At 61.7% G+C, this 459,859-nt stretch carries 425 protein-coding genes and 6 pseudogenes (1 of these 431 only partly in view); 207 read left to right on the plus strand and 224 right to left on the minus strand.

The features are described from left to right. The 6 genes from J3A98_RS11410 to J3A98_RS11435 all read right to left on the minus strand — a co-directional run. On the minus strand, positions 1–143 hold the beginning of the coding sequence (locus J3A98_RS11410) for a glycosyltransferase (protein WP_209966219.1). Its footprint begins 835 nt before the window's first position; the window shows 143 of its 978 coding nt (coding positions 1–143); the start codon lies at positions 141–143; its stop codon lies off the left edge, out of view. Positions 144–148: 5 nt separating this feature from the next. Beyond that, positions 149–673, minus strand: a complete 525-nt coding sequence (locus J3A98_RS11415; RefSeq protein WP_054888344.1) for a serine acetyltransferase — start codon at positions 671–673, stop codon at positions 149–151. 8 nt (positions 674–681) lie between these two features. Further along, positions 682–1,638 (minus strand): glycosyltransferase family 2 protein, encoded by a 957-nt coding sequence (locus J3A98_RS11420; RefSeq protein ID WP_176684292.1) that lies wholly within the window; start codon positions 1,636–1,638, stop codon positions 682–684. A gap of 1 nt (position 1,639) precedes the next feature. Beyond that, positions 1,640–2,248, minus strand: a complete 609-nt coding sequence (locus J3A98_RS11425; RefSeq protein WP_176684293.1) for an acyltransferase — start codon at positions 2,246–2,248, stop codon at positions 1,640–1,642. Between the two features lie 103 nt (positions 2,249–2,351). Further along, the gene (locus J3A98_RS11430) at positions 2,352–3,818 is read right to left on the minus strand and encodes a GMC family oxidoreductase (protein WP_209966220.1); all 1,467 of its coding nucleotides are present in this window, start codon (positions 3,816–3,818) and stop codon (positions 2,352–2,354) included. A gap of 236 nt (positions 3,819–4,054) precedes the next feature. Continuing rightward, positions 4,055–5,431 (minus strand): oligosaccharide flippase family protein, encoded by a 1,377-nt coding sequence (locus tag J3A98_RS11435; protein WP_176684295.1) that lies wholly within the window; start codon positions 5,429–5,431, stop codon positions 4,055–4,057. Positions 5,432–5,526: 95 nt separating this feature from the next. On the opposite strand from J3A98_RS11435, the gene J3A98_RS11440 reads away from it, so the two are divergent. The 3 genes from J3A98_RS11440 to galE all read left to right on the plus strand — a co-directional run bounded on the left by J3A98_RS11440 (position 5,527) and on the right by galE (position 10,730). Further along, entirely contained in the window at positions 5,527–7,053 is a 1,527-nt protein-coding gene (locus tag J3A98_RS11440) for an O-antigen ligase family protein (RefSeq protein ID WP_209966222.1), read from the plus strand. 5 nt (positions 7,054–7,058) lie between these two features. Next, entirely contained in the window at positions 7,059–9,659 is a 2,601-nt protein-coding gene (locus tag J3A98_RS11445; RefSeq protein WP_209966224.1) for a cellulase family glycosylhydrolase, read from the plus strand. Between the two features lie 105 nt (positions 9,660–9,764). Continuing rightward, the gene (gene galE / locus J3A98_RS11450; RefSeq protein WP_176684298.1) at positions 9,765–10,730 is read left to right on the plus strand and encodes a UDP-glucose 4-epimerase GalE; all 966 of its coding nucleotides are present in this window, start codon (positions 9,765–9,767) and stop codon (positions 10,728–10,730) included. 61 nt (positions 10,731–10,791) lie between these two features. On the opposite strand, the gene J3A98_RS11455 is transcribed toward galE, so the two are convergent. The 8 genes from J3A98_RS11455 to J3A98_RS11490 all read right to left on the minus strand — a co-directional run bounded on the left by J3A98_RS11455 (position 10,792) and on the right by J3A98_RS11490 (position 17,707). Continuing rightward, complete coding sequence (locus J3A98_RS11455; RefSeq protein WP_176684299.1) at positions 10,792–11,598, minus strand: CpsD/CapB family tyrosine-protein kinase; 807 nt, start codon at positions 11,596–11,598, stop codon at positions 10,792–10,794. Positions 11,599–11,609: 11 nt separating this feature from the next. Next, a complete protein-coding gene (locus tag J3A98_RS11460; protein ID WP_209966226.1) occupies positions 11,610–13,172 on the minus strand; it encodes a Wzz/FepE/Etk N-terminal domain-containing protein in 1,563 nt (520 codons plus the stop codon). Between the two features lie 19 nt (positions 13,173–13,191). Further along, positions 13,192–14,307 (minus strand): hypothetical protein, encoded by a 1,116-nt coding sequence (locus J3A98_RS11465; RefSeq protein ID WP_176684301.1) that lies wholly within the window; start codon positions 14,305–14,307, stop codon positions 13,192–13,194. A gap of 24 nt (positions 14,308–14,331) precedes the next feature. Continuing rightward, the gene (locus J3A98_RS11470; RefSeq protein WP_176684302.1) at positions 14,332–14,889 is read right to left on the minus strand and encodes a polysaccharide biosynthesis/export family protein; all 558 of its coding nucleotides are present in this window, start codon (positions 14,887–14,889) and stop codon (positions 14,332–14,334) included. 264 nt (positions 14,890–15,153) lie between these two features. Then, positions 15,154–15,330, minus strand: a complete 177-nt coding sequence (locus J3A98_RS11475; RefSeq protein ID WP_004374238.1) for a hypothetical protein — start codon at positions 15,328–15,330, stop codon at positions 15,154–15,156. A gap of 246 nt (positions 15,331–15,576) precedes the next feature. Then, complete coding sequence (locus J3A98_RS11480) at positions 15,577–16,119, minus strand: XRE family transcriptional regulator (RefSeq protein ID WP_176684303.1); 543 nt, start codon at positions 16,117–16,119, stop codon at positions 15,577–15,579. Between the two features lie 197 nt (positions 16,120–16,316). Continuing rightward, positions 16,317–16,973, minus strand: coding sequence for a CoA transferase subunit B (locus J3A98_RS11485; RefSeq protein WP_004576290.1), 657 nt, complete (start codon positions 16,971–16,973; stop codon positions 16,317–16,319). Positions 16,974–17,008: 35 nt separating this feature from the next. Further along, the gene (locus tag J3A98_RS11490) at positions 17,009–17,707 is read right to left on the minus strand and encodes a CoA transferase subunit A (protein WP_020192902.1); all 699 of its coding nucleotides are present in this window, start codon (positions 17,705–17,707) and stop codon (positions 17,009–17,011) included. A 140-nt stretch (positions 17,708–17,847) separates the two neighbouring features. Here J3A98_RS11490 and J3A98_RS11495 point away from each other — a divergent pair, with 140 nt between their 5' ends. Together J3A98_RS11495 and J3A98_RS11500 are read left to right on the plus strand one after the other, a co-directional pair. Then, positions 17,848–18,753: a LysR family transcriptional regulator gene (locus J3A98_RS11495; RefSeq protein WP_021785058.1), complete on the plus strand. Its 906-nt coding sequence runs from the start codon at positions 17,848–17,850 to the stop codon at positions 18,751–18,753. Further along, complete coding sequence (locus tag J3A98_RS11500) at positions 18,741–19,562, plus strand: aldo/keto reductase (protein ID WP_209966228.1); 822 nt, start codon at positions 18,741–18,743, stop codon at positions 19,560–19,562. The genes J3A98_RS11495 and J3A98_RS11500 overlap by 13 nt, the downstream gene beginning before the upstream one ends. A gap of 510 nt (positions 19,563–20,072) precedes the next feature. Here the strand turns inward: J3A98_RS11500 and J3A98_RS11505 are convergent. From J3A98_RS11505 to lexA, 4 genes are read right to left on the minus strand one after another with little or no spacing between them, the layout of a single operon-like run. Continuing rightward, complete coding sequence (locus J3A98_RS11505) at positions 20,073–23,153, minus strand: error-prone DNA polymerase (protein ID WP_209966230.1); 3,081 nt, start codon at positions 23,151–23,153, stop codon at positions 20,073–20,075. After that, complete coding sequence (locus J3A98_RS11510; RefSeq protein ID WP_209966233.1) at positions 23,150–24,568, minus strand: DNA polymerase Y family protein; 1,419 nt, start codon at positions 24,566–24,568, stop codon at positions 23,150–23,152. The genes J3A98_RS11505 and J3A98_RS11510 overlap by 4 nt, the downstream gene beginning before the upstream one ends. Before the next feature lie 6 nt (positions 24,569–24,574). Further along, complete coding sequence (gene imuA / locus J3A98_RS11515; protein ID WP_209966234.1) at positions 24,575–25,195, minus strand: translesion DNA synthesis-associated protein ImuA; 621 nt, start codon at positions 25,193–25,195, stop codon at positions 24,575–24,577. Then, complete coding sequence (gene lexA / locus J3A98_RS11520) at positions 25,195–25,812, minus strand: transcriptional repressor LexA (protein ID WP_209966236.1); 618 nt, start codon at positions 25,810–25,812, stop codon at positions 25,195–25,197. Before lexA ends, imuA begins: the two co-directional genes overlap by 1 nt. Before the next feature lie 91 nt (positions 25,813–25,903). On the opposite strand from lexA, the gene J3A98_RS11525 reads away from it, so the two are divergent. After that, positions 25,904–26,560, plus strand: coding sequence for an HAD family phosphatase (locus J3A98_RS11525; RefSeq protein ID WP_209966238.1), 657 nt, complete (start codon positions 25,904–25,906; stop codon positions 26,558–26,560). 154 nt (positions 26,561–26,714) lie between these two features. On the opposite strand, the gene J3A98_RS11530 is transcribed toward J3A98_RS11525, so the two are convergent. The 4 genes from J3A98_RS11530 to J3A98_RS11545 all read right to left on the minus strand — a co-directional run bounded on the left by J3A98_RS11530 (position 26,715) and on the right by J3A98_RS11545 (position 31,576). Beyond that, complete coding sequence (locus J3A98_RS11530) at positions 26,715–27,488, minus strand: helix-turn-helix domain-containing protein (RefSeq protein ID WP_209966241.1); 774 nt, start codon at positions 27,486–27,488, stop codon at positions 26,715–26,717. Positions 27,489–27,552: 64 nt separating this feature from the next. Next, positions 27,553–29,010: an amidase gene (locus tag J3A98_RS11535; RefSeq protein ID WP_209966243.1), complete on the minus strand. Its 1,458-nt coding sequence runs from the start codon at positions 29,008–29,010 to the stop codon at positions 27,553–27,555. Beyond that, the gene (locus J3A98_RS11540; protein ID WP_209966245.1) at positions 29,007–30,317 is read right to left on the minus strand and encodes a citrate-proton symporter; all 1,311 of its coding nucleotides are present in this window, start codon (positions 30,315–30,317) and stop codon (positions 29,007–29,009) included. The genes J3A98_RS11535 and J3A98_RS11540 overlap by 4 nt, the downstream gene beginning before the upstream one ends. Before the next feature lie 83 nt (positions 30,318–30,400). Next, positions 30,401–31,576, minus strand: a complete 1,176-nt coding sequence (locus J3A98_RS11545) for a M20 aminoacylase family protein (RefSeq protein WP_209966246.1) — start codon at positions 31,574–31,576, stop codon at positions 30,401–30,403. A gap of 270 nt (positions 31,577–31,846) precedes the next feature. Here J3A98_RS11545 and J3A98_RS11550 point away from each other — a divergent pair, with 270 nt between their 5' ends. Continuing rightward, positions 31,847–34,363 (plus strand): excinuclease ABC subunit UvrA, encoded by a 2,517-nt coding sequence (locus J3A98_RS11550; RefSeq protein WP_209966249.1) that lies wholly within the window; start codon positions 31,847–31,849, stop codon positions 34,361–34,363. Positions 34,364–34,441: 78 nt separating this feature from the next. On the opposite strand, the gene J3A98_RS11555 is transcribed toward J3A98_RS11550, so the two are convergent. Next, positions 34,442–35,317 (minus strand): AEC family transporter, encoded by an 876-nt coding sequence (locus tag J3A98_RS11555; protein WP_209966251.1) that lies wholly within the window; start codon positions 35,315–35,317, stop codon positions 34,442–34,444. A 427-nt stretch (positions 35,318–35,744) separates the two neighbouring features. On the opposite strand from J3A98_RS11555, the gene J3A98_RS11560 reads away from it, so the two are divergent. The 15 genes from J3A98_RS11560 (at position 35,745) to J3A98_RS11630 (ending at position 53,509) form a co-directional block, all read left to right on the plus strand. Then, on the plus strand, positions 35,745–37,040 hold the full coding sequence (locus J3A98_RS11560) for an MFS transporter (RefSeq protein WP_209966253.1): 1,296 nt from the start codon (positions 35,745–35,747) through the stop codon (positions 37,038–37,040). Between the two features lie 196 nt (positions 37,041–37,236). Next, the gene (locus J3A98_RS11565; protein WP_176684550.1) at positions 37,237–37,545 is read left to right on the plus strand and encodes a hypothetical protein; all 309 of its coding nucleotides are present in this window, start codon (positions 37,237–37,239) and stop codon (positions 37,543–37,545) included. A 48-nt stretch (positions 37,546–37,593) separates the two neighbouring features. After that, positions 37,594–38,145, plus strand: coding sequence for a YbhB/YbcL family Raf kinase inhibitor-like protein (locus J3A98_RS11570; protein WP_176684551.1), 552 nt, complete (start codon positions 37,594–37,596; stop codon positions 38,143–38,145). 554 nt (positions 38,146–38,699) lie between these two features. Then, positions 38,700–39,761: a 3-deoxy-7-phosphoheptulonate synthase gene (locus J3A98_RS11575; protein ID WP_176684552.1), complete on the plus strand. Its 1,062-nt coding sequence runs from the start codon at positions 38,700–38,702 to the stop codon at positions 39,759–39,761. A gap of 81 nt (positions 39,762–39,842) precedes the next feature. Then, the gene (locus tag J3A98_RS11580; RefSeq protein ID WP_003248318.1) at positions 39,843–40,124 is read left to right on the plus strand and encodes a peptidylprolyl isomerase; all 282 of its coding nucleotides are present in this window, start codon (positions 39,843–39,845) and stop codon (positions 40,122–40,124) included. 142 nt (positions 40,125–40,266) lie between these two features. Next, a complete protein-coding gene (locus J3A98_RS11585) occupies positions 40,267–42,066 on the plus strand; it encodes an extracellular solute-binding protein (RefSeq protein WP_245355132.1) in 1,800 nt (599 codons plus the stop codon). Further along, entirely contained in the window at positions 42,063–43,121 is a 1,059-nt protein-coding gene (locus J3A98_RS11590) for a microcin C ABC transporter permease YejB (RefSeq protein ID WP_209966257.1), read from the plus strand. Before J3A98_RS11585 ends, J3A98_RS11590 begins: the two co-directional genes overlap by 4 nt. Beyond that, positions 43,121–44,137: an ABC transporter permease gene (locus J3A98_RS11595; RefSeq protein WP_209966259.1), complete on the plus strand. Its 1,017-nt coding sequence runs from the start codon at positions 43,121–43,123 to the stop codon at positions 44,135–44,137. Before J3A98_RS11590 ends, J3A98_RS11595 begins: the two co-directional genes overlap by 1 nt. A gap of 59 nt (positions 44,138–44,196) precedes the next feature. Next, complete coding sequence (locus J3A98_RS11600; protein WP_209966261.1) at positions 44,197–45,579, plus strand: sigma 54-interacting transcriptional regulator; 1,383 nt, start codon at positions 44,197–44,199, stop codon at positions 45,577–45,579. Positions 45,580–45,804: 225 nt separating this feature from the next. Continuing rightward, on the plus strand, positions 45,805–47,196 hold the full coding sequence (locus tag J3A98_RS11605; protein ID WP_176684556.1) for a GntP family permease: 1,392 nt from the start codon (positions 45,805–45,807) through the stop codon (positions 47,194–47,196). A 10-nt stretch (positions 47,197–47,206) separates the two neighbouring features. After that, entirely contained in the window at positions 47,207–47,977 is a 771-nt protein-coding gene (gene hbdH / locus J3A98_RS11610; protein WP_209966263.1) for a 3-hydroxybutyrate dehydrogenase, read from the plus strand. 55 nt (positions 47,978–48,032) lie between these two features. Then, entirely contained in the window at positions 48,033–48,512 is a 480-nt protein-coding gene (gene eco / locus J3A98_RS11615; RefSeq protein WP_209966265.1) for a serine protease inhibitor ecotin, read from the plus strand. A gap of 91 nt (positions 48,513–48,603) precedes the next feature. Beyond that, positions 48,604–50,556, plus strand: coding sequence for an acetoacetate--CoA ligase (locus J3A98_RS11620; RefSeq protein ID WP_209966267.1), 1,953 nt, complete (start codon positions 48,604–48,606; stop codon positions 50,554–50,556). A gap of 87 nt (positions 50,557–50,643) precedes the next feature. Further along, positions 50,644–50,919: a peptidylprolyl isomerase gene (locus tag J3A98_RS11625; protein ID WP_014860332.1), complete on the plus strand. Its 276-nt coding sequence runs from the start codon at positions 50,644–50,646 to the stop codon at positions 50,917–50,919. A gap of 112 nt (positions 50,920–51,031) precedes the next feature. Continuing rightward, a complete protein-coding gene (locus J3A98_RS11630) occupies positions 51,032–53,509 on the plus strand; it encodes an autotransporter outer membrane beta-barrel domain-containing protein (protein WP_209966269.1) in 2,478 nt (825 codons plus the stop codon). On the opposite strand, the gene J3A98_RS11635 is transcribed toward J3A98_RS11630, so the two are convergent. Further along, positions 53,506–54,129, minus strand: coding sequence for a LysE family translocator (locus J3A98_RS11635; RefSeq protein WP_101196066.1), 624 nt, complete (start codon positions 54,127–54,129; stop codon positions 53,506–53,508). The genes J3A98_RS11630 and J3A98_RS11635 overlap by 4 nt on opposite strands. Before the next feature lie 131 nt (positions 54,130–54,260). On the opposite strand from J3A98_RS11635, the gene J3A98_RS11640 reads away from it, so the two are divergent. Both J3A98_RS11640 and J3A98_RS11645 read left to right on the plus strand, forming a co-directional pair. After that, positions 54,261–55,070, plus strand: a complete 810-nt coding sequence (locus J3A98_RS11640) for an AraC family transcriptional regulator (RefSeq protein ID WP_209966270.1) — start codon at positions 54,261–54,263, stop codon at positions 55,068–55,070. 83 nt (positions 55,071–55,153) lie between these two features. Continuing rightward, positions 55,154–55,768 (plus strand): LysE family translocator, encoded by a 615-nt coding sequence (locus tag J3A98_RS11645; protein WP_176684562.1) that lies wholly within the window; start codon positions 55,154–55,156, stop codon positions 55,766–55,768. Here the strand turns inward: J3A98_RS11645 and J3A98_RS11650 are convergent. Next, positions 55,716–56,441 (minus strand): serine/threonine protein phosphatase, encoded by a 726-nt coding sequence (locus tag J3A98_RS11650; RefSeq protein WP_209966272.1) that lies wholly within the window; start codon positions 56,439–56,441, stop codon positions 55,716–55,718. The two genes, J3A98_RS11645 and J3A98_RS11650, sit on opposite strands and share 53 nt — an antisense overlap. A 212-nt stretch (positions 56,442–56,653) precedes the next feature. On the opposite strand from J3A98_RS11650, the gene J3A98_RS11655 reads away from it, so the two are divergent. Then, the gene (locus tag J3A98_RS11655) at positions 56,654–57,397 is read left to right on the plus strand and encodes a carbon-nitrogen hydrolase family protein (RefSeq protein WP_209966274.1); all 744 of its coding nucleotides are present in this window, start codon (positions 56,654–56,656) and stop codon (positions 57,395–57,397) included. Continuing rightward, positions 57,394–57,636: a hypothetical protein gene (locus J3A98_RS11660; RefSeq protein WP_209966276.1), complete on the plus strand. Its 243-nt coding sequence runs from the start codon at positions 57,394–57,396 to the stop codon at positions 57,634–57,636. Before J3A98_RS11655 ends, J3A98_RS11660 begins: the two co-directional genes overlap by 4 nt. A 4-nt stretch (positions 57,637–57,640) precedes the next feature. Here the strand turns inward: J3A98_RS11660 and J3A98_RS11665 are convergent, their stop codons facing one another. Beyond that, on the minus strand, positions 57,641–58,141 hold the full coding sequence (locus J3A98_RS11665; RefSeq protein ID WP_004576657.1) for a methylated-DNA--[protein]-cysteine S-methyltransferase: 501 nt from the start codon (positions 58,139–58,141) through the stop codon (positions 57,641–57,643). 70 nt (positions 58,142–58,211) lie between these two features. Then, positions 58,212–59,012: a lipopolysaccharide biosynthesis protein gene (locus J3A98_RS11670; protein ID WP_209966277.1), complete on the minus strand. Its 801-nt coding sequence runs from the start codon at positions 59,010–59,012 to the stop codon at positions 58,212–58,214. A 324-nt stretch (positions 59,013–59,336) separates the two neighbouring features. On the opposite strand from J3A98_RS11670, the gene J3A98_RS11675 reads away from it, so the two are divergent. After that, positions 59,337–59,543 carry a hypothetical protein gene (locus J3A98_RS11675; RefSeq protein ID WP_176684567.1) on the plus strand — a complete coding sequence of 69 codons (207 nt, stop codon included), beginning with the start codon at positions 59,337–59,339 and terminating at the stop codon, positions 59,541–59,543. 42 nt (positions 59,544–59,585) lie between these two features. Here the strand turns inward: J3A98_RS11675 and J3A98_RS11680 are convergent, their stop codons facing one another. After that, the gene (locus J3A98_RS11680; protein WP_176684568.1) at positions 59,586–59,945 is read right to left on the minus strand and encodes a hypothetical protein; all 360 of its coding nucleotides are present in this window, start codon (positions 59,943–59,945) and stop codon (positions 59,586–59,588) included. A 169-nt stretch (positions 59,946–60,114) separates the two neighbouring features. Here J3A98_RS11680 and J3A98_RS11685 point away from each other — a divergent pair, with 169 nt between their 5' ends. After that, positions 60,115–60,315 (plus strand): hypothetical protein, encoded by a 201-nt coding sequence (locus J3A98_RS11685; protein WP_176684569.1) that lies wholly within the window; start codon positions 60,115–60,117, stop codon positions 60,313–60,315. Positions 60,316–60,538: 223 nt separating this feature from the next. On the opposite strand, the gene J3A98_RS11690 is transcribed toward J3A98_RS11685, so the two are convergent. The 3 genes from J3A98_RS11690 to J3A98_RS11700 form a co-directional block, all read right to left on the minus strand. Beyond that, a complete protein-coding gene (locus tag J3A98_RS11690; RefSeq protein ID WP_209969833.1) occupies positions 60,539–60,847 on the minus strand; it encodes a hypothetical protein in 309 nt (102 codons plus the stop codon). Between the two features lie 191 nt (positions 60,848–61,038). After that, complete coding sequence (locus J3A98_RS11695) at positions 61,039–61,407, minus strand: hypothetical protein (RefSeq protein WP_209966279.1); 369 nt, start codon at positions 61,405–61,407, stop codon at positions 61,039–61,041. Positions 61,408–61,810: 403 nt separating this feature from the next. After that, a complete protein-coding gene (locus J3A98_RS11700) occupies positions 61,811–62,098 on the minus strand; it encodes a hypothetical protein (protein ID WP_209966281.1) in 288 nt (95 codons plus the stop codon). 217 nt (positions 62,099–62,315) lie between these two features. On the opposite strand from J3A98_RS11700, the gene J3A98_RS11705 reads away from it, so the two are divergent. The 3 genes from J3A98_RS11705 to J3A98_RS11715 all read left to right on the plus strand — a co-directional run bounded on the left by J3A98_RS11705 (position 62,316) and on the right by J3A98_RS11715 (position 64,184). Next, positions 62,316–62,843, plus strand: a complete 528-nt coding sequence (locus tag J3A98_RS11705; protein WP_209966283.1) for a DUF3455 domain-containing protein — start codon at positions 62,316–62,318, stop codon at positions 62,841–62,843. Between the two features lie 103 nt (positions 62,844–62,946). Then, positions 62,947–63,495, plus strand: a complete 549-nt coding sequence (locus tag J3A98_RS11710) for a sigma-70 family RNA polymerase sigma factor (RefSeq protein WP_104961796.1) — start codon at positions 62,947–62,949, stop codon at positions 63,493–63,495. Beyond that, the gene (locus J3A98_RS11715; RefSeq protein WP_209966285.1) at positions 63,492–64,184 is read left to right on the plus strand and encodes an anti-sigma factor; all 693 of its coding nucleotides are present in this window, start codon (positions 63,492–63,494) and stop codon (positions 64,182–64,184) included. Before J3A98_RS11710 ends, J3A98_RS11715 begins: the two co-directional genes overlap by 4 nt. A gap of 52 nt (positions 64,185–64,236) precedes the next feature. Here the strand turns inward: J3A98_RS11715 and J3A98_RS11720 are convergent, their stop codons facing one another. From J3A98_RS11720 to J3A98_RS11740, 4 genes are all read right to left on the minus strand, one after another. Next, complete coding sequence (locus J3A98_RS11720) at positions 64,237–64,494, minus strand: hypothetical protein (protein ID WP_021785589.1); 258 nt, start codon at positions 64,492–64,494, stop codon at positions 64,237–64,239. Between the two features lie 242 nt (positions 64,495–64,736). After that, on the minus strand, positions 64,737–65,276 hold the full coding sequence (locus J3A98_RS11725) for a type II 3-dehydroquinate dehydratase (RefSeq protein ID WP_245355129.1): 540 nt from the start codon (positions 65,274–65,276) through the stop codon (positions 64,737–64,739). A 40-nt stretch (positions 65,277–65,316) separates the two neighbouring features. Beyond that, a complete protein-coding gene (locus tag J3A98_RS11735) occupies positions 65,317–66,111 on the minus strand; it encodes an SDR family oxidoreductase (RefSeq protein ID WP_209966287.1) in 795 nt (264 codons plus the stop codon). Positions 66,112–66,157: 46 nt separating this feature from the next. After that, positions 66,158–67,156, minus strand: a complete 999-nt coding sequence (locus J3A98_RS11740; protein ID WP_209966289.1) for an NADP-dependent oxidoreductase — start codon at positions 67,154–67,156, stop codon at positions 66,158–66,160. 115 nt (positions 67,157–67,271) lie between these two features. On the opposite strand from J3A98_RS11740, the gene J3A98_RS11745 reads away from it, so the two are divergent. Further along, the gene (locus J3A98_RS11745; protein WP_014861111.1) at positions 67,272–67,715 is read left to right on the plus strand and encodes a helix-turn-helix domain-containing protein; all 444 of its coding nucleotides are present in this window, start codon (positions 67,272–67,274) and stop codon (positions 67,713–67,715) included. 143 nt (positions 67,716–67,858) lie between these two features. Here J3A98_RS11745 and J3A98_RS11750 read toward each other — a convergent pair whose 3' ends face one another. Next, complete coding sequence (locus J3A98_RS11750) at positions 67,859–68,758, minus strand: LysR family transcriptional regulator (protein ID WP_209966291.1); 900 nt, start codon at positions 68,756–68,758, stop codon at positions 67,859–67,861. A 117-nt stretch (positions 68,759–68,875) separates the two neighbouring features. On the opposite strand from J3A98_RS11750, the gene J3A98_RS11755 reads away from it, so the two are divergent. The 4 genes from J3A98_RS11755 (at position 68,876) to J3A98_RS11770 (ending at position 71,296) form a co-directional block, all read left to right on the plus strand. After that, positions 68,876–69,064, plus strand: a complete 189-nt coding sequence (locus J3A98_RS11755) for a hypothetical protein (RefSeq protein ID WP_209966292.1) — start codon at positions 68,876–68,878, stop codon at positions 69,062–69,064. 3 nt (positions 69,065–69,067) lie between these two features. Next, a complete protein-coding gene (locus J3A98_RS11760; protein ID WP_209966295.1) occupies positions 69,068–70,096 on the plus strand; it encodes an SDR family oxidoreductase in 1,029 nt (342 codons plus the stop codon). 17 nt (positions 70,097–70,113) lie between these two features. Further along, a complete protein-coding gene (locus J3A98_RS11765) occupies positions 70,114–70,662 on the plus strand; it encodes a histidine phosphatase family protein (RefSeq protein WP_209966296.1) in 549 nt (182 codons plus the stop codon). 118 nt (positions 70,663–70,780) lie between these two features. Further along, positions 70,781–71,296 (plus strand): GrpB family protein, encoded by a 516-nt coding sequence (locus J3A98_RS11770; RefSeq protein ID WP_209966298.1) that lies wholly within the window; start codon positions 70,781–70,783, stop codon positions 71,294–71,296. A 197-nt stretch (positions 71,297–71,493) separates the two neighbouring features. Here the strand turns inward: J3A98_RS11770 and J3A98_RS11775 are convergent, their stop codons facing one another. Continuing rightward, positions 71,494–72,495 carry a zinc-dependent alcohol dehydrogenase family protein gene (locus J3A98_RS11775; RefSeq protein ID WP_209966299.1) on the minus strand — a complete coding sequence of 334 codons (1,002 nt, stop codon included), beginning with the start codon at positions 72,493–72,495 and terminating at the stop codon, positions 71,494–71,496. A gap of 107 nt (positions 72,496–72,602) precedes the next feature. Here J3A98_RS11775 and J3A98_RS11780 point away from each other — a divergent pair, with 107 nt between their 5' ends. Further along, positions 72,603–73,481, plus strand: a complete 879-nt coding sequence (locus J3A98_RS11780) for a LysR family transcriptional regulator (RefSeq protein WP_014591125.1) — start codon at positions 72,603–72,605, stop codon at positions 73,479–73,481. Positions 73,482–73,543: 62 nt separating this feature from the next. Here the strand turns inward: J3A98_RS11780 and J3A98_RS11785 are convergent, their stop codons facing one another. Then, positions 73,544–74,365, minus strand: a complete 822-nt coding sequence (locus J3A98_RS11785; RefSeq protein WP_209966301.1) for an AraC family transcriptional regulator — start codon at positions 74,363–74,365, stop codon at positions 73,544–73,546. Positions 74,366–74,494: 129 nt separating this feature from the next. On the opposite strand from J3A98_RS11785, the gene J3A98_RS11790 reads away from it, so the two are divergent. Both J3A98_RS11790 and grxC read left to right on the plus strand, forming a co-directional pair. After that, positions 74,495–75,013 (plus strand): peroxidase-related enzyme, encoded by a 519-nt coding sequence (locus J3A98_RS11790; protein WP_119713822.1) that lies wholly within the window; start codon positions 74,495–74,497, stop codon positions 75,011–75,013. Positions 75,014–75,026: 13 nt separating this feature from the next. Continuing rightward, positions 75,027–75,281, plus strand: coding sequence for a glutaredoxin 3 (gene grxC / locus J3A98_RS11795; RefSeq protein WP_019438513.1), 255 nt, complete (start codon positions 75,027–75,029; stop codon positions 75,279–75,281). Positions 75,282–75,372: 91 nt separating this feature from the next. Here the strand turns inward: grxC and J3A98_RS11800 are convergent, their stop codons facing one another. Continuing rightward, positions 75,373–76,467: a GNAT family N-acetyltransferase/peptidase C39 family protein gene (locus tag J3A98_RS11800; RefSeq protein ID WP_209966304.1), complete on the minus strand. Its 1,095-nt coding sequence runs from the start codon at positions 76,465–76,467 to the stop codon at positions 75,373–75,375. Positions 76,468–76,561: 94 nt separating this feature from the next. Here J3A98_RS11800 and J3A98_RS11805 point away from each other — a divergent pair, with 94 nt between their 5' ends. Genes J3A98_RS11805 through J3A98_RS11815 form a run of 3 tightly spaced genes read left to right on the plus strand, consistent with a single transcriptional unit; the run spans position 76,562 to position 79,257 of the window. After that, on the plus strand, positions 76,562–78,142 hold the full coding sequence (locus J3A98_RS11805) for a RimK family alpha-L-glutamate ligase (protein WP_020190206.1): 1,581 nt from the start codon (positions 76,562–76,564) through the stop codon (positions 78,140–78,142). 3 nt (positions 78,143–78,145) lie between these two features. Next, complete coding sequence (locus tag J3A98_RS11810) at positions 78,146–79,057, plus strand: magnesium transporter CorA family protein (protein ID WP_173880609.1); 912 nt, start codon at positions 78,146–78,148, stop codon at positions 79,055–79,057. 56 nt (positions 79,058–79,113) lie between these two features. After that, entirely contained in the window at positions 79,114–79,257 is a 144-nt protein-coding gene (locus tag J3A98_RS11815) for a hypothetical protein (RefSeq protein WP_061405635.1), read from the plus strand. Between the two features lie 109 nt (positions 79,258–79,366). Here J3A98_RS11815 and J3A98_RS11820 read toward each other — a convergent pair whose 3' ends face one another. Together J3A98_RS11820 and J3A98_RS11825 are read right to left on the minus strand one after the other, a co-directional pair. After that, a complete protein-coding gene (locus J3A98_RS11820) occupies positions 79,367–79,753 on the minus strand; it encodes a putative quinol monooxygenase (protein WP_209966305.1) in 387 nt (128 codons plus the stop codon). Between the two features lie 118 nt (positions 79,754–79,871). Further along, positions 79,872–80,879: a zinc-binding alcohol dehydrogenase family protein gene (locus J3A98_RS11825; RefSeq protein ID WP_209966307.1), complete on the minus strand. Its 1,008-nt coding sequence runs from the start codon at positions 80,877–80,879 to the stop codon at positions 79,872–79,874. Between the two features lie 105 nt (positions 80,880–80,984). Between J3A98_RS11825 and J3A98_RS11830 the strand changes: the two genes are divergently transcribed. The 3 genes from J3A98_RS11830 (at position 80,985) to J3A98_RS11840 (ending at position 83,098) form a co-directional block, all read left to right on the plus strand. Next, positions 80,985–81,875 carry a LysR family transcriptional regulator gene (locus J3A98_RS11830; RefSeq protein ID WP_209966310.1) on the plus strand — a complete coding sequence of 297 codons (891 nt, stop codon included), beginning with the start codon at positions 80,985–80,987 and terminating at the stop codon, positions 81,873–81,875. 126 nt (positions 81,876–82,001) lie between these two features. After that, positions 82,002–82,568 carry a TetR family transcriptional regulator gene (locus J3A98_RS11835; protein WP_076403846.1) on the plus strand — a complete coding sequence of 189 codons (567 nt, stop codon included), beginning with the start codon at positions 82,002–82,004 and terminating at the stop codon, positions 82,566–82,568. A 53-nt stretch (positions 82,569–82,621) separates the two neighbouring features. Beyond that, a complete protein-coding gene (locus tag J3A98_RS11840) occupies positions 82,622–83,098 on the plus strand; it encodes a nuclear transport factor 2 family protein (protein WP_209966312.1) in 477 nt (158 codons plus the stop codon). 112 nt (positions 83,099–83,210) lie between these two features. Here J3A98_RS11840 and J3A98_RS11845 read toward each other — a convergent pair whose 3' ends face one another. Beyond that, on the minus strand, positions 83,211–84,077 hold the full coding sequence (locus J3A98_RS11845; RefSeq protein WP_209966314.1) for a DMT family transporter: 867 nt from the start codon (positions 84,075–84,077) through the stop codon (positions 83,211–83,213). A 121-nt stretch (positions 84,078–84,198) separates the two neighbouring features. On the opposite strand from J3A98_RS11845, the gene J3A98_RS11850 reads away from it, so the two are divergent. Next, positions 84,199–85,581: a PLP-dependent aminotransferase family protein gene (locus tag J3A98_RS11850; protein ID WP_209969835.1), complete on the plus strand. Its 1,383-nt coding sequence runs from the start codon at positions 84,199–84,201 to the stop codon at positions 85,579–85,581. A 19-nt stretch (positions 85,582–85,600) separates the two neighbouring features. Here the strand turns inward: J3A98_RS11850 and J3A98_RS11855 are convergent, their stop codons facing one another. Then, positions 85,601–86,935 carry an ATP-binding protein gene (locus J3A98_RS11855; protein WP_209966316.1) on the minus strand — a complete coding sequence of 445 codons (1,335 nt, stop codon included), beginning with the start codon at positions 86,933–86,935 and terminating at the stop codon, positions 85,601–85,603. After that, the gene (locus tag J3A98_RS11860) at positions 86,932–87,591 is read right to left on the minus strand and encodes a response regulator transcription factor (RefSeq protein ID WP_209966318.1); all 660 of its coding nucleotides are present in this window, start codon (positions 87,589–87,591) and stop codon (positions 86,932–86,934) included. Before J3A98_RS11860 ends, J3A98_RS11855 begins: the two co-directional genes overlap by 4 nt. 132 nt (positions 87,592–87,723) lie before the next feature. Between J3A98_RS11860 and J3A98_RS11865 the strand changes: the two genes are divergently transcribed. From J3A98_RS11865 to J3A98_RS11890, 6 genes are all read left to right on the plus strand, one after another. After that, positions 87,724–88,047, plus strand: a complete 324-nt coding sequence (locus J3A98_RS11865; RefSeq protein ID WP_209966320.1) for a PepSY domain-containing protein — start codon at positions 87,724–87,726, stop codon at positions 88,045–88,047. 91 nt (positions 88,048–88,138) lie between these two features. After that, positions 88,139–88,609 carry a DUF2271 domain-containing protein gene (locus tag J3A98_RS11870; protein WP_209966323.1) on the plus strand — a complete coding sequence of 157 codons (471 nt, stop codon included), beginning with the start codon at positions 88,139–88,141 and terminating at the stop codon, positions 88,607–88,609. A 25-nt stretch (positions 88,610–88,634) separates the two neighbouring features. Beyond that, positions 88,635–90,815, plus strand: coding sequence for a PepSY domain-containing protein (locus J3A98_RS11875; protein ID WP_209966325.1), 2,181 nt, complete (start codon positions 88,635–88,637; stop codon positions 90,813–90,815). Then, complete coding sequence (locus J3A98_RS11880; protein WP_209969838.1) at positions 90,805–91,770, plus strand: FAD:protein FMN transferase; 966 nt, start codon at positions 90,805–90,807, stop codon at positions 91,768–91,770. Before J3A98_RS11875 ends, J3A98_RS11880 begins: the two co-directional genes overlap by 11 nt. 68 nt (positions 91,771–91,838) lie before the next feature. Then, complete coding sequence (locus tag J3A98_RS11885) at positions 91,839–92,540, plus strand: VIT family protein (protein ID WP_209966327.1); 702 nt, start codon at positions 91,839–91,841, stop codon at positions 92,538–92,540. Between the two features lie 112 nt (positions 92,541–92,652). Beyond that, positions 92,653–93,129, plus strand: a complete 477-nt coding sequence (locus J3A98_RS11890) for a GNAT family N-acetyltransferase (RefSeq protein WP_209966330.1) — start codon at positions 92,653–92,655, stop codon at positions 93,127–93,129. Positions 93,130–93,214: 85 nt separating this feature from the next. Here J3A98_RS11890 and J3A98_RS11895 read toward each other — a convergent pair whose 3' ends face one another. Genes J3A98_RS11895 through J3A98_RS11905 form a run of 3 tightly spaced genes read right to left on the minus strand, consistent with a single transcriptional unit; the run spans position 93,215 to position 97,424 of the window. Then, a complete protein-coding gene (locus J3A98_RS11895) occupies positions 93,215–94,618 on the minus strand; it encodes an ATP-binding protein (protein ID WP_209966332.1) in 1,404 nt (467 codons plus the stop codon). Then, the gene (locus J3A98_RS11900) at positions 94,615–96,429 is read right to left on the minus strand and encodes a DAHL domain-containing protein (protein WP_209966334.1); all 1,815 of its coding nucleotides are present in this window, start codon (positions 96,427–96,429) and stop codon (positions 94,615–94,617) included. Before J3A98_RS11900 ends, J3A98_RS11895 begins: the two co-directional genes overlap by 4 nt. Continuing rightward, a complete protein-coding gene (locus tag J3A98_RS11905) occupies positions 96,426–97,424 on the minus strand; it encodes a cytochrome c peroxidase (RefSeq protein ID WP_209966336.1) in 999 nt (332 codons plus the stop codon). The genes J3A98_RS11900 and J3A98_RS11905 overlap by 4 nt, the downstream gene beginning before the upstream one ends. A gap of 199 nt (positions 97,425–97,623) precedes the next feature. Between J3A98_RS11905 and J3A98_RS11910 the strand changes: the two genes are divergently transcribed. Continuing rightward, a complete protein-coding gene (locus tag J3A98_RS11910; protein ID WP_209966338.1) occupies positions 97,624–98,994 on the plus strand; it encodes an HD domain-containing phosphohydrolase in 1,371 nt (456 codons plus the stop codon). A 121-nt stretch (positions 98,995–99,115) separates the two neighbouring features. Next, complete coding sequence (locus J3A98_RS11915) at positions 99,116–99,781, plus strand: SOS response-associated peptidase family protein (RefSeq protein ID WP_209966340.1); 666 nt, start codon at positions 99,116–99,118, stop codon at positions 99,779–99,781. A gap of 270 nt (positions 99,782–100,051) precedes the next feature. On the opposite strand, the gene J3A98_RS11920 is transcribed toward J3A98_RS11915, so the two are convergent. From J3A98_RS11920 to phnD, 8 genes are all read right to left on the minus strand, one after another. After that, complete coding sequence (locus J3A98_RS11920; RefSeq protein WP_209969841.1) at positions 100,052–101,674, minus strand: sensor domain-containing diguanylate cyclase; 1,623 nt, start codon at positions 101,672–101,674, stop codon at positions 100,052–100,054. Positions 101,675–101,885: 211 nt separating this feature from the next. Beyond that, on the minus strand, positions 101,886–102,713 hold the full coding sequence (gene phnX, locus J3A98_RS11925; protein WP_209966342.1) for a phosphonoacetaldehyde hydrolase: 828 nt from the start codon (positions 102,711–102,713) through the stop codon (positions 101,886–101,888). Between the two features lie 77 nt (positions 102,714–102,790). Further along, complete coding sequence (locus J3A98_RS11930) at positions 102,791–103,657, minus strand: LysR substrate-binding domain-containing protein (RefSeq protein ID WP_209966343.1); 867 nt, start codon at positions 103,655–103,657, stop codon at positions 102,791–102,793. Between the two features lie 51 nt (positions 103,658–103,708). After that, positions 103,709–105,004 carry an MFS transporter gene (locus tag J3A98_RS11935; RefSeq protein WP_209966345.1) on the minus strand — a complete coding sequence of 432 codons (1,296 nt, stop codon included), beginning with the start codon at positions 105,002–105,004 and terminating at the stop codon, positions 103,709–103,711. A gap of 87 nt (positions 105,005–105,091) precedes the next feature. Continuing rightward, positions 105,092–106,180 (minus strand): iron-containing alcohol dehydrogenase PsrA, encoded by a 1,089-nt coding sequence (psrA, locus tag J3A98_RS11940; protein ID WP_209966347.1) that lies wholly within the window; start codon positions 106,178–106,180, stop codon positions 105,092–105,094. A 191-nt stretch (positions 106,181–106,371) separates the two neighbouring features. Beyond that, positions 106,372–107,190 (minus strand): phosphonate ABC transporter, permease protein PhnE, encoded by an 819-nt coding sequence (gene phnE / locus J3A98_RS11945; RefSeq protein ID WP_209966349.1) that lies wholly within the window; start codon positions 107,188–107,190, stop codon positions 106,372–106,374. A 2-nt stretch (positions 107,191–107,192) separates the two neighbouring features. Next, entirely contained in the window at positions 107,193–107,987 is a 795-nt protein-coding gene (gene phnC, locus J3A98_RS11950; protein ID WP_209966351.1) for a phosphonate ABC transporter ATP-binding protein, read from the minus strand. Next, positions 107,984–108,853, minus strand: a complete 870-nt coding sequence (phnD, locus tag J3A98_RS11955) for a phosphonate ABC transporter substrate-binding protein (RefSeq protein ID WP_209966353.1) — start codon at positions 108,851–108,853, stop codon at positions 107,984–107,986. Before phnD ends, phnC begins: the two co-directional genes overlap by 4 nt. A 111-nt stretch (positions 108,854–108,964) precedes the next feature. Between phnD and J3A98_RS11960 the strand changes: the two genes are divergently transcribed. From J3A98_RS11960 to J3A98_RS11970, 3 genes are all read left to right on the plus strand, one after another. Continuing rightward, positions 108,965–109,822, plus strand: coding sequence for a LysR substrate-binding domain-containing protein (locus J3A98_RS11960; protein ID WP_209966355.1), 858 nt, complete (start codon positions 108,965–108,967; stop codon positions 109,820–109,822). 124 nt (positions 109,823–109,946) lie between these two features. Then, positions 109,947–111,521, plus strand: coding sequence for an EAL domain-containing protein (locus tag J3A98_RS11965; protein WP_209966357.1), 1,575 nt, complete (start codon positions 109,947–109,949; stop codon positions 111,519–111,521). A gap of 121 nt (positions 111,522–111,642) precedes the next feature. Continuing rightward, the gene (locus J3A98_RS11970) at positions 111,643–112,128 is read left to right on the plus strand and encodes an ATP-binding protein (RefSeq protein ID WP_209966358.1); all 486 of its coding nucleotides are present in this window, start codon (positions 111,643–111,645) and stop codon (positions 112,126–112,128) included. A gap of 46 nt (positions 112,129–112,174) precedes the next feature. Here J3A98_RS11970 and J3A98_RS11975 read toward each other — a convergent pair whose 3' ends face one another. The 3 genes and pseudogenes from J3A98_RS11975 to J3A98_RS26930 all read right to left on the minus strand — a co-directional run. After that, positions 112,175–112,687, minus strand: a complete 513-nt coding sequence (locus tag J3A98_RS11975; RefSeq protein ID WP_209966360.1) for a GrpB family protein — start codon at positions 112,685–112,687, stop codon at positions 112,175–112,177. Positions 112,688–112,768: 81 nt separating this feature from the next. Further along, positions 112,769–113,311 carry an AAA family ATPase gene (locus tag J3A98_RS11980; RefSeq protein ID WP_209966362.1) on the minus strand — a complete coding sequence of 181 codons (543 nt, stop codon included), beginning with the start codon at positions 113,309–113,311 and terminating at the stop codon, positions 112,769–112,771. Positions 113,312–113,436: 125 nt separating this feature from the next. Continuing rightward, a pseudogene (locus J3A98_RS26930) lies at positions 113,437–113,583 on the minus strand (IS256 family transposase); the annotation flags it as partial. A 607-nt stretch (positions 113,584–114,190) separates the two neighbouring features. On the opposite strand from J3A98_RS26930, the gene J3A98_RS11990 reads away from it, so the two are divergent. The 11 genes and pseudogenes from J3A98_RS11990 (at position 114,191) to J3A98_RS12035 (ending at position 125,267) form a co-directional block, all read left to right on the plus strand. Continuing rightward, positions 114,191–114,475, plus strand: a complete 285-nt coding sequence (locus J3A98_RS11990) for a type II toxin-antitoxin system prevent-host-death family antitoxin (protein ID WP_209966366.1) — start codon at positions 114,191–114,193, stop codon at positions 114,473–114,475. Further along, entirely contained in the window at positions 114,441–114,749 is a 309-nt protein-coding gene (locus tag J3A98_RS11995) for a Txe/YoeB family addiction module toxin (RefSeq protein WP_209966368.1), read from the plus strand. The genes J3A98_RS11990 and J3A98_RS11995 overlap by 35 nt, the downstream gene beginning before the upstream one ends. A gap of 156 nt (positions 114,750–114,905) precedes the next feature. Beyond that, a pseudogene (locus J3A98_RS26935) lies at positions 114,906–115,192 on the plus strand (site-specific integrase); the annotation flags it as partial. 39 nt (positions 115,193–115,231) lie between these two features. After that, positions 115,232–116,818 (plus strand): ABC-F family ATPase, encoded by a 1,587-nt coding sequence (locus J3A98_RS12000; RefSeq protein ID WP_003248141.1) that lies wholly within the window; start codon positions 115,232–115,234, stop codon positions 116,816–116,818. Positions 116,819–116,992: 174 nt separating this feature from the next. Continuing rightward, positions 116,993–118,186, plus strand: coding sequence for an MFS transporter (locus tag J3A98_RS12005; RefSeq protein WP_209966370.1), 1,194 nt, complete (start codon positions 116,993–116,995; stop codon positions 118,184–118,186). A gap of 113 nt (positions 118,187–118,299) precedes the next feature. Then, positions 118,300–119,142 (plus strand): glutathione-dependent disulfide-bond oxidoreductase, encoded by an 843-nt coding sequence (gene yghU / locus J3A98_RS12010; RefSeq protein ID WP_176684600.1) that lies wholly within the window; start codon positions 118,300–118,302, stop codon positions 119,140–119,142. A gap of 191 nt (positions 119,143–119,333) precedes the next feature. Next, positions 119,334–121,037: an amidase gene (locus tag J3A98_RS12015; protein ID WP_176684601.1), complete on the plus strand. Its 1,704-nt coding sequence runs from the start codon at positions 119,334–119,336 to the stop codon at positions 121,035–121,037. Between the two features lie 82 nt (positions 121,038–121,119). Beyond that, on the plus strand, positions 121,120–121,794 hold the full coding sequence (locus tag J3A98_RS12020) for a PAS domain-containing protein (RefSeq protein WP_209966372.1): 675 nt from the start codon (positions 121,120–121,122) through the stop codon (positions 121,792–121,794). Continuing rightward, positions 121,791–122,708: a pyridoxal-phosphate dependent enzyme gene (locus J3A98_RS12025; protein WP_176684602.1), complete on the plus strand. Its 918-nt coding sequence runs from the start codon at positions 121,791–121,793 to the stop codon at positions 122,706–122,708. Before J3A98_RS12020 ends, J3A98_RS12025 begins: the two co-directional genes overlap by 4 nt. Before the next feature lie 184 nt (positions 122,709–122,892). After that, positions 122,893–123,990: a carboxynorspermidine decarboxylase gene (gene nspC / locus J3A98_RS12030; protein WP_003248125.1), complete on the plus strand. Its 1,098-nt coding sequence runs from the start codon at positions 122,893–122,895 to the stop codon at positions 123,988–123,990. A 32-nt stretch (positions 123,991–124,022) separates the two neighbouring features. Further along, positions 124,023–125,267, plus strand: a complete 1,245-nt coding sequence (locus tag J3A98_RS12035) for a saccharopine dehydrogenase family protein (RefSeq protein ID WP_176684603.1) — start codon at positions 124,023–124,025, stop codon at positions 125,265–125,267. A 131-nt stretch (positions 125,268–125,398) separates the two neighbouring features. Here J3A98_RS12035 and J3A98_RS12040 read toward each other — a convergent pair whose 3' ends face one another. Next, positions 125,399–126,445 carry a class I SAM-dependent methyltransferase gene (locus J3A98_RS12040; RefSeq protein WP_176684604.1) on the minus strand — a complete coding sequence of 349 codons (1,047 nt, stop codon included), beginning with the start codon at positions 126,443–126,445 and terminating at the stop codon, positions 125,399–125,401. A 244-nt stretch (positions 126,446–126,689) separates the two neighbouring features. On the opposite strand from J3A98_RS12040, the gene J3A98_RS12045 reads away from it, so the two are divergent. The 3 genes from J3A98_RS12045 to J3A98_RS12055 all read left to right on the plus strand — a co-directional run bounded on the left by J3A98_RS12045 (position 126,690) and on the right by J3A98_RS12055 (position 130,219). Next, entirely contained in the window at positions 126,690–128,018 is a 1,329-nt protein-coding gene (locus J3A98_RS12045) for a UDP-glucose/GDP-mannose dehydrogenase family protein (RefSeq protein ID WP_209966374.1), read from the plus strand. 141 nt (positions 128,019–128,159) lie between these two features. Then, positions 128,160–129,380: a putative DNA modification/repair radical SAM protein gene (locus tag J3A98_RS12050; protein WP_176684606.1), complete on the plus strand. Its 1,221-nt coding sequence runs from the start codon at positions 128,160–128,162 to the stop codon at positions 129,378–129,380. Then, positions 129,371–130,219 carry a TIGR03915 family putative DNA repair protein gene (locus J3A98_RS12055; RefSeq protein ID WP_209966376.1) on the plus strand — a complete coding sequence of 283 codons (849 nt, stop codon included), beginning with the start codon at positions 129,371–129,373 and terminating at the stop codon, positions 130,217–130,219. The genes J3A98_RS12050 and J3A98_RS12055 overlap by 10 nt, the downstream gene beginning before the upstream one ends. Before the next feature lie 62 nt (positions 130,220–130,281). On the opposite strand, the gene J3A98_RS12060 is transcribed toward J3A98_RS12055, so the two are convergent. From J3A98_RS12060 to J3A98_RS12070, 3 genes are all read right to left on the minus strand, one after another. Next, positions 130,282–131,253, minus strand: a complete 972-nt coding sequence (locus J3A98_RS12060; protein WP_176684608.1) for a biotin-dependent carboxyltransferase family protein — start codon at positions 131,251–131,253, stop codon at positions 130,282–130,284. Then, a complete protein-coding gene (locus J3A98_RS12065; RefSeq protein ID WP_209966379.1) occupies positions 131,250–132,137 on the minus strand; it encodes an allophanate hydrolase subunit 1 in 888 nt (295 codons plus the stop codon). The genes J3A98_RS12060 and J3A98_RS12065 overlap by 4 nt, the downstream gene beginning before the upstream one ends. 92 nt (positions 132,138–132,229) lie before the next feature. Continuing rightward, positions 132,230–132,988: a 5-oxoprolinase subunit PxpA gene (locus tag J3A98_RS12070; protein ID WP_209966381.1), complete on the minus strand. Its 759-nt coding sequence runs from the start codon at positions 132,986–132,988 to the stop codon at positions 132,230–132,232. A gap of 120 nt (positions 132,989–133,108) precedes the next feature. On the opposite strand from J3A98_RS12070, the gene J3A98_RS12075 reads away from it, so the two are divergent. From J3A98_RS12075 to J3A98_RS12090, 4 genes are all read left to right on the plus strand, one after another. After that, a complete protein-coding gene (locus J3A98_RS12075) occupies positions 133,109–134,026 on the plus strand; it encodes a LysR family transcriptional regulator (protein WP_209966383.1) in 918 nt (305 codons plus the stop codon). A gap of 191 nt (positions 134,027–134,217) precedes the next feature. Further along, complete coding sequence (treS, locus tag J3A98_RS12080) at positions 134,218–136,284, plus strand: maltose alpha-D-glucosyltransferase (protein ID WP_209966385.1); 2,067 nt, start codon at positions 134,218–134,220, stop codon at positions 136,282–136,284. 172 nt (positions 136,285–136,456) lie between these two features. Continuing rightward, on the plus strand, positions 136,457–137,086 hold the full coding sequence (locus J3A98_RS12085; RefSeq protein ID WP_209966387.1) for a riboflavin synthase subunit alpha: 630 nt from the start codon (positions 136,457–136,459) through the stop codon (positions 137,084–137,086). Between the two features lie 9 nt (positions 137,087–137,095). After that, positions 137,096–137,797, plus strand: coding sequence for a YoaK family protein (locus J3A98_RS12090; RefSeq protein WP_209966390.1), 702 nt, complete (start codon positions 137,096–137,098; stop codon positions 137,795–137,797). Here J3A98_RS12090 and proP read toward each other — a convergent pair whose 3' ends face one another. From proP to glaH, 6 genes are all read right to left on the minus strand, one after another. Beyond that, the gene (proP, locus tag J3A98_RS12095) at positions 137,798–139,300 is read right to left on the minus strand and encodes a glycine betaine/L-proline transporter ProP (protein WP_209966392.1); all 1,503 of its coding nucleotides are present in this window, start codon (positions 139,298–139,300) and stop codon (positions 137,798–137,800) included. Positions 139,301–139,457: 157 nt separating this feature from the next. Next, positions 139,458–140,432 (minus strand): porphobilinogen synthase, encoded by a 975-nt coding sequence (gene hemB / locus J3A98_RS12100; RefSeq protein WP_010953815.1) that lies wholly within the window; start codon positions 140,430–140,432, stop codon positions 139,458–139,460. 196 nt (positions 140,433–140,628) lie between these two features. Beyond that, positions 140,629–141,522, minus strand: coding sequence for a PA4780 family RIO1-like protein kinase (locus tag J3A98_RS12105; RefSeq protein WP_209966393.1), 894 nt, complete (start codon positions 141,520–141,522; stop codon positions 140,629–140,631). 87 nt (positions 141,523–141,609) lie between these two features. Then, positions 141,610–143,001, minus strand: coding sequence for a GABA permease (gabP, locus tag J3A98_RS12110; RefSeq protein WP_176684614.1), 1,392 nt, complete (start codon positions 142,999–143,001; stop codon positions 141,610–141,612). A 150-nt stretch (positions 143,002–143,151) separates the two neighbouring features. Next, positions 143,152–144,402, minus strand: coding sequence for an L-2-hydroxyglutarate oxidase (lhgO, locus tag J3A98_RS12115; protein WP_209966395.1), 1,251 nt, complete (start codon positions 144,400–144,402; stop codon positions 143,152–143,154). Positions 144,403–144,516: 114 nt separating this feature from the next. Continuing rightward, entirely contained in the window at positions 144,517–145,494 is a 978-nt protein-coding gene (glaH, locus tag J3A98_RS12120) for a glutarate dioxygenase GlaH (protein ID WP_176684616.1), read from the minus strand. Positions 145,495–145,688: 194 nt separating this feature from the next. Here glaH and csiR point away from each other — a divergent pair, with 194 nt between their 5' ends. The 3 genes from csiR (at position 145,689) to J3A98_RS12135 (ending at position 148,508) form a co-directional block, all read left to right on the plus strand. Beyond that, on the plus strand, positions 145,689–146,384 hold the full coding sequence (gene csiR / locus J3A98_RS12125; RefSeq protein ID WP_209966397.1) for a DNA-binding transcriptional regulator CsiR: 696 nt from the start codon (positions 145,689–145,691) through the stop codon (positions 146,382–146,384). 74 nt (positions 146,385–146,458) lie between these two features. Next, the gene (locus J3A98_RS12130) at positions 146,459–147,139 is read left to right on the plus strand and encodes a response regulator transcription factor (RefSeq protein WP_176684618.1); all 681 of its coding nucleotides are present in this window, start codon (positions 146,459–146,461) and stop codon (positions 147,137–147,139) included. Then, a complete protein-coding gene (locus J3A98_RS12135) occupies positions 147,117–148,508 on the plus strand; it encodes a HAMP domain-containing sensor histidine kinase (RefSeq protein WP_209966399.1) in 1,392 nt (463 codons plus the stop codon). Before J3A98_RS12130 ends, J3A98_RS12135 begins: the two co-directional genes overlap by 23 nt. A 129-nt stretch (positions 148,509–148,637) precedes the next feature. Here J3A98_RS12135 and cysS read toward each other — a convergent pair whose 3' ends face one another. Both cysS and J3A98_RS12145 read right to left on the minus strand, forming a co-directional pair. Further along, positions 148,638–150,020, minus strand: coding sequence for a cysteine--tRNA ligase (gene cysS / locus J3A98_RS12140; RefSeq protein WP_103444506.1), 1,383 nt, complete (start codon positions 150,018–150,020; stop codon positions 148,638–148,640). A gap of 9 nt (positions 150,021–150,029) precedes the next feature. Then, positions 150,030–151,733 (minus strand): glutamine--tRNA ligase/YqeY domain fusion protein, encoded by a 1,704-nt coding sequence (locus tag J3A98_RS12145; protein WP_010953806.1) that lies wholly within the window; start codon positions 151,731–151,733, stop codon positions 150,030–150,032. A gap of 248 nt (positions 151,734–151,981) precedes the next feature. Here J3A98_RS12145 and J3A98_RS12150 point away from each other — a divergent pair, with 248 nt between their 5' ends. Beyond that, entirely contained in the window at positions 151,982–152,482 is a 501-nt protein-coding gene (locus tag J3A98_RS12150) for a peptidylprolyl isomerase (RefSeq protein ID WP_176684620.1), read from the plus strand. After that, on the plus strand, positions 152,479–153,201 hold the full coding sequence (locus J3A98_RS12155; protein WP_176684621.1) for a UDP-2,3-diacylglucosamine diphosphatase: 723 nt from the start codon (positions 152,479–152,481) through the stop codon (positions 153,199–153,201). The genes J3A98_RS12150 and J3A98_RS12155 overlap by 4 nt, the downstream gene beginning before the upstream one ends. Positions 153,202–153,282: 81 nt before the next feature. On the opposite strand, the gene J3A98_RS12160 is transcribed toward J3A98_RS12155, so the two are convergent. Next, positions 153,283–155,595: an acylase gene (locus tag J3A98_RS12160; protein WP_348635627.1), complete on the minus strand. Its 2,313-nt coding sequence runs from the start codon at positions 155,593–155,595 to the stop codon at positions 153,283–153,285. A 196-nt stretch (positions 155,596–155,791) separates the two neighbouring features. Between J3A98_RS12160 and J3A98_RS12165 the strand changes: the two genes are divergently transcribed. Next, positions 155,792–156,166: a fe2+ zn2+ uptake regulation protein gene (locus J3A98_RS12165; protein WP_176684623.1), complete on the plus strand. Its 375-nt coding sequence runs from the start codon at positions 155,792–155,794 to the stop codon at positions 156,164–156,166. A gap of 36 nt (positions 156,167–156,202) precedes the next feature. Here the strand turns inward: J3A98_RS12165 and J3A98_RS12170 are convergent, their stop codons facing one another. Beyond that, the gene (locus tag J3A98_RS12170; RefSeq protein WP_003248064.1) at positions 156,203–156,391 is read right to left on the minus strand and encodes a hypothetical protein; all 189 of its coding nucleotides are present in this window, start codon (positions 156,389–156,391) and stop codon (positions 156,203–156,205) included. A gap of 151 nt (positions 156,392–156,542) precedes the next feature. Here J3A98_RS12170 and J3A98_RS12175 point away from each other — a divergent pair, with 151 nt between their 5' ends. The 4 genes from J3A98_RS12175 to J3A98_RS12190 all read left to right on the plus strand — a co-directional run bounded on the left by J3A98_RS12175 (position 156,543) and on the right by J3A98_RS12190 (position 158,972). After that, positions 156,543–157,001 carry a hypothetical protein gene (locus tag J3A98_RS12175; RefSeq protein ID WP_176684624.1) on the plus strand — a complete coding sequence of 153 codons (459 nt, stop codon included), beginning with the start codon at positions 156,543–156,545 and terminating at the stop codon, positions 156,999–157,001. A gap of 251 nt (positions 157,002–157,252) precedes the next feature. Continuing rightward, positions 157,253–157,633 (plus strand): Mor transcription activator family protein, encoded by a 381-nt coding sequence (locus tag J3A98_RS12180; protein WP_003248057.1) that lies wholly within the window; start codon positions 157,253–157,255, stop codon positions 157,631–157,633. Between the two features lie 63 nt (positions 157,634–157,696). Further along, on the plus strand, positions 157,697–158,341 hold the full coding sequence (locus tag J3A98_RS12185; RefSeq protein WP_209966401.1) for a DUF2589 domain-containing protein: 645 nt from the start codon (positions 157,697–157,699) through the stop codon (positions 158,339–158,341). A 76-nt stretch (positions 158,342–158,417) separates the two neighbouring features. Then, positions 158,418–158,972, plus strand: coding sequence for a DUF2589 domain-containing protein (locus tag J3A98_RS12190; protein ID WP_019437142.1), 555 nt, complete (start codon positions 158,418–158,420; stop codon positions 158,970–158,972). 19 nt (positions 158,973–158,991) lie between these two features. Here the strand turns inward: J3A98_RS12190 and J3A98_RS12195 are convergent, their stop codons facing one another. From J3A98_RS12195 to J3A98_RS12205, 3 genes are read right to left on the minus strand one after another with little or no spacing between them, the layout of a single operon-like run. Next, entirely contained in the window at positions 158,992–162,666 is a 3,675-nt protein-coding gene (locus J3A98_RS12195) for a translocation/assembly module TamB domain-containing protein (RefSeq protein ID WP_209966403.1), read from the minus strand. Then, on the minus strand, positions 162,663–164,405 hold the full coding sequence (locus J3A98_RS12200) for an autotransporter assembly complex family protein (RefSeq protein ID WP_176684640.1): 1,743 nt from the start codon (positions 164,403–164,405) through the stop codon (positions 162,663–162,665). Before J3A98_RS12200 ends, J3A98_RS12195 begins: the two co-directional genes overlap by 4 nt. 52 nt (positions 164,406–164,457) lie before the next feature. Further along, positions 164,458–165,108 carry a GNAT family N-acetyltransferase gene (locus J3A98_RS12205; protein WP_176684628.1) on the minus strand — a complete coding sequence of 217 codons (651 nt, stop codon included), beginning with the start codon at positions 165,106–165,108 and terminating at the stop codon, positions 164,458–164,460. A gap of 162 nt (positions 165,109–165,270) precedes the next feature. On the opposite strand from J3A98_RS12205, the gene xthA reads away from it, so the two are divergent. Continuing rightward, entirely contained in the window at positions 165,271–166,083 is an 813-nt protein-coding gene (gene xthA, locus J3A98_RS12210) for an exodeoxyribonuclease III (protein WP_176684629.1), read from the plus strand. Positions 166,084–166,123: 40 nt separating this feature from the next. Here xthA and J3A98_RS12215 read toward each other — a convergent pair whose 3' ends face one another. Both J3A98_RS12215 and J3A98_RS12220 read right to left on the minus strand, forming a co-directional pair. Then, positions 166,124–166,876: an anti-sigma factor gene (locus J3A98_RS12215; protein ID WP_209966405.1), complete on the minus strand. Its 753-nt coding sequence runs from the start codon at positions 166,874–166,876 to the stop codon at positions 166,124–166,126. Further along, the gene (locus J3A98_RS12220) at positions 166,873–167,394 is read right to left on the minus strand and encodes a sigma-70 family RNA polymerase sigma factor (RefSeq protein ID WP_021782377.1); all 522 of its coding nucleotides are present in this window, start codon (positions 167,392–167,394) and stop codon (positions 166,873–166,875) included. The genes J3A98_RS12215 and J3A98_RS12220 overlap by 4 nt, the downstream gene beginning before the upstream one ends. 124 nt (positions 167,395–167,518) lie before the next feature. Here J3A98_RS12220 and J3A98_RS12225 point away from each other — a divergent pair, with 124 nt between their 5' ends. The 5 genes from J3A98_RS12225 to J3A98_RS12245 all read left to right on the plus strand — a co-directional run bounded on the left by J3A98_RS12225 (position 167,519) and on the right by J3A98_RS12245 (position 171,319). Further along, positions 167,519–168,571, plus strand: coding sequence for a catalase family peroxidase (locus tag J3A98_RS12225; RefSeq protein ID WP_209966406.1), 1,053 nt, complete (start codon positions 167,519–167,521; stop codon positions 168,569–168,571). Then, positions 168,568–169,101: a cytochrome b/b6 domain-containing protein gene (locus J3A98_RS12230; protein ID WP_209966408.1), complete on the plus strand. Its 534-nt coding sequence runs from the start codon at positions 168,568–168,570 to the stop codon at positions 169,099–169,101. Before J3A98_RS12225 ends, J3A98_RS12230 begins: the two co-directional genes overlap by 4 nt. Before the next feature lie 83 nt (positions 169,102–169,184). Next, a complete protein-coding gene (locus tag J3A98_RS12235) occupies positions 169,185–170,390 on the plus strand; it encodes an MFS transporter (protein WP_209966411.1) in 1,206 nt (401 codons plus the stop codon). A gap of 81 nt (positions 170,391–170,471) precedes the next feature. Continuing rightward, positions 170,472–171,017, plus strand: coding sequence for a cupin domain-containing protein (locus tag J3A98_RS12240; protein ID WP_003248033.1), 546 nt, complete (start codon positions 170,472–170,474; stop codon positions 171,015–171,017). A 2-nt stretch (positions 171,018–171,019) separates the two neighbouring features. Beyond that, on the plus strand, positions 171,020–171,319 hold the full coding sequence (locus tag J3A98_RS12245) for a hypothetical protein (protein WP_245355123.1): 300 nt from the start codon (positions 171,020–171,022) through the stop codon (positions 171,317–171,319). Here J3A98_RS12245 and J3A98_RS12250 read toward each other — a convergent pair. Both J3A98_RS12250 and J3A98_RS12255 read right to left on the minus strand, forming a co-directional pair. Then, complete coding sequence (locus J3A98_RS12250; protein ID WP_209966413.1) at positions 171,292–171,906, minus strand: 2-hydroxychromene-2-carboxylate isomerase; 615 nt, start codon at positions 171,904–171,906, stop codon at positions 171,292–171,294. The two genes, J3A98_RS12245 and J3A98_RS12250, sit on opposite strands and share 28 nt — an antisense overlap. 29 nt (positions 171,907–171,935) lie before the next feature. Then, positions 171,936–172,667 carry an SDR family oxidoreductase gene (locus J3A98_RS12255; protein WP_176684635.1) on the minus strand — a complete coding sequence of 244 codons (732 nt, stop codon included), beginning with the start codon at positions 172,665–172,667 and terminating at the stop codon, positions 171,936–171,938. Between the two features lie 89 nt (positions 172,668–172,756). On the opposite strand from J3A98_RS12255, the gene J3A98_RS12260 reads away from it, so the two are divergent. The 3 genes from J3A98_RS12260 (at position 172,757) to J3A98_RS12270 (ending at position 175,607) form a co-directional block, all read left to right on the plus strand. Then, positions 172,757–173,320 (plus strand): TetR/AcrR family transcriptional regulator, encoded by a 564-nt coding sequence (locus J3A98_RS12260; RefSeq protein WP_176684636.1) that lies wholly within the window; start codon positions 172,757–172,759, stop codon positions 173,318–173,320. Next, positions 173,307–173,900, plus strand: a complete 594-nt coding sequence (locus J3A98_RS12265) for a DUF4157 domain-containing protein (RefSeq protein WP_209966415.1) — start codon at positions 173,307–173,309, stop codon at positions 173,898–173,900. The genes J3A98_RS12260 and J3A98_RS12265 overlap by 14 nt, the downstream gene beginning before the upstream one ends. A gap of 648 nt (positions 173,901–174,548) precedes the next feature. Further along, entirely contained in the window at positions 174,549–175,607 is a 1,059-nt protein-coding gene (locus tag J3A98_RS12270; RefSeq protein WP_098316384.1) for an IS110-like element ISPpu11 family transposase, read from the plus strand. Positions 175,608–177,232: 1,625 nt separating this feature from the next. Here the strand turns inward: J3A98_RS12270 and J3A98_RS12275 are convergent. Beyond that, entirely contained in the window at positions 177,233–178,234 is a 1,002-nt protein-coding gene (locus J3A98_RS12275) for a bile acid:sodium symporter family protein (protein ID WP_209966417.1), read from the minus strand. Between the two features lie 107 nt (positions 178,235–178,341). Here J3A98_RS12275 and ampC point away from each other — a divergent pair, with 107 nt between their 5' ends. Together ampC and J3A98_RS12285 are read left to right on the plus strand one after the other, a co-directional pair. Continuing rightward, positions 178,342–179,484, plus strand: a complete 1,143-nt coding sequence (gene ampC, locus J3A98_RS12280; RefSeq protein WP_209966420.1) for a class C beta-lactamase — start codon at positions 178,342–178,344, stop codon at positions 179,482–179,484. Positions 179,485–179,783: 299 nt separating this feature from the next. Further along, on the plus strand, positions 179,784–180,116 hold the full coding sequence (locus tag J3A98_RS12285) for a hypothetical protein (RefSeq protein ID WP_003253895.1): 333 nt from the start codon (positions 179,784–179,786) through the stop codon (positions 180,114–180,116). Positions 180,117–180,162: 46 nt separating this feature from the next. On the opposite strand, the gene J3A98_RS12290 is transcribed toward J3A98_RS12285, so the two are convergent. The 6 genes from J3A98_RS12290 to J3A98_RS12315 form a co-directional block, all read right to left on the minus strand. Next, positions 180,163–180,474, minus strand: a complete 312-nt coding sequence (locus tag J3A98_RS12290) for a hypothetical protein (RefSeq protein WP_176683996.1) — start codon at positions 180,472–180,474, stop codon at positions 180,163–180,165. Positions 180,475–180,616: 142 nt separating this feature from the next. Then, complete coding sequence (locus tag J3A98_RS12295; protein WP_021782365.1) at positions 180,617–180,805, minus strand: hypothetical protein; 189 nt, start codon at positions 180,803–180,805, stop codon at positions 180,617–180,619. A 138-nt stretch (positions 180,806–180,943) separates the two neighbouring features. Beyond that, complete coding sequence (locus J3A98_RS12300) at positions 180,944–181,264, minus strand: YbjQ family protein (protein ID WP_209966422.1); 321 nt, start codon at positions 181,262–181,264, stop codon at positions 180,944–180,946. Positions 181,265–181,334: 70 nt separating this feature from the next. Continuing rightward, a complete protein-coding gene (locus J3A98_RS12305; protein WP_129932508.1) occupies positions 181,335–182,219 on the minus strand; it encodes an EamA family transporter in 885 nt (294 codons plus the stop codon). Between the two features lie 164 nt (positions 182,220–182,383). Beyond that, positions 182,384–183,139: a class II aldolase/adducin family protein gene (locus J3A98_RS12310; RefSeq protein WP_176683997.1), complete on the minus strand. Its 756-nt coding sequence runs from the start codon at positions 183,137–183,139 to the stop codon at positions 182,384–182,386. Positions 183,140–183,161: 22 nt separating this feature from the next. Continuing rightward, entirely contained in the window at positions 183,162–184,205 is a 1,044-nt protein-coding gene (locus tag J3A98_RS12315) for an ABC transporter substrate-binding protein (protein ID WP_209966424.1), read from the minus strand. A gap of 175 nt (positions 184,206–184,380) precedes the next feature. Here J3A98_RS12315 and J3A98_RS12320 point away from each other — a divergent pair, with 175 nt between their 5' ends. The 3 genes from J3A98_RS12320 (at position 184,381) to J3A98_RS12330 (ending at position 188,255) form a co-directional block, all read left to right on the plus strand. Continuing rightward, the gene (locus tag J3A98_RS12320; protein ID WP_209966426.1) at positions 184,381–186,333 is read left to right on the plus strand and encodes an FAD-dependent oxidoreductase; all 1,953 of its coding nucleotides are present in this window, start codon (positions 184,381–184,383) and stop codon (positions 186,331–186,333) included. A gap of 39 nt (positions 186,334–186,372) precedes the next feature. Then, complete coding sequence (locus J3A98_RS12325) at positions 186,373–186,972, plus strand: cupin domain-containing protein (protein ID WP_176684000.1); 600 nt, start codon at positions 186,373–186,375, stop codon at positions 186,970–186,972. A gap of 80 nt (positions 186,973–187,052) precedes the next feature. Further along, on the plus strand, positions 187,053–188,255 hold the full coding sequence (locus tag J3A98_RS12330; RefSeq protein WP_209966428.1) for an NAD(P)/FAD-dependent oxidoreductase: 1,203 nt from the start codon (positions 187,053–187,055) through the stop codon (positions 188,253–188,255). A gap of 74 nt (positions 188,256–188,329) precedes the next feature. Here the strand turns inward: J3A98_RS12330 and J3A98_RS12335 are convergent, their stop codons facing one another. Continuing rightward, positions 188,330–188,941 (minus strand): FMN-dependent NADH-azoreductase, encoded by a 612-nt coding sequence (locus tag J3A98_RS12335; protein ID WP_176684002.1) that lies wholly within the window; start codon positions 188,939–188,941, stop codon positions 188,330–188,332. A gap of 133 nt (positions 188,942–189,074) precedes the next feature. Here J3A98_RS12335 and J3A98_RS12340 point away from each other — a divergent pair, with 133 nt between their 5' ends. Both J3A98_RS12340 and J3A98_RS12345 read left to right on the plus strand, forming a co-directional pair. Continuing rightward, entirely contained in the window at positions 189,075–189,977 is a 903-nt protein-coding gene (locus tag J3A98_RS12340; protein ID WP_003253907.1) for a LysR substrate-binding domain-containing protein, read from the plus strand. Then, positions 189,970–190,329, plus strand: coding sequence for an MmcQ/YjbR family DNA-binding protein (locus J3A98_RS12345; protein WP_209966430.1), 360 nt, complete (start codon positions 189,970–189,972; stop codon positions 190,327–190,329). Before J3A98_RS12340 ends, J3A98_RS12345 begins: the two co-directional genes overlap by 8 nt. 58 nt (positions 190,330–190,387) lie before the next feature. On the opposite strand, the gene J3A98_RS12350 is transcribed toward J3A98_RS12345, so the two are convergent. Next, on the minus strand, positions 190,388–190,801 hold the full coding sequence (locus tag J3A98_RS12350) for a DUF1294 domain-containing protein (protein ID WP_176684004.1): 414 nt from the start codon (positions 190,799–190,801) through the stop codon (positions 190,388–190,390). Beyond that, on the minus strand, positions 190,794–191,624 hold the full coding sequence (locus tag J3A98_RS12355; RefSeq protein ID WP_176684005.1) for an undecaprenyl-diphosphate phosphatase: 831 nt from the start codon (positions 191,622–191,624) through the stop codon (positions 190,794–190,796). Before J3A98_RS12355 ends, J3A98_RS12350 begins: the two co-directional genes overlap by 8 nt. Before the next feature lie 299 nt (positions 191,625–191,923). Between J3A98_RS12355 and mcpP the strand changes: the two genes are divergently transcribed. The 10 genes from mcpP to J3A98_RS12405 all read left to right on the plus strand — a co-directional run bounded on the left by mcpP (position 191,924) and on the right by J3A98_RS12405 (position 202,957). Then, complete coding sequence (gene mcpP / locus J3A98_RS12360; RefSeq protein WP_209966432.1) at positions 191,924–193,558, plus strand: methyl-accepting chemotaxis protein; 1,635 nt, start codon at positions 191,924–191,926, stop codon at positions 193,556–193,558. A gap of 245 nt (positions 193,559–193,803) precedes the next feature. Further along, a complete protein-coding gene (gene pnuC / locus J3A98_RS12365; RefSeq protein ID WP_209966434.1) occupies positions 193,804–194,370 on the plus strand; it encodes a nicotinamide riboside transporter PnuC in 567 nt (188 codons plus the stop codon). Then, a complete protein-coding gene (locus tag J3A98_RS12370) occupies positions 194,367–194,936 on the plus strand; it encodes an AAA family ATPase (protein WP_209966436.1) in 570 nt (189 codons plus the stop codon). The genes pnuC and J3A98_RS12370 overlap by 4 nt, the downstream gene beginning before the upstream one ends. 298 nt (positions 194,937–195,234) lie before the next feature. Continuing rightward, the gene (locus J3A98_RS12375) at positions 195,235–195,672 is read left to right on the plus strand and encodes a hypothetical protein (RefSeq protein ID WP_209966438.1); all 438 of its coding nucleotides are present in this window, start codon (positions 195,235–195,237) and stop codon (positions 195,670–195,672) included. A 1-nt stretch (position 195,673) separates the two neighbouring features. Then, positions 195,674–196,252, plus strand: coding sequence for an adhesin (locus tag J3A98_RS12380; RefSeq protein WP_176684010.1), 579 nt, complete (start codon positions 195,674–195,676; stop codon positions 196,250–196,252). Positions 196,253–196,301: 49 nt separating this feature from the next. Continuing rightward, positions 196,302–197,753: a heme utilization protein gene (locus J3A98_RS12385; RefSeq protein ID WP_209966440.1), complete on the plus strand. Its 1,452-nt coding sequence runs from the start codon at positions 196,302–196,304 to the stop codon at positions 197,751–197,753. 61 nt (positions 197,754–197,814) lie between these two features. Beyond that, positions 197,815–198,495 carry a C39 family peptidase gene (locus J3A98_RS12390; RefSeq protein ID WP_209966443.1) on the plus strand — a complete coding sequence of 227 codons (681 nt, stop codon included), beginning with the start codon at positions 197,815–197,817 and terminating at the stop codon, positions 198,493–198,495. Positions 198,496–198,540: 45 nt separating this feature from the next. Further along, positions 198,541–199,293: a hypothetical protein gene (locus J3A98_RS12395; protein ID WP_209966445.1), complete on the plus strand. Its 753-nt coding sequence runs from the start codon at positions 198,541–198,543 to the stop codon at positions 199,291–199,293. Between the two features lie 46 nt (positions 199,294–199,339). After that, positions 199,340–200,620 carry a hypothetical protein gene (locus J3A98_RS12400; protein WP_209966447.1) on the plus strand — a complete coding sequence of 427 codons (1,281 nt, stop codon included), beginning with the start codon at positions 199,340–199,342 and terminating at the stop codon, positions 200,618–200,620. Positions 200,621–200,755: 135 nt separating this feature from the next. Then, positions 200,756–202,957, plus strand: a complete 2,202-nt coding sequence (locus tag J3A98_RS12405) for an LTA synthase family protein (RefSeq protein ID WP_209966449.1) — start codon at positions 200,756–200,758, stop codon at positions 202,955–202,957. A 1,427-nt stretch (positions 202,958–204,384) separates the two neighbouring features. Here the strand turns inward: J3A98_RS12405 and J3A98_RS12410 are convergent. The 10 genes from J3A98_RS12410 to J3A98_RS12455 all read right to left on the minus strand — a co-directional run bounded on the left by J3A98_RS12410 (position 204,385) and on the right by J3A98_RS12455 (position 213,497). Beyond that, a complete protein-coding gene (locus J3A98_RS12410; RefSeq protein ID WP_104887826.1) occupies positions 204,385–205,443 on the minus strand; it encodes an IS110-like element ISPpu11 family transposase in 1,059 nt (352 codons plus the stop codon). 1,291 nt (positions 205,444–206,734) lie between these two features. Next, positions 206,735–207,358: an urease accessory protein UreG gene (gene ureG / locus J3A98_RS12415; protein WP_209966451.1), complete on the minus strand. Its 624-nt coding sequence runs from the start codon at positions 207,356–207,358 to the stop codon at positions 206,735–206,737. A gap of 11 nt (positions 207,359–207,369) precedes the next feature. Then, the gene (locus J3A98_RS12420; RefSeq protein ID WP_209966453.1) at positions 207,370–208,044 is read right to left on the minus strand and encodes an urease accessory UreF family protein; all 675 of its coding nucleotides are present in this window, start codon (positions 208,042–208,044) and stop codon (positions 207,370–207,372) included. Beyond that, on the minus strand, positions 208,044–208,589 hold the full coding sequence (locus J3A98_RS12425; RefSeq protein ID WP_021782341.1) for a HupE/UreJ family protein: 546 nt from the start codon (positions 208,587–208,589) through the stop codon (positions 208,044–208,046). The genes J3A98_RS12420 and J3A98_RS12425 overlap by 1 nt, the downstream gene beginning before the upstream one ends. A gap of 18 nt (positions 208,590–208,607) precedes the next feature. Further along, on the minus strand, positions 208,608–209,111 hold the full coding sequence (gene ureE, locus J3A98_RS12430) for an urease accessory protein UreE (protein ID WP_021782340.1): 504 nt from the start codon (positions 209,109–209,111) through the stop codon (positions 208,608–208,610). Between the two features lie 10 nt (positions 209,112–209,121). Further along, positions 209,122–210,825: an urease subunit alpha gene (gene ureC, locus J3A98_RS12435; protein ID WP_209966455.1), complete on the minus strand. Its 1,704-nt coding sequence runs from the start codon at positions 210,823–210,825 to the stop codon at positions 209,122–209,124. Further along, a complete protein-coding gene (locus tag J3A98_RS12440) occupies positions 210,822–211,139 on the minus strand; it encodes an urease subunit beta (protein ID WP_010953752.1) in 318 nt (105 codons plus the stop codon). The genes ureC and J3A98_RS12440 overlap by 4 nt, the downstream gene beginning before the upstream one ends. 19 nt (positions 211,140–211,158) lie before the next feature. Then, positions 211,159–211,461 carry an urease subunit gamma gene (locus tag J3A98_RS12445; RefSeq protein WP_003253929.1) on the minus strand — a complete coding sequence of 101 codons (303 nt, stop codon included), beginning with the start codon at positions 211,459–211,461 and terminating at the stop codon, positions 211,159–211,161. Positions 211,462–211,470: 9 nt separating this feature from the next. Next, positions 211,471–212,304 carry an urease accessory protein UreD gene (locus J3A98_RS12450; protein WP_209966457.1) on the minus strand — a complete coding sequence of 278 codons (834 nt, stop codon included), beginning with the start codon at positions 212,302–212,304 and terminating at the stop codon, positions 211,471–211,473. Between the two features lie 278 nt (positions 212,305–212,582). Beyond that, a complete protein-coding gene (locus J3A98_RS12455) occupies positions 212,583–213,497 on the minus strand; it encodes a tyrosine-type recombinase/integrase (RefSeq protein WP_021782337.1) in 915 nt (304 codons plus the stop codon). A 215-nt stretch (positions 213,498–213,712) separates the two neighbouring features. Between J3A98_RS12455 and J3A98_RS12460 the strand changes: the two genes are divergently transcribed. Then, complete coding sequence (locus J3A98_RS12460) at positions 213,713–214,894, plus strand: NnrS family protein (protein WP_209966459.1); 1,182 nt, start codon at positions 213,713–213,715, stop codon at positions 214,892–214,894. 87 nt (positions 214,895–214,981) lie between these two features. Here J3A98_RS12460 and J3A98_RS12465 read toward each other — a convergent pair whose 3' ends face one another. The 5 genes from J3A98_RS12465 to J3A98_RS12485 form a co-directional block, all read right to left on the minus strand. Continuing rightward, positions 214,982–217,243 carry an ATP-dependent DNA helicase gene (locus tag J3A98_RS12465; protein WP_209966461.1) on the minus strand — a complete coding sequence of 754 codons (2,262 nt, stop codon included), beginning with the start codon at positions 217,241–217,243 and terminating at the stop codon, positions 214,982–214,984. Then, positions 217,240–218,889, minus strand: a complete 1,650-nt coding sequence (locus J3A98_RS12470) for a VRR-NUC domain-containing protein (protein WP_209966463.1) — start codon at positions 218,887–218,889, stop codon at positions 217,240–217,242. Before J3A98_RS12470 ends, J3A98_RS12465 begins: the two co-directional genes overlap by 4 nt. Before the next feature lie 146 nt (positions 218,890–219,035). Beyond that, positions 219,036–220,391: a GntR family transcriptional regulator gene (locus J3A98_RS12475; protein ID WP_209966465.1), complete on the minus strand. Its 1,356-nt coding sequence runs from the start codon at positions 220,389–220,391 to the stop codon at positions 219,036–219,038. Next, complete coding sequence (locus J3A98_RS12480; RefSeq protein ID WP_209966467.1) at positions 220,391–221,776, minus strand: hypothetical protein; 1,386 nt, start codon at positions 221,774–221,776, stop codon at positions 220,391–220,393. Before J3A98_RS12480 ends, J3A98_RS12475 begins: the two co-directional genes overlap by 1 nt. A gap of 516 nt (positions 221,777–222,292) precedes the next feature. Then, positions 222,293–223,315 (minus strand): zinc-dependent alcohol dehydrogenase family protein, encoded by a 1,023-nt coding sequence (locus J3A98_RS12485; protein WP_209966470.1) that lies wholly within the window; start codon positions 223,313–223,315, stop codon positions 222,293–222,295. Positions 223,316–223,521: 206 nt separating this feature from the next. Here J3A98_RS12485 and J3A98_RS12490 point away from each other — a divergent pair, with 206 nt between their 5' ends. The 9 genes from J3A98_RS12490 to J3A98_RS12530 all read left to right on the plus strand — a co-directional run bounded on the left by J3A98_RS12490 (position 223,522) and on the right by J3A98_RS12530 (position 234,849). Further along, a complete protein-coding gene (locus J3A98_RS12490; protein WP_003253946.1) occupies positions 223,522–224,436 on the plus strand; it encodes a LysR family transcriptional regulator in 915 nt (304 codons plus the stop codon). A gap of 904 nt (positions 224,437–225,340) precedes the next feature. Continuing rightward, complete coding sequence (locus J3A98_RS12495) at positions 225,341–225,619, plus strand: hypothetical protein (protein WP_245355121.1); 279 nt, start codon at positions 225,341–225,343, stop codon at positions 225,617–225,619. A 78-nt stretch (positions 225,620–225,697) separates the two neighbouring features. After that, positions 225,698–226,435, plus strand: coding sequence for a type IV toxin-antitoxin system AbiEi family antitoxin domain-containing protein (locus tag J3A98_RS12500; RefSeq protein ID WP_209966472.1), 738 nt, complete (start codon positions 225,698–225,700; stop codon positions 226,433–226,435). Positions 226,436–226,461: 26 nt separating this feature from the next. Next, positions 226,462–227,667 carry an ATP-grasp domain-containing protein gene (locus tag J3A98_RS12505; protein WP_209966475.1) on the plus strand — a complete coding sequence of 402 codons (1,206 nt, stop codon included), beginning with the start codon at positions 226,462–226,464 and terminating at the stop codon, positions 227,665–227,667. Further along, the gene (locus J3A98_RS12510) at positions 227,664–228,869 is read left to right on the plus strand and encodes an MFS transporter (protein WP_339443565.1); all 1,206 of its coding nucleotides are present in this window, start codon (positions 227,664–227,666) and stop codon (positions 228,867–228,869) included. Before J3A98_RS12505 ends, J3A98_RS12510 begins: the two co-directional genes overlap by 4 nt. A gap of 46 nt (positions 228,870–228,915) precedes the next feature. Continuing rightward, positions 228,916–229,962 (plus strand): fatty acid desaturase, encoded by a 1,047-nt coding sequence (locus J3A98_RS12515; protein ID WP_196996481.1) that lies wholly within the window; start codon positions 228,916–228,918, stop codon positions 229,960–229,962. 130 nt (positions 229,963–230,092) lie between these two features. Continuing rightward, the gene (gene leuS / locus J3A98_RS12520) at positions 230,093–232,687 is read left to right on the plus strand and encodes a leucine--tRNA ligase (protein WP_196996482.1); all 2,595 of its coding nucleotides are present in this window, start codon (positions 230,093–230,095) and stop codon (positions 232,685–232,687) included. A gap of 641 nt (positions 232,688–233,328) precedes the next feature. Continuing rightward, positions 233,329–234,099, plus strand: a complete 771-nt coding sequence (locus J3A98_RS12525) for an NAD(P)H-dependent oxidoreductase (protein WP_245355120.1) — start codon at positions 233,329–233,331, stop codon at positions 234,097–234,099. Positions 234,100–234,168: 69 nt separating this feature from the next. After that, positions 234,169–234,849, plus strand: coding sequence for a hypothetical protein (locus J3A98_RS12530; protein WP_245355118.1), 681 nt, complete (start codon positions 234,169–234,171; stop codon positions 234,847–234,849). An 18-nt stretch (positions 234,850–234,867) separates the two neighbouring features. Here J3A98_RS12530 and dapB read toward each other — a convergent pair whose 3' ends face one another. From dapB to J3A98_RS12590, 12 genes are all read right to left on the minus strand, one after another. Further along, the gene (gene dapB, locus J3A98_RS12535) at positions 234,868–235,626 is read right to left on the minus strand and encodes a 4-hydroxy-tetrahydrodipicolinate reductase (RefSeq protein ID WP_348635628.1); all 759 of its coding nucleotides are present in this window, start codon (positions 235,624–235,626) and stop codon (positions 234,868–234,870) included. A 144-nt stretch (positions 235,627–235,770) separates the two neighbouring features. Continuing rightward, complete coding sequence (locus J3A98_RS12540; RefSeq protein WP_052196214.1) at positions 235,771–236,049, minus strand: YciI family protein; 279 nt, start codon at positions 236,047–236,049, stop codon at positions 235,771–235,773. 46 nt (positions 236,050–236,095) lie between these two features. After that, positions 236,096–237,109 (minus strand): AfsA-related hotdog domain-containing protein, encoded by a 1,014-nt coding sequence (locus J3A98_RS12545; protein WP_209966479.1) that lies wholly within the window; start codon positions 237,107–237,109, stop codon positions 236,096–236,098. A 112-nt stretch (positions 237,110–237,221) separates the two neighbouring features. Continuing rightward, positions 237,222–238,472 (minus strand): acyl-homoserine-lactone synthase, encoded by a 1,251-nt coding sequence (locus tag J3A98_RS12550; RefSeq protein WP_209966481.1) that lies wholly within the window; start codon positions 238,470–238,472, stop codon positions 237,222–237,224. Positions 238,473–238,572: 100 nt separating this feature from the next. Beyond that, positions 238,573–239,289, minus strand: coding sequence for an autoinducer binding domain-containing protein (locus J3A98_RS12555; protein WP_209966483.1), 717 nt, complete (start codon positions 239,287–239,289; stop codon positions 238,573–238,575). A gap of 33 nt (positions 239,290–239,322) precedes the next feature. Next, positions 239,323–240,876 carry an FAD-dependent oxidoreductase gene (locus J3A98_RS12560; protein ID WP_209966484.1) on the minus strand — a complete coding sequence of 518 codons (1,554 nt, stop codon included), beginning with the start codon at positions 240,874–240,876 and terminating at the stop codon, positions 239,323–239,325. Positions 240,877–240,945: 69 nt separating this feature from the next. Next, positions 240,946–242,988 carry an acyltransferase family protein gene (locus J3A98_RS12565; protein WP_209966486.1) on the minus strand — a complete coding sequence of 681 codons (2,043 nt, stop codon included), beginning with the start codon at positions 242,986–242,988 and terminating at the stop codon, positions 240,946–240,948. 32 nt (positions 242,989–243,020) lie between these two features. Continuing rightward, positions 243,021–244,037 carry a ketoacyl-ACP synthase III gene (locus J3A98_RS12570; protein WP_047602930.1) on the minus strand — a complete coding sequence of 339 codons (1,017 nt, stop codon included), beginning with the start codon at positions 244,035–244,037 and terminating at the stop codon, positions 243,021–243,023. Further along, positions 244,034–244,279 (minus strand): phosphopantetheine-binding protein, encoded by a 246-nt coding sequence (locus J3A98_RS12575; protein WP_129932937.1) that lies wholly within the window; start codon positions 244,277–244,279, stop codon positions 244,034–244,036. Before J3A98_RS12575 ends, J3A98_RS12570 begins: the two co-directional genes overlap by 4 nt. Further along, positions 244,276–245,634, minus strand: coding sequence for a fatty acid--CoA ligase family protein (locus J3A98_RS12580; protein ID WP_209966488.1), 1,359 nt, complete (start codon positions 245,632–245,634; stop codon positions 244,276–244,278). The genes J3A98_RS12575 and J3A98_RS12580 overlap by 4 nt, the downstream gene beginning before the upstream one ends. Further along, positions 245,631–246,332 (minus strand): SDR family oxidoreductase, encoded by a 702-nt coding sequence (locus J3A98_RS12585; RefSeq protein WP_209966490.1) that lies wholly within the window; start codon positions 246,330–246,332, stop codon positions 245,631–245,633. The genes J3A98_RS12580 and J3A98_RS12585 overlap by 4 nt, the downstream gene beginning before the upstream one ends. Beyond that, the gene (locus J3A98_RS12590; RefSeq protein WP_108078388.1) at positions 246,325–246,627 is read right to left on the minus strand and encodes an acyl carrier protein; all 303 of its coding nucleotides are present in this window, start codon (positions 246,625–246,627) and stop codon (positions 246,325–246,327) included. Before J3A98_RS12590 ends, J3A98_RS12585 begins: the two co-directional genes overlap by 8 nt. Before the next feature lie 753 nt (positions 246,628–247,380). On the opposite strand from J3A98_RS12590, the gene J3A98_RS12595 reads away from it, so the two are divergent. Then, positions 247,381–247,959 carry an NAD(P)H-dependent oxidoreductase gene (locus J3A98_RS12595; RefSeq protein ID WP_209966493.1) on the plus strand — a complete coding sequence of 193 codons (579 nt, stop codon included), beginning with the start codon at positions 247,381–247,383 and terminating at the stop codon, positions 247,957–247,959. A gap of 165 nt (positions 247,960–248,124) precedes the next feature. Continuing rightward, positions 248,125–248,508: a MerR family transcriptional regulator gene (locus J3A98_RS12600; protein ID WP_209966496.1), complete on the plus strand. Its 384-nt coding sequence runs from the start codon at positions 248,125–248,127 to the stop codon at positions 248,506–248,508. Between the two features lie 69 nt (positions 248,509–248,577). On the opposite strand, the pseudogene J3A98_RS12605 reads toward J3A98_RS12600, so the two are convergent. The 3 genes and pseudogenes from J3A98_RS12605 to arfB form a co-directional block, all read right to left on the minus strand. Then, positions 248,578–249,027, minus strand: a pseudogene (locus J3A98_RS12605) (transporter); the annotation flags it as partial. Position 249,028: 1 nt separating this feature from the next. Further along, positions 249,029–249,457 (minus strand): annotated as a pseudogene (locus J3A98_RS27190) (outer membrane lipoprotein-sorting protein); the annotation flags it as partial. A gap of 415 nt (positions 249,458–249,872) precedes the next feature. Then, complete coding sequence (arfB, locus tag J3A98_RS12615) at positions 249,873–250,286, minus strand: alternative ribosome rescue aminoacyl-tRNA hydrolase ArfB (RefSeq protein ID WP_021782324.1); 414 nt, start codon at positions 250,284–250,286, stop codon at positions 249,873–249,875. A gap of 252 nt (positions 250,287–250,538) precedes the next feature. Between arfB and J3A98_RS12620 the strand changes: the two genes are divergently transcribed. From J3A98_RS12620 to J3A98_RS12635, 4 genes are read left to right on the plus strand one after another with little or no spacing between them, the layout of a single operon-like run. After that, positions 250,539–252,371, plus strand: coding sequence for an AAA family ATPase (locus tag J3A98_RS12620; protein ID WP_209966498.1), 1,833 nt, complete (start codon positions 250,539–250,541; stop codon positions 252,369–252,371). Between the two features lie 2 nt (positions 252,372–252,373). Further along, complete coding sequence (locus J3A98_RS12625) at positions 252,374–253,009, plus strand: 4Fe-4S cluster-binding domain-containing protein (protein WP_209969852.1); 636 nt, start codon at positions 252,374–252,376, stop codon at positions 253,007–253,009. 14 nt (positions 253,010–253,023) lie between these two features. Continuing rightward, positions 253,024–259,323 (plus strand): AAA domain-containing protein, encoded by a 6,300-nt coding sequence (locus J3A98_RS12630; RefSeq protein WP_209966500.1) that lies wholly within the window; start codon positions 253,024–253,026, stop codon positions 259,321–259,323. Next, positions 259,320–260,672, plus strand: a complete 1,353-nt coding sequence (locus J3A98_RS12635) for a hypothetical protein (protein ID WP_209966502.1) — start codon at positions 259,320–259,322, stop codon at positions 260,670–260,672. Before J3A98_RS12630 ends, J3A98_RS12635 begins: the two co-directional genes overlap by 4 nt. 72 nt (positions 260,673–260,744) lie before the next feature. Here the strand turns inward: J3A98_RS12635 and J3A98_RS12640 are convergent, their stop codons facing one another. From J3A98_RS12640 to J3A98_RS12650, 3 genes are all read right to left on the minus strand, one after another. After that, positions 260,745–261,200, minus strand: a complete 456-nt coding sequence (locus J3A98_RS12640) for a GNAT family N-acetyltransferase (RefSeq protein ID WP_209966504.1) — start codon at positions 261,198–261,200, stop codon at positions 260,745–260,747. Positions 261,201–261,410: 210 nt separating this feature from the next. After that, positions 261,411–262,697 carry a type II toxin-antitoxin system HipA family toxin gene (locus J3A98_RS12645; protein ID WP_209966506.1) on the minus strand — a complete coding sequence of 429 codons (1,287 nt, stop codon included), beginning with the start codon at positions 262,695–262,697 and terminating at the stop codon, positions 261,411–261,413. After that, positions 262,690–263,007: a helix-turn-helix transcriptional regulator gene (locus tag J3A98_RS12650; RefSeq protein WP_021782301.1), complete on the minus strand. Its 318-nt coding sequence runs from the start codon at positions 263,005–263,007 to the stop codon at positions 262,690–262,692. The genes J3A98_RS12645 and J3A98_RS12650 overlap by 8 nt, the downstream gene beginning before the upstream one ends. 391 nt (positions 263,008–263,398) lie before the next feature. On the opposite strand from J3A98_RS12650, the gene J3A98_RS12655 reads away from it, so the two are divergent. The 3 genes from J3A98_RS12655 to J3A98_RS12665 all read left to right on the plus strand — a co-directional run bounded on the left by J3A98_RS12655 (position 263,399) and on the right by J3A98_RS12665 (position 266,053). Next, a complete protein-coding gene (locus J3A98_RS12655; RefSeq protein ID WP_021782299.1) occupies positions 263,399–263,992 on the plus strand; it encodes a GNAT family N-acetyltransferase in 594 nt (197 codons plus the stop codon). Continuing rightward, the gene (locus J3A98_RS12660) at positions 263,989–264,348 is read left to right on the plus strand and encodes a cupin domain-containing protein (protein WP_021782298.1); all 360 of its coding nucleotides are present in this window, start codon (positions 263,989–263,991) and stop codon (positions 264,346–264,348) included. Before J3A98_RS12655 ends, J3A98_RS12660 begins: the two co-directional genes overlap by 4 nt. A gap of 67 nt (positions 264,349–264,415) precedes the next feature. Continuing rightward, entirely contained in the window at positions 264,416–266,053 is a 1,638-nt protein-coding gene (locus J3A98_RS12665) for a mechanosensitive ion channel family protein (RefSeq protein ID WP_209966508.1), read from the plus strand. A 103-nt stretch (positions 266,054–266,156) separates the two neighbouring features. On the opposite strand, the gene J3A98_RS12670 is transcribed toward J3A98_RS12665, so the two are convergent. The 15 genes and pseudogenes from J3A98_RS12670 to J3A98_RS12740 all read right to left on the minus strand — a co-directional run bounded on the left by J3A98_RS12670 (position 266,157) and on the right by J3A98_RS12740 (position 284,928). Next, positions 266,157–268,610 carry a fused MFS/spermidine synthase gene (locus J3A98_RS12670; RefSeq protein ID WP_245355504.1) on the minus strand — a complete coding sequence of 818 codons (2,454 nt, stop codon included), beginning with the start codon at positions 268,608–268,610 and terminating at the stop codon, positions 266,157–266,159. A gap of 159 nt (positions 268,611–268,769) precedes the next feature. Then, positions 268,770–270,335, minus strand: a complete 1,566-nt coding sequence (locus tag J3A98_RS12675; RefSeq protein ID WP_209966511.1) for an arylsulfatase — start codon at positions 270,333–270,335, stop codon at positions 268,770–268,772. A 98-nt stretch (positions 270,336–270,433) separates the two neighbouring features. Continuing rightward, positions 270,434–271,435 (minus strand): HAD family hydrolase, encoded by a 1,002-nt coding sequence (locus J3A98_RS12680; RefSeq protein WP_209966513.1) that lies wholly within the window; start codon positions 271,433–271,435, stop codon positions 270,434–270,436. A gap of 44 nt (positions 271,436–271,479) precedes the next feature. Continuing rightward, on the minus strand, positions 271,480–272,784 hold the full coding sequence (locus J3A98_RS12685; RefSeq protein ID WP_209966515.1) for a BatD family protein: 1,305 nt from the start codon (positions 272,782–272,784) through the stop codon (positions 271,480–271,482). Continuing rightward, entirely contained in the window at positions 272,781–274,376 is a 1,596-nt protein-coding gene (locus J3A98_RS12690; RefSeq protein WP_176684040.1) for a VWA domain-containing protein, read from the minus strand. The genes J3A98_RS12685 and J3A98_RS12690 overlap by 4 nt, the downstream gene beginning before the upstream one ends. After that, on the minus strand, positions 274,377–275,369 hold the full coding sequence (locus J3A98_RS12695) for a VWA domain-containing protein (protein ID WP_209966517.1): 993 nt from the start codon (positions 275,367–275,369) through the stop codon (positions 274,377–274,379). It abuts the gene before it with no gap. Continuing rightward, positions 275,356–275,865: a DUF4381 domain-containing protein gene (locus tag J3A98_RS12700; RefSeq protein ID WP_209966520.1), complete on the minus strand. Its 510-nt coding sequence runs from the start codon at positions 275,863–275,865 to the stop codon at positions 275,356–275,358. The genes J3A98_RS12695 and J3A98_RS12700 overlap by 14 nt, the downstream gene beginning before the upstream one ends. Next, on the minus strand, positions 275,862–276,803 hold the full coding sequence (locus J3A98_RS12705) for a DUF58 domain-containing protein (protein ID WP_176684043.1): 942 nt from the start codon (positions 276,801–276,803) through the stop codon (positions 275,862–275,864). The genes J3A98_RS12700 and J3A98_RS12705 overlap by 4 nt, the downstream gene beginning before the upstream one ends. Before the next feature lie 13 nt (positions 276,804–276,816). Continuing rightward, positions 276,817–277,791, minus strand: coding sequence for a MoxR family ATPase (locus J3A98_RS12710; RefSeq protein ID WP_176684044.1), 975 nt, complete (start codon positions 277,789–277,791; stop codon positions 276,817–276,819). A gap of 106 nt (positions 277,792–277,897) precedes the next feature. Then, entirely contained in the window at positions 277,898–280,252 is a 2,355-nt protein-coding gene (locus J3A98_RS12715) for a tetratricopeptide repeat protein (protein WP_209966522.1), read from the minus strand. Between the two features lie 283 nt (positions 280,253–280,535). Next, positions 280,536–281,218 (minus strand): annotated as a pseudogene (locus tag J3A98_RS12720) (transporter). Between the two features lie 53 nt (positions 281,219–281,271). Further along, a complete protein-coding gene (locus tag J3A98_RS12725; RefSeq protein ID WP_209966525.1) occupies positions 281,272–281,805 on the minus strand; it encodes a hypothetical protein in 534 nt (177 codons plus the stop codon). A 79-nt stretch (positions 281,806–281,884) separates the two neighbouring features. Beyond that, positions 281,885–282,553, minus strand: coding sequence for a DUF3313 domain-containing protein (locus J3A98_RS12730; RefSeq protein WP_209966527.1), 669 nt, complete (start codon positions 282,551–282,553; stop codon positions 281,885–281,887). A 47-nt stretch (positions 282,554–282,600) separates the two neighbouring features. Next, positions 282,601–283,863 (minus strand): OmpP1/FadL family transporter, encoded by a 1,263-nt coding sequence (locus J3A98_RS12735; RefSeq protein ID WP_176684158.1) that lies wholly within the window; start codon positions 283,861–283,863, stop codon positions 282,601–282,603. Positions 283,864–284,040: 177 nt separating this feature from the next. After that, complete coding sequence (locus J3A98_RS12740) at positions 284,041–284,928, minus strand: MerR family transcriptional regulator (RefSeq protein ID WP_209966530.1); 888 nt, start codon at positions 284,926–284,928, stop codon at positions 284,041–284,043. A gap of 154 nt (positions 284,929–285,082) precedes the next feature. Here J3A98_RS12740 and J3A98_RS12745 point away from each other — a divergent pair, with 154 nt between their 5' ends. The 7 genes from J3A98_RS12745 to J3A98_RS12775 all read left to right on the plus strand — a co-directional run bounded on the left by J3A98_RS12745 (position 285,083) and on the right by J3A98_RS12775 (position 290,590). Beyond that, positions 285,083–285,529, plus strand: coding sequence for a PAS domain S-box protein (locus tag J3A98_RS12745; RefSeq protein ID WP_176684050.1), 447 nt, complete (start codon positions 285,083–285,085; stop codon positions 285,527–285,529). A 104-nt stretch (positions 285,530–285,633) separates the two neighbouring features. Beyond that, a complete protein-coding gene (locus tag J3A98_RS12750) occupies positions 285,634–286,056 on the plus strand; it encodes a nuclear transport factor 2 family protein (protein WP_209966531.1) in 423 nt (140 codons plus the stop codon). Beyond that, entirely contained in the window at positions 286,053–286,808 is a 756-nt protein-coding gene (locus J3A98_RS12755; RefSeq protein ID WP_209966534.1) for an SDR family NAD(P)-dependent oxidoreductase, read from the plus strand. The genes J3A98_RS12750 and J3A98_RS12755 overlap by 4 nt, the downstream gene beginning before the upstream one ends. Positions 286,809–286,811: 3 nt before the next feature. Then, the gene (locus J3A98_RS12760; protein WP_209966536.1) at positions 286,812–288,059 is read left to right on the plus strand and encodes an FAD-dependent oxidoreductase; all 1,248 of its coding nucleotides are present in this window, start codon (positions 286,812–286,814) and stop codon (positions 288,057–288,059) included. Further along, a complete protein-coding gene (locus J3A98_RS12765; RefSeq protein ID WP_209966538.1) occupies positions 288,056–288,865 on the plus strand; it encodes a DUF1365 domain-containing protein in 810 nt (269 codons plus the stop codon). Before J3A98_RS12760 ends, J3A98_RS12765 begins: the two co-directional genes overlap by 4 nt. Next, on the plus strand, positions 288,840–290,102 hold the full coding sequence (locus J3A98_RS12770) for a cyclopropane-fatty-acyl-phospholipid synthase family protein (protein WP_209966540.1): 1,263 nt from the start codon (positions 288,840–288,842) through the stop codon (positions 290,100–290,102). Before J3A98_RS12765 ends, J3A98_RS12770 begins: the two co-directional genes overlap by 26 nt. Continuing rightward, positions 290,102–290,590: a DUF2878 domain-containing protein gene (locus tag J3A98_RS12775; RefSeq protein WP_209966542.1), complete on the plus strand. Its 489-nt coding sequence runs from the start codon at positions 290,102–290,104 to the stop codon at positions 290,588–290,590. The genes J3A98_RS12770 and J3A98_RS12775 overlap by 1 nt, the downstream gene beginning before the upstream one ends. Here J3A98_RS12775 and J3A98_RS12780 read toward each other — a convergent pair. The 5 genes from J3A98_RS12780 to J3A98_RS12800 are packed head-to-tail and all read right to left on the minus strand — an operon-like array spanning position 290,528 to position 293,619. Further along, a complete protein-coding gene (locus J3A98_RS12780) occupies positions 290,528–290,710 on the minus strand; it encodes a DUF2256 domain-containing protein (RefSeq protein WP_209966545.1) in 183 nt (60 codons plus the stop codon). The genes J3A98_RS12775 and J3A98_RS12780 overlap by 63 nt on opposite strands. Continuing rightward, a complete protein-coding gene (locus J3A98_RS12785) occupies positions 290,707–292,233 on the minus strand; it encodes a cryptochrome/photolyase family protein (protein ID WP_209966547.1) in 1,527 nt (508 codons plus the stop codon). Before J3A98_RS12785 ends, J3A98_RS12780 begins: the two co-directional genes overlap by 4 nt. Positions 292,234–292,241: 8 nt before the next feature. After that, positions 292,242–292,547, minus strand: a complete 306-nt coding sequence (locus J3A98_RS12790; RefSeq protein WP_021782287.1) for a DUF6482 family protein — start codon at positions 292,545–292,547, stop codon at positions 292,242–292,244. Next, entirely contained in the window at positions 292,544–293,080 is a 537-nt protein-coding gene (locus J3A98_RS12795) for a DUF3833 domain-containing protein (protein ID WP_003254010.1), read from the minus strand. Before J3A98_RS12795 ends, J3A98_RS12790 begins: the two co-directional genes overlap by 4 nt. Before the next feature lie 2 nt (positions 293,081–293,082). Beyond that, positions 293,083–293,619: a chalcone isomerase family protein gene (locus tag J3A98_RS12800; RefSeq protein ID WP_209966549.1), complete on the minus strand. Its 537-nt coding sequence runs from the start codon at positions 293,617–293,619 to the stop codon at positions 293,083–293,085. A gap of 159 nt (positions 293,620–293,778) precedes the next feature. On the opposite strand from J3A98_RS12800, the gene J3A98_RS12805 reads away from it, so the two are divergent. From J3A98_RS12805 to J3A98_RS12820, 4 genes are all read left to right on the plus strand, one after another. After that, positions 293,779–294,270 (plus strand): DUF1543 domain-containing protein, encoded by a 492-nt coding sequence (locus J3A98_RS12805; RefSeq protein WP_209966551.1) that lies wholly within the window; start codon positions 293,779–293,781, stop codon positions 294,268–294,270. Between the two features lie 78 nt (positions 294,271–294,348). Then, positions 294,349–295,119 (plus strand): SDR family NAD(P)-dependent oxidoreductase, encoded by a 771-nt coding sequence (locus tag J3A98_RS12810; protein ID WP_209966553.1) that lies wholly within the window; start codon positions 294,349–294,351, stop codon positions 295,117–295,119. A 95-nt stretch (positions 295,120–295,214) separates the two neighbouring features. After that, positions 295,215–295,907, plus strand: coding sequence for a DUF421 domain-containing protein (locus J3A98_RS12815; RefSeq protein ID WP_209966555.1), 693 nt, complete (start codon positions 295,215–295,217; stop codon positions 295,905–295,907). Between the two features lie 92 nt (positions 295,908–295,999). Continuing rightward, entirely contained in the window at positions 296,000–296,539 is a 540-nt protein-coding gene (locus tag J3A98_RS12820) for a type 1 glutamine amidotransferase domain-containing protein (protein ID WP_209966557.1), read from the plus strand. Positions 296,540–296,595: 56 nt separating this feature from the next. On the opposite strand, the gene J3A98_RS12825 is transcribed toward J3A98_RS12820, so the two are convergent. Further along, the gene (locus tag J3A98_RS12825; protein ID WP_176684064.1) at positions 296,596–297,120 is read right to left on the minus strand and encodes a hypothetical protein; all 525 of its coding nucleotides are present in this window, start codon (positions 297,118–297,120) and stop codon (positions 296,596–296,598) included. Positions 297,121–297,313: 193 nt separating this feature from the next. Here J3A98_RS12825 and J3A98_RS12830 point away from each other — a divergent pair, with 193 nt between their 5' ends. The 3 genes and pseudogenes from J3A98_RS12830 to J3A98_RS26945 all read left to right on the plus strand — a co-directional run bounded on the left by J3A98_RS12830 (position 297,314) and on the right by J3A98_RS26945 (position 298,724). Beyond that, positions 297,314–298,171 (plus strand): glucose 1-dehydrogenase, encoded by an 858-nt coding sequence (locus J3A98_RS12830; RefSeq protein WP_021782280.1) that lies wholly within the window; start codon positions 297,314–297,316, stop codon positions 298,169–298,171. Positions 298,172–298,208: 37 nt separating this feature from the next. Further along, positions 298,209–298,340 (plus strand): annotated as a pseudogene (locus J3A98_RS12835) (hemerythrin domain-containing protein); the annotation flags it as partial. Positions 298,341–298,415: 75 nt separating this feature from the next. Further along, a complete protein-coding gene (locus J3A98_RS26945; protein WP_245355076.1) occupies positions 298,416–298,724 on the plus strand; it encodes a hypothetical protein in 309 nt (102 codons plus the stop codon). Here J3A98_RS26945 and J3A98_RS12840 read toward each other — a convergent pair. Next, positions 298,666–299,607 carry a GlxA family transcriptional regulator gene (locus J3A98_RS12840; protein ID WP_209966559.1) on the minus strand — a complete coding sequence of 314 codons (942 nt, stop codon included), beginning with the start codon at positions 299,605–299,607 and terminating at the stop codon, positions 298,666–298,668. The two genes, J3A98_RS26945 and J3A98_RS12840, sit on opposite strands and share 59 nt — an antisense overlap. 109 nt (positions 299,608–299,716) lie before the next feature. Here J3A98_RS12840 and J3A98_RS12845 point away from each other — a divergent pair, with 109 nt between their 5' ends. Both J3A98_RS12845 and J3A98_RS12850 read left to right on the plus strand, forming a co-directional pair. Beyond that, positions 299,717–300,514, plus strand: a complete 798-nt coding sequence (locus tag J3A98_RS12845; protein ID WP_176684065.1) for an SDR family oxidoreductase — start codon at positions 299,717–299,719, stop codon at positions 300,512–300,514. 151 nt (positions 300,515–300,665) lie between these two features. After that, entirely contained in the window at positions 300,666–301,673 is a 1,008-nt protein-coding gene (locus J3A98_RS12850) for a zinc-binding alcohol dehydrogenase family protein (RefSeq protein ID WP_176684066.1), read from the plus strand. A gap of 119 nt (positions 301,674–301,792) precedes the next feature. Here the strand turns inward: J3A98_RS12850 and J3A98_RS12855 are convergent, their stop codons facing one another. Continuing rightward, complete coding sequence (locus tag J3A98_RS12855) at positions 301,793–301,966, minus strand: hypothetical protein (RefSeq protein WP_176684067.1); 174 nt, start codon at positions 301,964–301,966, stop codon at positions 301,793–301,795. Positions 301,967–302,180: 214 nt separating this feature from the next. Here J3A98_RS12855 and J3A98_RS12860 point away from each other — a divergent pair, with 214 nt between their 5' ends. From J3A98_RS12860 to arsH, 4 genes are read left to right on the plus strand one after another with little or no spacing between them, the layout of a single operon-like run. Further along, entirely contained in the window at positions 302,181–302,528 is a 348-nt protein-coding gene (locus J3A98_RS12860) for a metalloregulator ArsR/SmtB family transcription factor (RefSeq protein WP_209966561.1), read from the plus strand. Between the two features lie 21 nt (positions 302,529–302,549). Continuing rightward, entirely contained in the window at positions 302,550–303,833 is a 1,284-nt protein-coding gene (locus J3A98_RS12865; RefSeq protein WP_209966563.1) for an arsenic transporter, read from the plus strand. A 28-nt stretch (positions 303,834–303,861) separates the two neighbouring features. Continuing rightward, on the plus strand, positions 303,862–304,332 hold the full coding sequence (locus J3A98_RS12870; RefSeq protein WP_209966565.1) for an arsenate reductase ArsC: 471 nt from the start codon (positions 303,862–303,864) through the stop codon (positions 304,330–304,332). Between the two features lie 13 nt (positions 304,333–304,345). Beyond that, positions 304,346–305,047, plus strand: coding sequence for an arsenical resistance protein ArsH (arsH, locus tag J3A98_RS12875; RefSeq protein WP_010953631.1), 702 nt, complete (start codon positions 304,346–304,348; stop codon positions 305,045–305,047). 12 nt (positions 305,048–305,059) lie between these two features. On the opposite strand, the gene J3A98_RS12880 is transcribed toward arsH, so the two are convergent. The 12 genes from J3A98_RS12880 to J3A98_RS12935 form a co-directional block, all read right to left on the minus strand. After that, positions 305,060–306,424 (minus strand): ATP-binding protein, encoded by a 1,365-nt coding sequence (locus J3A98_RS12880; RefSeq protein ID WP_209966568.1) that lies wholly within the window; start codon positions 306,422–306,424, stop codon positions 305,060–305,062. Continuing rightward, complete coding sequence (locus J3A98_RS12885; RefSeq protein WP_010953629.1) at positions 306,421–307,083, minus strand: response regulator; 663 nt, start codon at positions 307,081–307,083, stop codon at positions 306,421–306,423. Before J3A98_RS12885 ends, J3A98_RS12880 begins: the two co-directional genes overlap by 4 nt. A 2-nt stretch (positions 307,084–307,085) precedes the next feature. Further along, positions 307,086–307,727 (minus strand): hypothetical protein, encoded by a 642-nt coding sequence (locus J3A98_RS12890; RefSeq protein ID WP_209966570.1) that lies wholly within the window; start codon positions 307,725–307,727, stop codon positions 307,086–307,088. Then, on the minus strand, positions 307,724–308,530 hold the full coding sequence (locus J3A98_RS12895) for an SDR family oxidoreductase (protein ID WP_209966572.1): 807 nt from the start codon (positions 308,528–308,530) through the stop codon (positions 307,724–307,726). Before J3A98_RS12895 ends, J3A98_RS12890 begins: the two co-directional genes overlap by 4 nt. Next, positions 308,517–309,197: an iron-containing redox enzyme family protein gene (locus J3A98_RS12900; protein ID WP_103462401.1), complete on the minus strand. Its 681-nt coding sequence runs from the start codon at positions 309,195–309,197 to the stop codon at positions 308,517–308,519. The genes J3A98_RS12895 and J3A98_RS12900 overlap by 14 nt, the downstream gene beginning before the upstream one ends. Positions 309,198–309,205: 8 nt before the next feature. Beyond that, positions 309,206–310,675 (minus strand): AMP-binding protein, encoded by a 1,470-nt coding sequence (locus J3A98_RS12905; RefSeq protein WP_209966575.1) that lies wholly within the window; start codon positions 310,673–310,675, stop codon positions 309,206–309,208. After that, positions 310,665–311,345 carry a thermostable hemolysin gene (locus J3A98_RS12910; protein ID WP_209966577.1) on the minus strand — a complete coding sequence of 227 codons (681 nt, stop codon included), beginning with the start codon at positions 311,343–311,345 and terminating at the stop codon, positions 310,665–310,667. The genes J3A98_RS12905 and J3A98_RS12910 overlap by 11 nt, the downstream gene beginning before the upstream one ends. Positions 311,346–311,462: 117 nt before the next feature. After that, positions 311,463–312,260, minus strand: coding sequence for an exodeoxyribonuclease III (gene xth, locus J3A98_RS12915; RefSeq protein ID WP_209966579.1), 798 nt, complete (start codon positions 312,258–312,260; stop codon positions 311,463–311,465). Next, positions 312,257–312,499: a hypothetical protein gene (locus tag J3A98_RS12920; RefSeq protein WP_209966582.1), complete on the minus strand. Its 243-nt coding sequence runs from the start codon at positions 312,497–312,499 to the stop codon at positions 312,257–312,259. Before J3A98_RS12920 ends, xth begins: the two co-directional genes overlap by 4 nt. Positions 312,500–312,565: 66 nt before the next feature. Then, entirely contained in the window at positions 312,566–312,823 is a 258-nt protein-coding gene (locus J3A98_RS12925; protein ID WP_176684079.1) for a hypothetical protein, read from the minus strand. A 128-nt stretch (positions 312,824–312,951) separates the two neighbouring features. After that, a complete protein-coding gene (locus tag J3A98_RS12930; RefSeq protein WP_209966584.1) occupies positions 312,952–314,136 on the minus strand; it encodes a M20 aminoacylase family protein in 1,185 nt (394 codons plus the stop codon). Position 314,137: 1 nt separating this feature from the next. Further along, positions 314,138–315,439, minus strand: coding sequence for an MFS transporter (locus J3A98_RS12935; RefSeq protein WP_176684081.1), 1,302 nt, complete (start codon positions 315,437–315,439; stop codon positions 314,138–314,140). A gap of 373 nt (positions 315,440–315,812) precedes the next feature. On the opposite strand from J3A98_RS12935, the gene J3A98_RS12940 reads away from it, so the two are divergent. After that, complete coding sequence (locus J3A98_RS12940) at positions 315,813–316,943, plus strand: porin (protein WP_209966585.1); 1,131 nt, start codon at positions 315,813–315,815, stop codon at positions 316,941–316,943. On the opposite strand, the gene J3A98_RS12945 is transcribed toward J3A98_RS12940, so the two are convergent. After that, positions 316,920–317,858, minus strand: coding sequence for a LysR family transcriptional regulator (locus J3A98_RS12945; protein ID WP_176684083.1), 939 nt, complete (start codon positions 317,856–317,858; stop codon positions 316,920–316,922). The two genes, J3A98_RS12940 and J3A98_RS12945, sit on opposite strands and share 24 nt — an antisense overlap. A gap of 86 nt (positions 317,859–317,944) precedes the next feature. Further along, positions 317,945–318,445, minus strand: a complete 501-nt coding sequence (locus J3A98_RS12950) for a peroxiredoxin (protein WP_209966588.1) — start codon at positions 318,443–318,445, stop codon at positions 317,945–317,947. Positions 318,446–318,655: 210 nt separating this feature from the next. On the opposite strand from J3A98_RS12950, the gene J3A98_RS12955 reads away from it, so the two are divergent. From J3A98_RS12955 to J3A98_RS12970, 4 genes are all read left to right on the plus strand, one after another. After that, entirely contained in the window at positions 318,656–319,639 is a 984-nt protein-coding gene (locus J3A98_RS12955; RefSeq protein WP_176684084.1) for a DUF1852 domain-containing protein, read from the plus strand. A 27-nt stretch (positions 319,640–319,666) separates the two neighbouring features. Further along, positions 319,667–320,701: a methionine synthase gene (locus J3A98_RS12960; RefSeq protein WP_176684085.1), complete on the plus strand. Its 1,035-nt coding sequence runs from the start codon at positions 319,667–319,669 to the stop codon at positions 320,699–320,701. Positions 320,702–320,726: 25 nt separating this feature from the next. Further along, complete coding sequence (locus J3A98_RS12965; RefSeq protein ID WP_209966590.1) at positions 320,727–321,236, plus strand: flavin reductase family protein; 510 nt, start codon at positions 320,727–320,729, stop codon at positions 321,234–321,236. A 98-nt stretch (positions 321,237–321,334) separates the two neighbouring features. Continuing rightward, positions 321,335–322,264 carry a LysR family transcriptional regulator gene (locus J3A98_RS12970; protein ID WP_209966592.1) on the plus strand — a complete coding sequence of 310 codons (930 nt, stop codon included), beginning with the start codon at positions 321,335–321,337 and terminating at the stop codon, positions 322,262–322,264. A gap of 66 nt (positions 322,265–322,330) precedes the next feature. Here the strand turns inward: J3A98_RS12970 and J3A98_RS12975 are convergent, their stop codons facing one another. Continuing rightward, the gene (locus tag J3A98_RS12975; RefSeq protein WP_176684088.1) at positions 322,331–323,218 is read right to left on the minus strand and encodes a LysR family transcriptional regulator; all 888 of its coding nucleotides are present in this window, start codon (positions 323,216–323,218) and stop codon (positions 322,331–322,333) included. Positions 323,219–323,313: 95 nt separating this feature from the next. Between J3A98_RS12975 and J3A98_RS12980 the strand changes: the two genes are divergently transcribed. From J3A98_RS12980 to J3A98_RS13030, 11 genes are all read left to right on the plus strand, one after another. Beyond that, positions 323,314–324,756 carry an aldehyde dehydrogenase family protein gene (locus J3A98_RS12980; RefSeq protein ID WP_209966594.1) on the plus strand — a complete coding sequence of 481 codons (1,443 nt, stop codon included), beginning with the start codon at positions 323,314–323,316 and terminating at the stop codon, positions 324,754–324,756. A 13-nt stretch (positions 324,757–324,769) separates the two neighbouring features. After that, positions 324,770–325,756 (plus strand): dipeptidase, encoded by a 987-nt coding sequence (locus J3A98_RS12985; RefSeq protein ID WP_209966596.1) that lies wholly within the window; start codon positions 324,770–324,772, stop codon positions 325,754–325,756. Positions 325,757–325,811: 55 nt separating this feature from the next. Beyond that, the gene (locus J3A98_RS12990; RefSeq protein WP_176684091.1) at positions 325,812–327,362 is read left to right on the plus strand and encodes a BCCT family transporter; all 1,551 of its coding nucleotides are present in this window, start codon (positions 325,812–325,814) and stop codon (positions 327,360–327,362) included. A 26-nt stretch (positions 327,363–327,388) separates the two neighbouring features. Then, positions 327,389–329,083 carry a hypothetical protein gene (locus tag J3A98_RS12995; protein ID WP_209966598.1) on the plus strand — a complete coding sequence of 565 codons (1,695 nt, stop codon included), beginning with the start codon at positions 327,389–327,391 and terminating at the stop codon, positions 329,081–329,083. Between the two features lie 2 nt (positions 329,084–329,085). After that, entirely contained in the window at positions 329,086–329,781 is a 696-nt protein-coding gene (locus J3A98_RS13000; protein ID WP_209966600.1) for a DUF3726 domain-containing protein, read from the plus strand. A gap of 27 nt (positions 329,782–329,808) precedes the next feature. Continuing rightward, entirely contained in the window at positions 329,809–330,180 is a 372-nt protein-coding gene (locus J3A98_RS13005; RefSeq protein WP_012052761.1) for a RidA family protein, read from the plus strand. 431 nt (positions 330,181–330,611) lie between these two features. Further along, entirely contained in the window at positions 330,612–332,021 is a 1,410-nt protein-coding gene (locus J3A98_RS13010; RefSeq protein WP_176684094.1) for a circularly permuted type 2 ATP-grasp protein, read from the plus strand. A gap of 3 nt (positions 332,022–332,024) precedes the next feature. Continuing rightward, a complete protein-coding gene (locus tag J3A98_RS13015; RefSeq protein ID WP_176684095.1) occupies positions 332,025–332,975 on the plus strand; it encodes an alpha-E domain-containing protein in 951 nt (316 codons plus the stop codon). Next, positions 332,972–333,751, plus strand: a complete 780-nt coding sequence (locus tag J3A98_RS13020) for a transglutaminase family protein (protein ID WP_209966602.1) — start codon at positions 332,972–332,974, stop codon at positions 333,749–333,751. Before J3A98_RS13015 ends, J3A98_RS13020 begins: the two co-directional genes overlap by 4 nt. Positions 333,752–333,824: 73 nt before the next feature. Then, the gene (locus tag J3A98_RS13025; protein WP_209966604.1) at positions 333,825–334,547 is read left to right on the plus strand and encodes a proteasome-type protease; all 723 of its coding nucleotides are present in this window, start codon (positions 333,825–333,827) and stop codon (positions 334,545–334,547) included. A gap of 247 nt (positions 334,548–334,794) precedes the next feature. After that, positions 334,795–336,144 carry a D-serine ammonia-lyase gene (locus J3A98_RS13030; RefSeq protein ID WP_209966607.1) on the plus strand — a complete coding sequence of 450 codons (1,350 nt, stop codon included), beginning with the start codon at positions 334,795–334,797 and terminating at the stop codon, positions 336,142–336,144. Between the two features lie 42 nt (positions 336,145–336,186). Here the strand turns inward: J3A98_RS13030 and J3A98_RS13035 are convergent, their stop codons facing one another. From J3A98_RS13035 to pedF, 16 genes are all read right to left on the minus strand, one after another. Further along, on the minus strand, positions 336,187–336,801 hold the full coding sequence (locus J3A98_RS13035; RefSeq protein WP_021783997.1) for a hypothetical protein: 615 nt from the start codon (positions 336,799–336,801) through the stop codon (positions 336,187–336,189). A 526-nt stretch (positions 336,802–337,327) separates the two neighbouring features. Continuing rightward, positions 337,328–338,998 (minus strand): NahK/ErcS family hybrid sensor histidine kinase/response regulator, encoded by a 1,671-nt coding sequence (locus J3A98_RS13040; protein WP_209966609.1) that lies wholly within the window; start codon positions 338,996–338,998, stop codon positions 337,328–337,330. Continuing rightward, entirely contained in the window at positions 338,982–340,145 is a 1,164-nt protein-coding gene (ercA, locus tag J3A98_RS13045) for an alcohol dehydrogenase-like regulatory protein ErcA (protein WP_209966611.1), read from the minus strand. Before ercA ends, J3A98_RS13040 begins: the two co-directional genes overlap by 17 nt. Before the next feature lie 89 nt (positions 340,146–340,234). Next, positions 340,235–340,507 carry a pyrroloquinoline quinone biosynthesis peptide chaperone PqqD gene (gene pqqD / locus J3A98_RS13050; RefSeq protein ID WP_209966612.1) on the minus strand — a complete coding sequence of 91 codons (273 nt, stop codon included), beginning with the start codon at positions 340,505–340,507 and terminating at the stop codon, positions 340,235–340,237. 51 nt (positions 340,508–340,558) lie between these two features. After that, the gene (pqqA, locus tag J3A98_RS13055; protein WP_003243383.1) at positions 340,559–340,630 is read right to left on the minus strand and encodes a pyrroloquinoline quinone precursor peptide PqqA; all 72 of its coding nucleotides are present in this window, start codon (positions 340,628–340,630) and stop codon (positions 340,559–340,561) included. A gap of 230 nt (positions 340,631–340,860) precedes the next feature. Beyond that, positions 340,861–342,381: an aldehyde dehydrogenase family protein gene (locus J3A98_RS13060; RefSeq protein ID WP_209966614.1), complete on the minus strand. Its 1,521-nt coding sequence runs from the start codon at positions 342,379–342,381 to the stop codon at positions 340,861–340,863. A 316-nt stretch (positions 342,382–342,697) separates the two neighbouring features. Beyond that, entirely contained in the window at positions 342,698–344,485 is a 1,788-nt protein-coding gene (gene pedH, locus J3A98_RS13065) for a PQQ-dependent alcohol dehydrogenase PedH (RefSeq protein WP_209966615.1), read from the minus strand. Between the two features lie 163 nt (positions 344,486–344,648). Next, positions 344,649–345,866, minus strand: a complete 1,218-nt coding sequence (locus tag J3A98_RS13070; protein WP_209966616.1) for an MFS transporter — start codon at positions 345,864–345,866, stop codon at positions 344,649–344,651. Positions 345,867–345,908: 42 nt separating this feature from the next. Next, complete coding sequence (locus J3A98_RS13075) at positions 345,909–346,295, minus strand: ectoine synthase (protein WP_176684102.1); 387 nt, start codon at positions 346,293–346,295, stop codon at positions 345,909–345,911. 36 nt (positions 346,296–346,331) lie between these two features. Then, entirely contained in the window at positions 346,332–347,504 is a 1,173-nt protein-coding gene (locus J3A98_RS13080) for a hypothetical protein (protein WP_209966617.1), read from the minus strand. After that, entirely contained in the window at positions 347,497–348,531 is a 1,035-nt protein-coding gene (locus J3A98_RS13085; protein WP_209966618.1) for a class I SAM-dependent methyltransferase, read from the minus strand. Before J3A98_RS13085 ends, J3A98_RS13080 begins: the two co-directional genes overlap by 8 nt. Before the next feature lie 15 nt (positions 348,532–348,546). Beyond that, positions 348,547–350,088, minus strand: coding sequence for a class I adenylate-forming enzyme family protein (locus J3A98_RS13090; RefSeq protein WP_209966619.1), 1,542 nt, complete (start codon positions 350,086–350,088; stop codon positions 348,547–348,549). Positions 350,089–350,897: 809 nt separating this feature from the next. Continuing rightward, positions 350,898–351,836: a quinoprotein relay system zinc metallohydrolase 1 gene (locus J3A98_RS13095; protein WP_209966620.1), complete on the minus strand. Its 939-nt coding sequence runs from the start codon at positions 351,834–351,836 to the stop codon at positions 350,898–350,900. 38 nt (positions 351,837–351,874) lie between these two features. Continuing rightward, positions 351,875–352,636: a quinoprotein dehydrogenase-associated SoxYZ-like carrier gene (locus J3A98_RS13100; RefSeq protein WP_209966621.1), complete on the minus strand. Its 762-nt coding sequence runs from the start codon at positions 352,634–352,636 to the stop codon at positions 351,875–351,877. Between the two features lie 8 nt (positions 352,637–352,644). After that, positions 352,645–353,520 carry a transporter substrate-binding domain-containing protein gene (locus J3A98_RS13105; protein WP_209966622.1) on the minus strand — a complete coding sequence of 292 codons (876 nt, stop codon included), beginning with the start codon at positions 353,518–353,520 and terminating at the stop codon, positions 352,645–352,647. Between the two features lie 5 nt (positions 353,521–353,525). Then, positions 353,526–353,987: a cytochrome c-550 PedF gene (gene pedF / locus J3A98_RS13110; RefSeq protein ID WP_176684107.1), complete on the minus strand. Its 462-nt coding sequence runs from the start codon at positions 353,985–353,987 to the stop codon at positions 353,526–353,528. Between the two features lie 254 nt (positions 353,988–354,241). Between pedF and exaA the strand changes: the two genes are divergently transcribed. Both exaA and J3A98_RS13120 read left to right on the plus strand, forming a co-directional pair. Beyond that, positions 354,242–356,137 carry a PQQ-dependent methanol/ethanol family dehydrogenase gene (exaA, locus tag J3A98_RS13115; RefSeq protein ID WP_209966623.1) on the plus strand — a complete coding sequence of 632 codons (1,896 nt, stop codon included), beginning with the start codon at positions 354,242–354,244 and terminating at the stop codon, positions 356,135–356,137. Positions 356,138–356,203: 66 nt separating this feature from the next. Next, positions 356,204–356,863 carry a pentapeptide repeat-containing protein gene (locus tag J3A98_RS13120; protein ID WP_209966624.1) on the plus strand — a complete coding sequence of 220 codons (660 nt, stop codon included), beginning with the start codon at positions 356,204–356,206 and terminating at the stop codon, positions 356,861–356,863. A gap of 965 nt (positions 356,864–357,828) precedes the next feature. Here J3A98_RS13120 and J3A98_RS13125 read toward each other — a convergent pair. Next, on the minus strand, positions 357,829–358,467 hold the full coding sequence (locus tag J3A98_RS13125) for a response regulator transcription factor (protein ID WP_209966625.1): 639 nt from the start codon (positions 358,465–358,467) through the stop codon (positions 357,829–357,831). Beyond that, positions 358,467–359,741 (minus strand): histidine kinase, encoded by a 1,275-nt coding sequence (locus tag J3A98_RS13130; protein WP_209966626.1) that lies wholly within the window; start codon positions 359,739–359,741, stop codon positions 358,467–358,469. Before J3A98_RS13130 ends, J3A98_RS13125 begins: the two co-directional genes overlap by 1 nt. Positions 359,742–359,891: 150 nt before the next feature. Here J3A98_RS13130 and J3A98_RS13135 point away from each other — a divergent pair, with 150 nt between their 5' ends. The 6 genes from J3A98_RS13135 (at position 359,892) to J3A98_RS13160 (ending at position 365,224) form a co-directional block, all read left to right on the plus strand. Continuing rightward, positions 359,892–361,085, plus strand: coding sequence for an ABC transporter substrate-binding protein (locus J3A98_RS13135; protein WP_209966627.1), 1,194 nt, complete (start codon positions 359,892–359,894; stop codon positions 361,083–361,085). Positions 361,086–361,115: 30 nt separating this feature from the next. Continuing rightward, entirely contained in the window at positions 361,116–362,105 is a 990-nt protein-coding gene (locus J3A98_RS13140; protein WP_209966628.1) for a YVTN family beta-propeller repeat protein, read from the plus strand. Next, positions 362,102–362,842: an ABC transporter ATP-binding protein gene (locus J3A98_RS13145; RefSeq protein ID WP_209966629.1), complete on the plus strand. Its 741-nt coding sequence runs from the start codon at positions 362,102–362,104 to the stop codon at positions 362,840–362,842. The genes J3A98_RS13140 and J3A98_RS13145 overlap by 4 nt, the downstream gene beginning before the upstream one ends. Further along, complete coding sequence (locus tag J3A98_RS13150; protein ID WP_209966630.1) at positions 362,839–363,630, plus strand: ABC transporter permease; 792 nt, start codon at positions 362,839–362,841, stop codon at positions 363,628–363,630. The genes J3A98_RS13145 and J3A98_RS13150 overlap by 4 nt, the downstream gene beginning before the upstream one ends. Before the next feature lie 313 nt (positions 363,631–363,943). Further along, positions 363,944–364,504: a PQQ-dependent catabolism-associated CXXCW motif protein gene (locus J3A98_RS13155; protein WP_020193874.1), complete on the plus strand. Its 561-nt coding sequence runs from the start codon at positions 363,944–363,946 to the stop codon at positions 364,502–364,504. Positions 364,505–364,558: 54 nt separating this feature from the next. Continuing rightward, positions 364,559–365,224 carry a response regulator transcription factor gene (locus tag J3A98_RS13160; protein ID WP_209966632.1) on the plus strand — a complete coding sequence of 222 codons (666 nt, stop codon included), beginning with the start codon at positions 364,559–364,561 and terminating at the stop codon, positions 365,222–365,224. A 45-nt stretch (positions 365,225–365,269) separates the two neighbouring features. Here the strand turns inward: J3A98_RS13160 and J3A98_RS13165 are convergent, their stop codons facing one another. The 11 genes from J3A98_RS13165 to J3A98_RS13215 all read right to left on the minus strand — a co-directional run bounded on the left by J3A98_RS13165 (position 365,270) and on the right by J3A98_RS13215 (position 376,110). Beyond that, on the minus strand, positions 365,270–367,168 hold the full coding sequence (locus tag J3A98_RS13165; RefSeq protein ID WP_209966634.1) for a NahK/ErcS family hybrid sensor histidine kinase/response regulator: 1,899 nt from the start codon (positions 367,166–367,168) through the stop codon (positions 365,270–365,272). Then, entirely contained in the window at positions 367,137–368,300 is a 1,164-nt protein-coding gene (gene nosP, locus J3A98_RS13170) for a nitric oxide-sensing protein NosP (protein ID WP_003254110.1), read from the minus strand. The genes J3A98_RS13165 and nosP overlap by 32 nt, the downstream gene beginning before the upstream one ends. A gap of 140 nt (positions 368,301–368,440) precedes the next feature. Beyond that, on the minus strand, positions 368,441–369,628 hold the full coding sequence (locus tag J3A98_RS13175; RefSeq protein ID WP_209966636.1) for a porin: 1,188 nt from the start codon (positions 369,626–369,628) through the stop codon (positions 368,441–368,443). A 345-nt stretch (positions 369,629–369,973) separates the two neighbouring features. Next, positions 369,974–370,573, minus strand: a complete 600-nt coding sequence (locus J3A98_RS13180) for a hypothetical protein (protein WP_209966638.1) — start codon at positions 370,571–370,573, stop codon at positions 369,974–369,976. After that, complete coding sequence (locus J3A98_RS13185) at positions 370,573–371,271, minus strand: hypothetical protein (protein WP_209966640.1); 699 nt, start codon at positions 371,269–371,271, stop codon at positions 370,573–370,575. Before J3A98_RS13185 ends, J3A98_RS13180 begins: the two co-directional genes overlap by 1 nt. A gap of 94 nt (positions 371,272–371,365) precedes the next feature. Then, the gene (gene pstB / locus J3A98_RS13190; protein WP_003254117.1) at positions 371,366–372,151 is read right to left on the minus strand and encodes a phosphate ABC transporter ATP-binding protein PstB; all 786 of its coding nucleotides are present in this window, start codon (positions 372,149–372,151) and stop codon (positions 371,366–371,368) included. A 50-nt stretch (positions 372,152–372,201) separates the two neighbouring features. Beyond that, positions 372,202–373,095 (minus strand): phosphate ABC transporter permease PstA, encoded by an 894-nt coding sequence (pstA, locus tag J3A98_RS13195; RefSeq protein WP_209966642.1) that lies wholly within the window; start codon positions 373,093–373,095, stop codon positions 372,202–372,204. Continuing rightward, complete coding sequence (gene pstC / locus J3A98_RS13200; RefSeq protein ID WP_004574212.1) at positions 373,092–374,060, minus strand: phosphate ABC transporter permease subunit PstC; 969 nt, start codon at positions 374,058–374,060, stop codon at positions 373,092–373,094. Before pstC ends, pstA begins: the two co-directional genes overlap by 4 nt. Before the next feature lie 70 nt (positions 374,061–374,130). Then, positions 374,131–375,162, minus strand: coding sequence for a phosphate ABC transporter substrate-binding protein PstS (gene pstS, locus J3A98_RS13205; RefSeq protein WP_014591398.1), 1,032 nt, complete (start codon positions 375,160–375,162; stop codon positions 374,131–374,133). A gap of 217 nt (positions 375,163–375,379) precedes the next feature. Continuing rightward, positions 375,380–375,613 carry a hypothetical protein gene (locus tag J3A98_RS13210; RefSeq protein ID WP_021784019.1) on the minus strand — a complete coding sequence of 78 codons (234 nt, stop codon included), beginning with the start codon at positions 375,611–375,613 and terminating at the stop codon, positions 375,380–375,382. 71 nt (positions 375,614–375,684) lie between these two features. Continuing rightward, entirely contained in the window at positions 375,685–376,110 is a 426-nt protein-coding gene (locus tag J3A98_RS13215) for an MAPEG family protein (RefSeq protein ID WP_176684121.1), read from the minus strand. 156 nt (positions 376,111–376,266) lie between these two features. Between J3A98_RS13215 and J3A98_RS13220 the strand changes: the two genes are divergently transcribed. Then, positions 376,267–377,085 (plus strand): helix-turn-helix domain-containing protein, encoded by an 819-nt coding sequence (locus J3A98_RS13220; protein WP_209966644.1) that lies wholly within the window; start codon positions 376,267–376,269, stop codon positions 377,083–377,085. Between the two features lie 62 nt (positions 377,086–377,147). Here J3A98_RS13220 and J3A98_RS13225 read toward each other — a convergent pair whose 3' ends face one another. After that, on the minus strand, positions 377,148–377,612 hold the full coding sequence (locus J3A98_RS13225; RefSeq protein ID WP_014753443.1) for an Lrp/AsnC family transcriptional regulator: 465 nt from the start codon (positions 377,610–377,612) through the stop codon (positions 377,148–377,150). A gap of 119 nt (positions 377,613–377,731) precedes the next feature. Between J3A98_RS13225 and J3A98_RS13230 the strand changes: the two genes are divergently transcribed. The 4 genes from J3A98_RS13230 to J3A98_RS13245 all read left to right on the plus strand — a co-directional run bounded on the left by J3A98_RS13230 (position 377,732) and on the right by J3A98_RS13245 (position 381,306). Further along, on the plus strand, positions 377,732–378,451 hold the full coding sequence (locus J3A98_RS13230; RefSeq protein ID WP_209966646.1) for an AzlC family ABC transporter permease: 720 nt from the start codon (positions 377,732–377,734) through the stop codon (positions 378,449–378,451). Beyond that, a complete protein-coding gene (locus tag J3A98_RS13235; protein WP_209966648.1) occupies positions 378,448–378,750 on the plus strand; it encodes an AzlD family protein in 303 nt (100 codons plus the stop codon). Before J3A98_RS13230 ends, J3A98_RS13235 begins: the two co-directional genes overlap by 4 nt. 160 nt (positions 378,751–378,910) lie before the next feature. Then, complete coding sequence (locus J3A98_RS13240; protein ID WP_209966649.1) at positions 378,911–379,786, plus strand: universal stress protein; 876 nt, start codon at positions 378,911–378,913, stop codon at positions 379,784–379,786. 293 nt (positions 379,787–380,079) lie between these two features. Beyond that, entirely contained in the window at positions 380,080–381,306 is a 1,227-nt protein-coding gene (locus J3A98_RS13245) for an MFS transporter (RefSeq protein WP_209966652.1), read from the plus strand. A gap of 106 nt (positions 381,307–381,412) precedes the next feature. On the opposite strand, the gene J3A98_RS13250 is transcribed toward J3A98_RS13245, so the two are convergent. Then, complete coding sequence (locus J3A98_RS13250; protein ID WP_003254146.1) at positions 381,413–381,790, minus strand: DUF2493 domain-containing protein; 378 nt, start codon at positions 381,788–381,790, stop codon at positions 381,413–381,415. A 21-nt stretch (positions 381,791–381,811) separates the two neighbouring features. Then, the gene (gene mgtA, locus J3A98_RS13255; protein ID WP_209966654.1) at positions 381,812–384,526 is read right to left on the minus strand and encodes a magnesium-translocating P-type ATPase; all 2,715 of its coding nucleotides are present in this window, start codon (positions 384,524–384,526) and stop codon (positions 381,812–381,814) included. A gap of 989 nt (positions 384,527–385,515) precedes the next feature. Between mgtA and J3A98_RS13260 the strand changes: the two genes are divergently transcribed. Next, positions 385,516–385,914 carry a tetratricopeptide repeat protein gene (locus J3A98_RS13260; RefSeq protein WP_209966656.1) on the plus strand — a complete coding sequence of 133 codons (399 nt, stop codon included), beginning with the start codon at positions 385,516–385,518 and terminating at the stop codon, positions 385,912–385,914. A 7-nt stretch (positions 385,915–385,921) separates the two neighbouring features. On the opposite strand, the gene J3A98_RS13265 is transcribed toward J3A98_RS13260, so the two are convergent. After that, positions 385,922–387,442: a PLP-dependent aminotransferase family protein gene (locus J3A98_RS13265; RefSeq protein WP_209966658.1), complete on the minus strand. Its 1,521-nt coding sequence runs from the start codon at positions 387,440–387,442 to the stop codon at positions 385,922–385,924. Here J3A98_RS13265 and J3A98_RS13270 point away from each other — a divergent pair, their 5' ends adjacent. Further along, positions 387,443–389,209 carry an NAD(P)H dependent flavin oxidoreductase family protein gene (locus J3A98_RS13270; protein ID WP_209966660.1) on the plus strand — a complete coding sequence of 589 codons (1,767 nt, stop codon included), beginning with the start codon at positions 387,443–387,445 and terminating at the stop codon, positions 389,207–389,209. It abuts the gene before it with no gap. A gap of 115 nt (positions 389,210–389,324) precedes the next feature. Beyond that, positions 389,325–389,771, plus strand: coding sequence for a GNAT family N-acetyltransferase (locus J3A98_RS13275; RefSeq protein WP_176684129.1), 447 nt, complete (start codon positions 389,325–389,327; stop codon positions 389,769–389,771). Positions 389,772–389,807: 36 nt separating this feature from the next. Here J3A98_RS13275 and J3A98_RS13280 read toward each other — a convergent pair whose 3' ends face one another. The 15 genes from J3A98_RS13280 to J3A98_RS13350 all read right to left on the minus strand — a co-directional run bounded on the left by J3A98_RS13280 (position 389,808) and on the right by J3A98_RS13350 (position 409,413). Further along, the gene (locus J3A98_RS13280) at positions 389,808–390,320 is read right to left on the minus strand and encodes an AmiS/UreI family transporter (protein ID WP_209966662.1); all 513 of its coding nucleotides are present in this window, start codon (positions 390,318–390,320) and stop codon (positions 389,808–389,810) included. Between the two features lie 12 nt (positions 390,321–390,332). Continuing rightward, positions 390,333–390,917 (minus strand): ANTAR domain-containing protein, encoded by a 585-nt coding sequence (locus J3A98_RS13285; protein WP_012052055.1) that lies wholly within the window; start codon positions 390,915–390,917, stop codon positions 390,333–390,335. Beyond that, on the minus strand, positions 390,914–392,071 hold the full coding sequence (locus tag J3A98_RS13290) for a transporter substrate-binding domain-containing protein (protein ID WP_245355072.1): 1,158 nt from the start codon (positions 392,069–392,071) through the stop codon (positions 390,914–390,916). The genes J3A98_RS13285 and J3A98_RS13290 overlap by 4 nt, the downstream gene beginning before the upstream one ends. A gap of 21 nt (positions 392,072–392,092) precedes the next feature. Then, positions 392,093–393,214, minus strand: a complete 1,122-nt coding sequence (locus J3A98_RS13295) for an AAA family ATPase (protein WP_209966667.1) — start codon at positions 393,212–393,214, stop codon at positions 392,093–392,095. Positions 393,215–393,269: 55 nt separating this feature from the next. Beyond that, on the minus strand, positions 393,270–394,313 hold the full coding sequence (locus J3A98_RS13300; RefSeq protein ID WP_176684133.1) for an aliphatic amidase: 1,044 nt from the start codon (positions 394,311–394,313) through the stop codon (positions 393,270–393,272). A 186-nt stretch (positions 394,314–394,499) separates the two neighbouring features. Then, a complete protein-coding gene (dapA, locus tag J3A98_RS13305; protein ID WP_209966669.1) occupies positions 394,500–395,366 on the minus strand; it encodes a 4-hydroxy-tetrahydrodipicolinate synthase in 867 nt (288 codons plus the stop codon). A gap of 337 nt (positions 395,367–395,703) precedes the next feature. Beyond that, a complete protein-coding gene (gene bcsC, locus J3A98_RS13310; RefSeq protein ID WP_209966671.1) occupies positions 395,704–399,222 on the minus strand; it encodes a cellulose synthase complex outer membrane protein BcsC in 3,519 nt (1,172 codons plus the stop codon). Beyond that, positions 399,210–400,325 carry a cellulose synthase complex periplasmic endoglucanase BcsZ gene (gene bcsZ, locus J3A98_RS13315; protein ID WP_209966674.1) on the minus strand — a complete coding sequence of 372 codons (1,116 nt, stop codon included), beginning with the start codon at positions 400,323–400,325 and terminating at the stop codon, positions 399,210–399,212. Before bcsZ ends, bcsC begins: the two co-directional genes overlap by 13 nt. Beyond that, positions 400,325–402,613 (minus strand): cellulose biosynthesis cyclic di-GMP-binding regulatory protein BcsB, encoded by a 2,289-nt coding sequence (gene bcsB / locus J3A98_RS13320; RefSeq protein ID WP_209966675.1) that lies wholly within the window; start codon positions 402,611–402,613, stop codon positions 400,325–400,327. The genes bcsZ and bcsB overlap by 1 nt, the downstream gene beginning before the upstream one ends. Further along, positions 402,610–405,219 (minus strand): UDP-forming cellulose synthase catalytic subunit, encoded by a 2,610-nt coding sequence (bcsA, locus tag J3A98_RS13325; protein ID WP_209966677.1) that lies wholly within the window; start codon positions 405,217–405,219, stop codon positions 402,610–402,612. Before bcsA ends, bcsB begins: the two co-directional genes overlap by 4 nt. Continuing rightward, on the minus strand, positions 405,216–405,923 hold the full coding sequence (gene bcsQ / locus J3A98_RS13330) for a cellulose biosynthesis protein BcsQ (RefSeq protein ID WP_209966679.1): 708 nt from the start codon (positions 405,921–405,923) through the stop codon (positions 405,216–405,218). The genes bcsA and bcsQ overlap by 4 nt, the downstream gene beginning before the upstream one ends. Continuing rightward, positions 405,920–406,138 carry a cellulose biosynthesis protein BcsR gene (gene bcsR, locus J3A98_RS13335; RefSeq protein ID WP_209966682.1) on the minus strand — a complete coding sequence of 73 codons (219 nt, stop codon included), beginning with the start codon at positions 406,136–406,138 and terminating at the stop codon, positions 405,920–405,922. The genes bcsQ and bcsR overlap by 4 nt, the downstream gene beginning before the upstream one ends. Further along, positions 406,135–407,748: a cellulose biosynthesis protein BcsG gene (gene bcsG, locus J3A98_RS13340; protein ID WP_209966684.1), complete on the minus strand. Its 1,614-nt coding sequence runs from the start codon at positions 407,746–407,748 to the stop codon at positions 406,135–406,137. Before bcsG ends, bcsR begins: the two co-directional genes overlap by 4 nt. Then, complete coding sequence (bcsF, locus tag J3A98_RS13345; RefSeq protein ID WP_176684142.1) at positions 407,741–407,926, minus strand: cellulose biosynthesis protein BcsF; 186 nt, start codon at positions 407,924–407,926, stop codon at positions 407,741–407,743. Before bcsF ends, bcsG begins: the two co-directional genes overlap by 8 nt. Further along, on the minus strand, positions 407,923–409,413 hold the full coding sequence (locus J3A98_RS13350) for a BcsE family c-di-GMP-binding protein (protein ID WP_209969854.1): 1,491 nt from the start codon (positions 409,411–409,413) through the stop codon (positions 407,923–407,925). The genes bcsF and J3A98_RS13350 overlap by 4 nt, the downstream gene beginning before the upstream one ends. A 303-nt stretch (positions 409,414–409,716) precedes the next feature. On the opposite strand from J3A98_RS13350, the gene J3A98_RS13355 reads away from it, so the two are divergent. Then, on the plus strand, positions 409,717–411,570 hold the full coding sequence (locus J3A98_RS13355; RefSeq protein ID WP_209966686.1) for an ABC transporter ATP-binding protein: 1,854 nt from the start codon (positions 409,717–409,719) through the stop codon (positions 411,568–411,570). 77 nt (positions 411,571–411,647) lie between these two features. Here the strand turns inward: J3A98_RS13355 and tssM are convergent, their stop codons facing one another. The 3 genes from tssM to vasI are packed head-to-tail and all read right to left on the minus strand — an operon-like array spanning position 411,648 to position 417,366. After that, on the minus strand, positions 411,648–415,268 hold the full coding sequence (tssM, locus tag J3A98_RS13360; protein ID WP_209966689.1) for a type VI secretion system membrane subunit TssM: 3,621 nt from the start codon (positions 415,266–415,268) through the stop codon (positions 411,648–411,650). Beyond that, positions 415,265–416,728, minus strand: a complete 1,464-nt coding sequence (gene tssA / locus J3A98_RS13365) for a type VI secretion system protein TssA (RefSeq protein WP_209966692.1) — start codon at positions 416,726–416,728, stop codon at positions 415,265–415,267. Before tssA ends, tssM begins: the two co-directional genes overlap by 4 nt. Continuing rightward, positions 416,716–417,366: a type VI secretion system-associated protein VasI gene (vasI, locus tag J3A98_RS13370; RefSeq protein WP_209966694.1), complete on the minus strand. Its 651-nt coding sequence runs from the start codon at positions 417,364–417,366 to the stop codon at positions 416,716–416,718. Before vasI ends, tssA begins: the two co-directional genes overlap by 13 nt. A 328-nt stretch (positions 417,367–417,694) precedes the next feature. Here vasI and tssB point away from each other — a divergent pair, with 328 nt between their 5' ends. The 14 genes from tssB (at position 417,695) to J3A98_RS13440 (ending at position 434,166) form a co-directional block, all read left to right on the plus strand. Further along, complete coding sequence (gene tssB, locus J3A98_RS13375) at positions 417,695–418,198, plus strand: type VI secretion system contractile sheath small subunit (protein WP_209966696.1); 504 nt, start codon at positions 417,695–417,697, stop codon at positions 418,196–418,198. 17 nt (positions 418,199–418,215) lie between these two features. Next, positions 418,216–419,706, plus strand: coding sequence for a type VI secretion system contractile sheath large subunit (tssC, locus tag J3A98_RS13380; protein WP_176684148.1), 1,491 nt, complete (start codon positions 418,216–418,218; stop codon positions 419,704–419,706). Then, positions 419,703–420,113 carry a type VI secretion system baseplate subunit TssE gene (gene tssE, locus J3A98_RS13385; RefSeq protein WP_010953542.1) on the plus strand — a complete coding sequence of 137 codons (411 nt, stop codon included), beginning with the start codon at positions 419,703–419,705 and terminating at the stop codon, positions 420,111–420,113. Before tssC ends, tssE begins: the two co-directional genes overlap by 4 nt. Before the next feature lie 3 nt (positions 420,114–420,116). Beyond that, positions 420,117–421,883 (plus strand): type VI secretion system baseplate subunit TssF, encoded by a 1,767-nt coding sequence (gene tssF, locus J3A98_RS13390; protein WP_209966698.1) that lies wholly within the window; start codon positions 420,117–420,119, stop codon positions 421,881–421,883. Further along, positions 421,847–422,863 carry a type VI secretion system baseplate subunit TssG gene (gene tssG, locus J3A98_RS13395; RefSeq protein ID WP_209966700.1) on the plus strand — a complete coding sequence of 339 codons (1,017 nt, stop codon included), beginning with the start codon at positions 421,847–421,849 and terminating at the stop codon, positions 422,861–422,863. The genes tssF and tssG overlap by 37 nt, the downstream gene beginning before the upstream one ends. Next, the gene (locus tag J3A98_RS13400; protein ID WP_209966703.1) at positions 422,860–423,429 is read left to right on the plus strand and encodes an FHA domain-containing protein; all 570 of its coding nucleotides are present in this window, start codon (positions 422,860–422,862) and stop codon (positions 423,427–423,429) included. The genes tssG and J3A98_RS13400 overlap by 4 nt, the downstream gene beginning before the upstream one ends. Next, on the plus strand, positions 423,426–424,223 hold the full coding sequence (gene tssJ / locus J3A98_RS13405) for a type VI secretion system lipoprotein TssJ (RefSeq protein WP_209966705.1): 798 nt from the start codon (positions 423,426–423,428) through the stop codon (positions 424,221–424,223). The genes J3A98_RS13400 and tssJ overlap by 4 nt, the downstream gene beginning before the upstream one ends. 55 nt (positions 424,224–424,278) lie before the next feature. Further along, positions 424,279–425,616: a type VI secretion system baseplate subunit TssK gene (gene tssK, locus J3A98_RS13410; protein ID WP_209966707.1), complete on the plus strand. Its 1,338-nt coding sequence runs from the start codon at positions 424,279–424,281 to the stop codon at positions 425,614–425,616. A 1-nt stretch (position 425,617) separates the two neighbouring features. Next, a complete protein-coding gene (gene icmH / locus J3A98_RS13415; protein WP_209966709.1) occupies positions 425,618–426,487 on the plus strand; it encodes a type IVB secretion system protein IcmH/DotU in 870 nt (289 codons plus the stop codon). 133 nt (positions 426,488–426,620) lie between these two features. Next, positions 426,621–427,136: an Hcp family type VI secretion system effector gene (locus J3A98_RS13420; protein ID WP_209966711.1), complete on the plus strand. Its 516-nt coding sequence runs from the start codon at positions 426,621–426,623 to the stop codon at positions 427,134–427,136. Between the two features lie 75 nt (positions 427,137–427,211). Further along, entirely contained in the window at positions 427,212–429,380 is a 2,169-nt protein-coding gene (gene tssI, locus J3A98_RS13425) for a type VI secretion system tip protein TssI/VgrG (RefSeq protein WP_209966713.1), read from the plus strand. Further along, entirely contained in the window at positions 429,377–430,300 is a 924-nt protein-coding gene (locus J3A98_RS13430) for a DUF4123 domain-containing protein (protein WP_209966715.1), read from the plus strand. Before tssI ends, J3A98_RS13430 begins: the two co-directional genes overlap by 4 nt. Further along, complete coding sequence (locus J3A98_RS13435; RefSeq protein WP_209966717.1) at positions 430,293–433,283, plus strand: T6SS effector BTH_I2691 family protein; 2,991 nt, start codon at positions 430,293–430,295, stop codon at positions 433,281–433,283. The genes J3A98_RS13430 and J3A98_RS13435 overlap by 8 nt, the downstream gene beginning before the upstream one ends. Positions 433,284–433,287: 4 nt before the next feature. Beyond that, positions 433,288–434,166 (plus strand): DUF6708 domain-containing protein, encoded by an 879-nt coding sequence (locus tag J3A98_RS13440; RefSeq protein ID WP_209966719.1) that lies wholly within the window; start codon positions 433,288–433,290, stop codon positions 434,164–434,166. Between the two features lie 209 nt (positions 434,167–434,375). On the opposite strand, the gene J3A98_RS13445 is transcribed toward J3A98_RS13440, so the two are convergent. Then, positions 434,376–436,562, minus strand: a complete 2,187-nt coding sequence (locus J3A98_RS13445) for an OsmC domain/YcaO domain-containing protein (protein WP_209966721.1) — start codon at positions 436,560–436,562, stop codon at positions 434,376–434,378. A 267-nt stretch (positions 436,563–436,829) separates the two neighbouring features. Here J3A98_RS13445 and J3A98_RS13450 point away from each other — a divergent pair, with 267 nt between their 5' ends. The 3 genes from J3A98_RS13450 to J3A98_RS13460 are packed head-to-tail and all read left to right on the plus strand — an operon-like array spanning position 436,830 to position 440,900. Continuing rightward, on the plus strand, positions 436,830–437,285 hold the full coding sequence (locus tag J3A98_RS13450; protein WP_021782012.1) for a (2Fe-2S)-binding protein: 456 nt from the start codon (positions 436,830–436,832) through the stop codon (positions 437,283–437,285). Continuing rightward, a complete protein-coding gene (locus tag J3A98_RS13455; RefSeq protein ID WP_209966723.1) occupies positions 437,285–439,540 on the plus strand; it encodes a molybdopterin cofactor-binding domain-containing protein in 2,256 nt (751 codons plus the stop codon). The genes J3A98_RS13450 and J3A98_RS13455 overlap by 1 nt, the downstream gene beginning before the upstream one ends. Positions 439,541–439,556: 16 nt before the next feature. After that, positions 439,557–440,900 (plus strand): cytochrome c, encoded by a 1,344-nt coding sequence (locus J3A98_RS13460; protein WP_209966725.1) that lies wholly within the window; start codon positions 439,557–439,559, stop codon positions 440,898–440,900. Between the two features lie 68 nt (positions 440,901–440,968). On the opposite strand, the gene J3A98_RS13465 is transcribed toward J3A98_RS13460, so the two are convergent. From J3A98_RS13465 to J3A98_RS13480, 4 genes are all read right to left on the minus strand, one after another. After that, entirely contained in the window at positions 440,969–441,757 is a 789-nt protein-coding gene (locus J3A98_RS13465) for a transporter substrate-binding domain-containing protein (protein ID WP_209966727.1), read from the minus strand. A gap of 206 nt (positions 441,758–441,963) precedes the next feature. Beyond that, the gene (locus tag J3A98_RS13470; protein ID WP_209966729.1) at positions 441,964–442,605 is read right to left on the minus strand and encodes a LysE family translocator; all 642 of its coding nucleotides are present in this window, start codon (positions 442,603–442,605) and stop codon (positions 441,964–441,966) included. A 49-nt stretch (positions 442,606–442,654) separates the two neighbouring features. Further along, positions 442,655–442,855 (minus strand): DUF1289 domain-containing protein, encoded by a 201-nt coding sequence (locus J3A98_RS13475; RefSeq protein ID WP_012271937.1) that lies wholly within the window; start codon positions 442,853–442,855, stop codon positions 442,655–442,657. A gap of 8 nt (positions 442,856–442,863) precedes the next feature. After that, positions 442,864–443,181, minus strand: coding sequence for a hypothetical protein (locus J3A98_RS13480; RefSeq protein WP_004577480.1), 318 nt, complete (start codon positions 443,179–443,181; stop codon positions 442,864–442,866). Positions 443,182–443,495: 314 nt separating this feature from the next. Here J3A98_RS13480 and J3A98_RS13485 point away from each other — a divergent pair, with 314 nt between their 5' ends. Further along, complete coding sequence (locus J3A98_RS13485; RefSeq protein WP_209966731.1) at positions 443,496–445,241, plus strand: BCCT family transporter; 1,746 nt, start codon at positions 443,496–443,498, stop codon at positions 445,239–445,241. Between the two features lie 174 nt (positions 445,242–445,415). On the opposite strand, the gene J3A98_RS13490 is transcribed toward J3A98_RS13485, so the two are convergent. Continuing rightward, on the minus strand, positions 445,416–446,759 hold the full coding sequence (locus tag J3A98_RS13490) for an OprD family porin (RefSeq protein ID WP_209966733.1): 1,344 nt from the start codon (positions 446,757–446,759) through the stop codon (positions 445,416–445,418). Between the two features lie 280 nt (positions 446,760–447,039). On the opposite strand from J3A98_RS13490, the gene J3A98_RS13495 reads away from it, so the two are divergent. After that, complete coding sequence (locus J3A98_RS13495) at positions 447,040–447,690, plus strand: TIGR04211 family SH3 domain-containing protein (RefSeq protein WP_176685731.1); 651 nt, start codon at positions 447,040–447,042, stop codon at positions 447,688–447,690. 75 nt (positions 447,691–447,765) lie between these two features. On the opposite strand, the gene J3A98_RS13500 is transcribed toward J3A98_RS13495, so the two are convergent. Continuing rightward, positions 447,766–448,644, minus strand: coding sequence for a LysR family transcriptional regulator (locus tag J3A98_RS13500; RefSeq protein WP_176685732.1), 879 nt, complete (start codon positions 448,642–448,644; stop codon positions 447,766–447,768). Between the two features lie 155 nt (positions 448,645–448,799). On the opposite strand from J3A98_RS13500, the gene argC reads away from it, so the two are divergent. Then, positions 448,800–449,741 (plus strand): N-acetyl-gamma-glutamyl-phosphate reductase, encoded by a 942-nt coding sequence (argC, locus tag J3A98_RS13505; protein WP_209966735.1) that lies wholly within the window; start codon positions 448,800–448,802, stop codon positions 449,739–449,741. Positions 449,742–449,818: 77 nt separating this feature from the next. Further along, a complete protein-coding gene (locus J3A98_RS13510; RefSeq protein WP_209966738.1) occupies positions 449,819–450,505 on the plus strand; it encodes a GNAT family N-acetyltransferase in 687 nt (228 codons plus the stop codon). A gap of 111 nt (positions 450,506–450,616) precedes the next feature. On the opposite strand, the gene J3A98_RS13515 is transcribed toward J3A98_RS13510, so the two are convergent. The 5 genes from J3A98_RS13515 to J3A98_RS13535 all read right to left on the minus strand — a co-directional run bounded on the left by J3A98_RS13515 (position 450,617) and on the right by J3A98_RS13535 (position 455,106). Continuing rightward, positions 450,617–451,372: an ABC transporter permease gene (locus J3A98_RS13515; protein WP_209966740.1), complete on the minus strand. Its 756-nt coding sequence runs from the start codon at positions 451,370–451,372 to the stop codon at positions 450,617–450,619. Next, positions 451,372–452,577 carry an ABC transporter substrate-binding protein gene (locus J3A98_RS13520; protein WP_209966742.1) on the minus strand — a complete coding sequence of 402 codons (1,206 nt, stop codon included), beginning with the start codon at positions 452,575–452,577 and terminating at the stop codon, positions 451,372–451,374. The genes J3A98_RS13515 and J3A98_RS13520 overlap by 1 nt, the downstream gene beginning before the upstream one ends. After that, positions 452,564–453,385, minus strand: a complete 822-nt coding sequence (locus J3A98_RS13525; RefSeq protein ID WP_209966744.1) for an ABC transporter ATP-binding protein — start codon at positions 453,383–453,385, stop codon at positions 452,564–452,566. The genes J3A98_RS13520 and J3A98_RS13525 overlap by 14 nt, the downstream gene beginning before the upstream one ends. After that, positions 453,382–454,446 (minus strand): acyl-CoA dehydrogenase family protein, encoded by a 1,065-nt coding sequence (locus J3A98_RS13530; protein WP_176682485.1) that lies wholly within the window; start codon positions 454,444–454,446, stop codon positions 453,382–453,384. The genes J3A98_RS13525 and J3A98_RS13530 overlap by 4 nt, the downstream gene beginning before the upstream one ends. A 99-nt stretch (positions 454,447–454,545) precedes the next feature. Further along, positions 454,546–455,106: a carboxymuconolactone decarboxylase family protein gene (locus J3A98_RS13535; RefSeq protein WP_209966746.1), complete on the minus strand. Its 561-nt coding sequence runs from the start codon at positions 455,104–455,106 to the stop codon at positions 454,546–454,548. A 102-nt stretch (positions 455,107–455,208) separates the two neighbouring features. On the opposite strand from J3A98_RS13535, the gene J3A98_RS13540 reads away from it, so the two are divergent. Further along, positions 455,209–456,129, plus strand: coding sequence for an AraC family transcriptional regulator (locus J3A98_RS13540; protein ID WP_209966749.1), 921 nt, complete (start codon positions 455,209–455,211; stop codon positions 456,127–456,129). 69 nt (positions 456,130–456,198) lie between these two features. Here J3A98_RS13540 and J3A98_RS13545 read toward each other — a convergent pair whose 3' ends face one another. Then, positions 456,199–457,602 carry a cytosine permease gene (locus tag J3A98_RS13545; protein WP_209966751.1) on the minus strand — a complete coding sequence of 468 codons (1,404 nt, stop codon included), beginning with the start codon at positions 457,600–457,602 and terminating at the stop codon, positions 456,199–456,201. A gap of 316 nt (positions 457,603–457,918) precedes the next feature. Here J3A98_RS13545 and J3A98_RS13550 point away from each other — a divergent pair, with 316 nt between their 5' ends. Beyond that, entirely contained in the window at positions 457,919–458,404 is a 486-nt protein-coding gene (locus tag J3A98_RS13550) for a flavin reductase family protein (protein WP_209966754.1), read from the plus strand. Positions 458,405–458,562: 158 nt separating this feature from the next. Then, complete coding sequence (locus tag J3A98_RS13555) at positions 458,563–459,603, plus strand: LLM class flavin-dependent oxidoreductase (RefSeq protein ID WP_209966757.1); 1,041 nt, start codon at positions 458,563–458,565, stop codon at positions 459,601–459,603. Positions 459,604–459,859: the final 256 nt, after the last annotated feature.

Genomic DNA, 459,859 nt, shown 5'->3' on the forward strand with positions numbered 1-459,859 from the left:
GCGGCCAATTGCAGCGAACCATCGGTGGACCCCGAGTCGACGTACATGACCTTGTCCGCCCCCTGCGCCAGCGAAACAAGGCAGCGCTCGAGACGCTGGCCCTCATTGCGGCCGATCACCACCACGCCGATCACCGTTGCCATAGGCCTCACTCGACCGATGCCGTGGCGGCCGGTTGCCGGGCCTTGATGATGGCCGGCACCCCCACTGCCAGTGAATTGTCAGGCACATCTACCAGCACGACGGCATTGGCGCCGATGATGACGTTGTTGCCGATGCGAATACTGCCCAGCACCTTGGCCCCGGTACCAATGTCGACGTTATTGCCGAACACCGGGGCAATCGGCTCGTCGACATTCTTCAGGCCCACCACCACGCCGTTGCGGATACGGCAGTCATCGCCGAAGCGGGCATAGCCGCTGACAACGATGCCGCCAAAATGATCGATGACGAAGTTGCGCCCGATCACCACCTCGCAAGGCAGTTCGATACCGGTGATGATCTGGACGAACTTGAACAGCACCTTGTAGATGAGCGAGCACAGTTTGCGCAGCAGTGCCGGGCGCAGCGTATAACGCCAGCGGCCAAAGCGGTACACCAGCAATACCCAGAAGCCCTGGGCGCCCCAGTCCCCGCCATGGGCACGCAGGTCGGCGCGAATATTCTCGAACATGGCTCCACCTACCTTGTCGGTTGGCTGGCGTACCGGGTCTTGAACAGCAATGACCAGGTTGCCCGGCAATGACGCCAGCAGGCTTGGATGGCGCCCCAGCCGCGTCGTTTCAACAGCGCCTTGAGTGCCAGCACCAGGTCGCCCAGCGTGACCAGCAGCATGTGCAGGGCCAGCCCCGCCACCCCATGATGCTTGCGGAAGTACAGCAGCTCGCTTTCGATCTGGTAGGACGAGATCTGCCGGCTGGCGGCCTCCAGCTCCGCCACCGACTTGGAACTTTCGCCACCGATGTGCACCACCGTGGTATGCGGGTAGTACACCACTTTCCAGCCCGCCTCCTTCACCCGCTTGCAGTGGTCCACCTCTTCGTAATAAAGGAAGTAGCGCGGGTCGAACAACCCCACCTTGTCGAGCACTTCGCGGCGCACCAGGTAGAAGCAGCCGGGCAACCAGTCACATTCGCGCACCGAAGCGTGGTCCCAGTTCATGTCGTCGACCATCTTCAGCCCTGGGAAGAACCGCCCCAGCCCGGTGCGCCCGACGAACACATTGAGCGGCGTGGGGAAGTAGCGACAACTGGGCTGCAGGTCGCCATCGCGCCCCTCCAGGCGCACCCCCAGTACGCCGCACTCCGGGTGGGCGTCCATGTAGTCGAGCGTTTTCTGCAGTGAGTCGGTGGCAACGAAGGCATCGGTATTGAGCAGCAAGGCATACTTGCCCTTGAGGTGCGCCAACAACTGGTTGTTGGCCCGGCCGAAACCCACGTTCTGCTTGTTGCTCAGCAGCAGTGCCTCGGGGCACACCTGGGCCATGCGCTGCACCGAATCATCGCGCGAGGCATTGTCCACCACCAGGTAACTGGCCAGCCGCTCGCTGTCGGCCCGGCGCAGCGCATCGAACATCGGCTGCAGCAGTCCAGCGGTATTGAAGTTGACCACCATGACATCCACAGGTTTGCTAGCCATTTCAGCTGTCCCCGAAGAAATACTGACGTCTTTGCGCCATCAGCAGCGGTTCCACTTCCGGGTCGTAGGCACCGTTGCGCTCCTTCACCAGATCGATCCATGGGTAGGCTTCGCAACGTGCCTCGACCCGTTGGATCAGCTGCTCGGTGGTACAGATGAACACAGCCGGGTTACCACCATAGACAGTGCCTGGCGGCACGTCCTTGGTCACCACCGCCCCTGCGGCCACGATGGATTCAGGCCCGATGGTCACGCGAGGCATCACGATCGCACCATGGCCGATGAAGCAGTTGTCCTTGATGTCGATGAAGCCGACCGAATCCAGGTGCTTGCCAAAGCGATGCTCGATCAGCAATACCACCCCGTCGTGACCGATCAACGTGCAGTCGGACAAGCCCACGCTGTTACCGATACGTACCAGCGACGGGTCGAGAAACTTGCAGCCTGTATTGACGTAGAAATTGCTGCCGACCGAATGAAAGTTGCCCCATCGGGCCAGATAGGCCCCCCATTCAAGACCAGAGGGGTTGCAGAACCTCCTGTAGAATTTGCCACCTCGCCCGGTTGCATGGGCGTAATGCGCCACTGCCTTGCGTATCCATCCCTTCATACTGCCTGGCCTCGCGATCTGAACAATCTGGAGTGTCCTGAGGCGTTCCGGTCTCGTTCTTCTAGGTGCTGACCGCATCGCTCTCACCCGTGTACAACCTGCATCACGCTGCGGCGCTGCCGGCCGCTTTCATCTTGTTATCGAGGTGATCGGCCAGCCGCAAGGCAAATTGCAACAGCGGCATGGTCGGGTTGGAAGCGCCGCCCTTGGCAAAAATGCTGCTGCCGGCGACATACAGGTTTTCGGTACCGAACACCTTGCAGTTGGCATCGACCACACCGAACTGCGGCGAGGCGGCCATACGCGTGGTGCCCATGTGATGGGCATGGGGTGCCATTCTCAGCGGTATCGAGGTGTCGTAGACGAAATCGTTGAGCTTGACGAAACCCAGGTCCATGTCGGCGAACTGCTTGGCCAGTTCGCTGCCAATGCACTTGATGGTGTGCCGGTCTTCGGCGCTAAGCACCCAATTGACATTGACCTTGGCCACGCCCAGCGCATCCTTCTCGTCCAGCAGCGAGATGCGGCTGTGCAGGTTGGGGAACTGCTCGATCATGGTGCCGATCACGCCGTCACCGGGGCAGCTGAACTTGGCGACGAAGGCGACCTTGCTGGCAAACCCCATGTCGCAGGCCAGGCTCTCGAGAAAATACTTGACCTTGGCAGTGCGGCCATAGGTTCGCACATCAGCCAGCAAGGAGGCGGTGACATTGCCTTTACCGGCCTTGTACTCGTCGACGAAAGCATCGGTGGTGTAGTACTGGCGCGGTTCCGGGCTCTGCCCGGACTTGAGGATGAAAGTGCCCATTTCGATGTTCAGGTGTTCCATGAAACACCCGCCGACCAGCCCTTCCTTGCTCACCACGCCTGCGGCCACCAGGGTCTCGCTGTTCAACAGTTGCCGAGCATTCTCGATGGCGCCTGCGGCCAGAATGAAGTTGCTTGCCACCAGGCGTTGACGATTGCGCTCATAGTCGGACAAAACCACCGCAGCCAAGTGGCCGGAAGCCTTGTCGAACTCCAGGTCAACGCAATTACAGTGGATGAATACGTCCAGACCTGGGGTCTGTTCCAGTGCTGTAGCGTACTTTTGCGCAAAACGGGTCGGTGTGCTGAGCAGAAAGCAGTCCGCCTCGAAGTCACCGCCATCGAGGCCGGTATTCATCGCGCGAAATTCCGCGCCAGGCACCAGGTCGACAATCTCCATCGCTGCCGGCAGAAAGCCTTCGATCTCCGAGTAGGGAATTGGCCAACCCGGCAAGTCGCCTGGCGGGGCAACGGCAAAATCCGAAGGCGTGAATGGCCTGCACCGGCCAGCCCAGTGATTGGAGGTGCCCCCCAGGTAACGCAGGCGGGATTCCTCGGCATACAGCTCCAGGCCGGTGGATGAGCACGCGTACAAGTCTTGCGAGTACGCCGCATATTCGCGGCCCCCGCCTTCGGCGATCATTACGCTCCAGCCGGCGGCTGCCAGGCGCAAGCCCAGGGTTATACCCGCCGGGCCGGCCCCGATGATGCCGAAATCGTAGTGGTCGCGCAGCGCCTTCTGCTGCTGAAAGTCCTTGATCATGCTGACGCGTTCCGGAAGTAACGGGACGGTAATACCCAGCCGTTGATTACCACGAACCCGGGCTTTTCGACGGTCTTGCCAGCAACGGCCGCCGAGGCGCCGAACACTGCGCCCCCCACGCCGAGCAAGACACAGCTCTGGAGGAAGCCTCTACGACCCAACTGCGCAGTACAAAAAGTGAGCTTCCCCATGATCCCGTGACCTGTAGCCATGAAAGTTACACCCGGCAAACTGCGCTACAGCCAGTTGAAAAAGGCCGTCAGCAGTGCCCCGCACAGCGCCCCGACCAGCAACATCGGCAGTACCACCAGCTCACGTTTGAGGCTGAAGATATCCAGTTTGCAGTTCACGTACACAACCAGCACCAGCGTTGGCACAGCATGCAGGGCAACCCCCCAGATAGCCCACTCCACCCCGCCAATCGCCAGCAGCAGCGGCAACAGTCCCCACAACGAGACCAGGCGGATGATGTTGTCCATGGCCTGGTACTTGGTCAGGCCCAAGGCAATCCACACCTGATGAGCCAAGGTATAGCGCAATACGATGAACGATAGCGAAAGAATCGCCAGCATCGGCCCTGCTTCGCGGTAGCGATCGTCATACATCCAGCCAATCAGCAATGGGCTGGCGGTCAGGAACCCGCCACAAATGAACAGCACCAGCAGGTCGACCAGCAGCCGAAAGCGGAAATACAGCGCTTTCAGGCGCTGCTTGTCGTCGGCCCGGGCCGCTTCGCTGAAAGCAGGCAGCGCCACCGCGCCGACAATTTTCATGAGCGCGGTCTGCACCGCACCCAGGATCAGCACGGCGATCGAATACACACCCAGCTGCGCCGCCGACATGCTGGCACCAAACCACATGCGGTCGCCGTACATCGCCAGCACGCCGACCATCGACGACAACAGGATCCAGCGGCCAAACACGATCAGTTCGGTCAGCGCCGAACGGTCCCAGCGCAGGTGGTTGGTGGGCCCCTCCAGGGCGGTATGCCCCAGCACGGTCCAGACCACCGCCGAAACCAGGCCTGATAACACCAGCGCCCAGATCGAATGGGTCAGCAAGCCCAGCACCAGCATGACCACCAGGCCGGCCACCTGCGAGCCAAGGTCGACCAGCACCACGCGCTTTTGTTGGAAAGTTCGTACCGCCACATCTATCTTGGTGGACTGGAAACCCCAGATGGCCGCCGACAAGCCGGTTACTGCCAGCACCATCGGCAGTACGGGAGCGGCATAGGTGGAGTCGGCCGGCCACAGCTCGGCCAGTTGCGCCAACCAAGCCCCCAGGGCCAGCAGCAGGGTAAGGGCAAACAGCAGGAAACCGCGGATGATCTGCACGGTCCAGGCGGTATTGAGAAAATCCGGATCGTCACCACGGTGGCTCTGGATGATGTTCTGGCGCAGGCCGACATCGGAAAGCAAATGCAGCAGTATCGAAACAGTGGTGGCAATGACCATCACCCCGAACATTTCCGGCAGCAGCAAGCGGGCCATGATCAGATTGCCGCCCAGGCGCATCACCTGTGAAGCCACCTGCGAGACCAGGTTCCACGACCCGGCTCTCAGGGCCCGCTTGCGCAGGCTCGCGGCGGCTGACACATCAATCGACGGCATGACTTCAATCTCTGACTGATTGGCTAAAAGTCACTATAGTTTCAATTAGCCATGATGCTAGCCGTTGCCCACCAAGGGAAAGGTGTACATAGCCAATGCCTGAACATTTTCGTGCGTTGATCGTCATCCTGTTTTTGGCGAGCGTGGTCTTCCTGATGGCGCGGCGGCCTGCCACCGACCTGATTCCGCTCAGCGACTACAAGCGCCGGCGCAATCTGTGGTTCCTGCTGACGCTGCTGGCTTTTTTCTCGCACAGCTTCTGGCTGTACCTGGGTGTGGGCGCGGTCGTCCTTTGGCTAGCCGGGCGCCGCGAGCACAACCCCTTGGCGCTGTTCTACATGCTGCTGTTCCTGATACCGCCAGCCTCGGTACAGGTGCCCGGGTTTGGCGTGGTCAACTATCTGGTCGACCTGAACCATATTCGCCTGTTGACCCTCTGCGTGCTGCTGCCGGCCGCGCTGCACCTGCGCCGGCAAAGTGACACCCAGCGCTTTGGCCGCACCTGGGCCGATAAATTGCTGGCGGCCGGCCTGCTGCTGATGAGCGTGCTCTATTTGCGCGAAACCACCCTTACCGACACGCTGCGCCAGGCGCTGTACCTGTATGTCGACGTACTCCTGCCGTATTACGTGGCCAGCCGTGGCCTGCGCCAGATCAGCGACTTCAAGGACACCCTGCTGGCCTTCGTGCTCGCCTCTTTCGTCATGGCACTGATCGCCGTGGCCGAGTATGTGCGCCACTGGCTGCTGTACAGCGCCCTGGTCGACGCCATGGGCGTACCCTGGAGCATGTCCGGCTACCTCAGCCGTGGCGGTGCGTTGCGGGCGAGCGTCACCACCGGCCAGGCGATTGTATTGGGTTACGTGATGAGCGTGGCCATCGGCCTGTTCCTGTTCGTGCAGGGCTATGTGCAACGCCCACTGCACAGGGCCATGGGTGCCCTGCTGTTGGCCGCCGGGCTGTTCGCGCCATTGTCACGCGGCCCGTGGGTCGGCACCTTGGTCATCGTGGTGGTGTTCATCGCCTTGGGCAAAGGTGCCTTCAAGCGCCTGGCGCTACTAGGTGCGGCTGGCATGCTGGCGTTGCCCTTGCTGACCGTGGTGCCCGGTGGCGACAAGGTGCTGGACCTGCTGCCGTTCATCGGCAACCTCGAGAAAGAGAACATCACCTACCGCGAGCGGTTGATGGACAACTCCTGGATCGTCATCCAGCGCAATCCGTTGTTCGGCTCCTTCGACTTCCGCAACACACCCGAAATGCAGGCGATGATCCAGGGCGATGGCATCATCGACATTGTCAACACCTACATCAACCTCGCGCTGCGGGTCGGCCTGATCGGGCTAGGCCTGTTCGTGGCGTTCTTTGCCGTGGTGCTGCTGGGTATCCGTAGAGCCATGCTCAGCTTCGCCGACAAGGACGACGAGCGACGACAGCTCGGCCGGGTGTTGCTGGCAACGCTGATCGGCATTCTGGTCATCATCTTCACGGTCAGCAGCATCACCTTCATCCCGGTGGTGTACTGGTCTATTGCTGGCCTGGGCGTGGCCTACATCCAGATGGTTCGCCGGCTGCACAACAGCCAGGTCATGGAACTGGCAGAACCCGACCTACAACTCAGGTAAAGTGCATGAACAGGCTGTCCCTGCGTCATTATGTGCGCCTTTCGGCCATTGCCGGCCTGGCCCTGCTGCCGCTGGCCAGCTGGGCTTCAGACTGGCAGGTCAGTGTCGATGAGCAAAATGGCTTGCCTATCGTGACACACGGCGGTGGCCCGGTCATGAAGGCCAAATTCGATTTCTGGGCTGCCAACTGGAGCTGGACCGGTTTCCATACCGACTTCAAGGTCAATGGCCCTTACCACTACACGCTGCAGGGCAAGAACAAGGAACTGGACTTCGACCTGCAGGCTGACATCCGTAAGGAACAAGCGCAAACCCTGAGCTGGGCCTTCGACCTCGACGCCCACAGCCGCCAGAGCGGTGTCATGGGAGGCGGCATGGTGTTCCAGTTCGACCCGGCGCAAATCGCCGGCGACATGGGAGCCCCGCAGTTGCTGCCCGACAACCGCGGCTGGACGTGGGGCAAGGCCGACCAGGGGCGACGCATCGAAATGCGTTTCGACCCACCACTGGCCAAAGTCTATTTCGAGCGCGGCAACCCGTCCGAGCTGCGCGCATTCCTCTACAAGGACCCGATCAGCGCCGGCCGCCAACAGCTCAAGGCCGTGCTCAACGTGACTGGCGACATCGAACTCGGCCCTACCCCCAGCGAGCGCTTCGGCCTGGCAGACCCTGCCAACTGGCCTGATGACCAGCTGGACTGGCGCACCTCGCCGGTGGACCTGTCGTTCCTCAACGCAGCAGAAAAACCCGCCGGCAAGCGTGGCTTCGTCAAGGCGGTTGGCGACCAGTTGATGTTCGCCGACAACACCCCGGTACGCTTCTGGGGCACCAACCTGTCGGCCTACTCGCTGTTCAAAAGCCCCGACGACGAAATACGTCAACAGGCCAAGCGCCTTTCGGCACTGGGCTTCAACCTGGTGCGTCTGCATCACCACGACTCGCCCTGGGTCAGCCCCAACGTATTTGGCGACGGCACCTTGGTGCGCGATACCCAGCAGCTCAGCGCCGAATCGCTGCGCAAGCTCGACCTGTGGATCAAGTCACTCAAGGACGAAGGCATCTACATCTGGCTGGACATGCATGTGCAGCGTGGGTTTACCGCCAACGACAATATTGAAGACATCAGGGAGCTGCCTGAAAAGGACGGCCGCGTCGACCTGAAGGGTTACGCCTACGTGAACGACAGCATGCGGCAAGCGATGAAACGCTTCGCCGAGCAGTACCTGACCCATGTGAACGAATACACGGGCCTGGCCTACAAGGACGACCCGGCCATCGCCGCCGTGCTGATCACCAACGAGAATGACCTGACCCAGCATTACGGCAACGCCCTGATGCCGAACAAGGATGTACCGCGCCACAGCGCGCGCTACATGACGGCGGCCAAGGCCTTTGCCAAACAGTTTGACCTGCCCGCCGACCTGACCTGGCGGGCCTGGGAGCATGGGCCGTCGAAGCTGTTGCTCAACGAACTGGAACAACGCTTCAATGCCGACATGATCGCCCACTTGCGCAGCGTGGGCGTGAAAGTCCCCATTGCTACCACCAGCACCTGGGGCGGCAATGGCCTTAGCGCACTGCCGGCACTGAGCGTTGGCGATGTCATCGACGCCCACAGCTACGGCGACACAGGCCAACTGGAGAAGAACCCACTGACCAGCGACGGCATGATCGACTGGATTGCTGCCGCCCAGGTCGTCGGCAAACCGCTGACCGTCACCGAGTGGAACGCCGAGCCCTTCCCACTGCCTGACCGCCATTCGCTGCCGATTTACATCGCCGGCACCGCCAGCCACCAAGGCTGGGACGCCATGCTGCAATACGCCTACAGCCAACAGGCGTTCAACCCAGGCTGGCGCACGGCGGACAACTGGCACGCGTACAACGACCCAGCGATGATCGCCACCCTGCCCGCCGCTGCCCTGCTCTATCGCCGTGCGGACGTAAAACCAGCCACCACTCGCTACGTGTTCGCACCGACACCTGCCACCCTGTACAACCAGGAGATCACCCCGCGTAACTCACCGCTGCTGCGCACGGCCATGGAAAAGGGCCAGTTGCAGATCGCCCTGCCACACACGCCGGAATTGCCTTGGCTGAAACCCGCACCCATCCCGGCAGACGCGCAGGTGCTGCACGACCCGGGGCAAGCGCTGCTGGCCGCCGATGCCACCGAGTCGGTGACCGACACTGGCGAACTCAGGCGCAACTGGCAACAAGGCATCTACACCATCGACACGCCATTGACCCAGGCCGCCAGCGGCTGGCTGGGCGGCCACCCGATCAACCTGGGTGCCATTCAGATACATACGAAAACGCCTTACGCCAGCGTGGTGGTCCAGAGCCTGGACGGCAAGCCACTGGGTCAGTCGCGCGAGCTTCTGCTGTCTCTGGGCACCCGTGCGATGCCCAAGGCCGATGACAAGACGCCGTTCAATGTGGAGCCCCTTGAAGGCAGCCTGAACATCAAGGCACCCGCCGGCCTGAAACTGTTCGCCCGCGATGCACAGGTGCAGTTGAAACCGCTGCCGGTGGCCTACAAGGAGGGGCAATACACCATTACCTTCGACGGCACCTACATGTCCAACTGGCTATTCTTGAAATAGAGCATAGGGCCATCTACGCTCAGGTCACCTGTAGATGATCATCCCACCTGCACGTGTCAGGGAGTGTTCACTGCGTCTGTAAACAGCAGATTCCAGGAGGTGGGGATGAAATATCTGGTTGTGGGTGGTGCGGGCTACATTGGTTCGCACATGGTCAAGCACCTGCTCGCCGCCGGCCATGAAGTGCTGGTCGCGGACCTGGTCTCACCTGGCCCCGGTATCCAGTGGGCCAGGCTCGACATCGCCGACGAAGCCGCACTGGACGTGCTGTTTGGCGTGTGCCGCTTCGATGCTGTGTTTCACTTCGCCTCGTTCATTCAAGTGGGCGAGTCGGTCAGCGCGCCCGGCAAGTACTACCAGAACAACGTCGCAGCCACCCTTGCCCTGCTGCAGGCCATGGTCAATGCCGGCATCAGGCACCTGGTGTTTTCTTCGAGCGCCGCCGTTTACGGCAACCCGCAGTACGTGCCGATCGATGAAGCGCACACCAAGGTACCGATCAACCCGTACGGATTGAGCAAATGGATGGTCGAGCAGATTCTTGAGGACTTCGACCGGGCCTATGGTTTGAAGTCGGTATGCCTACGCTATTTCAATGCAGCGGGCGCTGACCCGGAAGGTCAGCTCGGGGAACGTCACGACCCGGAAACCCATCTGATCCCCTTGATCCTGCAGGCTGCATCTGGCCGGCGCGAGGCGGTGACAGTGTTCGGTCGTGACTACGACACACCGGATGGCACCTGCATTCGCGACTACGTGCATGTTGCAGACCTGGCGGCGGCCCATGCACTGGCGGTGGATTATTTACGGGCCGGTGGCGAGCGTGCCGCGTTCAACCTGGGCAATGGCCTGGGCTTTTCGGTGCAGGAGGTGATCGATACGGCCCGGGCAGTGACCGGGCGGCAGATCAATGCCCTTGACGCACCGCGCCGCGCCGGCGACCCGCCACGGCTGGTGGCGGATGCGAGCAAAGCCATGCACGTGCTGGGCTGGCGCCCGGCGTTCGCTTCGCTGGAGGAGATTGTGCGGCATGCGTGGCAGTGGGAGTTGCAGTATCCCTGGGAGCGCTGAGTGGGCTCGTTCCCTGTAGGCGCAGCACAAGGCCGCACCTACAGGCGGACGGCCAGAAGGCTCAGTAATAGGTACGCGGCTGTTCGTCAGCCTTGTTCAACACAGTCCCGATCAGGTTCACCGTGGCCAGGTGATGCAGGCAATCCTCGATTTCCTTCTTGTTGTTCATCCCGTTGGCCACCACCAGCAATACACAATCAAACTTGGGCATCACGGTGATTGCATCGTCCGAGCTGAGCAGCGGTGGCAAATCGAAAATGCAGATGCGCGACTCGTAGCGGTTGCGCAACTCGCCAATCAGGTTGTTTACCTTGGGCGAGGACAGCATCTCGGTCGACAGGGGTACGGGTACCCGCGTCGGCAGCACCACAAAGCGCGGCAAGGTGGGGTTGACCAGGCAGTCCTGCAGCTCGGCCTTGTCCGCCAGAAGCTCGTTCAGTGCCTGCTCCATGGGCAGGCCCAGGTAGCTGCCGACCTTGGGCCGGCGCAGGTCGAAGTCCACCAGTAACGCAGTCTTGGTGGTGTGGTGGGCAATGCTCATGGCCAGATTGATCGCCAACATTGTCTTGCCCGCTTCCGGCGTTGGCGAGGTGATGGCCAAGGTACGCCAGCCGTTCTCGTCCATGGCCCTGAGCACCTGCGTACGCAACAGGTCGATCGGCCCGTTCATGTTGGAGTTCTTGTTGTACGCGACGATGCGGTTACGCTCCAGGTGGTCTGGACGCAGTGGTACCACTTTGGTGTTCACGTAATCGAACTGCCCCGGCACTTCTGCCAGCGCCGTACCGGGGGCGGGAGACAGTGCCTGGGGGGTACCCGGGGTAACCTGATGAATATTGTTGCCAACAGCCGGCTTGATCCTGTCCATCACTGCTTTCCCTATACAAACCGAGACATGACTTTGTACAACAGCACATCCAGTGGCATGTAGAACACGTGCACCAGCCCTATCATGATAGCTGCCAGCGCCAGTGCCGCCAGGATCAGGCGATTGCGCCAGCGCCTGCGTCGGGCCACGTCGGCCCGGGTATCGATATAGGGCAGTGCCATCAGCACCCGCTTGCCCAGCAGGCTTTCCAGGGCACCAACGCCGCGCACGCGCTGATTGAGCATCTCCAGCAGCATCACCAGCGCACCGCCACCGGCCGGTGCCAACACCAGGCCCAGCGCAGCGATCTTCTTGCGGTTAGGCTTGATCGGCTTCTCAGGCAACAGGGGGGGCTCGAGCAGTACGAAGCGTTCAGCCTTGTTTTCCTGCTCGAGGCTTTCGGTAATCTTTGCGCCCATTTCCTTGGCACGAATCTCTTCGTATTTCTTGCGTGCGTTGTCGTGGTCACGCATCAAAGTCACCAGGCCGCGCTCGACCTGCGGTGCCTCGAGGATCTCCGCTTCGTAGCCTTCCATTTTCCGGGTCAGCTCGCGCTTTTGCTCTGCCAGCGAGGCAATACGTACCTGGGCGGCGCTCATTTTGGCGCGGACACGGGCCACGTCGAGGCTGACCGTAGAAGCTGCAGCAGTGCGGCCACCGCTGGCTTCGAGCGCCTGGATCTTGCGTTTGACCGCCACCACATCCGGGTGGGCGTCCTTGTAGCGGGTCATCAGCCGCGCGTATTCGGCTTTCAGGCTTGGCAGGTCCTCGGGCGGGTCAGCACGGGTTGACCGGGTGCCTTCGGCAACCTTGGTGGCAAGGCCGGCATTGGCCGCAGACAGCTCCAGTTCCAGGTAGCGCAGCTCTTCCTGGGCAGCCTTGTAGTCACGGTCGACCTCACGGAACTCCAGCTCCGCACGCGACAACATGTTCATGCGCAGGGTCTGGTGCTCGGGCAAGGCATTGGCGTGGGCCTGCTTGAAATCGGCCAGCTGGTTCTCCAGGCTGGCCAGCTCGGCGCCCAGCTTGTTGGCTTCCTGGGTGAGGAACTCGGTGGTTTCATTGGCCCGCTCGGTGCGCTGCTTGAGGTTTTCGTTGAGGAACAGCGTCACCAGTTCGTCGGCGACTTCCTTGGCCACTTGTGCCTGCTTGTGCTCGAACGACACATTGAACGCCACGGTCGCTTCACCACGACCGCGCACGTAGGTGGTAAGGGTTTCGACCACGATCGCGTTGCGCATCTGGTCGATCTTGTCGCTTTCGCTGAAGCGCTTGTCGGCGAACAGGTCGTACTTGCCAATGATGCGCAACAGGTTTTCGCGGGTCATCACCCGTTGACGGATCACCTCGATGCGCTCATCGGCAAAACTGGTGTTGTTGGTCGACACCAGCTCGGGCGAAATCTGCTGTGACTCAACCAGAATGGTGCCGGTCGACTGGTAGATCGGCGGCACCATCAACGCGACGGCCACGGTCGCGGCGAGAATGACTGCGGCACTCACCCCTAACACCAGGGCTCTGTCCTTGATAATGGCGATGTAATCTCTGAGGGAGAGCTCGTAGTCAGACTTCATAGGGCCACCTGCCTGAAGTTCAGATGTCGGGGTACCTGTACGTCAACGTCAAACCAACGATCGTAGCGGTTGCATCCGGTACATGGTCCTGCTGCCGCTCCTTGTACATCAGCGACAGGCGCAGGTCCCAGTAAGGCGAAAACTGGCGGCTGGCCCATACGCTGTAAGTCTGCAGCGTGTTGGGCGACTGCCCCTTGCTGTCTTGCCACGCGGCGTCCGCGCCCACCCGGGACAACTCGGTCAGCGCATAGCTCCACACACCACGCACCTGGTCCAGCTCAGCGAAACCGCCTTCGGCGCTTGCCACCGTGCTGCGCTCGGCGCTGAGGCTGGCAACGGCACGCGGGCCGGTGTACAGCAACGCAACCCCACCCTCCCCGCGTCGGCCGCCATCGTCACCTGACACTTGGTTGACGCCAACATGGGCGTCGGCGCTAAAGCCCTCGGCAAGCTGGTATTTGATGCCGACTGCCGGGGTGTAGCTGTTGGAAGCGGTCGCGGTAAGGTCCTCTTCGGGCTCATAGCGCCGGGCACCAAAACGGCTATACAGATCAGCCCGCTCGCTCCAGGCGTAAGTCCAGGTAAAGACGTTCGCCAGTTCGTCGTAGCCCGTCAGCGTACTGATGTCGTAACGGGCACGGTTGTAGGTGGTTTCGTTGCTCAAGGTACTGCGCTCGGTCACCGCCTGGCTCCAGTTGCCAGTCAAGGTGTAAAGCTTTTGTGTACCGTCGGTGGTAATCACCCCGGTATCCAGTACTGTCCCCGACAACGTCGAGCTTTCGTTGTAGCGCGCCACCAGGCCGAAACGCCCCCGCTCGGTAGTGCGCTGCCAGCCCAGGCTTATATCAGGGTCTTCACGGTCATCGACGATATCCGTATCGGACGAGCGCAGCACATGCATGCCAAGCCCCAACCTCAATTCGTCACGGTCAAAAGTGCCGATCAGGGTGTAATCCGGCGCGATGATCGTGCGCGTTACGCCCTTTTCCCCCGAGGTCAGCAGCAATGGGTTGCTGTCGTATTCGACGGATGTCGGTACCACCACCGTAGACTGCCAATTTGCCGCCAGTACCGCGTCCGTAAACGGCAAGACCAAGATTGCCGTTGCAATGCGAGTTGTTCTAAGAAGAGGCATTAAATGTTCTTATTAAAGGCAAGATCAAGGGACGACCAGCGTATCGCCAGCCTGAAGTTGGATGTTGGTGGACATGTCCCGCCCAGACACCAGGTCCTTATATCGCACGGGCAGGATTTTTTGGGAAGCACCCGTGCCGCGGACCACCTTGATTTCGCTTTCATCCGCAAACTTGTCCAGACCACCCGACATGCTCAACGCCTGCAATACCGCAGTGGGGCCTGCCATTTGCACCGGCCCGGGCTTGATCACTTTGCCTTGCACATAGACCATGTTGCCGGCAATGCTTTTGACGACAACGCTGACGTTAGGGTCGGGGAGGTATTTTTCGAGTTTGGCAGCGACCTGCTTTTCGACCGCTGTCACGTCCAGCCCGGCCACATTGATGCGCCCGGCCAGGGGGAAGGTGATACTGCCATCGGGAAGTACGGTGGCTTCTTGACGCAGGCTGTCTTCCTGCCACACCGAAACCATCACCACATCGCCGGGGCTGAGCAGGTAGGGAGCACTGCTCTGGTCGGCGTTAGCGGCGCCGGACCACACCGTCAGCATGCACAAAGCGGCAAACATTGAACGCACCATGAGGGTCCCTCCGGCCAAATGGCCCGACAAAGAGCACTGAATGAGAACAACACACCAACTCTCGCTCCGCTTCACGGCACACAGCTGCCGCGATGGCCTCGACCTTCCTGGAGGCCCTTGCCTTGACGCTGCAAGCGCGGCTGCAACGCCCTGTAAACATTGGCCCTACGGGCTACTGGGAATATAGCAACGGTTGGAGAATTCACAAGCCATGCCAGTGGACTCGCGACAATGGGCAGTCACTTCAGGTACAAGGTATCCGGTTCAGATCTTTCTGCGGTTGGCAACAGCAACAAAACCGACGACAGCAAAGGCAAAGAACCAGCCTGCAGTTGAAACAGGAATGATACTGTTTTGATTTATATACGAATCTGCCGCGCGGGCAGCACCACTTAGCATCACCAGCAAGAACATGGATTTGATTATCAGAGTCGTGCGCATACTCCCCTCCTAAAAACAGGAAAATCAATTAGTTATTGGCGCGGTGTTGCGGGAGTTGTTTCGTTGTTGATTTGAGCTTATGGGCACAATGACACTACGTCAATGATCCGACACCATAATAAAATTCAATGGGCGATGGGTGCATTCGTCAAAAAAACGACATGCAGATTATGCAAGGGAGGGCTGGTGCGATGGATCTGGCGTTTCACAGCTGAGAACAAGGGGCATACCTGCCCCCCTGATGTTTCACTCGTCTGCGTGGTGAACCACGACCAGTAATTGCGCCGGTGAGACACCTACCGAGCGCAGCCGGTGCGGCGTCTGGGCGTTGAAATGAAGGGCGTCGCCCTGCTCCAGCAGCACCCGCTCACTCATGAAGTCCACTTCCACCTGGCCTGCGTGAACAAACAGGAACTCTTCGCCCTGGTGTTCCTTGAACGTGGGGTCGCTGAACTCGGACGGCGGCTGAATCAGAAACGGCAGCAGGCTGCGCTGACCAACCTGACTGGTGAGGGCCGCGTACCCCGGCCCTTGCCCATCGCCAACCAGGGCCTGGCGCTCGGTATGGCGCACCAGGCTGTAGCGGCTCTGCCCAACCTGTTCTTCGGCGAACAGCTCTTCGACGTTGACGTTCAGCGCTCTCGCCAGTTTCAGCGCCGCGGCGATCGAGGGCGTGTTGAGGCCGCGCTCGACCTTGGACAGGTAGCTTTTGGTCATGCCAGTCTTTTCGGCCAGCATTTCCAGGGTCATCCCCAGTTTCTTACGCAGCAGTTTCAATCGGATAGACATGTGACGCGGGTTTCCCAGGCTGAGGCAGCCATGATACGCGTCTGAAAGCTGACGCCAAGCCTGCAGAGGCCTTGAATCAAGGCATCACTGGCGGTAAGGCAAAGCTTCGCGCTATAGGGGTGGCGAGTTGGCCACCCCATAACAGGCCCCTTCGCAGCACAAAGCTGTGCCTACAAGGGGCAGTCTGTAGCGGGCAATCAGAATGTCATTTCCTTCACATCATCCGGCACGATCAGCTTGCCGGCGGTTTTCTCGATGATTTCCTCGACGCTGACCCCGGGTGCGGTCTCGCGCAGGATGAAGGCGCCGTCTTCGATTTCCAGGTAGGCCAGGTCGGTCAGCACCTTGCGGATGCAGCCCGCACCGGTCAGCGGCAGGCTGCACTGCGGCAGCAACTTGGACTCGCCGTCCTTGGAGGCGTGGGTCATGGTGACGATGATGTTGTCGGCGCCGGCCACCAGGTCCATGGCCCCACCCATGCCCTTGACCAACTTGCCAGGAATCATCCACGAGGCGATGTTGCCCTGCACGTCCACCTCGAAAGCACCCAGTACGGTCAGGTCGACGTGGCCGCCACGGATCATGGCGAACGATTGTGCCGAATCGAAGATCGAGGCGCCGCGGCGGGCGGTGACAGTTTGCTTGCCGGCGTTGATCATGTCGGCATCGAGGGTGCTTTCGGTGGGGAATTCGCCCATGCCGAGCAGGCCGTTTTCCGATTGCAGCATCACATCCATGTCGGCGGGTACATAGTTGGCCACCAAGGTGGGGATGCCGATGCCCAGATTGACGTAGTAACCGTCCTTCAGTTCACGGGCAACGCGTTGCGCCATCTGTTCGCGGGTCAGTGCCATGGTCAGGATCTCTTTATTGTTCGGGTGGATGGCGCTCAGGCCTTGACGGTGCGCTTTTCGATACGCTTTTCGAAGGTGCCGACGATGACACGGTCCACGTAGATGCCCGGGGTGTGGATTTCGCTTGGCAGCAGCACGCCGGGCTCGACGATCTCTTCCACTTCGACCACGGTGATCTTGCCGGCGGTGGCCGCCAGCGGGTTGAAGTTTTGCGCAGTGTTGCGGTACACCACATTGCCGTAGTGGTCGGCCTTCCAGCCCTTGACGATGGCGAAGTCACCGGTGATGGATTCCTCCAGGATGTACTTGCGGCCCTTGAACTCGCGAACTTCCTTGCCGTCGGCAACCGGGGTGCCATAGCCGGTAGCGGTGTAGAACGCCGGGATACCGGCACCACCTGCGCGCATTTTCTCGGCGAGGGTGCCCTGTGGGGTCAGTTCCACTTCCAGCTCGCCACTGAGCAACTGGCGTTCGAACTCGGCGTTTTCGCCCACGTAGGAGGCGATCATCTTGCGAATTTGCCGGTCTTCCAGCAGCACGCCCAGACCAAAACCGTCCACACCGCAGTTGTTGGAGACCACGGTCAGGCCCTTGACGCCACGCCGCTTGATTTCGCTGATAAGGTTTTCCGGGATGCCGCACAGGCCGAAACCACCGGCCAGTACCGTCATGTTGTCGCTCAGGCCTTCGAGGGCCTGTTCATAGGTTGCAACGCGCTTGTCCAGTCCGGCCATGCTGATCCGCCTTTTGTAGTTGTTTAACCGACGAGGCTGTCGGTGAGCGTGTGCAGACATCTTCACCGCAAGCGACTGATTTGTTAATTTTGTTTTCGTCATCGATTGATAATTTTTACAAAACAAACGATAGGCCCGACATGAACGTCAAACAATTGCGCGCCTTTGTCGCCGTGGCCAAGTACCAGAGCTTCGCCCAGGCCGGTGAACACCTGCACGTTTCGCAGCCGGCACTGAGCCTGACCATCAAGGCGCTGGAAGAAAACCTCGGCGGCGCCCTGCTCAGCCGCACCACGCGCAGCGTCAGCCTGACTGCCGAAGGCGAAGTCCTGTTGCCACTGGCACGCCGCCTGCTGGCCGACTGGGACGACACCGAAGAGATGCTGCGCCAGCGCTTCACCCTGCAATTGGGCCGTGTGTCGGTGGCGGCCATGCCGGCTTTTGCCGGCAACCTGTTGCCCCACTCGCTCAAGGTGTTTCGCCAGCGCTACCCCAAGGTCAACGTCACCGTGCACGACGTAATCAACGAACAGGTACAGGAACTGGTACGCCATCGCCGCGTCGAACTGGGCATCGGCTTCGAGCCGGATAACATCGATGGGCTGGACTTCCATCCGTTGTACATGGACCGCTTCGTTGCGGTAGTGGCCGCCGACTCACCCTTGGCACTGCTGCCCCAGGTCAGCTGGGCACAGCTGATGGCCGAAGATTTCGTGGCCCTGCAGCGCCCTTCGGCAGTGCGCCTGCTGATGGAGCAGAATGTGGCGGCCCGCCACGGCAAGCTGGCAGTAGCGTTCGAAAGCCACCAGCTGACGACCATCGGCCGCATGGTTGCCAGCGGCCTGGGGGTCAGTGCCGTGCCGGCGCTGTGCATCAACCAGATGCAGGAACTGGGTGCCCGCTGCGTCACCTTGGTCGAGCCCACTGTCGAGCGGCGCATCGGCGTGATTGCCCTCAGCGAGCACAAGCTTTCCACTGCAGCGCAAGCACTGCTTGAGGTGCTTCTTTCCAATACCCGGATCCCGGAGGTGACATGCGATACGTAAATCTGGCAGGCACGAGTGTTCCAGCCATCGGCCAAGGCACTTGGTACATGGGCGAAGACCCAGGTCGCAAGGCTGCCGAAGTCGCGGCGCTACAACAGGGCATCGAGCTGGGCCTGAACCTGATCGACACCGCCGAGATGTATGCCGAAGGGGGGGCAGAAGAGGTCGTAGGTCAAGCCATTGCCGGGCGCCGCGACCAGGTATTTCTGGTCAGCAAGGTCTACCCGCACAATGCCAGCCTGCGCGGCATGGCGGCTGCCTGCGAACGCAGCCTCACCCGGCTGGACACCGACTGCATCGACTTGTACCTGCTGCACTGGCGTGGCCAGCACCCGCTGGAGGAAACCGTCGAAGGCTTCGAGCGTTTGCGCGAGCAAGGCAAGATCAAGCGCTGGGGCGTGTCCAACTTCGACGTCGACGACCTGCGCGAACTGCACAACCCTGATTGTGCCACCAACCAGGTGTTGTACAACCCGGCCCAACGTGGCATCGAATTCGACTTGCTACCGTGGTGCGAAAAACGTGGCTTGCCGACCATGGCCTACTGCCCGCTGGCTCAGGCCGGGCGCTTGTTGCAGCACCCGGTACTGGCGGAAATCGCCGAGCGCCATGGCGCCACACCGGCCCAGGTCAGCCTGGCCTGGGTGACCCGCGATGACGGCGTGATCGCCATCCCCAAGGCGGTGGCGCCCGAGCACGTGCAGCTCAATGCAGCAGCGGGAGCGCTGACCTTGACCAGCGAAGACCTGGGGGCGATCGACCGGGCGTTCCCTGCGCCGACGCACAAGCAACGGTTGGCGATGGTGTAACCGCCGAGCACAAGCTGGACCAGTAGATGGCCTCTGTGGGCGCGGGCATGCCCGCGAACACCGGCAATGCCGGTGCCCTGCAACGCGGTGGCTGCTGCGCGGGCTCGCCCGCTCCCACAGGTAGCCGTGCAAGTACCGAGCGTTGAGCAAGCCTTGAGCAACTGCGCCACCCGCCGCTGCCGTTCGCCAAGCGCAATCTGGCCCAGGACGCGACCTTTGTGGGAGCGGGCATGCCCGCGAACACCGGCAAGGCCGGTGCCATGCAACGCGGTGGCTGCTTCGCGGGCTCGCCCGCTCCCACAGGAGACCGCGCAAGTACCGAGCGTTGAGCAAGCCTTGACCACCGCCCGCCGCTGCCGTTCGCCAAGCGCAATCTGGCCCAAGACGCGACCTTTGTGGGAGCGGGCATGCCCGCGAACACCGGCAAGGCCGGTGCCATGCAACGCGGTGCCTGCTTCGCGGGCTCGCCCGCTCCCACAAGGAACCGCGCAAGTACCGAGCGTTGGGGTTTCAATGGAAATCCCGACTGCGCACATCCAGCCCTTGCAACAGCGGACTCACATCCTCCAACCGCCGCGCAATCAGGTGCCGCACCCCATTCTCCTGCTCCAGCCGCCCACTGACCTTGAGCAACTGCGAACCCACCAGCGCCCGCCGCTGCCGTTCGGCCAGCGCACGCCACACCACCACGTTGACCATGCCATGTTCGTCCTCCAGGGTAACGAAGGTCACACCGCTGGCGGTTTGAGGCCGTTGCCGGCCCACCACCAGCCCGGCCACAGCAATGTTGTCGCCATGCTCCACACCCTGTAATTCACTGGAGCTGCGACACCCCAGTGCCCTCAGACGAGCGCGCAACAGGGCCAGTGGATGTGGGCCAAGCGTAGTGCCGAGGGTTTGATAATCGGCCATCAGGTCCTCGCCCACGGTTGGCACGGGCAATTGCACCGTTTCTTCAGGCAAGGCCTGCACATCAGCGAACAACGGCAGCTGCGGCTGCACCGCAGCCACCTGCCAGCGCGCCTGATGCCGATCGCTGGCCAAGGCGCGCAGCGCCCCGCCATCAGCCAGGCGGGCACGGGCCCGAGCGTCCAGGCCGGCGCGCAGGCACAGGTCTTCGACGTTGCGCCACGGCCGCTGCGCCCTCGCCTGCTGCACGCGCCTGGCATCGGCTTCGGCCAGGCCACGCACCAGCCGCAGGCCCATGCGAATGGCCAGGGTGCCTTCAGCATCAGGCTCCAGGGTGCAGTCCCAGTCGCTGTGGCAGACATCAACCGGCCGTACCTCGATACCTTGGCGGCGAGCCTCTTGCAGCAGCTGATCAGGGCTGTAGAAGCCCATCGGCCAACTGTTGACCAACGCACAGGTGAAAATCGCCGGCTCATGGCACTTCAGCCAACTGCTGGCATAGCACAGCAAGGCAAAGCTGGCCGCATGGGACTCAGGGAACCCATAACTGCCAAACCCCTTGATCTGCTCGAAGATGCGTTCGGCAAACGCCAGCGTGTAACCATTGCGCAACATGCCCTGCACCAGCCGTTCGCGATGCGGCTCCAGGCCGCCGTGGCGCTTCCAGGCGGCCATGCTGCGACGCAACTGGTCGGCCTCGCCCGGGGTATAGTCGGCCGCGACCATCGCCAGTTCCATCACCTGCTCCTGGAACAGCGGCACGCCCAAGGTACGTTCGAACACTTCCTTCAGTTGCGGCGACGGATACGTCACCGGTTCCTGCTTCAGGCGCCGGCGCAGGTACGGGTGCACCATGTCACCCTGGATCGGCCCGGGGCGGACGATGGCGACCTCGATGACCAGGTCGTAGAACTTTTGGGGCCGCAGCCGCGGCAACATGGCCATTTGCGCGCGCGACTCGATCTGGAACACACCCATGGTCTCGGCGCGGTTGATCATGGCGTAGGTGGCCGGGTCTTCGCTGGGGATGGTCGCCAGGGTCAGGTGCCGGCCACGGTGGTGTTGCAGCAGGTCGAAGCAGCGGCGCAAGGCGCTGAGCATGCCCAACGCCAGTACGTCGACCTTGAGCAGGCCGACCATGTCCAGGTCATCCTTGTCCCACTGGATCACCGTGCGCTCCGGCATCGCGGCATTCTCCACCGGCACCAGCTGGTCGAGCGGTTGCTGGGAGATGACAAAACCGCCCGGGTGCTGTGACAGGTGCCGAGGGAAGCCGATCAGTTCGCCGGCCAGCACCAGCACCCGCCGTAGCGAAGGGCTGCCCGCTTCGAAACCGGCTTCGGCCAGGCGCTGGTCATCGGGTATGCGATCGCTCCAGCGGCCACAACATTTGGCCAGGGCATCCACCTGGTCGGCGGGTAGCCCCAGCACCCGCGCCACATCCCGCACCGCACCGGCGGCATGGTAGGTGTTGACTACCGCAGTGAGCGCCGCCCGGTGCCGGCCATAGCGACGGAACACATACTGGATCACCTCCTCGCGCCGGTCGTGTTCGAAGTCCACGTCGATGTCCGGCGGCTCGTTGCGCTCGCGCGACAGGAAGCGCTCGAACAGCAGGTGGTGTTTCATGGGGTCAAGCTCGGTGATGCCCAGCACGAAGCACACCACCGAGTTGGCTGCCGACCCCCGGCCCTGGCATAGAATGCGCTGGCTGCGGGCGAAGGCGACAATGTCGTGCACCGTCAGGAAGTAGCTTTCGTAGCCCAGCTCTTCGATCAGCCCCAGTTCCTTGGCAAGCACATCCCGCACCTTGCCACTGGGCCCGTCTGGCCAGCGCAGCGGCATGCCTTGCTCGCATAATTCGCGCAGCCAGCTTGCCGGGGTATGCCCCTCGGGCACCAGTTCGCGTGGGTACTGGTAGCTCAGTTCGCTCAGGTCAAACTGGCAGCGCCGGGCAATGACCAGGGTCTCGGCCAGCAGGTGGAGCGGATACAGCTCGGCCAGTTGCGCCTGGCTGCGCAGGTGCCGTTCGCCATTGGCAAACAGAAAGCGCCCGGCCTCGCTCACCTGGCAATGCTGGCGGATGGCAGTCATGCAGTCCTGCAAGGCACGGCGACCACGCACGTGCATGTGCACGTCGCCACAGGCCACGGTGCGAATGCCTACATCAGCCGCCAGTACCCGCAGCCGTTGCAGGCGCGCGGCATCGTCACTGCCCCGATGCAGGTGCACGGCCAGCCACAGGCGCTCAGCGAACACACTGCGCAGCCACGCGCCGGTAGCGGTATCGCCACTGTCAGCGGCCACCCACAAGGCCAGCAGGCCTTGATGGTGCAGCAGCAAGTCATCACGAAACAGCTGGTACGCACCCTTCTCTGCCCGCCGCCGGGCACGGGTGATCAGGGCGCACAGGTTCTGGTAGCCGGTCAGGTTCTCGACCAGCAGCACCAGCTTGGGCCCGTCGCACAATTGCACCTCGCTGCCAACGATCAGCCGCAACTGGTGCACCTTGGCTGCCTGCCAGGCGCGCACGATACCGGCCAGCGTGCATTCGTCAGTGATCGCCAAAGCCTGGTAGCCCTGCTCGCGCGCACGCCGGAACAGCTCGTCGGCGCTCGATGCACCGCGCTGGAAGCTGAAGTTGGAAAGGCAATGCAGCTCGGCATAACCCGGGGTGTTCATGCGAACCAACCCTGCAGCCAAAGCGGGCCGGCCTGGCTCAGGTCGCGGTAGGCCCAGCCGCGCAGGCCGTCACGGGTTTCGATGCGGTAGTAGTCGCGACGCACATCGCCGCCATCCCACCAACCTGATTCGATGCGCTCGGCGTAGCCCTGCACCTGGTAGGCGGCGTCATCCAGCGCGATCGGTGCCGACAACAGCCACCCCGGGCGGCTGCCCGGTGCAACGGGCATGTTGCCTTGGGCCCCCTGCTCCGCCAACTGCCAGGCGCATTCGGGGCGGTGATCGGCGGCTGCACCAAGCCCCTTGACGGCCTCATCCCCCAGCCGGGCGCGCAGCCGCTCGCGCAATTGCGCCCAGGGTTGCGCCTGTTGCGCCCGCGGGTCGAACAACGCCTGATGCTGTGGCACGAAGGGTGGCAAGTCTTCGGCAACCAGCCGCAGGTTGCGCACCGGTGCGGGTATGCGCAGCGGCTCAAGGCGCCCACGGGCCAGCTCGAACAGCATCGCAGCATCGCGTTCGGCCGCCAGCAGGCCCACCTTGAGCAGGGTATCCGGCCCCTCGGCGTGCTCCAGATGCAGACAGAAGCGCTGCACGCCACAGTCTCGCCCGGCGAGAAATGCAGCAAGGTCGTTGAGCATGCGCCGCAGCGGGAACAACAGCGCCTGGTGCGACTCGACGTCGAAATTGAGTTCCAGCCGGGTTTCGAAACGGTCCGGTGGCTGGTAGAAGTCCAGCCCCAGGTTGCGCAGGCCGAGCAACTGGTCGAGGTGCAGCTGCACCTGGGCCGCAAAGCGCCTGGCCAAGGTATCGCGCGGCAAGGCCAATACCTGGCCCAGCTGGTGCAAGCCCATGCGGGCAAACGCTTCGGCCGCCTCTGCCGGCAGGCCGACGCGCGTGATGGGCATGCCAAGCAGCGCCGCTCGGGTGGCGTCGACATCGCCCACGGCCAGGCCATCGTGGCCATTGGCGAGCATGCGAGCAGCCACCGGGTTGCTGGCCAGGACAATGCGTTGGCGCAGGCCGAGTTCTGCCAATTCCTGACGCAGACGCGCCTCGAACAAAGGCCAGGGCCCGAACAGTTGCAGGCTGGAGCCCACTTCCAGCAGCAGCGCCCGTGGGTAATGCAGGCTGACCTGGGCACTGAAGCGGTAGGCCCAGGCCGCCAGCAGCTGTTGCACCTGATCGATGCGTTTGGGGTCGGCTTCGACACAGGTGAAGCCATCGGCCAGGGCACGCGCTGCGGTCAGGGTTTGCCCGGCCCGCAGGCCAAGTGCAGCGGCCGCCGGGTTGACTGCCTGCAACAGGCGACGCTGGGTCGGCCCGCCAATCAGCACCAAAGGCGTGTCAGGGTCGTCACGCTCACGCAGGACGGTGTCCAGCGCAAGCTGCGGGAGCAGGATGCAGGCCCAGAGCATGGTGCATCAGCCCCGCCCCGGGCAGGGAATAGGCAACGCTGGAGGCATGCCACCCCGGCTTTTCAGCACGCGCCATTGCGCCGGGCATGTGTCGACTGCAATGCGCAGCGCTGCGGGTGAAGGGTTGTGCGACGCCTGCTGCGGCCTGCAGGCGAACGCCAGTGCCTGCCCGGTTTCGGCCGCTACCTGCAAGCGCCGCAGGGCGCGGTCATCGGCACGTTCCGGCCAGCACAGCACCGCCGCGCAACTGCCCGAGCGCAGGCACTGTTCGGCAGCCCACAGGGCATCGGCAGGCTCGGCATCCACCTGTACCAGCCAGCGCAGGTCCACCCCCGCTGCCTGCCAGGCCGGTGCAAAAGGGATGAAGGGTGGAGCCACCAGCACCACTCTGCTGGCTTCTGCACTCAGCCGGGCCAGGGTTGGCCACAGCAATTGCAATTCGCCACAGCCGGGGTTGGCCAGCAACAGCTCGCTCAGTGCTGCCGCCGGCCAGCCACCTTCCGGCAAACGTTCGTCGAGGGCCGCATGGCCGGTGGGCTGCAGCCCGAGCGGTCGCGCCTGGGCCTGCCGGCCGCGCCATACCCGGCGCTGTTCCAGCAGCCTGTCGAGGTCGACCACGGCACCCATCAGTCACGCCTCAGCAAGCCGCAGAACACGCCTTCGATGAAAAAGTCCTGTTCGGGCCGCACATCGATCGGCGCATAGGCCGGGTTGCGTGGCAACAGCCGGTAAGTGCCGCCTTGGCGCTGCAGGCGCTTGATGGTCACTTCGCCGTCCAGGCGCGCAACCACGATTTGCCCGTCGCGGGCGTCGGCCTGTTGCAGGATGCCGACCAGGTCACCGTCAAAGATGCCGTCGCCGATCATCGAGTCGCCCCGCACCTTCAGCAGGTAGTCGGGGGTACGGCGGAACAGGCTGGGGTCGAGCAGCAACTGCTCGTGGATGTCCAGGTCCGGGCCGATGGGGGCACCTGCCGCCACCTGGCCCAGCACGGGTACTTCGAGGATTTCTGGCCGGCGCAGCGGTTCGGCCAGGCGTATGCCCCGGGCCTGGTTTGGCGTGACATCGATGTAACCGGCCTGGCACAGGGCGGTGATGTGCTTGCGCGCAACGCTGCGCGAGGCAAAACCGAAGCGCGTGGCGATATCGGCCAGGCTCGGCGGCTGACCATGCTCGGCAATACGCTCACGGATGAATTCGAAAATGGCGCGGCGTTTGGGGGTAAGAGTGTCCATGGAGCACATTTGTACTCTTTTCGGAGCGCGCTGAACAGCCCCCTTCGTCGTCAGCTTTGGTTATGATCCCTTGGCTTGTGTTTTTTCATCTGGATATCCCATGCTGACCGCCCTGCTGTTCGACCTTGACGGTACCCTCACCGACACTGACACCCTGCACCTGCAGGCCTTTCGCCAACTGCTGCGTGAACACGATGGCCGCGAGCTGAGCCAGGCGCAGTTCGATGCCCAGGTCAGCGGCCGCGCCAACGGCGAGCTGTTCGCCGAGCTTTTCAGCGGCGCCAGTGTCGAACAGTGCCAGGCGTTGGCCGACCGCAAGGAAGCGCTGTTCCGCGCAATGTCGCCGTCGCTTGAACCGATGCCGGGCCTGTTGCGCCTGCTGGAGCATGCCCAGGCCCATGACATCGGCATGTGTGTGGTGACCAACGCACCGCGGCTGAACGCCGAGCACATGCTGAACGCCATGGGCCTGGGCCAGCACTTTGAACATGTGCTGGTGGCCGAAGAACTGGCACGGCCCAAACCGGACCCGCTGCCCTACCTCACAGGCCTGCGGCGGCTGGGTGCCGAGGCCGGGCAAGCGCTGGCCTTCGAGGACTCATTGCCGGGGACGGCCGCGGCCAGTGGCGCGGGGATCTTTACCGTGGGCGTGGCCACGACGCAGACCCCGGAGCGGTTGCTGGCGGCGGGCGCCAGGCTGGTTGTCGACGATTTCAATGATGCGGCGTTGTGGGCGTTGATCGAGCGTATGGCTTGAGATGTGGGATGTGTTTGAGACCGAGTGCCGCACGGGTGGTGCGCGCTCTCGACACAAACACGAACTTCTGGCCGTAACTCCCGCCCCCCTGCCGAGCGCCAAGGGTAGCCATGCCTGGAGCAGCCTGCTGCGAAAAAGGCCGGTGCAGGAGCACTCAGGGTGCCAAGGCCCGCTGCACTTCCCCCACAGTGGTCGCCAAACTGCTCAGGTGCAGGCTCGACACCCGCTCCACCGGCGCCTGATCCAGCGGCCATTGCAAGGCAATGCTGCCGGCCAGGCGCCCTTCGGCATGTACCGGCAAGGCAATGGCGCGGATCAGGAACGGCAGGCGCACCGGGTATTCCCAGTAGCCTTCGGTGCGCTGACCAAAGCCCTTGTGCGCTTGTTCTTCGATATCGCGTAACAACCCGTCGTCACCCAGCCGCTCATGGGCCGCCAGGCGCTGCACTTCGTCCACCGCCAGCTCCCCCAGGCACGCCCGCCCCATCGCCGAATGAAACAGGCTGGCATGCTGCCCGACGATCTGACAGGTGTGCGGGTAGCGCTTGCGCAGCACCTGGGGAATGGCGCTTTCCATCACCTCCAGCCGCTGGCCGTCGAAACACGACAGGTCAGCGACCAGCCCGGTGCGCTCACTCAGCTCCAGCAGCATGGGCGCTGCGCTTTCCACCAGGCGCCGCTTGAAACGCAACTGGCGGTCACCGAACAGGCGTCGCGCGCACAGCCGGTAGCGCCGGTCGGCAAGGCCGCGGTACACCCAGCCTTGCGCCTGCAAGGTGGCGATCATGCGCGACACCGTGGCCTTGGGCAGCGCCGTCAGGTAGTGCAGTTCTTCCAGGCCCAACGCCTCGTGCTCGCCCAGCAGGTCGACGATAGCCAGCGCCCGCTCCACTGAACGCACGCCGCCGCTGTCTGCCGTGATGCCCATGGGTATGACCTCCTTGTAGCGGGATGGTCAGGATAGCCAGCAAGATCCGCGCCTGCCCATGCTTTCATGGCGCAAGCAGGCGTTGTGGCGGGCAGCGCACCACCCAGCGGGTGAGCTGTTCATGGGCATACGCCAGCTGCAGCACGGCATGGTCGGCCTGCGCCGGCCCTATGATTTGCAGGCCCATGGGCAACCCGGCGGCATTGAACCCCACCGGCACGCTGATGCTCGGCAAACCGGCCAGGGTCGGCCCGATCACCACTTCCATCCAGCGGTGGTAGGTGTCCATTGCCCGCCCCCCGACCACCGTTGGCCATGGCTGGCGTGCATCGAAAGGGAACACCTGGGCCGAGGGCAACAGCAGGAAGTCGTAACGCTCGAACAGCTTGCCCATGGCGCGGTACCAGTCACTGCGGTCCAACGAAGCCTGGTACAGCGCCGCCGCACTCAGCTGCAAGCCACCTTCCACCTCCCACCGTGCTTCGGGCTTGAGCAATGCGCGCTTGCCGGGGTCGGCATAGGCTGCGCCGAGGTTGCCATGCACCAGGAAGTGGCGGTGGGTCAGCCAGCATTGCCACAAGCGCGCCAGGTCGAATGCCGGCTGGCAGGCCTCGACCCGGCAGCCCAGCTCGGCAAAGTCGGCCAGCGCCGACTCGCACAGGCTCATTACCCCGTCATCCATCGGCAGATAGCCGTTGTAGTCGCCCAGCCAGCCCACCCGTACACCGCGAAAATCGCGCGGCAAGCCAACGGTAAAATCGCGCCGGCCTTCGCTTAGCGACAGCGGCGCCCGGGCATCAACACCCGCCTGTATCGACAGCAGCCGCGCCACGTCGACCACACTGCGGCCCATCGGCCCTTCTGTGGCCAGCTGCTGCACGAACAGCTCGGGTGCCGGCCCATGCGGCACGCGGCCCTGCGATGGGCGCAGGCCGAACAGGTTATTGAACGCCGCCGGGTTGCGCAGCGAGCCCATCATGTCGCTGCCGTCGGCCACCGGCAGCAAGTGCATGGCCAGCGCCGCTGCAGCCCCACCGCTGCTGCCACCCGCCACCCGCGACGGGTCGTAGGCGTTGGTGGTGGTGCCAAACAAGGGGTTGTAGCTTTGCGAGCCCAGGCCAAACTCGGGCACATTGCTCTTGCCCATGATCAATGCCCCGCTCGCCCGCACCCGCGCCACGCTGATCGCATCCTGCTCGGGTACCTGCTCGGCAAACAGCGGCGAGCCGAGCGTGGTACGCAGCCCGGCCGTGGCGGCGAGGTCCTTGATTGCCTGCGGCATGCCATGCATCCAGCCGCGCGAGTGGCCACGGGCCAGTTCGCGGTCACGCGTCTCGGCCTCGGCCAGCAGCACTTCGGCCGGGCGCAGCGAGACCAGTGCATTGACCTGCCGATTGAAGCGCTCGACATGCCCCAGGTAGGCCTGCATCACCTCCCGGCATGACAACTGGCGGGCATGGATGGCCTGGGACAGTGCCTCGGCATCAAGGGCAACAATGGGGTCGATGGCTAGCGGCTTCACGGTTTTACTCCAAGGTTGAAGGCGGCAGGCTTGACTGCCTGCGGTGCTTCTTTCAGGCAATAGGTGCCCAGCAATGTCAGCAGGCAGGCAAACAGCACGTAGAACGCTGGCGCAACCGGGGTGCCGAGCACCTGGGTGAGCCAGGTCACGATCAACGGGGCAAAGCCACCGAACACCATCACCGCCACGTTGTAGGCCACCGACACGCCGGTGGAACGCACCTGGACCGGGAACTGCTCAGCCAGGGCAGTAGGTGCCGGGCCGAAGAAACCACCGATGGCCGTGCACAACAGCAGTTGCATGACCAACAGGCGCTCCAGGGAAGGCGCAGCGGCCACCCACACATACAGTGGGTAGACCATCACGAAGAACGCCAGGGTGAAGGCCATCAGCACCGGGCGCCGCCCCAGCCGGTCAGACAGCGCCCCGGACAACGGAATCACGAGGGTCATCAGCCCCACGGCGAGCATCTGCACCAGCAGCACCTGGTCCAGCGGCAGGCCTAGGCTTTTGTGGGCGAAAGTCGGCATGTTCACCAGCACCACGTAGAACGATACCGTCGCGCCGCAGGCCAACCCCATCGACACCAGCAGGCTGCGCCGGTGTTCACGCAGCACCTGCCACAGGCTGGGCGACTGGCCCTTGGCATGGCGACGCGCCTCGACAAACGCCTCAGGCTCCTCCATATGCTTGCGAATCCACAGCCCGACCGGCCCGATCAGCAGGCCCAGCACGAACGGGATGCGCCAGCCCCAGCTGTCCAGCGCCTCAGGCGAGCACAGGTGGGTAACCAACGCCACCATTGCCGCCCCGGAAAACACCGCCAGGCACTGCCCTACCAATTGCCACGAACCATACAGGCCCTTGCGGTGGGCAGGCGCGCTTTCCACCAGAAACGCCGTGGCGCTGGCGTATTCTCCACCGGTGGCAAAGCCCTGCAGCATGCGCGCCACCACGATCAGCAGCGGCGCAGCCATGCCGATGGCCAGGTAGTCGGGCGCGAAGGCGATCATGGCGATGGACACGGTCATCAGGCGGATGATCATCTGCATGGCCGCCTTGCGGCCCTTGCGGTCGGAATACATGCCCAGCAGCACGCCGCCCACCGGGCGCATGAAAAACCCGACGCCGAAGGTGGCAAGGGCCATCAGCAGCGAGGCGTACGCGTCGTCGGACGGGAAGAACTGCCGGGCGATGATGCTGGCCAGAAAGCCATACACGATAAAGTCATACCATTCCAGGGCGTTGCCGATAACGGCGGCCACCACTTGCCGGGTACGCGACACGCCGGTGCTCGAAGTCTGCATAGGGAACACTCCACACAAGGATTGGGTGATCGCCCAGGCGCAGTCGCGCCCGGGTTCCAGCGGCAGTGGTCAAAAAGGGACAATCAGGCAGGTGCCAGCCAGCGCTCTGCCAGCGCGCCCCAGTAGGCGGCGCCGGTCAGCAGGATGTCGTCGTTGAAGTCGTAGGCCGGGTTGTGCACCATCGGCCGCGATACACCATTGCCGATGAACAGGTAGGCCCCCGGGCAGCGCTGCAGCATCCAGGCGAAGTCTTCGCTGCCCATCAGCTTGCGGGTGTTGCCATCCACTGCCTGGGCGCCCAGCAACTCGACCCCTACCTGGGTGGCAAAGGCGTTTTCAGCGGCATGGTTGACCAGCACCGGGTAGGCCGGGCGGTGCTCGATGCTGGCGCGGCAGCCAAAGCTCTCGGCCTGACTGACGATGATTGCCCGCACCCGCTCAAGGGCCTGCGCCCGCACCTCGGCGTTCAGCGCGCGCAGGCTAAGGCGCAACAGCGCCTGTTGCGGGATCACGTTGGCCGCTTCGCCGGCCTGCAACGCGCCGACGGTGACCACTGCCGCTTCCTGCGCATCGATATTGCGCGCCACCACGGTTTGCAGCGCCATCACCACACTGGCGGCCGCCACTAGCGGGTCGACGGCCAGGTGCGGCATCGAGCCATGGCCACCCACCCCGTCCAGGGTCACCGTCAGCAGGTCTTGTGAAGCCATCATCGGCCCTTCACGAAACCCCAGGTGCCCGGCCGGCAGCCCTGGCATGTTGTGCATGCCGAATAGCGCATCACATGGAAAGCGCTCCAACAGGCCGTCAGCCAGCATCGCCTCAGCACCGCCCTGGCCCTCCTCGGCCGGCTGGAAGATCAGTGTCAGCGTGCCGTCGAACTGCCGGGTTGCCGCCAGGTAGCGCGCGGCGCCAAGCAGCATGGTGGTGTGCCCGTCATGACCACAGGCGTGCATGCAGCCTGGGTGCTGGCTGCTGTATGCCGCGCCCGATGCTTCGTGGATGGGCAGCGCGTCCATGTCGGCGCGCAGGCCCAGCCGGCGGGGGCTACTGCCATTGCGCAGCACGCCGACCACGCCGGTCTTGCCGATTCCGGTGTGCACTTCATAGCCCCATTCCTCCAGCAGTCGGGCGACCAATGCCGAGGTGCGGCTTTCTTCAAAGCCCAGTTCCGGGTGAGCGTGGATATCGTGACGGATCGCGTGCAGGTCGCTGGCCACGTCGGCGAGCCAAGCCTGGATATGCTGATGTCGGGACATGTGGAGTCTCCTCGCGCGGGTGGTTTCCCGTTCTTGTTGTTCGCCTTCAGATCACGACAGGTGAGGCAGGTCGTGCTTGGCTCACAGATAAGCGCGAGTGACGCGGGATCACAAACGAATGTGGTTCCGCCCAGCGGAACCAGTCGTGGAGAGGGAAAGCAGTGTTGGCAACAGAGTGTTCAACATTCGGAATCTTTGCGCGCCTTTTGGGGACCGCTGCAGTTGCTGGTACCTTGAGCACCCTGCTCAGCTTCAGACAAGGACTGCTTCATGCCGCCAAGCCCAACCACCCCAAGCGGTTTCATCCGCGTCCGTGGCGCCCGCGAGCACAACCTGAAGAACATCGATGTCGATATTCCTCGCGATGCCTTGGTGGTGTTCACCGGCGTGTCCGGCTCGGGTAAGTCTTCACTGGCGTTCTCCACGCTGTATGCCGAAGCCCAGCGGCGTTATTTCGAATCGGTGGCGCCCTATGCCCGGCGCCTGATCGACCAGGTTGGCGTGCCGGACGTAGATGCCATCGACGGGCTGCCGCCGGCGGTGGCCCTGCAGCAGCAACGCGGCACGCCGAGTGCACGTTCCTCGGTGGGTAGCGTGACCACTTTGTCCAGCTCGATCCGCATGCTCTACTCCCGCGCTGGCCACTACCCCGCCGGGCAAGCGATGCTGTACGCCGAAGACTTTTCTCCGAACACGCCCCAGGGCGCTTGCCCGCAATGCCATGGCCTGGGCCGTGTCTACGAGGTGACCGAAGCGACCATGGTCCCCGACCCGTCGCTGACCATCCGTGAGCGTGCGGTAGCGGCGTGGCCAATGGCCTGGCAAGGGCAGAACCTGCGCGACATCCTGGTCACGCTGGGCTATGACGTCGATATCCCTTGGCGCGACCTGCCTCAGGCACAACGCGACTGGATCCTGTTCACTGAAGAGACGCCCACCGCCCCCGTGTATGCCGGCCTGACCCCGGCGCAGACCCGCGAAGCCCTCAAGCGCAAACTGGAGCCCAGCTATCAAGGCACGTTCATGGGTGCCCGGCGTTACGTGCTGCATACTTTCATGCACTCGCAGAGCGCGCAGATGCGCAAGCGTGTGTCCCAGTACATGCGCCCCAGCCCCTGCCCGCTGTGCCAGGGCAAACGCCTGAAGCGCGAAGCGCTGGGCGTGACCTTCGCCGGGCTGGACATCGCCGAACTGTCGCACCTGTCGTTGCAGGCGCTGGCCGAGGTGTTCCGCAAGGTGGCGGCAGCCGACTACCTGACCCAACAGCAGGACGAGCTGACCCTGGAAAAACGCCTGGCGGCCCAACGCATCGCCAACGAGCTGCTGGAACGTATTGATACGCTGCTTGACCTCGGCCTCGGTTACCTGGCCCTGGAGCGCAGCACACCGACCTTGTCTTCCGGTGAACTGCAACGCCTGCGCCTGGCCACCCAGCTGAATTCGCAGCTGTTTGGGGTGGTCTACGTACTCGACGAGCCGTCGGCCGGCTTGCACCCGGCCGACAGTGAAGCGCTGTTCGAAGCCCTGCAGCGCCTGAAACAGGCTGGCAACTCGGTGTATGTGGTGGAGCACGACCTGGACACCATGCGCCGCGCCGACTGGCTGGTGGATGTAGGGCCAGCTGCCGGCGAGCACGGTGGCACCATCCTCTACAGCGGGCCGCCTGCCGGCCTGGCCGAGGTGCAACAGTCATACACCCGCACCTACCTGTTCAATGCCCCGGTACAGGCCACACGCGCCCACCGCCAAGCACGCGACTGGCTGAAGCTTGAAGGCATCACGCGCAATAACCTCGATAACCTGAGCGCCGCATTTCCGTTGGGCTGCTTTACCGCCGTTACCGGTATTTCCGGCTCGGGCAAATCCAGCCTGGTCAGCCAGGCCCTGCTGGAACTGGTGGGGGCACACCTGGGCCATGCCGAGCAACCTAGCGAGCCCGAAGCGCAAAGCCTGGAAGACGAACCTGAACAGACCAGCAGCGGCCACGTAAGCGCCGGGCTTGGCAGCATCAAGCGGCTGGTGCAGGTTGACCAGAAGCCGATCGGCCGCACGCCGCGCTCCAACCTGGCCACCTACACTGGCCTGTTCGACCACGTGCGCAAACTCTTCGCGGCTACCGAGCAGGCCAAGGCACAGGGCTTCGACGCCGGGCGCTTTTCCTTCAACGTTGCCAAGGGCCGGTGCGCCACCTGCGAGGGTGAGGGTTTCGTCAGCGTCGAGTTGCTGTTCATGCCCAGCGTGTACGCGCCCTGCCCGACCTGCCAGGGTGCCCGCTACAACCCCGAAACCCTGGCGGTGAGCTGGCAAGGCATGAACATCGCGCAAGTGCTGCAGTTGACCGTCGACCAGGCCCTGCAGGTTTTTGCCGAACAACCGCCTGCCCGCCGTTGCCTGCAAGTGCTACAGGATATCGGCCTGGGCTACTTGCGTCTGGGCCAACCGGCCACCGAGCTGTCCGGAGGTGAAGCGCAGCGCATCAAGCTGGCGACCGAACTGCAGCGCATGGCCCGCGGGGCGACCCTGTATGTGCTGGATGAACCCACCAACGGCTTGCACCCGCAGGACATCGACCGGCTGCTGGTACAGCTGAACCGCCTGGTAGAAAGCGGACATAGCGTGGTGGTGGTCGAACATGACATGCGAGTGGTGGCGCAGAGCGACTGGGTGATCGATATCGGGCCGGGGGCTGGCGATGCCGGGGGCAAGGTGGTGGTCAGTGGCACGCCGCAGGTGGTGGCGGCATGCACCTACAGCCGCACGGCGGCGTTTCTGGCCAAGGCCTTGTGAGCCTTGCGCATAGCCTGGTTCCTGGGCCGCCGACCAGCGCGCATTGACTCAACGGAAATTGCTGTCGTTGCCAATGGCCTACATCCACCAAGCCAGCACCACCGGCAACCAGGCAAACGACAGCACCGTAGAACACATCACCAGGTTCGCCACCTGCTCTGGCTCACGGTTCGCCCGCACCGCCATCAGGTAGTTGAACACGGCTACCGGCATCGCCGACTGCACCATCAGCACCGCACGCTCCAGGCTGTCCATACCCAGTACCGCGCCCACTGCCCAGCCCACCGCAGCCCCCAGGCCAATGCGCAATCCGCCCAGCAGCATGCCGCTGCCCACGTGACGCAGGCGAATGCTGGCCAGTGATACCCCCAAGGTCAGCAACATGAGCGGGATGGTCATACCGCCCAGCAGGTCTACGGTGTTGGCCAACCAACGCGGGAGTTCGAAATCGAGAAATATGATGGGCATGGCGCCGGCCAGGCTGATGACGATAGGGTTGCGCAGCAGCGCCTTGAGCGAAGCCGCCGTGCCGGAGATGGCCATGCCGATGGTGAACTGAACGATGGACAGGGTCAGGAAAAATGCCACGGCCAACGCCAGGCCATGCTCACCGAAGGCATACAGACTGATCGGCAGGCCCATGTTGCCTGTATTAGGGAACATGAACGCCGGCAGCAGTACCCGCCAGTGCATGCCCGACGCGCGCCCCACGAGCAAAGCGGCCAAGGCCATCCCCAGGGTGCACAGCAAGCAGGCCACGGCCATGCTGGTAAAAGCATTCGGGTTCAACTCGGTACGACTGAGGGTAGACAGCACCAGCGAAGGGGTACCGACGGTCATCACCACCCGGGCGATGAAATCGGTGGGGTAATCCAGGCCCTTGCGGGCCCAGGCAAAGCCAATTCCGGCGACGATGAAAACCGGAGCCAGGACTGCGAACAGCGACGCGAACATGGAGGCCTTCCTTGGTGGGGTGGTCAGCATTATGCAGCACTCTGCAAGATTGCCGTGCCGATCTCACCGCACGCAGGAGCATCCATCGAAAATGTCTGTGGAAGACATGTTCATGTCGCGCTGAGACTGCGGCGTCTCGTCGCACACCCATACCCCTTGGCAAAAGCGTCCAAGCCCGTAGAATCCCGCTTCCTTTTCGCCCGTCGCCTTGAACGGTGGCAACCAGCAGCAATGACAGAGTCAGCGCCTGAACACATGAACGCACATGTGAAGTAGGCTCAACCCTCCCCGCCCGGCCAATCTCCCATAGCGCCCAGCGGTTGAGTCTTGCCCAGGTCGCATCCGTGTCGCCACTCGCCCCTTGCCGGGTCGAGCCGGTGTGCGCGCCGAGAAGGTGCTCATTCCGCTCATCCAACTAGAGGTACGTATGTCTCCGCGTTTGCTGGCCATGGCGCTGGCGCCCCTGCTCGGGCTGTTCATCATTGCCCTGGGCAACGGCTTCATGTCTTCCCTGACCACCCTGCGCCTGGGCGCCGCCGGTGAGTCTGCCACTACCATTGGTATCGTCTCGTCGACTTACTTCATCGGCTTGACCCTCGGCGCCATCTTCAACGACCGGCTGATCCTGCGCATCGGCCACATCCGCGCCTATACCAGCTTCGCCTCGCTGATCGCCGTGACCATCCTGCTGCAAGGGTTGTTCTACGAGGTCACCTGGTGGTCGGTGCTGCGCCTGATCAACGGCTGGGCGGCAGTCGGCGTGTTTCTGGTGATCGAAAGCTGGCTGCTGCTGGCCGGTGACGCAAAAATTCGTGGCCGCCTGCTGGCGCTGTACATGATCGCCTTCTACGGCGCCGGGGTGATCGCCCAGGCCGGCCTTGGCGAAATCACCCAGCTAGGCGATACCGCCCCGTTCATGCTGGCCGGCGTGCTGGCCGCCCTGTCGGTGTTGCCGATCGTGATCCTGCCGCGGGTGTCGCCGCTGCTGGACCAGGTCGAGCCCCTCAAGCCCCGCCAGTTGCTGGGTGTGGCACCGTCGGGCCTGGTCGGCTGCTTCGGCTCGGGTGTAGCGATTGCCGGCATCTATGCGCTGCTGCCACTGTACCTGCAACGCATCGGCCTGGAGGTGGGTGAGGTCGGCAACATGATGGCCTGGGTGATCCTTGGCGCGATGCTGCTGCAATACCCGGTCGGGCGCTGGTCCGACCGCAAGGACCGCCTTGATGTGCTGCTCGCGCTTGCCGCGTTGTGCGTTGTCCTGTCGCTTGTAACGGTGTTCCTGCCATCGGACTCGTTCCTGCTGCCGGCCACGCTGTTCCTGCTGGGGGGCGGTGTGTTCACCCTGTACCCGGTAGCGGTCAGCCATGCAGCCGATCGGGCGCCGTCCGATGCCTTGGTACCGATGATCCAGGGCCTGCTGCTGATCAACTCCCTGGGCTCGGCCATGGCACCGGTAGCCATTTCGCCGATGATGACCGAGTTTGGTGAGGCCGGGTTGTTCTGGGCGTTTGCCGTGGTCAACCTGACCATGGTGTGCTTCTTCATGTGGCGCCGCGGCAAGCGCCCGGCAGCAGAGCACCCTGCCCCGTTCACCGCGTCGACCACCTTCTCGCCAACTGGCGCCGAGCTGCGGGTGACCGAAGACCTGATGCATGCAGCGCAGGAGCATCCGCCGCTGGAGCCAGTCGAAACCCCGGCGCCCGCACAGCAGTCGGCATCCTGATGATTGCAGGGGCCGCTCTGCGGCCCAATCGCGCTACCAGGCCGTTCCCACAGCAGATCCCATTCCCTTCTGCGGGCGGCCTTGGGTGTGACGGGGATTTACAGCCCTTCAGAATTTGCCGCTCGTCGCCCAGAAGGCACCCCGCCAGCCGCCGCCAGCCAAACGAATGACTGATCATCCGCAAAGGAGAAGTCCCATGATCCGCATTCGCCCGCTATCCCTGTGCCTGGCGCTCGCCCTGACCAGCCTCACCGGCACTGCCTTCGCCGCCACCGACACCCATACCGACAGCCATCCGCAAACCGACCCCTCTGGCGGCAAGACCGTCGGTGAAGGCAGCAGCGTCAACAGCCCCGGCAGCGGCAAAGGTAACGACAGCAGTGACACAGGCAGCAACACCGATGCCGCCGACGGTGCCGCTGGCGGCTCCAACAATACCGGCGAAGGCACCGGCTCTGGTGCCGGTGCCAGCGGCGGCACTGCCGAGGACCAGGACAGCCGCTGAAGCCGAGCTGGACTAAACTGAGCCCTGACGCCCTGCCAAGGATTGACCATGCACCTCAGACACTGGCTGTTCGCTGCTTTGCTGCCGTGTACTGCGTTAGCTGCCGCAGGCAACCAAGGCGCGATGTCGATCAGTTCCTCGTCATTCACCGATGGCGGCGTCATCGCCCTGCAACAGGTCGGCCCGGACCCGGCATGCGGCGCCGGCGAAGAGCGGACCCCGCAACTGAGCTGGGACAACTTGCCCGCAGGTACGCGGTCGCTGGCCCTGATCATGTTCGACCCGGACGGTGGCAAGGGCGTTGGTGTGGTGCACTGGATTGCCTACAACATCGATCCCGAACAGGATGGGCTCAAGGCAGGCACGGCAGGGCTGAGCGGGCCATCCGTGACAGTGGGCCGCAACTCCCGTGGCACCCTCAGCTACCGCGGCCCCTGTCCACCCGCCGGCGACAACCCCCATCATTACGCACTGACCCTGATCGCCACCGACCTGCCCTTGGGTACCTTGCCTGAAGGGCTGGATCGCAGCGGCCTGCTGCAACTGCTGCAAGGCCACGCCCTGGGGGCTCAAAGCCTGGTCGGGCGATACGGTCATTGAACCAGTCAGTACAAAAACAAATGATTGACCCCATAGCATTTATCCATTGAATGGCCCGTGCGAACTGAAGTAAGCTCGGGCTCATTCACTGGAGAGCAACATGCCGAAACACACCCGCAACCACGCCAACCACACCGGTCGCAGCCTGCGCCCTGTGCTGGCCGTTGTCGGCTGCGTGGCACCTGCCAGCTATTACTTTGGGTATTGGTTTAGCCACTAGGCGCCGATACCCATCCGGCGTCCACCTTCGAGGGGCCGCCGAACATGAGAATACTCAAACCCCCGGTCGGCTCCCCGACCGGGGGTTTTGCTTTTCAGGCCTTTGACCAACACCGATTCACGTTGAGGACAGATTCATGAACTACGCCACTTATTACTACGCAAACACCTCTGCCTGGCGATTTAGCCAACCCCGCTCGGGCCAGCCTGCCGCCTCCGATCGGTCTTCCACAGGTGGCAATGCAGCAGCCAATACCAATTCAACGATCTGTCGAACACCTCGATAGGGCCGACAATGCGGGCCTGAACCCGCTGTCCGCCCAGGGAAAAACGCCATGCACGCTTCCAGCCTCGCCCTGCCCCTGACCCAGCCGCAAGCGGCCAACACCACTGTCAGCAAGCGCCTGCCCAGCCCGCACCTGCTCAAGCAACAGATGCCACTGTCCAGCGAACTGGCCCAACAAGTCCAGGCCCATCGCCTGGCCATCCGCGACATCCTCGAAGGCCGCGACCCGCGCCTGCTGGTCATCGTCGGCCCCTGCTCGATCCATGACCCACGCGCGGCTCTGGAATACGCCGACCGCCTGGCCGCCCTTGGCCGCGAAGTCAACGACAAGCTGCTGCTGGTGATGCGCGCCTACGTCGAAAAACCGCGTACTACAGTGGGCTGGAAAGGCCTGGCCTACGACCCGCACCTCGATGGCAGTGACGACATGCACGCGGGTATCGCTTTGTCCCGCGGGCTGATGCTGAGCATGATCGAACGCGGCCTGCCGATCGCTACCGAGTTGCTGCAACCAATGGCCGCCGGCTACTTCGATGACCTGCTGGCTTGGGCGGCGATCGGCGCACGCACCACCGAATCGCAAATCCACCGCGAAATGGTCAGTGGCCTGGAACTGCCGGTCGGCTTCAAGAACGGTACGGACGGCGGCATCGCCATCGCCAGCGACGCCATGCGCAGCGCTGCCCACCCCCACCGGCACTTCGGTATGGATGCACAGGGCCACCCGGCGATCATCGAGACCTTGGGCAACCCGGACACACACCTTGTACTGCGCGGCGGCCACAAAGGCCCGAACTACGATGCCAACAGCATCGCCATGGCCCGCCAGGCGTTGGCCAAGGCCGGCCTGCAGGCACGGATCATGGTCGATTGCAGCCACGCCAACAGCGGCAAGGACCCGGCGCGCCAGCCAGCGGTCTTCAATGAGGTGCTGGAGCAGCGCCTGGCCGGCGACCGTTCGCTGGTCGGCGTGATGATCGAAGGGCACTTGTTCGATGGCTGCCAGGCGCTGGGCAAGGGCGCACTCAAATACGGTGTGTCGATTACCGACGGCTGCCTGGGCTGGGCCTCGACCGAAACCCTGTTGCGTGAGGCGGCACAAAAACTGTAGGCCAATGGTTGTAAGCCTGGCGAGACATACCCCGGACAAGTGCGCTAGGCTTGCCTTTTTTACCCCCAAGGAGCAGTACCCATGGCCCGTGCAACCGCCCGCCACATTCTGGTCAGCAGCGAAGACAAGTGCAACGAACTGAAAGCCCAGATCGAAGCAGGCGCCGACTTCGCTGAAATCGCCAAAGCCAACTCCACCTGCCCGTCCAGCCGTCAGGGCGGTGACCTGGGCTCGTTCGGCCCAGGCCAGATGGTCAAGGAATTCGACACCGTGGTCTTCAGCGCCCCGGTCAACACCGTGCAAGGCCCGGTGAAGACCCAGTTCGGCTACCACCTGCTGGAAGTGACCAGCCGCCAGGACTGATTCACCCCTCCCGGTGATCAGCCCCCCTGTGGGAGCGGGTTTACCCGCGAAGAGGCCAGACCAGACAACCTCGTTGCCTGCTCCGACGCATTCGCGGGTGAACCCGCTCCCACAAGTATTGTGGGGGCTTGTATTTTCGTGCATGGGCTTTACGGTCCAGGCGGCTACCACCCACGCCCTCACCGTCTACGGTGAAGCCCCCCGCTACGCCGCCAGCTTCCGGCATTTCGACTATGTAAACCCCGACGCCCCCAAGGGCGGCATCTTGCGCCGCTCGGCCATCGAGATCGGCCAGTTCGACCACATCCTCCCCTACATCGACAAAGGCATCGGTGTCAGCGAAGTCGATGGTCTGCTGTACGCGCCACTGGCGGTACGCTCGTACGATGAACCCTATACCGTTTACGGCCTGATCGCCCGGCGCATGGAGCGCGGCCCCAAGGATGCCTGGCTGCGTTTCGACATCGACCCGCGCGCCACCTTCGCCGATGGCAAGCCGGTGCGCGCCGAAGACGTTCGTTTCACCTTCGAACTGCTGATGAGCAAGGGCAGCCTCAAATACCGTACCCAGTTTGCCGACGTGGCCGGCGTGACCGTCGAAAGCCTGCACAGCGTACGATTCGACTTGAAGCCCGAGCACGGCCGCACCCTGGCGCTGGACCTCGCAAGCCTGCCGGTAATGCCCAAGCACGATTGGCAGCAGCGCGATTTTGCCAACGGTGCCGGCTTCGACAAGCCGGTCGGCAGCGGGCCATACCGCATCGGGCGCATCGATAACGGCCGCAGCATCACCTTTGAACGCGACCCTGCATGGTGGGCACGTGACCTGCCGGCCAGCCGTGGCCGCTACAATTTCGACAAGCTGCGCATCGAGTACTTCGGCGACACCGAAGTGGCGCGCCAGGTACTCAAAGGCGGAGGCTACGACTATAACCGCGAGTTCTCCGCCACGGCCTACACCTTGGGCTACAACGGTGCGCAACTGGACGACGGCCGCCTGCAACGCGCCCACCTGGCCCCGGCCAAACCGCAGGTGGCCCAGGGTTTCGTGTTCAACCTCGACCGGCAGCAGTTCAAGGACCGCCGTGTGCGCCAAGCGCTGGGTATGTTGTGGGACTACGAGTGGAGCAACCGGCAGATGATGCGCAACCTGTACATCCGCCAGCAAAGCGTGTTCTCCAATACCCCTCTGGCCGCTCGCCAGCTGCCGGATGCGGGGGAGTTGAAGCTGCTCGCCCCTTTGCGCGGCCAAGTGCCAGATGACGTTTTCACCACGGTGTTCACCGCCCCGGTCACCGACGGCTCGGGGATCATCCGTCAACAGCAGTTGCAGGCCCTGGCCCTGCTCGAACAAGCCGGCTGGCACCCCGAAGGCGACCGCCTGGTGAATAGCCAGGGCACGCCGCTGGCGTTCACATTCCTCAATGGCCAGGCGGGCCTTGAACGCCTGCTGCTGCCGTGGAAGCGCAACCTGGCCCAGATCGGCGTGAGCCTGAACATCCGCAACGTCGACTCGGCCCAGTACGTCAATCGGCTGATGGCGCGCGATTACGACATGATCGTCACCGGCTACCCGGTCACCCTGTCGCCCGGTACCGAGTTGTACAACTACTTTGGCTCGGCGGCCGCTCACGACCCTGGCTCGAACAACCTGATGGTCCTGCAGGACCCGGCCGTAGACCATCTGATCGACGGCCTGGTCGGCGCCGACACCCAGGCCGACATGCTGCGCCACGCCCATGCCCTGGACCGCGTGCTGCAATGGAATTACTACTGGATCCCCAACTATTACCCGCCGGGCAGCTCTACCGTCTGGTGGAACCACTTCGGTCGGCCCAAGGTCCAGGCCACTTACGACGAAGGGCTGGACACCTGGTGGGAGGTCAGCCCTACCCCGCTGACCAACGCGCAAATGGCCGAACGCCGGAATTCCTCGCCATGACCGCTTATATCCTGCGCCGCCTGTTGCTGATCATTCCGACGCTGCTGGCAATCCTGCTGGTCAATTTCGCCATCGTCCAGGCCGCGCCGGGTGGCCCGGTGGAACAAGCCGTGGCGCGCCTGCAGGGCATCGGTGGCGGCGCACCTGGCGCGCGCGCAGAAGTGGTTCATGGCGAATCCCGCGCCACACGCGGCCTGGACCCGAAACTGATCGAAGAGATCAAGCGCCAGTACGGCTTTGACAAATCCGCCCCCGAACGCTTGTGGTTGATGCTCGGCCAATATGCCCGGCTGGACTTTGGCAACAGCTTTTTCCGTGGCGCGAAAGTCACCGACCTGATTCTCGACAAGTTGCCGGTCACCCTGTCACTGGGCTTCTGGGCCACGCTGATCACCTACCTGGTGTCGATCCCGCTGGGCATCCGCAAGGCGATGCGCCACGGCAGCCGCTTCGATGCCTGGAGCAGCGCGTTCATCGTGATCGGTTACGCCCTGCCTTCGTTCCTGTTCGCACTGCTGCTGATCGTCCTGTTTGCCGGCGGCACTTCGCTCAACTGGTTCCCGGTGCGCGGCCTGGTCTCGGACAATTTCGACGAGCTCAGCCTGCTGGGCAAGGTCGCCGACTACTTCTGGCACCTGGTGCTGCCGGTCGCCGCCCTGGTGATCGGAGGGTTCGCCACCCTCACGCTGCTGACCAAGAATGCCTTCCTCGACGAGGTTTCCCGCCAATACGTGGTCACTGCCCGGGCCAAGGGCCTCAGCGAACGCCGCGTGCTGTATGGCCATGTCTTGCGCAACGCCATGCTGCTGGTGGTGGCCGGGTTGCCACAGGCGCTTATCACGGTATTTTTCGCCGGTTCGTTGCTGATCGAGGTGATCTTCTCGCTCGATGGCCTTGGCCGCATGAGCTATGAGGCCGCCGTGTCGCGGGATTACCCGGTGGTGTTCGGCACGCTGTTCATCTTCACCCTGGCGGGCCTGCTGATTCGTCTGATCGGTGACCTGTCTTACACGTTGCTCGACCCGCGCATCGACTTCGATACGAGGGCGCATTGATGCTGTCGCCCCTAGCACGCCGTCGCCTGCAACGCTTTCGTCGCCACCGCCTGGGCTGGGTGTCGCTGTGGTTGTTTGCCGGCCTTCTGCTGCTGAGCCTTGGCGCTGAACTGGTGGCCAACGACAAGCCACTGCTGCTCGGCTACAAGGGCGAACTGTACGTTCCGGCGCTCAAACGCTACACCGAGCAGCAGTTCGGCGGGCAACTGCCGTTTCAGCCCGACTACCGCAGCGCCTATGTGCGCCAACTGATCGCTGAACAGGGTGGCTGGATGCTGTTCGCACCTATCCCGTTCAGTGCCGATACACCAAATTACGACTTGCAGGTGCCCACCCCCAGCCCGCCCAGCGCCAGCAACTGGCTGGGCACCGACGACCAGGGCCGTGACGTGCTGGCGCGGGTGCTTTATGGCACGCGGGTATCGCTGCTGTTCGCCTTCGCCCTGACCGTGGTCAGTGTGCTCATCGGCGTGGCGGCAGGCGCCCTGCAAGGCTACCACGGGGGCTGGGTCGACCTGCTCGGCCAGCGTTTGCTGGAGGTATGGTCGGGGTTGCCCGTGTTGTATCTGCTGATCATCCTCAGCGGTTTTGTCGAACCGGATTTCTGGTGGCTGCTGGGGATCATGGCGCTGTTCTCCTGGCTGACCCTGGTCGACGTGGTGCGCGCCGAGTTCCTGCGCGGGCGCAACCTGGAGTATGTAAAGGCCGCGCGGGCGCTGGGGTTACCGGACAGTCAGGTCATGCTGCGGCATATCTTGCCCAATGCCATGAATGCCACGCTGACCTATGTGCCGTTCATGCTGACCGGGGCGATTACCACACTGACCGCGCTGGACTTTCTGGGCTTTGGCATGCCAGCGGGCAGCGCCTCGCTGGGCGAGCTGGTGACCCAGGGCAAGCAGCACCTGGAGGCACCGTGGTTGGGCTTTACCGCGTTCTTTGCGCTGGCGGTGATCTTGTCACTGCTGGTGTTTATCGGGGATGCCTTGCGTGAGGCGTTTGACCCCCGACGATAAGTTTTCAGGCCCGGTCTTTTCGCGGGCTTGTGCCAATACATGATTCAGGATGTTCACCCATGCACGACAGCGACAGCCTCAAGGACTACCCCCAGGTACGGCAACTGGCGATCCGCTCGCTGTTCGAGATCATCGAACAGTCCAGTGAGGGCACGGTAATCGTCGACCGCCAGGCACGCATCGTCTGGATGAACGAACGCTATGCCCGACGCTTTGGCCTGGCCGACGCCGCCAGCGCCATAGGCCAGCCGTGTGAAGCGGTGATCCCCGGCAGCCTGATGCGCGACGTGGTGAGCGATGGGCGGCCCATCCTGCTGGACATGCTCGACACGCAGAACGAGCCGTTGGTGGTCATGCGCCTACCCATCCACGACGACCAGGGCACGCTGATCGGCGCCATCGGCTTTGCCCTGTTCGACGAACTGCGCAGCCTGTCGCCGCTGCTCAAACGCTATTCCAGCATGCAGCAGGAACTGGCCTCGACCCGCTCGCAACTGCGCGCCCGCCAGGCCAAGTACAGCTTCGCCCAGTTCGTAGGCAGCAGCGCGGCCAGCCTGGAAGCCAAGCGACGCGCCCGGCGTGGCGCCGGCAGCGATTCACCCGTGTTGCTGCTGGGCGAAACCGGCACCGGCAAGGAACTGCTGGCCCACGCCATTCACGCAGCCTCAGCACGGGCGCACAAGGCCTTTGTCAGCATCAACAGCGCAGCCATCCCGGAGACGCTGCTGGAAGCCGAATTCTTCGGCACTGCGCCGGGTGCTTTTACCGGCGCCGACCGCAAAGGCCGCAGCGGCAAGCTGCAACTGGCCGAAGGCGGCACGCTGTTCCTCGACGAGATCGGCGACATGCCGCTGGCCCTGCAGAGCAAGCTGCTGCGGGTGCTGCAGGAAAAGGAATACGAGCCGGTCGGGTCCAACCAGATGCTGCGCAGCGATGTGCGCATCATCGCCGCCACCTCCATCGACCTGCAGGCTGCCATGGCCCGCGGGGCCTTCCGCGCCGACCTGTATTACCGGCTGAATGTGCTGCCGATTGATGTCCCGCCGTTGCGGCAACGGCTGGAGGACCTGCCGGCGCTGTGCGAGGCCATATTGGCTGAGCTGGGCAGCCAGTACGAGCTGGAAGCTGAAGCGCAGCAACTGCTGGCCAGGCATGCCTGGCCGGGGAACATTCGCGAGCTGCGCAATGTGCTGGAGCGCGCGACCTTGCTGGCGGATCAGCCCCGGCTGGGGGTTGCGGACCTGCGTGCGGCACTGGGGCCATTGAGCCCGCTGGCTGAGGCGCCCATACGGCAGACCTACCGCGAGGCGTGCGAGGCCTTTGAACGCGGCCTGATTGCCGGGGCGCTGGCCGAACAGGGAGGAAAAGTGCCAGAGGCAGCGGCAGCCTTAGGGCTGGGGCGGTCGACGCTGTACAAGAAGATGGCGGCACTTGGTCTCTGATTGGAGACTCTTGTTTCTTATTTGAGATTACCGCCAGAGCTCCGCCCTTTACCGGAGGCAAGCCAGCGATGGGCTGTAAAGCAGCCCCTGGCGTCTCTAAATGTAGACATAGACTTCTAACAAAACCCTTTACCCCTTAAAAATCAGCCAGTTACATAGTTGGCACGATTCCCGCTATCTCCTGCTCAACGATAAAAACAAGACTCACCCAGGAGACCCACCCCGATGACCGTGCTCATCGCACTCGCTGCTCTGGCCTTGCTGATGCTGGCCGCCTACCGCGGTTACAGCGTAATCCTCTTCGCCCCCATCGCCGCCCTCGGCGCTGTCCTGCTCACCGACCCTTCTGCCGTCGCCCCTGCTTTCACCGGGGTGTTCATGGAGAAAATGGTCGGTTTCATCAAACTGTACTTCCCGGTATTCCTGCTGGGCGCGGTGTTCGGCAAGCTGATCGAGCTGTCCGGTTTCTCCCGCTCGATCGTCGCCGCGGCCATCCGCCTGCTCGGCACCCGCCAGGCGATGCTGGTCATCGTACTGGTCTGTGCCCTGCTCACTTACGGCGGTGTTTCGCTGTTCGTGGTGGTGTTCGCGGTGTACCCGTTCGCCGCCGAAATGTTCCGTCAGAGCAACATCCCCAAACGCCTGATCCCGGCCACCATCGCCCTGGGCGCATTCTCGTTCACCATGGACGCCCTGCCCGGCACCCCACAGATCCAGAACATCATCCCCAGCACCTTCTTCAACACCACCGCCTGGGCCGCACCGTGGCTGGGCCTGATCGGCACGCTGTTCGTGTTCTTTACCGGCATGGCCTACCTGCAGCGCCAGCGCAACAAGGCCCTGCGCGCCGGTGAAGGTTATGGCACCGACTTGCGCAACGAACCGGAAACCGCTGCCGACCTGAGCCTGCCCAACCCTTGGCTGGCGCTGTCGCCGCTGATACTGGTGGGGGTCATGAACCTGGTGTTCACCCACTGGATACCGCATTGGTACGGCCCCAGTCACAGCCTGCAACTGCCAGGCATGAGTGCACCGGTACAAAGCGACGTGGCCAAGCTGACGGCCATCTGGGCTGTGCAGGCCGCGTTGCTGGTGGGCATCCTGATGGTCCTGGTGTGCGCCTTTGGCGCCATTCGTACACGCTTGGCCGAGGGCACCAAAAGCGCGGTGGGCGGTGCCTTGCTGGCAGCCATGAACACCGCCTCGGAATACGGCTTTGGCGCGGTAATCGCCTCGCTACCGGGTTTTCTGGTGCTGGCCGATGCCTTGCGCGGCATCCCCAACCCATTGGTGAACGAAGCCATCACCGTGACCTTGCTGGCCGGCATCACCGGCTCCGCTTCGGGCGGCATGAGCATCGCCCTGGCGGCCATGGGCGACACGTTCATCGCCGCCGCCCACGCAGCCGACATCCCGCTGGAAGTGCTACACCGGGTAGCCGCCATGGCCAGCGGCGGCATGGACACACTGCCACACAACGGCGCGGTGATCACCTTGCTGGCGGTGACCGGCCTCACCCACCGCGAGGCTTACAAGGACATTTTTGGTATCACCCTGATCAAGACCCTGGCGGTGTTCGTGGTCATCGCCACGTTCTACGCCACTGGCATCGTCTAAGGAGCATGGCATGACCCTTGAAGGCAAAACTGCACTCGTCACCGGTTCCACCAGCGGCATTGGCCTGGGCATCGCCCAGGTATTGGCCCGGGCTGGCGCCAACATCGTGCTCAACGGCTTTGGCGACCCGGGCCCCGCCATGGCGGAAATTGCCCGGCACGGGGTGAAGGTTGTGCATCACCCGGCCGACCTGTCGGATGTGATCCAGATCGAGGCCTTGTTCAACCTGGCCGAACGAGAGTTCGGCGGCGTCGACATCCTGGTCAACAACGCCGGTATCCAACATGTGGCACCCGTCGAACAGTTCCCGCCAGAAAGCTGGGACAAGATCATCGCCCTGAACCTGTCGGCCGTATTCCATGGCACGCGCCTGGCGCTGCCGGGCATGCGCACGCGCAACTGGGGGCGCATCATCAATATCGCTTCGGTGCATGGCCTGGTCGGCTCGATTGGCAAGGCAGCCTACGTGGCAGCCAAGCATGGTGTGATCGGCCTGACCAAGGTGGTCGGCCTGGAAACCGCCACCAGTCATGTCACCTGCAATGCCATCTGCCCGGGCTGGGTGCTGACGCCTCTGGTGCAAAAGCAGATCGACGATCGTGCAGCCAAGGGTGGCGATCGGCTGCAAGCGCAGCACGATCTGCTGGCAGAAAAGCAACCGTCGCTGGCTTTCGTCACCCCCGAACACCTCGGTGAGCTGGTACTCTTTCTGTGCAGCGAGGCCGGTAGCCAGGTTCGCGGCGCCGCCTGGAACGTCGATGGTGGCTGGTTGGCCCAGTGACGGGCGGCCTGGGCCTGGCGACGGCCGCGCATTCGTTTATCAGCAAGGAGGCCTTATGCGCCCTACCCCAATGACCGCGATTCTGGCCTTGAGCCTGGCCACTGTCGCACCTGCGATGGCCGCCAGCCTGAAGGACATCGCGCCCTACCCCGAGGCGGAAAAAGGCTTCACCCGGCAGGTCATCCACCTGCCGGCCCAGGCCGATGAGTCGGCCTATAAACTGGAAATCCTCGCTGGCAAGACCCTGCAGGTCGACTGCAATCGCCAGCGCCTGGGCGGCACCCTTGAAGAACGCACCCTGGAAGGCTGGGGCTACAGTTACTATCGCCTGGACAACGTCAGCGGCCCGGCCAGCACACTGATGGCCTGCCCGGACGGCAATAAGACCGAAGCCTTCGTGCCGGTGGTCGGCGACGGCTTCCTGCTGCGCTACAACAGTAAGCTGCCGGTGGTGGTGTATGCGCCCAAGGATGTCGAAGTGCGCTACCGCGTGTGGTCGGCATCGCAGGATGTGCAAAAGGCTAAAGTAGAGTAAGCAGAACCGCTTTCTCTGCAGGATCAGCTTCTTCGCAACACAAGGCTGATCCTGCACTGAGCCTGCTTTGTTCCGGTAAAGGAGATTCGGCATGAACGATGTGCTCTGGCGCCCGTCCACAACGCAGATCGAGGCCAGCCGGATGGATGCCTTCCGCCGCCGGGTCAACCTGCGCTACAACCTGCAACTCGACGACTACCAGGCCCTGCACGGCTGGAGCATCGAACAGCGCGGCGCCTTCTGGCAAACCCTTGCCGAGTATTTCCACGTGCATTGGCATACCCCGCCCAGCCAGGTGCTCAGCGAAGGGCCGCAGATGCCCGATGCACAGTGGTTCGCCAATGCCACCCTGAACTTTGCCGAACACCTGCTGCGCCGCCGCGACGACCGCCCGGCCGTGGTCGCCGTACGCGAAGACGGCCAACGCGAAGTGTTCAGCCATGCTGAACTGGCCGCACAGGTGGCCGGGCTGCAAACGGCATTCAAGACCGCAGGTATCGTCCCGGGCGACCGGGTAGCGGCCATCATGCCCAATACCTGGCAAACACTGGTGGCCATGCTCGCCTGCACCAGCCTTGGCGCGGTCTGGTCTACCTCCTCGCCCGAGTTCGGCGTGCACGGCATCATCGACCGCTTCGGCCAGATCGAACCCAAGCTGCTGATCGTCTGCGCCGGTTACCAGTATGCGGGCAAGGCCATCGACCAGGTGACCAAGGTCAACCAGGTGTGCGCGCAGTTGCCTGGCCTGGAGCAACTGATCGTGGTGCCCCATACCCGCAAAGGCACGCGTGCCGACGAATTCCAGGCAGCCAACGTCAGCCTGTGGGATGACTTCTTCCAGCCCGGCGGCGAGCCCCGTTTCACCCCGCTGCCGTTCGACCACCCGCTGTACATCCTCTATTCCAGTGGCACCACCGGGGTGCCCAAGTGCATTGTCCATCGCGCCGGAGGTGTGCTGTTGCAACACCTCAAGGAACACGGCCTGCACAACGACCTGAAGGCCGATGACGTGCTGTTCTACTACACCACCTGCGGCTGGATGATGTGGAACTGGCTGGCCAGTGGCCTGGCGGTGGGTGCCACGCTGGTGCTGTACGACGGCTCGCCGTTCCACCCGGGCCCCGAGCGCCTTCTGGACCTGATAGAGGCCGAGGGTATCCACGCCTTCGGTACCAGCGCCAAGTACCTGGCGGCACTGGAGCAGGCAGGCCTTGAACCTGCCACCAGCCACTGCCTGACCAGCCTGCGGCTGCTGCTGTCCACCGGTTCGCCGCTGTCGCCGCACAGCTATGACTATGTGTACGACAAGATCAAGGCCGACCTGTGGCTCGTGTCCATGTCGGGCGGTACGGATATCGTCTCCTGCTTCGTGCTGGGCAACCCGACCCTGCCTGTGCGTCGCGGCGAAATCCAGTGCAAGGGCCTGGGTATGGCGGTGGAGGTGTGGAACGAGCAGGGTCAGCCCGTGGTGGACGAAAAAGGCGAGCTGGTGTGCACGCGCAACTTCCCCTCGATGCCACTCGGTTTCTGGAACGACCCGGACGGCCGCCGTTACCACGATGCCTACTTCAGCCAGTTTCCGGGGGTGTGGGCCCAGGGCGACTACGCCGAGCAGCGTGCCAGCGGGGGCATGGTGATCCACGGTCGCTCCGACGCCGTGCTCAACCCGGGCGGTGTGCGCATTGGCACGGCGGAGATCTACCGCCAGGTGGAAAAGGTCGAACAGGTTGTGGAAAGCGTGGCCATCGGCCAGGACTGGAACGGGGATGTGCGGGTGGTGCTGTTCGTGCGCCTGCAAGAAGGCCTGCAGCTGGATGAAGCCTTGCGCCAGCACATCCGCCAGGTGATACGCCAGTACACCACGCCCCGCCATGTGCCGGCGGTGATCGCCCAGGTCAGCGACATACCGCGCACCATCAGTGGCAAGCTGGTGGAACTGGCGATTCGCGATGTGGTGCATGGGCGGCCGGTGAAGAACACCGATGCCCTGGCCAACCCGGAGGCGCTGGAGCAGTTTCGCGATCGCGCTGAGCTGAAGAGCTGACATTCATCGCGGCCATTTGGGCGCGATCGCTTCAACGGGATTCAATCAGGCATAATGCCGCCTTTTTTCCCGATGCACAGGTAGCCCATGAAAGCCCAAGCCCGCCACATACTGGTCAAGACCGCTGACGAAGCCGAAAAGCTCAGGCAGCGCATCGCCAACGGCGAGGCTTTCGACGTGCTCGCGAAAAAGTTCTCTCTCTGCCCATCGGGCAAGCGCGGTGGTGACCTGGGCGAAATTCGCCCGGGGCAGATGGTCGGCGCCATCGACCAGGTGATCTTCAAGAAGCCTTTGCGTGTGGTACACGGGCCGATCAAGAGCAAATTCGGCTACCACCTGGTGCAAACGTTCTACCGCGACTAATGCGCTAGCCTTTTGCCACCTGACATTTTTGCCAGTTGTGGTCGTGACGCACTCCTCTATACAACCCCGGTAACCCTGCACACCACGCGTGGTGCGCAGGACTCCCTGGAGAATGGAGGTTTTCCTGATGCGTCTACGCCTGATGCTGACCCTGGGTTCGCTATCGCTGCTGGGCATGGCCACGCCCGCCGCACACGCGGCTTGCACCTTCTCACCCGGCCCGGGTAACGACACCTACACCTGTGACAGCGGCACTGCGCCCTCGCTGGTGGACACCAACGGTGATAACCGCCTGGTATTCCCGGCATCCGGTAGCGGCGCCATCACCGGCGACGTAACCTTCGGCGCCGGCACAGACAGCATCGACATGGCCTCTGGCAGCGTCGGCGGCAACATCCACCAGGGCGCCGGCATCGATGACTTCGCCATGAGCGGCGGCGTCATCGAAGGCAACCTCAACCAGGGTGATGGCCTGGACACCTTTCACATGACCGGTGGCTGGATCAAGGGCACGTTCGACAGCGGCGACTATGCCGAAATGGACGACGGGCGTATCGGCAACGTCAACATGCGGCTGGACGAGAACACCTTCATCATGCGTGGCGGCAGCGTCGACCGGAACGTCATCGCGGCCTTCGACAAGGACTATATCGAAGTCTTCGATGGCAACGTCGGCGGCAATATCAGCGTCAGCGGTGGCGATGACCAGGTGCTGGTGCATGGCGGCCAGGTTGGCGGCGATGTGTTGCTGAGCACTGGCAACGACCGCTTCACCTGGGACGGTGGCCGTATTGGCGGGCGCGTGGATGCGGGGCCAGGTAATGACACGGCACTGCTCAAAGGCCTCACGCCCGAGGTACTGAGTATCACGTTGGACGGCGGCGGAGGTAACGACAGCCTGACGTTCGATGCCAGCCAGCCGGCAGGCGGTGCCCACTATGTGAACTGGGAGCGCGTGGCGCTGAACAACGGCAGCCGGCTGGCACTGGATGACACGCTGGTACTGGGCGACAGTGACAGCAGCACGGGCAGCCTCACCCTCGACGCCAGCAGCAGCATCACTTCACGCCAAGGGGTGATCACTGCGTTTGCCCCAGGCCAGCGCGCCGCAATCAGCAACGCAGGCACACTTGACCTCACCGCCGGCAATGATGCCATGGGCCGCTTGAGCATCGAGGGCGATTACACCGGCAACAACGGCGCCCTGCGCCTGAACAGCGTGCTGGCCGGCGATGGCGCTGCTTCCGATCGCCTGGTGATCAGCCGCGGCGCGATCGCTGGCTCTACACAGGTGCTCATCAACAACCTCAACGGCGCAGGTGCAGCGACTGCGCAGAACGGCATCCAGGTGGTCGAAGCCCTTGACGGCGCCACCAGCACGGCCACCGCCTTTGTACAGCCCCAGAGGCTATCGGCCGGTGCCTACGACTATCGGCTGTTCAAAGGGGGTGTCACTGCTGGCAGTGAAAACAGTTGGTACCTGCGCTCGACGCTGGTTGCGCCGCCCGCTCCAGCCCCTGTGCCGGCACCGGGCGAGGCGCCGGTGATCGCCCCGGCCGTCACCCCGCCCGTCGCTGCGCCCGCGCCCGGCCAGGCCGAGCTGCCTGCCCCAGTGCAGGGCGAAAGCCTGCCACTGTACCGCCCCGAGGTCCCGGTTTATGCCGCAGCGCCACGGGGTGCCGCGATCATCGCCCGTCAGGCATTGGGCACCTTTCACCAGCGCCAGGGCGACCATCTGTTACTCCAGGGTGAAGGCGCCCTGCCCGCCAGCTGGGGGCAAGCCTACGGTGGCGCGCTGCGCCAGCAATGGAGCGGCACGGTCAGCCCGAGCCTGGATGGCGACTTGTACGGTTTCAAGGTGGGCCAGGATCTGTATGCCAAGGTTGGCGAGAATGGTTACCGCCAGCATGTTGGTATCTACGTAAGCCACAGCCGCCTGGACGCCGACGTCAAAGGGTTTGCCCTGGCCGTTCACGACCGCGGCGTGGGCGACCTGAAGCTCGATGGCGATAGCGTGGGCACCTACTGGACGCTGGTCGGGCCACAGGGCACGTACCTGGACGCGGTGTTGCAGTACACCCACCTGGATGGCCGCGCCCGCTCCGATCGTGGCGACACGCTGAACCTCGACGGCCACGCCTGGACAGCTTCACTGGAATCGGGCTACCCCATCACCCTGTCCGAGCGCTGGCGCGTGGAACCGCAAGCTCAACTGATTGCGCAAAAGGTCGCGCTGGACAGCGCCAGCGACAGCGTCTCGCGCATCAGCCATGACGCCCAGGTCGAGCTGACCGGCCGCCTGGGCCTGCGCCTGGAGGGTGCGTTCACAGGAAGCAGCGGGCGCCTGTTGCAACCCTATGCGCAGGTCAACCTGTGGCACGGCGACGGTGGGCGCGACACCTTGACCTTCGATGACGCTGACAAGATCAAGACCGATTACCGCTATACCTCAGTGCAACTGGAAAGCGGTGTGGTAGCACAGGTCAACGAAGCGCTGAGCCTGCATGGCGGCGTGCAGTACACCGCCAACCTGGACAGCCGCCAGCAGGAAGCCAGCGGCGTGAACCTGGGCGTGCGCTGGCAGTTCTAGCGGCGCGCAGCCAGCAGACCGAGACCCGCGCAGCCCAGCAAGGACGCGCTGACCCGGTTGAACATCCGGCGTGGGCCGGGCTGGCTGAACCAGCGCTGCATATAGGCGCCCAAGCCTGAATAGATGGCAATGGCCGCCCATTCCAGCAGCAGGAACAACACACCCAGCCAAAGGAACTGCTCACTCACCGGGGTGCTGCTACCGACCGAGACGAACTGCGGCAGGAAGGCGGTAAAAATCAGGATGGCCTTGGGGTTGCCAGCCGCCACCCAGAACTCCTGGCGCGCCAGGCGCCAAGTGCCGCCAGGGTGATCGCTTGCCACCACGGTCTCGCTCACGGGTGCGCGCCACAGTTGCCAGGCGATGTAGAACAGGTAGGCCGCGCCCACCACCTTGATGGCCAGGAACAGGTATTCGCTGGTATGCAACACCACTGCCAGGCCCATAGCTGCCAGGGCGATCATGCCGCAGAAGGCAAGGATACGGCCGCCGCCGGCCACGCAGGCGGTGCGCAGGCCGTAACGGCTGGCGTTGTGCAGTGACAACAGGTTGTTTGGCCCTGGCGCCATGTTCAAGGCGAAGCAGGCGGGGATGAAAAGCAGCAGGCTTGAAAGGTCCATTCTCGTTTTCCTCTGACAACAACCCTCTATTTCGGCGCATTCCGGGCCCTGCGGTCAAGTAACAGCCAGCGATAAAAACTGTACGGGTTCACGGTACCTGTTAACCTGCCGGCAATACCGAGGAGCCTGTAATGCCCCGTTCCCACGCCGCCTTGTGGCGCGATCCGGCCCTGCCACATGTCGAAAGCCGGCGCGCCTGCCACAGCCGGGCCTGCTACAAGGCCCACAGCCACCCGACGTTTTCCATCGGTGCGGTGGATGCTGGCCGCAGCCATTTCACCGGGGCTGCCGACGGGCAGCATCACTTGGCACCCGGCACGCTGGTACTGGTCCCGGCCCACCGCGTGCATGCCTGCAACCCGGCCCCCGGCCTGGCGTGGAGCTATCAGATGCTGCATGTGGATGCCGACTGGCTGACGCAGTTACGCCTGGAGTCGGGCCTTGGCGGTATCGAAGCTGGCGAACCGGTGCGTATCTGCAGGGAGGCTGAGGTATATCGGCAGTTCTGCGCGCTGAACAGGTTACTGTTTTCCAGTGCCTGCAACGGCGAGAAAGATGCGGCGCTGATTGCCTTTCTGGGGGACCTGGACGTTTCCGCACACCCACCGCTGGCAGCGGCCCCCGCCCTGGAAGCCGCCACCTTGAGCGGGTTGCTTGCACGCATCGAACACCAGGACCCTGCCCAATTGAGCCTGGAGGTGTTGGCGCGGGAGGCGGGGCTTGGGCGCTATCAGCTGATCCGCGCGTTTCGTGCGGCTACCGGGTTCACGCCGCATGCCTACCTGCTCAATGCCCGGGTCAATCGTGGGCGGCAACTGTTGAGTGAAGGGCTGGCCCTGGCGGAAGTGGCCTACCAGCTTGGCTTTGCTGACCAGAGCCATTTCCAGCGGGTGTTCAAGGCCCATGTGGGGGTTACGCCGGGGCAGTACCGCGGAAACTGAAGGCTGCTGCAGGTGCAATATTGTTCAATACGCCAGAACGGGCCCGGCAGCAGACTGCGGTTTTTTCCGTAGAGCAGCCCCCAATGCAACAATTCATGATCATCGCCCTGGCCCACTTCCTTGCCCTGCTCTCACCTGGCCCGGACTTTTTCCTGGTCGCACGCAACGCGATCAGCAGCGGCTGGCGCATCGCCAGCGGCGCCTGCCTGGGCATAGCACTGGCCAACGGTGCGTTCATCGTCATCGCCTTCACCGGGCTCTCGGTTCTGCAGCAGGGCAGCCTGCTGTTCACCGCCCTGCAACTGGCCGGCGCCAGCTACCTGCTGTACATCGGCGTGCTGTTCCTGCGCCATGCCGGGCAAACCAGCCTGGGCACAGTCACCGGGAGCCAGCGGGTGCATGGCTGGTGGCGCAGTTTGGGCATGGGCTTCTTGTCCGGCATCCTCAACCCCAAGAACGCGCTGTTCTATGCCAGCCTGGCCAGCATGGTCGCCAGCGTCAGCCCCGGCTGGAAAACGGCCTACGCCGTATGGATGTTCAGCATCGTCCTGCTCTGGGACTTGCTGGTCGCCGTGGCCATCGGCAACCAGCGGGTACTGCGGCGATTCGCCCGCAGCCTGGCGTGGCTGGAGCGGGCCTCGGGGGTCATGCTGGTGTTGTTGGCAGGGGCGTTGTTGCTGCATCTGGCCCAGGGCTGACCCGCTCCAAGGTGCGCATGTCGACCAAGGTGAAATGCCCGCTGGACCAGCCCCCCGTGTCCAGGTGCCACACATTGCCCAGCAGCTTGGCCTCCAGCACCGGGGTGTGGCCGACCAGCAGGGCTCGCAGGCCCTGCACCGGTTGGGTGTCTCCCTCTTTCAGGCGCCGACGCGACCACTGGCACACTTGGCGCACGTCAGGGTCGTCATCCAGTTCCAGCCAGGAGCGTAAGACTGCCCAGTCGGCAAACGGGCTGTCTGCATGCAGCAGGCCTACCAGCCCGTCAGCACTCTCCACTTCCATGGCAATCGGCAGCTGCTCGAAACGCTCTACGAAACGCAGTTGCTCGCGCCGCGGCAAGTCAAGGAACCAACCACCCCCGGCGGCGCGGTACATGCCCAGGTCGAGCCGCCCCCCGCGCACGCGGGTGATTGCCAAGGCCTCATGATTGCCCTGGACGGCATGGAACCAAGGCTGGGCCAGCCATTCCAGCGCTGCCTCGCTGTGCGGCCCACGGTCGACCAGGTCACCTACGCTGAACAGGCGGTCCACCGCCGGATCGAACCCTACCGCATCCAGGCATTGTTGCAGGCGCTGGAAGTGACCATGGATATCGCCCACCGCCAGGTCCCGTCCCCGGATATTGGCGATCAGCCGCCGAAACCGTGCCATTACCGTCTTCCTCTGCTGGTGGCACCATGCCCGCCTCGCGCGTGCCCTGCTCATGGCGCTGTCACTGGACAGCATGGCACAAGGCACCGCGGCTGCGCGGATCTTGGTGCGTTGCGTTGCGCACTCGAGGCTTCCTGAAAACCCTTCACTGGTACAGGCGTTGGTGCCAATAGTATGCTCGGTACTTGAACCTCTACCAAGGAAGGGTCTTGATGAAACTGTGCGCCGTACAACTGGCGTCGCTCAAGGGCGATTTGCCAGCCAACCTCCAGCGCCATCTGGTTTGCATCGAGCAGGCTGCTGCCCTGGGTGCCGAACTGGTCGTGTTTCCCGAGCTGTCACTGACCGGCTATGAGCCGAGTGTGGCGCGTCAGGCCGCCCTACCCGTCACCTCCACGCGCCTGGACCCGCTGCAGGCAGCGTGCGACCGCTTGGGCATTACGGTTGCCGTGGGCCTGCCATTGCCGACACCCGACGGCATACGCATCGGCATGCCCATCTTCTGCCCAGGGGCGCCGCGCCAGGCCTATGCCAAACAGCGCTTGCATGATGATGAGCTGCCTTACTTCACCCCAGGTGATCAGGCATTGCTGCTGGAGGTAGGTGAACACCGGGTGGCGCCGGCGATCTGCTACGAATCGATGTTCCTGGCGCATGCCGCCGTGGCCCGGGAGCGCGGTGCCGACCTGTACCTGGTCAGCGTTGCGAAAACCGCCAAGGGTATTCGCGAGGGATATGCGCACTACCCAGAGGTGGCGCACGAGCTGGGCATGCCAGTGTTGATGGCCAACTGCGTGGGGCCTGCCGACACCTTCATCGGTGCCGGCGGTTCTGCCGCGTGGGACAGCCAAGGGCAGTTGCTGGCCAGCCTGGATGACCACACTGAAGGCCTGATCGTACTCGACACCCGCAGTGCCAGTGCGATCACCCTGCCCTTGGACCCGTACCTTGCATGATCTATCTGTTTCTAGCGTTGCTGAGCTACGCCTGCACCTACTACCTGGCCGGTTTGCTGATTCAGGGTCAACTCGCCGATGTGGCCGAGGGATTGCGCCATCGGCCCGATGCGCCTACGCCCGGCGAGTACCTGCGTGAGGTCGAGCCCCGCGCACGTCAGGCGCGGCGGCAATACACCCTGATCGCCGGTTCGGTGCTGGCCGTGCTGGCCTGCCTGATCGCCAGCGGGTTCGGTTGACGCCTTACAGGTCCAGCGCCAGGCTTTGCCGCCCTTCCAGCGCCAGCAGGTACTGCTTGGCCGCCAGGCCACCGGCAAAGCCGGTCAGGCTGCCCGACGCACCGATTACCCGGTGACACGGGGCGATGATCGAAATCGGGTTGCGGCCATTGGCAGCGCCTACCGCGCGTACCGCCCTGGGGTTGCCGAGCTGCCGGGCAATGTCGCTGTAGCTGCGGGTTTCGCCGAACGGTATCGCCAGCAACGCGGCCCACACCTGGCGCTGGAACTCAGTACCGGCAAAGTCCAGCGCCAGCTCGAAACGCTGGCGCTTGCCGTCAAAGTACTCACCCAGCTGGCGAGCGGTTTCCCGCAGTACCGGGCACTGGTCGTCCCGGTGCAGTGCGCCCAGGCGTACGCGGTTTTCCCGCTCCTCTTCCCACAATACGGCTGCCAGGCAATTGCCACGGGCCACAAGGGTCAGCATGCCGACGGGCGATGGCATGATCGTGAATGCGCTGGACATAGCAGGCTCCTGCAAGTTGCGATCGGCCAACTGTACGCATCCACAGTCTTTCATGCACCCGCTTTCTTGCTCAGGTAACTGCGCAGCCAGCAATGTGCCGCGCCTGGCTGAGCGTGACCTTGGGGATCAGTTCAGCGGGAATGCGTGATGTTGCCGACAGGTTGTAGACGTGGAAATGCTCGTTGACCACTTTCCTCGCCATCAGCTTCAGCGACGGCAGGATACGGCTGTCCCAATGCTGGTCGAGCCCGCACGGCGAAGACGGGCCCTGGCCGTCCTCGTAAAAGCGCCCGACGCTCTGGTCAAGGTCAACCCCCACCAGCAACACTTCCTCGAAGCCCAGGTGATAGGCCAACTGCAAGGCCACATAAACCACCGTGCGGGCATCGAAAAAGCCATGGGCGAGGTCTTTACTGAAGGCGATCGAGCGGCTGCGTTTGCTCCACAGTGCCCGGTTGCACACGCAACTGTCACCATGACCGCGCAAACCGTCCAGCAGGCTCGGCGTGTTGGCTTTGTGCAAGACATAACACTGGGTGTCGGCTGGCACCTCGGCACGCGCATACTGCTCTGGCCACAGGGCCAGGCGTTCGCTGTCGCGCACGGCAGTGGCGAACAAGGCCGGCTGTTGCTGGCAAAAGCTTTTGTCGGTGCACACGTAGAAGAAGGGTTTGATGCCGTGTTCGGCGGTCATGGCGACCGACCCATTCATGGCGATGATGGGCAAGTGCGCAAACTCGCCCAGCGGAAAATGTTTGGCAGAAGCGCCGGAGGCAAGGATCACCACAGGGCCCTGCTGGGTATTGCGACACGCCTCGAAACCGGAGAACGCCCCGCGTTCAGCGCTTGGCTGCGACGGAAGTGTGTTCATCAATGGCATCTTTAACTGGACAGTACAAACCACAATACTGATCCGTGTATATGCCGTGGCCGCGTTTACCTGACGTTACCTGGGTGAACTCAAGTCAACCGCCATTCCCTTGTTTGGCGGGGTTTCAGCCTGGCGAATACCGGCTGGTCCAACTGCCATAACAGACCACCCCGGTGAAAAAGTGTTCCCCTACTGTGGATCAGGAATAGCGATGACGATCACCGAGGTGATGGACGGGTGCTAAGCGCCTTTCGTCATGAGCCTGCTTGATGCTTACCATTGGTGAGACTAATACTTAGATATCTGCCTGGGGAGGCACGAAAAATGCTACCAAGATTCGTTATCGTTCCCGCTGTGCCGATCGAAAAGGAGTCGTTCCGCGTGGGCAGCCGCTACTACGCCGCGACCGTGTGTGGAGGGTTCGACATTTATGACAATCAGGCAAAGGAGCGGCTCAAGCCAAGCTACCCGAGCCGGAAGGAGGCGCAGGTGAAGTGCGAGCATTTGAACAAGCGGGATGAGGCGGGGTAACCGCAGGAGATCTGCGCGGCTCAGCAAGCTCGGGTTACTGACTCAGTCCAGACATTCCTTGGCAGCCTGGCGTAACTTGTCGCCAGACAGAAAGCTGCCCTTGTAGAAGGTCGCGCGGCTGCCCTCACGAGCTTCGACTACGTCAAGCACATCGTCGCTTGCCACGGCGCTTGGCGCCGTGAGCCGGTAGCCGTGGGCTATCGACTTCTGCGTGGCCTGGGGTGCCAGCGCCTGCCATTTGGGCAGGACACAGGCGGCGTACTGCTGCGGCGACTTTTGGGTAAGTTTGCTGGCTGTGGGTTTGCCAGGGGTTGCGCAACCGGCGAGGCTGGCAACCAACACCGTGGCGATAAAAATACGAAAGTCAGGCATTTGCAATCGACCGTTATGGATAGGCTGCATTCTAACGGCGGTGACGCCGCGTTACTAATCAACCAAAGTCTTGCTGCAGGACGGCGCCCAAGCGGGGACAGTGTAGCGCACCTGATATTTCTGCCAGTAGCCGGGGGCACGCCGCAACAGTGAAACTCCCGAGGGACATCACACCACGACTCGGCAGGGGCTTCAGACCATGCAAACCAACGCCAACCACACTCAGTTCTTCTATCAGAATGGCAAACTCGTCACCCTTAAAACCGGTGAACAAGGCCGTAGCCTCTTTCGCTCGCCGGACGTACCACTTGCCGAGCGACAATCAGACGACACCGACGCCGGCGGATTGCTGGCAACTGACGACAAGGGTTCGGTGCTGCAGGTACAGCAGAAAAGCTGAAGTCGTCATGATGCTCCGGCCCCATTGCGAACCAAACGCGGGCTCAGGGCTTGGCTCCCCTGTACAACACGATGGCTGCTATATCCAGGGCCAGCACACTGCCGACAATCACGAACATGATGTACTGATCTTCAGAGAGCATTGCCGTATCCCCCAAATGCGCCGGTTTCAAAGGGGTATGCAATTACTGATCCCGTCAGCACATCAGGTAACGAACTGCGACTCAGCTGAACTTCAACTTGACCACTTTGCTCAGCGCCCAGCCACTGAAGACATAGAACGCATCCAGGTAGAAGCGCCCTGCATAGTTGGTCAACGGCGTTTGATTCAATAGCACATCAGGCTCGGGCGCAGGAGGAAACAGCGCATAAAAGCCGTTGGGCAGAACTGCCAGCGCCAGCAATAACAGGTAAGTCGAGGCTTGTAGCAGGGTGGCACGCTTACTGGATCTGGCTGACCACTTCAGCCCGTAGTAGGCCACCAGGCCGGCAACAGGCAAAACCCAGAAATGCGTCGGAATCCCAATGAACATTTCAGCGACTACGCTTCTTGCTTCCACCTGCGACTCTCCATCCAAATGCATCGATTATTACGGGTGGGGTCGGCAAATGCAAAAAACAACGCTGCTCAAGCCATAGGCCGTTTCTTGGGCACGCAAGGTTATTCGCCCCTCAGACAAGAAGCCCGCTCTCGACGGCGGGCTTTTTGACTTGGGTCTGAGATTTACGCTTTTGAACACATCAGTGCAGCATCCAGCAACCTGCCATGGTCGTACCAGGCATCACGTTGATAGGCCGTGAAGTGGCGCTCGCTTCCCGTGCCCCGCAACTCTACAAGACCCTCTGCCTTGTCGGGGTCAGTGCTTTCGACGAAAAGCCTGACCGCGTTATCACCCTCGACTTCATAGGTTTTCACATTCCCTTGTAGCTCGCCTTTGACGCAGCCCAGATAGGCGGGTGGGCTTTTCATGGTAGTGCCAGCCGTATAATCGTGGCTGTCACGCACATCAGGGTTTTGTGCGCAGCCTGCCGTGAACAACGTGGCTACCCCGGACACAAGTAGTGCGCCTGCTAGCGATCTTGAGTTTCTCATGCGACACGCTCCTGCAGCCCCATCGAAAACTGGGAAATGTTGCCAAGCAGCCTGCCCTTTTTTTGGTTCTGGTGTGCCCATGTTACTGCGCCATGACGACCGTGCATCAGGTTTGTTAGCTATATAGGTTTCGGGGCGTTTCCCTCACGCCCTGCCTTGCCCCCGATTACGAGTAAGGCCTACCCCATAACCGGGGTCAGGGGATGGCATTGAGAAACACATAAGTCGCCGCCAAATCCAGTACCAGCACAGCAACCACGCTGAAAATCATGTAATAGCGGTCATCCTGAGTCATGTCTGCGTACCCCGCATGATCAATGTCTCAGGGGTCACAGCAATTCCCGTTCCAGCGCCCTGATGCAGCCCGCTGACACTGCGCCAGCCCAACCGCGCAATCGCGCAGTCAGTCCTTGATCTGGCATACGCCATTGGCTTTGTTCTTGCCGGTATACGAGACGTCAGGCGAGCCGTCCGGGTTGATCGACAACGATACCGTTACCCCGCCGCCTTTGGCCTCGAAATAGTTGTCATTGAATTTCTTCAGCTTGGCCTCCTTGCCATTGATGTAGACGGGCCCGCCTTTATCGGCATGGACCTCGATATTTCCGGGGCATGTTGCATTCAACAGCGGAATACCGGCATGGGCAACGCCCGACGCGGTGAACAACAGGCCTAGTAACAAACGCTTCATCTGCAGTGTCCTCATGGGGTTGGCGGGGTGCGAGCATCAACGCCGTCCTGCAATGGCGAAGATGCTCATGATTCGTTCGAGATTGTAGGCGAGCACAGGCAGGCTCATCGCGCTACGCATATTTTTTTCATTCAGTGCATCCAGCCCGGCCGTTGGCGGGTATTGCTAATGGGCGGCCTCTGACTGCCCAGCCCAATGACTTTCAGGAGCACTGTCCATGAACTTCAAATACTCCGCCTGTGTGCTTGCCTGCAGCCTCGCCCTTGCGCTGCCACCCGCCCACGCCCAGTCCGCGCTGCCAGAATCGGTCAAAGTCCCTGATGGTCATCGGGTCCTGCTCGAAACCGTCGGCGTCGGCGAGATCACCTACGAGTGCCGCGACAAGGCCAACACCCCCGGTCAGACCGAATGGACTTTCGTCGGCCCCAAGGCAGTGCTCAATGACCGTGCCGGTAAACAGGTGGGCGACTACTTTGGCCCACCCGCTACCTGGCAGGCCAAGGATGGCTCGAAAGTCACCGGCACCCAGCTGGCAGTGGCACCAGCGGACAAAGGCGCCATTCCTTATCAACTGGTCAAGGCCAACCCGGCCGAGGGCAAAGGCGCCATGCAGGGGGTCAGCTATATCCAGCGCCTGGCCACCCGCGGCGGTGTGGCGCCGTCAATCGACTGCACGGCGCAGAACAAAGGTGCCAGGCAGATCGTCCAGTACCAGGCTGACTATGTGTTCTGGACAGCCAAGTGAAGCGCACTTGAGCCTACGCCCTGCGAGTGATGATCTACGCTCGATGGCAAGCCCCCGGCTGGATGGCCGGGGTACCTTGCCTTACACAAGGAAGCCACACACGTTGAACTCGCCGGCCACCCCCTTCGACTTCCACCGCTGCCTGTTAGCCTGTGCACAGGGTGATCGGCGGGCCCTGCAGGCGCTCTACGATCACGAAGGCGCGCGCCTGCTTGGCGTTGCCCGGCGTATCGCACGTGACGACGCCACCGCAGAAGACATCGTCCACGATGCGATCATCCGCATCTGGACCCGCGCTGCCAGCTACGACCCGGCGCGCGGCTCGGCTCGAGGCTGGATCTACAGCATTACCCGCCACCTGGCACTGAATTCGATACGCGATACCCGCCGTGAAACTGTGCTGACCGATGCCGACACCGAAACTGCGTCAACATTGCACGGGAGGGTTGATGACCTTGACCTCTGGTCCGGCTCAGCAAAGATCTACCGCTGCCTTGAACAACTGCAGCCCGCACCGCAGCGCTGCATCCTGCACGCCTACGTGGACGGCTGCAGCCACGCCGAGATAGCCGGTTTATTGGGCGCGCCACTGGGCACTGTCAAGGCCTGGATCAAACGCAGCCTCAAAGCGCTACGGGAGTGTCTGGAATGAAGCCCGATTCTGCCGAAGAACTGGACAGCCTCGCCGGGGAATATGTGCTGGGGACCTTGTCGCCGGAGCAATATGCCGCAGCGGCCGAACGCCTGCGTACCGACCCCGCGCTCCGCGCCGCCGTGGATGCCTGGGAGGCCCGGCTGCTGGAGCTGACCGCGTTGTCTACCCCGCAACCACCAAGCCCACGTCTGTGGCGCCGTATCCAGCGCAGCCTCGATGAGCTACCCGCACCGCGCACGCAGACTCGCTTGTGGCAACGCCTCGGCCTGTGGCAAGGGCTCAGCGCCGCGGGGCTGGCTGCAAGCCTGCTGCTGGCGTTTACCTTGCTGACCACGCCCCCCTCTACCACGGAATATCTGGTGGTGCTGGTGGCGCCGAACAGCCAGGCCCCCGGCTGGGTGGTGCAGGCCAGCGACAGCCACATGATCGAACTGCTGCCGCTGGGCCAGGACACGGTCCCCGACGGCATGGCCTTGCAGTTCTGGACCAAGGGCGAGCAATGGCGTGCCCCGGTTTCGCTTGGCCTGGTCAAACCGGGCGAACCCTATCGGGTTCCGCTGCAAAGCCTGCCACCCTTGGAGGCCAATCAATTGTTCGAGCTGACGCTGGAGAAAGCCGGTGGCTCACCTACCGGACTGCCGACAGGGCCGGTGAAGTTCATTGGTCGGGCGGTGAAAGTGATATGACACGAAAGGGCCGCAGAACGCGACTGCGGCCTTCGCAAGGCTGGACCTATGGTCAGGCGCGGATCACCTCGAGGCGATCCCGCCCAGCCTCTGTGATGGCGTTCTCTCCTTCATCGCTGATGCGATAACGTCCTGACACCATTTTGGTAATTGAGAACCGGACCAGCCCGCTTTGGGACAAGGCTTGGCCTGCTTCGAAGCTCATCGCCTGCTCCAGGTCGAAGATCTTGATTTCTCCGATCTTGTAGCGTGCAAACGCGACCAAGGCGTTATCCAGTTCTTGTTGACTGATCGTTGTAGCGACTTCCATTCGACCTCCCAGGTCATGAGAGCCCCGGTCCGTGGGGTTGAAGGCAACGAACCGGGTGGCTTGTTGAAGGCGGACCGTACTATGCAGTCACGGAAGTCGCTACTGGCTTTCCATCCATGCTGGATGGGTAGGCAGCACGACAGCCGCCACACCTACGGTCACTTCAGGAGCCGTCGCCGCATGCCCCGCGTCACCTGCTTCGCGGGTAAAACCGCTCAGAGCTCCGAGCCATGCGGCCCTGCTCAGACCATGCTCATCGCCGCACGCAGCGCCAGCAGGTAGGTTTCGACACCAAACCCGCAGATCTGCCCGCGCACCACCTCGGCAAATACCGAGTGATGGCGGAATGGCTCCCTGGCATGAATGTTGGACATGTGCACTTCAACCACCGGCACTTCGATAATGGCCAGCGCATCACGAATGCCGTAGCTGTAATGGGTCCAGGCACCGGCATTGATCAGCACCGCATCTACCCGGTCCTCATAGGCCTGATGGATGCGTTCGCACATGGCGCCTTCGAAGTTGCTCTGGAAGCTCTCAACCTGCGCCCCCAGCTCTTCGCCCAGGGCCTGCAATGCCTGGTCGATATCGGCCAGATTGGGTGATGGAGAGGTGCCTTCGGTAATAATCAGTCCGGCGTCCGCCCGAAGGCGGTAGTACTCTGCCATCAGTTCATTGGGCTCGTTGCCGATCGCGCGGCTGCGGGTCAGCGGCGCCATCACAATGCGGTTCTTCAGTGTGAGGTTGCCGAGTTGGGCCGGGGTGAACAAGCGGTCGTTCATGGAAGTCTCCTGGATGGCGGATTCGATCATTCGTACACAATCACGCGTTCAGTGGGCGCTGATATCGTTCAGCCGCGTGGGTTTGTCGAATGTCAGACATCATCCCTTGACGTGCACCTTCCAGTGCATCCCAGCGCTCGGCAACATGAAGTGGTGGGATGGTTACCAACTCGCGACGGTCGAAACCGACAAGTGCAGCATCGACCAGCTCACCGACCTCCATCACCTCCGGGAGTGTGTTGACGTCAATGCCGGCACGCGCCCAGATCTCGGTACGGGTCGCTGCCGGCAGCACCGCTTGCACGTACACACCCTTGGGTGACAGCTCCTGGCTCAGCCCCTGTGACAGAAACAGCACGAAGGCTTTGGTAGCGCCGTAGATGGACATGCCGAACTCGGGCGCAAAACCCACCACTGAACCCACGTTGACGATCGCACCAGTGCCCGACTGCGCGAGGCGCGGCGCGATCGAAGCCGCAAGCCGTGTCAGCGCGGTGGTGTTGAGCGTGACAAGGCGCTCAATAGCTTCAGCGGACTGGTCCAGGAAACCACCCGATTGGGCCATACCCGCGTTGTTGATCAACACGCCGATATTGGCGTCGTCGCGCAGTCTACTTTCAAGTAGGGACAGGTCTGCCGAGCTGGTCAGGTCGGCTGGCAGCACCTCAACGGCCACATGGCTTTCCTTGCGCAAGCGTAATGCAAGCGCCTCCATGCGCGATGTGTCGCGCGCCACAAGGATGAGATCGTGGCCACGACGGGCGAAACGCTCGGCGTAGGTGGCGCCAATGCCGCTGGAGGCGCCGGTAATGAGTACGGTCGGACGTGTGGTCATGGAAGTTACCTTTATGTCGGTGGTTGTGTGAGAAATACGGCGGCAGTCACATCTTGATTACGACCTTGCCCTTGGAACGCCCTTGAGCAAGGTACTCAAGCGCACCCTTTGCGTCCTCGAACGGAAATACCCGGTCGATCACCGGCTGAATTTGCTGGGTGTCCAGAAGTTTGCCGATTTCGGCGAGTTGGGCGCCGTCGGGCTGCACGAAAAGAAACGAGTATTTGACATTCCGCCTCTTTGCCAGGCGCATGATCTTGCGGCTCATCAGGCCGAACACGAAGGTCAGGAGGACGTTCAGGCGTTTGGCCCGGGCGAACGCAGCATCCAGTGGGCCAATGAGCGAGACAATCTGGCTTCCGGGTCTGAGGATGGACATGGATTTTTCAATCGCATCCCCCCTTACGGTTCCGAGCACCGCGTCGTAGTCGCGCAGCACGGTCTCGAAATCCTGCGTCTTGTAGTCCACAACCTCGTCCGCCCCCAGAGCGCGCACCAGGTCAACGTTGCCTGTACTGGTGGTGGTGCCCACCTTTGCACCGAGGTGTTTGGCCAACTGGATTGCGAACGTACCGATGCCGCCGGACCCGGCGGGAATGAACACCTTCTGCCCGGCCTGAAGCGTGAGGCGCTCTTTGAGCGCTTGCCATGAGGTGAGGCCGACCATCGGGATGGACGCCGCCTGCTCGAAGCTCAGATTGGCCGGTTTCAGCGCGGCGGCGCTTTCCGGCACAACCGCGAATTCAGCAATCGCCCCTGTGCCAAGATCGAAGAGGCTGGCGAAGACAGCATCGCCTGGCTTGAAGCGGGTCACATTGCTACCCACCTCGGTCACGATGCCGGCCAGATCGCTGCCCAGGGTGGCTGGCAGCTGGAAATGCAATACTGGCTTGAACATCCCCGTTGGAATCATGTTGTCGATCGGATTCAGGCCGGCAGCGTGGACGTGCACCAGTAATTCGTCAGCCTTTGGCGTGGGGCGGGGAACGTCGGCCAACCCGATGTCGGGTGACTTGCCGTAGCGCTTGAAGGTCAGTGCTTGCATGGTTCGGCTATTCATCATTGGTTTTTTTCGGGTGGATGGCTCATCATCGAGGTGTTACTATCAATTTGATACAGACAATACTCCCCTTTTGAAGGCAGGTCACTATCAAAATAGTATGGACGTGAAAAATAGTTGTGATGACCCGTGCCCGATCGCCCGCAGCCTGGCTGTTGCCGGTGACGCCTGGAGCATATTGATCCTGCGCGATGCCCATGCTGGCATCGCTCGCTTTGACCAATTCCGCAAGAGCCTGGGTATTGCACCGACAATGCTGACCCGCCGGCTGGCGGCACTGACGGAGGAAGGATTACTGGAGAAGCGGCGCTACTCGGAGCACCCGCCTAGGGAGGAGTATCTGCTGACCGCTGCGGGTCGCGATTTTCTCCCTGTGCTGTTCATGATTGGTGCATGGGGCCGGCAATACCGAGGCGGTGGTAAGCTGACGCGCTTCTTCGATGCGCAAACCGGCACAGAAATCAAAGCTGTCGCCGTGGACGAGATTACGGGGGCAAAGATCGGCACGCGCCCCATGCGTATTGTCACACCTGACGAAAGTTGACACCGCCTGTTCAGCCTTAGAACCGGTAGTCGTACAGCAACATGCCGTCTTGCGCCGAAGAATGCCTGCGGGTCACTTGCTGATCCGCTGTCGCTCTGGATCGTCGCGCCGACATCCACCCTGAAACTGCAGGCTTTATTGCGTTAACAGGTGGCTCGTGGAACAACCGTCGCATTTGCCGAGGACACGGCTTCGAGCAGAACCCCCTCCAAGGTGTCAAAAAAGCATTTGATGTGGGCTTGCTTCAAGGCCTGAGGCCGGGTCACCAAATAGATCTCCATATCGGGAAGTTGGAGATGCGGGAACAGCTCGACCAAATCGGTAGCCGCTATACGGGGCAGCGCAGCCACCCCCATCCCTCGCTTCACCGACTGGAGCTGCACGGCGAACGAATTCACGCTGATCTGCGCGCGGTCCAGACCCGCGGCCTTTGCCGCTCGCATTTGCGGCAAGATATCCAGCGGGGGAAGCAAGGAAACACTGACTGCCGTGGTAAGCGTCACGCCTGGAAATTGCTTCAGATAACCCGGGGCAGCAAAGATGCCGTAGGCGAGCCGGCCAATGGGTCGATAAATCAGTGACGGTTCCCCCAGATGGGCGGTGCGCACAGCAACATCTGCCACGCCGCGGGCGATCTTGTGAAAGTCGGCTGCCACCGTTAGCTCCACTGAGCAACGCGGGTGCAGGGATGTAAAGCGCCTTATCGCCTCCAGAACGTAATCCGAGAACCCCTCCCCTGCACTGACCAACACACTGCCGGACAGCTCGGTAGGCTGCTGCGATGTGCCAGAAAGGGTTTGCCGCCTCAAGCCTGATTCTGCAGCGATAGCAACTTCCACCAGGGATTGCCCCCGGGACGTCAGCCGGCATCCTTCAACGCCGCGCTCGACAAGTGGCTCGCCCACTGCAACCTCAAGTTGGGTCAGGCGGCGTGACAATGTAGAAGCTGCGATACCGAGCAATTGTCCAGCCTGAAGAAAGCTACCACGTCGCGAGACGGCCAGCAGAAGGCGAAGATCATCCCAATTTGCGTGCAACGTCATACTGTCGGTCATTCCTGGCTTTGCGAATATGCAAAGCCATTATGCAGTGATTGCTGTTTTTCGAAAGCATCCTCAAAGGTATATCTATAGCCCTTCGATACGAATGGACCGAACTTTATGACTATCACCCCCAACGCCTATGCGCAGCACGCCTCTGGCGCGTTCAATCGACCAGATCCAGAGGCGTTGCTTGCAGTGGTTGGCGACGATTGCATCCACCTCGATACCATGGGTCTTGTCGTCAGGGACGAGGCCTTTTTCGACAGCGCCGTGTTGCTGCCGTTAACCGAACAGCGAGCGTGTTGAGCCATGCGCAGCGTATTTGTGACCGGAGCAACCGGCTTGCTGGGCAACAACCTGGTGCGTGAATTGGTCGCTCGCGGCTACACGGTCAAAGGCCTGGTCCGCTCAAAAGCCAAAGGTGAACAGCAGTTCAACAATCTGCCGGGTGTGGAACTGGTCGTTGGTGACATGGCCAAGGTCGACGCATTCGCAGCGTCGCTGCAAGGCTGCGATACGGTATTTCACACAGCGGCGTTCTTTCGCGATAACTACAAGGGCGGCAGCCACTGGAACGAACTCGAACAGATAAACGTGTCGGGTACGCGGCGCCTGCTTGAGCAGGCCTACGGGGCCGGCATACGACGGTTCATCCATACGTCTTCCATTGCTGTGCTCAACGGCGCACCTGGCACGTCCATCGAGGAGAACTGCCTGAGGGCCGACGCCGACGCAGATGACTACTACCGCAGCAAGATCCTCGCTGACCGTGTCGTGTTGTCGTTCCTTGACAGCCACCCCCAGATGCATGCCTGTATGGTCCTGCCTGGCTGGATGTGGGGGCCTGGCGACATTGGCCCAACCTCGTCGGGGCAATTGGTCAACGATGTGGTACAGGGCAAGTTGCCCGGGTTGATCCCTGGCAGTTTTTCCATTGTCGATGCCCGCGATGTGGCATTGGCACACATTGCCGCAGCCAGACATGGGCGCCGAGGTGAGCGCTATCTCGCGGCGGGTCGACATATGACAATGCGCGAACTGATACCTGTTTTAGGACGCATGGCGGGCGTCAAGACACCAGCCCGACAAATACCGCTGCCCTTTCTATACACCTTGGCGGCTGTGCAGGAGATCTATGCGCGCCTGACCGGCAGACCCATTCTGCTGAGCATGGCCACGTTGCGTCTACTGGTTCGAGAGCAGGACCGCACCCGTTTCGACCACCGCAAGAGTGAACAGGAGCTTGGGCTGAGTTTCCGGGCACTAGAGCTGACAATCGCCGATACCGTGGCGTGGTACCGTGATCACGGCTGGTTTGAAAAAGGCAGCCTACTGTGAGCGGGGAAATAATCCTGATGCGCCACGGTCAGCCAAAACTGATCGCAGCGGACAAAATGTCAGCGCTCCAAATGAAAGACTGGATCGAACAATACAATCAGTCCGAAATTACCAACCAGCCCGTTCCGGAAGCCAGCATGCAGCTCGCCGCAACCGCCACGGTAATTGTCTCAAGTAGTGCGCCACGTGCGCTGACTTCCCTGCAGGCGCTCGGCCTCAAGCCCACCCTCGTCGACGCGCTCTTCTGTGAAGCGCAACTGCCTTATGCTCACTGGAGGCTGCCACGGCTATCGCCGTTTACCTGGGCATTTATCCTTCGCGTCTTATGGCTGTGCGGTTACTCACGCCGCGTCGAATCTGCAAGCACTGCGAGGATCCGCGCCAGCGTGGCAGCGCAACGGCTGCAATCGCTTGCCAGCGAAGGACCCGTTCTACTGCTCGGTCACGGTTTCATGAACCGGATGATCTCCAATCAACTGATGGCAAACGGATGGAAACGCCAAACGCGTACCGGCAGCCAGTATTGGAGTGCGACGGTCTATCGATATACGGGTGTTGAAGCGTGAATCGCCCGGATTCCGGAGACACATCTCGGCGACAGTGATTGACCTGTAAGTCGGTGGCAAATGCACACGCCTTGATGGACAATCCGGCGCCTCAAATAGTTATCGCCAAGGAACGGACATGGCACTGACCAGCAAGATTACCCCCTACGATCCCACATGGCCCGCCCGCTTCCTGACAGACAAGCCACTCATTGCCTCGGCATTCGACGCTGAACTGATTGCTATCCACCACGTTGGAAGCACGTCTGTCCCAAGGCTGGCGGCGAAGCCCGAACTCGATGTGCTCATTGAGGTTCACGCGCATCGCAATACCTCGACGCGGGACGAGGTGTTGATGGCTTTGGGGTATGTACGGGGAAGTGATCTGTCAGAGGGCCATCATTTCTACCGGCGCAATGTGGATGGGATTCGTACGCACAAGCTCCATGTTTGTACCCGCGACCACCTGACGATCACTCAGATGCTGGGGTTCAGAGATTTGCTCAGGCGCGATGCCTCGATCCGCCAACAGTATGAAACGCTGAAGCTTCAGTTGGAGTCGAGCAATACGGGTGGGATGGCTGAGTATCTAGAGAAAAAGGCTCCTTTCATTATCGCGGCGCTGCTTCATGCCGGTATAACCACGCGTGAATGATCGATTTTTCTGGCACACCCTTTCCTCCCGACAGTAGCGACGAAGTCACCACTTCGATTGCGGCAAGCTTGACCGGCCGCCGGCACCGCCTGGAACAAAGCCCCTCACATCAAGGAAGGACTTTCATGATCACTTGCCATCAAGGCTTGAAGCGGGCGTTTCCGGCGGGTAATTACTGATAGATAAAGCTCAGGAGACTATTCACTTATCAACTGGATAACCGTCTTGCCCCTGCCGCGACCTTCGGCGACCTGTCGGAATGCGTCGTTGACCTCATCCAATGCAAACTGTTGCGGGTCCACCCGGATCGCCAGTTGCCCGGCATTGGCCAGAACGGCGGCCTCGCGCAGGATACTTCCATGGTGTTCGCGTCCCTTGCCGGTTAGCAGCGGTACCAGGGTAAATACGCCCGAGTAGGTGGCACTTTTGAAGGATAAAGGCGCGAGACTGTGCTGGCCCCAACCGAGGCAGCTGAGTACGTGCCCGGTATAAGGCTTTACTGCCTTGAATGACGCGTCCAACGTGCTGCCGCCGACGGTGTCATAAACGATGTCGAAACCTTCCCCGGCCGTATATTGTTCGACATAGGCCTCTACACCCTGCGCCTGATAGTCAATTGCCGTGGCCCCCAGCGAGCGAATGAAGTCTAGACTGCCCGCGGAACCGGTGGCGTAGACTTCGGCACCGCGAGCCTTGGCCAATTGCACCGCAACTTGGCCGACGCCACCTGCGCCGCCATGAATCAGCACACGCTGACCACTACGAACATTTGCGTGATCTACCAAACCTTCCCAGGCGGTGATGAATACCAACGGCAGCGCGGCAGCCTCACGCATGCCGAGTGCATGCGGCTTTGATGCAATCAGCCTGGCATCCACGGCGATGTATTCGGCCAGGGTGCCTTGGGCGCCGCCGATTCCGCCGGCCATGCCGAAGACCTCCTGGCCAGGCGTGAAGCCATCAACTGCCTCGCCCAGTTCGACGACCGTCCCGGCGAGATCCAGGCCGAGCACGGCCGGCAACTCCTGGCGGGCGTGAGCACCCGCACCGATTGCAATCTTGGTGTCGAGCGGGTTGACCCCGGCGGCGTGAATCCGCACCAAAACCTGCCCCTTACCGGGCACAGGGCGGGCGATGTGGCGCACGACCAGCGGGGTCTGGGCGGATTCGGCGATAGCGGCAAGCATGGTCTGATTCATGACGGGAACCTCTGAATGAGTGGACGCTTACAGGTTGCACCGTCTTCCTCATTCCGATAAGAAACTAAATTTGGATATTACTTATTCCTCAAAGAGGCCCAATAGCGATGGATCTGTTCGACAGCATGCGCATCTTCGTGCGCGTCGTGGAGCGTGGCTCGTTTTCCGCAGTGGCTCGGGAGCTGAACATGGGGCAGCCGGCAGTCAGCAAGCAGGTCCGTGCGTTGGAGCAGTACCTGGGCGGAGCCGTGTTCGCCCGCAGCACCCGGCACCTCGCCCTCACCGATCAAGGGCAACGCTTCTACAGCCACTGCCAGGAGATTCTCAGCCAGCTAGAGCATGCCACGCGCAGCTTCGCCAGCGGCCAGGAGCAGATCGCCGGCCCCCTGCGAATAGCCGCACCGGTCAGCTATGGGAGGCTGTGCATAGCGCCCCTGATCGGGGCTTTTCTACAGCGCCACCCCGATGTGCAGATTGACCTGCGCCTGAACGATTACAACGAAGACCTGCTCATGGAAAACATCGACCTGGCCATCCGCATTGGTGTGGTGAAGAGCGAGGGGCTGGTGGCCGTGCCCCTGGGTACCAGCACACGGCGAGTCTATGCTGCACCGGCCTATCTCGATCGCCATGGCCAGCCACGCGAGCCCGCCGAACTGGCAGGCCACAACTGCATCGCCTTCACCTTGCTTGAGCATTACGACCGCTGGCACTTCACCCATCGTGGCGAAGCACTTGAGGTTGCAATCAAAGGCAACGTCACCAGCAACAACAGCGAGGCCATTCGTGAAATGGTCCTCGGTGGCCTGGGCATCTCCCTGTCTCCCCAATGGCTGTTTGCTGCGGACTTCGAGCAGGGTGGCGTGTGTAGCCTGCTCGACGAATACCAGACGACCGCGCTGCCGGTCAGCGCCGTGTTCAGCCGTGAGCGGCGCCGCTCGGCAAGGACGATGGCGTTCATCGATTTTCTTCGGGAGAACGTGTAAGCCACCCCGATGAGGCGCAGGACCTTGCTCATTCCCTGGCGTGCAAGTCGGTCGACCAGGCGTCACACCGTTCCCTGCTGCAGCCATTGTTTCGGGCTCGCGCCCACCTTGCGGCGAAAGGTTCGGGCTAGCGCAGAAGGACTTTCGTAGCCGACCTCATCGGCGATCAGGGCAATGGGGCGCCCTTCGCGAAGGCGTTTTTGCGTCAAACTGATGCGCCAGTTCGCCAGGTAGTCCGCAGGCGTAATACCCACGATCTCGCGAAAGTGCGAAGCGAAGCTTGCCCGCGACATGCCCGAAAGATTCGCCAGTTCCGCCACCGACCAATTGCGCTGCGGCTCATCGTGGATCCCCACAAGCGCGCGAGACAGCTGAGCATTGGCCAGACCCGCCATCATTCCCGAGGCGATGCTGCGGCTGGCGATCAGGTGGCGAAGCAGCTGAATGATCATCAGCTCGAACAAGCGATTGAGAATGACATCACGACCACACTCATCTCCAAAGGCTTCTTCGAACAGCCAGTCAAGGGTGCCATCAAGGCCTTGCAATTCGCCGAGGGGCTTGATGATGAAGTCCGGCAAAGCCAGGGTCAGCGGATTGTTGGCGCCGCCATCGAATTGCAGGGTGGCGCACACTAACTCCGCTTCATCGGCGTCGGTGGCAAGCAAGTGATGCTCCTGCGGGCGCACCGCCAGAATCAGGGTGGGTTCGGTCAACTCGATACGCTGCCCACGCTTGTCCTTGAAGGCCAGACGCCCCGAGCGCAACAGATGGGCGTGCCCGACACTGTGTTGCCCAAGTTGGGTCGTTCCACAGAACCCACCCTGGTGAAACGCACTAGCGTGCAGGTTGAAGTGCTTAAGTAGTGTCGACAGTCGGTCCATAGCGCACTCAGGTTTAGACGATCTGTTGCATAACTTCGACGATCTGAAGCCGAAAGAAAAGTCTGCCTCTCTAGTATGGACCCCAAGCTTGATAGACAAGCCGGTTACTCAACCTATTGGAGAACGACCATGACTCGTATTACCGCTCTCTCGCTGGACCAGGCGCCTACTGGCTCGCGCGCAGCTCTCGAAGGCATTCAAAAAGGTCTCGGCTTCATTCCCAACGCATTCAGGACCCTGGCGCACGCTCCGGTCGCGCTCAATGGTTACCTGGGCCTCGCCCAAGCGTTGGGTAAAAGCTCACTGAGCGCCGCCGAGCGTGAAGTCGTTGCCCTCGCCACCTCGGAAATCAACGGGTGCGACTACTGCCTGGCCGCACACACCTTCTTCGGCGGCAAGGCGGGTTTGAGCGATGAGGCCGTAAGCCAAGCCCGAGCCGGCACACTCAGCGCGGTTGCCGCACTGGCGCAGCAGATCACGGCAAGGCGCGGCCAGTTGAGTGACGAGCAGATCGCTGCCGCGCGTGAGGCAGGGCTTACTGATAGCAAGATCGTGGAGGTGGTGGCACAGGTCACGCTGTTAACCCTGACCAACTACCTGAACAACATCGCCGCTACCGATATCGACTTTCCGCCATCGGCAAGCTAGGAGGGTAACCGCCATGAGCCATGTGACTATCTATACCACCCCGCACTGCCCATACTGCCTGAGCGCCAAGCGACTGCTGTCGAGCAAGGGCATCACCCCTGACGAAATCAACGTTGAAACGTCACCCCTGCACCTGGGGGAAATGATGCAGCGATCCCAGCGCCGAACTGTCCCACAGATATTTGTTGGCAAGGTGCATGTCGGCGGCTTCGATGACTTGGCCCGTCTTGACCGCAAGGGCCAGCTCGAGACATTGCTTCACGCTTGAAGCGCAAAGTGCTCCGGCATGTGATCCCATCCGGAGCACTATTCATGTTCACTCAATGCCCATGCCATACGTGCCCACCTGCACAGCCGTTCTATCGCCCGCGCAACAGCACAGCGGCCCTTACCCGCTGCCTGCCGAAACTGCTCATGCGCTGAAATTCGGCATGGCTTACTGGCAGATGCTGGCAGTCCAGGATGCGTTTTTGGCGGCTGTGATCCACATCAGGATCATGCAGGTACACGAATTCGTCATCGCAACCCGTGACCAAGATCCAGTGCGGAGCTTTCAGACGAGTGAAACGGTAGCTGCTAATCAGCACCACCGGCCTGAACCCGTCATGCAACGCTGACCGCACATCAAGGCCGGGCGCCAGCACCTGATGCACGTCGGTTTCGGCCAACGCCCCGGCAAAGCCGTCCTCGACCAATTGCATTACGTCTTTTTTCTGCGCGCTGCGCACCCCATCGAGGAACAGCGATCCAGGCTGACTGACCACCATGCACACCTCGAACCCGCGGCGCCAGGCCGCCAGTGCAAGCCCCTGCGGGCTACAGCCGCCGTGCCCTGCCGTCATGAAGATGGTGGTCGCTTCTCGCCACAGTTGAATTTCCTCGCTGCGGTGCATGGCCCGCCCCCGTTCGACCGCAGCCATGGCCATCAAAAGGCAGGCCGCTCCGCAGGTGAACTCGGTCGTTTGCGCGTAGTACGGCACTTGCCGTGCAGGGGGCGGAGCACTGCGCAGGATACGCTTCTCGAAACGCAGCGCCTGGCTGTGGTCTTCGTAGTAGTTCTCAACCACAGCGAAGCGTTGATAGCCATTGCTTTCGTACAAGCTGATGGCCGCAGGGTTGTCCGCGCGCACCTCCAGGCGCAGCCATGCGCAATTACGCTCTAGCGCACTTGCCTGGGCCTGCTCCAGCAACTGCTGGCCCAACCCATGGCCGCGCCAGGCCGGGCTTACGGCAATTGAATACAGACGGGCAAGTGACGTGCCGCGATGGAACAGCAGCAGCGCATAGCCGGCCAGATGCCCCTGTTGTTCAGCGACAATAAGGCAGGCATTGGCGCGTCGCACCATCCAGTTGAAATTACGCGGGCTCAGGCGGTCGAGGGTGAAACAGTCCTGCTCCAGGGCAACCAGCGCATCGATATCGGCCACCGATGCAAAGCGAAAATCAAAAGCCATGGCAACACCGTAATGTTTGAGTAACGAACCGGGACAGGTCGGGAAACCCGTGATTTATTGAAGGGGCGTCTTCTTCAACAGGGATCGAATACTCATGTCAGCGGTGCAAGCCAACGTGGCCGAAGTATTGGCCAAAACCGAAGTTTCCACAATAACCCTCTCCGAGGAGCCACCCAGTAAGCGGAGCGCCGGTAACCGCTTGTTGATCGTGGTGGAGCGCAAGGAAGACTGGGCCAGCTACTTTCCCAGCGAGAGCCTGATGCTGGCCCAGGATTACTTTGAACACAGCGACGACGTTGCGAGGCGTACGCAGGTAATCAACCTGTGCCGCAGCTACAAGTATCTGGGGCAAGGCTACTACTGCTCGCTGCTCGCCGAGGCACGGGGCCACAAGGTGTTCCCGTCGGTGCGAACCATCAGCGAGCTTACCCGCAAGGCGCTCTATGGCGTGGGGCTGGATGACCTGGAACGCACGCTGGAGCGAGCCCTGGCCGATCACCCCTATGGCAGCACCGAGGCCTTCACCCTCACCTTGTATTTCGGGCGGACCGCCATTGAACCCCTTCAGGATATCGGTCGGCAGCTGTTCGAGTCGTTCCCCTGCCCTGTCTTGCTGGTGGAGTTTCGCAGGCGTGATACCTGGCAGATCGACGGGATCAAGGCCGGCGCGCTGCACAAACTGCGGGATGAGCAGCAGTACTTGTTTGCCAACGCGCTGGATGCCTTCAACCGCCGGACGTGGCGCCAGCCCGCCTCCAAACGCCTGGCCCGGTTCGACCTGGCGATTCTGCATGACCCGGCCGAGGCGCTGCCACCGTCCAATCCTGAGGCGCTGGAGCAATTCATCGAGAACGGTAAACAGCTGGGCATCGATGTAGAGCTGATCGAAAAGAAGGACTATGCACGCCTGGCCGAATTTGACGCCTTGTTCATTCGGGAGACCACGCGGGTGGACGACCATACCTACCGTTTTGCCAAAAAGGCCGAAAGCGAAGGCCTGGTGGTGATCGACGACCCCTCCTCCATCCTGCGCTGCACCAACAAGGTGTATCTCGCCGATCTGCTCAAACGCCACAACCTCGGCGCACCGGCCACGGAGATCCTGTACAAGGACCGCCCGCAGGAACTCGAACTTGTGGGCCGGCGCCTCGGTTTTCCGCTGGTGTTGAAGATTCCCGACGGCTGCTTTTCGAAAGGCGTGATCAAGGTCGCCGACGCCCAGGCACTGGCCTCGGCGGCACAGGAGTTGTTCGAACACTCGGTACTGTTGCTGGCCCAGGAGTACTGCTACACCGAATACGACTGGCGTATCGGCGTACTCAACGGTGAGGCGCTGTACGCCTGCCAGTACTTCATGTCCAAGGGCCACTGGCAGATCTACAACCACAAGGCCCAGGCCGGCGAAGTCAACGGCCTGTGCCGCGCGGTCCCGGTGGAACAGGCACCGCCCGAAGTCGTAAAGCTGGCCGTCGACACTGCCAGGCTGATCGGGCAAGGGCTGTACGGTGTGGACCTGAAGCAGACCGGCGACCGCGTACTGGTGATCGAAGTCAACGACAACCCCAACCTCGATGCCGGCACCGAAGACGCCGTGCTGGGTAACGCGCTTTACCAGCGAGTGCTGCAGGCTTTCGTGCAGCGGCTTGAACGTAAACACCTCGGCCAGGCCTGGTAAACGATGATCGAATACTACCTCGCCGTAGACGGTGCGCTTCTTGAAGCCCCCGAGGAACGAGCCAGCGTCTGGTTGTGTGTCGCGCCGGACGCAGCGGAGCAATCCCGGTTGTGCGAGTGCCTGGGGGTCAGTGCCCAGTCGCTGGAGTCCTCCCTGGACCCGGATGAAGTGGCGCGTATCGAGATCAAGCCCGATCACCTGTTCCTGATCTGGAAGCGCCCGGAAAGCTTTGATGGCCGGGTATTCAATGTCTCGTCATTCGGCGTTGTACTCAGCGAAAAGCGCCTGGTGGTGATCTGCGCCGCCAACTCGCTACTCGCCGGGGTAGACCGGCAGGCCGGCATGAGCACCCCGCTGGATGTGCTGATGGCGATGCTGGCTGAGAGCGTGCATCACTACCTGGGCCACCTGCGGGTGGTAAAGCAGGTGGCCCGCGAAATCCAGCTGCAGTTCGATCGGTCCATGGACAACCAGCACCTGGTGCAGATGTACAGCCTGAGCGAAAGCCTGGTGTATTACGTCAACGCCATTCAAAGCAATGGCGCCGTGCTAGCCCTGCTGCGCAGCCATGGCCAGAAACACGGCTTCGGGCCCGAGCAACTGGAAGTGCTGAATGACCTGATCATCGAAAACGAGCAAAGCTACCAGCAGGCGAAGATCCATGCCCAGGTCTTTACCAACCTGATCGAGGCCCGCGGCAACCTGGCCAACAACGGCATGAACCACGCGCTGCGCAACCTGACCATGATCAATGTGGTGTTCCTGCCGTTGAACCTGCTCGCCAGCATCGGCGGCATGTCGGAGTTCAGCATGATGACCGCCGGCCTGCCTTGGTGGTTGACGTTCCCCGCGCTGCTGCTGGCCATGGCGGTACTTGGCGGAGCCATGGCCGTGGCTTTACGGCGTATGGCATGACCCGCCGTGCCAATAAATAGTGTCAACGTGTACCCATCAACCCGCAGGACGAGACCATGGAAAATTCAGACATCGGATTATTTATGCTGGCGCTGATTGCAATTACAGGCACCCTGATAAGTCTTTTTGAACACCGCGCTGTACGCTCAGAGGAACCCAGCATCAAGCAGCCGGCAACCAAAGTTCAGCGGCGTCCTTGAAAGTGAAATGGCGACCCACTCGCAAACTGGCGCCAACGTCCTCGAGAACAGCCATCCACATCGGTCGAGGTAACAGTGCCCCAGGGCGGGTCGCATTGCCTGGCCTGCCTCAGGGACAGGGCGCAACGGCAGATGACACCGGGTCAAGGAAGATCAGTTGCAAGGGCTCCGCCAACAACTGTTCGGCCTGCTCGGCAAACCGCTGGAAGTGAGCGGTGGTCAGGTGCGCGTCCAGGGCCTGCTGGTGGTCGAACGCTTCGCGCATGTAGAACGTCCCAGGCTCGTCGCTACGTTCGAACAGCATGTAGTCGCGGTTACCGGGCTCCGCCCGAGTCGGTTCGATCAACGCCAGCAAGGCCGCTTTGAGCGTTGGTGCCTGGCCTGGTTTGGCCTTGAGGATGGCGAGGGAAACGAGGGGGTAATCTTGTCGGTTCACATCAAGCTCCTGGTCAGTTGCAAAGAGCAGGCACGGTATTGCCTGCTTCAATGTGTGCATGAGTTTCACCGGGCGTAGCCCCGGGCATGTGCGCGGCGCGGAGAAACACGGTTCGTTCAAGCATGCATGCTCATGGCAGACCGGATCGACCGGTCCGCCGTTGTCTGTCAAACAGGTTTCAGAAGCCTTCCAGGACGATCTTGCCGCGCGCCTTGCCACTCTCGACCAGCGCATGGGCACGGCGCATGTTGGCGGCATTGATGGCGCCGAAATGCTCGCCCAAGGTGGTACGCAGGATGCCTTGATCGATCAGCCCGGCCACGCGCTCGAGCAGTTCGTGCTGGCGCACCATGTCGTCGGTTTCGTAAAGCGAGCGGGTAAACATCAGCTCCCAGTGCAGCGACAGCGACTTGCGCTTGAGCGGCATGACGTCCAGGGTCTGCGGGTCGTCGATCACGCCCAGGCGACCTTGTGGTCGCAGCACTTCAACCAGTTGCGCAAAGTGCTGATCAGTATGGGTGAGGCTGGCGACATGGCTGACTGACTCGATCCCCAGGGCCTGCAGCTGCCCTTGCAGCGGCGCACTGTGATCGATGACGTGATGGGCGCCCAGTTCGCGTACCCAGTTGCTGGTCTCGGCGCGGGAGGCCGTGCCGATAACCGTCAGGCGGGTCAGCTGCCGGGCCAACTGCACCAGCATCGAACCGACGCCGCCGGCAGCGCCAACGATCAGCAGGGCATCGCCCTCCCCGCCGCCCTCCACGATACCCAGGCGATCGAACAGCAGTTCCCAGGCGGTGATGGCCGTCAGCGGCAGCGCGGCTGCCTGTGCTGCACCCAGGCTACGCGGTTGATGCCCGACGATACGTTCGTCAACCAGGTGATATTCGCTGTAGCTGCCGGGCCTGGCGATGGAGCCGGCGTAGTACACCTGGTCTCCGGGCTTGAACAGGGTCACCTGGGACCCGACTTCGCGGACGATACCGGCCGCGTCCCAGCCGAGTATTTTTGGCTCACGCGTGAAAGTGTTGGCGCGCACCTTGGTGTCGACGGGGTTGACCGACACGGCGTTGACCTCGACCAGAAGGTCCCTGGGCCCAGGGCTGGGCTTGGGCATGAAGATGTCTTGAAGAGACGCAGGGTCTTCGATAGGCAAACCTTTGTGGATGAAACTGATCGCTTTCATAGGCACTCACTGCTGAATGTGGTTTGATTTGGCATTGAGTCTGGCGTGCCAGGCGTCCGGGAAAAACGGGCCCTGCCCGTCAACACTTTCATTGCAGGAGTGATAATGATCCGTCTCGACGACCTGGGCATCTTCGTTCGCAGCGCCGCGCTGGGCAGCTTTACCGCGGCGGCCCACGAGGCCGACCTGCTACCCGGCCAGGCGGCCGAAGCAGTCAAACGCCTGGAGCGTGAGCTGGATGTGCGATTGTTTGCCCGCACCACGCGCAGCTTGCGCCTCACAGCCGAAGGCGAGCAGTACCTGCCCTCGGCCCTGATCGCCCTGGAAGCCCTCAGGCACGGGCGCGACAACCTGCGTCAGGAAAGCGCCCAGCTCAGCGGAACGTTGCAGGTGGCCGCGCCCTCCGATCTGGGGCGCAACGTGCTGCTGCCCTGGCTCACGGCGTTTCGCCGAGAGCATCCACAGTTGAACCTGCGCTTCTTTCTCTCCGACCAGATCGCCGATCTGTTCCGCGATCCGGTGGATATCGCCATCCGCTATGGCCTGAACGCCGACGCCAACTATGTAGCCCTGCCACTGGCACCTTGGAACCGCAAGGTACTGGTGGCCTCGCCCGAGTACCTGGCGCGGCAAGGCACCGTGCAAGCCCCCGAAGATCTGCTCGAACACCAGTGCCTGCTGTACATGCAACAGGGCCGGGTCTACGACAAGTGGCAACTGGGAACGCAGACCGTTCAAGTGCGTGGCGCCCTGCTCTGCGACGACGCCGATATTGCCCGGCGCTGGGCCGTGGGCGGCGAAGGGATAACCTACAAATCGTGGCTGGATGTGAGCGACGATGTGCTGGCGGGAAGACTTGTCGTGCTCTTGCAGGATCACCCCGGGCCGGCCATGCCACTGAGCCTGGTGTGCCCGCACCGCAAGCAGTTGTCGCCTGCGGTGAGGCAGCTGCACGCCTGGTTGTCCAGCCGCTTTGCCGAACTGGAGCGCGACTGAGCAACCGAGAAGCCAGCCACCCTGATCGAACGCATGCCGGCGCCCCGCTCACGCGCAATCGAACAATTTAAAGAGATGCTTGACCAGGGAGAACGATCGTTCTACTCTGGCTACATGGATAAGCCAATGACTGACACACGCGAAAAAATCCTGGCGACTGCCGAGAAGCTTATTTACGAAAACGGGATTCACGCCACGGGCATGGACCTGTTGGTAAAGACCTCGGGCGTCGCCCGTAAAAGTATTTATCGCTATTTTGCGAATAAAGACGACGTAGCAGCAGCGGCACTCAATGCCCGCGATATACGTTGGATGACGTGGTTCAGAAGTGAATGCGAAAAAGCACAAACGCCAGAAGCACGCATCCTTGGCATTTTTGATGCCCTCAAAAGCTGGTTCGAGTCAGACGGTTTTCGCGGATGTGCTTTTATCAACACAGCCGGAGAGGTGGGTGACGCAGACGATCCTGTTCGACAGATCGCAAAACTGCATAAACAAAAGCTGCTGGACTATACGCTAGAACTGACCAGCGAATTAGGTGTTAACGATCCGACTGGCTTGGCCAAGCAACTTCTTTTGATTATAGAGGGCACGATAACCGTGGCCCACGTCATGGGTGATCACACCGCGCTCGACAGTGCACGAGAAATCACAAAGGTCTTGCTCAAGGACGTGCAGCGCGCAAGCGCTTAAAGTTAAAGAAATACCCACTCAACTGAACCATCCAAAAGATTGGAGGCACCACCATGTCCAACGAACACGCTCGTCCGCCACTTCCTCCTTTCACTCGCGAATCGGCGATTGAAAAGGTCCGACTCGCTGAGGATGGTTGGAATACCCGCGAACCCGAAAAGATTGCCCTGGCCTATACGGTGGACACCCAATGGCGTAACCGTGCCGAGTTTGCAAACAACCGTGAAGAAGCTCGGGACTTCCTCACTCGCAAGTGGAAGAAAGAACTGGACTACCGCTTGATCAAAGAGCTCTGGGCCTTCACCGACAACCGCATCGCGGTCCGTTACGCCTACGAGTGGCACGACGATTCGGGCAACTGGTTCCGCTCCTACGGCAACGAAAACTGGGAATTTGAAGCCGATGGCTTGATGCACCGCCGTTTCGCCTGCATCAACGACATGCCCATCAAGGAAAGCGAGCGCAAGTTCCACTGGCCACTGGGTCGCCGTCCGAATGATCACCCAGGGCTGACTGAACTGGGCCTGTAAGTCAGGTTTAACCTGATCCTTTTACATAAAGGATCAGGTGTTTTGTGCAACTCAGCCCGGGGTCAGACGGCGGGGGCTATACCTAACTGTTTGACTGGGCATGACGCTGTGCTTAGGCATATTTCCTGGCCCCATAAACACAGATGACAGCACCCAGCGTCACGAGAAGCATCGTCCAGCTGACATGCTCGTGCAGAAGCAACGCTGCCAGCCCAAGCCCCATGAACGGCTGAAAGAGTTGCAATTGGCCCACTGCCGCAATCCCCCCCTGGACGAGCCCTCGATACCAGAACACAAACCCGATCAGCATGCTGAACAGTGAAACGTAGCCAAAGCTGAACCACGCAGGGGCACTTACCCTGGCAAAGTCATCAGGGGCTGGAAGATTGACCACCGTCAGCAGCAGCATGAACGGCAACGCTACCAGCAACGCCCAGCTGATCACCTGCCAACCACCCAATGTCCGCGAGAGGCGCGCTCCTTCGGCATAGCCCAACCCACAGACCACAACCGCAGCCAACATCAGCAGATCGCCCACCGCCGATGCCTCACCTCCGTTCATCAAGGCATAGCCAGCGACCAACCCGGCACCTGTCAACGAGAACAGCCAGAACAATGGCCGAGGTCGTTCACCGCCCCGCAGAACGGCAAAGCCTGCGGTACACAATGGCAGGAGCCCGACAAAGACAATGGAGTGAGCAGAGCTGATGTGCTGAAGGGCAAATGCTGTCAGTAGCGGGAAACCGATAACAACGCCGAGCGCTGTTACAGCCAAGGGCGACAAGTCCTCACGTTTGGGTCGAGGCTGGCGTAGCACGATCAGAAAAAGCGCGCCCAGCATGGCGGCAATGGTTGCTCGCGCACAGGTGAGGAACGTCGGTTCGAAGTCGGCCACTGCCACTCGGGTTGCCGGCAACGAACCCGCAAAGATGGCGACGCCTATGAAGCCGTTGATCCACCCGCTTGCTGATTTTTCCATCGGTAAGTCCTCGATAAGCCAAGGCTCAGTACATCACCGACAGGCTCACCCAGGCCATGTACAATCCAATACACTTAAACCAAACTGTTATGCATATAACTCCAGCACAGTTGAGGGTGCGATGAAACGGGACGGAACGCGAATTCGAACAGTCATGGGTGAAATCCAGTCGCGGATCGCCTCTCGAACCTACACACCAGGCGCGAGAATTCCCTCGGTCCGCGCTATGGCGCAGACCATGCAAGTGTCGGTTTCTACGGTTCTTGAGGCCTATGAAAGGTTGATGGCAGAGGGTGTACTCAATTCTCGCCCTGGCTCCGGCTTTTACGTAGCCGGACCAGTGGCGCCCTTGGTACTCACCGAACTCGGCCCCAGGCTTGATCGTGAAGTGGACCCACTGTGGATCTCCCGCCAGTCGCTTGAAACCGCTAGCGATGCGTTGAAACCGGGGTGCGGGTGGCTACCTCCTTCCTGGATGTTCGAAGCGGGCTTGCGGAAAGCGCTTCGAACCGTTGCCCGTTCTGACACGCTGAAACTGACTGAGTACGCCTCACCGCTTGGGCATCTGCCACTCAGGCAATTCTTGTCAAGAAGGCTGACAGGCATCGGGATCGAAGCCCCTCTTGAGCAGATCATGCTCACGGAGTCCGGCACCCACGCCATCGACCTGATCTGCCGCTTTCTGCTGGAGCCGGGGGACACCGTGCTGGTCGACGATCCCTGCTATTTCAATTTTCACGCACTGCTCAAAGCACACAGGGTCAACATCGTAGGCGTACCCTATACAGCGACGGGTCCGGACATCGATGCTTTTGGCGCTGCCCTGCTAGCGCATGCTCCCCGGTTGTACATAACAAATGCAGGCATCCATAACCCAACCGGCGCCACCCTGTCTCCGGTCACGGCGCACAGGCTGCTGAAGCTGGCCGACAACTCCAGCATGGTGATTGTAGAGGACGACATCTTCGGGGATTTCGAGAATGCACCAGCGCCACGGCTGTCTGCCTTCGATGGCCTCTCTCGTGTCATCCAGATAGGCAGCTTTTCCAAAACCATCTCCGCGTCGATTCGATGCGGCTACATCGCGGCTCGCAGTGACTGGATCCAGAGCCTGGTCGATCTCAAGATTGCGACTACATTCGGGGGTGGCCGCCTGGCCGCGGACATCATCCATCTAGCGATTACCGATAGCGGGTACCGCAAACACATGGAAAGCGTTCGCCTCAGGCTGGCCGAGGCCATGGAGAGAACGGTAGCGAAACTAAGGGCCGTTGGTATCAAGCCCTGGATAACGCCCCAGTCAGGCATGTATGTCTGGTGCCAACTCCCTCAAGGCACGGATGCAGCCACGCTGGCCCGGGCTTGCTTGAATGAAGGTGTAGTGCTGGCGCCCGGAAATGCGTTTAGCCAGTCCATGACTGCGGGTGATTTCATCCGTTTCAACGTTGCCCAATCGGCTGATGCCAGGATTTACGAAGTGTTGAAACGAGTGCTGAGCGCCTGATAGCGAGCCTCATGGACTTTCATGATGGGGCAAGCGGTAACCAGATGCAGACTTCAAACCCATCCTGTCGACCTGTTGCCGGGGAGACCAATTTCATTCGCGCGTTTACTCCCTGCACGATGGTTTTGGCAATCGCCAAGCCCAGCCCCGAACCACTGATCTCACTGTGACCGCGCACAAAACGCTCGGTCAGGTGCTCTAATACAGACTGCGGCACCGCCGGGCCGCTATTGACTACCCGCAACTGTGCCTGCTCGGTGAGGCTGACTTCGACCGGTTGGTCCGTTGCACCATACTTCAGCGCATTCTCAATCAGGTTGCGCAGCAGGATGCCAAAGGCGTCCGGGTCAATGATCGAATACACGCTGGTCTGGCTTGGTAATTGCAAATCAATGCGCTGCCCGCTGCGTTGGTTCCACTCGTCCACGCCATGGGCAAGCAACGGGATCAGGTCTTGTGGCGTTTCGGACAACAGCCCGCCGCCCTCGGCTTTGGCCAACTGCATGAGCTTTTCTGAAAGCCTTGAAAGCTCGTGCAACGCGTGTTCGATCTTCTGTGCACGTACTCGCAGCGGCCCCTCCGGCGCTTCGTGGTGTAACCGCTGGATCTGCGCCAGGGTCGAGGCCAATGGTGTGCGTAGTTCGTGGGCGCTGTTGGCGGTAAAGCTGCGCTCGGCCTCAAGGGCGTTGCGTAAGCGCTCCAGCAGGTGATTGACCGCCTCAGCCAACGGATCGATTTCTGCAGGCAGGTGCTCCACCTTGATCGGAGACAGGTCACCCACACCGCGCGCTTCAATGGCACGACGGTAAGCCAGCACGCTGCGCAGGCTGAAACGCACCAATAACCAGGTGCCCACCAGGCTGACAGGAATCAACACCATGAGCGGCACCAACAACGCAAACAAGGCCTCCCGCGCGGCTTCACGACGATGACCAAGCGGTTCGGCCGCCTCGATGAACAGCGTCTGACGCAATGCGCTAGCGCCATACAATCGGTACTTTTCAGAAGTGGAGAAGCCTTCAGTTGGTTGTCGGTTGAAAATCTGCGGGTTGGCGTCGTGAGATTGCATCAGAATCTTGCCCTTGGCATCGCGCACCAGGTAAGTCAGGTATTCCTTGTGCATCTTCAGTGTCGCGACGTGTTGGGCTGTGCTGGACTCTTCCCGGTTGCTGATTTCCAGCACGGCCAAGGGCAGAATGCGTTGTGCAGTTTCTTCCAACGCGCTATCGAACGCTTCGTTCAACTCATGCCGCACCACTAGCCAGGCACCCACTGTCGCCACCAGCCAGAGTAAAGTCATACCAAGCGTCAGCCCTAGACCGAGACGTATTTGCAGGCTCGAAGAAGGCTTCATGCGGACATTAACCGGTAGCCCATGCCTCGCACGGTTTCGATCAGCTCGCGTCCGAGTTTTTTACGCAGACGGCTGATGTATACCTCGATGGTATTGCTCTCGATTTCGGCGCCAAAAGCATACAGCCGCTCTTCGAGCTGTGACTTGGACAGTAGCGCGCCGGGGCGTTGCACAAACGCCTCGAACAGCGCCCACTCCCGCGCCGTGAGGTCCACCGTGGCACTGCCCCGTTGCACCGTGCGGGCACTCATGTCGACCTGCAAATCACCGAGTCTGATCTGTGGATTGGGATTGCCGCTATAACGCCGCCCCACCGCTGCCACGCGGGCCGAGAGTTCAAACAGGTCGAACGGTTTGACCAGGTAGTCATCGGCACCGGCGTTGAGGCCGGCGATACGATCGGAAATCTGATCCTGGGCGGTCAGGATAATCACCGGGGTCACGTCTCCTGCCGAGCGTTGTTGACGCAGAAAATCCAACCCGCGCCCGTCCGGGAGCATCAGGTCCAGCAAGATCAAGTCGTAAGGCGTGCTGCGGACGCTGTTGCGCGCGTGGTCCAAGCGCTGTACCCAATCGACGGCGTGGCCATCATCGGCAATCTGCTCGCGCACCGCTTCACCCAGTCCTGGAGCGTCCTCGACCAGTAGAACCCGCATCTGACACCTCCTGTGATGGTTGTCTTGCAGCACCTTAATCGCCTTGCCTGACGTGAATCTGAAAATTCAGCTGGCTGTCAGGAAGGCCCTTTAGGTTATGCCACAGACGCCGCCCTCGACAGGAGACAAGTCATGAAATCAGGTTTTATTGCCAATACCACGCTGATGGGCTTGCTGCTCAGCGGTTACGCCCTGGCCGGTGACGACTGCAGCGACCCGGTAAGCGACTGGCAACCTCGTGAAACCCTGCGTCAGCAGGTAGAGCGGCAATACGGCTGGCGCGTGCAGCGCATCAAGGTCGACGATGGCTGTTACGAACTCAAGGGCCAGGACCGCAAAGGCAATGACATCGAAGCCAGCTACTCCCCGGCATCGCTGCACCTGAGGACACTCGAGGTCCATTTCCGCAATGACGGCGATGCCAGGGACTATCTCGGCAGCCCGCTCGCCGAATGACAACTCACCTGTCTATGAATTTTCCTGCCGTTCAGGTTGCTGTCAGCCGGCAGGTCCAGGCTCTCGACCTAACGATCAAGAGGACACGCTCATGAAAAAGATCATCGCAGCAACCTGCCTCATCGGCGCCATTACCCTGCCGGCGCTGGCCCAGGCCCGTGAAGTGACCTTGACCACGCAGCTCAAGGACTACAGCGGCAATGATGCCTACCTGGCGATCTACGTCACCGACGCCAATGGCCAGTACCAGAAAACCCTCTGGGTGGCCGGCAAGAAGGCCAAATATTACAAGCACCTGGCCGACTGGGCCCGTGGCAGCGGGATGAAACCGAGCGAGTTCGACGGGGTCAGCGGCGCCAGCGTCGGCAGTGGGCGCACGCTGAAAGTCAGCGTAGAACTGGCGGACACCCTGATTGATGCCGGGTATCAGATCCGCATCGACAGCGCCGTCGAGGACAAACGCGACGCCCGCGGCGATGTCAGCGTGCCGCTGACATCCAAGGGTGCAGGCAAGCCCGCGACGGGCAGTACCTACGTCGACGCCTTTACTTACGATCTGTAGCACCCGCCACCTCCGGAGGCTGAACATGCTTCGTCAGTTCCATTCCCTTCCTGGCCTGATCGCCGCCCTGTTGGTCATGGTATTGGCCATCAGCGGCGCGATCCTGTCTGTCGAGCCGGCGCTGGAACGTCTGCACAATACGTCCACTTCTGCCGGGCAACTCAACGTCGGCCAACTTGCCGGGCGCGTTGCCAGCCACTTTACGGGGGTGGAGCAGATCCAGCGCTCAGCGTCCGGCACGGTGATCGTCTACTACAACCAGAACGGCAAGGCCGGGGCGGAGAAGGTCGACCCACTGACCGGCCAAGGGCTCGCCCCTTACGAGCCATCCGCGTTCACCCGCTGGGTGAAAGACCTGCACCGCTCGCTGTTCCTTGGCACGCCGGGCCATGGCGTATCGGGTGTTGGTGCCCTGCTCATGCTGGCGCTGTCACTGTCCGGCACGCTGTTGCTGGCCCGGCGCCTGGGTGGCTGGCGCAACCTGCTGCGGCCGCTGCGGGGCACTTTCAGCCAGCGCTGGCATGCTGAAGTCGGGCGACTGGCCTTGCTCGGGCTGTTGTTATCGGCACTGAGCGGGGCCTACATGTCCGCCACCACGTTTGGTTTTATCGCCGACGGCAGTCAAGCTGAACCCGCCTTCCCTGCGCACGTCAGCGCCGGTCCGGCCTTGCCGGTGGCGAAGCTGCAGGCCTTGCAGGCCACCAACTTGAACGTCTTGCGCGAGCTGGTCTACCCGAGCCCCGGCAACCCCCGCGATGTGTTCTCCCTGCGCACAGCACAGGGCGACGGCTACGTGGATCAGGCCAGCGGCGCCTTGCTGTCCTATCAAGCCCACGACCCGATGCTCAACCTCTATGAATTGGTCTACCAGTTGCACACTGGCGAAGGCCTCTGGTGGCTGGGCCTGTTGCTCGGGCTCTGCGCCCTCTGCGTGCCGTTGATGAGCGTGACCGGCGTTCTGTTATGGTGGCGCCGCCGCAAGGCTGGCCCGCGCCTTCGCCACAACAGCCCTGCTCATGCTGCCGACAGCGTGATTCTGGTGGGCAGTGAAAACAACAGCACCTGGGGTTTTGCCAAAACCTTGCATGACGCCTTGCACCAAAGCGGCCATCAGGTGCACAGCGCGGCGATGAACGACTGGTTGGGCGATTACCGTAATGCCCAACGGGTGTTCATCCTCACCGCGACCCACGGTGACGGCGATGCGCCGGCCTCGGCTTCGCAGTTCCTGGCGCGGCTGGCCAAAACCGGCGTCAAGCCCGGCCTACCCTTTGCGGTGCTGGGCCTGGGCGACCGTCAGTTTGCGCAGTTCTGTCAGTACGCCCATCAAGTGCAGGACGCCATGTTGCAGGCCGGTGGCTCGCCATTGCTGGGGCTGGAAACCGTCAACCGCCAGTCCCCTCAGGAGTTTGCGCGCTGGGGCCACGCGTTGGGCGACGTGTTGGGGCAGGCGCTGGCGCTGGTTCATACCCCGCAGCGGCCGCGTACCCATTCACTAGAGCTGACAGAGCGGATTGCCTATGGCGAACAGGTAAATGCACCGACCCATGTCCTGCGCTTCAAAGCGCGCGGCGGACTGCCGAGCTTTCTGGCCGGCGACCTGGTCGGGATTCTGCCCCCGGGCAGCCCAATCCCGCGCTTCTACTCGCTGGCCAGCGGTTCCCAGGACGGCGTGCTGGAGATCTGTGTGCGTAAACACAACGGGGGCATGTGCTCGGAGTTTCTTCACGGTCTAGACATTGGCGCGCAGATTGACGCCTTCATTCAGCCCAACCCGCAATTTCGTCCGGCATCGGGCACGCACCCGGTAATCCTGATCGGCGCCGGTACCGGTATCGGTCCCTTGGCCGGCTTTATCCGCAACAACAAGGCCCGACACCCGATGCACTTGTATTGGGGCGGGCGCAACCCGGCTTCGGACTTTCTCTACGAACCGGAACTCAACCAATTCTTGTCGGACCGCCGCCTTACGCAATTGCACGCCGCCTTTTCTCAGGTCCCGGAGCGCAGCTACGTGCAAGACCGGCTGATCAATGATGCCCTCGCCTTGCGCCGGCTGATTGAAAAAGGTGCCCAAGTACTGGTGTGTGGCAGTCGCGAAATGGCCAAAGGCGTGATGCAGGCCCTGGATGAAGTCTTGGCGCCCCTCAACCTCAGCGTGCTGACCCTCAAGGCACAAGGACGCTACCGTGAAGATGTCTACTGAGTTGCAGCGTTACAGCCTGAACGGCGAAACCATGGGCACCCGCTACACTGCCCTGTTTTATGCCGGGGCCGGGCTTGATACCGACGAAATTGGCCAGCAACTGGCCCGCGCCGTGGCCCGGGTGGACCAGCAAATGTCCACCTGGAAACCCGACTCGGACCTTAACCGCCTCAATGCCGCCCCCGAGCAGCAATGGGTGTCGGTACCCGACGAACTGGCCACGGTGCTGTCTGCTGCATTGCGCGTCAGCCGGCAATCCGGCGGCGCCTTCGACATCGCTGTTGGTGACCTGGTGAACGCGTGGGGCTTCGGCCCAGCGGCGCGGCAGGTCACAGCACAGGGGATCGGCACAATTGCGCCGCGCACCTGGCTTTCAGCCGACGCCGCATTGGAGGTTGCGCCACAACGCAATCAGGTGCGCAAGCGCGCGCCGGCGAACCTTGACTTGAGTGGGATTGCCAAAGGTTTTGGCGTGGATGAACTGGCCCGTTGCCTGGAAGGTTCAGGTATCACTCGCTACCTGGTCGGTATCGATGGCGAAATGCGCGCCCGGGGCGTCAAACCTGACGGACAATGCTGGGTCGTGGCCCTGGAAAAGCCCAAAAGGGGCGTGCGTGAGGTCATGGGTGTGATGGAACTTAGCGATACCTCAATCGCGACCTCCGGGGACTACCGACAGTGGGTCGACGTGGCCGGTCAGTCCTATGCTCACACCATGAACCCGGCCACCGGCGCGCCACTGCACAACTCGCTCGCCGCCGTCACCGTGGTGGCGGCCTCGTGCATGCTCGCCGATGCCTGGGCCACGGCGCTGATGGTCCTGGGCGAAACCGAAGGCCCTCGTCTGGCTCAGGAGCGCGGGATGGACGCGCTGTTCGTGCTGCGCGAGGGCGAACACTTCAAAGAAATATCCATTGTCGGCGGACAGTTGCAGGCGCAAATTGAAACCCGCTGACGCCGGCTGCAGGCGCGCTCGGCACCCGTGCAATTTGAACCGCCTGATGACAGGGAGCCCGTTAAACAGTGAAATTCATGCACAGACACACCGAGGCACACAGAAGCGATCGTATCGGCTGGCTGCGCGCCGCTGTCCTGGGTGCCAACGACGGCATTGTCTCTACCGCCAGCCTGCTGATAGGCGTCGCGGCCGCCGACGCCAGCCATGCCACGTTGCTGGTCACCGGAATGGCGGGGCTGATGGCCGGGGCCATGTCCATGGCCGCCGGCGAGTACATTTCGGTACATTCCCAGGCCGATACCGAACGGGCGGACTTGTCCCGCGAACGGGCAGAACTGGCCAGCGACCCGAAAGCTGAGCACATCGAACTCACCAACATCTACATACATCGCGGGGTAGCACCCGAACTGGCGCATCAAGTGGCCGATCAACTGATGGCCCATGACGCACTGGGCGCCCACGCGCGGGACGAACTGGGCATCAGCGCCACCCTCGCCGCCAAACCCTTGCAAGCCGCCCTGGCGTCCGCCGCCAGTTTCGTGGTGGGCGCCGCCTTGCCACTGGCGGTGACGTTCGTCGCGCCGGAGCACAGCGTGGTGCCTTGGATATCGGGCATGTCATTGGTATTTCTCGGGTCATTGGGGGCTATTGCCGCCAAGACTGGCGGGGCCAGCATCATGACGGGCGCCTGTCGGGTGACCGTCTGGGGGGCGCTGGCCATGGGCGCCACGGCTCTGGTGGGTCGCTTGTTTGGCGCGGTGGTCTAGCGTAAGAAGCGGACCTCAGGCCGTGCAGTCGGCGGCCTACGAATCGATCCGCCCTGGTGCAGTTCGGCCAGGGCGCTATACATCAGGTTTAAAGCGGTTTGAAAGGCACATCATGCAACTGCATTTCCGACCTCTCAGCGACGCCTCCATCGCTGACATCATCGCGCTCAACAACAATCCCGATGTCTTACGCCAAATGCCCTTGGGTCGTCCCGACTTTGACGAAAGCAAGTGCAAGGTGTGGGTCGCCCAAAAAGAGGCCCAATGGGCACTGAATGGCTATGGTCCCTGGGCTTTTTTCGTTGAAGGAGAATTCGCCGGCTGGGGTGGCCTGCAGCAGGAAGACGGTGACGCTGATCTTGCCTTGGTGCTTCATCCAGACTACTGGGGGCTTGGCAAGGTGATTTTCGATGAGATCGTACGGCGCGCGTTCCAGGAGATGGGGCTTGAGTCGATCACCCTGTTGCTTCCACCAACCAGAACACGAATCAAAGGTATTCTTCGCCTGGGGTTTCGCCTTGACGGAGAGGTGGATATCGACGGCACGCCCTTCTCGCGCTATCGGCTACTCGCCACTGCAAAACATTGACGTGTTGGCTGGATCGCCGGGGCACGCACCCTGCCCTTTTTGGATTGCGGTATACCCACCCGTCAGCAGCATGACACGGGCGCTATCACAGCGTTGCGCTCTGCTTTACCGGCAGTTGTACACGAAACGTTGTGCCGACTCCGACCTGGCTTGATACGGTTATCTCGCCACCGTGTTTCTTCACAATGCCGTAGGAAAGGGACAGGCCTAGCCCGGTTCCTTGGCCGACGGGCTTGGTGGTGAAGAAAGGGTCGAAGATTTTCCTGATGTTCTCCGGTGCTATCCCTGCGCCTGTGTCCGCAACTTCGATGCACACCCAGGTGCCTTGATGAACAGTGCCCAATGTGATGGTCCCCCGCTCAGGGCCCATGGCTTGGGCGGCATTGAGCACAAGGTTCATTATCACTTGGTTGATCTGCGACGGCAGGCATTCGACCGGGGGTAACGGCTGGTACCGTTTTACGACGTCAGCTTTATGTTTCAGTTCGCTCGCGACGATGTTCAGAGTGGAGTCAATGCCCTGCTGCAAATCGGCTAATTGCCACTGCTGAGCGCTGTCAACGCGCGAGAAGTCTTTGAGGTCCTTGACGATATGCGCCACTCGACCGATTCCGTCCTTGGACTCCTTGATGAGGATCGGGATGTCTTCCAGGAGGAATTCCAGTTCAGTCTGCTCACGAAGCCTTTGCAAAGACCCCGTGATTTCGCTTCCGCCGAGCATCCGTTCGGCCTGGCGATAGGCGTCGAGCATCGCCACCAGTTGCTGGAAATACCCTCCCAAAGTACCCAGGTTGGAGGACACGAAACCGATCGGATTGTTGATCTCGTGCGCCACGCCGGCGGCCATCTGCCCCAACGAGGCGAGCTTCTCCGATTGCACCAGTTGGCTTTCCAGCTGCTTGCGCTCCTCGATCTCCTGCTGCAGCGCCTCGCTGGCTTGGGTCAGTTGCTGGGTACGGCGCTCTACCCGCTGTTCGAGCTGGTGCATTTTCAGCGAGGCTCGTTGGGTCATTTCCCATTTGGTCAGCAAGGTGCTGGCCATTTGCTGGACCTCGATATTGTCGAACGGTTTTTTCAGGATCAGCAGGCGATCGTGGGCCTGCAGCCGGTCGAGCAACTCATCCCAGGAATAGTCCGAGTAGGCAGTGCAGACGACTACCTGCAACAGCGGGTCCTCTTCCCACAGGTGCTCAATGGTCTGAGCGCCATCCCATCCACCTGGCATTCGCATGTCGACGAAGGCTAACGCGTAGGGCTTGCTGGCCTGCAGCGCACGCTTCAGCAGGCCGAGTCCTTCCTCACCGCCATAGGCTGAATCGAGTTCGAATACCGGTCGTTCGTTCTTGACCTGCTCGCCGAACAACAACCCTTCCATCTCGTCCAGCTCAGAGTTCTGCGCTTTGGCCGGGGCAAGGATCTTGCGAAAATCCTCGTGGATTGTCGGCATGTCATCGATCAGCAGGATCCGGCGATTGGTCATGTCACTCATGCAGGCTCCGTCACCGCGATCAGCGGGATCCTCAGGGTAAAGACAGCACCCAAGCCAGGGCCGTCGCTGTGTGCGGTCAGGTGACCATTCATCTCGAGGGCGGCCAGGGCGCAACTGTGCAAGCCGAAGCCATGCCCGTCCTTGCGCGTGGTGAAGCCATGGGCAAAGATCTTCTGCAGGTTTTCAGGGGCAATGCCTTCGCCTTCGTCCAGCACGCTCATTTCCAGGAAGCCTCCCTCAACGATGCGCGTCCTGAGGATCATCGTCCGCGGGTCGCTGCCGGGGCCGGACATGGCGTATTTGGCGTTGCTGATCAGGTTGATCAGAATCAGCAACAGCCGATGCCGGTCGCCCATCACCAGAGGCAGATCTGCGAAGTCGCGCACTACCCTCACCTGATGCCGGGTCAACGCGCCTGCGTTCATGCGCAGCGCGTCCTCGACCAGGTCGTTCACCGACAGCGGCTCAGGCACATTTTTAGCGCCGGCATAGGATTGCTGGGTGGCCACCACTTCCTTGATGTGGTCGATGCTCTTGTTCATTCGTTCCAGCTCGATCACCATCTCCTTCTGCTCATCGGCGATCGCCTCGGTCAACTGGTTGAGGTAGCCGGGAAGCAACCGGCCTCTGGGATCCTCGTCGAGAAACCGACCGATGTCTGTGGCATGCTCGCGGAACAGTTGCATGGCTTTGCCCAAGCCCTGGGTTTTGCTGCTGCGCAACCTTCGAGCGATGAGATCAGAGGATGTGTTCACGCTGTTGAGCACATTGCCCACGTTGTGCAACACATTGGTGGCGATCTCCGCCATACCAGCCTGGCGCGCGGCGTTGAACAGCTCGCTCTGAGCGTTCCTGAGTTCCAGGGTGCGTTCCTCGACTCGCTGCTCCAGGACGTCATTGGCGCTCTGCAATGCGTTGTTGACCCGTCTCACCTCGGCGAAGCTGCGCACCAGCAGCGCAGCCAGGCAGATGACCGAAAACATCAGCAGGCCCGATAGCCATAGCGTGTAGAGATGGTATTTACGGTTGATCTTTTCGAACTGTTGTTGATCCCTGTCCAGGAGGCTGGTGATCGTATCCAGGCGTTCGGCAACCGGAATCGCCTCGATCTGCTCGAGCAGGCGGTTGACGACAGGTTGCTCGCGCAGGATCAGCACCACGTGATTGCTCAACAGATTGAGGGGCGTCTGGAATTCCTTGGGCAGGTTCTCCGCGTTAACAGCCAAATTGCCTAACCCCACCTCTATCTCCGCAGCCCTTTCCACAGAGGTAACCTGTGCGAACTCCAGGGCGCTTAGCAGGAGGTCATAGGTGTCAGTGACGAATACCTGTACCTCCTGCCGATTCGGTGCCAGCATGGTATTGAGCTGGGCCTGAATACCGTCCTCGGCTGTGGGTAGAAATGCCAACGAATTTCGTAACAAGGCATTGTGCGACTTGAATTGCTCCACGAGCCGAGCCTTTTCCCCGAACGCAGAAAGAAAACCGTCATGGGCATCGCGCCACTGGTCTGAGTCATCGCGCCCTTGCTCGGCTTCTCGGCTGTCGAATCGTGCCCACAGCCGCTTCATCTCCTTAAGGGGGATCACAAGTGGATCGTAGTTATGGGAGACGGCTACCCGAGCCTTGAGCACCTCGTTTTCCCATACAGCATCCTGTTGCTTGAGCTGACGGATGAGATCTCGGGATTCGTTGTAGGTCTGGGTCTGCTCTGACCCGGAATTCAGGTACAAGTACAGCAGCATCGACGCCAGTACAAGGACCAACCCACTGAATAGAATCAGGCTTGTGCGCCGAGAAATCACCCTCATGGCTGACCCGCCTTTTCAGCAGTGAGGGTTTTGAGGAACAGCATGATGAGCCTGCGGTCCTCATCGCTTGGGATTCGTCCTAGCTGGTACTGGAACATCACGTCGATCGCACGCTCCAGCGTAGGCGCCGAGCCATCGTGAAAATAGGGCGCGGTCATCGCCACATTGCGCAGGCTCGGCACTTTGAACACACCCCGGTCGGCCTCCTCTCCGGTCACGTTGAAGCGGCCCTGGTCCGCCTCGGTGGGGTTGCCGCGGTCAGCGATGTAGTCGCCGAACACGCCAAACTTCTGAAACATGTTGCCCCCAATATTGACCCCTTGGTGGCAGGCGATGCAGCCATAGTCCTTGAAGCGCTGGTAGCCGTATTTTTCCTCCAGGGTGAGCGCCTCGGTATCGCCCTGCAGGTAACGATCGAAGCGTGCGCCTGGGGTAAGAAGCGTCCTTTCGTAATCGGCCAACGCGCTGAGGATGTTGTCCTTTGTCACCGCGTCCGGGTAGGCATCCTTGAACGCCTGACGGTAACGCACGTCTGCGGCGATGCGCTGCTTGATCACCCGCCAGTCTCCACCCATTTCGTGAGCGCTGGTGATCACCGCATCCCCCTGCTCCTCGAGCGACTCGACCCGGCCATTCCAGAACTGTCGGAAATTAAGGCTGGCATTGAGTACCGTTGGCGTATTGAGCGCAAGCGGCTGGCCATCAGCACCGATGGAAAACGCCCGGTCATCGGCCCCGTACTTGTCCAGACGGTGACAGCTGGCACAGGACAGTGTGTTGTTGAGCGACAACCGTGGATCGTTGAACAACTGGCGCCCCAGTTCCACACGCTCGGGTGCCAGCGTGGGTATCGGAGGCAGCGGCTTGAGCGGCTCGTCCAGCGGCTCGGCCCCGCTGCCCGCACTCAGGACCAGTAGCACCCACAGGCTCAGACAACGTCGCAAGCGCTGCAGGTGAAGAACGGAACGATAACGACAGGTTGTATGCGCGAACATCCGGGAGAATCCTTTTTCCCTGGGCTGATGGATATACAGATGGGTGGTGCCCTGCCGTCAGGTTAGATGCCTTCCAGACAATTTGCCTGCCACCCGCCACACCATGCCCCGACACCTGTCGCGGAAAAGTGAACTAGCCTTTGACCTAAGCGCTCGTTGAGCTCGAGTGCCTCCATCGATCGACCACGTGAGGCCTGCCATGGACGTGCAACAGCCCCCGAATTCACCCTATCGGCCGACCGTGTTGCTAGTAGACGATGAGGAGTCGATCCTTAGCAGTCTGCGTCGGCTGTTGCGTGGCCAACCCTATGACGTGAAGCTGGCGACCAGCGGCGAACAGGCACTGGCGCAAATCGCCGAGGGCCCGGTAGACCTGGTGATGAGCGATGCGCGCATGCCTGGTATGGACGGCGCCACCTTGTTGGCGCAGATCAATCAGCATCACCCATCGACCGTCAGGATCTTGCTGACCGGCTATGCCGACCCGAGCGCAATCATCAAGGCCGTCAATGACGGTCAGATCCACCGTTACATCAGCAAGCCCTGGAACGACGACGAATTGCTAATGACCTTGCGCCAGGCCCTGGAGCACCAGCATTCCGAACGCGAGCGCCAACGCCTGGAGCTGCTGGCGCGTCGGCAGAACGCCCAGTTGAGGCGCCTCAATAACGACCTGGAGAAACGCGTTGCAGCCCGTACCGCGGAGCTGCAGCAGACCGCTGACATGCTCGATCTGGCCTACGAAGAGCTTAAACACAGCTATGTTACCGGGACTGAGGTGTTCTCGATGTTGGCTAATCTGCGGCTGCCTCCAGCCAAGCAGACCAATCGGCAGATCATCGAACTGGTGCGTTGCTACTGTAGGGCCCACGCCTTGGACGAGGCGATAAGCCGCGATCTGGCCATGGCTGCGGCGCTGTACAACATAGGCAAATTGAGTTGGCCGGATAGCATGATCGTTGCCCCTTCGGACCAGCTGATGCACAGCGACCGCGACCGCTATCGCGACTATCCACGCCAAAGTGAAGCGCTGCTGATGACCCTTGAGCCCATGAAAGATGCCGCGCGCCTGATCCTGCATCACCAGGAGCACTGGGACGGCAGCGGTTTCCCCGACCGGCTCAAGGGTGAAGCCATCCCGCTCGGCGCCCGCTTGCTCAAGCTGGCCGTGGACTTCGTTGAGCTGCAACGGGGTTTGATTCTTGAACGGCAGATGAACAGTGACGAGGCCTTGCTCTACCTGCGCAAGTACGTCGGCCGATTGTATGACCCGGCACTACTGGAGGATTTCGTCCAGGTTTGCGCGTCGTTCCACAGCGATCTCACCTTGGTGGACCCTGAAGTCCAGGTGTGTACCACGCGTGACCTGGCGCCGGGAATGGTGCTTGCGCGCAACCTCAACGCCGACAACGGCATGTTGCTGCTTAACGCTGGAAAGGTTTTGAGCGCCGCGCTGGTGGAAAAACTGGTGGCCTTTGAATCGATGGAGGGTGGCAAGTACTGCATTTTTGTTCGGGTTCCCGCGAACGACCCTATAACATCTGGAAAATCAGACTTGGCGCCGTGCTGAATGGAGGTGGGGCGGTCATTCAACCCTTCACCACCAGGACTGCGCGTACAGCATGCCGTCGCCCTCCTCCACACCGGCGATACACCCAAGCACTATGCTTGCTCAGGCAGGAGGGCCGCGCATGTGTGGAAGGTTGAGTCAGTACCGAGGCATACACGATTTTGTCGAAACCCTGAGCCTGCCAGAGGCCTGGCGGAACAACGTCGGCGACCAGCCACTTGGCCGGTACAACGTCGCGCCGACCACGCTGGTGGCAGTGCTGCGAATGGATGAAGCAGGCCCGCGGGCGGACCTGGTGAGATGGGGCTGGCGGCCACATTGGGCGACCGACCGTGCTGCGCCGATCAACGCCAGGGTCGAAAAGGTGGCACACGGCCCCTTCTTCCGGGCGATCTGGCCGCACCGAGGCATAACGCCGATCGACGGCTGGTATGAATGGGTCGATGAAGGCGGACCGAAGAAACAGCCGTACTACATCCGACGCCGGGACGGGCGCCCTTCCCTTTGCGCCAGCATCGGCCAGTTCGCTGGCGGCGAGCATGATGGGTTTGTCATCATTACGGCCGATGCCCAAGGCGGAATGGTTGATGTGCACGACCGCAGGCCAGTGGTTTTGGCCCCGGACCTTGCGCGTGAGTGGATGAAAACCGCGACGCCGGGCGAACAGGCCGAGCAGATGGCGCTCAACCTGGGCGAGCCAGCCGAGGCCTTCGAGTGGTATCGAGTGAGCACAGCCATTGGCAATGTACGCAACCAAGGCGCCGAGCTGGTGAAGCCGCTTCAGTGACGCGGTAGTAGACCCTTCCCAGGCTGTGTGAACAATCAAGCAGCACATGGAACCGCCTTGAGATCCCCCATTAACTCTGCTGAAAATTTGATAATGCTCGGGCTAGTGAATACGGACTGACGGCGAGTTGAGTGGCAGCTCTTGGTCGAATGGGCCCCTGGCGAGCGGCCGCTCTGGGTCGAAATCGGTAACTTGCGACTGGCAGCTTTCGACCCATAGCTGACGTCCGCCCAAGAGATGAATATTCGCGCATGCGGACATCTGAACTTTTCAGGCAGTTACACCCATGAAGGACTCCACCCGGTTTCGCCCCATTTCTTTTGCCCGGTAAAGGCATTCATCCGCCTGTTTCAGAACTGCCTCGCATTCGATGGCCTCACCAGCACAACTTGCTACGCCGATCGAAACAGTAATATGGCCCACGACAGGAATCTCGCTGTTCGCGACAGCCTGACGAACCCTCTCCGCAATCACGGTTGCGGCATCTTGGCCTGTGTCGGGCAATATCAGCAGAAATTCCTCGCCCCCGGCCCTGCAGGCCAGGTCTGCAGTTCGGGACTGCTCCATCAGCGTCTGCGCCACCTGCTTGATCGCTAAATCGCCGTTGTCATGACCAAAGGTGTCATTTACCCGCTTGAAGTAATCGATGTCTACCGACAACACCGAGTAGGCCCGCCCAGCGTGCTGTAGCCCCCGCAATTCTTCATCCATTGCCCTGCGGTTGGCTAATCCGGTTAGCGGGTCGGTAAGTGCCTGGCGGTTCAGTCGGCCCATCTTCGCCTGCAGCAACTGTACGCCCGTGAGCATCGCCTGGCGAATGGCTGCTGCCTCGCGATACCAAGCGTTGAGCCGTTGCAGATTATCAGTGGTTCGCGGCGCAGCGAGTTGCCCTGCAATCCTCGAAAGCTCACGTAACGGGCGAGAGATCATCATCGCTCCACCGCCGATCAATATGATGCCTATGATCGCAGCCGGCACCATGCCTAGAATCATGTTCCGCATCAACGTGCTCAGTGGCGCCAAGCTGGCCTCTTGCGGCTGCTGGGCAACGACTGCCCACCCGGAGCCTGACACTTGCGCATAACCCGCCAACATCGGGATGCCCTTGTAGTTGCGTACTGCCATGGCGCCGCTTTGGCCCAGCAATGCGGCGTCGACAGTCTTGCTCCATCCGAGTTTTTCGCCAATGCGCGTCTTCTCCGGGTGATAAAGCAGCTGTCGATCGCGGTCGGCGACGAATGCGAAAGTGCCTTCATGATAAAAGTGCTGACTGATCAGGGTATGCAGCGCACCTTCCTGCTTCAGATAAATGGAGCCGCCAATAATGCCGACGTAACGATGGCTGGCATCGAATATCGGTACGGATACGAATACCACCAAGTTGCCCGCAGCCGATACATACGCCGAACTGACGTAGGGTTGGCGCGCTGCCAGTGCCTGGTTGACCGCTTCGGAGTGCAAGGTGGAGCCGTTGATCTGTAGGGCGTCCGGGTATGCATCCAACACTTTTAAGGTGGTATCGACGATGGCGATGGAGTTGAAATCAGCATCCTGCTGCTGAAGGCGTCGGACCTCGGCATGGAAAACTTCACTGTTGCCCCAGTGGCGGCCCAGTTGCTCGGCACTGAATTGCAGATGGCTATGTGCCGCGCGGATGAACTCATCGATGCTTGACGCAAGCTTGGCGGCGTAGGCACTGTTCGATTGCAAGGCATGCTCAATCAGAGCTTCCCGCTGCACCCGATAGGCGGTGGCCAAGGCATTGGCCAAGGTGGCCAGTACAGCCAGCAGAACCAAGCCCAGAATCAGCAGACGCAAGTCGAGCACCTTCAAGCGAGGGCTGACAACCTGCTCTTCGGTCTGTGATTGCTGTTCGCCAGCCGGGTCCATCATGGCTGGCAACCCTTGGATTTCAGCCACCACCCTGATACTGCAATTGCCAGGCTCATGCCCTCTCCCTTGATTGCCAAACAGAAGCCTCGCTGGCCTGCGCTAACCATAGCCAATCTGGAGCGATCCGCCATCATGCACAGCTAGCTGATACCGTGCCAGAGAAGGGCCTTCGGCGTCCGTGCCGAAAACCGGCTGTCAAGAAAGTAAAACGTCAGACGCTCTGGGGCATCTCACCTCGTTCAAGTCGCACCTCGATATCGGCGATCACTCCTGGCAACTCGGCGATGGTGTCGATCAGGTAGTGCGGTCGTGCACCTTCGAACATTTGGCCAATGCGTTTACGCGCCTGCTCCAGCTCTTCCTCCGGCAGTGCTTTGTACTGTTCGTAGGTCAGGCCAAGCGCATTGCCTGAGCAAGTCAATGCAACCGTCCACATGCCAGCACTGCGGCCCTCGAGGATACCGGGCCAGGTGTCATCGACCTTGACACATGCGGCTACGTCACTAATCCCCAGGGCAATGACGTTGGCCAAGGATTGCGCAGGATACGGGCGCCCGTTAGGCACTTCATCGGTAGCGACGACATGATCTGCGACGTAGCCCTTAGACTTGGCCAGCGCTACCACTTTTTCCATTACCACTGCCGGATAACCGGAACATGAGCCGATTTTGAGGTGCTTGCGGCGTAATTGCTCGATAACCTCGAGAGCCCCTGGGATCAACGCCGAGTGCTCGGCAATTTTCTCGATCTGCAACGGCATGAAGCGTTCGTAGATGGCGGTCACGTCGTTGTCAGTGGGCGTGCGGCCGAACGCCAGTCGATAACGCTCGGCGATCTCCGGCAGGTCGCACAGCGTGCGGATATGGTCCCACTTACCCATGCCCATTGGCCTGCGGGCTTCTTCCAGGCTAACTTGCACGCCGAACTCGGCAAAGGCTTCGACGAAGATCTGGGTGGGTGCGAACGACCCAAAATCCACGATGGTGCCGGCCCAATCGAGAATTACTGCCTGCAGTTGTTTGGGTTGCTGATAGTTCATGAGATTGCTCCATTGAGTAAAAAACAGGTGAGCGAGGCCCGCTCGGCGCAATCGCGAGCTGGCGATGAGCGCTTGAATCAGTTGCTGGTCAACGAATCGAACAGTTCGGCGATGATGGGCCGCTTACGACGGATAGCCAGGCAGCACAGGAAGTAGCTGATATGGAACGGATCCTCGGCGAAGGCGATCGAACGCGTTCCGGGGCGGTCTGCATGCTCCACTGCCGAGACGAACCCCACGCCAATGCCGTGCACCACGGCATGGACAATGGCTTCGCGGCTGTTCAATTGCATGGCGCACTCCAGCGACACGCCGTACTGGCGGCAGCCTTCCTCCACCAGTTGCCGGGTACGCGAAGCCGGTTCTCGCAGCACCACCGGCTGATTGGCAATTTCCTTGACACTCACACTGGCCTGTTGAGCCCAGGGGTGGTCGTCGCGCACCACCGCCAGAATCGGACAGGCGCGATAGAGCCGCGTGCTGAGTCGATGGTCGAATTCCGACAAGGCAAGTATCGCCAGATCGATGTCGAAGCTGTACAGCCGCTCCAATGTCCCAGCTTCGCTGCTGAACGAGGTTTCCAGCTCGATCTGCGGGTAATGCTGCATCAGCTCGTAGGTCAGGCTCATGGCGATCGGTGGTGACACAGCACCGATGCGAAGCATGCCTTGCTTGCGCTGCTGAAAGCTCTGTAGCAGTTGCAAGGCCTCGTCCTCCTGGCCGAACAGACCCTGGGTGATGTCGTACAGTTGGCGACCGGCCTTGCTCAGCTCGATGAAGCGCCCGCGGCGATGGAACAACTCTACCGAAAAACGCTTCTCCAGCCCGCTCACCTGCTCGCTGATGGTCGGTTGGCCGATGCTCAGCAACTGTGCCGCTTGAGTAAAGCTGCCGGTGCTGGCAACGGCATGAAAGGACCGCAACCATTTGTGGTACTGGTACATGGCATCTCTCGATCTGGGTACAGCAGCAAGCTGTCATCATGGCAGCGGTCCTCAACGGCGGATGAACAGCGCGACCAAAGCGCTGCAAGTACATGCCGTGGTGACCACTATGAAGATCAGCGACGTGTTGCCGGTAGTATCGAGCATACGTCCGATCAGCGGCTCGGCCAGTCCGGCGAACAGATACGATGAGAAATTCATGATGCCAGTGGCAGTCCCGGCGCGGCGCGAGCCCACAAGATCGGGACACAGCGCCCAGAAACTCGACGCCGGGCCATAGACGAAGAATCCGCACAAGAACAACGCAAGCAGGCCTACTGCGCTGTGCGCCGGCAGGCTCCACATCCACAGGCTAGTGGCTGCGCCCAGGACCATGTACAACATGATCGCCAGGTAGCGCTTGCTACCGAATAGCTTGTCAGAGACCCAGCCATTGCTCAGTGCCCCAACCGCCATACCCACCGGCAGGGCGATGGTGATCCACTTAGGATCGATGAAGCTGTCACCCTTCTGCCAATTGGCACCGAGGAAGTGCACCGGCACCCAGACAATCAGGCCGTAGCGGGCGGCGTTCTGGAATCCAAGGGACAGAGCGGCCACCAACAGGCGTGGGTTCTTTAGCACGGCAAAGTAGCGTTGCCGCGAGGTTTCGTCTTCGCCCTGTGTCGCTTCGCGGTCCCGGTCCTGGGCACTGGCAACGCCAGTATCTTCCAATGCTGGGAAGCCCATGTCTTGCGGCCGTTCCCGAGCTACCAGGTAGAAGACAATGCCACCGGCCAACATCAGCAGCACCGGTAGGCGGAAGATCCATCGCCACTCCAGGTGAAGTACGTCGATCACCACTACCGATGTAACGTACGACAGCACCGAAGCACAACCGGCGGCGAACACATAGAAGCCGTAGACCTTGCCGCGTTCGGCAGCGCCCCACCAGTTCGACAGCAGACGGCTGCCCGGTGCCCAACCCAAGGACTGGAAATAGCCGTTGATGCCCCACGGCAACACCAGGCTCACCATTCCCCCAGCGAAGCTAGTGACCCAGTTGGCACCGCAGGACAACACCGCACCTAGGCTCATGATGCGTCGGCCGCCGAATTTGTCGGCTAAGTTGCCGTTGATGGCCTGCCCGATAGCGTACATCCACAACATGGCGCTAGAGGCCCAGCCCAGCGTTTCCTTGCTGAAACCATACTCGGCCTGGATCCCAGGGATGGCAAAGCCGAAGGTTTGGCGGCCGGTGTAGAAGAACAAGTAGCAGAACATGGCAGCCAATAGCATGCGCCACTGGGCCAGGCGAAACGGCATTGCAGTCGGGATTGAGCCAGACAGGGATTCAGCACGGTTCATGACGGTTTCCTTTTTGTTCGCTGCCGTCGGCCACGAGGCGCGACGAATCGGCACTCTTGTTCGGTGCTGGAGGAAAAGCGTGGTGCGTCAGGCGGCCTGCGAGCCGATGAAATTGCGTCCGCGCGCGCCCTGCATGGCTTCATCGATCATGGCTTCGGCTTCAGCGGCTGTCACGCCGTAGTCTTCAAACTCAGTACGAACGCCCAGGCGATGCAAGAAGCTCCGGAGGCGCTGCTGGGCGGCATCAAGATCAGGGCCAAAGACTTTCTGCAAGGTCCGGTCCCGGTCGCTGTCACGGCCCCAGGCCAAGCCAAGGACCATCGGCAAGGTGAACGAGCAGGCGATGCCGTGGGGCAGCCCATGGCGCAGGGTCATTTCGTAGGAGATGGAATGGGCCAGTGCCGTCTTGGTGTTAGAGAACGCCATGCCGGCCTTGAGAGCAGCCAAGGCCATGCGAGCGCGCAGCTCGGGGTTGCCCAGGTCTTGTTGTAACTGGGGGAGGCAGTCGAGGATGTCCTCGATGGCCGAGACTGCAAACGTGTCCGAGATGGGATTGGCGTTGTGATTCCAGATTGCTTCCAAGGCGTGTGACAACGCATCCAGCCCGGTGGATACCGTGCCCCCACCTGGCACGCTGAGCATCAGCTCGGGGTCGATCAGCGCCACCTGCGGCCAAGTGCACGCCAGGTGCAGGGAGTACTTCTTCTGCCGGGCGGTGTCCCAGAGCGTGGCCCAGGGCGTGACCTCGCTGCCGGTACCTGCCGTGGTCGGCGCGGCAATCAGCGGCTTGTGCCGCGCCGGAGTGAATGGTTTGCCACTGGCCAGAAGCTCCAGAAGTTCATTGAAACTGCCGGATTCTGTACCGACGATAAGCGCTTTGGCGGTGTCGATGGCACTGCCACCACCGAGGGCGAAAACGCTGTCACAGTCACCGTGTTCGGCCCAGAACCGCTCGTGTACATCGCGCAGCCACGCCACATCTGGGTTTGGTTGCACATTGTCTATGACGCACACCAGGCGCTCACCAAGCAGGCCGCGTACACGCTCCACCAGCCCCAGCTGGGCGGCTTCCGGAAACGTCACCAAGACGACTTTGCCTGGGCACAGCTCGGCGATGCGCGCCAAGCTGCCAGCGCCGAAGACGGTCGAGACAGGATTATGGAAACAGGCAGGCATGGGCAGTTCCTTATTGTTGTTAGAGGGTGCGGCCATGCTCAACGGCTGACAGCTTTCGTTCCAATCGTTTGATCGCAGGTAGGCATCGGCCAGACCGATAACAGGAGCACTTGGCATTTGGTTTACTCCGGGCAAGCCTCACCCTCTGCGCAGACGAAAGGCGCAGTGAGCGAAGCCGGGAACAGGAAGGATCAGTGACGGGCCGAGCCCTGGATGGCTTGGCGCAGGCGGCTGGAAAGCAGATCGGCGAGCACCACCATCAAAGTAATCAGCAGAATACAGGTGGCGGTTTCCTGGTACTTGAACAGCTTCAGGCTGCTTACCAGCTCAAAGCCGAGGCCGCCCGCGCCGACCATGCCCAGCACCGTCGCCGAGCGTAGGTTGACCTCGAAGCGGTACAGCACCACCGCAATCCAGGCAGTTATAACTTGCGGTAATACACCGAAGACAATCACCTGCAGCGGTCGAGCGCCCGTTGCCTGCAAAGCCTCGATCGGGCCCTGGTCGATTTCCTCGATACTTTCCGCGAAGAACTTACCGAGCATGCCCACGCCGTGCAGGGCTAGGGCCAGCACGCCAGGGAACGGGCCTAGGCCTACTGCGGAAACGAATACAAGCGCCAGGATCAGTTCGTTAATGCTACGAATCACGTTGAGCAGTTGCCGGGTGCCCTGATACAGCCAACGCTTGTCGTGAAGGTTGCGCGCGGCAAGCAAGCCCAGCGGGATGGCACCTATAATCCCCAGCAGGGTGCCCCAGAGCGCGATCTGCAGGGTTTCCAGTGCTGGACGCCAGAGGTTTGGGAGGATACTCAAGTCCGGCGGCAGCGAGCGGCCGAGAAAATCGCCGATCTGCGGCAGGCCGCTGGCCAGCTCGCCCCAGCTCAATTGCGCACCCTCGGCGCTCCAATGCAGCACGCAAAGGACCACTACCAGCAATACAGCGCCGCCCAGCCACCCACGTGACGTCGTCGGCGTGCGCACCAGCCATTGATGAGTTCGTGGATTCATGCTCAGCCCCTCGTGTCCGACGCGATGACAGGATGTTCAACAACTGCATAATCATCTGCCTGGCGAGGCGCGCCACTGTGGTAGATGCGCTGCAGTGCGGCGTCATCCAGGGTCTGAGCCGGGCCGTCGAATACCATACGGCCTCTGGCCAGGCCGACGATGCGGTCGCCGAATGCACGTGCCAGGTCAACTTGGTGCAAATTGCACACCACCGTGATGCCAAGTGTGCGGGTTGCCTCGCGCAGATAACGCATGACCAGGTGTGCCGTGTTTGGATCTAGGCTGGCCACCGGTTCGTCAGCCAGGATCACCTCCGGACGCTGGGCCAGCGCCCGGGCGATACCGACCCGCTGCAGTTGCCCGCCTGATAGCGAATCTGCGCGCGCACCGGCCTTGTCGCTCAGCCCGACGCGGCCCAGGCAATCACGGGCCAGGTCTATGTCCTCTCGACGAAACAGCTGCAGCAGCGAGGCCAGGGTGCTGCAGTGGGCCAGGCGCCCGGTAAGCACGTTCTTCAACACTGAAAGGCGCGGCACCACGTTGTGGTGCTGGAAGATCATCGCTACGCGCCGGCGCAGTTCGCGCTGCTGTGATGGTTGCATGGCGTCCACCCCGCCGACTTCCAGCACGCCACTGTCAGCGTGAGCCAGGCGGTTGATGCAGCGCAACAAGGTGGACTTACCGGCACCGGATTGACCGAGGATCACCACGAACTCGCCTGCCGCGACCTGCAGGTCGATACCGCGCAATACCGGATTTTCGGCATAGCCCTTGACCAATTGCTGGATGCGGATCATTTCAGCCTCCGCAAGTCGAGGTCGAGCACCTTGGCGGTATCGCGAACCACGTCATAGGCCGCGTCGCTGGTTGGCTGAAACCCGTCGAGCATGCCCTGGTCGCCCCATGGGACATCCTTGATCGCGGCGAATGCATTGCGCAACTTGGCCTGCAACTCAGGATCGAGGCCTTTGCGCCAGACCATCGGCGATTCGGGAATGTCCGGCGAGGTCCACACCACGTGGAAGTCCTGCTGCTTGACCTGTCCGTTGTGCACCGCGCTCGCGAGAATGCGATCGGCCACCGCTGCGGCGTCCACTTTGCGGTTTTCCACCGCGAGGATGCTCGCATCGTGGGATCCAGAGAAGATCACCCTTGAGAAAAGCGTTTTAGGGTCATGGCCAGCCTGCTCCAGGCCCGCCTTGGGAAATAGATGCCCCGAAGCCGAGCTAGGGTCGACGAAAGCGAATGTCTTGCCCTGCAGGTCTTGCAGGCTGCGGATGCCACTGTCGTTACGGGCGATGATCAGGCTGTGATAGGCGCTGCTGCCGGTTTTACGGGTCACGGCCACGGCAAACGCCTCGGCATCGGCCATCTGCTTAGCTAGCACATAAGAGAACGGCCCCAGGTAGGCAACATCCAATTTGCCTGCACGCAGGGCTTCGATCACGCCGTTGTAGTCTGTGGCAACGAAGGGTTTAACCGGCATGCCCAAGCGCTGCTCAAGCTGGTCAAGCACCAACTGGCTGCTTTTGATCATCGCTTGAGAGTCTTCGGAAGGTATCAGGCCGACGGTGAGGATCTCCTGGGCCTGTACGGCTGAAGTAAACAACAGAGGCAGCAGGATAAAGCGGGCAGAACGGCACAGGCTGGCAAACGAGATCATGGCGTCACCGCAGGGTTGTTTTTGGTGAGGCCAAAGTTAGGGCTGTCATGTGACAGTCAACGCATCAGTTCAATATGGTTTTTGAGCGCTTTCCATTCAAAGGATCTATAGATGTCATCTGCCCGACTGCGTACGTTTCTTGCCGTTGCCCGCCATGCCAGCTTCAGCGCTGGAGCGAGAGCCATCGGCCTGAGCCAGCCGACAGCTACCAATCAGGTTCAGGCCCTGGAACGCGAATTCAACGTCGAGCTGTTCCACCGGCGCGGACGGCGTATCGAACTGACCACAGTGGGCCGTGCATTGCTGCCCATCGCCGGCCAACTGGCGCTGCTCGAAGCCGAGGCTGCCAACCTGCTGCGCGATGCTGGCAAGCTCAACCGCGGGCAACTGCGCATCGGCGCGGTCGGCCCGTTCCATGTGATCGAAATGGTTGACCGTTACCAGGCCCAGTATCCGCAGATCGATGTCTCTATTCGTGTCGGCAACTCAGCCTCAGTACTGGCCGATCTGGAAAACTACGTGAGCGACATTGGTGTACTGGCGGGGCTGCAGGACGATCCTGCATTCGTTGCCCAGCGCTACGCGCGTCATTCGGTCATCCTCTTCGCCCATGTCGACCACCCATTTGCCCGGCATGACGAGGTGCCGCTGCAAGCCCTGCAGGGGCAGCCTCTTCTACGTCGCGAGCAGGGATCGACCACTCGATTGGCACTGGAACGGGCTCTGACCGAGGCTGATGTCAGCCCACGAATTGCCATGGAAATCGGCAGCCGCGAAGCACTACGCGAAGCGGTCATTCGTAAGCTCGGCATCGGCGCAGTGTCGGAAGCGGAATATATTGCCGACCCGAGCCTGAAAGTCATTCGCATCGCTGGCGACGCAGTATTCACTGAAACCTATTTGTATTACTTGGCCGAGCGTCGCAGCAGTCGAGTCATCGACTCCTTCCTGTCGATTGCGCTGCGGTGAAAGTGGAAAGTTGGCGCTCCATCGACTTCAGTACCACAGCGCCATTAGCATGACGTCTTAATGCCCAAGGCGAGTGCCAGACGTTCCGGGCATCGAACCCAATCGGTTTTCCAAGGCAGGTGACATGAAGCGGTCTACCATCATGCGGCGGGGGCTTGTTCTTAGCTTCCTGGCGGTCGCGGTTCCTGTGGTATTCACCGCTGCCCTAGGTTGGATGTTGACCATTCAATCCACAAAGGCCCGTCTCACAACCCTTGCCCGGATTGCGTCTGATCGCGCCGGGAGCACCTTTGAACAGGCCTCGCAGGCGCTCAAGAGCATCGCGCTCACCAACCTTCCTCCCTGCTCGCCCGAAGGCATTGATCAAATGCGCATCGTGGCTATGAATACCTTCTCGGTCGAATCAGTGGGCTACGAGGAAGACGTCTTCGCCTGTACCTCCTGGGGCCCAACGGAGCCCCGGCGCGATACTTGGCCGGAAGACTTTGTGACCGACGACGGGGTAAAGGTTTCGATCGGTGTGCAGTCCGACAGTGAGCGGATAAAGCCGATGCTGGCCTTGCAGTACGCAGCTTTCAACGTGCTGATTGATCCTGAGCAGTTCCGCGAAGTGGCGTTGGACGAAGGTATCAGGGTGGCGGTAGGCACTCGGCAAGGCCGAGCATTGGGCCCGACCACACCCAATACAGCTCATTTTCTGGCACTAGTGCATGCTGGCCCCACCCATGGGTTGAAAGACGGCTTTCTCTATACGCTTGTCCCACAGCGAAATTTCACCGTCGTCGCTGCTATCCCTCGCCAGCAACTATTGAGCAGTCTGTGGCAGCACCAACTCTATCTGCTACCGGTGACCATCATCATTGCGGCATGGCTGCTCAGTGCAGTATTGCGCTCATGGCGCCGCAAGCTATCTCCGCTTGCGGCGCTGGAACGGGCAGTACGCAGGCAGGAGTTCCAGGTGCATTACCAGCCCCTCATCGAGATCGAGAGCAAGCGCTGCGTCGGTGCCGAAGCGCTCGTCAGATGGCGTAAACCCAATGGCGAGATGGTGCGTCCGGACCATTTCATTCCGCTTGCGGAGGAAAGCGGGCTGATCATGCCCATTACAGATCAGGTGATCGCAACCAGCCTGCATGACCTAGGAGAAATGCTGGTGGCCGACCGATCACTGCATATCGCCATAAATCTTGCCGCGGCAGATGTTTGCTCGGGTCGTTTCTTGCCGATTCTGCAGCGCGAGATTGCGAAAGCCGATGTCCAGCCGCAGCAGATCTGGCTGGAAGTCACGGAACGCAGTTTCATCAACGCCGAGGCGGCCCGCAAGACCATCGAGCAGGCACGCCAGGCTGGCTTCATCGTGGCGCTGGATGATTTCGGCACCGGCTACTCCAGCTTGCAGTATTTGCAGCAGCTTTCACTCGATGTGTTGAAGATCGACCGCTCATTCATCGATAACATCGGCAAGCCAGACGGTAGGGACAGCCTGGTTTCTCATGTTATTGAGATAGGTCTGGCATTGCGCTTGGCGCTGGTGGCTGAAGGCGTGGAAACCAACGCGCAGCTGGCTTTCCTAAGCGAAAACCAGGTCCGCTACGCACAGGGCTGGTTATTCGCCAAAGCGATGGACTGTCATCATTTTGTCCAGTTCTATCGTCAGCAGGGTGCAATGCTGAGCACTGATACACAACTCCCTACCTAATCGAAGAAAATTCGGCCGGTGTGAGTGACCGTTATCGACCCATAGCGAACGTTTGAATGCTCGGTGATTGCTTCGGTGCTTTTCAATGAGCATCATCGGGGTTCGACAAGGAGACGTCTCTATGCCCAAACCAGCGCTGCATCTCATCTCAGGAAAAATTGCATCCGGTAAGTCAACGCTAGCCAAAAGCTTGGCAGTTGAAGGATCGACGGTTCTGCTGAGTGAGGATCATTGGCTCTCACGGCTATACCCTGAACAGATCAAGTCAGTAAACGACTATGTGCGTCTTGCGCACCAGATTCGGCAGGTGCTGGGCCCGCTCGTCATCGATATCCTTCGGGCTGGAGTGACTGTCGTTTTGGATTTTCCTGCAAATACTCCTCAAGATCGACTATGGCTGCGCAACCTGGCTGACGCAGCCGAGGTTTCACATTGCGTCCACTACATCGAGGTGGACGATGACACCTGTCGAGACAGGTTGCATCTTCGCAACCACCGTGGTGAGCATGAGTTTGCGGCGACTGACGCGGAGTTCGATCTGATCACTAGCTACTTTCGAGCGCCGCATAAGGATGAAGGGCTTCAGATTAAAATTCACCGACATTGACGATCTCTAGTGCGGATTTGGGCCGCTACCGACCCAGAGCGCACCATCACCTTCGTCTATTAGCGACCTCAAGCAACGCCGCAACAATGAACGGCCCCTTTTTCTCCAGATACTCAGCCATACCGCCGATATTGGTGGCTTCCAGTTCAATCTTGAGGTCTTGATATCGCTTCCGAAGGGAGGCGTCGTTCCTGAGCAGATCTCTGAACGTCAGCATCTGGATGACTGAGTGGTGACCACGGCTGCAAATGTGAATCTTGTGGGTCCGCAGCCCGCCAACATTGCGGCGGTAAAAGTGGTGCCCTTCCGACAGGTCACTGCCGCGTACATAGCCCAGCGTCAGCAACACCTCGTCTCGCGCTGCCTCATTGCGATGCTCTGAAACCTCGACCAGCACATCGATCTCAGGCTTGGCGGCAAGTTGCGGTACAGCCGTGCTGCCTACATGGTGAATGGCGAGAAGCTCATCGCCGAATACCGAGGCGAGCAGCACTTTGACCGCCTCATACCGTTGCGGCCATGCGGAATCGTAAGCCGTGATCTTGCTGGTCAGCGCCATGGGGGCCTCCTTGGGCAAGTGAAAATGTCCTGATGCGCCTACACGGCAGGCGCCTGCCGCCACTCAAGCGCGATCTGGCATCTAATGACCTTGCACAACCTGATCAGGCTGCATGCCCATACTCGCGAGAAAAACATCGGTATCCCGATTGGTTCGTAGGCAGACCACGCGACAGCCCGACGGGGCCGTCGCCACGAATCGCTTTATCGCCTCCCGAGACGAGGTTTTCGTCCGCCACATGAACCTGAAAAACTCCGGCAGGTTGGCCAGCAACTCCGGACAGTTGTCCGGCAAGTCAGGCCGGGATCGACCGCGGTTCAACACCGTTCTGAGGAGCACGCGCCAGAATCGAAGCGGAGCCGAGCGATCAATCCATATCAACATGTCAGCGCGGGCCAGCCGGTTGTTCCATGTGGTCGAATGCCCGCCTTCGAAGATCCAGCGCTCACGGGCCTCGACCTCATGACAAAGACGCGTCTTCTCGTCCCGGCTCCGCTCGACCCACCCTGGCTGCCAATGAATCGTGTCGATGTGCACGACCGGCAAGCCTGTACGTTCACCGAGCTTGCGCGCCAGGGTACTTTTCCCAGCCCCTGGCTGACCAATGATCATCACCCGCTGCATTCAAGCTCCCTCTCGCCATGCCTGCTGAATTTTGGGCGCGCGATTCTACGGCAATGGGCGACGCAGTCAACTGCAAGCGCACTCATGCTCTGGGCGTCCGCCACAAGTCGGCAGTGGATCACTCCTCAAGTGATGTAACTCATCATGGCGCTGGCCACTGAGTTCGCCGTTTGGGGGATTACGGCCGACAGCTTGGCTTGAGTATTATCCCTGACCGCCTCGAAAGCCTCCAATTGCATGTAGCGTCTTTGCATGCGCCACGCGTAGTTCTGCACGCGGATCGCCGCAGAGAGACTGCCTGGGGCCTGGTAGTCGGCCCTGTCAGCCGCAATTGAGCATGAAGGCCGTTGGTGTCACCAAAAGTCGGTATGGCGTTGGCAAGGGACACGGAAAACGGTGGTTCAGAGGACTGATGGGGGGTCATCCCACTGCTCGTAGATACGTTCAAAATCTGGTTGCATGAGTTCGACCCATACCCCCACGCTATAGGGCTCATCACGCTGCAATACGGGAAGAGGTAGCGTTGCCCGGACAAAGAATCGTTCGGCGGAAAACAAGCTCAATGTCATCGCTGGCGTGTTCCTTTCCGCACCCATTGCAGATCATCTTAAAAGCTCCTGTTGCTTCTACCGGTTTACTGCCTTGTACAACGTTAGGTACAATGGCTGCGGTTGCCAGCGACGGCTGGATCCATCTGGACACCTGTGGCCTGTGGCTACTGGAATGACGATTCTGATTCTGACCCAGATGAGAGAACACTGTGAGTCACTACGGAGCCGCTGTGCGGGCCGACTGGCTTCACTTTCTTAGAACTTTGGGCGTCGCCTGTGGCGGTCCAAAGAGCAACCCTTACCCGGGCAGAGCCCGGAGGATGGACAAATGCACGTACTGACGTTTAGCCAGGCTCGCGCCGAACTGAAGCAGACAATGGATGATGTTTGCCGGGACCATGAGCCCGCCGTAATCACGCGACAGCGTGGCGAACCCGTAGTGATGATATCCCTGGAGGACTACAACGGGATGAACGAGACCATTCACCTGCTGGGATCGTCAAAAAACGCTTCGCGCCTGCGCTCATCCATCGCTCAGCTCCGGGACGGCCAGGCCTTGACGAAGGAACTGGACCTCAATGAGCAAGAACCAGAAGCAGCGGAACAAGGATGAAGCCCGCGACAAGGTAAGCGTGAAGTTCACCAAAGAGGGCTGGGAGGATTACTGTCACTGGCAGAGTGCTGATCTCACCATACTTGGCAACGTCAACCGCCTGATTGACGTGTGTCTGCGCACCCCCTTCACGGGTATTGGCAAGCCTGAGCCGCTGAAAGGCGATTTATCTGGCTTGTGGTCCCGCCGCATCACCCGTGAGCACCGTCTGGTCTACTTCTTCGAGGCCGGTATGCTCACCGTTCTGCAATGCCGCTACCACTACGACGACTAAAGCACTGTACTGTGCTGTGCGCGAGCTGCCTCCGCCCCTGTTACAAGGGCGGTCGGTGAACGAAATCACGCGCGCGGTCGTTTGGCGCTGGGTGTCCAGTTCTTAGGGATAGGCTATCCGCAGGCTCACGCAGAGGCGCACTACCACGCTGCACGGGAATCGCCGTTCGTCTTGCTGCCCGGTAAGAATGGGGAGCACGTCAAGCAGACGTCGGACCTGCACCACCAGTGGCGGCCAATCCTGAAAGGTTTGGGCATCAGGTGCCGCCCCCGTATAACTGCCGCCACACCTATGCGACAATATGCTCAATGTCTGGTCTCAACCCCGCATTTATCGCCCAACAGCTCGGGCATGGCGTGCAGATGCTCTTATCGACTTATGCGCGCTGGATTAACTCGTCTAACGACTGGCAGGAGCTGGATAAGCTCCAAATTGGTCCGTAGCTGCGAAGAAGCCACGTAAGTTATTGATAGGTAAGCTCCTTGATCTCCACCGCTAACATCACCATGCAGTTCGGCTCCAAGCCGCTGTTCGAAAACGTTTCCGTCAAATTCAACAATGGCAACCGCTACGGCCTGATCGGCGCCAATGGTTGCGGCAAGTCGACCTTCATGAAAATCCTCGGCGGCGATCTGGAGCCGTCCGCGGGCCAGGTCATGCTCGAGCCGAATACCCGCCTGGGCAAGCTGCGCCAGGACCAGTTCGCCTACGAGGAATTCACCGTGATCGACACGGTGATCATGGGCCACGGGCAGCTGTGGAAAGTCAAAGCCGAGCGTGACCGTATCTACTCGCTGCCGGAAATGACCGAAGAAGACGGCATGGCCGTCGCCGAGCTGGAAACCGAATTCGCCGAAATGGACGGCTACACCGCCGAGTCCCGTGCCGGTGAACTGCTGCTGGGCCTGGGTATTCCGCTGGACCAGCACTTCGGCCCGATGAGCGAAGTGGCACCGGGCTGGAAGCTGCGTGTCCTGCTGGCCCAGGCGCTGTTCTCGGACCCGGACGTGCTGCTGCTCGACGAACCGACCAACCACCTGGACATCAACACCATCCGCTGGCTGGAAACGATCCTCACGGCGCGTAACAGCACCATGATCATCATTTCCCACGACCGGCACTTCCTCAACAGCGTCTGCACCCACATGGCTGACCTGGATTACGGTGAGCTGCGCCTGTTCCCGGGCAACTATGACGAGTACATGACCGCAGCCACCCAGTCGCGTGAGCAACTGCTGTCGGACAACGCCAAGAAGAAAGCCCAGATCGCCGAGCTGCAGACCTTTGTCAGCCGCTTCTCGGCCAACGCCTCCAAAGCCAAGCAGGCCACTTCACGTGCCAAGCAGATCGACAAGATCCAGCTGGCCGAGGTCAAGCCGTCCAGCCGCGTCAGCCCGTTCATTCGCTTCGAACAGACGAAAAAACTGCACCGCCAGGCCGTGGTCGTCGAGAAAATGGCCAAAGCCTTCGACGACAAGGTGCTGTTCAAGAACTTCGACATCACCGTCGAAGCGGGCGAGCGCGTTGCGATCATCGGCCCCAACGGTATCGGCAAGACCACCCTGCTGCGCACCCTGGTCGGCGAGATGACCCCGGATGCCGGCTCGGTAAAGTGGACCGACAGCGCCGAAGTGGGCTACTACGCCCAGGACCACGCCCACGACTTCGAAGACGACATGAGCCTGTTCGACTGGATGGGCCAGTGGACCTCTGGCGAGCAAGTGATCCGCGGCACCCTGGGGCGCATGCTGTTCTCCAACGACGAGATCCTCAAGTCGGTGAAGGTGATTTCCGGTGGTGAGCAAGGTCGCATGCTGTTCGGCAAGCTGATCCTGCAGAAGCCGAACGTGCTGGTGATGGACGAGCCGACCAACCACCTGGACATGGAATCGATCGAAGCGCTGAACCTGGCGCTGGAAAACTACCCGGGTACCCTGCTGTTCGTCAGCCACGACCGCGAGTTCGTGTCGTCGCTGGCCACGCGCATCATCGAGCTGTCGGCCGATGGTGTGGTGGACTTCAGCGGTACCTACGATGACTACCTGCGTAGCCAGGGTGTGCTGGTCTGATTGAAGGCCAAGGTTTGGCCACCTTGTGTGGCCAGGCTTCTTCGCGGGCTCGCCCGCGAAGCCCCCTCCCACCGACTGCCACGACCCGACGAATAATTCGTTAGCCTGCTTTCTTTTCCTTCGCGCAACGGCCATGATGGGTTCACGCCCAACCGCCCGCCCGCGAAAGAGCCCATGACCGCGCAACAACCTGCCCCCGCCAGCAACACGCTGCACATCACCCTGCAGATCCTGTCGATCGTTTTCTATACCTTCATTGCCTTCCTCTGCATCGGCCTGCCGATTGCGGTACTGCCCGGCTATGTGCACGACCAACTCGGCTTTGGCGCAGTAATCGCCGGTGTAACGATTGGCCTGCAGTACCTGGCCACGCTGCTGAGCCGCCCGTTTGCAGGGAGGGTGGCGGACACCTTGGGAGGGAAACAGGCCATCCGCTTTGGCCTGCTTGGGATTGCCGGTTGTGGGGTGTTGACGTTGCTGTCAGCCTGGACCCTCACCTTACCGCTGCTGAGCCTGGCACTGCTGCTCGGTGGACGTTTGCTGCTGGGCGTCGCCCAAGGGCTGATCGGCGTGGCCACCTTGAGCTGGGGCATCAGCCAGGTCGGCCCCGAGCACACTGCCAGGGTGATCTCGTGGAACGGTATCGCCTCCTATGGCGCGATCGCCATCGGAGCGCCAATGGGCGTCCTGGCCGTGGACGGGCTGGACTTCAGTGTGCTGGGGCCGGCTTTGCTGGTGCTGGCGACCGTTGCCCTGCTGGTGCTTCGCAAGCGCCCCGACGTGGTCGTGGTACGCGGCGAGCGCCTGCCCTTCTGGTCGGCGTTCGGCCGGGTTGCCCCGTGCGGCCTGGGTTTGACCCTGGCCTCGATCGGTTACGGCACCCTGACCACCTTCGTCACCTTGTATTACCTCGAGCGCGGCTGGGCCGGCGCGGCCTGGTGCCTGAGTGCATTTGGCGTGTGCTTCATCATCTCGCGGCTGCTGTTCGTCAACGCGGTCAACCGCTTTGGCGGCTACAACGTGGCGGTCGCCTGCATGGCCACCGAAGTGCTCGGCCTGAGCCTTCTGTGGCTGGCGCCCTCGCCGCCCTGGGCGCTGGTTGGCGCCGGGCTGACCGGTTTCGGGCTGTCGCTGGTGTACCCGGCATTGGGCGTGGAGGCGATCAGGCAAGTCCCCAGCAGCAGCCGCGGCGCAGGGCTGGGCGCCTATGCAGTGTTCTTCGACATGGCCTTGGCCATTGCCGGCCCGGTGATGGGGGCCGTCGCTGTACACCTGGGGTATGCCTCGATCTTCTGCGTGGCTGCCCTGCTCGCCTTGGTCGGGGTCGGCCTAACGTTGCTGCTGGCGCGGCGCGCTCGTCACAGCTGAACATTGAGCCGGTTCTGCACCCTGTGCATTTGCGCATTGTGTCGAACCCGTGGCATAGATGCAGGTCCACGTGTTTACGTGACCGTTTTCGCGCCATTGAAGGAGATTCATGCATGAGCAAGCCTGCCTACGTGCCACCCAAAGTCTGGCGCAACGACGCAGCCTCCGGCGGCCAGTTCGCCAGCATCAACCGCCCGGTAGCCGGCCCGACTCACGACAAGGACCTGCCGCTGGGCGAGCACCCGCTGCAGCTGTATTCCCTGGCCACGCCCAATGGCGTCAAGGTCACCATTGCCCTTGAAGAGCTGCTTGCCCTGGGCCACGCCGGTGCCGAATACGATGCCTGGCTGATCCGCATCGGCGAGGGTGATCAGTTTTCCAGTGGCTTCGTCCAGGTCAACCCCAACTCGAAGATTCCTGCCCTGCTCGACCGTAGCGTGGAGCCGCCGGTGCGGGTGTTCGAATCAGGTTCGATCCTGCTGTACCTGGCAGAAAAGTTCGGTGCTTTGCTGCCAGAATCGCCGGCTGCGCGCACCGAAAGCCTGAACTGGTTGTTCTGGCAGATGGGTGCGGCGCCTTACCTGGGCGGTGGCTTTGGCCACTTCTACGTGTATGCACCGGAAAAGTTCGAGTACGCCATCAACCGCTTCACCATGGAGGCCAAACGTCAGCTGGACGTACTTGATCGTCGCTTGGCCGAAAGCCGTTATCTGGGCGGCGAGGAATACAGTATTGCCGATATTGCCGTGTGGCCTTGGTATGGCCAGCTGGTACGCGGCAACCTGTATGACGCCGCGCAGTTCCTGGCGGTTGACGAGTACCCGAACGTACAGCGCTGGGCCGAGGAAATTGCCCTGCGCCCTGCGGTGCAGCGCGGTACACGGGTGAACCGTACCTGGGGAGATGAAGACAGCCAGGTGCCGGAGCGCCATAGCGCCGCAGACCTGGCAGGTTGACGCAGACCATGTGGGAGCGGCCCTTTGGCAACAAAAGGCCGCCCCAACAAAGGGCCGCGTAATGCCTGTAAATGCCCCCCGACAATGCCCCCCTGCATAAAACCATTTGCCCCCGCGCAAACCTGCGTCCGCCAAGCCCTTCTTGTACACTCCTCGCATTAGCCCCCACTTGCACATTTTTTGGTGAACGCATGATCGAGGTAACCGAGGTTTCCATTGCCGAGCTGCGCGACGCGCTCGAGTCGGGCCGCACGACGGCGGTCGAGCTGGTCAAGGCCTACCTGGCACGTATCGACGCCTACGATGGCGCCGACACCGCCACTGCCCTTAACGCCGTAGTGGTACGCAACCCGGAGGCGCTGAAAGAAGCCGAGGCCTCCGACGCCCGCCGTGCCAAGGGCCAGGTGCTTAGCCCGCTGGACGGCATCCCCTACACCGCCAAGGACAGCTACCTGGTCAAAGGTTTGACTGCCGCCTCCGGCAGCCCTGCCTTCAAGGACCTGGTCGCCCAGCGCGACGCCTTCACCATCGAGCGCCTGCGAGCCGCCGGAGCCGTGTGCCTGGGCAAGACCAACATGCCGCCCATGGCTAACGGTGGCATGCAGCGCGGCGTCTATGGCCGCGCCGAAAGCCCGTACAACGCCAACTACCTGACTGCGCCCTTCGCCTCGGGCTCGTCCAACGGTGCCGGTACCGCTACCGCCGCCAGCTTCAGTGCCTTCGGCCTGGCCGAAGAAACCTGGTCCAGCGGCCGTGGCCCGGCGTCCAACAACGGGCTGTGTGCCTATACCCCTTCGCGCGGGGTGATTTCGGTGCGTGGCAACTGGCCGTTGACGCCGACCATGGACGTGGTGGTGCCCTATGCCCGCACCATGGCCGACCTGCTGGAAATCCTCGACGTGGTGGTCGCCGATGACGCCGACAAGCGCGGCGACCTGTGGCGCCTGCAGCCATGGGTGCCGATCCCGGCTGCTTCGACCATACGTCCGGCTTCGTACCTTGAACTGGCAGTGGATGCCAGCGCGCTCAAGGGCAAGCGCTTTGGCGTACCACGCATGTATATAAATGCCGACCCCGAGGCGGGCACCGCCGAGAAGCCAGGCATCGGCGGGCCGACCGGCCAACGCATCAACACTCGCGCCACGGTGATCGACCTGTGGCAACAAGCACGCCAGGCCCTGGAAGCGGCGGGTGCAGAAGTACTGGAAGTGGACTTCCCGCTGGTGTCCAACTGCGAAGGCGACCGCCCAGGCGCGCCGACCGTGTACAACCGCGGCATCGTCAGCAAAGCGTTCCTGCATGACGAACTGTGGGAACTGTCGGGCTGGGCCTTTGACGATTTCCTGCGCGCCAACGATGACCCCAAGCTTAACCGCCTGGCCGATGTCGACGGGCTGAAGATCTTCCCTCACGACCCGGGTACCTTGCCCAACCGTGAAGACGACCTGGCTGCCGGCATGGACGAGTACGTCAACATGGCCAAACGTGGCCTGAAGACCTGGGACCAGATCGAGACCTTGCCCGACGGCCTGCGCGGCCTGGAGCAGACCCGCAAGCTGGACCTGGAAGACTGGATGGACAAGCTGGGCCTGGACGCGGTGCTGTTCCCCACCGTAGCCGACGTTGGCCCGGCCGATGCCGATATCAACCCGGTATCGGCAGACATCGCCTGGAGCAACGGTATCTGGGTAGCCAACGGCAACCTGGCAATCCGTCACCTGGGCGTGCCGACCGTCACCGTGCCGATGGGCGTGATGGCCGATATCGGTATGCCGGTAGGGCTGACCTTTGCCGGGAAGGCCTATAGCGACAACGCGCTGCTGAGTTTTGCTACCGCCTTCGAGGCGACCGGCTCGCGCCGGATGATTCCGCCGCGCACACCGGCGCTCGGCTGAGTCTTACAGGCCCCGTACAAGCAGATCGCGATTTTCAACCAAATGTGTAAAAATACACAAACAGTTGAATTTGCGATCTGCCATGCCTATCACCCCCAGCGAAGAACGCCAACTCACCCTCACCGTGCTCAAGGCCGCCATCCAGGCCTTGGGCAGCGTTGCCGCGCGCAACATGGAAATTCTCCTGCACGACCTTGAGCACCCCGAACACTCGGTAGTGGCGATCGTCAATGGTCATCTTTCCGGCCGCAGCGTGGGCAGCCCGATCCTCGCCGCACCGGAGCAGGACCAGGGTTTCAAGGCACTGATGCAGGCCTCGGCCGACCAGCACGGCTGTGAGCCGGTGGTGCTGCCCGATTACCCCACTACGCTCAAGGGCCGCACGCTACGAAGTGCCACGGCAATCTTCCGTGACAGCAGCGGCCACCCGTTCGCCAGCCTGTGCGTCAACACCGACGTCACCGGCCTCGATGCTGCCATGAGCTTTCTCCAGCAGTTGCAGCCGCTGGGGGCCATACCTGCGGTCAACGAACCTGCCGACATGGAGCTGCTGATGAGCGAGATCATCCAGGCCGCCCTGCAGCGCAGCGGCCAGGGGCGGATGAACAAACAGGCCAAGGTCGAGGCCGTGCGCGTCATGCAGGAACGCGGCCTGTTCATCGTCAAGGGCGGCGTCGAGAAGGCTGCCAGCGCCCTCGGCGTGACGCGCTACACCATTTACAACTACCTCGAGCAACTACGCGGAGCCAGCCAATGACCTTGCACATTCATACCCCCCTGATCGAATCGCGCCCGCTGTCGTTGGCGGCCGGTCGAAATATCTGGCTCAAGCTCGATGCCCTGCAACCCTGCGGTTCGTTCAAACTGCGCGGTGTCGGCCACGCCTGCGAGGTACACCAGGCGCGCGGCGCCCGGCACTTTGTGTCTTCATCAGGTGGCAATGCCGGTTTGGCAGTCGCCTACGCCGGACGCAAGCTGGGGGTGCCGGTGACCGTGGTGGTACCCGAAACCACCACCGAACGGGCCAAGGAACTGCTGCACCTGGAAAACGCCAAGGTGGTGGTGCACGGCAGTTCCTGGCAAGAGGCCAACGCCTTGGCACAGACACTGGTAGGCCCGAACGATGCCTTCATCCACCCGTTCGACGACCCACTGCTGTGGGCCGGGCATGCCAGCCTGGTGGATGAAGTGGCCGAGGCCGGCCTGAAGCCGGACGCGGTGGTGCTGTCAGTCGGTGGGGGCGGCTTGCTCAGTGGCGTGGTCGAGGGGCTGAAGCGCAATGGCTGGGGCGATGTGCCGGTGCTGGCAGTAGAAACCGAGGGCGCGGCGTCGCTGCATGCGGCCATGCAGGCCGGCCATTCGGTGGAGCTGGAGCGTATCGCCTCGGTGGCGACGTCGCTGGGGGCCAAGCGTGTGGCTGATCAGGCGCTGATGTGCGTGCAGCAGCATCCGGTGCACAGCCACCTGGTCAGCGATCGCGCAGCGCTGGAGGCCTGTGAGCGGTTCTTGCTGGACCACCGTGTGCTGGTCGAGCCCGCGTGCGGGGCGGCGTTGGCAGTGGCCTATGATGCCAAGGCACTGGGCGCGTTGCGCAATGTACTGGTGGTGGTCTGTGGCGGGGCTACCGCAACACTGGAGCAGATCAAGGCGTGGCTGCAGCAGGCAGATTGAAGCTGCCATCTGTCGGGGGTGATTACGATAGTCACATACACCTGATCTACTAGCCTCGCCGCAACCGAAAAGCCCTCGCAATCGCGTCAACCCTGACGAAATGCGTATCCCGCCCTTTCGGTCTGCGGCAAGTGAAGGCACAATGCGTGTCCTTTTTTTGGCCGGCCTGGCCGGGGGCCTTTAAATGATCAAGACGCCGTATTACCTCATCGATAAAACCAAGCTGCTCAGCAACATGGAGAAGATCGCCTACGTGCGCGAACACTCCGGTGCCAAGGCGCTGCTCGCCCTCAAGTGCTTCGCCACCTGGTCGGTGTTCGACCTGATGCAGCAGTACATGGACGGTACTACCTCGTCCTCCCTGTTCGAGCTCAAGCTCGGCCGCCAGAAGTTCGCCGGCGAAACCCATGCCTATAGCGTGGCCTGGGCCGACGACGAGGTCGAGGAGATGCTTGAGAACTGCGACAAGATCATCTTCAACTCGATCGGCCAGCTGCAGCGCTTTGCCGAACAGTCCGAAGGCAAGGTGCGTGGTCTGCGCGTCAACCCGCAGGTCAGCAGCTCCGACTACCTGCTGGCCGACCCGGCCCGCCCGTTCAGCCGCCTGGGCGAATGGGACCCGGCCAAGATCGAGCAGGTGATCGAACAGATCTCCGGCTTCATGTTCCACAACAACTGCGAGAACGGTGACTTCGGCCTGTTCGACAAGATGCTCACGCACATCGAAGAGCGTTTCGGCCACCTGCTGCACAAGGTCGAGTGGGTCAGCCTTGGTGGCGGCATTCACTTCACCGGTGAAGACTATGCAGTAGACGCCTTCTGCGCGCGCCTGAAGGCGTTCTCGGAAAAATACGGCGTGCAGGTTTATCTGGAACCTGGCGAAGCCGCCATCACCAACAGCGCCTCGCTGGAAGTGACCGTGCTCGACACCCTGTACAATGGCAAGCACCTGGCCGTGGTCGACAGCTCGATCGAAGCGCACCTGCTCGACCTGCTGATCTACCGCCTCAACGCCAAGATGGCCCCCAATGACGGCGAGCATACCTACATGGTCTGCGGCAAGTCATGCCTGGCCGGTGACATCTTCGGCGAGTATCAATTCGACCGTCCGCTGGCCATTGGCGATCGCCTGTCGTTCATCGACACGGCAGGTTACACCATGGTCAAGAAAAACTGGTTCAACGGGCTGAAGATGCCTTCCATCGTGGTCAAGCAGCTCGACGGCAGCGTCGAAGTCGTCCGCGAGTTCGGTTTCGAAGACTACGTTTCCAGCCTGTCGTAAGACCGGCTTTCAAGTAAGGAGCAAAAGGTAAATTGAAGAAGAACGTTCTTATCATTGGTGCAGGAGGTGTCGCCAAGGTGGTGGCCCACAAGTGCGCGCAGCATAACGACGAACTGGGTCGTATCGCTATCGCGTCACGGAACATCTCCAAATGCCAGGCCATCATCGACAGCGTCAAGGCCAAGGGTAGCCTCAAGGTGCCCGCCGACATCCAGGCCTTCTCGCTCAATGCCCTCGATGTCGAGGCAACCAAGGCGCTGATCCGCGAAACCGAATCGCAGATCGTGATCAACGTAGGTTCCGCCTTCCTCAACATGTCGGTGCTGCGTGCCTGCATCGATACGGGTGTCGCCTATCTGGACACCGCCATCCACGAAGAGCCGGGCAAGATCTGCGAGACCCCGCCGTGGTACGGCAACTACGAGTGGAAACACCTCGAAGAGTGCCAGGCAAAGAACATTACCGCCATTCTCGGCGTCGGTTTCGACCCGGGTGTGGTGAACAGCTACGCCAAGCTGGCGCAGCAGCAATATTTCGACAGCATTGAATCGATCGATATTCTCGACGTCAATGCCGGTTCGCATGGCAAGTACTTTGCCACCAACTTCGACCCGGAAATCAACTTCCGCGAGTTCACCGGGCAGGTGTGGAGCTGGCAGAACAGCCAGTGGACCAGCAACACCATGTTCGAGGTCAAGCGTACCGACGACCTGCCAGTGGTAGGTTCGCAAAACCTGTACCTGACCGGCCACGATGAAGTTCACTCGATTTCGAAGAACCTCAACGTGCCGAACGTGCGCTTCTGGATGAGCTTCGGTGAGCACTACATCAACGTGTTTACTGTTCTGAAAAACCTGGGCCTGCTCAGTGAGCAGCCGGTGAAAACCGCCGAAGGCCTGGAAGTGGTACCGCTGAAAGTGGTCAAGGCCGTACTGCCAGACCCGGCCTCGCTGGCCCCTGGCTACACCGGCAAGACCTGCATCGGTGACCTGGTCAAAGGCACCAAGGATGGCCAGCCGCGCGAAGTGTTCATCTACAACGTGGCTGACCACGAAGAAGCCTACGCCGAGACCGACAGCCAGGGCATTTCCTACACCGCCGGCGTACCGCCAGTGGCTGCCGCCCTGCTGGTCGCTCGTGGCGAGTGGGATGCCAAGCGCATGGTCAACGTCGAGGAGCTGCCAGCCGAGCCGTTCCTCAAGGCGCTGGACGTGATGGGCCTGCCGACCCGCGTCAAAGATGAAAAAGGCGATCGTCCTTGGGACGCTGAAGCCTAAGCAACAAACAGAAGGGGTGCCATGCAGCACCCCTTCTGCTTTCCAGGTCCAGGATCGCCACAGGCCTGAAAACAAGCACGTAACCTGTGGGAGCGGGCAAGCCCGCGAAGAGGCCGGCGCAAGATCACCCTCTACTTGCGGGCCTCCAGAATCAGGTTGAACGGCGTCTGCGTCGCCCGCCGGAACCTGCTGAACCCTGCCTCCTCGAACACCGCCCGCAATCGCGCCTCCCCGGCCTGCGCCCCCAACCCCAGACCCACTTCCTGCGACAACGAATTGGGCGTGCAGATAAACGTCGACGCCGCATAGAACAAGCGCCCGACCGGTGTCAGGTTACCCTCCAGCGTGTCCTCGGCATACGGTTCCACCAGCATGACCGTGCCATCCGCCTTCAAAGCACGGTAGGCATGCCGGGCTGCCCCGACCGGGTCACCCATGTCGTGCAGGCAATCGAAGAAGCACACCAGGTCATGGTCATGCCCCGGGTAGTCCTTGGCGCTGGCCTGCTGGAAGCTCACCCTCGCCTCCAAATCTGCTTCACGTGCACGCTCGTTGGCGGTTGCGATCGAAGGCTCATGATAGTCGTACCCCACGAAGGTCGACGCCGGAAACGCCTGCGCCATTACCAGTGTCGAGGCGCCATGACCGCAGCCCACGTCCGCCACCTTGGCGCCCGCCTGCAGCTTGGCCACCACACCCTCCAGCGCCGGCAGCCAATCCGCGACCAGAAAGGTGCGATACCCCGGCCGGAAAAACCGCTCGGTACCACTGAACATGCACGGGTGGTGATCGCCCCAGGCCAACCCGCCATCGCCGCGCATGGCGGCTACCAGCTTGTCCTTGTCATGGAACAGTGCAGCCACCACTGCCGCGCCGCCGGCCATGTAGGCCGGGGAGTCCTCCAGCGCCAGGGCCATGGCCTGCTCTTCAGGCAACACGAAACGGCCCTTGTCATGGATCATGTAGCCCGATGCCGCCTGGGCATTCAACCATTCGCGCACCAGCCGCGGGTGGCAGCCAGTCTTTTCCGCCAGTTGCTCCGGGGTGACCGCCTGGCTGTCGGCCATGGCCCGGTACAGCCCCAGTTCATCGCCGAGAATGACATTGGCCAGCGTCGCCGCTGCGCCCATGTCGCCCACCAGCTTACCCATGAAATCGTGAAGCCTTGCCTCGTCCATGACGTGCCCTCCTCTGCAAGAAGGCCATCGCCCACGAGGGCTGTCTGCTCCGGGGAGGCGGTGGTCGGTTCAAGGGTTTCCGCTCGCGGTACAACACGCTAGCGCGAGCTGTCAGTAAGTTTAGATGCTCTGCCTGGGCGACGTGGAATAACGGCCATATGGCGCAAGAGCACATCCTTCAGGTCACAATTCCTAAACATCGATGTGACATTTTTTTTCAGCTTTCCTATCAAGGAGCTGTCAAATGAAGGTCACGGTTTTCGGAACCGGCTATGTCGGCCTGACCCAGGCGGTGTGCCTGGCCCAGGTGGGGCATTCGGTGCTGTGCATGGATGTCGATGCCGATCGGGTTGCCAGCCTGAATGAAGGCCATTGCCCGATCTTCGAGCCCGGCCTTGCGCCGCTCCTGGAGAAGAACCTCGCCTGCGGTCGACTGCGCTTCACCACCGATGCCGCAGCGGCTTCCAACTATGCCCGGTTGCAGTTCATTGCCGTCGGTACTCCGCCGCAAACCGACGGCAGCGCCGACCTGAAGCACGTTTTCGCCGTGGTCGACAGCATCCTCGAACATGCTGACGGACCCAAAGTAATCGTCAACAAGTCCACCGTGCCGGTGGGTACGGTACACCGCATCAATGCACGCATCGCCCAGGCCGTAGCCGATACCAGCCGCTTCCAGGTGATCAGCAACCCAGAGTTTCTCAAGGAAGGCTCTGCGGTGGATGACTGCTTGCGCCCCCAGCGCATCATCATCGGCGGCGCAGAAGCGGCCGAAGTGGAATTGCTACGCGAGCTTTACCTGCCGTTCAACCGCAACCGCGAAAAGTTTATGGTCATGGACGCGCGCAGTGCCGAGCTGACCAAGTACGCGGCCAATTGCATGCTGGCCACCAAGATTTCCTTCATCAACGAAATCGCCAACCTGGCCGAGCACCTGGGGGCCGATATCGAAATGGTGCGCCGTGGCATCGGCTCGGACCCGCGTATCGGTTACGACTTCATCTACGCTGGCTGCGGTTTTGGCGGCTCGTGCTTCCCCAAAGACTTGCAAGCCCTACGCCACAGTGCCGAGGCAGAAGGCTGCGAAACGCAGTTGTTGCGCGCAGTAGAGTCGGTCAACGAGCAGCAGAAGGGCCGGCTGTTCAGCAAGATCAAGCGCCACTACCCTGGCGGCCTGCGGGGCAAGGTGTTTGCCCTGTGGGGGTTGTCGTTCAAGCCCAATACCAATGATATCCGCGAAGCCTCCAGCCGGGTCCTGCTGGAAGCGTTGTGGGCCGCGGGTGCGCGGGTCCAGGCCCACGACCCTCAGGCCATGGAAGAAATCCGGCGCCTCTACGGCCCGCGTGCCGACCTGCAACTGGTGCCCTGCAAGGACGATGCATTGCAGGGCGCCGATGCTCTGGTGATCGTCACCGAATGGCAGGACTACCGTGTGCTCAACCTGGACGAAGTGCCGCAGCAGCTGGCCGACCGTGTGGTGTTCGATGGCCGAAACCTGTACGAACCCGAGCACATGGCCTCGGCAGGCCTGACCTACTACGGCATCGGACGTGGCAACAATGCGCCACCTTGACTGCAGTGAATACCGGCTGGCCACTCCCCAGGCAGTCAGCCGGCTTCATCGACGCAGGGTCGTGTATGACTGGCGCAAACCACTTGCAATCCATCAAACCTCAAAATACTGTATGAATATTCAGTATAGCGAGACAGCGCCATGCAACTCATCGCCAAACTCGGCATCCTGGCCGACGCCGCCAAGTACGACGCGTCCTGCGCCAGCAGCGGCGCGCCGAAGCGTAACTCGCGCGGCGGTGACGGCCTGGGCGCTACCAACGGCATGGGTATCTGTCATAGCTACACGCCCGACGGCCGCTGCGTATCACTGCTCAAGGTACTGCTGACCAACTTCTGCCTGTATGACTGCCAGTACTGCGTCAACCGCCGCTCCAGCAACGTGCCACGCGCGCGCTTCAGCCCCGAGGAAGTGGTACGCCTGACCCTGGACTTCTACCGGCGCAACTGCATCAGCGGCCTGTTCCTCAGCTCCGGCATCATCCGCTCGGCGGACTACACCATGGAGCAGCTGATCCGTGTGGCCCGGCTGTTGCGCGAAGAGCACAGCTTCCGCGGCTACATCCACCTCAAGGCCATCCCCGATGCCGACCCGCTGCTGATCGAAGAGGCCGGGCGCCTGGCCGACCGCCTCAGCGTCAACATCGAACTGCCCACCGACGCCAGCCTCAAGCGCCTGGCGCCGGAAAAGCAAGGGCGCACCATTCGCCAGGCCATGGGCGTGATTCATCAGGGCCAACAGGCTGTGGCCAACGAGCCCAGGGCGCCGCGCTTTACCCCGGCCGGGCAAAGCACCCAGGTCATCGTCGGCGCCGACAGCACCGACGACAGCACCTTGCTGCGCAATGCCGAATCGCTGTACCAAGGCTACGGCCTCAAGCGCGTGTACTATTCCGCCTTCAGCCCGATCCCTGACAGCCCCGGCAGCGTGCCCCTCGCCGCACCGCCGCTGCTGCGCGAACACCGCCTGTATCAAGCCGACTTCCTGCTGCGTGGCTATGGCTACAAGGCTGGCGAGCTGCTGGGCCACAGCGGTAACCTGGCACTGGACATCGACCCCAAACTGGCCTGGGCACTGGCCAACCGCGAAGTGTTCCCACTGGACGTGAACCGCGCCGAACCGGCGCTACTGGCGCGTATCCCCGGCATCGGCCTGCGCAGCGTACAGCGCCTGGTCGCCCTGCGCCGGGAGCGGCGCATCCGATATGACGACCTGATCCAGCTGCGCTGCGTGCTGGACAAGGCACGGCCATTCATCGTGACCAGCGACTACCGCCCGGCCCAGGCCGAATTGCGCAGCGGCTTGCTGCGAGCGCGCTTGAGTGAGCCGCCAGCGCCCGTGCAGATGGGGTTATGGGGGTGATCGCGCTCGACTGCGAGGACCTGTTCGCCACCTGGCGCGATCAGGCCCGGGGCTTGTTGGGGCATGGCATCGACCCATCGGAAGTCACTTGGTCGCAAGGCCCGATGGCGGACCTGCTGGCCGTGCCGGCAGCGCCGCCTGAAGGGCCTGGCCCTTTCCGGGCCAAAGTCCCGACCGCACTGCTGAGCCAGTTGGAGCAGGCCTCTCGCTACCGTGGCGAACAGCGCTGGAACCTGCTGTATGAAGTGCTGTGGCGCGTCGCCCATGGCGACCGCACGGCAATGCTGGCGGGTGACCGGCTGGGCAGTGAGCTGCAACGGCGCATCAAGCAGGTAACCCGCGAGGCGCATCACTTGCACGCGTTTGTACGCTTCGTGCCGCTGCCTGAGGAACTGGCTGAGCACTTGCAGCTCGATCTGGTGGCCTATCACGAGCCGGCACACGACATTCTGCACAGTGCCAGCGCGCACTTCGCCGACCGCCTGGGGCGTTTGCGCTGGTTGATTGCCACGCCACAGGATGGCATTCGCTTCGACGGCCAGGCGTTCGACTACCAGCGCCAGTGCCCCGAGCCCTGGCGCCAGTGGGCCCGCAATGCCGAAGACCCGGGCGCCGAACTCTGGCGCACCTACTACCGCCATACCTTCAACCCCGCCCGCCTGAACCCGGAAGCCTTGCGCCTGCACATGCCAGGACGGTTCTGGCGGCATTTGCCGGAAGGCATGCTGATACCGCAGCTCGAAGGCCTGGCGCGCCAAGGCAAACAGCGGGACGGCCAGGCCCTTGAGGTGGCCTCCCAAACCGGCAAGACAATCAGCAAACCTGCGCGCTCGGTGTAGCCGCGGAGCCCGTTGCGGCCCCGTCGAGACACAAGGCCGCTGCTACGCCGAAGCCATCATGCTCAACTGAAGAGCCTGGCCAGGCAGGCCAGCTTCTTCTTGTACGAACGCCGCGCCTCCAGTGCCTGCTCCAGGCTCACCGGCAGGAACCGTGCCTGCTGGTTGGGCTGCATCTGCCCGATCAGGTCGAGGTCGGCACTGATCACCGTGCCGATCATGGCGTAACCGCCCCCCGACACCGCATCGCGATGCAGGATGATCGGTTCCAACCCTGCCGGCACCTGGATCGATCCGATCGGGTAGCAGCTGTCGACGATATTCGACGGATCCGACCCGGCACCGAACGGCTGCTCGCGCGCCTGGAAACTCAAGGCGCTGCCGCCTTTGTAGCGATAGCCGATACGGTCCGCCTCGGAGCCAACCGTCCAGGCGTCGGTGAAGAAACGTTGCGCTGCCGCTTCGGTCAGGCGGTGGAAGTACAGCCCAGGCACCACCCGCAACACCACCTCGCCCCCCAAGGCCTGACGCAGGGCCATCGGCAAGCTTGCACCGGCGCGGGTCTTGCCGCTGGGCACGCCGACCGGCAACAGGTCACCGGCCATCAACTTGCGGCCCTGAAAGCCACCCAAGGCCCCCAGCGCATAGGTTGAACGGCTACCCAGCACCTCCGGCACATCGATACCGCCAGCCACTGCCAGGTAAGCCCGGGCGCCTGCAGTGGGGAAGCCAAAACGCAGCACTTGCCCGGCGCGCACGGCAAACGCCGTGTCCGGGCGCTGCTCGCGTCCATCCAGCAGCACTGGCATCTGTGCCCCGCACACCGCCACCAGCGTATCCTGCTGGAACTCCAGTTCCGGCCCCACCAGCGCACACTCCAACCCTGCGGCGCCCGCCGGGTTGCCCACCAGGTGGTTGGCGGCGCTCAGGGCATACTGGTCGAGTGCGCCGGATGGCGGAATGCCCAGGTGGTAGTAACCTTCGCGGCCAAGGTCCTGCACGGAAGTCGCCAGGCCCGGTTTGAGTACCTTGATCATGCCAGCACCTCCTGCAGCGATTTCGGGTAGCCGACCGGATCGGCGAGAAAGGCGTCCAGAGAAAACGCCACGGGACGAATGCGCAGGTCAAAACAGCCCTCCTCCACATCCGCCACCGCCTGGTCATAGGCACGGCGGTCGATGGGTTTGAACTGAACGATGTCACCCGGGCGGAAGAACACCATGTGCTCTTTCAGGTAATTCAAGGTCTGCTGCGGGTCGTAGATCGGTGCCGGGGTGACGCCAAACATCTGGTAGCCCCCAGCCCCGCGCACCGAGTAGATGCAGCCGAAGCAGCCGCCATGGCCCAGGGTGTGCTTGGGCGTGTCGGTACGGGGGCGCAGGTACTTGGGCACCTGCAGCTGCCGCTGGCGCTCGACCATCTGGAACATGAACGGCAGGCCGGCGACGAAGCCGACCATCGACACGAACCATGGCGCACCGCTGTGCGCGGCAATGAATGCGTCGACATCGGCCAGGCCGTTGATGCGCGCGGCGTACTCCAGATCAGTACTGGTCGGGTCCTGGTGGCGATCCCTAAAGCGCATCAGGGTTTCATGGGTCCAGGGGTCGTTGTACAGCACCGGAATCTCGATGATACGCGTCTGCAGCGAGCGCTCGGCCACCGCCTGCGCTTCGGCGCCGCGCACGGCCTCAAGCAGTGCCTCGGGGGCGATACGGTCCGGGTCGAAGCGGATCTGGAACGACGCGTTGGCCAGGCACACATCAAGCACGCCATCCAGGGCCAGCCGCTCCACCGCCCGGGTGACGGCCATACCCTTGAAAAAGGCCTCCAGCGACATGCTCTCGCTGACTTCGGCAAACAGGTGCTCGTCGGCGCCGAAGCTGTAACGGATCGGGGTTGTAGCAAGCGGTTCGGCCATGACAGTTCCTTTTCTTGGAATCTTTATAGAAAGGCAGGCGAAAATAAAATGCTCGGGCTCCGGCTTGTCTGTTTGCCGGATGCCTGACTGATTCAGCGCAGCGCACGCACCACGATGCCAGCCGTATCCAGGGCCCTGCGCGTGGCCTCGACCAGATCCAGCGCGCCCGGGGTGTCACTGTGCAGGCAAATGGAATCGAATTCGATGGCCAGGTCCTGGCCTTCGACCGTACGCACCACGCCTTGGCGGCAAGCGCGCAGCACCCGCTCGGCGACGGCTTGGGGCTCGTAGCCACGCACATTGCGGGTAAACACGATCGACCCGCTCAGGTCGTACTCGCGGTCGGCGTAGAACTCGCGAACTACCGGCTGGCCCAGTGCCTGGGCGATGCGACAGATCACCGAACCCGGCATGCAGAACAGCAGCAGTTCCGGCTCGATCACCCGCAGGTTTTCCACCAGCAAGCGCGCGGCTTCTTCGTCACGCGCCAGGTGCATGTACAACGCCCCGTGCGGTTTGATGTGCCGCAGACGCACGCCCTGGGCACGGGCGATTTCACGCAGCGCGCCCAATTGATAGAGCATGTCGTCCACCAGTTCCTGCGCCGAGGCATTGATATGCCGGCGGCCAAAGCCAACCAGGTCACGGAATCCCGGGTGTGCCCCCACAGCAACGCCCAGTGCCTTGGCGCGCTCGACGGTGCGGCGCATGGTGCCGGGGTCGCCGGCATGGAAACCAGTGGCGATGTTGGCGCTGCTGATGTAACCCATCAGCTCATTGTCGACGCCATCGCCAATGGTCCACGGGCCAAAGCCCTCGCCCATGTCCGAGTTGAAGTCTACTGCTTGCATGACGGCATCTCCTGGCACTTGTGACTGCATGCAAGCCACGTTAGATTCTCTACACCCCCTTGGGAAGATCTATAAACAGATGGGGTACCTTCTGAAAATCAGATACCCCGGGAGCCTACCGTGTCACTGACCCTGCGCCAGGTCCGCTACTTCGTTGCCACCGCTGAAATCGGCCAGATATCCCAAGCGGCGATCCACCTGAACATCTCCCAGTCGGCAGTGACCACGGCCATCAAGGAGCTGGAAGCGATGCTCGGTGTGCTGTTGTTCCAGCGCTCGGCCCAGGGCATGAGCCTGACCGAAGCCGGCCGGCACTTTTTGAACCGTGCCTACGTCATCCTGCGCAGTGTCGACGATGCGTTGAACAGCCCGCTTCCGGACGTGCGCGCCAGTGGCCTGTTGCGCCTGGCTGCGAGTTACACGGTGATCGGCTACTTCCTGCCGCACCACCTGCAACGCCTGGAGCACTGGCATCCGGGCGTGACCCTGGAGCTCTACGAGCAGGAACGCAGCGCCATCGAGCAAGGCCTGCTGGAAGGGCGTTTCGACATGGCGGTGGTGCTCACCGCCAACCTCACCCACCCCGACATCGTTTCGGAAACCCTGTTCAACTCCGAGCGCCGGCTGTGGCTGCCCGGGCATCACCCACTGTGCGAGCGCTCGGCCGTGAGCCTGGCCGATGTGGCCTGTGAGCCGTTCATTCTGTTGACCGTCGACGAGGCCGAGCACAGTGCCATGCGCTACTGGGAACAGGCCGGGCAACGGCCAAGCGTAAGGGTACGGACCAGCTCGGTGGAGGCCGTGCGCAGCATGGTCGCCAATGGCAGCGGTGTGGCGATCCTGTCGGACCTGGTGCACCGGCCCTGGTCGCTGGAGGGCAAGCGTATCGAGACAGTGACCATCAGCGACCCGGTCACACCGATGAGCGTGGGGTTGGCCTGGCACCGGGAACGGGCATTCAGCCCGGCGATGCACGCGGTGCGCAATTACTTCCATGATGCGTTTCTCGCACCGCAGCAGTTGTCGGCCCGGCGCTGATCCTGCCTTTGCAGGCCCGGCCTCTTCGCGGGCGCGCCCGCTCCCACAGGTGCAGCGCAAATCTTCAGCGGTATGGCAGCCTGTGGGAGCGGGCGAGCCCGCGAAGAAACCAACACCCATCTCGAGCCGAACGTTCAGGCCGCAATGCCGTCATAATCTGAGCCGGTGCCGACACGCAAAGAGGACGCGAAATGACCCAGCCCGACCCGTCATACGTCAAATGGCTCGAAGACCGCGCCATGCTCAAGGCCTCCCAGGCGCGTGCCAGCCTGTACTCAGGCCAGTCGCGACTGTGGCAACACCCCTATGCCGAGGCCCAGCCCCGCCGCGCCACCGAAATCGCCTCGGTGTGGCTGACCGTCTACCCCGACGCCATCATCGCGCCCGAGGGTTGCTCGGTGCTCGGTGCCCTGGCCCACGAAGCGTTGTGGAAGCGCCTGTCGGAGATCGGCGTACAGGGCCTGCACACCGGCCCGATCAAACTGTCCGGTGGCATCCGCGGCCGCGAACTCACCCCCAGCGTGGACGGCAACTTCGACCGCATCAGCTTCGACATCGACCCGCTGTACGGCAGCGAGCAGGAACTGATCCAGATGAGCCGCATGGCCGCTGCGCACAATGCCGTGACCATCGACGACCTGATCCCCTCGCACACCGGCAAGGGCGCCGACTTCCGCCTGGCCGAGCTCGCCCATGGCCCCTACCCGGGGCTGTACCACATGGTCGAGATCCGTGAAGAAGACTGGACGCTGCTGCCCGAGGTGCCCGCCGGGCGCGATGCGGTCAATCTCCTGCCAGCGCAGTGTGACGAGCTGAAGGCGCGCCATTACATCGTTGGCCAGTTGCAACGGGTAATCTTCTTCGAGCCGGGCGTGAAGGAAACCGACTGGAGCGCCACGCCGCCGATCACAGGCGTCGACGGCAAGACCCGGCGCTGGGTGTACCTGCACTACTTCAAGGAGGGCCAGCCGTCGCTGAACTGGTTGGACCCTACCTTCGCCGCCCAACAAATGATCATTGGTGATGCGTTGCACGCTCTGGACTGCCTCGGTGCCCGCGGCCTGCGCCTGGACGCCAACGGCTTTCTCGGCGTGGAAACCCGCGCCAGCGGTACCGCCTGGTCGGAAAGCCACCCGCTGTCGATCGTCGGCAACCAGCTGATCGGTGGCATGATCCGCAAGGCCGGCGGTTTCAGCTTCCAGGAGCTGAACCTGACCCTCGATGACATTGCGCAGATGTCCAGGGGCGGCGCCGACCTGTCCTACGATTTCATTACCCGGCCGGCCTACCAGCATGCGCTGCTGACCGGCGACACCGAGTTCCTGCGCCTGATGCTCAAGGAGATGCACGCCTTCGGCATCGACCCGGCCTCGCTGATCCATGCCCTGCAAAACCATGACGAGCTGACCGTGGAGCTGGTGCACTTCTGGACACTGCACGCGCATGACATGTACCTGTACAAAGGCCAGACCCTGCCTGGCAGCATCCTGCGCGAACATATCCGCGAAGAGATCTACGAACGGCTGTCGGGAGAACATGCCCCGTATAACCTGCGCTTCGTGACCAACGGCATTGCCTGCACCACCGCCAGCCTGATCGCTGCTGCCCTGGGTATTCGCGACCTCGAACAGATTGGCGAGGCGGATATCGAGCTGATCAAGAAGGTGCACCTGCTGCTGGTCATGTACAACGCCATGCAGCCGGGGGTGGTCGCCTTGTCCGGTTGGGACCTGGTCGGCGCCCTGCCCTTGCCCGCCGAGGCGGTTGCCGAACGCATGCTCGATGGCGATACCCGCTGGATTCACCGGGGCGGCTATGACCTCGCCGGGCTCGACCCACAGGCAGAGGTTTCAGTGCGTGGCATGCCGCGTGCCCGGGCGCTGTACGGCAGCCTCGACAGGCAGTTGGACGAGGGTGATTCATTTGCCTGCAAGGTGAAGAAACTGCTGGCTGTGCGCCAGGCCTACGGCATCGCCACCAGCCGTCAGGTGCTGGTACCTGAGGTGAGCAGCCCGGGGCTGCTGGTGATGGTGCACGAGCTGCCAGCCGGGCGGGGTATCCAGATCAGTGCGCTGAACTTCGGCCAGGACACGATTGCCGAGGAACTGCTGTTGACCGGGTTCACACCCGGGCCGGTGGTCGACATGATCAACGAGACGGTCGAAGGCGATTTGACCGAGGACGGGCGCTTGATGGTGAACCTGGACCCGTACGAGGCGCTGTGCCTGCGGATCGTCAACAGCAGCGGGCATGTTTGAATCTGCAGTGGCCCTGCCGTCGGCAAACCGGTTTCGCCCACAAGCACGCCGCCTGCCCAACGCTGGCGCCAGACCCGCAAGCCGGCTTGCCAACCAAGAAGCCGGTCTTGCATTTACTGCGCTACGGGCATAGCGTTCGGAAGTTTTCTTTTCCGTGCCCAGGAGCAACACCATGTACACCGGCATCGTCCAGGCCGTCCGCCCTCTGCTTGATGTGACCACCTACCCGGGCCACAACCAGTTCACCATCGACCTCACCCCGGAACTGCTCGACGAGCTGAAGATTGGTGCCAGCGTCAGTGTCGAAGGTACCTGCCTGTCCGTGACCGAAATCGACGGCAGCCAGGTCAGGTTCGACGCCATGACCGCGACCCTCGAGCGCACCAATCTGCGCAACTTCAAGCCCGGCCAGCGCGTGAACATCGAACGCTCAGCGAAGATGAACGCCGAAGTCGGCGGCCACCTGATGGCCGGCCACATCGCCACCACCGCCGAAATCGTCGAGCTGTCGATCAAGGAAACCGGCGCCTTCATCAAGTTCCGCATGCCGCCGCAATGGGGCAAGTACGTGTTCCCGCGCGGTTTCATCGGGGTCAATGGCTGCAGCCTGACGGTCGCTGACGTGGAGGACAACGTGATCACCATCAACCTGATCCCGGAAACCCTGCGGCAGACCACCTTCGCCAGTTACCACACAGGTGAACTGCTCAACATCGAGGTCGACCACCAGACCATGGTGCTGGTCGATGTGGTAGAGCGCACCATCAAAGGTACCCTGGCCCGCGAAAACCTGCTGCCCTGAGGCCTGCACATGCTCCCTAACGCCCTCCCCGCGCGCACAGCCAGGCGTTTGCGCCTGCAGGTAATGCGTGGTCGCGTCGGCCTCGGCCTGGTCGCTGCCCTGTCGGTGCTGGCCGGCATGACCGATGCCATCGGCCTGCTGGCACTGGGCGATTTCGTGTCGTTCATGAGTGGCAACACCACACGCCTGGCGGTGGCCATCAGTGAAGCAGACCTGGCCCTTGTGCTACGCCTCAGTGGCGCGGTACTGGGCTTTGTCGCGGGCAATGCGCTGGGTGTGCTCCTGGCTCGCGGATTGCGTCGTCGAGCCTGGCCGGTGCTGTTGGTGGTTGCCGCACTGCTGGCTTTCGCGGCAGCGTGGCCGTTGCCTGCCACCTTCCCTGCGCTGTTGGCCACCACGCTGGCCATGGGCATGATCAATGCGGTAGTCGAGCAGGTGAATGGCCTGCCCATCGGCCTGACTTATGTGACTGGCGCTCTGTCGCGTTTCGGCCGCGGCCTGGGGCGCTGGCTGCTGGGCGAGCGGCGCAATGGCTGGCGGGTGCAGTTGGTGCCTTGGGCAGGCATGCTGCTGGGCGCCGCACTGGGCGCCTGGTTGCAACAACACCTGGGCCTGCAGGCGCTGGCCGGCAGCTGCGCGCTGGCCTGCGTGCTGGCGCTGGTATCGCGGTTCATCCCGCGGTCCTGGCAGCGTGGCTACATGCCGCGCTGATCATTCGATACGCGGGTGCTGCAGGGCCAGTTTCTCGCGCTTGGCTTCCAGCTCGGCGATCTGCGCATCGATGTCCTCGATTTTCTGCTCGATGTTGTCGTGGTGCTCCTGCAGCAGTTCACGCGCCTCTTCGATGTCCGATGCCGCAGGTGCCGCGCCGCGCAGGGGCTTGTTGGCGGTTTCCTTCATGGTCAGGCCGGTGATCAGGCCGACAGCGGCGATCACCATCAGGTAATAGGCCGGCATGTACAGATCGCCTGTGCTCTCCACCAGCCACGCAGCGAGGGTCGGTGTAAGGCCGGCGATCAGCACCGAGATGTTGAAGGCGCTGGCCAGGGCACTGTAGCGGATGTGCGTGGGGAACATGGCCGGCAGCGTCGAGGCCATCACGCCGATGAAGAAATTCAGCAACACGGCAATGATCAGCAGGCCGGCGAAAATAAACCCGAGCACGCCACTGTTGATCAGCATGAATGCCGGAATGGCCAAGGCCAACAGGCCGACACTGCCGACGATGATGAACGGCCGTCGGCCGAACTTGTCGCTGAGCAGACCGATCATAGGCTGCACGAACAGCATGCCAACCATGATCGCGATGATGATCAGCACGCCATGGTCTTCGCTGTATTGCAGGTTGTGCGACAGGTAGCTGGGCATGTAGGTAAGCAGCATGTAGTAGGTGACGTTGGTGGCGATTACCACGCCGATACAGGTCACCAGACTGCGCCAGTGCTGGGTGGCCACTTCCTTGAACGACACCTTGGGCCCGGAGGCCAGGCCTTCACGATCGCCCTGCTCCAGCTTGTCGACGTGCTGCTGGAACGCAGGTGTTTCTTCCAGCGCATGGCGCAGGTAGAGCCCGATGATGCCCAGCGGCAGGGCCAGGAAAAACGGCAGGCGCCAGCCCCATTCGAGGAACTGTTCTTCACCCAGAACCGTGGAAATGAGCACCACCACCCCTGCGCCCAGCACAAAGCCGGCAATCGAACCGAAGTCCAGCCAGCTACCGAGAAAGCCGCGCTTGCGGTCAGGCGCGTACTCGGCAACGAAGATCGAGGCGCCGGTGTATTCACCGCCCACCGAAAAGCCCTGGGCCATCTTGGCCAGCAGCAACAGGATCGGCGCCCAGATACCAATGCTCGCGTAGGACGGTATCAGGCCGATGGCGAAGGTGCTGAGGGACATGATCACGATGGTCGCGGCGAGGATTTTCTGCCGCCCGAACCTGTCGCCCAAGGCACCGAAGAACAACCCGCCAAGAGGCCGGATCAGGAATGGCACCGAGAAGGTGGCCAGGGCCGCGATCATTTGCACGCTGGGGTCGGCGTTGGGGAAGAACACCTTGCCCAAGGCATAAGCGACGAAACCGTATACGCCAAAGTCGAACCACTCCATGGCGTTGCCCAGCGCGGCGGCTGTGATCGCCTTCTTCATCTTGGCGTCGTCGACGATGGTGATGTCCTTCAGGCCGATTGGCTGGACGCTTTTCTTGCGAGGTTTCATACCCGTATCCCTGTCGATGAATGCTCTAAGGGATCAGATACAACAGGACACTAAATAATTCAGCGCTTACTGTTTTTTGTGCGTTTGCGGCACCACCAAACAGCGCCCAAAGAAAAGCCGCTGCAATGGCAGCGGCTTTCATGCCGAAGGCCTGGCTTCAGATACCTTCGCGCGCCAGGTCCATGGCGAAGTAGGTCAGGATCAGGTCGGCACCGGCACGCTTGATTGCGCCAATGCTTTCGCGCACCACCCGGCCTTCGTCGATGGCACCGGCCAGGCCACCGAACTTGATCATCGCATACTCGCCACTCACCTGGTACGCCGCCAGTGGCAGGCGCGAAGCGGCGCGGATGTCGGCGATCACATCAAGGTAGGCACCGGCCGGCTTGACCATCAGCACGTCCGCCCCTTCCTGCTCGTCGAGCAGCGACTCGCGCACCGCTTCGCGGCGGTTCATCGGGTTCATCTGGTAGCTTTTGCGGTCGCCTTTCAGGGCGGTGCCACCGGCCTCACGGAACGGGCCATACAACGACGAGGCGAACTTGGTGGAATAGGCCATGATCGCGGTGTCGTGGAAGCCGGCACCGTCCAGGGCGCTGCGGATTGCCTGCACCTGGCCGTCCATCGCCGCCGAAGGGGCAATGAAGTCGGCACCGGCAGCGGCGGCGATGACAGCCTGCTTGCCCAGGTTGGCCAGGGTGGCGTCGTTGTCCACGCCATGGTCATGCAGCACGCCGCAGTGGCCGTGGCTGGTGTATTCGCAGAAGCAGGTGTCGGACATCACCACCATTTCCGGCACGGTGTCCTTGCAGATACGCGACATGCGCGCAACCAGGCCGTTTTCGTTCCAGGTGTCGCTGCCGTCAGCATCCAGGTGGTGCGATACGCCAAAGGTCATCACCGACTTGATACCGGCGCGGGCATAGCGCTCGATTTCCTGGGCCAACAGCTTCTCGGGGATACGGTTGACACCGGGCATGCTGGTGATCGGCACGAAATCATCGATGCCCTCTTCGACGAAGATCGGCAGGATCAGGTCTTCAAGGCGGAACTCGGTTTCCTGGAAAATCGTGCGCAGGGACTCGTTCTGGCGCAGGCGGCGGGGACGAACGGACGGGAATTGGTTGGACATGACAGCTCCAGGGAATTTGAACGGCGTATACCTTATGCCTGTCGCGCGCCAGTGAAAAGGCTAAATGACGAGATTGTGTCTTGCGTCAATGGCAACGCCCGGGGTTTGCCTGTGTTGGCCTCTTCGCGGGTAAACCCGCGCCTGCAAATCCAGTAGGAGCGGGTTCACCCGCGAAGCGGCCGGCACAGGCACTGAATTACTGCAACCAGGGCGGCGTCACCTCCTCTGCCTTGGCCGGCCCATGCTCAGCCTCAGCGCGTGCCGCACGGCGGCGAGCGTCGTCCATACGGGCGGCGTCGATCTCGCGTATCACCCCGGTTACGTCAGCCTCATGTTCGTCATCCTCGAACACCCCGGTCAACGGGCTGTCGGGCAGCAACTCGCCGGCCTCGTACAGCGCCCACATCTCCTGCGCATAGCGGGTGCTTTTCAGCTCCGGGGCAAAGCGCCCGAAATAATGGGCCATGTTGTCCACATCGCGCTGCAGCATGCTGAAGGCGTGGTTGTTGGCGGCTGCATCCACTGCCTGCGGCAAGTCGATGATCACCGGCCCGTCCGGGCCGAGCAGCACGTTGAACTCGGACAGATCACCATGCACCATTCCGGCGCACAGCATCAGCACGATCTGGCGAATGACGAAGGCATGGAACGCGCGGGCATCTTCAACTTCCAGGTGTACGTCGTTCAGGCGCGGGGCCGCATCGCCATCGGCATCGGTCACCAGCTCCATCAGTAGCACGCCGTCCTGGAAGTCGTAAGGCTTGGGCACCCTTACGCCCGCACCGGCCAAACGGAACAGCGCAGCCACTTCGGCGTTCTGCCAGGCATCCTCGGCTTCTTTGCGGCCGTACTTGCTGCCCTTGGCCATGGCCCGGGCCTGACGGCTGTTGCGCACCTTGCGGCCTTCCTGGTATTCGGCGGCCTGGCGGAAACTGCGCTTGTTGGCTTCTTTATAGACCTTGGCGCAGCGTACCTCGCTGCCACAGCGCACCACATACACAGCGGCTTCCTTGCCACTCATCAACGGCCGGAGTACTTCGTCGACCAGGCCGTCTTCGATCAACGGTTCGATTCTTTTTGGTGTCTTCATCAGGCTGCGTTCAGGGTCCTGGCTTTGTTGACGGACATCCTCTCACAGCCTGATGCGACTTGCTCGTCTGTCTTCAGACCGGACGAGTCAGGCGCGCTGCCCTACACCAGCCACGGCCCCGCCGCGCGCCCGGCGCCGGGTGACCAGCACCCCCGAGCACACCACCAACACCGCCAGCACCATCGTCGAGACCACTTCCAGGCGATGATCCGGGCGGAACAGCATCAATACCAGTACGCCGCTGATGAACAGGATCACGCCCCAGGTCAGCCACGGGAATAGCCACATGCGGTAACCGAGTGTCTTGCCCTGTGCCGTCAGGCGCTGGCGCAAGCGCAACTGGGAAATGGCGATGACCAGATAAACCAGCAGGGCAATGGCGCCGGAGCTTGCCATGAGGAAGCCAAACACCTTGGCCGGCACCAGGTAGTTGGCGATCACCGCCAGGAATGCAGCCCCCGTCGACAACAACACGGCCACCACGGGTGTACCACTGCGGCTGGTTATCTGGGCACAGGCCGGGGCATCACCACGACGGCTAAGCGAATAGACCATGCGCGAGGCGGTGTACAGCGAGGAGTTGAGGCAACTGGTCACCGAGGTCAGCACCACGAAGTCGATGATGGCCTTGGCATTTGGCACGCCGAGGGTGTCCAGCACCGTGACGTAGGAACCCTCGGTAGCCAGGCGCGGGTCGGTCCACGGTACCAGTGCGATGACGATGAAGATCGACAGGATGTAGAACAGCGTTATCCGCCAGATCACCGAATTGGTGGCCTTGGAAATATGCTTGCCCGCCTCGTCGGATTCAGCCGCAGCAATGGTCACCACCTCGGCCCCGAGGAACGAGAACATGGTGATCAGCATGGCGCTCAGCACTGCACCAAAGCCGTTGGGCATGAAGCCCCCGGTATCCCACAGGCGCGAAACGCCGCTGACGCCGGACCCCGGCAACAGGCCGAAAATGGCGCAGACACCCAGGGCGATGAAGCAGACAATGGCCACCACCTTGACCAGTGCCAACCAGAACTCGAACTCACCGTAGTTCTTCACGCTGAACAGGTTGGTGGCCGTCAGCAGCAACGTGATCACCAACGACAACACCCAGATCTCCATCTGCGGGACCCAGGAGTTGATGATGGTAGCGGCGATATTGGCCTCGATCGGGATGATCAGCACCCAGAACCACCAGTACAGCCAACCGATGGTATAACCGGCCCATTTGCCGATGGCGAGGTCAGCATAGGTTGAGAACGAGCCGGTATCTGGGGATGCAACGGCCATTTCGGCCAGCATGCGCATCACCAGCACCACCAGGCCGCCCGCCAGGATATAGGCCAGGATGGTGGCCGGCCCCGCTTCGGCGATGGCGCGGCCAGAGCCGACAAACAGCCCGGCGCCGATCACGCCGGCAATGGACAGCATGGTGACATGCCGTGATTTCAATCCATGACTCAAATTGTTCTTGTGGGTTTGCATGGCGCTACCTTGTTGTTTTTGTCATGCCCACGCAGGGGCCGCCGGCTGCACGTCACCGACGCAGGCGCGAAAAAGCCCGCCCTGCCCTGAATGGTGAGCAGGGCAGTACGGGTTGAGTAAAACGAAACCGCAAAAGGTGTTACTGGGCTGTCAGCTGGCAGCCCTCTGGTTGGCCGACAGGTCGGCCTTGGGGAAGCTGCCGCCCTGCAGGCCGACCTGCTCGCACACTTTCTCGACGATGTAGGCGCCGATCGGTATGGCCGAAGTAGCGGCTGGCGACGGTGCGTTGCACACGTTGACACTGCGTGCAGTGTTGACGAACAGGAAATCGTCGATCAGCTTGCCGTCGCGCGACACCGCCTGGGCACGCACGCCGGCCGGGTAAGGCGTGAGGTCGGCTTTGCTAATGCTCGGGCAGTACTTCTGCACCTGCTTGAGGTACCCGCCCTTGAACAGCGAGTTCTTCATCTCGATCAGGCCCGGGCGGAAGTTCTTCGCCAGCACCTTGAGGATGCCGGGCGTGGTCAGGGTCTGGAACAGGTCGCTGGGGCTGACATCGGTCTTGCGGTAGCCCTCGCGCTTCATCGCCAGGACGGCGTTGGGGCCTACGGTGACGGTACCGTCGATCATGCGGGTCAGGTGCACCCCCAGGAAGGGCATCGACGGGTCGGGAATCGGGTAGATCAGGTGGTTGACGATCTGATTGTGCTGCTTGGGCAACAGGTAGTATTCGCCACGGAACGGGCAGATCACGAACTCGGTACGCAGCCCGAGCATGCCCACCACGCGGTCGGCCATCAGCCCCGAGCAGGTCACCAGGAAACGGCTGCGCAATTCATCACGCGGGGTGCGCACGATCACTTCACTTGTCTGCTCCTGCAGGCCGACCACTTCTGCGCCATAGCGGATTTCGCCACCGGCACGCTGGAACTCTGCCGCCATCGCAGCAGTCACCTGGGCGTAATTGACGATGCCGCTGGACGGCACGAAGATGCCCCCCATACCAACGATGTTGGGCTCACGCTCGCGCAACTCGTCAGCCGACAGCCAGTAGCGCTCCAGGCCATTGGCCGCGGTGCGCTCCCACAGCGCCTTCATGCGCTGCATTTCCAGATCGTTGGTGGCGACCAACAGCTTGCCGCACTCATCGAAGCGGATGCCGTGCTGGGTGCAGAAGGCTTTGGTCGCCTTGTTGCCTTCAAGGCAGAAGCGCGCCTTGAGGCTGCCGGGGGTGTAATACACGCCGGCGTGGATCACGCCGCTGTTATGGCCGGTCTGATGGCGGGCCGGACCAGACTCTTTCTCCAGCAGGAGCATCTTCGCATCCGGGTAGACCTTGATCAGGTGCATGGCCGTGGACATGCCCACAATCCCGCCGCCAATAATGATGAAATCGTACACAGCCTTACCTCACACGCAGGCATTGCCTGGCAGGCTCACCAAGGCCCGCACGGGGCCTGGTGGCATTGTTATGTGCAAAAACGCGTGGACGAGCGCCCGCCCCGCGCCCTGTCATTATTGCCCGCGCTGGTACAGCGGCTTGGGGAAGGCGACGTAACCACGCTGGCGCATCAGTTCGCGGCGCAGGCCCTCGTGCGGGGTGAAGCGATCGCGGCCATGCAGCCAGAACAGGTTGTTGATCAACAGGAAACTGCCTACGCCTACCGGTACCGAGACCTTCTTGCCGCTGCCTTCCAGCGACTCGGACAAGGCGTTCAGCCAGATACCTTCCTCGTAGTTTTCCGGCTGCACGAACTGGTCAATGTAGCGCATGGTCGGCCGGCCTTCGGCATCGGTGTCGAATACCGAATGGAACACATCTTCGGCAACCTTTTTGCTCGGCGGCGCGGTCCAGCGCATTTCGCGACGGGCCATCGGGTGACGGAAGAACGCCTCGCACTCCTCCCAGTCGTCCAGATGCAGCAGCAGCGAGTTGCCGCCTTCCATGTTCTTTTCGTCGATCTTCAGCATCAGCACGTAGTCGGTGATCTGGTTCACGAACGTGCCGTCGTTGTGCAGTTCCATGACCCGGTGCGGCTGGCGCAGGTAGCTGTCGGAGTTGTCGCTGTTGACCACCACGAAGCGCGCATAGAACTGGCCACTCATGGCGTCATAGTTGGAACGGCCGATCAAGTGGGCGCAGGCGGTGGTGAACTTGACCATGTCTTCGGCCTGGCTCACGTCATCCAGGCCGACCGGGGTAATCAGCATGCCGCCTGTGGCGCGGTCGAGGATGGTGTTGAGCAGCACCGGGCGCAGTGTGCCCTGGCACAGCTCGTCAAGGATTTCGCCTACGCGAAAACGCAGGAACGACTTGTACTCCAATGCCTGCACCGGCCATTGGGCAACGGCCTGCACGAACGCTTCGACGGTTTCACGGGCAAAGGTCAGTTCCAGCAGGCGCGGCGACTGTTTCGAGGGGGCGATGGAATAGCCCTGCGGTTCGAGTGGCAGCGGCATGACAAGTTCGTCGATCTGCGTAAAGGCGTTCATGGCAATGTCCTGGCTAAAAAGTAGGTGGCGCCGTCCGGTAATGACCTGGATCAGTGCGGGCGAGGTAAAAATATCGCCACAAAATCAAAATGTCTACATTTTTATGATTCGGCGACAATATTTGTGTTTGTCCATTGTTTTTCGCCGACAGAGGGTTTCGGTATGATCGGCAAAACGTTTTGAGGAACAGGATCTTGGAAGCGCTCGCCCCCCGACAAAACTCAGCATTCAGCGGGTATGAGAGGCTCAAGCAGGACATCATCCGCGGGGTGTTCAAGCCCGGTGAAAAGCTGTTGATGAGTGCCCTCAAGGAACGCTACGACCTGGGTGTGGGCCCGTTGCGCGAAGCACTGTCGCAATTGGTGGCCGAGCACCTGGTCAACGCGATCAGCCAGAAGGGCTACCGGGTAGCGCCCATGTCGCTGGATGAGATGAACGACATCTACGACGCCCGCGCCAACCTGGAAGCGATGATCATCGCCCTGGCCATCGAGCGCGGCGACGACGCCTGGGAGGCGTCGGTGCTGGCCCACTCGCATACCCTGGCCAAGGTGGTAGAAGTAAAAACCCGCGAGCAGCGGCTGGATGTGTGGGACGAGCGGCACAAGGCGTTTCATACTGCCATTGCCTCGGGCTGCGGCTCCAAGCACCTGCTGCAGGCACGCACCTACCTGTTTGACCAGGCCGAGCGCTACCGCCACCTGTGGCTGACGCAAACGGTGTTTTCCGAACAGGCGCTGGCGCTCAAGCGCCAGGAGCATGCGGCACTGGTCGAGGTGATCCTCGCCCGTGATGCCAAACGCGCCAGCGCCATGATGCGCGCGCACCTGATGACACCGGTACCGATCATTGCGCAGATCATGCATGCCGAAGGCATCGGTGCACGCTAGATGAATTTTTCTTAAATCGCCGGTTGTCTATTCTTTGGCACAATCAAATCTTCATTAGATGCCCGGGAACCAGCATGCCTCGCGTACTGACCATCGAAGACGACGCCGTCACCGGCCAGGAAATCGTCGCCGAACTTACCAGCCACGGCCTGGAGGTGGATTGGGCCGACAATGGCCGTGAAGGCCTGGCCAAGGCCATTGCCGGCGGCTACGACCTGATCACCCTGGACCGCATGCTGCCCGAGGTCGACGGCCTGACCATCGTCACCACCCTGCGCAACCTCAAGATCGCTACGCCGATCCTGATGATCAGCGCCCTCTCCGACGTCGATGAGCGGGTGCGCGGCCTGCGTGCCGGCGGAGACGACTACCTGACCAAGCCGTTCGCCTCCGACGAAATGGCCGCGCGAGTCGAGGTATTGCTGCGCCGCAACAGCGTGCCCATGACCCAGACCCGCCTGCAGGTTGCCGATCTGGAGCTGGACCTGATCAGCCACGAAGCGCGCCGCGGTGACAATACCCTCAACCTGCTGCCCACCGAGTACAAGCTGCTGGAGTACCTGATGCGCCACAGCGGCCAGGTGATCACGCGGATGATGATTTTCGAGGAAGTCTGGGGCTATCACTTCGACCCGGGCACCAACCTGATCGACGTGCACATCGGCCGCCTGCGCAAGAAGATCGACTCCCCCGGCCAGTCGCCGCTGATCCGTACGGTACGGGGCTCCGGCTATGCCATTGCTGAACCCGTCTAAAGGCTGGAGCTCCTCTACCAGCCGCCTGCTGGCACTCTACAGCTTTCTGTTCGTGGCCTGGAGCAGCATCCTCATGGGGGTGCTGTATTTCGAGGTGTCCAGCTACCTGAGCAAACTCACCCGTCACTCCATGCTGCAGCGCCAGCACCTGTTCGCACACATGAGCGGCAAGCAGCTGGACGATGCCCTGATTGCCAGCCAGGCGTTCGAGGAGCGCAGCTTTGACGCCTACGGCCTGTTCGACCCTCAGCTCAACCCGATTGGCGGCAGCGTGCGGGCCTTGCCCCCAGAGCTCAGGCTGGACGGCAAGATCCATGAGTTGAAACGCTGCCTGGATGCCGACGACCCTCGCATGCCTCGCGACAGCTGCGACGCGGTGGCAATCAATGTACAGGATGGCCGGTGGCTGGTGCTGGTACGTGACAACGGCTCGCTGTTCGTGGTTACCCGGATTATCCTGCACGCCCTGCTCTGGGGCATCTCGCTGACCCTGATCCCGGGTTTTGCCGGTTGGTACTTGCTACGGCGCAGGCCGCTCAAGCGTATACGTGCGATCCAGGCCCAGGCCGAACTGATCGTCGCCGGCGACCTGACCCACCGCCTGCCTCTGTCGGCCCGCCGTGACGAACTGGACATGCTTGCGGCGATCGTCAATGCCATGCTCGACCGCATTGAACGGCTGATGCACGAGGTCAAGGGTGTGTGCGACAACATTGCCCATGACCTGCGCACACCGCTGACCCGCCTGCGCGCCCAGCTGTACCGTATTCGCCAGCAAAGCGACGTGGACTCTGCGCAAGCCGAAGCACTGGACCAGGCCATCGGCGAAACCGACACCTTGATGGCACGCTTTCGCGGGTTGTTGCGCATCAGCGAGCTGGAAGACCGCCAGCGCCGCGCCGGCCTCGTCCAGCTTGACCCGCATGAGCTGCTGGTAGAGCTGCACGATTTTTACCTGCCATTGGCCGAGGATGGCGGTATTCACCTGCAGTTGCACCAACCTGCGCAGCTACCGGCACTGCACGGCGACCGCGAGCTGCTGTTCGAGGCCTTGGCGAATCTGGTGGGCAACGCGATCAAGTTCACGCCCGAGGGCGGTCGTGTGCGCATTGCCGCCACGCAGGATGACAACGGCGTGCACATGGCGATCGAGGATAGCGGGCCTGGAATTCCCGAAGCAGAGCGAACGGCTGTACTGAAACGGTTCTATCGCAGCGATGAAGGCCACCGCCATGCCGGCTTCGGGCTGGGGCTGTCGATCGTGGCTGCGATCGTCGACCTGCACGGGTTCGGGCTGGAGATTGGCGAGAGCGAATTGGGTGGGGCCAGGCTGGTATTGCACTGCCCGCTTGCGGGTCTAGGCAAATAAAAGCTGGGGCCGCTTTGCGGCCCTTCGCGGGCACGCCCGCTCCCACAGGAATAGCGCACACCTGAAATGTCGCGCCAACCTGTGGGAGCGGGCGTGCCCGCGAAGGGCTGCACCGCAGCCCCAGTTACTTCAGTCAGCCAGACGCCAGGTAGTCGTGCCCTTGCTGTCTTCCAGCACCACCCCCATGGCAGTCAGCTGGTCGCGAATGCGGTCCGACTCAGCCCAGTTCTTGTCCGCACGTGCCTGCAGGCGCGCCTGGATCAAGCCCTCGACTTCAGCCGCATCGACCTTGCCTTCGGCACCGGCACGCAGGAAGTCATCGGCCTCCAGCTGCAGCACACCCAGCACATCCCCCAGTTCGCGCAGTCGACCGGCCAGGCCGGCAGCCGCTTCCGGGTCGCTGTCACGCAGGCGGTTGATCTCGCGCACCAGGTCGAACAGAACGGCACAGGCTTCGGGGGTGCCGAAGTCGTCGTTCATCGCCACGCTGAAACGCTCGACAAAGGCTTCGCCACCCTTGGCCGCCACCCGTGGCAGGCCGCGCAGGGCGTGGTAGAAGCGCTCCAGTGCGCCCTTGGCGTCACGCAGGCTGTCTTCCGAGTAGTTGATCGCGCTGCGGTAGTGGCTGGCCACCAGCAGGTAGCGCACCACCTCCGGGTGGTACTTCTCGAGCACGTCGCGGATGGTGAAGAAGTTGTTCAACGACTTGGACATCTTCTCGCCGTTGATACGGATCATGCCGCAATGCATCCAGGCGTTGGCATACTGCTTGCCAGTGGCCGCCTCGCTCTGGGCAATCTCGTTCTCGTGGTGCGGGAACTCCAGGTCGCTGCCGCCGCCGTGAATGTCGAAGCTCTCGCCCAGGCAGCAGGTGGACATCACCGAGCACTCGATGTGCCAGCCCGGGCGACCCGGGCCCCATGGCGATTCCCAGCTCGGCTCGCCCGGCTTGACGCCCTTCCACAGTACGAAGTCGAGCGGGTCCTGCTTGGCTTCGTCGACCTCGATGCGTGCACCGATACGCAGGTCTTCGATCTTCTTGCGCGACAGCTTGCCGTACCCGACAAACTTGCCGACGCGGTAGTACACGTCGCCATTGCCTGGCGCGTAGGCGTACCCCTTGTCGATCAGGGTCTGGATCATCGCGTGCATGCCGGCGATATGGTCGGTGGCACGCGGTTCCTGGTCTGGCGGCAGGATGTTCAGGCGGCGTTCGTCTTCGTGCATCGCGTCGATCATGCGAGCAGTCAGGGCGTCGAAACTTTCGCCGTTCTCGTTGGCCCGGTTGATGATCTTGTCATCGATGTCGGTGATGTTGCGCACATAGGTGAGCTCATAGCCACTCTTGCGCAGCCAGCGGGTGACCAGGTCGAACGCCACCATGCTGCGGCCATGGCCCAGATGGCAGTAGTCGTACACGGTCATGCCGCACACATACATGCGCACCTTGTTGCCATCCAGCGGCTTGAAGGTTTCTTTCGCTTTGCTCAGGGTGTTGTAGATGGTAAGCACGGCGGTTCCTCAGCTGCCCCAGGAGTCACGCAGGGTGACAGTGCGGTTGAACACCGGGCGGCCCGGCTGGCTGTCTTTCAGGTCGGCGCAGAAGTAGCCTTCGCGCTCGAACTGGAAACGGTCCTCGGGCTGCGCCTGGGCCAGCGACGGCTCGGCACGGCAACCGCTGAGCACTTGTAGCGAAGCAGGGTTGATGTTGTCCAGGAAGCTGCCGCCCTCCTCAGTCTTTTCCGGGTTCGGCGAGCGGAACAGGCGGTCGTACAGGCGCACTTCGCACTCGACGCTGCCCTCGGCCGGCACCCAGTGGATCACGCCCTTGACCTTGCGACCTTCAGGGTTCTTGCCCAGGGTGTCCGGGTCGTACGAGCAACGCAGTTCGACGATATTGCCGTCGGCGTCCTTGATGGCTTCGTCAGCACGAATCACGTAGCTGCCGCGCAGGCGCACTTCACCGGCCGGTTCCAGGCGCTTGTAGCCCTTGGGCGGTTCTTCCATGAAGTCGTCGCGGTCGATGTACAGCTCGCGGGAGAACGGCAGCACACGCACGCCCATGTCTTCCTTCGGGTGACGTGGCAGCTCAAGCTGCTCGACCTGGCCTTCCGGGTAGTTGGTGATGACCACTTTCAGCGGGCGCAGCACGCACATGGCGCGTGGCGCGGTGCGGTCCAGATCGTCACGGATGCTGAACTCGAGCATCGACATGTCGACCACACCGTCGGAACGGTTGGTGCCAATCATTTCGCAGAAGTTGCGGATCGAAGCCGGCGTGTAGCCACGGCGACGGAAGCCGGACAAGGTCGACATGCGTGGGTCGTCCCAGGCGTCGACGTGCTTCTCGTCCACAAGCTGCTTGAGCTTGCGCTTGGAGGTGATGGTGTAGTTCAGGTTCAGGCGGCTGAACTCATACTGGCGCGGGTGTGCCGGCACCGGCAGGTTGTCGAGGAACCAGTCGTACAGCGGACGATGCCCTTCGAACTCCAGGGTGCAGATCGAGTGGGTAATGCCCTCGATGGCGTCCGACTGGCCGTGGGTGAAGTCGTAGTTGGGGTAGATGCACCACTTGTCGCCGGTCTGGTGGTGGTGGGCATGGCGAATGCGGTACAGGATAGGGTCGCGCAGGTTCATGTTTGGCGAGGCCATGTCGATCTTGGCCCGCAGCACGCGTTCGCCGTCCTTGAACTCGCCGGCCTTCATGCGGGCGAACAGGTCGAGGTTTTCTTCCACGCTGCGCTCGCGGAACGGGCTGTTCTTGCCCGGTTCCTTGAGGTTGCCGCGGTATTCCTTGGCTTGCTCAGGGGTGAGGTCGCAGACATAGGCCTTGCCACGCTTGATCAACTCGACCGCCCAGTCGTGCAACTGGTCGAAGTAGTCGGAGGCATAGCGCACGTCGCCGCCCCACTCGAAGCCCAGCCATTTGACATCGCTCTGGATGGCGTCGATGTACTCCTGGTCTTCCTTGGCCGGGTTGGTATCGTCGAAACGCAGGTGGCAGACGCCGCCGAACTCCTTGGCCAGGCCGAAGTTGACGCAGATCGACTTGGCGTGGCCGATGTGCAGGTAACCATTGGGCTCCGGCGGGAAACGGGTGACGATGCTGCTGTGCTTGCCCGAGTCCAGGTCGGCCTGGATGATCGGCCGCAGGAAGTTCGCAGGGACAGCGGGGGCGCCTTTGGCAGCGGCGTTGGGCGCGTTGTCGGCAGTGGGCTTGCTCATAGGATCCTTGAATGCGTGTGTCCAGCCTGGGTAGGCCGATTGAATCAAAGGGCCTATCATAGCCGAAGCAGTCAAGCTGCTGACAGCCGCGCCCGGACAAACTGATGTGATTTATCACGGCTTTTTGCCGCAGCCTGGCAAAATGGCCAGTGCGCGCCATGTGTCGCGATCGCCTGATCCTGCGTCTGGTGATAACCCGCGCCCTGCGCACCCTAATTTCTGATTGCCTTGAAAGAGCGAGTTTCAGCATGTCCAAAGTCAAACTGAGCACCAACCACGGCGACATCGTCCTGCAACTGGACGCCGAGAAAGCGCCGCTGACTACCGAAAACTTCGTTCAGTACGTCAAGGATGGCCACTACGATGGCACCGTATTCCACCGTGTGATCAAAGGCTTCATGATTCAGGGCGGCGGCTTCGAAGCCGGCATGAACCAGAAGAAAACCCGCGCCAGCATCCAGAACGAAGCCGACAACGGCCTGAAGAACAAGAAGTACAGCATCGCCATGGCCCGCACCATGGAGCCGCACTCTGCCTCGGCGCAGTTCTTCATCAACGCCTCCGACAACGACTTCCTCAACCACAGCGGCAAGAACGTGCAAGGCTGGGGCTATGCCGTATTCGGCGAAGTGATCGAAGGCCGTGAAGTGGTCGACGCCATCGAAAAGGTCGCCACCGGTTCCAAAGCTGGCCACCAGGACGTACCGGCAGACGACGTGATCATCGAGAAAGCCGAGATCATTGAGTGATTCTGCTGATCTCTGATCTGCACCTGCAAGAAGAACGCCCGGATATTTCCCGGGCGTTTCTTGATCTGCTCGATGGCCGCGCCCGGCACGCCAAGGCCCTGTACATCCTTGGTGACTTCTTCGAAGCGTGGATTGGCGACGATGCCATGACGCCCTTCCAGCAGTCGATCTGCCAGGCCATGCGCCGGCTGAGCGACAGTGGCACGGCCATCTACCTGATGCATGGCAACCGTGACTTCCTGATTGGCCAGGCCTTTTGCGAGGCGGCGGGCTGCACGCTGTTGAACGACCCCAGTGTGATCGAACTGGGCGGTGAACAGGTGCTGCTGATGCACGGCGACACCCTGTGCACCCGCGACCTGGGCTACATGAAGATGCGCCGCCTGCTGCGCAATCCGCTAAGCTTGTGGATCCTGCGCCACCTGCCGCTGTCGGCCCGCTACCGGCTGGCGCGCAAGCTGCGCAATGAAAGCCGTACACAAACGCGGATGAAGTCCACCGAAATCGTCGACGTCACGCCAGAAGAAGTACCCAAGGTGATGGCGGCGCATGGCGTGCGCACCCTGGTGCATGGCCATACCCATCGGCCGGCGATTCACAAGCTGGTGGTCGACGGGCAACCGGCACGGCGTATCGTACTGGGCGACTGGGATCGCCGCGGTTGGGCCTTGCAGGTTGACGAACAGGGCTTTCAGCTGGCGCCGTTCGAGTTTTCCTGACATTACAGGGGCTCGCGGGCAAGCCCGCAGGCCCCTGTAGGAGCGGGTTTACCCGCGAATGGGCCGGCGCAGGCTGACGCCTCAGGGCTGGCTGACTACCGCCCCTTTGTCCCGCTCACTGATCACCACTTCCCGATACTCCGGGTCTGCCTTGATCTGCGCCTCGGTAAACGGAATCACCGCCAGTTGCTTGGCCGCAAATGCCTTGGTCTGATCACTGGCATGCGCCGAAGCCTTCTCACTCGACTGGGAGAACGCCAGCAGGCCACGGGCTTCTGGCCCCTTGTCGGTGAAGCTGACCAGTTGCAGGTAGCTGGTGCCACTCACCACCAGCCGCTTGCCCTGCCCGTGCGGCACGCTGTAGATCGCGTTGTACACCCCGAGCGCCTGCGGGCCACCCGGTACCGGCGTGCCATCAAGGGCCTGTTGCACCTGCCCCCAACGGGCATTCCGGGCAACGCCACTTTCACTGACCTGCTTGAGCGACACCAGTGCTGCCTGATGTACCCGCTTGCTCACCGCCGCCTGCTCGACAGCCAGGCCGCGTGGGGTGTGTTGCGGGTCGGCCGGGTTGAATGCCACTCGCCAGCTTTCCGGGTCCTCAGCCAGCGTATTGAAGAGGTTCTGGAAGTGCACCAGGCCCATACCACTGTCGAGGTCGGCCTTGCCGTTCCAGGCGGCCAGGCTGCTGCACACTGGCTGCACATCTGCACTGGCACCCTTGCACCATTGCAGCAGGTCTGGCAACACCAGGCTGGCCAGGTACACCTCGTCATCGGTGACCATGCGCTGCAGTTCATCTACCCCTAGCCGGGCTTTGCCTTGCAGGCGCTGCAGGGCAAAGCGACCACGCATGCCCAGCGGCTGGTCACTGCGGCTGACCAGTGGCGAATAGCCAGTCAGCGGCTGCGCCGGGTTGGCCATCCAGGCCGGGTCGTTGGAGTTCTGCACGAAGTCTTCACGCTCCAGGCTTGGCAGTAGCCGCGCCGGGAAGATGCCCGGTTGCGCCGCCTGCGCGTCAACCTTCCACTGGCATGCACTGCGCGAGCCATCCAGCACCACCAGGCGCCCTTGCGCCTGCGGGTTGCTGCAGGCATCCAGCAGTTGCTGGTCGACATAGGGCACGACCGACTGGTTCAGGTACAAAGCCCGCCCCCCTTCGTCCACGGCCAGCGTGTTGACCCACGGGATACCCTGCAACTGTTCGACCGAACCCTTCAATGCCGTCAGGCTGTCGGCACGGTTGATCTGGTACCACTGCTGCAACACCCGTGTGTTTTCAAGGTTGGCGTCTCGCAAGCTGTAAGCCGCCTGCGCATTCCAGTCCAGGTGACCTGGCCATTGCACCACAGGGCCGAACTGCGAACTGTAGACCTGCCGCTCAATCTGGCTCAGGCTGCCATCCGCGGCCTTGGCCATAACACGGATGGTTTGCCGGGCCATCGGCAGCGACTTGCCATCGAGCATATAGCGGGTCGGGTCTTTGGGGTCGAGTTGCAGGCGGTAGAGCGTGAAGTGCTTGGAGGTGTCCACGGTGTGCGTCCACGCCAGGTGCTTGTTGAAACCGATGTTGACGACCGGCAGGCCTGGTAGCGCCGCCCCCATCACATCGAGCTGGCCGGGAATGGTCAGGTGCATCTGGTAGAAGCGCATGCCGCCCATCCACGGGAAGTGGGGGTTGGCCAGCAACAGGCCGCGACCATTGGCTGAGCGCTGCGCGCCTACTGCCACCGCATTGCTGCCGCGCTCCGAAGCGAACCGCGCCTGCCGGGCCAAAGCGGTGGCAAAGCCCGCTGACGATTGCTGGCTGGTCAGCGTTGGCGGTTGCGCCCCCGCCAACGCCTCGACGAACTGCCCGACACCGCCCTCGGCCAGCAAACGGCGGGTCAGCTTGACCAGATCCTGGCTGCTGATGGGCCGCACCCACTCACCGTCGCCACACTCGGCAGGCAGCCCTTGACGACGGCGCTCGGCCAACGCCCGGTTGTAGCCGCTGGCATAGCCCGCCAGCAATGCCTGCACCGGCGCGGGTTGCGCCTGCAGGAAGGCATCGACCGCCGCTGGGCTGTTGAGCCAGGTGAAGAACAGGTCGCTGGCCAGGTTGTCACGCTGCTCCAGGGTCTTGCCCTTGGTGCCGAAAAAGCGTGAGCGCTCACCGTTCACGGTCAGCACTTCATTGGCAAGCAGGCATAGGTTGTCCTGGGCGTAGGCATAGCCGACGCCATAGCCCAGGCCACGCTCATCCTTGGCCACGATATGCGGTACGCCGTAACGGGTGTGGCGGATCTGGGCAGTGGCATCGGCTATCGCGGGCTGGGCCTGCACGCCGACGCTGAAGGCCACCAGGGCAGCGGCCAGGCCGGCGCAAGTCATGGGACGGCAAAGTGGAAACACGGGCACTCCTCGGGTTCGGGGGTCATCCCGATCAGACGAATGGCCAGATGAATATTTTACGTATTACAAGGCGACGGAACGTCTTGATGAGAAACAGGCATTTTTTTCACGAATGGGTTGCAGTTTTTGCGTGCTCATTCGTCCTAGTAAATGAGCCACCCACATTTCGGGTTCGTCCACGAAAAGGAGCATTCGCATGTACAACCCGCAAACCTCGATCCAGGCCGGGCACGCCCCAGGCAAAGCGTCCAAGGGACAGGACGTATTTGCTGAAGAACGTGTCGGCAACGAACAGATCCGCGAGCTGTTGCGCACCTTCGGCCTGCGCACCAGCCTGATCCGCCTCAAGGTTATCGACGCCTTGCACGCCGCCGACCGCAATGGCCGCAGCATTGGCGTGCGCGGGGTGCACGCACAACTGGAACAACTGGATATCCCGCTGTCGTTCCTCAGTGTGCGCGAAGTGCTCAAGCGCCTGTGCACCGAAGGCGTCATACAACTGGGTAGCGACAAATGCTACAGGCTCAACCCCCAGGCGCGCGCCGTGCTGGAGCAAACACCGTCGCGCTGAGCGCATGGCCGGCCATGCCTGGCCGGCCCGCGCAGATCAGGGCTTGACCTTGCGCCGCAGAATGCCGTTGATCACCACGACCACCACGGCAATGGCGATGGCCAGCATCTGGAAGGTCTGCTCACTGATCGTGCCCTGCTTCTGCAGGTGGGACAGGCCCAACATAAGGCCCAGTACCACCAGGATGATCAGAAGTGAATATTTGAGGCGCTGCACGTGTGTCATCGAATGTTCCTTGCAACATCAGGGGCAAATGGCTCGCAACGAGCCGCGGCAATGATACAACGGTCACCGCCCCCGGCGCTGGATTTCCTGCTGGGTGGGGTGACGTCAGCCTGAAAGCATGGGGCTCCCTAGCACCCACGCCGGAGGCACCATGTACAAACCCCTGTTGTTCGCATCGCTGTTACTGACCCCGCTCTCCCTTCATGCACTGGACACCCAGCAGACGCCGGCCGAACACCTGCTCGAACTGGGCCGCGAGTTGGCCACCCATGCCGGTGCCAGCCAATGGCAACAACTGTGGCAACGCGTACGCCAGGCCGGCTACCTGCAGACCGATGCTGCACCGGTACATTTCAGCGTGCCCACAGCCCGCTTGCCCGACCTGGCCCGACTGACACTGGCACAGGCCGACCAGGCACAGCCACTGCGTCAGACCCAGGTACTGTACCGCCGCCACTTTGCCGACCAGGTCATCGGCCAGCGCAACGGCCAGCCGTTGCACGCGCTGTGCCTGCTGGTCGATTGGCGCACGTTGCCGCCGGGCATGCGCGATACCCCTCAAGCCTATCTGGGTAGCGCCAGCTTGCTGAGCAGTTATCCGTGCGATTGAGGGGTGCCGCACCCACTCCACATCATCGGAAGTGACCCGACAGGAAACCAAGCGGCACAGCCAAATATCGGCGCCATTTCCTACAGAGCCAGATATCGCTGCCTGCAAATCCTGTTCACCGAAGCTACAACCCCCAACCCCTATGCCGCCTAGCGACGCGCCTCGGCTGTCGCACAGAATTTGCTCACACCTTCGACATAACGCCGCGGGTGATCGGGTCGCACATCCCATCCACCCCGAAGGAGCGCCATATGCAAATGCCAGATTTGAGCCAGATCGATATCAGCCAACTGCCCCACTCACTGCAGGCCCTGATCGACTGTATCGGCATCGAAAACGCCTACCAACTGACCTGCGCCTACGGCGGCAGGCCCAAGTACATACCCAAGCACCGCGAGCGCACCAAGCTCGCCGACGTGCTGCCGGCCGAAGCGCTCGACGCACTGATCAAGCGCTTTGCCGGGGTCGCCTTGGAGATCCCCAAGGCTGACCACTTTCTGCGTCAACTGCGCAACCAGCAGATTCAGAAGGAGAGCGCCAACGGACTGTCCCGCAGCCTGCTGGCCAACAAGTACGGCCTGAGCCTGCGGCAGATCGGCAACATCCGGCGCCAGGAGCTTTGCACGCGCTGACGCCCGAACACCGTAGCTGCCATTCGCGGCTGCCTTACCCCTACATAGAGCGAGCTTCCCGATATGTCGTTAGATAACAGCCTTATAGGCTCCGTCATCAATGCCCTGCCGATGGACCGCATGATCGCCGGTCCCTTGCAGGCCATGGTCCAGGCGCAGGTAACCGCCAGTAAATCGTACGCCGACTTCCTGATGCAGGTATGCGTCCAGGATGGCAAGGCAGTCGCCATCCAGTTCGACTACGACGAAACCATCGTCGACGAACAGGGCGAGTACAAAGGCGTGGTCAGCAAGACCATGAAAGTGCCGCTGATGGCGGCCATTACCCACCCGAACATTTCCATCGAAGAGGGTAATGTCGAGTTCGAGCTGGTTATCAACCAGATGTCGGAAGATGTTTCCAGCAAGGACATGAATGCAGAAGCCAGCGGCTCACTGGGATGGGGACCGTTCAGGCTGAACGTGAAAGGCAGCGTGAGCCACAAATCCACGCAAACCCGCAAAACAGATACCCGCGCCCGCTATGCCTTCAACACGACCCTGAAGCGTCAGGAACCGCCCGAAGCGATGATGAGGGTAATCGAGTTCCTCACTGACGCCGCGACCAAGCCAACCGTTGTCCGAACCGCCGAACTGCAATGCCCGGACGAAATCTCCCAGGCGGATACCTTGAAACGGCCTGCGCCTGCAAACCTGCCGACCCCGTAAACCGCTGGCGCTTGACACGATTGCCCCTCCTGCCGGTTTTTGGGAGGGGCACACCCTGGCCTGAGGAGTCGAATCTTTGCAAAAGCCCCCCGCCCCCATGACCTCCATTGACCTGCGTGAAATTACCCGTGGCCTGCAAGAAGCCGCCAGTGCCACCAACAGCCTGATTGCCCAGCAGTACATCAACCTGTTCGACCAGTTTTTCGAGTGCGACACCGAAGCACTGGGCGCCCCCATGAAAGCCAAGATGGTCGAGGTGGCCATGGATGGGCAGCACATCATGCGCGTCCCCTTGTTTGCGCTGGTGTCACCGAAAGGACTGGCCCTGGAGCGCATGCAGGTCGACCTGTCGGTAAGGGTCAAAGGCACCGAGGCGCAGCAGGCACTGCTGACCGCAAGCGAGAGCAAGGCCGCGAGCTTCAAGGTCACCATTGGTGGCCAAGGCCGTCAGGGCGAAAACCGCGACCCGGACGAAGTGCAGATCCGCATGCAGTTTCAGGCAAGCGAACCGCCAGAGGCCTTGAACCGGTTGATCGAGGAATACACCAACCTGATCGTCCCGGTACGCGCCACCCCCCCACCGCCCTCACCCGACACCAACGAGTTCATCGAGGCGGCCACCGTCCGTTGATGGCCGCCACGCTGCGGGCCTAGAAGTCGCGCTTGTAGAAGATGTCCAGTGAGCTTGCCAGCCCACTGGCGGCCTCGAGGTAGACCCTCTTGCTCAGCTTGTAGCGCAACGCGATCGTGTTGGCCGGTTCGAACACCCCCACCCCGTAACGAAGGCTCAGCTTCTCAGTGATGTTACCGCTGGCGACCACGCTGGTGCTGTTGCCAGAACCTTCGGTATCCAGCTGAAAGTCGTCGATCCCCAGACTCGAAGCCAGGCTGCCGGTAATGCCGGCGCTCCCGGCAAGGCCCAGGCCCAGCGCCGCTTCGGCGAGCATGTTGTTATCCTCGCCGGTATTGCCCAATGGCCGCCCCAATACCAGGTACGAAAGCGCCTGTTCCTGGCTCATGGCCGGCTCCGAGAACACTTGGGTCGTCGGCTGCTCGGCGCTGCCGCTCAGGCGGATGCCGGCAATCACGTCGTCGACCCTGCGGATCGCTTCGATGTCCAGATACGGCTGGTCGATCGGACCGGCGAACAGCAGGCGCGCCCGGCGTATGGTGAGGCGCTGGCCGTAGGCGCGGTAGCGGCCGTCTGCCAGGCTCAGTTCGCCACGGGTATCGAGGTTGTCGCCGATGTGCACATGGCCAAGCAGGTTGGCGGTAAGTCCAAAACCGCTGAACGACAGCTTGTCGCGACCCACTTCGACATCGATGTCCATGGCCATTGCAATGGGTGGCTTGCCTTCCTCGGTCTGGTGACCGACGATTACCGTGTCATCCGACACCTTGACCGTGGACGGCGGCAGCTCACGTACAGTGATCTTGCCCTTGGGCACCTGCACCTTGCCGGTCACTGACAGCTTGTCATCGATCAGGCGCAAGGTCAGGTCCGGGGCAACTTCCAACGTGGCGTAGGGCTCTACCGCGACCGGCAGTTGCTGGCCTTGCAGACGCACGTCCATGCCCAGTGCCTGCCCCCAGGTGAGGTTGCCGCTCAACTGGCCACGTCCCGCCTCGCCACTGCGCCAGTTACCGGTGAGCTGCACTTGCTCGCCGGCAATCAGCGCCTGCAGTGACAGGTCCTGAAGGCTGGCCGGCAGCTCGGCACCACTGACTTCGCCACCGCTGAGCACCAGGTTGCCGTTGACCTGAGGTGCCAGCAAGGTGCCTGAAAGCCGACCACTGCCATTGAGCTGCCCGGCCAGGCGTTCGACCATGGGCACGAACGGGCGGGCCACCGACAGGTCCAGACCGGCCAAGCGGAAATCACCCGACAACGGTTTGTTCTTGCCCAGCGGATCGAGCCGGGCGTTGACGTTCAGCTCACCCAGGCGCTCACCGCGAAACGCCAGGCGCGTATCGATGCGCCGCGGTGCCAGCGTGCTGTCCAGGCGCAGGGCCTGGTAAGGGAAATCGATCCAGCGGCCTTTGTCGCGCACACGCAGGGTGCCGCCACTGGCATCGACAACGACAGTGCCCTTGGGGCCGCTGGCCGGGATGTCCAGATTGATATCGGCGTTGAGCAGGCCTTGCCAGGCAAAGTCCTTCGGCAGCCACTGGGCCAGGCTGCCCAGCGGGAACTGCTTGAGGTGGTAGCGCAGGCGCGGTTCGGGGGCCAGCCGCTGGTCGTCGCCACACAGGCTTGCCTGGCCGGAGCGCCAGCAGTGGGCCCCGAAGTCGAGCTGGCCGCTGGCCAGCCGCTGCAGGCGTGCAGGCGCCTGCAACTGCCAGTCCTGGCCGCCGGCCTGGATCCGGCCACTGGCCAGGCGCCCGCGCCAGTCACCTTTGTTCAACTGGCCATCCAGGCCAAGGTCGAGCTTAAGCTGCGGGCCGTCCAGCGCCAGGGTCAAGGCCTGCTGGCGAATGTCGCCTTTGCCGTTGGCCTGCAACGTGCCCAAGGCTGTGTCACCCAGGTGGATACCGGTTGCCTTGAGCTCGACTACACCGCGCTGGGCGCTGTCCAGGCGCGCATCCAGGTCCAGCTGCTGCAGGCGGTTTTCGGCCTGGGCCAAGCGCTGGCCCTGCAGGGTCAGCGTACCTTGCGGGGCCTGCAAGGTGCCGGCGACATCCAGCCGGCCCTTGACCCGGCCTTGCAACCTTGGCCACAGCTGGCCCAGGCGCGGCAAGTCAAGGTCGACTCGCCCAGCCAGGCGCTGTTGCAAGCTGCCACTGCCGTTGATGCGGTTGTCACCCAGCTGGATGGCCAGTGTGCCCAGGGTCCAGTTTTGCCCCGCCCCCTGGGCCTCGGCCTTGAGCATGGCTGGCTGGCCACGCAGGCGGCCTTTGAGGTCAAGCTGGGCATCGAGGGTAAGCGCATCGCCTTTCAGTTCGCCTTTGCTGCGCAGTGGCCCCGCCAGGGTGCCCGGCAGTTCGGCCAGCCAATACGCCGGATCGAGCGCGGAGAGCTGCAGGTCGACATCCCAGGCCAGGGTGTCGGCAAAACGTACGGCGACACTGCCGGCTGCCTTGCCCTGGCCGGCGGTCAGCGCCAACTGCGGCAGTTTCACCTGGGTGAGGTCACCTTCGAACGGGCTGGCGATGCTGAACGCTCCCGCCGGGCCGTCCAGGTCGCCTGTGAAGGTGCCCTGGTAATTGCCATCGCGATAATGCACCTGGGTATTGAAGCGCTTGAGGGTGACTTCGGGGGGAGTCTCCAGTGGGTACAGACGCAACCACGGGAAGTCCTGCCAGTCCAGCTGCGCATCGGCGCTCAGGCCTTGCTGCCAGTCAGCCGTGGCTTGCAGCTTGACCCGTTGGCTGTCGCTGGCGGTCAGGTCCAGGGCATCGAGCCTGGCGCCTTTGCTGTCGACCAGACCGGACAGGACCAAGGCGATCGGTGACTGCTCGGCCGGCAGGCTGGCGCTGCCAGACAGTTGATAGCCATCGAGCAGATCGCCCTTGGCATCGAGCTCAAGCGCGTTCAATTGCAAGGTGTCAGGCAACGCACCAGCCGGTTTGAACGCCTCGGAACGGATGCGCAAGGTCGCCGGCAGGTGCTCGGCCAATGCCTGCAACTGCCCGCTCAATGTGGCATCGAGGTAACCGCTGCTGGTGCCGGCGAGTTCCAACGTCTTCTGCAGTTGGCCATTGGCTGTCAGTGCCAGTTGCCAGGGTTTTTCGTCTACCGCAGGCAACTGTAATTGCGCCTGTAGTTTTACCGGCCAGTCGCCTTCGGGTTGCAGGTCGCCCTGCAGGCTCAATTGCAGGTCGTCGCGCAGCAGCCGCAGGCTGTCGATGCGTATCCCGCTGTGGGTCCAGTGCGCAGCCAGTTGCAAATCGCCAATAAGGTCGCTGCCATCCAGGCGCAGCGACCCGACCTTGACCTCGCCCAGTTCGATGGCCAGCGGCAAGCGCAGGGTCGGCAATTGCAGCGGCGCGCTCTCGGCCGGTTCGGTGCTTGGCGCAAAGGCCATGTCAATGCGGTCTGCCTGCAACCGGTCAATGCACAAGGTAGCGCGCAGCAAACAAGCCGGCGACCAGGCCAGCAACGGCGCTTGTAACTCGACCTTGCTGCCGGCGTCGGCCCAGCTCAGCCGGCTGGCCTGCCAACTGCCTGCCAGGCGCCCCTGGAAGTCGGCCACTTCAAGCCCGGGCACCTTGCCCAGTGCCCAGCGGCTGCCGGCCTGGGTACCCAGCAGCAGGCCGAGCACCAGGCCCACGCTCGCGACGCCCCCAAGCAGGCCCAGCACACTATATTTGATTACGCGTTTCACAGCTCGGGCCCCATGGAAAAGTGCAGGCGAATGCCCCCTTCGTCATCCAGCGCCTTGGCCAAGTCCAGGCGCAACGGCCCGACCGGCGATACCCAGCGTACACCAAAGCCGACGCCGGTCTTGAGGCTGGGCAGTTCCAGGTCGTTGAACGAGTTACCTTGGTCGACGAACGTCGCGACGCGCCATTTTTCGGTCAGCGAATACTGGTACTCGACACTCCCTGCCACCAGGTAGCGCCCGCCGATACGGTCACCGTCGCTGTTCTTCGGGGAAAGGGTCTGGTAGTCGTAACCGCGCACACTCTGGTCGCCACCCGCGAAGAAACGCAGCGACGGCGGAATGTTGTTCTTGAAGCCATTGGTCGCACTGCCGCCAAACTGTACGCGCCCGAGAAAGCGGTGGTTGTGGCCGAGCGTGGTCAGGCCTTTGAGCAATACGTTGCCGTGTAGCAGGTTGGTGTCGGACACCAGCCCTTCCTTGGCAACTTGAACATCGAACTGCAAGCGATAGCCGTTGTGCGGGTCGATGCGGTTGTCACTGCGCAGGAAGGAATAGCTGGCACCCGGCATCAACAGGTTGCTCAAACCGGAGTCGTCACCCAGGCGATATTCTTCACGTTGGTACTTGAGCGAAATCACCCGCTGCCAGCCACTGGGCAACTTGCTGTGCCACTCAGGGCCGACCGTCAACAGCTTGCTGAGCGTGTCGGTGCCGGCAAGCTCCTCGTTCTGGTAGCCACCGGCAAAGCGCAGCTTGTCGGTCAGCGGCGGGTCGAGCGGAATGTCGTACCACAGGCCGAGGTTCTGGCGCGGTGCCGACAGTTCGGTTTCCCAGCCATAGCTATGGCCTTGCGGGTTGACCCAGTGGCGGGTCCAGTTGGCCTTGCCGCGCGGCCCGACGTCGGTCGAGAAGCCCAGGCCAAGGCCCATGGTGCGAGGTTTACGGGTTTGCAGGTGAACATCCACCGGGATGTCTTCGCCCACAGCAGCAGTGGGCGCCGCATCCACGCGCACGCCTTCGAAATAGCCGCTCGATTGCAGGTCGTTGTTCAGTTCCGCGATCAATTCCGAGTCGTAGGGAGTGCCCGGCTTGAACGAAACCATGCGCTGCAGCAGGTCCTCGTCCAGCGGCGTGTCGCCACCGAAGGTGACGGCGCCCAGGCGATAACGCGGGCCACTCTGGTAGACCAGGTCGATATCGGCCACACCGGCTTGCGGGTCGACAGCCAGACGCTGACTAGTGAAGCGCCCACTGAAGAAGCCATAGCGCGACGCCTGGTTCTGGATCAACCGCTTGGCATCCTCGTAATGGCCGTGATTGAGTTGTTCACCCGCCCGCAGCGCCTTGCTGCCAGGCACGCGGAAGGCTTTCATCTCGCTGGCTGGGCCCTCGATGCGCACGGTAACGTTGCGCAGGCGAATCGGTTCGCCCGGGTTGATGCTGATAATCAGTTGTGGGGGATGGTCTGCGTCGCTGGCGGGCTTGACCTCGGTATCGATCTGCGCCTGATAGTAGCCGAGTGCCTGTGCCGCTTTGCGCGCCTGCTCCTCTGCCCCGCGACTGAAGCGCAAAAGTGCTTCTTCGTCGCGGTCACCCAAAGTGCCGATATAGCCTTCGACATTGGCCTTGAGCGCCTTGTTGGCCGGCTTCACCTTCACCAACAACTCGCTCTGGCCCCATGCTGCGAAACTGGCGACCCAGAAAACCAGGCCCCAGGTCAATCTTCCTGAATACGTCATGCGGCGCATGCTACCAGAGCCAGGCGCTCAAGGGAGCCGCCTGGCGGCCTGTTCAGGTAAATGCGGGTTTTGACGAGACTGGATTAGGATGAAAGAACACCCTCTCCCGGATCGGCCCTACAGCTACTTCACCAATTTCCTCATAACCCTGACGCTGGTAAAAAGCCAGGTAGTGCTCGTTACCGGTGTCCAGCACCACACCTTGGGTGCCTGGGTCTTCCGCGCACCAGTCGTGCACGGCTTGTAACAATTGCTCGCCGTAGTGCTTGCCCTGAAATTGCGGATGCACCCCCAGCAACGGCAGCATATGTACCTGGTCAGTGGGCAGGCAGGCGGCCAACGCGGCCTGGTAATCCATGTAGCGCCGCGTACAGCGCAGGCCGGTCCCCAGCATCATGCGCAAGCGCCAGGCCCAGCTGTCGGCCACGCCCAGCCGGCGCAGCGGCGGCACGATCAGGGCCAGGGCAATCAGGCGGTCCTCGACCAACAGGCCGATGGCGGGCAGTTGCAGGTAGAAGTGCTGGCGTACCCATTCACGCACCATCACCCGCAGGCGCCGCTCATACCCCGGGCGCTGGGCTTCGAAGAGATAGGCGAAGGTGGGCTCGTGGCGGTAGGCGTTGTACAACAGCGAACGCGCCTCGCGGCTGTAACCATCATCGAGCAGGCAGACACGGGCCGGGGCGGCTGTGGTTTCGGGCATTACGGGCAGACCTCCTGGAATGGGCATACTGTGCCTTGGAGGTGCCCCTGCGCGCTTCGTTCACCCCCAACAGCACGTTAGCAGCAGGCTCGCCTGGCCGCCATGCTGGTGATGAAGGTCGATGTCGGCTAGCATCGCGCCTTTTACCGGGATTGTCTTTCCATGAAGATCGTCTGTTTCAACATCAACGGCCTGCGGGCCCGCCCGCATCAGCTGGCGGCGCTGATCGAAAAGCACCAGCCGGACGTGATCGGCCTGCAGGAAACCAAGGTCAGCGACGATCAGTTCCCGCTGGCCGACGTGCAGGCTCTGGGTTACCACGTGCATTATCACGGCCAGAAGGGCCACTACGGCGTGGCCCTGCTGTCGCGCCAGGCGCCGCTGAGCCTGCACAAGGGCTTTGCCACCGACGAAGAAGACGCCCAGCGCCGCTTCATCTGGGGCACCTTCGCCGATGCCGACGGCAACCCGATCACCATCATGAATGGCTATTTCCCCCAGGGCGAGAGCCGCGACCACCCCACCAAGTTCCCGGCCAAGCAGCGCTTCTACAGCGACCTGCAGGCACTGCTGGAAAGCCAGTTCCGCAACGACCATCCAGTGCTGGTGATGGGCGACATGAACATCTCGCCGCAAGACTGTGATATCGGCATCGGCCCGGACAACGCCAAACGCTGGCTGAAGACCGGCAAGTGCAGCTTCCTGCCGGAAGAGCGTGAGTGGATGGAACGTTTGAAAGGCTGGGGGTTGGTAGACAGCTTCCGCCATCTGTACCCAGACGTGACCGACCGCTTCAGCTGGTTCGACTACCGAAGCCGCGGCTTCGAGGACGAGCCCAAGCGCGGCCTGCGCATCGACCTGATCATGGCCTCACAGCCGCTGGTGCCGCGCATCAAGGCAGCGGGGGTGGACTATGAACTGCGCGGGATGGAAAAGCCGTCGGACCATGCGCCGATCTGGTTGGAGTTGAGCTGACTCTGGTGACGGGCCCAAGGTGCATGCCTTGGGCCCACACTTACAACCCCAGCCTCAACGCCTCCCCTACCCCCGCCCCACGCACATCGTCCGCTGCGCTGACCAAGGCAAAGTTATAAGCCCCATGCGACCAGTACCGCGCTTCCAGCTGGCCATCGACCCGCTGCCCGTCCGGCATGCGCCGATAAAGGTCGCCCGGCGAGCGCAGGAACAGGCTGATGCGCTGGCCCTTGCCATCCTCGAACACCAGTAATGCAGCCGGCCCTTGTTCGTTGCTGAGCAAGCGCGCACCCACCGGCTTGAAACCGTAGCCCGCCAGGTCCGGTAACTGGCCCACCCGGCTGAAATAGCGCCCCAGCCAATCGCGTAACTGCCCAGGATCACTGGCCTGGATATCCAGTGTTTCACTGCCGGCGAACAAACGATGCGCCTGAACAGCGTCAGCCATGGGCAGGTCGGCTCGTGCCAGGGTTGCATCGCGCACTTGCCAGCCACCCAAGCCCCCCACACCCAACGCCAGCATCACCACCGCCGCCGCAGCCCAGCGCCGCTGCCGACGCTGGCGCAATTGCCGACGCAACTGGCCAAGGTCCAACTGCGCTGCACCGGGCAGCTCGCCCAATCCCGCCAGTGCCGTACGCAGCCGCCGGGCATCGGCGCGCCAGCCTTCCACCCGTTCCGCAGCCTGCGGATTGGCCGCCAGCCAGGCCTGTACCTCGGCCCGGCGCACAGGTTCCAGGCGCTCATCGACGTAAGCGTGCAATTCATCATCGGTGGGGATCAGGCGCGTCATTTCAGTCTCCGCAAGGCCGGGGGTTGGGGGTTGCCCTCGGTCAGTTCGCGCAAGGCATTGCGCGCGCGCGAAAGGCGCGACATCACAGTGCCGATGGGGATGCCCAAGGCCTGGGCGGCCTCCTTGTAACTCAAGCCCTCGATGCTGACCAGCAACAACAAGGCACGCTGCTCCGCCGATAGCCGGGCAAAGGCCTGCAGGTCGGCCTGGGCCAGGACGATGGCTTCGATGTTGTCACCAGCCGGCTCTTCGTCGCGCTCGTTACGGCCGAACCAGGACAACCAGCGCGCATGCAAGCGCTCACGGCGCTTACCGTCGAGGAACTGTCGATAAAGGATGGTGAACAGCCAGGCACGCAGGGCATCGGCGTCCCGTTGCTGGTCGCGGCGGCTCAGGGCCCGCTCGACCGTCGCCTGCACCAGGTCGTCGGCGCTGCCCGGCTCGCGGGTCAGCCACACGGCAAAGCGGCGCAGGCGGGCCAGCAGCTCGCGCCACTGGTGGTCGTCCAAATCGTGCATGGTCAGGTACCGGCCTCTGGGGTTGTCAGTGTAAAGGGCAGACGCCTGTGAACAAATTCTATTCCCGATGAGGGAATAACTTTTTCCCTGCCCCGTCGTACTGGCACCTTCACTGAACCGGACATTGACCATGAACACACCCTTGCACGGCCCGGCCAAAGCCTTGCGCCTGGCCGCCATTGGCGGCGTGCTGCTGGCCGCAGGTGCCGGCTTTGCCTATGCCGCCGGTTGGCTCGGCGAACCCCGGCTGACGCCACAGCGCATCATCGACACCTTCGAAGCCCAGGCCGGGCATTACCCCGGCTATCGCAAGAACCACGCCAAGGGCCTGTGCGTGAGCGGCTACTTCCAGGCCAGCGGGCAGGCCGCCAACCTGTCCACGGCGCGCGCCTTCAGCCAGCAACGGGTGCCGGTGGTGGGCCGTTTTGCCATCGGCGGTGCCAACCCGTTCGCCCCGGATACCGCTATACCCGTACGCAGCCTGGCGATTCAGCTAAGCACCGACGACGGCCAGGTCTGGCGGACGGGCATGAACAACCCACCGGTGCTGGCAGTCAGCACGCCGCAAGCGTTCTACCAGCAAGTACTGGCGAGCACACCAGACCCGGCGACCGGCAAACCGGACCCTGGCAAGCTGCAGGCGTTCTTTGCCGCCCACCCGGAAAGCGCGGCGTTTCGCCAATGGGCGGCGGGCTACAAACCCAGCGATAGCTTCGCCAACACGCAATACCACAGTATCAATGCCTTCCGCCTGATCGACGCCGCTGGCGCGGCCCACCCGGTGCGTTGGCAGCTCGAGCCACAAACTGCATTTGCGGCATTGCCCACCCAGGTTGATGACAAGCAATTCCTGCAACACGACTTGCAGCAACGCCTTGCCCAAGGCCCGTTGCGCTGGAAGCTGCGTCTGGTGCTGGCCGAACCAGGCGACGCCGTGGACGATCCTGCACGGCCGTGGCCCGCCGAGCGGCGCAGCGTGGACGCCGGCACTTTGGTGCTGGAACAGGTGGACGCCCCCGAGCAAGGGGCCTGCCGCGACCTCAACTTCGACCCGCTGATCCTGCCGCGCGGTATAGAGGCATCGGCGGACCCGATCCTTGCCGCCCGCTCGGCCGCCTATTCGGAATCGTTCAACCGCCGTAGCCGCGAATCGCTCAGCACCGGAGCCAAGCCATGAAACCTGAAACCTTCCACCCTTTCGCCCGTCTGTTGCATTGGCTGATGGCCGTGCTGATCCTGGCCATGTTGTTCATCGGCGTGAGCATGGTCGCCGACCTGTCTCTACGCCATCCGGTGCTGATCAGCCTGCACAAGGCCACTGGCCTGGCCCTGCTGGTGCTGGTGGTGCTGCGCATCGCTGTGCGCCTGGCCGTACCCCACCCGCCCCTGCCGAACGACCTGCCAATACTGCAGCGCTGGGCCGCCGGGGCCTCGCATCTGCTGCTCTATGGCCTGATGCTGGGCATGCCACTGCTGGGCTGGGCCATGCTGTCAGCCGGCGATTACCCGCGCCCGCTCGGCTTGCCTGCCATCACCCCCCACAACCTGCAGCTGTATGCCGTGTTGCGCCAGGCCCATGGCTGGGCCGGCTACCTGCTGTTCGCCACGGTGCTGGTGCATGTGGGTGCAGCCTTGATGCATGCGTGGGTGCGCCGCGACGGTGTGTTGCGTAGCATGTGGCCTGGCCCCTTGCGCCGCAGTGAATGAACTGCAGCAGCCCAGGGGTTCGACAATCGATAATGATTCCTAATAATATCGGTTTTTGCTTGCCACTCTGCCTTGGACTGCCTATGAACGCCGCAAAGGATCCTGCAACCCTTCTACCTGCCAGCACCCTGGACTTGCGCCCGCTGCTGCTGGCCAACATGGCCTGCACCATGTCGATGATGGCCTTCGTCGCCCTGATCGGCCCGATAGCCCGCCAGCTTGGCATGGCCACCTGGCAAGCCGGCGCCGCCATAACCGTGGCCGGCGTGGTCTGGGTACTGCTGGCCCGGCCCTGGGGGCGCGCGGCAGACCGCCTGGGCCGCCGGCGCATCCTGCTGCTGGGCAGCGCTGGCTTTACCCTGGCCTACTGGCTGCTGTGCCTGTTCGTCGAAGGCGCACTACGCTGGTTGCCGGGGGCAACCTTGGCGTTCATCGGCCTGATGATCGCGCGCGGTTGCATCGGCGCCTTCTATGCCGCCATCCCGGTAGGCTGCAATGCGCTGATCGCCGACCATGTCGAGCCGCAACGCCGGGCGCGGGCCATGGCCTCACTGGGGGCGGCCAACGCCGTCGGTCTGGTGGTCGGGCCGGCGCTGGCCGCACTGCTGGCGCGGCACAGCCTGAGCCTGCCGTTCCATATCATGTCGCTACTGCCGGCCACCGCCTTCCTCGTGCTGTTTTTTACCCTTAAACCACAGGCTCTGACGCACAGCCACGCCCCCAGCCCGGTGCGGCTGAACGACCCGCGCCTGCGCCGGCCGCTGCTGGTGGCATTCAGCGCCATGCTCAGTGTGACCGTGTCGCAGATCATCGTCGGTTTCTTTGCCCTCGACCGCTTGCATCTGGGCCCTGCCGAAGCGGCCCAGGCGGCTGGCATCGCCCTGACCACCGTAGGTGTGGCGCTGATGCTGGCGCAGGTGATACTGCGCCAACTGGAGTGGCCACCGCTGAAGATGATCCGGGTGGGTGCCACGGTATCGGCACTGGGCTTTGCCTGCGGCTCGCTGGCCACCACGGCCCCCTGGCTGTGGGCTTGCTATTTTGTTGCGGCAGCGGGCATGGGCTTCGTGTTCCCGGCGTTTTCGGCACTGGCAGCCAATGCCATGCAGGCCTCTGAGCAAGGCGCCACAGCCGGTTCCATTGGCGCCGCCCAAGGTATGGGCGCGGTGATCGGGCCACTCGCCGGTACCTTGGTGTATGCCCTTGATCCGCGCTTGCCATTCTTGGCCGTGGCCGTGCTGTTGCTGCTGGTCGGGCTGTGGCCAATGCCGCGTGAGCAGCGGGTCTGAGAAGCACAGCGCGCAGGGGCGCAGAGTGTGTTTTAATGCGCATCGCTCATTATTATTGACACCTCTGATTACAAGGCGGCTATGGACACGGGGACGCGACTCAAACTGGTGCGTGAACGCAACAATCTCTCCCAACGGGAATTGGCCCGCCGCAGCGGGCTGACCAATTCGACGATCTCGCAGATCGAGCAGAATCGCGTCAGCCCTTCGGTCAGCTCCCTGAAAAAGCTGCTCGAAGGCATTCCCATGAGCTTGGCGGAGTTTTTCAGCTTCGACGAGCCAGTGCGCGAAGAGCGCTACGTATTCCGTGGTGGCGAACAACCAGACCTGGGGCGCAATGGCCTGCGCATGCTGCTGGTCGGCGCCAGTGTCGAAGGCCGGCAAATGCGCATGCTGCGTGAGCTGTACGCACCCGGCGCCGACTCTGGCGAGCCGATCGTGCATGCTGAAGGCGAAGAATGCGGCTTGGTCACCCGTGGTACCGTCGAGCTGTGGGTCGATGGCCAGGTCAGCGTGCTCAACTCGGGCGACGGTTACTATATCCCCACGACCCTGCCGCACAGTTTCAAGAACATCGGCCCGGATGAGGCCGAGATCATCAGCGCCAACACGCCGGCGAATTTCTGATCTTGACCCACAGAGCTTCACTGAGCACCCGGGATGTCTATCAGTGCCTGCGCAATGTGGCCCTTGGCGTGCATCCCCTTGAGGTGACTGAACGCCGCGATGACGGCCTGGTCGATGTCGGCATCCAGGGCTGGCAACTGACGTTGGCGCTGGATGCCGAAGGCTTGGCACATTGCGTTCATTGCCAAGCCCCCGACGGCGAACAGGCCGGGCTCGAGCACTGGCAGCGCTATGGCACCAACCCCACAGACCTGCTCAGCCTGTGGGAACGCACTCAGCTGGAGAGGCTGTTGGCGCCCTGACGCAGCGCCTCCTCGACAAAGTCCAGACGGTCCTGGCCGAAGAACATCCCATCACCGACAAAACAGGTGGGCGCGCCAAACACCCCGCGCGCCACAGCCGCCTCGGTCGCCTGCTTTAGTGCTGCTTTTACTTCGCTGTCAGCGGCCAGGGCGTGAAAAACCTGCGGGTCGAAGCCTGCCTGCGCGAGTGTTTCATTCAGCACAGCGCTGTCGCTCAGGTTGCGGCGCTGTACCCACAGCCCGGTGAACAGCACCGTTAGCAATGCCTCGAACCGATCCGGTGAATGCAATTGTGTACCTGTCACGCCGCGCATCAAAGTCAGGGTATTGACCGGGAAGCCCGGCGGCATCCCGAACGGCACACCGTAGCGTTCGGCAAAGCGGGTCAGGTCGGTGAACATGTAGCGCCCTTTGGCCGGGATCATGGCCGGCGAAGCATTGCCGGTAGCCTGGAAAACCCCGCCAAGCAGCATTGGCCGGTAGCGCAGCGTGGCGCCCTGGCGGGCACACAGGTTCGGCAGTTGGGTCCAGGCCAGGTAACTGGCCGGGCTGCCCAGGTCAAAAAAGAAGTCGACAGACGTGTGCATGGTTAAGATCCTTGCGGGTTAACGGGGATTTACCAGCGTTCCATCCAGGGGCGCAGGTCCAGCTCGAAGGTCCAGGCGTCGCGAGGCTGTGCGTGCAGGAACCAGTAACTGTCGGCAATGTGCGCCGGGTCAAGGATGCCATCCTGGTCCTTGAGGGCATAGCGCTCGGGGAAGCTGTCGCGGATGAAGGCCGTGTCGATGGCACCGTCCACCACCACATGGGCGACATGGATGTTGCGTGGCCCCAACTCGCGCGCCATGCTCTGTGCCAGGGCACGCAAGCCGTGCTTGGCCCCGGCGAAGGCGGCAAAACCGGCTGCGCCGCGGGTACCGGCTGTAGCACCGGTGAACAGGAGGGTGCCACGCTCACGCTGAACCATGCGCCGGGCCACCGCCTGCGCGGTGAGGAAACCGGCAAAGCAGGCCATTTCCCAGATCTTGAAGTACTTGCGCGGGGTTTCCTCGAGGATACTGCACGGTACATTCGCACCGATATTGAAGACAAATGCCTCAATCGGGCCTATATCACGCTCGATAGTCTCCACCAGCGCCGTAACCTCCTCTTCCTTGCGCGCATCAGAGCCAAAACCGTGAGCCTGGCCGCCAGCGGCGCGAATTTCCTCCAACAGCGGCTGCAGTTTGTCGGCCTGGCGCCGAGTTACGCAGGCAACATAGCCCTCACGCGCAAAGCGTTTGGCGATCTCGCCCCCAGTGGCGTCGCCCGCCCCGATCACCAGCACTACTTTTTGTTGTTCTGACATGCCTGCCTCCATGGGTAAATGATCGTTTAGTAAACGAACGCTATGTTATGATCGCGGTCATCGTCAAGCCTGTCTGCCGAGGCATGTGAATGCGCTACTCCAACGAACACAAACAGCAAACCCGCGAACGGCTGCTGGCCAGCAGCGGCGCGCTGGCCAAGCGCGGGGGATTTGCCAGCACCGGCGTGGCCGGGCTGATGAAAGCGATCGGCCTGACCGGCGGTGCTTTCTATAACCACTTCCCGTCCAAGGACGACCTGTTTACCGAGGTGGTACGCCAGGAGCTGAGCAACAGCCCCCTGATACGCCTGGCCTGCCAAGGAGCCAACCGCGAACGCCTGGGCCGCTGCCTGCAGCAGTACCTGAGCCTGGCCCACCTGCGCAATGCCGAAGGTGGATGCCCGTTGCCGCCGCTGGGAGTGGAAATCGCCCGGGCCGACACGCCGGTGCGTGAAGTGGCTGAGCACTGGCTGGTAGAACTGCACCAGGCCTGGAGCACAACCCTGGAGGATGAGCAACTGGCCTGGGTGCTGATCAGCCAGTGCGTAGGGGCAGTGCTGGTCGGGCGCATGCTGGCCAGTGAAAGCGTGCAAGCGCAGGTACTGGGCGCCAGCCGCCAGTTTGTCGAACAGGCCCTGCATGAGGCAGATTAGTGCCTTGTTGGGTTTGCTATTGGCCCTGCCAGCGTTTGCCGAGCAGGCCTGCCCGCCAGGGCAGTATCAGGTGTGCCTGATGGGTTGCTTCTGCGCCCCGATCGACCCGGGCCAGGCCGGGCAGATCCTCAAGGATGTGGAGGTCATGGCCTCGTCCAGCCTTGCCTACGCCTTGCGCCAGGCCCGCGACGAAGCCACGGCCAGCGGTGTTCAGCCGATTCCGTTGCATATTCGGGCGCAGCTTGAACCTTGGTATGACTTTGCCGTGCTCGACGCAGCGCGCTTTCGGGTGGGGGATGAGCAACAGATGAGCGCAGCCAATGCGCTATTGCAGAACCCCGATGTGAACGCCGTTACACTGATCGACACGATCATCTTCCGCCGGGCCGCCGATGCCGAGGACAACGTGGCCTTGTGGGCGCACGAGCTCAAGCATGTGCAGCAGTATCAGGAACTGGGCGTGGAGGAGTTTGCCCGACGCTATACGCGCAACTTCGACGACCTGGAGGGGCCTGCCTACAAGATCGAGGCCGAAGTCGACAAGGCGCTGCGCGAGCGTCGTTCAGGCCTGGCCCGCTGATCGCTGCCATTGCGCTCCACATCTACAGCGCCTGTCTTGCCCGGCGCAAAATTCAGCCGTTAGCGCAAACCAAGGTAGGAGCGGGTTTACCCGCGAATACGGTAGCGGCGGCAACGGTGAACGGCGGGTGGAGATTGGCCAGCAGGGCCGGCCCTTTCGCGGGTAAACCCGCTCCTACGACGGCCTGCGCCCTATCACCAATGTGTGTCCACCACCAATCTGTGTAGGAGCGGGTTTACCCGCGAATACGGTGGCGGCGGCAACGGTGAACGGCGGGTGGAGATTGGCCAGCAGGGCCGGCCCTTTCGCGGGTAAACCCGCTCCTACGACGGCCTGCGCCCTATCACCAATGTGTGTCCACCACCAATCTGTGTAGGAGCGGGTTTACCCGCGAATACGGTGGCGGCGGCAACGGTGAACGGCGGGTGGAGATTGGCCAGCAGGGCCGGCCCTTTCGCGGGTAAACCCGCTCCTACGACGGCATGCGCCCTATCACCAATGTGTGTCCACCACCAATCTGTGTAATCGATGGACTCGCCCCCGCCGAGGCATCACAGTGCCACGGTGGTGTTCAAAGAAGCCAACGGCAGCGAGGGCGAGACCATGAAAAAGCATAGTTCGAAACAAGATTCCCTGTCTTCCACTGATGTGGAGCTTTGCACAACCATCTGCGTAGACCTGGCCAAACAGGTCTTCCAATTAGCAGGCGAGGACGCTACTGGGCGGGTGATCTACGAAGATCGCATCAAATCCCGCCAAGCGTTCCATGATTTCCTGCTCAGGCTGCCAACGACCGTGGCCGTCTTGATGGAGTGCGGTCCAGGTGCACAAGCCTGGGCCAGACTGCTGCAGGCCAAAGGTAATCCGGTTCGCATCCTGCCGGCGCAACGTGTCGCCGAACATCGCAGCGGTGCAAAGAACGATCGTAACGACTGCTATGCCATTTTGCGTGCCGGTCGCGATACGAGCATCGCTTCGATACCGATCAAGAGCACCACAGCACTGGCTATTCAAGCGCTGCACCGTATCCGGCGCGGTAACATCAAGCGACATACCGCGCTGGGTAATCAGATCCGTGGTTTGCTACTTGAGCATGGCGTATCCATGCCCCAGGGTGATGCCGCGATCAATAAGCATGTACCTCAGGCGCTTGAGGATGCTTCCTTGCCTCTGCCCGACCTGTTGCGCGAGTTGCTCGATGAGTTGCTGATGGACTGGTTGTCTCTAGGTGAACGCATTGCGGCGCTGAGCCGCCGGCTCGAAGCGACTGCCCAGGAGGATAAAGTCGCTCAGCGACTGATCACCATTCGCGGCGTCGGCCCTATCATTGCCACGGCGATCGTGGCGAAACAGACCGACCCCAGCCGCTTCGCCAGTGGCCGAATGTATTCCGCCTTCTTCGGTATCGTGCCCGATCAGCACAGCAGCGGAAACAAAATCAGATTGGGCAAGATGAGCAAGCGCGGTGACGGCTACATACGCAGCCTGATGATCCAGGGCGCGCATGCCGTCTTGAGCCAGCTAAGGCCTGATTCCGATCAGCCAGATGATCGCCGCCTCTTGCGCTGGCTATCCCGCCTTGGGCGCAAGGAGGCGGCGATCAGGCTGGCTAATCGAAATCTGCGGATTATCTGGGCCCTGTTACAGAGCGATCAGGTTTACCAACGCAAACCGAACGAAAAACCGGAGGCGGCTATGAGCCTCTGACCAACCGGGTAATGCCACCGGGGCGCTAGGCGCTCCAACCCCTGCTAGTGAACATTGACCCTAGGTAAGACCGTCGCAGACCGATGCCTCCGCTCCTACAGGCCTGATAGTGGCCTCAATGTAAACGGCACACTGCGAGCTCACCACGATGTTGGCCAGAAGCAAAAAGCTTCCTCGAATAGGCCTGATACATAGATGCAACCGGGTTCCTATGTTCAAAAAGCAGCTAGACAGTGTGGGCGAGTCCATACATAGGAGCGGGTTTACCCGCGAATACGGTAGCGGCGGCAACGGTGAACGGCGGGTGGAGATTGGCCAGCAGGCCCGGTCCTTTCGCGGGTAAACCCGCTCCTACGACGGCATGCGCCCTATCACCAATGTGTGTCCACCACCAATCTGTGTAGGAGCGGGTTTACCCGCGAATACGGTAGCGGCGGCAACGGTGAACGGCGGGTGGAGATTGGCCAGCAGGCCCGGCCCTTTCGCGGGTAAACCCGCTCCTACGACGGCATGCGCCCTATCACCAATGTGTGTCCACCACCAATCTGTGTAGGAGCGGGTTTACCCGCGAATACGGTGGCGGCGGCAACGGTGAACGGCGGGTGGAGATTGGCCAGCAGGGCCGGCCCTTTCGCGGGTAAACCCGCTCCTACGACGGCCTGCGCCCTATCACCAATGTGTGTCCACCACCAATCTGTGTAGGAGCGGGTTTACCCGCGAATACGGTAGCGGCGGCAACGGTGAACGGCGGGTGGAGATTGGCCAGCAGGCCCGGCCCTTTCGCGGGTAAACCCGCTCCTACGACGGCCTGCGCCCTATCACCAATGTGTGTCCACCACCAATCTGTGTAGGAGCGGGTTTACCCGCGAATACGGTAGCGGCGGCAACGGTGAACGGCGGGTGGAGATTGGCCAGCAGGGCCGGCCCTTTCGCGGGTAAACCCGCTCCTACGACGGCATGCGCCCTATCACCAATGTGTGTCCACCACCAATCTGTGTAGGAGCGGGTTTACCCGCGAATACGGTAGCGGCGGCAACGGTGAACGGCGGGTGGAGATTGGCCAGCAGGGCCGGCCCTTTCGCGGGTAAACCCGCTCCTACGACGGCCTGCGCCCTATCACCAATGTGTGTCCACCACCAATCTGTGTAGGAGCGGGTTTACCCGCGAATACGGTAGCGGCGGCAACGGTGAACGGCGGGTGGAGATTGGCCAGCAGGGCCGGCCCTTTCGCGGGTAAACCCGCTCCTACGACGGCCTGCGCCCTATCACCAATGTGTGTCCACCACCAATCTGTGTAGGAGCGGGTTTACCCGCGAATACGGTGGCGGCGGCAACGGTGAACGGCGGGTGGAGATTGGCCAGCAGGGCCGGCCCTTTCGCGGGTAAACCCGCTCCTACGACGGCCTGCGCCCTATCACCAATGTGTGTCCACCACCAATCTGTGTAGGAGCGGGTTTACCCGCGAATACGGTAGCGGCGGCAACGGTGAACGGCGGGTGGAGATTGGCCAGCAGCCCTGGCCTCTTCGCGGGTAGCAACCCTTTGTACGACCAAGCTTTTCAGCTCTCAGCACCGCAGAAAAGCTTGACCACCAACACAGCATCTACATGGGAACGTAAAGGCGCTCAAGACACCGCCGAAGCCTCCACCGCCTGCTCACGGCTGGCATAACGCTGCGCCAGCACAGCACACACCATCAGTTGTATCTGGTGGAACAGCATCAGCGGCAGGATCATCGCGCCAATGCCACTGCCCACGAACAACACCTGGGCCATGGGCACACCAGTAGCCAGGCTTTTCTTGGAGCCGGCAAACAGGATGGTGATGCGATCCTCGAGGTCGAAGCCCAGGGCCTTGCCAAGCATGCGTGTGCCGAACAGCACCACTGCCAGTAGAATCGCGCACACCACGAACAACCCCGCCAGGTGCTGCGGCGATACGGTATGCCACAGCCCGGTAACCACGGCCTCACTGAAGGCGGTGTACACCACCAGCAGGATCGAACCCTGGTCTACCACCTTGAGCCAGCGGGCATTGCGCTTGACCCAGGCACCGATCCAGCGCCGCGCGATCTGCCCGGCAACGAACGGCACCAGCAGCTGCAAAGTGATCTTCAATACCGCATCCAGGCCGGACCCCGTATCACCACTGGCACCCAGCAACAACATCACCAGCAACGGTGTGAGGAAGATACCCAGCAGGCTGGAGGCCGCCGCGCTGCAGATGGCCGCTGGCACGTTACCGCGGGCCAGCGAAGTAAAGGCAATGGCCGACTGCACGGTTGCAGGCAAGGCACACAGGTACAGGACGCCCAGGTAAAGCTCGTTACCTACCAACGGTACGAACAGTGGTTTGAACGCCAGGCCCAGCAGCGGGAACAATGCGAAAGTACAGGAGAACACCAGTAGGTGCAGGCGCCAGTGCCCGGCACCGGCAATGATGGCTTCACGCGACAGTTTGGCGCCATGCAGGAAGAACAACAGGCCGATGGCCAGGTTGGTCAGCCAGCCGAAATACACCGCGCCATCGCCCGAGCAAGGCAGCACGGTGGCGATGAGTACCACCCCGAGCAAGGCCAAGGTGAAATTGTCAAATAACATGCGCAAATACTTCATCACTGTATCCATCTTGTCATTGTGGCTGGGCAGACGATAAGGTCTCTGGCTCTCCGTCGCTAACGCCGGAACCCCGAGTGGTATCGCTCAACGGACACGTTCCACAACAAGGACTCGCCATGCTCCGCCCACGTCTGGCTGCACTTGCAGCCGCCATTACCTTTGCTTTGGGCCATGCCAGCGCCCAGGCCGACGACCAGTTACAGGCCAAGGTCGACCAGATCATCCGCCCACTCATGCAGGAACAAGGCATCACCGGCATGGCTGTGGCCATCTATGCACGCGACCACGCGCATTACTTCAGCTACGGCGTGGCCAGCAAGGCCGACAACGTACCGGTGAGCCGCGATACGCTGTTCGAGATCGGTTCGCTGAGCAAGACCTACACTGCCACCCTGGCCGCACTTGCCAGCGCCGAGGGCAAACTTGACCTCCAGGCCCCGGCCAAGCGCTATCACCCGGCACTGGCCGGCGTCCCCATCGGCGACGCGACCGTGCTGGAACTGGGCGCCTATAGCGCCGACTGCCTGCCACTGCAGTTCCCCGACACTGTGCAATCGCCGCAACAGGTAGTTGATTTCTTCCGCCACTGGCAACCTCGCGCCAAACCCGGCACCCAGCGCTGCTACTCGAACCCCAGCCTGGGTTTGTTCGGTGACCTGGCCGCCCGGGCGCAACACCAACCGTTCTCCACGCTGATGACTGAAGGCCTGCTGGCGAAGATGGGCCTGAAGAATACCTACCTTCAGGTTCCGGCCAGCGCCCAGGGGCTTTATGCCCAAGGGTATGACGCCGCCGACAAGCCGGTGCGTGTGGGTCCGGGCCCTTACGCCGACGAGGCATACGGCATCAAAACCAGCGCCAGCGACCTGCTGCGCTATGTGCGGCTGCACATGCAGCCGCAGGGCCTGCCACCGGCCCTGGTGAAAGCCACCGCCATTACCCAGCAAGGCTATTTCCAGGTTGGCGCCATGACGCAAGGACTGGGCTGGGAACGCTACCCCTACCCGGCCACGCTGCGCACTCTGATCGATGGCAACAGCTCGCTGCTGATCCGTGAACCGCAGGCAACCACTCGCTTGCAACCGGCCCTGCCCGCGCTACCGGCAGCCTGGTACAACAAGACTGGCTCCACCAATGGCTTCGGCGCGTACGCCGCGTTCGTGCCGGCAGAACAACTGGCAGTCGTGTTGCTGGCCAATCGGAATTACCCCAACCAAGCGCGGGTGCAAGCCGCCTTCGACATCCTTTCCGGCTTGTAACGCCAGCGGTGATTGTCGGACAAAACGACAGAATGTAGTGAGCAAAAAAAATCACTACAAAACGGTTGACGCCGTTCATCGCGCTTGGGCATGATGAAGCCGTCTCCCCGATCGGGAGCGGTGGCAAGGGTGTTCCAGACGGCCTGCGCGGTAACGCAGGCCGTCCGTGGAGAGGGAACTGTCCAAAAGGCAGCGTGAGAAAGCCCCTGTTGCGATGCTGCTGTAGCAGCCTTGGTAGTGCGCTACACCGTGATAGCGCCAACTGTGAAAATCACCTATGAATGGGTAATGGGGGCTTTATGATGAACTTGAACAACAATCCGACTATCGACCAATTGGCCCAGCTGTTCGCCGTGCGCAAGGACAGCCTTGACGACCATCTGCTGTGGGTTAGCCAAACCGGTGAAGTGCGCCTCGACCGCCTGCCACCGAACACCGTCGAAGATGAATTTGAAGAGCACCTGCCCAGCATGCGTGCCCGCTTCAAGGTCTACCGCCGTGGCCAAGGCTACGTCGGCAAGAAAGCCGCCGCCGACACCGAATTCGTCGGCCGCGTGCTGCAGACCCTGCAACAAGAATGGCCCGCTGCCCGTGAGCAGCAGGCAGTCAAGGTGATCGAACCGCTGAATTGAGGGTTCGTACCCTTACCAGAGCCCGGCCCGCACAGGCCGGGCTTTTTCATGCCTGGCGCCGCTGCAAGCGGGTTTCCGGCAAAGGCAAGGCGCCCGTTGCCATCGCCCGGGCGCGGTCGACACCCCACACCAGCGCACGGGTCATGGTCTCGCCCGGCAGCGCAGGGTAATACTCTTCCAGCAACGCCCGCCCATTCCCGGCGTACAACCCCAGAAAAAGCTGCGTCGCCCCCAGGCGCGACAAGCGCACCTGCACGTCCAGTGTGGTGCCGTCGCTGAGCGCTTCGTCGTGGCAGCGGCTGTGCAACTGTGCGTCGGCCCACTGCCAATAGGTTTCTTCCCTGACTCGCATGAGCATTCAATCCTCCGTCGCTGGAATGCCGCGTCAGAAAACCACAGGCCGGGCCATCCGGCGAGCGCTACCGGGCAATACCATGAGGCGGATCAACGAATGGCAATAAAAACCCCGCCGTTGGGCGGGGGCGTGTGCAGACGCGGGATCACTTCTTGATCGGTACCCGCGGCATGAAGCGGCCTTTTTTGCTGCGCTGCAAATGTGCAGGCTGGAGCTGTTCGGAATCATCCAGCGTCATGTGGGCGAAACCCAGGCGAAATGCCGCCTGGCCGCAACGCACCTGGCTGTTGATCGGGAACGCATCGTTCAGGTCTTCGAAAAAGGATTCGCTCATGCCCAGTCTCCCTCCGGTGGCGGTCGCGTCGGCAACCAGACAAGTTGCCCAGGAAACGCGGCCTGTGAGAGTGAGACTAGCTGGTCATTTGCGGACCGACCGGACAAGAACCTTGTAGCCGACCAATGGCCGCAGGCTTTACTTCAGGCGTACTGCCGTACCGGTGGCAAATACCACGACCATGCCGCCCTGTACCGACGGCATGCTGATCTCAAAGTCCACCCCCACTACCGCATCGGCTTGCAACTGTCGTGCCCGGACCTTGAGTTCTTCCGTGGCCTGCTCCCGGGCCTCGCGCAACGCGCTTTCCAGGGTTTGCGAACGGCCGCCGAAGAAGTCGCGAAACCGTGTAAAGAAATCGCGCACGAAGTTGATGCCCTGCACCGATTCGGAACTGACCACGCCCAGGTATTCGGCAATCGGGCGGCCTTCGAGCTGGCTGGTGGTGGAAATGATCATGGATGCGCTCCGTTGGCCTGGCAAAAAGAGGCCGATTCTAACAGAGCGCAGCTCAGCAGATTGAAGCGCCTTACGCGTTGGCTGCCCGCAAACGCTGACCGATGCGCGCACCAAACACATTCACCAGCAGGCCGGCCATCACCAGCAATGCACCCCAGCCCTGCGTAGCGGTCAGGCGCTCTCCCAGCAGCAAAGCCGACGAACTCAGGCCAATCACCGGTACCAGCAGCGAGAACGGCGCCACCTTGCCTGCCGGGTGGCGCGACAGCAACTTGCTCCACAGGCTGTAGCCGAGCATGGTGGCCACAAAGGCCAGATACGCCAGGGCCAGCACCGAACTCCAACTGATATTGGCCAAGGCATGGCCAATGCGCTCGGGGCCTTCCAGCCACCAGGACAGTGCCAGAAATGGCAGTGGCGGTATCAGCCCGCCCCAGATCACCAACGCGACCAGGTCGACCGAGCCAAACCGTCGGGTAATGATGTTGCCCAGGCCCCACATTGCGCCGCCACACAGCGTCAGCACCAGCGCCAGCATGGGCACATGGCCGCCGTCTTCGCTGCCGATCAGCGCCAGGCCACTGGCCGCCACCAGTAGCCCCAGCACGCTGGCAAGGCGCAGCCGCTCACCGAGAAACAACGCTGCAAAACCGAGGGTGAAGAAGGCTTGCGACTGCAGGATCAACGAAGCCAACCCTGGCGGCATGCCGCTGTACATGGCCTGAAACAGGAACGCGAACTGGCCCAGTGAAATGGTCGCACCGTAAGCGATCAGCCAGCGCCACGGCAGTTTGGGCCGCCTGACCAGCAAGATCGCCGGGAACGCCACCAACAAGAAACGCAATGCCCCCAGCAACATCGGTGGCAGCCCGTCGAGGCCAACCTTGATGACCACAAAGTTGACTCCCCAGGCGACAATCACCACCAGGGCGATAAGCAGGTCCTTGAGTGGCATTGCGACTTCCTTCTGCAGGCTTTTTAGACATATTTCGTTACAGCATAAAGGTATTCCACACAAAGGGACCAGCACAGTTGAAACCAATGGTTGCACTACAGTGACTGTTCCGTCCGCCCGCTATCTGGCTGGACATCTACGCAACCAAATCAGCAAGCACAGGTTCAATCCTGATAACCAGGCGCCACCTTCTCCAGCATTCGCAACAACGCCGCCCACGCCAATTGCAGCGCATCCGGGTCGGTCAGTTCCCCCTGCTTCAAGCCGCTCCCCGGCGCGTTGAACTGCCGTTCGGTACGACTGCACACATCAGTCGACGGGAAAATCAGTTGCCCAGCACGCTGCGCCGCCAACTGGATCTCGCAAGCCTTCTCCAGGTAGTACATGCGCAGGAAGGCTTCAGCCACACTGCGCCCCGTGGTCAACAGCCCATGGTTGCGCAGTATCATCACCGGCTTGTTGCCCAGGTCGGCCACCAGCCGTTGCTGTTCATCCATGTCCAGCGCGATGCCCTCGTAGGCGTGGTAAGCCACATTGCCGTAAAACTCCATGGACATCTGGCTGACCGGCAGCAGGCCACATTCCAGTGCGGCCACCGCGCAACCTGCGCGGGTGTGGGTGTGCAGCACGCACTGGGCATCCTCGCGGGCAGCGTGAATGGCACTGTGAATGACGAACCCGGCCGGGTTGACTGGGTGACGGGCAGCCCCCACCGGCCGCCCTTGCAGGTCGATCTTCACCAGACTGGAAGCGGTGATCTCATCGAAGAGCAGGCCATACGGGTTGATCAGGAAATGGTGCTCCGGCCCAGGCAAGCGCAAGGAGATATGCGTGAAGATGAGATCACTCATGCGAAAATGTGCGATCAGCCGGTAGCAGGCAGCCAACTCCCGACGCAGGCTTTGTTCCGTTGCAGTCATCTTGTTGCCCCTTTACTGAACGCTATTTGCTGGCCCAGGCGTTGAAGCGTTGCTCCAATTCTTCGCCATGGTCGACCCAGAATTCCACGTTCATGGCCAGTGCCCCTTGCAGGTTCTGTGGTGACGTGGGTACCCAATTGGCCAGGGACGGGTCAAGCCTGGCTGCGGCCTGGGTATTGGTCGGCCCATAGGGTATCTGCTGCACATACCGCACCTGGGTATCCGGCTGATTGGCATAGGCAATCAGCCGCTTGGCCTGGTCGACATGCCGCGAGCCTTTGATGATCGCCCAATAGTCCATACCGTACAGGCTGCCAGGCCATACCACGGCCAACGGGCTGCCCTGCTGCGCCGCCACCGCAATTCGTCCGCTGTAGGTGGAGGTCATCACCACGTCACCGGCTGCCAGCCATTGCGCGGGTTGAGCGCCGGCGTCCCACCACTGGATATGGGGCTTGAGTTCGCTGAGTTTGGCGAAGGCCCGTTCGACACCCGCCGGCGTGGACAGTACCCGGTAAACGTCCTCGACCTTGACCCCGTCAGCCAACAGCGCGAATTCCAGGTTGTACACCGCACGCTTGCGCAGGCCACGCTTGCCAGGGTACTTGTTGATGTCCCAGAAATCGGCCCACGAGGCCGGCGCCTGGGCGAGCTTGTTGCGGTCATAGGCAATAGCCACGCTCCAGACCAGCGCGGCCGACCCACAATCCTGTGCGGCTGCCGGGATCAGTTCGTCTGCATGGCCCAGGCGCTGCCAGTCCAGGTGCTCGTATATTCCCTCGTCGCAGCCGCGCATCAAGTCAGGGCCTTCGATCTGCACCACGTCCCAATCGACGTGGCCGGTGTCAGCCATGACCTGGATACGTGCCATTTCGCCGTTGTATTCACTCTGAATCAACTGACTGCCGTCCTGGTCACTGAAGGGTTTGAAGATCGCCTCATCCTGGGCCTTCTGGCCTGCGCCGCCATAACCGACCACAACCATCTGCTGCGCAGCTTGCGCATTGCCCAGGCCAAGGCCCAGCAAGGCTGCGCAAAGGCCGGTCATTCGTGGAAATAGCTGCATCGTAGCTTCCTCCTTCCGGTGCCCGACGGGCCCCTTTTTCTTGTTGTTCTGAGGTCACACCCTCGCCACGCGAGTGAGGAAAACCTAGACAGACACTAGTAAAAAAACAAGTTGATTTTTTACTATCGCTACACTTTTATAAGAAAAAATAACAAACCCGTACCGGAGCCGCCTGATGCAGACCGCCTTCCCTCACCTGTTCGAGCCCTTGCAGATCCGCGGCAAACGCTTGAAGAACCGCATCATGTCCACCGGGCACGACACCTGCCTGCCCACCGACAACCTGGTCAACGACAAACTGATCGCCTACCAGCGCGACCGCGCTGCCGGCGGCGTCGGCCTGATCGTGCTGCAGGTCGCCGGGGTGCACGACAGTGCCCGCTACACCTCGCATGTGCTGATGGCCACTGACGATGCCTGCATCGCCGGCTACCGCCAGCTTGCCGAGGCCTGCCACGCGCACGGCACCGTGGTGCTGTCGCAACTGTTTCACCCCGGGCGGGAGATCATGGAGTCGGCAGACGGCCTGTTGGCGGTAGCCTACTCGGCCTCTGCGGTGCCCAATGAGCGCTTCCGGGTGATGCCGCGTGCGCTGGACCAGGCAATGATCGACGAAATCGTCCAGGGCTACGCCAGCGCCGCCCGCCGCCTGCACCAGGCCGGGCTGGATGGCGTCGAGGTGGTGGCCAGTCATGGTTACCTGCCCGCGCAGTTTCTCAACCCGCGGGTGAACGTACGCAGTGATGGCTACAACGGCGATCTGGATCAGCGTCTGAGGTTCTTGCGCGAAGTGCTGGCCGCAGTACGCGCCGCCACCGATGAGCAGTTCATCATTGGCCTGCGCATCAGTGCTGACGAGCGCGACAGCCAGGGCCTGAGCGAAGACGAGTCACTGGCTGCTGCCGTGGCCTTGCAGGGCCAGCTCGACTACCTGCATATCGTCGCCGGTACCTCGGCCTCACTGGGTGGCGCAGTCCATATCGTGCCACCGATGGCCATCGAACCGGCGTACCTGGCCCGCGAGGCTGGCACCTTCAGGCAGCAGCTGGCCATCCCCCTGTTCGTCACCGGGCGCATCAACCAGCCCCAGGAAGCCGAGCTGATCCTGGCCCGCGGTCAGGCTGATGTGTGCGGCATGACCCGGGCGCTGATCTGCGACCCGTTGATGCCAGTCAAGACCGAAAGCGGCCAGGTCGAAGACGTGCGCGCCTGCATCGCTTGCAACCAGGCATGCATCGGCCATTTCCATCGCGGCTTGGCCATTTCCTGCATCCAGCGCCCGGAAACCGGCCGAGAGTTACAGTACGGGCACCTTACGCCCACTTCCTCGCCCAAACGCATAATGGTCGCCGGCGGCGGGCCTGCCGGCATGAAAGCCGCCGCCGTGGCTGCCGCGCGCGGGCACCAGGTCACTCTGTACGAGGCGGGCCCGCAGCTCGGTGGGCAGGTGCTGCTCGCCCAACTGCTGCCACGGCGCAGCGAGTTCGGGGGGGCCAGCACCAACCTGCAACGGGAAATGGCCCTGGCGGGGGTAGAAGTGGTGCGCAACACCCGGGTCGACCGCGCACTGGTCGAACGTGAGCGCCCTGATCTGGTCATCGCTGCTACCGGTGCCACCCCCTACTGGCCCGCGTTCGAACGTACCGGCGAGCTTCAGGTAGTGGACGCCTGGCAAGTGCTGCGCAATGAGGTGAAACCGGGGCGTTCGGTGCTGGTGATCGACTGGCGCTGTGACTGGATCGGCCCCGGTATCGCCGAACGCCTGGTGCGTGAAGGCCATCAGGTACAGTTGGCGGTCAACGGCACTCATTGCGGCGAGAGCCTGCCGCTTTATGTACGTGACCAACTGGCCGGCGAGCTGCATCGCCTGGGTATCCCTGTCACACCATACGCACGCCTGTATGGTAGCGACGACAACACGGTGTACCTGCAGCACACCGCCAGCGGCGATCCGATGATCTTCGAAGGCATCGACACCCTGGTGCTGTGCATGGGGCATCAACCGCAAGACCGCCTGGCCACCGAACTGGCAGGTGTGGTGGACGTCCGGCGGATTGGCGACTGCCTGGCGCCGCGCACGGCCGAAGAAGCGATTCACGATGGTCTGACGGTTGCCTGGTCGCTCTGAGGCTGTACATACTGCGGCTTTTGCGATGGACCGACGCGCATGAGCCAACCCTCCCAGCCTCCCGCCAGCGAACCCGGGGGCGCCGCGCCGCAGTTCCTCGGCACCCGCATCCGCGGCCTGCGCAAGCGCCGCGGCATGACCCTGGCGGAGCTGGCCGCACACAGTGAACTGACCGCAGGCTACATCAGCCAGCTGGAGCGCAACCTGTCCTATCCGTCGATCCCGGCGCTGTTCAACATCGCCCGCAGCCTGGGCGTGACCATCCAGTGGTTCTTCGCCAGCGAGGCCACCACCGCGCCCGAAGACCAAGGCTATGTGGTGCGGCGCAACAGCCGCCTGAGCGTGCATTATGAAGACGGCATCGTCGATCAACTGCTCACCCCCCAGCCCAACCGCCAGTTGGAGATGCTGCACTCCCGTTTCCCTCCGGGAACCTACAGCCAGCAAAGTTACAGCCACGACGGTGAAGAAGCCGGCTACCTCCTCAGCGGCACGTTTGAGCTGTGGGTAGGCGAGCGGCATTTCCAGCTGAGTGAAGGCGACAGCTTCAGCTTCCCGAGCCAGGAACCACACCGCTACGGCAACCCCGGTGAAGTGGATGCCGTGGTGATCTGGGTGATCACGCCGCCAACATTCTGAAGCACTCCAGCAAGCACTGGTAACACCGTTGACCGGCAATAAGGTCTACCTTGTCCACCGAACTTCAAAGGAGCACAACCATGAAGCAGATCCTGATCATTGGTGCGGGCTTTGCCGGCCTGTGGAGCGCGCTCAGCGCCATCCGCCAGCTTGACCTCAACGGCAGCAAGGACGTCGAGGTCACCTTGCTCGCGCCCCAGGCTGAACTGTCTGTGCGTCCGCGCTTCTACGAGCCAGACGTGCATACCATGGCCGCACCACTGCAGGCGCTGTTCGACGCTGTCAATGTCCGCTTCGTGCAGGGCACGGCATTCCACATTGATGAGGCAGCCCGTCGCGTGGGCTACCGCACCCGCAGCGGCACTCGCTGCGCCCTGCCCTACGACCGCCTGATCATGGCCTGCGGCAGTGTGCTCGATCGCCCTGACATGGTCGGCATCGAGCATGTCTTCGATGTCGACACGCTCGACAGCGCTGCACGCCTGGAAACCCACCTGAAGTCACTGGCCAGCCTGCCGAACACGCCGGCACGCAACACCGTGGTGGTAGCAGGGGGCGGTTTTACCGGCATCGAGACGGCCACCGAACTGCCGGCCCGCTTGCGCGCGATACTGGGTGAAGACGTCAGTTTGCGCGTAGTGGTAATCGACCGCGGCGCAAACATTGGTGCAGCCCTGGGTGACGGCATCCGACCGGCCATCGAGCAGGCATGCGAGGCCCTGGGCGTGGAGTGGGTTTGCGGTGCCACGGTGGTTTCGGCAGACCCTACCGGAGTGCAGCTGGACAACGGCCAGCGTATCGACACCAGCACGGTGGTCTGGACGGTTGGCTTCAAGGCCAACCCGCTCACCGAACAAATCAGCGGCGAGCGCGACAACCGCGGCCGCTTGCATGTCGATGGCAACCTGAAGGTCAAGGGCAATGAGGCCGTGTATGCAGCTGGAGACGTGGCTTACGCTACCTGTGACGCGCTTGGCAATCATGCCGTGATGTCGTGCCAGCACGCGATTCCGCTGGGGCGCCATGCGGGCAACAATGCCGCAGCCGATTTGCTTGGCGTAGCACCAGTGGCTTACAGCCAGCCCAAGTACGTGACGTGCCTGGACCTGGGGGCCTGGGGTGCGGTTTATACCGAAGGATGGGACCGTGAGGTTTCACCACCGGAGGACAAGGCCGAAGCCAAGGCGCTGAAGCGCCAGATCAATTCAGTGTGGATTTATCCGCCAGCGGCTGACCGGGAAGCGGCCTTGGCGGCAGCTGATCCACTTATCCCGGTGGTCTGAGTCACTCTTCTACAGGTTGGAGTGGCCTTGTGCCTCGACAGGGGCCACTCTTGCGATCCACCGCATTCCCTTGATCAGGCAGCAGCAAACAGCTCGTTGGCGATCTGCGCCTGTGCAGCATCAATCGCCTGGCTGCGCTGCTCCGGGCCATAGGCCAGGCCATGGGCCCGGACGATTTCAAGGTCGGTAACACCGATGAAGCCCAGGAACACTTTCAGGAAGTCTTCGTGCCCGGCACCAGTCGGCTGGCCAGCGTGCAGGCCACCCGCGGTGGAAACCAGCACCACTTTCTTGTTGCCGCACAGGCCTTGCGGGCCGGCTTCGGTGTAGCGGAAGGTCTTGCCGGCGACGGCCACGCGGTCAATCCAGGCTTTTAGCTGGGTCGGCACGGTGAAGTTGTACATTGGCGCACCAATCACCACGGCATCGGCAGCCAGGAACTCTTCGAGCGTCTCGGTGCTCAGCTTGGCTTCGAAAGCCTGGGCCGCGTCGCGTACGTCTTCAGGGGTGCCTGCAGCCACAAGGGTGGCGGCGGAGAAGTGGGCAATGGCATCGGCAGCCAGGTCGCGGTAAATCACTTCAACGCTTGGGTCTGCAGCCTTCCAGGCTTCGACCACTTCGCGGCTCAACTGGCGCGAGGCGGAATTGTCGCCCAGGATGCTCGAATCGATGTGCAACAGTTTCATGGGACTCTCCTGTGATTGAAGACCGCATCTGTGGGCGATCACGATGGGGAAGATCCTACCGAAGTGATCAATAGCTGATAAGTAAGCAAAAATGCGTTAGTTTGTCCCACAGATGGAACAGTGAGACATTCCCATGCAAGACCTCAACGACCTCTTCTACTTCGCGCGCGTCGTCGAAGCTGGCGGATTTGCCGCCGCCGGGCGCCAGCTGGGCATCCCCAAGTCGCGCCTGTCGCGGCGTATCGCCGAGCTTGAAGAGCGCCTGGGCACACGTCTGTTGCAGCGCACCACACGGCAACTCAAGCTCACCGCAGTGGGTGAACGTTACTTGCATCATTGTCAGGCCATGCTGCTGGAGGCCGAAGCCGCTGACGAAACCGTGGCCAGCATGAGCAGTGAGCCGCGCGGGCGTTTACGGGTATCCTGCCCGGTGGCACTGGCACACGCCTTCCTGCCGGATGTGATCAGCCGCTTTCTTGAGCAGTACCCGCTGGTGCAACTGGACATGGTATTGCTCAACCGCCGGGTCGACCTGATTTCCGAAGGCATTGACGTAGCGTTGCGCGTACGCGACCTGGGCGACGAAGACCCGGCCCTGGTTACCCGCCGCCTGCGCCAGGCACAAATGCAACTGGTAGCCGCGCCCGGCTTTGCCGACCACATTCGCGAACCGGGCGAGTTGGCATCATTGCCCGTGCTGGGCGCAGCCGAAGCAGACCGGCTGGTACACTTCCGCCTGTTCGGCCCCCATGGCAAGCAGCAGGAAATAGCGCTGGAACCGCGCCTGGCGATCGATGATTTCGTAGTACGTAACGCTGCTGTACGTGCCGGCCTGGGGTTCACTGCGCTGCCCAGCATGTTCTGTGAAGAGGAACTGGAACGCGGCGAACTGGTGCGCTTGCTGCCAGACTGGTCGCTACCGGGTGGCTACCTGCAGGCGGTTTACCCACACCGGCGTGGCCTTCTGCCTGCGGTCCGGGTGTGGATCGATCACCTGGCGGCGTCATTCGAGGCTTGTGGAGAGCGGTATGTCTGAACAGAAAATGAGCGAAGCCCAGGTGGCGGCTTTTTGCCTGAGCCTGCCGGGTGCGCGGGAAGACTACAAATGGGGCGGCATCCGAGTGTTTTCGGTGGCAGAAAACAAGATGTTCGCGGTGCTCGACCTGGCGGGTGCCGGGTTATCGTTCAAGGTGGCCGACGAGCTGTTTCTGGGTTATTGCGATCGCCCGGGGATACGGCCGGCTCCGTACCTGGCGCGGGCGCGGTGGGTCAGCATGGCGACACCCTACCCGATGGGGCGTGATGAACTGTGTGACGTGTTGCAGCGGTCGCACCAGCTGGTAGTGCGTCGGTTGCCCAAGCGGTTGCAAGTGGGGTTGGTCATGTGATCTGGCTGTGGCGGCCCTTTCGCAACTTTACCCGCGAAGAGGCCGGTACAACTGCACATCAACCAAAGGGCAGATAACGCCCGTCAAGAAACAGCCAGTCTGCCCAGAACACCTGGTGCACCAGCACAATCCCCCAGCACACCAATTGGAACGAAACCTTGCGGGTCTTGTGCCGAAACAGCTGCTGTGCCAACAGCGCCCCCGGCCAACCACCGAGCAATTCACTGGCATGCAGCACTTTCTCGGGTGTACGCCAGGCCCGCGTACGTGCCTGCTGCTTGTCCTGCCAATACAGCAACAGGCTGATCAGGCTCATGGCCGGGTACAACGCCAACGGCCACCAGGTCTGATCGTTCCAGGCCATGCGCGCCGCCCCCAAGCCGGGCAACAGGCAAAGCACGCCCAACACCAGCAGCTTCAGGCGCACATTGCGCACACCTTCAGCCCGTTGCCCACGCAGCGCCTCAGCCATGCGCCGTGGACCAGTCGACCCAACCAAACTGCCAGGTCGCCAGAATGAACAGGCCGAACACAATGCGATACCAGGCAAATGCCGCGTAGCTATGGTTGGCAATGAACTTGAGCAATGCCCGTACGGCAATCATGGCAAAGATGAACGAGGTCACGAAGCCGAGCGCGAACACCGGCAGATCGCCGGGCTGGAACAAGTCGCGGTACTTATAGCCCGAATACACCGCCGCACCGACCATGGTCGGCATTGCCAGAAAGAACGAGAACTCGGTCGCTGCCTTGCGCGACAGGCCGAACAGCAGGCCACCGATGATGGTCGAACCGGAGCGCGACGTGCCCGGGATCATCGCCAGGCACTGGATGAAGCCGATTTTCAGTGCATGGCTCCAGCGCATGTCGTCCACATGGTCCACCTGCACGCGGTGCTCACGGCGCTCGGCCCAGAGCATGATGATGCCCCCCACCACCAGTGCCGCCGCCACGGTGACGGGGTTGAACAGGTATTCGTGAATAAGGTCGGCGAACAGGACACCCAGCACCACCGCAGGCATGAACGCCAACAGCAGGTTGCCCGTAAAGCGGCGCGCCGTGGGCTGACGGGTCAGGCCGAAGACCACTTCGAATATCTTGCTGCGAAACTCCCACACCACCGCCAGGATCGCCGCCAGCTGAATGATGATGTTGAAAGCCATGGCCCGTTCGCCGCCAAAACCGATCAGGTCGGCGACGATAATCTGGTGGCCGGTACTGGAGATCGGCAGAAACTCCGTCAGCCCTTCGACCACGCCTAAGATGATTGCCTGGAAGGCAGTCCAAAAATCCATCATTCCCCCGGATGGAGCGCTGCTTGTCGCAGGCCCCTTATGCTTGATTCGCTTGAGATTGCCTTACACGGCCCGGCTGTTTTACAGCGACTGTTGGGCGCAACGCCAGTGGAAAAGTTCACGCCTGTTAAAGGTTTCATCTTGCGCGGCCGAAATCCTGACAGAGCCCCTTGGCAATCGCTTTAACGACCTGTTGCAGACTATCACCAACATAGCACTTAGCCATTAGTCGAGTGGGGGCTCGCTGCAAAGCATGCTTCGATGCACCTCAATAAAAAGAACAATGCGGGAGCTGATGGATGAACACTCTGAGATCGATGTCAATCAGTCGGCGCCTGTGGCTGATCCTTGTGGTAGCGGTGGCCATGCTGGTGGTCCTGGGCCTGCTGATGCTGCGGCAGATCCATGGTGACCTTTACCAGGCCAAGGCGGAGAAAACCCGCCATGTGGTGCAGACCGCCGCGGGTGTGTTGGCCTATTACCAAGGCCTGGAAGCTGCCGGCACGCTCAGCCGCGAAACCGCCCAGCAACAGGCGCTGCAAGTGGTGCGCGCGCTGCGCTACGACCATGACGACTATTTCTGGATCAACGACCTGGGGCCGAAGATGATCATGCATCCGGCCAACCCCAAGCTCGACGGCCAGGACCTTTCAGCCATTCGCGATCCCGATGGTTTCGCCGTGTTCAACGAAATGGTCGCCCTTGCCCGTCAGCAGGGCGCCGGCCCGGTCAACTATCGCTGGCCCAAGCCCGGCGCCAGTGAGCCGGTAGCCAAGACTTCCTATATTCAGCTGTTCAAGCCGTGGGGCTGGATCATCGGTTCAGGCGTGTATGTGGATGACGTGCAGGCCGAATTCGCTCGCCAGTTGCGCGACGCTTCGCTGGTTGGCGTGGGCATTGCCCTGCTGATGGCGCTGGTGGTCATGCTGATTGCCCGCAGCATAGCCCGCCCGCTGCAGGAAGCGGTGCAGGCGATGGGCAACATTGCCAGCGGAGAAAGCGACCTCACCCGGCGCCTGGACACCCATGGCCGCGACGAGATCACCCACCTGGGCGAGCACTTCAACCGTTTCAACGGCAAACTGCAAGGCGTAGTCGGCCAACTGCAAGGCGCGGCCCACGCGTTGGCCCAGTCCGCCGGGCACGTCGGTGACAACGCGGGTGCCGCCCAACAGCACAGCGCCCAGCAATCGCTACAGATGGACCAGGTGGCCACTGCAGTCAATGAGGTGACCTACGCCGTGCAGGACGTGGCCAAGACTGCAGAACAGGCCGCCGGAGAGATGCGTACGGCACAACAACAGGTGACCCACGGTCAGCAGGCCATCCACGGCAGCCTGGCGCAGATCGACCGCCTGTCGCTGACCATCGATCAGGCCGTACAGGTGATTCGCGACCTGGCCGGGCACAGCACGCGCATTGGTGGTGTGCTGGACGTGATTCGTTCCATTGCCGAACAGACCAACCTGCTGGCGCTGAATGCTGCCATCGAGGCGGCGCGGGCCGGCGAGCAAGGCCGAGGCTTTGCCGTGGTCGCCGACGAGGTGCGACTGCTGGCCCAGCGTACAGCGCAATCGACGGCCGAGATTCATACCATGATCGAGCACCTGCAGAGCCAGTCGGACGCTGCAGTCAAGGCCATAGACACCAGCAGCGAGGCATCGCGCCAGACCGTCGAACAGGCACGCGAGGCCGGCGCCAGCCTGGACGCCATCAACCAGGTGCTGAACAACCTCACCGCATTGAATGCCTCCATCGCCAGCGCCACCTTGCAGCAGTCGCATGTGGTCGAAGAGATCAACCGCAATGTGCTGGATACCGCCGGGTTGTCGCAGCAGACCGCCGATGCGGCCCGTCAGTCCAGCGATGCCGGGGCGGCGCTGGGGCGATTGAGCGAAGAGTTGGAGCAGTTGTTGCGGCAGTTCCGGGTCTGAGAACAAGCCCCTGGTGGGAGCGGGCATGCCTGCTCTTGCAGGTATCGAGTGACCTTGAAGCCTGCGCTGCACCTGTGGGAGCGGGCATGCCCGCGAAGGAAGCAACGCGGTGGATGGCACCGGCGCTGCCGGTGTTCGCGGGTGAACCCGCTCCTACCAAGGGGCATCCCACCGCTGCGCCCTACACCTTCCGCGGCCGACCCGCTACAATCGCGCCCCTCCCCCGTAGCCTCCAAGGATCGCCGATGTCCGGCCTTGAACTCATTGCCGCCGTCCTCGGCGTAACCGCTGTCTGGCTCACGGTCAAGCAGAACGCCTGGTGCTGGCCGATCGGCCTGGTCATGGTGCTGATCTATGGCTGGCTGTTCTACGAGGTAAAGCTGTATTCGGGCATGTTGCTGCAACTGGCCTACGCCATCCTGCAACTGTACGGCTGGTGGCAATGGAAACGCCCCGACCACGTTGAGGACGCCCGCCAGGTCTCCCGCCTGCAACGCCCGGCACTGCTCACCGGGCTGGCCGCCGGGGCGCTGCTGAGCGCAGCCCTGGGCGCGGCCATGGCCAACTGGACCGATGCCGCCCTGCCCTGGCTGGATGCCACCCTGACCGGCTTCAGCCTGGTGGCGCAACTGTGGATGGCGCAGAAACGCCTGCAGTGCTGGCCACTGTGGGTCGTGGTCGACATTATCTATGTGGGCCAATACCTGCATCAGCAGCTGTATTTCACCGCAGGCTTCTTCGCCGTGCTCACCCTGATTGCTGTACGCGGCTGGCTGGAATGGCGCCGCGACCCGGCGCTTGTACAGCCATGAGTGCGCAGCAATCAATGAAAGTGCTGGTACTGTGCGGCCCTGAATCCAGTGGCAAAAGCTGGCTTAGCGGGGTGATCCAGGCACATTTTGGTGGCGTGCTGGTGGGCGAGTACGTGCGCCATTTCATCGACCAGCAATGCCGTGACACCTGCTACGCCGATATTCCCGCCATCGCCCGTGGGCAACTGGCATGGGAGGACCGTGCGCGCGAGCAGGCGCCACCGCTGCTAATTCTGGACACCCACCTGCTGAGCAACATGCTCTGGAGCCGCGCACTATTCGACGACTGTCCAACCTGGCTGGAAGAAGCACTGCTGGCACGGCGTTATGACCTGCACCTGTTGCTCAGCCCGCAAGGGGTGGACTGGATTGCTGATGGCCAGCGTTGCCAACCCGACCTCAGCGATCGTCAACGCTTTTTCGAGGACAGCCTGGCTTGGCTGAAGCGGCACAACCAACCGCACCAAATACTGGATGGCAATTGGCCGCAGCGCCAATTGGTGGCCTTGCAGGCGGTTGCTACGCTACTTAGCGGCGATAAGCCATCATGCCCTACCGAGTGTTAAGCCTCTGACACAACCTGGCGGGGCAAAGCCCCCGAAATTGCGGGGCTTTCCCCCGACCCGGGGCCAGTGTCACGCTCATGAAACACACTCTGCAAAAACCCTTCCACTCAAGGCCACCGCTGCCTTTGCCGGCAACGATCACGGCAAGCTGTTTCACGCCTGAGACAGCATGCGCCGCATTTTGTCAGCCTCCAGCGCTAACTATCTGATCCGAAAAGAATTCTAAAAAGCGGCACACCTTCTGCTCTGTGGTACGCATCGCTGAACAGGGCCAGCGCTCAAAGAAGGAGTTGCCGTCGTGAGGAAAAGTGACAATCACCTCTATCACCTATTACTGGTGGGCTGTGTACTGGGGTCACTAAGCCTGACGGCTCAGGCGGACAAGGGGATCATCATCATCAAGCGCGATGTGCAAGTGCGCAACGCGACCATCCCCCCTCTGATCCCAGACCCGAGCCCTACCACCATCAATGCCAACCCTTCAGCTCACGTGCTCAAGCAAACCAGCGAGCTGAGCGATGGCGACTTCGCCAGCATCAGCAGTGGTGCAGGCATCAGCAACATGATCACCCAACAAACCAACAACCTGGGGGGCAACCTCGGCAACCAGAACCAGCTCCCCAACTTGGCGGGCGGGCGCGGTACGGGGTCGGGTAACGGTATCTCGAACATGGTCAACTCAAGCGTGCAGCGTGGCCTCGCGCCGCTGCAGATTCTGACCGGCGGGGGCAAGTGAGATGAAGCGCACTCTGCTGATGCTGGCCGCCCTTTGCACTGCACCGGTCTTCGCGCAATCCCTGGTTCCCGTCATCAACAACGCCGATATCGACAGCTCCGGCAGCCGCTATCAGGGGAACCTCTCTGTCAACCAGGCTGCTGGCGACATGCAGCAGCAGGTCAATGCGCGTGCCATCGCCGTCGGCCCCGAAGCCAGTGCAAGCACCCAGATCCGGCAACGGCTCAATACGCCCGCCGACCCTGCAATGGACGCCCGCTCGACCATCCAGGGCAACGCCTTCAGCAACGGCAGCGGCGCCCTGGGGATCAACCAGAGCGCAGGCGCCAACACCCAGCAAGCCAACGCACTGAACATCAGCATTGGTGCGCAGCCGCAAAGCATCGACGACAGCGTCCTCATGCAACAAAACGTGGCGCTGATCAACAACTCCGGAGCAACTGACATTCCAGCAGGCTATCGCCAGGTCACCACCAGTGACCAGGCCTTCACCGGTAGCCACGGGGTGATCCAGTTGAACCAGAGTGCCGGGGTGGGAAACCGAATGGCCAACACCTTGAGCATCCGGGTCGCGGATTGACCCTGCAGTTAAGAACGACACTTAACCTAATAGCGTACGGAGAATCACCATGAAACCCTCGATGGCAATCAAGCCTCTGGTTTTCGCAATTGCTGCGGTCATGGCTGTTGCTGTACAAGCTGGGCAAAATGATCGGCGTAATGACCACCATAACGGCCACCATAACAATGGTCATCACACGCCTCCACCCACCAAGATCCCTGTGTATGCAACGGCCAATGCCTGGGATACCCAAACCAGCACGCGTAACCGCATCACCAACCAAGGCACCATCAACGATGCCGAGATGAGTGACTCTGGCACCGGCTCCAGCGGCAACGTTGGCATAAACGTGGCGGCCGGTAACGGCAACCAGCAAGATAACGCCGCTGCCATTGCCAACGCAGGCTCTGACTCGAGCCTGGACAACAGCTTCGTGTTCGGCATGGCCAATGCCACGGCTGACGTTGTGCAAACCAGCAGAAACAACCGGGTCGACAACTACTCGACCCAGTCTTCGGCTGTGATGAGCGGCTCAGCCAGCGGGGCTGAGGGCAACATTGGCATCAACATTGCCGGTGGCGACCTCAACCAGCAGAAAAACACCATGGCCATTGCCAACACCGGTGCACCGTTGGGTAACGCCACCGCCACCGCGTCGGCCAATCAGGACGGCCCAGGCCTGATTGTAAACAACAGCGCTGACCGCACCTACCGGGTGGATACGATTACCATCACCAAGTCGGCCAGCGGTTCAAGCTCGCGTGATGGCTCGTTCAACTCGACCGACGACCGCAGCTCGTCCTCGAGCTTCAGCCTCGCCGGTGCGCATAGCGCCAGCTCCAGCGGCTCCAGTGGCTGGGACTCCAGCGGCTCGCATTCCAGCAATGCCAGCGGCTCCCACAACTCGAGCGCAAGTGGCTCGAGCGGTTGGGGTGCCAGTGGCTCTGCCAGCGGCAGCCACAGCGCGTCGAGCAGCGCCAGCCTGGCAGCTTCGCTGGACGCTGAAGTTAACGCCACGCGTACCCATACCACCGACTATGGCCGTTATGAGCGCTCCCACTCCAAGTCCTTCGATGGCTCGCTGAGTGCATCGCTGGATGCATCGGTCGACAAGTCGCGCGAAAGTGCATACGACTCGTCGTTCGAGAAAGCATTCGACTCCAACTACGACAAGTCGCGTGAATCGGCGTATGACAAGTCCAAGGACTCTTCGTACTCCAAGTCTCACGACTCTTCGTACGAGAATGCTTCGGCGTCCGACTTCTCGAAGTCTGGCGAGCAATCGAAACAATCCTCGAACGACGTTTCGAAGAGCTACAGCGAAAGCAGCGCTTACGACTTGAGCAATACTGTGTCCTTCCAAGTGCTGACCCCGACCGGCTGGACCAACCCAGTTACCAACACTGCAACCCTTAGCGGTTCGGTGAATGGTGGCAGCGGTAACCTGGGCGTCAACGTAGCAGCCGGTGTGGGCAACCAGCAAAGCAACTCGCTGGCCATCTCCAACACCTCGTTCTGACCGCTGTGCTTGAGGCCCCCTTCGGGGGGCCTTTCTTCAACACACCGTAAGGCACCCGATCATGCGTATTTTCGCCTTGGCGTTTTTGCTGTGCCTGGCCAGCGTGAGCGAAGCTGCACAAATGCCCCTGTCCGTCCTGCCGGGCGGCGCCGTGGTGTTCAAACCGATCCAGAGCTTGCGTGAACGCAAGTTCGCCGACCTGGTGCAACAAAAGACCGACTTCAGCTGCGGCGCCGCCGCGCTGGCAACCATCCTGCGTCAGGCCTACTGGCTGGACGTGGACGAACATCAGATCATCGAAGGCATGCTGGCCCACGCCGACCAGGACCTTGTGCGCACGCAAGGCTTCTCGATGCTCGACATGAAGCGCTATATCGAAAGCCTCGGGATGCGTGCCCGCGGTTACCGGGTGGCGCCCGAAACCCTGCAAAGCGTGCGCATTCCCGTCGTGGTACTGATGGATGTGCGCGGCTACAAGCACTTCGTGGTCATGCAGAAGGTCGACAAAGGCTGGGTGTACATCGGTGACCCGGTGCTGGGCCACAAGCGATACAAGGTCGACGATTTCCTCAAGGGCTGGAACGGCATCATCTTCGCGGTGATCGGCCAGGGTTACGACAAGAACAACATCCTGCTCGACCCGCCCCTGCCACTGACCGCCAAGGGCCGGGTGAACAACTTCACCCCCGTGCAGGACTCAGAGCTGCTGGACTTCGGCTTCATCAGAAGCGACTTCTTCTAACGACTGTTCTAATGACAAGGAGCATGATGCTCCAGGGAGCATTTCATGAAGACTTCATTGTGGTTGGCCATGGCCTGTCTGGCAGCCAGCCTGCCCAGTCACGCAGAGGCATTCAAACCCATCGAACTGAAGGACCAGGAGCTGGCGAACCTGCGGGGCCGCTATGTGATGCCCGGACGAATCGTGAGCTTCGGTATCATCATGTCCAGCACCTGGCAAAATGCCAAAGGGGATGTGATCGGGGCAACGTCCACGCTGCAGGTTCAGCAATCGACCATCAAGCCCCAGTTCTATGTATCGATGATTGATAAAAAAGGCGCAGGTAAGGCGCCGAGCAGCGCTTCTGCTGCCGGGACTGGCGTGGTAACGGGCGGCAACGGCCTGACCACCACCGAAGGTGTGACCCAGGTGGTGCGTGCAGCCGGTGACAACAACGCCGCTTACAACAACGTCGATATCAACGTGACCAAAGCCAACCAGGCCCCCGCCGTACAACAGCACGGCCAGGTACTGGCCGCCGGCCAGACCCTGGTTGGGGAAAATGGCGCCGGCGCACTCAGTGTGTCTTCCAGCGGTGTGGGCGTGCAGCTCAACATCAATGCCAGCAACAACCAGGGCAGCAGCGTGCAACGCCTGGCCCAGGGTGGCCTGCTGCAGAACTCGACGCTGCTCGGCAACGGTAACCTGGTCAACAACGTCACCAGCCTGAACGTTGTCATGCGTGAGAGCGTGCCGACAGCGGCTTCGCTCAGCGGTAGCCTCGACCAGCTCAAAGGTCTTCGCACCTTCGGATACTGATCTACGCTCAGTCTCATCGAAAGTAGTTGGAAGGGACGGCAACTCCATGTACCGATCTTTTACGCTCAGAGCTTTTGTGTGCTTGACTGCCTTGGCCCCAGCCACAGCACTTTACGCAGCCGCTGACCCACAGGTCGAAGCGCTGAAACAGGAACTGACTGAACTCAAACGCCGCTATGAGGCACAGCAACAGGCACTGATGGTGCTGGAACAACGTGTACGCCAGGTCGAAGAGGCCCCTGCAGCAACGCAACCCAGACGCCTGGTCAAGTCTCCCGCCGAGGGGGTAAAAGGTGCGCAAACCGTTGCCTCTGGGGCACCGGGCACTTCAGGTAGCTCCTACGGTCAGGCACTGACGGCCGACTCCCAGCCGGCGCAAAGCGTTACCAACCTGTATGACGAAGCCAGCGGATTCTTTGGCGGGGGCAAGTTCAGCTTCGAAACCGGCCTCACCTATACCCATTACGATACCCGTGCGCTGACCCTCAATGGCTTTCTGGCACTGGACTCGATCTTCCTCGGCAGCATCAACCTCGACCGGATCAAGGCTGACAACTGGACCCTGGACATGACCGCGCGCTATAACCTGGCACAGCGCTGGCAGTTCGATATCAACGTCCCCGTGGTCTACCGCGAGTCCACCTACTCGTCTGGCGGTGCGGGAGGGGCCGGGGCAACCACCTCCGATGCCAGCGTGACCCGCGACCCGGAAATCGGCGATATCAACGTTGGGGTGGCCTATAAATTCCTCGACGAGGACGAAACCTGGCCGGACGCAGTGGCCACCCTGCGAATAAAGGCACCGACCGGCAAGGACCCCTATGGCATCAAACTGCGTGAGGTGGATGGCAACAACAACCTCGCGGTACCGGAAAGCCTACCGACTGGCAACGGTGTATGGTCGATCACACCGGGCATCTCGCTGGTCAAGACCTTCGACCCGGCTGTGCTGTTCGGCAGCCTGTCCTACACCTACAACATGCAAGACTCGTTCAGCGACATCAGTCCGCAGGTGAACAGCAAGGTGCCGGGTGACGTCAAGCTTGGTGACTCGTGGCAGATTGGCGGCGGCATCGCCTTTGCCCTGAACGAAAAGATGAGCATGTCGTTCTCGGTATCCGACCAGTTCGCCCGCAAGAGCAAGATCAAACCTGATGGCGGCGACTGGCAATCGATTTCCAACAGTGACTACAACGCCGCCAACTTCAACATTGGCATGACCTTCGCCGCCAGCAAAAACCTGACTATCGTGCCCAACCTGTCCATTGGTCTGACCGATGATGCACCTGACTTTTCCTTCAGCCTGAAATTCCCTTATTACTTCTGATAGTTGCCATCGGCCGGGGCTGTGCGAACGACCCCGGCTTTGGTTACCAACCTTGTAATCGACCGCCTTCCCTGCCCTGCCCTGTTATCATCAAGCACAGTTGCATGACGATTTAATGGCAAAAGGGAAGTTTTTGTGAAGAGCCTGTCCGACCACCCACGCACCCGGCTTACCGCTTTGGCGGCCCTGGTGTTGGTGATCCCACTGGGTACGCGCGCCATGCTGGGTTGGTCCAACCCGCTCGGTTACCTGTCCGACCTCGCCCTCGGCAGCCTGTTGATCGTGCTGCTACACCGCAGGCCGTGGTGGCTTGCGTTGCCCGTGCTGCTGGCCTGGGCGGCGCTGTGGGTGGCCTCGGCCGAACTGGTGAGCGCAGTGGGCCGACTGCCCACCAGCGCCGACCTGAACTACCTGGTCGACCCGCAGTTCATGGAGAATTCGACCGGTGGCAGCCTGGCCCATGCCTGGCTGCCCTGGGCCCTGGGTGGCGGCTTGCTGGCCTGGCTGGCCTTCGCATGGCGCAGCCGTGCACAGGCCAGCCAGCCACTGCCGCGCACGGCCTGGGCCATACCCGTACTGCTGTTTGGCACGCACTGGGGCAGCCAGCAGTTGCTACCTTCCGATGCCGACCAGTGGCGGCAATACAACCTCCCCCACCAGTTGATGTCTGCCGGGGTCGGTAACCTGCAACGCCAGGTCGAAGGCTGGATGGGCCGCACGCAAACCTTCACCCCGCTCGCCAGCAGCGGCCTGACTCAATCCGACCTGCATGGGCAAAGGCTGCTTGCCGGCCCGGGAAGCGCCCGCAACTTGCTGGTGATCACAATGGAAGGCATCCCGGGCGCCTACCTGCGACCTAACCGCCAGGCGCTAAACAGCCGCTTCAATGAGGACTTGATGCCCAGGCTCAGCAAGTGGGCCGAGCGCGGCATGAACACCCCAGACTACGTGCTGCACACCCACCAGACCATCCGTGGCCTGTATGCGATGCTGTGCGGCGATTACGACAAGCTGGCCAATGGCACGCCCAAGGGCGTGGAACTGCTGACCCAGAACGCACGCAACCAGGCCTGCCTGCCGGCACAATTGCGCCAGGCCGGTTTCACCACCCACTACCTGCAAGGCGCGGGCCTGCGCTTCATGGCCAAAGACCGCATCATGCCGCACATCGGTTTCGATTCGGTGCATGGCCAGGAGTGGTTCAGCAACAAGAACTACCTGAACTTCCCATGGGGCAAGGATGACCGCGCGTTCTTCGAAGGCGCCCTGGGCTATGTGGGCCAGTTGCAGAAGCAGGACAAGCCATGGATGCTGACGCTGCTCACCGTGGGCACCCACCAGCCCTATTCGGCGCCGGCCGAGTACCTCAAGCGCTACGACACAGCGAAACAGGCAGCGGTCGCCTATCTGGATGACGCGGTCGGGGCATTTCTTGACAACCTCGAGCGCCAGGGCGTCCTCAAGGACACACTGGTGGTGCTGACTTCCGACGAGTCCCACGGCATCGATGGCGTGCGCCTGGCCTCGTCCTGGGGTTTCAACCTTACCCTGGCGCCGGAGCAGGCCCAACTGCCAACCATCAAGCACGGCACTTACGGCCATATCGACCTGGCCACCTCGCTGCTCGACTACTTCGCACTGCCCATTCCTGTCGCGCTTGGCGGCCGCTCGTTGTACCGCGACTACGACAACGGCCGCGAAATGATCTCCTACACCAACGGCATGCTGCGCTACCACAACGGCCAGGGCCTGTTCACCGAATGTGACTTCCAGCAGCGCTGCCGGCGTTATGCCAGTGAAGGTTTCATCGCCGACCAGGCCCGCTACCTCGGTCCGGCCGACAGCCTGCTGGGCCAGCAGATCGGCGCCCTGGTCGGGGTGCTCGACCAATCCCTGCTGCAAACCCCGCTCAACCTGCGTTACCAGTTCGGCGGCCCTTCGCCGATCAAGTTGCGCAAGCGCATTCACGATGACTGGGCCGACAACCTGATTGGCGCCCAGTACCTGGAAATGCCTGGAGGCTCGCACACCCGCGTGCGGGTCAAGGTACGCTCGCTGGATCCCAAACGTGCGGCCTATATACGGCTCAAGGCCAAGCAGTTGGAACAGGACGTGCCGTTAGGCCTGCCAGAAGAGGTAAAGGTCACCGCCGACGCGCCCCTGGAGATGGAGTTCAGCTTCGACAACCCGACCGAACGCAAGGCGTTTTCCTTCCATTTGCTGGGCTATGGCGGCGGCAAGGTAGAAGTCAGCGATTTCAGCGTGATCACCGCCCTGCCTGGCGAGGATGACGGCGCCGATGAACTGGCCGAGGGGCATATCGCCCACTCGGGATGAGCCGGTACCGCTCATCGCCCGGCCACCGGTGCCTGTCGATTCGACCTGGCCTTACTCGACCAAGGTGTGAATCCCCCAGCGAGGAGACAGCACCATGAAAGCAGGCACCCGTTGCCGCCGCCACCGTATTCGCGGGTAAACCCGCTCCTACGTCTGATCGGTGACGGACGCACACCTGGGGACACAGGCCATCGTAGGAGCGGGTTCACCCGCGAAAGGGCCGGGCCTGCTGGCCAATATCCCTGGCCGTTCACCGTTGCCGCCGCCACCGTATTCGCGGGTAAACCCGCTCCTACGCCTGATCGGTGACGGGCGCACACCGGAGGGACACAGGCCATCGTAGGAGCGGGTTCACCCGCGAAAGGGCCGGGCCTGCTGGCCAATATCCCTGGCCGTTCACCGTTGCCGCCGCCACCGTATTCGCGGGTAAACCCGCTCCTACGCCTGATCGGTGACGGACGCACACCTGGGGACACAGGCCATCGTAGGAGCGGGTTCACCCGCGAAAGGGCCGGGCCTGCTGGCCAATATCCCTGGCCGTTCACCGTTGCCGCCGCCACCGTATTCGCGGGTAAACCCGCTCCTACGCCTGATCGGTGACGGACGCACACCGGGGGGACACAGGCCATCGTAGGAGCGGGTTCACCCGCGAAAGGGCCGGGCCTGCTGGCCAATATTCCTGGCCGTTCACCGTTGCCGCCGCCACCGTATTCGCGGGTAAACCCGCTCCTACGCCTGATCGGTGACGGACGCACACCGGGGGACACAGGCCATCGTAGGAGCGGGTTCACCCGCGAAAGGGCCGGGCCTGCTGGCCAATATTCCTGGTCATTCACCGTTGCCGCCGCCACCGTATTCGCGGGTAAACCCGCTCCTACACAGATTGGTGGTGGACACACATTGGTGATAGGGCGCATGCCGTCGTAGGAGCGGGTTTACCCGCGAAAGGGCCGGGCCTGCTGGCCAATCTCCACCCGCCGTTCACCGTTGCCGCCGCTACCGTATTCGCGGGTAAACCCGCTCCTACACAGATTGGTGGTGGACACACATTGGTGATAGGGCGCATGCCGTCGTAGGAGCGGGTTTACCCGCGAAAGGACCGGGCCTGCTGGCCAATCTCCACCCGCCGTTCACCGTTGCCGCCGCTACCGTATTCGCGGGTAAACCCGCTCCTATGTATGGACTCGCCCACACTGTCTAGCTGCTTTTTGAACATAGGAACCCGGTTGCATCTATGTATCAGGCCTATTCGAGGAAGCTTTTTGCTTCTGGCCAACATCGTGGTGAGCTCGCAGTGTGCCGTTTACATTGAGGCCACTATCAGGCCTGTAGGAGCGGAGGCATCGGTCTGCGACGGTCTTACCTAGGGTCAATGTTCACTAGCAGGGGTTGGAGCGCCTAGCGCCCCGGTGGCATTACCCGGTTGGTCAGAGGCTCATAGCCGCCTCCGGTTTTTCGTTCGGTTTGCGTTGGTAAACCTGATCGCTCTGTAACAGGGCCCAGATAATCCGCAGATTTCGATTAGCCAGCCTGATCGCCGCCTCCTTGCGCCCAAGGCGGGATAGCCAGCGCAAAAGGCGGCGATCATCTGGCTGATCGGAATCAGGCCTTAGCTGGCTCAAGACGGCATGGGCGCCCTGGATCATCAGGCTGCGTATGTAGCCGTCACCGCGCTTGCTCATCTTGCCCAATCTGATTTTGTTTCCGCTGCTGTGCTGATCGGGCACGATACCGAAGAAGGCGGAATACATTCGGCCACTGGCGAAGCGGCTGGGGTCGGTCTGTTTCGCCACGATCGCCGTGGCAATGATAGGGCCGACGCCGCGAATGGTGATCAGTCGCTGAGCGACTTTATCCTCCTGGGCAGTCGCTTCGAGCCGGCGGCTCAGCGCCGTTATGCGTTCACCTAGAGACAACCAGTCCATCAGCAACTCATCGAGCAACTCGCGCAACAGGTCGGGCAGAGGCAAGGAAGCATCCTCAAGCGCCTGAGGCACATGCTTATTGATCGCGGCATCACCCTGGGGCATGGATACGCCATGCTCAAGTAGCAAACCACGGATCTGATTACCCAGCGCGGTATGTCGCTTGATGTTACCGCGCCGGATACGGTGCAGCGCTTGAATAGCCAGTGCTGTGGTGCTCTTGATCGGTATCGAAGCGATGCTCGTATCGCGACCGGCACGCAAAATGGCATAGCAGTCGTTACGATCGTTCTTAGCACCGCTGCGATGTTCGGCGACACGTTGCGCCGGCAGGATGCGAACCGGATTACCTTTGGCCTGCAGCAGTCTGGCCCAGGCTTGTGCACCTGGACCGCACTCCATCAAGACGGCCACGGTAGTTGGCAGCCTGAGCAGGAAATCATGGAACGCTTGGCGGGATTTGATGCGATCTTCGTAGATCACCCGCCCAGTAGCGTCCTCGCCTGCTAATTGGAAGACCTGTTTGGCCAGGTCTACGCAGATGGTTGTGCAAAGCTCCACATCAGTGGAAGACAGGGAATCGTGTTTCGAACTATGCTTTTTCATGGTCTCGCCCTCGCTGCCGTTGGCTTCTTTGAACACCACCGTGGCACTGTGATGCCTCGGCGGGGGCGAGTCCATCGATTACACAGATCGGTGGTGGACACACATCGGGGGTTGGACACAGGCCGCCGTAGGAGCGGGTTTACCCGCGAAAGGGCCGGCCCTGCTGGCCAATTTCCACCAGCCGTTCACGGTTGCCGCCGCTACCGTATTCGCGGGTAAACCCGCTCCTACACAGATCGGTGGTGGACACACATCGGGGGTTGGACACAGGCCATCGTAGGTGCGGGGTCACTCGCGAACGGGCCGGGCCTGCTGGCTAATATTCCTGGTCATTCACCGTTGCCGCCGCCACCGTATTCGCGGGTAAACCCGCTCCTACGCCTGATCGGTGACGGACGCACATCGGGGGGAGACACAGGCCATCGTAGGTGCGGGGTCACTCGCGAACGGGCCGGGCCTGCTGGCTAATATTCCTGGTCATTCACCGTTGCCGCCGCCACCGTATTCGCGGGTAAACCCGCTCCTACGCCTGATCGGTGACGGACGCACATCGGGGGGAGACACAGGCCATCGTAGGTGCGGGGTCACTCGCGAACGGGCCGGGCCTGCTGGCTAATATTCCTGGTCATTCACCGTTGCCGCCGCCACCGTATTCGCGGGTAAACCCGCCCCTACGCCTGATCGGTGACGGACGCACATCGGGGGGAGACACAGGCCATCGTAGGTGCGGGGTCACCCGCGAACGGGCCGGGCCTGCTGGCTAATATTCCTGGTCATTCACCGTTGCCGCCGCCACCGTATTCGCGGGTAAACCCGCTCCTACGCCTGATCGGTGACGGACGCACATCGGGGGGAGACACAGGCCATCGTAGGTGCGGGGTCACTCGCGAACGGGCCGGGCCTGCTGGCTAATATTCCTGGTCATTCACCGTTGCCGCCGCCACCGTATTCGCGGGTAAACCCGCTCCTACGCCTGATCGGTGACGGACGCACATCGGGGGGGAGACACAGGCCATCGTAGGTGCGGGGTCACTCGCGAACGGGCCGGGCCTGCTGGCTAATATTCCTGGTCATTCACCGTTGCCGCCGCCACCGTATTCGCGGGTAAACCCGCTCCTACACACTGATGATCGGTGGTGGACACAGGCCGTCGTAGGAGCGGGTTCACCCGCGAACACCGGCGGAGCCGGTGCCATCCACTGCGTTGGTTTCTTCGCGGACATGCCCGCACAGAGACCTCGATCTGTCAGGCTCGCACACCCAGCATCCCGCGCTCGACGATAAAATCGATCACCGCCTGCAACCCCTCGCCCTTCTTCAGGTTACTGAAGGTCCAGGGCCGCTGCGGCCGCATGCGCCGGGTGTCGCGCTCCATCACTTCCAGTGAAGCCCCGACGTAAGGCGCCAGATCGGTCTTGTTGATCACCAGGAAGTCAGACTTGGTAATGCCTGGGCCGCCCTTGCGCGGGATCTTCTCGCCCTCGGCCACGTCGATCACGTAGATGGTCAAGTCGGCCAGCTCCGGGCTGAACGTGGCGCTGAGGTTGTCACCGCCGCTTTCCACGAAAATGACTTCGAGGTTACCGAACTTGCGCGCCAGCGCTTCGACCGCCGCCAGGTTCATCGAGGCGTCTTCACGAATGGCCGTGTGCGGGCAACCGCCGGTCTCCACGCCGACGATGCGCTCCGGCTCAAGGGCGCCGGCCTCGGTGAGAATACGCTGGTCTTCCTTGGTATAGATATCGTTGGTAACCACGGCAATCTGGTAGTGATCGCGCATGGCCTTGCACAGCGCTTCCAGCAGTGCGGTCTTGCCAGAGCCGACCGGGCCGCCGACACCGACGCGCAGGGGTTGTTGATAGCTTTGCATGCAGGCAGTCCTCAGGAACGGAACAAACGGGTGTATTGGGTTTCGTGACGCGATGAAGCGATGGCCAGCAGCGGCAGGCCGCCGCCGAGCTGGTCATCGCCCAGGGCCAGCGCCTGGTCCAGTGCAGCGGGCAAGTCGGCGCCAAGGTCGCGCAGCAAGGTCTGGGCAGCCTGCTGGCCGAACGGCACCAGCTTGACCCCGGCCATGACCGCACCCTCCAGCCAGGCAAAGCCATGGCCCAATGCCAGTTGGCGCAACGGGATGGCCCAGTGCGCGGCCAGCCAGGCCATGCCACCCAACTGGGTCAGCTCAAGGCTGGTGCGCCAGGCCGGTGCCTGGCCCAGTTGCCAACCGTCGAGCAACCGCGCCAGCGCCGCGCCGCGCTGTTGTTCTTCCAGGCGCAGCTCGGCGGTTTCGCGGTTGGCCAGCAAGAACCGGCTCCAGTGGTAGAACGCTTCGGCGTCCTCGGCCTGGCAGGCGTGATACAGGCGCGCCAACACCGGCCAGTCAAGACAAGCCAAGGTGTCGTGAAGCTGCTCACGCTGCCAGCTGGCAAAGCTGTCCACGCCGCGAACCCAGCCGGCCTCGACCGCCCACTCCAGACCTTGCGAATAGGTAAAACCACCCACTGGCAAGCCGGGGCTGGCCAACTGCAGCAGGCGCAGCAGCGCCAGGTCGCTGTTCATCAACCGGCCAGCACCAGCGCGGCGCCGGCCAACAGGCCACCGCCAAAGGCCTTCTGCAGGCCGCTGTGGCGGCGCAGCAGGCAACCGATTGCAAAGCCTGCCGCCAGCAGCAAGCCGCTGACCGCGACAAACCCCGCGCTGAATTGCCAGAAAGCGCTCGGCGTGGCTTCCACGCCATGGGCCCAGCCATGGAACAGGGCGAACACCGGCATGGCCATGGCCAGCAGCAACTGGCGGCTCGGCAGCAGCACCGCCCCGGCAGCCACCAGCAGCGACACGGCAATCAGGGTCTCCATGCCCAGCACATCGCCGAACAGGTGACCGCACACGGCACCACCGAACATGGCCGCCAGGGTCGCCAGGGGCAACGTCAAGTTGCGCCGGGTCAACGCGGCGAGCACGCCGGTGCCCAGCAGCATAAGCAGATGATCGAGCCCGGTCAGCGGGTGCAGCAGGCCGTCCTGCAGCGGGTTGCTGTCATGGCCTGGATGGGCGAAGGCTGGCAGTGCCAGCATCAACAGAAACAGGGCGAAAGTCTTTTTCATCGGTTGCTCCAGGGCAGTTCAGGAATGGGCAGGCAGGCGAACGAACGGGTGATCGTGGCCATGGGCATGACTGTGGCTGTGGCCATGCGGTGCACTTTGGTAAGCACCCGCTTCAGGCTCGAACGGGGCCTGTTCGGCCTCTACCGTCAGGCCCAGCCCCCGCAGCATGTCGTCCAGCACATGGTCGTGCTGGAAGCGCAACAGCCCGGGTTCGATCTGCAGCGGCACATGGCGGTTACCCAGGTGGTAGGCGGCGCGGGCCAACAGGTGTGGATCGGTACAGCGCACCGTCGACACCGCCTCGGGCGCCGCCAGCACGCGGATCAGCTGGGTGCCCTCGGCATCGGCCAGCAATTCACCTCCGCGCAGCAGGTGGCCGCGCTCCAGCATCAGCCCGGCTTCGCGACCATCGTCCAGGGTTACTCGCAGACGGCTCTTGATACGGCTGTCCACGTCAAGGGTCACAGTGCCACTGACAACCCGCGTGCCGGGTTCGGAGATACGGCGGTTCAAGACAATCATGGGGGGCTCCTCAGAACAGGAAATAGCGCTGAGCCAGCGGCAGTTCGCTGGCCGGTTCGCAGACCAGCAGCTCGCCATCGGCACGCACCTGATAGGTCTGCGCATCGACTTCGATCAGCGGCTGCAGGGTGTTGTGGACCATGTCCGGCTTGCGAACCCGCCGGCAGCCGTTGACCACGCCAATCAGGCTGCGCAGGTTCAGCTCCTCGGCCAGCCCGCGGTTCATTGCCGCCTGGGGCAGGAATGTCATGCGTGTGGCATGCCGCGCCGCGCCCAGAGCGCCGAACATCGGCCGATAGTGCACCGGCTGGGGGGTGGGAATGGAGCCGTTGATGTCGCCCATTGGCGCGGTAACGATCATCCCGCCCTTGAGCACCAGGGCCGGCTTGACCGCAAAGAACGCTGGCGACCACAGCACCAGGTCGGCCAGCTTGCCGACCTCCACCGAACCCACCTCGTGACCGATGCCATGGGTCAATGCCGGATTGATGGTGTACTTGGCGATGTAACGTTTGACCCGGAAGTTGTCGCTGTAAGGGGTGTCTGGTGCCAGCGGCCCGCGGCGCAACTTCATCTGGTGCGCCACCTGCCAGGTGCGCAGCACCACCTCACCAACCCGGCCCATGGCCTGGGAGTCGGACGAGGTCATGGCAAAGGCGCCCATGTCGTGAAGGATGTCCTCGGCAGCGATGGTTTCGCGGCGAATGCGTGACTCGGCAAAGGCCACGTCCTCGGCGATGCTCGGGTCCAGGTGGTGACAGACCATGAGCATGTCCAGGTGCTCGTCCACGGTGTTGATCGTGTAAGGCAGGGTCGGGTTGGTCGAGGATGGCAGCACGTTTGCCTGCCCCGCCGCACGGATGATGTCCGGGGCATGGCCGCCACCGGCTCCTTCGGTATGGAAGGTGTGGATGGTGCGGTCGCCGATGGCCGCCAACGTGTCTTCGATACAGCCCGACTCGTTGAGGGTGTCGGTGTGAATCGCCACCTGGATATCCATTTCCTCGGCCACGCCCAGGCAGCAGTCGATGGCCGCTGGCGTAGAGCCCCAGTCTTCATGCAGCTTGAGCCCGACAGCGCCTGCGGCAATCTGCTCGCGCAGCGCTTCAGGCCGCGAGGCATTGCCCTTGCCGAGCAGTCCGATGTTGATCGGCAAGCTGTCGGCAGCCTGCAACATGCGCGCAAGGTACCAGGGGCCGGGCGTGCAGGTGGTGGCATTGGTGCCAGTGGCCGGCCCGGTTCCACCGCCGATGAACGTGGTGACACCGCTGTTCAATGCCTCGTCCACCTGCTGCGGGCAAATGAAGTGGATATGCGAATCGACCCCCCCGGCGGTGACGATCTTGCCCTCGGCCGCGATCACCTCGGTCCCTGGCCCGACCGGCACGTTCACGCCCGGCTGCACATCGGGGTTGCCGGCCTTGCCGATCACCGCGATGCGTCCATGCTTGATGCCGATGTCGGCTTTGACGATGCCCCAGTGGTCGATGATCAGCGCATTGGTCAACACCAGGTCCATGGCCTCGGCCGCCAGCATCTGGCCCTGCCCCATGCCATCGCGAATGACCTTGCCGCCGCCGAACTTCACCTCTTCGCCGTAGATCGTGAAGTCTTTCTCGACCTCCACCCACAGCGCAGTGTCGGCCAGGCGCACGCGGTCGCCAACCGTGGGGCCGAACATGTCGGCATAGGCCTGACGGGAAATACGGCTCATGCCCTGCCCTCCAGCGCGCCCATCACCTTGCCCTGAAAACCATAGACCTCACGCTTGCCGGCGTAAGCCACCAGTTGCACGGTACGCGCCTGACCCGGCTCGAAGCGCACGGCAGTGCCGGCCGGGATGTCCAGGCGAAAGCCCAGGGTGGGCGCACGGTCGAATACCAGCGCGTCGTTGACCTCGTAGAAGTGGTAGTGCGAGCCGACCTGCACCGGCCGGTCGCCATGGTTGGCCACACTGACGCTGACCGTTTCTCGGCCACTGTTCAACTCGATGTCGCCCGCGGCGACCTGGATTTCACCTGGGATCATGCGACGCTCCTTGGCGGTTTCAGACGATGGGGTCATGCACGGTCACCAACTTGGTGCCATCCGGGAAGGTCGCTTCGACCTGCACGTCGTGAAGCATCTCAGCGATACCGGGCATCACTTGCTCACGGGTCAGCACTTCACGCCCCAGGCTCATCAGTTCGGCGACTGTGCGGCCATCGCGGGCGCCTTCGAGCACTGCGGCGCTGATCAGCGCCACGGCTTCCGGGTAGTTGAGCTTCAGGCCACGGGCCAGACGCCGCTCCGCCAGCAGCGCGGCAGTGAACAGCAGCAGTTTGTCTTTCTCTCTCGGGGTAAGCTCCATGGCGCTCTCTCAGGTAGCCCAGATACGCGGCGGGCAGGCTGGCAGGCCGAGGATGGCCGGACGCAGCACATGCCACAGGCGTTGCAGGGTGCGTTGCAGGTGTTGGTTGTCATGGTCGAGCAGGCGGATCACCAGCAACGACCCGAGCAGGGTCGCACCGGTCGGGTTGCCCAGTTCATCGAGCAGCGGGCGAACCTGCTCCAGCACGGTCTGATCGGCCGGTGCGGCACAGAAGGTGGCAAGTAGCGGATGCCCACCCAGCTTGTCCAGGTGTCCGCCCTCGAGACGCAGGCGCTCATGCAGGCCAACCTCGTCAGGCAGTACGATGTGCAAAAGGCTGTCGAGGGCGCCGTGGTCGAAACGCTCGTGCATGACCGGGCGGCCCAGGCACAGGGTTTCCCAAGCCAACAGGCGGGCGCCCGGCTCGAGGGTAAAACGGCTGGCAAGGCTGGCGCGGGCGCCGGAGAAGAAGATGCTGTCCTGCGGCAGCCACTCCAGAGTGCTGCCCGCGGTCAGGTGAAAGCGCTGGGTCAACCGCGCGGTCGGGCCGATGCTGCGATAGAACTTGCTGGCGCCGGGCATGGTCAGCAGCGCATGGCTACCCGGCTCCAGGTGAATGTCCAGTTCCAGGCGGTCGCCGGCGACGATGCCGCCCGGCGGGTGCAGGACATAGACATGGCATGGCGCACCCTCAGGATAAAAAGGCCGCTGCACCAAAAGAGGTCCAAAATGCTTCCACGCACCAAGGCGGGTCACGCCGTCACGCTGGACAAAGCGCAACTGCAGGTGAGCACTCCAGCCTGCATCGTCTTGTTGTTGTTCGATCTGCTCCGCGAGCGACATCCTGCGGCCCCTGAAATCCGTGGCCTGCTGGCCGTTTAGAGGGTCCGGCGCGGGCGCCTGCCAGCGCGCACGGCCTGACCACTCGATCAAATTCGCAGGCTGGATATAGCAGGTTGCGGGCCAACTCCGCAGGTGAAGGATGATGAAACTTATGCTGCGGCCGCTCTGGCATCGGGCATACGGGGGGATGGCGCACAAAGCGGGGGCGTGCGCCGGCCCTGTTTCGGTGCCGGCACCCGTGAAAATGGGGCAGCTTTGCAGCCCCTAAAGATCAGACCTCAGTAATCGAAGCGGTCAACGGCACGCCGACGCTCATTGTCATCACGCCGGTCATAGATGGCCGTGGTCTGGATATTGGCATGGTGCGCCAGCTTCTGCGCAATCGACAGGTCGTGCTCTTCGATCACCCGGGTGATGAATGCCCGGCGAAAATCGTGCGGCATGATCTTCACTCCCACCTGCGCACCGCGCTGGCGGGCAATGTAGTAGATCGCATGCTTGGTAATGCGCGCACGGGTAATGTGGCTGCCGCGACGGATGCGGTTGAACAAAAACGGGTCATCCTCCGCCCCGGCAGGCAGGTCCTGGCGGCGCAGTTCAAGCCACGCCTGCAGCTTCTCGAACGCCCACGGCGGTGCATACTTGACCAACTGGTGATTGCCCTTGCCCACTACCTGCAGGCTGCGCGCCTCGAAGTCGACCTGGTCGAGGTCGATGTCGACCGACTCCGACTTGCGCATGCCGGTGCCGTACAGCAAGGCAATGATCGCCGCATCACGTACCCCCTGTGGCCGCGGGTCGGCTGCGCACACATCCATCAGCTCGCGGATCAGGCTGCGGCGCAGGTTGCGCCCTGGCGGCAGACGGGAGCCTGTGGCCGGCTTGACCTCGCGAATGCGCAACAGCTGCTCGTGGTCGATCAGGCCCTGACGCCAGGCCTCGTTCATCACCCCGCGAATCGCGTTGACGTACAGCGACGAGCTGTTGGGCGCGTAGCCATCAGCACGCAGGGCTGCCACCAGTGCAATCACATGGCCCGGCTCGAGCCGATGCCAAGGCACATCGACGATGTTGCAGTCGACGAAACCTAGCCGGTCGGCGGCGTCCTGAAGAATGTAGCGCATGGTTTGCTGGCTGGATGGGGCCAGACGGGCCATGTACTGCAGCAGCGGATTTTTCGAGAGGTCGGACAAAGCGTGAATCCTGTAGCGAAGCGTCAGCCGGCACTGAACCAGGCGAACCCTGAAGCAAGTCAAAACGACATACAAGCCAGTCCGAATGACTGCAAAACGCACGTGTCATTCGGACCCTGAGAAGTGCCATCACCTTGATATTCAAGGGCTTTGCAACTGGCACGGATCGTGATCTTACCCCAATTGAGCCCTACTGAACGAACCAAGGACCGCCCATGCTCTTGCAACCCACTGCTTCACGCCCGCGCCAAGCCGTCTGGGGTTTGGGTTTTCGCCCGTTCTTCCTGGGTGGCAGTTTGTTTGCGCTGATCGCCCTGCTGTTGTGGGCCGGCGTACTGGCCGGGGCACTGGCCTCTGCACCGCCCGGCGGTATGCTCGCCTGGCACCGCCACGAGATGCTTTACGGCTTCGCCGCCGCCGTTATCGCGGGTTTTCTGCTGACCGCCGTACAGAGCTGGAGCGGCATCCCGGGCTTGAGCGGGCGGGCGCTGCAGGGCTTGTTCCTGCTTTGGCTGCTGGGCCGGGTGAGCTGGTTTCTGCCACTACCGGGTAGCGTGCTGGTACTGGTTGAGGGCAGCTTCCTGCCATTGGTGGCACTGACCCTGGCACGACCGATCGTGCAACGGCGCCTGCGCAACAACTACCCTATCGTCGTACTGGTGCTGTTGATTGCCGCCTGCCAGTGGTTGACCTTGGCCGGCTGGTTACACCAGGACGAACTGTGGCAGCGTCGCGGTATATTTGCCGGGCTGTGGCTGGTGACGGCGATGATGACCGTGCTCGGCGGCCGGGTCATTCCGTTCTTTACCCGCCGCGGCCTGGGTAACCTTGGCGCAGCCCCTGCCCGTCCCTGGCTGGACCGTGCCTGTCTGTTGCTCAGCGTGGCAGTACCGCTGGCGTTCGCCACCGGCCTGGCCGATACACCACAAGCAAGTCTGGCGGTGCTGTTTTTCGCCTTGTTCGCGCTGCACGCGACCCGACTGGTGCTGTGGCACGACCGTGGCCTGTGGCGCGTACCGTTGCTGTGGTCGCTGCACCTGGCCTACGCCTGGATCGCCCTGGCCTGCCTGGGCATGGCGCTGTGGCACAGCGGGGTGGCCCTGAGCCCGAGCCTGGTGACCCACGCGCTAACCGTTGGCGCCATGACCGGGCTGATCCTGGCCATGATGGCGCGGGTCAGCCTGGGCCACACCGGCAGGCCATTGCAGGTACCGACCAGCATTGCCTGGGCCTTTGCCCTGATGCAAATGGCGACCCTGACCCGGGTGATTCTGCCGCTGTTCACATCGCTGGGGGTAAGCGTTTCTACACTGTGCTGGAGCCTGGCGCTGTTGCTGTTCCTGCGCCATTACCTGCCGATCCTGCTGCGGCCCCGGGCAGATGGAATGCCCGGTTGACGCGGCTGGGCCGCCTTGCAGCGGTGTGCCAGCATGAGTGGATTGGTCACCCTCCCGATTGCAGCTGATCGCCCAAGGCAAAGACCGCTAGATAATAGCCACCGGCCACCAGTCGGGAAACATCTGCTGCACCCGGGGCTCGGCGAAGCGTTCGTCAATCAGCACCAGTACGCCCCGGTCCTGGTCACCCCGAATAACCCGGCCCGCCGCCTGGATAACCTTGCGCACGCCCGGGTAGAGATACGCGTAATCGAAACCCGCACCAAATTGCCGCCCCAGGCGCTGTTTGAACTGCTCGTTGACCGGGTTGACCTGAGGCAGCCCCAGGGTGGCGACAAACGCGCCAATCAGCCGCGTGCCGGGTAAATCCACCCCTTCGCCGAAAGCACCGCCCAATACGGCAAAGCCCACACCTCGGCCATCGGCGACAAAGCGATCGAGAAATGCCTGACGGGCCGCCTCGTCCATGCCCGGCGCCTGTGCCCACAGCGGAATCTGACCATGCCGCTCGGCCAACAACCCTGCCACCTGTTGCAGGTATTCGAAGCTGCTGAAGAACGCCAGGTAGTTACCCGGCATGCGCTGATACTGCCGGGCAATCAGGTCAACGATCGGCGCCAGGGAGGCTTGGCGCTGCTGGTAACGGGTGGACACCTGGCTGGCAATGCGCACTTCCAGCTGTTCGGCACGGAACGGGGCGGCCACTTCCAGCCAGGCGGTATCGGCTGGCATGCCTAGCAGGTCGCTGTAGAAGTGCCGTGGGCTCAACGTGGCGGAAAACAGCGTCACACTGCGCGCCGCCTGCATGCGTGGTGCCAGCAGCCGTGCCGGGGTGACATTGCGCAGGCACAGGGTGGCCAGCCGCCGTTTGCGCGGGCCCTGGCGCTGGCTGATGTCAAACAGAAAGTGCTCGTCGAACAGTTCGGCAACCCGGCAGAACTGCAAGGCCTGAAAATAGAACTGCAACACCTGGGGGTCCATGTGCGTGGGCGCCTGGTTCATCTGCTCCTGAATCAGCCCAACGCACTGCTGCAGGGCGCGCAACAGCCCTTCAGGCAGCGACTCGCTGGCCTGGTACGGCGCACGCTGCTCTTTATACAGCGCGTTCCATTGCCTGTTGAGGCGCTCCAGCGCACTGACCAGCCCAGGCGGTTTGCTCTGGCGCAACGCCAGCAGCTGGCCCTGGTCAAGGCTGGCGCTGTACATGCCGCGCCCACGCTCGACCAGGTTATGCGCTTCGTCCACCAGCACTGCCACTCGCCACTGGTTGAGTTGGGTAAGGCCGAACAGCAACGCATGCGCGTCGAAGTAGTAGTTGTAGTCGGCGACCAGCACGTCGACCCAGCGCGCCATCTCCTGGCCCAGGTAGTACGGGCATACCTGGTGCGCCAAGGCCACTTCACGCAGGTTGGCGCGGTCGAGCAACGGTACTGCTGCAGCAGCCTCGCGCGCAGCCGGCAAACGGTCATAGAAGCCTGCGGCCAATGGGCAGGACTCACCATGACAGGCCTTGTCCGGGTATTCACAGGCTTTGTCGCGAGCGATCAACTCCAGTGTGCGCAACGCAGGTTGTGGCGTGGCATCGGTGATCTGGCGCATGGTGTCCAAGGCGAGCGCCCGGCCTGGTGTCTTGGCGGTGAGAAAAAACAGCTTGTCCAGCTGCTGCGGCACCATGGCCTTCAGCAACGGGAACAAGGTACCGAGGGTCTTGCCAATGCCGGTGCTGGCCTGGGCCATCAGGCAACGGCCGGTGCTAACCGCCTTGTACAAGGTTTCAGCCAACTGCCGCTGTCCCTTTCGGAACTGTGGGTAGGGGAACCTCAGCGCCAGCAGGCCTTGGTCACGTTCGGCCAAGCGTTGTTGTTGCAATCGGGCCCAGCCAAGAAAGCGCCGACACTGGGTTTCGAAGAAGGCCCGCAACTCGGCAGCCGAACAGTGCTCACTGAACAGCGTCTGGCCATCGCTGTCCACATCGAGGTACACCAGCGCCACCTCGATGGCCGGCAGTTGTCGCGCCTGGCACATCAACCAGCCATAGACCTTGGCCTGTGCCCAGTGCAACTGACGGTGATTGGCCGGTTGACGCGCCAGATCGCCACGGTGCGTCTTGATTTCTTCCAGGCGATTGCTGCCAGGGTCATAGCCATCGGCACGGCCCCGCACCGTCAGGGTTTCGAACTGGCCTTCAAGGGTGATTTCCGACTCGTAGCCAGCAGCCCGCCGTGCTACCACCCGCTGATGACCCTCGATACCCTCCTGGGCGGTGGGCGACGGCGTGAAACGCAGGTCCAGGTCGCCAACCTTGGCGCTGAACTCACACAAGGCGCGCACCGCTACGCTGTAGCTCAAGGCGTTTCGCTCCAGCGCACGTGGCACACCGCGACCGGCAGGCCGTGTTGCCTGCAGAACTCCAGCCAGCGCAGCTGATTGTCCTGCAGGCGGTCACCGGGCCCCTTGACCTCGACCATGCGATAACGGCCCTGCTCGGGCCAGAACTGGATCAGGTCGGGCATGCCGGCACGGTTGCTGCGAATGTCCTGCAACAGGCGCAGAAAACATTGCTTGAGCGCAGCGGCCGGCAAGCAAGCCAAGGCCTGCTCCAGCAGTGCCTCGCTGAGCATGGACCAGAACACGAACGGCGACTGCAGCCCCTGTTTGGCCACGTAGCAGTCGAGAATCGCCTGGCGGTGGCTGCCATCGTCTAGCCTCCCGAGGCAGCGTTCGAACAGTGCACTGCGCCGTTGCTGGAAGTCGCTGTCGTGCAGGTCGTGTGGCGCGACCTGGAACGGGTTGAAGAATGCGCCGGGCACCGGGGCGAAGATCGCCTCCCAGCACAACAGGCCAAACAGGCTGTTGAACAGCGTGTTTTCCACGTAATGCGCCTGCCCCCCCTCTTGCATCAGGTGCTGACGCACGGCTTCTTCAACGCCCAGCGCAGCATGCCCGCGGGGCAGCTCGAGCTCGATCAGTTCCAGCGGCGTGGTGCGCTGGCGCCGCTGTGGCGGGCCGCCAAGTTTGCGCGCCAGGCGTGGCAGCATGCGCTGCAGCGCCTGCTCCTCCAGCGCGTTGGCAGGTGCCGCAGCCAGTTGCAATGCCAATGCATGGGCCTGGTGCCACTGTTCGCTGCGCTCCAGCACCCTCACCTGGCGAATGCGCGCCTGGGGATGGTTGCACTGCGCATACACGGCCGAGGCCAGGTCCCACTCACCCAGGCGCTCGCATTGTTGGCCCACGGCGAATTGCAGCCGTGCATGGCGCCGGGCCAGCCAGGGGTTGTCGCTGTGCAGGCCCTGCAGGGTGGCAAGGATCGGCACCGGGTCACCGCCCTGCTCCAGGCGTTCGGCGCACTGGTGCAGGGCCATGGCCAGGTCGACATCGTCACGTTGCTGCAGGGCGCGAGAATCGGAGCTGAACGGTACCTGCTCGTAACGCAGCAAGCCCAGGTCGGCGAGGACAAAATCTGACCAGTCCTGGTACAGGTTGCCGAAGAACAGCAGGCGCATGCGGTCGCACAGAGGTTGCAGGCACCACTGCAGAATGCGCACCTCGCTGTCGGGAAACCATTCGGCCAGTGACCGCGCCGCCAGCGCCAGGGGTTGCAATTGTGCCAACAGCTTATGCTTGGCTGCGCGCGGGCGGCTCAGTTGCCGGGCGAAGCAGCGGGCCAGCTCTTCTTTGCGCAGCAACGCGAACAGCTGTTCAAGCTCCAGTTGCTCGGGCTCCCTTACCCAGCCAAGGGCCAGCAACGGCTGCAGCGCCAGCGCGGTATCGCCGATTTCGGCGTAGTCGAGCCGATCGCTGCGAAACAACTCGCCTTTGCGCATGACCATACGCACCATCAAGGCCTGGGATGGCGCTTGCAGTTGCCTGAAGGCACGGATGAAGGCCAGTTCCTGGTCATCGAGCAGGTCCTGGTAGCGCTGTTCGACCCACGACACTACCTGGCGGAAGTTATGCAGGTAGTAGAACGGGTCGTCGACGGAATGGGCAATCACGGGATAGCATCAGGTAGCAAAAACAGACACTGGTTATACATACAGAAAAGCGTACCTGACAAGAGCCGTGGGTCAGCCCGTTGACTCGTTCATTTGACTTGTCGGCCCCTTCGCAGCAACTGTCAGCGCCTGCAAGCGTCTTGGTTTCAACTCGAGAAGCGGATATTTCGCCCGCAGTGCACCTCAAGCGCCTGCGCCAGTCGCCTTACCGCCCGCTGCAGTTCATCCGGGTGCCCGCCCAGCCAAATCAGCGCGAGGTGTTGGGGGTAATGCCCCTGCAGGCCGAACTGCTCGCCCGGTAGCGCATGCAATGCAGAGCCGGCCAACGCCAAGGCAATACCGTCCCACGCCAGCGGCTGGCGGAAACTCACCCACAGCATTTGCCCTCCTTGCGGTAGCTCGAAGACCACCCGCTGGCCGAATTGCGACTGCAGCACATGCGCCAGGTATTGCGTGCGCCTTTGCAAGTCTGTGCGCTGTTGGACCAGTTGCGTCTCGATTTCCCCCTTGCCGAGCATGTGAGCAAGCGCCTGCAAGCGTAGCGGCGCAAGCCGAAACGCTCGCTCGGCGAATGCCTTGGCCAACACGGTGTCACGGCTCAGTAAATAGGCATACGGCGCCTCTGCCCCCACCGCGGCCTCGAACGTGCCCATCACCAACAGCCAGCGCGGGTCGATCCAGTCACGCAGGCGTGTGCTCGGCGGCCCGTCGTAACAGAGCTCGCTGTCCAGGTCGTTTTCCAGCAGCCATACCGGGTGTTGGCCAAGCAACAGCCCAAGCTGCTGCTGATAATACGGTGAAACCAGCCGCCCTTGTGGCATGCCCAGGCAAGACGGCATGACCAACAGGCTTACCGGCTCGCTCTCAAGCAGCTTGGCCAAAGCGTGCAGCTCGGGGTTGCCACGGGCATCCCGTGGTACCTCCAGCACGCGCATGCCGACACGTCCCAGGGCGCGCAACACTTGCCAGCAACAGGGCGAATGCACCAACGCAGTACCACCTTGCATGGCCAGTGCCCTGAGCAGTGTCTCCAGTAACGCCAGCACATCGGGGGCCAACTGGACGTCATCGGCCTGCCAGTACTGGTTGGAGCAGCGGGTGTATCGCTCAGCCACAGCGCTACGCAAACGGGCGCTGCCAACCGCTTCCCACGAGGCGACGCTGCGATCACGCCGACGCGCCAAACGCCGTTCATGACCAAGCAGAATGCGCTCCAACAGTGGCTGAGTCGGCAAGGGAGGCTGCCGCGCCACCTCTACAGCCTGATCTTTGCCACCGTTCTGTACGTAATAACCCGACCTCGGCAGGCAATGTACGCGGCCCTCCTCTTCCAGCAGGCTGTAGGCACTCTGTACCGTGGCCAACGACACCCGTAACCGCCGGGACAGCTCACGCAATGACGGCAACCTGCATGTGCCAACGCCCGCAGCCTGGTCGATCAACGCTTCCAGGTAGCGATACACCTTGCGATACGCGAACTCGCCTGGGGCCGCTCGCCCCATCAAGGCAGCCCCGCAACACCACGCCGCCGCCCCACCGCCTGCTGCGGTAGCAACCTCAGGTGTACATCCCGACGGGCCAGGTGGTTAAGCAGGCGCCATCCCGTCAGCGGTAACTGCCCATCATAAATCTGCCGCAGTTGCCCCAACGGCAGGCCACTGGTGTTCACCAGCCAGGCTTTGACTGCATCAGGGCAGGGTTTGCCTTGCAAGGCCCTGTGCAGGTACGGCAACGCCACGACCATATCGGCATGCCGGCACTGCAAGAACCGCTCGAGGTTTTTCCCCTGCCTGGCAAACGGGCTGAACAGCAGGCACACCATTTGGGCCTGATTGATGCCGTAGGCTTTGCCAAATAGCAACGGGGTGGCGTCACGCTGCTTGCTGCCACCCGCCTGCCCTGCCAGCTTCAGCGCTGGGCGACCGGCCTGCGGCTCCAGGCTACGGGCACGCAGTTCATGCAACTGTGCCGTGGCTAGCGAGTCGACGAACTCAGACAGCGGCAAAGCATCCGCAGCTGCCTCGAAGTGACAACCCAGCATCGCGTCAAGCTGCTGCTCTTCAAGCAAGTGCGGTAACAGGTCATCAATAGCAATCAGCCGCACCGTCGCACGCTCCGGTACGGCGCCCGGTACCAGCCCGTGCTGGCCACCCGGTGCGCCCCCAACAGCGCCGTGCAATCGGCTCAGACCTTGGGCCAGTGCCGCCAGGCACTGGTGCACTGCATGCGGGCCACGCTCGCCGGCCAGGCGCAGGCTACGCCGGGCCCACGCCAGGTATCGGCGCCGCTGGAACCCGGGCACGGCAGTGACCAATGCATCGGGAGGCACCGCTGACTGCAACGCATGATCCACGGCCCCCGCCAGCTCCAGGTGCAAGCGGCAACCCAGCAGGGCTTCAGGCCTGGCATCGATCATGTGGCCGAACATCAACAACGCATCCCTGGCGAGCAGCCAGCGCTCCGGCATTACCGAAAGCCGACGACTGAACGGCACCACTGCGCGCCCCTCGATCATCTGCAATTGCACCCGCGGGTCATCCTGCATGAACAGGGCGCTAAAACTGCGCTCGTGAGCTTCCAGCGTGGCGCTGTCGGCAACCGGCAGGCTGACCACCAATACCCGCAACTGGAAGGTTACCGGCGAACGCAGGGCAATACTCAGTTGCGCGGCACGCAACATGGCCAGCAGCCGGCTGCTATGGCGGTCGCTACCTTGCAATAGCTGCAAGCTGAAAGTACCGATGTACTCGGGCCCACCTGCAGCAACCAACAGGCGTTGTATCAACAACTGCAAGGAAGCGCGCTGCGCCTGAGACATGTGGTTCAACAAGCGCTCGAGTACTTGCTGGTAGATATAATGCATCGCCTGGTCGTGAATAGCAGTCACGCAATCACCTCATCAACTTCATGCAGCCAGCGCATGCCGTACCAACCATTTCAACTTGAACATGCGCCAAACTTACCCAGAAGAAATTTCCTACAACCAAATGAAAGTAATGACGGAACCCTTCACTGTCGCCAAGCCATCGAGAAAAAACCACCACTGCGATGCCCTGTCGCTGTCACATGCTGCTCTATACCAGGCATAGCCATGCTCATCCCACGTTCCTTGCACAAACTATCATTGGGCCATTATCGAGAGGGAGGCAGCGCGAATTGAAGACACAGTTCACGGTAAAAAAACCATTCAGCGGCCGCGTCAGTTCACAGTGGCTCGCAAGGGAAAAGCGTTCAAGGCTTAATATTTGGCGGGATATTTCTGAAACCCCAAAGACCACTGACTTATATGTAGTCCGCGTCGCAACTTATTGTAGGAACAATCCTACTTTAAAAGTTGAATCACTTTACCCCGCGCACAAAAAACCCGGGGGCTGCCCGGGTTTGCTGGTCATTTCAGTAACCGTCAGTGTTGCGCCATGTCCAGCACCACCCGCCCGCCGCACGGGCATTTGTCCATGTAACGATGCGCCTCGACCACCTGCTCGAACGGGTACACCTTGATGATCTGCGGCGTCAGCAGTTGGTCGGCGGTGAACTGGTTGATATCGCGCAAGGCACGCTGCAGTGCCACCTGGTCCTGGCTGATGCCAAGCTCTGGCTTGCCGGTGAAATTACCGATGCAGTGCACATAGAACTGAATGTTTTTCTGGAATGCCGCGCAGGCCGGGAACGGTGTCTGGTTGCCGCCTTGCAGGCCGTACAGCACCAGGCTGCCACGCGGCGCCAACACATCGCCCAACAGCGACATCTGCGGGCCACCCATGCCATCGAGCACCATGTCCACACCACGGCCATCGGTGTACTTGCCAATCTGCAGCAGCAGGTCCTGCTCTTCGGTGACAATCACTTTGTCTGCGCCCAAGCCCAGCAGGTAGTCACGCTGCGCCGCTTCCTTGGTGGCGGCGAACACTTTCAGCCCCAGGGCCCTGCCCAGCTGCACGAAGGCAGGCCCGGCGCAATGGCTGGCATCGGTGACCAATGCTGTCTGCCCAGCCTTGGCCCGAGCCAGGTCGACGTAGGCGAAATAGGCAATCAGCAGCGGGGTGTAGTGCACGCTGGCTTCGATCGGGGTGAGCACATTCGGGTAGCGAGTAATGGCTGTACGCGGCAGTACGATGACATCGCCATATACCGGATGGTCGTTGGCGCTGGTTGCCGGGAAACTGGCAACCCGGTCACCGACGGCAATGTCATCGACCCCTTCACCGACCGCCGTCACCACCCCGGCCATTTCGTGACCGATCCCTGCTGGCAGACGTGCCTGGGACGGTGCCAAATTCTGGCGCCAAAGCACGTCATACCAGCTGACGCCAACCGCTTCGACGCGGATCTGCACCTCGTCGGCAGCGGGTGACGGTTCGGCCTGCTCTTCGCAACGAAGCACGTCAGCAGCGCCGAACTTGTGGAAACGGATCATGCGGGACATCGCATACCTCGCCTTTGTGAACCTCTAATTACCACTGACTCTATCCGGGCTTTGCCCGTTAGACCATCAGTGGCCATTAATAGTCGACATGCTTGTCATCGATTGGGCACCTGACTTTCCCTGCGATTGGTCCCCCTAAACCCGTGCAGGGTAACAGCCTTTGGCCTTAAGATTCACCTCTGCCCCACATTAGGCGAAGCGCACCGATGAATCGAAACGACCTGCGTCGTGTAGACCTCAACCTGCTGATTGTGTTCGAAACGCTGATGCACGAGCGCAGCGTGACCCGCGCCGCAGAAAAACTGTTTCTCGGCCAACCGGCCATCAGCGCGGCGCTGTCGCGCCTGCGCAACCTGTTCGATGACCCGCTGTTCGTGCGCACCGGGCGCAGCATGGAGCCGTCGGCACGGGCCCACGAGATCTTCGCCCTGCTGTCACCGGCACTGGATTCGATTTCCACTGCAGTCAGCCGCGCCGCCGAATTCGACCCGGCCACCAGCAATGCGGTGTTCCGCATCGGCCTGTCGGACGACGCCGAGTTCGCCTTGCTGCCGCAACTGCTCAAGCGCATTCGCGCCGAGGCGCCCGGCATCGTGCTGGTGGTGCGACGGGTCAACTACTTGCTGATGCCAACCCTGCTGGCCTCGGGCGAGATTTCAGTGGGTGTCAGCTACACCAGCGAACTGCCGGCCAACGCCAAGCGCAAGGTGCTGCGCCGCAGCATGCCGAAACTGCTGCGCGCCGACAGCGTACCCGGCAGCATCACCCTGGATGACTTCTGCGCGCGGCCCCATGCGTTGGTGTCGTTTGCCGGGGACTTGTCCGGGTTCATTGACGAAGCCCTGGAAGAAATCGGCCGCAAGCGCCACGTGGTGCTGGCGGTACCGCAGTTCAACGGGCTGGGGAGCTTGCTGGCAGGCACCGATATCGTGGCGACGGTACCGGACTACACGGCGGATGCACTGACGGCCGCCGGCGGCTTGCGGGCCGAGGACCTGCCGATACCCGTGCGCAGTTTCGAACTGCACATGGCCTGGCGCGGGGCACAGGACAATGACCCGGCGGAGCGGTGGCTGCGGTCGCGGATACAGATGTTCTTTGGCGATCCGGACAGTCTTTGATCAGAACGCCATGAAGGCAACAGTCCGGCCGGACAACTGCCATGGCACTCGCCGACGCGATAAGCCGAGACAGCGAACGGCCGTGACACAGCACCACGCCCTACCACAGCGCATGGAGTGGGACCTTCTTGGTTGGACTGATGTCCATCTCTGCCCATGCTTTCGCCACAACCCTCCCCCCCATATCGTCAGCCAGTGCCCTGACGGTGTCACGGGACACAGTACAAATCATGCCCAGCGACATGCCCGGACAACATTGCGGCGTAGGTGGCCGTTCCAGATTGAAGTTGGAAAGTCAATAACGGCAACCGCAAGACTTGTCATCTCCGACTATGGTACACGCCAATGACACCTATTACTGCGCTATACGCAGAGGCTGACGGGAGTTGTTTTCATGGCTACTCGGAATAATGAGTCCTCTACTTTTGACATCTTGAAGATGTGCGATACAAGGGTGCGGTGCAAAAGGATACTCGAGGAACATTTTGTAACGAAACCCAATGCACTCCGACGATTTTTCCTACAACTAATTCGCCACCTTTAAACAGATCGATCACCGCCTCCAATGAGCGAAACTATGAATCGGATTTCGGTTCGAGGCGAGACGCTTAGGCGCTGAAGCCGCCAGCACCGCCCCAGGATTAGATAATTCAAGGACAGTTGCCTTTGACGCGACTATTGACAGCTCGATTTACTTGTCCGAAATAAATGCTTGACATCAAAATTGGGTTTTGGCCATATTTAAACGCACTGAGCACCGGCTACTGACCTACTACAACTGTGGTCAACGACTGAAACTCAGGTCAGTTTCTTCACTGCGCCCCCATACGGATATCCGAGGCAGCGCTCGACGTATTCGCAAAGACAACTTTTATCGAGCTTGAACCAAGCAAATGGAAGGTTTATGTCTAATTTGAAGAACCAATACATCAATACTGCCAGGACGGTCGAAATTGGTAATCCCTCCTGGCAACTTGCACAGAACTCAGGGCTGACCGACTTGAGCGTCAGGCATGTCGAGCGCAACCGCATGGTCGATCTGAACGGGCACTCGTTCATGAACATGTGCTCCTGTTCCTATCTCGGGCTGGAGATCGATCCGCGTCTGGCCAGACGCGCGGCAGACTATGTGCTGCAAAGCGATACGTGGGGCTGGCAGCGTGACTGGCTGGGGGGGATGTGAAACTGGCCGTTCGATAGTGTTCACAGGCCAGGACGGTGCTGAGGTTTTTCAAGATCGCACAGACTTAGGATGCAAGGGATGAAAGGACGTCACCAGTACTCGTTGCTGAAGGAACTCTACAAGACCATGCCTCGTGACATGCTGCTGGATCTCTCGACACTGCAGAAAATCGGTATCTCCAATCAGCGCGCTGCCGGCTACGCAAAGAGTGGCTGGCTTACACGTGTTGCCCATGGCGTCTATGTATTTCCTGGCGAGTCGTTGAGACTGCCGTCGGCGCTTTCCTACCTGGCCATGCAAATCGAAGGATTGCATGTAGGCGGCTATAGCGCACTCTTGGAGCACGACAGCACGCCTCTGGTGCTATGGGGGGACGCACGCGCGGCCTTGCCGCGCTGGTTTTCCGAGCGTTTTTCCGTGCGCTATAGCCATGCCCGCCTGTTCGATTGGGAGGGTTCGAGCATGCCTGAGCAGACATTGACGGATGCGGGGCCAGCATTGGGCGGCATCAAATGCTCCACGCCGGAGCGTGCATTGCTGGAAATGCTCTACGACGTGGGCGGCAAGCAATCGCTGGAGGATGCCTATAGTGCGTTTTCGCAAGTCAAGGTGATGTACCCGGACATCGTGGGTGATCTGCTTCAACGCTGTACCAGCGTAAAAGCCAAGCGTCTGTTCCTCAAATGGGGACGCGAATGCGGTCAGCTCAACGTCGATACGGTGCTGAGTCAGTACCGTATTCCGGTGGGCAGTAACAGCCGTTGGATCACCCGGCTCAAGGACGGATCGATGTTGTCTTTGAAACCCTACGAATAGGGGTGCCAAGCGCTATGAAGCATATTTTGCTGCTTGATGTGGGTAACCAGTTTTACCGCGAGTTTGCCTTGGCCTCCCTGGCGCGTCAGGCGCCGGTGATCCTGGTGGGCAAGAGCCTGCCCGAATGGGCCGAGCGCTACGTCGCTCACTGGGTAGACATCGATCCGGAACAGATTGACGAGATTGCCACCCAGGTCGAAACACTCGGTATCGACTTGCTCCTGATTGTCACCTACTACGAATTCTACGTCGAGGCGGTGGCCTTGCTGTCCGCTCGCTTCGGGTTGCGCGGCAATACGCTGGATACCGCCCGGGTGAGCCGGGACAAACGCCTGATGCGCGAAGCGTTCGCCCGGCACGGCGTGTCTTCTCCCACCTCATTGCTCGCCCTGACGAATGCGGAGATTGTCGCGGCCGCAAGGGCAATCGGTTTCCCGGTGGTCATCAAGCCAAGAAAACTGGCAGGCAGCATCGGCGTGGTGCTGGCGGACACCGAGCAGGCACTGCTCGCGGCTATCGCGGCGAGGCACGCTAGCGAAAAACAGGTACGTACCAGCAGCGCGATCATGGACGAGACATTGGTGGAAGCCTATGTCGATGGCCCGGAAATCAGTGTCGAAAGTGTGGTGGCCCAAGGTCGCGTCAATATTGTTGCCGTGACGCAGAAACGTCTCGGTCCGGCACCTTACTTCGAGGAGGTTGGTCACCTGGTCTCTTTCGAGCCGGGTGGGCAGGATCTGCCGCCGGCGGTTGCGGCCTTGGTGGTTGCCGCCCATCAGGCGCTGGCTGTGCAGTGGGGAATCACCCATACGGAAATCCGCCTGGGCAAGGATGGTGCGAAGGTCATTGAACTTGCGACCCGGGCCGGTGGTGATCAGATCCTGAAGCTGGTAGAGCTGGCCAGCGGCCTGGATCTGTTCAAGCTGCTGGTGGACAGTTTCCGGGATGTACCGCTGGACCTGCGACCGACGCGCCACCGGGTGGCCGCCATCGACTTCATCTACCCGCCCCACGCGGGGGTATTGGTCAAGGTGCATGCCGCACTGCCCGCACTGCCCGCAGGCGTCAGGTCGCAATTGGTCGTCGAGGCCGCCTCCGGCCGCACCTTGAAGCTGCCGCCGGATGCCTTTCTTGATCGAGCTGCGTTCATCATCACCCAGGCAGATACGGCGCACGAATGCCGTGCAGCGAGCACTGCGCGCGTTCGTGACACCGAGGTGATCCTCAAGTGAACAAGCTCTTCAAGGACGCGGGGCTGACGACGGCGATGCGCAACATCATCCTGCTTCGTCTGCTTTTCGTCATGGCGAACGCGTTGGGGCCATTCGCAGCGCTGTTTTTCAACCGTCACTACCATCTCGATGGCTCGGCAGTGGCGCTGGTGATAACGCTGGTATCGGCGTTCTACTTGACGGGCAACTTGTTGGGTGGGGCCTTGGCCAGTCGCTGCTCCTTTCGCTCACTGTTGCTGGGCACATCATTGTGCTCGTCGGTCTTTCTGCTGCTCGCGATGGTGTTCAACACGCCGACCACGTCCATTGCCATGGTGCTGATGTTCATGCTATGCGCAGGCGTGATCACGCCAGTGTTCAGCATGCTGACCTCGCTGGCGGCGGACGATGGCAACCGCATTGCATCCTTCGGCTACCTTCACCTGGCCAGCAACCTGGGCGCCGCGCTGCTGTTTGTCATCGGTGGGTATCTGCTCGGCCTGCATAGTCATTACCTGATGGTATTCGCCGCCGGCGTCAGCATTGCGTGTTTCCTTGCGAGTGTTTTCCTGGTGCTGCCTGAGCGACAGGTTCATACGCCACAGGCACGACGCAGAATCTTGCGCAACATGGTCGACATACCGAGGATCGTGATCGTCGCCGGCGCAATGTTTTTCGCTTTGTCGGTGTTGGATGCGCAGCGTGAGTATCAGCTACCGTTGTGGCTCGATGTAATAGCCGTTGACCGTGCCGCAAGCATCTTCGCTGCCGTGGGGATCGTCAACTCGTTGCTGGTCATCCTGATCACGCAGCCTCTGATCGCGCTAACCTCTCGATTCAGCACGCTCGCCAACCTGGCCGCGGCAGGAATCTTCTACGGTATCGGATTTGGCGCCTACGCGTTTTTCGAGCATACCGCGTTGATTCTGACGTTCGTTTTCTTCTGGACGATGGGTGAGATTCTCGGCATCACCCATATCACCGCGTTGATTTCCCAAAAGACATCATTGCAAACCCAGGCCAGCCTCTTTTCGCTGATTCCCATCCTGCTCGCGCTCGCCAGAATGGTCTCGGTGGGATTGGGCGCCTCGTTGAACTCCAGCGCTGGGTTCACGCTGAGCTGGAGCCTCTACGGACTGCTGGGTCTGCTGCTCGGAGGCGTCTGCTGGTTGTGGGGCCGGGAAGCCAAGGCTCCACAGGTTTCATCACCACGAAGAAGTTGAGCCAGGAGGCTCGTTTCAGACATCAAAAGGAAGAGGTGCATTCAGCATGAGCGAGACACTGACGCAGGACCTGTACGAGCGTTTGTATCGTGGCAATCCGACCCTGGTCAAAACCCGCGACTTCGACGATATCGATGTCACGACCAACAACTTGATCTTTGTATTTCTTGTACTGGTCAACGGCTACCAGTTTCTCATCGCTCCCCTGTTGATCTCTACAAACCCCTGGTTCATGCTGACCCTGCTACCCACCCTGTTGTTCTCTTCGACCACCGGCGTCATGGTGCATGAGGCGATACACGGATTGCTGCACCCTGCCCCCCGGAGGAACCGGCGTATGGGCCAGGTGATGGCGGTGTTCATGGGCATCGCCTATGACTTGCAACGCTTCGATCATCTGCGGCATCACCGCGTCAATCGTACCGAGCATGATTGCGACGAGATCTATATCGCCCCGCGCCGATCGACGCGCAAGGTCGTCAATTATTACTATCGCAAATTGTTTGGTGCTTACTGGCACGACTTCGTGCTGACCGCAATCGTCTGCTTCCTGCCGCCCCGTTTTATCTACCCGCTGACGAGCCTCATCTACGGTTCGACAGTAGTGCCGTCGGACCATTGCGCGCTGTCCATCACCCTGCGCAATAAAAAATTGAGCGCACTGCGCACCGAAGGCGCGTGCACCTTGCTGCTGTTAGCTTGCAGTGCTTTTCTGTATGGCGCCAACTGGTGGATATTGGTGATCATCTACTTACTCAGAGCATTCATTCTCACTGTGCTGGACAGTTTTGCCCACTACCAGACGCCCATCAATGACTCGCTGTTTGCGAGAAACGTGAAAGTGCCACTCTTTTTCGAGCGAGTGTGCCTGATGAACTTCAACTACCATGGCGCCCATCATATTTTTCCTACAGTTCCATGGGATAAGATCCCACAGTATATGCAGCACTTCCAACCCGATTTCTGCTTGATTACTCACGGCAGTCTGTTACGGTCGCTTAAAGCCAAATACAAGCCGCCTCGGGCTTTCAGCGTGTGGCCCCGTGGCTGGTTGGCGGGAGGGCGCAAAGAGGAAAAAACTTTTCAAACCTAATCCCTGCCAGATTACCGTAAGCGCTTACACTTGCGGCAAGCGATGTTCAACAGGCCGAGCGATATCTTACAAGAACATATGAGCCGGGCGATTTATCGTCGTCCAGCTCCAACAATATCGAGGACCCCCTATGCGACAGCAGTATGATCCTGCCTGGGTTGAAAGCACGGCTCAGGCCAAATGGCTTCGCGATGAAGTATTCAAGGCTGTCCAGGACGAAAGCCGGCCAAAGTTCTATGCCTGTTCCATGCTGCCCTACCCTTCCGGAAAGTTGCACATGGGGCATGTGCGCAACTACACGATCAATGACATGTTGGCCCGTCACATGCGGATGAAGGGCTACAACGTCCTGATGCCGATGGGATGGGATGCGTTCGGCCTACCGGCAGAAAACGCCGCGATGCAGTCGGGCGTATCACCCGCTCAATGGACACGGATGAACATAGCCGACATGAAGTCGCAGATGCAGCCGCTAGGACTGGCTTTCGACTGGTCACGAGAAATCGCCACCTGCGATCCCGAATACTACAAATGGAACCAGTGGTTTTTCTTGAAGTTGCTGGAAAAGGGCGTGGCCTACAAGAAGACCCAGATCGTCAACTGGGACCCCGTCGACCAAACCGTGCTGGCCAACGAGCAAGTGGTGGATGGCCGGGGTTGGCGATCCGGAGCGCTCGTCGAGAAACGCGAGATTCCCGGCTACTACCTGCGCATCACGCAGTATGGAGAGGAACTGCTGTCGGCCATCGATACCCTGGAGGGTTGGCCGGACATGGTCCGCAGCATGCAGCGCAACTGGATTGGCAAGGCCAGTGGAGTCCGCCTGGCCTTTGTCCACACTGTCGAAGACGCAAACGGGCAGTTGATCGACGCAGGCAAGCTGTGGGTGTTCACGACGCGCGTCGATACGCTGATGGGTGTGACGTTTTGTGCCGTTTCCCCTGATCATCCGCTGGCCAAGCGTGCCACGGCGCTCGATCCAGGGCTCGAGCCGCAGGTGCAGGCGTGTCGACAGGCGGCACAGACCAGCCCCGCCGCCGGCGCGCAGGCGAAGCTCGGTATCCCGAGCGGCTTGCACGTCGAGCATCCATTGACCGGCGAACCGGTCGCCGTGTGGATCACCAATTATGTGGTTGGTGAGTATGGGGAAGGCGCCTTGATGGGGGTGCCGGCCCATGATGAGCGCGATTTCGATTTTGCCCGTCAGTATGGCTTGCCCGTACACCCCGTCATCGCGCTCGACGGGGCTCCTTATGACCCTGCAGCTTGGTCGGATCGCTACGGCAGCCAGGAAGGTCGCCTGATCAACTCTGGCGCCTATGATGGTCTCACGGTGGAGCAAGCTGCCCTGGCAATCGTCGACGCCCTGGCCGAGCGTGGGCGTGGCGAGCAAGCCACCACGTGGCGCCTGCGTGACTGGGGAATCTCCCGGCAACGATACTGGGGAACTCCGATTCCGATCATTCATTGCGAATACTGTGGCGATGTACCAGTACCTTACGCAGACCTGCCGGTAATATTGCCGACCGATTGCATTCCCGACGGAAGCGGCAATCCGTTGCTGCAGCGTGAATCGTTCCGCCTCGTCGCGTGCCCTCGTTGTGCAGCACCCGCGCAACGGGAAACGGACACAATGGACACCTTCGTCGACTCGAGCTGGTATTTCATGCGCTACTGCGATCCCGACTGCCACACTTCGATGGTAGGGCCTGGCAACCGATACTGGATGCCCATCGACCAGTACATCGGCGGCATCGAGCATGCGGTGCTGCACTTACTCTACGCCAGGTTCTGGACAAGGGCGATGCGCGACGAGGGATTGGTGGACTTCAGTGAACCATTCAAGAATCTGTTCACTCAGGGTATGCTGCTGCGGGAAAGTTATTACCGCAAGGCGCAGGACGGTAGCCGACGATGGTTCTACCCCTGCGAAGTATCGGTTCAATACGATGAAAAAGGCCGTCCGGTCAGCGCGACAGCGATCGAAGATGGCTTGCCTGTCACCCTGGGTGGCGTGGAGAAGATGTCCAAGTCGAAGAACAACGTGGTCGAGCCCAAGGACATCATCGACCGGTTTGGTGCGGACACCGCCCGGTTGTTCACCATCTTCGCCGGCCCCCCTGATCAAAGCACGATCTGGAGCGACACCGGTGTCGAAGGGGCTTATCGCTTCCTGCGCCGTCTCTGGAGCTTTGCCGTTGATGAGCAGGCACGCTGGAGCGAAAGTGACGGCCAGGCGGCAGACGCCACAGAAGCCAGCCGTGTGCGCTTCATGACCCATGACTTGTTGAAGCAAATCAATAACGATTATGAGCGTCTGCAATACAATACCGTCGTATCGGGTGCAATGAAGATGCTCAAGGTACTGGAGAGTGCCCGCAGCGTTGGTCACCAGGTCTGCCGGGAAACCATGTCCATTCTCTTGCAGGTGCTGCAACCTGTGACGCCACATATCTCCCAGGTTCTCTGGGAGGCATTAGGATTCCCCGGCGCGATCTACGACAGTGCCTGGCCGACCCCGGACAGCGACGCCTTAAGGCAGGACGAAGTGAAGTTGATGGTACAGGTCAATGGCAAGCTACGGGGGGAGATTCTGGTCCAGGCCGATGCCGACCATGACACAATCCGTGACCAGGCGCTGTCCGATCCTGTGTTGAGCAAATATCTGGAAAGCGCAGGAAGGATGATCGTAGTGCCTAACCGATTGGTGAACTTCATCGTCTGACCATTCAGGTTGTCCCCTGAAACCAGAAAGCCGGCTTTCTCAGGAAATGTCGGCTTTCTGGTTCAGGCCTCAGTGGAAAACGTGTGCATCCCACCCACTGACTGCTGCGACGCGTAGCGACTGTGACGAGCCCAAAGCATAAGTTGCGCAAATGGGCGAGGGATTGCACATTTGAAACCGATCCCTCCTCGTTGCCTCCACTGGAATCCACTCGTAGCTGCAGTTGAAAGGGGTACATCTGCGGGTACAAATCTAATTTCCCATTCATAACCATTTGATTTATATGAATGTCCAAATGTTCTTTGGGGATCCTGACAGTCTTTAGAGGATAGTGTCCCGAGAGGTGGTGTAACTCATCCTGCGACGCTATTTAGCGTCCTCCCCGCCTATGCTTGATCAGCAGAAAACCAAGATTGACCATGTAAGGATTTGAACGAGCCCCCTTGAACACAACACATCCACCACAATCCGCAAAGCGCCATGGAGTGATGATCGGTGTGCACGATCCGGCGCAGAAACCCACTGACGCACCGCTGAGCGCCCCCCTACCTGAGATAGTTCGCAGCTAGCCGAAATGCCCCCGTTTGGCCAGAGTTTGCGGGCGAACGGCGTGAATCTGCCCTGCATGAGATGGGCTGAGTATGCACCGTTCGTTTACTTCCATCAGCGAACGACTCCCGGGAACACACATGAAAGTACACATCGTCCATGCCCATCCTGAAGCCAAGAGCTTCAACGCTTCACTCACAGCCCAAGCCTGCAGCCACCTCACTCAGCAAGGTCATGAAGTCACGGTTTCAGACCTCTACGCGATGAACTGGCAGGCACTGTCCGGGCGTGGCAACTTCACAACCTGTGCCGACCCTGACTATTTCAAGCAACAGGTCGAGGAGGCGCACGCTACCGAAAACTCAGGCTTTGCCCCGGACATTCAAGCAGAGATCGACAAGCTCTTTGCTTGCGACGCGCTGATTCTGCAGTTCCCACTTTGGTGGTTTTCGATGCCTGCGATTCTGAAGGGCTGGGTAGATCGAGTGCTGGCTTACGGTGCGGTCTATGGCGCCGGGGCCTGGTATGACAACGGCAAGTTCGCCGGCAAGAAAGCCATGGTTTCGCTTACCACCGGGGGCGGCGCCTCGATGTACGGCCATGACGGCATCAACGGCAACATCAATACGCTGCTGTTTCCCATTCAGCACGGTGTACTGCGTCTGACCGGCTTCGATGTGCTCGAACCCTTCATCTGCTGGCAACCTGCAAGTGTCTCCGCCGAGGTTCGTGCGGACTACCTACAAGCCTACCGTGATCGCCTGGACCATTTGTTCACAGCCGAAGCGCTGCCTTTCGCCAGCCTCCACGACTATGACCCCAGCACGTTCCGCCTTCGCCAAGCCACGACGCAAAACACCTAATTTCCCGCTTTGAGAAGCAGCCCGCGCTGCTTCTCGTCGGCTATGCGCCCATTTGAGATGGAATCCAGAATGAACAAGCTCGAAAAAATTCGCCATTTCGCGATAGACACCAATGGTGTATTGCTGAGCGATGTCTATAGCACTCCAATTCGTACCTTCGTCGAACGCCATGGCGGCCACTACACGGCCGATCTAGAACGCCAGATACTAGGCTCGCCGCATATGGCCGGGGGGCACATCATGGCGCTGGCCTGCAACCTGCCCTGGACAGCCATGGAAACCATAGATGCCTTCCTCGCAGAACAAGCTCAGTACGCCGCACGCCACCCTGTACAGCTGGCACCGGGAGCCGTTGCCTTGCTCGCCCGGCTCAAAGAAACAGGCGCTCGTATCACCGCATATGGGGGAAGCCCCAAGGCAGCGATCTTCGACCGCTACCTGGCGCCGGTAAGTGAGTACTTCGATGCCGACCTGCCTTACATCGACATGGGCCACGCACGCCCGGGCATGGCTGAAATCCACCGTCAAACAGCTACCGGTGCCGGCGAGCTGGTGTTCATCGATGACCTGAACCGGGTCGCCCAAGTGAGCAAAACGCTCGGTTGTGGCTTTATCGGCAAACCCGCAACCCTGTACCAGAAACAGCAGATGCAGGCATCGGGTGTGCGGTTCATCTGCAAGGATCTGGACGAGATCGACCAGACACTCTTGCAAGCGCTGGACCAATCCATGCGACTAGAGCACCACTAGCCCGCATCGCACACACGCTCAACTCACTGCCAAGCCAAGCACCGCCTGCATGGAATATACCCCGGCAGGCTGATGCCAAGCCCAGCGTGCCGCCCGCAGCGCCCCTCGGGTGAATACCTGCCGATCTAGTGCCTGGTGGCTGAGGGCAAATACTTCTCCTTCGCCCGCAAGGATGAGTGAGTGATCCCCCACCACTGAGCCACCCCGAAGGGTGGCGAAACCAATGGTGCCCACTTCACGCGGGCCGGTCAGCCCATCCCGCACGCGCACCGCCTGGCTGCCTAGGTCCACCTGCCGGCCCTTGGCGACTGCTTCCCCCATCATCAACGCCGTGCCGGACGGTGCATCTACCTTATGACGGTGATGCATTTCCAGCACCTCAGCATCCCAATCCTCCGCAGGTAGCACTCGACCGGCAATTTCAGCGAGGACACTGAGCAACTGCACCCCTACGCTCATGTTGCCAGACTTGACAATGCGCGCCCCTTGGCTGCCAGCAATCGCCGCTTCCTGCTCGGGGTTGAAACCAGTCGTACCAATAATGTGAACCAACCCTCGGGCCGAGGTGTACTCCAAGCATTGCAACGTGACTTCGGGTTGGGTGAAATCAAGCACGCCATCAGCCCCGTCGAGCGATCGCAACATATCGTCAGTGAAATGCACCCCAGTCGGGCCACTCCCCACCACTTCAGCGCAGTCCTTGCCAACCAAGCTGGAACCAGGCCGTACCACCGCAGCATGCAGGCACGCACCCTGGGCATGAACCAAGCTTCGCACCAGTCTCTGACCCATGCGCCCCGACGCGCCCAATACCACCAGTCTTATTGGTCTATCCATAGGTATCAAAACGTCTCCTTTAAAAAAGCGGCCGCCGTCATGCTTACGGCAACCGCGATAACTCGCTCCACGACTGCAAACGTATCAAGCCTGGAACGGAGCACCTTTGAACAGAGGGTTGAATGCGCTCACCTTGTATTCGACGATACCTTCGCTGACATAGGAGTCCTCTTTCAAGATGGCCTGCAAGCGCTCGTCATTCACGGCATGGGCAACGATGACGCCACCGCCAGCTTCCAGCTTGGGGCCGGCCAGGATGAATAAGCCCTCAGCGATATACTTGCGGACCCACTCGACATGTGACTGCTTGTGGGGTTCGGCTAGTGCAGGATCAACGATATAACGCGTTTCGATTATGAGCATCTGTAATTCCCTTTTTGGATGTTCAACAGCAAGAAATATGACCCGTTCAGGCAGCCACATACCCACGTTTGATCAGCTTGCCCATGGCTGTTTCCTGATCCTCGGACAACGCTTCAAAATACCAGCGGACCTGGTCGTCCAGTGCAACGAACGAACGAACATGGGCCTCGAAGCGCAAACCCTCGGCATTGGCAATGCTGATGCCTGTCACCCGTTTGGGATCGGCTAGAGCCAGCGCCGTGACGCAGTGGCCGCGTTCGAGGAACGCCAGTTGCGTTGTCTCTTGACTGCCCTCGTCCAGTGTCAGCCAACATTCATGGCGCACTCCCGCAAGCGGGCGGAAGCGATCATTACTTAAGGCAAATACCTTGCGCAAGCGTTCGAAACGTCCTAACTCGATCACGCTCGCCACTGTATCAATGGTGCCCAGCAGATAGCCACGCTGATAGAACGCCACTCGGTAGTGGATCTTGCGCGGCTTTGGTGACGGCTCTGCCTGCAGGTCGTCGACCACCAGCTCGATGGGATACATCAGCTCGGCATGAGAGAAAAAGCTCGCATTGACTTGATTCCAGCTGACGGTCACTTCCCCACGTACGTGCGCGGTCGTGTGATAAAGGTGGTGATAAACCGCCTGGCGCTGCGCCTCTATCAGCATGACTCCGGGTACATGCTCGTGGGATTTTCGATAGAAGTAGTAGTGATCAGCGTAATTGATAAGCTCGTAACTGCTGGAGGAGTGCCTTGGGCTGGTTGCTGGCATCTCCGAGGCCTCCAGCAACGGCGCGGCCAGTTGATAGGGAACGCCCCGCCGGGCTTGCCAGGCATCGTCACGAGCAATGGGCTGCGGCAGGCTGCCATTGGCCAGGTACTCATCCAGCGAAGTCGTTGGGAGGGAGAAGCGCCTGCGGCCATCCGCCTCCTGCCGATACGGCAGGTGCGCCTCATCAGCGGTGGTTGCCGGCTGGTACAACGACCATGCCGGCCTGTAGTGGCGGATCAAGACATCTTCGCCGTTATCCTTATGCAGCCATCTTGGCTGAATTGACGCCTGTTCCATTGCATCGGTCCTTTTGCTGATATCCCTGAGCCAGGCCAGCCCCTGTGCAGGCCTGCCACCCTTGGGTCGACTCAGGTTATCAAGCGTGGCCTCACAGACAACCTGCGAACTTTCACAGAATGCCAACCCTCGCAGCCTTAACCACAGCATGCAGTTTGTTGGACGCGGACAACTTCAAGACGCAGTTGTCGACATGAAAATTAACCGTCCGCACCTTGATATCCATGATCTGGGCGATTTCGGCAGAGGTCTTGCCTTCGGCGCTCCATTTCAATACTTCAAGCTCCCGGGATGTCAATGACGCCACATCCGGGCATTGGCTCTGGCGCACCAACTGGGCGTGGGTCAACTGGCCGAACATCGCCAGCATACCTTGCAGCTCCAGCAGCTCCATGGCCCTGCACGGCTCCTCCTGGCGTGCAAACGTGACCAGGCTTTGGTAACCCCGACCGTCCCTGATACACAGCGACACCCCATACCGGATGCCATGCGCCTGAGCCTGCTCGGCGAACGGACGCTCAGCGAACTCGCTGCAATTCCAGATCTGCGGTGAAACAGCATTGGTGCAGCGGCGTACCACGGGGTCGATGCCCACATAGTCATTGTTCTGATAGGCCATTTGCCACTCAATCGGATAATTGCTGAAAATACCGATGGACGGATTGAAAATGGGCAAAGGGTTGCGGGTGCCGCACGCAAAAAAGTCGAATCCCAGTTGTGTTACCCAACGCTGACAGACCGAGAACACCTCTGCATCGCCCGCCATTTTGATGATGTCTTCCATGAACATGCGTCCGGTGAGCGCCTGACAGGTGATTTCATTGAGCTCAATTTTCAGGGCCACAGCCTTTTCGACACCGATCTGCTGAGCTGGCCCCAAACGCGACAGGTCGACGCCAAGACGCCGCAGCAAACGCTCGACACCCGTGGTCGTCACGGTCACATAACGGCTGAGGTTGCGTGCGAGGCCAAAAGCCACGACTGCTCGGATAGCATGGGTCGTACCTTGGGAAAAGCGGCCTGCTGATCGCGCCGGGCTATCGATGGCGAACCGGCTCAGCTCCCAAACGTCAGTGCAACACGGTGCAGGTTGACCATGCAGCAATTGCGGAAAACTGTGGGCAAGCATGTTAGGGCCTGTGGTCGGCATCAGGCGCCAGCAACCGATCGGCACCTGCGGATCGGTCGGATCGCGGACCACCATGTAGTACGGGTTCAACGCATCGTAACCATCGATTTCCATGTCATCGATAATGCTCACATCCCATTGCTTTCGGTCCTTGAAAACCCTCGCGCGCAAGGCATGCATTGCCTTCAGGTGCGCGCTGTCCATTTCACTGCGTTGCTTTATCGAGATGAGCATTGCCACATTCCATTGCATCAAATATCGCGTTGAAATTTATCGTTACAAACGCGATTGTGTCACCTCTCAGATTTGAGAGGTGACACAATCGTGTTTGTGCTTATGGGTTGATCAATTTGGTCTGCAGGGCCTTGACGACAGCTAGCTGGCGAGAGCTGACGTTGAACTTGCGACGGATGTTCTTGAAGTGGAACTCGATGGTCGAGGACGAGCAGGAGAGGATCATGGATATTTCCCACGTGGTCTTGCCTGCCGCGCTCCAAAGCAGCACCTCGAGCTCCCGCTTGGTTAGAGGGTCATGCGACCATTGACTGTGCGACAGCAGAGAGATTGCGCTTTCCAAGGCAAAATCACGTAGCAGGGTAGCGCGGCCCAGTGTGTTATCCAGATGTCGCTGGTACGCCTTGGCGCAACCACCCTGCCACACTAGGCTGAGCATGCCACTGTGCCCCATTCCTCCGTGCAGGGGCAAAGCTACACCGTGCTGCAGGCCATAGGCGGCGGCTTCTTCGAAGAATGTTTGGGCCGACGCGGAATGGCAGCTGTAACCGCTCCACGAAAACGGCAATGGCGAGCGCAGGCAATGCGATACTACCGGGTCCACCAAGGCGAACTGCTCCTCGTCATAGCGCTGCCGCCAGGCCTGGGGATAATTGCTTCTGATGAAAGCGCTTCGGTGATCCACCTGCGACCTGGACTTCAGGCCCAGCAGAATCTGACCATACCCCATGTTGCCTGCGAGCCCTCTCAAGGTGTCGAACCATTCGTCCAGAGTTGCTGTTACAGTCAATGCTCTAAATCGTTCGATGTCAGTCAAGATTTCCCCTCATTCCATGCATCTGATCATGCGTCAGACCTGTAGGGACTCCTCCGCAGGCCTGTAAAGTGCCAATGCAGGCAAGACGTTGCTCAGGTACGCCAAGAACACGTTCGGGTCATCAACCATCGCTTGGAGTGCAACCACGCCATCAGGTCTGACCAGTAAGGCTTCCCCTTTACGCAGCGCCATGGCTTGGTTACGTCCAGCCGACACCTCAATGACAGACACGACATCAACCTGCCCACTGGCCTGCAGTTGCTGACTCAACTGGGTAGGGCACGCCCCGCGAACCAGCAACACGAATCGCCCTGCTCGCATCAGTGCATGGCTGCTCTGCACACCCACGTCGGTGTGCATCTGGACAGAGGGCAACAAGCGGCCCACCCACCGCCCACCGCCGGCGACAAGGGCCTGCTCCCCGTACCGTTGGCCCAGGCCCGAAAATGTCATTGGGAAGCCAACAGCGATGTGATGGCGGTTGTCCATTGTCGGCAGCCACCGGCGCAATGCGCCAGCCGGATCGCAATCCTGGCGCAGGATCAAACGGGTGTTGGCGTCGGTGGTCGCAATCATCTGAGCCGCCACCGGCTGGCGCTCATGCGTATAGCTCTCCAACACCGACGGGTACAGGTTACCGTTCAGTACGCCTGCCAATTTCCAGGCGAGGTTGAAAGCATCCTGAAACCCCGTGTTCATGCCCAAGCCTCCTACCGGACTGAACAGGTGGCAGGCGTCTCCGCACAGGAACACCCGGCCTTGCGAGTAGCGACGCGCCAGCCGGTTGTAGAAGCGAGAATTGGACTCCCAGATGATGCGCTCCAGCTTGACCCCACAACGACCGTAGCGGTCGGTGAGTTCCTGGTAGAACGCCAGAGGATCGCCCTGCACCTGGGCAACCTTGCCGTCGCTGGCCTTGATGATGACCCGGTGGGTACCGCCGGCCTGGGGGATGATCAGGAAAAAACTGTCCTCACGGACGTAGTAATGAACCTTGCCAACCTCCCCTGCCCAACTGACCTGCGCATCGAACATGAAGAACTCAACACCGAAATCGCTACCTTCGAATTCGATGCCCATTAATGTTCTGACGGTGCTTCGACTACCATCGCACCCCACGACGTAATCAGAGCTAAGAATACGGCCATCGTCCAGCTCCACCTCGACCCCCTGCTCGGTGGGCGTCAATGCAGTCACACTGCTGCCTCGTTGCAGGCTCCCCCCCAGGTCTCGATAGGCATGCTCAAGCACAGCTTCGGTCTCGGGCTGGGAAATGCCGAGAATGTAGTCATGAACCGATGGCAAGTGGCGATAGTTCACATGCATCGTGCGCCGATTGTTCCAGTAGACCAACAGGTCGTGAATCGGCATTCCCTGTTCAATGAAGGCGTCCGCCAACCCGACCATGTCCATGATTGCCAGCGAGTAAGCGTTCATCGAGGACGCCTTGGACTGTGTGGAGCGCGAGTGACGCCGTTCTAACAGCGTCACATCGACCTGCATACGCCGTAACAAGTAGGCGGTCAGTAACCCGACTGGCCCGGCGCCGACCACTACCACGTGATGCTTGCCTTGTTCAGTTTTCATATGAAGCTCCTTTGCCCGTTAAGCCATGGGCGGGAAATCTAGTCGCCCACGACATGCCCTGCCGTAGGTTCAGCGCGACGCCCCTGACAACGCCATCCCATCCTTGCCAGCCTTACCCGAGGTACACAGCAGACACCCGCCCTGAGCCTGGAAGACCCCAGCCAGCGCCAGCGCACCATGACCACTCAGGTGATTGGTGTCGGCATAGGCAGGCAGACCGTCATGCAGGAAGCTGCTGTCCTGTAGCACTTGGTAAGCCGCAGCCAAGTCGACCCAGTGAGCGTTCGCTATCCGAGCCACCATCGCCTTTACCTGGAGGTTGCCTTGCGCGCCATGCTCCACAGGGGCAGCGCCCAAGCGCAGACCGAGACGACTGAACAGAGGCGAATGTTGCATCGAGCGGTCGAGCACTGGCGCATCGTGGAAGAAGTACAACGGTGTCTTCGCCGCAAACCTATGCAGGCGCTCCTCATTCAAGTCCACCGGTACGCCATCGACCTTTTTAAGTACATCGTATGCACCGGCAAATAGGTTGAAAGCGTTAACCACGAAAATGGCTTTGTAGCGGGCATGATTCTGCTCAATGAAATCAAGCATCGCTGCACATTTGGCGCGGCGTTCATCCGTCAACACGATAGCCGGTACGCGCTTGGCCATACCCCACTCGGCCACTTGGCACCCACCCACTTCATATGCCGTAACGGAAAAGCCTTCCGCTTTCGCGAGGGTGTCGATGAAACCGCCCAATGCCGCACCGTGGGAGTCACCTACCATCAAGACCTGCTCGGAGGAATGCGCGCCGATGTGGCAGCGCTCATCCACGGCGGCCTTGCTGGGATCCAGGTCATTCACTTCCCAGCAGGGCGCTACCCAGCCTTCGGTCATATGGATGTTCTGGCCATTGACCGTCAGGTTGGCATACCGCTCACCCATTATCGGGGGCAAGTTCAATGCCTCCAGGCCGGTCATAGCCACGATCAGTGCAAAAGACCCCATGGAAAGCCCGGCAAAACCCGTGAAGGCGGCCTTGAACCCAAGCCTGGAACGAATCAAAGGGCGCTCTACACCCAAGTAGGTCAGTACTGAAAGCGCCACGATCAGCACCAGCAAGCAGGCCATCATGCCCATCGACAAGTCGTTGTCGCCCTCGATAAAGCGTGCGATTGCCAGCACAGGCCAATGCCACAGGTACAATGAGTATGAGATCAGACCGATGCCCACCAGCGGGCGCCAAGCCAAGACCCGGGCAATCGTCGAAAGCTCGCCGTCGGTGGTTCGCCCATATCGGATCAGCAGCAGCGTACCTAAGCACGGAGCCAGTGCGTGCAAGCCGGGGTATGGCTGCTCTGCCAACCACAGGAAACTGCAACCCAGCAACAGCCCGCCGAGCAAGGACAAAACCTCAAGGCGTGAACGCGCCTGGACTTTAGATGTCGGGGCCAAGGCGATGAATGCGCCCAACGCCATTTCACCGAAGCGTGGGATCGAGAAAAAGTACACGCCTGCTTGCTGCCCAGCGTCACGCACCCAGTATTCACCCAGGGCAAAACACAGCACGCCGATCACCATGCAGCCGACCATCAACGCCCGCTTGCGCTGAGCCGGCGCTAGCCAGCGGCCGGCCACCCAGCTGCCAGCCACCAGCAAAGCTGGCCAAATGAAGTAGAACTGCTCCTCAATCGACAGCGACCAATAGTGCAAGAAGAAATTCTGCTGAGTATCCTGGGTGAAATAATCACTCGTGAAATGGTTGAACAGCGACAAGAGCACGAACTTCGCCGCAGGCAGCAACATGCTGTTCAGTTGGCTGGCAGCCAGTACGCTGACCAGAAATACCAGAAAAGCCGCCGGAAAAATCCGCTTGACGCGGCGGGCATAGAAACCTGTGAATGTGAAGGTGCCGTCGTTGATCGCCGATGTGATGATGCGGGTGATCAGATAGGCAGATATGACGAAAAACACATCCACTCCAGCAAAACCGCCCGGCAACCAGGCCGCGTTGAAGTGAAATGCCATGACCGAGAGAATTGCCAGCGCGCGCAGCCCATCGATGTCTGCGCGCCGTTGAAATCCATTCATTACCCTGATTCCCAGCCCCCTCTCCGGGGGCATAAGGTCTGTGAAATACCGCTGTCAGATGCGACTCAGGCAGCGACCTGAGGCACCTCGACCGGTTCGTAGAAGTGTGTACTGCTGAGGTCGACCCGAGCGGCGCCCAGCGACAAGCCGACGCCAAAGCCACATAACACTACGTGCTCGCGCTGCGGCCAGTCAGCCGCTGGTAAGGATGCGAGCAACAGCGGAATCGACGACGGGCCGGTGTTACCTACCTCGCGCATATTGATCGGCACTTTGGCGCGTTCGACGCCCAGCAACTTGCGCAGATAATTGAGCATGAAGCCGTTGGCCTGATGCAGCGCCAGTATGGGCACGTCTTCCAACGTCAGGCCGCAGTGAAGCAAGAGCTCCTCAATTGCCGGCGGGACACCGTTCAATGCAAAGTTCATGATTGCCGTGCCGTTCATGTGCAGGTAACCAGCTTGTCGACTGCCCCCTTCTGGCGGTGGAGAGCGCCAAGGCGTATAGAGATGCTCCCTGCCCCCTTGGGAACGTATCAGCAGGTCGATCCCGCCCTCACCCGCCTCCAGTAAGGTCGCACTTGCCGCATCACCGAACACCATCCTGACTTGCCGATCCGCCGGGTCAAGTAATGTACTGGTGACATCACCGGTACAGAGCAAGACCTGTCGACACCCCCCTGCACGAATCAGCATGGCTGCCTGATAGAGACCATAGATGTAGCCCGAGCAGCCATAGTTGATATCGAACGCCACACAGTGCTCACTCAACCCCAAGCGCTGCTGCAACTGCACAGCCACGCCTGGCATGAGGTCATCCGGTGTTTGCGTCACGACCACGACGGCATCGATATCAGCTGCAGCCTTGCCGCTGCACGCCAGCAAGTGCCGTGCTGCCGCCTCGCAAAGCGCGCCGGTAGTCAGGCTGCCTGCAATCCTGACTGTTTCGATACCCGTGCTATGGATGATGCGTTTGACTTCCTGGGCGCCGAACTCACCCGCCAGTTCCGTCAACGCCAATCGTTGCTCCGGTAGAGCCGCGGTCAACGCTGCGATGCGCACCCCCGCCAATCCCACCTTCATTTTCGCTTACCCTCACTGCCAGCCTCATTGATGGAGGCCAGCAACTCACCGTACGTGGCAATTTTGTCGAAGACATCATTGCTCAGCGTGCGCTGATACTGGTCACGCACGAGTGCCAACACGGAAATCTGCGTCAGTGAGTCCCAGTTATCGAAGTGTCCAAGCGCTGCGTCGACGTGAAGTTGATCGACAGTGACCTCCAGCAGCTTGGCCAGCTCATTGGCGAAAGCTTGTTCGTTCATCTCATATCCTTGAGTGGGTTGCGACTCTTCTTGAAACGCGCGGTATGCAAGCTGTCCTGGGTGAGGATCACTTTGCGGGGTAATTGGAAAGCCGGGAGTCGATCTTTGCAAAATGCGTAGAGCCGGGCCTTGAAGTCGGCAAGAGACTCATCTTCAGGAAGCGAAAAGGTCGCCGTGATCAGGCTGCCTGCAATGGCATGCCGCTCATGGCTGACCATCACATCCAAGATCCTGGGCAAGCCCTTGAGCACGTTCTCAATTTCACTGGGGAACACCTTCTCACCGCCCACGTTGATCATCTCTGTGGCACGGCCCAGCACTTTCATCCAGTCGCCCCGCTGCACCACCGCGTCGCCAGTACGGTAGAAGCCATCTTCGGTAAAGGGACTTGGAGCATTCAGATAGCCCAGCATCGTGCTGTTGTTGCGAATTTCCAGCAGCCCGTCGACGACCCGTACTTGGCATGCCTCATCGCCCAGTTTCATCCAACCTGAACGGGATGATTCAGAGCGCGCCGGTACCACACCGGTCTCGGTCAACCCATAGCTTTGCGACAGGCGCGCATGCGGCAGAAGCTTGTGCAATCGGTGCAAGACCTGCTCAGGCATCGGCTCGGCACTGTAATTGATGACTTCCAGCGAACCGAGATCGTGATCTTCGAAAGCACCACTGAGCAGCAATAGGTTGAGGAAGGTTGGCGATGTGGTCAGTGCCTGTACACGATGCTGCTCGATGGCCTTTGCCACCGGCGCAGGCTGGCGAGACGCCGGGATAACCAAGCAGCTACCGTTGAACAGCGTATAGAAAAGCGCATTAAGCCCACCGATGTGATCGAACAACAAAAACGCAATACTGGTGAGCCGCCGCTTGCGCTGTTGATGCCGCTCAAGCAACGCCAGTGCCTTGTGTACGCTGGCCTTGGGCGTACCTGAGGAGCCCGAGGTAAAAATGATCACACCTGGGGTATCTTGATCGCGCAGCTGCCTGATCAAGGCCGGTTCGATGCTGCGGGTTTGTGGCGTCACGCACAACTGCCCCCGCTCATCGAAGTTAGCGACCCACTGCGCCTGGCAGATGTCATGCAGGACCTGCAGCTGCGCGCTGGGACGGGGCGTGATCAGGGCGACTGTACAACGGTTGAGCCAAAGCGCAATGAGAACGGCGATGGCATCGGGACAAAAATCTGTCACCAGGGATACCGTACTCCCCGGTTCAACCCGATCAAGCAACACTGACTTGGCGTGGTGCACGCTTTCAAGCAACTGGTCATAGCAGGTTGGACGGTTATGATAGATTACCGCTGGCGCATGTGGATGCTCGGCAAACCGCTTCAACAGCGTCTGGAGTGCGTTCATACGCCACCCAGGTAAATGTTCTGCCCCGTGACGAACCCACTGTGCTCGCTGACGAAGAAGTCGACCACATTGGCCACATCAGCCATTTCACCGAAACGGGCAATGGCCTGGCGCGCCAGCAGACGCTGCATCTTGTCCTGCGGAACTGATCGAATCAAATCAGTCTCGATCGGTGTCGGGCCAACAGCATTGACGGTGATACCAAAAGCAGCCAACTCCCGGGCCATCACTTCGGTCAGTGACTTCACGGCGGCCTTTGACGCGGCATAGATCGCTTCACCCTCCAGCTTTAGTGGCGTGGCCACCGTGGTGAAATTGACGATGCGACCATATTTGCGGGTAGACATCAACTTGGCCGCTTCACGCGCAAATAGAAAGCTGCCGACCACGTTGGTATCGAGAATCTGTTCCACGGTTGCCAGCGGTGTCAACATCGTGTGGTTCATACTAGCGATACCGGCATTGTTGATCAGGTTATCTAGCCGTCCATAGTCCCGACGTATATACGAAAAGATCGTTTTGGCCGTCGCCTCGTCAATGACGTCAGCGACGAAGTGCCTGTAGCCAGGCAGTTCCCAGTCGATGTCACTTCGACTGCAGCCAACTACCTGATGGCCGCGGGCGACATAATGCTCGACCAAAAACTTGCCGATGCCTTTGCGTGTACCCGTGATCAAGGTCACTGGAGCTTCATGCATGAGCGTGCTCTCCAATCAGAGTCACGACATGTTCAGTCAGTGATGCCACGCTGGCAAACGGGCTGCGCCGGGCTGACATCGCTTTCTCGCTGGCAAGCACGATCGCCACTCCAAACGCCTCTTCGACCGCTTCCTCTACCGAAACGATCAGTGACACCAACGACATGGAGTCCAATTGCCCTTCTGCGCCGAACAGCGCAGTTTCAGACCCTGCAGTACAGTCGACCGGTTGCGCCAGTACATGGCTCAGCCCATCTACCGCAGCAAAAATGATGCCCTCGACTTTATCCTTCACACGCAAATCCCTCTTGGTTATATCCAGGTCCGTTGAGCCAGAGATCAAGACTGCTGGCTGCACGTGGCCTGGGTATACTCTCCAAGCGGTACTGACTTTCCTAGCTGGGAAGATTCACACTGCGAGTTTTGACAGGTGCCGGCTATAACTTTGAAAAGACTGTTCACGCGGCAAGATCGAGCGGTGACAAAGTTGAGGGTTGTGCGCAAACGCCTGGCAAATGCCAGAGTTTTGCGCCTTGGGCAGTGACGTGCAGAGTCAGGCCTTCACTGTCGGCGGGTGGGTAGTCCTGACCGGTGATTCGAGTATGCCCATCGCTATTTCCGAAAGAGCCATGGTGACCTCCTGAACCTGCCAGAAGCCAAATGCTCATCTCGTCCACGATCCCGCTCCATCGAAAAACCGAACTGGGGTCTATCCCATTCTGGTCTCAAATCTGGCCTTGAATGACTTGCCCGGCAATCCGTGAAGAACCAATAAAAGCGGTTTGCACGACCGGTATGAGGTACGAGACCTCTAAAAACACACCCTCAACGAAACTTGTGCGGCCGGCTCATCTCGCGCCGGTAAGGCTTCATAGACGCTTTGAGTGCTGGCTCAACGCACATTGCGTTTCTGCACCCGCTCATTCAACGTTTGCCGGGCTACACCCGAGCGCTGCGGAACTGTTTGTCTCTACCACTAACCGGCAAGGCTTGACTCTACCGTAAGGGGCAGACTTTACCCTTGGCACTTCATTACCTGGAGTTTGTCATGAAGCGCAAACGCATGCTCGTAATCCTCGGCCACCCTTCGAACAACAGCTTTTGCGGCGCTGTGTCCGAACGTTATGTCGAGGCCGCCACGCAAGCAGGCCATGAGGTGCGCCTGCTGCGCCTGGACACCCTGGATTTCGATCCGGTCTTGCACGATGGCTATAACCAGATCCAGTTGCTTGAGCCCGATTTGATCGACGCACAGAACGACATTACCTGGGCCGAACACCTGACATTGGTGTACCCGATCTGGTGGGGCGGCATTCCGGCGTTGCTCAAGGGGTTCTTCGACCGCGTGTTTCTGCCCGGTTTTGCCTTCAAGTACCGCAAGGGCTCGCCTTTCCCGGATAAGCTGCTCAAGGGCCGCACGGCTCACCTTTTGGTGACCATGGACACGCCACCGTGGTACTACCGGTGGGTGTATCGCATGCCGGGCCTGCACCAAATGCGCAAGACCACCCTGGAGTTCTGCGGCATAAAACCCCTGAAAACCCTGACCTTCGGTCCGGTATTGGGCTCCAAGCCGCAACAGCGCGAAGCCTGGCTCAAACAAGTCCAGGCAGTCGCCAGCCGCTGATCGGCCCCGGTCGGGCCGTGCCTCTGCGCTGCCCAGCCGAGCCTCCCTGCTGTGACACCTTGTCCAACTTGGCTTCCCACACCCTGATGCTCGTGCAAAGATGTCGCGCGCCTGTACGAGCACGCGACATCTTTTCGCTTCTGATGCGTCAAAAAAGGGATTTTCATGTACATCGGCAAAGCGGCCCAGCTGTCGGGCACCACCGTCAAAAGCATTCGACATTACGAAGAAATCGGCCTGCTGCCCCCCCCGCAACGCGAAGGCAAGTACCGCATCTACAGCCAGCAAAGCGTAGAGCTGCTGACCTTCATCAAATGCGCTCAGCAACTCGGTTTCAAGCTCAAGGAAATGCAGGCCATTCTGCAGGATCATCGCGGCCAGGAGCTGCCCTGGGATCTGGCCATGCAGGCCATCGATAACAAAAAGCAGGAATTGATGGGGCAGATCCAGGCCTTGCAGCAAGTGCATGACGGCTTGGTTGAGTTTGAGCTGAGCCTCAAAGATGCTCAGATGCAATGCCAGTTCGAACACCTGAAAAAAGCCCGCTGAATCCGCTCCGCTGCCCCTGAACGGCCATGGCGCACGGTGCCGTTTTCAGCACGCAGGCGCCACGGCGAATTAGCCTGGCACAGCCCCACCCCCCGGCTGCTCACCCTCTTGCACTGCTGGCTGCGGCACAATCGCGGCAAAGAACCACGGCGAAATCAGCGTGACCAGCAAAATGCTAATGAAGCCGCCGGATGACAGCGCCAGTATCACCAATACACCCAGGTCAATGACGGGTTTGTAGGCGCAGAACAGTAGCGCGGCAAAGCCCATCGAGAAGATCACGACATTGACCACCGTCGAGCGCCCGACGCCCTGCATGGCCGCCAGGATAGCCTCGTCGATCTCGAAGCCCTTCTGCACCAGCATCCTGATCCGTGACAGCAGGTGTACGACGTAATCCACGACGCCCACCACCAGGAAAGTCACCAGTGTGGTACCGATGCTCAACTCGATGTCCAACAGGTACATGCTGCCGTACACCGTCACCGACGTGGTCAGCAACGTCAGCATGCCGAGGATGGGCAGACACGGCGTATTCCGGCAAGTCGCCGGCTATCAGCCCGCACTTGATCGCGGTCTGCGTGAACAGGCGGTCGTCCAGCGCGACGTTGTACTGCAACTGGTTGAAGCGCAGCCGAGAGCGAGTACCGGCGATGAAGTCCTCGGTTTCGCTGTGGGTAATGCTGTCGATCTGGTCGAGGTCGGCATAGGAGTAGTCGCTACCCATGAACGCCCCGCGTTTGTCGGTGGTGGAAATCCTGCGGGTCTGTCGGCTGACCGGCAAATACATCCATTGGCTGTCTTCGAGGCCCAGGACCTCGCGCGGATTTTCGATGTGAAAGGCGACGTCACGCACATCACTCGGCGCGGAGAAGTACAGGGTGAATTTGTCGCTGTCCGGGTAATCCTTTTGCAGGTAGCTGAACTCGCGGATGCGGCTGTTACCTTGGGATCCTGACAGTCTTTAGGCGTCGTCGGGCGGGCTGTTCATCTGACACTCTCTTTTAGCCAGCCGTACCTGCGCTTGAGGCAGCCGTACTGCAGAGCCCAAGCTCTGTACGAAAAGCCTTGATACTTGTTCATGCTGCGTTGAAAACAGCCTCGGAATGCTCATGTACTCCAGTACAGTCGGGCGCGACCCCAGCCGTTCCTCGGCTGTTTTCGCCTTGCCTGACCTGCGTCTCAAGACTTTTCGTACAGCGCCTAGTGTGGTGTTTTGCAAATATGGCCAATAACTCGCGAGCGATTTTTGCGTTCAGGCAAGGCGTCGCGACGAGTCGTAGCCCAGCTACGGCGAGGAGCGACAACGCCGCATGAGTGCAAAAAGCGCCGCGAGTTATGGTCGTTATTTGTGAAACACCACACTAGAACTCCACCTTGCCCCGCCCCATCTTGATAGTGCTGCGTCTGGCTTTTCCTTCGAGCCGGCGGGTCTTCGAGCCGAGGGTCGGCTTGGTGGGGCGGCGCTTTTTCTCGGTCTTGCCGGCAGCGATGATCAACTCGGCAAGACGCGCCAGTGCGTCAGCGCGGTTCTGCTCCTGGGTGCGGTACTGCTGGGCCTTGATGATCAACACGCCGTCACCGGTGATGCGACTGTCACGCAACCCTAACAACCGCTCCTTGTAAAACTCGGGCAGCGACGAGGCCGGGATGTCGAAGCGCAGGTGCACCGCGCTGGACACCTTGTTGACATTCTGCCCACCCGCGCCTTGCGCGCGAATGTATGTCAGTTCGATGTCGGCATCCGGCAGATGCACGTTATTGGTGATGGTCAGCATGACATGGCCCTTGTAATTGCCCTCATTATTACAGCCTGCGCCGCTATCCCATAGCACCACACACAGTTCCTTGAATCAGCGCCGAAGTCTACCATTGCTGACCTCATGCATTTGTCTGGTTGCCATCCTCGGTACCTATCGAGGCATTCTTGAAATGCTGCCCTCCAACGCGCTGAACTTTCAGACGGCAATACTGGAAAATACGCGCAAGGACCAATACCCTGCCAAGGATACAACCTAGACGAGTTGATCATGTCAGGGACTACACCGTTTCAAACCCCGCGCTGGATGCGTGACCTCGTCCGCTTCCTGCCACTGAAAAGCCAATTCGTCCTGTCGGGCAACATCCGCGACCTCCAGGCTTGTGAGGTCGTTCCTGGCACGGTCACGGCCCAGAGCTTCAACCAGACCCTGTGCAATGCCCTGCTCGACACCGGCTATAGCCATGTGCTGGCTTGGGACCCGGTGGCTGGTTTTCGTGTGCTTGGCAAGCCCGGCAACGACCCGGCACCGGGCCAAGCCCTGCTCCAGGAACTCGGCCTGACCCCGGTGAACGGCGCCGCGCCTGCGGGTATCGACCTGCTGGCCGCCACCATGCAGCGGCTGCTGGCCCGCACCGATACGCCTGTCGCCCTGATCATCGACTTCGCCTCGCGCCTGGCGGTACGTAGCGATTCCTTGAGCGCGGCCGAGCATCAGCTGTTCACTCAGGCCTTGGTGCATGCCCACCAGGCGCGCAGCCGGCCCCAGCCACAAACGCGCAAGCCATTCTTCAATACGCTGCTGTGGCTAGTGGAGAAAGAAGGCGACCTGCCGGACTGGCTGCTGGTCGACAACCCCCGGATTCGCCACATTCCCGTCTCAAAACCTGACCAACTGGCCCGCCGCGCCCTGGCCCCGGCGCTGCTCAAGGGGCTCGCCGGTAGCCAGGAGGCGAGTCTGGAAGCGCTCGCCCAGGCCGCGGACGCCTTCGTGCAGAACACCGAAGGCCTGCTGCTGCTCGACCTCAGCGCCATCGCGCAACTCGCACGGGTCGAAGGTGTGGGCATGGTGCAGATCGCTGATGCCGTGCGCCGGTATAAAGTGGGTGTCACCGAAGACCCCTGGCTGCGCATCGATCGCCAGCGCATTCGCCAGGGCGAAGAACTGGTGCACCAACGGGTAAAAGGCCAGGACCACGCCGTGACCCACATGCTCGACATCGTCAAGCGGGCAATGACCGGCGTCGGCGCCAGCCGCAAGGGCAATCGCCCGCGTGGCGTAGCCTTCCTGGCTGGGCCGACCGGGGTGGGCAAGACCGAGCTGGCCAAAACCATGACCAGCCTGCTGTTCGGCGACGAAAGCGCGTATATCCGTTTCGACATGTCGGAATTCAGTGCAGAACATGCCGACCAGCGCCTGATCGGTGCACCACCCGGCTATGTCGGCTACGACGTCGGTGGCGAACTGACCAATGCGATTCGCGAGAAACCCTTCAGCGTCGTGCTGTTCGACGAAATCGAAAAAGCCCACCCGCGCATCCTCGACAAGTTCCTGCAAATTCTTGACGACGGCGTACTGACCTCCGGTCGCGGTGACCGGGTGTACTTTTCCGAGGCGCTGATCGTGTTCACCTCCAACCTGGGCATCTACCGCCTGGGCGAGAATGGCGAGCGCGTTGCCAACGTGCTGCCGGGCGAGCCTTACGAGCAGGTTCGGGAGAAAGTCCACTGCGAGATCGACCGGCATTTCAAGCAGGTGCTCAATCGTCCGGAGATCCTCAACCGTATCGGCGAGAACGTCATCGTGTTCGACTTCATTCGTGAGGATGTCGGTCAGCAGATCTTCGAACAAATGGTCGATGGCACCTTCAAGGACCTGCAGCAGCAGAAACTGCACGTGGCCATCGCCCCTGAGGCGCGCCAGGCATTGCACGCTTTGTGTCTGCGCGACCTGTCCAACGGCGGCCGTGGCATCCGCAACCAGCTCGAGGCGCATCTGCTCAACCCGCTGGCGCGGGCCCTGTTCGACCAGGACGCTCAACCTGGCGAGCATTTCACCATCAGCCGTCTGGGTGTCGGCGAATTGACCCTGGAACGCCGTTGACCATGGAACTGAGCCTGTCCCGCGTGCACTTCCCGGTCACCACCCTCGGCCCTGGTCGTCGCCTGGGCATCTGGTTTCAGGGCTGCAGCATCCGCTGCGCAGGGTGTATTTCCGTCGACACCTGGGGGCCAGGCAAGCGCCGCGTGGGCATCGCACAGTTGCTGAAGCAACTGATGCCCTGGCTGGCCGAGGCTGAGGGCATCACCGTCTCCGGCGGCGAACCCTTCGACCAGTTCCCTGCCCTGCTCGCCATGCTCCAAGGGCTTCGCCAGTCGAGCCCACTGGACATTCTGGTGTACAGCGGCTACTCGCTGGAGCAACTGCAACCCCAACTGCAACAAGCCGAAGGCCTGATCGATGCGTTGATCAGCGACCCCTTCGACAAGCGCAGCGAACAATCCCTGGCCTTGCGTGGCAGCGACAATCAGCGCCTGAACCTGCTGACCCCGCTCGGCCATGAACGCCTTGCCAGCTACCAGCGTCCCCTGCAACCCGCTGACCAGGCCCTTGACCTGATGTTCGACGAGAACGGTAGCGTGTGGATGGCAGGGATCCCTCGGCGTGATGACGTACTGCGTCTGCGCGACCTTTTGAACGCGCAAGGCCACCAGGTTAGCACCAGCGTGCACCGCCACTGACCGGAATTCGCCCAATGATTCGCTATTGCCCAAACTGCAACACCGCACGCCCGGTACAGGAAATGTTCTGCGAGGGCACCGTCGACCAGCACCCCTGCAACTGGGACCTGGCCGGGGAGCCGATCCACGCTGACGGCTGGCGCCCGCAGATCATCCATACCGTGGACAATCTCCCGCCGACGGACACATCTCCGGCGCCCGGCCTCGTCTGTGAAAACGGCCATGCCATGGACCCTGGCGACCTGATGTGCCTGCAGTGCGATGCTTCGCCGGCCCAGTCAGCAGCGGCCAACGGTGTGCCGGCTGCCCCGTCCGACGATGCGCCCGCAGCCAGCGAAACCTTGATCGACGGCTGGTCGCTGATCCGCCAGATCAGCAATACCGACGGCGTCCGCGAGCGTTACCTTGCAGTGCACCAGGAAACCGCTCGCCAGGCGGTGCTCACCCTTTATCGACCAGGTGCGGAGCCGGACACAGCGGTCTATGACGTGATCCGCCGCCTGCCCCGCGAGCATGTGCCCGAAATCATCGCCACCGGCCGCTGGGATGGCCGTGCATTCGAAGTGGTCGAGGAACTGACCGGCGGCAGCCTGGCCGACCTCGGCGGCGTGATCCGTGAAGCCCACAGCGTGCGCCATATGCTGCGGGAGCTGGGCCAGGCACTGCACGCCTTCAACGAGGCCGGCTTGCGCCACCGTGACCTGCGCCCGAGCAGCCTGCTGGTACGTGCCCATGAGCCACTGGACCTGGTGATCAGCGGCTTTGGTTCGGCGCGCCTGTCGGAATTCGACCTGGACATCGTCTCGCCGTTGGAAACCAGCCGCTACATGGCCCCTGAAGCCATCGCCGGCGGTGTGGCGGCCGCCTCGGACTGGTGGAGCCTCGGCATGATCCTGCTCGAGCAACTGACCGCAGGGGCCTGCTTCGAGGGCATCCATGCCAATGCCTTCCTCATCCATGTACTGGCCAATGGTGTCCCGATTCCCGACGACCTCGACCCACAGCTGAACCTGCTGTTGCGCGGCCTGCTGGCACGCGACCGGCACCAGCGCTGGCAATGGCCCGAGGTCGAGGCCTGGCTCGACGGGCGCCCGGTGCAGGCGCCGGCTTCACCCTTCACCGAGCGCGACGACGGCGAAGGTGCTGCCTTGCAACTGGGCGATGCGCGCTACCACAAGCCGGCGGTCTTCGCCCTCGCTGCCGCGCACGCCGAGCACTGGCAGCAGGCGCTCGACCATCTGTTGCGCGGCGTCATCGTCACCTGGGCCGAGCAGCTCGGCCTTTCCCCTTCATTGCTCGCCGGCCTGCGCCAAGTGGTGCAGCATGACGGGCTGGAGGACGATTTCCGTTTGATGCTCGCGCTGAAACTGCTCAACCCGGAAATCCCGCTGATCCACCGCGGTGAGATCGTCACCCCGGGCTGGTTGCTGGAGCATCCGCTGGAAGGCTACCGACTGATCAGTGGTTCGGTGCCCGACCTGCTGGAGCAACTGCAGACCGACAACTGGCTTTCTCGCCTCAAACTGCGCGCCGAGCAGGTGCGTCAGCGTGCCCTGCATCAGCAGATCGAACTGGTCGAGGAGACGTTGAGGGTATACCTGCTGTCAACCTCGCGGGCAAAGCTGGCCAGCGAATGGCAGGCACGCCAACGCCTACTGCCGGATACCGCGCACCCCGGCCTGCTGGCGTTGGCGGAACGACGGATCATCGCCGAAGAAGACCTGATCGTGTTGCTCAGCGCTTCGATCGGCCAATTCCGCTCGGTGGACGCGATCATCCAGGAAGCGGCTGAGCTGGCGAACAGTGTCGAAGTCGGCTGGTTCGACAGCGACGCTGCCACAGCGCTGCTACAGTACCCGCGCCAGGATCTTTACCACAGCGTCGATGAGCGCATACGCGGGTTCGCCCGCTGCGGCGTTGCCGAAGTGGATGCATGGGCCGAGCAGTTCCGCCTGGAACGGCGCATGCCGCTGCCCCAAGCCTTGGTGCTGCTGGCCATTCCGGCAAGCCAGTGGCTTGAACCGCAAAAGCAGCAGTATGTGTCGCAGATCCTCGAGTTCTTCGAGAAGAAGGTGGTAACCGCAGTGATGCGCGGCCCGCTGGTGCGCATGAGTATCGGCAAGACAACCGCCCGGGTCGATCTCAACGAACTGCACAGCGAGCGCCACCCAGCTGCCGCCCTGCTCGACCACCTGCTGCTGCGCAACGAACGGCCCGTGAACCTGGACCCTGAATGCTTCCAGGCCACGCCGCAGATTGCCTCGCGCCTGCACGCGCTGCACCGGCAGAGCGCACTGTACAAACGCGACACCGGCATCGATGGGCTGTATCTGGGCTTCCCTTTCCTGCTCAGTCGCGATCCGCGCGGCACCACGCGCACACGCATCATTCCGCTGTTGTTGTGGCCGGTGAAGCTGCTGCTGGAAGTGGGCAACCGCGGCCTTGCGGCCCTGGCCTTCGACAGCGAACGCGAAGAAGTGCGCCTGAACCCGGCGCTGGAAAGCGTACTCGGGGCCGAGGCCTGCAAGCGCTGGCGCAAGACGGCCGATGAGTTGCTTGGCCGCTCCTCGATCCGCGCCAGCGATGTGATGGATGCGTTCGGCATGCTTGCCACTGCGCGCTCGCGCAGCATCGTCGGGCTGCCGGCCAGCAGCGTGGAGGTCGTGCCTTACCAGGACGAACTGGCATGTGCCGGCGTGTTGTTTCACGTCACCTTCATGGGCCAGGCCATCGGCGAGGACCTGCGCCAGCTGAAGTCGCTCTCGCCTGCCGGCAGCGGGCTCGAGACCGCACTGCGGCTCAGGACCGGCGAGGAAGACGAGGCCGTGGCCCCGCCGGCGGAACTGCACCGCTATTTCACCGTCGCCAGCGACCCCTCCCAGGAGGCGGCCGTGCTGCAAGCGCGCCAAGGCCCGGGTTTGCTGGTGGAGGGGCCACCGGGCACAGGCAAGAGCCAGACCATCGTCAACATGGTCGCCGATGCCATCGGCCGCCAACGCAGCCTGCTTATCGTCTGCCAGAAGCACGCGGCGCTGGAGGTGGTGTACAAGCGCCTGGTAGCCGAAGGGCTGGGGCAGCGTATCGTCATGCTCAACGACGTCAATCGCGACCGCGAACCGATCATCCGCAGTATTCGCGAACAGCTGGAAAACCTGTTCATCGGTGGCGATGAAGGCCAGGGCCTGCTCCGCCAACGCGAACAAATGGCGGCGCGCATCGAGACACTCGAAGGCGAGCTGGACCGCTTCCACCAGAGCCTGCACCGCCCGGACCCGGCGACCGGTTTGAGCTACCGGCGCCTGCTGGGCGAACTGATCGAGCTCGAAGACGGGCCGCCACCGCTCGAATTCCCGGCGTTGCGCCAGCGCCTGGCCGTGCTTGACGTTGCCAGCCTGACACGCCTGGAAGAAAACTGTGCGCCGCTGATACGCCTGTGGCTGCCTGCCCGCTACGAAGGTAGCCCTCTGGTGCAGTTGCAGCCGTTCGCCACTGACCGCTCCACTCTGCAGGCCTTTACCGACAGCCTGCTGGCCTTCAGCCAGGCTGAGCTACAGCGCCAGACGACCCTGCAAGCACACCCGGCCAGCTTCGAGATCGACGACCCTGCGCCGTACCGGGCATGGATGGCCGCCCATGTGGCGACCTTGCTCGGGCTGAGCCAGGAGCAGCGACTGCGCCTGGCCCGCTGGCTCCCCCTGTTCCGCAGCAAGGACGGCGAGCAGCTGCCGCGTGGCGAAGCGATGCTGAATGAGCTGCGGCAACTGCAGCAGCAGCTCGACCAACTGCCCGAAGGCGATTACCTGACAGCACTGTCGCCTGCCTTGAGCCTGGTAGGCAGCACGTCGCTGCGCGGCCTGGAAAGCGATTGCACCAAGGTCATGGCCGCTCGCTCCTGGCTGACGCGCATGAACCCGATGCACCTGCTCAGACGCAAGCGTCTGCACGATTTCCTCGAAGCTCAAGGTAATGACCGTGTGGATAAAGGCCTGCCAGGGCTGCGCGCGGCCATCGACCTGGAACAGCAATGGCGCCCTCTGCGCGCCGAACTGGCTGCACTTCACCAGGCCTTGGCCCTGGACGGCGTTGCTCCGCAGGCAGGCCTGGAGCTGGCTGCCTTGGTAAAGGCTGATATCCATCAGCTCGTCGAGGTCCAGGCTTTGGCGCAGGCACTGGCACAGTCGCCCCGCGCACACCAGGCAGACGATGCCGTGCTTACCGGCGACAAACAACACCTGGAGGCCTTGCTCGGAGAGCTGGATGCCTCGCTGCTGCGCCAAGGCGTGCGCCAGTCCAGCCTTGACCAGCTCAAGCGGCTCGAAGACTGGCTTGGCAACGAACTGGCTCAACAGTTGCGGTATGCCGTGGAACACAACCTGAGCAACGAACTGGCGCTCAGCCACCTGCACGACGCCTTGCCCCATCTGGCGGCCTACCAGGGCTTCCGCGCCCGCGCCGGGCAGCTCGCCGAGGCTGACCTGGAGCTGCTCGCCCTGCTGCGCCAGCGCCAGGCGCAACTCGACCTGCTGCCCTCAGAGCAGCTCGACGCCGCCGTGCGCCGCCTGCTCAACCGCGAAGCGCGGCTGGGCTGGAAACACCGCATCGAACAGGCCAACCCGGAGCTGCTGTTCAGCCAGGAGGAGGCCCAGGCCAAGGTTGCCAGCCTGGCTCAAGCCGATACACGGATGCGTGAGCTCAATCGCCAACTGCTGGCCACCGGTATCGACCCCACGCGCCTGGGTAGCCGCAAGCAGTGGGAGGATGTGACCCGGCTGACCGGCAAGCGCTCGCGCCGGCTGCGTGAATTCCTCGAACTGGGTGCTCCGCTGGGGCTGATGACATTGCGCCCGGTATGGCTGATGAACCCGGACGTGGCCAGTCGGGTGCTGCCATTGAAGAACGGTTTGTTCGACACGGTAATCTACGACGAGGCATCACAGATGCCAGTGGAGTTTGCCCTGCCGACGCTGTTCCGCGGCCAGGTCACCGTGGTCAGTGGCGACGAGAAGCAGATGCCGCCGACGGCGTTCTTCTCCAGCCGGGTCGAAAGTGACGAGGCCGAGCTGTTCGATGGCGATGAGCCTGACGAGGACGCCGACGAGGAACAACGCGAAGCCTTCGAAGACACCTGGAACCGCCGCGAAATCAAGGACTGCCCAGACCTGCTGCAACTGGCGCGCAACGCCCTGCCCAGCACCACCCTGCAGATCCACTACCGCTCGGCCTACCGCGAACTGATCGGCTTTTCCAATGCCTCGTTCTACGGCAACCGCCTGAACGTGCCGGTGCGCCACCCCCAGGCGAGCATTCGTCAGCTCAAGCCACTGGAACTGATCCAGGTCGAGGGCCTGTACCAGAACCAGAGCAACGCGACCGAAGCCACGCGTGTCGTGCAGTACCTGGAGGCACTCTGGCAGCTGCCTTACGCGCAGCGCCCGTCAGTGGGCGTGGTGACCTTCAACCGCAAGCAGGCCGAGCTGATCGAGGAGCACCTGGAAGCCCACGCCGCCGAAAACGAAGCCTTCCGCGCCGCGTACGCCCAGGAGCGCGAGCGCAGCGAGGGCGGTGAAGACATGTCGGTGTTCGTCAAGAACGTCGAGAACGTGCAGGGTGACGAGCGCGACGTGATCGTGTTTTCCTCCACCTTCGGCCGCAACAGCCAGGGCACCTTCCGCCGCCACTTCGGGGTGCTCGGCCAGACCGGTGGCGAACGCCGCCTGAACGTGGCGGTGACCCGTGCTCGGCGCAAGGTGGTGATGATCACCTCGATGCCCATCGCCGACATTTCGGACATGCTCAACACCCAGCGCGCGCCCGCCAGCCCGCGCGACTACCTGCAAGGCTACCTGGAATATGCACGCGCGCTGTGTGCCGGCGAATTCGACTACAGCGGCAAGCTGCTTGGCCGCCTGCAGACGGACCGCAGCACGCAGGTGCATGGGCACGACCAGGGCCACGACGGCTTCGCCAGGATCGTTGGCGCGTTCATCGCGTCCCTGGGCTGGAATGCCGCCCCGGCCAGCGAAGGCGACGCGTTTGGCCTGGACTTCGCCATCGCAAGCCCGCAGACCGGAACCTATGCCATCGGCATCGAATGCGACGCGCCCAGCCACGCCCTGCTCGAGCGCGCCCGGGCCCGGGAAATCTGGCGGCCCTCGGTACTGCGCCGGGCGATTCCGCAGATCCACCGCGTCTCGTCCCAGGCCTGGTATCACGACGGCGACAACGAGCGCGCCCGCTTGCGCGCAGCCATCGAGGACGCCATGCAGGCAGGGCAGCCGGTGGCCGCATCCAACGACAAGGAGATCTGCCAATGAGTGGCCCAAAGGTGGTGCGCATCGTCACCCGTGAAGAAATCATCGCCCTTTGCGAAGGCCATCTGCGCCGCCTTGATCAGGCTGTGGCCCGCTGGGAAGCCCAGGCTGAAAAGCTTGGCCAGCTGAGCGAGCAGGAGCGCGCGGCCACGCGGGCACGGCAAGCGCGGTTGCGCGCCTTGCTCACTGAGGACCAGTACCAGGCATTGCAGAAAGCCGTCCCCATCGAGATCGAACACCTGCGGCGCGACCAGCTTGCCCGCGAGGAGCGCGCAATTCGGCAAGCGGCCGAGCAGCGCCAGCATCAGCGCCGCATGAAGGAAAATGCAGCGCTTCTGCTCAAGGCCCTGATCAGTCGCACCGACACCGCCCCGCAGGTGGTGCAAGCCCTGAAAAAACTGGCCGATGGCGCCCAACTGGACAATGCCGAGCAACTGCTTGCCCAAGGCTTCGCCCAATTGAGCAGCAGCAACGAAGCGCAAACCCTGGACGAACAGCAACGCGCGCTGGCTCAGCGCCTCAAGGATGAAGCCCCCACGCCCAACCTCACCACGTGGCTGGCCGAGCGAGCACAAGCCACCCGCGACCCACGCCTGCAGCAGATCGACCGGCATATCGCCGAGCTGCACCTGTTGCAAGGCACAGCCTGTGCTGAGCCCTTCGTACAAGCCTTGGCCCGGGCCGAAGCGCAGCCCCAGGCGCAACAGCGCAACTTGCTGCTCGACAGCCTGGTGATCGAGTTGGCCGACAAAAGCCGCGACTTCCAGCTGAGTCGCGATTCGCTCGCCAAGCTCCACGAACTGGCAAACGAAGTACAAACCCGCCTGGGCGCCGGGAACGAGGCCTTGCTCGAGCAGGTCCGCCTTTGCACGACCACCAGCCCGCAAGCCACGGTGAGCGAGCTGACGAGCCGCTGCGAAGCATTGCTCGCCATGCATGTGCAAGCGCAAGCCGCCCTCGCCCGTCGCGAAGCCATGCTCAAGGGCCTGGCCGAACTCGGTTACGAAGTGCGCGAAGGCATGACCACCGCCTGGGCTGACGCGGGCAAGATAGTACTGCGCAAGTCGGCCACGCCAGGCTATGGCGTGGAGCTGGGCGGCAAGGCCGAGAATGGCCGCATGCAGGTGCGTGCGGTGGCATTGAGCCATGATCGCGACACGCAGCGCGACAAGGACATCGAGACGATCTGGTGCAACGAGTTCGGGCGTCTGCAGGCGATGCTTCAAGGTAATGGAGGCGAACTGCTGATCGAGCGAGCGATGGGGGTGGGAGAGACGCCACTCAAAGAAGTGCTTGCCGCTGAAGACGAAGACATGGCTGCTGCCGGAAAGCTACGGACGACGTCATCATGAACGGGCACGATCTGTATGCCGATCTCAAGGATGTGCTGAGTCATCGTCAAATACGCGGGTAACTAGCCTGGGCTAATCCTGGAGCCGCTTTTCCATTACGATGGTGCGCTCAGCCCCATGAAACTCGTCGCGGATTTTCTGATAGCCCAGGGCGGCATAGAACTTCTCGGCGGTAATCGACGATGGCACACGTACAGCCCCAATGCCGGCGTGGGCAGCGGTCGCATGAATGACATCCATCAGATGCCGGCCAATGCCGCCTTTTTGGTGAGCCGGGTCAACGAAAACACTTCTGACCACATCACCGTCAAGACCGGCAGTGCCAACGATGTTATCGCCCAGCAAGGCTACGAAAACCCTGCGCTTGGCAAGTTGTGCAGTGACGACTTCAGGAGCAAAGCTCCGCTCAACCTGAGCGATCACATCAGGCGGGTAGTCCTGTGAATTTGACTCATGCAGGGCGGCTAGAACTACGCGGCTAATCGCTGCTGCATCGTTGCGTGTGGCGGGACGAACGCGATATTCCATGCGCAGACCTCTATGCTAAAGGATCACAGGTTAGCCCATCGCATTGGGCCTTCCCCGGACGCTTTCCAACAATTTCCTTCTTTGCTGTTCCCAACCAGCGCCGAGCGCTATCCAATCAGCTTGGAGGTCTCTCCATGGGAGCATGACCATCCTGCCCTTTTCTCCCTTGCCAAAACCTGCGCGCCGAGTGAGCGCTCGCTCCTCGCTGCTTCAATGGCAACCGCTGCCCGCGTGACCGCGCTGTAACCGAGCTACGTTCTGATCGATGCGGCCTTGGATCGTGCGCAAGGTGTCTGGCGTAATGACCTGTGGGTACAGGTTCTCGGCGATGCTTGCAAACTGGCTAGCCACCTCACAAATGCCGTCAATCATTCTGACTGCAACCTCCCGGGGCACCTCGGCTTCCTCGGCAAGCCGAAGCATTTGTGTGCGGGTAATCGACAGGGCCTCCCCCATTACATCCATCTGGTGATATCCACCTGGTCCCTCGCAAAAGGTCACATCGTAGGCCGGCGACAGTCTCCAATGACCGTCCTGCGACATGACGTAGGCAAAGTTCTTGGGATGATCATCTCTGTTGTTGAACGCTACATTGAAGACGGCACGTTCGAAGGCCACCGCCATCTCTCGCACGTCGTTGGTACACATCTGGGTTGCCCGAAGGAAATTGACGTAGTCCAACACGCCTGGAGACCGGTAATTCGCCCCCGTGAAGGCCGCGAGGCTTTGCATGGGCAGGCGCAGGCCATCCTGACGGTCAAATCGCTTGCTGGCAAACGCCGCCAACCCATCAGGCAGGCTGAAGTACTGCGTGTCAGGGGTCTCGATACCGCACATGCGCAGGCATTCGGCGTAGACCATTTCGACAGCGCACACCTCGGCATGCTCTTCCTTGGCCGGGAACTTGACCAGCCAGGCTTCAAAGCCCGCCGTCACGGCAGTTGTAAACCGGCCAGTTTCGGGATCACGATAGACAAGGGCCTTAGGCCTTGCACCTTGAGGCGAGCCACCCACCAGCAGCAACCTCTGCAGGAACTCACCGCCGTCTCCATGGAGCACTTCCTGCACTTCGGCGGCTAGCTGCTCCAGCGGGATGTGGACTTCAGACGCCTGCCCTTCGGGCGCCACGGGTTCAAACGTCATGGCCCCCATGGCATTACCACCGATATAGGCCAGCCGTTCCAGTGAGCCGATGCGCGCTGTGGTGAGCCCGCGGCGCCTGAACATACGGTCCATCAGCAACATGCCCCATCCGTCCGGCAAGGCGTCGTAAACAGGCCCTGGCAAGTACAGTTGGTGGTCTGGAAAGTCTCGGCGCAGTTGAGCCCCCTCCAACGGCAGCGTGTAGGACGACAGCTCCAAGCCCCTTTGCCTGGCTTCATTGCTGTACTCGAACACAATCAGTGGACGACCGGTCAGGGCAGTCGTGGAGACCAGCGTGCCCCATTGCCATCGCCCCCCCCACCCTTCGTAGAAGACGTTCACCTGCTCAAGCATTGCCGGGCTTCCTCTTGGTACGAAGACGATTGGCGCTGTTTTCGTAGCGCCGGATATCCTCGATGCTGTCCAGTTTTGGCAGGAACAGGCCTTCCAGTTCCTTGGTCCGGCCAAGCGCCATCGCCACCCGAACAACGTTCTCGAATCCGACATTGCGCCCGGCTTCAAGGTTGGACACTGTGTTTGTAGCGATGCCAGCACGCCCGGCCAAGTCCGCCTGTGTCATGTCCCGCGCCAAGCGCTCTGTGCGCAAGCGATCGCAGAGGCGCTTCACGACCTCACTCGGCTTGCTGAAGCTTAAATCCAACATAGTGTGTACCAAGCCCGCTCTGTACGAGTTAATCCACAAAATTATAGAATTAACGCAAGGCCCTATCAAGCGAGCTAATTCCCTTAATTTGCGTCTTATCGCTTAGTTTCTACATCTACCCACAATTTAGTGGATTTACGGACGCTTGCACAGAGGCTTCGTCGGCGGTTTGAAAGGGGTTGCACGATCCAATACCCAAGCCATCCCGAACCTTTTATAGCGCCACGTGCATGTGGGCATGTGGGCATGAGGGCATGAGGGCAGTGTCGCGCGCCGTGCTGATGGTGTTCGCGCAGAGCATCATGGGAACCGCTGAAACCGTCTACCCTGCCCCGCAGCCAAAGGCTTACCCCTTGCAAACTGACCACGCTGTCCCTTGGGAGCACTGTACATGTCTATCGACTTCAGACCCGCTCGAGTCTCGGACGCGCATGATATTGCGCGCTTCTTTCAACTGACATCGGAGGGCATGGCCGATTACATATGGAGCAAGCTCGCTGCCCCCGGAGAAGCACTGCTGAGTGTCGGTGCGTCTCGCTATGCCAGAGAACAGGGCGACTTTTCATACAAGAACTGCCTGATGGCCACTTTCGAAGGGCGCGTCATCGGCATGATGCATAGCTATGTCTTGCGCGCGACGCCTGACAGGCCAGCCGAGACCGACCCCGTCCTCGCGCCTTATTCCGACATGGAAATACCCGATACCTTGTACATATCCAGCCTGGCACTGGATGAGGCCTGGCGGAGCCAGGGGCTGGGTGCCCAGTTTCTTCGCCACGCCCAGCAGCGCGCTGACGACGCTGGCCTCGATGGACTGTGCCTGATCGATTACGCAGAAAACCACGGTGCACGCCGCTTCTACGAACGTCATGGATTTCAGATCGTGAAAACCTGCCAGATCGTTCCGCACCCGATGCTCGGTGTAACCGGTGAAGCCTATTTAATGTATCGCCCTACTCACAACGTGCTCGAGAAACAGCCATGAACCAGAAACTGACCGTGTTCCGCGAACTGGATATCCAACCGCTGCGCGACCTGCCCTTCTTTGAAGAAGTTTTGGAAGGTACCCCTCACACGCTGACGTCCAAGTACTATCACGATGAACAGCAAGGTCGCATTTCCGGAGAATGGGAAGCCAGCACCGGGGCGTGGCGCATTGACTACAAAGTCTGGGAGTTCTGCCACGTTTTGAGTGGATGCTGCATCATCGAGCTTGAGGGTTGCGCCCCGGTCAAACTGGCCGCTGGCGACACGTTCATTATCGAACCGGGCGCCAAGGGCAAATGGACCGTAGTGGAAGACATGAAGAAGAACTTCGTGATCCTCTTGCCCGCGAACTAAGCCACTGAATGCTGGCTGAAGCCGACTATGCTGGTAGCAATCCACACGCCGGCACAGGGGCTGTTAAATGGGCAAGAAGCGCAGGTTCGGACAGGCTGCTTGGCTGGTGCTACTGACCCACTTGCTGTTCTCGCCCCTGCTCCATGCAGACACCCCTCAGTCCGGGCCAGAGGTAGAGGGTGTCATTGCCGAGCCCGCCCCGCTGACCGTCATCAACCGCACGGTGCTGGTCTTTCGTGCGACGCTGCTGGGCGAAACACCCAAGGTGCGCGCCCAGCGCGCCAAGAAGGTCATCGAGGAAACGCTCCAGGAAACGAACGATCTGGAGGTTCGCGTCGACCCTATTCTGCGCAGCTACCTGGTGCTGCTGGGCGGGCGCCGTGCATTCATCGTGACGCCGCTGGATGCTGCGGCCGATAGCATTACAGCAGGCGAAGCCGCCGAGCAGGCCGCCGAGAACCTGCGCCTTGTCGTCGAGGAAACCCGTCAGGCGCGTAGCCTGCGCTTTTTGCTCACGGCGATAGGCTACGGCGCTGCGGCAACCCTGGTGTTTTTCATGCTGGTAAAGGCCGCAGGCTACTGTCGACGCAAGCTCTTGGGGCTGCTGCCCAAACTGATGGGCAAACACTCCGAGCGCCTCAAGGTCGGCCACACGCAACTGTTCGACCTGCAGAACCTGTACTACCTGATAGACCGCTCACTCTGGCTGCTGTACTGGTTGGTCGTGTTGTTGCTCTGCTACCAGTGGCTGGGCTTCGTGCTATCCCGGTTCCCTTACACCCGGGCCTGGGGTGAAAGCCTCAATATCCACCTGATGGAACTGCTCAACTACCTGGTCAGCGGCATTTTACGTGCCATGCCCGGCCTGGTAGTTGCGCTGTCGATCTTCTTCATCGCCCGTGGTATCAGCGCCTTCTCCAAACGTGTGCTAAGGCGCATGGCACGCCCGGGCACGTTGAAATGGCTGACCGCCGAAACCTTGCAACCGACCATGCGCCTGACGTCGCTGGCGATATGGCTATTCGCCCTGGTGATGGCCTACCCCTATCTACCCGGCTCGGGCACCGATGCCTTCAAGGGGCTCTCGGTGTTGCTCGGTCTGATGATTTCACTGGGGGCGACCAGTGTCATCGGCCAAGGGGCCGCCGGATTGATCCTTACCTACACACGCACGATGCGCGTCGGCGAGTTTGTACGCGTGGGCGATTACGAGGGCACGGTGACCGAAGTGGGCATCTTCACCACATCCATACGCACCGGGCTTGGCGAAGTGCTGACACTTCCCAATTCAATGATTACCGGCTCGGTGACCAAGAACTACTCGCGTATCGTGGAAGGGCCAGGCTATGTGGTCGATACCGTGGTGACCATCGGCTACGACACCCCCTGGCGTCAGGTCGAGGCGATGTTGCTGGAAGCGGCTCGGCGCACCGACGGCGTGCTGCAAACGCCCGCGCCCCAGGTATTCCAGACGGCGCTGTCGGATTTCTACCCCGAGTATCGATTAGTGGCCCAGGCCATTCCGTCAGAGCCCAGGCCACGCGCGCAGCTACTGAGCTTGTTGCACGCCAATATCCAGGACGTGTTCAACGAGTATGGAGTGCAAATCATGTCGCCTCACTACCTGGGCGACCCCGAGCAACCCAAATGGGTGCCCAAGGAGCAGTGGCACGCGGCCCCGTCCAAACCTGAAAACTCCGCGTGAGCGATGAACCCTCCGGTGCTGATCAGGCCCCAGCCATGGCCCCGTGCAGGCGCAACATGCAGTAATAGCCAGGCCTGACGCAGTTTCTAACCGTGGGTTCAGTTCAGCGCCTACCGCCGGTAAACCAGCGCATGTAAGGATTCTCTGCGCTGATCGGCGCCAAGGCCCGCGCCTCGCGCATCCAGGCCTGGCGATTGCCGTTGTAGGCCAGCAGCGACAGCCCATAAAAACGACGCAGCAACGCCCACTCATCATTCACCGCGGCGAGCACCGAGGGGTTGGCATTTTCCAATGGCGGCGCTACCCGCAGCGCCAGTAATGCCGGTAGCACGCGGGTGATTTCGCGCGGCCGTACCCACGGCGCGTACTCGATACGGGGCCGATCGTCGGTAACCGGCTGTGCATCGCCGGCATAACGCTCAAGCCCTTGCCGGTCGGTCACCCAGGTGGCCAGCAATGCTTCGACCGAGCTTACGCCGACCTGGGCCAGGGCAGCCGAAACCTGGGGTTGCTCGAAACGTTGGCGGATGCGCGGTACATCCAGCACCATCGGCGTTGCCGAGCCGATCAAGAGCATCTCGTGAAACTCAGTGGTCCACAGCGAGGCATGCGGGAACACGTCAAGAAAGCTGCGTACCAGCGAGCGGCTGTCCTCGTCGTTCTGGGTGGGGAGCGGTAGCCATTGAGCCACCAGTCCATGCTCCTGCAGGCGAGACGCTGCCAACTGATAGAAGTCGCGCGAGTAAAGGTTGACCACCCCTGCTGCCGAGGGCGGTGGTGGCTCCAGGGTGATCACGTCGTATCGTTGCTCATTACGCAAAAGCTCCCGGCGCCCATCACGCAGGCGGATGTCAAGGCGCGGATCGTTCACAGCGTCGTAGTTACCGGAGAACAGCGGCGCCGCTGCCAGTACCTGCGGCAGCAGTTCGGCAACCACCGGATGCTCCAGGCCTGAATAGCGCAGCATTGCACCGGCGGTGATCCCGGTACCGAAGCCGATCACCAGCGCCGAGCGCGGCTCGTCGCGATGTATCAGCAATGGCAGCAACGCCTGCAGGCGCATGTAGCGCAGTGACGGCATGGCATCCCCAGTGTTGGACACACCCTGAATGTACAGGCGGTTGAACGCTTGTCCCTGACGCTGCTGGTTGACCACCGCTACCGTGCCGCCGCGGCCTTCCTGGTAGAACACCAGTTCGCCGCTACGCGCACCTGGTAACAACTGTGCCAAGCGTTCTGGTGGGGTAAGTGCGCCGGAAACCAGGGTCGCGCCGCCAACCAGCAGGACCGCTGCCCGCATGCCCTTGTGCACGGCCTTGCCGCGCCATGTCGCTACTGCCCCGATGGCCGCCGCCAGGCAAGCGAGCACCACCAAAGTTCGCACCAGCCCTATTCCAGGCACCAGGACAAACCCCGTGAGCATGACACCGACGATGCCACCCAGGGTATTGAGGGCAATCACCGCCCCCACGTCCCGCCCCACTTGGCCACTGTCCACGGCCAGGCGCAGGGCCAGCGGAAATGCCGCCCCGAGCAACGTGGTCGGGATGAATACCACGCACACTGCGGCAGCCGCAAAGCGCGCGCACATTCCAGCCAACTGGCTGCCGGTCAGTTGCAGTACATGGCTTTCCAGCAGGGTCTGCCAGGTCACCAGCCACCGCCCGAGCCCGGCAATCTGCAACAACGCCAGCAGCCCGGCAGACGCGATCAGCAGGCCGAACAGCCCCCAAGGGTCGCGGATGCGGTCTGCGCGCCTCGCATACAGTGCACTGCCCAGGACCAACCCCGTCAGGTACGTGGCCAACACCACGGAAAAGGCAAACGCGCGGGTACTCATGAACTGCACGATCGATTGCGTCCACACCACTTCATAACCGAGCGCCACGCCACCTGCCAGGCAATACAGGGCGATGGCCAAGCGAGCCTGCGGCGTGCGCGGCAGCGAGGCAGTGGCAGAGTTAGGCAAAGCCCGCTCATCCCTGCCGCGCCCGCACCAGGCGCCCAGCGCGGCCAGCAGATTCAACACCCCCGCCACACAGGCGGCCCCGGTGACGCCAAGCAGGGGCAGCAAGACGAATGCCGCCAGCAAGGTGCCGCAGATTGCGCCAGCGGTATTGGCGGCGTATAACCGACCGCCCGCCTCCCCCGTCTGCGCGCCATTGGGGGTTAGCGCTCGAACCAGCACAGGCAAGGTTCCGCCCATCAAAAAGGCGGGCAGCCCCACCAGGCTCAATGGCAGCAGCCAGGCCAGCAAGCCGACACTCGCCTCCAGGCGGGCAAACAGTGCCGCACTCTGCGCCAGCCCCAAGGTCGCCGCCACCGCCAGTAATGCGACCGCCAACTCCAGCCCCGCATAGAGCCTGACCGGGTGGCGCAACCGGTCAGCCCAGCGACCGAACACCAGACCACCCATGGCCAGCCCCGCAAAAAACGCGCTGATGCCAGCGGTGATGGCATACACCTCCACCCCAACCACCAGAGACAGCTGCTTGACCCAAAGCACCTGATAGATCAGCGCTGCACCGCCAGAGATGAACAGCAGCGCCGCAGGCATCAGCCATTGCAACGGTGCTTGCGTTTCGGTGGAGGCGGAACTATCGGCGCGGGGAAGGTTCACGACTGCTGGCATCATCAAGCCTTAGCGGACCCACACGTCTGTCCGCACTGGGTATGAAAGAATGCGCCCGCCAAGGGCGGGCGCGGGGCATTGCCGTTATTGCTTCATCTTCTCTTCGATCTTCTTGTCCACGTCAGCACGGATCTGGTCGATGCTGAAACTTGCCGGACGCTGGCTCGGCGGGTATTCCACGAACGTCTGCAGGAATGCGGCAGCCTTGCGGGTTCCCTGGAAGATCAGGTAGTCGTTCTTGGTCATCCAATCGTAGTATTGGTCCGAGACGATATCAGCACGCTCGTAAGGGTCCATACGCAGGTTGAACATCTTGGGCACACGCAGACAGGTGAACGGCTCGCTCCAAACCGCAAAGCCTCCCGCAGCGCGCTGTTCGCAGAAAACCAGCTTCCAGTCGCCGAAGCGCATCGACACCAGTTCACCGTCATCGTTGAAGTAATAGAACTCGTTACGTGCGCTCTTGTCCGTTTTGCCGGTCAGGTAGTCCAGTTGGTTGTAACCGTCCAGATGCACCTTGAAGTTCTTGCCACCCACATCGGCACCTTTGAGCAAGCGGTCCTTGATGTCTGTGTCACCCGCTGCGGCTAATAGTGTCGGGAACCAGTCCAGTCCCGAGAACATCTGGGTGGACACCGTGCCCGGCTTGACCTTGCCCGGCCAACGAATCATCGCCGGCACGCGGTAAGCGCCTTCCCAGTTGGAGTTCTTCTCGTTGCGGAACGGCGTGGTGGCGGCATCCGGCCACGACCATTGGTTCGGTCCGTTGTCCGTGGTGTAGACCACAATGGTGTTATCGGTGATCTTCAGATCGTCCAGGGTCTTGAGCAGTTTGCCCACGTCTCCGTCATGCTCGAGCATGCCGTCGGCGTAATCGTTGCCGACCATGCCGCTCTGACCTTTCATCGACTCACGCACATGGGTAAAGGCATGCATGCGTGTGGTGTTCATCCAGACAAAGAACGGTTTGTCGGCCTTGACCTGTTTGTCGATGAAATTAATCGCCGCCTGGGTAGTTTCATCGTCGACGGTTTCCATGCGTTTGCGAGTCAAGGCGCCGGTGTCCTCGATCTTGCCGTCCGCACTGGACTTGATCACGCCACGCGGTGAAGCGGCCTTCACGAAGTCCGGGTCATCCTTGGGCCAGAATGGGCGCTCGGGCTCCTCCTCGGCATTGAGATGGTAGAGGTTGCCAAAGAACTCATCAAAACCGTGGTTGGTGGGCAGGTATTCATCCCGGTCTCCCAAATGGTTCTTGCCGAACTGGCCAGTGGCATAGCCCTGCGCCTTGAGGGCCTGGGCAATGGTGACATCGCGCGCCTGCAAGCCCACGGGCACGCCAGGCATGCCGACCTTGGACAAGCCGGTTCGCAGCGGTGTCTGCCCGGTGATGAAGGAGGAACGACCGGCGGTACAGCTGTTCTCGGCGTAATAATCGGTGAACAGCATCCCTTCCTGGCCGATGCGGTCGATGTTCGGCGTCTGATAGCCGACCACGCCCTTGCCGTAGGCACTGATATTGGTCTGGCCAATGTCATCGCCGAATATCACCAGAATATTGGGTTTTTCCGCGGCACTCGCCGTGCACACGCTCACCGCCGCAGTAGCGGCGAGCGCGAATGTGGTTATCCATCTTCTACTGGACTTCATAAGGCGGTTTCTCCGTATCACGTTTACTGGCATTTGCCACGACTACGTGCACGATCGACCTACTGCTTGGCTGGTTCCCTGTGCCCTGCGGTTCTCTTTCATTGAACCTGGTTGCTTTCGAATGGGTAGATGCGCTGCCACTCGCGCGCCATATCGACTACGGTCCAGTTCGCACCCATGGCGGCATCCAGCGCCTTGTCCAGGTGCCCGACCTTGCTGTCGCGGTCATAGGCCCATTCGCGTGTCGCATCGGTGTGGTGGACCAGCCCGGCAAAGCGCTTGCCGTCGCCAGCCATGGTCCACTGCAACATTTGCAGGTCGCCGTCGGAGTTGCCGAAGGCGAAGATAGGGCGACGGCCGATATGGGCATCGATGCTCACCGGCTTGCCTGGGCCATCATCGTTGTGCAGCAACTTGGGCAGCCGTTCGATAGACAATTTACCGTTGTCGTCGATAAAGCGCGCTTCCAGTATGGTGCCTATCACTTGCTCTGGCGGCACCCCATAGACTTCCTCAGCGAATGCACGCATGAAGGCCACCTCGCCGCCTGAAACGATGTAAGTCCTGAAACCGTTGGCCCGCAGGTACTGCAAGAGCTCGAGCATGGGCTGGAAGACCATCTCGGTGAAGGGCTTGTGGGTGCGAGGGTGCACGGCCTTCGCCAGCCAGCGCTGGGTATTGGTGATAAAAGCCTCGGTGCTGACCCCGGCATGAGTGGCGGCCACGATCTTCAGCATACCGTCCATGCCGCTGTCACTGAGTGCTTGCTGGTCGCCCTCAAGGACGGCCTTGAACGGCTGTTGGGTGGCCCACTCCGGGTGCTGCGGTGCGAGCCTTTTGACCTCGTCGAGGGCAAACAGCACTTCGAAATACAGCGGCTGCTCGCTCCACAGCGTGCCATCATTGTCGAAGACGGCGATGCGCTCGGCCTCGGGCACGTAATCTTTGCCGCCCTCGGTGGTCACGGCGCCCACGAAAGCTTCGATGGCTTGCCGTGAAGGACCCTCCCGCCAGGAAGGCAGCGGGTTCGCGGCCTGCACAGCCAAAGGCAACACGAGCAACCAGGTCAACCACCAGCGCGTACGGTGCAGGTCGAGCATGAAGTATCCCTCCTCTGTGCTGCCTATCCACTTCAGGCAAAAACTCATGGGTTGAGTGGTTTCAAGCCTTCAGGGTGACTGACCTGCCGCCCGTTCACCGCCGCTCGCCGCAGCGCTGGCAGAATCGGGCTCAGTGACGGCGCAACCTGGCGCACTTCACTGCCATTGCCGTAACGGTTCTGGAGCCAGTCTAGTAGACGTATTCGCAATGAGGATGGCAAAGATAAGGAAAATTCTGACACCGTGCGCTGCCCGGTAACCCGCCGGATCCACAGGTATAGCCCGTCGAGCTGAGGTGGGTCTTGCGCAAGTTGTGCACGCGCCTGCCGCCAGGCATGGTCGGCAGACTGCAACCGCGCCGTACGCCGCGCTGTTCGCCAGCCTTTCAAATGCCGCCACACCACCTGCATCCACGGCCGTGCAAAGTAAATCAGCACTCCGCCAAGCACCAGCAAGCCCGCTGCCCACAACCCGTAACCGGGCAGGCGCAACTGGGCCTGACGGCCGAGCGCGCGCAGGTCCTGGTCGATGGAAAACGGCGCCTTGTAACCACCCTCGATGGCGTTGACGTCGATGGGGGGCAACGTTGCTTGCCTGGCCTCACCAGTAGCCGCGTCCCACCACTGCAGTTCGATCGCGGGTAATTGGTAACGTCCGGCAGCCGATACCACATAGCTCACACTGTCCTCGCGCTGGCCGCCTATCGAGCCCCCGCGGCCATCACTGAGCGGCGCAATACGAGGGGTTTGTACATAGCGTTTAAGGCCTTTGATGTCGACCAACGGTGGCGGCGGTATCAGCATCGCCTGCGCACCTTCGGCTTGCGTAATAACACGGCGGGTAACGCTGTCCCCTGCCCGCAACGGCGAATGCGACAGTTGTGTTTGTTGCTCAAGGCTGACGTTTCGTGCCACCAGGCGGTGCACAGTCGCGTCGCCGGCCAGGGCCTTGGCTGCGAACGCGAGCGGTTCGCTGGTGAGCGTGACCGGGGCATCCGCCTGGCCGGGGAACACCTGAAAGGTTTGCGCAGGGAGTGTGAAGGCCTGGGCCGTTTGCGGGGTAATCTGATAGGTGTAACGCAGGCCAAAGAAGGTCTTGCCGTCGATGCGTTCGTTCAGATGCTGCGCTTCACCGCTCGGTGCGCTCACCGTCGCACCGGGCAATTCGATCACCGGCAACACGGCCGGCTGGGTGAACCAGGTGTCCACCAGCAAGTCGATCTGCAACTCGAGCGTCGCGCCTACCACCGTGTCACCGGTCGGCAGCAGGCGCGCCTGCACGCGTGCCTCGGGTGCCGCGACCGCGAGCAATGGCAGGTAGAGCCCTAGCAGCAACAGCAAGCGTTTCATCGGGTGCCCTCCGGGGTTTGCCGTGAGGCGTCCTGAAGCAGGAACTTGCGCCTGAGGAACTGTGCCGGCGACGTCGTCAGGTTGTTCAGCCAGACCTGGTCCGAAGCGGCCTGCGGAGTTTGCTGCTTCTGCCGGGCGCCTTTGGAGGGTGTCTGGTCCTCCACCACCTTGTCGGCCTTCTCGTCTGGTGTACCTGCCTTTTGCTGGTCTTCGTAGTCTTTGAGCAGCGCCTGTGCCAATGCCAGGTTGGCGCTGGCCTCGGGAAACACCGGCTGCCGCTTCAAAGCCTGTTGGTAGGCCTGGACCGCTTGGGGGAACTTGAACTGGCGCACATAGATATTGCCCCGGTAGAAAAAAGCCTGGGCGGTATCGACCTTGCCGAGGCTGACCAGGGCAACGTCATAGTCGGCGGCGGTGTAGGCAGCCAGGCCTTTCCAGTAAGGGTCGTTGAAATGCGCCGCAGCCTGCGGGTAATGGCCATGCTCAAAGGCCCAGCGACCCTGCTGGTCAGGCGTGAAGAAGGCATCAGCGACAGGCCCGGCCTGCGCCGTTTGCGGCTGCGTGCCCAGCAATGCCGCCACCAGCACGGTGGCCATCCAGTGCACCTTCCAGCCACGGCGCAGGCACAACAGCGCGATCAGCGCCAGCGGCCAGCACAGCCAGTAGCCGGCGTCCTTCCAGTGCACCTGCTGCGCGTCGCCTTGGGCTGCCTGAAAATGCTGCTGCGCATGCAGTTCGATCCAGTCCAGGTCGTCGTCACTCAGGGTCAGGCTGCCCAGCGGGCCGTTGACGGCTTTGGCCAACTGCCTCAAGCCCTGCTGATCGAAGTCCGCCTGTAGCGGGCGCCCTTCGGCATCGACGCGGGTACGGCCCTGGGCGTCATGCAAAACACCGCTGTCGTGGCTGCCAACGGCCAGTACCATCACCTGCAGGTCGCTGCCTTTCAGCGCGCCCGCGAGTGCCGACAGCTGCCCGGCATCAGCGCCATCGGTCAGCAGCACCAGCGTGCCGGGCACCTGTTCGGCAGCAAGCAAGCGTTTCGCCACTTCGATCACGCCCACCACGTCCTTGCCGGGTTTGGCGATCAAATCGGTGGTCAGCGCTTGCAAAAACGTATCGAGCAACTGCGGGTCTTCCGTGGCGGGCAGCACCAGATGCGCGCTGCCGGCATACACGATGAGCGCTGTACGCGCCCCCGCGCGGCGCATCACCAGGTCGTGCAAGGTATGTTTGGCGGCTTGCAGGCGGGACGGGGGGACGTCGTCGGCATCCATCGAGGGCGACAGGTCCAGCGCCAGGATCAACGGCGCACGGTTGTCGACGAACGCCGGGATATCTCGCTGCCAGGTCGGCCCGGCGGCGGCCAGGGCACCCAGGCCGAGCAGTGCTGCCAGCAGGTGAACGGGCCGCACCCGCTGTTGCTCCTCGGGGACGATGAGCAAATGCTCGACCAGGTGTGGAGCGATCACGCCGTGCAACTGCCGCTTCAGATCATGGCGCCGCTGCCAGGCCCACGGCAGCAGCGCAGCCGGTAGCCACAGCAACAACCAGTAAGGGCGTAGCAGGTGCAAGGCGCTGAGGTCGATGTCCATTCACGGCCTCCCCTGCGCAGGCCGTGCCCGCAACGGGCCAGCCATGGCTGCCAGGCTATGCCCCAAGGCGAGCAACAGCAGGGCCGCCCCCAGTGGCCACCAGAACAGGTCACGCTTGGGCTGATGGCTGAAGGTCTTGACGCGGTGCGGGGTAATCCGGTCGAGCGTGGCATACACCTGCGCCAGCGCGCCCCGGTCATCGGCGCGGAAGAACCGGCCACCGGTGGTACGCGCGATGCCCTCCAGCGCCTGCAAGTCCACCTTGTCTTCACCGCTGTCCTGGGGGTCGCCGATACCAATGGCATGTACCACGATACTCCGATCAATGGCCAAGGCTGCCGCGTGTTCAGGCGTAATGGCGCTGCCGGTGTCGTTGCCGTCGCTCAGTAGCACCATCACCTTTTCCTGCTCATTGGCCTGATCCAGCAGTTTGATGGCAAGGCCAATGGCATCGCCTATGGCGGTATTCGGCCCGGCCATCCCCACACCGACTTCATCGAGCAGCAGCGAGAGGCTGGCATGATCGAGGGTCAGGGGCGCCTGTGGGTAGGCGCCCGTGCCGAAGACGATCAAGCCGATGCGGTCTTGCTTGCGCTGGGCGATGAAGTCGCGGACCACCCCTTTCACCGCGCTCAACCGATCCACTTGCCGGCCATTGGCGTCCGTAAAGTCCCTGGCCTGCATGGACTGCGAAATATCGATCGCCAGCAGCATGTCGCGGATCGGTTGCTCACGCTCGATGGCCTTTTCCACCAGTACGGGCCGCGCGCAGGCCGCCACCAGAAGGCCCCATACCAGCAGGTTCACGAGCACTTGCCAGCGCCCGCCCGAGGGTGGCGAGGTGCCCGGCAACTGGTTCACTGCACGGCTCATGGCGAAGAAAAACGGCACCCGCAATGCGCTGCGCGCCTCGTGATAAGGGCGCATGAAACGGTAGACGACCCAGGGCAAGGGCAGCAACAAGAACACCCACAGGTAATCAAACTGCCACATGATGAGCCTCGATCCAGCGCCTGCAGGTGTTCACCAGGGTCCGCAGCTCTGGTTCGCCGATCGCCTGCACCTGCAGGTCTGGCGCATAAGCCAGCGTGTGCAGTTGCGCGGCGAACTGCCCAGGCAAGGCAAAGCGTGCCCGCTGCTGCAGAAACACCTGCCATTGCGCGCCCGACAAGCTATGCACCGCGGGTGCATCGGGCATGGAAAGCGCTACCCGCTTGAGCAGCTCCGGCACTTCACGCAGGGCCGCCAGACGCTGCTCGGGCTTGGCCAGCGCCCCCGCCAGCGCGTCGAGCCGCAACAGCGCCTCACGCCGATAGCGATTGCGCTGCCAGCGCCGCCAGGCATACACGGTATAAGCGAGCCCTGCCAGCACCACAAAGACCAGCAATACCGCCCAGCCCCAGGTGTGCGGGGCGTAACTGAACGGCGGTACCGGCAACGGCAGCTCCTTGAGCTGGTCGATGGCGGCAGGCGACGGCCGGGCACTCATCGGGCACTTCCCCCAAGCCGCCCCAGTTCACGCTGTACCTGGCCCAGCACCTCGTCGCCGGTACTGATCATCATCAGGGGTATCTGGCTGCGGCGCAGCAACTGAGCCACGTCCTGCAGGCGCCCGGAGAAAAAGTCGCCCAACGGCCGGTGCACCTGGCGCCGCCCAACCTCAAGGTCGATCTGTACCTCACCCTGCGTCACGCTCAGACGCCCCTTGTCAGGGACATCCAGCGCAATGGGGTCATACACCTGCATGGCGATCACATCATTGTGCGCGCTCAGTTGGCGCAACAGCTTCAAGGTCTGCTCCGACACACCGGCAAAGTCACTGATGATGCAAATCAGCGCATCATGCCCGGCCAGGCCGAGGACAGTGCGCAGCGCATTGTCGAGTTGCCCCTCCAGCTCGCTGTCCGGCCCTGACGCACTGAGGCGATTGTTGCTGCCCACCACTGCTGCGCAAAGTGCCTGCACCCGTGCGCGGCTGCGCAGCGGCCTGATGTGCACCACCTGCTGATCGTCGAACACCAGCCCGCCCACCCGATCACCGGCCTGCAGGGCGATCCATGCCGACAACGCGGCAAGCTCGGCAGCGGTGACCGACTTGAAACTGCGCCTGGAGCCGAAGTACATGTTCATGCGCTGATCGACCAGCAGCAGCGTCGGCCGGTCGCGCTCCTCGGTAAACGTGCGCACGAACGGCTTGCCATAGCGTAACGAGGCGCGCCAGTCGAGGTGTCGCAGGTCATCACCAGGTATGTAACGGCGCAGCTCGTCGAAGCTCAAGCCACGGCCACGCAGGCGTGAGGCATGGTTGCCCGCCAGAATGCTCGCCAAGGGCTGACGCGCCAGAAAGCTCAAACCGCGCACGCGGTACTCGAACGCCATCAGCTGGCTCAGCGAAGCGTAGACGAAGCCATCCTGGGTCGGTTGCATGGGCTCGCTCCGTTCAGGCTGGGATGGCGACCTTGTCCAGCAGCCGGTCGATCACCTGGTCGGCCCCAATGCCATCGGCGACGGCGTCGTAAGAGAGCTGCAAGCGGTGGCGCAACACCGGATGGATGACCGCACGCACATCGTCCGGGGTGACGTACTCCTGCCCGGCCAGCCACGCGTGGGCGCGCGCCACCCTATCCAGGCTGATACCGCCACGCGGGCTGGCGCCGATCTTGATCCAACGCCCAAGGTCCGGATCATGCTCTGCCGGGTGGCGGGTGCCGTTGATCAGATCGATCAGGTAGCGGTCGATCGCGGGCGATACTTCGATGCACGCGATCGCGCTGCGGGCGGCGAACACCACTTCCTGGGGCAGACGCCCAGGCGCCTGGTGCGGGTGGCCTGCCTGTTGTTCCTCGTTGCGCACCAGCCGTAGCACCAGGGCTTCATCCTCCACCTTGGGATAGTCCAGTTGCAGCTTCATCAGGAACCGGTCCATCTGCGCCTCGGGCAATGGGTAGGTACCTTCTTGCTCGATGGGGTTCTGGGTCGCCAGCACCATGAACAGGCCCGACATCGGGTAGCTCTGCCCAGCTACGGTAATCTGGCGTTCTTCCATGGCTTCAAGCAGTGCTGCCTGAACCTTGGCCGGGGCGCGGTTGATCTCATCGGCGAGAATCACGTTGCCGAACAGCGGCCCAGGCTGAAACTTGATCTCGTTGCCCTGTGCGGTCTGCTGGAGGATTTCGCCACCGGTGATGTCCGACGGTAATAGGTCGGGGGTGAACTGGATGCGCCGCATGCTGGCTTCCAGATGCGTGGCCAACGCCTTGACCGTACGCGTTTTGGCCAGCCCAGGCAGGCTTTCCAGCAAGACGTGACCATTGGCCAGCAAGCCAAGAATCACATGACGAATGGTGTCGGCCTGGCCCAGCACGCTCTGCGCCACATGGGCTTCGAGTTCAGCAATCTGCTCGCGTATATCCACTGTCCGGTCCTAGTCAGTCGGGGCATCGACAAGAGGCCCCACGGATGTTCGCAACTGCTTGAAGGCAACGAGGTAAATCTAGCCGCTCACCGCGCCCTCGCCAGCTTCAGTTTGTGCTTTCGTACTTTTGCCAATAAGGCTCGATGCCTTGCAGGCGTATATCGTCAGGGGCCGCTTTGCGCATTCTTTGCACATAGGCGTAGGCTTCACTGCGTTCACCGGCCAAGGCATGCAGGTAGATCAACGAGTAAAGCAGGTCGGCGTTGTCAGGCGCCTGCTTGAGGCCCTGCTCCAGTGCCACCAAGGCCTCATCCCGACGGTTCATGCGCGACAGCAGCAAACCTTGGTTGTAACGAATGCGCGCATTGCCTGGCAGCGCGACCGCTGCCGTTTCCATCAGTCCCACGGCCTCTTCGGGCTGGCGTCGCTCCACCAGCAGCAGGGCCAGCATGTACGCCAGGTTGCCGTGGTCGGGGGCCGATATCTTGTCCAGCGCCAAGCCCGCACGCAGTACCCTTTCCGCTTCATCGAGCTGATGTTCGGCCGTTGCGAGATTGGCCAGGTTGACCCGCGCCGGCACAAAGTATGGGTCAAGGCGCAGTGCCTGACGGTACTGTTCCATGGCTTCTTGCTGACGCCCCTGGCGGCTCAACAGGACGGCCAGGTTCAAACGCCCGCCAGGCAGGTCGGCATTGCCACGCAGCCGCGCCTCATAGTCCGCCAGCGCGGTGCTGAACGCCTCCATCGACTGGGCTGGCAATTGCGCCGTGGGCACATCCGCGAGCGCCCGCACTGCCTCATCGCGCACCGCCAGGGACGGGTCTTCGAGCAGGGGCAACAGCGGCTTGAGACGCTGCTCTGGTGGCACGCTCGAGAAACCAGAGGTGGCGTAGGCTCGCACCAAGGGGCTCGGATCTTTCAACGCCCAGCCCAGACTGATGAGGGCCTGGGGGCCCAGGTCGGCCATCTGTTCGGCAGCCGTGGCACGGACGATGGTTGGCTTGGTCTTGTCTGCCAGCACCGTATTCAAAAGGCTCAACGGGATACCTTGGCCATCGCGCACCGCCTGGAACGCCTCGCCAAACAACACCGGCCGCTGCGGTTTGCCAAACCACTGCTCGATTGCCTTGGCCGCCCAGGCCGGTTGCTGATCCTTGTGACAGGCGGTGCAGGCATCGGGGCTGTCGACCTTGCTGGCGAGGTCCGGACGTGGGATCCGCAAGCTGTGGTCGCGACGGGGGTCGACGACCATGTAGGTCTTGGTCGGCATGTGGCAACTGACACACTGAGCGCCAGGGCTGCCAGCGACATGGTGATGGTGGGCGGGTGTATCGTAGTCCTTGGCCTGCAGGGTGGCGAAGCGGGCAACCGGTGGATTGCCGTTGTGGCATTGCAGGCACAGCCCGTTGCCTTCGATCTTGACCTTGGTGGTATGGGGATTGTGGCAGTCGGTGCAGCCTACCCCTGCATTGTACATTTTGCTTTGCGTGAACGAGCCGTACTCGTACACCTCACCGTCGATCTGACCATCGGCGTGGTAAAGGCCACGGCGCAATGTTGCCGGGAGGCTCTGGTCAAGCTGCGGATGACCGGGTAGCTGACCCACGCCAAGGGTCTGCCGCCGGCTGTGGCAGAACGCACATTGCTCGACCATGCCCTGACTGCCCAGCGCCTTGTAATCGACGGCCAGGCCTATGTCCTTGGCCGATGCATAGGCTTGCTCGGCTGGTTTGGTTTTATTCGCCCAATCGACATGCGCCTTGCCAGGCCCATGACAGCTCTGGCAGCCAACGTTCTGCTCTTTCCAGGTGGAGGCGAAGCTGTCCTGACGATCGTCGTAATGCTTCATCAAGCGAGTGGAATGGCAATCGGCGCACATGCCGTTCCAGTTCTGGTAGCGACCGGTCCAGTGCAAGGGGTCATCGGGCGCGAAGCGTTGGCCTGGGTAGAGCGAGAACCAGCGTTGCCCGCCCTCACCCTTGGCTCTGCTGTCCCAGGCGATGGTCAAAGCCTGCAGGCGGCCTCTGGGCAAGGCAACCAGGTACTGCTGCAGCGGATAGTGGCCGAAGGTGTAGAGAATTTGAAAGTCTGCCGGTTGGCCATCCTCACCTTCGGTATTGACGAAGAAGCCACCCTGCCTGCGGAAGAAACGCGCCGTTACCCCGGCCTCATCGAAGCGAGCATTCTGGAAGTTGCCGAGCACGTTGGCCTCGGTGGCATCACGCATGGCCCAACCGTGATCCGAGTCCTTCCAGGCCTTGGCCTGGGTAACGTGACAGCCAAGGCAGGTAGCGGTTTCCACATAGCCCTCGGACGCAATCGAGGGGGTAGGCACAGAACCCGCCTCATCAGCGGAGAACGCGATGCCAACTGGACCGAACAGCCAAATGATCGAAAAAGCCAAACAGCACAAGGCCTTCAACGACAAACCCAGCATATTGCCTTCGTTGCGACGCGCCATCCTTTAGCTCCGTGGTCAAACGAATCAGCGCCCCTTGGAGGAGGCTTCTGGCATGCCAAGTAGCGACGACTGCGTAATTAGGCTGTTGCCTAGGGTGCATGAAAAGCCTTTGGACGAAGGTCAGGCTGTTTTCAACGCAGCATCACCGAATATCAAGGCTCTTCATACAGAGCCGAAACCCACTGTTCGCCAATGACCGCTCGGACAGGCCTGCAGGCCACTGGTTACTGATCATAGCCGCAAACTGAAAATCCGCTTTGTTATTATTGGCTTACTGTCCGGCTCAGCGGGGGAACAGCAGCGTCACAGCAAAGCGAAAGCCCCAGCCGTCCGGGCCATTATCCGGTGAATGTTGATACCAAAGGTGGTCAACGTACTATTGGTGTATGAAAGAAACGGCTGCAAGAAGGTCTGGTTGACCTTCTCCTTTCCATCCGCAGGGCTGCCCTCCAGCCCCCAGATATGATTGGCCAATATGCCGTGCGTCCAACCGTTGGATTGCTTCAAGGCTACCGCGGTCGGCCCGAGCCCCCATTGTTCACTGCTCAGTACGTCGTTGCTGCCTGTTGGTATCAGCAGCGCCGGCCCTGCACCGAGTATCCAGCCACTGGCAGTGGGTTGTTTCGGTGAAAAGAAAAAGCTCTGGGTCACATCCCCCACACCAGAGGTGTCCGCTGCTCCCCCCAGGCCGTGTTGGTCGATGACGGGCAGGATAGTTCGGGAAATCAGGTTCCACTCTTCATTCAGGCTGAAAGGCAGAACGGGCTGAATGTTTGTCAGGCTGCGCTTGCCATTGCCGTCCGGGCCTATTTTCTGGTCCCAGTTATATTGCACCGGCAAGCTGTACATGGCCGCAACTGGGTTAAGCGCTTTCTTGGCAAGCTCTGCCGAGTTTTCAGCTTGCCCTTGTCCGGTATGTGCCAGCAAGGCAAGTAGATAGAGCGGGTAGCCATTTCTTTTCGACATAGTATTACCCCTAAACTGAAAGCCACTTCGTTGCGATCGGCCTGGCTATTCGGCTATCCCGTGTGATTCGACATCTCGGATTGCTTTGACGGTAGCGGGCCGATGAACATGCGTTTAAGGCGCTCGCGGCCAATGACGCGCGCCAACTCTGCGATGACGCAATACATGAATATCAATGTCATCAGCAAAATCTGAACAGCCCAAAAGCGAGGCCAGTTTATGGATGCCCACAACATCGCGTTTGCATTGAGCAAGCCCTCAGCCTCTTTCCAGTACTCATACAGACGTTCCAGGTAATGAACGATCAGCGCGACCATTGCATACATGAGTGTTTTCCAGACAACGTTCCAGATTAGCGGCTTGTCGGGAAACCGGTTGATGAAAGGCAGCATATCGGCAACCAGCACAGACTTGCCCAATATCAGAGCGGCGATCAGCACCGAGGCAGAGACAGGCAGCTCCACCCCTGAGCCCTTGATCATAAGTGCGCGAATCAGCGCAACGATGTGCAGAATCACGAAAAAAAACACGGTGGGCGGAAGCACTTTCAGGCATTCATGTTTGATTTTGAGCATGACCGTTTTCATCGGGGCCCCCTTGAAGCATTGCATTCATGCATCACATTCCGCTCCCTTGGCGCACCTCCGCGACAGGGGAACATGCGGGCTATTTCTTCAGCGCCTGGAATGAACTGACCATATCCTTTGCCCAGCCATCGAGCACAGCACGTGCGTCCTTGGCCTGCATGATCTGCGAGGAGTTGTCCAGTTCAGCGCCTGCACCTTTACGTACCACTTCGGCCACCAACTCATTGGTACTTCCATCAATGAATGCGGCCTCCGTGGCCACGCTGGTGTCCTGGTCGCGAATACCTGTAGCCGTACTGATGCCGGCGGCCACCAACGCGATCGGGATAACCTCATACGGGCGCAGCCCCTTGGTTTTGGCGCTCACCCCAGTGATCGCCGGGCGCACCACCAGTACACCAGGCCCAGGGCTCGTCGCCAGCGGCAGGACTGTGGAAAATCGGTTCTTCAACGCCTGATCGTAATATTGGGTTATGCCTTGCAAGGTTTGCTGCGGAATTTTCGCGGTGGGTTGCGGTTTAGGGTAAAACTGGCTGGGTTCGACATAGACGCTGGAAAACTGGTTGGCATTGATGCCAGGCTTGATCCAGCGCATGACCTCGGCACCCGAAGGTGATTTGTCTTCCTTGAGCTTGCTGTAGTCCTTCAGAAATCCGGAATACTCATCAGGCTCCACGTATTTGCTCGTGCACCCATGCAGTAACAGCGATGCGAGACAAACGGTTGCAATAAGAGACTTACTTTTCATGCAACTTCTCCTTCCACGTTGGAGCGGTTATCCAAGGATGAGCGTCTTCAGAATCGCCAGGTTGCACCGCCTCCGACGATGTGCAGGGCAGCGTTATCGAAACGGCCTGACAGCGTGTCGCCGGAACGCGCTTTGGTCTGCTCCACGTCCATGTCGCCGAGCCAGACCAGCGTGTACGCCAGATGCAGGTCCAGTCCTTCTTCAATCTGATAGTTCACCCCGGTTGCGAAGCGCCATACCTCGCCCATCGGGTTGTCCACGGTCCGGTCCTTGTCATCCACGGCCGAACTGTCATAGCCCACCCCAAAGCTCCAGCGCAATTGGCGGGTAGACTGGTACTGGGCGCCCACCGAAGCGTGCCAGGTGTCCTTGTACTTGCGATCGACCGTGCGGCTGACCCCGGCAGCATTGGCGTCCACCTCGACTCCGATGTCACCGAACTCGCTCCAGTCCTGCCAACCCAGGCTGCCCAGCAATGTCCACTGCTCGTCCAACTGGTGGGCCACACTGAATGTCGCGGTCTGCGGTACATTCATCTCCAGTTCCAGCGTGTCTACCGCCAGGCGGTTCAGGGCGGCATTGATGAGGGGATTGTTGATGTTGCTGACGTGCGGATTGTCTTCAAACTCCAGTTTCACCTTGCTGGTGTAGGCCAGGCCAATTCGCGTGCGAGGGGCGAGTTGGTAGAGCAGGCCCAGGTTCACCCCAATGCCGAAATCGGTGTCCTTGTATTCGAGTTGGCCATCGGGGCGCTCGACCAATCCCAGCAGGCTGTTATTGATGGCCACCTCGGTGCGGTAATAGCCGAGCATCATGCGCGGGCCGACGCCGACGGTGAGGTCATCGGTGAACTTGTAAGCAAAGGTGGGTTGGAAAGACACACCAATCACTGCTGCTTCCTGGGTGAAGTATCGCCCTGCCCAGTCATCGTCGTAGTTCAGTGCCAGGCCGAAATTACCGTACATGCCGAACCCGATGGCCGAGCGGTCATCGAGCTGGTGGCTGATGAACAGGCTGGCGCCCGGCAGGTATTGCAGGGCATTGCCGCCCTCGTTGCCGTCGAACTGGTTGTTGCTGTCGCGTGAGTAACGCAGGTCGCCAAGGATTACCTGCGCGTTGGCGCTGATCTGCGTGCCAGGCAGCAGGGCGATACCTGCGGGATTGCTCATCAGCACGCTGGGGTCGGTGGCCAGCGCCGCCGAGCCAGCATTGGCCAAGCCGTTGCTTTCCTGGCCGGCCTCATAGATGAAGATGCCTCCGGCTAACAGGTCGCTACTGTGGAGAGCCAACAGGATAACCGGTGCAAGCATCCACCCTTTCGCATGTTCCGCACGATGCGTACTGAAGCTTTTTACGAACACAGTCATTGCCAGCTCCTTTGAACAATGCGCCGTATCGGTTCAGCGTAGGTTTAATGACGCTTAGAGAGCGTAGACGCGGTTACGGAACTGTGCACCTCACCACCTTGGCAGGGCGCAGGGCAGAGATCAAAGGTCCAGCGCCCCTCGGAGCAAGGCGTCAAGCACGCGCGCGACGTCAGCACCATGCTCGTCCAGCAGGCACACCGGCAGCCCGTGCAAGGCCGCCTGCACACCGGCCAGCCCCTCGCCTGTCAAGGCCAGCGGACAAGCAATTTCCATCTGCAGCGAGCGCAGGCGCTTGGCCAAAGCAGGGCTCACCGGTGGCTGCAGCGCGATCACCAGTGCCGCAGGCTGCATCGCCGCACACAGCAGCGGGAGCTCTTCCAGGGGCTGCCCGCAGCCGAGCACTTCGATGCGTTGTTGCTCACTGCTCAACAGCAGCCCGGCGCACAACACCTGGCATTCGGCTTGGCCCTCGGTGCCTGCCAGCAGTACCCGTGGGGCGTCGGCCTGGTTCATCTGCAAGCGCAGCAGCAGCCGGGCGCGCAAGAACGTATCGAGAAACAACCATTGGCTACGCTGGCCTGGCGCAGTGCCTGAAGCCAGGTCATGCCAAACCGGCATCAGCACGTCCCGCAGCACCGTGGCCTTTGGCAAAAGTGTGAACAGCTGTCCATGGATCGCTTCCAGCGCCTGCGCATCGAATGCCCTGGAAGCGCGCGCAACGGCGGCGCGCCAGTCGTCAAAGGCCGAGGGCTGCTGCACAGGCGCCTCAGGCTGGCCGGCGAGCCTGTCGCCAACCTTGCTGATGGGCAGGCCGTTGGCGGTCCAGCGCAAGATGTCGCGTATGCGCTGCACATCCTGGGCGGTGTACAAGCGATGGCCGCCCTCGGTGCGCTGCGGGCGAATCAACCCATGACGCCGCTCCCAGGCACGCAAGGTCACCGGATTGATGCCGGTCAGGCTGACCACATCGCGCATGGGTAGCAATTCGGGTGGGGTGGCGTCGGTCATAACGAGGTGTCATTCAAGGGGTGATACATTCTAAACCCAGATGCACCTTCTGCGGCGAGCCTCCTTGGTTCATCATGCAACAAACGGCGCCAAAAGCTTCTGCACCGGAAGCCTTTGGCGCATATCGCATACGAAATATCTGTAGGTGAGCCCCATGATCAACGCAAAACTCCTGCAACTGATGGTCGAACATTCCAACGATGGCATCGTTGTCGCCGAGCAGGAAGGCAATGAGAGCATCCTTATCTACGTCAACCCGGCCTTCGAGCGCCTGACCGGCTACTGCGCTGACGATATTCTCTATCAGGACTGCCGTTTCCTTCAGGGCGAGGATCACGACCAGCCGGGCATCGCAATTATCCGCGAGGCGATCCGCGAAGGCCGCCCCTGCTGCCAGGTGCTGCGCAACTACCGCAAAGACGGCAGCCTGTTCTGGAATGAGCTGTCCATCACACCGGTGCACAACGAGGCGGACCAGCTGACCTACTACATCGGCATCCAGCGCGATGTCACAGCGCAAGTATTCGCCGAGGAAAGGGTTCGCGAGCTGGAGGCTGAAGTGGCGGAATTGCGTCGGAAGCAGGGCCAGGCCAAGCACTGACAAAAAAACCTATACAAGACCGTTGACTTGTATAGATAAAGGCTTAGGCTTCAGTTATACCTGTACAACAACTCAATTTTGTACAGGATTGCCTGGAGCCCAGTATGTCTGCGTACCTACAGCAATTCGCCGAACGCTTCGCCTGCCTCGATGGGGCTAGCCTCGACACGCTGGATAAACTGTACAGCGACGATGTCACCTTTCGTGACCCCCTGCACCAGATACAGGGGCTGCAGGCCCTGCGCGCCTACTTCCAGCAGTTGTACGCCAACGCCACCGATATCCGCTACACCTTCACCAGCGCCGACGAGGTAAAGCCCGGGCAGGGCTACCTGCGTTGGACACTGCAGTTTTGCCACCCGCGCCTGGCCGGCGGCCAGCCGATCACGTTGCAAGGCTGCAGCTGCCTGCATTGGCGCGACCGTGTGCATTTTCACCAGGACTATTTCGACGCCGGCGCCCTGCTTTATGAGCACCTTCCCGTCATGGGCACTGCGATCCGCTGGCTCAAAGGCAGGCTGGCATGAGCCGCTGTTGGCTGACCGGCGCCAGCAGCGGTATCGGTGCCGCGCTCGCGCAAGTCCTCCTGGAGCAAGGCCACCAGGTGGCCTTGGGCGGGCGCAACGCCGACCGCCTTGCCCCGCTGGCCGAACGGTTTCCTGGGCAGGCATTGCTGGCCATTGGCGATCTTGACAGCCCGGAGCAGGTCGCCGGCATCGCTGCGCATATCGAGCAGGCCTGGGGAGGCCTGGACATGGCCATTCTCAATGCCGGCACCTGCGAATACCTGGAGCCAGGGCATTTCGATCCGGCATTGGTCGAGCGCGTCATGCGCACCAACCTGCTGGGCGTCAGCTACTGCCTGGCGGCGGCACTGCCCTTGCTTCGCGCAGGCAAACGCCCCCACCTGGTGGTGATGGGCAGTTCGGTAACCTGGCTGGCCTTGCCCCGCGCTGGCGCCTATGGGGCGTCCAAGGCCGCAGTGCGCTATCTGGTGGAGTCACAGCGAATCGACCTGGCCCGCGAAGGCATCGCGGTCACCCTGGTGAGCCCAGGCTTCGTGGACACGCCACTGACCCGGCGCAACGATTTCCCCATGCCACAGTTGTGGTCCGCGCAGCGTGCCGCCCGGCATATCGCCAGGCGCCTGCCCCGCCGCCCCCTGGAAATCAACTTCCCCGGTCTTTTCACCTTGGTGTTGCGCCTGCTCGGGGCGCTGCCCGCGCGCGTGCGCCTGGCGCTGGGCCAACGCCTTGCCCGTCATGAACAGGAAAGATGATCCATGCGTATAGCAATCATCGGCAGTGGCATCGCGGGGTTGACCTGCGCCCATTTGCTGTCACGCAAGCACGAAGTCACGGTTTTCGAGGCCGAGCAATGGATTGGGGGGCACACACACACCCTTGATGTGGTCTGGAAAGGTCAGCGCCATGCAATAGATACCGGTTTCATTGTCTTCAACGACTGGACGTACCCGCACTTCATCCGCTTGCTCGACCAGCTCAAGGTCCCTTCGCAGCCGACCGAGATGAGCTTTTCCGTGCATGACCCGATCACGGGCCTGGAATATAACGGCCACGACCTGAACACACTGTTCGCCCAACGCAGCAACCTGGTGTCCCCAGGGTTCTGGGGGATGATCCGGGACATTCTGCGTTTCAACCGTCAGGCACTGGCCGACCTGGAAAGCCAGCGTATCGATGCCAGCACCACGCTGGGTGCCTACCTTCAGGCGAACCGCTATGGGCAGCGCTTCATCGATCATTACATCGTGCCGATGGGGTCGGCGATCTGGTCGATGTCTCGCGCAGACATGCTCCACTTCCCGCTTGAGTTCTTCGTGCGCTTCTGTCGCAACCACGGCTTGCTGTCGGTCAACCAACGCCCACAGTGGCGGGTGATCAAAGGCGGCTCGCGCAGCTATGTCGCGCCGCTGTGCCGACCGTTCGCCGAGCGCATTCGCCTCAACTGCAAGGTTTACCGGGTCGGCCGCGACGAAGGTGGGGTGACCCTTGTGAGCGCGGCCGGCACCGAACGTTTCGACAATGTGGTGTTCGCCTGCCACAGCGATCAGGCCCTGGCACTGCTGGAAAGTCCCAGCAACCAGGAGCGCGCCGTACTCGGCGCCATCGGTTACGCCAGCAACGACGTGGTGCTGCACACCGATACCCGGCTGCTGCCACGTCGCCAGCGCGCCTGGGCCAGCTGGAACTACCGCCTGGGCGGCCCCGAGCAGGCTCCCGCCGCGCTGACCTACAACATGAACATTCTGCAAGGTATCCAGGCACCGACAACTTTCTGCGTGAGCCTCAACCAGACCGCACTGATAGACCCGGCGCAGGTCATCGCCCGCTTCCAGTACGCCCATCCCCAGTACAGCGTTGCCGCGTCCGCCGCGCAAGCGTGCCAGGAGCAACTGCAGGGGCAACAGCACAGTTACTTCTGCGGCGCTTACTGGGGCAATGGCTTTCATGAAGACGGGGTGGTCAGCGCACTGAAAGTGGCCGCGCATTTCGGAGAGCAACTGTGAACAGCAGCCTCTGCCTGGGCTGGATCAGCCACCGTCGGCTGACGCCGCGGGCCCACGCGTTCCGCTACCGGATCGGCATGTTCTACCTGGACCTGGACGAACAAACCTGGCTGATGGGCCTGTCACGCTGGCTGGGGCGCTGGCGCCTGGCGCCGTTGTGCTGGCGCGAAGCCGACTACCTGCCCGCCCAGACCCGCCAAGGCGAATCGCTGGCCCAGGCTGCACGCTTGCTGGTCGGGCAGGCGACGGGGCATATGCCCGAAGGCCGGGTACAGCTGCTCACGCAACTGCGGTGCTGGGGGCTGTCGTTCAACCCGGTGAGTTTCTATTTCTGCCATGACCGCGACGGGCGCCTGACCGCGATCCTGATGGAAGTGCGCAACACGCCCTGGCGTGAACGCTTTCACTACGTGCTACCGGTGCAAGGCAACCTTGCCAGGCCCTTCAGCGTCGGCAAGGCCTTCCATGTGTCGCCGTTCATGCCGCTGGACATGGACTATCGCCTGCGCTTTTTCCTGGACGCGCACCATGTGCGCATTCACATGCAGAACTGGCAAGGCGGCACAAAGGTGTTCGAGGCCGACCTCGCCCTGCGCCGCACGCCACTGGATGGAGCAGCGCTGCGCCGGTATGTCCTGAACTTCCCATGGATGAGCCTGCGCACTGTCTCGGCCATCTACTGGCAAGCGCTCCGCCTGTTGCTCAAACGCACGCCCGTGCATGACCACACCGCCTGCCAGGGTGACCTGGCGCTCGGCCAACCTTGCGAGGACCTTGATGATGTCGAATCCCACCCTGAGCGTTAGCAAGTTCGCAGGCCTTGCGCCCCTGCTCGGCGGGCTGGCACGAAGCGCCGTGCTCGCCCAGTTGGGCAAGCTGCGTCACGGCCACCTGCGCCTGCTCAGCCACGGGCAGCAATGGAGTTTCGGTGATGCCGAAAGCCCCTTGCAGGCGGAGGTGGAAATCCTCGATGACGCCACCTGGAGCCTGATCGCCGGCAATGGCTCGATCGGAGCTGGCGAAGCCTACATTCACGGCTATTGGCGCAGCCCCGACCTGGCGCTGGTGACCCGCCTGTTCGTCGCCAACCTTGAAGTGCTCGACGCGCTCGAGGGTGGCCTGGCCCGCTTGGGCCGCCCTGCCCTGCGCCTGCTGCACCGGCTCAACCGCAACGACAAGCGCGGTGCCCGGCGCAACATTCTGGCGCACTACGACCTGGGCAATACCCTGTTCGAGCGGCTGCTGGACCCCACCATGATGTATTCGGCTGCGCAATTCGAACACCCTGGGCAAACACTGGAGCAGGCCCAATTGCACAAGCTGGAGCGCATCTGCCAGAAGCTCGAGCTGAGCCCTGACGATCACCTGCTGGAAATTGGCAGCGGCTGGGGCAGCCTCGCTATCCACGCAGCCACCCGTTACGGCTGCAGGGTCACCACCACGACGCTCTCCGAGGCGCAGTACAGCCATACCCTGGAGCGCGTCAAGGCCTTGGGGCTGGGGCAGCGCGTGCAAGTGCTCCGCGAAGACTACCGCGACCTTCAAGGCACGTTCGACAAACTGGTTTCGATCGAGATGATCGAAGCGGTCGGCCATCGCTACCTGCCGGTGTATTTCCGCCAATGTGCTTCGCTGCTCAAGCCTGAAGGCCTGATGCTATTGCAGGCGATCACCATCCGCGACCAGCGCTATGCCCAGGCGCAGCGCTCGGTCGACTTTATCCAGCGCTACATCTTCCCCGGTGGCGCCCTGCCTTCGCTGAGCGTGTTGCTCGACACCGCCAGCCGGCACACTGGCCTGAACCTTGTGCACATGGAAGATTTTGGCCTGGACTACGCCCACACCCTGCGACACTGGCGCGAAAACCTGCGTCAGGCACGCACTGCGCTGACGGACCTTGGCTACGACGACATGTTCCAGCGCCTGTGGGAGTTTTACCTCTGCTACTGCCAGGGCGGTTTCGAGGAACGTACCATCGGCGTAGCGCACCTGCTCTGGGCAGCCCCCCAGGCACGCCGCGCGCCCTTGCCTGGCGGTGCCTGATGCCCAGCCGCTGGCTGATCGGCAATGCCCTCTGGCTGCAAGCCGGCTGGTGGGTCTGCGTGCTGGGCGCCGAGCGGCCCTTGCTGTTGCTGCTGGTGATTCCGGGCGTGGCAGTGCACCTGCGCCTGTGCCCGGACATCAATGCCGAGCTCAAGGCGCTGTTGCGCGTCACCTTTGTCGGCTGCGTGCTCGACAGCGTGCTGGGAGCACTGGGGGTGTTCGGTTTCGACGCCTGGCCCCTGCCGCTGTGGCTAGCGCTGCTGTGGTTGGTGCTGGCCAGCGGGATGCGTCACAGCCTGGCATGGGCCGGCAGGCACTGGCGAATCGGCGCACTGCTGGGGGCGATTGGCGGTCCTCTGGCCTATGTAGGCGGCGCCAGGCTGGCAGGTGTCGCCTTGCCATTGGGCGCGCTGGAAACCGGCCTGCTACTGATGCCGATATGGGCTTTGGCCCTGCCCCTGCTGGCGCGCATCGCGGCGCGGCGCTGACCGGCGACATCGCTCGGAGCAGTAGCGCACCTGCTCCCAACAGCGTGCCCAGCGCTTGCGCCAGGTGAACGACCGGCCACACACCACGCAAACCTTGCTGGGCAGAAGGCTCTTTTTCATAACGCCTGCCCCGCATCGAGCCGCGCCAGTAGTGACTGGCCACGCTGCCACACGGCATCGCGACGACCAGGGGGCATGCCATCGAGGCTGCGATAGACCAGGGCCAGGCGCGGGTTAGCCGAGAGCTGGGGGCGATGGCGAATGAGAAAATGCCAATACAAGGCATTGAATGGGCAGGCATCCTCTTCGGTCACCTGGTCAACCCTGTAACTGCAAGCCTTGCAATGGTCGGACATGCGCTGGATATAACGACCACTGGCGCAGTAGGGCTTGGACCCCAGGTAGCCGCCGTCGGCGTGCATCACCATGCCAAGCGTGTTGGGCAGTTCGACCCACTCGAAGGCATCCATGTAGACCGCCAGGTACCACTCACAAATCGCGGTTGGCACGATACCGGCCAGCAAGGCGAAGTTGCCGGTAACCATCAACCGCTGAATATGGTGAGCGTAGCCCAACCGCAGGGTCTGCCCGATGGCTTGCGCCATGCAGCGCATGCGGGTGCGCCCGGTCCAGTAGAACGCTGGCAGCGCCCGGTCGTTGTTCAGGTGATTGAGCCCGGCATACGCCGGCATGCGCTGCCAATAGATGCCGCGCACATACTCACGCCAGCCGATCAGCTGGCGAATGAAGCCTTCAGCTGCATTGAGCGGCACACGCCCCTCGCGCCAGGCTTTGTCGACGTCGTCGCACAGACGACGCACATCCAGAAGGCCGATGTTGAGCGCCGCACTGATGCGCGCATGAAACAGGTACGGCTCACCTTCGGCCATCGCGTCTTGGTAGTCCCCAAAAGCCGCCAGGCCGAAATCCAGAAAATGCTGCCAGAGCTGTTGTGCCTCGGCGTGGGTCACGGGGTAGTCGAAACCGTCGACGCCCCCGTAGTGATCGCTGAAGCGCTGGCGCACCAAGGCCACCACCGCTGCCGTGATGTCGTCTGGCGCGAAATGCGCAGCGAACGGGCCACGCAGCTGCCGTGGCAATGGCTTGCGATTGTCGCCATCGAAATTCCAGGCCCCGCCTGCTGGGCTGCCGTCAGGCTCCATGAGCAGGCCGGTTCGCTTGCGCATGCCACGGTAGAAGTGCTCCATACGCAGCTGGCGACGTTCTGTAGCCCAGCGCCCGAAGGCTTCACGGGAGCACAGAAAACGCGTGTCGCGAAACCACACAAGCGGCAGCGCAGCATCACGCAAGGCCTGCTCCAGGCGCCACTCCCCGCACTCGGTCAGGTGGATGTGGGTGGCGCCCAAGGTTTGTTGCCATCGACGCAACTCACCCACGATGCTGCCGCTGTTACCCTCGGCGTCCAGCTTGACATAGTGCACCTGCCATCCCCGTTCACGCAGGGCCTGGGCAAAATGGCGCATGGCGCTGAAGATGAGAACGATCTTCAGCGGATGATGCGGTACGTATCGGGCCTCCCCCTCCACTTCCGCCATCAGGACCGCATCGCGAGCAGGGTCCAGGGACGCCAGACTTGCCAGGTCGAACGACAGTTGGTCACCCAGCACCAGGCCCAGGCGCATCGTCCGGACTACCACTGGCTGGTGAGCGTTACCGGTACGCGCAGCGGCGCGATGGGACCGTCACGTTGCCCGCACATCTCATCGTGCACCACCTGCTGCACCAGCATGCACGGCACCGGCGGCAGGTCGGCCAGCAACTGCCGCAGTTCGGTCGTGGAGCGCACGCGCACGGGCTGCCCCTGGGCATCGCTCAATGTCACAGGGCCGGCGTCGGTCAGGGCGCGCAGGAGGTAGAAGCCCCCCTCCAGCGACAGCAGTTCAAGTTCCTTGGCTTCGCCGGTCGAAACCAGCTGGGTCAGCGCGTTCAGGTTCATGGTGTGCCCTCTGGCAGGCGGCGGAAGAACAAGGTGATCTGGCCAATCTCCACGCCCAGTTTGCTCATGCTCGAGCGGTTGATCAGGGTGTCGTCATCCATGAGGTACATCCAGTCGTCCAGGTCTACCTGCCAGTGCCGCCCGTCGACTGGCAGATCCAGTTGGTAACGCCATCGCAGCGCGTTGCCCGCCACTTCCCCGCGCGCCTCGCCGATCACGTCCCCCGCTGTTCCCCGCCAGCGCCCGGGGCCGTCCGGCACCAGCGTCCAGGTACGCTGCTGGCGTGTGCCATCGCTATAGAGGAAATGCTCGTCGAGGATCAGTCGTTCACCTTCGCGTCGGCTGTCGATGCGCACATGGAAGCGCTTGACCACCTCACCGGAACGCTTCTGGAACATCCCCCACGCCTGAACCGGGCGCGAGAAGAACGCCGCCAGGTCCAGCTTCGGCTGCTCCTGGGCATAGTGCTCAATACCGACATTGCCACAACTGCCCAGAAGCAGGCAGGCAGCCAGCAACAGCGCTTTGTACATGTTCAGGCTCCTCGGTCATTGCCAGCCAGCCCAAGCAGCCGCTGACGCAATTGGGGGTCTCTGGCCCGCGGGTCGAGCCAGATGGCGAAGAAGGCCCGGGCGAACACCGGATCATCGATCGCGTGGCTCAGTTTGCCGTCGACGTAGAAGCGGCAACCCTGCCCCGGCAGGTACAGGCCCGTGATGCGCATGCCAGGGCTCACGTCCACGAATGCCTGCTCTATCGCCCTGGTCCATGCCGCGCGCTGCTGCGCCGTCATGCTGCCGCCATCCAGGCGTTGCATTTCCTTGAGGCTGGCCTTGACCAGCGTGTCCCTGGACAATGACCGGTGATAGAGCAGCTCAAGGGCGAACGGCTGGTTCCAGTCCTGAACCGGGCCAACTGCCCACAACCGGGCGGTATACAGCCGCAGGCCGAACCAGGTGAAATCACCGGCGCCCAGCCGTTGCGCCGCAGGCAGCTCCGCTCGCCAGTCTGCCGCCGACGACATGGCGGCTAGCAGCAGGCACAAACAGGTCCAACGTGCGGGGTGCGCCATTCTGACCTCGAGCACTTCGGGAAATATTATACAATAGTAGACTCTTGTACACATATTCGCTGGGGCATGTATAGATTTCAATGCCGAGCATGCATATTTCTGCAAGCCTCGCGCCCCGTTATCGAACACCCATGAAAGTCGAGATAGAAGGAATTGCTCATGCTGTACGTCGTCATGCTCGGTGGACGCCACCCACGGGCGAATATCGAGGTCCACGACGTGGTGTTCGCGCAGGCGGACTCACTTGAACAGGCCTACCCATGTCTGCGCCAAGCCTGGTTCGGGAGCCGAACGGGCCTGCACATCGACGCGTGGATGGAAGTCGACGGTATTGACCGCTACCGCGTCGCGTTCAGCCAGGTAGCGCCTGGCCCACACGATCCCAGGCTGTTCTTCATCAACCTTGGCGGCTACGAGCCCGGGGTGTTTGGCGAGGCACACCGCTACCTGCTGGTGATGGCGAAGGACAAGGCCGAGGCCAGGCAACTGGGCAAACAGCGCCTGCAGGCAGACTGGCTCAAGCCGCATACCGACGCGGTACTGGACGTCGACGATTGCCTGCCGATCGACTGGGTGAACGACCGTTACGTGCACTTGATCGAAGGGCCCCATGCCGGCTTACGGCAGTACAGTGACTATATCCTGCTGTGAGCTCACCCCTGCCAGGTGCAAGAACGTTGGCGGGCATCACAGGACGAGGCGCCAGCGCCCAGCCAAGAGGACACTCCGATGAGCCTGATCAACGACCTTCACACACCCGCCAACGTGCTGGTCTGCGGGGCCAGTGAAGGGATTGGCCTGGCATTGTGCACGCAGTTGCTGGCGCGCGATGACATCGGGCTGGTGTTCGCCGTTTCGCGACGAGCCACCACCAGCCCTGCGCTGGGTACCTTGTTCACAGAGCACGGACGACGGTTGGTTCGCCTCGACTGCGACGCCCGATCCGAGCAGGCACTGCAAACACTGGCTGCGCAGGTGGGCGCCTGCTGCGACCAGCTGAACCTGGTCTTCAGCACGCTTGGCGTGCTGCAAGAAGGCCCGGCACGGGCTGAAAAAGCGCTGACCCAGCTTGATATGGCGGGGTTGCTGAGTAGTTTCACAACCAACTGTTTCGCCCCTGTTCTGCTGCTCAAGCATTTGCTGCCGCTGCTGCGTCGGCAACCGATGGCCTTCGTCGCCTTGTCTGCGCGAGTCGGGTCGATCGGCGACAATCATCTGGGTGGCTGGTACAGCTACCGTGCCAGCAAAGCCGCGCTCAACCAGCTTCTGCGCACTGCAAGCATCGAGCTGAAGCGACTGAACCACGCTTCAACGGTACTTGCATTGCATCCCGGAACCACCGACACCCAGCTTTCCCGCCCCTTTCAGGGCAACGTGGCGCCGGACAAGCTGTTCTCGCCCGCGTTTGCCGCCACCTGCATCCTGGCGCTTGTGAGCCGTCATGGCCCGGCGCAGAGCGGAACGTTCTGGGCGTGGGATGGCATGCCGATTCCTTGGTGACGAGCACGGAGAGCGCCCGGCCAAGTTGATGAACCAGGCATGCGCGAGAACGGTCAACCCTTTATCTGAAAACGGCAGAAGGAAGGGTGGAACGAATGGTTTCGTTTGATCTGCAACGGATGCTGTTAGGCAACTTCCCTTTTACCTTTCTGCTGGAAGTTGCCGTGCGTGTTTCAGCGGCTTTCCTGGCCGTGTTCTTTTTTCTGAAGTTCAGTGGCCGGCGCGGTATCAGACAGCTGTCCCGGTTCGAGCTCGTGGTCATTCTCACGCTGGGCTCTGCTGCCGGCGATGTGACCTTTTACGAAGATGTACCGCTGCTTCCGGTGGCCGTGGTTTTCCTCACCCTGTTCATGCTTTATCGAGGAACGGTCTACCTCATGAGGCGAAACAGAACCTGCGAGGCCTGGATCGACGGGTTGCCGGTCACGGTAGTAAAAGATGGCATGTACGAAATCCATTCGCTGCGTCACCTGAACATTTCACCGAATGAGCTGTTCATGGAGCTACGCCAACAAGGTGTCGAGCATCTGGGCCAGGTTCGGCTGGGCCTTCTGGAAACCGATGGCGACCTCAGCTTGTATTTCTACGACCAGCAAGACACACGCCCCGGCCTCTCAGTGCTGCCGTTCGAGCATCGCCCAGAGTACAGATCACCGCCTGGCGCCGGGTTGCATTGCTGTGTGAGCTGTGGTTTTCCGGCCTACCATGAGCCTCACGACACCCTGGCGTGTTCACGTTGCGGTCATACGGTCTGGTCGCCTGCATTGGATACCATGCGCAACCGTTAGCAGGTTCTCCCCATACCGCCAGGCATCGAGCAGGAACTTTGCTCGCTGTTTGCAGGCCCTTATGAAAGGCCTATCAGCACGAGGAGAGAATGATGAGTGCACAATTGAACGGCAAGCGTGTGGCCTTTTTGGTCACCGATGGCTTTGAACAGGTGGAACTGACCGGCCCGCGTGACGCCTTGGAGAACAGCGGCGCGGTGGTCGATATCCTGAGCGAGAAAGAAGGCACGGTACGTGGCTGGAACCATGACGAACCCGCCGACGGGTTCAGCGTGGATGCGACTTTCGACAGTGCACAGCTTGACCTCTACGATGCCCTGGTGCTGCCTGGCGGTGTACAGAACTCGGACACGATTCGCTTGATGCCCGGCGCGCAGAAGCTGCTAAAAAGCCATGATGCGGCCGGCAAGCCGCTGGCGGTCATCTGTCACGGCGCGTGGCTGCTGATATCGAGCGGGCTGGCCAACGGTAAGCGGATGACCAGCTACAAGACCTTGCAAGATGACATTCGCAACGCTGGCGGTACGTGGGTGGATGAACCAGTGGTGGTCGATGGCAACCTCATCACCAGCCGCCAGCCGGATGACATCCCCGCTTTCAATGAGCAGTTGATCAAGGCATTGGCAGGCTAAGCCTGATGCTCTTCAGCGCGTGCTGGTCGCCCATGGCACCGACCAGCACGCGCTGGTCACGCCAGCTGGATGAAAACCGAATAGCTGCCCAGCAAAACCCAGAAGCACAGGAAAATCCAGGGCGTGCGCAAGGAAAACAGCAGCGATTTACGGTGCCCTGCCTGAGAGGTTTCGGCCTCGCAGAACAGCGGCGACTCGTCATAGGCCAGGCCCATCATCGGCTCGCTGCGCAGCAGGTGGCTCTGCTTCATCTGCCAGTGCTCGATAATCCGGAAGGCCGCGCGGATGCCAGGCCAGGCATTCAGTGTACTGAGCACACCGAGCAGTGCGAGAAAAGCCGGCACCATCAAGGTGAACATCTCGCCCCAGCCTGGGTTCAGGTTGCCCATCGATGACACATAGGCAATCACCAGGAACGACTGGGCAGCAAGATAAGCGTCAGTGCGGTTGGCCAGGATGGTGGTCTCATACTGAATTTCGCGTCGATAGAAATCCAGTCGCTCTTTGGGCGTACCGAACATCCTCTCGCTCGTCTGGTCGATCTCATGCTCCGGCGTGGAAGGCGTGATGATTCGAGGCACTGCAGGCTCCTTCATAACATGGGCCTCACCCATGCCAGCAAGCCCCGTCAGCGGTAGAGCCAGGCGGTTGGTAAAAATTCATTGGAAGTGGGTGCATCAACCGCTCGTCGCTCAGCACGAAGATCCACTTCAACACTGCCTTGGCGCGCCTTTCGAACGGAAATGAGCGTTTCAACCTGCAGGAGCTTCCAGCATGAGCGACTACCCTACCCCTCCATTCGCCTCCCAACCGCAAAGCGTTCCAGGTTCCCAGCGCAAGATGGAGCCGTATCCGGACTGTGGCGAGCAGAGCTACACCGGCAACAATCGCCTCGAAGGCAAGATCGCCTTGATAACCGGTGCTGACAGCGGCATCGGCCGTGCGGTAGCGATTGCCTATGCCCGGGAAGGCGCTGACGTAGCCATTGCCTATCTGAATGAACACGAAGATGCGCAGGAAACCGCGCGCTGGGTCAAGGCTGCTGGCCGCCAGTGCCTGCTGCTGCCCGGCGACCTGGCACAGAAACAGCATTGCCATGACATCGTCGACAAGACCGTGGCGCAGTTTGGTCGCATCGATATCCTGGTCAACAATGCCGCGTTCCAGATGGCCCATGAAAGCCTGGACGACATTGACGACGATGAATGGGTAAAGACCTTCGATACCAACATCACCGCCATTTTCCGCATCTGCCAACGCGCTTTGCCCTCGATGCCAAAAGGCGGCTCGATCATCAACACCAGCTCGGTCAACTCTGACGACCCGTCACCCAGCTTGTTGGCCTATGCGGCCACCAAAGGGGCCATTGCCAATTTCACTGCAGGCCTTGCGCAATTGCTGGGCAAGCAGGGCATTCGCGTCAATAGCGTCGCGCCCGGCCCGATCTGGACACCGCTGATACCGGCCACCATGCCTGATGAGGCGGTGAGAAATTTCGGTTCCGGTTACCCGATGGGGCGGCCGGGTCAACCTGTGGAGGTGGCGCCAATCTATGTCTTGCTGGGGTCCGATGAAGCCAGCTACATCTCGGGTTCGCGCTACGCCGTGACAGGGGGCAAACCTATTCTGTGAAAGTGCTGCCGGGGCCTGCTGACGCGGGCCTCGGTGCCACATCGAGGAAGAGGAAGAAGAGCTCTTCCCCACCGCGAAAAAACTGCTCGGAAAAGACCAACTGGAAGAGCTGGGGCTCGCCATGCAAGCCCAGAAAAAACTGCTGAAGGGTGAGCAACGGGCCGCGTGAATCAAAGGCGCCAGGCCAGGTCGGGCACGATCGACCCGCCCTGGTGCCATGGGTTAATGTTGGGGACTCGCTTCGATGGAGAGCTGGATCGACTTGCTGGAGTGGCCGGCCATGGTGGTCACAGTGGTGGCAGCCTGGTGCATCGGGTCGCACCGCCCAGGACGGCGCATGGTGGGCTTCTGCTGTTTTATCGCCAGCAACATACTGTGGTCAGTCTGGGGGTGGCATGCCCAGGCCTGGGCTTTGATTGTGCTGCAGCTTGTGTTGTGCGTCATGAACCTGAGGGGATGGCGCAAGAATAAAAGCGCTTCAACGAAAGCGCAGGTCACACTTGCCGAGCATCCCTTCGCACCGCCTGAGGAGGGACGCCAAACCCACGGATGAACACCTCGCGCATGTGCCGGCGGTCCCTGAACCCGGTTTCCTTGGCCACCACCTCCAGGCTGTGCCGGCTCTGCTCGATCATCAGCCGGGCAGCCTCGAGCCGCAGGCCCTCGATGGCCTTGGCGGGTGATTGCCCGGTCTCGGCAGTGAATACACGGGTGAACTGCCGCGGGCTCAGGTGCGCCACCTGAGCCAGCTCCTCCACGCTCAATGGGCGGCTGAGGTGGCCGCGCGCGTAATCCAGCGCGCTCTGGATACGGTCAGTCCTGGGCGACAGCGACAATAACTCGGAATGTTGCGACTGCCCACCAGAACGGCGTTGATGCATGACCATCTTGTGCGCCACCGACCTGGCTATCTCGTTGCCCAGATCCTTTTCCACCATGCCCAGGGCCATGTCCAGGGCGGCGGTCATCCCGGCGGACGTCCATATCGACCCATCGACGATGAAGATCCGGTCTTCCTCGACGTCGATTTTCGGGTGCAACTCACGCAACTTGTTCGCGTAGGCCCAGTGGGTTGTAGCACGCCGCCCATCCAGCACCCCGGCCTGCGCCAGTACGAAACAGCCGGTGCAAAGGCCCGCAGTGCGCCGCGCAGCGTCGACGAAGCCCCGCACGCTGGCCAGCACCTCTTCACCGGGCGGCGTCAACGGCGTCAGCGTACCCGTCACCATCCAGGTGTCGGCCAGGCCAGGGGCGGCCAAAGGCAGCGTCTCGACAGACATCCCCAGCGAGGAGCGCACCGTACCGCCACCGACAGAGAAGTTCTCGAGCCTGTAAACCGCTTTGCCGGCGACGATGTTGGCAAACTCGAACACGGTTTGCGTTGCCAGGGACATGATCTGAAAGCCTTCGGTTAACAAATAGCCGACCCGGTGCATGGTTGAACCTCACTGAGCAATGTCCTGAAACACTACCATATACGTCCTTTAAGACAATAACCATCTTCTGCATCATGGCTCCACCCACTCAAAGCAACGGAGTATCACCATGGCACAGGCATTCAAAGGCACCGCGCTTGTCACCGGCGCTTCCACCGGCATCGGTTCGCTCTACGCAGAGCAGTTGGCACGCCGCGGTTATGACTTGGTACTGGTGGCCCGCAACCGGGAACGCCTCAACGCATTGGCGGGCCGGCTCACTACCGAAACCCGGCAGAATGTGGAAGTGTTCCCGGCCGACCTGGCCAATACAGATGACCTTGCCAAGGTAGAACGCAAACTGCGCGAAGATGCCAGCATCAGCATGCTGGTGAACAACGCCGGCATCGGCACCCATACCAGCCTGCTGGAAAGCGATGTCGAGCGCATGGCCGAAATGATCAGCCTGAACGTGACCGCCCTCACCCGCCTGACCTATGCGGCTGTACCTGGCTTTGTGGCGCGTGAGCGGGGGGCGATCATCAATATCTCGTCCATCGTCAGCCTGGCGCCAGAACTGCTCAACGGCGTCTACGGCGGCAGCAAGGCGTACGTCACTGCGTTCACCCAGTCCTTGAACAAGGAGCTGGCAGGCAAGGGGGTGCAGGTGCAGGCGGTACTGCCCGGGGCTACCGCCACTGACTTCTGGCAAATCGGCGGCTTACCGGTCGAAAACCTCGACCCCGGCATCGTGATGTCGGCCCAGGACTTGGTGGACGGTGCGCTGCAGGACTTCGACAACGGGGTGCTGATCTCCTTGCCGTCAATGCAAGATCTGCAAGCCTTCGACCAATACGAAGCTGCCCGCCAGGCCTTGTTCGGCCAATTATCCAGCAACCAGCTTGCACCGCGGTACAGCGCCAGCTGACGGTTGCGCGTGAGGCGCTTACGCTTGGTAACGAGCGCCTCACACCATTTTCACTGAAGGAGAGAAAGTCTTGCGCTATTTGGCCAGTTTATCGCCTTAATCGAAACGACTAGCCTGAGCTCACTTTTCCCCTACCCAAGAGGTTGCGCCAATGAAGGCTGTCGTTTACACCCAACCCGGTTTGCCGATCCAGGACCCGCAGTCGTTGTATGACGCGCAGTTGCCCGAACCCAAGACGGGAGCCCGGGATCTGCTGGTCGAGGTAAAGGCCATTGCTGTCAACCCGGTCGACACGAAAATCCGCGCGAGCCGCGGCGGTGAGCAACCACAGGTTCTCGGCTGGGATGCGGTTGGCGTTGTTCGCGAAGTTGGGCCAGAAGTCACGCTGTTCCAACCTGGCGATGAGGTTTTCTACGCCGGTGCCATCGACCGTGCTGGCAGCTACAGCGAGCGCCATGTGGTGGACGAGCGTATCGTCGGACACAAGCCCCGCAGCCTGGACAACGCCAGTGCCGCAGCCCTGCCCCTCACCTCCATCACCGCATGGGAGCTGCTGTTCGACCGCCTGGGTGTTGAAGAAAACGGGGGCCAGGGCCAAAGCCTTCTGGTGATCGGAGCCGCCGGCGGGGTGGGCTCGATCTTGGTCCAGCTCGCCAGCAAACTCACACAGCTGGTTGTCATCGGCACCGCTTCAAGGCCTGAAACCCAGGCCTGGGTCAAGGAACTGGGGGCGCATCATGTCATCGATCACACCAAACCGATCCCCCATCAACTGGAAGCGCTCAAGTTGAACCCGGTCGATCATGTGATCAGCCTGACCCATACCGACACCTACCTCCCCCAACTGGTAGAAGTGCTTCGTCCACAAGGCAAGCTCGCGCTGATCGACGACCCGGCACAACTGGATGTCATGCCGCTCAAGCGCAAATCCCTTTCCCTGCACTGGGAGCTCATGTTCACCCGTTCGCTGTACCAGACCGAGGACATGATCAAGCAGCATCAACTACTCGATCGCATTTCACAGCTGGTCGATGATGGGGTGCTCAAGACCACCCTCGGCGAGCACTACGGCACCATCAACGCCGAGCACCTCAAACGCGCTCACGCCTTGATCGAGAGCGGGAAAGCACGCGGCAAGATTGTTCTGGAAGGTTTCTGATCGCGTTCCGGTTCCGAGGCAAGGCTCAGCTTTCATGACCACCCCGGACTCCGCCTCGCGAATGCACAAGCCGTGAACCATCACCTGAAAGGAACGTTTCACGGCGGCTGCCGGCATCCTCAAGGCTTTACAGTGCGCCCTTTTTTCCACTGCGCCCTGGAAACACCTTCAGAGTAACCGGTGACACCGATCGCTACCTGCTGAATGCGGCCGCCATGCTGAAGGAAGGCCTCGACCTGCTCGCAGATGCGCACATGGGCTTTTTGGGCCGCGTTGGGGTACGTCTGGGACATGTTGGCATCTCGGTTATGAGCCACTGAACGACAGTCACCCGAGCAGGCACTATACACCCTGCATTGCCATCAGGGCCTGAAGCCTGCCAAAACCCTGCTTTTGTCGACCGGAGGGGCCATGGCCATGCCGGGCTGCATGTGCCCACGCCCAAGAATGCTTGCCTGAACATATGGTAATACGTATATTCGGTTTTCCATATGTTCAGGCGCACCCATGATCACTCCGCCCGATGTCTTCAAGAGCCTCTCTGACGAAACCCGCGCTCGCGCGACCCTGCTTATCGCCAGCCTGGGCGAACTGTGCGTCTGCGAACTGATGTGCGCGCTGGACGACAGCCAGCCCAAGATCAGTCGCCATCTGGCACAGCTGCGCAGCAATGGCATGCTGCTGGACCGCCGTCAGGGCCAGTGGGTGTATTACCGCCTGAATCCGGAGCTGCCTTCCTGGGTTCACGACATGCTGCAGGTCACCTTGCAGGCCAATTCGCAATGGCTGGCAGACAACGCCCTTCGGCTGAAGAACATGGACGGTCGCCCCGTTCGTGATTCGGTCTGCTGCTGAACATCACCAAGCGAGATATTCATGCTGCCCGCCATTGCTGTCTTTGTGTTCACCCTCATATTGGTCATCTGGCAGCCCAAGGGGCTCGGGGTTGGCTGGAGCGCCGCGCTAGGCGCCCTCATCGCCCTGGCTGCAGGCGTAGTTTCCCTGCATGACATCCCTGCCGTATGGGCCATTGTCTGGAACGCCACCGCCACGTTCATCGCGGTCATCATCATCAGCTTGCTGCTGGATGAGGCGGGTTTCTTCGAATGGGCAGCATTGCATGTAGCGCGCTGGGCAAACGGCGGCGGCTACCGCCTGTTCGCCTTCTGCGTACTGCTCGGCGCCGCTGTATCGGCCCTGTTCGCCAACGACGGTGCGGCGCTGATCCTCACCCCCATCGTCATGTCGATGCTGCTCGCGCTGCGCTTTTCGCCTGCAGCGACACTGGCCTTTGTCATGGCAGCAGGCTTCATTGCCGACACGGCAAGCCTGCCGCTGGTGGTCTCCAACCTGGTCAACATCGTTTCGGCCGACTACTTCGGCCTGGGCTTCGCCGAATACGCATCGGTGATGGTGCCGGTGAATATCGCCAGCGTGGCGGCTACCCTGCTGGTGCTATTTCTGTACTTCCGTCGTGATATCCCCAAGCAGTACGCGCTCGATGCGCTGAAGGCGCCGAGCGAGGCAATTCACGACCACGCCACCTTCAAAGTCGGTTGGTGGGTGCTGCTGGTGTTGCTTGCAGGCCTGTTCGCACTGGAACCTCTGGGTATCCCGATCAGTGCGGTGGCCGCCGTCTGTGCCGTAATCCTCTTTGCCGTGGCCGCTCGCGGTCACCGCATCTCAACCCGTCGCGTGTTGCGGGAAGCGCCGTGGCAGGTGGTGATCTTTTCTCTGGGCATGTATCTGGTGGTGTACGGCCTGAAGAACGCCGGCCTTACCGACATGCTCACCCAGCTGCTGGACTGGCTTGCCGGGCAGGGACTGTGGAGCGCGGCCATTGGCACCGGGTTGATCTCCGCACTGCTGTCCTCAGTCATGAACAACATGCCCAGCGTGCTGATCGGCGCATTGTCGATCCAGGCCAGCGGCGCAGAGGGCCTGGTACGTGAGGCGATGATCTACGCCAACGTCATCGGCTGCGACCTCGGCCCGAAGATCACCCCGATCGGCAGCCTCGCCACGCTGCTTTGGCTGCATGTGCTGGCGCGTAAAGGCATGCGCATCACCTGGGGTTACTACTTCAAGGTCGGCCTGCTGCTCACGGTACCGGTTTTGCTGATCACCCTTTCTGCTCTGGCACTGCGCCTGAGCCTCTGACGTTCGCCCCCCAGCGGAGGAGCCCTCCATGCGAGTCCTGTTCATGTGCACGGCCAACAGCTGCCGCAGCATCCTTTCCGAAGCAATGTTCAACCACCTGGCACCGCCCGGTTTCGAGGCAGTCAGCGCTGGCAGCTTCCCCAAGGGCCAGGTGTTGCCACGCAGCCTGAGCACGTTGCAGCAGGCCAATATCTCGACCGAGGGCCTGAGCAGCAAAGGCAACGATGCGTTCGAGGGCACCCCGCCAGACATCGTCATCACCGTCTGCGACAAGGCCGCAGGCGAAGCCTGCCCGGTGTATTTCGGCCCTGCGCTGAAGTCACATTGGGGGCTGGAAGACCCGTCCGATGTCGTGGGTGACGAAGCTACGGTCGATGCGGCTTTCCGGGCCACACTGGCCCGCATCGAATCTCGCTGCCAGGCCTTCTTCGCGCTGCCGTTCGATCACCTCGACCGCGAGCAGCTCAAGCACGCGCTGGATCGCATCGGCTCGCTTTGAACAGGAAGAAAACATGTCCGAGCAACTGCCTAACCTCGACCTCACGCTGTTCGACCTGCCGCCTTCGGCAACCCCGACCTGCGAACACAAACCTCGCATCCTGCTGCTGTACGGGTCTACCCGAGAACGCTCCTTCAGTCGCTTGCTGGTAGAAGAAGCCGCGCGTCTGCTGGAGCACTTCGGTGCCGAAACCCGCACCTTCGACCCGTCGGGCCTGCCGCTGCCTGACGATGTACCCGTGGAGCATCCCAAGGTGCAGGAGCTGCGTGAACTGGTGCAATGGTCAGAAGGCCAGGTGTGGTGCTCGCCGGAGCGCCATGGGGCGATGTCTGCAGTGTTCAAGGCACAGATTGACTGGATTCCCTTGGCGCTGGGGGCATTGCGCCCCACCCAAGGCAAGACCCTGGCCGTGATGCAGGTGTGCGGCGGCTCGCAGTCGTTCAACGTGGTCAACCAGTTGCGCGTGCTGGGCCGCTGGATGCGGATGTTCACCATCCCGAACCAGTCTTCGGTACCCAAGGCTTATCTGGAGTTCGACGATGCTGGGCGGATGAAGCCATCGCCCTACTACGATCGCGTGGTTGATGTCATGGAGGAGCTGGTAAAGTTCACCGTCCTGCTACGCGACCGCCAGGCATTCCTGGTGGATCGCTATTCGGAGCGCAAGGAAAGCGCCGAGCAGCTATCTGAGCGGGTCAATCAGCGATCAATCTGAAGCAAAGGTGATTCAGGACAGTGGAAACGACAAGCTAGCGGCCAGCCCGCCAGCGGCTCTGTTTTCAAGACGTACCTGCCCACCCATGCGGTCGATGATCGTCGCGACGATGGAGAGCCCAAGGCCAGCACCATTTTGGCTATTGCGGCTATAAAAGCGCTCGAATACACGAGAAAGGCTCTCCTCATCGATACCCGTCCCTTCATCCTCGACGACCAGTTCGACGCTGCTGTCCAGGCGCTTCAGTGACACGGCTATCCGCCCCCCAGGCGGTGAATGTTCTACCGCGTTGGACACCAGGTTCTGTAGCGCAATGCCCAGCGCGCCGGCGTCGATCTGCAGGTGGTGGTCCCCTTCGTCGATGTCCAGCGAGGGTTCCAGGCCACGGTCCAGTATCCATGGGGTCAGTTCAGCCAGGGTTTCGGTGACGACCTCGGCCAGGTCGACCCGGGTGCTGGCTCGCTGCCCCAGTCTTGGCTCGACGCGGGCCAATGTCAGCAACTGGTTGACCACCCGTGTCAACCGATCGACCCCGCCCACAAGAAAGCCCAGGGCTTTCTGGCGCTCGGCATCATTGCTGGCGGCCAGCGCGTTCTGCGCGTGCAGCCGCAGTACGGCCAGAGGCGTACGCATTTCGTGGGCAGCATCGGCAATGAAGCGATGTTCACGCCGCAGCAGATCGTCGATCTGCGCCAGCAAGCGATTGATGGCGGCCTGCATGGGCTCCAGTTCAGTGGGAAGCGGTACCAGTTGCAGCGGCTCCAGCGAATCGGCATGGCGTCTGCGGATGACATTGGCCATGTTCTGCAGTGGCCTCAGCCCCCAGCCGATCGCAGCCCACACCAGCAGTGCCAACGCCAGGCTGCCAAGCAGGAACGGGAACAGCGTGTGGCGAACGATGCGGTCGATCAGGTCGTAGCGCACATCATCACGTTCACCCACCCAGATAAGCCAGTGTTTTTCCGGCACCGGCAAAACGAAGCCGCGCCATTGTTCACCGCCACTGGAAAAGTCGTAGAACCCTGGAGCAGTGGGTGGTGGGTCGATTGGCGGCGCACTGGGTGTATGCACCAGCAACGCCATGCCTTCCCCCCAGACCTGGAACGCCAGTTTGCTTTCGTAAGGGTGCCCCACCTGATGGCGCCCTGCTTTGCCCAAGGCGTCATTGAAGGCCTGATAAAGCGCATCACGCGAGCCCTCTTGTACCGGCATGCTCATGACGCCTTGCAGCAAACGCGCGTTCTGGGCCAGGTGCGCGTCATACACCTCGTTAATTTCGTGGCTGCTGTCGTGGTAGTTATAGAGCGCGAGCAAGCCGGTACCGAGCAGCAGCAAGAGCATCACGCGCCACAGCGTGCGCTGGCGAAGCGAGGTCATGCCTTGACCTCGACCAGATAGCCAATGCCGCGCACCGTGCGAATCAGGCCGTTGAACAGCTTCTTGCGCAGGTGGTAGATGTTCACCTCCAGCGTGTTGCTCTCCGGCTCTTCATCCCAGCCATACAGCAGCTGAGTCAGGCGCTCACGCGTGAATACCTTGCCGGGCTGTGCCAGCAGCTCATGCAACAGCACATACTCTTTGGGGGTGAGCACAACCTCGACGCCGTTGTATTGCACTTGTTGGGTGGTCGGGTCCAGGCTGACCCCGGCATGCTCGATCAGCACCTTGGCGCGCCCGACGCTGCGCCGCAGCAAGGCGCGCAAGCGTGCCTTGAGCTCGTTGAGGTCGAAAGGCTTGACCAGGTAATCATCGGCGCCGGCATCCAGGCCGGCAATGCGATCATCGAGGGCATCCCGTGCGGTGAGGATCAGCACCGGCAAACTGTCGCCGCCGGCGCGTAACCGCCTGAGTAGCTCGAGGCCATCCATACGGGGCAATCCAAGATCCAGGATCACCAGGTCGAAGGTCTCGTGCTGCAACGCATGCAAGCCACTGACACCGTCGCGCAACCAGTCGAGGGTGTAGCCCTCCTGGCGCAAGCCGTCGCAGATCCCTTCCCCCAGCGCGATGTCATCCTCAACCAGCAACAGCCGCATGTTCAGTCCTGTTTGTCCTTGATGGCCTTGAGTAAAGCATCGATATCGGCACGCCGGCCCTGGTCAGCCAACTCACGCCCCGGCCGGGGCGGTGCCTGCAAGGCTTTCTGCAGGGCTGCGGTAGCTTCAGGGTAACGCTTTTGCCGATACAGATGATCGGCCCAGAAATAGTTGCTGTCGATACCGTTGGGGTTGATCTGCAAGGCTTTGCGCAGCATCTTGTCGGCCATCTCGGCATCACCGAAACCGATAGGCCAGCCGGGCACCTGGTCATACAGCGTGCCCAGGCTGGTGTAGGCCGAACCCTGCAGGGCGTTGGGGTCCAGCTTCATGGCCTGCTCCAGGCTGGCTTTCGCCGCCTTGACCTTGCCCAGTGCACCGAGGCCACCCGTCGCCCCCGCCCAACTGCTGTTGATGATGCCCTCCCAGATCAAGGGTTCAGGTGTGCCGGGATACTGATGAACAAACGTTGCAGCATCGCCTGCCAGCTTTTCGAAGGCGTCGGCACGCGTGTCCTTGGGCTGTTGGTACTGAATCTGCGCCCAGCGCTGCTGCAGATCGCTCAGGCGCTGTCTGCCTGCCTGGTCCAATGCCCAGGTGAAGGGGGCGAATGCCAGCAAGCTGGCGATGAACAGACGCTTCATTGGTTCGACTCCTTGGAATGGCTACCGATATAGCGGCGAATGACAGGCAGTTGCTTGCGCAGTGCGCGGTCGACCATGCCCGGCAACATGCCGTTGATTCGCACGAAGAGCTTTTCCGGCCACCCCAGATAAAGCTCGGTGCGCTCGGATTGCACCGCCTGAAGCACAGCACGAGCGACGTCCGCAGGGTCGTCCATGCCAACTTTCAGCGCTTGATTAAGCGCAGTCGCAGCGCTGCTGTTCATTGTTGTGCGGGTCGCCCGGGGGGCGGCATACAGCACGTTCACCGTGGTATCGGCCAACTCGCGGCGCAGCGCTTCCGAAAAACCACGCAGCGCAAACTTGCTGGCGCAGTAGGTGGCGTAGCCGGGGTAGCCGATCGAGCCATAGGTTGACCCGACATTGACCACCAACGCCTTGGGCTGAGCGCGCAGCAACGGCAGGCAGGCGCGTGTCAGTTGCAAGGGCGCCTTCAGATTGATGTCCAATAGCTCGTCCAGCGCATGCTCATCCAGCTGGTCGAGCAGAGCGAAGCGATTCACGCCAGCCGCGTTGATCAGCACATTGACAGCCCCCATCTCGCGTGCCCGCTCGATGACGTGTTCGCGCCCTGACGGGCTGCGCAGGTCGGCTTCCTGCCAGCGCAGCCGGTCGGGGTACCGATTCATCAGGCCAGCCAGCTTGCCCATATGCCGGCTGACCGCCAACACTTGGGCACCGGCAGCGCAGAGCTGTTCAGCCAGTTCCAGGCCTATGCCCCCACTGGCGCCGGTGAGGATCACCACGGACTCAGCCAAACGCATGGTGCACCTCTTGCTGCCCGGCACGCGGCAAGCCCTGGAACATCTCGGTATACAAGCGGTAGACGACCTTGGCCGCGTGGAGGACGGCCTGCTGGTCACCGGCATCGTCGAGACGGTCCATCAACTGTTTGTAAGTCACCATGTGGTCCTGATCGAGCGCACCGTGCGAGCTAAGGTAGCTGAACGCCTGGTCAGGCAGTGCCAATGTGTTCTGGATAACGCCCGCCGCCTGGGTGGCAAGGGCGATGCTGGTGCCTTCGAGCACGTTGACCATGCCGAACAACCCGACCGGGTTGCCGCGGGCGATCAGGTCGTACAGGTAGGCGACCATCAGCTCGATGGATTGCACCGGCTGGCCATCGCGCACGGCCTCCCAGTCACCGCCGCACGCTTTGATGTCGTTGAGGATCCACTGCTCGTGGCCGTATTCCTCCTCGATGTATTCGCAGACCGCGCCGCGCAGCCACTCCAGCCGTAGCGGCAATCGTGCCCCACAGGCCATCATCAGCGGCACGGTATGGCGCACATGGTAATAAGCCTGAGTCAGGAACGCGACGTAGCTGTCCAGGCTGACCTGGCCGGCCAGGGCCTCGCGGATCACCGGTACGGCGAACAGCGCCTGACGCTCTTGGGCGGTTTGTACTTGCAGGGTGTCGAAAAAGGACATTATGAACCTCACAACGAGATGTCGGATAACAGGGTGTGGTAACGCTGCAAGATCGCCTCACGTCGCGGGCGGCCATTGGCAGTCAGGGTTTCGTCAAGCGTGCTCAGAGGCACAGGTAAACGGCGCCAGGCATGCACCCGGGCGTAATCGGGCAACCGCACGTTGCATTGCTGTACGGCCTGTTCGATGGCCTCGTCGCTGATGCCGGGATCCAGTGGCCAGAGCAAGGCAAGGTTGTTTGGCAGGGCTTCGCCATGCACGAAAGCCTGGGCGATCACGCCACTTTGGCTCAGCTCGGCTTCCACCCACTCCGGGTTGACGTTGCGCCCGAAGCTGGTAATGAACTGGTGCTTCTTGCGGCCATCCAGATACAGGTAGCCATCCTCATCGAGGTGGCCTACATCGCCTGTTGCCCACCACTGCCCGGTTACAGGCGGCTCTCCCAGGTAGCCCAGCAATATCGAGCCGGCCACCAGGACTTCGCCATCGTCGGCGATGCGCACCTGCACATGCGGCAACGGCTTGCCAACGCTCCCCGGGCGTACAGCCCCTGTGCGGTTGAGCGCCACTACCGAGGCGCACTCGGACAAGCCGTAACCTTCGAACACCGGCAAACCGACCGCCTCGGCCCGCGCGAGCAGGCTTGGCGATACCCGAGCACCGCCTACCGCCACCAAACGCAGTGGGCCGACCCGCATCAGCCCACGCTCGATCGCTGTCACCAACCCCATCAGCAACTGCGGCACAAGGATCAGGCTTTGCGCCCCACTGAGGGCGATTGCGCCCAGCAGGCGCTTGAAGTCGACCTGGCTTGCCCCACCCATCCCCAACTGCTGCTGTGGATAGAGCTGCACACAAGCGCCAGCCATGAGCGCGGCGTAGACGCCCAGGTTTTCCAGCAAAACGCCCAGTGGCAGTACCGCCAGGTATCGCTGCGGCTCGGCTGGGCGGCTGGCGGCCTCCAGCTCATGCGCCACACGCAGCATGGTTTCAGCGCTCAGGCACACGCCTTTGGGCGTACCGGTGCTACCGGAGGTGTAAGTGATCTTGGCAGTGCCCTCAGGCAGCGCCGGGGCGACAACACGGTCACGCAGCCAGACATTAGCTGGTGCCTGCCGGTCAAAGCCAAGCGCAGTGAGCTGATCAGCCCACTGCGCCTCGCACACCACCGCCGTGACTCCGCTTTGCTGCAAGCAGTGCTGGAACTGGGCTGCGCTGAAAAACGGCGGCACTGTCACACTGGCGCGTTCGGCGAACAGCGCCGCCAGATCCCAGAATAGCGCTTCGGGCCCGTTATCCAGCACCACGGCGAAGGTTCCCGCAGGTTGGTTGCGCAGGCTGGCCGCGCGAGATTCGACTTCGTCGAGCAGTTGCTGGTAGGTGTAACACTGCGCATCTCCCTGGACGGCCACGGCGTCAGGATGTTCCAGGGCGTGTTGGCGCAACAGTGCCTGAAAGGCTGTCAGTTCATGCCGCATGGCCGGTCTCCAGGGCTAACATGGGAAACCCAAGCCGCTCGAACATGCCCGCCTGCTTCAGGGCATCGAAGCCAAAGCCTATGTTGCCGGCAAATACCTGGGGGCGCTGGTCGTAGTAGGTCCCCCATTGGTCCACTTGGCCCTGCAGGCGCGCAGGATCCGCTGAGGCCAGAACAGTGGGCACCAGCCCCAGTCGCCGGAAACTGTTGAACAGTGTCGCGGCGCCCGTGAATGCCACCCACTCCAAACCGCGCATGGCCAGCAACCACGTCACGGCGATGATCATTATTCGAGCGCTGCCGGCGCTGAGCGAGGCCAGGTTGCCTACTTCTACCATGCAGTTGCGATCCGCCGAGGCACCGGTTACCCGTGAAACAGCAGATTCCAGAGGCTCGTCCAGATACCGCTCAAGGAAGAGCGGCCCTTCGCTGGCAGGTCGCATGCCTGCCGCCGCGATCAGGCGACCGTGGCTACCCTGCAAGGCAAGCAGTTCCGGCAGGTAATGCTGCACATCCGCCTGGTGCACGCTGGCAAAGCGCTCGTGTATGAAGTGCTCCAGCTCGCCGCGCCCTTGATCGCCGCTGAGGTTGAGAGAAAGATGCGCCTGATGATCGACATGGCTACCGATGGGTAACGGAAGCAAACTGTGCCATTGATGAGACTGAGTCATGAAGTTTCCCCCGCCTAGGTGCGACGAAGGGAATTATCGGGGCCGAATCTGAATGCAATCTGAAGTCGGCTACTGTCGGAACGCCTTAGCCCGGCGCTCGTTCATGTGCTGCATTCACTATGATCGAGCACGACGCGTACCCAGCTCGATCCAGACGGGCGCATGGTCGCTGGCCTTGGCCTCGTTGCGCACCCATGCATCGACACCCGCCCGTTTCAAATAAGGCGCAAGCTCGTGGTTGAGCAACAGGTGATCGATTCGCAGCCCGGCATTGCGGGCCCAGTGGTTACGGAAATAGTCCCAGAAGGTGTAGACACGCTCGTCCGGGTACAGATGGCGTATGGCATCGAGCCAGCCCTGGTCTAGCAGTCGTTGGTAACACGCTCGCGACTCGGGCTGCAGCAGTGCGTCCTTCAGCCAGGAACGCGGGTTGTAGATATCCATGTCGGTGGGCACGACATTGAAATCCCCTGCCAGCAGCGTGGGGTGGCCACTTTCATAGAGGCTGCGCGCATGCTGGATCAGGCATTCGAACCAGTGCAGCTTGTAATCGAACTTGGGCCCGGGCTGCGGGTTGCCGTTCGGCAGGTAGAGACAAGCGACCAACACCCCGTGTGCAGCGGCTTCCAGATAGCGGCTCTGGCTGTCCTCTTCCATGCCGGGCAAACCGCGGCGAACCTCGTGCGGATCGCTGCCCCGCACCAGAATGGCCACGCCGTTCCATGACGGTTGCCCATGATGAAGGCTGCCATAGCCTGCCGCCTCCAGCTCCGCACGAGGGAACTGCTGATCGGCCGCCTTCAGCTCCTGCAGGCAGGCGATGTCAGGTTGCTCCCGCTCCAGCCAGGCCAGCAGCGCCGGCAAACGGCTGCGGATGCCATTGATGTTGAAGGTGGCAATCTTCAGCGCTTTCATGCGTCCGGGTCGCTCACATGGGCCTGCACGGCATCTTCCAGCGCGCGGATGTGCGCCTCAGCGGCCAGCGCCTTGAGCGCCAACCAGTCGTCCCAATCGATGGCACCGTCGTCGCGCAGGGCCTCGGCTGTGCGAAGCAGTTCATGGTGGTAGGCATCCGGTGACGCGCGCCGGTAACTGATGTCGTCGTACTGGGCGTACCAGGCTTCAAGCGCGGCAATGTTGCGTTCGATGCTCATGAAAGCGTCCTCGCTGTACCCTTTGCTTGTCAGAACCTGGGCACAGCGCGACGTTCAATCAGGGCGTCACTGAAAGTAATGGGGATACAGCGCCATGTCGCTCTCCAGCTTGTCCGCATCCGCTGCCCTCTTGCGCACTTCGGCATAAAAAAGCTGGCACTGGTTCTGAAACCTGGTGAAATCGCGGTTGGCAGCTTCAATGGCACTGCTCAGGTCGCTCCCCTCAAGGCCCTCGACAAGTCGCTGTGACGAGGTATACGCCTGCCAGCAGGCTTCAACCTGCTGCAGCCCCTTTGCAAGGTTCTCGGTGTCGATAGTCGCCATTGCTGCACCCTCTTTGGACCGACCCTGGTCCGTCAGTGTGAATCGCCAGAGCGACGATAACGGGATGAAGCCTGTAATGACGCGCTTCGGCTGAGAGCGTAGACCATTCCAGCGCAGATCACGCAGGGTCAACGCAGATAGTCCTGAACCCACTTCACCCAACAATCAGCGCCAATCTTCACCAAGGCATCATTGAAATCGTAGTGGGGGTTATGCACCGAGCAACCATGGAACTCGCCCGTGCCATTGCCCAGCATGAAGTAACAGCCAGGCCGCGCCTGCAACATGTAGGCAAAGTCTTCGGTGCCCATGACCTTCTTCGGCATCTTGTCCAGCAGCGCGCCGTCGGCGAACAGCGGCCTCAGGCTGTCACGCAGCAACGCGCTTTCGTGATCGCTGTTGCACAAGGCGGGCGCCAGTTGGGTGAATTGCACCTCGATCTCCACGCCATAGCTTTCTGCGTGCCCCTTGGCCAGGGCGTCAATGCGGCTGTTGATCTTCTGCTGGGTCTGGGCCGTGTCGGTGCGCACGCTCAGCAACATGCAGGCCTCGTCAGGGATGATGTTGTAGACAGTGCCGGCCTGGATCATGCCGATGCTGATCACGGCGTAGTCCTCGACGCTGAGGTTGCGCGACTTGATGGTCTGGATGCCACTGATCAGGCTGTTCAACGCCATCACCGGGTCTACCGACAGTTCCGGCATCGCACCATGCCCGCCTTTACCGGTAATCCGAATGCTGACACGTTCGGAAGACGCCATGGTGGGCCCCGCCTGCACCACGCACGTGCCCACCGGCAGGCCGGGCATGTTATGCAGCGCATACACCGAGTCGCACGGAAAGCGCTCGAACAGGCCGTCGTCGATCATCGCCTTGGCCCCCGCCAGGCCTTCCTCGTCGGGCTGGAATATCACGTTCAACGTCCCGTTGAACTGGCGTGTAGCCGCCAGTTGCGCAGCGGCTGCCAGCAGGATCGCGGTATGCCCGTCATGACCACAGGCATGCATGCGGCCGGGAATCTTGCTGGCATGCGCAAACGCATTCTTTTCGCCCATGGGCAGTGCGTCCATGTCTGCGCGTAAACCGATGCTGCGCGGACTGTCCCCCACTTTCAGCACGCCGACCACTCCATGCCCGCCCACATTGCGATGCACTTCATAGCCCAAAGCTTGCAGCTTGTCGGCTACCAGGGCCGCTGTATCGGGGGTGTCGCCGCCAATTTCCGGCGCAGCGTGGATCTGCCGGCGCAGCATGACGAACTCATCCAGCTCGGCGGCTGAGCCCGGTGTTTGATTGCTCTGCAAAATACCCATGTCACTCGCATCCTTTGTTTTCAGGGAAGTATCTGAGGCAGGCCAGGCTGACAACGCCGCCGGCCAGCAGGAAGTAGGCTGGCGCCAACGGCGTGCCCAGCGCTGCAATCAGCCAGGTGGCCACCAACGGCGAAAAACCACCGAACAGGGTCACACCCAGGCTGTAGCTGACCGAGGTGCCGAAAGAGCGCCTGGCCTTCGGGAAGCCCTCCATGATCAGCGCGAAGAACGCACCGGCACCGATGCAGGTCGGCAAGATCAGGATCGCCACGCCCATCATGGCCAGGCCCATGTGCTGCACGTGCCCAAGCAGATAGAACACGGGCAGGGTCAACACCACCGGCGCGGCGACCGTCCACACCAGCAGGCGTTTTCTGAGCTGATACTTGTCGGCGAATTTACCGGCCAACGGGCAGATGACTGCCATGCAGCCGCTACTGATACAGGCAATTGCCATCGCGCTGCCGGATGGGTAATGCAAGGCCGTGGTCAGGTAGGTCGGCATGTAGAACACGAACAGGTACATGCCAATGGTCGAGCTGGCCATCAGGCCGATGCCTTGGGCGATGCGTTTGAGCAGTTCGGCATCCAGCCCCTGCTCTGCCTTCTGCGCCGGTGCGGCCTCATGGGTTTCCGGCAACCGTGTGCGTATATACCAACCGACCGGCCCGATCAGCAGGCCGAAGATGAACGGTATGCGCCATCCCCAGCTTTCCAGCGCGGAAGGGTCGAGCAACTGGCTGAGGGCCAGGCCAAAGCCGGCCCCCACCAAGGCGGCATAGCCCTGGCTGGCAGCCTGCCAGCTGACGCTCTGGCAGCGATTGCCGACCGCACTGGATTCCATCAGGAACACCGACGCGGTACCGACCTCCCCGCCTGCCGACATGCCCTGGATCAGCCGACCGGTCACCAGCAGCAACGTGGCGAAAATCCCGATCTGTGAATACGTGGGCGCAAAGGCAATCATTGCGGTGCCCAGGGTCATCAGCCCGATGGTCAGGCTCAAAGCGGCCTTGCGTCCATGCCGGTCCGCATAGCGACCGATGACCATCGCCCCGACCGGGCGCATCAGAAAACCGACGCCAAAAGTGGCCAGCGACATCAACAACGACGCCATGGCCGAGTCGGAGGGAAAGAAATGCTTGCCGATCAGTACAGCGAAGAAGCTGTAGATCGTGAAGTCGTACATTTCCAGCGCATTGCCCAGCGAGCAGGCGACCAAGGTTTTACGGGAGGACGACACCTGCGCGGCTGAATGCGCACCTTTTTGCAGGCTCGGCGATGTGGGTAGCGGTCTGATCATTGTTATCTCCGTTGGCAAATCGCGGCGTGCAGCGAATATCAGCCAATCGGGCACTCAATACACTTGCGCTTTCGGCATGTGCCTAACCAATGGTTAATCACCCGGAACGATCGTTGGCCAAAATGCCCTGAGCTGGCGCACCGTTCGCCCTCGCTCCGCGCGCGGCCCCAAAAACGCCCACAAGCCAGCATCCGTAGCGCAGCGTTGACGCTGTTACGAAGCCCTTCTAAAACGGATGCGCTCGCCAATCCACACGCCGCGCCAGCCCCTGATTAACCAAACGGCATGACCTGACCGAATAAGCAATCACGCTGCAACGTTCTGTTCACCGACGCTAAAGCCACCACATCACCGTGCTGGCCTGGAGTCGTGAATGAACACTCGCACTACGTCGTTGCTGTTGATGATCCAAGGGGTTTGCCTTGCTGCGCAGGCACAGGCAGAGGGTTTTCCGACGCTCGCGCGGATTGCGCCGGGTTTTGGTTACTACGGGGTTGATTACGGCTTCGATGACACGCTCAAGGTGTACGGCACCGTGGATGCATTCGCCAGCTATCACGATTCCCAGCACCACTCGGGTTTCAGGCTGGCCGGTGGCGGCGCCTGGACCAACAAGCTCGGGCTGTACGCACGCAAGGCGCTTGACTCCGATACCGTCGTGGAGCTTGACGTCGAGGAGGGTTTCAACCTCAATGGCGAGGCTCTGGAGGGCACCTGGGACACCGTCGGTACCCTGCGCCTGGCGACGGTCGCCCTGCGCTCGCGCACCCTGGGCAAGCTCGAGTTCGGCAAGACCTACGGCATGGCCACCCCCACCTATGCCGACCCGTTCCTGGCCACCTATGGCTCGCCCTACACCTACCTGGCCCTGCCTGCCGCCGGCAAGGGCGCCTTCTACCTTGACCTGCGCCCCAAGCACACCCTGGCCTACACCAGCCCCACCTTCAGCGGCTTCAGCCTCGGTACCGCGCTAAGCTTCGGCTTCGACGATGCCGCCAGCGCTGGGCGCACTGTGCGTGGCGGTGGCACCCGGCTGCAATACCGCAACAGCCGGGTGATGGTGCTGGCCTCCTACAACCGCTACTACAGCGACCCATGGGACGACGGCGGCGTCTTACGTCAGACCGCCAACGACTTCAAGAGCCTGTCGGCGTTCTACGATTTCGGCCCGCTGGCCACCAGCCTCACCTGGCAACGCCAGGACGTGGAGCAGGCCGGCACACCCAGCACCACGCTATACACCTTCGGCATGATGGCGCCGGTGGGCGAGCTGGACGTGCTGCGCCTGGCGGTGATGCAACGCCAGGTCAGCACCCGCGACAAGGACGCGTGGGGTGTGATGATCGGCTATGACCACTTCATCACCCCCCGCTGGGCCCTCTATGGACGCCTCGGCATGATCGCCAACCAGCGCGCCTCGTCGGTCACCTACGCCGGCACCCCGGTGGATCAGGCGGGCGATAACCCAAGCAACGTCTCGCTAGGCATGTACTACCACTTCTGACCCCACGGGGCGGGTCTGCTTGAGCACCTGCCCGCGCAAGCTGTGGAACAGCTCCTGGGCAGGTGCCGTGAGGCTGTGGCGGTCAATGCAGACCAGGTTGATGGGGTAATCCGGAATCAACTCCTGCACCGCCATGGCTACGAACTCGCAATCGATACCGTAGGTAAACCCTTGGTCCACCGCCAGTTCGCTGATGGTCATCAACGATTCCGTGTTCTTCAACAGCTTCAGCGCCATCATCACTGAAGTGCATTCAACGGTGTTCTGTGGCACCCGAAGGCCGTTGGCTTCGAACAATTGGTGAAACTGCGAGGCCTGATCGGACAACTCGTCCAGGCTGATCCAGGGGGCGTATTGCAAGGTGCGCAGTGACTGGCTGAACTTCTGCCGATTCGAGGCGTGGCAAATCACCGTGCCCTTGATACTGCCCAGTGCCTCCCAGTCCAGGCTCAGCCGACTCAGCGGTTGCTGCGAAGTAATGGCGAAGTCCAGGCTGCCATCGCGCAAGCGCTGCAGGATCTGACTGGGGCGCAGGTCGGTGATGGTGATCTTCACCCGCGGGTACTTGCGCCGAAAGGCCAGAATGCTTTCATCGACGCCATCGAGCATCGCCGTCAACGACGTAACCCCGATCGACACGGCGCCCAGCGCCGCATCCTGAATGCTCGCCGCTTCGATCTGCAGGCGGCGTATGCTCTCTACCACGAGGTTGGCATGGCGGATGACACGTTTGCCTTCCTCGGTAAGGGCCATGCCTTTGTGCGACCGCTGCAACAGGGTAAAACCCACCTCCCGCTCCAGCTCCTTGATCGAACGGCTCAGCGCGGGCTGAGTAATGTGCATGAGCTTTGAGGCTTCGAGGATGCTGCCTGCGTTATGAATGGCGACCAGCGCCCTGAGTTGGTGAAGTTTCAACCGTCTGTACCTTGTTGTTAGCGGCCGGTTCGAAAGGTGTTCTGGCAGCCCTGACAACCGTTGTCGGCAAGGCCTGAAAGGTATGGCTAGCGCAACACAGCCAGCAGGCTGGCCGCATCGCTGACCTCGAACTTGCCGGGGCTTTCAACCGCAATGTACTGGACTACCTGGTCGTCGACCAACATCGCATACCGCTGCGAGCGCCGCCCCAAACCGCGTGCCGAAAGGTCCTGGGTCAGGCCCAGCGCCTCGCTGAATTCGCCATTGCCATCGCCGATCATCTTCACCGCGTCCCCGACCTGCAAGCTGTTGCCCCAGGCGTTCATGACAAAGGCATCGTTCACCGAAACGCACAGGATTTCGTCAATGCCAGCCGCGAACAACGCAGGGGCCGCCGCGACATAACCGGGAACGTGACGTTCAGAACAAGTCGGCGTGAACGCGCCCGGCAACGCGAAGATCAGCACCTTCTTGTGCTTGCAACGCTCGCGAATGGAAAAGGCCATTGGGCCGATCGCGCAGGCGCCTGCGTCGCTGTTGTATTGATAAAGGGTAACGTCGGGCAATTGATCGCCGGTTTTGATCATCGCTGTCTCCTGGGTGAGGTGAAGGCAAGACAGCCATGATGCCGCAGTCGACCAGGCAACGCATCATGAGCAGAGCTAAAAAACCTGTGAAATAACTTCAATATCATTCATGCAGCGCCCCGCCTAGGATACGCCTCAATCAAACACATCAAGATTACGGTGTGAACGACTCAGCCGTTGCTCACACTCAGGCACCTGGAAGCCGTCACCATGAATAAAGCGCCAACATTCACCGTCAAGCGCATTGCGTTCGACGAACATTATCGCCCTGCCGAAAACACCCGCATCACGACCAACTTCGCCAATTTGGCACGGGGTACAAACCGCCAGCAAAACCTGCGCAACACGTTGATGATGATCAATAACCGTTTCAATGCGCTGGCGCACTGGGACAACCCCGAACATGACCGCTACCGCGTAGAGCTGGACATCATATCGGTGGAAATGAATCTCGAAAATGCGCAGCACGGCAATGCCCTGCCGCTGATCGAAATATTGAAAACCTATATTGTCGACCGCAAGAACAATACTCGCCTCGAAGGCATGGTAGGCAACAACTTCTCCTCGTACGTGCGCGATTACGACTTCAGCGTACTGTTACTGGAGCATAACAAGCACCGGTCGACCTTCAGCACACCTGATCATTTCGGCGAGCTGCATGGCAACCTGTTCAAGTGTTTCGTCAACTCGCACACCTACCAGGAGCACTTCAGCAAACCACCGGTTATCTGCCTGAGCGTATCGAGCAGCAGGACGTACCTGCGCACCGAAAATCAACACCCTGTGCTAGGTGTTGAGTACCTGCAGGATGAGTACTCGCTGACGGATGAATACTTCAAGAAAATGGGCTTGAAGGTGCGCTATTTCATGCCACCGAACAGCGTCGCCCCGTTGGCATTTTATTTTGCCGGCGACTTGCTGGCTGACTACACCAACCTTGAACTGATCAGCACCATCAGCACCATGGACACCTTCCAGAAGATCTACCGACCCGAGATCTACAACGCCAATTCTCCAGCAGGCAAGGCCTACCAGCCCAGCCTGAACAACCAGGACTACTCGCTCACGCGCATTGTCTACGACCGGGAAGAGCGCAGCCGCCTGGCGATCGAGCAGGGCAAATTTGCCGAGGAGCAATTTGTCAAACCCTACCAGGCCACGCTAGCGCACTGGTCCGCTCAATACGCACGTTGAACCATTCAAAACACAAGGTCACTGTTCATGAACACATTGCTACCCACCTCCACGGCCGGCAGCCTGCCTAAACCCGCATGGCTGGCTCAACCCGAAACACTCTGGTCACCGTGGAAGTTGCAAGACGAGCAACTGGTCGAAGGCAAACAGGATGCCTTGCGCCTGGCCTTGCAAGAACAACAACACGCCGGTATCGACATCGTCAGTGACGGCGAACAAACCCGCCAGCACTTTGTCACCACGTTTATCGAGCACCTCAGCGGCGTTGATTTCGAACAACGGAAAACCGTCAGAATCCGTGATCGCTACGATGCGAGCGTACCGACGGTGGTGGGTGCTGTCGCTCGACAAAAGCCGGTGTTTGTCGAAGATGCCAAGTTCCTCCGCCAGCACACCACACAGCCGATAAAGTGGGCGCTGCCCGGCCCCATGACCATGATCGACACACTGTATGACAACCACTACAAAAGCCGCGAGAAACTGGCCTGGGAATTCGCCAAGATTCTCAACCAGGAAGCCAAAGAGCTGGAAGCCGCGGGCGTTGACATCATTCAGTTCGACGAGCCGGCATTCAATGTTTTCTTTGACGACGTGAATGACTGGGGCGTAGCTACCTTGGAAAGGGCTATCGAGGGCCTCAAGTGCGAAACGGCCGTCCATATTTGCTATGGCTATGGCATCAAAGCCAACACCGACTGGAAAAAGACCCTCGGTTCAGAATGGCGGCAATATGAACAGGCCTTCCCCAAACTGCAGCAGTCCAGCATCGATATCATTTCGCTGGAATGCCATAACTCGCATGTTCCGATGGACCTGCTCGAGCTGATTCGCGGCAAGAAAGTCATGGTCGGCGCCATCGATGTGGCCACCCATGTCATTGAAACACCCGAACAGGTCGCCGCCACCCTGCGCAAGGCACTGCAATTCGTCGATGCCGACAAGCTCTACCCTTGCACCAACTGCGGCATGGCGCCCCTGCCCCGCCAGGTAGCCAGCGGCAAGCTCAAGGCCTTGAGTGCAGGCGCAGCCATCGTCCGTCAGGAACTTGCTAACGCACGCTGAAATGAATGCAGCCACAGGACCTACCATGTTGCTTTCCGGTACGGCGATCGAGCCGTCGACTTTTCGCCAGGCACTCGGGCACTACGCATCCGGCATCACGGTGATTACATCGCACCACGAAGGTGAGCCGATCGGCTTCACCTGCCAGTCGTTCTACAGCGTATCGATGAGCCCGCCGCTGGTGTCATTCAGTGTGATGTCCAGTTCGGCCAGCTACCCGAAAATTCGCCAGGCTGGCCGCTTCACGGTCAACATCCTGTCAGGTGAGCAGGTCGGCATTTCCAACCAGTTTGCCCGGCGCGGCGCCAACAAGTGGCAGGGCGTCGAATGGCAAGCATCGCCGTTGGGCAACCCGATCATTGCCGGCAGCCTGCACTGGCTTGATTGCGAAATTCACGCCGAACATGCCGCCGGGGACCACCTGATCGTGATTGGCGAAGTCAAAGCATTGAACCTGCTGGCAACTGCTGCCACGCAGCCGCTGCTGTATTTCAAGGGGCAGTACTGCAACCTCGCCGCGCCTCACGCGGCTTGAGCCTCACCCCACTCACGGAAAACCCATCAAAGGAATTGTCAGGATCACGCAGCAGTGAAGAAAACCCGCCATTACTGCGTTGATCCGCCATTTTACTCATGATCGATTTACGCCACCTGCGAACCCTCCACGCGCTGCGTGAAACCGACAGCCTGCACGAGGCCGCCGAGCGCCTGCACCTGACACAATCTGCCCTGTCGCACCAGTTCCGCGATATGGAAGAGCGCATCGGCATGCCACTGTTCGTGCGCAAATCCAGGCCGGTGCGCTTCACCAGCGCCGGGCTGAAGCTGCTGCAGCTGGCCGACCGGGTGCTGCCTCAGATCCGCAGTACCGAACGGGACCTGGGCAAACTGGCCGGGGGCTGCGCCGGACGGCTGCACATCGCCATCGAGTGCCACAGTTGCTACCAGTGGTTGATGCCTTCAGTGGATGAGTTCCGCGGCGCCTGGCCTGAGGTGGAACTGGACCTCGCCTCCGGTTTTTCCTTCGCACCACTGCCAGCCCTGGAGCGCGGCGACCTGGACCTGGTGGTGACCTCCGACCCGATGACACTGCCGGGTATCAGCTACGTGCCGTTGTTCAGTTACGAGGCGCTGCTGGCCATCGACAACCACCACGCCATGCGCCACAAGCCGTACCTGGAGCCCGCCGATATCGCCAGCCAGACACTGATCACCTACCCGATCGAACGCACCCGCCTGGACATCTTCACCCGCTTCCTCGACCCCGCCGACGTCGAGCCCGCACAGGTACGTACTTCAGAACTGACCGTGATGATGATGCAACTGGTTGCGTCCGGGCGCGGCGTCTGCTGCCTGCCCAACTGGGCCGTGCACGAATACAGTTCGCGCGGTTATGTAACCGCCAAGCGCCTTGGCGATCACGGCCTGCAGGCAAACCTCTATGCTGCACTGCGCAGTGACATGCTGGAGGTGCCGTACGTGCGTGATTTTCTGCTCACGGCCAAGGACATCTCGTTCACCACGCTGGCAGGTGTCAGCGTGGCGTCAGGCCCGGTTCTCTGAAAGCCGGGCGTGCGTTTGCGAACCTCAGTGCCGGCCATGGCGCGCCATGCCCCTACCGCCAACGAATCAACTAGCCTTCGCCAACTGCACCTGCAGAAACGCCATCAGTGCCCCCGCCACAGGTGACAAGCTGCGCCCTTTGCGGGTGAGCATGCCGATATGCCGTTCTACCCTGGGCTCCTCAAGGGGGACGAACGCCAGTTTGTCGTTCTCCTGCGGAAAAGCGAGGTACGGCAAGGTACTGATCCCTACCCCCTCCTCCAGCATGGCGATCAACGAAATCATGTTGGAAATGAACAGCCGGCTATCGGCCAGCAAACCCTCGGCCTCGGTACCCGCCAGCAATTGCGAGGTACCGTTGCGGATCATCGGCACGCCCAGCAACTGCGCCCAATGCAGCCGCCCCCCCGCCTGCGCCAGCGGGTGGTCGCTGCGGCACACCACGCCAACCTGATCATTCACGATGGGGGCGAATTCGAGCTGGTCATCGTCCACCCACAGGCTGCTGATGCCGAAATCCACCTGCCCTTGTGCGAGCAACTGCTGCACACGTTCGGCCGTGCCGTCCTGAATGCTGACCTGCACATTGGGGTGCGCGGCCACGAAGCGGGCCAGCGGCCCTGGCAGCATTCGGCTGGCCACAGAAGGCACGGTGGCGATGCTGACCTGGCCGATCTCATGCCGGGCAAACAGCATGACTTCACGAGCAATACGGTCATGGTGCTCGATCAAGCCACGAAACAACGGAAGGCAATGCTCGCCAAATGGCGTCAGTTCTACCCGGCCACCGCCCTTTTCGACCAGTGCCTGCCCCAGCTTCTGCTCCAGTTCCCGCAGGGCCAGGGATATCGCCGGCTGAGTGCGAAAGGCCTGGCGGGCGGCCGCGTGGAAACTCTTGAGTTCGGCGACCAGCACGAAGTAACGCAACTGGGCGATTTTCAGCTCGGGCAACATGGTTAGCATTCCTTATCAAAGCATTTTTTTTATTAATTTTTATTTGCTGCATATTGCTCGCATGATGAATGCCATGCAAACGGAGGCGTTCATCCATGTCACACAAGACCTACAACAACTACATCAATGGCCAGTGGTGTGAAGGCCACGCCACTTTGGGCAACTACAGCCCCTCGGACACTGGCGACCTGATCGGCCAGTACCATCAGGCCAGCGCCGAACAGGCCCGCCAGGCCATCCAGGCCGCCCGCGCCGCTCAACCCCTGTGGTCCGCCAGTGGCCTGGAAAGCCGCCAGCAAGTGCTGATGGCCATCGGCGACGAGCTGATCGCCCGCAAGGAAGAGCTCGGCGAACTGCTGTCGCGAGAAGAAGGCAAACCCTTGGCCGAAGGCATCGGCGAGGTCAACCGCAGTGGCCAGTTCTTCCATTACTACGCCGCCGAAGTGCTGCGCCAGATGGGCGAGACTGCCGCCTCGGTGCGGCCTGGGGTCGACATCGAAGTGCATCGCGAACCGGTGGGTGTGGTGGGCATCATTACCCCATGGAACTTCCCCATGGCCACCGCCGCCTGGAAAATCGCCCCGGCCTTGGCCTTCGGCAACGCCGTGGTGTTCAAGCCGGCCAACCTGGTGCCGGCCAGTGCCTGGGCGCTCACCGAGATCATCAGCCGTCAGGGCCTGCCCAGCGGCACCTTCAACCTGGTGATGGGCAGCGGTGCCGACGTCGGCGAGGCCCTGATCCAGTCCGCCGAGATCGATGCCCTGACGTTCACCGGTTCTCTGCAGACGGGCCGACGCGTAGCGGTGGCCACCGCCGGTAACCTGGTGCGCTGCCAGCTGGAAATGGGTAGCAAGAATGCCCTGGTGGTCATGGACGACGCCGACCTCGAACTGGCCGTGGAATGCGCGCTCAACGGGGCCTTCTTCGGCACCGGGCAGAAATGCACCGCGTCGTCACGGCTGATCGTCTGCGACGGCATCCACGACCGCTTCGTCGAGGCACTGCGCCTGCGCATGCGCCAGCTGAAGGTTGGCCATGCACTGGAGGCAGGCGTACAGATCGGCCCGGTAGCTGACGCGCGCCAGCTGGAACAGAACCTGGCCTACCTGCAACTGGCCCAGGCAGAAGGCGCCACCCTGATCGAAGGTGGCGAACGCCTGCAACTGGCCTCCGATGGCTACTACATGCGCCCTGCCTTGTTCATCAACAGCCGCAACGACATGCGCATCAACCGCGAGGAAGTGTTCGGCCCCATCGCCTGTGTGATCCGCGTGCGCGATTTTGAAGAGGCGCTGGCCACGCTCAACGATACCGAGTACGGCCTCACAGCCGGGATCATCACCCAGTCGCTGCGCCACGCCAGCCACTTCAAGCGCCGCGCCCAGACCGGCTGCGTGATGGTCAACCTGCCCACCGCCGGCACCGACTACCACGTGCCATTCGGGGGCCGCAAAGCCTCGAGCTTCGGCCCGCGGGAACAGGGGCAATACGCTCGCGACTTCTACACCGTGGTCAAGACCACCTACCTGCGGCCCTGAAGGAATACATGCCATGCACGACCTCTTGATGATCGACGGCCTGCAGTACTCCAACTGGAGCCAGGAAATATTCCAGCAGATGCAGGCCGGTGGCCTGAGCGCGGTGCACGCCACCATCGCCTACCACGAAAACGCCCGCGAAACCCTGTCGCGCCTGGGCGAGTGGAACCGCCGCTTCGAGACATGGCCCGAGCTGATCCGCCCGGTACGCACGGCCAGCGACATCCGCCTGGCCCACGAGGAGGGCCGGGTAGGCATCTTCTTCGGCTTCCAGAACTGCTCGCCGATCGAGGACGACATTGCCCTGGTGGAGGTTTTCCGCCAGCTCGGGGTGTTCGTCATGCAACTGACCTACAACAACCAAAGCCTGCTGGCCAGCGGCTGCTATGAGCGCGAGGACAACGGCATCAGCCGCTTCGGTCGCCAGGTGATCGCCGAAATGAACCGCGTCGGCATGCTCATCGACATGTCTCACAGCGCCGAGCGAAGCACGCTTGAGGCCATCGAACTGTCGAGCCGACCGGTGATCATCTCCCACGCCAACCCTGCCAGCTTCCACGCCGCCAAGCGCAACAAGTCCGATGCGGTGCTACGCGGGATCGCAGAGTCGGGCGGGCTGCTGGGGTTCAGCACCTACCCGTTCCACCTCAAGGGTGCCTCGGACTGTAGCCTGGAAAGTTTCTGCGACATGGTCGCGCGCACCGCCGACCTGATGGGTGTGGAGCACATCGGCATCGGCACCGACCTGTGCCAGGCGCAACCCTTGTCCGTGCTGGAATGGATGCGCAACGGCCGCTGGAGCAAGGACAAGGACTACGGCGAAGGCTCCAGGGACAACGCCAACTGGCCGGCGCCCTTGCAGTGGTTTCGCGACAGTCGCGACTTCCGCAACATCGCCAAGGGCCTGCGCGCCCGCGGCTTTGCCGAGCACGACGTGGGCAACATCATGGGGCTGAACTGGTTGCGCCTGCTGGAGACCGCCACCACGGCACAGGCCTGACCCCCTTGCACGGACAGCACCAAGAATAAAAACAATCGCAGGTTCCGGAGGTTTCATGAAAAACCCAACCACCTTGCAGGCTGACGGCCAGGCCATGGGCGTGCCTATGGCACGCGATATCGACTGGCCGTTGTTCCTGATCAGCGGCGGATTCCTCGGCGCCTTCCTGCTGGCGGCGCTGATCGACATCGACACCGTGTCGGCGCTGGTCAATACCCTGTTCGCCTGGTCGACAAAGGCCTTTGGCCTCTATTGGCAAGTGCTGATGCTGGCAACCTTCGCCGTCAGTCTGTTCATCGGTTTTTCCAGATGCGGGCGTGTACGCCTGGGCGGGGTCACCCAGCGCCCGGACGTCAGCACCTTCAACTGGATCGCAGTGATCATGTGCGCCCTGCTGGCAGGTGGTGGCGCCTTCTGGGCCGCTGCCGAACCCTTGATGCACTTTGCCAGCCCGCCGCCCTTCTTCGCCGGCCTGCAACCGCACAGCGAAGCGGCGGCCACCGCGGCACTGGCGCAATCGTTCGTGCACTGGGGCTTCCTGGCCTGGGCCGTGCTGGGCAGCCTGCTGGCGATCGTGCTGATGCACCTGCATTACGATAAAGGCCTTCCGCTGGCGCCGCGCACCCTGCTTTACCCCCTGTTCGGCCAGCGAGCGATCAAGGGCCCGATCGGCACCTTGGCCGACGCTGCCTCGATCATCGCGGTAGTGGCCGGCACCATCGGTCCGATCGGCTTCCTTGGCCTGCAGATCAGCAGCGCCATGCACGCCGTGTGGGGGTTGCCCAACACCATCGTCACCCAGTCGCTGACCATTGTCCTGGTTACCGCGATGTACACTGTTTCGTGCCTGGTGGGCCTCAAAGGCATCCGCTTTGTCAGCGAGATCAACGTCTGGTTGATGATCGGCCTGGCACTGTTCATGGTGGTATTCGGACCGACGCTGTTCATCCTCAGCGGTTTCCCGGCGGCCTTTGCCCTGCACGTGGAGCACTTCATCCCCCTGACGATGTTCCGCGCCGACCCCAAATGGCTGGACTGGTGGACGGTGTTCTACTGGGGCTGGTTCATCGGCTATGCGCCCATGGTGGCACTGTACGTCGCGCGGATCTCGCGGGGCCGCACCCTCCGCGAGATCATCATGACGCTGTCGATCATCGCACCGCTGGTGACCATGTTCTGGTTCACCGTGGTGGGCGGCACCGGGATCGGCCTGGAGCTGCAAACGCCAGGCAGCGTCACCGCCCATGGCGCCAAGCCTGAAGACCTGTTGCTGGGAGTGACGCAGAACCTGCCACTGGGTGGCCTTGTCAGCGCGCTATTCCTGTTCCTGAGTTTCATCTCGGTGGCCACCAATGGCGACGCCATGGCCTTCACCGTGGCGCTGGCGATGTCCAGCGACGATAAACCGAAGAAGTGGTTGCGCGGTTTCTGGGCCATCGGCATGGGCTTGGCGGCGGTAGTGCTGATCACCATTGGCGCAGGCGGAGTGACGGCCCTGCAATCCTTCATTGTCATCACCGCGGTGCCGGTGTCGCTGGTGATCCTGCCAGCGCTGTGGGATGCCGTGCGCATCGCTCGACACATGGCCCGTGAACAAGGCGTCTGAACATGATCCATCCAGGTACAACAACAATGCCCAACAGCGTGCCTGCAATACCCGCGTTGCGCCCTGCCAGCCAAGTCATGGACCTGGCCCGGCTAGGTAGCCACTTCCAGAGCCCGCTCAGCTTCGTGCGCAGCAGCATGCGGCGGATGATGCAACAGCGCTGGCAAATCCGGCGCAGCTGTTTCGACCTCGATGGCCAAGGTTTCGGCACTGCGATCTACCGCATCGAAACGCCAAACGGCCATTACCACTGCGTGATCTTCTCGGCCTACCTGCCGCCGGAAAAGCGCAGCGATCGGGTCATCGCCGACCAGTGGGACGTCAGCTTCGTGCTGGTGGCCGGCGATGTCGACTCGGCACAGCTGGCCGACCTGCAACGCAACGTGCCGCTGCAGGAAGCCGGCCGCTTCGATTCACGCGTGCTGGTGTTGTCGCGGGCCAACCGGAGCTTGCGCAATTTCGACCGGTTTCTGGCGGCGCTGGCAGAAGGTCGCCAGCCCGATCCACAGCAACTGGCTGAAGTCGGCTACCTGTATCGCACTACAGCTGTTTACGGTAACGGCAAGTTCGGCATCGCCGATTTTGGTTGCCTGCAAGATAACCCGGACTTCAACCAGCCGTTCAGCGCGCAGATGTTCACCGTCTACCTGCTGCGTCACTTCAGCATCGAGCAGATCAACCACATGGCCCAGGCACTCGCCCCGCAGCGGGCAGTGCAACTGGCCCCGGCCCTTCAACGCTACCTGGGGGTCGGCAACGCGACCGGGCTGGGAATGGCCCCTTTTCTGATCAACCACCCTCAACTGGTGGAGCACTGGATCAGTACGCGGGAAACGGCCCTGGCCCTGGTGCTGGCGCAGCCGGCGGAGCCCGCCCCGTTGGCGCGCCTGCAGCAATTGCTGGCGCGCGCCCAGTTGCACCTGAGCCAGTCCCGGACCGAAGACCAGCGCCAGCATGAGCAGAACCTGCAAACCTTGGCCGAGCTTGCTTTACTGGCCACCTGGCTTGGCACGCAAGCCGACGGCGCGGGCCTTTGGCCGCGCCTGCTGGCCTGGGCGCAATTACATACGGGGGTGGGCTGCCAGGAGCTTCTGGTCAGCCTGCTGCTGGAGCTGTACCCCGAGCAGATCGCGCCACTGGCCGAGCACATGGGCGTCAACGAAGGCTGGCAGCTGGACGCCCAGATGCCCCTTGGGCAACTGCGCCAGCTCATCGAGCAGCAGTATGGCTGGGCGTTGCGCTACGACTTCAGTGCTGTCGATGCGGAGCACTTCTTCTGGTACCGCTCAGCTGAAAAAGAAGAGCCGCGCCTGGGCATTCGCGCAGAGGAGCCGGGGGCCGAAAAAGAAATGCAACTGGGCATTGCCCGCAATATCCAGCAGTGCCATGGCGCACTGCTGGAGCACCTGCAACTGCAGCCCCAGGCGTTGACCGCTCACTTCCTGATCGCCCAACCGATGTTCAAAGGTACGGTACGCCGCCTGCAAGGCATGGCAAAAACGAACTACGGTGAAATCCGTGCCAATCTGCTGGCCCGGGACATGCTGCCGATTCACCTGCTGCGCTGCAAACTGGCATTTTTCGGCGCGGGGAAATTCGACCCCAAGTCAAGCCGCTGGGTGCGTATCACGCTGTTCCAGGGCGCGCCGCTGGTCAGCGACATCGGTCAGCCGTTCGCAGACGACTGGAATTTCGCAGTCATGCCGCAAAGGGAGTTTTGACCATGCGCGTATCGCTTAACGAAATACAGGTGATGTGCCGCAAGGCATTCGAAGGCATGGGCTTCGCCCCGGGCGACTGCGAGGATGCCGCCGAACTCGTGGGCTGGTTGCAACTGCAGGGGCTCGATGGCGTCGGTGCACTGGAAAAGGCGTTGCGTTATCTGCAAGCCGAAGCTGCACGGCCATACGCCTTGTGCCATGAGGATAACGCCCTGCTGGTGATCGACGCCAAGGGCCAGAGCGTGTTGCGCTGCGCCGCCACGGTGGTGGAACTGGCGGCAGCCAAGGCCATGCGCTGTGGTCAGGCCGAACTGCGCATCCGCCACTGCCACAACCGTTTGCTGTTGCTGGGCTACCTGAGCCGGGCAGCTGTGCAGGGGCTGCACGTGCAAGCCCGCTGGGAGGACGCCCGCCAATGCCACCTGGCCGATTTTACCGCCGGCATGCCGCGTCCGAAACTGAGCAGTGAAACCCGGCCCCAGGCCATTGAAGCGGCCGCGCAGGACGTAACGGTGCTGTTCACCCGAGCAGGCCAGACCGCCCAGGCAATAACCGACCCGCAGCGCACACTGCAGCAAGGTTTTACAGTCAACGAACATACCTGGCAAAGGCTCAGGCAGCTGGCCGAACACATCCTTGTCGAGAGCACCGATGCCTCACGCCGCCACGGTGCAGGCGGCGGCAGCGACGCCGACTGAACACCCTTGCCACTGAGGAAACAACCCATGAAGCATGCAATAAAGACCGAGCTGTTCGCCTCCAGGGCGCCACTGGAATGGGCGGTCGTCGGCAACGGTACGTTGTACACGGCCCAGATCCCAATCGATACGCAGGGCCAGGTGGTTGCCGGCGGCATCGAGGCCCAGGCCCGCCAGACACTGGACAACCTGCGCCACACCCTGGAAGCCGCTGACAGCTCGCTGGATGCCGTGACCCAGGTGCTGATCTACGTGACCGACCGCCGCTATCTGGCAACTGTAAATGCCGTGTACGCCGAGTATTTCCAGGCACCCTACCCCAACCGCGCGGCCGTAGTGGTGGCAGGCCTCGCCCGGGAAGAAATGCTGGTGGAGCTGGTGGTCTACGCCTGCCTCTGACGCCCTGAAGGCGCCCGTCTCACGATATTCAGCGTTCGCCCAATCGAGTGCCGCCCGCGCGGCGCTCGATGCATGCCCCCTCCGCCCCACGTCATGCACCCGGAATATTCCCTTTTTCGCCCGCCAGGTACCGGCCTGCGCCCCATTTCGGTTCAAAAGCCGCGCCCGGATCAATAGCGCCCTTTTTTGATGCGCCGACCCTTGCGGCCAGGCAGCTCACATCGGTTGTGCCCCTCACATTTCCCGCCCCCAGAGCCGCCAGGCGTGTTCGGCACTTTTATTGCACAGACTGATTGTGCTCAACACACAGGCAATCTACCGAGACCGAGGTTAACGCGAGACACAGCTCCCACTTACCCCAGCAAGGCAGCACCCTGAAAGACGCAGATGAACCGCAATGAAGCTGCCGGCAACGGCGGCAAGGAGTGGGTATGTCCCGGGCTTTTTTCAATGAAATGTACGAAGCGGACGGCAACTGCCGCCCGCATTACCAGGAGTTCGCCCGCTGGCTGGCCAACACCCCGCTGGAGTTGCTGGAACAGCGCCGGCGCGAGGCCGACCTGCTGTTTCACCGCGCAGGCATCACCTTCACCTTGTATGGCGACAAGCAGGATACCGAGCGCCTGATCCCCTTCGATATCATCCCGCGCAGCATCCGCGCCAGCGAGTGGCGCACGGTCGAGCGTGGCTGCATTCAACGGGTACAGGCGCTGAACCTGTTCCTGCAGGACATCTACCACGACCAGCGCATCCTCAAGGCGGGCATCATCCCGCCAGAGCAAGTGCTGGCCAACGAGGGCTACCAGATCGCCATGCAGGGCCTGGACCTGCACCGTGGGCTGTATGCACATATTGCCGGTGTCGACCTGGTACGTGACGGCGATGGCAGCTACTTCGTGCTGGAAGACAATCTGCGCACCCCCAGCGGCGTCAGCTACATGCTCGAAGACCGCAAGATGATGATGCGCCTGTTCCCCGAACTGTTTGCCGCCCAGCGTATCGCGCCCATCGACCACTACCCCAACCTGCTGCTGGACACGCTCAAAAGCGCCAGTCCACTGGACAACCCCACTGCCGTGCTGCTCACCCCTGGCCGTTTCAACAGCGCCTACTTCGAGCATGCCTTCCTGGCCCGGGAAATGGGCATCGAGCTGGTCGAAGGCGCCGACCTGTTCGTGCGTGATGAGCATGTCTACATGCGCACCACGGCCGGCCCCCAGCAGGTGGACGTGATCTATCGCCGCCTGGACGACGACTACCTCGACCCGCTGTCCTTCAACCCTGATTCGATGCTGGGCGTGCCGGGGCTGGTCTCGGTTTACCGCGCCGGCAATGTGGTGCTGGCCAACGCCGTCGGCACTGGCGTGGCCGATGACAAATCCATCTACCCCTATGTCGACGACATGATCCGCTTTTACCTGAGCGAAGAGCCCATCCTGAACAACGTGCCGACCTGGCAGTGCCGCAAGCCGGCGGACCTGTCCCATGTACTGGCCCACCTGCCCGAACTGGTGGTCAAGGAAACCCAGGGCTCCGGCGGCTATGGCATGCTGGTCGGGCCTGCTTCGACCAAAGCCCAGATCGAGGACTTCCGCGCGCGCATCAAAGCCCGCCCGCACGCCTATATCGCTCAACCGACGCTGTGCCTGTCAACCTGCCCGACCTTCGTCGACAGCGGCATCGCACCGCGTCACATTGACCTGCGCCCGTTCGTGCTGTCGGGCAGTGAAACCCGCCTGGTGCCCGGTGGCCTGACGCGCGTGGCGCTCAAGGAAGGCTCGCTGGTGGTCAACTCGTCGCAGGGCGGCGGTACCAAGGACACCTGGGTGGTGGAGGACTGAGCCATGCTTTCGCGAACCGCTTCCGACCTGTACTGGATGTCCCGCTACCTGGAACGTGCAGAAAACCTCGCGCGCATGCTCGAGGTCAGCTACTCGCTATCGCTGATGCCCCAGGCCGGGCGCAGCGACGGCCATACCGAACTGGCAATGTCGCTGATGGCCTCGGGCATGCTGGACGACTACCTGCGTCGGCACAATGAACTCGACACCGAGCGCATGCTGCACTTCTTCGCCCTCGACGCCACCAACCCCAGCAGCATCTATTGCTGCCTGCAGGCTGCCAGGACCAATGCCCATGCAGTACGCGGCCGTATCACCGCCGACATGTGGGAGAACATCAACGCCACCTGGATCGAAATGCGCAACATTGCCAGCAATGGCCTTGGTCGCTATGGCATCAGCCAGTTCTGCGACTGGGTCAAGGAACGATCGCACCTGTTCCGCGGCGCGACCTCCGGCACCATCATGCGCAACGATGCCTACAGCTTCATTCGCCTGGGGACCTTCCTGGAACGGGCGGACAACACCCTGCGCCTGCTCGATGCGCGCTACGAAATGTTCGGCGAGGCCTCCGAAGAGGTCAGCGACGACTCCGCCCGCGGCTATTACCAATGGAGCGCCCTGCTGCGCGCGCTGACCTCGTATGAGGCCTTCAACGAGCTCTATCGCGCCGCGCCCAGTGCCCGGCCGGTGTCCGAGCTGCTGCTGTTGCGGGTGGACGTGCCGCGCTCGCTGCATGCCTGCATCGAGGAACTGGACCTGATCCTGGCGGGTCTGCCGGGCAGTACCGGGCGTGCCGCCCAGCGCATGGCCGCCGAACTGAATGCGCGCCTGCGCTACACCGCAATCGACGAAATCCTCGATGCAGGGTTGCACCCCTGGCTGAGCGACTTCATTGGCCGCATCAACCAACTGGGCCAGGCCGTCCATCACTCCTACCTGGAGGTTGTATGAAACTGTCCATTCGCCACGACACGACCTATAACTACGCCAGCGACGTATGCAACAGTATCCAGTTCCTGCGCCTGACACCGCGCAGCAGCGAACGCCAGCGTATCAATCAATGGCAACTGGACCTGCCCTGCAAGGTAAAGGGCCAGATCGACCCTTATGGCAACATCCTGCACGTGCTGACACTGGACAAACCCCATGGCCACCTGGCGCTTACCGCACACGGCCAGGTCGAGATCGACCCGGATTGCGAACACGAAACCGAGAGCCAGTCGCCCCTGCCGTTCCTGCGCGGCAGCCACCTGACGCAGGCCGACGACACCCTGATTGCTTTCGCCGCCCGGCAATGTGGCAGTCACCGCGACCGGGCAGCACTGATCGGGCTGATGCAAGGCCTGGCCGAGCACATGCCCTACAGCCCTGGCGCAACGTCGGTGGGTACCACGGCCATCGAAGCCTTCAGCGGTGGCGCGGGCGTGTGTCAGGACCACACCCACGCCTTCCTGGCCTGCGCACGCAGCCTGGGGGTGCCGGCACGCTATGTGTCCGGCTACCTGTGCACCGAGGATGAACAACACCTGGCCAGCCACGCCTGGGCCGAAGCCTGGGTCGACGATGCCTGGTACAGCTTCGACATTACCAACCGCCTGACCCGGCCAGAGCGTCACCTGAAGCTGGCGGTGGGCCTGGACTACCTTGATGCCTGCCCGGTCAGGGGCGTACGCCGCGGCGGCGGCGCCGAATCGATGCAGGCCAGTGTCCACGTGCATCGCCAGTGACAGGATGGCTTCAGACCGGTCTTGCCGCGCGAGTGCGGCAAGACCCTTCCACACGCAACACAAGGGAAACCGCATGACTTACTGTGTCGCCATGCACCTGGAGGACGGGCTTGTCTTCATCAGCGACTCACGCACCAACGCCGGTATCGACCAGATCTCCACGTTCACCAAGTTGTTCGTTTTCAGCGTCCCGGGCGAGCGACTGATCGTGCTGCAGACCGCCGGCAATCTGGCGACCTCGCAGTCGGTGATCAACCTGCTGCAGCAACGCACCCAGAGCAACGGCCCCCACCTGCTGAACGTTGCCACGCTCTACGATGCAACGGTGCTGGTCGCCGACACCCTGCGCGAGGTGGTCAAAAGAGACCGCAGCAAGCTCACGGCCGATATCGACCTCAGCAGTTCATTCATCGTCGGCGGCCAGATAGCCGGCGGCCCCATGGCCATCTACAACGTGTATGCACAAGGCAATTTCTTCCAGGCCACGCCGGACACCCCGTTTCTGCAGCTGGGTGAAAGCAAGTACGGCAGGCCAATACTCGACCGTAACCTGGATTACCGCACGCCGCTCGATGAAGCGCTGCGCTGCGGCCTGATTTCGTTCGACTCCACCATCCGCAGCAACCTGTCGGTGGGCATGCCGCTGGACTTGCTGGTGTACCGCAATAACAGCCTGGAAAGCATGACGCGCAAGCGCATTACCAGCGACGATGCCTATTACCAACAGATTCGCAGGCAGTGGAGCGACGGTTTGAAAACCCTGCTGGCCGAACTGCCAGCGCCGCCTTATGGCTGAACAAGCAAACGGTTCAGATCCTTTGCCTGTACCGGCCCCTTCGCGGGCTTGCCCGCTCCCACAGGTACTGTGCAAGCCTTGAAGGCTGTGATGTCCTGTGCGAGCGGGCAAGCCCGCGCAGGGGCCGGACAGGCAACACCTCAGTAAAGCCAATGTGTAATGTTCGAGACTCCGTGGGTTATCCTGCCCCTTCCCCCTGTCACGAGACTGCTGCTGGCGGCCCACAGACTGCACTGCAGGTGAAATCATGATTCACGGAAAAACCCTGGAAGCCTGGCAACAAAGCCACCCGATCATCGCCGAGCTGGTTGCCCTGAAGCAGACCTGCTGGTTCAACCCTGGTATCGCCAAGGCTGCAGAAGCCCTGCACGATGTGGGCCTGACGGCTGCCGACGTGCAAGCGGCCAGCGCGCGGCTACAGCGGTTCGCGCCTTACCTGGCCACTGTGTTCCCCGAAACAGCCGCTGCCGGCGGGGTCATCGAGTCGCCTGTCATCCCGCTGCCACGGCTGCGCCAGGTGCTTGTCGAAGAAGGATCACTGCAGAACGCAGGCAGCCTGTGGCTCAAGGCGGACAGTGACTTGCCCATCTCCGGTTCGATCAAGGCCCGGGGCGGTATCCATGAAGTGCTCAAGCACGCCGAAGACCTGGCCTTGGCGGCCGGCTTGATCACGCCAACGGATGACTACACCCAACTGGCGAGCGACCAGGCCCGCGCATTTTTCAGTCAGCACACGATCGCCGTGGGTTCGACCGGCAACCTGGGGCTGTCGATTGGCATCATGAGCGCAAAGCTGGGTTTCCAGGTGAGCGTGCACATGTCGTCCGACGCCCGGCAATGGAAGAAGGACAAGCTGCGGGCCAACGGCGTGACAGTGGTAGAACATGCGTGCGACTACAGCGTAGCGGTCGAGCAGGGTCGCCAGCAGGCGGCCTCAGACCCCAGTTGTTATTTTGTCGACGACGAAAACTCCCCACAGCTGTTTCTCGGCTATGCCGTCGCCGCCGAACGGTTGGCACGGCAACTCGACCAGGCTGGTATTCAGGTGAACGCAGACCATCCGTTGTTCGTGTATCTGCCGTGCGGCGTAGGGGGCGGCCCGGGCGGTGTCGCATTCGGGCTGAAGCTGGTGTTCGGCGATGCCGTGCACTGCATCTTTGCCGAACCCACCCACTCCCCCTGCATGCTGCTGGGTGTCTATACCGGCCTGCATGATGAAACCAGCGTGCAGGACTTCGGCATCGACAACATCACCGCCGCAGACGGCCTGGCGGTCGGGCGCCCGTCGGGGTTTGTCGGCAAAGCCATGCAGCGGCTGATCGATGGTTACTACACCGTGACCGACGAAGAGCTGTACCGCTTGATGGTCATCGCCCATGAGCAGGACAAGGTCAAACTGGAGCCCTCTGCCCTGGCCGGCGTACCGGGTATGCTACGGGTGCTGCAAGCCGACGAGTACCTGGCCCGCCAACGCTTCACCCCAGCCCGGCTGCGACAGGCCACCCACCTTGCCTGGGGAACGGGGGGCAGCATGGTGCCGGAAGATGAGTTCAACGCCTATCTGGCCAAAGGGCGCAGCGAGCAGGCAAACGTGTAACCGAAGCGCCGGTTCGCAACGCCGTTGCAGTGCCTCAGGCCATCAGCAAGGAATGCCCGCCAGCGGCCACACAGGTGCTGGCGTCGCTTTGACCATATTGCGTTTTCGCGCCCACTGGGTCAGTGCGGCCATCAGGGCAAAGCCAAGCAGGATCATCACCGGATAGGCCAACAGCAACTCGGTCAACGAATACTTCCAGGCCAGTGGCCGACCGACGCCCAGCATCGCTGCATATAACCAGGAAACACCTGACAGTGCACCAGAAAACAGCGCAAACATCCGCACGCCTATATTCAGGTCAAGCAAAGAACCGGCCTTGAGCAAGGCAGGTAATACATAACGATGCAACAACATGCCATTAAAGGTCAGGAGCAAGACAATAATGACTTTTGCGTGAAGTTTGGGATTGGCGAAATAACTCATGCCCTTTTCAAGGTAATCGATACCAATGACCGCGGCACCGGTAAGCCACAAGAATATCAAGGCATTGGCAACGGACGCCTGCAATCGCGCCATGTGCTTACCGTCATGGCTGGCCTGTTGATGCCCCTTCAACAAGTCCCTGACCATCTCGGCATCGCTGGTAAATACCAGGCCGATGGCGATACAACAGGCCAGTAAATGAACATAAATGACCGACAACCGCACCAGTTCCATGGATTCTTTCTGCCCGAACAGGCTAATAATTGTATTAAACTCCACGTCGAATTCTCCACGTAATGCATCAGCGCTAGATGGCCTTGCAACGAACATGCGTACGACTTGATCGCACCAGGAAGACCAAATTCATATCGTTAATTGAAACATCGAATGGTTACTCAATTGCACACAGTGGCTCAACCGTTGAGCCTCGGTTGGGCATGGCGTTACTCCATCGTCAGAGGTAAAAAAGCCCCGTGTGCATCCCTGCGATTCAGATCAAGTTGAACGTCCATTACGTTCTGGGGAGAGGTGCGAAGTGCGCTGCTTGAAGAACACACTTGCTGGCAAATATGAGCGACCCACTGGCAAATCGTTCATTTCTTGAGCAAAAGCACCGACCAGCGGTATTTAAAGCCGTATTAGTTAGTTTACTAACTTCTTGCAAGCTGACCGAATGGTAAGTTTTAAAGACCCGTGGATCCAAACTCCGCGACAGGCCATTTAAGTGCTCTATTTCGCTGAGTGGTGAACGACTACCCAGTCAATGCACCAGGAGCAACTGGCTCAATACCGCCCGCAGTTTCCCGGGTTTCACAGGTTTGTTCAGTAGCGGCGCCCCTAGCTTCTGCAAGCCACGCCGGCACTGATCGCTGCGGTCTGCGGTAATGATCACTGCCGGTATGGCAGTCGCAAAATGCTCACGCAGGTTCCTCACCACCTCGCAACCCACCACGCCATGGTCCAGGTGGTAGTCAGCCAGGATCAGTTCCGGGGCTCGCCCCTGCAACGCCAGCAAGGCGCTCTCCTGGTCGGTCGCCGTGACCACTTCGCACCCCCACTGCCCCAACAGCGCGCCCATGCTCTCGAGTATGCTCACTTCGTTGTCCAGCACCAGCAGGCGGCGGCCCGGTAGCGGATTACCGGCGCTGGGCAGCGGCACAGCCTGATGAACAGCCAGCGGCACTTCTTTGCCAAGAGGTACCTCGATGCTGAACACCGAGCCACGCCCCGGCCACGAGCGCACTTCGATCCGGTAACCGAGAATCTTGGCGATCCGTTCAACGATGGCCAGCCCCAGGCCGACACCCTTGCGATCGGCAGCGCGACCAACGTCCAGTTGGTTGAACTCGAGAAAAATGGCCTGCAGCCGATCCTGCGCGATGCCTCGCCCGGTATCCCACACCTCCAGCCGCAACTGGCCGCCGCGGCGCCTCGCCCCGAGCAGGATCCGCCCCTCGTCGGTGTACCGGCAAGCGTTGCTGAGGAAGTTGCGCAGAATGCGCGTCAGCAGCCGCAAGTCAGTGCTGATGGCGTAATCGGCTATGCGTGCATGCAGCTTCAGGCCTGCTGCATCGGCCACCGAGCTGAACTCCGAGACCAGCGGCGCGAACACCTCGTCCAGGCGGTACACAGCCACGTCCGGCTTGACGGCAGCCTGGTCGAGCCGGGAAATGTCCAGCAGGTCGGTCAGCAGGTCTTCCGCGCCCTCCAGGGCCTGGTGGGTACGCTCCACCAGCACATGCTCGGCCTCTGGTAATGGCCGCTCGCGCAAGGTCGAGATCAGCAAGCGCGCGGCGTTCAACGGCTGCAGCAGGTCATGGCTGGCGGCAGCGAGGTATTTGTCCTTGCTGCGGTTGGCGGCTTCGGCGGCATCACGCGCCTCCAGCAATTCATCGGTACGCGCAGCGACCCGTTGCTCCAGTTCGTCATTGAGCTGTTGCAGGCGTTGCTGGGCCAGCTTGCGTTCGGTGATGTCGGCAACGAACCCCTCCACCAGCCCTTCATGGCCGGGTTTGAGCAGCAGGTTCATCAGCACATCGAGATGGCTGCCGTCCTTGCGCCGCAGACGGGTTTCGTAGCCGTGCAGGCTGTGCTCACGGGCGAGCACCGCGGTAATGGCCTGCAACTCCTCGGCACCGCCATCAAACAGGTTGGCGGCCAGGTCAGTCAGGGAAAAAAGCACCGCTTGCGGGTCGTCGTAGCCAAGCATGCGGGCCAGCGCCGGGTTGGCGGCACGCATGCCGTCCTGAAGGCTGGCCTGGAAAATCCCGTGCACGGCGTTTTCGAACAGCCATTTGTAACGGTTGCGCTCGGCTTCCAGTTCGTCCAGGCGGGCAGACAGCTCCGGGTAATGGCTTTTGCGCGCCGAGTGGTCACCCAGCCCCAGCAGCCCGGCCAACGCCCGCTGCTGCTCGTCAGAGGGCCTCGCCATAGACCACCTCGACATCACGCTGGCTCGACGCACGGGGGTTGGTGAGGATGCACGGATCGTCCATCGCGTGTTGCGACAGGAACGGGATATCGGACGTGCGCACCCCATGCAGGCCCAGGGTTTCATGGAAGCCAATGGCATGCTTCAGGGCAGTCAAGTGCTCCACCAGGCGCCCACAGATCTGCCGTTGATTAAGACCGCGGCAGTCGATCCCAAACACCTCGGCGATCACCTTGAAACGCTCCGGCGCCGAGCTGTAGTTGAACGCCACCACGTGCTCCACCAGCACCGCGTTGCACAAGCCATGGGGCAAGTCGAGGAAACCGCCCAGGCTGTGCGACATGGCGTGCACTGCGCCCAGGATCGCATTGGAGAACGCCAGACCCGCCTGCATGCTGCCGAGCATGATCTTCTCGCGCAGCGCAATATCAGTAGGGTTGGCGATCATCTCCACCAGGTTGCCATTGATCAGGCGCATGGCTTCCAGCGCATGGGGATCGGTCAGCGGCCCGTGGCCGGTAGACACGAAGGCCTCGATGGCATGCACCAACGCATCGATGCCTGTGCAGGCCGACAGGAACGGGTCCATGCTCAGGGTGGTCTGCGGGTCGATCAGCGACACGTCCGGCACCACCGCCTTGCTGACGATGGAGAACTTCATGCGTTCCTGCTGGTTGGAAATGATCACGAACTGCGACACGTCCGCCGAAGTGCCGGCGGTGGTCGGAATCAGGATCAGCGGCGGGCTGGGCACGCGGATCATGTCCACGCCTTCGAATTCGAGGATGCTGCGCCCATGGGCAACCACGATACCGATGGCCTTGCCGCAATCCATCGGGCTGCCGCCACCGACGGCGACGATCACGTCACAGTGGTTCTGCCGATAGATTTCGGCGCCGAGCATCACCTCCTCGACCCGCGGGTTGGGTGACACCGCTGTGTACAGGCAATAGTCGATGTCTTGGGCCTGCAGGCTGGCCTCCACATCCGCCACCCAGCCGGCGGCGATCACGCCAGGGTCGCTGACCACCAGTACCTTGCGCGCACCGAAGGTTTTGGCGTAGTTGGCCACGTTGTGCCGGCAGCCGGCACCAAAGATGATTTCAGGCGATACGAACTTGCGAAGGGGGCTGAAACTCTGGCTCATCGGTAAGCCTGTTCTTATTGTTCTGGAAGATAAACGCCAGCGTAAAGCATCCCACCACGAAAGCAACCAGACCAAAGCGGGGCTACCGGTCATTCTATCCAGGATTTGGCGCGGGCCACCTCCAGAAATGCCAGCACGTCCTCTTCGAGCCGCGGTACATCGGGGAAGCGTTGTGCCAGGCGGTCGATGATCGTTGCCACGGTACTGTGGCCGTCCAGCAGCGCCAGGACCCAGCCGGCACTGGCATTGAGCTCAATGATGCCCCCGGCGTACAACAGCACGTGGCAAGCCTTCTGTGGCTCCCAGTCCAGGCGCAAGCCGCGCCCCAAGGCAAGGGCTTGCTGGCGATCTATCAGGTTCACAGGCGCATGCTCCAGGAGGATCCGGCCACCGTGGCGATGGCCGGGCCGTCATCAACGGTTGGCGAAATACATCGTCACTTCAAAGCCAATGCGCAGGTCGGTATAGGCGGGTTTAGTCCACATAGGGCAAGTCCTCTTCTTGTGCCGGAGGATTCCGGTAGAAGCATTAATGCACGGGGGCGGACTGGACCGAATGCTACTTTGGAACGAGCTTGCGGGGTGCGTTGGTACGGGTAGGCCATGCATGTGCCGGCCCTTTTGCGGACTCGCCCGCCCCCACAGGTTCTTCACCGGTTCTGGAACCAACGGTGAACCTGTGGGAGCGGGCGAGCCCGCGAAGGCCGCGACGCGGTTTAGAAGAAGCCCAGCGGATTGATGTCGTAGCTCACCAGCAGGTTCTTGGTCTGCTGATAATGGTCAAGCATCATCTTGTGGGTCTCACGGCCAACACCGGACTTCTTGTACCCCCCGAACGCCGCATGCGCCGGGTACAGGTGGTAGCAGTTGGTCCACACTCGCCCGGCCTTGATCCCGCGGCCCATGCGGTAGGCACGGTTGATGTCGCGGGTCCACAGGCCGGCGCCCAGGCCGAATTCACTGTCGTTGGCGATCGCCAGCGCTTCGGCTTCGTCCTTGAAGGTGGTCACGCCCACCACCGGCCCGAAGATTTCTTCCTGGAACACGCGCATCTTGTTGTTGCCCTTGAGCAGGGTTGGCTGAATGTAGTAACCGCTGGCCAGGTCACCCTGCAGCCGCTCGGCACCACCGCCGGTGAGCAGCTGCGCGCCCTCCTCCCGGGCAATTTCCAGGTACGAAAGGATCTTGTCGTACTGTTGCTCGGACGCCTGGGCACCCACCATGGTTTCGGTATCCAGCGGGTTGCCGCGGGTGATCTTGGCGATCTTCTTCATCACCTCGGCCATGAACGGCTCGTAGATCGACTCCTGGATCAGCGCCCGTGACGGGCAGGTGCACACCTCGCCCTGGTTGAAGAACGCCAGCACCAGGCCTTCGGCAGCCTTCTCGATGAACGCCGGCTCGGCCTGCATGATGTCTTCGAAGAAAATGTTCGGCGACTTGCCGCCCAGTTCGACGGTGGACGGGATGATGTTCTCGGCCGCGCACTTCATGATGTGCGAGCCCACCGGGGTGGACCCGGTGAAAGCGATCTTGGCAATGCGCTTGCTGGTGGCCAGCGCCTCGCCGGCCTCACGGCCAAAGCCCTGGACGATGTTCAGTACGCCTGCCGGCAACAGGTCGGCGATCAGTTCGGCAAAGACGGTAATCGACAGCGGCGTCTGCTCCGCGGGCTTGAGCACCACGCAGTTGCCAGCGGCCAAGGCCGGGGCAAGCTTCCAGGCGGCCATAAGCAGCGGGAAGTTCCACGGGATGATCTGCCCCACCACACCCAGCGGCTCGTGGATGTGATAAGCCACGGTGCCTTCGTTGATCTCACCTACGCCACCTTCCTGGGCGCGGATGCAACCGGCGAAATAGCGGAAGTGGTCGGCTGCCAGCGGCACGTCGGCATTCAAGGTTTCGCGTACGGCCTTGCCGTTGTCCCAGCTTTCGGTAACCGCCAGCACTTCCAGGTTCTGTTCGATGCGGTCGGCAATTTTCAGCAGTACCCGCGCACGGTCTTGCACCGAGGTCTTGCCCCAGGCTTCGGCGGCGGCATGCGCGGCGTCCAGGGCGCGCTCGACGTCCTGGGCCGTGGAGCGCGGGAATTCGGCAATCGGCTGGCCATTGACCGGCGAGCTGTTGGTGAAATACTGGCCCGCCAACGGCTGCACGAACTCGCCACCGATGAAGTTGCCATAACGGGGTTTGAAGGATACGACGGCGCCTGGAGTTCCGGGTTGTGCGTAGATCATGCTGAGCCTCTGCGGGTCGGTGCCTGTCCCACGACAGGCGATGCACCGATGGTAACAAGCCCGCGTGCCGGGCGAATGCATCGTTGGCAGCGGGGCTCTCGTCATTTGGTAGTAGGCTCTGTACGAAAAGTCTTGAGACGCAGGTCAGGCAAGGCGAAAACAGCCGAGGAACGGCCGGGGTCGCGCCCGACTGTACTGAAGTACATGAGCACTCCGAGGCGGTTTTCAACGCAGCATGAACAAGTATCAAGGCTTTTCGTCAGAGCCTAGGGCCGCTTGCTACCGATCAGCGGCAGCAAGCGGCAGTAGGCAGGCGTTAGGGCTTGGTGCTCGCGGTTTGCTGCAACTGCTTGGGCAACTTGAAGGTCCAGAGCATGCCGCCCTGGTTGAAGTCCTTGACCCGTTTGGCCACTTCGCCGCCCCACAGCGGCACCGCGCCGCCCCAGCCGGAGACCACCGAAACGTATTGCTCGCCGTCCATTTCCCAGGTGACGGGCGAGCCAAGCACGCCTGAGCCGGTCTGGAATTCCCAGACCTTGTCGCCGGTCTTGGCATTGAATGCCTGCAGGAAGCCCTCTGGCGTGCCCGTGAACACCAGGTTGCCCTTGGTGGTCAGCACGCCGCCCCACAGCGGCGCGTAGTTCTTGTGGCGCCACACTTCCTTGCCGCTGATCGGGTCGATGGCACGCAGCACGCCGATGTAGTCTTCGTTGAGCGGCTTGATGGTGAAGCCGGCACCGAGGAACGCCGCGCCCTTCTTGTAGGCGATGCCTTCGTTCCAGATGTCCATGCCCCACTCGTTGGACGGCACGTAGAACAGCCCTGTGTCCTTGTTGTAGGCCATCGGCATCCAGTTCTTGGCGCCGAGGAAGGCCGGGGCGACGAACACCGAGCTGCCCTTGGCCTCGCTGCCGGGTGCGCCCGGGCGGCTGGCGTCGTTGTAGATCGGCCGGCCGTCCTTGTCCAGGCCTGTGGCCCAGGTGATCTTGTCCACGAAGGGGAAGCCGCGGATGAACTTGCCGTTGGTGCGGTCGAGCACGTAGAAGAAACCGTTGCGGTCGGCCGTAGCGGCAGCCTTGACCTCCTTGCCGCCGTCCTTGTAGTTGAACGAGATCAGCTCGTTGACGCCGTCGAAGTCCCAGCCGTCATGCGGCGTGCTCTGGAAGTGCCACTTGATGGTGCCGTCGTCCGGGTTCAGTGCCAGGCGTGAGGAGGAGTACAGGTTGTCACCGGGGCGCAGGTGCGAGTTCCACGGGGCCGGGTTACCGGTACCAAACAGGATCAGGTTGGTTTCAGGGTCGTAGTAACCGCCCAGCCACGGCGCGGCGCCGCCGGTCTTCCACAGGTCGCCAGGCCAGGTCTTGCCCGCCTCACCGCCGGAAATACCGTTCTCGATTGCCTTGCCGTCCTTGTACACATAGCCCATGTGCCCTTCCACGGTAGGGCGCATCCACAGCAGTTCGCCGTTCTCCGGGTTGTACGCCTGGATCTTGCCCACCACGCCGAACTCGCCGCCGGCAACGCCTGTGATCAGCTTGCCATTGACGATCATCGGCGCGGCACTGATGGAGTAGCCTTCTTTGTGGTCGGCAACCTTCTTGCTCCAGACCACCTTGCCGGTGTCCTTGTTCAGGGCCACCAGCTTGGCGTCCAGCGTGCCGAAGAACACCAGGTTGCCGTAAAGCGCGACGCCGCGGTTGATCACGTCGCAGCAAGGGCGAATGTCATCCGGAAGACGTGCATCGTATTGCCACAGTTTCTTGCCGGTGCGGGCGTCCACGGCGAACACCCGCGAGTAGGAGCCGGTCAGGTACATCACCCCGTCCTTGATCAGCGGCTGGGCCTGCTGGCCGCGCTGCTTCTCGCCGCCAAAGGAGAACGCCCAGACCGGGCGCAGTTCCTTGACGTTATTGACATTGAGCATATCCAGCGGGCTGTAGCGCTGGCCCTGCACGCCCAGGCCATTGGTCACGATCTGCTGGGGGTTCTTCGGGTCCTGGAGGATGTCTTCATTGCTGACAGCGGCGTGAGCCGCGCCGGCAAGCAGCATGGCGCTGAGCACCAGGCTCACGGCGAACAAGGGGCGACGTGGGGATCGGGTCATGACGGCTACCTTTGGTTTTTTTGTTGTGCCCGGGAAAATTTCCCGGTGTGCCGGGAATTCTTGGTCCCGACCCGATTGCCAACAATTGCCCGCAGTGCGGAGTTTTCTAGTTCCTTGGTAGGGGTTGGGTTTGCCCGTCCTGTTCAACCAGAAACTGCTTGAGTCAATCTGCCCTGCCTTGGATAACTGCTCCCCCAGGCAAACGCCGTACGCCGCCAAACCACCACACAACTCCCGCTCCAATCACGGTAGTCAGCACTGCAAGCAGCAAGATAACCCCTTGCGCCCCCACCGGCGCCGCCAGTATTCCCACCAGCAAGCCCGCCAACGGTTGCGACAAGTTGTTGAGCAATGTGACCACTCCCACCGTCTTGCCAAAGTCCTGGGTCGGAATTACCCGCTGCCGAACATTGCGCATATAGACATTGAACATCTTGTCGAAACCGACAATCAGCAAAAACCCCAGCACATACCCTGCAAAGTTCGGACTCAAGGCGCTGATGAAAGCGCCGGCGGCAATCATCAAGTAGCCCACGCCACCCATTACCCGTAACGGCAGCACCACCCGGGCGAGAAAGAACAGGATCACGATAGTAGTTACTGCGGCAGCCGCCTGCAGCCATGCGTAGGTGTCCTTGCCAGCGCCATGCTCGCCGAGCACCATGGCCGCCGAGGTTGCTAAGGTGACCCCGACGATCAGGTTGACGCCGACGGCCAAGGTGATGATCTTCTTCAGTTCGGCCTGTTCGCCAATATGCCTGAAGGCGATACGCACGGGTTGGAACCAGATATCACGATGCTGCTCGTACACCGGCAGGGTGACCTGGCTGGCGCGCTGCCATGCCCGCATGCTCAGGTCGGCCAGCAGGAACAGTCCAGCAGTCCATAGCACTACCCAGTGCCATGCCATAAACTCCAGCAGCGCAGCTGCCACCAGTGGCCCGAGTACCAGGCCCGTCTGGTCAGCGATCTGAGAATAGGCGAGGGTCTTGGTGTAGTTGTAGTGCTGGAAGATATGCGGCATCACCACCTCGCGGGCCATGATGCCCTGAGTGGTCAGCCCCCCACACAGCGCCGACAGTACCACCAGCCAGGCAAAACCGCCGAACAAGGCATGAAGTCCCATCGCCAACAAGCACAGCAATGCCCGGTAAACTTGGCTAATGTGCAGGATCTTGATGGGTGAGAACTTGTCGCACAGTGCGCCGCATACCGGGAAGGCGAGAAAACGCGGCAGCGACTCGACAAAGAACGCCAGCCCTGCCCAAGCGACGCTGTTGGTGGCCTGGAACACTATCAGCGGCACGATGAACAACAGGATCTGGTCTGCCAGGCGCGAAAGAAACAGCGAAATGAAAAAGGCCAGGTAATCCTTGCGCATGCTGAACTCCTGTAAGAAGCAAGAAAGAGACCTTGCCAAACCTCAATAGGCCGAGCCCAAACGGTCGTTGAGGTTGTGTTTCTCGTCACCACGCAACGGTGGGTTGAACACACTGACCAGGATCAAGTCCTGCTCCTTGCCGCCGCGTAGGTAGTGCCGATCATGCTGGTCGAGTACATACACATCACCGGGACGTATCGGGTAGACATTCCCCTGCATGTCCTCGACCTCGCCTTCCCCGGCTATGCAGTAGCACGCCTCCAAATGGTTCCGATAGTGCAACAGCGATTCAGTGCCGGCACGAACCACCGTGTGGCAGAGGGTAAATCCCATGGCATCACGTTCGGTGAGTAGACGATGGCTAGTGCCGGCGCCCCACTCCACGTAGTAGGCGGTTTTCTCCACGTCGGACCTGCTGCGGATGAACATGTGAACCTCTCTGGGTATAAGGCGTTGAATGAAGAGTCATGCTTGGTCGTGACTACCATTGCGCAAGGTCGCTTCGCCGCAAGCCAGCATCGCGTCGCTCCAGGCCAGATCGCGATGCGCGGCGATAGCCTGGATGTCACACCAATGGCGCTGGAGTGGATGCCCTGCCGCCAACGAAGAGGCACCGAGCCGTCCTACCAGACGTTGCACCGCTTGCACGCACTGCCTCGCCAAATAGGCACGGTCGCGGCGTAACCGCAGCAGTTGACAGGTACTCAGGGCTTGATCGTGAATGCCTGCTTCATGCAACCGCGATATCAACGAGTCATAGAGAAGGCCAGCGCTGTGCAACTGTGCGGCCGAGTGAGCGACCTGCTCGGCAATCCTTGGGTCGCTGGCCAGCGAGTCAGTGAGCGCCGACACGAACGCATCATGGGCCCCCTCCGCGCAGCCAAACAACGGACCGATGATCGAAGTAGCCAGAAAGGGCGCCAATGGCAAACGGTCGATGTAATCGATCTCCGGTTTGGATGGGCGTTGGGCGAAGATTTCATGCAAGGCGAAAACCCGCTCGTGTGGTACCAGCAACTGGTGAGCCTGAACGTCGTGAGAGCCAGTTGCGGCCATGCCGCAACTGTCCCAGCTGTCGATTCGCTCAATATCCTGCGCGGCGACCAGTACGAGAAAACGTGGAGTGTGCCAGGCAGCCGGGTGGTTCTGACAAGGTGCATTGAGCATCAACCACGTCGCGTCTTCGATCCCTGAGCTGAACCGCCAGCGCCCGTTCACCCTTATGCCGCACGCCTCGTAGCTGAGCTGGCTGTTGGCGCTGGTGGACGCCGAGGCGAACAGCTGCCGGGGGCCGTCAGCGTACATTTGATCCTGGCATGCCGGGGGTAAACGTCGAGCGATGCTGCTGTGCCCACCCACCAAGGCCATCACCCAGCCGGTGGAGGCGCAGGCCCTTGCGGCAATGCGTGCGCTCTCCACCACTGTTGGCCAATGTGAGCTGCGGGTTGCAGGCGCTCGAGGCGACAACAGATCCAGCCACTCACCGGTGAACAGTTCGTTGAATGTATCGCGGCTCAAACGACGGTCTTTCTGCGCTGCTCCCGCTCGCTCGCGCCACCTTGACAGGTGTTGCAGTGCCCGTTGGCAGGGCGCGGGTTGGGCGGCGCGATGCAATACCTGTTGAACGTTTTCAGACATTGGCCGGCACCTCGACTTGATTACCATGGAGCACCACCGAACCCAGTCGCGAACCTTCAAAGCAGAAGCCCGGTGGTTGCACAACCGGGCCTAGCAGCTTGAGGAATCGTTCAATCCGCTGTTCGTCGTCCGAGGCCACAAACTCGCAGAAATTACTGCTGTTCCACAGCAGGTGGACGTGCTTGAAGCGAGCCGACAGGGCGCCTACCAGTTCTTCCATGGTGACCTGACCGTTTTGCATCTGCACGAGCATCTGCTGGCGTTTCCAACGGATTTCTTCCACTTTGAAGTAGCGGGTCTTGAATACTTCGTCCTTTATCTTCTCTCGTCGCAGATACTCTTCTGAATCGGGGTGGTTGAGCTTTTCGAGGAAAAATGCAAGCCCGCTGGGCTTCAGAAAACGCTTGATGTGGGCGATTTGTTGCGCGCGGTTACGGTTATAGAACTGGAATGCGGCCATTTCGTATATGAAATCGAATCCCTGGCTGAACGCTTTATATTCCGGCTTTTGCAGCAGCTTCGTGTTCATTTTGAAGAATGAGTGCGGGTAGAAGTGTGATAAGGCTGGGTCGGCATACCGCTCGAAGGCTATCTGGTTGGCACGGTTGGGCGACGAGGTGAGGCTAAGGATCAGGCCTTGGGATTGGCCAGCCAAAGCACGACCATTACTACCATCGAAGGCGTCCACCTCGAATATGCTGTAGCGCTGGCCGGCCCTGGGCGGGTAGGCCGAGACCAGTCGGGACAGCGTCACGCCAATCCTGGAGAGTTCCTCAAGGACGTACGGTACGCTAGCTAGAAAATGCGAAAACAGTGGGCCCGCCCCCGCAAGCAGGCGGTCGTGGTACTCGAGTACCTGAGGGTCGTCGATCTGTGACTTGAGGTGGCTGTCCAGAGACTGCGACGGAACTTGGCTCGCGCCAGTCGCCAGGCTGTGAAAATGCTCGGCCAGTTTCAACATGGCGCTTTGATGGAGGTCGTGGTCAAGACTGGCGTCGTCCAACGATTGCTGCGGAAAAGCGTTCATGTGTCTCTCCTGCTGTCAGATCAGCCCTCTGGCGCTGAATTTGCCTGAATCGGTTTTTGGCAAGGCCTCAAGGAACACGTAATAAGCCGGCACCATGTGCCAGTCCAATTGGGCTATGCAGTGATCACGCAGGGATTGCTCGATGGTCTGTATATGGTCAGTTTCGAGCACAACATAGGCCTTCGGTACGTGCCCGGCCGATTCGTCTGCGACCGGCACCACTAATACCTCGGCAACCGCCGGGTGTGACGCCAAACATTGTTCAATTTCCCGCGGGTTGACCTTCCAGATATTGCGGGCAAACACGTCATCCTTGCGTGCCACGTAGTAGAGGTAGCCTTGGGCGTCTCGCTTGAACAGGTCACCTGTGCGAAACAGGCGCGGGTGGCCGAATGCATTGTGTAGGAAGGCCATGGCATTGGCCTCGGGCATGTTCCAATACTCGAGCATCAGGTAGTCGCTGGTTACCAGCAGTTCGCCGACCTCCCCAGGCTGGTCAATGGCCCGCCCTCGCTCGTCCACCAAGTACAAGCAGACGCCGGGCAGAGGTTTGCCCACCGAGGCTGGGCGCTGATCGAGCTCCTCGGGAGGCAGGTAACTGACACGTTTGCATTCCGTGAGCCCGTAGTTGGAAAAGATCCGTACCCGAGGCAAAGCTTGCCGAATCTTCTGGATATGACGGGTGTAGAGAGCCTGGCCACTGCTGGATATATAACGCAGGCTGGGCACCCGAGCGTCCCAATGCGGGCCGGTATTGGCCAACAGGAAAAATAATGGAGGAAACACATGCACGGCGGTTACCTCCTCCCGTTCAACCACTGCGAGTATGTCCTCGGCAGTAGTGGCCGGCTGGCTTTCAATCACGCTGGTGGCGCCGACTACCAGCGGCATCATCACGTTGTAGACACCATAATCGGAGGCCAGAGTCGAATAACTGAGGACGCGATCATCTGGGGTGTTCTGCTGGTAGGCGGTGACTTGGCGTGAGGCAGCCAACATGATTCGGTGGTTGACCAGCACGCCCTTCGGATTGAAGGACGATCCGGATGTATAGAATATCGACGTAGACCTTTCGGGGTCTTCAATCAATGGCGGATGCCTCGTAGCAGCCTTTTGCGAAGGTCTGGAGAGGGCATCGGACATTTGAATGACCTGAGGCGGGAGCACAGCGCTCGGGGTCGTGAGCAGCACCCATTCAAGCCCAACGGCCTTGATAAGGCCCGGAAGGTCGTCGGTGCAGTCAGTGATCAGCAACCGAGCGCCTGAATGCTTGAGTTGATGAATCAGCCTGGCACGGCTCAGGGTATGATGGATAGCAGCAGTAACTGCTCCGGCTTGCAGAATGCCCAGATAAGCAGCTACCAGTTGTACGGAAATTGCCGAGTACAGACCCACACGATCGCCTGGAGCAATTCCCAGGGTTGGCAGGATAGATGCGATATCATCCGCTTGTTGTTGCAACACTCGATAGGAAGTTGCTACACCGTCTAGAACGATTGCTGACTTGCTTGGGTATGCATTGGCATTGTCCGCAATGACTTTATGAAACAAAGGCATGGCTCGATATCCTCTCAATCCCTTGCTCGGGTGCTAACGGCGCTTTCTTGCGCTCACAAAAATATAAGTACCTTACAGCTGCAGGCAGAAACTCGAAGGTCGTCGATTTCAGTAAGTTGGCCGTGCGGGTTATCTAAAAATCAATAGCAACTGACATACTCTGTCTTACCGATTTGGGAAAGCGGCACCACTCACTCTGATGATTTCCTTCAAAAGGTGTGCATAGCCTGCAAACAGGTTCAGAACATTTATGCACTCAAGACTTCAGACAGACAGAGAGGAACAGAGACAACCATTACAAATAGTTACAGAGGTATGACAACGGAAAAACATAAAAGCACCACTTATATTTGCTTGACACCCACACCACCAACAAAAACCAAACATATCGACAAGCAAAATCCTCCACCACAAAAGTTATCACGTCAAGGCGACTCTAAATAAAGTCAGGTCATTTTTGTCACTAATCAGTGACATTGTTCGCGCACCAGCAATTTGAAATATTTTGTTATCAGAAGTATCTGACAGATATTTGGAAGTTCCAAGAAAGTTACCCCACCCGTTTGCAACGAGCAGCGTTTAAACGTGGCATGAACGCCCGCCCGAACGACACCTTTACCAGGCCACTGGGAGTCGCGAACTTCTCCGCACCTCTCCAACCTGTAGTGGACAATATGCTACTCGACAGTGTTCCGTGAGCAGCATTCCACCGACCCGACTCGGCTCTCAAGCCACGTGGATCATGGCTGCTGCACGACAGCGCGCCGCCTCGGTGACGGGCGTACTCCATAGAGCAGCGCGTTCCGCCATCAGATTGGGGGCCTGGTATCGATGCGCCGGAGTTGCTGACGCTCATACCGGGGGTACAGGTGGCTGACACTGCGGATCAGCTCATAACGCGTCAGGCTGATCCCGGCAAACCGTTCGGGAATGGGGCTGCGGATCATCTCGGCCATGTCGTCACCGCGCGCCGCGCCATCGCGCATCAGGCCATCGAGCCAGCCCAGGTAGTCACGCATCTGCACGAACGGCTGCGCATCACTGGCCACCGGGCCATGCCCGGGTACCAACTGCTTCCAGGGCAGTGCCTGCAGGGTATCCAGGTCCTTGAGCCACACGTCCAGCCCTGGGCTATTAGGCGTGGTCAGGGCCCGTTGGTAGAACACCAGGTCACCGGCGAACAGTACGCCGGTCTTTTCATCGAAAATCGCCAGGTCGGCCCCCGTGTGCCCGCCCAGCCCCAGCAACCTCAGGCGGTGCCCACCCACCTCATGCACACCCGGCTGCAACACCCGGGTCGGCAGTACCACCTCGGTACCGCGCATCCAGTCGCCGACCAGGCGATACATGTTCTCGGCCATGGCATCGCCCTGCTCGCGCAGCAGGTCGCGGGTGCCGGCCAGGGCACCGATCGGCACATCGGCAAAGGCCTGGTTGCCCAGTACATGGTCAGGATGATGATGGGTCAACAGCACTTCCACTACCGGCTTGTCGGTGAGGGTGGCAATTGCCTTGCGCAATGCCTCGCCATAGCCCTTCGACGGCCCGCTGTCGATCACCACCACACCGCTGTCGGTGACGATGAACGCGGTGTTGACCACATTGCCGCCATTGGCCTTGGCGAAATTGTCGGTGCTGCCTTCCAGCAACCAGGTGCCCTCGGCGATCTGCCGGGGAGTGAGCCGGTATGTCAGATCAGCCTGGGCTGGTAGCCCCAGGCACAGCAGCAACAGCAGGATCCAACGCATGACAGTGCCTCGGGTCAGGGGGGAATCAGACAACGCGCTCAGGGCAGCGCCGCCTCGAACTGGTTGCCGCTGTTGTCCCGCAACAGCAGCCGGGTTGGACCAGGGCCCTGAATGTCAAAGCCAAGGTTGGGGTTTTCGCTGACCGCCGGGTACAGCTCCAGGCTGGCCAGGCGCTGGCCATCTGCACCTTGCAACTCGGCATGGTTGAGAAAGAATTCAGGAATGCCGCTGACCAGGCCGTTATCCATCGGGTGGGCCACCTGCAGGCGCAGGCGGCTGCTGTCATCACGCGGGTAGCGCCCGCCCAGCACCTCACCGAGGTGCTCCTCCCAGCCGGGCTGGGTGCGCACCACGCTGGGTGCGGTACAACCGCCGCCGGCAGCATCGATCAGGGTCGAACCGACGTGCCACAGGCCATCGCGTGTCAGTACGGCGGCGCGCAACGGTGTGGCCTGTTCGATGCGGATGCGGATCGACAACCAGGGCAACACGCGCTCACCGGGCTGAAAGTCGACGATGCGCGGCAGAGGGTTCAGCTCTGCCCAGGCGATAATCCGCACCACCTCGCCCGTGAACGCCCGGGCGTCGATCTCCAGCGGTACCTGCCGTGCATCCTCGGCAAAGGGCGGCGCCAGAAACTTCACACGGTCATCGAACACGAACGCCGCCTGCCCCAGCAACTGCTTGTGGTAGAAGTCCCACATCACGGAAGGCACCGGGTCTGTGTGGGTGCCTTGTGTCGCAGCCTGGGCGGCCCAGGGCATCCAGCAGGCCAGCAGGAAAGTTGCTCGCCAGTTCATGGCCACTCCTATTGATACATCTCCGGGACCTCGTAACGCAGGCCGTATGCGGCATACATCGCCTTGAGCCGGCCATCGCGAATCATCGCCTCCATGGCCTCCTCCACGGCATAGGCCAGCTGCCGGTTGCTCTCATGCACGGCCATGCCGATTTCCCAAGCCTGTTTACCGAGGTTCGGGTAGGCGTTTTCTGCCAAGGCCAGTTGCGCATCGGCGGCCTGGTGCAGCTGCCAGTCAACCTCGCCGCGCATCGCCATCACTGCGTCCACCTGGCCGGACTGCATCGCAGCAAATGCCTGTTGCACGCTGGGGTAATGGTGGGTCCTGGCGCTAAGCATGCCGTTGAACACCGACGTCAGGTAAAACGACGGCACGCTGTCCACCTCGACCCCGACAGGATGCTGCTGGAATACCGCGACACTGGCCACCGACGGCAAGCGACGGCGATCGTAGGCCACCTGCCAACGCTCCTCCTGATAGGGGCCGAACATCACCACCTGGGCGTTTTCCAGCTCACCCAGCTCGTTGCGCCGCTGCGCGTAGGCGCGATCGTAAGGCACCCGCATCATCAGGTCGGCCAATTGCTGATGACGCAGCGGGCTGCCGCGCCAGATGTAGTCGCGCAGGTCATCGTCGAGCTTTTCTCCGGGTGGCGCCCAGATCAGTTGCAGGCGTACCCCCAAGGCCGTGGCCAGGGCCTGCGCCAGCTCCACATCGACACCACGCGGCTGGCCGTGGTCCTGGAAACTGTAGGGGGCGAAATCCTTGTACACCGCCACCTTGAGCTCGCCGGCAGCGATGATCGCGTCGTAGTTGCGCACCTGCGCCTGGGCCGCCGCGCAACACAGCAGCAGGCCACTCAACAGCACCGCCCACAGACGCATGGCCGTCACTCCTCGACGTGCACGCTGTCCAGGTAGGTGCGCACCGCCCACAGGGCTTCCTGACTGAGGTAATCGGCCATCTTCGGCATGTACACGCGGCCGTCGCGAACCGCGCCGTGGCGTACCCGCTCGACGAACCATTCATCGCCAGCATCACCTGCATCGAGCATGCGCAAGTCAGGGGCGATACCACCAGACTTGGCCTCCAGGCCATGGCAGGCGGCGCAGTTCTGGTTGTAGGCCGAGGCGCCGATTTCCACCGCCTTGTCGTGCTCGGGTGAGCTGCGGTAAGGGTTGACCGCCGCCCAGCCGTCGTCGTCCAGGGTCACACCAGCGTCCTTGATCGGGGTCAGGCCCTTGGTCTCCACTGCCTGGGGCACCACGTTGCCATGGGCCCAGGCTGTACCGGTCAGCACGGCTGCGGCCAGCACTCCAGCAGCAAGCAACACATTGCATTTTGTTGTCATTGTTATGCCCTCACCATTGCACACAAAGCCTCAACCACAGAGGCCGTGCCGCCATCTTAGAAACACCCCGCGGGCGACCGAATGCTGCTTTGGTGTCCGGGCCTTAATCCCTTGGTAGTAGGGCTTGTGGCGAAGGGCCAATTGAGGTGTCGTGCGGGAACTTTTCCCGGCAAGGGCGGGACTTTTTCCGTATCCCGCGATAGCCGCTGCGCCCCACCCTGTGCAGGCCAAAACCTCCACTGGGAACTGCAACCATGACAATAAGATCGCTACCCGCCCTTTCCCCGCTGGCCCTGAGCGTGCGCGTCCTGCTGATGGCCGGTAGCCTGGCCCTGGGCAATGTGGCAACAGCGGCCAGCACACCCGCTGCACCTGCCGGCAAGAACGTCACCTGGGAAGACATCGCCAATGACCACCTGACCACCCGGGACGTGCTGCAGTACGGCATGGGCACCAATGCCCAGCGCTGGAGCCCGCTGGCCCAGGTCAATGACAAGAACGTGTTCAAGCTGACCCCGGCCTGGTCCTACTCCTTCGGCGACGAGAAGCAGCGCGGCCAGGAATCCCAGGCCATCGTCAGCGATGGCGTGGTCTACGTCACCGGCTCGTACTCGCGGGTATTCGCCCTCGATGCCAAGACCGGCAAACGCCTGTGGACCTACAGCCACCGCCTGCCCGACAACATTCGTCCCTGCTGCGACGTGGTTAACCGCGGGGCGGCGATCTACGGCGACAAGATCTACTTCGGCACCCTCGACGCGCGGGTCATCGCCCTCGACAAGCGCACCGGCAAAGTGGTGTGGAACAAGAAGTTCGGCGACCACAGCGCCGGCTACACCATGACCGGTGCGCCAGTGCTGATCAAGGACAAGACCAGCGGCAAGGTGCTGCTGATCCACGGCAGCTCCGGCGATGAATTCGGCGTGGTCGGCCAGCTGTTCGCACGCGACCCGGACACCGGCGAAGAAGTGTGGATGCGGCCCTTCGTCGAAGGCCACATGGGCCGCCTGAACGGTAAGGACAGCACCCCGACCGGTGACGTCAAGGCGCCGTCCTGGCCAGACGACCCTACCACCGAAACCGGCAAGGTCGAAGCCTGGAGCCACGGCGGCGGTGCCCCTTGGCAAAGCGCCAGCTTCGACCCCGAAACGAACACCATCATTGTTGGCGCTGGCAACCCCGGGCCGTGGAATACCTGGGCGCGCACGTCGAAGGACGGCAACCCGCATGACTTCGACAGCCTGTACACCTCCGGCCAGGTCGGCGTCGACCCGAGTACCGGCGAAGTCAAGTGGTTCTATCAGCACACCCCCAACGATGCCTGGGACTTCTCCGGCAACAACGAGTTGGTGCTGTTCGACTACAAAGGCAAGGACGGCAAGGTGGTCAAGGCCACCGGCCACGCCGACCGCAACGGCTTCTTCTATGTAGTCGACCGCAACAACGGCAAGCTGCAGAACGCCTTCCCCTTCGTCGACAACATCACCTGGGCCAGTCATATCGACCTGAAGACCGGCCGCCCGGTGGAAAACCCCGGCCAACGCCCGGCCAAGCCGCTGCCGGGTGAAACCAAGGGCAAGCCGGTGGAAGTCTCGCCACCGTTCCTGGGCGGCAAGAACTGGAACCCCATGGCCTACAGCCAGGACACCGGGCTGTTCTACATCCCCGGCAACCAGTGGAAAGAGGAGTACTGGACCGAGGAAGTGAACTACAAGAAGGGCTCGGCTTATCTGGGCATGGGCTTCCGTATCAAGCGCATGTACGACGACCACGTCGGCACGTTGCGCGCCATGGACCCGACCACCGGCAAGCTGGTCTGGGAACACAAGGAACACCTGCCGTTATGGGCCGGTGTACTGGCGACCAAGGGCAACCTGGTGTTCACCGGCACGGGCGATGGTTTCTTCAAGGCCTTCGACGCCAAGACGGGCAAAGAGCTGTGGAAGTTCCAGACCGGCAGCGGCATTGTCTCGCCGCCCATCACCTGGGAACAGGACGGCGAGCAGTACATCGGCGTGACCGTCGGCTACGGCGGTGCGGTACCGCTGTGGGGTGGCGACATGGCCGAGCTGACCAAACCGGTGGCTCAGGGTGGCTCGTTCTGGGTGTTCAAGATCCCGAGCTGGGACAACAAGACTGCACAGCGTTGACCTGCAGCGGGGAGCGGCCTGCGCCCCTCCCCGTTTCTGCCCTTCTCCTGACCGGAGGCTTTCGCCATGAATTACCTGCCCTTTACCTTGCTGCTGGTGCTATCCCCTGCCCTGGCAGTGAACGCCGACGACGCCGGCAACGATGCTCCCTTGACCATCAACGGCTGCGTGATTGCCGAAGCCAGCCAGTGCCCGGGGGCCAACCTGCGCGGCGCCAACCTGGCCAACCAGGACCTGCGCAAGATGAACCTGGCCGGAGCCGACCTGCGCGATGCCGACCTGCGCCATGCCCAGCTGGACCTGGCAAACCTGGAAAAAGCCCGCCTGCAAGGTGCCAACCTGACCCGCGCCAGCTTGCAACAAAGCAATCTGCGCCTGGCCGACCTGAGCAACAGCAAGCTGGTGGCCATTCAGGGCTGGGGCTTGTTCGCCCAGGGCGCACAATTTGAAAAGGCGGACCTGCGCGCAGCCTACCTGCAGTTCGCCAGGCTGTCCGGGGCAAAGCTGCAGCAGGCCAACTTGCAGGCGGCGGACCTGGAGATGGCCTGGTTGAGCAAGGCCGACCTGCAAGAGGCCAACCTGGGCGATGCCAACCTGCAGGAGGCCAAGTTTGGCCAGAGCAACCTAGCACGCGCCGACTTGCGCGGGGCGCGGCAGCATTACGGGAATTTTCAGGAGGCCAACATGGAGGGGTGCAAGGGGTGCCCTGAAACCTGGGACAAATGAGGGCCTGTAGGAGCGGGTTCACCCGCGAAAGGGCCGGCCCTGCTGGCCAATCCCCACCAACCGTTCACCGCTGCCACCGCCATCGTATTCGCGGGTAAACCCGCTCCTACACACAGATCGTTGGTGGACACACATCGGTGGTTGAACACAGGTCGTCGTAGGAGCGGGTTCACCCGCGAAAAGGCCGGGCCTGCTGGCCAATTTCCACCCGCCGTTCACCGTTGCCACCGCCACCGTATTCGCGGGTAAACCCGCTCCTACACACACAAATCGGTGGTGGACACACATCGGTGGTTGGGCGCAGGCCGTCGTAGGAACGGGTTCACCCGCGAAAGGGCCGGGCCTGCTGGCCAATCCCCACCCGCCGTTCACCATTGCCGCCGCCACCGTATTCGCGGGTAAACCCGCTCCTACACACACAGATCGGTGGTGGACACACATCGGTGGTTGGGCGCAGGCCGTCGTAGGAACGGGTTCACCCGCGAAAGGGCCGGGCCTGCTGGCCAATCTCCACCCGCCGTTCACCGTTGCCGCCACCACCGTATTCGCGGGTAAACCCGCTCCTACACACACAGATCGTTGGTAGACACACATCGGTGGTTGAGCGCAGGCCGTCGTGTAGGAGCGGGTTCACCCGCGAAAGGGCCGACCCTGCTGGCCAATCTCCACCCGCCGTTCACCGTTGCCGCCGCCACCGTATTCGCGGGTAAACCCGCTCCTACACACACAGATCGGTGGTGGACACACATCGGTGGTTGAGCGCAGGCCGTCGTGTAGGAGCGGGTTCACCCGCGAAAGGGCCGGGCCTGCTGGCCAATCTCCACCCGCCGTTCACCGTTGCCGCCGCCACCGTATTCGCGGGCAAACCCGCTCCTACGCCTGATTGAGCTGCGCCCCGGATGTTGGACACATTCCGTTGTGCGCGGTGGGCTGCGACGCAGCCCCAACAGGTGCAATGAAATACCTCACCCCGCCACCCGCACCACCCCCAGGTCAATCCCCAGATGCACCAGCTCGGCATGCGAACTGACCTGCAACTTGCTCTTGAGCAAGGTCAGGTGGTTGGACACGGTCTTGGCACTGATACACAGCTGCTCGGCAATCACCCGCGCAGGGGTACCCTTGGCCAGCATCGTGAATATCTCCAGTTCGCGCTGGGTCATGCGCTGCAACCGCGGGTCATTGGTGCTTTGCTGCGACATGCAAGCCAGCTGGGTGGCCAGGGGCTGCTCGATGTAGGCATGTCCGGCCAACACCCGTTGCACCGCCTCGATCAGCACCTCGGGCGCCGAGTTCTTGGTCAGGTAGCCCGAAGCCCCCGCATCCAGTGCCTGGCGCACCAGCGGCAGCTCGTCGTGCATGCTAAAAAACAGCACCCGCAACTGCGGCAGACGCTGGCGCAGGCGACGGGTGGTTTCCAGGCCACTGATACCGGGCAGGCCAAAGTCCATGATCACCAGGTTGGGCACCTGCTCCTGGACCCTGGCCAGCGCCTCTTCACCACTGGCAGCTTCGCGCACCTGCACCAATGGCAGCACCGCCCGCAGCAGGCTGGCGTAGCCCTGGCGGACCACGGCGTGGTCATCGACCAACACGATATTCATCACACCTCCTCGGGAATGTTAAGGGCCAGCGCCCAGCCACCGCCCGGGCGGCTGAAAATGCGTAACTCGCCCCCAAGGCTGCGGGCGCGCTCGGTCATCGAGTGCAGGCCTACCCCTGGGCGCTGCGGCTGGTGGGCGCCGCAGCCGTTGTCGCGAATGAACAGGCGCAAGCCCTTGGTACTGCGCTGCAGGCGTACCCGCACCTGGCTGGCACCGGCATGCCGGGCGACGTTGGTCAGCGCCTCCTGCAACAAGCGGTACAAATGCGTTCTGCTCGGCCCAGTCAGCGCCGGCAAGTGCTCGCCAACCCGCAGCCGGCATTCGATACCCTGGCTGGCCTGCCACTGGCCCACCAACAGCCCGAAGGCCTCGGCCAGCGGCATGTAGTGCAGCGCCACCGGATACAAGTTGTGCACCAGCGCGCGAAAACCTTGCTGCAGGCGCTCGCAGTTGAGTTCAAGGGCCTGGGCCGTCTGCGTCACCACTTCAGGCTGTTCGGCCACCATACGCAGCAGGCATAGCTGGGCACGCATACCTGCCAGGTATTGCCCCAGATCATCGTGCAGGGTCTGCGCCAGCTGGGTACGTTCCTGCTCCTGCACCGCCAGCAGGGCCTGGGTCAGCTGGGCATTGTCGGCCTGGGCCTGCTCCAGGGTTGCGGCCATGCGGTTGAAGTGTTTGGCCAGTTGGCGCGCTTCCGGCAGGCCGGCTTCGCGCAGGCGTGCCGTCAATTGCCCGCCTGAGACCTGGTGCAAGGCGCCCAGCAGCTCATCCAGCAGGCCCATGGCCCGCCGCACCGCCCAGCGGATGGTCAACAAGCTCAGCAACAACGCCAAGCCACAAACGCCAAGCAGTTGTTGCAGGGAGTCCCAGACTTCATCGATTTCATCCCGCGCATCCACGGCAATCAACACGCGGCGGCCATCACTCAAGTCCAGCAGCCGGCTGCTGTGGTAGCGCTCGCCGACTAACTGGCGGCCCAGCCAGGCATCCATACCAGCCTCCTGCGGCAGCCTTGGCACCTCACCCGCTGCCAGCCAGTGCACCCGCACATGGCGCAGGCTCTTGGTCAAACCGGGCTGCAGGTTTGCCGGGTCACGTTCGGCGGTGTCGCCCAGGTACGCCACCACCGCTTCGGCTGACTGCAACTCACGCTCGACGTCGGCCACCGCCTGGTGCAACAGCACCCCGGCACAAGCCAGCGTGACCAAGGCGAAGCATAACGTGACCCAGAGGTTGACTCGCCACAGGGCCGACAAGTTGACAAGGCGCACAAGCGGTTCTCCTCAGGCCGTTGTGGACCATCGTAAAACTGCGGCCCCCGCACTGAATTACTACCTTGGTACCGGCCGAGCGCTACTTTCTGCATATTTCCCCCTCCCGGCGGGCTTCCTATGCTGGCGCCATCTGCCGTGGAGTGTGTTATGCGCCAGCCTGCCCACCTTGCCTTGACCTGCCTGCTGGCCTTGGCCGCAACGCTGGCTGCCCCCCTGGCGCCCGCCGCTCAGGGCCAGGCCGCAGCCCCGCTGCACATACGCATCGGCTACCTGGGCTATCGCCCCGCCGCTGGCCCACTGCTGTCCAACGTCATCCCCGAACCCGGCGATGCCGGGCTACAAGGTGCCGAACTGGCCATTGCCGACAGCAACAGCACCGGACGTTTCCTGAAGCAGCAATTTCAGCTGACCAGCGCCAATGTCGACAACCCCGAGGCCCTGCTGCAAGCCGCCAGGGCCCAGCATGACCAAGGCCTGCGCCTGTTCGTGGTGAATGCCCCGGCCGCCAGCCTGCGCGCGCTGTCTGCCGCCCTGCCCGACAGCCTGTTGTTCAACGCCGGCAGCCCCGACGACAGCCTGCGCAGCAGCCAGTGCCTGAGCAATGTCCTGCACAGCCTGCCGAGCCGGGCCATGCTGGCCGATGCCTTGGCGCAGTTCCTGGTACTGCGCAAATGGCAACGGGCACTGCTGGTGGTCGGCCAGACCCCGGACGACCAGGCGTACGCCGCTGCCCTGCGCCGGTCGGTGAAGCGTTTTGGCGTGCAACTGGTTGCGGAAAAAACCTGGACCTTCGACAACGACCAGCGCCGCAGCGCCCAGGCCGAGATGCCGTTGTTCACCCAGACTGCCGAATACGACGTGGTGCTGGTGGCCGACGAGCGCGGTGACTTCGGCGAGTACCTGCCCTACCAGACGTGGTATCCGCGCCCGGTGGCCGGTACCCAGGGCCTGACCCCCACGGGCTGGCACAAGACGGTGGAAACCTTCGGGGCGGCGCAGTTGCAAAAACGCTTCGAGGCCCAGGCCGGGCGCTGGATGAATGACCGTGACTTCGCCGCCTGGATGGCTGTACGCAGTGTCGCCAGTGCGGCCAGCAAGCTGCGCCTGGCCGAACCTCGCGCGGTTCAGCAACTGCTGCTCAGCGAGCAGTTGCCGCTGGACGGCTTCAAGGGGCGCAAGCTCAGCTACCGCCCGTGGAACGGCGAACTGCGCCAGCCGATCCCGTTGGTTCAGCCCCGCGCCCTGGTCAGCACCTCACCGCAGGAGGGCTTCCTGCATCCCTTCAACGAAATGGACAGCCTGGGTTACGACAAGCCCGAAGTGACGTGCAGCTACCCCTGACCCGACAACCACAACAATAAGGAATTCGCCATGCGCCGCCCCCTGTTCCACCGGGCCCTGATTTACCCCAGCCTGCTGTCGGGCGCCCTGGCGCTGGCCAGCAGCCACGCCATGGCTGCCACCGCCTGGGTCTCCAACGAAAAGGACAACAGCCTCAGCCTGATCGACATGCAAACGCTGGAAGTCACCGAAACCCTGCCGGTGGGCCAGCGCCCGCGTGGCTTGCTGCTGTCGCACGACAGCAAGCTGCTGTATATCTGCGCCAGCGATTCGGACCGGGTGCAGGTGATGGACGTGGCCACCCGCAAGATCATCAAGGAGCTGCCTTCCGGCAAGGACCCCGAGCAGTTCGCCCTGCACCCCAACGACCGCTGGTTGTATGTGTCCAACGAGGATGACGCGCTGGTGACCGTGATCGACACCGTCACCGACAAGGTGCTCGGCCAGATCGATGTCGGTATCGAACCCGAAGGCATGGCGGTCAGCCCCGACGGCAAGTGGGCGGTCAACACCAGCGAAACCACCAACATGCTGCACTGGATCGACACCAGCACCCAGACCCTGGCCGACAGCACGCTGGTCGACCAGCGCCCGCGCTTCGTCGAGTTCAGCAAAGACGGTTCGCACCTGTGGGCCTCGGCAGAGATCGGCGGCACGGTGACCATACTCGACGTGGCCACGCGCCAGGTGCTGAAAACCCTGAACTTCCAGATCAAGGGCGTGCACCCGGACAAAGTCCAGCCAGTGGGCATCAAGCTCAGCGCCGATGGCAAGTACGCCTTCGTCGCCTTGGGCCCGGCCAACCATGTGGCGGTAGTCGATGCCAAGACCTTTGATGTGCTCGACTACCTGCTGGTCGGGCGGCGTGTCTGGCAGCTGGCGTTCACCCCGGACCAGCGCCAGTTGCTGGCCACCAACGGTGTCAGCGGTGACGTTTCGGTCATTGATGCAAAGAACCTCAAAGTGCTCAAATCGGTGAAGGTCGGGCGTTACCCCTGGGGTGTGGTGGTGACACCATGAACGCCCTCGATGTCAGTGACGTGAGCTTTGCCTATGGCCAGCGCGAAGCACTCAGGCAGGTCGGTTTCAGCCTGGCACCCGGGCGCTTCGCCGCGTTGCTGGGCCCCAATGGTGCCGGCAAGTCGACCCTGATCGCCCTGCTCACGCGCCTGTACGACCTGCAGCATGGCGACATCCGCGTGTGCGGCTGCTCGCTACGCAACGCTGCACGCCCGGCCTTGCGCCAGCTGGGCGTGGTGTTTCAGCAAAGCACCCTGGACCTGGACCTGAGCGTTGAACAGAACCTGCGCTACCACGCCGCGTTGCATGGCCTGTCGCGGCGCCAGAGCAACCTGCGGGTCGAAGCCGAACTGGCCCGCCAAGACCTTGGGGAACGTCGGCGCGATCGTGTGCGAGAGCTGAACATCGGCCATCGGCGGCGGGTAGAAATTGCCCGCGCGCTGCTGCACGAACCGCGCCTGCTGCTGCTGGACGAAGCCAGCGTCGGCCTCGACCCGGCCAGCCGCCTGGCGCTTAACCAGCACCTGCGCCGGTTGTGCCGCGAGCAGCAGCTCAGTGTGCTGTGGGCCACTCACCTGCTGGACGAAGTGCAGCCCAGCGATGACCTGTTGATTCTGCATCAGGGGCGCCTGGTGGCCAGTGGCACCGCCGATGCGCTGAGCCTTGAGCACGGCGGTGACCTCGATAACGCCTTTACCCGCTTGACCAACGCCCCCTCAGGAGCCAACGCCCGATGAACGCTTACTGGCACTGTTTCAACGGCATCATGCTGCGCGAGTGGCTGCGCTTCGTGCTGCAGCGTACACGCCTGCTCAGCGCGCTGGTGCGCCCGCTGCTGTGGTTGCTGGTATTCGCTGCCGGCTTTCGCGCAGCGCTGGGCATTGCCATCATCGAGCCCTACGACACTTACATTCCCTACGAGGTGTACATCATCCCCGGCCTGGCCTGCATGATTCTGCTGTTCAACGGCATGCAGGGCTCGCTGTCGATGGTTTACGACCGCGAGATGGGCAGCATGCGCGTGTTGCTGACCAGCCCGCTGCCACGCCCGTTCCTGCTGGGCAGCAAACTGCTGGCAACTTCGTTGATTTCCCTGCTGCAAGTCTATGCCTTCCTCGCCATCGCCTGGTTATACGGGGTACAGCCACCGGCTGCAGGCTTGCTGATGGCGCTGCCAGCGTTGCTGCTGGTGGCCTTCATGCTCAGTGCCCTGGGGCTATTGCTGTCGAACGCCATCCGCCAGCTGGAGAACTTCGCCGGGGTGATGAACTTCGTGATCTTCCCGCTGTTCTTCCTGTCTTCGGCGTTGTACCCGCTGTGGAAAATGCGCGAGGCCAGTCAGTGGTTGTACTGGCTGTGTACTGTGAATCCGTTCACCCATGCCGTAGAGCTGGTGCGGTTTGCGCTTTATGAGCGGCTGAATCTGCTGGCGCTGGCGGTGTGCCTGGGCTTGACCGCATTGTTCAGCCTGCTGGCGATACTCACCTTCAACCCCCAGCATGCAGCGCTGCGCAAGCCGCGCTGAAAACCTGGCGTGCAACGCGTGTGGGAGCGGCCTTGTGTCGCGATTGGGCTGCGCAGCGGCCCCGGCCATGTGTGCGGTGCAGCTGAAATCGGGGGCCGCTTTGCGGCCCTTTCGCGACACAAGGCCGCTCCCACACGGATCGCGCCAGCTTTCAGAAATTGAGCAAGACAGTTGCTCCCACACCTAGGGCGTCTCCATGCCTTCAGGCGCCCGGCCATCTACTACTTTAGTACTGCATTTACTGTCTATCGTCGCATTCACAAAGCACCGCCACTGGCATGTAATGAGTCCATAACAAAAAGGGAAAACCTCCATGCCACGTGCCCTGCCCCGGCTGCCACGCCCCTTGCTGGCGGTACTTTCGCTGAGCCTGACGCTAGGTATCGCCCAGGCTGACACGGCGCCGCTGTTCTCCGCCGACGGCTATCGCACCACGCACTACCGCAGCCCGACCCCGCAACAGGTCGAAGGCGGCCAGGTCGTCGACACCGCCACATTGCAAGGCCTGCTGGGCCAGACGCCCCGGCCGGTGCTGATCGACGTCTATCGCCGTCAATGGCTGCAAGGTCGTTTCATCGAAGACGAACCGCACAGCAACCTCCCCGGCAGCCTGTGGCTGGCCAACACCGGCGACGGCGCACTGAGCCCGGCATGGCAGGACTACTTCGTGCGTAACCTGCAAAAAGCCACCGCCGGGCACCCGGACCAACCACTGGTCTTTTATTGCCGCTCCGATTGCTGGTTAAGCTGGAACGCGGTAAAACGCGCGAAAGCCTTGGGCTATAACAACCTGTATTGGTACCGCGACGGCCTGGATGCCTGGCAGCAAGCCAACCTGCCATTGCAGCCGGCACAACCGGTGCCGTTCCCCTGAAATGCCTGCATATGCGTGCCCCGCTCCATCCAATAAAAACAAGGTGAAAAGGCCATGTACAAAATTCTGATTGCCGACGATCACCCCCTGTTTCGCGAAGCCATCCACAACGTCATCAGCGATGGTTTCCAGGGCAGCGAGGTCATGGAGACCGCCGACCTTGAAAGCGCCCTGGCCCTGACCCAGGCGCATGACGACCTCGACCTGATCCTGCTCGACCTGAACATGCCCGGCATGCACGGCCTCAATGGCTTGATCACCTTGCGCAACGAGGCACCGACCACGCCGGTGGTCATCGTTTCGGCCGAGCAGGAAAAGCAGATCGTGCTGCAGGCCATTACCTACGGTGCCGTGGGTTTCATCACCAAGTCGTCGCCACGCTCACAGATGATCGAAGCGATCGAGCAGATCCTCAATGGCAATGTCTACCTGCCGCCAGACATCATCCGCGCGCAGAAAAGCAGTACCAGCCGGCGCCATAACGATACCCCGAGCTTCCCGCCGGAAATGCTCCAGGCCCTGACCCGCAAGCAACTGCTGGTGCTCGAGCGCATGACCAAAGGCGAATCGAACAAGCAGATCGCCTACACGCTGGACATCGCCGAAACCACCGTCAAGGCCCACGTTTCGGCGATCTTGCGCAAGCTCAATGTGCACAACCGGGTACAAGCCATCCTCAGTGCTGGCGATATCGATTTTGCTGATTATCTGCGCCGTTGACCTGTTCCGGCCGCTTCGCGGGTCAACCCGCGAAGCGGCCAACCGCTATGCCACGCCACTGGCCAGCAGATGGCTCATCGCCGTCTTGAGCTTCATGGGCCGTACGGGCTTGTGCATCAGTGTGTGACCCAGCTCGCGGATCTGCTGCTTGAGATCGTTGCTGTAGTTGGCAGTGATCATCAGCGCCGGTAGCGGCTGGGCGCGGCGGGCATTGATCCGCGCTACGGCGTCGACACCATTGCAGTCATTGTCCAGGTGGTAGTCGGCAATCAGCAGGTCGGCCTCGGCGTGGTAGTTGTCCACCTGGCGCGCCAGGTCTTCCTCCGACAGCGCAGTGACCACCCGGCAGCCCCAACCTTCCAGCAAGGTGCGCATGCCCGCGCAAATCGCCGCATCGTTATCCAGCACCCACACCCGCGCCCCGCGCAGGCGTTCGAGCATCGGCTCGCATATCGCCTGGCTCGGCTGAGCTTTGGGGGCGGTGGCGCTCAGCGGCACCTCGACTGCGAACACCGAGCCTTTGCCCAGCCATGACCGCACGCGGATCCGATGGCCGAGGATACCGGCGATTTTCTCCACGATCGCCAGGCCCAGGCCCAGCCCACGGTCCTGGTCCGGGCGCTGCACATCACCCCGCTTGAACTCCAGGAACATTTCTTCCAGGTGTTCTTCGGCAATGCCGATGCCGCTGTCCCACACTTCAATCCGCACGCCACCGCGCTGGCGCCGACACCCCAGCACCACGCGCCCGCTGCGGGTGTAGCGAATAGCATTGCTGAGCAGGTTGCGCAGGATGCGCGCCAGCAGTTGAATGTCACTGCGCACTACGGCAGAACACCCCACAAAATGCAGCTCTAACCCTTCGCTACGCGCCACCTGGGCGTATTCGGCGGCCAGGTTTTCCATCAGTTCGCCGAGGGCGAACGGGGCGACATCGGCCTTGATCACGCCAGCATCGAGCTTGGAAATATCCACCAGCGTGCCTAACAGGTTTTCCACATCCTCCAGCGAATTGCTGACATTACGCACCAGGTGGGCAGCGTTTTGCGGCTCGTCGCGTTCGAGCAACGCGCTGGTGAACAACCGCGCCGCGTTCAGCGGCTGCAACAGGTCATGGCTGACCGCAGCAAGGAACTTGGTTTTCGACAGGTTGGCCTGCTCGGCCTCGCGCTTGGCCTCGCGCAGACGCGACTCGGCCTGGCTGCGCTCTTCAATTTCACGCAGTAACTGGTCGTTGAGGCTGGTCAGTTCGGCAGTGCGTTCGCGCACCCGTTGCTCCAGGTGCTGATAGGCCTGGTGTAAGGCCTGTGCGGTGTTGCGGCGCTCGGTGATGTCGCGGATCAACACGAAGATACCCACCACTTCGCCACTGGCCAGGCGGTTCGGCACGTACGAGCGCAGCATGTAGCGTTCCTGACCGTTGATATTGGTCTCGGCGAACTCGAACGTCACGCTCTCCCCCGCCAGTGCCCGCACCACATAGCCTTCCAGGCGCTGGTAGTGCTGCTCGCTGTGGGCCTCGCGCAGGCTCTGGCCCAGCATCACGCCATGCGGCCAGCAATACCATTCTTCGTAAACCTTGTTGGTGAATTCGTAGACCAGATCGGCGTTCAGGTAGGCGATCAGTGCCGGTACGTTGTCGGTAATCAGGCGAATCTGGTGCTGGTGGGCCGTCTCGGCCCGCTGCCGGGCCTCGCTGAGCAGGCGGTTGACGGCCTTGAGCTCGGCCATGGCCTGGTTCAACGCATCGGTGCGTTCGCGTACCTGCTCGGCCAGCACCACCGAATGCTGGAACGCGGCGTATGGGTCGTTGCCCCGGGTCACGCCCGACTCGATGCGCTCGATCAGTGCGTCATTGATGCGCTGCAGCTTGTGGTTCTGGTGCTGCAGCCGGGTCAGCTCGGCCTGCAGTTCAGCGACCGACAGGAGGCCGGTTGCGGGCAATGGCGACACCGGTGAAGGTCTGGTTGATGTGCATGCCATTGAACTGTTCTCCGTAGGTGTTGAAGCCAATCACCCGTTGCTCGCGCAGGAACGCGCCGACCGGCTCCAGGCCGTGATGGGCCTCCAGCTCCAGCCGCCGCAGGAAACAATCACAACCGATGGTCAGCAGCAACGGTCCGAGACGCTGGTGCAGGCCATCGAACAGCTGGTGCAGGTTCGGCAACAGCGGGCCCGGAGTCATGGCCGTGAGCACGATGCCGTTCTCCACCGCGCAGTAGAAGCTCAGGCTGAGGTCAGGATGCATCTGCTGGATCGCCCGCACGTAGTACTGATCATGAATGCGCACGGCCAGCGGGTGGGCGGCGAACACCCGGTGATCGAGCGCGGCCACTGGCACACCGATGTGGCGGGCATATTCCTCGGCCGCCGGTTCGGCATTCAGTTCGAAAACCCGGCGCTGGGCGCTGTCGGCACCGGTTACCACCAGCTTTTCCTGGCGCGGCAGGATGTGATGCGTGGTGAACACTTCGAAGTCGAGCCAGGTGTTGACCAGCACCACCACGGCTGCGCCGTTGTGGAATGTACCGCCGTAATACACATGGGTGCGGTTCAGGTAGTTGTCGTCACCGGCCGAGCCGCCGAAGTGCGGGATATCCCCCAGTGCTGCGCTGAGTGCGGCAAGCACCATTTCCTCGCGGCTGGACAAGCCATCGAGCAGTGTGAGTGCAAAACTGTGGCCCTTGATTGGCGCCAGGGTATTGCTGCGGCAGGTGCCGACCAAGCGCTCGACCATCTGCTGCGCGTCGATCAGGCTGAAGCGCTCCATCTCATCGATCAACGCAGTGGCGATCGAAAAGTGTCGGTGATCGAAGCCCACCGCCGTCACGCAATTACGGCCGTAGCCCAGCGGGGTGATTTCACCGGCGCTGGTGCAGCCGACCAGGCGTATGCCGCCAAAGTCCTGTTCCAATGCTTCGCCCAAAGCCTGCAAGTCGTATTCGGCGGAGCAGAAGAACAGCACGAAACCCAGGTGCGGGTGCAGCAACTGCCGCGCCAGGTCCTGGGCGGCCAGCCGTGCGTCGGTAGCCTGAGACATGGCACTGACCACACCGTCGTTATGAGCCTGCTGCATCGTGGTCTCCGGCACGGGGTGGCTGAGCGATCAGTTTAAGGAGGTGGTGGCGGGTGACGAATGCTACTTGGGTAGCGGGTGAGCGGTTCCATGGGCGTAAAAGACCGCGTCAATCGGGGCCGCCTTGCGGCCCCGGGCGCTTACCAGGTCAATACCGCGCCCACCGCAAAGGTATCGGTGTCTTCGTTCTGCGCACGGGTGTCATGCCCGTCGATGGAGAACTGGTTGTACTCGGCCACCAGTTTCAGGTTGTCGTTGATGTCATGGAACAGCGCCACACCCCGGGTCTCGTAGTCCGCACCGCTGCCAACCGCACCATTGCCATCGTCCTTGGTCTTGCCATAGGACAGCGCCACGCGGTTCTTGCCGAACTTGTACGAGCCCTGCAGCAGGTAGCCGTCACTGTCGACATTGCGCAAAACCGGTTCGCCGGCATTGTTGGTAAAGAACGGGTTGATGCCCTTGGCCTGGAACCCCGAGCCGGTCAGCGACCAGCCGCCCATCTTTGCCTGCACCCCGTAACCCACCCCCTTGGAAGTGACCGTTTCTACCGTGGAGTCAGTATTGTCCGAGGTCTGGTAACTGCCGTTTATCCAGCTGTAGATCTGCGCCCCACCCAGGTCGAACTGGTAGGTGATCTCGCTCTCGGTGCGTGGGTTTTCCTGGTAGGCCTTTCCGGTCGGGCTGCTGTCGTTGGTGTCCACCGGGTCCATGATGCCCACCGCCACCCGCAGGCCGTCCATCACTGGCGTGCGGTAGGTGATCTGCGAGGTTGGGAACGGGTACGGATAACCGCTGCCAATGTTGCCGAACGACACCCCGCCGCCGTCCACCAGCCCCAGGGTGTCGCTGACCTGGCCATAGCCGGCCAGCAGTTCGTCGAGCAGGATGTTGGAACGGGCGAACAGCCCGAAGTCCTTACCGATCAGCACCTCGCCCCACTCGGGGTTGGCCACCGTGCCGTAAAACTGGCGCACGTCGATAGCGGTGTCGGTGCCGTTGGTTTCACTGTCGTTGATGGTTACCCAGAACGAGGCACGCGCGCCGAGCTTCAGGTCATCCACCTGCTTGCCCATGTTGAAGCCCAGGTAGTTGGGCAAGAAGCCCATCTTCACCCGCGACTGGCGGCGGTCAAACTGCTCGCCCTCACGGTCGACCTTGCTGTTTACGTAGAAGGCGTTGATATAGCCATCGGTGGAAAACGTCGTCTGGTCCTTGTCGTACAGCATGATCTCGGCTTCAGCGACGCTGCTCAGGCCAAGCGCAGAAAAGCTGGCGATGGCGGCTGCGAGAACACGAGGCGGCAGGTGCTTATTGTTGTTGTGCATGGCGCGCTCCAAACGGGGACGGGATGTCGGAGGCGATTATCAGAAGTGGGCAAATTGCCAGGAACGCTGCTTTGGCGTGGGGTGGCGAGTGCTTTGGGGCGGGAGGGTGTGGCCCGATGATTTGGTCCCGGTACCTGCTTGGGTCCTGGTTCGAGACTTATGGCTCAGGTAGGAGTGGCAGGCGGGTATCACTACGATTGAATGAACCGGGGCCGCCTTGCGGCCCTTCGCGGGCTCGCCCGCTCCCACAATTTCAGGATATCCACGACCCCTGTGGGAGCGGGCGAGCCCGCGAAGGGCTGCAAAGCAGCCCCCTTTACATTGTCTGAGCGGAATCTCCTGGCTTCAGGAAGCCAGTGCCTGCGGACGCTGGCTAGCGGGCATTTCATAGCGGTGCGGTTGCTGCCAGGCCAGCCGTGCCTGCACATCCACCACCGCGTCCTTCACCTTCTGCGTCCAGTGCTCATCCTTCGGGCACACCACCACCACGCGGAAACCGTGGTCGACACCCTCCAGGCGCACACCTTCGGAATCATCTACGTGCAGATCAATATCAAAAGCCGAAGGCAGCTTGGAGGGTGAATTTTCCAGCCCGCGCTGGGCCAGGATATGCTGGTGCCGATCGCTGTTGACCACACCATCGACATGAATGCCGTAAAGCATCAGCCACCGGCGGATGTAAGCCGGGGTGCGCCCCGACGAGGTGTAGATCCAGATGCTGCAGCCCTGGCGGCGCAGGTCGCGGATCAGTTCGCGGGTGCCGCTGCGCAGGGGCTCACCCAGCCAGCGATGGACGAAACCCGGCAGTTTGCTGTCTTCGGCGGCAGCGTGCTCGGGCAGGCAGGCCAGCGTGTCGTCGATATCGAACGAAATGCGTACCTGGCCACGCTTGAGCTTGCGTTCGATGGCTTGCCGCCCTCGTGCGAACAGTGATGAATGTTGCATCAGCGGCTCCCCTCACAGGCAGGCTCGGGCGTGCCGCTCAGGAAGAACTTGCCGGGCTCAGGCGCCTTCGCTTCCAGGAAAGCAGCGTACTTTTTCTTGATCTTGGGGAGTTCGTACAAAGCCTTGACACCGTGTTTGGCGGAGTTGCGTATGACCGAGGACGGGTTGAAGTAACCCTCGGCGTTGTCCAGTGACAGCACGAATGGCGGCAGCCCGGCACGCATCAGCAAGTAACTGACAATGAGCGAACCCGTGCGGTTGTTGCCTTCGATGAACAGCTGCGGCTTGCTGAGAATGCGTACATACACACCCGCCGCCCGCTTCCAGATCGAATCGCTGCGGTACGAGCAGTACCAGTTGTACAAATCCTTGATGCCACCTTCCACGTTGTTGAAAAAGTGCGCTTCGGTTGCCGCAAGGTGTGGGGCGAATTCCAGGCGGCGGGCCGGATCGCTGCCGCATAGCACGGTGGCATTGATTTCCAGCATAAGGTTCAGCTGTTGCAGGTCGAACAGGTCGATACCGCGGGCGACATAGTCGTCAATCAGCGCATAGCCTTCAAGCACATTCAGCAGTACCTCGTCGGTAAACGGGTCCCGCGGTTCGGTGAAATGCTGGCTGAGTTCGGTAAAGCGGCCCTGCACCTCGCGCAGTGCGCGCTCTACCGCTGACAGATCAAGACGACGCGTCGCTCGCATTGGTAATCCCGGGTAACACTTTAACGGAAGGTAACGCGGCCGGGCGTTGCAACCTTCCTGGCTGCAACACCCGCCCACCTTGGGCTTGCAGGGCTCAGCTGAACTTGCCGCTGATGTAGTCGCTGGTCAGCTGCTCGCGCGGGTTCTGGAAAATCTGCGCGGTCGGGCCCATCTCGACCAGGTAGCCGGTGCGGGTGCCCTGGGAAATGTCGACCGAGAAGAACGCGGTGGTGTCGGCCACACGAATCGCTTGCTGCATGTTATGGGTCACCAGCGCGATGGTGTAGTCCTTTTTCAGCTCGACCATCAGCTCTTCCACGCGGCGGGTGGCGATTGGGTCGAGTGCCGAGCAGGGCTCGTCCAGCAACAGCACTTCCGGCTCGGTGGCGATGGCACGGGCGATGCACAGGCGCTGCTGCTGGCCACCGGACAGTGACAGCCCGCTGACCTTGAGCTTGTCCTTCACTTCGTCCCACAGCGCGGCGCCTTGCAAGGCGTGTTTCACGCGATCGCCCAAGTCGCCTTTGTAGCGGTTCAGGCGCAGGCCAAAGGCCACATTGTCGAAGATGCTCATCGAGAACGGGTTGGGCTGCTGGAACACCATGCCGATATAGCGGCGCACCACAACAGGGTCGACGCCCTTGCCGTAGACATCCTGCCCAAGAAAGTGCACATGGCCTTCGAAGCGGAAGCCCTTCACCAGGTCATTCATACGGTTCAAGCTACGCAGCACGGTACTTTTGCCACAGCCCGAAGGGCCGATGAAACCGGTGATCTCGTTTTTCCTGATCGGCACATGGCTGTCACGCACGGCCATGAAGTTACCGTAGAAAATCTTGTCGAGCTTGCAGTCCATGACAATGGGGGCTTCGCTGACCATGGGAGCGGCTCTTTGCGCAGTGGATACGTTCAAGTTGGATGCTCCCTTTCTCAATACTTGGGCTTGCCGAAGACTCGGCTCAAAATGTTGATGACCAGCACGATCATGACCAGCACCAGCGAGGCCGCCCAGGCGAGCTCCAGCTGGTTGTCGAACGGCATGCCGGAGAAGTTGTAGATCAGTACCGCAAGCGAGGCTGTGGGGTTCATCACCGCCAGGTCACCGTCGTGGTAGATCCAGTAGTTGCTGAACAACGCGGTGAACAGCAGTGGCGCGGTTTCGCCAGCGGCGCGGGCCACGGCCAGCATGACGCCGGTGAGGATGGCCGGCAGGCCGGTCGGCAAAACGATCTTCCAGATCACCTGGGCGCGGGTGCAGCCCATGCCGTAGGCGGCGTCCTTCATGATCTTGGGCACCATCTTCATCGACTCTTCGGCGGTGAGCACCACGATCGGCAGCATCAGTACCGCCAGGGCCACGCCGCCAGCCGGTGCCGAGTAGGTGCCGGTGGTCATCACCACCATGGCGTAGGCAAACACCCCGGCCAGGATCGATGGCAGGCCAGTGAGCATCTTGGCGGCAAAGCGAGCAGCGTTGGCCAGCTTGCTGTCGGGGCCGAGCTCGGCCAGGAACACCGCTGCCAGGATACCGACCGGCACAGCGATGGCGGCGGCAATGCCGACCATGACGAAGGTACCGGCCATGGCGTTACCGAAACCACCGCCCATCTCGAAGCCGGTCGGTGGCAGCTCGGTGAACACTTCCAGATTAAGGCGTGCCCCGCCGCGAGTGATCAGCATGTACAGCACGGAAATCAGCGGCACGCTGGCCACCAGTGCCGCGAACCATGCCAGGGTGGTCAATACCAGGCTGCGCAGGGCGCGGCCTTCCAGCTTGCGCTGCAGGCTGGGCAACGCGGCTACAGGGGTCGTCAGGTCAGTCATTGTTTGTTACCACGCTGGGCGTAGAGCATGATCATCGAGCCGAGGACGTTCACCAGCAGGGTGATGAACATCAGCACCAGTGCCGCGTACATCAGCACTTCGACCTCGTTCGGGCCGGCTTCCGGGAAGTTCAGCGCCAGCAGCGCCGCCAGGGTGTTGGCCGGTGCGAACAAGGACAGGGAAATGGTGTTGGCATTGCCGACTAGCATGGCCAGCGCCATGGTTTCACCGAGTGCACGGCCAAGGCCCAGCACCAGCGAACCGAAGATGCCGGTAGCCGCCGAGGGCACCATCACCTTGAGGATGGCTTCCCAGTGGGTGGTACCCATGCCGTAGGCAGCCTGCTTGGTTTTCATCGGTACGCTGGTCAGCGCATCCTGGGAAACCGCCGCGATGGTCGGCAGGATCATGATCGCCAGTACCAGCGCCGCAGGCAGCAGGCCTGGGCCACTGAGGGAGGTGCCGAAAAACGGGATCCAGCCCAGCTCGCTGTTCAGCCAGGCGGTCAGCGGGCGAATCGCCGGGATGACCACATAGATGCCCCACAGGCCGTACACCACGCTGGGGATGGCGGCGAGCAGCTCGACGATGGTGCGAAACACCGCGGCAAGCTTGGCCGGAAGGAAATCCTGGGTAAGGAAAATGGCCATGCTGACGCCGAAGAAACCGGCGATCAACAGGGCGATCAAAGCGCTGTACAGCGTGCCCCAGATCGCTGGCAGAATACCGTACTTGCCTTGGTTAACGTCCCAGACACTACCGAACAACACGTCAAAACCGTGCTTTTCAATGCCGGGCAGTGCCTTGCGGCCCACTTCGTAGACCAGCGCGAAGACCAGCGCCAGCACCAGCACCACGCCAATGCGCGCAAGCGCACGGAAGGTGCGATCGACCAGAAAGTCTTTCGCAGACGGTGGCTGGCACGCGGAGTCGGGGTTATCCGGTATGGCAAAAGGTGTGTTCATTGGCGAGTTCCGGGACAAGAGACAAACACCCCCGGCACGGCTTCATGCCAATACCGGGAGCGCCTGGGTATTACTGGATGTTGGCGGACGCTTTACGCACCTGGTCGACTACCGACGGCGGCAGCGGGATGTAACCCATCGAGTCGGCGATGGTCTGGCCTTTGGTCAGGCTGTACTCGACCATTTCACGCATGGCCTTGGCCTTTTCCGGGTTGCCGTTGTCCTTGCGGAAAATCATCCAGGTATAGGAAGTGATCGGGTAGGACTTGGCACCGTCCGGGTCAGGCAGCCAGGCCACCAGGTTTTCCGGCATTTTCACCGCAGCCAGTGCTTCGGCACCGCTCTCGGCATTCGGCACGACGTATTGGCCAGCCTTGTTCTGCAACATGGCGAAGTCGACCTTGGCCAGCTTGGCGAAGCCGTACTCGATGTAGCCGATAGCGCCCGGGGTCTGGCGGACGGTGGCGGTTACGCCGTCGTTCTTCGGCGACTTGATGAACTTGTCGGTGGCCGGCCAGTTGACGGTGTTGCCTTCGCCCAGCCCTTGCTTGAAGTCAGCGTTGATGGCCGACAGGTGCTTGGTGAAGACGGCAGTGGTGCCGCTGGAGTCGGCACGCACGACCACGGTGATCGGGGTGGCAGGCAGCTTCAGGTCAGGGTTGGCCGCCGCGATTTGCGGGTCGTTCCACTGGGTGATCTTGCCGAGGAAGATATTGGAGTAGACGTCGCGCGGCAGCTTCAGCCCTTTAGGGTTACCCGGCAGGTTGTAAGCCAGGACGATTTCACCGGCGGTCATTGGCAGCAACTGCACGCCTTCGCCAACCTTGGCAATGTCTGCTTCGCTCATGGCCGAGTCACTGGCGGCGAAGTCGACAGTCTTGTTCAGGAAGTCCTGAACGCCCGCACCGCTGCCCTTGGACTGGTAATCGACGGTGACGCCAGCCGTGTTCTTGCTGAAGTCCTTGAACCAGGTCAGGTAGATCGGTGCAGGGAAGCTGGCGCCCGAACCGGTCAAGCGGACGTTTTCTGCAGCAAAGGCTGCCGAGGTGGCGCAAAGGGAAACCGCAACGGCGAGTGCAGCAGACTTCATCAGGCGTTTCATCAAAAAGTGCTCCGTGTGATGGCCAGCACACTTTGCATCAGCTGTGTTACAACTTTGTGACTGTTGAATGGCAAGCCGCGCGGTAGAGCTTTTTGCCTGTGCCATCAGCCGCTGAGCCGGAACCCTGAAACGGTTCCAGCCTCATCGCAAACGCTTGAATGTGGCGATAGCCCCTGCAAAGCAGCACAAGGAACAAGAACCGGGCCACTGCAGGCGATCAACCAATACTGGCGAGATCTGCATCACCGGCATCCCCACAGCGGTTGCGGCATGCACATTCGAACTCGGCTTGGGCACGGGTGGAAAAGTTCAGGCTCAGACGCATCTTGTCTTGCGTGTCATAGAGGTCATACCCCTCCGCTAGTGCGGCGGGAAAGCCGAGCCGCCGAGGATAAGCCTCTTTCTTGGGTGGCACTGCGGGAACCACAACGAAGCGTGTCTGCATGATCATCCCCTTCGGCAGTGCTTAAGTATTAGTACTGCTATGTGAAAGCATCAAGATGACTCATGCAATATTTTGGGTCAGTCGCCTATTTTCGCTGCGATGAGTGAGCAGAAGCCCAGCAGGCAAATGACCCCGATGCCATAGAACAACGTTCTCCATGGCTGCAGGCCCCGCAGATAGGCCAGCGTGTGCAGGACCCTGGCAACCGTGAACACCGTACTCAGCCACAGCACCGGCAGCGTGGCTGCCTCCAGCGCGACAGCCAGCCCGCCGAGGGCAAAGAACATGGGGATGTTCTCCAGATCGTTGGCCCATACCTTGGCAGCACGTATCACCTGCGGGCGTTCAACGGCCTGGGCGACGCGCCTGAACACGGCAGCGTCCTCCGGGTTGGTGAACGCGACGAAGCGCAAGCGGTGATAGCCCTGATAGCAAGAAACCAGGAACATCTTGAGGGACAGCACCACCACGCACAGCGCATAGACCTGCAGAGCACCGCTCATGGCTGGCACCCCTCGGCAACGCCTCTGGTCACCAGGTTACGCAAGCCCATAGGGCTCTCCTTGATAGGGTTTACCGGCACAGTAGTGATAGGGTTGCTTGCACTCAATGACCCGTGAGGTCATGGACATTGCACTCAAGGACGATCAGGGCAACGCATGAATCATCATCTGTTCCATCGCAGCACCCCTGCCCCGCACATCTCAGCGGGCCAGCATCTTCGCGAACTGCGCCGTCAGGCCAACCTCAGCCAGCTGGAACTGGCGCTGCTGACAGGGCTGTCGCAGCGTCATCTGAGCTGTGTGGAAACAGGACGCGCCAAAGCCAGCCCAGGCACCTTGCATGCCCTCCTGTCGGCCCTGGATACGCCGTTGGAGCGGTGCAATGAAGTGTTCGTTGCTGCTGGATACGCGCCCCGCTATGCCGCCACGCCACTCGATGCGCCTGAACTGGCCTTGGTGAATACTGCCATCGAGCATATTCTGCAGGTGAACAACCCCGCTCCGGCGATCGTCATCGACAGCAGCTGGGACGTCATCGCCGCCAACACCAGTACCGGGCTGCTGCTGGCGATGGCCGGTGTCAGCGCACAGCCGGCGACCGGCCTCAACCTGCTGCAGACACTGCTGTGCCCCGGTGGTCTGGGTGATCACCTGGCCAACGCGCCGGAAATCCGCGCTGCAGCCTGGCACCGCGCATCCAGGGAGGCCGCAGGCAATCTGGCACTGGCAGCGCACTTGCGCGACTTGCCGGCCCCGGCAAGCCCGTGCCAGACGGCGACAGCCACCCCCTTGTTGCTGACCCGCGTGAACACCCCGTATGGCGAGCTGAGGTTCCTGTCCACGTTCACCACCTTCGGTATGCCGCTGGATGTCACCGTGCAATCACTGCGCATCGAACACCTGATCCCCGCCGACGCACAGACCCGGCAAAGAATGCAGGCAGCGTTCGAGCAATGGTCGGCCGTTACAGCGTGAACGTCAGGTTTGGCCAAGGAGCCTGGCGCTGACCTGGTGACCCGTTTCATGCAGGTTTGCAGCTACACCGGCAGTTCGGTGGTCAACTTGATTTTTTCCATCGGTACTTCGGTCTTCACGTTCTGGACCACGCTCAGGCTGGTCAGGTGCGCCACCTGGAAGCGTCGATAGGCCTCCAGGTCTGCTGCCACTACCCGTAGCATCAAATCACAATCGCCCGCCATCACATGGCACTCCACCACTTCGGGCAACTGGCGTACGGCCTCGACAAATTCGTCCGTGGTTTCCTGGTCCTGACGCTTGAGCCACACCCTCACGAACAGGGTCAGGCCCAGCGAGACTTTGGCCGGGTCCAGCAGCGCCACATAACGCTCGATCACCCCTGCCTCCTCCAGCAGGCGTACCCGGCGCAGGCACGGCGAGGCAGACAAGCCTACCTGTTTGGCCAGCTCCTGGTTCTGCAACCTGCCGTCACGCTGCAGCGCCCGGAGGATACGTCGATCGATGGCATCTAGCTTGATTGGCATTGAAAAACCTTTTTCTCGATATTATGGGTAGCCACTTCCAAATCTTCAGTGCACAAGCGCAATTAAGCAAGCAAATTCCAGTAGTTCCTTGGAATAATTTTCCTCCACTGGAGGTGACTATGAATGCCCTTGAACCTGTCCTGAACGACCCACCCGATACCACGCCGCACAGCGAGCTGCGCCGTGGCGCCGTTGCCGCCCTGCCGGTCTTGCTTGGGTTCATCCCCTTTGCCCTGGTACTCGGTGCGCAAGCCTCCCAACACCAATTGACAGCAGGCGCAGTGGCACTGATGACCGGCCTCAACTTCGGTGGCGGCTCTGAGTCCGCCGCAATCGAGCTGTGGACCTCACCGCCGGCAATCCTTGTGATTGTTGCCATGACCCTGCTGATCAACAGCCGCCACTTATTGATGGGCGCGACACTGGCGCCTTGCTTGAGCCACCTGCCGTTGCCCAAGGTATTAGGGGCGCTGTTCTTCATGTGTGACGAGAGTTGGGCCATGGGCCTGGCCGATGCACGCCGGCGTGGCGGCTTCAGCCTGCGCTACTTCATGGGCGTGTCGCTATCCCTCTGGATCACCTGGATCACCTTCACCAGCCTTGGTACGCAGATCGGGCCGCTGCTCGGCGACCTGCGAAGCTATGGCTTCGACATGGCCTTCGCCGCGGTCTTCCTGGTACTGCTCAAAGGCCTGTGGAAAGGTGTACACGCTGCCCTGCCATGGCTGTTCAGCCTGTTTACCGCAGCGCTGTTCTACCTGCTGATCCCCGGTGGCTGGTACGTGCTCGCGGGCACGGTAGCCGGCCTGGTGACTGCCTATTTGTGGGCCAAGCCATGATTGACGTTGCTACGCTGGTCACCATCATTGGCATGGCCGTGGTCACCTACCTGACCCGTGCGCTGGGCTTTCTACTGCTGCGCAACCGCACCCTGGGCCCGCAACTGGCCCAGGTGCTGAACGCCGCGCCCGGCTGCGTGCTGATTGCCGTGATCGCACCCAAGTTCGTTTCCGGGCACCCGGCCGACCTGATTGCTCTGGGGCTTACCGTGTACGCCGCTGCGCGGTTTTCCCTCTTGCCGGTGGTGGTATTTGCCATTGTCGTGACGGGGTTGCTGCGTGTGCTGTTGCCGGCATGACCTGCCGCTACACCTACACGCCATTGACCCAGATCAAGCCCTCGCGCCGGGTTCGCGCGACGATGGCTGCACGCAAGGAACAACTCAAGTACCGCCAGGCGCACTGTGCTCAAGGTTTACCGCTTGATCACGGTGCGCAACCTTGGACAAGGAGCCCCACATGAACCCGCTGAAACACATACTGGTTGCCACCGACCTTTCCCCACACGCCCGCAACGCAGCTGAGCGCGCTGCCTACCTGAGCGATGCGCAGCAGGCCTCGCTGGACCTGCTCTACGTTGCCAACCCGGCACCCTTCGAGCGCCTCAAACAGTTGATGACGCCTGATGACGACCTGTTGAAACGCGTACTGGAGAGCGCAGGCGAAAAAACCCGCGCACTGGCAGCCATGCTGTTCCAGCGCTACGGCATCTCCGCTGGCGTGCAGGTTGCCAGCGGCTCGGTGATCACGGAGATCAACCGGGTGGCGCAGGACAAGCACAGCGACCTGCTGGTGTGTGGCGCCAGGGGCCAGAGCGTGGCGCGGCGCCTGCTGCTGGGGTCAACCGTGCAGAAAATGCTCAACCACATGCCCTGCCCTTTGCTCGTGGTCAAGCCTGCCCCTCGTGATGCCTACCGCACCGTGCTGGTGCCAGTCGATTTTTCGCCCGTTTCACTGCGCGCCATCAAACTGGCCAAGGCCCTTGCCCCGCAAGCAGAGATCATTCTGCTGCATGTGTACGAAGCGCCATTCGAAGCCAGCGTGCGCTTCGCCCATATCGACCACGGCACCCTCACCCAGTACCGCAATGTCATCCGCAAGGATGCAGAAGCACAACTCGCGGCGTTGAGTGAGGCTGCCGGCATGGCCGGCGCTCGGCAGATCCTGGTGCACGGGAACCCTGGCTGGAGCATTGTCGAGCAGGAACAGGAGCTGGAGTGCGACCTGATCGTGGTCGGCAAGCAGGGGGCAAGCGCGCTGGAGGAGCTGCTGGTGGGCAGCGTCACCAAGCATGTGCTGAACGAATCACTGTGTGATGTGCTGGTGACGCCATAGGCTGCATGAACGTTCTGCACTGCCACCTGTTGCGCCTGTCCGGGTCAAGCACAAGCGCCCTTGGCTAGCCTGACGGCGCGCGGGTTAGGGAAGAAAGCCCCCCGCCCATAGCATTCGCAAGCGGGACGTCATTGCTCAGAGCAGCCGCTCTACGCGAGACGTTTCATCGATTGCACTGATGATTACTATCGAGCGGCCTGCCTGTCGGTCAGGCAAGGCCGTCTCTACAATCGCCTGCAAATCCTCCCGCTCCTGCGCCTGCTACAGGCGAGATCCCTCATGGAACCTAACCCATGCCAAGCAACAGCCAGGCCCCTCGCGGCCTTCCCGAGCACAATCAACAGAGTGTCACCCAGCAATGGCTGGCAATCCTCTCGGTAGCCGTGGGTGCGTTCGCCCTGGTCACCAGTGAGTTCCTCCCGGTGGGGGTACTGAACGATGTGGCCAGCGACCTTGGCATCAGTGCAGGCCTTGCCGGCCTGATGGTGACCCTGCCCGGCATCATGGCTGCGTTGGCCGCCCCGTTGATTTCCGTAGGCGTCGGCGCGCTGGACCGGCGCTACCTGCTGATCGGCCTGACGCTGATCATGATCATCGCCAACACCATCGTGGCCTACGCCGGCGACTTCAGCCTGCTGTTGGCCGGCCGGGTGCTACTGGGTATCAGTATTGGCGGCTTCTGGGCCACAGCCATCGCCCTCAGCGGCCGCCTGGCACCTGACGGGATGGGCGTAGCCAAAGCCAACTCCATCATCATGGCTGGCGTAACCCTGGCAACCGTCGTGGGCGTGCCTGTGGGCACCTGGCTGAGTGGCCTGATGGGCTGGCGCATGACGTTCCTGGTCACTGCACTGGTAGGCGTACCGGTGCTGCTGGCACAGGTATTCCTGCTGCCGCGGCTGATGCCGGAAAAAGCCATCCGCATCAGCGACCTGCCAGCGTTGTTCATCAACCCGCAAGCACGGGTCGGCTTGATCGCCGTATTGCTGATCGGCCTGGCACACTTTGCTGCGTACACCTATGTCGCACCTTTCTTCAAACAGAATGCCGGCTTTGACGGGCCTACGATCAGTTCATTGTTGCTGTTGTATGGCGTGGCCGGCTTCATGGGTAACATCTTCGCCGGCTTTGCTGCCAACCGCAGCGTGCGGCATACGCTGATGCTGGTCGCGCTCATGATCGCAGTCAGCACCGCCCTGTTCCCGCACTTCGCCACCGGCATGACGGGTGCCGCGATGCTGATCGCACTGTGGGGCTTTGCCTTCGGTGCATTCCCGGCTTGCGCCAATATCTGGATGTTTGTCGTAGCGCCCAAGGATGTCGAGCGTGGCATGCCACTGTTCGTGGCCATGTTCCAGGTGATCATTGCCGTGGGCTCGTTCTTCGGCGGGCAAGTCGTAGACCATATGGGCACTGCGGTACTGCTGAGCCTGGCCACGGCGCTGGTGGGCTGTGGCTTTGTCACCGTGCTGGTGCTGGGGCGCAACGTCAGCAACGATCTGGCGGCGCAGCCAGGCTGAGCAGCCGCCCAGGGCGGCTGCGCAATGCTTGAGGCCGTGAAACCGAGGCGCCTGCTTCGCGGGCAAGCCCGCTCCCACAGGTACCGCACGGCCCCAGGCGCTTGCATTAGCTGCAATCGCCCCGCTCAGGCTGACGTGGTTGCCTGGCGCACATCACCTGAACCTCGGCGCCACGGGCCCTGGCCAGCAGCTCCTCGGTGTCATCCCCGCCGGGCAAGGCAAGCAACAAGTCAGGGCGGCTGTCATTGAGCATGAACAGGTTGCGCAGGCGTTCGGCCTGCTTGCCGTGCAGCTGCCAGTTTGGCGGGTAACGCACCAGATCGGCGCCATGCTCGCGTGCCCAGCTTTCAATTTCCCCGCCAAGAAACTGGCTGCCACCGTGGATCAACACCCGGATCGGCCGCTGGCGCTGGACGTCGTCCAAGGCCTGGCGGCAGCGTCGGGTGTCGGCGTAGTTGCGTCCTGCACAAATCAGTACTCGCATGGTCTGCTCTCCTTGCATCGCTCAGAACCACTGGCCGAAACGGCGGATGTAGAGGGTCTTCATGGCCTGGGCGACCACGCAGTAGCCCAGCAGGGTGGCGACCAGCCAAGGGAAGTACTCCCACGGCAGCGGCACCAGGCCAACCATCGCGCCCACAGGGGAGAACGGGATATAGATACCCAATGCCATGACCAGCCCCGTTGCCAATACCACTGGCAATGCAGCGGTACTCTGGAAGAACGGCACCTTGCGAGTGCGCAGCATGTGCACTACCAGCGTCTGAGACAGCAACCCCTCGATGAACCAGCCAGACTGGAACAGCGCCTGCATTTCGACGCTGTTGGCGGCGAACACGTACCACATCAGGGCGAACGTGGTGATGTCGAAGATCGACGACGTAGGACCTATCCACAACATGAAGCGGCCGATGTTGCGGGCATCCCATTTGCGTGGCCTGCTGAGGAACGCCTTGTCCATGCGGTCCCAGGGCAGCGACAGCTGGGAAAAGTCATACATCAGGTTCTGCAGCAACAAGTGAATCGCCAGCATCGGCAGGAACGGAATGAACGCACTGGCCACCAGGACCGAGAACACGTTGCCGAAATTGGAACTGGCAGTCATGCACAGGTACTTCATGATGTTGCCAAAGGTTTCGCGGCCTTTGAGCACGCCCTCCTCGAGCACCATCAGGCTCTTTTCCAGCAAAATGATATCGGCCGATTCCTTGGCGATGTCAGTGCCGCTGTCCACCGAGATACCGACATCAGCATCGCGCAGGGCTGCGGCGTCGTTGATGCCGTCGCCAAGGAAGCCCACGGTGTGACCATTGGCCTGCAAGGCTTTGAGCACCCGTGATTTCTGCAACGGGGTGAGCTTGGCGAAGACGGTGCGCTCCTCCACCTGAAGCTTCAGGGTGGTGTCGTCCATGCCCTCGATGTCCTGGCCGAGCAATGGCTGGCCTGGCGCCAGGCCCACTTCACGGCAGACCTTCGACGTGACCACCGGGTTGTCGCCGGTCAGTACCTTTACCTGCACGCCCATGTCGCGCAAGGCGGCAATGGCCGGGCCGGCAGTTTCCTTGGGCGGGTCGAGGAAGGTCAGCATGCCCTGGATGACCAGATTGCGCTCATCTTCGGTGTGATACTGCGCCTTGCCTTCGGCCGCCGGGATCTCCCGGGTGGCAACCACCAGCACGCGGAAGCCGTCCTGGTTGAAGGCATCGACACTGGCCATCAGCTGCTGGCGGCGGCACGGATCAAGGGCAACGACCTTGTCGCCTTCCTGCACATGGGTGGCGATGGCAAGCATTTCCTCGACCGCCCCTTTGCTTACCAGCAGGTGATCGCCCAAGGCATTCTTCACTACCACTGACAGGCGGCGGCGGATGAAGTCGAACGGCAGTTCGTCGACCTTTGCGTAGGCGTAAGGCGCCTGGAACTGGCGGTCCTGGCCGGCGAAATGCAGCACGGCCTGGTCCATCAGGTTGCGGATGCCGCTTTGGTGATGGCTGTTGAGCCAAGCCAGCTCGAGGATGTGATTGTCGGTTTGGCCGTCGAAGCGCACATGGTGCTCGAGGATGATCCGGTCCTGGGTGAGCGTGCCGGTCTTGTCGGTGCACAGTACATCCATGGAGCCCAGGTTCTGGATGGCATTCAGGCGTTTGACCACCACCTTGCGCCGGGCCATGGCCACGGCGCCCTTGGCCAGGTTGGCGCTGACGATCATCGGCAGCATTTCCGGAGTCAGGCCCACTGCCACGGCAAGCGCGAAGAGGAAGGCATCACCCCAGTCGCCTTTCACCACTCCGTTGATCATGAATACCACTGGCACCATCACCAGCATGAAGCGGATCAACAGGCTGCTGACGCTGTTCACGCCGCGGTCAAAAGCGGTCTGGCTGCGCGAACCGGCAATGGCCTTGGCCAGCGAGCCAAAATAGGTGCGTCGGCCGGTGGCGACCACCACGGCGCGGGCGCGGCCACTGACCACATTGGTACCCATGAAGCAGATGTTCGGCAACTCGAGCAGGTTATCCTGATGTGCGCCATGCTCGGCGGCGGACTTCTGCGCGACATTACCCAAGGTGTCGTACTTTTCGACCGGCAACGCTTCGCCGGTGAGCACGGCCTGGCTGATAAACAGGTCTCGCGCTTCGAGCAGGCGGATATCGGCGGGAATCATGTCACCTGCAGAAAGCTGCACGATGTCGCCGGCCACTAGTTCGTCCATGGGCACTTCGCGCAGGCGCGGGGCTTGCCCGATCTGCTCGCGGCGCAACACGGTGGCAGTAGTGCGCACCATTGCCTTGAGCGCGTCGGCAGCCTTGTTCGAGCGGTACTCCTGCCAGAAGCGCAGCAGGCTGCTGAGGCTGACCATGGTCATGATGATGATGACCTTGGTCAGGTCGGCGTCGTCGGCTTCGCCTGCGCTGAGCGGCAGCCAGTAGTCGGTGACGAAGCTGATCCCGGCCAGGGTCAGCAGTACATAGATGAACGGGTTATGCAGGGCCTTGAGCAACTGCACCAAGGCGTGGGGTTGCGGGCCGTGGGCGACCTGGTTGGCCCCATCGCGCGCCAGGCGCTTGGCGGCTTCGTGCTCGGTCAGGCCCTGATCGCTGGCATCGAGATTGGCGAGGGTGACGGCCAGGCCATTGCGCGCTTCACGGGCGGCTCGGGTGGACAGGCGGGTTTCGCGTTCGGCCTTGGCCGATGAGGTGTTACGGTGTTTGACAGTCATGTTGCTGTGCTCCTGCCGCTGCGGCGGCACGACACACAGACGTTTCACTCAGGCGGTGAACGAAGGCATGTCGGGTCGCTGAATAATGCTGGTTCTTTCCGACAGTTGTCTGTCCGCTGCCGAGAGTCGGAAGTTGTTTCGGCAGCGAACTTTCTACTCGCGCAATCCATGGTTTAATCCCTTTTAATAAACACAGGGCAATAGTTATCCCGCGAACTTTTAACGTGAAAAGTTCGAGCATAAAGATACCGCTCAATATCTTTTATTCAGTGAGAAGTGCGGGGGCTCAAGCGTGCATGAAGACGCGCCAGCACCCCGCAACTACTTGGGGGGTCCTGGTGGTGGTCAAGGTAGCCGTGCAGACGCCGCGGCCAGGCGCGGGCCTGCCGCGGCGCAAGGCACGCAGGCTGGCGATGTGAAACGAATGAAGTGAGGTTCATGAGCTTGCCTCCAACCGGCCAACACCGGCGGCGGCAAGTCACAGCGGAGCATCAGGCTCTGGCGCGGCTTGCCCGACCGGGGTGTCGGGACCGGTGTTCCGGTTCAAGTGCCTGACCGGGCCATACGGCAGGGGTCAGACAGCGACTAGATACTGTGTCCATTGAATTCTTCAGTGAAGGGAAAAAAGGCCCCGCGCTCGGGGCGGTCGAACTTTATTCAAGCGTAGTATCGAAGTCAACCCGCAAAGGGAACTTTGAATAAGTTTAACCTTATCTTAATGCGACAACGATCAGATGCGGGTTGGTCACCCGCCGAACCTCAAACCTGGAACCGCCTCACCGTAGCCCCATGGTTCAGTGATCGAGCCAATAGTGCTTGGCTCTGTATGAAAAGCCTTGAGACGAAGGTCAGGCTTTTGCAGCCCCTAAAACAAAGACTGGAGAAGGCAGCGGTACTCAGACAGGAACTTCAACCCTTGTTCCCGGTCGATAGCATCCCCTGGCCCCCTATCAGCAAGGGCTTGCCAAAGACCTGTCGAGTTACTGCCGATGCCCTGCACACCTGTTCTGTCAGCCTTGCTCCTGTTGTTCAGCGTAGCCGCATCAGCCTATGCACAGGCCGGCGAGCGCTCCGCGCCTGCGCGTAGCAACAATGCCTCGACCTTACTGATCGAAACGGCTTCGCAGCAGTATGCCGATGGCCAGCTGGACCATGCGGCAGCCACCCTTGAGCGAGCCCTGCACATACAGCCGAACAACCCGGCAACCTTGCACTACCTGGGCGTTCTTCGCCTGCAGCAAGGGCAGTATGAACAGGCAGAAAACCTCGCGCTGCGGTCCAACTTGCGTGTAGGCGCCAACCATGCGCTGCGCAATCGCAACCTGCAGTTGATCGAGGCCGCGCACAAAGCCCAGCGCCCAGACATGCTGCCGACAGCTGCGCACTGATGGCCGGTCAGACGCTGCGCAGCCCTGTCGCGATACAAGGCCGCGCCTTGCCAATCGCTTTCGCTGCGTCTGCCAGGCGTTGGGTCGCCTGCCGGATCTCATCCGCATCCAGCGAAGCAAATCCCAGGCGCAAGGCGTTCTCGGCATGGCCAAACGGTGAAAACTGTCGCCCACTGCGCACCACCAGGTCCAGTTCCAGTGCGTTGTCGACCAACTGATCCACGTTGATCCCATCGGCAAACCTCACCCACAGCGCCAGGCCACCTTCTGACGCCTGCACGCTGATCTGCTCACCGAACGCATCGCGCAAACACCCCAACAAGGTCTCACGCCGGCGCCGGTACTCGCGGTTGACCCGGCGCAGGTGTTTCTTCAGCTCGCCATCATTGATCAGGTCCGCCAACATCTGCTGCATGACTGCATCGCCCTGCCCCAGGGTCAGCATCGCCCTGCGTTCCAGCACGGTTGTCACTTCCACCGGTGCCACGATATAGCTGCAACGGAACGTGCTGCCCAAAGGCTTGGACAGTGAGCCAATGTAAATCACGTGCCGTTGATGGCGGTCGCTGGCCAACGGCAGATAAGGCCGCCCGGCAAAGTGGTATTCGTAGTCGTAATCCTCTTCGAGCACGCAAAAGGCATGCTGGCGCGCCAGCTCCAGCAGCTGTTGCCTGCGCCCGGCTGGCAGGCTGACCGTGGTCGGGAACTGGTGATGGGGCGTTATGTACATCATCCGCACCTTGTGCTGCCGGCACAGGGCCTCGAGCTGGTCGACCCGGCAACCCTCATGGTCCAGCTCCACGGTCACCAGGTGGGCACCCAGCTGACGGAAGATCTCCCAGGCAGGGGGGTAACTCAGGTGCTCGACCAGCACAACGTCACCCGGCTTGAGCAACACACTGGCCACGAGGGACAGCGACATCTGCACCCCTTGGGTCAGGCAGATATGCTCGGCGCCAACGTTCAGGCTGCGATTGTGCCGCAGCATATCGGCCAGGGCGCTGCGCAGATTGCGGCTGCTGCACTCGCTGCCATGGCGCACGCTGTTGCTGGTGAAGCTGCTGCGCAAGGCATTACGGTAATAACGATGCAGTACAGCCTGTGGCAGCAGGCGGTGGTCACAGGCGCCGTTGTCGAAGAACAAGGCCCCTGGACGCCCTTGCTGGGCTACAGCCTGTTCGTTCGCCTTGAAGTAGGCAACGGCAGGCTCCTCTGGCAGCGCCAGGGCAAAAGGCCGCACGGCACCGGAAACGGCCGCTGTGCCAGGCGCCAGCTGCTGGCTGACAAAGGTGCCCCGGCGTTGCACGCTTTGCAGCCAGCCCTTGGTCTCGGCTTCCTCGTAAGCAAGGATCACGGTCTTGCGATTGACGTTCAGCAGTTGCGCCATCTCCCGCGTGCCCGGCAACGGCGTGCCAGGGCGCAGGCGACCCTCGCTGATTGCGGCCACCAGCCCTTCGACAATCTGCCGGTACGACGCTTGCGCCCCATCGAGCTTGAGCAGTGGCTGCCATTTACGAAGCTGGACCATATGAAATATCCAAAACTGGAGGTTCTGCTGGTCCTGGACTATAGCAACAATCGGACCTCCATTTGCCCCGAGGTGTTCATGCAAAGCCGCCACGTCATTGAGTTGTCGCCCTCGGGCAAAACCTTCGAAGCCAGCCAGGAGCTGCTGCTCGATGCCATGCTCGCCAGCGGCCTGCCGGTACCCTTTTCCTGCCGCCGCGGCGCCTGCGGCTCGTGCAAGGTCAAGGTGGTATCGGGGCAGCATCAGGACAAGCAGCGGGATGCGGACACACCGCCGCCTTCCTATCCCTTGGCCGCCGACGAGATGTTGCTGTGCCAGAGCCACGCCTGCAGCGACATGCGTCTGGAAATACCCGGCTGGTCACTGGACGCCCCGGCACTGGAAACCCAGGCACAGGTGGTTGGCAAGCGCGCGCTGAGCGCAGATATTGTCGAACTGGTGCTGCAGCCTGCTCAGCCGCTGGAGGTGCGGGCGGGTCAGTACATGCGGTTTCAGTTGGGCAACGGCGACAGCCGCTGTTTCTCCATCGCCAACCTGCCCGCCCAGGAACAAGGGCAACTGGTGTTTCACATCCGCAAGGTCAGCGGCGGCCTGTTCACCGAAGGCTTGCTGCCCACCCTGCAAGCAGGTGCAACGGTAAAGCTCGAAGGCCCGCTGGGCGCCTGTACCTGGCAGCACGATGACCAACGCCCGCTGATCCTTTTCGCCACCGGCACAGGTTACGCCGGCATCAAGCCGCTACTGCTGACGGCCTTGGCCGGCGATGCCGAAGTCACGTTGTACTGGGGTGGCTCATCGCCGGCGGATTTCTATGACCGCGAATTTCTCGACGTGTCCAGCAGTGTGCACCCACACTTCCACTGGCAACCGGTACTCTCGGCCCAGGCCCGTATACAGCAGGTGGCGCTCAGCCAGACGCATCGCTGGGGCGAAGCCCAGGTCTACGCCTGTGGCAATGCCACAATGATCAGCCAGACTCGCGAGCAATGCCTTGCGGCAGGGGTACAGCCCCATCGTTTTGTGGCCGAGGCCTTTGTCGCCAGTGGTGCACTGACAACGCAGGCTTCAGCAGCCAGCACGCTGCACCCTGAGCTGGAAAAGGTCGGCCCACGTTATTCGCTGGACGGCATGCTCGCGGCCCGCGAACAGTCGGTGCGGGCCGTGGCCGCCATTGCCAGCCAACTGCAGGTCGGCATGACCACCGCACAGGCACTGGAGATGGCCGCGCATACCCTGCAGGCGATGGGCGCCTCACACACCTGGCACCCCACCTACATCCGATTTGGCGACGATACCGTGCGTACGCCACGGCAAGGCATTGACCTTCAACGTGCGCTACGCGCCACGGACATCGTCGTGGTCGATGTTGGCCCGGTATGGGATGGCTATGAAGGTGACTATGGCGATACGTTCGTGTTTGGCCAGCACGCCCTGCACCACGCCTGCGTGAAGGCACTGCATGAAGTGTTCGACGAGACTCGCCAGGCCTGGGGCCGCGGGTTGACCGGGCGTGAACTGTATGACTTCGCCGAGCGCAGTGCCCAGGCCAAAGGTTGGCAGCTGGAGCGCAACCTGGCCGGGCATCGCATCGCCGACTTCCCGCATGTGTTGTATAGCCAGGACAAGCTGGCCGAGGTGGAGATTGTCCCGAGCGAGGTGGTATGGGTGCTGGAGATACAACTGTGCCACCCTACCGAACCTGTCGGGGCATTCTTCGAAGACATCCTGATTGACGAACGCAAGCCGGGCGCTGCCACGGCAGCTTGATGCCGCCAATCAAAGCACGCACTGTGTGCTTTGGGTTAACGCCTCAAGGCTCGGCCCTTGAACCCGTAACAGGTTAAAGTTGGCAGCAGAAGGAAACCATACAAGGACGATTACCATGCAAGTACGCACGCTCACCCCTGACGACCTCCCCCAGGCCTGCGCCTTGTGCATGGATGCCTTCATGCAGGCGGTCGCGCCCACGCTGTCGGCGCAAGGTATCGAGACCTTTACCCAGGTGTCGGCACCCCAGGCGTTTGCCGAGCGCATGCAGGGTGACAACCTCATGCTGGCCTGTTTTGTCGAAGGCGCTATCGCAGGGCTGATCGAGCTCAAGGAAGGCCGTCACGTTGCGATGCTGTTCATTGCACCAGGCCTGCAACGCCAGGGCATAGGCAAGCGCCTGATGAACGCAGCACTGGAGCATGCCAGAACTGAGGTGGTGACGGTAAAGGCATCATTGTCTTCTGTACCCGCTTACCAACGCTACGGCTTTACCCCGGCAGGCGACGTGGGCGAGCTTGCCGGGCTGGTGTATCAGCCGATGGAAAAGCGCCTGCCGTAAGCAGCGCAAGGCTGCTCCACAGCGGGCGCATGGTCGTCAGCCCATCTGCTGCCACAAGATCAACAACCCGGGCACCCAGGCTGTGAAGATCGCGCACAGCAAGGTCATTGCCGCCACCAGACGCTGGATCTTCCTGGCCAGCGCCAGCAGCAGGAAAAAGCTGAACCACAACACCGTCCACGCCGCCCAGTTCAGCACATCCCACACCCTCAACAGCCCTTCGGCGCCAGGAATGGAACTGACTGTCACCACCAACGCCGTCACGCTGACGAACAGGCAGAACCAGCCTAGCCCGCGTCCATCTACCTGCAACATCTGGTTGGCGGCCACCCACAGGTAGGTAAAGGCGAACAGGAGGGTCAAGGCTCCGGCCTTGATGCCTTCGTCCGAGCCCACCACGAAGATCAGGTAGACCGCCACCAACAGGCTGAGCAAACCGACAAACAGGTTGATCACCGTCACTTCGCGGTCGGTGATACGCCCCATCAGCCAGATGCTGTTGATGAACAACACTGCACCCACATACAGCAGAACCAGTCCGTACAACATGGCAACCTCTTCTCATTCGAATTGTTTTAGGGTTTTTCTTGCCATTTCCAGCATCGACAACCGCTGTTTCATCGCCTCTTTCGACAAGTAGGCATGGGCTTCAGGCTCCTGCCAGCCCTGGGCCGCCATCAGCAGGACCTTGGCTTTGTTGATGTCGGCCTGGTGCTCCAGACGCTCCTGCAACTGGGCATTTTTCTGCATCAAGCGGGCCTGGGCCTCACTGTTGCTTCTGGCGCACACCAACGCCGGAAGCACCTTGTGGTTGTCCAGCGGCAGCACCATCACGCCGTGACACCCCAGCTCCAGGATTTGCGAAAGAATGGTCGGGCTCTCGTACTCCACCAAGGCGATGGCGGTCAGGCGTACGCCGCCCTGGGCCAGCAGCTTGCCCAGCTCGGCATGGTGGCGGCCTTCGAACACCCCGCAGAACACCAGGTCAGTGTGGGTGTCGAAGGCCTTGGGCGGTGGCCAGCACTGCTTCACCGAGCAGCCGATGCGCATCAGTTGCAGTACCAGGGCATCAGTGATTTCACTGGGCGGACAAACAATGCCCACGTGCAGTTCACGCAGCGTGTTCAGGATGTTCGAAGTGCTCATGAGGGGCCGCCTCCCATCATGCTCGCAGTCCAGTCGTCCAGGTTGTGAACCACCACATAGGGGTCAGGACGGATGGTCGTAGGCGATTGCCATTTGATGCAGATCTGCCCGCTTGCATCGATCTCGCCAATGCGTGAAAACAGGTGCGAATGGTTGTTCTGCTGCTCCACCTGCACCCTGCCCTGGGGGCTATCCATGCTCGTGTAGTACAGGTGATTGCGGATCACTTCCACCTCCAGGCTGCCGGTGGCATTCACCGCCTGGCACAGCATGCGCATCTGGCAATACGCCGCCTCGGCCCAGGCAGTGATGCGCACATCGGCCGGAAAGAACGCACGGCACTGACTGACGAATGCATTGCTTTGCGGCGACTCGACGCTGGTGAAGTACGGTGCCACGACGATGTTGCCGTGAGCCACCTCGGCCCCCATTTCGGCAATTTCTGCCTCGCTGGTAGTCAAGCTGGCGATCGGCGGCCGAGGGCCACTGCCATAGCGCTGTGCTATTGCTTGATAAAAGCTTGCCGTCCCCGTACCGACCACGGTCGAAAACACCACATCCGGGGCAGAACGTACCACTCGCTCGACCACCAGGGCCAAGTCATCGGCCGAGGGGTACAGGGGCATGTAGACTTCTTCCACCACTTCGCCGCCATGCTGCTTGTACAGGTGACGCATGACATGGTTGCTTTCCCGCGGGTAGATGTAGTCGGAACCGACGAAGGCGACCCTGGCGCCGTAATGACGTGTCAGGTATGCCGCCAGCGGCGCGCTGTTCTGGTTGGGTGCCGGGCCGCCGTAGATGATATTGGGCGAGTACTCGAAGCCCTCGTAGGGCGTGGGATAGAACAGCAAGCCATCGGCGCGCTCGATGACGGGCATCACGGCTTTGCGGGTGTGCGACATGTAGCAGCCGAGCATCAGGCGCACGCCGTGGTTGCGCACATAGTCGTCACACAGGTTGCGATAACGGTCCGGGTCGCCTCCGGGGTCGCCGACCAGGGTCAGCACCGGCTGGCCGAGCACTCCCCCCTCGCGGTTAACCTGTTCTACCGCCAGCAGCGCGCCACAGCGCTGCGAGCGTTCAATGGCTGCGGTAACGCCGGTTTCGGCGAACAGCAAGCCCACCTTCAATTGCCTGTCTTGTCTACTCATCACACCATCCTGTGACAACCATCATGTCGGCAACGAAAAACGGATGCGCCCGCGCTCGAGGTGGCCGGCCACCGTCATGCACGTCACTTCTGCCCGGCATGGGATGCGGTTACCGAGCAGGTACTCGGCCAGTGGCACTTCCAGCTCATGGCGGATAAAGCGCTTGAGCGCACGCGCGCCAAACTCCAGGTCATGGCCTTCGCTGGCCAGCTTGCCAACCACCGCAGCATCCAGCTGCAGGCGGCAGTGATGCTTGGCAAGGCGCCGGTTCAGGCGTGACACCTCCAGTTCAACGATGCGCTCGCCCACCTCCTGTTCGATGGCATTGAACACCACGGTGCTGTCGATGCGGTTGACGAACTCGGCAGAAAAACGCTTCACCAGGCGCCGCCGCACCAGACCCGGCAAACGCTCGCGGCGCGCTGCCTGCAGGCCAAGCAGGCGCCGCAGCGACGCCAGCGGGCCCAGCCTGTGCTGGCGTATTTCGTCTGCCGCCAGGTTGCTGGTCATGAACACCAGCGTGTTACGAAAATTGCAGCTCTTTTCACCGGAGGCCAAGCGCAGCAGGCCGTTGTCAAACACATTGAGCAGCGCCTGGGACACCTCCTTGCTGGCCTTTTCCAGCTCATCGAACAGCACGATCCCCGGGCGTCCCTGGCTTCCGTCCAGCAGCGCCTGGTCGAACAGCGTGCGGCCCTCCTTGGCGCCAGCATAGCCCGGTGGCGCGCCGGTCAGGGCGGCGGCGTAGTGTTCCTGGGCCAGCGTATTCATGTCGACCCGGCAGTAGGCATCGGCATCACCGTGCAGGGCGCGGGCCAGGGCACGCACGACCTCGGTCTTGCCGACTCCGGTCGGGCCGAGGAACAGTGCCGTGAACAGCGGCCGGCGCGGGTCGAGAATATCCGCCCGCACCACCGTGAGCACATCTTCGATGGCCTGCAAGGCTTCGTCCTGGCCCAGTACTTCGTCGCGCACTATCTGCATGACAGCAGCGACATCGAAGCGGAAACGCGACTGCAGGGTGTCTTCGCTACGCTGGTGGGTCTCGACGATTGCCCGGGTGTGGCAGTTTTCGGCATTCAGTGCAGCGCTGGAGGACGCATCGCGACGCGTCTGCTCCAGCAGGTCGTTCAGGAACGGCATGGTCTTCCCCTCGCTTTGTGAAACAGCGTGCCCGCAGGCACGCTGGGCAAGCCCGTCAGCGGGCTTCCTTTTCCTTGGCATCGTAGGGAAGACTGCCGACCGGGCACTGCGCCACCCCCGAGGTGCGCCGGGTCAGGGCCTCGACGTCCTCGCGGGCCTTCTCGGCATCCAGCACCCAGGTGCGATAGAACTCGAATGGGCATTCGGCAATGCCGCGGTCGCCGTCGCCAGACAAATGCATACCGCTGTAGCCACGGTGCAGGATCTTGTACAGGTGGTTTTGCGACTGGTCGTTCTGCCGCGCATCGCGAATTTGCGAGATCGACAGCTGGGCGTACTGGATACCCATCTCCTCTTCACCGCACTCGCCAAGTGTACGGCCATCGAAACCGATGATTGCCGAGTGACCGAAGTAGGAATACACACCATCGAAGCCCGCGGCGTTGGCCACTGCAACATAGCAGTTGTTAGCCCACGCCATGGCCTTGGCCATGAGCACCTGCTGGTCCTTGGCCGGATACATGTACCCCTGGCACCGCACGATCAGCTCGGCGCCTTTCATGGCGCAATCGCGCCAGATTTCCGGGTAGTTGCCGTCATCGCAGATGATCATGCTGATCTTCAGGCCCTTGGGGCCATCGGCAACGTAGGTCTGGTCGCCCGGGTACCAGCCCTCGATCGGACACCAGGGGATGATCTTGCGGTACTTCTGCACGATCTCGCCGTTGTTGTCGATCAGCACCAGGGTGTTATAGGGGGATTTGCGCGGGTGCTCTTCATGGCGCTCGCCGGTCAGCGAAAACACGCCCCAGACGTTGGCCTTGCGGCAGGCCTGGGCGAACACTTCGGTTTCCACGCCGGGTATGGCCACGGCGGTTTCCATCATTTCGGCCGGGTCATACATGATGCCCTGCAGGCTGTACTCCGGAAAAATCACCAGGTCCATGCCCGGCAGCCCCTGCTTCATGCCGACAATGATGTCGGCGATTTTTCTGGCGTTTTCGAGCACTTCATCGCGGGTATGCAGGCGCGGCATCTTATAGTTGACCACGGCGACGCCGACGGTGTCATTGCTGCTGGAAATATCACCATGACGCATGTTGACCACCTCTTGTTGTTATTTTCCAGGGACGAAAAAAAGCCCTCTCCGCATGCGGAGAGAGCTCATTTGCTCTTTGGGGTTCGGTGTGGAGGCCGCGACATCGCCATTGATGCGCGGCTCCTGACAACCAACGGTATATGCCGGGTGTGGCGGCTTGTCAACCCGCCATCAACCGTTGCCGCTTCAGGCGCCGAGTGAGCACAGCACGCTTTGCAGCTTGTCTCGGGTGGTATTCGTGCACGCCTGCATGGGCTCGCGCAGCTCGTCTGCAATCAGGCTTTGCAGCTGCAACGCCGCCTTGACCACAGCCGGGTTGGGCTCGGTAAAAGCCACCTTGATCCAGGGCAGCAACTGGTAGAACGTACCACGCGCGGCGGCCCAATCGCCGCTGTCGACCTGCTGCACCATGCGTACGTACAGGTCGGCGCGCACATGCGCGGAGGCTGAAATGGCCCCAGCCCCACCCAGGCAGAGGTTATTGAAGATCTGCAGGTCTTCACCGGCCAGCACCTGGGCGTGGCCGTCCTCGATCAGGGCCATGGTCGTCTCGCTGTCACCGCCACAGTCTTTCACTGCCGCAATGCGTGGATGGCGCACGATACGGCGCAGGGTTTCGCGTTCGATGCGCACGCCGGTGCGGTAGGGAATGTCGTAGACGATCACTGGCACGCTGGCGGCATCGGCCACGGTGGCGAAGAAAGCTTCGATGCCAGCCTGCGAAGGGCGGATATAGCAAGGTGCGGGCACCAGCAGCCCGCCAATGTCACGCTGCTGGATTTCAGCCTGGAAGGCCAGCAACTCACGCAGGTTGTAACCTGACAGGCCCATCACCACCCTGCCCGGCTCCACCCAGGCCAGCACGGCATCCAGCACCGCCAGTTGCTCGACCTTGGACAATGCCGCCGCCTCCCCCGTGGTACCGCACACCACAAAACCGGCCACACCGTCTTCGAGCAGCTTCTTCACCAGCCTTTCCAGGCCTGGGAAGTCGATTTCATTGGCGCGCATTGGCGTGACGAGGGCGATCCAGATACCACGGAAATTCGACATGCAAAAACTCCTGATGTTGACCGAAAGTCAGCGTCAGCAGGGCGAAGAGTGGAGGTGGTGGCAGGGATACCTGGCGCCTTCTGTCTCGTCAGCCCACCTGACGAGACAGCGCGCCTCGGTCAGATGAGCGGCTGTTTCTTGGATTTCTTGGCAACGGCAACGCACGCGCCTGCCTGGGCGATGAAGCCCGAAGCGGAAATGGCGTGGTTGGATGGGGACATGCTGGCAAGCCCGTTGCGTAGGTATGGCTGGATAATGGTGGGGCGGCGTGCCTGGTGTCAACCCTTGGCCCGCATCGCCCCGTGCAGGCGCGCCCCTTGCAACGCCGCGATTGCCGTCACCGCCACTCGCTGTAAGGCTCCAGTGGTGTCACCGGCAGGGCCAGGTTGCCTCGCCACGGTTCGAACAGGTAGCGCAGGTAGAGCATGCCATGGCTAGGCGCATAGTCATCGCTGTGCTGCCAGTCGAAGCCGCCGCCCAGTACCCACTGGTCACTCAGGCGCCGTTCGAACAGCCCGCGCAGGCGGTAGCCCAACCCACTGCTGTCGCTGGCTTCAGTCATCGCATCGAGGTTGGAATCGACGCTATATTGCGCCAGTACCTTGCGGTTGATGTGTGCGTCCGGGTACAAGCGGCTACTGCCACTATGGGCCTGAGACCAGCTGACGGAACCTTCCAGCAGCAGCGACCAGTCGTAGTTGCGCCAGGCATAACTGACCGGCACGCCCACCGAACTGTAACGCTGCGGGCTGTAATAACCGCCCTGCCCCAGGCTGTAGCCGCCCAGGTCCTTGTCGTGGCGCCAGTGCATCAGCGTCACGCCTACACGCACACGCTCGTCGGCCTTTTCCACCACGCGGTGGTAAAAGCCGGCCATGGCCCGGGTCCGCTGGTTGTCGGCCACGTTTTCGCCGTACAGCCAATGGTACCCCAGGCTGGCCCACACCCCGTTGTCGCCACCTTGGTCCCAGCTCAGGCCGAGCGTGGCGCCATTGGCAGTGACCCCGCCCCAGCGCACGCCCGTCGGGCGGTCGCGTGCGCCGGCGAACGACAGCAATGAATTGCTCATCGGCCGGCGCGAGGCGGTCAGCGACCAGCCAACCTGCCCGAGGTCACCGTTGACCGTTGCGCCGCCCAGCCAGTTGTTGATTGCATAGCCCTGGGTGGTGCCCAGGTCGAACGCCCAGCGGCTGCCCTGCCAACCCAACGCCAACAGACTGCCGCTTGCAGTCTGCGATCCCCCCGTGCACGCGGGCAGTGTTTTGCCGTCAGCGGTCTGGCCAACAAACTGGCAACTGCCGAAGTCGGGGGTGTAGCGCCCCTGATCGTTCGGCTCGAACGACCCCGCATCCATGCCAATGCGCTCTACCCGCGCAAACGCGGTGCCCTCCTGCCAAGGAGTGTCGACATGCAACAAGGTCGACTGGGTACTCAGTTCCGACGTGCCGGGCGTACCGTCATCCTCGCGCCAGCCGTAGTCATGCATCAGCGTCACATGGCTATTGCGCTGGCGATACAGGGCATCCACATCACTGCGCAGGCTGCGGGCCAGCCAGTCGTCGCCATCCTGCTCGCGGCTGGCCAGGGTCAATGCACGGTCATCCCGTGGCGCTACGGCAGCACGGTCCAGCAACTGTGCATCGGCCATCGCCGCCGCATAAAGGTCCAGTGCTCGTTGAGGATCATCCTGCGCTACCAGGCGGGCGGCGTCGCGCCGTAACAACGGATCGGGGCGCGTCTGCTGCGCTGCAACACGGTCAAGCAGCCTGGCCGCCTGATCGTGTTCGCCCAACGCGGTCCACACCGCCGCCAGGCGCCGCTGGGCGTTGCCGTCATCAGCGGCAAATTGTGGCACCTTCACGCCCAGCATGTGCCGGGCCTGCTGCAGGTTGCCTTCGGCCAAGGCGCTTTCCATCACCCCAAGGCGTGCATCAGGACGCCCAGGCTGCACGACCAGTACACGCTGGTAATAGCTGCGCGCCTTGCCATGTTCACCACGCGCTGCTGCCCAGTCAGCCAACAGCATCAAGTCGTCCGGGCTACCTTCACCACGCGCCAGGCCGGCTTCAAGCAAGGCTGTCGCCTCGGCACTGCGGCCTTGTGCCTGCAACTGCTGCGCAGAGGCCAGGGTCATACGCCGTTGAACACGCTGCTCCAACGCGTGCATGTCCGCGTTCCAGGTCGCCTGAGGTACCGCCCTCAGACTGTCCAGAGCCAAGGCATCACGGTCGCTGGACGCCAGGAACAGGCCGTGGGCATAGCGCGTTGCCGGATCACGTGGCTGGTGCTGCACCAGCCTGGCAAATGCCCCGTCGGCCTCGCCATTGCGCCCTTGGTGACGCAGACTGTTGGCCAGCTGATACACCAGCCAAGGCTCATCGGGGGCCAGAGCCGCGGCCTGGCCCAGCACGTGGCTGGCCGTCGACCAGTCCTCGCGCTGCAGGGCTTCGTCCCCTTGCTGGCGTAACCGCGCAAGTTCCAGGCTGCGTCGCAGGCTGGCGAACTGCGCCTGCTGCCGTGGGGGCAGGCTGTCCAGGTATGCCTGCGCCTTGCCTGGCGATTGCGCCTGGTAAACGCGCATCAAGCCACGCACGGCACTTTCGTTATCCGGCGCCATACGCCGTACCTGCAGGTACTGCCGCTCGGCAGCCGCCACATCGCCCTCGGCCAGCGAGACATCTGCCAGGCCCAACAACGCGTATTCATCCTTTGGCCGTTGCTGGCGAGCCTGCCGGTAAAGTGTGCGCGCACCGCGCACGTCTTTCGCCGCCAAGGCCCGCTCGGCTTTTTTCAGCAGGGCCCAATACTGGCTGGACGACTCCAGGTCCTTCCATTGGCTGATCCGGTAGGTGTCCTGCTCCTTGGCGCTCGCCGCGCGGAACGCAGCATGGGCGTCTTCATGGCGGCCCTGGCGCATCAACGCATAACCCAGGGCCCCCTGCAGGCTGGCATCGCCCGGGTACTGGCGCAGGGCGCGGCGCAGCTGCGTTTCGGCTTCGACATTACGGCCCTTGTCGAGCAACGCCTTACCCCGTTGACCGGCCTGCCATGCCGGGTCGGCCAGCAGCTTGCGCTGCTGTTGCAAGGTCTCGCTGGCCTGTGCCAACAACGGTGAAGCCGGGTAACGCTGAAGAAAGGCTTGCCAGGCTGCCGCGCTGGTGGCACTCACGGCTTGCCCGGACAGGTAGTCGAACTCGCGCTGGGCAGCGGCATCCCGTGCACCGGGGTCTCGCGCCAGCTGATCGAGCAGGGCCAAGGCCTCGCGGTCACGCTTTTCGGCGAACAACCAGCCAGCCAAGGTCTGGCGCAGCCCGGCACTGCCTGGATACTGCTGATCCAACCGCTGCAACTGGCGGATCGCCTCTGGGCGTTGGCCTGGCAGATTGCCGCGCACGCGCCAGTAGTCCAGGGCTAATTCAAGGCTGGGTGGTTCGCCGGCAAACAACTGTTCGTACACCGCCAGCGCCTCTTCGTTACGGCCGGTAACCGCCAGCAGACGCGCCTGCTGCAAGCGCCGCGCAGGCGCCGGTTGTTGAAGTTCAAGCAGGCGCCTGGCCTGACGTGCTTGCAGGCTGCCAGGCGCAACGGCACTGATCCGCGCACTCAACTGCTCGGCTTCACTGCTGTTCTTCTCGCGCAATGCCAGGCTCAAGGCCGCCAGCAACACGTCCGGGTTGCGCGGTTCAAGCAACTGCAAACGGCCCAGCGCATCGCGCACCAGGTCGTCACGGTGCAGCGCTTCGCCGCGGCGTACCTGGTCCAGCAGCCATTGGCGCTGTTCATCGATATCCTTGGGTTGCGCATCTGCCTGGCAGGTTATTGCCGCCAGCATCAACACGCCGATCATTCGCTGCATGGCGCGCTCCAGACCGGCAACAGGTGGCCGTGCGGGTCAAAACGGTAACGGGCCTCGTCGAAGCCCTGGCCGAACAGCGCCAGCACCTGGCTGTAATACGCCTTGGCCTCGATCGGCTGTTCGCGCAAGCGCTGGCGCTGGGCCGCCAAGCCGGCCACGTGCTCAGGCGAGGCAGCAAGCAATGGCAGCAAGGCCGCAGAGAAACCCGCCGGGCCATGGCCGCGGGCTTCACCGCTGCGTGTATCCAGGTGCTCAGGAGGTAGCCCCTGGCGCTGGGTCAATGCCGCCATCGGCGCATAATGGGCCACCAGTTCGCGGCGTTGCGCCGCCCCCTCGGCCAACATGCCGACCCACAGGTACACGCGAATGGCGTCATAATCACCGGCACTGCCATGTTTCGTGTCTGCCGCTGGCTTTCCGGCCGGCGTCCACAGCAACCAGTCCGGGGCAAAGCCCTTTGGCGACGATGCCAACCACAAACGCCGCGTGTTGGCCGCCAGCTCACCCCACAATGGGTCCACCTCGCTGAAACGTTCGAGCAGCTGCAGCGGCAGGTAGCTGGGGTTCAGGCGGGTACCCTGGGCGTCTTCGAAGCCGTAGTCACCTGGCAGCAACATCACGCCGAGGCCTGGAAGCTTGCGCACGGTCTGCGCGGCGATACGCCACAGCAGGTGCTGGCCCAGCTGCGTGTAGGCCGGCTGGTCCCACAACCGCCCTGCTTCCAGCAGGCTGTAGGCGATCCACAGGTCGGCATCACTGGCGTTGTTGGCGTCCAGCACCTGCCACTGCTGCTGCCCGTCACGGCCCCACAGCCAGGCAGGCAGATGCCGGGCCAGGTCACCCTCGGCGAGGTTGTTGCTGGTCCAACGCAGCAACTGCGCGAAGGTTTGCCGGTCGTTGCCTACCAGGGCGAAGAACAGCGCGTAACTCTGCCCTTCCGAGGTGGTGATCAGGCGCTCGTCACTCGGGTCGATGACCCGGCCATCCACACTCACCAGCTCGGCCTTGAACCGCTCCCAGGCAGGCCATGGGCAAACCGACCCGGCAGTGGCGAAAACGGGCAGGCCCAAGGCGACCAGCCCTACCAGCATCTGGCGCATCATCACCCCGCCTCACCCAAGCGGCGCTTGCCAGCCCAGCGCAGTGCCCGCCACAACAAGAAGGCGAACAGCACCACACAAACAGCCGCGATCACCGCCAGCAACACAGGGTGCTCGGACAAGTGGAACCACAGCAGCAGCCACCACGGCAGCGCGCCCACGAAGTAGTGCTCGCCGACGAACTGGCTGCTCACGCCACTGCTGCGTACCAGCGTTACCGAACCCGCCACCGCATCAAGCTTGCCCACATCGCCAAGCACGTCGCGCAGCAATGCATAATCGCTGTCGCTGTTGGCCAGCAAGGCCACAACACTGCGCTGCTCATGGAACGGCGACTTCAGCCCGGTGATGGCCGCAATCGGCGCCTGGGCGCTGACCGCCACGCGGCTGCTTGCAGCCACCGGCTCAGTATCGAAACGCTGGCCGCCGGGCAACGATGCGCTGCGGCCCTGCAGTAACCAGTCACGCTGGGCGCTGAGCAACAGGCCAAGGTTGGGCGCATCGCGCAGGGCCTCGGGCAGGCTGCCGATCAGCAGCAAGTCGGCATCTGCCGCTGCGGCCTGTTGCCAGTCGTCGATCAATTGCAGGCCAAGCGCCGGGTAACCGATCTGTCCGGCCAACCCGCCAACCGTGTCGAGCAAAGTGCCGACCTGCATCGCCGTAGGTTTGGCCGGCATGATGACCAGCGTCTCGGACAGGTCGGCCATGCGGCTGAACGGGAAGCCACTGCGGGCGAATGCACGCAGGTCGGGCATGGCGATGTAATGGTGGTAACCGGAAAGGTCGATGGTGGAGCTGTCGTCGATCGCTGCACGCACGTCCACCGGCAGCGAGGTCTGGCAGCGATCGCGCTGGGCGCTGCCCAGGGTGCTGGCAAAGCTGAAGTCGAAGCGCAGGCGGTTGCGGTCGCCAATCTTCAGCGCCGGCACCAGCGAGTTCTCGGTCAATGCAGTGTTGTCACCGGACAGCACTGCCAGGCGCATTTCCTCAAGGGTACCGCCGCGCCGGTCATTGCCCACCAGCGGCATGCTTGTGATGTACTGATCGTTGACGCTGATGCTCAGGCGCGATTCGTCGGTCACCGCTGGCGCCGTATAGCGGTACAGGGTGCGCAGCGGAATACCCTGGTTGCGCCAGACGAACAAGTCGGGCGGCAGGTTCAGTTCCAGTGTCACCGGCCGCGGTTGCAGGCCGCTGACTTGCAGTTGCTCGGGGTAATCCAGCAGCTCGGCAAACCGTACCGGCCGGTCGGTGCGCGTCCAGTTCGGCGCATCGTAGGGCTGACGCGGTTGCAGCGCGGTCATCTGCTCCACTTTGACGCGCGCGCCACGGAACAGATTGTTGCCGACCGCCAGCGCCGAGGCGGCCTTGATCAGGTCGTCGTCGTTACGGCCCAGCACCAGCAGCACTTTGCTGAAGCGGTCGTCCGGATGATCGATCACCTGCAGCACGGGGCCGTCGACTGGCGGGAACTGCTGCAGATCGGCGAGGAACGCAGGGCGACGGTCGTTGCTGGCAAACACGATGCTCGGTGCAGGTTTTTCGCCACGGGCCGGCAGGTGGTTGTACAGCACAGGGAAGCTGGCCTTGCGCCAACCGGCCTGGCTGCCGAAGTAGGATGCCAGGATTGCCGCCGCACGCTGCTCGCCCAGGCTCGGCACGCCGCTGAACACCACCGGCAGTACTACCTTGCCGGTGTCGCGAGTATCGAAGAACGGCAACGGGAAATACGCCAGGTCGTTTTCCAGCACCAGCGCCTGCTCGTGCAACTGTACCTGGCTCTTGCGGTTAAGGTTAAGCCACAGGCCGCTGTGCGCCGGGTCTTCGCAGACATCGGTATAGTGTCCGACAAACTCCAGACGTACCCGGTTGAAGTCGCCGAGCAGTTTCGGGTCCAACGGCAGCTGGCGACGCACACGCTGGCCCAACTGCTCCTTTTCCACCGGAACTACGCCCATCAGCTCGTCGTTGAGGTAGACGCGCAAGTGCGACAGGTTCGGCAGCAAGGCTGGCGAAGGCGTGTAGTCCAGTTGCAAACTTGCATCGGTGGCCAGGCGATCGCGACGCAGGCCGAACTCGATATGCTCGCTGTTGCGTACACCTAGCAGCAGGCTGTCGGAAGCATGCCCAAGCTGCTCGAAGGTTTTCGCAACCTGCCAGTTTGGTACCGTGGATGTGGGTACCGCAGGCTCGGCAAGCGGGGCTACAGGAGCAGCAGCGGCGCTCTGCGACAAGGCGGTAAACAGCGCCATCGCCAGGCCCCAGGTACGCGCGGGATAACCAGTCATCATGCGTCTCGATCAACAGGGTTCATGGAAGGGATGGCCCGCGGTGTGCGGGGCCAGTAGCTGGCCAGCCACAGCGCCAGCGAACGCAGTGGGCGCAACCACGCCCGCAGCCATGGCGGCATGTGCTCGACCAGGCGCACGTAACCGACGCCGCCCAGCTTCAACACATCGATCAGGCTGCGCAGTGGGCGCTCGACCTCGTGCTGCTCGTTCCAGCCAAGCCAGGCATCGGCGCGGGCAAAGGTGCAGTGGACCAGGTCGATGCGCTGCTGCAGGGCGAGGTCGTGGAACACCAGGCCCACGTGTTGCCCGACAGTACGGGTGACACTCGCCTGGAAGGCGAACTCGCGCTGGCCGCGGTTGAGCAGCAGGCGTACCTGCTCCCCCGGGTTCAGCTCCAGACCTGGCTGTACCTGCAGGCCGACACCACCGTCGGAGTAGTCGACCAGGGTGCAGGGGTAGGCATGACCGCTGGCCAGCATCAACCCCGCCGGCAAGCGCATCTGCACCCGATGGGCGCGGCGTACCTGGCGCACTTCGGCGGCCACCGCAACTGCGGCACCGATGATCAGCAGGTTGTAGATCACCCACAGCGAGCTGACGATCACCGTGCCGATTTCTGCCGCCGGGCCGGTGACCAGGCGCCACACCGCAAAGCCCAGACCCACCACGTTGAGCGCTGCCAGCCACAGGTAAGGTTGGGCGATGCGCCAGTCGAACTGTTCCTGCTCCATCAGGCCGCCCTTGGCGGTGACGTTAAACGTGCCTTTTTTCGGCGCGAACAGCGCCACCGTGGTCGGGCGGGCGATGTACCAGGCCAGTACGGTCTCGTAGACCTCGCCCCAGAAGGTTTGTCGGTACTTGCCCTGCATCCGCGAGTTGGTCAGGCTGGCGTGGATCATGTGCGGCAGCACGTACAGCAGAATCATCAATGCCGGTGCGTAGATGATGTAGGCATGCAGCAACAGGAACGCCAGAGGCGCCGTCAGGAACACCAGCCGCGGCAGGCCGGCCAGGAAGTGCAGCATCGCGTTGGCGTAGCACACCCGCTGGAACAGGCTAAGGCCACGCCCGAACAGCGGGTTGTCGGTGCGGAAGATCTGCACCATGCCACGGGCCCAGCGAATGCGCTGGCCGATGTGCGCCGACAGGCTTTCGGTGGCCAGACCCGCGGCCTGCGGAATGCTCAGGTAGGCCGACGTCCACCCTTGGCGATGCAGGCGCAGGGCGGTGTGGGCATCTTCGGTCACAGTCTCGACGGCAAAACCACCGATGCTTTCCAGCGCGGTGCGGCGCAGCACGGCACAAGAGCCGCAGAAAAACGCCGCGTTCCACATATCGTTGCCGTCCTGGATCAGGCCGTAGAACAGCTCCCCTTCGTTGGGACGGCGGCGGAACGAGCCGAGGTTGCGCTCGAACGGGTCAGGAGAGAAGAAATGGTGCGGTGTCTGCACCAGCGCCAGTTTCGAGTCCTTGAGAAACCAGCCCACGGTCAGTTGCAGGAAGGAGCGCACCGGTACATGGTCGCAGTCGAAGATGGCGATCAACTCGCTGTCGGTGACGCCCAGCGCATGGTTGAGGTTGCCGGCCTTGGCATGCTTGCTGTCGGGCCGCACGATATAGCCCACCCCGACTTCGTCGGCAAAGGCACGAAACGTGTCGCGGCGGCCATCATCGAGGATGTAGATGCGCAGGCACTCGCGTGGCCAGTCCAGGCCCAGCGCGGCCATTACCGTGGTGCGCACCACTGACAGGTCTTCGTTGTAGGTGGGGATCAGCAAATCGACGGTTGGCCAGTGCCGGGTGTTGGCCGGGAGGTTCGCCGGCTTGCGCTGCAATGGCCAGCTGGTCTGGATGTAACCCAGGATCAGCACGAACCACGAATAGGTTTCTGCCGCCAGCAGGATCACCCCGAATGCCAAGTCGGTGTTGTCGTTCCAGTTCAGGGTCGAGGTGTAGCGCCACCACAGATAGCGGCAGGAGATGATGGTCGACAGCACGATCAGCATCAAAGTCGGGAAACGCCCCGGCATGTGTCGCACCAGCATGGCGATGACCAGCAGCAGGCAGATGAACATCAGCTGCGCCAGGTAGCCGAACGGTTCGGTCACGCACAGCAGGGCGAGGCTGAGGGCGAACACCGTCAGCACGCTGTAGAACGTCCGCCGGGCAACCGCGTTCAGGCCTCGCAGGCGTGCCGAGGCTTCGTGCCTGAAAGCACTGGCGCGGTAGCGCGCAGGCACCTGTTGCAGTGCATCGATCAGCAGGCCGCGGTAGTGGCGCGCCACCCCGCCTGCCCCCCGCAGGTGCATGCGCACTGCGCCCAATGCGCGGCGGCCAGGCCCTGCAGTACGTGCCTGCGGTTGGCGCCGCAGCAACAACCACAGGCTCTGGATCAACAGGCGTAGCGGGTCACCCAGCGTGGGGCGCTTGCCCGCCAGCTGCGGGTACAGGCGTTGGCGCTCGGCCAGCAGCGCCTGCCAGGCAGGAGACTCCAGGCGCAGGAACAGGAAGGCCAGCCACACGCCGAGGGTGAACAGCCATGCAACCGGCAGGCGCGTGCCACGGACTTTGAACCAGGTATAGGCCGACAGAGGGGTCAGGGTCACGGCTGGCGCCTCGTCAGACAGCGCACCGCCAGGCTCTGCACATCACGGCAGGCCAGGCTCTGCGGTGCGTAAAGGCCAAGAGGTGCCTTGTACGCCAGCGCTTCGAGGAAGGCTTCGTCGCGATGGACCACCTGGATCGGCAAGCGATCACGGAACAGATCACGCCACACCATCAACAGGTCGCTCTGCAAGCGGCTAGCCGGGTCGTAGCGGTTGACCAGCAGCATGTCGAAGTGCTCGACCGGGCGGCGCCCGAGCAGCAGGTGGCTGGCCATTTCGGCTTCCGCCACCAGTACCCGTACATCAGTCTCGATGCCGTTGCCGGCGGTATCGCCCGGCAATTGCGGCAGGTCGTACAACAGCCAGTCGAAATGCTCGGCCAGCTCGACCTGGCGGGCGCGCCATGACTGCGCATCGGGCACACGGTGCTGCGCACCGTCGGCCAGGTTGCCGTACGGCAGCAGGCACAGGCCATCGAGCACCTCGTACACGGCATCACTGAACGGCCGCCCTTCCCGCTCGGCCAGCGCCCAGCCCTCGGATGTATTCAGCGGCAGGTTGAAGTGCAGCCCGAGCAAGTTGCTGGGGCACAGGTCAATCAACAGCACCCGTTCGCCCACGCCCTGCAGCGCGTAGCCCAATGCAGCCAGCAAGGCGCTGCGCCCCAGTCCTCCGCGCACCCCATGCAATGCCAGGCTGGTCATGGCACGATCCTCTCGCGCTGGGTGACAGCCGCGTACAGCGCATCGTCGCTGCTGGCCCTGCAGCTTTCACCCAGCAATGGCCAGCGCTGCAGGGCCTGCTGAACGCCCACCAGCATCGAGATGTCCTGATAGTTCAGCTCTGGCATGTCCAGGTGCTGGCGCAACTGGGCAATATCGTCGCTACGGTCGGACGGGTCTGCCTTGCCAGTAATCATGGGCGCTCCTTGGGGATCGGCTGCCAGTCAGGCTGGCCTTGCAGGCGCATGTAGGCACGCCCCTGGTAATTCAGCACCTGTGCGCCAGAGGTTTCGGCAACCTGCTCGGTGGTTGGCAGGTCGGTCAGCAGGCCGGGCACATCCAGCACCTGCTGCTGGCCGAGGCCCGCATACACACGCGAGATCAGCTCGGACAACGCCAGGTAGCTGGTTGCAGCCGTGACCCGCAGCGGCTCGTTGCGGGCAGGCTGGCCCATGCCGATGAACTTAAGGCCGACCGGTACATGGGTAATCGACGGCGTGGGAATTTCGCGCATGCCAGACAACTGCATGCGGTCACCATGCAACGCGGCCCCATGCTCAGGGACAATGGCCACCACTACCCGGCGGCCACTGCGCTCCAGTTCGTCAAGGAAGGTGCCAAGCTCGCCAAACAGGCGATTGGCGCGGGTGGCATAGTCGGCCACGCGGGTACCGCCGTCGGCAGTGACGATACGGTTGCCGTCATGCAGGCTGATGCTGTTGTAGAACAGTGACACATGCTCGTCCGGGGTACCTTTGCGTTGCCCCCACCAACGGCGCAATACATCCAGGTCACTGGCAATCGGCGAGCCGTCGAAGCCCACCAGTGCCCGTGGGAAGTCGGTATTTCGCATGCCCGGTTGCGGCATGTGCTGCTGGGTAATGTCGCCGATGAAGTTGTCGAACCGGCCGCTGTGGTTGAGCAAGGTATTGCTCTGGAAACCCAGCCGGGCCAGGTTCTGGAACAACAGGCACTGCTCCGGGGCCGGTTGGTACAGGCCTGCGTGCGACGACTGCCCGCAGCTGGCTCGCAGCACACGGATGGCGGCCGGGCCGCTGTAGGAGGTCGCCGAGTTGAACTGGTCGAAGATCACGTCCATGCGCGACAACAGCGGATTGTCCCGTAGCCCCACGGCAGACAGGTCATCCCAGGCCAGCGAGCAGATGTTGATCACCAGCAGGTCGAACGGTTGCTCATTGGCATTCGCGACCGGGAACGCCGTCACCCGCTCGCGCTCACTGGCGAAGAAGCGCTCAAGCCAGCTGTCGAGCGTGGCATTGTCGGCTGCTGCAGTGGCAGGCGCGGGTTCGGCAGCGGTGCTTGCTGCCACGCCGGGCGCCTGGCCTGCACCCAGCGACGGCAAGCCGCCGACCGACAGCCATGCCAACCCCAGCAGGCTCAGGGTGCTCAGGCGCAGCCAATGGCGTAGGTACAGGTAACCCACCAGCAACATTGCCAGCGCCCCCAGCAGGTTCCAGTTGATGAAGCGGCCCAGCAGTTCGAGTAGATAGTCCCACGAGAAGTCCAGCACCCCCGGCTGCGCCAGCAGGCGGCTGAAGGGTGGCAGCCAGGTGTCCTGGTAGAACAGCGCGATGCCGATTGGCACCGCCAGCAGTTGCCGGGCAATACGCAGCCACTTGCCCGGCAAAGGGACAAGCAGAAACGCAGCGAACAACAGGTTCGGCAGCGCCTGGAAGTCGAGCATGCCAAGTGCGACCAGCAGAAACTTTGCAAAAAAATAGAGGTTCCACCCTCCCAGTCCAGGCCAGCGGGCCAGTACCGGGAGGGTGATGGTGGTATTAGTCATTCTGGGGTTCCTGGCGTGCAGCGCGGCGGCGTACGCCCAGCGGTTTCAGGTAGCGGGGGGGAAGGCGACGGCGCAACCCGCCACGTAATGCCGAACTCAGGCGCACTAGCAACAAGGCCAGGCCCAGCGTGACGAGAGCAGTAATGCCGACCACCTGCAGCAGTTGCACGAAGTTCATGCGCTACCCCGCTTGGCCAGGCCGACCTTGCGCGGTGCCAGCGCCGACCATGCCTGTGCAGGCAGTTGCGCCGCCGTGTCGCTCCGGGGTGGCTGCGGTAGGTTGCTGTCGAGGAAGGCCGGAGTGGCCAGGCTGTCGACGCCGGCAAGTACCTCCTGGCTGATGAACAGCTCTTTCCATGACAGCTGGAAGATGTGGTCAAGCGCTTGCTCGACCCCTTCGGAGCGGCAGGCGAACAGGAACAGGAACAGCACCTCGCCAACCACGCAGGCAATGTCGCCATCACGGCGGAATACCGTACGCGAGCAAGCCTGCAGCGGGGTCAGGCCAGGCGCCGGACGCAACACCAGCAACTGGTGGACGATTTCGCCGTTGCGCACCCCGTGCCACATGCTTTGCACTGCATCGGCGAACGCCCGTGGCGCTACCAATCCGCAGATGGCCAGCGGCCGCAGACGTGCCAGCAAGGCATCGAAGTCGGTTGGCAGGTGTCGACGCCAGACGTAACCCTGGATGCTCTCCACCATGGTCAGGAAGCGTGACAAGCTGGCACCGAACGGCACGATCTGGCTGGCACCACAAGCCAGCAGCAACTGTTCGTCCTGATAACGCAGGGTCGGCGCCATTTCGCGCACGACCAGCTTCAAGGCGTTGCCACGCGACTGCCGCAGGTGGTGCAGTTGGCGCGCCAGGCTATCCAGACGCTGCCCACCGTCCATGGCAAAGATCACCGTGGCAGACACCGCCCGGCTGGCTTTGCCCCCCAGTTCCTCAAAACTTTCGCAGACCTGCCAGTGTTCGGAGAAGGCTGGCGCGCCTTCCAATACCGGGCGCTGGGCCAGGCACAGCAACTCGTCACCACCGGTGTCGCTGGGTGCCTGAGGCGCGGCAGCAACGGCAAAGCCCGCGCTCAGCCGAGTCAGCTCCATGTCCCGGGTGGCGGCTTTGCCAAGCGGGCTGCTCCAGAAATGCTGCAGGTAGCGTACCCCACCTTTGCCGCGGTACACCTGCCCCAGGCCGTCGAGGCACTGGTTGAAAACGCGCAGACGCTCGACCAAGGCAGTGCTCTGCCCCCCACTGACGACCAGCAGCAACGCCGCTTCAGCCAACAATGCCGTGCGCAGCGCATTGCACCAGTGCTCGACTTCGCTATCCAGCCAGGCGTGTGCCGGTGCCAGCAGCACCAGCACACGCCCATGGGCATCAAGACGAGGCAGGTCTTCAACCAGATAACGGGTGGCTTGCGAGTTGGCCTCATACAGTGCCAGCTCGGCCGGGCCGCGCGTTGCGTCGAGCGCACCCAGCACGTCATCCATGGCTTGCGCATCGGCGATCAAGGCTGCCCTGGTATTATCGGGCATGCCTTCGACTACCTGGCGGCATAGCAAGGAGGCGTCTTCGGCGGCGTCACAGGCTAACCAGTACAGTCCTTGTTGATGAAGCTGGCTGCTCTCGACGCTCAGGCCGGAAATCGCCAACAACTGCATTCCATTAGTCAAAACACTGGCTCTGCAAAAGGTAAATTGAAACGGTTTGAAGGCGGAATGTGTCACATCCTCTGCTGACGCTTTATGACTCACGTCAAAAAAACGACAAATATGATGAATGGCACAAGGTTTCGTCAATTATACAGCATCAAGGCAAAATGAAATCAATCTGAAATGTAATGAGTTGCAAAGGTTTGTTAACAAACACCCCAAGGCCGACCTGTTCCGGGTTAAAAACAAAAGTCGCCAAAGGCAAGCCGGCAGGGCATTGGCCAATGCAAAAACCGTTTTCCGGAGACAAGCATGCTGCGTATCTTTGAACGTCGGCTCGACCCCTTCCCGCCCGACGAGGTACCACCGCCGCCGGTTGGCCTGTTGCGCTTCATGTGGGCTTGTACCCGCGGCGCTCGTGGCTACATCCTGGCGCTGGCACTGCTCAGTGCCGGGGTGTCGATATACGAAGCCTGGCTGTTCGCGTTCCTCGGTCAGGTGGTCGACCTGCTCGCGTCCTGGCAGGCCGGCGGTACTGTTGGCCCCGAGGAAAGCCGAGTGCTGTGGGGTATTGGCATCGTCCTGCTGGTCAGCATCGGGCTGGTGGCGCTGCGCACCATGGTTCAGCACCAGGTGCTGGCGATCAACCTGCCGCTGCGGCTGCGTTGGGATTTTCACCGGCTGATGTTGCGCCAGAGCTTGTCGTTCTTTTCTGACGAGTTTTCTGGTCGGGTCACTACCAAGGTGATGCAGACGGCGCTGGCAGTACGCGATGTGCTGTTTACCCTCATCGAAATCCTGCCCGGGATTGGCGTGTATTTCATCGCGATCATTGCCCTGGCCGGCGGCTTTGCCCTGAAACTGATGCTGCCCTTCATTGCCTGGGTCGTGCTGTTCGGTTTGGCCATGCTGTATTTCGTACCCCGGTTGGGCAAGGTCGGGCAGGAGCAGGCCAATGCCCGGTCGTCGATGACCGGGCGGGTTTCTGACGCTTACACCAACATCACCACGGTAAAACTGTTTTCGCACTCCAACCGCGAAGCGCACTTTGCGCGCGCAGCCATGGAAGACTTCAAGCAGACCGGTTTTCGCCAGATGCGCCTGGTGAGCCAGTTCGAAATCGTCAACCAGGCGCTGGTGGTGGGCTTGATCTTTGGTGCCGGTGGCTATGCACTGTGGCTATGGCACCAGGGACAGGTCGGCACCGGGGCCGTGGCGGCGATTACCGCCATGGCCTTGCGCGTCAATGGTATGTCGCACTGGATCATGTGGGAAATTACCTCGCTGTTCGAAAATATCGGCACCGTGCAGGACGGTATGGCCACCCTCACCCGCGGCCCCAAGGTGCAGGATGCGCCGGGTGCCGCAGAGCTGGTCACCACGGGTGGCGCGGTGAGTTTCGACAAGGTCGGCTTCAACTACAACGGTGAGCGCCAGGTGCTCAATGAGCTGACGCTGCACATTCGTCCGGGCGAAAAAGTCGGCCTGGTCGGCCGCTCCGGCGCCGGCAAGTCCACCTTGATCAACCTGCTGCTGCGCTTCTACGACGTGGACAAGGGGGAAATACGCATCGACGGGCAGAACGTCGCCAAGGTCACGCAAGACAGCCTGCGCAGCGCCATCGGCATGGTCACGCAGGACACCTCGCTGTTGCACCGTTCGATTCGCGACAACATTGCCTATGGCCGCCCCGATGCCACCGAAGCACAAATCCGCGCCGCTGCGGCCAGTGCCCAGGCCGATGGTTTCATCAGCCAGCTCAGCGACCGCCAGGGCAACAGCGGTTACGACACCCTGGTGGGTGAACGCGGCATCAAGCTGTCTGGTGGCCAGCGCCAGCGCATTGCAATTGCCCGGGTGATGCTGAAGAACGCACCGATCCTGCTGCTTGACGAAGCCACCAGCGCGCTGGACTCGGAGGTGGAAGTGGCCATTCAGGAGAGCCTGGATGAAATGATGCAAGGCAAGACCGTTATTGCCATCGCCCACCGGTTGTCGACGATCGCCGCCATGGACCGGCTGATCGTGATGGATGAAGGGCGCATCATCGAGCAAGGCACCCATGCCGAACTGTTGGCGAAAATGGGTACCTATGCACGGTTGTGGCAGCACCAGAGTGGCGGGTTCCTGGGTGAGGATCAGGGCGTGGCCGAGGCTGTGGAGTAAGCAGTGACCGAGGTCAGCCAGCGCATACCCAGCCTTCGAAAGCCTGCTCAGTCAATGAACTGCGCCCCTGGCGATGTTCATGGTCGCTGCTCACCCGACAGCATCGCCTGCACCCCATTGGTTGGCTGTTGCAACAAGCCTCGGGGCAAGCGGAAACCTTTGAACGGTTGCTGGGTAATGGGATTGAAGGCTTTTTCAGCGTTAAGCCGATAGCGCATCACGCCATCTCCGGTCCTGAAGCTCAGGTCCACGCTGGTCGCCGTCCGGCCATTGAGCGCGCCGCGGCTGAACAAGCGGAACATCGACCACGGGCCACGGTACTCCAGGCTGCTACTGTTGCCATTTTGCCTTAGCAAGGTGAGATTGCTGCGGACCTGCTGCCCCAGAGTGTTGGGCCAGACAATGCCCGTGATATGGCTTGGGCCATGAGTGTAGGCAATCAACTGGCCATCCAGGTCCAGCAGGCTGGTACGCTGGTTCGCACTGAGCCCCAAGGGCTCGATGCTGAACTGCACACTTAGCTTGCCACGCTGATCGAAGAATGTTTCGCGGATGCGATCCGCCAGCTCGAGCTGCTCGATCACGTCGGCACGAATCAGGGATTGCCCGTGCTGAGCGGACTGCAAGGCCTCAAGGTTGTCCTTCAGGAAAACCTTGAGATACCGATCATTGAACTGCTGCAGGCGCCCTTTCGGCCCGAAGAACGCCTCGAAGTCATCCAAAGAAGCATCGGGTGCCTTCACCACAAAGGGGTAGCGGCCTGCCAGGCGTTGCTGGAAAAAACTGTACACGTCAGCATCCCAGCGTCGCTCCAGTTCGCGCAGTGCTTCAACGTTCAGCACCTGGGCAGTCTGGTCGGCGAGCTTTCTGACCTGGTGGCTGATGGGCTCCGGTAAACCTGTGGCAACACGTTGCAGGGTGCCGATCGGGTCCTGCCCTGTCATCGCAAAGCGCTGATGCACGGCTTGCAACGCAGCCTTGCCGCGGTCCGGGCTGTCTTGTACGGCCTTGGCGTAGTCCAGCACGGCCGCAACAGCGCCAAGGGTTTCATCGTAGTAGCTCGGCTTTTCTCCTGTCGCCTGCAGCATGGCGCCCAAGCCTGCAAACGCCCGCTGGATGGCCAACGCTTGCTGTTGCTCGGGTTTTCCGGCTACTACCCGCAGCGTACTCAGCTCACCCAGTGATTCAACAACTGCTGGAGGCGCAAGCGAGGTGTTATCCCTGACCGTATCCAGCAGCCGTTGCAACGGTGCTGCGGGGCCGGTCAACTGTTCCAGGATCGCGACACCATGGTCCAGATCACGGAAATCAGCCACCGTAAAAGCGTTCAGCGCGCGCCGCCAACTGTCAATGTAATCGGCGCTGTAGAGGTTATAGAGCCGCTCGGTCAGCGCATCGCGGTCGACGTCCGAATAGTCGAGTTGACTGCGCTCCCCCAATGCCCATTGATCAACCATCGCCATTTCAGCGAACCGCTGGCTGCGCGGCGCGAAGTATTCCCTGAAGCCTTTGGCGGTGAGCATGGCGGCCAGCCGTACATCCTCATTTCCTTGCCTGGCCCCGGAAGACAGCTGGTACACCACATCGAACGCAGGCCCTACCTGGTGGCGCAGGTCCAGCCCGGCGTGCAGCTGCTGGTACGATTGTTGTTTGAGCCCAGCATAGACCCGCTGTGGCAACGGCAATTTGCGCAACGCCTGCTGCACTTCGCTGACCCGCTGGCGGTACTGCGGCAAATCGGTATCGGCATAGGCCAAGGCGTATTTCAGGTGCTGCATGAGGTCACGCTGCAACTGCCCCTGGCCAGGAAAGGCCCGTTGCCACTGACGGGCCATCCAGTCCTCGACCCATTCGGGCCGGCGGCTGTTACGCTCCTCGATCATCCGGTAAACCCTGAGCGCAGCCATTTGTTGCTCGCTGCCAGGGGGTGCTGCGTTCATGGCATCGATCACACCACTGGCCAAGGCCGGCAAGAAACGTTTAGACAACAAGCTGAGGTACGCCTCATCAACCAAGGGACCAATGTTGCGCCCTTGATACAAGCCAAAATCGGCAACCACCGGCCAGGCCGCACGATAGTCGCCAAACACCGCCACCGCATCGCGAATCTGGTCCAGTGGCGCCAGCAGGTTGCGCCCGGTCGGATCAAGACGCATATCGACTTCGTGACCGCTGTACTCCTGGCTTTTGGCGAGCACACTGGCAGCCTTGGCGCCATTGATATCGGCGTAACGCTGCCAACTGGCAATGGCGATACTGAACGCCAGGATGCCTACACCAGAGCCCACCCACAGCAAGTGGCGCTTGCTGCGCGCAACCCGAACATTGTCGCCCGCCAGCCCGGCTTCCTGATAAATAACCCGCCTGAATGCTTGCTGGATGAAATAGACCAACGCCTTCCCTTGTGCCTTACCTTCACGCAGGGGCAGCTTCGTCGTGTAGGGCTGTGCCGCTTCACGGACAAAGGCATTGCGCATGTCGCCTTGCTGTACCACTGACGACCAGTACACACCACGTACCAAGGGTGGCGTGGTGAACCGGTCACTCGCCAAGGTTTCGCGCAGGAATGCCTGCAGTATGGGGCGCAACCCGATCAGCTGTGCATGCAGTGAGAACAGGCGCCCGCACGGTGCCGTCTTGCCCAGTACATCCAACCGGTCGATGACCTGCTCCTGCAATTGGGTGAGAAGCCGCCCGTAGTGCTCGTCATACTCATCCAGCCAGGCGTCGAACGCGTCAACCGCATCCAGCTTGAAGGTGAACCCCAACAGGCTTTCACGCTTGGCGGCCGGAAGCTGGCTGTAGAACTGGTCGAAGCCGTCCAGCAGATCGAACTTGGTCAGTACCACGTACAGCGGCAGGCGCGCCCCCAACTGACTGCTCACTTCGTAAAGGCGGGTGCGCAACCCATGGGCCAGCGCGACGCGCTGCTCGGGCTTGCCATGCAGCAGCGCTGGCAGGTCGACCACCAGCAACACACCATTGAGTGCCCGCTGGCTTCGCTTACGCTGCAGCCAGCTCAACAGGTGCTCCCACAACCTGGCCTGGATGCCGGGCGGCGCGCAGGCTTCGGAGGGGGCGTTGGCCGCCGAGCCCGCGGGTGTTTTTTGACTGATGAAAACACCAGGCGGGTCGATGATCACCGCATCGTCGCTGACCCACCAGCCTACCGGGTAGGACAGTGCTTCAGCCTGTCGACCCCGTGCCTGGGCCTGGTCGATACGCGTCAGGGTAAAGCGCTGATCGGTGCGGTCGATGAAGCTGCTTTTACCGGACTGTTCGTCGCCCAACACCAGGTACCAGGGCAGCCGGTACAACGCGCGTCGCCCACCGGCATTGTCGAGGTACCGCGCAAGCCCCTGGCTCAAGGCCCGCTCTTGCGCCTGCACGAACGGTAGCGCGACATCCTGTTCGGCGGCCAGTGCCTGGCGGCGCTCCGCTTGCAGGCGGCGAAAGCGCGTGCGCAGCACCCCAAGCCAGCACAGAAGCGGCACCAGCACGAGCACCAGGCTGGCCACGCTGCGATGAGCCACACTTGCCAGCGGCTGCTGCTCACGCCACGTCCATTGCGGGCCTAGCCACCAGATAGCAACCAGCATCAGCAACGCGCCAAGCCCGAGCAGCAGCGGCAGCGCCAGGCCAATGCGCGTTACCCACGGCCAGCCCCAACGTTTGAGTTGCGTCCATACTTGATTCATCGAGGTTCCTGATCCTTGTCTTGAACTGCCAACACTGGGGATGCCGCGTACTGCTGAAGCCGCTGAAATACCTCGGGCTCCCACGCACTTGCGGTGGTTTGCTGCATGGTTCGGGCAACGCTGGCGCACAGGTCTTGGGCCAACCAGGACACACCCCGGGCGGCCAGCAGATCGGCTGCGATCACCGTGGTGTGGCAGCGCTCACGGGGAGCACGAAAGCCGGCTTGCAGCCCTTGCAGCCGAAGGAGCAGCGGTTCTACGCCACCGGTTTCCAGCTGGCTGACAAGCTCCTCGCGCAGGCCACTGAACTCCTGGGGGGTTGCACCTTGGCCAGACGGCCCTTGCGTGCCCTTGAGCCAGGCCAGGCACTGGTCGTCGACAAATACCATGCCGTCGCTGAAGCACAGCTGCTGCAGCGACGGCATACGCTGTACAAAACGGGCGGTGGCACAACGGATGGCTTCGGCCACCTCGCACATCGCCAGCTGCGTGGCGACGGTCGCAGCCAGAAAGCTGCCACGAATCCAGAAGGGGCAAGCCGTCAGGCTCTTTTCAATGCGCTGCAGCAAGGCGGGGTCAACCACCTTACTGGCTATGGCCTCTTCATAGACCCGCGTGATATCCAGCGGAACCGCCATCAATTCCGTACGGTTGCCCTGCCTGACTTGCGGAGCAACCTGAATGTGCGCCCACAAACCGAAACGCCGTAACTGGTAGCCGGTAGCGTCGTAAGGGTCCTGCTGGTTGATGAGCTCGGCCATGGACAGGACGGCCCGGCGTGTCTCACGCTCATTGCCCATCGACATGCGTGACACGGGTGTGGCGATGACATCGGCCAACGGTGCAGGCTTCTCGGTTGCAGCCGTTGCTTTGGGCACAGCAGCCTCGCTGACGCCGTTGGCAAGTTCCGAGTATTTGCCTAGCAGGCGCTCAAGTTCGCCGAGTGCTGCCGTGTCCAGCTGCACCGTTTCCTGTTGTTGCAGGCGTTTCAAGGCAGCCTGCGCTGCCGCTGCGTGGGTCGGGGTGTAGGTAAAACGATCAAGACGAGGGAGCGCCTCGGCCAAGCGATCGATCACCAGGGCAACCAGCTTGCGCTTACTCAGGAAGCCTTTCGGTCCCGGCTTGGGATGAGCGGCCTCCCAATAGCACTCGAGCATGCCGGCCAGCAACGCCAAGGTGCATCCCCACTGCTCCCAGCAGCCGCTACGCAACCATGCGGCACTCAGGTGCGCAACGATTCGCAAGTGCTTGCATTGCCGGCTCAGGTACTGACGGGACGCGTCTTCGATGTAGACCCAGTCGATAGAGGCTTCCTGCAGCCCACCCAGCTTGACCATCTCCTGATCAATGGCCTGATAGGTTTCGTCCTCGACATCGAACAGGCCAGCCGGAACTGCCGGATCAATCGGCGCGAGCAACCGAGTGACCTCTTCCGCGGATATCTGCGCTACCACCGACATGTGCTTCGCGCCCGGCTGATCAAGGGGTCCAGGCCTTGCGCATCGAAGGTCAGCCCGTCGACCTCGCCGTGATCACTCACAACCTCGATACGCTGGGCACCGATCAGCTTCCTGATCTGCTCGATGGCGGGCAGGCCCCGCCCGGCATCGAGCACTTGGCCGTTTTCCATCACCTGCCAGGGGGTCTCACGGGTAGACCAGCCCTCCCCGCTCAGGCGTACCTTGACCCAGCTTGCTTCGATCGGACGCCTGGCAATCAGCTGTAGCCGGGAGATGGCCTGGATGCAACTGATTGCCATGTAGGCACGTTCATCACCCGATGCGATCGCGGGCGCCGAAATCACAAGCGCTGGTGCGCCTGCTCCGTCCCGGGTCTGGCTCCCGATGCGAAACGTCAGGTCATCCGGTGCCCGTTCAGCTTCATTTGCCATCACGCGCAACACAGTGGGGGCCTGCTGCTCCGGTGCAGACCACTGCCGTTCTGGCGTGTACGCCGGGGTGCCGGCAGCCTGATCGAAACAGGCCAGTCGCTCGACGTTGGACACAATCCGGGGACAGTCCCGCGTGGAGCCTGCCAGCACCGGCTGCAGACAAAACAGCAACGAGAGACCGGCGCCATATGCACAGCGGTTAATCATCCTGAATTTACTCTCTGAATAGTACAAATGGCCTATATGAAGCAAAGAACTTTCCTACAACTAAATAGCAGTACCCGCGCCCCCCCGCACGACCGACCAAAACAAATTCAGCAGAAGCCTATTACACAGTACCGAACGCACACAAACAAATATTTCCTTACAACTTCACGCTCGACCAAAGAGCACTTCCCCCTGCATGGTTTTTATAGAAAACGGACAGAACACCTAATCAATCAAACACATGTAAGAATCTTCCTACAAGGCCGAGACAATACTAAACACAACTTATGTCTGAACATCCTACAACCCAACAGGGAGTTGCGTACTGATGCCTAAAAAGACGGGATCCGTCGCGCCAAAAGAGCGCGTCAATATCAAGTATGTGCCCGCTACCAGCGATGAGCAGGCTGAGGTGGAGCTGCCGCACAAGATGCTGGTGCTGGGCGATTTCGGCCTGGATGACGGCCGTGCGCTTGAGGACCGCCAGGTCATGCGCATCGATAAACACACATTCAACAGCGTGTTGAACGACGCCAACGTAAGCCTGAACGTGACGGTACCGTCCAGGCTCAGCACCGCCCCGGATACCGAGCTGGCCGTCCAGCTGCAGTTCAGGTCCATCAACGATTTCGGACCAGACCGGATAGCGCGCCAGGTGCCCGAGCTGAACAGGCTGCTGGAGCTGCGCGAAGCGCTGGTCGCCCTGAAGGGCCCGCTGGGCAACGTCCCGGCCTTCCGCAAGCAATTACAGCACCTGCTTAACAACGAGCAGGCGCGTAAACAGCTCGCCCAAGAACTGGACCTGGTGCTCGAGGCGCCAGAAAAAGATTGAGACAACGGAGCGTCCCCATGCCCAAGCCAAGCAGCACCGCCATCACCCCAGACGCAACGGCCGACACGTTGAGCAATGCCACCTTGCTCGACCAGATCATGGCAGAAACCAAACTGGTACCTGCCCAGGAGGGCTACCAGGTTGCCAGGCAGGGCGTATCTGCCTTCATCGCCGAAATCCTCAAGAGCAATGACCCGGACCAAATGATCAACAAGCATCGGGCCGACCAGATGATTGCCGAAATCGACCGGGTTCTCGGCAAACAAATGGATGCCATTCTGCATCAGCCTGAGTTCCAGCAGCTTGAATCATCCTGGCGCAGCCTGAAACTTCTGGTCGACCGCACGGACTTCAGGGAGAACATCAAGCTTGAAGTCTTGCATGTCACTAAAGAGGACCTGCTCGACGACTTCGAGAATGCTGCGGACATTACCTGCAGTGGTATCTACAAACATGTTTACACCGCAGGTTATGGCCAATTCGGGGGAGAGCCGATTGCGGCCATGGTAGGCAACTACAACTTCGCCCCCTCTTCCCCTGACATCAAGTTGCTAAGTTACATGGCCTCCGTTGGCGCCATGTCCCATGCCCCTTTTCTTGCCGCACCTGCCCCCGAGTTCTTCAATTTGAACAGCTTCGAGGAGCTGCCGAACCTCAAGGAAATAAAAGACCTCTTCGCCGGCCCACGGCATGCCAAGTGGCGCGCTTTTCGTGAAAGCGAAGACGCCCGCCACGTCGCCCTGACCGGGCCGCGCTTCATGCTTCGCTCCGCTTACCACCCGCAGGAACAACCGATCGAGAGCTTCAACTACGACGAAGACATCGCCGGGCAGCACGACAACTACCTGTGGGGCAATTCTGCTTTCCTGTTGGCCAGTTGCATCAACGACAGCTTCGCCCGCTACCGCTGGTGCCCGAACATCATCGGCCCCCAATCGGGCGGTGCCGTCGAAGACTTGCCGGTCCATCTGTACGAATCACTGGGCCAGTTGCAGGCCAAGATTCCTACCGAGGTGCTGATATCCGACCGCAAGGAGTTCGAACTGGCCGAAGAGGGCTTCATCGCCCTGACCATGCGCAAAGACAGCGACAACGCCGCGTTCTTCTCCGCCAACTCGGTACAAAAGCCCAAGCACTTCCCGAAAACCCCTGAGGGGCTTCAGGCACAGACCAACTACAAACTGGGTACCCAGTTGCCCTACCTGTTCATCGTCAACCGGCTCGCCCACTACATCAAGGTGCTGCAGCGCGAGCAGATCGGCAGTTGGAAAGAGCGCCGTGACCTTGAGTCCGAGCTGAACAAGTGGATCAAGCAGTACGTCGCCGACCAGGAGAACCCGTCTGCCGACGTTCGCAGCCGTCGGCCGCTGCGTGCCGCGCGTATTGAGGTATCGGATGTTGCGGGTGACCCGGGCTGGTACCAGGTTTCGCTCGCCGTACGTCCGCACTTCAAGTACATGGGCGCGAACTTCGAGATTTCCCTGGTCGGGCGGCTCGATACGCAATGAGTGGTCTTTTTGATCGCCTGATGGTGGACCAGTGCACCCGCCGGGAGGCCTCCCGACGCGAGAGCGCTTCCCACAAGTTCGCCGCCATCAAGCGCCACCTCGAAACGCTGCTGAATGCCCGCCAGGGGTGCTCCCAGAGCAGCCCTGAATTGGGCCTGCGCGACTTCAACGGGCATGACGTGAGCAACGGCGACTTGCTTGTGCAGGTGAGCGCGGATATCCGCCGCACCCTCCAGCGCTTCGAGCCGCGCATACAGGTACGCACGCTCAACGCAGTGCCCGATACCCATGCCCCGCTGGAGCTGCATTTCAGGCTGGATTGCCTGGTACAGGTCAACAACCACGCAGAGCAGCTGCAACTCGAGCTGCTGGTCGATGGCCACAACCGCTACACGCGAGTGAGGTGACCGATGTCACTGAGAGACAGTTTCAGCGAAGAACTGCGTTACCTGCACGAACTGGGGAACGACTTTGCCAAGGACAACCCACAACTCGCGCGATTGCTTGGCAAAGGCGCCAGCGACCCCGATGTCGAACGCCTGATGGAAGCCTTTGCGTTCCTGACCGCCAAACTACGGCTGAAGCTGGAAGACGACTTGCCAGAGCTGACCCAGCCCATGCTGCAGTTGCTCTGGCCGAACTACCTGCGGCCGCTGCCCAGCGCGACGATCATCAAGTTCAGCCCGGTGAGGCAATCCCTCAGCCAGTCACAGCGCATTCCCAAGGGGTCGCGGTTGTTCTCGAAACCGGTAGACGGCGTGGCCTGCGAGTTCCGCACCTGCACAGCGGTCAACATTCATCCGTTCGAGATCGACACAGTGGCCGCCACCCAGACATCCGACCGTTCTGTGGTCTGCATCGGCCTTCAAACACTGGTCGAGCGGCCGTTGAACAGCCTGGGCTGTACCAGCCTCGACTTTTACCTCAGCGGCGATACCGGTACCGCCCGCACGCTTTACCTGTGGATTTCTCAATACCTCAAGCATGTCAGCGTGACCATCAATGGCGAGGTTCGTCGGCTGCCGGCAAACAGCATCGCATTCCCAGGATTCAGCCCCAACGACGCCTTGCTGCCTTACCCACAGAACGTCTTTGATGGCTACCGGATCCTGCAGGAATACTTCGCGTTCCCCCAACGCTTCCACTTTTTCAGCGTTACCGGGCTGGAAAAGATCTGGCCAGCTCATGACAGCCAGCAGGTAAGCCTCGAATTTCACTTCACGCGCCAGCTACCCGACTCGTTGCGTGTCGGCAAAGCAGATTTCAACCTGTTCTGCGCACCTGCGGTCAACCTGTTCCAGCACAGCGCCGAGCCCATCGACCTGTCCGGCAAGGACGCCATGGTTCCACTGAAGCCCAAGGGCACAGCGCCGCACGGCTACGAAATCTTCAGTGTCGACCAGGTTATCAGCACCCGAACGACGACTGACGGTAACACCGGTGAGCACCTTCGGACCTTCCGTCCCTTCGAGTCCTTCGCCCATGAAATCGAGCACGTCCAGGGGCGCACGGCGCTGTATTACCGCTGCCAGCTGGAAGAGTGCCTGCACGGCAATGGCGTCATGCATCGAATCGCCTTCGTCCGCGCCGACGCCAACAACTACATAGGCGAGCTGGAAACCGCGTCCATCGACCTCACCTGCACCAATCGGGACCTACCGCTGGCGCTAGGCATCGATGATATCAACGTCCTGAGCGAACTTACGCCGCCGCTGGCCACCTACACCAATCTCTGTATCCCCACCCGCCCCTGTCGCCCGGTGCTGGACGGCCAGTTGCAGTGGGCATTGATCTCCAACATGTCGCTCAACTACCTGTCCATGCTCTCGGTAGAGCCGCTGAAAGCGGTGATCCGCGCCTACGACTTCATGGCCCTGCACGACATCCAGCAGGCCCGCACCACCCGTAAACGCCTGGAAGGTATGCGCGACATTCATACGCAGCCCATGGATTGGCTGATCAAGGGGCAACCCATTCGCGGCCTGCACACCCGGCTGAAACTGGACCAGACCGCCTTCCTCTGCGAAGGCGACTTGTACCTGTTCAGCTGTGTGCTCGCGCACTTCTTCGCCCTGTACGCCAGCATCAATTCCTTCCACCAGCTGGAAGTGATCAACACCACCAATAACGAGCACTACACATGGCCAATACAGACCGGCAAGCAACCGCTGATCTAGCCGACAAGCTGCTCTGCAAAGCGCACCAGTACAACTTTTTCCAGTTGCTGGAGCGGTTGCACGGGCTGCATGGCGATGACCTGGAACCGCGTTGGCCGGACAAGGCCACCCGGCTGCGCGTGCGCCTGGCCTGCGACCCACGGCTGACCTTCCCTGTATCGGACGTGTACAAAGCCCAGCGAATGCCCGCTGAGGAAGAGCGCTACCGCATCGTTGCCACATTCCTGGGGTTGCACGGTACCGATTCGCCATTGCCCACCTATTACCTGGAACAGGTGGCGTATGAACATGCGCATGACATCGGTGTACGGCCGGCCTTCTTCGACTTTTTCAACCATTACCTGCTCAGCCTGTTGCACCGTATCTGGCGCAAGTACCGCTATTACATCCGCTTCCAGCCAGGTGCCAGTGACGGGTTCTCGCAGTACATGTTTGCCCTGCTGGGGCTTAACGACAAGCAGTTGCGAGGGGACACGGCGCTGCCCTGGAGCCGCCTGCTCAGTTTTGCCGGCGTGATCGCCAGCCGCAGCCGTGCACCGGGGACCGTCGCCGGCATCATCGCCCACTGCTTCGACCTCAAGCAGGTGCACATCCGCGAGTTCGAGACGCGATCAGTCGTCACGCCGTCCAGGCAGCTTGCAAGCCTGGGGCGGACCAACGGCCAGCTGGGCAGCACGTTCATGATCGGCAGCCGCACGCGCACCCGCAGCAGCAAGTTCACCATCGTGATCAGCGAACTCGACCAGACGCAGCTGCGGGGCTTGCTGCCCAGCGGCATAAACTTCGGCCGTTTGCGTGCACTGATCGACTTTCTGCTGCGTGACGGGCTGGCCTATGACCTGGAGCTGCGCCTCAAGCAGAGCGCGTTGTCACCCTTCTGCTTGCACCGCAGCCAGGGCGCATACCTGGGCTGGACCAGCTTCGTCGACGACCGGTATGGCCAGATCAGCCCGGTTGTACGCATCCGGGGGCGCTCATGAGCACAGTCACCTTGAGCATCACCAACCTCGACCAACTGCAGCACGGCATTACTGCTCGGCACCTGTTCGATTGCAAGGGCGGCACCATCGGTAGCGGGCGAGCAAACTGGCAGATCAATGACCGTGATCAGACCGTTGCGCCCATCCACTGCGAAATCCGCTGGATCGAAGGCAGCTTCTGTGTGATCGACCACTGCCACCGCACCTACGTCAATGGCAGTGCCAACAGCCTGGGGCCGCTTCCACCCAGGCGCCTGGTTGAGGGTGACCAGCTTCTCATTGGTGCCTATCGCCTACAGGTTCAGTACTCCCGGGATCAGGCCTGCACACGCTCGCTGGAGGACCTGTTCAACCCGGACCCGAAGGTGCTCGACCGACTGATAGCCGAAGCGCCCGCACCCGCTTGGCCGGCACAGCCTTCTGCCCCCCAACCAGCCGTCGAGATCTGCTCGGTCTTCAAAGCAGCCATGGGGAGCGACCCTCTGGCAGCGCTGGACGCAGCAGACGGTGAAGGGGCACTCCGAGAAAGCCCGCTGCAGCGCCTGATTGCCGGAGCATACCCATGAAGCCTCATCCACTTCTGCTCGCCCCCCTGCTGCTTGCGCTGGTCGGGCCCGCCGGCTGCACATCTTTGAGCAGAATGAGCCAGGTAGCCATGGACCACTCGTTGCCCATCGGGCCGCCCAAGGATCACCCGACCGAGGTCGCATTCAGCATCAATGCCAGCCCTACCCTCAACGGCAATCCGGACAGCCTTGACGTCGCAGCCGATCAGGATCGCGCCCTGGAGCCAAGCCCCTACGCTGTGACCCTGAGTGCTGGCGACCCCTATGCGTTGACCGAAAAAATCGGGATTCTGCTCGAATACCTGCAAGCGCAATTCCCGGCCATGTCCCCCGTCGAGCTGGACGAAGGAGACGAAAGCGACCCGGCTCGCTCGCCCTTGGAAGAAAGCGGCCCCGGCAGCTACGACGACCCTCAGGTGGCGTTGACCTTGCCGCACACCACAAGCGTTGCCTCAGCGCTGGTCGCCACGCCCATTGCCATCACGATCCTGCAACTGCGCGACGACTCACTGCTGCGCAACACCGTGTACCAGCTACTGGAGCAGGACCCGGCCAAGGCGCTGCGCAGTACCTATATCCGTAGTGACGACTACCTGCTGCGCCCTGGCCAGTTCAAGTACATCCCCTTCGAACCCATCCACGCCGAAACCCGCTTCGTCGCGGTGATTGCCGACTACCGAGGCCATGAAAACGCCAGCTGGCGGCAAGTACTGCGCATTCCACCGCGTGGCCGCCAGATCATGCTGTCGGTGTTGGTCAACGACACGCACATCGTGCTCAAGGAAGAAGACTGATGGCGCCTCACCACCCTTTGCCCTTCCTGCTTACTCACGCTGACACGGAGCGCCCATGAGTTCACGCAATCCCGTTCTCTGGCCCGAAGGCCTCTTCGTCAAACCGCAGCATTTCCAACAGGCGGCCAGAGCCAGCGAAGCAGCCCTGCACCAGCGCCTCGCCAGCCTCAATGCAGCCTTCTACGGCTTCAGCGAACTTCAGTTGAACGACGAATACCTGAGCCTGGGCAAAGTCGCCATCACCCGGGCGCGAGGCGTCATGCCGGACGGCACGGTGTTCGACATTCCCGCCGACCTGCCGCCACCGCCGCCGCTGGAAATCGGTGACGACGCGTGCAAAGACAGTGAGGTGTATCTGTGCCTGCCGCTGCGCACCGATGGCGGCCGCGAAGTGAGCTGGCCCGACAATGCAGCCAATTTCCGCTATACCGCCCAGGCACAGGAAATCAAGGATACCCACACCGCTGACGGTGACCTGGTGCAGATCGACCTTGCGGTGCCCAATCTGCAGCTCAAACGCAAGACCGAAGACAGCAGCGCCTACACCCGCCTGGCCCTGGCACGTATTCTGGAACGGCGCCCCGACGGCAGCCTGCAACTGGACGAAGCGTTCTACCCCACCAGCGTTTCGGTGCGGGCGGTGCCAGCGCTGCAGCGGTTTCTTGAAGAAATCACCCATACCTTGCGCGAGCGGGCGCGCGGCCTTGCCACGCGGATTGGTGCATCGGGCCAGTCCGGGATCGCCGACATTCGCGACTTCAACCTGCTGCAGGCCATGAACCGTTGGTGGCCATGCTTCCAGCATCTGGCCAGGCAAGCGCAAACGCACCCCGAGCAGCTGTACCTGTGCATGAGCCAGGCCTGTGGCGAATTCGTCACCTTCACCGACCAGAACCGGCTGCCGCAGGAGTACCCCGCCTATCACCACACCGCACTGCGCACGTCTTTCAAACCGCTGGAAGATACCTTGCGCCGGTCTCTGAGCACCGTCTTGCGGCCGCGCGCTGTTTCACTGCCGCTGGAGAGCGAACAATTCGGCGTGATGACGACCACGCTGGAAGACCGCCGGCTGATCGACGAAGCCGACTTCATCCTCGCCGTGCGCGCCAGCATGCCACCACAGGCGTTGCGCCAGATGTTCATCCAGAAAGCCAAGATCACCTCACTTGAGTCACTGAATGACCTGGTGCCGCTGCAATTGCCGGGCATCCCTTTGTTGCCATTACCCGTGGCGCCCCGCGACCTGCCCTTCCATGCGGGCTTCAGCTACTTCGAGCTGGACCGACGTGACCCGGCCTGGGCGTGCATGAGCAAGGCGAATGGCTTCGGCATCCACATTGCGGGCGACTTCCCAGGGCTTGAACTGCAGTTCTGGGCGATCAGGAGTGAGTGACATGGGAAAAGACAACAACACGCCCACCGACGAAAACAACGCTGCAGTCAACGCGCTTGATTCAACCCTTGAACAGCCAGTACCCGCCCCCCGGGCTGCGGCAAGCAATGCGCAAGTATCCACGGACAAACCTGAGCCAGAGCCCGTTTCCGAAGGCTACCCCGCTGACCCGGAATTTCAACTGCGGGGCGGCTTCGCCAACCTGATGCTGGATGCCGCATCACCGTTGTTCGGCTTGGTTATACGCCTGCGTACGCTGGACGAGCTGCCGAACATCCAGGACGTGCACCAGCAAGTACGCAGCCAGATCGACAACATTCAGGAAGAAATGCGCCAGCACGGTTACGAGCCGGCTCAGTTGCTGGCGTACTCCTACGGTCTGTGCCTGTTCATAGACGAGGCCGTTATGGAGCGGCCCTGGGGCAAGAGCAGCTGCTGGAGCCAGGAGCCGCTGCTTAGCATCTTCCACGACGAGACCTGGGGTGGGGAAAAAATCTTCACGGTGATTACCCGCCTGATGCAGGAGCCCAAGCGTTATCAGGACGTACTTGAGTTCATGTACTACGCCCTGTGCCTTGGGCTGAAGGGCAAGTACGCGCTCGCGCCGAAAGGCGAAGAAAAACTCAATGCACTGATTCACCAACTGCACGGGATCATCCGCGAACTGCGCGGCCCCACCCCCGAAGAAGTCTGCGACCCCTACACCAATGTGGCCCCACGCAACTTCCGCATGAGCCGGCAATGGCCCTGGTGGAGCCCCTTGGTGATTTCCGCCATCGCCATGGCGGTGGCTTACAGCATTTACAGCTATCGCCTGCACCTGATCACAACCGAGGTGCTGGAGTCGCTGAACGGCATTTTGCAGCAATAGCCAACCGTGACACAGCACCACTGAATGCAACGAATTAGCGAGGTTTTTGCCTCGCTGACAAGCCCATCGCTCCCGATGGCCACGCCACCCGTGGTGCGCGTGCTTTACCCACATGGACGCAGGAGTAACTGCCATGCCAACACCCGCTTACATCAAGATCGAAGCCCAGAAACAAGGCAACATCACCGCGGGCGCCTTCACCTCCGACTCCGTCGGCAACATTTATCAGGAAGGCCATGAGGATGAAATTCTGGTGCAGGAAGTCAAGCACCAAGTCACCGTCCCCACCGACCCGCAAAGCGGTCAACCGGCCGGGCAACGGACCCACAAGCCCTTCATTTTCACCAGCTCGCTGAACAAGGCCACGCCACTGATGTACCTAGCGCTGGCCAGTGGCGAAAAGCTGCCAACGGTTGAAGTCAACTGGTACCGCACCTCGGCAGTGGGCGAGCAGGAGCACTTCTTCACCACCAAGCTGGAAGACGCCATCATCGTCGAGATCAACACCGTGCTACCCCACGCCCAGAATGCGAAGAACGCGAACTACACGCAGCTGGTGGAAGTGGCGATGATGTATCGCAAGATCACCTGGACCCACGTAACAGCGGGTACCGAAGGCTCTGACGACTGGCGCAAACCGATCGCCTGATCTCACTGAAATGCCCTAGGCAGGCGTGCTCTGCCTGGGCTTTTCGAATATTCAGACGGCGGACAAGGATCGTGTATGCCTAGCCAATCTGACGTGCGTTACAGCTTCCAGCCGCTGGTTGGCAAAGCTGAATTCGAAGTGGTGTCGTTCGAACTCCGAGAGGGCATCAGCGCACCCTTTGAACTGGAGCTGAAACTGATCAGCTTCGAGAACGATATCGACTTCGGCCATTTGCTCGACAAACCCGTGCTCTTCACCATCCTGGAGGGCGAACGCCCGGTACGGTACGTGCACGGCCTTGTCAGCCGTTTCAGCCAGGCTGAAAGCGGCTTCTACCGCACCTACTACCACGCGCTGGTCGAGCCCCAACTGGCACGGGCCAACCTGCGCTCGAACTGGCGCATCTTCCAACAGAAGACCGTGCCGCAAATTCTCGAGCTGATGCTCAAGCGCCAGGGCATCGACCAGTACGAACTACGCGCCAGCATGGACCATCAGGTGCGCGAATTCTGCGTACAAGCCGGCGAAACCGATCTCGACTTCATCGCCCGCCTGGCGGCCGAAGAAGGCTTCGTCTACCGCTTCGAGCACAATGAAAAACGCCATAAGCTGATCATCACCGACAGACTGCAGTCACTCGGCCTGATAAGTCACGGTGTCATCAAACACGAGGACGACGCCGAAGGCTTCTCCCGTGAGCGTGAACCGTCAGCCCCGGACACCGTGCTGTACCATTCCAACCACGGCGGCGACCAGCCTCAACCGTGCCTACGGCGCTTGCGCTACAGCGAACAAGTGCGTACTGCACGGCAGGTTCAACGCGACTACACCTTCACCCACCCGGCCTATCGTCAGGAACACAGGGCCTCAGGCCCCTATCTTGAGCACCAGTCCACGGACTATGAGTGCTTCGACTACCCCGGCCGTTACAAACGCGATGCCGTTGGCAAGCCGTTCACCGAAAGCCGCATCACAGCGCTGCGCCATGACGTGCGTATTGCCGAGGTCCAGGGCGATGACGTGCGCCTGCAACCGGGGCTCAGTTTCACCCTGACCGGCCACCCACGCGAAGACCTGAATGTGCATTGGCGGGTCAGCACGGTCCGCCACGAAGGCAGTCAGTTCACCAGCCTGCAGGAAGAAGCTGCCGGGGCCGACCAAGGCACACGTTACGAGCAAAAAGCGGTACTGGTGCCAGGCAGAACCGAGTGGCGCCCAGCTCCGTTGCCCAAACCACGCGTTGACGGCCCGCACATGGCCACTGTGGTCGGGCCGCCCGGTGAAGAGATCTACTGCGACGAATGGGGCCGGGTCAAGGTCAGCTTCCCCTGGGACAGAGAAAGCCAGGACAACGCGTTCAGCTCCTGCTGGGTACGCGTATCCCAAGGCTGGGCCGGTGGCAGCTGGGGCTCGATGGCCATCCCACGGATTGGCCAGGACGTGATCATCCACTACGTCAACGGCGACCCCGATCAGCCGATGATCACCGGCCGTACTTACTGCGGTAACCAACTGCCACCCTACGACCTTCCCCGCCACAAGACCCGCATGACCATCAAAAGCCAGACCCACAAGGGCGATGGCTTCAACGAGCTGCGCTTCGAGGACGAACTGGGCCAGGAGGAAGTGTTCATTCATGCCCAGAGGGACCAGAACAATGTGGTCAAGCACGATGAGACTACGCAGGTCGGCAATGACCGCAAAGAGCAGGTCGATAACGACGAATCGATCCTGATCGGCCACGACCGTACGGAAACGGTTGGCAATGACGAGCGCATCACCATTGGGCAGGATGCCGCGCTCGACATCGGTAGAAACCACACGATCAGGATCGCCAAGGACCGTGTCGAAAACATCGGCAATCACCGTCACGACCAGATCGCCGCCAATCACCACACCCGTATCGGTGGCAACTTCGAGCAACGGGTCGAAGGGCATGCCGAGCTGGAAGCCCGTGGGGATATCCGCAGACGTACACGCCGTTATGAACTTCGAGCATCGGAAGCCGTGGTCATTCAAGGCCCTGGGGGCTCCATTCGAATCGACGAAACAGGCATCACGCTGGACAGCCCGACGATTCGCATCACCGGCCAGATGCTCAAGTCGGCAAATGGGACGACAAGCCCCTTTTCCATCAGCAGTGCACCGAACACTGGCAAGCCGCTGGAGCGCCTGTGTGGGCGCCGCCCTGATGGCTCCTGCCCCCTGCCCGATTGCCGCTGTATCCGAGGGCAAGTCCAATGACCACCTTGTCATCACCTCCTCCGCGTAGCGAAGACTTCGCTCACAACTGCCGCTTTCTGCTGCTCATGACCAGTGCAATCGAGAACTGGGCCTATCGGCCCATCCCGCAGGAAGGTGAACTGGTTCCTGCTTATGCCCCATCGGTACTCGACCTTATAAACGCTGTCAGCCGGAATACTCAAAAGGCATGGTTATGGAAGAGCAGCGCCCTGGATGACCGTCATGAGTTTGGGCCTTTGCTGGTGGACGTTGCAGACGCTCACGAGCTGCTTGCCCATGCAATCACGACCTGGATGCCTATCGGTGGCGCCATCGCGCTGGATGCCGAGGTTGGCCTGGCAGCGCTGGCAGACCACTTCACCAGCCTGGTGCAGGTCGTGCTCCCTGACCAGAGCGTTGCCACTCACCATGTCACACCGGACCATCTGGCAGCCTGGCTGAATGCGCTGGACGACGACCATCGCAAGGCCTGGCTTGGCCCGGTGTCTCGGTTGGCATGGCGAGTCAACTGGGGGCCGGCTCATGAGTGGAAAACACACGAAAACAAGCCGATTGCTGCCCGCTCAAAATCAGCACTGCCTTTAACCCTCCAGCAGCTTGAACTTGATCGGCTGCAAGCAGGCATGCACGAGCACTTTGTCCTCTCATTGGCGCATGAGGTCCTGGCCATGCCGCCCCATGCCCACCATACCTTGGCGGACATACGCCTCTGGATAGAAACACTCCTGCCGCAACTGACAGCCCTCAATTTCCGGAGCGAGGAAGTTGCGGGCCAATTCATTCGGCTGATAGCCGGGCACATGTGGCTGATGAGCAATGACAAGGCGGGAAAAATCTACACCAACCTCGAAGAGTCGCCGCAGGCCCGCCTTCGCGAGCTCCAGGCACTGGTCGAAAGCAAGGAGCCTGCCCATGACTAACGCCTCCGTCAGCCGCGCCACCTCCGGCCCTGCCTGCAGCGCACGCGTGCCCATCCTGCCAGTGCGCTACGCCATCGTACCCCGCACCGGCGGCGCCCCCGCCTGCCGCTATGTCGATGCAGGCTTCAACCTGGAACAAGGCTTCACTCCGCTGCAGCACTCGGCCTACACCCTCCGCGCCTTGCGCCCAGGCTATGTCTACGTGTTCATGAAAGGCCCTTTGGGCGAAAAGCTGGTCATTCATGAGCACGTCGGCGTGGGCCTCTACAAGGAGCTGCGCTACCAAGGGCTGGAGGACTACCACCGGCGTGAGCGCTACCTGTCCGGCCAGAGCATGGGCTGGGTGTGGGCTGACACCTGTCAGGACTCCGCCAAGGAAGTGTGGATCGGCTACAGCCCGCACCTGTGGACCAACGCCATCACCGCCCGTATCACCGGCTCGGCAGCCCTGCGCAAACGGCACATGCACCAGCTGGACATGGCCGAGCTGGTCAGCGGCAACCAGGTGCCGTCCACCCAGCCCCATGTGTTGCCAGTGAGTGCCCTGCAAACCTGGGTCGAAGACTTCAAACCGACAGAGCGGCGCATGCCGCTGACCTGGAGTAGCGACCCGATCACCGAAACCTTGCCCATCGGCAACCTCACTGCCATCGCCCGCCACTACCCCTGGACCCAACCGAAAGTGCCGGTGGTAGTGGCGCTCGCCGATGCCGAAGGCATGGCCCTGGACCTGAGCCTGTCGGTCTCGGCCTACCAGCATCAACTGCGTGACCTGATGCCGGCCGAGCAACTGGAACACACAAAACCCGCCCAACCTCCCGAGCAGGAGCGCGTGCCGGCATGCTACCGGCTGGATGCCGAACAGCTCAGCCCGCAAAGCCGCGACTTTCACCATCGCAATTTGGTCGCCATGCTGTTGAACAAGACGCTGGAAAGCCTGTACCCGGCGGATGCCCCTTCACCGGAACTGGCCGCGTTCAGGCTTGGCACGTCACGCCGGGGGCCCGCCCTGTCACCGGCCGAGTCACACTTCCAGGCCCTCACCCATGAAGATTATTCCCCCAATGGCGCGCGCCTGGCACAGCGCCTCGATGTCGACAAATACCGGCGCTTCCTCGCCGAACGCGACGCGCTGGAACGGCGCATTGCCGCCCTGCGCAACCTGGCCTTGCAAGCCAGCAACGATCATGACGCCTGGCTGGCGACGGCCGAATCCCAAGACATCGATAACCCCTACAGCCTGGCAGCCGCCTTGGCCTGTTACGACCGCGACGAACGCACCTCCGCCCGCGGTCTGGAAATCTCACTGGCATTGCTGATTCACCCGATGGGCCAGCCGACACCCGGCACCGAAGATCATGACCGGCGCTTCAAACGCCTGGAGCAATGGCTGGACCAGCACGACAGCCCGCTTTACACCGCCTTGGCGCCGTTCAACCCGTTCAAGGACAAAGCCGATTCGATCGGCTCCATGTTCGGCGCCAGCGACAATGTGATCGAAGGGCTGGCTGGTCGCTTCCCGGCCATGGCGAACATCACCGACCTCACCGCCCAGTCGGTCAATACCGTGGTGCTCAAGCGCCTGCGTGGCCAGACCCGCTGGGATGCCAGCCATGGCCTGCGCCAGCAAGTGTTGCTGGCTGCGCGTGAGGCCAATGCCGAGAAAGCGCTGGGGTTGTTGGCGGCACGCTATCGAATCACCGAGCAGGCCATTACGGAAAATCCCTTTAGCCAGGAGGTGCAGCGGTATTTGAAGAGCGGCATGACGCAGGTTGAAGAGATGAAAGCGTTGCGCATATCAGGAAGCCGCACGGTGTCCATCGAGCTGACCACCACTGCGCGGGTGAAACCCAACTTCCTTGGGTTGCTCACCTCCGGCGGTGGTGGCGGTTTAAACGCGGGGATGCTGTGGTTCAACATCTTATCGCTCAAGACGGCGTACAGCAGCCTGCAGAAGAGCGATGCACCGGAATACACCCTGGGGTTCGCTTCATCTGTTTTCGGGGTGATCGGTGCAGCGGCGGCGACATTGGTCAGCGTGCGGGCGACGCAAAAGGCCATGATGTTGAAGTGGATCTCAACGGCGCCAGGCATGGCCTTTGGTAACGGCATCATCAACTTTCTGACGAGTAATCTTTTCGCGCGGGCATCAGGCTACCCGGCAATAATAATTGGGTTTTCCTCAGATATTTTTAAGGCAGTACGTCAATGGCAGAACGGCAATCTTATTTCAGGCTTATATACAGCGGCCGCCAGCGCGACTACTGCTTTAGGTTCGATTCTTGTTCTAGAAGGAAGCCTTGCCATCGCAGGCATGACAGTCCTCATTCCCTTTGCAGGCTGGACAGCAGCTGGAATCGCCCTGATCGGAGCAACTTTGATCGGTGGAGGTCTATTCCTCTACTCAAAAGCTCACTCCCGCCTTCACAGCCCTTTAGAATTATGGGCCAGCAGAAGCATCTTCGGGACAAGGGAAAACGATGGAGAAATACGGGAGAATATAAAGTTAGACTTTGATAAAAAATTGCCACCCTTTCGCCACATTCACGAAGAAATCAAGTCATGGCAGATTGAATTTTTCTCACCGAAAGCATTGTTGGCACCGTACTCTGAGCAGCTCGGCTTAGGCGCCCTAACGACACATTTGGATATAAATAACAAATGGCCAACACCTGACTGGGCAACAATTATCCATACCCAGGTCACTAAACAAAACGCAACACTCGAGCTAACTATACTTTTACCAGAATTCGTAGTAGGTCAAAGCGAATGGTCAGGGAGTTTAGTGAGCCAGAATCTCGACAGGCAGACAACCCCACTCCAAATAACCCCTGACTGCCATATCACCCAAGCAGGTTTATTACTTCATTACAAAACTGATGCTAGACAAATCAGGTCTGCCACTCTAACGATTAACTACTATGTCAACCAAGGACTGGATGACGACACTCCTTCTACTACCACTATTCATCTGGAACGCTAAACCTATGGCGACTATCTGGCTTTTTAATCAAGCCCACAATTCAGGATTCAAGCCAAAAATTTCCGGACAACTTATTCAAACAACCAGTTCACACTTATGCCTGCGCAACCCTTGGGTGTCCGACTCTGTATTCATGGGAAAAATCTACACTGCCATGTTTCTATTCACCTGGATATTATCATGCTACAATCTCATTAATGAAAATATAGACTACTCAATCAACGGCGGCGACATTTTCGTTGCCATCCTGATCTCACTCCCCTTTATTTTTACCCCATTCTTAGCCTACAGAATACTTTTCATAAAAAACTTATCGAACATATATTTAAATCGACACAAAAAGAAAATCTACTATAAGCGATTCAAAAAACTCATAATATTTGACTGGAGCCAAGTCGCAGGCGGTCTTTTCAGTCGCACAGAATTCGGCGGCTCATCATTCAGCACCAGCTATGCCCTCGCCTTCGCCCCCCGCCGCGAAGACGGCAGCCTGCATCAAAAAGACTGCCTCTGGGTCGACAGCAACGAACCCACCGAACCCGGCGTCAAGCATGTAGCCGAGGTATGGGAATACCTCCGCCACTTCATGGACCACGGCCCGGACAAACTCCCCCCGCCCGGTGAACCCAACTGGTGGCACAAGCCACTGCACGCCATCTGCCTGACCCCGGCAGAAGCCTGGCGCCACTACGCCCCTTGGCGAACCGGTGAGCCCGGTGAAATGCAGGGCAAAAAGAACTGGCAATTGCCGTTCTGGGCGGTGCTGTTCCCCTACAACCTGACCGTCGCTCTCTGTTGGTACTGTGTCTGCAAGCTTTTCAATGTCCGTGCAGCGCCACCACCGGCGGAGGCTTTCGAAGGTGGGCCTGCTAAGCCCGAATAGTCACCACCTGAAGTGGATAGGAAGAGAACGCTATGCGCCTGGATGGCAACGCGGCAAGACAGAATGGGGATGGCGCCCAGATCAAAGGGCTGTAGGACGACTCCTGACTTATCGCAGGCAAGCCAGCGCCCACAGGTTCAGCACAAATCTCAAGAGCGGTGCAATACCTGTGGCGCTGGCTTGCCGGCGATGATTGGGCGCAGCGCCTGTCAGGCGAACTTGGCCCGGGCCGCGTGCAGCTTCTTGTAGCTGTCGATCAGGCGCAGGTGGCGATCAAGGCCTTCGAGCTTCATGCTGGTCGGGGTCAGACCATGGAAGCGCACACTGCCGTCCACCGAACCCAATACCGCGTCCATGCGCGCATTGCCGAACATACGGCGGAAGTTGGCTTCGTAGTCATCCATCTCCAGTTCGTCATCCAGCTGCACTTCCAGCACCACGTTCAGCGCCTGGTAGAACAGGCCGCGGTCTACGGTGTTGTCGTTGAACTGCAAGAATGCCTCGACCAGTTCCTTGGCGTCCTCGAAACGCTGCACCGCGAGGCAGATCAGCAACTTCAGTTCGAGAATGGTCAGTTGGCCCCACACTGTGTTCTCGTCGAACTCCACACCAATCAGCGTGGTGATGGTGGTGTAGTCATCCACATCGCAGTTGTCCAGGCGCTTGAGCAGCAGCTTCAGCGAGCGGCTGTCGAGGCTGTGCAGGTTGAGGATGTCGGCACGGAACGACAAGGCGCGGTTGGTGTTGTCCCAGATCAGGTCCTCGACGGGGTAGATTTCCGAATAGCCCGGTACCAGGATGCGGCACGCGGTGGCGCCAAGGTTGTCGTACACCGCCATGTACACTTCCTTGCCCAGGTCTTCGAGGATGCCGAACAGGGTCGCGGCCTCCTGCTGGTTGGAGTCCTCGCCGTGCCCGGAGAAGTCCCACTCGACGAATTCGAAGTCGGACTTGGCGCTGAAGAAGCGCCACGACACCACGCCGCTAGAGTCGATGAAATGCTCGACGAAGTTGTTCGGCTCGGTCAGCGCGTGGCTTTCGAAGGTGGGTTGCGGCAGGTCGTTCAGGCCTTCGAAGCTGCGGCCCTGCAGCAGTTCGGTGAGGCTGCGCTCCAGCGCCACTTCCAGGCTCGGGTGGGCACCGAACGAGGCAAACACGCCACCCGTGCGCGGGTTCATCAAGGTCACGCACATGACCGGGAACTCGCCCCCCAGCGACGCATCCTTGACCAGCACCGGGAAGCCTTGCTCTTCCAGGCCCTGGATGCCAGCGAGGATCGCCGGGTATTTGGCCAGCACCTCTTGCGGCACGTCCGGCAGGCACAACTCGCCTTCGAGGATTTCGCGCTTCACCGCGCGCTCGAAGATTTCCGACAGGCACTGCACCTGCGCCTCAGCCAAGGTGTTGCCCGCACTCATGCCATTGCTGAGGAACAGGTTTTCGATCAGGTTGGACGGGAAGTACACCACCTGCTGGTCGGACTGGCGCACGAACGGCAGCGAACAGATGCCCCGCGCCGTGTTACCCGAGTTGGTGTCATACAGGTGCGAACCACGCAGCTCCCCGTCAGGGTTGTAGATCGCCAGGCAGTGCTCATCGAGGATCTCGGCCGGCAACGCGTCGCGCGGGCCCGGCTTGAACCACTGCTCGTTCGGGTAGTGCACGAACGACGCATTGGCCAGGTCTTCGCCCCAGAACTGGTCGTTGTAGAAGAAGTTGCAGTTGAGGCGCTCGATGAACTCGCCCAGCGCCGAGGCCAGCGCAGCCTCCTTGGTGGCCCCTTTACCGTTGGTAAAGCACATCGGCGACTGCGCATCGCGTACGTGCAGCGACCAGACGTTGGGCACAATGTTGCGCCACGAGGCGATCTCGATCTTCATCCCCAGCCCGGCAAGAATGCCCGACATGTTGGCAATGGTCTGCTCCAGCGGCAGGTCCTTGCCGGGGATATAGGTGCTGGTGTCCGACACCGGCATCAGCAGCCCCTGGGCATCGGCATCGAGGTTGTCGACCACTTCGATCACGAACTCAGGGCCGGTCTGCACCACCTTTTTCACCGTGCAGCGGTCGATGGAGCGCAGGATGCCCTGGCGGTCCTTGTCGGAGATGTCCTCGGGCAGTTCGACCTGGATCTTGAAGATCTGGTTGTAGCGGTTTTCCGGGTCGACGATGTTATTTTGCGACAGGCGGATGTTTTCGGTGGGAATATCGCGGGTCTGGCAGTACAGCTTGACGAAGTAAGCCGCGCACAAGGCCGAAGACGCCAGGAAATAGTCGAAAGGGCCTGGGGCCGAACCATCGCCTTTGTAGCGGATAGGTTGGTCGGCGATCACCGTGAAGTCATCGAATTTGGCTTCGAGACGGAGATTGTCGAGAAAATTGACCTTGATTTCCATGCGGGATTACCGTGATTTAAGCGTGCAAAACGAAATTGGCCGGCATTATCCGGGTTTTCGTTGCGCAAGTCCTGTTCAACGCCGACCGCAGGCTTGATTTTTCGAAGCTGGCTTGCGTATTCCGCCGGATTACTTGCCTGATTCTCTGAAGCCACCCCCGCCACCAGACCAGCGGTCATCCTCCTGTGCTAGCGTTTCTGCACCGGGGGACAACGTATTCCCCATGCAGAAACACAGCGACAACAACCGTGACGGGCAGGTGAAACCATGGAACTACGCATCAACCAGAAGACCTATCAGGTCGAGGCGGACGCCGACACGCCCCTGCTGTGGGTAATTCGCGATGACTTGGGGCTGACCGGTACCAAGTATGGCTGCGGCTTGGCCCAGTGCGGCGCCTGTTCGGTGCTGGTGGACGGCAATGTGGTGCGCGCCTGCGTTACCCCGGTGGCCGGTGTGGTGGGGCGCGAGGTCACCACCATCGAGGCGATCGAGGCCGACCCCGTCGGTAAACGGGTAGTCACCGCCTGGGTCGAGCACCAGGTGGCTCAATGCGGCTATTGCCAGTCCGGCCAGGTAATGGCGGCCACGGCGCTGCTCAAGCACACGCCAAAACCCAGCGATGCGCAGATCGATGCAGCCATGGTCAACCTGTGCCGCTGCGGCACCTACAACGCCATCCATGCCGCCGTGCATGATCTGGCCCAGGGGGAGCAGGCCTGATGAACACGCCAGTCGATACGCCTGCCGAACTGCTCAGGTTGCAGCGGGGCGAAACGGTCAACCTGTCACGTCGGCGCTTTCTTGCCGGCACCGCAGTCGGCGCCCTGGTGCTAGGTTTCGGCCTGCCCATGGGCTCGGCCCGCGTGCAGGCAGCCGCCGCCGCTGCGGCAACTACGGAACGCGGCACCCAGGTGCCTGCATTTCTGGAGATTCGCCCGGATGGCACGGTGCGCCTGTTGAGCCCCTTCATGGAAGGCGGGCAAGGCCCTTTCACCGCCATGGCGCAGATTGTGGGTGAAGAGCTGGATGTCGACCCGGCCCATTTCGTGGTCGACAGCGCACCACCGGGCGAAGCCTACGTGGTGATGGAGAACGGCATGCGCATCACCGGTGGCAGCATGTCGGTGCGCATGAGCTACCCGACCATGCGCCGTCTGGGCGCGCTCGCCCGGGGCATGCTGCTGCAGGCGGGCGCCGAACACCTGAGTGTACCGGTCGATGAGCTTTCTACCACGCCGGGTAACGTGGTACATACCACGACCGGACGTTCCGTAACCTACGGTGAGCTGGCCGGTCGCGCCATGGACCTGCCGGTGCCCGACCCGGCCAGCGTCAAGCTGCGCGACCCCAGCCAGTTTCGCTGGATAGGAAAGCCCGTACGCCGCCTGGATGCCTATGACAAGTCCACCGGCAAGGCCCAGTACTGCATCGACATCAAAGTCGACGGCATGCTCCACGCTGCCGTGCAGCATGCACCGCGCCTGGGCATGACGGTCGGCAGCCTGCGCAACGAAGACCAGGTCAAGGCCATGAAAGGCGTACATTCGGTGCATCAGCTGCCAGGCGCCGTGGCCGTGGTTGCCGAGCGCTGGTGGCACGCCAAGCGTGCAGCGGAGGCGATTCAGGTGGACTGGAAAGAGCCGGCCGCCGACAGCAAAGTGCGGCCGATGCCGGCCGATTTTTCCAGCGACGCCTGGCGCGAACACCTCGCGACGGTGCAAGGGCCGGCACGCGATGAAGAGAACGAAGGGGATATTGCCGGCGCCTTGGCCAATGCCAAGACCAAGGTCGAGGCCAGCTACCACAACCAGTACCTGAACCATGCCCAGCTCGAGCCACCGTCCGCCCTCGCCCGCTTCAACCCGGACGGCAGCCTCGACGTCTGGCTACCCAACCAGGCCCCGGACATGTTCCGTGACGACATTGCCAGACGCACCGGTCTGGAGCCTGCACAAATCAACCTGCACTCGCCGCTGCTGGGCGGCTTCTTTGGCCGCCACTTTCTGTACGACTCTGCCAACCCCTACCCGCAGGCCATTGCCCTGGCAAAGGCGGTTGGCCGGCCGGTGAAGCTTATCTGGAGCCGCGAGGAGGAATTTTTGCGCGATGTACTGCGCCCCGTCGCAGTGGTGAAGTTCCGCGCCGGGCTGGACGCAGACGGTATGCCCGTGGCGCTCGAAGCGGTAAGCGCCACCGAGGGCCCAACCGAGGCCCTTGCCGGCAAACAAGGGGAAAAGATCGACCCGACCGCGCTCGAGGGGCTGTCAGGCAAGTCCTACGCCATCGCCAACAAGCGCATCGCCCAGATCTATGTCAAGGGCCCGCCCATGCTCGGTTACTGGCGCTCGGTAGGTAACTCGCTGAACGACTTCTTCTACGAATCATTCCTCGACGAACTGGCTGATAAAGGTGGCAAGGACCCGTTTGAACTGCGCCTGCACCTGCTGCGCGACAACCCCAGACTGACCAACCTGCTGAACGCAGTGGCCGAATTGTCCGGCGGCTGGAAGCGCGGACCGTTCACCGCCGAGGACGGCAGCAAGCGCGCACGCGGCGTGGCCATGGCCTCACCGTTCGGCTCGGAGGCTGCGGTCATTGCCGAGGTTTCGATCGATAACGGCCAGGTCAAGGTGCACGACATCTGGCAAGCCATCGACCCTGGCAGCATCGTCAACCCGGCGATCATCGAGCATCAGGTCAATGGCGCCGTCGCCCTCGGCCTGTCGCAGACGCTGGTGGAAGAAGCGGTGTACGTGGATGGCAAACCGCGCGCGCGCAACTACGACCTGTACCCGATCCTGCCGCCTTCGCGCATGGCCCGGGTGCATGTGCGCATCATCGAAAGCGGGGCGAAGATGGGCGGCATCGGCGAACCACCGCTACCCGCCGTGGCCCCGGCGGTGGCCAACGCGGTCGCGCAACTCACCGGCCAGCGCGTGCGCAGTTTGCCATTGAGCCGCCACACCTTCAGCTGATCGCAAGGGACGCCTCATGACCCATCGTTTCGCAAGAACCACCGGCTGGCTCGCGCTGCCGTGCCTGGTCGCGGCGGGCCTGCTGGCCTGGTATGTCACACGCGAACCCGCATCGCCGTTTGCCGATGCGCAGGCCACTGTTGCCGACCCGGGGCTGGTCAGCCGCGGCGAATACGTGGCCCGGCTCAGTGACTGCGTGGCCTGCCATAGCCTGCCAGATGGCAAACCGTTCGCCGGCGGACTTGAAATGGCCACCCCGCTGGGGGCCATCCACGCCACCAACATCACCCCTGACCGCGACAGCGGTATCGGTAACTACACCTTGGCCGACTTCGACCGCGCCGTGCGCCAGGGTGTCGCGCCCGGTGGCCGGCGGTTGTACCCGGCTATGCCTTACCCGTCCTACGCCAAGCTCAGCGATGATGACGTCAAGGCGCTTTATGCGTTCTTCATGCACGGCGTGCAACCGGCGCGGCAGGCCAACCTGGCCAGCGACATCCCCTGGCCGCTGAACCTGCGCTGGCCCATCGCCTTGTGGAACGGCCTGTTTGCCGCCACCACGCCTTACACCGACAAGACCGGGCAGGATGCACAGTGGAACCGTGGCGCCTATATCGTCCAGGGCCCCGGACACTGCGGCAGTTGCCACACGCCACGCGGCCTGGCGTTCAATGAAAAAGCGCTGGATGACAGCGGCAAGCCGTTCCTGTCCGGTGCACTGCTCGATGGCTGGTATGCACCCAGCCTGCGCGCCGACCACAACACAGGGCTGGGGCGCTGGAGCGAGACGGAGATCGCGCAGTTCCTGAAGACCGGGCGCAACCGGCATGCAGTGGTATTCGGTTCGATGACCGAGGCGTTCAACAACTCCACGCAATTCATGCATGACAACGACCTGGCAGCCATCGCCCACTACCTGAAGTCGCTGCCCGGCGACCCTCAACGTGACGGCGCGCCGTGGCAATACCAAGCCGAATCGGTAGCTATACGGTTGGACAGCCCAGGAGCGCGCACCTACGTGACACGCTGTGCGTCTTGCCACGGCCTGGACGGCAAGGGCCAGGCCGAGTGGATGCCGCCCTTGGCTGGAGCGACCTCGGCACTGGCCAAGGAGGACGCCTCGGCAATCAATATCACGCTCAATGGTTCGCAGCGGGTGGTGGCTGCAGGGGTGCCGGACGCCTATCGCATGCCGGCTTTCCGCGAACAGTTGGGAGATCAGGAGATTGCCGACGTGCTCAGCTTTGTGCGTACGGCCTGGGGCAACCAGGGTGGTGCGGTGGATGCGCAGGCGGTAGGCAAGCTGCGTGGCCATACCGATCCGGCCAGCAGCAGCCCCATCATCTTGCATATGCGTTGAACTGGAGTAGTACATGTACCGACGCAAGGCTGCTCCCACAAAGACCGCGAAGCACCTTAGCCACTCTGTCACTGCCACCGTTCCAGATTCTGTTTCAACCACTGCTCGGGCATGGCCTCATCAACGATCTTCGCCATTTCCCGCGCCAGCGCCTCACGTAGCGGTGGCCGGTTGCAGGGCGACTCTCGTGAGATTGCCAGGTACAACCCTTCGCTGGACACGGGTGGCTGCAACACCTGCACAGTGGCTGCGATGCCCAACGTGCGCGCCAGCGCCATGCCAGGATACTGCTCGTACACCACGTAATCGCTGCGTTTGTGCATCAGCTTCTCGAACGCCTGCCTGGCACTGGGCACTGCCTCGAGGGTGAGATTGGCCTGGGCGTATTCATCGAACTGTTGGCCGTGGCTGTTGTTGACCAGAGTGCCACCCTTGCGGCCTTTGAGGTCGGCCCATTGCTGGTAGGCAAAGGCATTATCCTGGTGCACCCAGATGACGCTGGGTGTGCGCAAGAACGGCGGGGTAATGTAGTCCACATGCTGCCGGCGCGCTTCGGTCAGGAAATACCCGGCCATCAAGTCGATCCGCCCGGTGCGCACTTCTTCCTGGGCTCGCGACCACGGCCCGGCGTAAACCACCTCTATTTCCAGGCCCAACTGCTTGCCCAGGTACCTGAGCAAGTCGGCATTGGCACCGATCAACTGTTGAGGGTTTAGCGGATCGCGCCACAGGTAGGGGGGGTATTCCGGGTTGCCTGTGGCGGTCAACCGTAGGCATGCATCATCCGCTACCGCAGCCAGAGGCAGCAGCGACAGGTACACCATGAGCAAGGCGTGGCGAAAGCAACGCTCGATCATCCAAGACCCTCGGCACATGAAACACCCGGCGACCCGGCGTGGTAGCCCAAGGCTGCCACCTACTGTGGTCGCCTGCAGCTATCATCCGCGCACTGTAGATAGTCTGGACCATCAACAACCCGCAGACGAGCCTTTCATCGTCCAGTAGAAAAATCTGCCAAAGGACAGACAGTGAGGAGCTGCACGGCCGGCGACACTTGGGCTTTTCAGCCTCCCTGCCGCCGCATCGCCAGGATCGCCGCGCCAAAACCGATAAAGGTGGTGCCCACCACCCGGCTCACCCAGCGCGACAGCGACGGCCGGGTCAGCACACCCTTGGCCCGCGCAGCCAAAGCGGCATACACGCTCAGCGAAGTCAGCGACAAGGCCACGAAGATCCCGGTCAAGGTCAGAAACTGTGGCAACAATGCAGCCCCTTGGTCGATGAACTGCGGGAACAGTGCAGTAAAGAACAGGGTTGCCTTGGGGTTGGTTACTGCAGTGAGGAAGGCCGATTTGAACAGTTTCAGCGGCGAGGGTCGCACCTTGGCCGTACGCTCTGCGGCACCCTGCCCCAGCATCGGGCTCTTCTTCAGCAGTTGTCGCGCCCCCAGGTAGAACAGGTAGCCCGCCCCCAGAACCTTCACGGCATTGAACAGTACTTCAGAACTGGCCAGCAGTGCGCCTAGCCCCAGCATGGCTGCAGCCGACAAACAGAACAGGCCCGTGCCATTGCCCAGCGACGACCAGATCGCGCTGCGCTGACCATGGGCAAGGCTGTTGTTGATAGCCATCAAGGTGGCAGGGCCGGGGCTGGCGATCGCGATGGCGGCGACCAGGGTGAATGCGAACAGCGAGTGAGAATCCATTTCAGGCTCGTCAGACAATCAGGAAAGGCTGCGTCAATTCTGGGCAGGTTCAGTCGGCATTCTGCCGCTTTGCCGCCTTCTTGGCGATAGCCTTCATTCGCGTCGCCGCCCGCTGCACAGTGGCCATTTTCTCGGGCCTCTTCATGCCCCGCCACTTGCGGATTTCGTCACGGGTGCGGCCGCAGCTCACGCACAGTTCGCTGTTGAGCTGGCATAACGAGACGCAGGGGTTGTCGATGTCTTTGGCCATGCCACTACTCAGCCAGGCAGCTCTGCCCGCGCACGTTCGCCAGCGCTGTGGAACACCTGGCGCACTTCCTCGGCCTTGACCTTGGTTACCGACCTGGCCACCAGCAACTCTTCGACCACGCGCAAGCCCTGCTCCAGGGCTGTGGCCAGTTGCTCGGCGTCGGAGGCGTCAGCGATATCACCCAGATAGGGAGCGATGAGATACACGTAACGGTCCTGCAGCTTGAGCGCTTCCAGCGCGTCGAGGGCTTTCTGGAACCGATCGGCAGCGGCAGGGCTCATGCTCAATTTATCGAAATGAATCAGGCTCACACGGTCAGTGGCCATTATGACGAATCTCCGTTTCCTGGTGCGGCCAGGCCCGCAAGCAGCAGCGCTTCTACGATGCTCGTATGTGCGGGCCCGGGTTGTGCCCATCAGGGTACCAGAAGCCGAGGCAGAAAGGGCCACTGCCCCCAGAACTAAAAGTATTTGCCAAGTCGCGTAATGGACGCCCCAGGACGTTATGGGGACATGAGCCGCCATCTGCTGCGCAGGATAATCCCGCCAGCAATCCACCCCGCCGAGGCCGTCATCGCGCTCGGCAGCCCACACAACAAGCCTGCGCGTTCAGGCAATACACAAATGGGGCCTCATCATACATGGCAAAGGAACACATCCCCGAAACACTCGATCTTGGCGTCACAGACCCCTCGAAAACCGCAGAAGCCCGCCAGGATCGGCATTTCGAGGGCAAGCTTGACTGGATCGTCTTTGGTTTCACCAGCCTCCTGGCCATCGCTTTCGTGCTCTGGGGCTTCCTCAACCAGGCCAGCCTGGCCAGCAGCGCCTCCAGCGCGCAATCCTGGGTCATTCTCAATTTCGGCTGGTTCTTCGTGCTCACCTCCTCCCTCTTCGTGGTGTTCGTGCTGTGGCTGGCCGCCAGCCGTTACGGGCGGGTGCCGCTGGGCCGCGATGGCGAACAGCCAGAATTTCGCACGGTGTCCTGGGTAGCGATGATGTTCAGCGCCGGTATGGGCATCGGCCTGATGTTCTTCGGCGTGGCCGAGCCGCTGTCGCACTACATATCGCCGCCGCCAGGCTCAGCCAGCGGGCAGACCAGCGAAGCGATGCAGGTGGCAATGGCCACCACCCTGTTCCACTGGACCTTGCACCCTTGGGCCATGTACGCCATCGTTGGCCTGGTAATCGCCTACGGCACCTTCCGCCGTGGCCGCTCGCAGCTGATTTCCGCTGCCTTTCGGCCGCTGATCGGCAAGCACGCAAACGGCCCACTCGGCCGCCTGATCGACATGATGGCGATCTTCGCCACATTGTTCGGCTCGGCCGCCTCGCTGGGCCTTGGCGCGCTGCAGATCGCCGGCGGCCTGGAATACAACGGCTGGATCGAAAGTCCCGGTAAACTGTTCTACATCTCGATCATCACGCTGCTGACCATTGCCTTCGTCACCTCGGCGGTGTCGGGCATCGGCAAGGGAATCCAGTGGCTGTCCAACACCAACATGGTGCTGGCACTGGTGCTGGCAGTGTTCGTGTTCATGGTCGGGCCGACGCTGCTGATGCTAAATCTGCTGCCCACCTCGCTCGGCATCTACATCAAGATGCTGCCGGAAATGATGGCCCGCACCAACGCCAGCGGCGGCGAGCAGATGAACAGCTGGCTGGCCGGATGGACCGTGTTCTATTGGGCCTGGTGGATCTCCTGGACACCTTTCGTGGGCATGTTCATCGCCCGCATCAGCCGCGGTCGCACCATTCGCCAGTTCGTGACCGGGGTGCTGCTGGTGCCAAGCCTGGTCAGCCTGGTGTGGTTCACCATCTTCGGCGGTGCCGCCATCGACGCTGTGCGCGAAGGCGCCTTCCAGCTGGCCAACGGTGCGGTCAACAGTAACCACGCCCTGTACCAGCTGCTGGACAGCTACCCGCTGGCATCGGCAACCTCGGTGCTGGTGATGATCCTGGTAGGCATCTTTTTCGTTTCGGGTGCCGACGCCGCCTCGCTGGTGATGGGCACGCTGTCGGAACACGGCACCACCGCGCCATCACGACGCACAGTGATTTTCTGGGGCTCGCTGACCGGTACGGTGGCGGCGATCATGCTGGCGATCGGCGACCCACGTAACCCTGGCGAGGCGCTGACCGGGCTACAGAACCTGACCATCGTCGTGGCCTTGCCATTCGTGGTGGTGATGGTACTGCTATGCCTGGCGCTGTACCGCGACCTGCGCAAGGACCCGATGATGCTGCGCCACCTACGCGGCAACGAGCTGATCGAGAAGGCCGTACTGTATGGGGCGGTGAAGCATGGAGAGGAGTTCTACATTGTAGTGCAGGAGAAGAAGGCATCGACCAAGACAGCGACAGAGACCGAAGTAGCCAGCAACTGACTCCGCCAAGCAGAAAGCCACGGGCTGCTGTGCAGCCCGATCGCGGCACGCGGCCGCTGACCATCTGATGCCAATGCAGGTTTAACCGCGATGACGCCGATAAAAAAGGCGCCCCAAGCGGAGCGCCAGAAAATCCACCCAGACCAAAGGAGCAACGAGGTTGCCAAAGTGGAATCACAGAATCGACAACGGGTACTCCACGATCAGCCGCACTTCGTCCAGGTCCGACTCGAACGCCGTGGCCCGGGTGGTGGCCTGGCGCACCCGCAACGACAGGTCCTTGGCCGCGCCAGTCTGCACCACATATTTGACCTCGATGTCACGTTCCCAGCGTTTCTGGTCGGTCAGCGGGTTGCCCGCGACGTCGCGGCGCATGTAAGTGGCGTTGGCATTGGAGTAATCGGCGTCGGTACCCTTGCCGTAACGTGTCATGAACGACAGCCCAGGTACGCCGTAGGTGGCCATGTTCAGGTCATAGCGCAGCATCCATGAACGCTCCTTGGGCGCGTTGAAGTCGCTGTACTGGATGGAGTTGTCGAGGAAGATCGAGTCGGATTGGCGCAGGTAGTCGAAGTCGTCGTCGCCGTTGTTGCGCTGGTGAGTCAGGGCCAGGGTGTGAGCACCAAAGCGCACACCCAGCTTGGCGCTCCAGATATCGTTGTCAAAGGCGCCCAGGCGCTGCTGCCCTTCATCAACAGCCTTGTAATAGTTGAAACCACCAATCAGGGCCAGCTCCTCGCTCAGCGGCCAGCTCAGGCTGGTGCCGACGTAGTACTGGTTCCACACATCCTTGAGCCGGCTACTGAACAGGCTGACGCTGACATGCTCATCGAGCGTGTAGTCACCGCCGCCATAGGCGATCCACGGCGAATCGACCGGGCCGCCATAAAACGTCACGAAGTTCTCCCGCAGGTCGCTGGACATCGGCTGGCTCATGGCATGCAGACGCCCGGCTTGCAGGGCAAGGTCCTTGATGCTGTTGTTCTCCAGGGTCACCCCACGGAAGCTTTCCGGCAGCAGCCGCGAGTCGCCAGCAGCCACCACCGGGTTGGCCGGGAACACATCGCCCACCTTCAGTACCGTGTCGAACAGTCGCACCTTGGCCGCGCCCCCCACCTTGGTGTACTCGTCACGTGCCTGGCCGTCGCGGTCGACCGGCAATACGTCGAAGGAACTGCGCCCGCCGTTGCGGCCGCCGCCAGTGTCGAGCTTAAGGCCAAGCATGGCAAACGCATCCAGGCCAACACCCACAGCCCCCTGGGTGAAGCCCGACTCAAATCGGGTAATCACGGCGTGCCCCCAGGCTTCGGAGTAGCCGCTGTCAGGCTGTTTGCCCGGGTTGTGTGTCGGGGCCGCAGAATCGCGGTTATCGCGGTTGAAATAGAAGTTGCGGTTAAGCACGCTGAGGGTACTGCCCTCCATGAAGCCGTCCGCGCTTTTTTCTGCAGCAACAACCTGGCTGCCAACGCTGGCCAGCGCCAGGCAAGCAGCCAGTGTCAGGGGTGATCTACACGTCATCCGATGCTCCTTGAACGTCGCATTTGTTGTTATGTCGGCGGGCCGAGATTGACGGCCGGCAGATAACGCCAAGGTGATCGGCGCATTACAATTGCGTCATCGGCAACGCAGCGCTTTGAGTGAAGTACTGCAACATTCTGCAGATATTTCCGACGTCAGGCAGTGAACCTGCTGACAAAAAAACGGTCTTTCGCTGACGGTCAACTCACCGACCGGTTCATCGGCCCAGTCACCGGGCCTACTTTTTGTCCTGTTCCAGCGAATTCAGCGAAGACCCAACATGCCCGATTCCCGCCCAAATGCTTCCGCCCTCCCTGCCCTGCGCATCGGCCTGATTGCCGCCGTGGTGGGTATTGCCGCCCCCGTGCACGCCGAAGAGCCTGCCAGCGACGCACGCTGGGTCAGCGACAGCCTGAGCACCTATGTGCGCAGCGGCCCGACCGACGGGCACCGCATTGTCGGCACGCTCAAGTCCGGTCAGAAGCTGACCTTGCTCGGCAGCCAGGGCAATTACAGCCGGGTGCGTGGGCAGAACGGAGATGTGGTGTGGATCCTCAGCAACGACCTGCAGACGGTACCCGGGCAGAACGAGCGCCTGCCATTGCTCGATGCCCAGGTCGCCGAACTGACCGGGCAGTTGAAGACCATCGACGACAACTGGAAGAACCGTGTGCAGGGCATGCAGGAAACACTTGATTCGCGCAAGCAGCTGATTGACGAGCTGGAGGCACGCAACAAGGCACTGAACGAGCAGCTCGATCAGAGCCAATCGGACCTGCGCGATACCCAGGCCCGCCTGGGGGATGAGAACAAGCAGGTGATGATGCGCTACATGGTGTATGGCGGCAGCATTGCCGGTGCAGGCTTGCTGGCGGGGCTGATCCTGCCGGCACTGACCCGTGGGCGCAAGAAGAACGATCGCTGGTTCTGAGTTCGGCAAGGCGCTGGAGCTGGAACGTGCAGGCCTGGCCACAGGCCTTGCTATAGCGGAATAGTGGAGTCGCCTCTACAACAACCGTTCCAGCGCCTCCAGCACATACCCCGTGGCCCGCTCCACCTGCCCCTCCCGACAAGCAATCCCCAACTGCCGCCACAACCCGGGCCGCAGCGGTCGGCGGGCAATGCGCCGGTCCAACTCGGTCGCCTCCCCCTCCTGCGGCAACAATGTCGCCCCATAGCCGGCGCCAACCAGACTCTTGATCGCATCGTTGTAGTTCAGCTCGATGCGCGGTTCGGGGTACAACCCCGCCGCTGCAAACCACTCGCCGGTAACCCGCGACAGCTGGGTGGTGCTGTCGTTGAGAATCAACGCCCGTTGCGCCAGCCACGCCGGGGTGATCCTGGCCGGCGGCTGCCAGTCGGCCGGCACATACGCCAGGATCGGGTCGCGCCGCCAGGGGGTGACCGTCAGCCCTTTGCCGGCCACCTGCGGCAAGGCCACAAGGCCGATGTCCAGTGTGCCCTCACGCAAGCGCGTGAGCGACGCCTGGGAGGTCAGCACCTGTACCTGGACGTCGATCCCCGGGTGCTCCACACGCAGGCGCGCCAATGCCTGCGGCAGCAAATGGGCGATGGCACCGGTGGAAGCGCCCAGGCGCACACGCCCGGTCAACCCTTCGACCTGCCGGCGTACTTCGTCCAGCGCCAAGTCAGCGTCCGCCAGTAGGCGTCGGGCACGCCCCAGCAGTGTTTCACCGATGACGGTAGGCCGCACCTGGCCGCGGGTGCGGGTGAGCAACGGGGCGCCGATACGCGCCTCCAACTCGGCCACGTGCAAGCTGATGGTGGGCGGCGCCAGGTTAAGCTGGCGGGCAGCCTCGGCAAAGGAGCCCAGGTCGCTGATGACCACCAGTGTGCGGAGGCGGTCGAGGCTGATTTCGCGCATTGTCAGAGCCGGCCCTTTCGCGGGCCACCCAAAGGGTCACCACGCATTTCAAAAAGTCATTCAGAAAACCTGAATATATCGATCATCATATTCAAATTTTCATTACCAAAGCTACGGGCGAGCATAGGCCATCTTTCTCAAACCGGACCCCGACCATGCACACCCCTGTTGTTTTCATCGACGGCGACCAAGGCACCACAGGCCTGCAGATCCATGCCCGCCTGAAGGGCCGTACCGACCTTCGCCTGCTGACCCTCCCCGAGGCAGAGCGCAAGGACCCGCAACGCCGCTGCGAAGCGATCAACAGCGCCGATATCGCCCTGCTGTGCCTGCCCGACGATGCCGCCCGCGAGGCCGTAGCCGCAATCCACAACCCGCAAGTACGGGTGATCGACGCCAGCTCAGCGCACCGCACCACACCAGGCTGGGTGTATGGCCTTCCGGAGCTGGACGAACAGCAAGCCGAGCGTATCGCGCAAAGCAAGCGTATCAGCAACCCCGGCTGCTATCCCACCGGTGCCATCGCGCTGCTGCACCCGCTGGTCAAGGCCGGTTTGCTGCCTGCGGACTACCCGCTGAGCATCCACGCCGTCTCTGGTTACTCCGGCGGTGGTCGCGCGGCAGTTGAGCGGCATGAACAGCCCGGCGCCGCCAAAGCCTCTGCGCTACAGCTGTATGGCCTGGAGCTGGCGCACAAGCACGTACCGGAGATCCAGCAGCATGCGGGGTTGTCGGCGCGGCCGATGTTCATGCCCGGCTATGGCGCCTACCGCCAAGGCATCGTACTGAGCATTCCCCTGCAACTTCGCCTGCTGCCTGGACACATCAGCGCCGAGCAACTGCAAGCCTGCCTGGAACAGCATTACCAGGGTGCCCGCCATGTCCAGATGATGCCCCTGCATCAGTGCGGCGCTGCGGCAAACCTCGATCCCGAGGCATTGAATGACAGCAATGACCTGCGCCTGGCGCTGTACGCCAACCCCGAGCATGGCCAGGTACTGCTCACCGCAGTGTTCGACAACCTGGGCAAAGGTGCCTCTGGTGCTGCCGTGCAAAACCTCGACCTGATGCTCGGTGCCTTACAGACACACGGCTGATACGGCAAAACCGGTTAGACTGTACAACCCGCGCCAACACAGCGCGGGTTGTATTCTCATCCGCCGGAGCCCCCCAGATGTTCATCCTGAGCCGCCTCGACAGCGTGCCGCCCGAATCTTTCCAGAACCAGATCCGCGAGCTGGTCATTCACAATGTCGGCGAATTGAGCAGTGTCGCCATCGCCGTCGACAACCCGCTGTACCCGCTGTACCAGTACGGCGTCGGCATGGAAGTACACCAGTACCTGCAAGCGCTGGATGGCACCCGCGGTCTGGGCGTGGCGCTCACCCTGGCGCTGGATGCCGAAGCACCGGACCAGATGCTGGGCTTTGCCCTTTCGCTGCCAGCCCAGGACGATGGGCAGGCCTGTGCATTGGCCTTTCTGGCCGTTTCCACCAACCATCGCCGCCAGGGCATCGCCCGTGCTCTGCTGGGCGACCTGCAGTCACGCCATGCCTGCGTGGAGCTGAACGCCTTTGCCAACCAAGTGCCGTGGTTCGAGGCGATGGGCATGCAAGTAGTGGCCGCCAATGGACCGCAAGTGCTGATGAGCAGTACCGGCCAGCCCAGTGGTGCGCTGATCGGGCGCCTGGACATTGCGCCGATCTATCAGACGGCTGAAGTGCTGCAGATTCACACCTATCTGCTTAACCAGCAGGGTGAGGATGCGATGATCGAAGCGGAGCAGATGCGCGATGAGCGGCTGGATGAACTGGCCGCTCAAGCCCGGGAATGTGTGCGCCAGCGCAAAACCGTGCATTGATCCAAGGGCCTGTTCGCGGGCTTGCCCGCTCCCACAGGAATACCGTAAGGCCCAAGGCCGGTGATGTACCTGTGGGAGCGGGCGAGCCCGCGAAGAAGCCCCATTGGCCTTTCAGCCATGCACCCAGCGTCGATGCAGCCCACGCGCCAGGGCATCCAGCACAAACCCCAGCACGCCAATCAGCAGCACCATCGCCATCAGTTCGGAATACGCCAGCCGGTCACGGGTATCAAGAATGAAATACCCAAGCCCCGCACTCACCCCAAGCATTTCGCACGGCACCAGCACAATCCACAGAATACCGATGGCCAGGCGCACCCCCGTCAGCACGTGACCGATCACCCCCGGCACAATCACCTTGCACAAGGTTTCCCAGCGCGTGGCACTCAAGCTGCGGCTCAGTTGCAGCCAGCGCGGGTCCAGTTGACGCACCCCTGCCGCCGTATTCAGCAAGATCGGCCACAACGCGGCAAACGCCAGCAGGAAGTAGATCGGCTGGTCACCCACGCCCATCAGCATCACTACCACAGGCATCCACGACAATGGCGATATCATGCGCAGAAACTGGAATGCTGGCGTGGTCGCCGCTTCCAGGTGCCGGTAGCTGCCTACCAGCAAGCCCAACGGGACACCCATCAGCAGCGCCAGCAGCAGCCCAACCAAGATGCGCTTGAGGCTGACCCAGATATGCCCATAGACCTCGCCCTGCCCCAGCAGCTCGACCAGGCTGGCCAGGGTTGCCGCCGGCGAAAAGCGCGCCGACAGGCCGTCGGCCTGGCCAAACACTGCAACACCGGCCCACCATAGCAGCAACAAGGCCAGCAACCCGACCAGCCCAAGGCCGGCATGTACGACATGCTTGCGCATCAGACCGCAAACTCCTCGCTACGCTCGAAGTTGTCGGCAATGCCGAATACCGACGGGCCACCCACTGTCGCGATGGCATTACGCACGAAGCGATCGTCGACCAGGTCGCGGGCGGCATACGCCGGATCCAGCCCGGCAAGGAACGCATTGTCGCCTTCGATCAGGGTGGTTTTCAGGCGCTTGACCAGCTCTTCGGTGTAACTCGGGAACGGGTATGGCTGAAAGTCGATGCGCTTTTCGTCCCACTGCTGATGGCGAATGGCGCCACTGGCAATGTAGCCAGCACGGTCTTCGGCGGCTGGCGCCAGGACCTTGGTCAGCACCGCAGGCTCGTGCGGGGTGTATTTGTTGGGGCCCGCCCTGGACAGCAGTGCGGCGGCTTCGGTGCGATGGTCACGGGTCCATTGCTGGGCCTTGACGATGGCGTTGACCACTTTCTGCGACCACGCCGGGCGGTTATTCAGGTCATGCTCGTGCATGAACACCACGCAGCACGCATGGCTGCGCCAAACATCGCCGGTAAAGCGCTGCACGCGGCCTACCTTGAGGTTCTCGGCCAGTGCGTTGAACGGCTCGGCAACGATGTAGCCGGCAATGCGCTTGCTGGCCAAGGCGGGTGGCATGTCGGACGGTGGCAGCACCAGCAGGTTGACTTCGTTGGCGGCCAGTTGCGCATTGGCCGGCTTCGACACAGGTGTCAGGCCGTTATCGTTGAGCATCTGTTGCAGTACCACATTGTGGATCGAGTACCAGAACGGAATGGCCACTGTCTTACCACCGAGCTGTTTCACGTCGGATATATCCGGCGCTACAGTCAGGCCCGAACCGCCCACATGGTTCCAGGCCACCACCTTGGCTGGCACCTTGCTGCCATAGCGCGCCCATACCGTCATCGGCGAAAGCAGGTGTATGACATTGACCTGGCCGGAGATGAACGCCTCGATCACCTGCGCCCAGCTGCGCAGCAGCACCGGGCGCTCGGCCTTGATTCCTTCGGCCTCGAACAGGCCGTTGTTATGTGCCACCAGCAGCGGCGTGGCGTCAGTGATCGGCAGGTAGCCGATGCGCACCGGCGCGTCCGGCTCGACAGCAGCACGCGCCTGCAAGCTCGACAGCAACGGCAATGCACCGGCAGCTGTGAGCATGGCGCCGAGCTTGAGAAAATCACGACGTGAAGAAGAGGAACAGCAGTCATCCATGCACATGGACAGCCTCCGAGGGCAACGGGGTTGGGGCAGGTTCGACTGTGCGGCTTGCCCGCCGAAGGGTTTTGAGGATTTCGATACGCAAAGCGCCCAGTTCTTCGACCCGCTGCGTCCGTGGTTGAGGCAGGTCGATGTGCCACTGGCCGAGGATGTGCGCTGGGTGGTTGCCCAGTAGCAGAACCCGGTCAGACAGCAGCAACGCTTCGTCGATATCGTGGGTAATCAGCACCGCCGCAGTGTTGTGGGTGGCGATCAGTTGCAGCAGCAGTTGCTGCATGTCGGCACGGGTTACCTCATCCAGCGCACCGAAGGGTTCATCCAGCAGCAAGACTTCGGGCTGGCGTGCCAGGCAACGGGCCAGTGCGGTGCGCTGGGCCATGCCGCCAGACAACTGCGCCGGGTACTGGCCACGGGCGTGGGCCAGGCCCACAGCGGCAATTGCGTGGTCGATGCGTGCACGTCGTTCGGCGTCAGCCAGCCTGGGCTGACGGGCGAAGTCCAGGCCGAAGGCGACATTTTTCTCCAGGCTCAGCCATGGCAGCAGGCTTGGGTCCTGAAAGGCCACCGCCAGACGCGGGTGCGGCCCCTGCAGCGGCTGGCCGTGCAAGCTCACGCTGCCGCCGCCAGCCTGCTGCAGCCCTGCCAGCACCCGCAGCAGGCTTGACTTGCCCACACCGCTGGGGCCAAGAATGCTCACGACTTCACCCGGCGCAAGCTGCAGGTCGAACTGCGCCAGTACCTGCTGCCAACCACCCTCACGCGGGTAGCCCAGGCTGATGTCGCGGGCCTCCAGCAACACTGCGCTCATGCAACGCCCGCCTGGCGTTGCAGTTCGGCGCGCAGCTGCACCAGGCTGGGCGTGACGATCGGAACGAAGGCCGACTCGCGCCAGCGGCGAGCAAAACCTTCGCCATATTCGCTGAGGTAAGCCTTGCCGCCACTGGCCTGCAATTCCAGTTGTACCGCGTCGGCAGCACTTTCAGCCAAGATGATGCGCAGCTTGAACAAGGCCGCCGGCTGCTGCTGGAAGCGACCTTCGAGCAAGCCCTGCTTGAGCTCGCTGACGGTGTTTTCCAGGCGTTCGCTGAGCACCTGACGGGCTTCGTCGAGGAACGAGGCTCGGCCATGCAGGTGCGCCTGAACCTCTTCCAGCGCCCGTCGCGCCAGGCCAATGGCCATGCCACATTGCAGCGCCAGGAATGCCGGGCGTACCCGTGGCAGGAATTCGCGCGCATTTTCATGCAGCAGCCAGTCGCGCGCCAGCGGCACCTGGTGAAACGCCAGTGCTGCCGTGTTGCTCGACTGCAGGCCCATCAGTTGTAGATCATCAGAGCGCTCCAGGCCTGGAGCGTCGGAAGGAATGGCCAGCACAAACGGCGCGCCGCCGGCTTCATCCTCGATGGCCGCCGCCACCACGAAGCCGCTTTTGCGCAAGTTGGTCACCCAGTGCAGTCGCCCTTCCAGGTGCCAGCCATCGGCTGCCGAGCGGCCACGCACCTGCAGCGCTTCGATACCGGACAGGAACTTCATGGCGTTGGACAGCCCGGTGGCACCGGCCAATTCACCGGTCAACAGACGTGGCAGCAGGCGCTCACGCAGCGGCTGGTTGGGGCTGTGCAGCAGGTATTCGATGAAGGCACGCTGGCCCCAGCAGACGAAAGCCGCAGCCAACGAGCGGCTGGCAATGGCGGCGATGGCCTCGACCGCGTCGGTCACCTGGCCGCCCGTACCGCCCAACGCTGGATCGACCCCCGTGCGCAGCAACTGCGATTCTGCGATCTGGGCCAGCACCTGCTGCGGTTCGCACAGGCCCCGATCGATGGCCTCGGCATTGGCATCCAGCCAGTGTCGAAATGCACAATCTTGCATGGTCTTGCTCCTTAGGGAACGCCGGGGCCGCTGTGCGGCCCGTTCGCGGCACAAGGCCGCTCCTACAGCGGCCATGTAATGGCCATTATCACAGGTGGCCTACGCAGAAGGCTGCCAGCGGTATTTGCCAAGCTCTTCGTTGAGTGGCGTCTGGGCGAAAACATTAGCAAAGTTGCACAGGGTTGCGAGACTTACACCCAGAATCACCTCCAAGGCGTTGCCTTCACTGAAGCCGGCGTCACGGAAGGCCTGGTAGGTGGCTTCGCTGACATTGCCGCGGGTGGCGATCACTTCCCGGGCAAAGGCGGCCAGGGTTTCGTAGCGGGCGTTCGGGAGTTCGCCACGGGCACGCAGGGCATCGACCACTTCCTGCGGCAGCTTGGCCTTGTTCAGTGCTACGGCAGTATGGCCGGCTACGCAAAAGTCGCAGCCATGCTGGGTGGCAGCGATGAGTTGCACCACTTCACGCTCGGCCAGGCCAAGCTCAGACTTGCCATTGAGTGCCGAGACGGTCACGTAAGTTTCCAGCGCCGCCGGGGCATTGGCCAGCACGCCGAGCAGGTTGGGGATGAAGCCGGAATTATTCTGCGCGTTCTCAAGGTACGGACGTGCCGCTTCCGGGGCGCTCTGCAGCGTGTGTAAAGTAATGCGCGAGGACATGCAGTGATCTCCTTTGATGAGTGTCACTACAGTCTGTTGGTTATAAGAACTACCCTCCATATTCGTCAGTCGCCTTTCCTTGCTCCTGAGTCTTTGCATTAGATGATTTCGTCCAGCCCGCTTGTCGATTGGTTATTAGAAGGCCTGGAGCTCGATGCCAGCCTGTTTCATGTAGGCCGCTATTGCGGCGGCTGGCATGCCAGTACCCAGGGCATGGGCCGCGCCAGCTTCCACCTGGTGGTGCAAGGCCATTGCTGGCTGCACATTGACGGCCAGCCCCAGGCCGTGCGCTTGGAGAAAGGTGATGCCGTGTTCCTGCTGCGCGACCTGGCCTATCGCTTGTCCAGCGACCATGACCCGGTCGACGCGTGTGCGCAACCGCGTCAGGCCATGCAGGCACTGGACAATGCGGCTGGCGACGGAGTCGGGCTGGTCTGCGGGTTCTTTCATTTCCACTCGGGCCTGTCGTCGCTGATCGTCGAGGGCCTGGCCGAGTGGATCCTGCTGCGTGCCGAAGACCCCGCAGGCTGCGCAGCGCGGGCGCTGTTCGGGTTGATTCTGGAGGAGTGCCGACGCGCGCCCGGGCCGTCGCAGGCGCTGCTCGAGCGGCTGACGCATTTGCTGTTTCTGTATGTGCTGCGCCAGCAGGTGCACGCCGGCCAATCGCTGGGCGGGCTGGTCACCCTCGCCCGCCAGCCGCTATTTGCCGGGCTGCTGGAGCAATTGATCGAGCAACCGGGGCGACCCTGGACCATGGAGAACATGGCCGCTTGCACCGGATTGTCACGCTCGGCATTTTTCAAGCGCTTCAGCGAACTGGCCGGGCAATCGCCGGGGCAAGTGCTGCTGGCGCTGCGCATGCGCCATGCCAGCCAGTTGCTGCAGGCGGGGCATACCGTTGAGCAGGTAGGCGCGCAGGTAGGGTATCAGTCGGTGGCCGCATTCACCCGGGCGTTTGCCAAGGCAGTGGGGGTACAACCGGGGGCGTATCGCAGGCAGCATGGCGGGCGCGGGAATACCTGATCCAGCAAAGCACGGAAATCGACCAAACGGCCATAGTCGGGGCTGCTTTGCAGCCCCCCGTTGCAACTGTCAGTCGTTGACGCTGATAACCCGCGCACCGTTAACCGCCTTGCCGCGCGTCGCCAGGCAGTAATACAGCGGCACCGTCACCAGCAAGCCGAATAGCCACGACAGGTCGGCCCCTTCCACAATATTGGAGTACGGCCCCACATACAGCGACGTGTTGGCAAAGGGCAACTGCACCAGGATGCCGCAGGCATAGGCAATGATCGCGTGGTGGTTGAAGCGGCCATAGATGCCGCCGTCTGCACTGAAGATCGAGGCGATGTCGTACTGGCCCTTCTTGATCAGGTAGAAGTCGATCAGGTTGATCGAAGCCCACGGCACCAGCACCAGCAGCAACGCCAGGATCAGGCCGATGAACTGGCCGATGAAGTCCGCCGAGGCATTCAGTGCAACCATCCCGCAGCCCACCAGAATGACCGAGGCCAGGATCACCCGTACCTTGACGCTCGGCGTCCACTCGGCCACGAAGGTCTGGATTGCGGTCACGATCGACAGCACCGCGCCATACAGGTTGAGGGCGTTATGGCTAATGATGTTGAGCAGGAACAGCACCATCAGGATCGGGCCCAGCCAGCCGGTAGCCTGCTTCACCGCGTCCATTGCGTCAGTGCCTTGCGGGACACACAACACGGCCACTGCACCAAAGCTGAAGCACAGGATGGTACCCAGGGTCGCGCCCAGGTAGGTCGCCCAGAACGGTTTGGCAATGCCCACTTCACGCGGCAGATAACGCGAATAGTCTGACGTATATGGCGAGAAGCTGATCTGCCAGATGGTGCCCAGCGACACGGTGGCGATAAAGCCCGACAGGTTGAACGCGCCGCGGCTGAAGAAGTCTGCCGGCAGGTCCTGGATGAACATCATGATGAAACCGGCCAGCAAAGCCGAACCCATCACCCAGGTGCCGATGCGGTTGAGAATATGGATGAAACGATAGCCGATTACGCCGATGGCAGTAGCGCTCAGGGCGCCTATCACGATCGCGCCGGGCATCGGCACGCTCGGGGCGATGCCGTGGATGGTCTTGCCTGCCAGGACAATGTTGGAAATAAAGAAGCCGACATAGATCAGCGCGGTGAAGAACACGATCAGCAAGGCGCCGTAACGGCCGAACTGGCCACGGCTTTGCACCATTTGTGGAATGCCCAACTGCGGCCCCTGCGCAGAGGCCAGGGCGATGACCACGCCCCCGACCAGATGGCCCAGGACGATGGCTATCAACCCCCACAACAGGTTCAGGTGGAACACCTGGACCACCATGGCACCGGTGACGATGGGCAGTGGTGCAATGTTGGTACTGAACCAGAGGGTGAACAGGTCGCGCGCCTTCCCATGGCGCTCGGCAGGTGGAACGTAATCGACCGTGTGATTCTCGACAAACTGGTGTTGCGACGACGGTTGGGACATGGTTTTCAGCTCGAAAGGTCGTTTTTATCTTTGTAAGGAAACCGCATCTAGGCGGCCTCTCAGCTGCGGACCATATTATGGTATTCCAAACTTTTGACAACACTGATCCGCAGTAAAAAAAGCCCGCTGATCCGCTTGCGCAACCCTGGCGGCAAACCACCTGATCGCTCAAGGCCACGGTATACGTGGCCTTGAGCCGTTCATCGTGGAAAAGCCAGGTTGAAAATTCCGCTTGCAAAATAGGTATTACGGTATACCATCAGACACATCAACGATAAAAACCGCGGACCACCGCAGCCCTTCAGAGGTATTCCCGATGATCGACGCAACTGTCTACAAGAACGTTCTGGGCTCCTTCCCGTCCGGCGTTACCGTCATCACCGCCCAGGACGACGACGGCTCGGTCGTCGGCCTGACCGCCAGCGCCTTCTCCTCCCTGTCGATGGACCCGCCACTGGTGCTGTTCTGCCCCAACTACACCTCCGACTCCTACCCGGTACTGATCAAACAGAAGCGCTTTGCCATTCATCTGCTCTCGGGTGAGCAACAGACAGAAGCCTACGCGTTCGCCAAGAAGGGCAAGGACAAGGCCAGCGGTATCGAGTGGAGCCTGAGCGAACTGGGCAACCCGATCCTGGCCGGCGCAACCGCGGTGATCGAATGTGAACTGTGGCGTGAATACGAAGGTGGCGACCACGCCATCATGGTCGGCAAGGTGCACAACCTGATCGTCCCGGCAGAAGCACCACGGCCCATGGTGTACTGCCGCGGCAAAATGGCCAGCCTGCCGGCCTTTGCCTGAAGCCTGCAATTCGACGCAGACCCCTGTGGGAGCGGGCTTGCCCGCGAACACCGGCGAAGCCGGTGCCACCCACCGCGTGTTCTGTTTCGCGGGCAAGCCCGCCCCCACACTGAAGCCCGCTTTACTGACGGGTAACAACAAGCGTTGAGGAAAAACCCATGAAATTTTCGTTGTTCGTGCACATGGAACGTTGGGATGAACAGGTCAGCCACCGCCAGCTGTTCGAAGACCTGACCGAACTGACCCTGATGGCCGAGAACGGCGGTTTCAGCACCGTGTGGATCGGCGAACACCACGCCATGGAATACACCATTTCGCCAAGCCCGATGCCACTGCTGGCCTACCTGGCCGCACGCACCGAGAAGATCCGCCTGGGCGCCGGCACCATCATCGCGCCGTTCTGGAACCCGATCCGCGTTGCGGGCGAATGCGCGCTACTCGACGTGATCAGTAACGGTCGTATGGAAGTGGGCCTGGCCCGCGGCGCCTATCAGTTCGAATTCGACCGCATGGCCAATGGCATGCCCGCCACCGATGGAGGCAAGGCGCTGCGCGAGATGGTGCCCGTCGTGCGAAAGCTGTGGGAAGGCGACTACGCCCACGATGGCGAAGTCTACAAGTTCCCTACCTCTACCAGCGTGCCGAAGCCGTTCAACGCCACGCCGCCAATGTGGATCGCCGCACGCGATCCGGACTCGCACAACTTTGCCGTGGCCAACGGCTGCAACGTCATGGTCACCCCGCTGATGAAGGGGGACGAAGAAGTGCTGGACCTGAAGAACAAGTTCCAGGCCGCCCTGGACAACAATCCGGACGTGCCGCGCCCACAACTGATGGTGCTGCGCCACACTCACGTGCACAGCCCGTCCGAACCGGAAGGCTGGAAAGTCGGCGCCCAGGCCATCTCGCGCTTCTACCGCACATTCGATGCCTGGTTCGGCAACAAGACCACCCCGGTAAACGGCTTCCTCGAGCCAAGCCCGGAGTCGAAATTTGCCGAAGTGCCGGCGTTCCAGCTGGAGAACATCCGCAAGAACACCATGATCGGCACCCCGGAAGAAATCATCGCACGCATCAAGTACTACCAGGAACTGGGCGTCGACGAGTTCAGCTTCTGGTGCGACAACAGCCTGCCCCACGCCGAGAAGAAAAAGTCGCTGGAGCTGTTCATCAAGGAAGTGGTGCCGGCGTTCGCCTGAATTCCCATTGCCTGAAACATTGCGGGACGCGCCCGCTCCCGTGGGCCCCTTCGGCCTGCGTGAGCGGGCTTTTTTTTGAAACCTGTGCAGTCCCTGTGGGAGCGGGCAAGCCCGCGAAGAGACCAGTACAGACAACAGAGAAATCAAGGCATCAGGCCACCTTTCGTCCCCCGACAAGAGAAATTTCCTGACACCTCTTGCACAACAAATATTATGGTATACCATCAGACAACAAGAGCTGATAACCCTCACCAGG

The organism is Pseudomonas sp. BP6 (assembly GCF_017875935.1).
Lineage (GTDB): Bacteria > Pseudomonadota > Gammaproteobacteria > Pseudomonadales > Pseudomonadaceae > Aquipseudomonas > Aquipseudomonas putida_Y.

Coding starts and splice junctions, on each gene's coding strand:
- J3A98_RS12735 (WP_176684158.1), bottom strand. CDS start 283,863: ATGCTTGCACCGGTTATCCTGTTGGCTCTCCACAGTAGCGACCTGTTA.
- J3A98_RS12920 (WP_209966582.1), bottom strand. CDS start 312,499: ATGAGCATCGAACGCAACATTGCCGCGCTTGAAGCCTGGTACGCCCAG.
- J3A98_RS12020 (WP_209966372.1), top strand. CDS start 121,120: ATGCCTATCACCCCCAGCGAAGAACGCCAACTCACCCTCACCGTGCTC.
- J3A98_RS12105 (WP_209966393.1), bottom strand. CDS start 141,522: ATGAAGACACCAAAAAGAATCGAACCGTTGATCGAAGACGGCCTGGTC.
- J3A98_RS13185 (WP_209966640.1), bottom strand. CDS start 371,271: ATGCGAGCGACGCGTCGTCTTGATCTGTCAGCGGTAGAGCGCGCACTG.
- J3A98_RS12580 (WP_209966488.1), bottom strand. CDS start 245,634: ATGAACGCACTCCAGACGCTGTTGAAGCGGTTTGCCGAGCATCCACAT.
- J3A98_RS13520 (WP_209966742.1), bottom strand. CDS start 452,577: ATGTGCATGGATGACTGCTGTTCCTCTTCTTCACGTCGTGATTTTCTC.
- J3A98_RS11850 (WP_209969835.1), top strand. CDS start 84,199: ATGAAACGGGACGGAACGCGAATTCGAACAGTCATGGGTGAAATCCAG.
- J3A98_RS13225 (WP_014753443.1), bottom strand. CDS start 377,612: ATGCCAATCAAGCTAGATGCCATCGATCGACGTATCCTCCGGGCGCTG.
- nosP (WP_003254110.1), bottom strand. CDS start 368,300: ATGCAGCAGGCTCATAACGACGGTGTGGTCAGTGCCATGTCTCAGGCT.
- phnE (WP_209966349.1), bottom strand. CDS start 107,190: ATGAATCCACGAACTCATCAATGGCTGGTGCGCACGCCGACGACGTCA.
- tssA (WP_209966692.1), bottom strand. CDS start 416,728: ATGTCGGTGGTAGCGCAGATATCCGCGGAAGAGGTCACTCGGTTGCTC.
- phnC (WP_209966351.1), bottom strand. CDS start 107,987: ATGATCCGCATCCAGCAATTGGTCAAGGGCTATGCCGAAAATCCGGTA.
- J3A98_RS13235 (WP_209966648.1), top strand. CDS start 378,448: ATGATTGACGTTGCTACGCTGGTCACCATCATTGGCATGGCCGTGGTC.
- J3A98_RS11715 (WP_209966285.1), top strand. CDS start 63,492: ATGAAGCCCGATTCTGCCGAAGAACTGGACAGCCTCGCCGGGGAATAT.
- J3A98_RS12985 (WP_209966596.1), top strand. CDS start 324,770: ATGCACGACCTCTTGATGATCGACGGCCTGCAGTACTCCAACTGGAGC.
- J3A98_RS12800 (WP_209966549.1), bottom strand. CDS start 293,619: ATGGCGCACCCCGCACGTTGGACCTGTTTGTGCCTGCTGCTAGCCGCC.
- J3A98_RS11910 (WP_209966338.1), top strand. CDS start 97,624: ATGGACGTGCAACAGCCCCCGAATTCACCCTATCGGCCGACCGTGTTG.
- bcsR (WP_209966682.1), bottom strand. CDS start 406,138: ATGATTACTGGCAAGGCAGACCCGTCCGACCGTAGCGACGATATTGCC.
- gabP (WP_176684614.1), bottom strand. CDS start 143,001: ATGCAAACCCACAAGAACAATTTGAGTCATGGATTGAAATCACGGCAT.
- J3A98_RS12345 (WP_209966430.1), top strand. CDS start 189,970: ATGTCTGAACAGAAAATGAGCGAAGCCCAGGTGGCGGCTTTTTGCCTG.
- vasI (WP_209966694.1), bottom strand. CDS start 417,366: ATGATTAACCGCTGTGCATATGGCGCCGGTCTCTCGTTGCTGTTTTGT.
- J3A98_RS11695 (WP_209966279.1), bottom strand. CDS start 61,407: ATGAGAAACTCAAGATCGCTAGCAGGCGCACTACTTGTGTCCGGGGTA.
- J3A98_RS12715 (WP_209966522.1), bottom strand. CDS start 280,252: ATGGCGCGTCGCAACGAAGGCAATATGCTGGGTTTGTCGTTGAAGGCC.
- ureG (WP_209966451.1), bottom strand. CDS start 207,358: ATGCAAAGCTATCAACAACCCCTGCGCGTCGGTGTCGGCGGCCCGGTC.
- tssG (WP_209966700.1), top strand. CDS start 421,847: ATGGCCAATACAGACCGGCAAGCAACCGCTGATCTAGCCGACAAGCTG.
- J3A98_RS13495 (WP_176685731.1), top strand. CDS start 447,040: ATGCCCGATTCCCGCCCAAATGCTTCCGCCCTCCCTGCCCTGCGCATC.
- J3A98_RS12975 (WP_176684088.1), bottom strand. CDS start 323,218: ATGTTGCCCGAGCTGAAAATCGCCCAGTTGCGTTACTTCGTGCTGGTC.
- J3A98_RS12650 (WP_021782301.1), bottom strand. CDS start 263,007: ATGTTGGATTTAAGCTTCAGCAAGCCGAGTGAGGTCGTGAAGCGCCTC.
- J3A98_RS12300 (WP_209966422.1), bottom strand. CDS start 181,264: ATGATCATTTCCACCACCAGCCAGCTCGAAGGCCGCCCGATTGCCGAA.
- yghU (WP_176684600.1), top strand. CDS start 118,300: ATGAGCAAGCCTGCCTACGTGCCACCCAAAGTCTGGCGCAACGACGCA.
- J3A98_RS12865 (WP_209966563.1), top strand. CDS start 302,550: ATGCTGCCCGCCATTGCTGTCTTTGTGTTCACCCTCATATTGGTCATC.
- J3A98_RS11815 (WP_061405635.1), top strand. CDS start 79,114: ATGGAAAATTCAGACATCGGATTATTTATGCTGGCGCTGATTGCAATT.
- J3A98_RS13070 (WP_209966616.1), bottom strand. CDS start 345,866: ATGCGCAAGGATTACCTGGCCTTTTTCATTTCGCTGTTTCTTTCGCGC.
- xth (WP_209966579.1), bottom strand. CDS start 312,260: ATGAAAGCGCTGAAGATTGCCACCTTCAACATCAATGGCATCCGCAGC.
- J3A98_RS12660 (WP_021782298.1), top strand. CDS start 263,989: ATGAACCAGAAACTGACCGTGTTCCGCGAACTGGATATCCAACCGCTG.
- J3A98_RS13060 (WP_209966614.1), bottom strand. CDS start 342,381: ATGATCTACGCACAACCCGGAACTCCAGGCGCCGTCGTATCCTTCAAA.
- J3A98_RS13470 (WP_209966729.1), bottom strand. CDS start 442,605: ATGGATTCTCACTCGCTGTTCGCATTCACCCTGGTCGCCGCCATCGCG.
- J3A98_RS13465 (WP_209966727.1), bottom strand. CDS start 441,757: ATGATCGAGCGTTGCTTTCGCCACGCCTTGCTCATGGTGTACCTGTCG.
- J3A98_RS11530 (WP_209966241.1), bottom strand. CDS start 27,488: ATGGGCATCACGGCAGACAGCGGCGGCGTGCGTTCAGTGGAGCGGGCG.
- J3A98_RS12180 (WP_003248057.1), top strand. CDS start 157,253: ATGCAAATGCCAGATTTGAGCCAGATCGATATCAGCCAACTGCCCCAC.
- J3A98_RS11570 (WP_176684551.1), top strand. CDS start 37,594: ATGCACCTCAGACACTGGCTGTTCGCTGCTTTGCTGCCGTGTACTGCG.
- J3A98_RS12785 (WP_209966547.1), bottom strand. CDS start 292,233: ATGCGCCTGGGCCTGGTGCTGGGTGACCAACTGTCGTTCGACCTGGCA.
- J3A98_RS11650 (WP_209966272.1), bottom strand. CDS start 56,441: ATGGCACGGTTTCGGCGGCTGATCGCCAATATCCGGGGACGGGACCTG.
- J3A98_RS11890 (WP_209966330.1), top strand. CDS start 92,653: ATGCAACTGCATTTCCGACCTCTCAGCGACGCCTCCATCGCTGACATC.
- pnuC (WP_209966434.1), top strand. CDS start 193,804: ATGTCCGGCCTTGAACTCATTGCCGCCGTCCTCGGCGTAACCGCTGTC.
- J3A98_RS13155 (WP_020193874.1), top strand. CDS start 363,944: ATGCCACGTGCCCTGCCCCGGCTGCCACGCCCCTTGCTGGCGGTACTT.
- J3A98_RS11875 (WP_209966325.1), top strand. CDS start 88,635: ATGCTTCGTCAGTTCCATTCCCTTCCTGGCCTGATCGCCGCCCTGTTG.
- phnD (WP_209966353.1), bottom strand. CDS start 108,853: ATGATCTCGTTTGCCAGCCTGTGCCGTTCTGCCCGCTTTATCCTGCTG.
- J3A98_RS12810 (WP_209966553.1), top strand. CDS start 294,349: ATGAGCCTGATCAACGACCTTCACACACCCGCCAACGTGCTGGTCTGC.
- J3A98_RS13480 (WP_004577480.1), bottom strand. CDS start 443,181: ATGGCCACTGACCGTGTGAGCCTGATTCATTTCGATAAATTGAGCATG.
- J3A98_RS13140 (WP_209966628.1), top strand. CDS start 361,116: ATGCGCCGCCCCCTGTTCCACCGGGCCCTGATTTACCCCAGCCTGCTG.
- J3A98_RS11825 (WP_209966307.1), bottom strand. CDS start 80,879: ATGAAAGCGATCAGTTTCATCCACAAAGGTTTGCCTATCGAAGACCCT.
- J3A98_RS12330 (WP_209966428.1), top strand. CDS start 187,053: ATGAAGCAGATCCTGATCATTGGTGCGGGCTTTGCCGGCCTGTGGAGC.
- J3A98_RS11740 (WP_209966289.1), bottom strand. CDS start 67,156: ATGCAAGCACTGACCTTCAAGCGCTACGGCAAGTCACCCGACATCGGG.
- J3A98_RS13095 (WP_209966620.1), bottom strand. CDS start 351,836: ATGCGTTGGATCCTGCTGTTGCTGCTGTGCCTGGGGCTACCAGCCCAG.
- J3A98_RS11640 (WP_209966270.1), top strand. CDS start 54,261: ATGCCCCGTTCCCACGCCGCCTTGTGGCGCGATCCGGCCCTGCCACAT.
- J3A98_RS12355 (WP_176684005.1), bottom strand. CDS start 191,624: ATGGATTTTTGGACTGCCTTCCAGGCAATCATCTTAGGCGTGGTCGAA.
- J3A98_RS13500 (WP_176685732.1), bottom strand. CDS start 448,644: ATGCGCGAAATCAGCCTCGACCGCCTCCGCACACTGGTGGTCATCAGC.
- J3A98_RS11620 (WP_209966267.1), top strand. CDS start 48,604: ATGAACGATGTGCTCTGGCGCCCGTCCACAACGCAGATCGAGGCCAGC.
- J3A98_RS13160 (WP_209966632.1), top strand. CDS start 364,559: ATGTACAAAATTCTGATTGCCGACGATCACCCCCTGTTTCGCGAAGCC.
- J3A98_RS12045 (WP_209966374.1), top strand. CDS start 126,690: ATGAAGGTCACGGTTTTCGGAACCGGCTATGTCGGCCTGACCCAGGCG.
- proP (WP_209966392.1), bottom strand. CDS start 139,300: ATGAAACCTCGCAAGAAAAGCGTCCAGCCAATCGGCCTGAAGGACATC.
- J3A98_RS13175 (WP_209966636.1), bottom strand. CDS start 369,628: ATGCACAACAACAATAAGCACCTGCCGCCTCGTGTTCTCGCAGCCGCC.
- tssF (WP_209966698.1), top strand. CDS start 420,117: ATGTCACTGAGAGACAGTTTCAGCGAAGAACTGCGTTACCTGCACGAA.
- J3A98_RS11540 (WP_209966245.1), bottom strand. CDS start 30,317: ATGCAGACTTCGAGCACCGGCGTGTCGCGTACCCGGCAAGTGGTGGCC.
- J3A98_RS12495 (WP_245355121.1), top strand. CDS start 225,341: ATGTCTAATTTGAAGAACCAATACATCAATACTGCCAGGACGGTCGAA.
- J3A98_RS12740 (WP_209966530.1), bottom strand. CDS start 284,928: ATGACCGACGCCACCCCACCCGAATTGCTACCCATGCGCGATGTGGTC.
- J3A98_RS12775 (WP_209966542.1), top strand. CDS start 290,102: ATGCCCAGCCGCTGGCTGATCGGCAATGCCCTCTGGCTGCAAGCCGGC.
- J3A98_RS11770 (WP_209966298.1), top strand. CDS start 70,781: ATGGCACTGACCAGCAAGATTACCCCCTACGATCCCACATGGCCCGCC.
- J3A98_RS11675 (WP_176684567.1), top strand. CDS start 59,337: ATGCTACCAAGATTCGTTATCGTTCCCGCTGTGCCGATCGAAAAGGAG.
- ampC (WP_209966420.1), top strand. CDS start 178,342: ATGCTCCGCCCACGTCTGGCTGCACTTGCAGCCGCCATTACCTTTGCT.
- pedH (WP_209966615.1), bottom strand. CDS start 344,485: ATGACCCGATCCCCACGTCGCCCCTTGTTCGCCGTGAGCCTGGTGCTC.
- J3A98_RS11720 (WP_021785589.1), bottom strand. CDS start 64,494: ATGGAAGTCGCTACAACGATCAGTCAACAAGAACTGGATAACGCCTTG.
- J3A98_RS12630 (WP_209966500.1), top strand. CDS start 253,024: ATGATTCGCTATTGCCCAAACTGCAACACCGCACGCCCGGTACAGGAA.
- J3A98_RS11600 (WP_209966261.1), top strand. CDS start 44,197: ATGCACGACAGCGACAGCCTCAAGGACTACCCCCAGGTACGGCAACTG.
- mgtA (WP_209966654.1), bottom strand. CDS start 384,526: ATGACTGTCAAACACCGTAACACCTCATCGGCCAAGGCCGAACGCGAA.
- J3A98_RS12970 (WP_209966592.1), top strand. CDS start 321,335: ATGATCGATTTACGCCACCTGCGAACCCTCCACGCGCTGCGTGAAACC.
- J3A98_RS13150 (WP_209966630.1), top strand. CDS start 362,839: ATGAACGCTTACTGGCACTGTTTCAACGGCATCATGCTGCGCGAGTGG.
- psrA (WP_209966347.1), bottom strand. CDS start 106,180: ATGCCTGCCTGTTTCCATAATCCTGTCTCGACCGTCTTCGGCGCTGGC.
- J3A98_RS12585 (WP_209966490.1), bottom strand. CDS start 246,332: ATGCATGAAGCTCCAGTGACCTTGATCACGGGTACACGCAAAGGCATC.
- bcsF (WP_176684142.1), bottom strand. CDS start 407,926: ATGAACTTCGTGCAACTGCTGCAGGTGGTCGGCATTACTGCTCTCGTC.
- J3A98_RS11860 (WP_209966318.1), bottom strand. CDS start 87,591: ATGCGGGTTCTACTGGTCGAGGACGCTCCAGGACTGGGTGAAGCGGTG.
- J3A98_RS12545 (WP_209966479.1), bottom strand. CDS start 237,109: ATGGAACAGGCGTCAATTCAGCCAAGATGGCTGCATAAGGATAACGGC.
- J3A98_RS12450 (WP_209966457.1), bottom strand. CDS start 212,304: ATGTCGCTCGCGGAGCAGATCGAACAACAACAAGACGATGCAGGCTGG.
- J3A98_RS11455 (WP_176684299.1), bottom strand. CDS start 11,598: ATGGACAGGATCAAGCCGGCTGTTGGCAACAATATTCATCAGGTTACC.
- J3A98_RS13005 (WP_012052761.1), top strand. CDS start 329,809: ATGAAGCATGCAATAAAGACCGAGCTGTTCGCCTCCAGGGCGCCACTG.
- J3A98_RS13555 (WP_209966757.1), top strand. CDS start 458,563: ATGAAATTTTCGTTGTTCGTGCACATGGAACGTTGGGATGAACAGGTC.
- J3A98_RS12575 (WP_129932937.1), bottom strand. CDS start 244,279: ATGAACGAACAAGCTTTCGCCAATGAGCTGGCCAAGCTGCTGGAGGTC.
- J3A98_RS13475 (WP_012271937.1), bottom strand. CDS start 442,855: ATGGCCAAAGACATCGACAACCCCTGCGTCTCGTTATGCCAGCTCAAC.
- J3A98_RS11445 (WP_209966224.1), top strand. CDS start 7,059: ATGAACAGGCTGTCCCTGCGTCATTATGTGCGCCTTTCGGCCATTGCC.
- J3A98_RS11800 (WP_209966304.1), bottom strand. CDS start 76,467: ATGGCTTTTGATTTTCGCTTTGCATCGGTGGCCGATATCGATGCGCTG.
- J3A98_RS11745 (WP_014861111.1), top strand. CDS start 67,272: ATGGACGTGAAAAATAGTTGTGATGACCCGTGCCCGATCGCCCGCAGC.
- tssC (WP_176684148.1), top strand. CDS start 418,216: ATGCCCAAGCCAAGCAGCACCGCCATCACCCCAGACGCAACGGCCGAC.
- tssE (WP_010953542.1), top strand. CDS start 419,703: ATGAGTGGTCTTTTTGATCGCCTGATGGTGGACCAGTGCACCCGCCGG.
- J3A98_RS12815 (WP_209966555.1), top strand. CDS start 295,215: ATGGTTTCGTTTGATCTGCAACGGATGCTGTTAGGCAACTTCCCTTTT.
- J3A98_RS12980 (WP_209966594.1), top strand. CDS start 323,314: ATGTCACACAAGACCTACAACAACTACATCAATGGCCAGTGGTGTGAA.
- J3A98_RS11845 (WP_209966314.1), bottom strand. CDS start 84,077: ATGGAAAAATCAGCAAGCGGGTGGATCAACGGCTTCATAGGCGTCGCC.
- J3A98_RS11420 (WP_176684292.1), bottom strand. CDS start 1,638: ATGGCTAGCAAACCTGTGGATGTCATGGTGGTCAACTTCAATACCGCT.
- J3A98_RS12200 (WP_176684640.1), bottom strand. CDS start 164,405: ATGACGTATTCAGGAAGATTGACCTGGGGCCTGGTTTTCTGGGTCGCC.
- J3A98_RS12490 (WP_003253946.1), top strand. CDS start 223,522: ATGAATCGAAACGACCTGCGTCGTGTAGACCTCAACCTGCTGATTGTG.
- J3A98_RS12680 (WP_209966513.1), bottom strand. CDS start 271,435: ATGCTCGACCTGCACCGTACGCGCTGGTGGTTGACCTGGTTGCTCGTG.
- J3A98_RS12850 (WP_176684066.1), top strand. CDS start 300,666: ATGAAGGCTGTCGTTTACACCCAACCCGGTTTGCCGATCCAGGACCCG.
- J3A98_RS11485 (WP_004576290.1), bottom strand. CDS start 16,973: ATGGCACTGACCCGCGAACAGATGGCGCAACGCGTTGCCCGTGAACTG.
- J3A98_RS13355 (WP_209966686.1), top strand. CDS start 409,717: ATGCTGCGTATCTTTGAACGTCGGCTCGACCCCTTCCCGCCCGACGAG.
- J3A98_RS12370 (WP_209966436.1), top strand. CDS start 194,367: ATGAGTGCGCAGCAATCAATGAAAGTGCTGGTACTGTGCGGCCCTGAA.
- J3A98_RS11690 (WP_209969833.1), bottom strand. CDS start 60,847: ATGTTCATTGGGATTCCGACGCATTTCTGGGTTTTGCCTGTTGCCGGC.
- J3A98_RS12335 (WP_176684002.1), bottom strand. CDS start 188,941: ATGAAACTGTTGCACATCGATTCGAGCATCCTGGGCGACAATTCCGCC.
- J3A98_RS13245 (WP_209966652.1), top strand. CDS start 380,080: ATGCCAAGCAACAGCCAGGCCCCTCGCGGCCTTCCCGAGCACAATCAA.
- arsH (WP_010953631.1), top strand. CDS start 304,346: ATGTCCGAGCAACTGCCTAACCTCGACCTCACGCTGTTCGACCTGCCG.
- J3A98_RS11995 (WP_209966368.1), top strand. CDS start 114,441: ATGAGCAAGAACCAGAAGCAGCGGAACAAGGATGAAGCCCGCGACAAG.
- J3A98_RS12015 (WP_176684601.1), top strand. CDS start 119,334: ATGATCGAGGTAACCGAGGTTTCCATTGCCGAGCTGCGCGACGCGCTC.
- nspC (WP_003248125.1), top strand. CDS start 122,893: ATGATCAAGACGCCGTATTACCTCATCGATAAAACCAAGCTGCTCAGC.
- J3A98_RS12570 (WP_047602930.1), bottom strand. CDS start 244,037: ATGAAGGTGGGATTGGCGGGGGTGCGCATCGCAGCGTTGACCGCGGCT.
- J3A98_RS11575 (WP_176684552.1), top strand. CDS start 38,700: ATGCACGCTTCCAGCCTCGCCCTGCCCCTGACCCAGCCGCAAGCGGCC.
- J3A98_RS11525 (WP_209966238.1), top strand. CDS start 25,904: ATGCTGACCGCCCTGCTGTTCGACCTTGACGGTACCCTCACCGACACT.
- J3A98_RS13460 (WP_209966725.1), top strand. CDS start 439,557: ATGACCCATCGTTTCGCAAGAACCACCGGCTGGCTCGCGCTGCCGTGC.
- J3A98_RS13270 (WP_209966660.1), top strand. CDS start 387,443: ATGAAATATCCAAAACTGGAGGTTCTGCTGGTCCTGGACTATAGCAAC.
- J3A98_RS11660 (WP_209966276.1), top strand. CDS start 57,394: ATGATCTATCTGTTTCTAGCGTTGCTGAGCTACGCCTGCACCTACTAC.
- tssI (WP_209966713.1), top strand. CDS start 427,212: ATGCCTAGCCAATCTGACGTGCGTTACAGCTTCCAGCCGCTGGTTGGC.
- J3A98_RS12185 (WP_209966401.1), top strand. CDS start 157,697: ATGTCGTTAGATAACAGCCTTATAGGCTCCGTCATCAATGCCCTGCCG.
- J3A98_RS12820 (WP_209966557.1), top strand. CDS start 296,000: ATGAGTGCACAATTGAACGGCAAGCGTGTGGCCTTTTTGGTCACCGAT.
- J3A98_RS13290 (WP_245355072.1), bottom strand. CDS start 392,071: ATGAGTAGACAAGACAGGCAATTGAAGGTGGGCTTGCTGTTCGCCGAA.
- J3A98_RS12780 (WP_209966545.1), bottom strand. CDS start 290,710: ATGAAAAAGAGCCTTCTGCCCAGCAAGGTTTGCGTGGTGTGTGGCCGG.
- J3A98_RS13215 (WP_176684121.1), bottom strand. CDS start 376,110: ATGAGCGGTGCTCTGCAGGTCTATGCGCTGTGCGTGGTGGTGCTGTCC.
- J3A98_RS11725 (WP_245355129.1), bottom strand. CDS start 65,276: ATGAACGACCGCTTGTTCACCCCGGCCCAACTCGGCAACCTCACACTG.
- J3A98_RS11470 (WP_176684302.1), bottom strand. CDS start 14,889: ATGGTGCGTTCAATGTTTGCCGCTTTGTGCATGCTGACGGTGTGGTCC.
- J3A98_RS13120 (WP_209966624.1), top strand. CDS start 356,204: ATGAATTACCTGCCCTTTACCTTGCTGCTGGTGCTATCCCCTGCCCTG.
- J3A98_RS12665 (WP_209966508.1), top strand. CDS start 264,416: ATGGGCAAGAAGCGCAGGTTCGGACAGGCTGCTTGGCTGGTGCTACTG.
- J3A98_RS12400 (WP_209966447.1), top strand. CDS start 199,340: ATGTACCGATCTTTTACGCTCAGAGCTTTTGTGTGCTTGACTGCCTTG.
- J3A98_RS11430 (WP_209966220.1), bottom strand. CDS start 3,818: ATGATCAAGGACTTTCAGCAGCAGAAGGCGCTGCGCGACCACTACGAT.
- J3A98_RS12705 (WP_176684043.1), bottom strand. CDS start 276,803: ATGCAACCGACCCAGGATGGCTTCGTCTACGCTTCGCTGAGCCAGCTG.
- J3A98_RS11435 (WP_176684295.1), bottom strand. CDS start 5,431: ATGCCGTCGATTGATGTGTCAGCCGCCGCGAGCCTGCGCAAGCGGGCC.
- J3A98_RS12515 (WP_196996481.1), top strand. CDS start 228,916: ATGAGCGAGACACTGACGCAGGACCTGTACGAGCGTTTGTATCGTGGC.
- J3A98_RS12725 (WP_209966525.1), bottom strand. CDS start 281,805: ATGAAAACGGTCATGCTCAAAATCAAACATGAATGCCTGAAAGTGCTT.
- J3A98_RS12560 (WP_209966484.1), bottom strand. CDS start 240,876: ATGAAAACTGAACAAGGCAAGCATCACGTGGTAGTGGTCGGCGCCGGG.
- J3A98_RS12425 (WP_021782341.1), bottom strand. CDS start 208,589: ATGAAAAAGACTTTCGCCCTGTTTCTGTTGATGCTGGCACTGCCAGCC.
- J3A98_RS13040 (WP_209966609.1), bottom strand. CDS start 338,998: ATGGCGAGGCCCTCTGACGAGCAGCAGCGGGCGTTGGCCGGGCTGCTG.
- J3A98_RS12565 (WP_209966486.1), bottom strand. CDS start 242,988: ATGCCCCCGGAGAGGGGGCTGGGAATCAGGGTAATGAATGGATTTCAA.
- dapA (WP_209966669.1), bottom strand. CDS start 395,366: ATGTCGAATTTCCGTGGTATCTGGATCGCCCTCGTCACGCCAATGCGC.
- J3A98_RS11855 (WP_209966316.1), bottom strand. CDS start 86,935: ATGAAGCCTTCTTCGAGCCTGCAAATACGTCTCGGTCTAGGGCTGACG.
- J3A98_RS12730 (WP_209966527.1), bottom strand. CDS start 282,553: ATGAAAAGTAAGTCTCTTATTGCAACCGTTTGTCTCGCATCGCTGTTA.
- J3A98_RS13250 (WP_003254146.1), bottom strand. CDS start 381,790: ATGCGAGTACTGATTTGTGCAGGACGCAACTACGCCGACACCCGACGC.
- ercA (WP_209966611.1), bottom strand. CDS start 340,145: ATGAGCCAGAGTTTCAGCCCCCTTCGCAAGTTCGTATCGCCTGAAATC.
- J3A98_RS11590 (WP_209966257.1), top strand. CDS start 42,063: ATGACCGCTTATATCCTGCGCCGCCTGTTGCTGATCATTCCGACGCTG.
- J3A98_RS12165 (WP_176684623.1), top strand. CDS start 155,792: ATGTACAACCCGCAAACCTCGATCCAGGCCGGGCACGCCCCAGGCAAA.
- J3A98_RS12830 (WP_021782280.1), top strand. CDS start 297,314: ATGAGCGACTACCCTACCCCTCCATTCGCCTCCCAACCGCAAAGCGTT.
- J3A98_RS12265 (WP_209966415.1), top strand. CDS start 173,307: ATGAGGCAGATTAGTGCCTTGTTGGGTTTGCTATTGGCCCTGCCAGCG.
- J3A98_RS12320 (WP_209966426.1), top strand. CDS start 184,381: ATGCAGACCGCCTTCCCTCACCTGTTCGAGCCCTTGCAGATCCGCGGC.
- J3A98_RS11970 (WP_209966358.1), top strand. CDS start 111,643: ATGCCCAAACCAGCGCTGCATCTCATCTCAGGAAAAATTGCATCCGGT.
- J3A98_RS13430 (WP_209966715.1), top strand. CDS start 429,377: ATGACCACCTTGTCATCACCTCCTCCGCGTAGCGAAGACTTCGCTCAC.
- J3A98_RS12685 (WP_209966515.1), bottom strand. CDS start 272,784: ATGAAACGCTTGCTGTTGCTGCTAGGGCTCTACCTGCCATTGCTCGCG.
- J3A98_RS11635 (WP_101196066.1), bottom strand. CDS start 54,129: ATGGACCTTTCAAGCCTGCTGCTTTTCATCCCCGCCTGCTTCGCCTTG.
- J3A98_RS12085 (WP_209966387.1), top strand. CDS start 136,457: ATGTACACCGGCATCGTCCAGGCCGTCCGCCCTCTGCTTGATGTGACC.
- J3A98_RS13075 (WP_176684102.1), bottom strand. CDS start 346,295: ATGTTCATCCGCAGCAGGTCCGACGTGGAGAAAACCGCCTACTACGTG.
- J3A98_RS11705 (WP_209966283.1), top strand. CDS start 62,316: ATGAACTTCAAATACTCCGCCTGTGTGCTTGCCTGCAGCCTCGCCCTT.
- J3A98_RS13230 (WP_209966646.1), top strand. CDS start 377,732: ATGAATGCCCTTGAACCTGTCCTGAACGACCCACCCGATACCACGCCG.
- J3A98_RS13400 (WP_209966703.1), top strand. CDS start 422,860: ATGAGCACAGTCACCTTGAGCATCACCAACCTCGACCAACTGCAGCAC.
- J3A98_RS12530 (WP_245355118.1), top strand. CDS start 234,169: ATGAACAAGCTCGAAAAAATTCGCCATTTCGCGATAGACACCAATGGT.
- J3A98_RS11990 (WP_209966366.1), top strand. CDS start 114,191: ATGCACGTACTGACGTTTAGCCAGGCTCGCGCCGAACTGAAGCAGACA.
- J3A98_RS12925 (WP_176684079.1), bottom strand. CDS start 312,823: ATGGCGACTATCGACACCGAGAACCTTGCAAAGGGGCTGCAGCAGGTT.
- J3A98_RS12640 (WP_209966504.1), bottom strand. CDS start 261,200: ATGGAATATCGCGTTCGTCCCGCCACACGCAACGATGCAGCAGCGATT.
- J3A98_RS11560 (WP_209966253.1), top strand. CDS start 35,745: ATGTCTCCGCGTTTGCTGGCCATGGCGCTGGCGCCCCTGCTCGGGCTG.
- J3A98_RS12870 (WP_209966565.1), top strand. CDS start 303,862: ATGCGAGTCCTGTTCATGTGCACGGCCAACAGCTGCCGCAGCATCCTT.
- J3A98_RS11980 (WP_209966362.1), bottom strand. CDS start 113,311: ATGCAGCGGGTGATGATCATTGGTCAGCCAGGGGCTGGGAAAAGTACC.
- J3A98_RS12600 (WP_209966496.1), top strand. CDS start 248,125: ATGTACATCGGCAAAGCGGCCCAGCTGTCGGGCACCACCGTCAAAAGC.
- J3A98_RS11765 (WP_209966296.1), top strand. CDS start 70,114: ATGCGCCACGGTCAGCCAAAACTGATCGCAGCGGACAAAATGTCAGCG.
- J3A98_RS12205 (WP_176684628.1), bottom strand. CDS start 165,108: ATGCCCGAAACCACAGCCGCCCCGGCCCGTGTCTGCCTGCTCGATGAT.
- J3A98_RS12525 (WP_245355120.1), top strand. CDS start 233,329: ATGCACCGTTCGTTTACTTCCATCAGCGAACGACTCCCGGGAACACAC.
- J3A98_RS12445 (WP_003253929.1), bottom strand. CDS start 211,461: ATGGAGCTTACCCCGAGAGAGAAAGACAAACTGCTGCTGTTCACTGCC.
- J3A98_RS11810 (WP_173880609.1), top strand. CDS start 78,146: ATGATCGAATACTACCTCGCCGTAGACGGTGCGCTTCTTGAAGCCCCC.
- glaH (WP_176684616.1), bottom strand. CDS start 145,494: ATGAACGCCTTTACGCAGATCGACGAACTTGTCATGCCGCTGCCACTC.
- J3A98_RS12950 (WP_209966588.1), bottom strand. CDS start 318,445: ATGATCAAAACCGGCGATCAATTGCCCGACGTTACCCTTTATCAATAC.
- J3A98_RS13015 (WP_176684095.1), top strand. CDS start 332,025: ATGCTTTCGCGAACCGCTTCCGACCTGTACTGGATGTCCCGCTACCTG.
- J3A98_RS11965 (WP_209966357.1), top strand. CDS start 109,947: ATGAAGCGGTCTACCATCATGCGGCGGGGGCTTGTTCTTAGCTTCCTG.
- J3A98_RS11475 (WP_004374238.1), bottom strand. CDS start 15,330: ATGCGCACGACTCTGATAATCAAATCCATGTTCTTGCTGGTGATGCTA.
- J3A98_RS13300 (WP_176684133.1), bottom strand. CDS start 394,313: ATGCGTCATGGTGATATTTCCAGCAGCAATGACACCGTCGGCGTCGCC.
- J3A98_RS13210 (WP_021784019.1), bottom strand. CDS start 375,613: ATGATCATGCAGACACGCTTCGTTGTGGTTCCCGCAGTGCCACCCAAG.
- J3A98_RS11460 (WP_209966226.1), bottom strand. CDS start 13,172: ATGAAGTCTGACTACGAGCTCTCCCTCAGAGATTACATCGCCATTATC.
- J3A98_RS12285 (WP_003253895.1), top strand. CDS start 179,784: ATGATGAACTTGAACAACAATCCGACTATCGACCAATTGGCCCAGCTG.
- J3A98_RS11930 (WP_209966343.1), bottom strand. CDS start 103,657: ATGTACCAGTACCACAAATGGTTGCGGTCCTTTCATGCCGTTGCCAGC.
- J3A98_RS13030 (WP_209966607.1), top strand. CDS start 334,795: ATGATTCACGGAAAAACCCTGGAAGCCTGGCAACAAAGCCACCCGATC.
- J3A98_RS12485 (WP_209966470.1), bottom strand. CDS start 223,315: ATGTCCCGCATGATCCGTTTCCACAAGTTCGGCGCTGCTGACGTGCTT.
- J3A98_RS13000 (WP_209966600.1), top strand. CDS start 329,086: ATGCGCGTATCGCTTAACGAAATACAGGTGATGTGCCGCAAGGCATTC.
- J3A98_RS12050 (WP_176684606.1), top strand. CDS start 128,160: ATGCAACTCATCGCCAAACTCGGCATCCTGGCCGACGCCGCCAAGTAC.
- J3A98_RS11880 (WP_209969838.1), top strand. CDS start 90,805: ATGTCTACTGAGTTGCAGCGTTACAGCCTGAACGGCGAAACCATGGGC.
- mcpP (WP_209966432.1), top strand. CDS start 191,924: ATGAACACTCTGAGATCGATGTCAATCAGTCGGCGCCTGTGGCTGATC.
- J3A98_RS12220 (WP_021782377.1), bottom strand. CDS start 167,394: ATGCACGATTTGGACGACCACCAGTGGCGCGAGCTGCTGGCCCGCCTG.
- J3A98_RS13535 (WP_209966746.1), bottom strand. CDS start 455,106: ATGTCCTCGCGCATTACTTTACACACGCTGCAGAGCGCCCCGGAAGCG.
- J3A98_RS12880 (WP_209966568.1), bottom strand. CDS start 306,424: ATGACCTCGCTTCGCCAGCGCACGCTGTGGCGCGTGATGCTCTTGCTG.
- J3A98_RS13105 (WP_209966622.1), bottom strand. CDS start 353,520: ATGCGTCTGTGGGCGGTGCTGTTGAGTGGCCTGCTGCTGTGTTGCGCG.
- J3A98_RS13020 (WP_209966602.1), top strand. CDS start 332,972: ATGAAACTGTCCATTCGCCACGACACGACCTATAACTACGCCAGCGAC.
- J3A98_RS12910 (WP_209966577.1), bottom strand. CDS start 311,345: ATGACTCAGTCTCATCAATGGCACAGTTTGCTTCCGTTACCCATCGGT.
- J3A98_RS13135 (WP_209966627.1), top strand. CDS start 359,892: ATGCGCCAGCCTGCCCACCTTGCCTTGACCTGCCTGCTGGCCTTGGCC.
- J3A98_RS12645 (WP_209966506.1), bottom strand. CDS start 262,697: ATGCTTGAGCAGGTGAACGTCTTCTACGAAGGGTGGGGGGGGCGATGG.
- J3A98_RS11510 (WP_209966233.1), bottom strand. CDS start 24,568: ATGCTCTGGGCCTGCATCCTGCTCCCGCAGCTTGCGCTGGACACCGTC.
- pstA (WP_209966642.1), bottom strand. CDS start 373,095: ATGACTGACCTGACGACCCCTGTAGCCGCGTTGCCCAGCCTGCAGCGC.
- J3A98_RS11630 (WP_209966269.1), top strand. CDS start 51,032: ATGGAGGTTTTCCTGATGCGTCTACGCCTGATGCTGACCCTGGGTTCG.
- J3A98_RS12860 (WP_209966561.1), top strand. CDS start 302,181: ATGATCACTCCGCCCGATGTCTTCAAGAGCCTCTCTGACGAAACCCGC.
- J3A98_RS11545 (WP_209966246.1), bottom strand. CDS start 31,576: ATGTCCCGACATCAGCATATCCAGGCTTGGCTCGCCGACGTGGCCAGC.
- J3A98_RS11735 (WP_209966287.1), bottom strand. CDS start 66,111: ATGACCACACGTCCGACCGTACTCATTACCGGCGCCTCCAGCGGCATT.
- J3A98_RS12995 (WP_209966598.1), top strand. CDS start 327,389: ATGCCCAACAGCGTGCCTGCAATACCCGCGTTGCGCCCTGCCAGCCAA.
- J3A98_RS12845 (WP_176684065.1), top strand. CDS start 299,717: ATGGCACAGGCATTCAAAGGCACCGCGCTTGTCACCGGCGCTTCCACC.
- J3A98_RS11935 (WP_209966345.1), bottom strand. CDS start 105,004: ATGAACCGTGCTGAATCCCTGTCTGGCTCAATCCCGACTGCAATGCCG.
- J3A98_RS12550 (WP_209966481.1), bottom strand. CDS start 238,472: ATGCTCATCTCGATAAAGCAACGCAGTGAAATGGACAGCGCGCACCTG.
- J3A98_RS12750 (WP_209966531.1), top strand. CDS start 285,634: ATGTCTGCGTACCTACAGCAATTCGCCGAACGCTTCGCCTGCCTCGAT.
- J3A98_RS12695 (WP_209966517.1), bottom strand. CDS start 275,369: ATGTGGCAGTTTGATTACCTGTGGGTGTTCTTGTTGCTGCCCTTGCCC.
- J3A98_RS12340 (WP_003253907.1), top strand. CDS start 189,075: ATGCAAGACCTCAACGACCTCTTCTACTTCGCGCGCGTCGTCGAAGCT.
- J3A98_RS12900 (WP_103462401.1), bottom strand. CDS start 309,197: ATGTCCTTTTTCGACACCCTGCAAGTACAAACCGCCCAAGAGCGTCAG.
- J3A98_RS12935 (WP_176684081.1), bottom strand. CDS start 315,439: ATGATCAGACCGCTACCCACATCGCCGAGCCTGCAAAAAGGTGCGCAT.
- J3A98_RS12040 (WP_176684604.1), bottom strand. CDS start 126,445: ATGGACGAGGCAAGGCTTCACGATTTCATGGGTAAGCTGGTGGGCGAC.
- J3A98_RS26945 (WP_245355076.1), top strand. CDS start 298,416: ATGGAGAGCTGGATCGACTTGCTGGAGTGGCCGGCCATGGTGGTCACA.
- J3A98_RS11700 (WP_209966281.1), bottom strand. CDS start 62,098: ATGAAGCGTTTGTTACTAGGCCTGTTGTTCACCGCGTCGGGCGTTGCC.
- J3A98_RS12500 (WP_209966472.1), top strand. CDS start 225,698: ATGAAAGGACGTCACCAGTACTCGTTGCTGAAGGAACTCTACAAGACC.
- J3A98_RS12690 (WP_176684040.1), bottom strand. CDS start 274,376: ATGGACATCGACCTCAGCGCCTTGCACCTGCTACGCCCTTACTGGTTG.
- J3A98_RS12290 (WP_176683996.1), bottom strand. CDS start 180,474: ATGCTCATGCGAGTCAGGGAAGAAACCTATTGGCAGTGGGCCGACGCA.
- eco (WP_209966265.1), top strand. CDS start 48,033: ATGCGCCCTACCCCAATGACCGCGATTCTGGCCTTGAGCCTGGCCACT.
- J3A98_RS12065 (WP_209966379.1), bottom strand. CDS start 132,137: ATGGCCGAACCGCTTGCTACAACCCCGATCCGTTACAGCTTCGGCGCC.
- J3A98_RS11685 (WP_176684569.1), top strand. CDS start 60,115: ATGCAAACCAACGCCAACCACACTCAGTTCTTCTATCAGAATGGCAAA.
- J3A98_RS11805 (WP_020190206.1), top strand. CDS start 76,562: ATGTCAGCGGTGCAAGCCAACGTGGCCGAAGTATTGGCCAAAACCGAA.
- J3A98_RS13525 (WP_209966744.1), bottom strand. CDS start 453,385: ATGAGCGCAGTGTTGCTGGAGGCCCGCGACATCAGCCTGGGCTACCCG.
- J3A98_RS12855 (WP_176684067.1), bottom strand. CDS start 301,966: ATGTCCCAGACGTACCCCAACGCGGCCCAAAAAGCCCATGTGCGCATC.
- J3A98_RS12325 (WP_176684000.1), top strand. CDS start 186,373: ATGAGCCAACCCTCCCAGCCTCCCGCCAGCGAACCCGGGGGCGCCGCG.
- J3A98_RS12635 (WP_209966502.1), top strand. CDS start 259,320: ATGAGTGGCCCAAAGGTGGTGCGCATCGTCACCCGTGAAGAAATCATC.
- J3A98_RS11440 (WP_209966222.1), top strand. CDS start 5,527: ATGCCTGAACATTTTCGTGCGTTGATCGTCATCCTGTTTTTGGCGAGC.
- J3A98_RS11915 (WP_209966340.1), top strand. CDS start 99,116: ATGTGTGGAAGGTTGAGTCAGTACCGAGGCATACACGATTTTGTCGAA.
- J3A98_RS12090 (WP_209966390.1), top strand. CDS start 137,096: ATGCTCCCTAACGCCCTCCCCGCGCGCACAGCCAGGCGTTTGCGCCTG.
- J3A98_RS12540 (WP_052196214.1), bottom strand. CDS start 236,049: ATGCTCATAATCGAAACGCGTTATATCGTTGATCCTGCACTAGCCGAA.
- imuA (WP_209966234.1), bottom strand. CDS start 25,195: ATGGGTGCCGTGGTCGACCTCGACAGGCTGCTGGAACAGCGCCGGGTA.
- J3A98_RS12130 (WP_176684618.1), top strand. CDS start 146,459: ATGCCTCGCGTACTGACCATCGAAGACGACGCCGTCACCGGCCAGGAA.
- bcsB (WP_209966675.1), bottom strand. CDS start 402,613: ATGATGACTGGTTATCCCGCGCGTACCTGGGGCCTGGCGATGGCGCTG.
- J3A98_RS11645 (WP_176684562.1), top strand. CDS start 55,154: ATGCAACAATTCATGATCATCGCCCTGGCCCACTTCCTTGCCCTGCTC.
- pedF (WP_176684107.1), bottom strand. CDS start 353,987: ATGACAACAAAATGCAATGTGTTGCTTGCTGCTGGAGTGCTGGCCGCA.
- J3A98_RS11785 (WP_209966301.1), bottom strand. CDS start 74,365: ATGGACCGACTGTCGACACTACTTAAGCACTTCAACCTGCACGCTAGT.
- J3A98_RS11680 (WP_176684568.1), bottom strand. CDS start 59,945: ATGCAGCCTATCCATAACGGTCGATTGCAAATGCCTGACTTTCGTATT.
- ureC (WP_209966455.1), bottom strand. CDS start 210,825: ATGAGCCGTATTTCCCGTCAGGCCTATGCCGACATGTTCGGCCCCACG.
- J3A98_RS13530 (WP_176682485.1), bottom strand. CDS start 454,446: ATGCAAGATTGTGCATTTCGACACTGGCTGGATGCCAATGCCGAGGCC.
- J3A98_RS12675 (WP_209966511.1), bottom strand. CDS start 270,335: ATGAAGTCCAGTAGAAGATGGATAACCACATTCGCGCTCGCCGCTACT.
- J3A98_RS11625 (WP_014860332.1), top strand. CDS start 50,644: ATGAAAGCCCAAGCCCGCCACATACTGGTCAAGACCGCTGACGAAGCC.
- J3A98_RS13240 (WP_209966649.1), top strand. CDS start 378,911: ATGAACCCGCTGAAACACATACTGGTTGCCACCGACCTTTCCCCACAC.
- J3A98_RS13450 (WP_021782012.1), top strand. CDS start 436,830: ATGGAACTACGCATCAACCAGAAGACCTATCAGGTCGAGGCGGACGCC.
- tssM (WP_209966689.1), bottom strand. CDS start 415,268: ATGAATCAAGTATGGACGCAACTCAAACGTTGGGGCTGGCCGTGGGTA.
- J3A98_RS12215 (WP_209966405.1), bottom strand. CDS start 166,876: ATGACGCGCCTGATCCCCACCGATGATGAATTGCACGCTTACGTCGAT.
- J3A98_RS12960 (WP_176684085.1), top strand. CDS start 319,667: ATGAACACATTGCTACCCACCTCCACGGCCGGCAGCCTGCCTAAACCC.
- J3A98_RS12135 (WP_209966399.1), top strand. CDS start 147,117: ATGCCATTGCTGAACCCGTCTAAAGGCTGGAGCTCCTCTACCAGCCGC.
- J3A98_RS13090 (WP_209966619.1), bottom strand. CDS start 350,088: ATGCCTTTGTTTCATAAAGTCATTGCGGACAATGCCAATGCATACCCA.
- J3A98_RS11755 (WP_209966292.1), top strand. CDS start 68,876: ATGACTATCACCCCCAACGCCTATGCGCAGCACGCCTCTGGCGCGTTC.
- J3A98_RS11465 (WP_176684301.1), bottom strand. CDS start 14,307: ATGCCTCTTCTTAGAACAACTCGCATTGCAACGGCAATCTTGGTCTTG.
- J3A98_RS12420 (WP_209966453.1), bottom strand. CDS start 208,044: ATGAACAGCGACCTGGCGCTGCTGCGCCTGCTGCAGTTGGCCAGCCCC.
- J3A98_RS12255 (WP_176684635.1), bottom strand. CDS start 172,667: ATGTCAGAACAACAAAAAGTAGTGCTGGTGATCGGGGCGGGCGACGCC.
- J3A98_RS13180 (WP_209966638.1), bottom strand. CDS start 370,573: ATGCAACATTCATCACTGTTCGCACGAGGGCGGCAAGCCATCGAACGC.
- J3A98_RS12385 (WP_209966440.1), top strand. CDS start 196,302: ATGAAACCCTCGATGGCAATCAAGCCTCTGGTTTTCGCAATTGCTGCG.
- J3A98_RS11865 (WP_209966320.1), top strand. CDS start 87,724: ATGAAATCAGGTTTTATTGCCAATACCACGCTGATGGGCTTGCTGCTC.
- xthA (WP_176684629.1), top strand. CDS start 165,271: ATGAAGATCGTCTGTTTCAACATCAACGGCCTGCGGGCCCGCCCGCAT.
- J3A98_RS13435 (WP_209966717.1), top strand. CDS start 430,293: ATGACTAACGCCTCCGTCAGCCGCGCCACCTCCGGCCCTGCCTGCAGC.
- J3A98_RS11605 (WP_176684556.1), top strand. CDS start 45,805: ATGACCGTGCTCATCGCACTCGCTGCTCTGGCCTTGCTGATGCTGGCC.
- J3A98_RS12235 (WP_209966411.1), top strand. CDS start 169,185: ATGAACGCCGCAAAGGATCCTGCAACCCTTCTACCTGCCAGCACCCTG.
- J3A98_RS12170 (WP_003248064.1), bottom strand. CDS start 156,391: ATGACACACGTGCAGCGCCTCAAATATTCACTTCTGATCATCCTGGTG.
- J3A98_RS13035 (WP_021783997.1), bottom strand. CDS start 336,801: ATGGAACTGGTGCGGTTGTCGGTCATTTATGTTCATTTACTGGCCTGT.
- J3A98_RS13100 (WP_209966621.1), bottom strand. CDS start 352,636: ATGAACTGGCGAGCAACTTTCCTGCTGGCCTGCTGGATGCCCTGGGCC.
- J3A98_RS12275 (WP_209966417.1), bottom strand. CDS start 178,234: ATGGATACAGTGATGAAGTATTTGCGCATGTTATTTGACAATTTCACC.
- J3A98_RS12770 (WP_209966540.1), top strand. CDS start 288,840: ATGTCGAATCCCACCCTGAGCGTTAGCAAGTTCGCAGGCCTTGCGCCC.
- J3A98_RS11920 (WP_209969841.1), bottom strand. CDS start 101,674: ATGATGGACCCGGCTGGCGAACAGCAATCACAGACCGAAGAGCAGGTT.
- J3A98_RS13515 (WP_209966740.1), bottom strand. CDS start 451,372: ATGCGCAAGCATGTCGTACATGCCGGCCTTGGGCTGGTCGGGTTGCTG.
- J3A98_RS11760 (WP_209966295.1), top strand. CDS start 69,068: ATGCGCAGCGTATTTGTGACCGGAGCAACCGGCTTGCTGGGCAACAAC.
- J3A98_RS12295 (WP_021782365.1), bottom strand. CDS start 180,805: ATGAGCGAATCCTTTTTCGAAGACCTGAACGATGCGTTCCCGATCAAC.
- hbdH (WP_209966263.1), top strand. CDS start 47,207: ATGACCCTTGAAGGCAAAACTGCACTCGTCACCGGTTCCACCAGCGGC.
- grxC (WP_019438513.1), top strand. CDS start 75,027: ATGAGCCATGTGACTATCTATACCACCCCGCACTGCCCATACTGCCTG.
- J3A98_RS11775 (WP_209966299.1), bottom strand. CDS start 72,495: ATGAATCAGACCATGCTTGCCGCTATCGCCGAATCCGCCCAGACCCCG.
- pstC (WP_004574212.1), bottom strand. CDS start 374,060: ATGAACACACCTTTTGCCATACCGGATAACCCCGACTCCGCGTGCCAG.
- J3A98_RS12175 (WP_176684624.1), top strand. CDS start 156,543: ATGTACAAACCCCTGTTGTTCGCATCGCTGTTACTGACCCCGCTCTCC.
- J3A98_RS13550 (WP_209966754.1), top strand. CDS start 457,919: ATGATCGACGCAACTGTCTACAAGAACGTTCTGGGCTCCTTCCCGTCC.
- J3A98_RS13085 (WP_209966618.1), bottom strand. CDS start 348,531: ATGAACGCTTTTCCGCAGCAATCGTTGGACGACGCCAGTCTTGACCAC.
- J3A98_RS11495 (WP_021785058.1), top strand. CDS start 17,848: ATGAACGTCAAACAATTGCGCGCCTTTGTCGCCGTGGCCAAGTACCAG.
- J3A98_RS12670 (WP_245355504.1), bottom strand. CDS start 268,610: ATGCCTGCGGCGCTGCTGTTCATCTCTGGCGGTGCAGCGCTGATCTAT.
- J3A98_RS12055 (WP_209966376.1), top strand. CDS start 129,371: ATGGGGGTGATCGCGCTCGACTGCGAGGACCTGTTCGCCACCTGGCGC.
- J3A98_RS11750 (WP_209966291.1), bottom strand. CDS start 68,758: ATGACGTTGCACGCAAATTGGGATGATCTTCGCCTTCTGCTGGCCGTC.
- J3A98_RS12965 (WP_209966590.1), top strand. CDS start 320,727: ATGTTGCTTTCCGGTACGGCGATCGAGCCGTCGACTTTTCGCCAGGCA.
- J3A98_RS12940 (WP_209966585.1), top strand. CDS start 315,813: ATGAACACTCGCACTACGTCGTTGCTGTTGATGATCCAAGGGGTTTGC.
- J3A98_RS12230 (WP_209966408.1), top strand. CDS start 168,568: ATGAAACCTGAAACCTTCCACCCTTTCGCCCGTCTGTTGCATTGGCTG.
- J3A98_RS11655 (WP_209966274.1), top strand. CDS start 56,654: ATGAAACTGTGCGCCGTACAACTGGCGTCGCTCAAGGGCGATTTGCCA.
- J3A98_RS11820 (WP_209966305.1), bottom strand. CDS start 79,753: ATGCACACATTGAAGCAGGCAATACCGTGCCTGCTCTTTGCAACTGAC.
- J3A98_RS13125 (WP_209966625.1), bottom strand. CDS start 358,467: ATGAATATCGTGTTGGTCGATGACCACGCCGTGGTCCGCCAGGGCTAC.
- J3A98_RS12260 (WP_176684636.1), top strand. CDS start 172,757: ATGCGCTACTCCAACGAACACAAACAGCAAACCCGCGAACGGCTGCTG.
- J3A98_RS12150 (WP_176684620.1), top strand. CDS start 151,982: ATGTCCAAAGTCAAACTGAGCACCAACCACGGCGACATCGTCCTGCAA.
- J3A98_RS12700 (WP_209966520.1), bottom strand. CDS start 275,865: ATGAGTGCCCGGCCGTCGCCTGCCGCCATCGACCAGCTCAAGGAGCTG.
- bcsG (WP_209966684.1), bottom strand. CDS start 407,748: ATGACTAATACCACCATCACCCTCCCGGTACTGGCCCGCTGGCCTGGA.
- J3A98_RS12390 (WP_209966443.1), top strand. CDS start 197,815: ATGCGTATTTTCGCCTTGGCGTTTTTGCTGTGCCTGGCCAGCGTGAGC.
- J3A98_RS12395 (WP_209966445.1), top strand. CDS start 198,541: ATGAAGACTTCATTGTGGTTGGCCATGGCCTGTCTGGCAGCCAGCCTG.
- J3A98_RS12760 (WP_209966536.1), top strand. CDS start 286,812: ATGCGTATAGCAATCATCGGCAGTGGCATCGCGGGGTTGACCTGCGCC.
- J3A98_RS13490 (WP_209966733.1), bottom strand. CDS start 446,759: ATGACGTGTAGATCACCCCTGACACTGGCTGCTTGCCTGGCGCTGGCC.
- J3A98_RS13445 (WP_209966721.1), bottom strand. CDS start 436,562: ATGGAAATCAAGGTCAATTTTCTCGACAATCTCCGTCTCGAAGCCAAA.
- J3A98_RS11425 (WP_176684293.1), bottom strand. CDS start 2,248: ATGAAGGGATGGATACGCAAGGCAGTGGCGCATTACGCCCATGCAACC.
- J3A98_RS12440 (WP_010953752.1), bottom strand. CDS start 211,139: ATGATCCCAGGTGAAATCCAGGTCGCCGCGGGCGACATCGAGTTGAAC.
- J3A98_RS11670 (WP_209966277.1), bottom strand. CDS start 59,012: ATGAACACACTTCCGTCGCAGCCAAGCGCTGAACGCGGGGCGTTCTCC.
- J3A98_RS12145 (WP_010953806.1), bottom strand. CDS start 151,733: ATGAGCAAGCCCACTGCCGACAACGCGCCCAACGCCGCTGCCAAAGGC.
- J3A98_RS12805 (WP_209966551.1), top strand. CDS start 293,779: ATGCTGTACGTCGTCATGCTCGGTGGACGCCACCCACGGGCGAATATC.
- pstS (WP_014591398.1), bottom strand. CDS start 375,162: ATGAAACGCCTGATGAAGTCTGCTGCACTCGCCGTTGCGGTTTCCCTT.
- J3A98_RS13280 (WP_209966662.1), bottom strand. CDS start 390,320: ATGTTGTACGGACTGGTTCTGCTGTATGTGGGTGCAGTGTTGTTCATC.
- J3A98_RS13540 (WP_209966749.1), top strand. CDS start 455,209: ATGATTTCGTCCAGCCCGCTTGTCGATTGGTTATTAGAAGGCCTGGAG.
- lexA (WP_209966236.1), bottom strand. CDS start 25,812: ATGTGCTCCATGGACACTCTTACCCCCAAACGCCGCGCCATTTTCGAA.
- galE (WP_176684298.1), top strand. CDS start 9,765: ATGAAATATCTGGTTGTGGGTGGTGCGGGCTACATTGGTTCGCACATG.
- J3A98_RS12240 (WP_003248033.1), top strand. CDS start 170,472: ATGGACACGGGGACGCGACTCAAACTGGTGCGTGAACGCAACAATCTC.
- J3A98_RS11490 (WP_020192902.1), bottom strand. CDS start 17,707: ATGGCCGGACTGGACAAGCGCGTTGCAACCTATGAACAGGCCCTCGAA.
- J3A98_RS13265 (WP_209966658.1), bottom strand. CDS start 387,442: ATGGTCCAGCTTCGTAAATGGCAGCCACTGCTCAAGCTCGATGGGGCG.
- J3A98_RS12795 (WP_003254010.1), bottom strand. CDS start 293,080: ATGTACAAAGCGCTGTTGCTGGCTGCCTGCCTGCTTCTGGGCAGTTGT.
- J3A98_RS11905 (WP_209966336.1), bottom strand. CDS start 97,424: ATGTTCGCGCATACAACCTGTCGTTATCGTTCCGTTCTTCACCTGCAG.
- phnX (WP_209966342.1), bottom strand. CDS start 102,713: ATGAACTATCAGCAACCCAAACAACTGCAGGCAGTAATTCTCGATTGG.
- tssK (WP_209966707.1), top strand. CDS start 424,279: ATGAGTTCACGCAATCCCGTTCTCTGGCCCGAAGGCCTCTTCGTCAAA.
- tssB (WP_209966696.1), top strand. CDS start 417,695: ATGCCTAAAAAGACGGGATCCGTCGCGCCAAAAGAGCGCGTCAATATC.
- J3A98_RS11975 (WP_209966360.1), bottom strand. CDS start 112,687: ATGGCGCTGACCAGCAAGATCACGGCTTACGATTCCGCATGGCCGCAA.
- J3A98_RS12620 (WP_209966498.1), top strand. CDS start 250,539: ATGTCAGGGACTACACCGTTTCAAACCCCGCGCTGGATGCGTGACCTC.
- J3A98_RS13455 (WP_209966723.1), top strand. CDS start 437,285: ATGAACACGCCAGTCGATACGCCTGCCGAACTGCTCAGGTTGCAGCGG.
- J3A98_RS11835 (WP_076403846.1), top strand. CDS start 82,002: ATGACTGACACACGCGAAAAAATCCTGGCGACTGCCGAGAAGCTTATT.
- J3A98_RS13545 (WP_209966751.1), bottom strand. CDS start 457,602: ATGTCCCAACCGTCGTCGCAACACCAGTTTGTCGAGAATCACACGGTC.
- J3A98_RS12895 (WP_209966572.1), bottom strand. CDS start 308,530: ATGCGTTTGGCTGAGTCCGTGGTGATCCTCACCGGCGCCAGTGGGGGC.
- argC (WP_209966735.1), top strand. CDS start 448,800: ATGCACACCCCTGTTGTTTTCATCGACGGCGACCAAGGCACCACAGGC.
- J3A98_RS12305 (WP_129932508.1), bottom strand. CDS start 182,219: ATGCCACTCAAGGACCTGCTTATCGCCCTGGTGGTGATTGTCGCCTGG.
- J3A98_RS11505 (WP_209966230.1), bottom strand. CDS start 23,153: ATGAACACCCCGGGTTATGCCGAGCTGCATTGCCTTTCCAACTTCAGC.
- J3A98_RS13260 (WP_209966656.1), top strand. CDS start 385,516: ATGCCCTGCACACCTGTTCTGTCAGCCTTGCTCCTGTTGTTCAGCGTA.
- J3A98_RS12310 (WP_176683997.1), bottom strand. CDS start 183,139: ATGACTGCAACGGAACAAAGCCTGCGTCGGGAGTTGGCTGCCTGCTAC.
- J3A98_RS12655 (WP_021782299.1), top strand. CDS start 263,399: ATGTCTATCGACTTCAGACCCGCTCGAGTCTCGGACGCGCATGATATT.
- J3A98_RS13080 (WP_209966617.1), bottom strand. CDS start 347,504: ATGTCTGAAAACGTTCAACAGGTATTGCATCGCGCCGCCCAACCCGCG.
- J3A98_RS11580 (WP_003248318.1), top strand. CDS start 39,843: ATGGCCCGTGCAACCGCCCGCCACATTCTGGTCAGCAGCGAAGACAAG.
- J3A98_RS11665 (WP_004576657.1), bottom strand. CDS start 58,141: ATGTCCAGCGCATTCACGATCATGCCATCGCCCGTCGGCATGCTGACC.
- J3A98_RS13275 (WP_176684129.1), top strand. CDS start 389,325: ATGCAAGTACGCACGCTCACCCCTGACGACCTCCCCCAGGCCTGCGCC.
- arfB (WP_021782324.1), bottom strand. CDS start 250,286: ATGCTGACCATCACCAATAACGTGCATCTGCCGGATGCCGACATCGAA.
- icmH (WP_209966709.1), top strand. CDS start 425,618: ATGGGAAAAGACAACAACACGCCCACCGACGAAAACAACGCTGCAGTC.
- J3A98_RS12625 (WP_209969852.1), top strand. CDS start 252,374: ATGGAACTGAGCCTGTCCCGCGTGCACTTCCCGGTCACCACCCTCGGC.
- tssJ (WP_209966705.1), top strand. CDS start 423,426: ATGAAGCCTCATCCACTTCTGCTCGCCCCCCTGCTGCTTGCGCTGGTC.
- leuS (WP_196996482.1), top strand. CDS start 230,093: ATGCGACAGCAGTATGATCCTGCCTGGGTTGAAAGCACGGCTCAGGCC.
- J3A98_RS11500 (WP_209966228.1), top strand. CDS start 18,741: ATGCGATACGTAAATCTGGCAGGCACGAGTGTTCCAGCCATCGGCCAA.
- J3A98_RS13220 (WP_209966644.1), top strand. CDS start 376,267: ATGAATCATCATCTGTTCCATCGCAGCACCCCTGCCCCGCACATCTCA.
- J3A98_RS11550 (WP_209966249.1), top strand. CDS start 31,847: ATGCCGCCAAGCCCAACCACCCCAAGCGGTTTCATCCGCGTCCGTGGC.
- J3A98_RS12025 (WP_176684602.1), top strand. CDS start 121,791: ATGACCTTGCACATTCATACCCCCCTGATCGAATCGCGCCCGCTGTCG.
- J3A98_RS11565 (WP_176684550.1), top strand. CDS start 37,237: ATGATCCGCATTCGCCCGCTATCCCTGTGCCTGGCGCTCGCCCTGACC.
- J3A98_RS11555 (WP_209966251.1), bottom strand. CDS start 35,317: ATGTTCGCGTCGCTGTTCGCAGTCCTGGCTCCGGTTTTCATCGTCGCC.
- bcsC (WP_209966671.1), bottom strand. CDS start 399,222: ATGCAGCGAATGATCGGCGTGTTGATGCTGGCGGCAATAACCTGCCAG.
- J3A98_RS11595 (WP_209966259.1), top strand. CDS start 43,121: ATGCTGTCGCCCCTAGCACGCCGTCGCCTGCAACGCTTTCGTCGCCAC.
- J3A98_RS11585 (WP_245355132.1), top strand. CDS start 40,267: ATGGGCTTTACGGTCCAGGCGGCTACCACCCACGCCCTCACCGTCTAC.
- J3A98_RS12955 (WP_176684084.1), top strand. CDS start 318,656: ATGAATAAAGCGCCAACATTCACCGTCAAGCGCATTGCGTTCGACGAA.
- J3A98_RS13295 (WP_209966667.1), bottom strand. CDS start 393,214: ATGCCGTTCCTGAACGACCTGCTGGAGCAGACGCGTCGCGATGCGTCC.
- treS (WP_209966385.1), top strand. CDS start 134,218: ATGACCCAGCCCGACCCGTCATACGTCAAATGGCTCGAAGACCGCGCC.
- J3A98_RS11870 (WP_209966323.1), top strand. CDS start 88,139: ATGAAAAAGATCATCGCAGCAACCTGCCTCATCGGCGCCATTACCCTG.
- J3A98_RS12790 (WP_021782287.1), bottom strand. CDS start 292,547: ATGAACCTGAACGCGCTGACCCAGCTGGTTTCGACCGGCGAAGCCAAG.
- J3A98_RS12745 (WP_176684050.1), top strand. CDS start 285,083: ATGATCAACGCAAAACTCCTGCAACTGATGGTCGAACATTCCAACGAT.
- bcsZ (WP_209966674.1), bottom strand. CDS start 400,325: ATGATGCGCCAGATGCTGGTAGGGCTGGTCGCCTTGGGCCTGCCCGTT.
- J3A98_RS13440 (WP_209966719.1), top strand. CDS start 433,288: ATGGCGACTATCTGGCTTTTTAATCAAGCCCACAATTCAGGATTCAAG.
- J3A98_RS11780 (WP_014591125.1), top strand. CDS start 72,603: ATGGATCTGTTCGACAGCATGCGCATCTTCGTGCGCGTCGTGGAGCGT.
- pstB (WP_003254117.1), bottom strand. CDS start 372,151: ATGGTCAGCGAAGCCCCCATTGTCATGGACTGCAAGCTCGACAAGATT.
- J3A98_RS13485 (WP_209966731.1), top strand. CDS start 443,496: ATGGCAAAGGAACACATCCCCGAAACACTCGATCTTGGCGTCACAGAC.
- J3A98_RS13350 (WP_209969854.1), bottom strand. CDS start 409,413: ATGCAGTTGTTGGCGATTTCCGGCCTGAGCGTCGAGAGCAGCCAGCTT.
- J3A98_RS13285 (WP_012052055.1), bottom strand. CDS start 390,917: ATGAGCACTTCGAACATCCTGAACACGCTGCGTGAACTGCACGTGGGC.
- J3A98_RS13420 (WP_209966711.1), top strand. CDS start 426,621: ATGCCAACACCCGCTTACATCAAGATCGAAGCCCAGAAACAAGGCAAC.
- hemB (WP_010953815.1), bottom strand. CDS start 140,432: ATGTCCAACCAATTCCCGTCCGTTCGTCCCCGCCGCCTGCGCCAGAAC.
- J3A98_RS12475 (WP_209966465.1), bottom strand. CDS start 220,391: ATGGGGCGAGCGGCCCCAGGCGAGTTCGCGTATCGCAAGGTGTATCGC.
- J3A98_RS12930 (WP_209966584.1), bottom strand. CDS start 314,136: ATGGGTATTTTGCAGAGCAATCAAACACCGGGCTCAGCCGCCGAGCTG.
- J3A98_RS12905 (WP_209966575.1), bottom strand. CDS start 310,675: ATGCGGCATGAACTGACAGCCTTTCAGGCACTGTTGCGCCAACACGCC.
- J3A98_RS13010 (WP_176684094.1), top strand. CDS start 330,612: ATGTCCCGGGCTTTTTTCAATGAAATGTACGAAGCGGACGGCAACTGC.
- J3A98_RS12990 (WP_176684091.1), top strand. CDS start 325,812: ATGAAAAACCCAACCACCTTGCAGGCTGACGGCCAGGCCATGGGCGTG.
- J3A98_RS12885 (WP_010953629.1), bottom strand. CDS start 307,083: ATGCGGCTGTTGCTGGTTGAGGATGACATCGCGCTGGGGGAAGGGATC.
- J3A98_RS13025 (WP_209966604.1), top strand. CDS start 333,825: ATGACTTACTGTGTCGCCATGCACCTGGAGGACGGGCTTGTCTTCATC.
- J3A98_RS12005 (WP_209966370.1), top strand. CDS start 116,993: ATGACCGCGCAACAACCTGCCCCCGCCAGCAACACGCTGCACATCACC.
- J3A98_RS12315 (WP_209966424.1), bottom strand. CDS start 184,205: ATGCAGCTATTTCCACGAATGACCGGCCTTTGCGCAGCCTTGCTGGGC.
- J3A98_RS11900 (WP_209966334.1), bottom strand. CDS start 96,429: ATGAGGGTGATTTCTCGGCGCACAAGCCTGATTCTATTCAGTGGGTTG.
- J3A98_RS12250 (WP_209966413.1), bottom strand. CDS start 171,906: ATGCACACGTCTGTCGACTTCTTTTTTGACCTGGGCAGCCCGGCCAGT.
- J3A98_RS11840 (WP_209966312.1), top strand. CDS start 82,622: ATGTCCAACGAACACGCTCGTCCGCCACTTCCTCCTTTCACTCGCGAA.
- J3A98_RS12380 (WP_176684010.1), top strand. CDS start 195,674: ATGAAGCGCACTCTGCTGATGCTGGCCGCCCTTTGCACTGCACCGGTC.
- J3A98_RS12890 (WP_209966570.1), bottom strand. CDS start 307,727: ATGAAGCGTCTGTTCATCGCCAGCTTGCTGGCATTCGCCCCCTTCACC.
- J3A98_RS11480 (WP_176684303.1), bottom strand. CDS start 16,119: ATGTCTATCCGATTGAAACTGCTGCGTAAGAAACTGGGGATGACCCTG.
- exaA (WP_209966623.1), top strand. CDS start 354,242: ATGACAATAAGATCGCTACCCGCCCTTTCCCCGCTGGCCCTGAGCGTG.
- bcsQ (WP_209966679.1), bottom strand. CDS start 405,923: ATGACCAGCCTGGCATTGCATGGGGTGCGCGGAGGACTGGGGCGCAGC.
- J3A98_RS13145 (WP_209966629.1), top strand. CDS start 362,102: ATGAACGCCCTCGATGTCAGTGACGTGAGCTTTGCCTATGGCCAGCGC.
- J3A98_RS11790 (WP_119713822.1), top strand. CDS start 74,495: ATGACTCGTATTACCGCTCTCTCGCTGGACCAGGCGCCTACTGGCTCG.
- J3A98_RS12350 (WP_176684004.1), bottom strand. CDS start 190,801: ATGGCTGAGGCGCTGCGTGGGCAACGGGCTGAAGGTGTGCGCAATGTG.
- J3A98_RS11960 (WP_209966355.1), top strand. CDS start 108,965: ATGTCATCTGCCCGACTGCGTACGTTTCTTGCCGTTGCCCGCCATGCC.
- J3A98_RS12060 (WP_176684608.1), bottom strand. CDS start 131,253: ATGATCAAGGTACTCAAACCGGGCCTGGCGACTTCCGTGCAGGACCTT.
- ureE (WP_021782340.1), bottom strand. CDS start 209,111: ATGATTGTCTTGAACCGCCGTATCTCCGAACCCGGCACGCGGGTTGTC.
- J3A98_RS12070 (WP_209966381.1), bottom strand. CDS start 132,988: ATGCAAGCAGTAGACTTCAACTCGGACATGGGCGAGGGCTTTGGCCCG.
- J3A98_RS13510 (WP_209966738.1), top strand. CDS start 449,819: ATGTTCATCCTGAGCCGCCTCGACAGCGTGCCGCCCGAATCTTTCCAG.
- J3A98_RS11830 (WP_209966310.1), top strand. CDS start 80,985: ATGATCCGTCTCGACGACCTGGGCATCTTCGTTCGCAGCGCCGCGCTG.
- J3A98_RS11895 (WP_209966332.1), bottom strand. CDS start 94,618: ATGAGTGACATGACCAATCGCCGGATCCTGCTGATCGATGACATGCCG.
- J3A98_RS11415 (WP_054888344.1), bottom strand. CDS start 673: ATGTTCGAGAATATTCGCGCCGACCTGCGTGCCCATGGCGGGGACTGG.
- J3A98_RS12755 (WP_209966534.1), top strand. CDS start 286,053: ATGAGCCGCTGTTGGCTGACCGGCGCCAGCAGCGGTATCGGTGCCGCG.
- J3A98_RS12840 (WP_209966559.1), bottom strand. CDS start 299,607: ATGCACCGGGTCGGCTATTTGTTAACCGAAGGCTTTCAGATCATGTCC.
- J3A98_RS12595 (WP_209966493.1), top strand. CDS start 247,381: ATGAAGCGCAAACGCATGCTCGTAATCCTCGGCCACCCTTCGAACAAC.
- J3A98_RS12460 (WP_209966459.1), top strand. CDS start 213,713: ATGCTCTTGCAACCCACTGCTTCACGCCCGCGCCAAGCCGTCTGGGGT.